Below are 461,373 nucleotides of genomic sequence, written 5' to 3' on the forward strand. Positions count from 1 at the left end.
GGTCGCCATAGCCGCAACGCTGAGCGATGAATGCCAGCGGCAGGGCGCTGGTGCGCAGCAGGCGGCAGGCCTGCGCCATGCGCACCTCGGCCAGCCAGGCGCGGGGGGAAGTCGCCAATTCCTGCTGGAACCATTCATACAGGCGGCTGGGGCTGATGGCCGCCAGCGCGGCCATGTCGGCTACCGTCCAGGGATGGGCCAGCTGTGCCTCGACCTGGGCCAGCATGCGATGCAGGCGCGACCTGGCCTGTGGCGGATGTCGCGCCAGCGTATCCAGCAGCAGCGGGACCCAGTGCTGCAGGCTCGCGCCGGAGGGGCTCTGGTCCAGCGACAGCGCCATGAACTCCACCAGCTTGCCGGCCGCCGCCGTCAGCGTCACGAAGGGGGTGCGCGCCAGACTCTCCAGTTGCAGGTCGCTCATGATGCTGGGCGCCAGGTCCAGCACCAGCGCCCGATTGGCACCGCCGGCGCTGGTCGCGTGCGCCGCCCCGGGTTCCACGAAGGCCGCCGTGATACTGTCGGCGCAGCCTTGGTGACCGCCGATGTCCAGTTCCAGCCGGCCGGCCAGCGGCAGCACCAGTTGCGGGAAATCATGGCGATGCGCCGGCGACTCGTCGCGGTAGCTGCGCAGGTGGAGTTGGGTGTCCAAGATGGGGGAGAGCGGGGCGCTGCCAGGCGGTGTCACCGTCGCCGGTGACACCGCGTGCCAGGCTTACTGCATGTGCCAGCCGTGGCTGACCACCACCGATTGACCCGTCAGCGCATTGGTCGGGAAGGCTGCCAGGAAGACTGCGGTCTGGGCTACGTCCTGGGTGGTGGTGAATTCACCATCGACGGTGTCCTTCAGCATGATCTTCTTGATCACATCTTCTTCGCTGATCCCGAATTCCTTGGCTTGCTCGGGAATCTGCTTTTCCACCAGCGGCGTGCGCACGAAGCCGGGACAGATGACATTGGTGCGGATCTTGTCCTTGGCGCCTTCCTTGGCCACCGTCTTGGCCAGGCCCAGCAGGCCGTGCTTGGCCGTCACGTAGGGCGCCTTCAGCGCCGAGGCCAGGTGCGAGTGCACCGAACCCATGTAGATGATGGAGCCGCCGCGACCCTGCTTGATCATCGCCTTCATCGCCGCGCGCGTGGTCAGGAAGGCGCCGTCCAGGTGGATCGCCAGCATCTTGCGCCAGTTCTCCAGCGACAGCTCAGTCACCGGGCTGATGATCTGGATGCCGGCGTTGCTGATCATGATGTCCAGACCACCGTAGGTATTGACCGCATCGGCCACACCCTTGTCGACCTGGGTCTCGTCGGTCACGTTCATGGCCACGGCCATGGCGGTACCGCCGTTCTTGACGATTTCTTCGGCCGTCGCCTTGGCCGCTTCCAGGGCCAGGTCGGCGATGACCACCTTGGCGCCCTGCTTGGCGTATTCGACCGCGATTTCCTTGCCGATGCCGCTGGCCGAACCGGTGATGAGAGCGACTTTATCCTTGAGTAGCATGATCTTCCTTATGTTTCGAGTTGACGGAGTTTGCAAAGCCTGACCGTCATCGCCATCGGCGCTGGTTACCCTGTTGCGCCCGATCAACGATGCCAGTCATCGGTCCATGGTTTCGATGAACGGGTCATCGAAAGATTCCTTGGGGTGTTGCCCCGTTTCCTTACCCTCGCGCGTTCGCCTTGCCCCGATTGCGGAGGTCTCCCGGCGACGCTTTGTCACGCCATTGTAACGCTGGCGCGGCTCTTGTTGCTGCACCGCCAAAACCGCTGCAGAGGTCATGTGGGTGAAACAATCGCTGGTTAGTCTGTGCAGCGTTATCCCGGGGATATCGGCTGAATCTCGAAAATCGACAATAGATGTTTCGATTTCATTCTGGAGCAGCCGCACTTTTGGGGGGGTAGCGTCAGGTCGACTGGAACAAGCCCTTATTTTTACCGGTTGCTTCCGATCACCTGACTTCCTCCTCACCCATCACCATAAAGGACAATGCATGAGACTGCTTACCATTCCTGCCGATGCCAATCCGAGTTTTGCCAAGCTCAATCTGAGCCTGGCCAGCACCCCGGAAGAAGTGCGCGAAGTACAGCGCCTGCGCTACAAGGTCTTCATCGAAGCGATGAACCTGTCGGCCCTGGCCAACCCCGAAGGCCTGGACAAGGATGAGTTCGACGACTACTGCGACCACCTGATCGTACGCGACAGCAAGACCCTCTCCGTGGTCGGCACCTATCGCGTCCTGAGCCCGCATGGCGCGCGCCGCATGGGCAAGTTCTACTCGGAACAGGAATTCGATCTCTCGCGCCTGGACAACATCCGCGGCGTCATCGCCGAAGCCGGCCGCGCCTGCATCCACCCGGACTACCGCAGCGGCGGCGTGATCATGATGCTGTGGGCCGGTCTGGCTGCCTACATGCGCAAGGAACGCTGCGAATACCTGATGGGCTGCGCCAGCGTCAGCCTGGCCGATGGCGGCCACAATGCCGCGGCGCTGTACCACGCCTTCCGCGAAAAGAACCTGGCGCCGCCCGACTACCGCGTCACGCCGCTGCTGCCCTTCCCGCTGGAAGACCGCGAAGCCGGCATCGAACCGCAGATTCCACCGCTGTTGCGCGGCTACCTGCGCAGCGGCGCCTGGGTCTGCGGCGAACCGGCCTGGGACCCTGATTTTCACTCGGCCGATTTCTTCCTGCTGCTGCCCTTGTCCAAGCTCGACAGCCGCTACGCCCGCCACTATCTGAAAGACTCGAGGGCCGCATGAAGCCACGCGAACAGTTCATGGAAAAAGCCCAGGGGCTGTTCGCCGACCTGGGGTCTGAGCACGATGCCGGTGACGACGAAGCGCGACGCGATCCGCTGCGCTTTCGCACCATCTGGATTTCCGACATCCACCTGGGCACCACCGGTTGCCAGGCCGAGCGCCTGCTGGAATTCCTGCGCGCCACCGAGTCCGATACCCTCTACCTGGTGGGCGACATCATCGACGGCTGGCAGTTGAAGCGTCGCTGGTACTGGGACCAGAGCCACAACAACGTGGTGCAGACGGTGCTCAAGAAGGCCAAGAAGGGTACCAACGTCATCTTCGTGCCGGGCAACCACGACGAAGTGATCCGCCAGTTCATCGACCTCGATTTCGGCGGTATCAAGATCCGTGACGAACTGGTGCACGTCACCGCCGAAGGCAAACGCATGCTGGTGCTGCACGGTGACCGCTTCGATGGCGTCATCGCCTGCGCCAAGTGGCTGGCCTACGTGGGCGATTCGCTCTACACCATGATCCTCAAGTTCAACCAGTGGTTCAACAGCTGGCGTGCCCGTGCCGGCCTGCCTTACTGGTCGCTGTCGCAATACCTCAAGTCCAAGGTCAAGAACGCGGTGAACTACATCACCTCCTTCGAGGACGCACTGGCCGATGAAGCCAAGAAGCGGGGCCTGGACGGCGTCATCTGCGGCCACATCCACAAGCCCGAGATCCGCGACATCGGCGGTGTCGTCTACTGCAACGACGGCGACTGGGTCGAGAGCCTGTCGGCACTGGTGGAAGACCCCGACGGCGCGTTGCGCCTGGTGACCTGGCAGGAAATCATGCAGCTCAAGCGGGCCGGCAAGGAAGCCCGCATGGCCGCACGCGAGCTGGCGACGGCCTGAAGCATCGAACCTGCTCCTGAAGTTTTACATTATTGATACGATTTATGCGCATTGCCATCATCAGCGACGCCGGCGAACCCCAGGTCAACGGGGTCGTCAATACCCTGCGCTCCACCGTACGTTGCCTGCGCAGCTTCGGCCATGAAGTGCTGCTGCTGTCGCCGCGCGACTTCCGTACCTTCGCCTGCCCGACCTATCCCGAAATCCGCCTGGCCTACCAGCCCTACGCCCGCATCGCGGCCGCCCTGGAAGGCTTCCAGCCCGACTGCATCCACATCGCCACCGAAGGGCCCATGGGGCTGGCGGCGCGCCGCTACTGCCTGCGTCACAAGCTCAATTTCACCACTGCCTACCACACCCGTTTCCCCGAATACCTGGCCGCCCGCAAGCTCTTGCCCAAGGCCATCACCTATCGTCTGCTGCGCTGGTTCCATGGCCGCTCCGAAGCCATCATGGTGCCCACCCCGGCGATGAAGACCGCGCTGCAGGAGCAGGGCTTCCGCAACGTGGTGCTGTGGGGCCGCGGCGTGGATACCCAGCACTTCCGCCCGGCGGTGGAAGACCACGCCTGCATCGAGCGCCCGCTGTTCCTCTATGTGGGCCGGGTGGCGGTGGAAAAGAATATCGAAGCCTTCCTCAAGCTCGACCTGCCCGGTACCAAATGGGTGGTGGGCGATGGCCCGCAACTGGAAGAACTGAGCGCCCGCTATCCGCAGGTGCGTTTCCTGGGCGCCAAGGGACATGACGAACTGCCGGCCTACTACAACTGCGCCGATGTCTTCGTCTTCCCCAGCAAGACCGATACCTTCGGCCTGGTATTGCTGGAAGCCATGGCCTGCGGCATCCCCGTGGCCGCCTATCCGGTCGAGGGGCCGATCGACGTGGTCGACAATGGCGTCTCCGGCATCCTGCGTCATGACCTCAAGCAGGCCTGCCTGCAAGCCCTGCGGCTGGACCATGAGGCGGTACGCGCCCATGCCGCCAGCCGCTCATGGGAATCGGCCACCCAGCAGTTCCTGCAGCATCTGCACCTGGCGCACCGCGCGGCACCGGGCAAGCCTGCCGCGATCAAGGCACTCGGCGAGACGCCCTGATCCGCCGCCGCGCCGGCGAGGCGGCGCGGCATCTTCCTTCCCTTCCGTTTTTCCCATTTCGTCCTTTTCGTTCTTTTCTTCCTTCCTGCTCCCGGTTTCCAAGCGAGCGATCTTTTTCAGCGTCCGCTCAACAGCGCAAGCTCTGCGGCAGCGCAGACATTCCTGCGCTGTTGGAATGGAATTTGCTAAATCTCAAAAGTCCAGACGGCAGCTGGATTTACAGTTACGTCCGCAGTGGTTGGTGAGGGCTTCAGCATCCGCCGCCGCGAGATGGCAGAAGGGATAGGAAAACCAACAACAGGAGGGGAGAGAGATGAAGACTGTGCTTGCCAATCTGCAACTGTGGCAGAAATTCGCATTGCTGGGTCTGCTGGGACTGGTGTTGTTCGGCGTGCCGACCACACTGTACGTTCTCAGCACCGAACGCGTGATCCGCTTCAAGAAGGAGGAAATCGAGGGCGTCGAGCCGGTCAGGCGCTTACTGCGCAGCGTGCAACTGATGCAGCAGCATCGCGGCATGTCGGCCGTGATGCTCAACGGCGCCGCCGACATGGTGGCACCCCGCCAGGCCAAGGCGACGGAAGTGGACCAGGCCCTGCAGGCGCTGGCGCAGGCCATGCAGGGCATGCAGAAGAGCGATGCCCAGGCCGGCGCGCTGCTGCAGGCCCAGGTCCAGGCCTGGACCAAGGTGAGGGACGCAGTCGGAGCCCGTCAGCTGGCCGCGCCGGAAAGCTTTGCTGCCCATAGCGCCGTGATCGGCGCCTTGTTCGACCTCAACGAACGCATGCTCGATCATTTCCACTACACCATCGATCCTGACTTCGATAGCACCCAGCTGATCAACGCCGCCTTCATCGCCATGCCGATGCTCACCGAAGACCTCGGCCGGGCGCGCGCCCGTGGTGCCAGCCTGCTGCTCAAGAAGGACATCAAGCGCGAAGACCGGCTGGAACTGGTGGCCATGCTGGAGCGGGCGCAAGAGCGACTGCTGGTGGCCCGCCGGTCCTTTGCCAAGGGTGTGGCAGCCAATGCCGATATCGGTGCCCGCCTGGGGACTGTATTCGACAGTGCCAACCGGCTGGGGCTGGACGCCATCAAGCTGGCCCGCGAGCAGGTCCTGCTGCCGCAGGAGGTGAGCTATGCATCGGACGCCTACTTCAAGCAATTCACCCAGGCCATCGATGAGCAGTTCAAGGCCATCAGCGAGGCCACCGCAGTGCTGTCCACGCAACTCGATGCCCAGAATGCCGCCCTGCGCCAGCAACAGATGTCGGTGCTGGCGGCCATCCTGTCGCTGGCGGTGCTGGCCGCCTGGCTGGGCGTGATGATCACACGCTCGGTCACACAGCCGGTGCTGGCCTCGGTGGACATGGCCAGGCGCGTGGCGGCCTATGACCTGACCGTGCACAGTGTCGTGCGCGGCCGTGACGAGACGGCGCAACTGCTGGGCTCCCTCAACAGCATGACCGGTAGCCTCGGCGGCATCGTGACCCAGGTGCGCAGCAGCATCGACCTGATGCAGCATGCCAGCGGCGAGATCGCCACCGGCAATGCCGACCTGTCGCGCCGTACCGAGTCACAGGCCTCCAGCCTGGAGGAGACCGCCAGCGCCATGGAGGAGCTGACCTCCACCGTCCAGAACAATGCCGACAATGCCCGCCAGGCCGACCAGCTGGCTGGCTCCGCCGCCCGTCTGGCCGAGCGCGGCGGGCAGGTGGTGGGCGACGTGGTGCAGACCATGGCCCAGATCAGGGAGAGTTCGCGGCGCATCGTCGACATCATCAGCGTCATCGATGGGATCGCTTTCCAGACCAATATCCTTGCCCTCAATGCCGCCGTGGAGGCGGCACGCGCCGGCGAGCAGGGGCGCGGCTTTGCCGTGGTGGCCTCGGAAGTGCGCTCACTGGCGCAACGCAGCGCCAGCGCCGCCAAGGAAATCAAGCAGTTGATCGGCGATTCGGTGGACAAGGTCGACACCGGTGGCAGGCTGGTGGACGAAGCCGGCGTGACCATGAACGAGGTGGTCGGGGCGGTACGCCAGGTGGCCGGCATCATGAGCGACATCACCCAGGCCAGCCAGGAGCAGAGTACCGGCATCAGCCAGGTCAACGACGCCATCACCCAGATGGAGGCCATCACCCAGCAGAATGCGGCATTGGTGGAGCAGGCGGCGGCAGCCTCGGAAAGCCTGCAGCAACAGGCGTCACTGTTGCGCGAGGCGGTCGCGGTCTTTCGTACCGACCACGACAGTGCCCCTGTTCAGAGGGCGCCCTTGGCGACGCGGCAGGTGGCGCTATCGGCAGCATGAGCACCTGGCGTTGAGCGCCTGACACCACGCCCGCCAGAGCCCACGACGTGCGGTGGTTGAGGGGGTGTGGTCGCTTTTTTAACTATGCAAAAGAAACATGCGGGCATGCCGACAAAGCATTGGCTCGCCCGCATGGGCCTCTTCTAATATGCGCCACGCGCATTTCGTCCATGGCGTTCATTCTGTACATCCCGTGCGTCTGGCGCTGAAGCTCGCGTCGCCGCACGCCGGGGTGGCTGCGGCGCGATTTCACCATAACAAAACATCAACACGGTCGCGTTGCCGCTGCAGTGCAGTGCAGGGCAAGCGGCGGGCATGAATCATGCTGTAAATCTGCGCAGGGCGGGCTGCTCACCGGTGGCCGCCCCCATTTGCACCACCGTCTACGTTAGCGTTACAAGAAAGACATCATCCATGATTCAACGTCTCAAGATCGGTAGCCGCCTGGCGTTCGGTTTCTGCCTCATCCTGCTGCTGGCCACGGCGATCCTGCTGATCGGCCTGTGGCGCATGGCCGAGATGGAAGCCAGCAGTGAATACGTGATCGAAAAGAAGGTCACCGCCATGACCACCGCCATGCACATGCGCGAAGCCGGCAGCGAGATGGCCCTGGCCTTGCGCAAGGTGGTCACGCCCACCGATGCAGCCGAAGGCAAGGCCGAGGATGAACACCTGGGCCGCATCCTGCAGGCCTATGCCGGCTTCGAGAAGCAGATCACCGAACTGACCTCCAGTGGCCGTGGCAGGGAATTGCTGGCGGCCGCCAGCGGCGAGAGCAAGAAGCTGTTCCCCATCGTCGAACAGATCCGCCAGCAGGTCCTCAGCAACAATTACTTTGATGCGGCGCAGTTGCTGAAAAGCGATTTCCTGCCGGCCCACGAAAAGTGGATGAGCAGCGTGGGTGCGCTGGCCTCGTTCCAGCAGGACGACATGAAAGAAGCCCATGCCGACGCCAAGGACAGCTATCGCAAGGCGCAGATCGGCATGTTGCTGATGGGCGTGCTGACCCTGGGCCTGGGCTTCTTCTTCACCTTTGTCATCACCCGCTCCATCGTCAATCCGCTCAAGCGCGCCGGCAGCATTGCCGAGACCATCTCCAGCGGCGACCTGACCCAGGACTTCCACGATGATGGCCGCGATGAAGCCGCCCACCTGGTCAACGCCCTGGACGCCATGCAGACCAACCTGGCCGCCACGCTCAACGAAGTCAAGGAAAGTGCCGCCGTCATCGCCGTGGCCTCGCACGAGATCGCACGCGGCAACGTGGACCTGTCCAACCGCACCGAGTCCCAGGCCTCCAGCCTGGAAGAAACCGCCAGCTCCATGGAGCAGCTCACCTCCACCGTGCAGCAGAACGCCGAGAACGCGCGCCAGGCCAACCAGCTGGTGCTGTCGGCCTCGGACCATGCCACCAAGGGTGGCCGCGTGGTCGGCGACGTGGTGGCCACCATGGGCTCCATCAAGGAAAGCTCCAGCAAGATCGTGGACATCATCGGCGTGATCGACGGCATTGCCTTCCAGACCAACATCCTGGCCCTGAATGCGGCCGTGGAAGCAGCCCGCGCCGGCGAGCAGGGTCGTGGCTTCGCGGTGGTGGCCTCCGAAGTGCGGGCGTTGGCCCAGCGCAGCGCCGCCGCCGCCAAGGAAATCAAGCAGCTCATCAGCGATTCCGTGGACAAGGTCGACACCGGCGGCAAGCTGGTCGATGAAGCCGGCGCCACCATGAGCGAGATCGTGTCTTCGGTCAAGCACGTGGCCGATATCATGGGCGAGATCACTGCCGCCAGCCAGGAGCAGAGCGCCGGCATCGCCGAGGTCAACAACGCCATTTCGCAGATCGACGAAATCACCCAGCAGAACGCCGCCCTGGTGGAACAGGCCGCCGCCGCCGCCGAAAGCCTGCAGGAGCAGTCCGACGTGCTGGCGCGGGCGGTGGCAGTGTTCCGTCTCAGGACTGCGCAGGCGGGCGCGGTGCACGCTGCGGCAGCCTCCGTCCCGGTGGCGCGACCGCTGACGCCCGCGCGCACGATCAACCCGCAGCCGGCGCTGACCGCCGCGAGCCCCGCCAAGCGCCCGGTCGCCGGCCTGCCACCCGCAGCGCCCGCCAGCGGCAAACCGGCTGCCACGGCACGGGATGACGAGTTCGAAGAGTTCTGAAAGTTGTCATGACGTCCAGGCTTGAGGAAGCGTCATTGCAGTAACAAAAAATCAAGCTGTTGCGTAAGCGCCGCCACCTTCCGGGTCGCGGCGCTTTATTTTTGCCTGAGACGGGCAGGAATCGTGAGAATTTAAGATAATTCTCAAGTTGCCGTAAAGCTATAACAATCGCAGCAGATTGACCGGTCCGGAAATGGGGAGGACGGTCGCCTGCGCGGCCGGGGGAAGAGCACGGCGTCGAGGCCTGCCTGCATGGGGAAAATCGACGACAGCGGCCATATCGCGGAGTCACGCGGACCCGGTGTAGCAATAGCGGCACTTTCACTTCATCCACCGGAACCACACCAATGTCCATCAAGAACCTTTCCATCAAGGCGCAACTCGCCATTGCCGTCCTTGTGCTGTCCATCCTGCTGCTGGCCATCGGCGCGTCGGGCCTGCTGGGCATGTCGGCCGCCGTCAGTGTCAATCGCCAGCTCTCCGAAGAGCGCATGCCCAAGACCGTCGCTGCCGACAATACGCTGATCTGGATCGGTCGTCAGCGTACCTCGCTGGACCAGGCCGCACTCACCAGCGACCCTGCCTGGGCCGAACGCATGGTCGGCATGGACGCCAATGCGCGCAAGGAAGCCCTGCAGTGGTGGGCCAAGTACACGGCGCTACCGCAGACCGAAGACGGCAAGGTCCTGGTGAAGAAGGTTTCGGATGGCATCGAGAAGACCGAGCAGGAGCTGACCCGCTTTGCCGAGGTGATCAAGGGCGGTGACCGCCAGGCCATCGGCGACCAGGCGCGCAAGGTCGGCACCATCTACACCGCCATGCAACTGGACGGCCAGGCCCTGAGCAAGTACGAGACCGAGCTGGCCACCCGTAGTGCCGAAACCTCCATGGCACGCTACGAAGCCTCGCGCATGTTTTCCATCGTCGCCATCATCGCCGGCCTGCTGCTGGCCTTCTACAGCTGGTGGTCGCTGCGCCGTGCCATCGGCGAGCCGATGCAGCGCGCCCTGCGCCACTTCGACGCCATCGCCTCGGGTGACCTGACCCAGCCGGTGCACGTGCATTCGAAGAACGAAATGGGCCAGTTGCTCAATGGTCTCTCGCGCATGCAGGAGAGTCTCACCCGCACCGTGCGCGCCGTGCGTGGCGGCAGCGATGCCATCGCCACCGCGACCCGTGAAATCGCTTCCGGCAACCTCGATCTGTCCTCCCGTACCGAGCAACAGGCGGCTTCGCTGGAAGAGACCGCCTCCAGCATGGAAGAGCTGACCAGCACCGTGAAGCACAACGCCGACAATGCCCGCCAGGCCACCACGCTGGCGGTCAATGCCTCCACCATCGCGGCCGACGGCAATGCGGTGGTGAGCCGGGTGGTGCAGACCATGGAAGAGATCCGCGAGAGCTCCTCGCGCATCACCGACATCGTCAGCATCATCGATGGCATCGCCTTCCAGACCAATATCCTGGCGCTCAATGCAGCGGTTGAAGCAGCCCGTGCCGGTGAGCAGGGACGCGGCTTCGCAGTGGTCGCCACCGAGGTGCGCGCGCTGGCGCAACGCTCCTCCAGCGCAGCCAAGGAAATCAAGGAACTGATCATGCATTCGGAAGAGCGCGTGCAGGCCGGCTCGCAGCTGGTGGGTCAGGCCGGCGAGACCATGAACGACGTGATCCAGGCGGTGCAGCGCGTGACCGACATCATGAGCGAAATCTCGGCCGCCTCCAACGAACAGAGCGCCGGCATCGACCAGGTCTCGCGTGCGGTGACGCAGATGGACGAGGCGACCCAGCAGAATGCCGCCCTGGTGGAACAGGCCAGCGCCGCTGCCAAGTCGCTGGAGCAGCAGGCCCAGTCGTTGATGCAGGAAGTGGCGATCTTCCGCGTCGGTGGCGCGGCCATGGCGCCCGCCGTGGCCGCTGCCCCGGTCCGCGCGGCCCAGCCTGCGACCAAGTCCGCACCCAGGATGGCTGCACCGCAAGCCGCTCCCAAGGCAGCCCCGGTCCTGAAGCGTCCGGCCCTGCCGGCGGCCAGCGCTGCAGCAGCACCGTCGCGCCCGGCCCCGCGCGTGCCGGCTGCCGGCGACGATGGTGATTGGGAGACCTTCTGAAGTGATGCGCCCCGCCGGCGTGTTTGCCGGCAGGGCATGCGTTCAACCAGGAACGCATAGACGAAAAAAGACAAAAGCAAAAAGCAAAAACGCTGCGACCAGCCTGTGCCGGTCGCAGCGTTTTTTTATACCTGCCTTGCCAGGCCGGCCGTCAGCGCGGGTGATGCTTGCCCGAGGTCGCCAGCAATTCCGGTGCCACCACCGCCTTGAGGTAGTTGGTGGTGACGTCGCCGCGTTCGCGCTGGCTGATCCACCAGATATTGGCCTTGCGCAGCGACCACTCCTGCGGCTGGCCGCAGATCAGTTGTGCGGCCACCTGGCCCAGTGTCGGCTGGTGACCGACGATGAGTACCGGCTCGCGGCTGTCCGGCCAGTTGGCCGCCCGCAGCAGGTCGGCCGCAGTCATGTTGGGGGCCAGGTCGGCCACCACCTTGTGTCGGCGCTTGAGGGCCTCCACCGTCTGCAAGGTGCGTGTCGCGGGACTGACCAGGATACGGCAGCTTTCCGGCAGGTTGCGGTCCAGCCATTCGGCCATCTTGGCAGCCTGCTTGTGACCCTTCGGGGTCAGGGCACGGCCCTCGTCGGGTTCGCCCAGCTCGGCCTCGGCATGTCGCCATAGAATCAGGTCCATCTCAGCTCCTCGGATAAATCGGCAGGTGGCGTCGGGAGTGCTTCGGTGTCGGGCTCACTCTTCCGGTGGCGTGGCCGGAATGCCCAGCGTGGTCATTAGGTGTTGCTGGGCGTTGAAGCACTGCTGCTTGGTGCGCGGTTTCTTGAGCGTATAGACGCCATTGACGTCGAGCTGCCAGGAATTGGTGTTGTCCTTCAGGTAGGGGTTCAGACCTTCCGAAATCACCCGCTTCTTCAGCGTCTTGTCCAGCACCGGGAAGGCCACCTCGATACGGCGGAACAGGTTGCGGTTCATCCAGTCCGCACTGGCCAGGTAGACGTCGTGGGCCAGGTCGTTGCGGAAGTAATAGATGCGCGAGTGCTCCAGATAGCGGCCGATGATGGATCGCACCTTGATGTTTTCCGACAGTCCCCGCACACCCGGGCGCAGCGCGCAGGCACCGCGCACGATCAGGTCGATCTTGACGCCATCGGCCGAGGCCGCGTAGAGGGCGCGGATCACCGACTCGTCCAGCAGCGCATTCATCTTGGCGATGATGCGCGCCGGCCGGCCTTCGCGGGCGATCTGGCCTTCGTTGCGGATGGCACGGATGATTTCCTTCTGCAGCGAGAACGGCGCCAGCCACAGGTGCGTGAGATTGCGCGGCTTGGTCAGGCTGGTGAGATGGATGAAGACCTCATTGACTTCGGCCGTGAGCTCCTGGTTCGAGGTCAGGAGGCCGAAGTCGGTATAGAACTTGGTGGTATTGGGGTGATAGTTGCCGGTGCCGAGGTGGGCGTAGAAGCGCAGGCCCTGGTCGTCGTCGCGGCGGATCACCAGTGCCAGCTTGGCGTGCGTCTTCAGGCCGACCACCCCATAGACCACCTGCGCTCCGGCCTGCTCCAGTTTGACTGCCCAGTTGATGTTGGCTTCTTCATCGAAGCGCGCCATCAGTTCCACGATCACCGTCACTTCCTTGCCGTGCTGGGCGGCGTAGATCAGCGCCTCCATCAGGTCCGAGTTCATGCCGGTACGGTAGATGGTCTGCTTGATGGCCAGCACGCGCGGGTCGTGGGCGGCGGTGCGGATGAAATCCACCACCGGCTGGAAGGACTGGAACGGGTGGTGCAGCAGCACGTCCTTCTTGTCCAGGGCGGCAAAGATATTCTCGCTGGCCAGTTGCGGCGGCAGGGTGGGGGAGAAGGGCGGGAAGCGCAACTCCGGCTGGTTGACCAGGTTCACGATCTCGCCCAGGCGCACCATGTTCACCGGACCCTGTACCGCGTACAGGCGGTTGCGTTCGATGTTGAACTGGTTCAGCAGGAATTGCGCCAGGTGTTCGGGACAATTGGCCGCCACTTCCAGGCGCACCGCCACGCCGAACTGGCGGCTCTGCAATTCGGTTTCCAGGGCCTGGCGCAGGTTCTTGACCTCTTCTTCATCGACCCACAGGTCGCTGTTGCGGGTCACGCGGAATTGCGAATAGGCGGTGATGTCGCGCCCCGGGAACAGGTCGGCGATGTGTGCATGGATCACCGAGGACAGCAGGCAGAACGAGGACTGGCCCTTGGCCGAGAGATGGTCCGGCAGCTTGATCACGCGTGGCAGCACCCGTGGCGCCTTGACGATGACGATGGCCGTGCCGCGCCCGAAGGCATCCTTGCCGGAGAGCTCGATGATGAAATTGAGGCTCTTGTTGTGCACCTGCGGGAAGGGGTGGGCCGGGTCCAGGCCGATGGGCGTCAGCAGCGGGCGCACATGCTGCTCGAAATACTGCTTGACCCAGGCGCGCTGTGCCTCGTTGCGGTCATCGTGGCGCAGCAGGTGGATACCGTTGGCCGCCAGTTGCGGCAGGATTTCGTCGTTGAGCAGTTCGTACTGGCGCGTCACGATGCGGTGGCATTCGGCGCTGGTGCGTTCCAGCGCGGCGCGCAGTTCGGGCGGATCGATATTCTCGCCCTCGATGCGATTGGCCAGCAGGCTGGCGATGCGCACTTCGAAGAATTCATCCAGGTTGCTGCTGCAGATGCAGAGGTAACGCAGGCGTTCCAGCAGCGGCACGCTGTCGTCTTCGGCCTGGGCCAGCACGCGTCGGTTGAAGGCCAGCTGCGACAGTTCGCGATTGAGGTAAATCGTATTGGCGGGAAGTTCAGGAGGTGTGCTGCTTTCCGGTTTTGCTTTTCTGATCATCAATGTTCCCTGTCCATCCACTTTGAGCGGGCAGTGTATTTAGGAGGTATGACGAGTTTATGACAACACTCATGTCGCTTTGTCACATTGCTTCAGTATAAGAGCAAGCCCATGTGATGACAAAAACATATTTGCTCATATGCAATGCGGGTTTGTCGGCATGACACGGAATTGTCAGGAAACCCGCGTGCAGCCTGGCGCCTGGTTTTGCAGCCCGGTACCAGGATCTGCCCCGGCGCCCGGCGAAGGGCCGCCGGGGCTGGCCTGGATGACAAGTTCGGGTCATAAACTCGTCACATTAGCTGGTTAAAGTTCGCCCTGTCTCGGAAGTCATCCCTCCCATCGTGATGTTTCTTTCTGACGTTCCTCTCTCAAAATCATAGGAGTAGTTGAAATGGGGTTTAACCATCTGATCAAATCTGTTGCAGTCGCAGTGGCCGGCGCTTTCGCCTTCAGCGGTGCCGCTCATGCAGCAGAAATCACCGGCGCCGGCGCCTCCTTCCCGTACCCGGTCTACGCCAAGTGGGCTGAACTGTACAAGACTGCCACCGGCAACAGCCTGAACTACCAGTCCATCGGTTCCGGTGGTGGTATCAAGCAGATCAAGGCCAAGACCGTCGACTTCGGCGCCTCCGACGCCCCGCTGCCGCAGAGCGAACTGGCCGAAGCCGGCCTGACCCAATTCCCCGCCGTGGTCGGTGGCGTGGTCCCGGTGGTCAACCTGGATGGCGTGACCCCGGGCCAGATCAAGCTGTCGGGCCAGGTTCTGGGCGACATCTACGCTGGCAAGATCACCAAGTGGAACGCGCCTGAAATCACCGCCCTGAACCCGGGCGTGAAGCTGCCGGCCGACGACATCACCGTCGTCTACCGTTCGGACGCTTCGGGCACTTCCTACGTGTTCACCTCCTACCTGTCCAAGGCCAATGCCGACTTCAAGGCCAAGATCGGTGCCGGTACCGCCGTCAAGTGGCCCACCGGCGTGGGTGGCAAGGGTAACGAAGGCGTTGCCGCCAACGTGCAGAAGGTCAAGGGCTCCATCGGCTACGTCGAGTACGCCTACGTCAAGAAGAACAAGCTGAACTACACCCAGCTCAAGAACAAGGACGGCAACTTCGTCTCCCCGGATGACTCCTCCTTCAAGGCTGCCACCGCCCACGGCGACTGGGCCAAGACCCCGGGCTTCGCAGTTGACTTCACCGACGCCGCCGGCAAGGAATCGTGGCCGATCTCCAGCGCCACCTTCATCCTGCTGCACAAGGAACAGGCTGGCGATGGCGCCAAGGGCCGCGAAGTCCTGAAGTTCTTCGACTGGGCCTACAAGAATGGTGGCAAGGTCGCCGCCGACCTGGACTACGTGCCGCTGCCGGATTCGGTCACCAAGCTGGTGGAAGATTCCTGGAAGAGCAACGTCAAGGACAGCAGCGGCAAGGCGATCTGGTAAGCCACCGTCAAGTCCGGCCGGGCTCTGAACAAGTCCGGCCAAGCAAGCCTCTCCCCTACGGAGTATTCGGGCCATCGCAGCGAGAACGAGCAACTCTGGAGCACAGAGCATTCGCGGCGATGGCCCGTTTTAATGGTGAATTCAAATGAGCGCTAATTATTCCACCACGGCAATGTCGAATACCGAAGTCAAAAAATCCCCGACAGAGACTGATAGTGCGCAGGTCGCGCGCGAGAAGTTGATGGCCGTCATGCGCCGCCAGCGACTGCAGGACTTCTTCTTCCACAAGATCACCCTGATTTTCGCCCTGTCAGTGCTGCTGATGCTGGGCGGGATCATCGTGTCCCTCATCATCGGTGCTGCACCCGCGTTCCAGGCCTTCGGCCCGGGCTTCATCACCCGCGTCGAATGGGACCCGACCAATAACGAATTCGGCGCCATGATCGCCATCGTGGGTACGCTGTCGACCTCGATCATCGCCTTGCTGATCGCCTTCCCGGTCAGCTTCGGCATCGCCCTGTTCCTCACCGAAATCTGCCCCGCCAAGCTGCGCCGCCCGCTGGGTACCTGCGTGGAGCTGCTGGCCGGCGTGCCTTCCATCATCTACGGCATGTGGGGCCTGTTCGTGTTCGCCCCGCTGTTCTCGGAATACGGCCAGCCCTTCCTGAAGGCCACGCTGGGCCAGATTCCCGGCATCGGCGTGCTGTTCTCCGGCCCCACCATGGGCATCGGCATCCTCACCGCCGGCCTGATCCTGTCGGTGATGATCATCCCCTTCATCTCCTCGGTGATGCGCGACGTCTTCGAAGTGGTGCCGGCCGTGCTGAAGGAATCGGCCTACGGCCTTGGTTGCACCCGCTGGGAAGTGGTGCGCAAGGTGGTGCTGCCCTACACCAAGACCGGCGTGGTCGGTGGCGTGATGCTGGGCCTGGGCCGCGCTCTGGGCGAGACCATGGCGGTCACCTTCGTGATCGGCAACTCGCACCGCCTGTCCTGGTCGCTGTTCTCGGCCGGCAACTCGATCGCCTCGACCCTGGCCAATGAAATCGCCGAAGCCTCCAGCAAGCTGCACGTGTCCTCGCTGTTCGCGCTGGGCCTGATCCTGTTCGTCATCACCTTCATCGTTCTGTCCGCCGCCAAGATCATGTTGATGGGCATGACCCGCAAGGAAGGAGCCAAATAATGAGCCAGACCGTACCAACCGGCAGCGCCGCCGCCAACGCGCCGCAAGCCATGAATCCCGTCTACCGCAAGCGCCTGCTGCAGCATCGCATGGGCATGCTGTTCTCCTTCCTGGCCATGGGCCTGGGCCTGTTCGTGCTGGCCTGGATCCTGCTGACCCTGGTCTTCAAGGGCGTGGCCGCGCTCAATCTGGGCCTGCTGACCGAAAACACCCCCGGACCGGGCGATGCCGGCGGCGGCCTGTTGAACCCCATCGTCGGCTCGCTGATGATGGTCGGCATCAGCACCCTGATCAGTACCCCCATCGGCATCCTGGCCGGCGTCTACCTGGCCGAGTATGGCGAGGAGAGCAAGCTGGCCCAGGTGACCCGCTTCGTCACCGACATCATGCTGTCGGCACCGTCCATCGTGATCGGCCTGTTCATCTACGCCATCTACGTGGCCAACGTGAACCACTTCTCGGGCTGGGCCGGTACCTTCGCCATCTCGCTGATCGCCATTCCGGTGGTGGTGCGTACCACCGACAACATGCTGAAGCTGGTCCCCAGTGGTCTGCGTGAAGCCGCCTTCGCACTTGGTGCGCCGCGCTGGAAGGTGGCCATCATCGTGCGCCTGCGTGCCGTCAAGGCCGGCGTGGTGACCGGCGTGCTGCTGGCGGTGGCCCGCATCTCGGGCGAGACCGCGCCGCTGCTGTTCACCGCCCTGAACAACCAGTTCTTCAGCACCAACATGAACCGTCCGATTGCCAACCTGCCGGTGGTGATCAACCAGTTCGCCATGAGCCCGTATGACAACTGGGTCTCGCTGGCATGGGGCGGCGCCTTGCTGATCACCTTCAGCGTGCTGCTGCTCAACGTGCTCTCGCGCACCCTGTTCAAGCAACAAATCCCCGGCTAATTCTCCAAGTGACCGACATGACTACTGCTCATCAAATGGCAAGCCACGCTACTACCGCATCCGCCAACGCTGCTGCGGACAAGAAGGCCACGCTCGAAGTTTCGCAACTGAATTTCTACTACGGCGGATTCCAGGGCCTCAAGAACATCAACCTCAATATCTGGGAAGGCAAGGTCACCGCCTTCATCGGTCCCTCGGGCTGCGGCAAGTCGACCCTGCTGCGTACCTTCAACCGCATGTACGACCTGTACCCCGGCCAGCGTGCCGAGGGCAAGATCATCTACGCCGGCAACAACATCCTGGAGCCGGGACAAGACCTGAACATGCTGCGCGCCAAGGTCGGCATGGTGTTCCAGAAGCCGACCCCGTTCCCGATGTCGGTCTACGACAACATCGCCTTCGGCATCCGCCTGTACGAAAACCTGCCCAAGGGCGAGATGGACGAGCGCGTCGAATGGGCGCTCAACAAGGCGGCATTGTGGGGTGAAGTCAAGGACAAGCTGCACAAGAGCGGTCTGTCGCTCTCCGGTGGTCAGCAACAGCGTCTGTGCATCGCCCGCGGTGTCGCGGTCAAGCCGGAAGTGCTGCTGCTGGACGAGCCGACCTCGGCGCTGGACCCCATCTCCACGGCCAAGGTGGAAGAGCTGATCGGCGAGCTGAAGAACGACTACACCATCGCCATCGTGACCCACAACATGCAGCAGGCGGCCCGCTGCTCGGATTACACCGCCTACATGTACCTGGGCGAGCTGGTGGAGTTTGGCGAGACGGACCAGATCTTCATGAATCCGGTGCGCAAAGAAACCCAAGACTACATCACCGGCCGCTTTGGCTAATAGGGCACGGCCTGGGCTACTGCGCATCCCGATCTCCGCGCTGCGATGCTCGCCGTACTCCAGTACGGCTGCGCTTCTCCCGCAGACCTCGGGATTGCTCGCTACGCCCATGCCGCACCCCGAACCGCAGTCAGAGCGCTTTGACTTCAAGGCGCAAATTCTTTAAATATTTTTGTTAGGACGTCACATGACCGGCGATCATTCCTCCAAACAGTATGACCAGGATCTGGAGCAGATCCGCTCCAAGGTGCTTGCCATGGGCGGCATGGTGGAGCATCAGTTCCAGGATGCGATTGCGGCTTTCCGTAACGGTAACCTGGACGTGGCGCATCGCGTGATGAAGGACGACGAGGCCGTCAATCGGCTGGAAGTTGAACTCGATGATGCCTGCAGCCACCTCATCGTGCGTCGCCAGCCGACCGCCAATGACCTGCGTACCGTCATGGCGACCATCAAGATCATCACCGACCTGGAACGCGTGGGCGATGAGGCGACCAAGATCGCCCGGACCGCCATCCACCTGCACAAGCGGGGGATCGGTCTGGTGTCGCATTACGAGACCGTGAGCCTGATCGCCGAGCAGGCCATGGACCAGCTGCGTAGCGCCCTGGACGCATTCGCCCGCCTGGATGACAAGCAGGCCGCCGAGCTGATCAAGCAGGATGAACGCATCGACCACGGCTTCCGCTCCATCACCCGCAGCCTGATCACCTTCATGATGGAAGACCCGCGCACCATCTCCGGTTCCATCGATACCCTGTGGGTGGCCAAGGCCATCGAACGTATCGGCGACCATGCCAAGAACATCGCCGAGTATGTCGTCTACGTGGTCGGTGGCAAGGATATCCGCCATACCGACTTCGGTTCGGCCAAGTCGATCGAAGACGAAGAAGACTGATAGCACGGCGCCGGTGGTGGCGGTCGGGAAGAACCGTCCATCACCGGGTTGCGGAGGGGAGACCCGCGATACTGCTCAACCGATACCATGACTACTATCCTCATCGTCGAAGACGAACCCTCCATTGCCGAACTGATTGCCTTCACTCTCAAGGAGGCGGGCTGGTCCAGTTTCGTCGTCTCCAACGCGGCGGCGGCCTGGGACTTCGTCCAGCATCGCGCCCCGCAACTGGTGCTGCTGGACTGGATGCTGCCGGACCGCAGTGGCCTGCACCTGCTCTCGCGCATCCGCGCCGATCGCCAGCTGCAGCAGCTGTCGGTGATCATGCTCACCGCCAAGAGCATGGAAGAAGACAAGATCGCCGGCCTCGACAACGGTGCCGATGACTACATCACCAAGCCCTTCTCGCCGCGCGAGCTGACCGCCCGCATCAAGGCGCTGCTGCGTCGCAAGAGCCCGGAGCACGCGCAGGAAGTGATGTCGGCCGGTCCGATTACGCTCGATCCGGCCAGTTGCTCGGTGAGCCTGTCGGGTGCGCGCATCGATATCGGCCATGCCGAATACAAGCTGCTGAAGTTCTTCCTGGCCCATCCCGACCGCGTGTTTTCGCGCAGCCAGTTGCTGGACCGGGTCTGGGGGGACCACGTGGTGATCGAGGAGCGCACCGTGGATGTCCACGTGCTGCGCCTGCGCAAGGCCTTGCGCGATGCCGAGTACCTGATCAAGACGGTACGCAGCGTCGGCTACATGCTCTCTACCAAATAAGCCCGCCGCCGCCCTATTCAGGCGACAATAACAAATCCGGGCGCGCGGGCGCCTCCAAGATCTATCTGCCAAATCAATGAGTCCACAACTTCTGTTCTGGATTCCTGCTGTATTGCGCCTGGTGTTGTGCCTGGCCGGAGCGGGAGTCGTCGGTTTCTTCTTTGGCCCGATCATCGGGCTGGTCACGGCGGTGCTGGCGGTCGGCGCGATGATGATCGCCCACCTGCATTACCTGCTGCGGCTGTCGACCTGGCTGGATGATTCCGGCCAGTCGCGCCTGCCCGACGGCTGGGGCGCCTGGACCGATGTCTATGCGCGCCTGTACCGCATGCGCCGCGATGACGAGAAGAACCAGGCCGAACTGGCCGAGTGGCTGGCGCGTTTCCGCCAGGCCATGAGCCTGCTGCCCGATGGCGTGGTCATCATGGATGACGTGCTGTTCCTGGAATGGTGCAACCCGGCCGCGCAGCAGCACCTGGGGCTCAAGCTGGACCGCGACAAGGGCATGCGCGTGACCAACCTGATCCGCAACCCGGCCTTCATCGACTACATCATCCTGGGTCGCTACGAGCAGCCGCTTACGCTGGCCCTGCATGAGCGCAAGCTGATCATCCAGATCATCCCCTTTGAAAACCGGCGCCAGATCCTGGTCACCCATGACGTCACCGAGTCGCAGCGTATCGACATGATGCGCCGCGATTTCGTGGCCAATGCCTCGCACGAGCTGCGCACGCCCTTGACGGTCATCAACGGTTTCCTGGAAATCGCCCTGGCCCAGCCCAATCTGGACGAAACGATCCGTACCGCCCATCTGAAGCTGATGACCGAGCAGGGGCAGCGCATGCAGAACCTGATCGACGACATGCTCACCCTGACCCGGCTGGAATCGATCGACTATCCGCTGCGCTCGGAAGTGCTGCGGGTGCGCCCCCTGCTGGAACGCATCGCCGAAGAGGGGCGGGCGTTGTCGGCCGGCAAGCATGACATCCGCCTCGTGGTCGAAGGCCCCGATCTCAAGGGCAATGCCGATGAGTTGCGCAGTGCCTTCACCAACCTGGTCACCAATGCCGTGCGCTATACCCCGGAAGGCGGCACCATCACCCTGCGTTGGCAGAGCGATGAGCAGGGCGCGCATTTCGCGGTGCAGGATACCGGCATCGGCATCAGCCCCGAACATATCTCGCGCCTCACCGAGCGCTTCTACCGCGTCGACAAGAGCCGTTCCCGCGAGACCCAGGGCACCGGCCTGGGTCTGGCCATCGTGCGCCATGTCCTGCTGCGCCACCATGCGACACTGGACATCGCCTCGGTGCCGGATCACGGCAGCACCTTCACCGTGCATTTTCCGGCGTCCCAGACCATCGAGGACTACGCCGTACAGCATTGAGCAGATGCGAGCAGGAAACACCCGTGAAAGGCAATTGGAAAGGATGCTTCGGCATCCTTTTTTGATGTTTGAATTCCCGGGGCGGGCGTACCATGTGCGCAATAGCTCAGCATGAGCGTTCCATCTCTACGTACAAATACGAATGCCTGCCGGCAAGACTTGTTGGCAACAATAGCGCCACTCGCGGCAATCGAGGCAATCGCGGCACCGGCGCGGCCATCAGCCTGCCCGGCTCGTACGCTTGTCATGGTCCGGCGCTCAGGAAAACCCTGATCGCGTCTGTCCGTGTTTGCTTGCATCATCGGCCCGTGCGCCGTCCTTGGCGCCGGCCGACCCTCCACCCTTGCGCAAGAAGAGAGACAGATGAGCTATTTTTCCCACATGAAGATAGGCCGCCGCCTGGCCCTGGGTTTCGCTGTCATTCTGGCGGCTGCCAGCGTGGTGGTGGCATTGTCGATCTGGCGTCTGCATGGCATTGCCGCCGCTACCGACGAGATGATGCATGAACCCCTGACCAAGGAGCGACTGGTCTCGGACTGGTATCGCACCATCCATACCAGCGTGCGCCGCACGACGGCCATCGCCAAGAGCGCCGACCCCAGCCTGGCAGCCTTCTTTGCCGATGATGCCGCCGCCGCCAGCCGTATGTCCACCGAGCAGCAGAAGGCCATCGAAGCGCTGCTTGAGAGCGATCAGGAGAAAGAGGTCTTCGCCAGGCTCTCGGCCGTGCGCAAGGATTACATCAAATATCGCGACGCCATCTCCAAGGCCAAGGCCGATGGTCAGACCGAAGAAGCCGCCAGGATCCTGGCGGGGCCCTATGACGTGGCCGCCAAGGGTTACCTGGATCTGCTGCAGCAATTGCTCAATGTGCAGCGTGCCAACATCGACCAGGTGGCCGTCCACATCCACGACACCTATCTCCAGAGCCGCAACCTGATGCTGGCGCTGGCCGTGCTGCAGGTGGTGCTGGGCTGGTTGTTCGCACGCAGCCTGGCACTGGGCATTACCCGCCCGCTGGAGCAGGCGGTGGACGTGGCCGAAGCGGTGGCCGCAGGCGACCTCACCATGCGCGTCGATGAAACCCTGGCAGCGCGGCGCGACGAGACCGGCAAGCTCATGCACGCCCTGCATGCCATGACGGGCAACCTGGCGCGCATCGTCGGCCAGGTGCGCAGCGGCACCGATGCCATCGCCACCGCCTCGCGCGAGATCGCCACCGGCAACCTCGATCTGTCGGCGCGCACCGAGCGCCAGGCCGGCGCCCTGGAGGAGACCGCCTCGGCCATGGAAGAACTGACCTCCACCGTCTCGCAGAACGCCGACAATGCACGCCAGGCCAACCAGCTGGCGGCCTCGGCGTCGTCGGTGGCGCAGCAGGGCGGGGAGGTGGTGTCGCAGGTGATCTCGACCATGGGCTCCATCAACGAATCCTCACGCAAGATCGTCGACATCATCAGCGTCATCGATGGCATCGCCTTCCAGACCAATATCCTGGCCCTGAACGCCGCCGTCGAAGCAGCCCGAGCCGGCGAGCAGGGACGCGGCTTTGCCGTGGTGGCCTCCGAGGTGCGCTCGCTGGCCCAGCGCTCGGCCTCCGCCGCCAAGGAAATCAAGACCCTCATCGATGACTCCGTGAGCAAGGTCGGCTCCGGCAGCGAACTGGTGGTCCGAGCCGGCAGCACCATGGACGAGGTGGTCTCCAGCGTGCGCCAGGTGGCCCAGATCGTGGCCGAGATCACCGCCGCCAGCAGCGAGCAGAGCGACGGCATCAGCCAGGTCAACCTGGCCATCAACGACATGGACCAGACCACCCAGCAGAATGCGGCACTGGTGGAGCAGGCCGCAGCCGCCGCCGAAGCGATGCAGGATCAGGCGGCGCGCCTGTCGGAGGTGGTCAGCCAGTTCCGGTTGCTGGCCCAGGATCAGGTGGCTTACGCCCACGCCGGCAGCGTCGATATCACACCGCCCATGCCGGCCCTGCGCTGAGATCGGCTCCTCCAAAAAAAAGAACCCGCCATGGTGGCGGGTTCTGCAAGGGTTCGGAAATCGTTTATATCATTTCCGTATACTCGCTCATTGCTGTGCCGGCTCCTTGAAATACACCCGACGCGGCAAGGCCCACAGCAGCAGTGCCGCACCCACCAGGCATTCCAGCGCCACCACGTACAGGCCCAGTGCGGCGCTGCCGGTGATGTCGCGGATCTTGCCGACCATGTAGGGCGTGATGATCCCGCCCAGCTGGCCCACCGAGTTGATCAGCGCGATGCCGGCCGCGGCTGCGGCACCACTGAGCACGCGCGGTGGCAGGATCCAGAACAGGCCGATGCCGGCGATGATGCCAGTGGCCGCTGCCGACAGCGCCACCACCAGGATCAGGGTATTGCTGCCGAACCAGGCGCTGGCGGCGTAGCCGATGGCACCCATCAGCGCGCAGGCAGCCAGGTGCCAGCGACGCTCGCCGGTACGGTCGGAGTTGCGGCCGATCAGGATCATGCCCAGGCCGGCGCACAGGTAAGGCACCATCGAGATCAGGCCGATGATGAAGGTGTCATCGGTGCCGGCCGACTTGATCAGCTGCGGCATCCAGAACACCAAGCCATAGATGCCCGAAGCCAGCATCAGGTAGATCAGCGACATGACGATGGTGGCCGGCTGCCGGATCGCTTCGCCGAAGGAGTGGGCCGCCTCGCTCTTGGGTTCGGCCGCGATGCGCTCGATCAGCAGGCGCTTTTCTTCCGGCTTCAACCAGCGTGCATCTTCGATGCGGTCATCGATGACCAGATAGCACACCACGCCCAGCAGGATCGAAGGAATACCTTCCAGCAGGAACAGCCATTGCCAGCCATGCAGCGCGCTCACGCCATGGGTGAACTTCATGATGCCGCCCGAGATCGGGCCGCCGATGATGCCGCACACCGCGATGGCCGCCATGAACAGCGAATTGATGCGACCCCGGCGCGCCGACGGGAACCAGTTGGTGAAGAAGTACAGCGCACCCGGTACGAAGCCCGCTTCCAGGCTGCCGATCAGAAAGCGCAGCACATAGAAGCTGGTCTCGCTGGTAACGAACATCATCGCCGCCGAGGCGATGCCCCAGGTGACCATGATGCGGGCGATCCAGCGCTTCGGCCCGACCTTGTGCAGGATCATGTTGCTGGGCACTTCGAAGAGGAAGTAACCGACGAAGAAGATGCTGGCGCCCAGGCCATAGACGGCATCCGAGAAGCCCAGGTCGCTTTGCATCTGCAGCTTGGCGAAGCTGATGTTGACGCGGTCCAGGTAGGCGAACACGAAACAGATCATCAGCAGCGGCACGAAGCGCCAGGTGATGCGGCGATAGAGCTGGGTTTCCATGTGCTCCGCCGCGCTGGCCGGAATGGTGGTGGTAGTCATGCGGGGTCTCTCCTCTAGCTTTTTCAAAAAATGAAGGCGCAAAAAGTCCATCGCCTCCGCGCAGTGCGGGAGGTCGTCTTATCGTGTTGTTGTCTTGTTGTTGTGCGAGGGGTGGCGCACGGAAGGACTCCGTGCGCCATGGCCGTTCACGCGATTCCACGCCGGCGGCAGCCGGCGCCGCAGCATCAGTAGGTCGCGCGGCCGCCCGACAGGTCGAACACGGAGGCGGTGGTGAAGGAATTCTCTTCCGACACCAGCCAGGCCACCATGGCCGCCAGTTCTTCCACCTTCACGAAGCGTGCACGTGGGATCTTCGAGAGCATGTACTCGATGTGCGCCGGCGTGCATTGCTCCAGGATGCGGGTCTGCGCCGCTGCCGGGGTGATGGCATTGACGGCGATGTTCTTGGTCGCGGTTTCCTTGCCCAGGCTCTTGGTCAGGGCGATCATGCCGGCCTTGGCGGCGCTGTAGGCCGAGGCGGTGGGATTGCCTTCCTTGCCGGCGATGGAAGCGATGTTGACGATGCGGCCGTAGTTCTGCGCGATCATGCGCTGGACCACCACCTGGTTGACGTAGAAGGCACCGTTGAGGTCGATGTCGATGACGCGACGCCATTCTTCCGGCGAATAGTCCGCCACCGGATTGTTCTGGCCGGCGATACCGGCGCTGTGCACCAGGATGTCGATGGACTGGGTCAGCTTCTCGGTGGCTTCGATGGCCTTCTTGACGTCGGCTTCGCTGGAGATGTCGACCTTCACGGTCTCCACATTGCCCAGCGCTTCCAGCTTGCTGCGCGCGTCAGCCAGTGCCTTTTCATCCATGTCCCACAGCACGACCTTGGCCTTGCCCTGCAACAGACGTTCAGCCACGGCATAGCCGAAGCCCTGCGCACCGCCGGTGATGATGGCGCTGCGGCCCTGGAAATCGTAGTGATTCATTGTTTCTCCTTCCCTGATTCGGTCATTGGGTAACGCAGGCCGCACGAGCCTGCGCAACATTTTTTCTTGTTATTGAATTGGATTTGGCTGCGCCACCGGATGGCGGCGCAGCGCTGACGCGGCGATGATGCCGCGATGATGTAGCGATGATGCAGCGATCAGGCGTCGATAGTCTTCTGCTGTTGCTCGCCCAGGCCGTCGATGCCCAGACGCATGGTCTGGCCGGCGCGCAGGAACACCGCTTCCGGCTTGACGCCCATGCCCACGCCCGGCGGCGTGCCGGTGGAGATGACGTCGCCCGCCTGCAGGCTCATGAAGCGCGACAGGTAGGACACGATGTGCGCCACGCCGAAGATCATGGTGCTGGTGTTGCCGTTCTGGTAGCGCTTGCCATCCACTTCCAGCCACATGCCCAGCTTCTGCGGATCGGCCACTTCGTCACGGGTTACCAGCCAGGGGCCGATGGGGCCGAAGGTATCGCAGCCCTTGCCCTTGTCCCAGGTGCCGCCGCGTTCGATCTGGTATTCGCGCTCGGAGACGTCGTTGACCACGCAATAGCCGGCCACGTGGGACATGGCGTCCTTCTCGTCGATATAGGTACCGCCCTTGCCGATGACCACGCCCAGTTCCACTTCCCAGTCGGTCTTCTTGGAGCCGCGGGGGATCTTGACGTCGTCATTGGGGCCGACCACGGCCGAGGTCCACTTGTTGAACACCACCGGCTCGGCGGGGATGGGCAGGTTGGATTCGGCCGCATGGTCCGCATAGTTCAGGCCGATGCAGATGAACTTGCCGATATTGCCCACGCAGGCGCCGATGCGCGGCGAGCCTTCGACCACCGGCAGGCTGGCGATGTCGAGCTTGCGGATCTTGTCCAGCGAAGCATCGTCCAGGGCGGCGCCGTTGACGTCCTTGATATGGGCCGACAGGTCGCGGATCTTGCCGGACTGATCGAGGATGCCGGGCTTTTCCTGCCCAACCGGGCCGTAACGCAGTAATTTCATCTGGTTTCCTTGAAGAAAGAATTGTCTCGGATCGGCGTCGTCGCCCGCTGGCGGCGCATTGGCGCGCAAGCGAATGGGATCACCTGTCGTTTTGGAAGTTGGATATTACCAGTTTATTGGTAAGACCAATAGGCCAATTTTGTGAGGGAAGGACAAATCGACTTGCGTCTGTCTGTTGATTCGTTCGCAAAATTGACCCACTCAGTTTTCAAAGCAAATCGACACCAGGAGCATCTTCTGGCAAAACAAGGGTGAAAAAGGCGAAAAGGGGCGAGGCAAAAGCGCCTCACCCCTTTTCATCTTTTCTTGAAATAAAACCTCGGGTCGACTACCTGATCCGTTTTTTATTTCCAGGCCGCCACTCCTGTGGAATGGTTTCTTAACGGCTGCCGCCGCCGGCCAGAATCTTCTCGCCAGTCAACCAGCGTGCATCATCCGACGCCAGGAATGTGACCACATCGGCAATATCATTGGGCTGGCCAATGCGGCCCAGCGGCGTGGTGCTCACGGCCCAGGTCTCCAAATCCGAACCGATAAAGCCGGCACTGTGTGTGCCTTCAGTCTCGACCATGCCCGGATTGACGCTGTTGACGCGGATCTTGCGCGGCCCCAGTTCCTTCGCCAGCACGCCTGTGATGGCATCGACGGCACCCTTGGTGGCAGTGTAGACGGCGCTGCTGGGCGGCGTGATGCTGCTGACGACAGAGCCGATGTTGATGACGCTGGCACCTTCCTGCAGATGCTTGGCGGCGGCTTGGGTTACCAGCAGCAGACCCAGCACGTTGACGTTGAACTGTTTATGGAAATGCTCTTCGGTGATGGCTTCCAGCGGCGCCATGTCGTATACGCCCGAATTGTTGACCAGAATGTCGATGCGACCATATTCCTTGATGGCGGCATCGATGATGCCCGCCGCATGCGTTGCATTGGACACGTCGCCGCCCACGGCCACTGCACGGCCACCTGCGGCGACGATCTCGCCCACGACCTTGTCGGCGCCGGCGCGGCTGGTCGCGTAGTTGACGACAACGGCGGCACCGCTGGCTGCCAGCGCCTTGGCGATGGCAGCGCCGATTCCTTTCGATGCGCCCGTGACGACGGCGACCTTGCTTTGAAGTTTGCTCATGATGCTTCCTTTCTGTTGGTGGAGGAAGAATGTCGGGGACGACATCTTGGTCGCACTATAAGCAGCATGTTTTTACGGATAAAGCCGCCTTTTTCGACTTCACTGTTCGCGAAATAAATACAATCTATTTGATTGATTGATTGATTGATTGTTTGTGTCTATCTGGCGGCCGTATCGACGCGCGGGAGAAGAATGGACAGTTCTATCCGGAACGTCCGCTCTATCGCGTCACGCTCAAGGCCCTGTCGACCAGCGGTTCGGTTGCGCAGCATACCTGGCGCGGCACAGCCGTCATTTACGGAAAGTGGACCGTGCCGGGCTGGCGCTATCTGCGCGGCGCATTGGCGGTCATGCGGCGGGAGGCGGGGTTCTGATCTGGCGCGCTACCTCAGTGACTCAGTGGACGACAAGTCCGCTCGTCGATGAAATGAACGCGGGGAGGGCGAGGCTTTGCTAGTTGTTGCCTTCATTGCCGCTGCGCCTTTTTCCATTCAACGAACTCATAAGGCCGCAAACCATAACGCGCCAGCACGCCTTCATGCAAGCGCTTGAGCTCGTCGATGATCAGCGCTTGCACCTGGGCTTGTTCATGGCCAGGCACCTGCTGTGCTACCGCCTGCTGAATGCTGGCGAGCGGTTCAATCCCTGGATGGGTGATGATCTCGCGTAGGGTCTGCCTGATCAGGTCGCGCCAGATCAGCCGCAGGGGATCGGGCTCCGCCAGGTCCTGCCTGATGGCCAGGTATTCCTGCGTCGAGCGTTCATAGGCCCAGACATAGAGGTCGCGCAGCAACTCCACCCGGGTCATTTCGTATATCCCAAGCGTGGCACGGCTATACGCCTGCTCGGGGACATCCAGGAAGGTCAGCGGGCATAGATTGGCCCGGAACAGCGGCAGGTTGGCCGCCAGCCGGGAGGTACGCTTGTTGATGTCCGCGAAGGGCTGCAGGTAGGGCAGTTGCACCATCATGAAAAAGGACTGTTCGAACGGGTCCGTGATCTGGTCCGCCTTCAGCAGCAAGATGTCCAGCGTGGCTTCGATCTGCTGCGGCGTGGATAGCGGGCGATAGACGCTCTTGCCAATGTCGACGGCATGCTGGCGGATGCGCCCTTCATCGGCCGGGTTGGGCAAGAGGTTTTCCGCCAGGGCGCTGTGCAGGTTGAACAGGGTGTAGCGATTCAGCCCCGCGCTGTCGATGTTCTCGACCAGGAATTCGATGGCCGTCTTGTGGTTCAGGATCATCTGGGTCTCGACGGCCCCCTTGCCACGCGCAGCCTTGCCATGTTCGATGAGCTCGCGCGTATCGAGGCGCGAGTAGGTATTGCCTTCCAGATGACTCGATGCCCATGACAGATCGATCAGCAAGCGATTCAGGATTGCCCGGCTGTAGGTGCCGGCCGGCGCGTCGACGTCCTTGGTCTGTCCCATCTTGTGCAGTTGGCGGCGCAGCGACTCCGACAGGTACCAGGTCTCATTGGGGCGATAGGCCTCCAGAAAATCGTGCTGGTAGCCCACCGGCTTGCGTGCCTGCACAGGCTGATTGATATAGGCCAGGATGTCCTGGCTGTCCGCAGAGAGCGGGATGAAGCCGGGAAAGACATCCTCGCTACCAGGAAGAACCTCGGCCTCGCCCGACATGCCGGCACTGACATAGCGACGCGCCCGGCCTTCGCCACGAGCCACGATCTGGCCGGCTTCGACCAGCTCGGCAAGGCGCCGCTGCGCTGTTCGCCGCGCGATGTCGGGGTGTTGCCCCAGAATGGCAGCCAGCGTCAATCCGTCGTGCGCACTCTGGATACTGCTCAACAAATCGGTCGTGGAAGACATCGGGGAGGGCCGCCATGGGGCAGAGTTGAGGAGAGATGGCGCGATTATGGCGCGATTTCTGGAATCGCGCCATATCTGCCTCTTTATCGCGCCACATCGTGCCAAAAACGCGCCATTTTCAACCGATGAATGGCGCGATTCCGCGGCTTAAAGTCAATTCAGCGTGGAAACAACCGCCGAGCAGGTCTGACGCCACCCGGCCTGGCGGCCGGCCGATAGCCGTTGCGCCTGGCGCTGTTGATCAGCGCTCCTGTGGGGTGTCATGCTGGGCTGGGTCTACTGAAGCGAGTCGCCGAACGCCGCCGATGGCGGCACTTCGTTTGAGCGCATTCGTGACCAGCCCATGCCCCGCTCAGAAGGTCGCCCAATCCTCCTCTTTTGCCGCCTGCGCGGCACTCTGATGGTTCAGGCGCCGGGGCGCGGCGTGGCCCACCGCCTGGCTTGTCGTGGCGGCTGTGGTGGCTGTGATGGCTGTGATGGCCGGCGGCGCAGCCGGGCGTGGCGCATCCTGATAGCCGATAGCGTTCTGTCCCAGGTTGAAGATGCTCACGATCTGGGCCAGGGCATCGGCCTGGTCCTGCAAGGCGCGCGAGGCGGCAGCGGCTTCTTCCACCAGCGAGGCATTCTGCTGGGTCACATCGTCCATCTGCATGATGGCCTGGTTGATCTGCTCGATGCCGGCGGTCTGTTCCACGCTTGCCGCCGAGATTTCGCCGATGATGGATGTCACCTTGCGCGAATTCTCCACGATGCCGCTCATGGTAGTGCCGGCCTGGTCGGCCAGGCGCGCGCCGACGGTGACCTTTTCCACCGAGTCTTCGATGAGCGCCTTGATCTCCTTGGCGGCCGCCGCCGAACGCTGCGCCAGATTGCGCACTTCGCTGGCGACCACCGCGAAACCGCGCCCCTGTTCGCCGGCCCGCGCCGCTTCGACGGCGGCGTTGAGGGCCAGGATGTTGGTCTGGAAGGCGATGCCGTCGATCACGCTGATGATGTCCACCACCTTGCGCGAGGATTCATTGATGGCGCTCATGGTATCGACTACCTTGGCTACGACCTCGCCGCCTTCCAGGGCGACGGTGGAGGCAGTGGAGGCCATCTGCTTGGCGTCCTGGGCATTGTTGGCGTTGTGCTTGACGGTGGAAGTCAGTTCCTCCATCGAGGACGCCGTTTCCTCCAGGGCGCTGGCCTGCTGCTCGGTACGCGCCGACAGGTCCAGGTTGCCGGTGGCGATCTGGCGCGAGCCGGTGGCGATGCTTTCGCTGCTGGTGCGCACCGTTTGCACCACCTTGCGCAAGGACGCCTGCATCATGTGCATGGCGTTGACCACGCTGCCCTGTGCCGCATGGCTGGTATCGATATGGGTGCTCAGGTCGCCCGAGGCGATGGCGTCCGCGGCGGCGGCCACGTCGCGTGGTTCACCGCCGAGCTGGCGCGTCAGGTTGCGCGAGATGAACAGGCCCAGCGCTACGCCGAAAAGCACGCCGCCGCAGGTCAGCACGATCAGCAGGCTGCGGATGTGGGCATAGATGAGGTCGGTCTCGTCGTTGAGCTTGTCGGCATTGTCCTTCTTGACCTCCATCATCTGCAGCATCATCTTCTCGGCCTCGTTGGCCAGCGGACGCACGGTGGAGAACAACTGGCTGGTGGACTGGCGGCCATCGGCCAGGGATTCCTTGCGCAGCACCTCGGCCGTGGCGGTGATGGCACCCCGATAGGCCTCGAAGGCCTGCCTGGCCTTGCCTACCAGGGCCAGGCCTTCGGGCGTGCTGAAGCGCTGTTCGGCTGCGCTCAATGCCTTGTCGGTGTTGTCCAGGCGCTTGGTGAGTTCATCCAGGCTGTTCGCACGTTCTTCGGCAGTCTCGGCCAGCATGGCGCTGCGGATGGCACGATTGGACGAGCTCAGGTCCAGCGTGGCCTGGGCAGAATGGCGCAAGCCAACCACCTGCTTCTCGTACATCTCGGTGGCCAGGTCATTGATCTGCCCGGCCTTGATGATGCCGATGGTACCGATGATGGCGCCGATCATGGCCACGGCCAAGAAACCGCCGAGGAGTTTGTGGCTGACTTTCAGATTGGTGAACCAGTTCATTGCTGCCCCTTATTTCAAATTGAGTTGCATGGCATCGCAGTCGGTCGCGTGCATGTGGTCTGGGCCAGGTTGCGTAGGTGCGTGGGAACCTGCCAATCGCTGTGGAGGACAGGAGATCGGACTTGCCTCGGCCGGAGGGGTAGGGAGGTACTGCGGAGGATGGGAGGGAGTTTCCAGGCCAGGCGTGATCCGAGATTCACCGTCGACGTGCGATCCTTGGTTCTTCTCGTGTCTGGCCAGCGGACTGTATTACAGATGAGCATCCCCGTTTAGTCCCCTGCAGCCTGAAAGACTGTTTGTAAAAACGGTGGAATGCAGGGCCGTGAGGCCCGCTTCAGTTGGGCCGTGAATGCATTCCGGTGCGCCTGCCGGGTTGGCGCAATGGCTCGCCTCCCCGCACTCGACCGGCCGAAGTGGCCGGGAGCAAGGCTTGCCGTGACTTCGTAGCGCCACGGCATGCTGCCGTATCCGTGTGGAAACTATCAAGTTAAATTAACTATTTATTTAATTTTTGCGCCCTAATCAATCCCTCCCTCCTGTATTACATTCCGCAGTTGATGCAGCTTTGCTGCCGAGCTGGTCGATCCGCCATCCGGGTCGCGGGCTGCCGACGCAATCCTGTCGGCCTTGATGCCGCCTTGTCACCCGAGCCGGCCCAGGCGATGTCCTGGTCTTGTACGGCCTGCCTTATCCACCGGCAATATGGCCGACTCACATCTAGAGAAGAATTGCTATTCCGTACAATCCGTCATTTAAAGGAATAAGTTCATCCATATCATGTTGCGATAGAAAAAACTCGCATTGCACCGCCACCGGATTCGGGCGCGGTCGCATCAGCATAGTCAATCAATGAGAAAACTTGGAATAGACGATCTCGCGCGAATGGCCACGTTTGCGCGCGTGGTGGAACTGGGTGCTTTTTCGCGCGCCGCCAAAGCCCTGGGCCTGACCACCTCTTCGGTCAGCCAGCATGTCAGGATGCTTGAGTTGTCATTGCAGGCGACGCTGCTCAATCGCTCCACCCGCAAGCTCAGTCTGACCGAAGCGGGTACGCTGTTCTACAAGCACTGCGCGCACATCGTCACGTCCGCCAGCGAAGCCGAGCAAAGTGTTGCGGTACTCAACAACGAGATGGTGGGAGAGTTGCGCATCGCCGTATCGAGTTTCATGTCCACCCGATACCTGATTCCGGCGCTGCATGATTTCATCAAGCACAATCCCAAGATCAAGTTGCGCTTCGAAGTGGCCGATCACAACATCGACCTGATCGATCACCGCATCGATCTGGCACTGCGTGCAGGTCGCAATCGCCAGCCGGGTGACATCTTCCTCGGACGCTTCGCCGACGTCCTGTGCGCCTCGCCGGAATACCTTGAGAGCCGGCCACCCATCCACTCGCCGGTGGATCTGTTGCAGCATGATTTCCTGCTCTTCAATCCCCATGGCGAACCTTGTTTCCTGGAATTTTCCAACGAGGCGGCAGGCACCGTGCGCGTGCGCCTGCAACCGCGCATCAGCGCCAATCATGCCCGCTCCCTGCGCTTTCTGGCACTCGATGGTCATGGCATTGCGCGCCTGCTGCACAACAAGATCGGCGAGGATCTCCAGAGCGGACGACTGCGCCAGGTGCTCCCGCAATGGTCGCTGGGTGGTTTCGACATCTTCGTGACCGTGCGTCATCGCGACAACATGCCGGCCAAGGTGCGGCAATGCCTGGATCATATCGAGCATTACTTTGCATCGATCCTCCCGCTGCACGCCATGCCCGTCTGTGCTGCGGCTTCCGGCTGAGCCTTGTATGGCTGCGACAATTTGTCGCGGGCGCGCTTGCGCCAGCGGAGTAAGCTGTTGACCCTGCCTCATCCACAGGCATTGCTTCTTTCGTTCAGTCATTCAGTCTTCCAGTCATCTCCAGCCAGACCCACAACATGAAAAAACTCCGCCATCTCCTCCCCCTGGCCCTGCTGGCCAGCCTCGCCTTCACCTCATCGGCCTGGGCGCATGCCCATCTCAAGTCTGCAGCACCCGCCGACCAGGCGGTGGTAGCCGCTGCGGCTGCTCCTACCGATCTGACGTTGGTGTTTACCGAAGGCCTGAACCTGAACTTCAGCGGCCTCAAGCTGCTGGGCCCTGAGCAACAGGAAATCAAGCTGGGCCAGGCCATGCTGATGGACCAGGGCAAGTCGCTGATGGTCCCGGTGCCGTCGCGTCTGGGCGCAGGCAAGTACACCGTGCAATGGCATGTGCTCTCGGTTGACGGTCACAAGACCGAGGGAAGCTACCACTTCACCGTCGCCCCTTGAGTGGCGCGGTAGCGCTGCTGGGGCTGTGCCGCCTGCTGCTGGACGGCGCCGCGCTGTTCCTGTGGGGAATGACGCTGATGCTGCTGGCGCTGGTGCCGCAGCCCTTGCGCGATGCATTGTGGCAGCGTCTGGCGCTGTGCCGCCGTGTCCTTTGCACCCTGATCCTGCTGGCCGTGGTCGGCACCTTGCCGCTGCAGGCGGCGATCCTCGGTGAGGGCTGGCCAGACGCACTGCGAATGCAGATGCTGACGGCGGTCGCCAATGGCACCTCGATCGGTACGGCATGGTGGTGCCAGCTGAGTGCGTTGGTCCTGCTATTGGCGGCCGGCCTGTTCCGGGTCACCCTGGCCCAGCGCGCCAGCCTGCTGGCCAGTGCCATTCTCCTGGCGGGACTCTCCCTGACCGGCCACGCAGCCATGCATCAGGGCTGGCACGGCTTGCTTCACCAGGCCAACGACGTGCTGCATGTCTGGGCCGTGGGTGCCTGGGTCGGCGCCTTGCCGGTAGTGCTGCTGGTATTGCCGCGCCTGCAGCGCGACGGGCAGTCGACAGAGGCAGCACAGGCGGTGACCATCCTGCGCCGCTTTTCCACGGCTGGGCATGGCGTGGTTGCGCTGGTGTGGTTGACCGGCCTGGTCAACACCTGTTTCATCCTCGGCGGCTTGCCGCTGGACTGGTCGTTTACCTATCAGCGCCTGCTGGCACTGAAGTGCGTGCTGGTGGGCGTGATGGTGCTGGTGGCGCTGTTCAATCGCTATGGACTGGTGCCGGCACTACGCCGCCAACCGCGCGCCTTGGCGCTGCTGGCACGCCTGACCTGGCTGGAGATCCTGCTGTCGCTGCTGGTCATGGCACTGCTGGCCTGGCTGGGGATGCTGCAGCCGGACTGAGGCTGCAGCCTGAGCCGGTCTCAATCGTGCAGGCGACCCAGGAACTGGCGACAGCGTTCGCTGGCCTGGGCGCCGAAGAAGTGTTCCGGTGTCGTATCTTCCAGCACATGCCCGCCCTCCATGAAGACGATGCGATCAGCCACGTCCCGGGCAAAGCGGGTCTCATGCGTGACCACCAGCATGGTCATGCCTTCCTTGGCCAGTTCACGCATGACGTTGAGCACATCGTCGCGCAACTCAGGGTCCAGTGCCGAGGTCGGTTCGTCGAACAGGATCACTTCAGGCTCCATGGCCAGGGCGCGTGCGATCGCCACGCGCTGTTTCTGGCCTCCGGAGAGCTTGCCGGGATAGGCATCGGCCTTCTCCGCCAGTCCCACCTTGCCCAACAGCGCCAGGCCGCGTCGCCTCGCCTCTTCGCGGGCCACGCCCTTGACCGAGATCAGTCCCTCGATCACGTTCTGCAAGGCCGTCATGTGAGGAAACAGGTTGAAGGACTGGAACACCATCGCCGTCTGCTGGCGGATCTGCAGGGTCTTGCGACGGCGCTCGCGTGGTGGCAGTGCCGCCGGTTCGGCCAGCTCCACGCCGCAGATCTCGATACTGCCGCGATCAGGCAGTTCCAGCAGGTTCAGCGAACGGATGAAGGTAGTCTTGCCGGACCCGGACGGCCCCATGATGACCACCACCTCGCCGCGCGCGACTTCCAGATTGACGTTGCGCAGCACCTGATTGGTGCCGAAGGCCTTGGCCAGTCCGCGCACGCGGACGGTACATTGTGCGGCTTGGTTCATTGATAGCGCCTCGACAGTGTCTCTTCCAGCCAGGTCTGCAGCAGGGTGAGCAGTTGATTGATGATCCAGTAGATGGTCCCGACGATGATGAACATGTCCATGTAGCGGAAGGTGGTTGCACCCAGCTGGTCGGCTACGCGGGTCAGTTCCACCACCGTGACGGTGGAGGCCAGCGAGGTGTCCTTCATCAGCGCGATCAGGCGGCTTCCCAGCGGCGGGATGGCGATGCGCAAGCCCTGCGGCAGGATCACCCGCAGCAAGGTCTTCCAGTACCCCATGCCCATGGACCAGGCGGCTTCCCACTGGCCACGATCCACCGCATTGATGCCCGAGCGGAAGTTCTCGCTCAGATAGGCGGCCGAAAACAGTGTCAGCGCCAACAAGGCGGCCGGGATCGGGTCGATGGTGATGCCGTAGTTGGGCAGACCGAAGTAGATCAGCAGAATCTGGATCAGCAGCGGCGTGCCGCGAAATATCGAGACATAGGCAAAGGCCAGCCAGCGCAGCGGCCGCCAGTCGGAAATGCGGGCCAGGGCGATCAGCATGCCCAATGCCGAGCCCAGCAGGAATGAACCGAGCCCCAGGCCCAGCGTGACCAGCACTGCCTTTTCCAGCAGCGGCAGCGCCCTCAGGAACAAATCAACCATACTCCTCCTCACTGCGATGGCGGACATCGCCTCCGATGTCGCCCTCGTTTTTGTCAGTCATGAATCGATCAGCCCGCTGTCTGTGCTTGTGCATAAGCGGCCAGCGCCCGGTCGAGATCGGCGATCAGCAATGTGCTGTCTTCCAGTCCGATCGACAGCCGTACCACCGGCTGATCGGTTGCCGGGAAGGCGCGATTGGCCTGCAGTGCGGCCGGATAGTAGGCCGCCAGGCTATGCACGCCGCCCCAGCTGGCGCCGATGACGAAGTGCTGCAAGCTGTCGAAGAAGCTGTGGAAGGCCTGTTCGGGCCCCGGTTTGAGGATCATCGAGAACAGGCAGCCATGGGTCCGGTAGTCGCGTTTCCAGAGTGCGTGGCCCGGGTCGGACTCCAGCGGCGGATACATCATGCGCTCTACCATCGGATGCTGTGCCAGATGGCGCGCCACCTGCAGGGTGGCACTGCCTTGCGCGGCCACCCGCAGCTTCAGGGTTTCCAATCCACGCAGTACCAGGAAGCAATCTTCCGGGCTGACCTGCTGGCCCAGGATGCTCTGGGTCTCGCGCAGGATGTCGTAGTGGGCATGATCATTCATGCTGATGCAGCCCATGAGCACATCGGAATGTCCGCCAAGGAACTTGGTGGCCGCCTGGATGCTGAAGTCCACCCCATGGTCGAGACCGGCAAAGCCAAGAGGACTGGCCCAGGTATTGTCAAGCATGGTCAGCACGCCGCGTTGACGGGCCACCGCAGTGATGGCCGGGATGTCCTGCATTTCCATGGTCACGGTGCCGGGAGCCTCCATGCAGATCATGCGGGTATTGTCCTTGATCAGCGCTTCGATGTCGGCGCCCATGTCGGGACGATACAGCTCGACCTCCACGCCCATCCGCGCCAGCCATTTCTCGGCGAAGCTCTTGAGCGCGCCGTAGCAGGCCGCCGAGACCAGCAGGTGGTCACCGCCCCGCACGAAGCCCATGACGGTCGTCATCAATGCCGCTGCCCCGGAGGGAGCGATGACGCAGTGGCGGCCATTCTCCAGTTGCGCCACTTTCTGTTCCAGCAGGCGGGCGGTGGGAGTCCCGGTCACGCCATAGCTGAAACCGTCGGGTTGGCGCTGCTTGCGCTGGACGAAATCCTCGAAGTTGTCGAAGACCACGGTGGAGGCGCGCATCACCGCCGGAGACAGGCTGGCGAAGGCTTCTTGCTGGGAGGTCGGAGTGTTCGTGCTCATGCGATTATTTTGTTAATGTAAAAAAGACGGTCTCAGTATCCGCAAGCCGGACGGGACCAGCAACAGCAGGCGTCACTAACTCTATAAGCGATACTTATACATGGACATGCGAGACATCCAGGTCTTCCGGGCCGTCATGCGGGCCGGTACGACCAGCAAGGCAGCGGCTTTACTGAACGTATCGCAACCGGCCATCAGCCAGTCGATCCGCAAGCTGGAGGCTTCTTCCGAACTGCGTCTGTTCGAGCGCACGCGCGGCCGGCTGGTACCTACGCAGGAGGCACTGGCCCTGATCGTGGAGGTCGACCGCTGCTTCGCCGGCTTCGAGATGATCGAGCACCGCATCCGCAGCTTGCGCTCGTTCGGCCTCGGGCGCCTGGCCATCGCGTCCTTTCCCGCACTGGGGATAGGCTTCATGCCACGCGCCATCGCCGCCTTCGGCCTGGCCGAGCGGCGCGTGCAGATGTCGTTCCAGATCATGAGTTCGCGCGAGGTCTACCAGCAGGTCAGCGCCGGACAGCTGGACTTCGGCCTGATGGCTGATGAGCTGGCAGTGTCCGGGCTGGAGCATTCGCAGTTCATGAGCGTGCCGGGGGTGATCGTGATGAACGATCGCCATCCGCTGGCCGGCAAGCCGCTCATCACGGCCGATGACCTGCTGGAGCATCCCTTCATCGCTCTCAATCCCGAGGATGCCAGTCGCCGTCGGCTGGAGCAGGAACTGATCCAGCAGGGCAAGGTGCTGCGCCCCATCCTGGAGACACCCTATTCCAATTCGGTCTGCGAGTTCGCCCTGCGCGGGGTCGGCATGGGCATGGTCCATCCCATCCTGGCGCTGGACTACGTCACCCGGGGCCTGCGCCTGAAACCGATGGAAGTCGCGGCCCACTTCACCGCCTTGCTGGTATTTCGCCCTGGCGTTCCCATGTCCGAAAATGCCAAGGAATTGCTGCGAGTCATGCGCATCCAGATGGAGTCGGACATGAATGCGCTGCGTCAGGTGCTATATCAGAAGCCGGGCGCGTTCTGAACAGGCCTGGCCTGTCCGTAATGGTGCGCCGCGCACATCCTCTGTGCAAATCGGCAGCCCGCATGGGCCCAGGCTGGGACTGCAAGCCACCTTCTCCTCACGTGGCATAAGGCGTTGAGGCCAGCCGCGTTATCATTCCAGGCTGCCCGGTGGTGGTGCGGCATTGCAAAATCCCCGGTCTGTTCGGTGCACACTCTATAAGTTCTGCTTATCAGGTTAGAAACCCGCTCTCATTGCCGGGGCGCCGGCAGCGCCGCAAAATGGGCCTCGACATTCATCAATCATCGAGGGGAGCAGCACCATGCAAATGCGTCATTTCATGTTGAAACTATGCGGGTCGGCGCTATTGGGGTTGGCCGCCGGCGCGACGGTGGCACAGAACATCCCGGCCGATATCCTGGCCAGTGCACGGGCGGCCGGCGTGATCCGCATTGCCAACACCCAGAGCAGCCCGCCCTGGAGCCTGATCGACGACAAGCTGCAGCCGGCAGGCTATGACGTGGAGGTCGCCAAGGAAGTGGCACGGCGCATCGGCGTGGCCAAGGTAGTGTTCGTGGCCGACAGCTTCAAGAATTTCGTCGAGGGACTCAAGGCCGGCAAGTATGACCTGGTCATGAATGACCTGACGCCAACGCCGGAACGCGAGAAGCAGGTCGATTTCGCGGCGCCCTATGGCGTGGAGGACTTCCGCATCTTCGTCCTGTCCAGCAATTCCACCATCAAGGATCAGCCCGATCTCAAGGGCAGGAAGGTCGGCGTCACCACCGGCACCAGCAACGAGACCTGGGCTCGCGCACATCTGAAGGAGTCCGATATCCGCACCTATGACAATGGCGGTTTCGTGTTCAATGACCTGGGCAACGGGCGTATCGATGCGGTCATCAGCTCCCATTTCGGCGGCATGAAATACGCCAACGTCAACAAGCTGCCGATCAAGGAAGTCGGGCCGGTCCTGATCTATCAGCTTTCCGCGCAGGCCATGGTCAAGGGGCAGCCGGCACTGAAGGACGCGGTCAGCAAGGCAATTGCCGACATGACCCGCGATGGCACACTGGACCGGCTGGCAAGACGCTGGGTCGGACCCGAGTTCGACATGGTGGGCGACATCCAGCGCGCTCTCAGACAGCAGTGACGCTCTGGGAAAGGAGCCATCCATGGAGAATACCTTGCGCAGGTCGTTGCAGCGGCTGCTGAGGCTGCCCACACTGACATTGACACTAATACTGGGCCTGGCGGCGGGCACGGTACTGATGCTGCCGATGCCGTTGGCGCAGGCAGCCGCTGACGATTCCCTGAGCCGCCTGCAGCAGGCCGGGGTGGTCAGGATCGCCAATACCCAGACCAGCCCGCCCTGGAGCTACCTGGACGACAAGAACCAGCCTGATGGTTATGACGTAGCGGTAGCCCGCGAAATCTTCCGCCGCATCGGCGTGGCCAGGATCGAGTTCATCGCTGACAAGTTCAAGAACTTCGTGGAAGGCATCAATGCGCGCAAATACGACGTCGTCGTCAACAGCATGGCGCGCACGCCGGAGCGGGAAAAGGTGGTGGATTTCACCTTGCCCTACACGGTGCAGGACTTCCGTATCTGGGTCAACGCCAGCAATACCGATATCCGTGACCGCGCCAGCCTGAAGGGCAAGAGCGTTGGCGCCAGTGCCGGCACCGCCAATGAAATGTGGGCGCACAAGAACCTCCCGGACTCGCAGGTACGCGCCTACGAAGGGGGCGGCTTCCTCTACAACGATCTGGTGAGCGGCCGTCTGGATTCGGTGATCGACTCCTATTTCAACGGCTACAAGATGAAGACCATCAACAACCTCCCGGTAAAGACGGTCGGTGCGCCGCTGGTCTATTCGCTCGGTGCGGCTGTATTGCCCAAGCACGCCGACGCACTCAAGGCCGCCATGGACAAGGCGATCACCGACATGATCGCAGATGGCACGCTGCAGAAGATCGCGCAGCGCTATGTCAGCCCGGACTACGACATGGTCGGCAACATGAAGAAGGCGATCGATCACTGATCCGCGCAGATCTGGCGTGTTCCTCAATACCTGAAGCATCCGATACACCGGTTACACCCGATACACCCGATACATCCAATACATCAGAACATCAGAACATCACATGGCAAGCAATCCCATCAAGAGCGACGTCGATTTCGATGCCGACGGCAAGCAGATCGGCTTTCTGCGGCTTCCGCATTCCGTCCACCGGTCTGCCTACGGCTGGCTGCCCATTCCGGTGGCTTCGATCAAGCGCGGCGAGGGACCGGTGGTCATCGTCAGCGCGGGTACCCACGGCGATGAATACGAAGGACAGATCATCGTCTCGCGGATGATCCGCGAGATCCAGACCGAGATGGTCACTGGGCAATTGATCCTCCTGCCCATGGCCAATGCCCCGGCCGCCGAGGCCGGTCTGCGGACCTCGCCGCTGGATGACGGCAATCTCAACCGGCTCTATCCAGGCGATCCCGCCGGCACTCCCTCGCAGGTGATCGCCCACTACATCGAACATGTGTTGCTGGCCCGTGCCGATTACATGCTGGACCTGCATTCCGGCGGCAGTTCACTGATGTACGACGGCGCCAACATGATGGGCCTGGAGCCACGCGATGCGGAAGAGGAACAGAAGGTCACGGGCCTGCTCAAGGCCTTCGGTCTTCCCAAGGCCTTCCTGTACCAGCCTAACCCGGTCAATGTCACCGCCGCGGCGCGCCGCCAGGGGGCGATCTGTTTCTTGACCGAACTGGGTGGCGGTGGTGGTGTCGATGCCGCTCTGGTGCGGCAGGGCATGCAGGGTGTGCTGCATCTGCTGGGCTATATCGGGCTGTTGCAGGGCAAGCTGGTGCCGCCGCGACCACCCGCCGATGCGCGGCTGATGGCCATCGACCGCAACCGGCATTATGTCTATGCCATGGACCACGGCGTCTATGAACCGCTGGCCGAGCTGGGCGAAGTGGTCAGGCAAGGGCAGGCGGCGGCCCTGATCCACTTCCCCGACAATCCGGTGCGCCCGCCCGAGACGGTGAGTTTTGCCGCCGATGGTGAGATCGTCTGCAAGCGCGCCATCGCCCAGGTCAGACGCGGCGATTGCATCTTCCAGCTGGCCAGCGAGCGCAAGTCCTCACTCTGAGGCGCTACCATGCGCTCGCTGGCCGGGCCGGACGAGATCACCTGACCCCGGCCGCCGCTCCCAGCCGATCGAAGTCCGCATCCAGCTTCTCCAGCGAGGTCCGGATATGCTGCTGGCGCGTCTTGATCCAGGCGTCCTGGCGGCTCACCCGTTCATTGGCCTCGCGCAGCATGCGGTCCATCTCGGCCGGTTGCGGGCCGCCCACGGTGGCGCGATTGCGCACGATGGCAACCGGGTCCAGGGTGCTGCGGAACTCCTGCTCCGACATCGGCAGTACCTGCGGGAATTCGGAATTGAGTACTGCCTGCGTGTAGATGCGCTGCGCCTGGGCGTAGGGGAAGTCCAGCGGACGGATGTCGTTGGCCTTGGCATATTCCACCACCTCCGACGCAAAATGATGGCCCACCCGGAACGGCAGCTTGTACTTGCGCATCAGCACATCGGCCAGTTCCTGGGAGGCGGTCCAGTCGCTGTTGAGTTCTTCCAGCGCGCGCTGGGGATTGATGATCAGCGCATTGAGGATGCTCTCCCAGTTCTTCAGGACCTTGGCCGCATTGAGGACCATGGCCTTGTTGGCCTTCACATCCTTGGGGTCGCTCATGCCGGGCGGGATGTTGTGTGCCTGCAGGGCCGCGCCCATGCCTTCGGTGAGTACCGTGGTGGCATCGCGACGGGTGCTGTTGAGCAGGCCCGGATTGCGCTTCTGCGGCATGGCTGAGGAGACGTAGGTGTTCTCGCCCCCTTCCTGCAGCAGTATCCAGGGACGGGGCTGGGCATACTGCGTCATCACGTCCTGAATGAAGGTGCCGGCATGCAGGGCGATGGACGAGACCACCGCGCCGGCTTCCACCGGCTCATCCACCGCCGACAGTTGCGAGGCATCGTAGGCGTTGTCGACGACGGCACCGAAGCCCAGATAGTCCGTCATGCGCTGGCGGTTCAGCGGCCAGCTGGTGCCGTTGAGCACGGTGCTGCCCATCGAGGAACGGTCGATGCGGACATAGGCCTCGCGGATGCGCTGGGCATCGCGGTCCAGTGCGGCGGCAAATCCCAGCAGGTAGTGGCCATAGCTGTTGGGCTGGGCCGCTACGCCGTTGGTGTAGTTGGGCACGATGGTGTCGCGCTGGCGCGCTGCCAGCTTCACCAGGGCTGCGGTGGTGGCATTGAGCTGGGTCGCCAGGGCCAGCATGTCTTCGCGCAGGATGGCCGAGCGCATGGTGGCCAGCATGTCCTGGCTGGAGCGGCCGGCATGCAGCAAGGTGATCTGCGGGCCGGCCGCCTGGATCAGCAGCGGCTCGAAGGTGATGACCAGGGTAGGGCGCTTGGCGCCCGGCTGTTCGGCATCGGCCAATACCTTGCGGATGCCCTTGACGATGAGCGGGGTCATCGATTTGTCCAGCAGGCCTTCGTCGGTATTGATGACGGCAGTGGCCTTGTTGATTTCGCCCAGCCAGAAGAATTCGTCGTGGCGTTGCTGCTGCTGTTGTGACTGCGGTGGCTGCTGCTGCTGCTGCGGTTGCTGGGCATGCAGCGGGGCCGTCAGGGCCAGCAGGGCGCTGGCAAGGGCAATCGTGGAAAGTTTGTACACCTGGGTCTCCGTGGGTCTTTGGCGATGATCGTTGTTGAGAGGGCAAACCGGGTTTGCCGGGTGCCAATCTTATCCGGCAATGGCGATTCTGTTTTGTTGCGCCGCCGCTTCATCCCGGCCCGGGTGCGTGCTGTGACCGAGTTCTTCGCCGAGGCGCTGGCTCCGCGCCTGTAATCGCCCTTGCGATGGTCCTTCCGATGGTCCTTGCGGGCAGTCGGAGGGGGAGAGGCGTTATACTGTGCTTATATACAGTTAAACGCCCCAGATGCATCCCATGGCCGCCGTTTTGGACCTCACCCACCGTTTTTACTACCTCGGCAACTTCCAGCAGGTTCTGGACTGGCTGGCGCAGCGCTATGGCGACCTGCTGAACGCGGAAGAACGCGACTTCATCACCGCCTTCCCCGGCTTGCCGCTGGCTTCGCGCGCGCTTTTCGTGCGCATGATGATGCGTAAAGGTGAACTCTTTCGCGTCAGTAAACTGGCCTATCCGGAGATCGATTGTTCATTGCAGGCTTTACGTGGCTTGCCAGGGGCCTGGGTCGAACACGACCCTGTGCTGAGCCTGCAGCAGTTCGCCCAGCTATCGACCCGGGCCGAGCTGCTGGTGCAGTTCGATTCGCCGGCTTTGCGCTCGCCTGCGTGCAAGGCCCTGCGCAAGGACGCCTTGTTGTCCCTGCTGGCCGAGGATGCCGCCCACGGTCATCCGCGGCCTTTTTCGCAATGGCAGCACAAGGGCAGCGACCAGGCCGTGCGCTTGTTGAACCGGCCCCTGTGCGAGCGAGTGCGGCTGATGTTCTTCGGTAACCTGCACCAGGACTGGAGCGAATTCGTGCTGGCCGATATCGGCACCCTGCGTTATGAGCAGGTCGCGCTGGGGCCGGAGGCCAGGGGTTTTCGCAGCCGTGGCGACATCGATCTCTACCTGCAGCTGCACGCCTGTCGCCAGGCCTACGAGGCCGGCACCGCCGCGGGCAGCCTGTTGCCCATGCTGCCCCACGGCGCGTTCGACAATCCCTGGCTGGAGAGCCGGCGCCAGCGATTGATGTTCCGCATCGGCCAATTGTTCGAGAAGCAGCAGGACCTGTCCCAGGCGCACGCCGTCTATGCAGGCTGCGCCTATCCGGGGGCCCGCGCGCGTGCCATCCGCGTGCTGGAAAAACTGGGCCGCTTCGGCGCCGCGCACAGCTTGCTGCGCACTGCGCAACAGTCGCCGGAAAGTGAAGCGGAGCGCCAGCATCTGGCACGCATCGCACCGCGACTGGCGCGTCAGCTGGGGCAGCCGGGACCGGGGCGGCGCCGCGCCGCCGTGGTCGATCGCCTGGACCTGAACCTGCCCCGCCAGGGCGCTGCACGGGTCGAACTGGCGGTGGGCGATTACCTGCAACGGCAGCAGCCAGAGACAGCGGTGTTCTATGTCGAGAATGTGCTGGCCAATGCCCTGTTCGGCCTGCTGTGCTGGGAGGCCATCTTCGCTGCCATTCCCGGTGCCTTCTTCCACCCCTTCCAGCGCGAGCCGGCCGATCTCTTCAGCGCCGACTTCCATGGGCGCCGGCGTGCGCAGTTCGAGCGTTGCCTGGCACGGCTGGAGGATGGCAGCCATCGCGCCGCCATCCTGGCCACCCATGATGCCAAGGCCGGCGTGCAATCGCCCTTCGTGGCCTGGGGTGGGCTCACCCGTGAGCTGCTGGAACTGGCGCTGGACTGCATCCCGCCCTCGCACCTGCGCTTGTGGTGCCTGCGCATCCTGGAGGACGTGCGCGAGAACCGCAGCGGCTTCCCCGATCTGATCCAGTTCTGGCCGCAGCAGCGCAGCTACCGCATGATCGAAGTCAAAGGCCCCGGCGACAAGCTGCAGGACAACCAGTTGCGCTGGCTGGACTATTGCGCCCGCCACGGCATGCCGGTCTCGGTGTGCTACCTGCAGTGGGAGGCACTGGCTGCATGAGCTTTGTTGCCGCACTCTCCATGCCTCCCGCATCCGCCGCATCCACCAACGCATCCACGGTGGCGCCTGCCACGGACGAGGCGCCGCGCTACCGCGTCTCCGTGCGGGCCCTGTGCGAATTCACCGCCAAGGTCGGCGATCTGGACCTGCGCTTCACGCCCACCCCCACCGCGCAGGAGGGCATCGCCGGCCACGCCATCGTCGCCGCCCGGCGCGGTGAGCACTACCAGAGCGAGGTGGCGCTGGCGGCCGAGCATGGCTCCTTGCACGTGCGCGGTCGCGCCGACGGATACGACCCGCAACAGCAACTGCTGGAAGAGGTCAAGACCTATCGCGGCCAGATCTCCAGCCAGCCCGAGAACCATCGACAGTTGCACTGGGCGCAGTTGCGCGTCTATGGTCACCTCATGTGCGAGAAGCTGGACCTGCCGCAGATCAGGCTGGCGCTGGTGTATTTCGAGATCGGCAGCCAGCAGGAAACCCGCTTCGAGGAGACCCGGCCCCGCGAAGAACTGGCCAGCCTCTTCGCCAGCCAGTGCGAGCGCTTTGCACGCTGGGCCGCGCAGGAACTGGCGCATCGCGCCGCCCGCGATACTGCCCTGCAGACCCTGGCGTTTCCGCACGGAGATTTCCGGCCCGGTCAACGGCAACTGGCGGAGGCCGTGTTTCGCGCCCATCGCAGCCGCCGCTGCCTGCTGGCGCAAGCGCCGACCGGTATCGGCAAGACCCTGGGCACCCTGTTCCCGGCGCTCAAGGCGGCACCGGAGCAGCGACTGGACAAGATCCTCTTCCTCGCCGCCAAGACACCCGGCCGGCAACTGGCGCTGGACGCCGCCGCCACCCTCACGGGCAGGGATGGCCAAGGCCTGCCGCTGCGGGTGCTGGAGCTGTGCGCCCGTGACAAGGCCTGCCAGTATCCGGACCGCCTGTGCCGGGGCGACTCCTGCCCGCTGGCGCAGGGCTTCTACGACCGCCTGCCGGCAGCGCGCTCGGCCTGCCTGGAGGCTGCGCTGCTGGACCGCCAGCGGCTGCAGGAGATCGCCCTGGCGCACCAGGTCTGCCCCTACTACCTGGGCAGCGAGATGACGCGCTGGAGCGATCTGATCGTCGGCGACTATAACTATTGGTTCGACGGCGGTGCCATGCTGCACGCGATGGCACAGGCCCATGAATGGCGCGTCAGCGTGCTGGCCGATGAGGCGCATAACCTGGTGGCCCGCGCCCGCAGCATGTACAGCGCCCAGTTGAGTCGCGCCGGCCTGCGCGCGGCACGGGCGGTGGCACCCCCCGCCGTGGCACGGCCGCTGCAGCAGCTGGCGCGTGCCTGGACCACGGCGACCAAGGGCGCGGATCTGCCGTATCAGGTGCTGGAGGCGCCGCCGGCGCGCCTGGTCGATGCCCTGAGCAACTGCATCGCCACCCTCAACGACTACCTGGCCCAGGTGGCGGTGCCGCTGGAGCCGGCCCTGCGCGATTTTCATTTCGATGCCATGGCCTTCGTCCGGCTGGCCGAGTCCTTCGGCCCGCATTCGCTGTTCGACCTGACGCGCCACGACCAGCGTGACAACCTGCTGTGCATCCGCAATGTGGTGCCGGCGCCTTTCCTGGGGCCGCGCTTTGCCTTTGCGCAGTCGACCACGCTGTTTTCGGCCACGCTGGCACCCTGGCATTATTTCGCCGACCTGCTGGGCATGCCGCCGTCGACCGCCTGGATCGATGTCGATTCGCCATTCCACGCCAGCCAGTTGCAGGTACGGGTGGCGCGCGAGATCTCGACCACCTGGCAGCGTCGCGCCGCGTCCATCGATCCCATCTGCGCCCTGATGGCGCACCAGTACCGGCAGCAGCCGGGCAACTACCTGGCCTTCTTTTCCAGCTTCGACTATCTGCAGCAGGCCCGCGATGCGCTGAACCGCCTGCATCCCGACATTCCCACCTGGCAACAGTCTCCGCGCATGGCCGAAGCCGAGCGTGATGCCTTCCTGGCGCGTTTTACCTGCGGCGGGCAGGGCATCGGCTTTGCCGTGCTGGGTGGTTCCTTCGGCGAGGGCGTGGACCTGCCGGGCGAGCGTCTCATCGGCGCCTTCGTCGCCACGCTTGGGCTGCCGCAGTTCAATCCGGTCAATGAACAACTGCGCGAACGCATGCAGACCCTGTTCGGCGCCGGCTATGACTACACCTATCTCTATCCCGGACTGCAGAAAGTGGTGCAGGCGGCAGGGCGCGTCATCCGCACCGAAACCGATCAGGGCACGGTCTGGCTGATCGACCAGCGCTTCGCCCGCCCGGAAGTCCGGGCCCTGTTGCCAGGCTGGTGGCAGGTGGGGCAGGGGTAGCGCAACTGCTTCCCCGTCCACTTTCTGTTCTGCTTCTTCTTCAGCTTCACCTCCCGTCTCCTCCGTGGTCCGCTTGTTGCTTGATTGTCACGCAATTGGATTAAGTCACGACAGCGCAGCATGTCACCCCGACAATTCGGGTTGTGCTTGATCAGCCTCTATCAGGGTTTTCCCGAGTGACAAGTTTTTGGGATCGCATACGATAGGGTTGCGTTTTCCGCTGCCGGTGACGACGAGCCGCCAGCACATCGGTCGCCCGGCGCCAGAGCAGGCGCTCAATGAAATGTTGTTCATCTGCAGTCGGAAATTTGTGAGCGGTGTGCAGGTAGATGTGCCAAATCTGCGACGGATTTAATTGCAAAGTGTCACTAATAGGCGACAAGAGCATTGCGAGAAAGATAAGATGCTGACCTCGTCCTTCAGCATTTCCTACCGGGAACTGAACAGCTTTTTAACGAAATTTTTCAACTTTTGGTCAATTGAAGGTTGCGATATCAGGATTTGTTTGTTTTAATGACAACATCTGAAATGTGGTCGTTTTTATAACATTTCTTCATCCTGGCCCATGGGGACTTCTTCGCAGCACGCGAAGGAAAGTGACCGCCGACAGAGCGGAACGATGCATATAGCCAACCAATGGCGAAAATTGAGAAGTTTTGGCGATTTTTAACAAGGTTTAGGGCAGGTCCGATGCCTCTGGTCAAAAGCCGGCACCCGTGATCCTGAGCAGGGAGTAAAGAAATGGGAAACGATATCTCCAACTTGCTGAGCAAGTTCGGGGCAACGGTGGATGGCTATCTCGAAATCGAGGCCGCGATCGACTACAAGGAGCCGGTGCGCAAGCCCGCTGCGCCCAAGGTGGTGGTCGAGGCTGCGCCCGCAGTCCAGCAGCAGGCTGAACGGGTGGCCGAGCAGGTGGCACAGGCTGCCCCGGCCGTGGTCAAGAGCGTGCCGCCCATCGTGGTGGCCAAGTCGGTGGCGCCCCAGCAGCGTATCGAACCCGTGATGGAACCGGTGGTGGATGTGGATGTGGCGGCGGCCAAGGTCGAGGCCCCTGTTTCGGCACCGCATCCGGCCCCCATGGCGGCCATGGTCTCGTCGACCCTGGCGCCAGCGTCCAGCCCCTTGCCTGCGGAAATCCCGGCGCAGCCACAAGTTCAAGCTGAAGCTCAAGCTCAAGTTCAAGCCCGATCGGATTCGCCCGAGCCCCAGCCGGCCGACGCCGCCCTGGTCACGCGTGAGGCCATCGCGCCCGCGCCGGCACCCCTGGCGGCTGCGCTGGTGACAGCGACCGCTCCGGCCGTGATGCCCACGGTGGTGGCGGATGCCGCCGTGCCTTCCATGCTGCGTTCGCTGCTGGGTGAAGTCGCCCAGCAGCGTCAGTCCAAACAGACAGCCGGCGCCAACAAGGTGCTGGCCAGCCTGACACCCTCCACGCCGGCCCAGGTCATTGCCATCGTCTCGCCCAAGGGCGGGGTGGGCAAGACCACCCTGTGCTCGGCCCTGGCCTGCGCGCTGGCGCGGCACGGCCGGGTGATCGCCATCGATCTCGATCCGCAGAATGCCCTGCAGTACCACCTGGGCGTGAGTGTATTGCCCGAACCCGGCAGCGCCGGTCCGGCGCCCGCGGCGGTCCCCGCCGAGGCGCCCGACTGGCGCGCCGCCTGGCGCGACGGTAGCGCCGGCACCAAGGTGGTCACCCATGACGTGGTGGCGCACCAGGGCGAGGCCGGGATTGCCCGGCAGATGGCACTCGATTCGCAATGGCTGACGCGTCAGCTGCAGGCCATGGACCTGCAGCCGGGCGACGTGGTCATGCTGGACCTGCCGGCCGGGCAGAGCGCCTACTTAGACCAGGCTTTGCAAGCGGCCGACCAGGTGGTGGCGGTGGTGACGCCCGATGCCGGTTCCTTCCTGGCGCTGGAACATATGCGCCAGGCCCTGCATGGCCGCAACAACTGCCGCTACATCGTCAACAAGTACAACGCCGCCCGTACCTTCAGCCAGGACATGCTGGAAGTCCTCAAGCGCTGGATGGGGTCGCGCCTGGCCGGCGTGATCGCACTGGACCACGCCATCAGCGAAGGCCTGGCCTACGGCTTCAATCCGCTGATCAAGGCCGGGCATTCGCCGGCTTATGACCAGCTCCGGACCATCAGCGAGCAATTGCACGCCGAGGTCGTCAAATCCGCCCTCGCAGGTGGACGCGCATCATGAGTCAACCGCAAGCGCAGTCGCAATCCCGTTCCTCCAAGGCCAGCCAGGCGGCCACTGCCGCCGACCCGGCCGCACCCACCTCCAACCGCCTGCAGACCTGGATCCAGACCTGGGGCGAGCGCCTCGAAGCGCTGCCCCGGCGGCCGCGTCGCTGGCTGCAGCTGGGCCTGCTGCTGGTTGCAGTGCTGCTGGCGCTGCTGCTGGTGTCGGTGCCGCTGGAGTTCTATACCCAGTGCATCTTCGCGATCGGCTGCTTCGTGGCGGCGCTGATACTGCGCAAGCAGTCCGGCCGCTTCCCGGTGCTGGTGCTGATCACGCTGTCGCTGATCGTCTCGATGCGCTATATGTACTGGCGCATCACCTCCACCCTGGCCTTCGAAGACTGGCTCGACATCATCTTCGGCTATGGCCTGCTGGCCGCCGAAATCTATTCGCTCATCGTGCTCACGCTGGGTTACCTGCAGACCGCCTGGCCCTTGCGTCGCAAGCCGCAGATGCTGACCATGCCGCCCTCGGAATGGCCGATGGTGGACGTCTTCATCCCGTCCTACAACGAGTCGCTGGACATTGTTTCGCTGACCATCTTCGCCGCCCAGGCCATCGACTGGCCGCAGGAGAAGCTGCGCGTGCACGTGCTGGACGACGGCCGTCGCGAAGACTTCCGCGAGTTCTGCAACAACATCGGCGTGAACTACCTGGTGCGCTCGGACAACAAGCACGCCAAGGCCGGCAACCTCAACGAAGCGCTCAAGGTCACCGACGGCGAGTTCGTGGCCATCTTCGATGCCGACCACGTGCCGACCCGCTCCTTCCTGCAGATCTGCATGGGCTGGTTCTACAAGGACCCCAAGCTGGCAATGCTGCAGACGCCGCACTTCTTCTTCTCGCCCGATCCCTTCGAGAAGAACCTCAATACCTTCCGTTCCGTACCCAATGAAGGTGAACTCTTCTACGGGCTGGTACAGGATGGCAACGACCTCTGGAACGCGGCCTTCTTCTGCGGCTCCTGCGCCGTCATGCGCCGTACCGCATTGATGGAGATCGGCGGCATCGCCGTCGAGACCCTGACCGAGGATGCCCACACGGCGCTGAAGATGAACCGTGCCGGCTACAACACCGCCTATCTGGCCATCCCCCAGGCGGCCGGTCTGGCTACCGAGAACCTGGCGCGTCACATCCGCCAGCGGGTGCGCTGGGCGCGTGGCATGGCGCAGATTTTCCGGGTCGACAACCCCTTGCGCGGCAAGGGCCTGAAGCTGGGGCAGCGGTTCTGCTACCTCAATGCCATGCTGCACTTCTTCTATGGCCTGCCGCGCCTGATCTTCCTGACCGCGCCGCTGACCTATCTGTTCTTCGGCGCCCACATCTTCCACGCCTCGGCGCTGATGATCACGGCCTATGTGCTGCCGCACGTGCTGCACGCCAGCCTGACCAACTCGCGCATCCAGGGGCGTTTCCGCCATTCGTTCTGGAACGAGGTCTACGAGACCGTGCTGGCCTGGTACATCCTCGGCCCGGTGCTGCTGGCGCTGGTGAACCCCAAGCTGGGTGGCTTCAACGTCACCGACAAGGGCGGCATCATCCTCGACAAGCACTTCGACTGGAAGCTGGCGCGCCCCTACATCGTGCTGTTGCTGCTGAACCTGCTGGGCATGGTCTTCGGCGTCTGGCAGCTGGTGATGGGCGACCCCAATGCGATGACCACCATCCTCATCAACATGGCCTGGACGCTGTACAACGTCATCATCAGCAGCGCCGCCATGGCGGTCGCTTCCGAAACCCGCCAGGTGCGCAGCGAGCCGCGCGTGGCCGCCGAGCTGCCGGTGCGCATCAAGCTGGCCGATGGCAATGAGGTCAGCGGGACCACGCTGGACTTTTCGCAGAAGGGTATTGGCCTGCGTCTGCCCAAGGGCGTGACGATCGCCCGCGGCCAGCACATCAATGTGACGCTGTTCCGCAACCAGCAGGAGAAGGTATTCCCGGCCGTGGTGGTGTTCAGCCGTGGCGAAATGGTCGGCGCCCAGTTCCATGAGCTGACCCTGCGCCAGAACAGCGAACTGGTCCGCCTGACCTTCTCGCGCGCCGACATCTGGGCCAACAACTGGGGCAAGAGCCGCCGCGATACGCCGTTGAAGGCCTTGCGTGAAGTCTCGCTGATCGGTGTGAACGGTATCAAGGAACTCATCCGCGCCACCCTGATCCAGCTGCGCCTGTGGCGTGATACCCGGCGCCCGCCGGCGGCGGCTGCCGTCAAGCAGGATCCGGTGGTGGAAGCGGCACCGGCAGCACCGCTAGCTGCTGCTACGGCCGCGGGCGCTCCGGTAGCAGCAGCGGCAGGCGCGGTCCCGGCCGATGTAGTGGTTCAGGCATTCGACAAATCAATGGAAAAACAATGAAAAACAAGCAGTCTCCAGGAAAGAACCCGACTTTCCGTCGGCGCTCCATCTGTCTGATCATGGCCGGCGTAGTGGCCTCGGGCAGCCTGCCGATCCAGGCCCTCGCGGCTGCCGCAGCTCCCTCTGCTGCCGGTGCTGCTGCGGCCGCCACACCGATGGCCGGCGACCCCTACAACTTCAGTCTCACGCAACTGGGCCGTGGCTATCCGATCACGCTGCACGGCGTCGATGCCACCGACAGCGTCGGTTTCGACGTCCCGGCCAACCAGGTGGTGACCGGCGCCAACGTGACCCTGCAATACACCTATTCGCCGGCGCTGCTGCCGGATCTGTCGCAGATCAACGTGATGGTCAACGACGTGGTGGCCGGCAGCATCCCGCTGCCCAAGGAAAATGCCGGTACCCTGCAGACCAGCAAGGTCGAGATCCCGACCAAGCTGATCACCGAATTCAATCGCCTGAGCCTGCAGTTCATCGGTCACTACACCATGGGTTGCGAAAACCCGCTGCATTCCAGCCTGTGGGCGCGCGTGAGCAACGAGTCGGTACTGGCCCTGCAGACCACGCCGCTGCCGATGAAGGACGACCTGTCAATGATGCCGCTGCCGTTCTTCGACCGCCGCGACATGCGCATGCTGAACCTGCCCTTCGTGTTCGCCGCCGCGCCTGACAATGGCACCCTGGAAGCCGCCGGCACGCTGTCGTCCTGGTTCGGTGCGCTGGCCAGCTATCGTGGTTCGCGCTTCCCGGCGCAGATCAACGCCTTGCCGGCCAAGGGCAATGGCGTGGTGCTGGTCAGCAGCGAAGGCGCCAGCCAGATCGGCGCGCTGGAGATCGCCGCCCCCAAGGGCCCGACCCTGACCATGGTGACCAACCCCAACGATCCCAACGGCAAGCTGCTGCTGGTGACCGGCCGCAATGCCGAAGAGGTCAAGCGTGCCGCTGCTGCTGCCGCCCTGGGCAACAAGGCGGTAGCCGGCAATTCGGTGGTGATCGACAAGCTGCAACCGGTGGCGCCGCGCAAGCCTTACGACGCGCCCAACTGGTTGCCCACCGACCGCCCGGTGAAGCTGGCTGAGCTGATCGACGCCAAGCGTCTCAATGTGTCCGGCTACAACCCGGGCGATATCACCATTCCGCTGAACTTCCCGCCGGCGCTGTCGAGCTGGCGCCAGGACGGTGCCAAGCTGGACCTGCACTATCGCTATACACCGCAGCCGCGTTCGAGCAATTCCTCGCTGATCGTCAGCTTCAACGACGGCCTGATCAAGTCCGACGTGCTGCTGCCCCGCGACAAGCTGGACCAGGGCCTGCTGGCCGCCATCAAGAGCGATGCCCTGGAGCGCGAGATGAGCGTGCGCCTGCCGCTGGATACCGCGGCCCTGCAATCGCGCCTGCAACTGCGCTACATGTATGACTACGTGAAGCAGGGCGAGTGTGCCGACATCATCATCGACAACGTGCGCGGCAGCATCGATCCTGAGTCCACCATCGACCTGCGCGGTTACGACCACTTCATGGCCATGCCCAACCTGGGCGTGTTCAAGGATGCCGGCTTCCCCTTCACACGCATGGCCGATCTGTCCGAGACTGCCGTGGTCCTGCCGGACAACGCCAGCGATGCTGACCTCGGCGCCTACCTGACCGTGCTGGGCCGCTTCGGCAGCGCCACCGGCTACCCGGCCACGGGTGTGGCCGTGACCCAGGCCGCGCAGATCGCCAAGTTTGCCGACAAGGATCTGCTGGTGATGGCCTCGGGCCAGAACCAGCCCCTGCTCAAGCAATGGGCCGACCGCCTGCCCACCCTGGTGACCGGCGACAAGCAGCGCTTCGACCTGTCGGACCTGGCACTGCGCGTGGGGGGCTGGCTGGGCCTGGACCCGAAGGCGGCGCAGCGTCGCACCCGTCTGCAGATGGCCTTCTCGGGCGGTGATCCGACCTCCTACCTGACCGGCTTCGAGTCGCCGCTGGACGGCAGCCGCAGCGTGGTGGTGCTGGCCGGTGGCGACAAGCTGGGCCTGTCGCAGATCATGTCGGCCCTGGCCAGCAAGGAAGCCGAATCCGGCGCCGTCCAGGGTAGCCTGGTGGCGGTGCGCGGCGAGAGCATCGAACCGCTGCTGGCCGAGCAACAGTATTTCGTGGGTAGCATGTCGCCGCTGCGCATGCTGCGCTGGTGGCTGTCGCAGCACGTGGTGAGCATGTTCCTGATGGTGGCCCTGGGCATCCTGTTGCTGGGTGGCCTGGCATACCTGACCCTGCGCGCCAAGGCGAGAAAGCGCCTCAATGCGTAAGGCCGGGCATTCGGTAGTGAACAGGGCCGCCTCCCCGCGCCGGCGCCGGGTGGTCGGCCTGCTGGGCGCGCTGGGCGGCCTGGCAGCCACACCGTGGCTGCCGGCACTGGCCGCGACCCAGCAGAACTGCACAGCCCAGGATTGGCCAGCATGGCAATCCTGGGCTGCAGCACATGTACAGGACGATGGCCGGGTGCTGCACTCCAGCCTGCTGCCCAATCACACCACCTCCGAAGGCCAGTCCTACCACATGCTGCTGGCGCTCATCGCCAACGATGCCACGCGCTTTGCCAAGGTCTGGAACTGGACCCTGCACAACATGCTCGGCAACGACCCCGGCAAGATCCTGCCGGGCTGGCTGTGGGGGCAGGGCAGTGACGGCAAATGGCAGATGCAGGACGCCAATTCGGCCTCCGACGCCGATCTCTGGATCGTCTATACCCTGCTGGAAGCGGCGCGCCTGTGGCAGCGGCCACAATACCGCAAGCAGGCGCTGGAGCTGCTGGACAATATCGAAGCCAAGCTGGTGGTGGACCTGCCCGGCCTGGGCAAGATGCTGCTGCCGGGACCACAGGGCTTCAACCAGCGCAATGCACTGTGGACGCTCAATCCCAGCTATCTGCCGCTACCGCTGCTGCGCCGCCTCCAAAAGGAACGACCCAACGGTCCCTGGCAACAACTGGCCGACAATACGCTGCGCATGATCCAGGGCTCGGCGCCTCGCGGCTACGTGGCCGACTGGGTGGCCTACCGTATGCTGACGGTGCAATCCGGGCAGTTCCAGGTCGATCCCGCCAAGGGTGACCTGGGCAGCTATGACGCCATCCGCGTGTATCTGTGGGCCGGCATGACCTCGCCCCGCGATCCGGCGGCCGCGCCGCTGCTGGCGGCACTGGACGGTATGCGCCAGAGCCTGGCCGCGACCGGCGTGCCGCCCGAAAAGGTCCAGGTGACCACGGGCGCGACCGAAGGACAGGCACCGTTCGGCTTTGGCGCCGCGCTGTTACCCTATCTGGTCGCCAAGGGTGAAACCGCGATGGCGGCGCAACTGCAGCGTGCCGTCACGCAACAACTGGAGAACGGACTGGCGCAGCCTGACCCGCGCCCCGAAATCCTGTACTACAACGTCATGCTGGGCCTGTTCGGATTGGGATGGGTCGAGAAACGCTATCAGTTTCGCGATGACGGAACGCTTAATTTGTCCTGGGAGAAGTCATGCGCGCGCGCCGTTCAACGCTAGCCATCGGAGTCCTGAGCGCGCTGCTGGGTGTGGCCGCTCATGCGGCCGAGCCGGAGCTGGCGGCTCAACTGATCGAACAGGGCCAGTACTGGCAGGCACGCGACAACTCGCAGCGTGCCGCCGAGGTGTGGCAGAAGGTCTTGCAACTGGATGCGAATCAGGTCAATGCCCTCTACGGCATGGGCCTGGTCGGCGTGAGGCAGAACAAGCCGCAGCAGGCCAAGCAGTACCTGGACCGCCTGCAGGCGCTGTCGCCACAACCCTGGCAGGCCAACCAGCTGGCGCAGGACATCGCCCTGGCCAAGCCGGAAAACAAGGCCCTGCTGGCCGAAGCCCGCCGCCTGGTCGACGCCGGTGAACGCGACCGCGCCACCGACACCTTCCGCAAGATGTTCAACGGACTCACCCCGCAAGGCACGATAGGGCGTGAGTACTACAACAACCTGGCCTTCAACGATGCCGCCTGGCCCGAAGCGCGCAAGGGCATGGAACGCCTGCTGCGCGAAACGCCGGACGACAGCATCCTGGCGCTGTTCTACGCCAAGCAGCTGGCACGTCACGAAGATAGCCGTCTGGAAGGCATCCGCCAGCTGGCACGCCTGTCGAAGAAGACCGACATCGGCGGCGACGCCGACGAAAGCTGGCGCCTGGCGCTGATCTGGCAGGGGCCGCCGTCGCCGGCGCAGTATTCGCTGTTCGAAGAATTCATCAAGAGCCATCCCGACGACCAGCAGATCCGCGATTTGCTGGCCAAGGGCCGCCAGCAGGTGGCCGTCGGCCAGCAGCCGACCGTGGTCGGACGCGGCCTGCAGGCCCTGGAAAAGGGCGACCTCCAGGAAGCCGAGAAGGCCTTCCAGGAGCGCCTGTCCTCGCATCCCGACGACGTCGATGCCCTGGGTGGCATGGGCGTCATCCGCCAGCAGCAGAACCGCCTGGCCGAGGCCGAGCCCTTGCTGGCCCGCTCGGTCGCCAGGGGCGGCACGTCCTGGAAGAAAGCCCTGGACAGCGTCCGCTACTGGCTGCTGATCCAGCGTGGCCGTGACCTGCAGGCACGCGGCCAGACCGCGCAGTCGCAGGACGCCCTGGCCCAGGCCATGCGTCTGGACCCCAAGAGCCTCGACGGTCGCGTGGCCATTGCCGACATCCAGGCCAGTGCCGGCCAGTACGAAGCCGCCACTGCCAATTACCGCCAGGTGCTGGCGGCGCAGCCCAAGCAGGTGCCGGCCATCCGTGGCCTGGTCAACGTGCTGGCGCAGACCGGCCACGCCGATGAAGCCCTGCGCCTGCTGGACCAGTTGACCCCGGCGCAGCAGAACGAATTCGGCGACCAGGGGCGCCTGCGTGCCCTGCGCGCGCGCCAGCAGGCCACCCTGGCCGAGCAGCGCAACGACATCGACGGCGCCCTGGCGGCCATGCGCGAGGCCGTCAAGAACGACCCCGACAACGTCTGGACCACTTTCGACCTGGCCCGCCTGTACGTCAAGGCCGGGCAGGCCAAGCAGGCGCGTACCACTATCGACGACTTCACCCGCGAACACCGCGACAACGTCGAAGCCCTGTATGCCAGCGCCTTGCTGTCGGTGGAAATGGAGCAGTGGCAGGACGCCCTGGACACGCTGCGCCGCATCCCCGACCAGCGCCGTACCGCCGCCATGAACGAGCTGGCCAGCCAGGTGACACTGACCATCCAGGTCAATCACGCCACCGAACTGGTCAAGACCGGTCAACGCCAGGAAGCCCTGGTCCTGCTGGATCGCGTGCAGCCGCAGGCGGCCGGCAATCCGGAGCGCACCGGTACCCTGGCATCGGCCTATGTCGATGCCGGCGACGCCCCGCGCGCCATGGCGATGATGCAGCCGCTGGTCAATCCACCGGCCACGCCCTCGGTCAATACGCGCCTGCAATACGCCTCCATCCTGCTGCGCGCGGGCGAAGATGCGCAGGTCTACAACATGCTCACCGCCTTGCAGAACCAGAGCATGAATGCGGCCACCCGCAAGCAATACGACGACCTGCGCTTCCTCTACCGCGTGCGCCAGGCCGAACGCCTGCGCCAGGGAGGCGACCTGGCCGCCGCCTACGACACCCTGGCTCCGGCACTGGCACAGCGCCCCACCGACAACGACGCCATCGCCGCCCTGGCCCGCATGTTCAATGCGGCCGGCGACAACCTGCGCGCACTGGCGCTGTACCAGCCGCTGGTGCAGCGCAATCCGCGTGACGCCAACGTCTTGCTGGGGGCGGCCGACACCGCCGTACAGGCCCGCGAGAATGCCTATGCCCTGAAGCTGCTGGACCAGTTCGGCAAGCTCGACAGCAGCGACCCCACCACCTTGACCGAGGCAGCACGCATCTATCGCGCCCTGGGCAAGACCGGCGAGGCCACCGCACTGCTGCGCAAGGCCGTGGCGATTGAGAACGGTGCGCGCCAGCGCACGCTGGCGGCGCAGGGCAATGGCTTCGATCCGGCCATCAATCCCTTCCGCACCCAACGTCGCCTGCCGGGCAGCGACGACATGGCCGCCATTCCGCCGCCGGCCGAGACCATGCTGCGCCCGGTGGCCATGGCCGCGCCGGCCGTGGTCGATACACTGCCCATGCCGGCCAATCCGGCCATGGCGCAGCGCCAGTTGCAGGCGCAGCAGGCCCTGCAAGCACAACAAGCCCAGCAGGCCCAACCAGCGCCGGCCTACGGCACCGCACTGGGCCCGGTGTTCAGTTCGGCCGCACCGGTGGCTGCAGCGCCGGTGCAGGGCGGGGCATATGCCCAGGCCCAGCCGGGCGTGCGTGCCAGAAATACCAACGTCGCCAACGTCGCCAACGCCCCCACCACCGCACTGCCCGGCGCGGCCACGGCCACCCAGCGCGCCCTGCTGGCCATGCAGGGGCCGTCCGCCAATGGCGCCGCCGTGGACAACCTGAGCCCGGCCCAGCGCGCCCTGAACGACATCCTGCAATCGCGCAGCGCCTATGTCACGCAAGGCGTGGTGGTGCGCGGCAATGCCAGCGAGTCGGGCCTGAGCCGCATGAACGACATCGAGGCCCCGCTGGAAGTGAACATGCCCGTCGGTAACGACCGCGTGGCCGTACGCATCACGCCGGTCTCGCTGGACGGCGGCACCCTCGGCGACGAACCAGCCAGCCGCTTCGGCGGTGGCGGCAGCAGTGCCACCGGCCTGGGCAAGCAGAGCGCTAGTGGCGTCGGGGTGGCAGTGGCCTACGAGCGTCCCGAGGATGGCGTCAAGGCCGACCTCGGCACCACGCCGCGTGGCTTCAAGTACCCCAACATCGTTGGCGGGGTGAGCGTGGAGCAGTCCTTCCCCGGCAGCAGCACCAACCGCTTCGCGGTGAACGTGTCGCGCCGTGCGGTCAACGACAGCATCACCTCGTTTGCCGGCAGCACCGATCCCCGCGCCGGTCTGTCCTGGGGCGGCGTGACCGCCAACGGTGGTCGTGCCGAGATGAGTTCGGACGATGCCCAGACCGGGGTCTACGCCTATGGCGCGCTGCACAGCCTGCGTGGCCGCAACGTGGAATCCAACACCCGGGTGGAACTGGGTGGCGGTGCCTACCAGTACCTCACCAATGCCGAGGACGAGAAGATGACCGCCGGCGTGTCGGCCACCGTCATCAGCTACGCCAACAACCAGAACTTCTATACCTACGGCCATGGCGGTTACTTCAGTCCGCAGGCCTACCTGGGTCTGGGCGTGCCGGTCACCTGGGCCAAGCGTTCCGACAAGTTCACCTTCCAGCTCAAGGGCTCGGTGGGGATGCAGTATTTCCGCCAGGATGGGGCTGACTACTTCCCCACCGATGCCGCCCTGCAGGCCGCCAGTGGTCGTCAGTACGCGCAGCAGACCAAGACCGGCCTGGGCTACAGCCTGGAAGGCAACGGCGAATACCGCTTCGCGCCCCGCCTGTTCGTCGGTGGCGCGCTGCGTCTGAACAATTCGAGCGACTTCCGCGAACTCAACGTCGCCATGTATCTGCGTTACACGCTGGAGGACATGCAGGGCAGCTTCCTGACCCTGCCGGTCAGTCCGTACCGTTCTCCTTATTCCAACTGATCCTTTTTACCGACATATCGCTATGGCTACTGCATCCGTTCTGGCAGGTCTGACTATCCTGGTGCTTGGCGAGAGCCACATGAGTCTGGCCGACCACCTCACCGAACCCCTCAACGCCAAGCTGACCCAGCTGGGCGCCAAGGTCCATTCCATCGGCGCCTGCGGCGCCAGCGCCGGCGACTGGCTGACCACCAAGAAGGTCGATTGCGGCGCTGATCAGGTCGACAACGGCAAGATCCAGATCAAGGGTCGCGAAGCCACCACCACCCCGATCGGCCAGCTCATCGCCAAGGACAAGCCGGATCTGGTGGTGCTGGTCATCGGCGACACCATGGCCTCCTACGACAAGCCGGACTTCCCCAAGGCCTGGGCCTGGCAGAGCGTGACCGGCCTGACCAAGGCGATTGCCGCCACCGGCACCAAGTGTGCGTGGGTCGGCCCGGCCTGGGGCAAGGCCGGCGGCATGTACGGCAAGAACGACGCGCGCACCCAGCTGATGTCGCGCTTCCTGGCTTCCAACGTGGCGCCCTGCACCTATATCGATTCGCTGACCATGTCCAAGCCCGGCCAATGGGTTACCACCGATGGCCAGCACTTCACCGTGGCCGGCTACAAGTCCTGGGGCAATGCCATCGGCGACGCGCTGGCCAAGCTGCCGGCCGACGCCGTGAGCAGCAAGGGAGCCAAGAAATGAAGGTGATGCAGGCACTGGCCGCCGCTGCGGCCCTGCTGTGCGGCGCCAGCGCGCTGGCTGCCGACATCCCGCTCTATCCCACCGGCCCGGCCGAGGATGCGGCCTTCATCCGCTTCGTCAACGGCACTGCCGAGCCCTTGCAGGTGCTGGCCCAGAAGGGCCAGCCGCCGCTGAAGCTGGAAGCGGCCAAGCCGGTCTCGTCCTTCTTCCCGGTGACGGCCAAGTCGACCATCAAGGGTACCCTCACGGTCGGTGCCAGGAGCCTGGAGCTGGGCGTGCAGGCCAAGCCCGGCGAATTCGCCACGGTGGTCGTGCTGCCCGGTGCCAAGGGCATCAGCCAGGTGACGGTGCAGGACAACCCGGACGACTTCAACGGACTGAAGGCCTCGCTGGCCTTCTTCAACCTGGATGCTTCCTGCGTCGGGGCGGCACTGCGCCCGGCCGGGCGTAACGCCGACCTGTTCAAGGACGTCAAGCAGGGCAGCCTGCAACGGCGCTCGATCAACCCGGTCAAGCTGTCGGTGCAACTGGTGTGCGGCGGTGCCAACACCGGCCCGGCGCTGGACCTGGGTGAACTGAAGGCGGGCGAACGCTACAGCGTGCTGCTGCTGCCGTCGGACAAGGGACCGCGCCTGTTGGCGGCGACCGACAAGCTGGCCAACTGATCCATCGCCCGACTGCGCTGCCGCCATGGTCTTTGCCTCGCTTGAATTCCTGACGCTGTTCCTGCCGCTGTTCCTGCTGGTCTATGCGGTGGTGCCGCAGCGCGGGCGCAACCTCGTGCTGCTGCTGGGCAGCTGGCTGTTCTATGGCTGGCTGAGCCCGCTGTTCCTGTCGCTGCACGTGGTGCTGACCATCGTGGCCTGGGTCGGCGGTCTGGTGGTGGACCGCTCGCGCGAGGATGGGCGAGGGCGCGTGCGCCTGCTGACCGCGCTGGTGGTCTTCAATACTGCGGTGCTGGTCTGGTACAAGTACGCCAACATCGTCGCTGCCACCATCAGCGACCTGATGGTCCAGTACGGCGCCATGCCGCTGGCCTGGCAGAAGGTGGCGCTGCCGGCCGGCCTGTCCTTCATCGTGCTGCAGGCGATCTCCTATCTGGTGGACGTGCATCGGCGCACGGTGGCGGTGGAGCGCAGCTTCATCAACTACGCCACCTACATTTCCATGTTCGGCCATTCGATCGCCGGCCCCATCATCCGTTACGACTGGGTGCAGCGCGAACTGACCCAGCGCTGGTTCAACTGGGAGAATTTTTCCCTGGGCGCGCGCCGCTTCATGGTCGGCATGGCCATGAAGGTACTGGTGGCCGACACCCTCTCTCCGGTGGTGGATGCCGCCTTCCATCTGCAGCAGCCCAGCTTCGTAGATGCCTGGATCGGCTGCCTGGCCTATTCGCTGCAGCTGTTCTTCGACTTTTCCGGCTACAGCGCCATGGCCATCGGCCTGGGGCTGATGCTGGGTTTCCACTTCCCGGAAAACTTCAACCATCCCTACCTGGCCGGCAGCATCCAGGATTTCTGGCGGCGCTGGCACATCTCGCTCTCCAGCTGGCTGCGCGACTATCTCTACATCGGCCTGGGCGGCAACCGCCATGGGGTGTGGAAGACCTACCGCAACCTGTTCCTGACCATGGCCATCGCCGGTCTCTGGCATGGTGGCGACAGTTGGAACTACCTGCTCTGGGGCTCGGCCCACGGGCTGGCCCTGTGCCTGGATCGCGCCTGGTCGCGTTCATCCTTGCCTGCCATCCCGGGCTGGCTGGCGCATGTGCTCACGCTGCTGTTCGTCTGCCTGGCCTGGACCCTGTTCCGTTCGCCCGACTTCGCCACTGCCGCCACCATGTATGCCGGCCAGTTCGGGCTGCACGGCATGGGTTTGAGCGACGCACTGGCCGTGGTCTTGCGCCCGGTGCAGGCACTGGCCGTGCTGCTGGGCCTGTTCTGGATCGTCGCGCCACTGTGGCAGGAGGCCAGCCAGGTGCGCTGGGCCGATAGCGTGGTGTATCTCTGGTTCCTCCGGTTGTGGCCGGTGGCCGGATTCCTGCTGTCCTTCGCGCTGATTGCCAGCCGCGAGACGGTGCCTTTCCTTTACTTCCAGTTCTGATCCCGCGAGTCCGCCATGAGCACGCCTCCCGTCTCCGCTCCTGCCACGCCGGCCGCCCCCAGCGCCTTGGCCCGGCGCGCCAGCCGCTGGGCCGGCCTGGTCCTGGCCGTGGTGCTGGCAGCCGGCCTGCTGGGCTGTGGCTGGCTGGTCTATGCGAACAAGATCGAATGGCTGCCCGCCAGCTGGACCCGTGACGATGCCCTGCATGGTGAACTGACCCATCGCATCGCCAAGCAGTTGTCCAATGCCTGGCTGCCGGAACAGGCCGCCCGACTGGAACGCGCCGGCAGCTGGCTGCTGCTGCATGACACCGGCCCCCGGGTGCGCAGCGGTTGCCCTGGCTGGCTGTTCCTGACCGAGGAATTGCAGGTCCATCGCGATGCCCAGGCCAACGCCCAGGCCAAGCTGCAGGCCGTCATCGCGCTGCGCCAGAAGCTGGCCCAGCGTGATATCGCTCTGCTGGTGGCGGTGGTGCCCGACAAGAGCCGCATCGCCGCCGCGCAGTTGTGCGGCCTGTCGCGCCCGGCCCAGCTGGAAGCACGTGCCGCCCAGTGGGTCGCCGGCCTGCAACAGGCCGGTGTGCGCACCATCGACCTGGCCCCCACGCTGGCGCCGCTCGGTGCCTCGGCCTGGCTACGCACCGATACCCACTGGAACGAAACCGGCGCGCAGGCCGCGGCTGCGGTGATTGCCGCGCAGGTGCGTGCTGCCGGCCTGCAGCCCACGCCGGCGCAGGCCTATCAGGCCCAGCCCGGCCCGCTGGCGCGCCGCCCCGGCGATCTGGTCCACCTGGCCGGCCTGGACTGGCTGCCACTGCGCTGGCAACCCCAGCCGGAAGAGGTGGCGGCCACCGAATTCAAGGAAGTGGCAGCAGCGGGGCCTGCACCGACTGCACCGGCCGAAGCCACCAAGGGAGGCGACGATCTGGACGACCTGCTGGGTGACCAGCAACTGCCCAATGTGGCCTTGATCGGTACCTCGTTCTCGCGCAATTCCAATTTCGTGGGCTTCCTGCAGCAGGCGCTGGGTGCGAAGATCGGCAGCTTCGCCAAGGATGGCGGCAAATTCTCCGGCAGCGCCAACGAGTATTTCTCCAACCCTGCCTTCACCCAGACGCCGCCCAAGCTGGTGGTATGGGAAATCCCCGAGCGCGATCTGCAGACGCCGTATGAGGCGATCAGGCTGGGGCGGTGAGTCGAGATCGCAAGCGGGAATCGCCCGGCTTGCTATAGGCCTAACTCGGTCTTTCTACAAGTGACCCTTTTGTCCTTCCTGTCATCGCGGCAGAATGCGTAATCGAAAAATGTTTGTTTGTCAGCATGGTGTCGAGAGAAGGTCTTCTCGATCATTTGCCGCATGGCATAGTCGTCCGTTTTTCATACCGGACGGACCTGACAGCCATGACAAACATGAAAAGCCTCCGCGACCAAAGTCGAACCATCGAATCGGCTGAAGCTTTTGATACCCAACTCCGAGCGCGAGAAGCCGGGTGCGAAGGTATCGAACCCAAAGACTGGGTCTCCGTCCCAGCGGAAAGTTCGTGTCGCCGGTTGTCGGTCCCGATGAGCGAACGCGCGAATACGAGGACGGTGATTGCTCTCGTATCTAGCTCGCGGGTATGACGATGTACTGGCGTTCGTTCATTCGTGAGGACGACAGTCTCACCCCAGGTGGCGGGGTCGTAAAACCCCAGCCCCAGCAATTTCCATCGCGCTACAACGGGAAGCTGGCCTGCTATGAAGGCGATCCGGTTTTCTGCAACGCCTGCAAGAGCTGGGGCGTGACCAAATGCGTCCCACCCTACCGTCGCCATACTGGGCCAGATGGCCGACAGTCCAATCTGGACGGCGATCTATGTCTTTGCAAATGCCCGACGCCGCCGCGCCTGAAAGCATCCTTCGAGAACGTTCGTATGTGCTTCCAGGAGCAGGAGGTCGCAGCAAATCCCGGGGCTATTTCGTGGCAGATATACGCGGGGCACGCAATCGAAGAACATGAAATCGTGTACGAGATAGTCGACGCGGCGACTGGAAGCCCGGTAGAAGGAATGACCTACAAATTGATGAGTGCCGGCAATACACTGCTGGACTCCCAGGCACTGGAAAACGGCCGAAGTAAAGCCTGCTCCTTGAACGAACATCCAAGTCTGATTTTTATTGCGTGGATCAAGGGAGGCGACAAGTGAGCGGCGAGAAAATTGATGACGAAACTCGGCTGCTTGCGGCCATTGCCTATGGCGAAGCATCTACGGTAGATGATTCTGATGAGATGGGTGGAATTGCGTTTGCGGTCGCCAATCGGTGTCGCGCCTGGGGTGGGAAAACGGTATCCCAGCTAAAAGCGGCAGACCCCAACTACGCTTATGCATGGAATGGTCGTAATGAGCGATTCAATAAATTGATGAGAGCCACCGACAGCGCTATCAGGAAAGACGATGGCATGTTATTGGCTCTTGAGTGGGCCACTCTTGCTTTGAGCAACAAGGGACGGGATCCATCCAATGCCGCTCTTTGGTGGGATGGGCTGGACTTCAAGACTCAGTTTCATAGCCGGCCGAAAGTGAAGGATGGATTTAAGTTTGGCGATCCGAAGCACAACATCTTTGATGTCAGGGAGACAAAGAGAGAAGTCATTGTTCGGTGGAGGGTTAAAAATAAAAGAACCGGGCAGGTTATCGATGGCGCCGAACGGGGGCGTTATGACGCGGTTTGGGTTTCGACCGCCGCCCATGGCGGCACGATATTTTGGAAACATCCACCAGAGTACATCTCGGCAACCGGAGGCAAGGAATACAAATGAACGCTAAGAAATGGAGCCGTATTTCTTTGCTGGCTTTCATTCTGTCGGCATCGACTGAACAAGCATTCGCCGCGCGTGGAAAACCTATCACGCGCATTGATGGATGGAAGCCGACGACAGAAATACTGGAATACCATTCCTGCGGAATGGCCGATATGTGCTGGGTGGCAGAGCTCAAGAACAAGAAAACGAGGAAGCGGATTGCCGCACTTCGCTGCAATGGCGAAAAGCTATTTTCGATTTTAGGGAGGGAGCCTGAGAAAATCGCTGCCGCGAATTGTCATGCGTTCGAGGATAAAGACAAATTTGAACAGATACCCCGAGCATTTCACACCTTGCTTAATCGCTGACAACGCCCCCTCGCGTCGTTCCGCTACCGGGAAGCCGTCGATTCGAGCGTGCAAAGAAACGCCCGCCGCACGGTCACTCCGCACGGTCACCCATCACTCAGCGCAAGACCAGCTACGGTGATGTACCGACGCTGGCTTCCCAATGCAATAAATAAAATATTGTATTTTTATAAATAATCTCTTCCCGCTTTCTCCTTTCCACCGCTCTCCCACCCGCTTTGCTGGAGGCCAACCCCCGGGCCTGCTAAACTTGCCGGTCCGCCCACTGTGCAGGGCGGGTTCCAGGCATGGTCCTGGCCAACCTCCACGACAAATTGACAGAAGAATTCGACCCCGCTCCCCTTGCGGACGAGCATGACTCCGGCTCCTTCGAGAGCTATTTCCGCGATCCCACGCAGGCCGCCGAAGCGCCCCTGGCCTGGGGCCTGGGCCAGCGGCTGGATGTGCTGGACGCCCTGCGCGGCCTGGTCTCCGGTGGCCAGGCGGCGGCACGCCTGCGCATCTGGGTGTTCCTGGAACTGGCGGCCCAGCCGCAAGGGCGGCTGCAGCGCGAGGACCTGAACCAGCTGTTCTACGCCCTGAAACCCGAGGCCATGGACGCCGCGCTCAAGCGCCTGCGCGACCTGGGCCTGCTGGTCTGGGATGCCACCGACCAGGATTACCAGCTCTCGCCCATCGCCCAGCAGGTGCAAGCCCTGCTGGCGCCACTCACGCGCGCCGTCGGCGAGGACGACGAGATGGCCGCGCTGCTCTCGCAGGTGGCCGGGGCTCAGGCCCTGGGCCTGTCCGACGCCAGCCAGATCCGCCACCTGCATGCCCAGCTGGCGCGCCTGCACGACCAGTTCGCCGATGCCATCGAAAGCGGCTCCGAAGCCCTGCTGCGCGAAGCCCAGCCGCGTTTCGAACGCGCCCTGAAGCTGGTCAACCGCGCCGGCGAAGCCCTGACCGCCCTGATCCGCAGCGAACATGCCGATGCCCGCCTGGAGCGCGAAGCCCGCGCCCTGGGCAATGGCCAGGCCCGTCTGCTGACCATGGCCAGCCAGTTCACCCGCGCCCTGCAACAGGCTGACCGCCAGCGCGTCACGCTCGGCAGCACCGGCGTGACCAGTTCGGACGTGCGGCGCTGGCTGCAGAGCCATCCCGACCTGTCCTCCCTGATGGGGGAGGCGCTGTCCATGGGCGTCAAGCCGGTCTTCGTCAGCGGCCACGAATTGCTGGACGTGGCCGAGGGCGAGTTCGAACGCGACCGCCCCGACACGCAGCGCTCGCAAGGCCTGCCGCCCCCCGCCCAGGCGGTGGAGGGCAAGATCGAAGCGCTGCGCATGCCGGTCGAACTGGGTGACCTGATCGCCCAGCTGGGCCGGCTGGGCGCCATGCCGGAAGAGGGCGACGAGGGCCAGCCGCAGTCGTTGCCGCTGTCCACCGTGGTACTGGGCGGCAGCTTCGGCAAGGCCGCCTATCGCCTGCAGTTGCTGCCGCTATTGGGCGACCGCCAGGCGCAGACCCTGCAGGGCCAGACCGGCGACCTGGCGCGCCTGCCATGGCAGGCCGGGTTCCTGCCGCTGGTCGAGAAAATCGATGACCCGGATGTTGCCGCCATCAGTGGCGGCGCCATCCATCCAGATCCATCCCCGGAAAGACCGAATGAGTGAGACCCTAGACGAGGCCGGCCTGCTGGCCGCCGAACTGCTGGCCCGCCGCTGGCTGCCGCGCAAGCATCCGCGCGTGCGCCGCGCCCTGATCGATGCCGACCTGTGGCAGGCGCTGCAGGACCGACTGACGCAGGTGGGTTTGCGGCTGGTGGACAATATCCACGCCGACCATATCAGCGTGGCGCTGGTGCGCCCGGCCGAGTACGCCGTCTTCGGTGAAGCCGGCATGAATGCCAACAACAACATCGACCTGCCACGCGATGCGATCTCGCTGCTGGTGGTGCTGTGGTCGCTGATCGTGCTGCCCAAGCGCGAGCGCCAGTCGGCGCGCGCCGCCGGTGACGCCGGCGAGCAGCAGGAAGAGATGTTTCACACCGACAAGCCCATGCCCAGCGCCGCCGAGGTCAGCCCGGTGGTGTCCTATCGATCGCTGCTGGCCGACTTCGGCACGCAGCTGGGCAAGAAGATGCGCATGGACGGCAACCTGCGTCGCCTGGAAGCCCACGGCTTCATCGTGCGACGCGGTGACGACATCGCCGAAGGCCCCTTGCTGGACCTGCTGCTGGACTACGACGCCCTGGCGCCGCGCATCCTCGATGGGGCCCTGGGTGAAGTGCTGGCCCGCGCCACTGCCCGTGAAGAAGCGGCAGCGGCTGACCAGTCCGCTCCCACGCCCGCACCCGCGCCCGTGCAGCCGGCAGACGAAGAAGGAGAATTCTGATGTTCCACCTGCAATCGCTGGAACTGCTGCAGTGGGACTATTGCCAGCGCCTGACGCTGCCCCTGGACGGTTCCATCATCACCATCGCTGGCCCCAATGGGTCCGGCAAGACCACGCTGCTGGACGCCATGCGTACCCTGCTCGGGCTGGAGTGCTCGGGCGGGCGCAGCTACAAGACCTATGCCCGGCACGCCAATGCCGACACCACCTGGCTGCGCGCCACGGTGGACAACCGTCCGCATGGCCGCCAGACCTCCACCCGTCCGTTCGCCCGCAACCTGCTCTATGCCGATCAGGTCACGCTGGCCTGCCGCATCGAGCGCAACGGTGGCGACTGGCAACGACGCTACTGCATGAGTGATGGCGATGTCGCCATCGAAACCCTGGCGCAACTGCCGGAGAAGGACTGGCTGGGCCTGGACCACTGGCGCAAGCGTCTGGAAGGTGCCGGCCTGTCGCGCGCGATCGCCCGCGTGCTGGCGCTGGAGCAGGGCCAGACCGACCGCCTGTGCGAATTCTCGCCCAAGGAATTGCTGCGGCTGGTGTTCGAGGTCTTCGGTGACCAGGAAGTGCTGGACCGCTACGAAGAAGCCCGTCGCCACCAGCGCGACCTCGCCGCAGAAGTGACGCTGGCCGAACAGGAACTGGCCTATAGCGAGGCGCAACTGGCCCAGCTCGACAGCCGCGTGACCCTGTATCGGCAATACCAGGGCAAGCTGCGCGAGCGCGAAATCCTGGCCGCCGAGGTGATCCCCGTGCTGCGCTGGCATGAAGAGCGCCAGACCACGGCCGGTCGCCTGCGCGAGTTGCATCGCCAGCGCCTGCATCACAACGAGCAGCGTCGCCAGCGCAGCAGCGATGCGCTACAGCTGTCGGCACTGCTGACGCAACAGCAGGCCGCCCGCGAAAAGGTGAGCACGCTGGAACGCGACAAGGCCGAGGCCCAGCAGGCCCAGCAGAAGGCCCGCGATGCCGAAAAGCCGGTCGAGGAACTGGTCAAGCAGGCCGATGAACTGCTGGCCCTGTCGGCAGTGGAAGGCGATGCCGCGCAACTGCTGTCACGGGTGGAAGAACTGGAGCAGCAGAAGGGCGCATTGAACGACCGCTGGCGCGACCTGGAGCAGCAGCGCAAGGAAGCCCAGGGCGCTCTGGAACGCCTGAGCGGACAGCGCCAGGCGCCCAAGCCGGGCGACGTGCAGCAGTTCAGCCGCAGCCTGCGCCAGGCCGGTATTGCGCACCACATCCTGGCCGATGTCATCGAGATCGGCGACGACCACTGGCGCGCCGCCGCCGAAGGGGTGCTGCGCGCTTCCTGCTGGGTGGTGGTGCTGGACGACCCCAAGGATGAAGCCGCCGCCATGGCCCTGGCCGAGCGCGAGCGCTATCGTCACTACGTGGTGTCGGACGCCGCCACCGCACCGGCCCAGCCGGCGGCGGACAGCCTGTTGGCGGTGCTGCGTTTCTCCGCCAAGGCGCCGTCCTGGCTGCTGCGCCAGCTGGCGCAGATCCGCCGCGTGGACGATACCGTCGAGGGTGCGCGCCTGGGCGGTGAATGGATCACGCCGCAAGCCTACTGGCGCGACGGTCGGGGCGGACGCAGCGTCTGGCGCGATCCGGGGGACTATCAGTTCGGCGCCGCCGCCATGGCCTCGCGCCAGGCCTCGATCCAGAAACGCCTGGCCACGATGGACGATCAGCTCACCGATGTCGTGCTCAAGCAGAGCGAGGTCAAGCGCCAGCTGGAGGCCGCCAAGAAAGCCACCGAAGGCCACCTGGCCGCCGAGGAACTGGCTGCTCGCAGCGAGGAATTCGAGCAGGCCAGACGCCAGCTGCCGTCGCTGCGCGCAGCCCGCGTGGCCGCCAGCGAACGCTGGACACAACTGGATGCGCAGCATGCCGACGCCATCGAACAGCGCACCATCATCGATGGCAAGTACCAGGGCCTGCAGCGCCGCCTGCGCGACACCGAAGGCGACCTGGCCGGCCAGGAGCGCGACTGGCGCACCCGCCACGACGAGCAGCGCGCCCGCGCGCTGGCCTCGCGGGCGCAGAAGGGGCGCTTCCCGCAACGCTGGATCGGCGCCGATGCCGTGCAGGCGCTGTACGAGAAATACAGCAACGCCAAGCAGGCCGAACTGCGCATGGCGGCGGTGGAAACCGAGCTCGACAGCGGCCAGTGGGAAAAGGACGGCACCGTCGAAGACAAGCACCTCATCATGCAAGGCACGGTGGGCAACCAGCGCAACGAACTGGACTCGCGCAAGATCAGCAATGCCCAGGCCGAGGAAGCGGTGGGCAACGCCCGCGAGCGCTACATCGACGTGCTGCGCGCCACCGTGCGCCGCTATCGCAAGAACATCGTCGATCTCGGTGCGCTGGCCGGCGTGATCGTCAGCGCCGACCTGCCGCACCTGGACAACGACGATACCGTGCTGCGCCAGGCCGAGCTGAAGGTCAGCTTCAACTTCGACGGCAAGGGTGAGATCGGCCTGAACGACGGCGAAGCCTCGGGCGGGCAGCAGGTCATCAAGTCGCTGATCCTGCTGGTAGGCTTGTTGAAGGACGACGACATGCCGGGTGGCTTCGTCTTCATCGACGAACCCTTTGCCCACCTGGATGTGCGCAACATCCAGCTGGTCGGCAACTTCCTCAAGTCGACCCGCGCGCAGTACGTGCTGACCACGCCGATCACCCACAACGTGGAAGTGTTCGAGCCGGCCGATATCACGCTGGTGACCTCGAAGAAACCGCGTGAAGCCCGCTGGGCGCCGCCCATCGGGGTGTTGCAGCGGCGGCTGCGGCTGGATGCCTGAAGCACCGGACCATGAGTGCGCTGCTAGAGACGCCGCATGGCCGCAATCAGCATGATCTGGTCGCCGCCCATGCGGTGCCAGACAGCTTGCTGCTGCTGGACAAGGAAGAGCGTGCCGCTCTGGAACGCTGGGCGCGAGGCGAGGCCGGCTCCCGCAGCCGTGACGCCATGCTCAAGGAGGCACAGTCGGTAGGGCTGGGCATCGAACGTGCCGAACGCCTGTGTCAACGTCTGCTGCAAGAGGGCTGGATCAGCCGGCGCGAGGAGCTCAAGGGCGGTAACTGGCTGTGGAAGACTATTGCCTGGCGCGACTTGCGCCGCCTGCAGGGTTTGTTGGGCATCATCCATGCCGAGCAACGAAAGCAGGCGCGACAAGCCATGCTGGAGCAGGCCTGGCAATGGCTGCACGAACGCGGCAATGTCCAGCAAACCTTGCTGGACCCCGACCTGCTGGATGAACTGACGCTCGCCCTCAAGGCACTGGAAGAGGACAAGTCCCTGCGCGCCGACGTGCTGGAAGCTCGCCTGAGCCTGCTGCGGGCGCTGGCGGCTTGGCACGACAGTGGCCAGCAGGGATTGCGGCGTAATTTTGCGCTCCACGCGCGCGACCTGACCAAGTCGCTCAGCGCGAGCGAGTGGCGCTGGCTGGATGCGTTATTCGATCTCGAACGATTGGGCATTGCCAGTTTTGCCCAGGTGGGGTGGCTCTCCGGCGATCTGGTCTTCTCCTGGCATGGACGTCGGCTGGAACTGGCGCCGCTGCATTGCGTCGGCCTGCCGCTGGACGATCTGCTGGTTGCCGATGCCCTCACAGCGCCACGGCAATGGTGGCTGATCGAAAACCGTACCAGCTTCGAACTGCAGGCACGTCAACGCCAGGCCGGTGTGGCACTCCTGTGGATGCCCGGGCGTCCCTCGTCGGCCTGGCTGGCGACGGTGTCGCATTTGCTGCAACTGGCACCTGCGCCGGCGTGGATCAGTGCCGATGCCGACCCGGCCGGTGTCGACATTGCCTGCACGGTCGGTAGTCGATGGGAGCAGGCCGGTCTGGCCTGGGAACCCTACCAGATGGGGCTCGCCCAATGGCAGAGCACCACCCAGCGCTGGCCCCTGAATGCACATGATCGCCGCTTGCTGGGCGTGTTGCTGGCACGCCCTTCGCTGCAGGCTTCGCTACGCGCTCTGTGCGAGGCGATGCAGACCGAGGGACGCAAGGCCGAGCAGGAAGCCTGGTTGTAAGGTGAAAGCAGGCGCGGCATTGGCGCCCTGCATCAGCGCAACTCGCGCACTATCCGTCCGGGAGGCAACAGGCCCGACGGCACTTCCGGTACCTCGGCCTCCAGCAATTGATGGGCTACGCATTCGCACCAGTGGATGCCGCGGGCCAGCGCCAGGGGCTTGGAGTCGTACAGGCCCGGCAGGGAGCGCTTGGGGAAGAGCTGCCCAATGGAGCGGTGGCGGATTTCCACGCCGCTGACGAACCAGCTGTCGGCGCGGTTGGCGCACCAGACCCTGAACATGAACGGCGAAGAATGTCCGGTCACTTCGTAACAGGACATCGTGTTTGCACGTTGACCCAACTGCTTTCCTCCTATGGTTTGGGCGGCATTATAAACAGCGTCGGGCAAGCTTGCCAAAGGGCAGCGCATTATCGAAACCGCCAGCATTTCCAGCCCTCAAGAAAAAGTGCGGGGAAAGAACAGGTAGGTAATGGATTCCTACAAGGCTTGTAGGTGTTGTCTTGTATAGCTTCAAAGCCGCGTCACCTAGAATGGTCAGACCGTGCGTCCAGGGGGACTGCAGGCGCGCGGTACCTTTCCCAATGCGCCTTCCGCCCGCCACGCGAAGCGGAAGGTATGACCGTCCAGGACACAAAAAGAACATGACTTCCGCCCACACCCAGCAACTGACCGTGATTCTCAACCAGCACCAGCAAAGCCTGCTGGAAAACTGGCTCACGACCTTGACGTCCAAACTGGGCCGCAAGGAAAAAAGCGGTGAATTCGAAATCCGCCGCCAGGCCGAACAGTTCCTGAGCCTGCTGGCACGCACCCTGGAAAGCGGGGCTGGCAGCGACACCGATGGCAACGACTGGGCCGATGTGCGCCACTTGCTGGGCGAAGTGTCGCGTACGCGTGCGTTGCAGGGCTTTTCCTCGCTGGATACCGCCAGCTTCGTGTTTGCCCTGAAGGAACCGCTGTTCGACCATCTGCGCAGCATCCTGGGCGAGCAGCCGGCCCAGCTGGCGCAGGAGATCGCGGCCACCAGTTCGCTGTTCGACAAGCTGGGCCTGTACACCATTGAAGTGCACCAGAAGGCGCGCGAGCAGGTCATCCTGCGTCAGCAGCAGGAACTGCTTGAGCTGTCCACGCCGGTGGTGCAGCTGTGGCAGAACGTGCTGGCGCTGCCGCTGATCGGCACGCTCGACAGTGCGCGCACCCAGGTGGTGATGGAAAGCCTGCTGCAGAAGATCGTCGAGACCGGCGCCATGATCGCCATCATCGACATCACCGGCGTGCCCACCGTCGATACGCTGGTGGCCCAGCATCTGCTCAAGACCATCGCTGCCGCCCGCCTGATGGGCGCGGACTGCATCATCAGCGGCATTCGTCCGCAGATCGCCCAGACCATCGTGCATCTGGGCGTGAACCTGGAAGACGTGACCACCAAGGCCACTCTGGCCGATGCCTTCATGATCGCGCTCAAGAAGACCGGCTCGCGGGTTACTGTCCAGAATACGGAGCAGTAATCCATGGAACGCATCCCTATCCTGCGCATGGGGCGCTTGTTGCTGGTGACCATCCAGGTCGACATGCACGATCGCCTGGCCATGGCGCTGCAGGACGACCTGACCGAGCGCATCGTCAAGGACCGCGCGCGCGGCGTGCTCATCGACATCTCCGCGCTGGACGTGGTGGATTCCTTCATCGGTCGCATGATCAGCAATACCGCCTCCATGGCGCGGGTGCTGGACGCCCGCACCGTGGTGGTGGGCATGCAGCCGGCGGTGGCCATCACCCTGGTCGAGCTGGGACTGACACTGGATGGCGTGCGTACCGCGCTCAATGTGGAACGCGGCGTCAAGCTGCTTGAGTCGGAGAGCGACTGATGGGCGCGCCCCACATGCCGTGCGAGGTACACGGTGGATGAACAGCAACTCCTGACCCAGACCCTGCAGACCGACGAAGACGTGGTGCGCCTGCGCAAGCTGGTGCGCGACCATCTGGTGCGACTGGGCTTTTCGCTGGTGGAGCAGACCAAGATGGTGACGGCGGCCAGCGAACTGGCGCGTAATACCCTGCGCTACGGCGGTGGCGGAGTAGCCCGCGTGGATGAGCTCAATAACGGCACCCGACGTGGCCTGCGGCTGGTGTTTGCCGACCAGGGACCGGGCATCGCCGATATCGGGCTGGCGCTCACCGATGGCTACACCACCGGCGGCGGCCTCGGGCTGGGACTGTCCGGCGCCAAGCGGTTGGCCGATGAATTCGAGATCGATACCGCGCCGGGCGCGGGAACCCAGGTAAGCATCATCAAATGGAAACTGTTCTGACGGCCTCGCGCAGCGAGGAATGCGTCGCCGTCAATGAAACCGTCGATGTCGCAGCAGCGCGACGGGCGGCGGCCGACCTGGCGCGACGACTGGGTTTTGCCCAGGAACCGGCGGCCCGGCTGGCGCTGGTGCTGACCGAAGCGGCCACCAATATTCTCAAGCATGCCGGACATGGAGAAATCCTGTTGCGCTCCGTCATGGGCAATACCGCAGCGGGTGCGGCGGTGCGTGGCATCGAGATGCTGGCCATCGATAATGGCCCCGGCATGCAAGATGCCGGGGCCGCCATGACCGACGGCAGTTCGACCACCGGCACCTATGGTGTGGGGCTGGGCGCGATCCGGCGTCAGTCCGATGAGTTCGACCTCTATTCCTGGCCCGAGCGCGGCACGATCCTGCGCGCCGTGCTGTGGGAGGCACCGGGGGCGCGCCAGCCGTGGCAGTGCGGCCTGGTCTGCCTGCCGCTGGCGGGCGAGCAGCGCTGCGGTGACGCGGGCTGGGCGGCGACCGTGGATGACGGGCTCTTGTCGATGGTGGTCGACGGCCTGGGCCATGGCGACGCCGCCGCCGATGCCGCCGAGGGCGCCGTACAGGTGCTGGCCGACATGGCGGCAGTCAGCCGTGTGCGACCGCCTGCGGAACTGGTGCCGCCCATGCACGCCGCCTTGCAGAAGACGCGGGGCGCGGCGGTGGCCGTCGCAAGCATTGATGTGCAGGCCGGCAAGGTGCGCTTTGCGGGAGTCGGCAATATCGCCTGCTGTACCAGCCTGGACGGTCAACGCCGTCATCTGGTCTCGGTCAATGGCATCGTCGGCCACAACCTGCGCAAGGTGCAGCAGTTCGAGACGCCCTGGCAGGATGGCATGCTGCTGATCCTCCATTCGGACGGCCTGATCAGCCGCTGGTCGCTGGATGGCTATCCGGGCGTGGAACAGGCGCACGCGGCCGTGATTGCGGCCCTGCTGTATCGTGATTTCTATCGTGGCCGTGACGACGTCAGCGTCATGGTCCTGCGTCAGGGAGAGGCGGGATGACCTTGCGTTTGCTCACCGTGGCCATCGGCAATGAAATCGATGTGGTCGGCGCTCGCCAGCGCGCGCGCCAGATCGCCGAATTGTGTGGCTTCGCGCAGCAGGACCAGGTGCGCATCGCCACCAGCATCTCGGAACTGGCGCGCAATGCCTTCCGCTATGCCGGGCGCGGTCAGGTGGAGTTCGCCATCGAAGGCAGTACCGCCCCGCAGACCTTGCTCATGTGCGTGCGCGACCAGGGGCCGGGCATTGCCGACCTGGAGCTGGTGCTCTCCGGGCGCTATCAGTCCCATACCGGCATGGGCCTGGGGCTGACGGGTGCGCGCAAGCTGATGGATGCCTTCGATATCGAGACCGCCCCGGGCAAGGGCGCCACGGTGCTGATGCGCAAGCTGCTGCCGCCGGCGGCACGGTTGATCACGCCGCGCGTGGCCGGTGAGATCGGCAGCGCGCTGGCGGCCGCACCGGCCGGGCTGGCCCTGTTCGAAACCCAGCAGCAGAACCAGGAATTGCTGGCCACCCTGGCCGAGCTCAAGGGCCGTCAGGAAGAGTTGCTGCAACTGACCCGCGAACTGGAAGACACCAACCGCGGCGTGGTGGCGCTGTATGCGGAGCTGGATGAAAAGGCCGACCACCTGCGCCGCGCCGACGAGGCCAAGTCGCGCTTCCTCTCCAACATGAGCCATGAATTCCGCACCCCGCTGTCCTCCATCCGGGCGCTGGCCAAGTTGTTGCTGGATCGGGTGGATGGCGAACTCGGTACCGAGCAGGAACGCCAGGTGCGCTACATCCTGGACAGCGCCGGGGCCTTGTCGGAACTGGTCAATGACCTGCTGGACCTGGCCAAGATCGAGGCCGGCAAGGTCGAGATCCAGCCCAGCCGCTTCCAGGTAGCCGAACTCTTCAGCGCCCTGCGCGGCATGCTGCGCCCTTTGCTGGTGTCGGACCGGCTACGCCTGAGTTTTGTCGCTCCTGACGAATGCGAGATGTTCACCGATGAGGGCAAGCTTTCGCAGATCCTGCGCAACTTCATCTCCAATGCCATCAAGTTCACCGAGCAGGGCAGCATCACGGTGACCGCCGAGCCGTTGCACGACGGCACGGTGCGCTTCTCGGTCACCGATACCGGCATCGGCATCCCGCCCCAGCATCTGGGCATTATCTTCGAAGAATTCTCGCAGGTGGAAAACCACCTGCAACGCCACGTCAAGGGCACCGGCCTGGGCCTGCCGCTCTGTCGCCAGCTGGCCATGCTGCTGGGCGGTGAAGTGGCGGTGGCCAGTCAGCAGGGCCAGGGTTCGACCTTCAGCGCGGTGATCCCGGTGATCCATGCCGGCACCGGGGCCCTGCCCGATGGGCCAACGCTGGCCTTGCACGAGCGGCCGGAGCCCTCGGCCGCCAGCTTGCCGGTGCTGGTAGTGGAAGACCGGCCTGAACTGCGCCTGCTGTACCAGCGCTACCTGCACCAGTCGGAGTTCCGCGTGGTGCCGGCCTCGTCGGTGGCCGAGGCCGAAGCCCTGTGGCGCAACGGCGAGCCCTGCGCCGTGGTGCTGGATATCCTGCTGGACGGCAAGGATTCCTGGCACTGGCTGGTGCAGCTCAAGAACGACCCCTCGCGTTGCGATGTGCCGGTCATCATCGCCTCCGATGTGGACGACAAGAGCAAGGCCATGGGACTGGGCGCGGACGCCTATTTCCTCAAGCCGGTGGGACGCGATGAGCTGCTGGCGGCCCTGCGTTCGCTGGTGGAATTGCCGCCGCATCGAAACGAAATCGCCCTCGGCGAGGTCAATGCCTAAATCCCTGTTACCCATGCCTGCCATGAGCCATCCTCAACAACTGATCCTCAACGTCGACGATACCGACGCCGCCCGTTATGCGCGCACCCGTATCCTGACCAAGGCCGGGCTGCGCGTGGTGGAGGCTGCCAGCGGCACCGAGGCACTGGCGCTGGCACGCGAACTGAAGCCGGCGCTGATCCTGCTGGACGTGAAGCTGCCCGACATCCACGGCATGGAAGTCTGCTCCCGTCTCAAGGCCGATCCGGCCACCGCCTCCTGCCTGGTGCTGCAGACCTCGGCCTCCTACATCGGACTGGCCGACAAGATCCGCGCCCTCGAAGGTGGCGCTGACAACTACCTGTTCGAACCGATCGAACCGACCGAGCTGGTGGCCAACGTGCATGCGCTGCTACGCCTGGCCAAGGTGGAGAACGAGCTACGCGAGATCGACCGCCGCAAGGACGAGTTCCTGGCCATCCTGGCGCACGAGCTGCGCAATCCGCTGGTGCCCATGCGCAATGCCATCGGCATTCTCAACACCCGGGCGCCGGATGCGCCGGACTGGGAGCTGCGCGCCCGCAACACCATTTCCAATCACCTCGACCACATGGTGCGGCTGGTGGACGACCTGCTGGACGTGTCGCGCCTGTCGCACAACAAGCTGGCGCTGCAGCTGCGTCGCACGCTGGTGGCCGAGGTCATCCACAATGCTCTGGAATCGGCCCAGCAGCTGATGGAGCGCAAGCGTCAACAGCTGCACCTGGACATGGCCGATGCCAGCCTGGCGGTGGAGGGTGACGAGGTCCGGCTGGCCCAGGTGCTGATCAACCTGCTGCACAATGCCGCCAAGTTCAGCCCGGAGGGCGGTCATATCTACCTGGCAGCGCAGGCTGAGGCCGACAAGGTGGTCTTGACGGTCCGGGATGAAGGCATCGGCATCGCCGCCGAGCGGCTGGACGATATCTTCGGCATGTTCGCCCAGGCCAATGCGCTGGGTCATGATCGTCAGGATGGGCTGGGAATCGGGCTGTCGCTGGCGCGCAGCCTGGTCCAGCTGCATGGGGGCGAATTGACCGTGCAGAGTGCCGGCATCGGCCAGGGCAGCGTGTTCCGCATCGAACTGCCGCGGGCCATGCCGGACAAGACCGCCAGCGGTTCCGATCCGGCAAATGCGACGACCGAGACGACTGCCACGACTGCCACGAATGCCGCGAATGGCACAAGCACCACAAACGCAGCAGCATCAACCGACGGCACGCCGCGTGCCGGGATGCGCGTGCTGGTGGTGGACGACAACATCGACATCGCCGACACCATGAAGGAATTGATGGAGTTGCTGGGCCACGATGTGCAGGCGGTCTATAGCGGCACGCGTGCCATCGCCCGTGCCAAGGAATGGGTTCCCGATGCGGTGTTGCTGGACATCGGGCTCAAGGACATGACCGGTCACGACCTGATCCGCGCCCTGCGGGCCGAGCCGGCCACCCGCAACGTCTACCTGCTGGCCTGCTCGGGCTTCAGCAGCGATGAAGACAAGCGCGAAGCCTACGACGCCGGTGTCGACGACTACCTGGTCAAGCCGGTCGACCTCGATACCCTGGCGCAACTGGAGTTGCGCCGTCCGCCGCCGCGTGCCCGCGCCTGAAGCAGGCTGGGCGTGGGGCCGGGGACGGCGCGGCGGCTTATTGCGTCAGGAACTGCAGCACGGCCTGGGTGAAGGCCTTGGGCTGCTGCTGGTTGGAGATGTGGGCGGCATCGAATTCCACATACAGCGCGCCCGGGATGGTGGCGCGCATGAATTGTCCATCGGCCGGTGGCGTGGGCACATCGCCGCTGCCGGCAATCACCAGGGTCGGGGCAGTGATGCCGGCGATGGCCGCGCGCAGGTCGTTGTCTCGCACCGCTGCGCAGGCGCCGGCATAGCCTTCGGCCGGGGTCGCCAACAGCATCGTGGTCAGGGCTTGCACCTGCTGCGGATGCTGGGCCGCATACTCCGGCGTCAGCCAGCGTGACACCACTGCTGCCGCAATGGCGGACAGGCCGTCACGCTGCACGGTCTCGATGCGGCTGTTCCATGCCTCGGGGGTGCCGATCTTGGCCCCGGTATTGCAGAGGATGAGTTTGCTGACCCGCTCCGGATGATGCACCGCCAGCCACATGAAGGTGCTGCCACCCATGGAAAGGCCGCAGAAATGCGCCTGGGCGATCTGCAGATGGTCCAGCAGGGCGATGACGTCACCCCCCAACTGGGCGATGGTATAGGGGCCGGGCGTGACCTCCGACTGGCCGTGGCCGCGGGTGTCGTAGCGCAGCACGCGGAAGTGCTGGCTCAGTTCGGCCATCTGCGGCTCCCACATCGCCAGCGAGGTCCCCAGCGAATTGGAAAACACCAGCACCGGCAGCGAGGCATCGCCGTCGAGTTGATAGTGCAGCTTGATTCCGTTCAGTGTTGCGAATGGCATGGATCGATCCTTGACGCGCCGGCCGGCATCAGGCCGGGGGCGCGCGATGGTGGTCAGCAGGGAAGGGGGAGGCTCAGCCGATCTGTGCGATGGCCGAGGGGTGCTGGGTCAGCGGGGTGACCGAGATGCTCATGAAGGGATACAGCGGCAGCGCCGAGAGGATGTTGTGCAGCTCGTCATTGCCCGAGACATTGAAGATGCTCACATTCGCATACTGACCCACCACACGCCACAGGTCGCGCCACTTGCCTTCGCGCTGCAGCTTCTGCGCCATCTCCTTCTCGTCCTTCTTCAACTGGTCGGCGACCGCCTTGTCCAGGGTGGCGGGGATGTTGACTTGCATTTGGACCATGAACAGCATGATGTTTTCTCCGTTATCGCGTTGTGATTATGGTGGGGGCGAGGGCTGAAGCTTCAGATGAGATGTTCGATTAACGAACATTAATCCTTTATTCGCACAACCGAGTGTAGGCGTGTGCCGGTGAGGATGTCAACCTGGGACGACAGCGCAGTGCATCAATAAAGCCCGCATACAGCTGTACCACAGCACCACCACCACGGCCCTCAATCGCGCCGCTCGGGATTCGGGAAGCCGGTGGCCGGGAAGGAACTGGTCTCGATGTCCAGCCAGGCCGGGCGCTCGGCGTACATGTCCGCCACCAGTTGCTTGACGGCCTCGATGTACCAGGCGTTGTCGTTGATGCGGTGGGTCAGGATGATGGGCGAGGTGGCACGCGGGTCGTCGATCAGCCGGTAATGCAGGTCATTGCGCAGGCGCGCCGAGGCCGGGATCAGGCACAGGCCCGACTCCGCCGCCACCAGGCCCAGGGCGGTCTGGATTTCGCGCACCTCGTGCACTTCGGCGGGATGGATGTCCTGGTCGTTGAGCAGGCTCAGGATGTGGTCGGCAAAGCTGGGGCGCGGCTCCTTGGGATAGACGATCAGCTTCTGGCCATGCACTTCCTTCAGGCTCACGCGCTGGTGGCTGGCCGCCAGCGGGAAGGAGGGCGGGATCGCCAGCACCAGCTTTTCCTCGCGCAGGACGATGCGTGCCACCGTGGCGTCGTTGCTGCGGATGCGGCCGAAGCCGATATCGATGCGCCCCGACTTGAGGGCCGCGAACTGCTGCATCGAGGTCAGTTCCAGCAACTGGATATCCACCTCCGGGTAGTGCTGGCGCAGCTTGCGCACCAGCACCGGCAGGCCACCGTAGAGGGTCGAGGCGACGAAGCCGATGGAGAGTGTCTGGCGCTGGTTCAGGCCGATCTGCTGGGTGGCGTTCTTCAGTTGCTCCAGGCGGTTGAGGATCTGCAGCGCCTGCTCGTAGAACACCCGGCCGGCCTCGGTCAGGCGCAGCGGGCGGCTGTTGCGCAGGAGCAGTTGCACGCCCAGCTCTTCTTCCAGCAGCTGGATCTGGCGGCTCAATGGGGGCTGCGCAATGTGCAGCTGCTCCGAGGCCCGCGTGAAGTTGCGCGTATTGGCGACGGCGACGAAGTATTTCAGTTGTCTGATGTCCATGGCCAAAAATCATATCGCACGGGAACAAAAGATGTCTAATTCTTTGATTTCTTTGGGTGCACTGCAAAACTATATAAAAAAGGTATGAAACTAGATGTATTTGGTGTTGGCAATGGCAGGGCTTTCGGGTGTTCAATGCAAGCCATGGATACCCAACAACACCTTCACACTGCGGCAGCCCCGGCGAGCATCGAGCGGGTCGAGACCTTCCTGGTCGATCTGCCCACCATCCGCCCCCATCAATTGTCGATGGCGACCATGAACGGGCAGACCCTGATGCTGGTACGCCTGTATTGCTCCGACGGCAGTGTCGGCGTGGGCGAGGGCACCACCATCGGCGGCCTGGCCTACGGCGCGGAGTCGCCCGAGGGCATGAAGCTGGCCATCGATACCTATTTCGCACCCCTGCTGCTGGGGGCCAACGCCAGCGCCATTCCAGCCCTGATGGCACGCCTGAACAAGGCCATCCAGGACAACCGCTTCGCCAAGTGCGCCATCGAGACCGCGCTGTTCGATGCCCTGGGCCAGCGCACCGGCCTGCCGGTCTCGCAGCTGCTGGGCGGACCGGCCCGCGACAGCCTGCCGGTGGCCTGGACCCTGGCCTCGGGTGATACCGCCAAGGACATCGACGAAGCCGAGCGCATGCTGGCCCAGCGTCGCCACAATATCTTCAAGCTCAAGATCGGCCGGCGCGAGGTCGACGCCGACGTCGCCCACGTGGCCGCCATCAAGAAGGCCCTCGGTGACCGCGGTACGGTGCGGGTGGACGTGAACATGGCCTGGAGCGAACTGGAAGCCCAGCGCGGCCTGGCCGGCCTGGTCGATGCCGGCTGCGAACTGGTGGAGCAGCCGGTGGCCTCGCCCCAGGCGCTGGCGCGCCTGAAGGGCAAGCATGCCATCGCGGTGATGGCCGATGAATCGCTGACCGGCCCGGCCTCGGCCTTCGCCCTGGCGCGCATCGGCGGCGCCGACGTCTTTGCCATCAAGATCGAACAATCCGGCGGCCTGCGCGCCGCCCAGCAGGTGGCCGCCATCGGCGACGCCGCCGGCATCGAACTCTACGGCGGCACCATGCTGGAGGGCGCCATCGGCACCATCGCCTCGGCGCACGCCTTCGCCACCTTCCGCGAACTGCAGTGGGGGACCGAACTGTTCGGGCCGCTGCTGCTGACCGAGGAAATCCTGGCCACGCCCCTGCAGTACCAGGACTTCCACCTCACCATTCCGCAAGGCCCCGGCCTTGGCATCGTGCTCGATGAAGAGCGTGTGCAATACTTCCGTCGCGACCGCAGGCAAGGCGCTACCGTGACCACAGTGACAGCAGCGAGGCCGACCGCACTGGTCGGATAAAACAAAAAAAATCACTTTCCCCGATCGATAAATCCAATAGGAGACTCAACCATGGCAGCCAAGATTTTCAGCACCCCCGAAGTACAAGATTTTCTGCGTCTGGCCAGCGGCCTGGACACCGAAGGCGGCAGCCCGCGCACCAAGCAGATCGTGCATCGCATTCTCTCGGACCTGTTCAAGACCATCGAAGACCTGGAAATCACGTCCGACGAATACTGGGCCGGCGTGGCCTACATCAACCGCCTGGGCGCCGCCAGCGAGGCCGGCCTGCTGTCGCCGGGCCTGGGCCTGGACCGCTTCCTGGACATGCGCATGGATGCCGAAGATGCCGCCCTGGGCATCACCGGCGGTACCCCGCGCACCATCGAAGGTCCGCTCTACGTCGCCGGTGCTCCGGTGGAGCAGGGCTTTGCCCGCCTGGATGACGGCAGTGACCAGGCCGGCCAGACCATCATCATGCACGGTACCGTCTACGGTGCCGACGGCAAGCCGCTGCCGGGTGTGCAGGTCGAAGTCTGGCATGCCAATACCAAGGGCTTCTATTCGCACTTCGACCCGACCGGCGAGCAAAAGCCGTTCAACATGCGTCGCACCATCATCACCGACGCCCAGGGTCGCTACAAATTCCGCAGCATCATGCCGGCCGCCTACGGCTGCCCGCCGGCCGGTCCCACCCAGGGCCTGCTCAATGAACTGGGTCGTCACGGCAACCGTCCGGCGCACATCCACTTCTTCGTCACCGCCGAAGGTCATCGCAAGCTGACCACGCAGATCAACATCGAAGGCGATCCGCTGATCTATGACGACTTCGCCTACGCCACCCGCGAAGGCCTGGTGCCGCCGCTGGTCGAGCGTACCGATGCCGCCAGCATCAAGGCCGAGGGCCTGGAGGGGCCGTTCGCCGAGATCGTCTTCGACATCTCGCTGACTGCCCTGGTCAACGGCGCCGACAACCAGATCGTCGATCGCCCGCGTCTGGCGGCCTGACGCGCCCCTTCGGCGCCACTTCGTCCACCCCCCGCCGCAGTGAAGCCGCGATGGCCACCATCGCGGGGGGCGGCTTGCACCCTGGAGAAACCGCACCATGAACACCCTCGCCGCCGCTGACAAGTACCAAGCCGTCGACAGCCTGCTCGACAGCGCCCTGCAGGAAGACCCGGCCAATGGCATCTTCCGCTGCCGTCGTGACATCTTCACCAACCCTGAGCTGTTCGAGCTGGAGATGAAGCACCTGTTCGAATCGAACTGGGTCTACCTGGCCCACGAGAGCCAGATTCCCGAGGTCAACGACTACTACACCACCTGGATCGGTCGTCAGCCGGTGGTCATCACCCGCGACAAGACCGGCCAGTTGAACGCCGTCATCAATGCCTGCGCCCACAAGGGCGCCATGCTGTGCCGTCGCAAGCACGGCAACAAGAGCAGCTTCACCTGCCCCTTCCACGGCTGGACCTTCAGCAACAGCGGCAAGCTGCTCAAGGTGAAGGACGAGAAGACCACCGAATACCCGGTCTCCTTCAACAAGGACGGCTCGCACGACCTGACCCGGGTGGCGCGCTTCCAGAGCTATCGGGGCTTCCTCTTCGGCAGCCTGTCGGAGGACGTGCTGCCGCTGGAAGAGTACCTGGGCGAGACCCGCGTGATCATCGACCAGATCGTCGACCAGGCGCCCAACGGACTGGAAGTCCTGCGCGGCAACTCCAGCTACATCTACGACGGCAACTGGAAGATGCAGATGGAAAACGGCTGCGACGGCTATCACGTCAGCACCGTGCACTGGAACTACGCGGCCACCATGGGCCGCCGCAAGGAAGGCGGCACCAAGGCCACCGATGCCAACAACTGGAGCAAGGCCGTGGCCGGTGTCTATGGCTTCGAGAATGGCCACATCCTGTTGTGGACCAATACCCTCAACCCGGAAGTACGCCCGATCTGGAACCAGCGCGAAGAACTGGCCGCCCGCGTCGGCCAGGCCCGCGCCGACACCATCGTGGCCCAGACCCGCAACCTGTGCCTGTATCCCAACGTGTTCCTGATGGACCAGTTCGGCACGCAGATCCGCGTGGCCCGTCCGATCAGCGTGGACAAGACCGAGATCAGCATCTTCTGCTTCGGCCCCAAGGGCGAGAGTGATGAAGACCGTCGGCTGCGCATTCGCCAGTATGAAGATTTCTTCAATGTCTCCGGCATGGGTACCGCCGATGACCTGGAAGAATTCCGCGCCTGCCAGGCCGGTTACGCCGGTTCGACCGTGCGCTGGAACGACATGAGCCGTGGCGCCCCGCTGTGGAAGCAAGGCCCCGACGAGAACGCCCGCAGGATGGGCATGAACCCCAAGCTGAGCGGCGAGCGCAGCGAGGATGAAGGCCTGTTCGTCTGCCAGCACCACTACTGGACCGAGCAGATGCGCAAGGCGGTCGTCAAGGAGCGCGCCGCGCTGCAAGAGGCACAGGAAGGAGCACAAGCATGAGCAGCACCGTCGAACTGGGCGCGGTATGCGCCTTCCTCTATCGCGAGGCACGCCACCTGGACGAGCGTGAATGGGAACCCTGGCTGGAACTGTACGCTTCCGATGTCGAGTACTGGATGCCGGCCTGGGACGACGACGACCAGCTGACCCAGGACCCGCAGCGCGAAATCTCGCTGATGTACTACGCCAACCGGGAAGGCCTGGAAGATCGCGTGTTCCGCATCAAGACCGAGCGTTCCAGCGCCTCCATGCCGGAGCCGCGCACCAGCCACATGATCGCCAACGTGGAAATCCTGGCCGAGCGGGATGACGCCGTGGACGTGCGCTACAACTTCCACACCCTGTCGCACCGCTACAAGATCACCGACCAGTTCTTCGGGACGGTGCTGGCCACGCTCAGGAAGAGCGCGGGCGCCCCGGGTGGTTTCGTCATCGCCCGCAAGAAGATCGCACTGAAGAACGACTATATCCGCCAGGTCATCGACGTCTATCACGTCTGAGACCGGCGGCAGGAGACAGCAAATGAGCAGCTACCGCATCGCCCTCAACTTCGAAGACGGCGTCACCCGCGTCATCGATTGCGGCCCCAAGGAAAAAGTCCTGGACGCCGCCTTCCGCCAGCGCATCAACCTGCCCATGGATTGCTCCGATGGCGTATGCGGCACCTGCAAGTGCCGCGCCGAGAGCGGTCGTTACGACCTGGGCGATGACTACATCGACGATGCCCTGAGCAGCGACGAGGCGCAATCCGGTCTGGTGCTGACCTGTCAGATGGTGCCGCAGTCGGATTGCGTGGTGGCCGTACCGGTCGCCTCCACCGCCTGCAAGACCGGCACCGCCCGCTTCGGCGGCAAGGTGGCCCAGGTGACCGGGTTTGCCGGTGCCGCCTTCGAACTGGTGCTGGAGGTGGCAGCCGATGCGCCCGGTTTCCTGCCGGGGCAGTACGTCAACATCGGCGTGCCGGGCAGCGACCAGCATCGCGCCTACTCCTTCAGTTCGGCCTCGGGCGCTGCGCGCATGAGCTTCCTGATCAAGAACGTGCCGGGCGGCCTGATGAGCAGCTGGCTGGCCACCGCCCGGCCGGGTGATGCACTCGACCTGACCGGGCCGCTGGGCAGCTTCTACCTGCGACCGGTGACCCGGCCGGTGCTGATGCTGGCCGGCGGTACCGGGCTGGCGCCTTTCCTGTCGATGCTGGAAGAGATGTTGCGCCAGGGCATCGACCAGCCGGTGCACATGATCTACGGCGTCACCCGCGACCAGGACCTGGTGCTGGTGGAGCGCCTGGAAGACTATGCCCGCCGCCTGCCCGGCTTCAGCTTCACCACCTGCGTGGCCGATGCCGCCACCGCGCACCCGCGCCAGGGTTACGTGACCCAGCACATGCCGGCCGAGGTGCTGCACGATGGCGCGGTGGATGTCTACCTGTGCGGTCCGCCACCGATGGTGGAGGCGGTGCAGAAGCACTTCCAGGCCCAGGGCATCAGCCCGGCCAGCTTCTACTACGAGAAGTTCGTCACCAGCCAGCCGGCCCCGGTGGCGGTGGCAGCATGAGCGGGGCCGCCGTGAAGGCCCGCTTCCAGGGCAAGGTGGTGGTCGTCACCGGCGCCGCCCAGGGCATCCTGCGCGGCGTGGCGCTGGCCATCGCCGCCGAGGGTGGGCGGGTGATGCTAGTGGACCGCGCCGAGTTCGTCCACGAAGTGGCGGCCGAGGCGCAGGACGGGCGCGGCATCGGCTTCGTCGCCGACCTGGAAACCTATCAAGGCGCCCAGGCCGCCGTGAGTGAGGCCATCACCCGCTTCGGCCGCATCGACGTGCTGATCAACGGCGTGGGCGGTGCCATCCGCATGCGACCCTTCGCCGAATTCGAACCATCCCAGATCGATGACGAAATCCGCCGTTCCCTCATGCCCACCCTGTATAGCTCGCATGCGGTGCTGCCGCATATGCTGCGGCAGGGCGCGGGGACGATCGTCAATGTCTCCTCCAATGCCACGCGCGGCATACGGCGCGTGCCGTATTCGGCCGCCAAGGGAGGCATCAATGCCGTGACCACCGCGCTGGCCATGGAATACGGCGAGCGCGGCATTCGTGTGGTGGCGACCGCCCCTGGCGGCACCCAGGCCCCGCCGCGCCGCGTGCCGCGCAATGCCGAGGGCGACAACGCCCGCGAGCTGAGCTGGATGCAGGAGGCGATACAGCAGGTCATCGGCTCCACCTTCTTCAAACGCTACGCCACGCTGGAAGAGCAGATCGCCCCGATCCTCTTCCTCGCCTCCGATGACGCCAGCTACATCACCGGTGCCGTCCTGCCGGTGGCCGGCGGCGACAACGGCTGATCCACCTGATTCACATCATTCACACCATCCACAGATCACGGAGCCAAGCCATGCCAGAGCGCCAGGCCATCATTCCCAAGGGAATGGAAGACGTCTACGAAAAGATCGGTTATGCCCCCGGCGTGCTGGTGGGCAGCACCCTGTATGTGTCCGGCCAGATCGGCCGCAACCACGCCATGCAACTGGTCGAGCCACGCGAAGCCCAGATCGTGCAGGCCTTCGAGAACCTCAAGCAGGTGCTGGAGACCGCCGGCGGCACGCTGGACGATATCGTCGACCTCACCAGCTTCCACACCGACATGCGCGACCTGCCGCTGTTCATCAAGGTGCGCAACCGTTACCTGACGCGCTATCCGCTGCCGGCCTGGACCGCCATCGGCGCCCACATGCTGGGCGGCGCACCCGGCTACATCGTCGAGATCAAGGCGGTGGCGCATCTGCGACACGAGGAGACCAGGCACTAGGTAAGCGCAGCACCCGATCCATCAGACATAACAACAACGCACAACAACGTACAACAACGGACTACAACCGAAACAACGGAGGAGAACCCCATGAAGACCCTGGAAGTGAGCCAGATCATCGACGGCGCGCGCTTTACCAAATTCCACTGGATGGTGATGTGCCTGTGCGCATTGCTGCTGGTGTTCGACGGCTATGACCTGTTCATCTACGGCGCCGTGCTGCCGGTACTGATGAAGGAGTGGAGCCTGTCGCCAGTGCAGGCCGGCGCACTGGGCAGCTATGCCCTGTTCGGCATGATGTTCGGCGCCTTCATCTTCGGCCCGCTGGCCGATCGTATCGGTCGCAAGAAGGGCGTGGCGATCAGCTTCGTGCTCTTTAGCGTCTCCACCTTCCTGAGCGGCTTCTCGACCTCGCCCACCGAGTTCGGCGTGTATCGCTTCCTGGCCGGTCTGGGCTGCGGCGGCCTGATGCCCAATGCCGTGGCGCTGATGAACGAGTACGCGCCCAAGCGCCTGCGCAGCACCCTGGTGGCCATCATGTTCAGTGGTTACTCGCTGGGTGGCGTGCTGTGTGCCGGCCTGGGCATCTGGATGCTGCCCAACTTCGGCTGGCAGTCGATGTTCTTCGCCGCCGCCGTGCCGCTGGTGCTGCTGCCGCTGATCCTGTGGAAGCTGCCGGAATCGGTGGGCTTCCTGCTGCGCCAGGGCAAGCATGAGCAGGCGCGCGCCATGCTGGCGCAAGTCGCCCCGCTGGCCGGCATCGCTGCCGATACGCAACTGGTGCAGGCCGAGGCCAAGGGTGCCGGTGCACCCATGCTGGACCTGTTCAAGCAGGACCGCAGCGTCGGTACGCTGATGATCTGGGTGTCCTTCTTCTGCTGCCTGCTGATGGTGTATGCACTCGGTTCCTGGCTGCCCAAGCTGATGGCCAGCGCCGGTTATAGCCTGGGTTCCTCGCTGTCCTTCCTGCTGGCCCTGAACTTCGGCGGCGTGGTCGGTGCCATCGGTGGCGGCTGGCTGGGCGACCGCTTCACCCTGCCCAAGGTGGTGATCAGCTTCTTCGCCGTGGGGACCGTGGCCATTGCGCTGCTGGGCTTCAACAGCCCCACGCCGGTGCTGTACCTGCTCATCATCGTGGCGGGCGCCACCACCATCGGCACGCAGATCCTGCTGTATGCCAACACCGCTCAGTTCTACCCGCTGGCGATCCGTTCCACCGGTCTGGGCTGGGCCTCCGGCGTGGGCCGCTCGGGCGCCATCGTCGGCCCCTTGCTGGGCGGTGCGCTGATGGCGGCAGCCCTGCCGCTGAAGATGAACTTCCTGGTCTTCGCCATCCCTGGTCTGGTGGCGGCGCTGGCGATCGGCATCTTCATGCTGCGCTACCGGCATGCCGGCCAGGGCGCCAGTGCCAACAGTGTCGGCGCGAGCGGCGTGTCGCCAGCATCGGTGTCGCGCAGCGTTTAAGATCGCAACTTCAGGACGGCGGCTCGGCGCTGCGATGGTTCGGCCATCGCAGCGCCTGGCCTTTTGAACATCAGGGGGGGGCAGGGCACAGCCGGCTCCCTCCCGTGTCGTTGCCTGTAGCTTGAGGGCAGGCAGCATGTAGCAAGGAACGATTCATGGTCCATCGACAAGGCTCGCTCACGGCGTGGGTGGCCGGTTTCCTGGCAGTACTGATTTCCTATGCGGGGCCGCTGGTGATCTTCGTGCAGGCTGCACACGCCGGTCAGGTTCCGACTTCTCAACTGGTGTCCTGGGTCTGGGGCATTTCCATGGGGGCGGGGGTGAGCGGCCTGCTCTTGAGCTGGTGGTTCCGGCTGCCCATCATCACCGCCTGGTCGGCTCCCGGGACGGCGCTGCTGCTGAGCCTGTTCCCCGGCATCAGCATGCCCGAGGTGGTGGGTGCCTATGTGATGGCGGCGCTGCTGCTGATCCTCATCGGCGTGACCGGTTACTTCGAGAAGATCCTGGCCTTCATCCCCAAGGGCATCGCCGCCGGCATGATGGCCGGCATCCTGTTCCAGTTCGGGGTGCAGGCCTTCCGCTCCAGCGCGGAGGCACCCCTGCTGGTGCTGGTCATGCTGGCGGCCTACCTGGCTGGGCGCCGCTGGTGGCCGCGCTACGGCATCGTGGTGGTGGCGCTGGTGGGTTTCGCGGTGGCCTTTGCCAGTGGTCGCACCCATCTCGGCGAGCTGGGGCTGGAACTGGCGCAGCCGGTCTTCATCGCACCGCAGTTCAGCCTGGGCGTGTTCTTCAGCTTTACCATCCCGCTCGTGCTGGTGAGCCTGACCGGGCAGTTCCTGCCAGGCATGGCGGTACTGCAGCTGGCCGGCTACCATCCGCCCACCCGCGCGGTGGTCACCGGTACCGGCCTGGCCTCGCTGGTGACCGCCTGCTTCGGCGGCATCACCATCGTCCTGGCGGCCATCACGGCGGCCCTCTGTACCGGCAAGGATGCGCATCCCGAGCCCGGCAAGCGCTACCTGGCCGGCATCGCCAATGGCGTGTTCTATCTCATCGGCGGGACCTTCGCGGCTTCCATCGTGAAGTTGTTCACCGCCTTCCCCAAGGAATTGATCGCCGCACTGGCCGGTCTGGCCCTGATCGGCGCCATCGTTTCCAACATCCGCCTGATGAGCGAGGAGGGCGGCTATGTCGAACCCTCTGTCATCACCTTCCTGGCCACGGCCTCGGGCATGAGCCTGTTCGGACTGGGCGCGGCCTTCTGGGGCGTGGTGTTCGGCATGGCCGCCTACTGGCTGATCGGACGCCCCAGAAAACCAGCTTGAGCTGCATGGAGACTGCAATGCAAAAAGATACCGGATCCACCGACCCCTTCGCCCCCCTGGCCAGCGAGATCCTGGCCGTGGCACCCGGTCGTGCGCATGACCTGGCGCGACTGCGGGTGCTGGCGCAACGGGCCGCGCCCGCCACGGTGACCGTGGTGGGCAAGTACAACCACGGCAAGAGCCGCCTGTTGAACGAGCTGATGGGCAGCGACGTCTTTGCCGTCGCCGACCGCCGCGAGACGGTGCGCCTGTCCGAACACCGGCATGCCGATGTGCGCTGGCTGGATGCACCCGGGCTGGACGCCGACGTGGCCGAGCAGGACGATAGCCATGCCCAGGAGGCAACCTGGCTGCAGGCCGATATCCGCCTGTTCGTGCATGCCGCCAAGGAGGGCGAACTGGATGCGGCCGAGCGCGCGCTGTTGCAGGCCCTGCGCGACGACCAGCAGCGCACGCGCCGCCAGACCCTGTTCGTACTGACCCAGGTCGACCAGATGGCCGACGAGGCGCAACTGGAGCGGGTGAGCGGCGCCATCGCCGCGCAGGCGCCGGGCTTGACGCTCCATCCGGTGTCGTCCACACGCCACCGCAGCGGCATCGAAGGCGGCAAGAAGCTGTTGCTGGAAAAGAGCGGCATTCCCGCCCTGCAGGCCTGGCTGCGCGATGTCACGGCACAGGTCCCGGCGGCGCGGCGCCATGAGCGCGCGCTGCTGCTGGACGAGATCGACCAGCAACTGCAGCACCAGCAACGCAGCGCGCAAACACAGTTGCAGGCACTGCGGCAACAGCAGCACCAGCAGCGCCAGGATTTCGAACAAGGCCTGGAGACGGTGCTGGACAAGGTGCATCAGGACCTGCTGCCGGTGCTGGAGGTGGAGGGCGACGATCCGGCCCTGGTACCGGACACGGCCGCCGACGAATTCAAGCTCACCGCCGGCAAGCGCGAGCGGGCGCGCATCCACGTCGCCTATTCGCGGGCCTGCATCGCCATCCGCGCCCATCTCATCAAGCACGGGGTAGAGGGTTTGCCGGCCGACCAGCGGACCTCGGTCACCAGCCTGGATACGGTGATGGTGGCCGTCATGGGCATTTCCATCAAATACCGCGCCGACCTGCGCCGCCGTTTCTGCGAGCCGGCCGGACGCGGGCAGATGACGCAGTCCTTCCTGCACTACTACGAACTGTCGGAAGACCGCCAGGCGCTGGTGCAGGCGGTGGCGCGCGCCGACACCGCGCTGCATGCCATCACCCGCGCGGCCGACGCGCTGGAGCAGTTGCGCGCGGTGGAGCTGGCATGAAGACGTCGGAACAGCGTTTCATCGACATCATCGGCAGCTCCGGCAACTCCGGCGGGGCCGAAGCGGATGTGGCAACCCTCCTCGCCGCGTTGCGCGAATGGCTGGCCTCGCTGGACGCGGCGCTCACGGCCGGCCGGATCGAGGCCGGTGGCCTGCAACCCGGCAGCGCGCTGGCGCAGCGCATCGCTGCCCTGCATCAGGCACTGGCACAGCAGCACCAGCAGCGCGAAGCCCAATGGCTGGCACTGGCACCGGCACGCGCCCTGGCGCAGCGCTTCGAGGGCAAGCTGATGGTGCTGGTGTTCGGCAAGTTCAATGCCGGCAAGAGTTCGCTGTGCAACTTCCTGGCCGAACGCTTCCGGCAGCATAGGCAGACGGTGCAGTATTTCCATCTGCAGGGCGGCCAGCTGCTGGCCTCGGACGAGGCCTTCCACGAGGGCGCCACCGAGACCACGGCGCGCCTGCAAGGGGTGTGCCTGGGCGATGGACTGGTCTTGCTGGATACCCCCGGCCTGCATTCGGCCACCGATGACAATGCGGCCCTGACCCAGCGCTTCCTGGACAGTGCCGATGCGGTGCTGTGGCTGACCAGTTCGACCTCGCCGGGACAGGTGCAGGAACTCGACGAATTGGCCCGCGAACTGCGCCGAGGCAAGCCACTGCTGCCGGTAGTGACGCGCAGCGATGTGATCGACGAAGACGAAGTCGATGGCCAGATCGTCAAGTGCCTGCGCAACAAGTCCGACGCCAACCGTGCCGACCAGGAAGCCGATGTCGGCCACCGCGCCGCCGACAAGCTGCAGGCGCTGGGCGTGGCGGCGGCCCAGCTGAAGCCGGCGGTGTCGGTCTCGGCCTACGTGGCGCGCAGCACCGGCGCCGATGCAGAGGCCATGGCCGGGGCCGGTTTCGAGCGCCTCTATGTGGCCCTGCTGGAACTGCTGGCCCCCGCGCTGGCCTATCGCGCCCGCAAGCCGGCCGAAGTCCTGCTGCATCATTTGCAGGAGGAGGTGGAAGCCCCCTTGGTGAACCAGACCATGCCGGCCCTGACTGCCCTGCGCCAGCAGGTGCAAGAAGAACTGGACAGCCTGCCGGCCCGGCAGGCGCGTCTGGTGCAACAGGCCTGGCGCGAGGTGATGCCGCAGCTGGCCGACCTGCTGGAAGCGCATGCCGGGGTGGCCGAGGTAGCGGCAGTGGTGGCTGCATTGAACGCAGCCCTGCAACAGGCTGCCACGCAACACGCCCAGGCCTGCCTGGACAGTCACATCTTGCCCACCCTGGAGAGCGCGCTGGACCTGCCTGCCGATCTTGGCTACGACAGTGCGCCGACCGATGGCTTGCCAGCCGCATATGAAAAGCTGTACGAGACCCTGGGCGCGGCCGTGCAGGACAGCCTGCAGCGCATGGCCGGTGACCTGGCCGAGCGCTGCGCGGCCCGCCTGCAAGCCCTGGATCAGGCGCTGCAGCACAAGCAGAAGATCATCCTGGACGGCCAGCGCCGCCTGGGCCAGATCGCGTCCCTTCTGCGTGGCCTGCACGCAGGTGCGAGCCAATTGCGTGAACCGGCGCAGGAGGTGTGACCACGCTTGAGCGCATATACGGCAGGACCATGGCAACACCCCTATAAAAAACGATAAACGCAGCATCAGGGAGGAAAGCAGCATGCGGAAGAACAATCTCAAACGGCTATGCCTGGCCGTATCGATCATATCGGTCGTCTTGATCGTCGGCGCCGGCTGGCGCCTGTTCAATGCCGCCCATGACGTGGGTGCGCAGGCGCTGGCCTTGCTGTTGCCGCTGGCGGCGGTCGGTCTGCTGATAGGCGCTACTGGCCTGCGCGGACGGGGAACGGAGTTGGCCGTGGCGCAGATGTTGCCGCCGGCCACCGAGCTGCTGCAGCCGCTACCGGTGGAGCAGGCCAGCCAGGGCTACATGGTTGCCGAAGCCGGCATGCAGGAGCTGCATGCGCGCGTGCAGGATCTAGTGGCCCTGCTGGAGCAGACCATCGCCGACATGGCACGCGCCGGCGTGGTGGCGCGGCAATCCGGTGGCAGTGTCGACAGCGCGGTGGCCGCCGTGCAGCAGACGGTGACGGCGGTGGCCACCATCAGCCGCTATATCGATGGTTCGCTGCAGACCTACCGTACCCTGGTGGAGCAGGCTGCGACCATCGGCAAGATCGTCGAGACCATCCATGAAATCGCCAGCCAGACCAATCTGCTGGCATTGAACGCGGCCATCGAGGCCGCCCGTGCCGGCGAGAGCGGGCGCGGCTTCGCGGTGGTGGCGGCCGAGGTCAAGCGGCTGGCCGGCCGGGTCGGGCAATCCAGCAAGGAGATCGGCAAGATCGCCACCTCGCTGAGCCAGTCTTCCGGCAGTGCCCTGCGCGAGGCCGAGGCGGCGGCCTCGCAGGCGGCGCTCGGTCGCAACAGCGCCGATCAGGCCCATGTGGCGATGGCCGATGTCATCGATGGCGCCCGCAAGCGCGTGGCCATCGTCGGCGGCATCAACGACGCCCTGGCACGGCAGTCGCAGGTGGCGGCGGGTCTGTCGCAGCAGGTGCAGCTCCTGTTGCAGCAGGGAACGGCGCGGGTGTTGCGCATCGATTGAGCGGCGTGCGGGTGGAATCTTTTGCGGGGTTAAGGATCAGTTAAGTCTATGTCACTAGAGTGAATCTGACGGCGCCAGCTCGACAGTGGCGTCGTGATTCGTCTCTTGATCCTTCAAGTCTTCATCTACGTACAAGGAGAGCCATCATGGATATCAACAAGATCACCGCCATCAGCGCCATCGTCTTCGGTCTGGCCGGCATGGCGGCCCCTTTTGCACAGGCCCAGACCCAGGATACCCAGGGTAGCGTGGCCTACATGAACGGCGGCATCGGCGCGGGCGAACAGACCAAACTGCGCGAGGCGGCCAAGGACTACAACCTGCGCCTGCTGTTCTCCGAAGCCAAGGATGGCGCCTATGTCAGCAACGTCAAGCTCAGCGTCAATGACAGCCATGGCAAGACCGTCTTCAGCCTGCCCGGCGCCGGCCCGATGACCAATCTCAAGTTGCCGGCCGGTCACTACGAGGTGAAGGCGGACTACAACGGCGTCACTAAGACCAGCAAGGTGGAGGTGGGCCAGAAGCCGACTTCGCTGAGCTTCAACTGGGCGCATCAGGACAACTGAACAGGTCCTTGCTGACGCAAAAAAGATCCTGTGTGTTTCCACACAGGATCAATGTGTCCAACACAGACACAAGGGAACCGTCTGGACCCGGCCGCGCTTCAGCGCGGCGACAGGCGTCGTCCCAGCCACATCAGGCCGCCGTTGCAGGCCAGGGCGAAGACTGACAGCAGCAATGCCACCGCCATGATGGTGCGGATGTCGCCCAGGTTCATGGCATTGGTCAGCAGGAAACCCAGTCCGCGCTGCGAGGCGAACATCTCCCCGATCAGCACCCCCAGCAGCGTCAGCGAAAACGCCAGGCGCAGGCCGGCCGTGATTTCCGGCAGGATGGCTGGCAGCACGATGTGCAGCAGCGACTGGCGGCGCGTCAGCCGCATCGACTGGCCGGCGCGCAACAGCACCGGGCGCATCTGGCGGATCGCATTCATCGTGAAGACCATGATGGGGATGATGCCGTGCATCACCCCGAAGGCCACCTTGGCCGACAGGCCCAGCCCGAACACCAGCAGCACCAGCGGATAGAGCGTGACCTTGGGGATGGCGTACATGTTCAGGAGGATGGGCTCGGAGACATCGCGCGCCATCCGGTTCACGCCCAGCAGCAGGCCTGCCGCCAGGCCACCCACCAGCCCGATCAGCAGGGCGTAGAGCAAGGCCTTGCCGGTTTCCAGCGCATGCAGCCAAAACTCGCTGGTCTGCATCATGCTGCCCAGGGTCAGCACGGCCTGCCCCGGCGAAGCCAGCGCACTGCCGCCATTGATCCAGTACAGGCCCTGCCAGGATACGGCCAGGCCGGCCGCCAGCAGGGCGTAGAGCAGCGGGGTTTGCATCTCGCGCATCGGTTTCATGGCATGTCCTTTCAGCGACGCAGGCGCGCCTGCAGGCGACGGTCCAGCGCGTTCAGCAGGAGGTTGACGAGGGTTACGCTGGCCAGCACCAGGAACATCAGCGCATACATGTCGTTGTTCTCGAAGTTGTTGTAGGCATAGCCGATCGCATAGCCTATTCCCGAGCCCGAGAGGATGAACTCGGAGGCGATCACGCCGATGAAGGCATAGGCCACCACCAGCTTCACCCCGGTAAAGAGGTAGGGCAGTGCCGCCGGCAGCTTCACGCGCACCGCCGACTGCCAGGGTGTGAGCCGCAGTACCCGGGCGGTCTTGTGCAGGGCGCGCGGGATGCGGTCCAGCCCGTTGAGGGTGGCGGTGATCATGGTGACGATGGCCAGCAGCACGGCGATGGCGATGATGGGTGCCGAGCCCACGCCGAAGAGCACGATGAAGACCGGATAGAAGATGAAGGTCGGCACCGCGTAATAGCTGGCCAGCAGGGGTTCGATGGCGCTGCGCAGGCCCGGCAGCGCATGCAGCAGCAGGCCGCAGATGAAGCCGAGGATCACCGCCAGTACCGTGGCTGCGCCGATGTTGGCCAGGCTGATGGCGATGTCCTTGTCGAACTTGCCCTCGCGCAGGATTTCCCAGGCGTGGCGGGCCATGGCCGAGGGCGCGATCATGGTGGTGGGCTGGATGAGGCCGCTGCGGCACAGCAGTTCCACCAGCCCGATCAGTACGATCACCACCGCAATGCGGACCAGGCCATCGAGCTGATGTGCCGACCTGCGCGCCGGGCTGGCGGCGGTATGAGCAGAGCTTGCTTCAGCCATGGCTGGCTCCCATTACCTTCAACGACTCCACCCGCAGGCGTTCCCACAGGCGGGCATTGACCTCGCCGAAACGTGGTGTGGAGACCACCCGGCTATCGCGGTCACGCGGCCAGCCGGTCTCGACGATGTCGATGAACAGGCCCGGCCGCGAGGACATCACGCCGACCCGGTCCGACAGCATGGCCGCCTCGTCCAGCGCGTGGGTGATCAGCAGCACGGTGGCGCCGGTCTCGCGCCACAGGCGCAGCAGTTCGTCGCCCATCAGCAGGCGGGTCTGCTGGTCCAGAGCGCCAAAGGGTTCATCCAGCAGGATCAGGCGCGGCTGCTGCACCAGCGTGCGGGCGATGCACACGCGCTGGCGCATGCCGCCCGACAGTTGCGCCGGGTAGGCCGTGGCGAAATCCTTCAAGCCCATGAAGGCCAGCGCGTAGTCGACCCGGCGCTTGATCTCGGCGCCCTCCATGCCACGCATGCGCAGCGTGAAGGAGATGTTGTCGCGCACGTTCAGCCAGGGGAAGGAGGCGTCTTCCTGGAACACCACCCCCACGCCATCGGGCACGCCCTTGACCTCGCGGTTCTCGAACTGCACCGTGCCGTCGGAGGGCGAGGCCAGGCCCGACAGGGTATCGAGCAAGGTGGACTTGCCGCAGCCGGAAGGGCCGACCACCGAAAAGAACTCGCCCTGGTAGAGCGTCAGATCGATCGGGCCGAGCGCGTGGAAGACGCTGCCGGCCTTGCCGAACTTGCGGGTGACACCCTGCAGCACGGCGTGCGGCACGCGGGGCGTGGTGGCCGGGCTGTCCTGCAGGAGGGCCTCGGCGGCCAAGACGGTGTGTTCACTCTTCATGGCGGACTCCCTCACAGCTTGCTCTTGATCTTGATGGACGGCGGCAGCATGCTGCTGTCGATGAGCTTGTCCCATTCCACGTTGTCCTTGATCTCGCCGATCAGCTTGAGGCCGTCGGTCATGCGGTCCAGTTCGGCCTGGTCGAAGTCGCCCTCGCTCCACATGCGCGCGCGCACCATGTTGTCCACCGCTTCGCGCGCCACCTCCGGGCTGAGCTTGAAGCTGCTTTCCAGCAGCTTGGCGGCGGCGGCCGGATCGCGGTACACCGCCCGCACGCCTTGCTGGCGACCTTCGATGATGGCGCGGATGGTCTCCGGATGGGCCTTGGCATAGGCGCGGGTGGTGATGCCCACCGAGGTGGTCATCGGTTGCAGCACCTCGCCAGCGCTGTAGACGGTGCGGTACTTATCCTTGCGCACGATGGACAGGGGTTCGATCAGCACGGCTGCAGCCACCGAACCCTGCTCCAGCATGGTCAGGCCGTTGATGTAGCCGCCCGAGGCCACGCGCTGCACCTGGGTCGCATCCACGCCCTTGGCCTTGAGCGCCATCAGCAGCAGCATTTCGGACACGCCCTTGGGCGAGGTGATGGCGACCTTCTTGCCAGCCAGGTCGGCGATACTCTTGACGGGGGAATTGGGCATGGTCACGGCCGACGCTTCAGCCACGCTGCGGGTACCGGTATTGACGATGACCACGTCCAGCCCCTGGCGCTGTGCGGCCAGCGCTGCCGAGACCGCCACTTCGCCATACGGTAGCTTGCTGGCCAGGATGTTGCGCACCGTGGTGCCGCCACCGCCGGAGGTGAGGATGCCGGTGATATCCACCCCGGCCTTCTTGAAATAGCCTTGCTCGATGGCAATCGCATAGGGCAGGCCGTAGAGGCTGGTGCCCCATTGCGTGACCGAGATTTCTTCGGCGCGGGCCAGACCGGGGAGGGCGACTGGTACAGCCACTGCAACCAGGGCAGCACTGAGAGACACTACAGCTTGCAGGTTCTTGCAAAAGCTTTTCATGATTTCCTCGACACGTGATGGACACTGCAATCGGATACTCGCAAGGGGCGTACCTGCAAGCACTTGATGCTGTCAATGCAAACGACGTGCCAAGCTTAGATATCGATCAAAAAATCGTCTGAAAGTCCTTTTGCAGTCTGCAAAATATAGTTAGATATCTTAGAACATGTGTCGAAGGAGATGCATGGCCGACAAGCCACGGCGCTTTCTCCGATGGTGCAATTATGCTGCCCGCCCGTCACTTGCTGGTGCGTCTGCACAGGGATGGGGCAGCGCCGGGGAGGTTCAGCCCAGCCCGGAAGCCAGGCGTCCGACCTCCTGGGTGGAGGGCATGCGCTTGCCGGATTCCACCGCCTGGCGCTCGTCCCGCGCCAGGTTCAGGGCCATGGCGATGAGCACCTTGCGGGTGGTCTCCAACTCTTCCTCGCTGATACCCTCCAGGCTCAGGTCATTGACGTCCTCGGCCAGCGGCACCAGCTTCTTCTTCAGGGCGCGGCCCTGCTTGCTGAGGAAGACGTGGACCTTCTTCTTGTCGCCCGGGAGATGGGTACGCTCCACGTAGCCGATGGCTTCCAGCGACTTGAGGGCGGTGGCGGTGGTGGCTTCGCTCACGCCGGCCCGCTCGGCCAGGTCGCGCTGGGACAGGCCGTCGTGTTCCCACAGCACGCGCAGGATGGTCCAGTGGCCGTAGCTGACCGCATGCGGCGCCAGGCGGATCTGCAGGCTGCGGATGAAGGCACGCGCCGCATCCTTGACCAGGTGGGCGACGCGTTCGGCGGCCAGGGCTTCCAGTGCCTGTTCCAGTTCATCCGGTTCATCTTGTTCGACCGGGGCGGCGGCCAGAGGCCGGGATCGTGTGGCTTTCATCATTTCATCAGAAATCTAAGATAACGCAATCATACCCATTTGCAGCCCGCTCAGGGAGGGCAGGGTAAGTCACCATGACAGGTTGGCCTGCATCTTGCATAATCGTAGATATCGAAGAATATTTTCGGGGTCATGATGTCTCTCGCCACTGCCATCGATCAGGTCGTACTGTCCAGCTGGGATGAGTTCGCTGCCGCCAGCGACCAGCTGGAGGGCTGGGTATTCCGTGGCCAGGCCGATCATCGCTGGCCGCTGGTCAGTTCGCTGACCCGGCACCTGGCACGCTATTGCCCCGATCCCTCGCTATGGCCCCTGCGCGAGGAGCGGGCGATCCGGGTGTTCCGGCGCAAGGCCCATGTCTTCCTGCATGACGCGGCGGTACTGGACGATGACCTGCGCTGCCTGGCACTGATGCAACACCATGGCGCACCGACGCGGCTGATCGATTTCACCAAGTCCCCCTTCGTGGCGGCCTTCTTTGCCATGCAGCAACTGCATGGCGACGCCGCCGTCTATGCGCTCAATACCCCGGCCCTGTGGAAGGCGGCGCCGCGCTTCGATCCGACGCTCAATCGCGAGGCCATCGACCTGCGCAAGCCCGACAGCTACCAGCGTTATTTCGCTGGCAACGCCTTGCCGCTGGTGTGGTTCGGTGAACCCAACCAGATGGATGCGCGCCTGGTGGCGCAGTCTGGCATCCTGGTCGTGCCGGGTACGCTGGAGGCGCCCCTGGAGCGCCTGCTGGCCGGCTACGAGGCCAGCGAACCGCTGATCCGCAAGTTCATCCTGCCGGCGGCGTTGCGCGAGCCGGCGCTGCGGGCGCTGTACCGGATGAACATCACCGCCGCCACGCTCTTCCCCGGCCTGGATGGCCTGGCCCGCTCCATCGACTACGAGCTGGAGATGGTGTGGGAGCAACTGATCGTCGATTACCAGTCCAGGCTGGGCAAGAGCTGAACCCCACGTCGCCACCGCGTCCCTTTTTTCCAGGAGTCCTGAACATCTTGCATCACATCCGCCGCACCGAAGTCCGTTCTTAAATAGTTCGATATCTAACTTAATTGTAGTCGCCATTCCAGTTGTCATTCATTTCGGGGCCAGCCAGCCCCTCACCACGCCAACGAAAGGATTCACCATGTACGACCATTACGCCACCGAAAAACTGATCGACCTGTGGCTCTCCGAAGACATCGGCGCCTGCGACCTGACCGCCCAGACCATGATCGAGCCGGACGAGCAGGGCCATTTCGTCATGAATGCCCGTGAATCCCTGATCGTCTCCGGCATCGAGGTGGCCGCCCGGGTCTTCCGCAAATACGACGCCACGCTGGCAGTGCAGGTGCATCACGCCGACGGCAGCCGGGTCGAGGCCGGTGCCATCCTGCTGACCGTCAAGGGCAATGCGCGCAGCGTCCTGACTGCCGAGCGCACCGCACTGAACCTGGTGCAACGCCTGTCGGGCATCGCCAACGAGACCGCCCGCTACGTGGCCGAGATCGCCGGTACCCGCGCGCAGCTCATCGACAGCCGCAAGACCACCCCCGGCCTGCGCATGCTGGAAAAGCACGCCGTGCTCTGCGGTGGCGGCCTGAATCACCGTCTGGCGCTGGACAACGGCGTCATGATCAAGGACAACCACATCGCCGTCTGCGGCAGCATCAAGGAAGCCGTGGCCCGGGTGCGTCGCAAGCTGCCGGTACTGACCAAGCTGGAAGTGGAGTGCGACCGCGTGGAACAGGTGCGCGAGGCGCTGGCCGCCGGGGTGGACGTGATCATGCTGGACAACATGTCCCTGCCCGACATGCGCGAAGCGGTCGGCATCGTCGATGGTCGCGTCAAGGTCGAGGCCTCCGGCGGCATCCGCCTGACCACCATCCGCCCGGTGGCCGAGACCGGGGTGGATTACATCTCCACCAGCAAGATCACGCAATCGGCGCCGGCCGTGGACATCGGCCTGGACGAAGCATGAGCCCGGCCAGCACGGCGCCCGGCACCTTCTTCCTGGTGGTCGGCCCCAGCGGGGCCGGCAAGGACACCCTGATGAGCGGCGCCCGCGAGGCGCTGGCCGATGCGCCCTATGTCTTTGCCCGCCGCGTGATCACGCGGCCGGCCGGCGCCCCCGGTGAAGACCATGACGCCGAGACCGAGGCCGGCTTCGCCGCCCGAGCGGCGGCGGGCGAGTTCCTGCTGACCTGGCAGGCGCATGGCCTGTCCTATGGCCTGCCGGGTCAGTTGCTGGCCGAGCTGGCAGCGGGTCGCCATGTCGTGGCCAATGGCTCGCGTGCCACCGTGGAAGCGCTGGCGCAGCGCCTGCCCAGCCTGGTGGTGGTGGAAATCTCCGCCCCGCCCGAGGTGCTGGCGCAGCGCATTGCCGGGCGCGGGCGCGAGGATCATGCGCAGATCCTGGCGCGCCTGCAGCGCCAGGTCGACCCCGCGCCGCCCGGCATCCTGCGCCAGGCAGTGGCCAACGACAGTGATACCGCCACAGGTATTGCCCGCCTGCTGGCGGTATTGCGCGCCCCCTTGCAACATTGCGTGGTGCGCGCTGCGCCGGTGGAAACCGGGGAGGAGGCGGTGGCCTATGCCCATCCGCGCCACTGGGCGGCCGGCACGCGTCTGCGCCTGCGCGCTGCGGCCGGTGCGATGGTCGACGTGCGCATCCATCATTGGCCCGACGGCGGCCACGACGCTAGCCCCTGGCTGGCGCTGCCCGCCGGCTTGCGTCAGCGCCTTGGATCGTCTCAGACGGTACAGGCCTTGCGCCTGCTGGCCCCGGCCAGCCGTCCCTTGTGGAGCCGCAAGCTGCGCGGTGAGCGCCTGCCGGCGCATCAGTACCAGGCCATCCTGCAGGATGCCGTCGATGGTCGCTACAGCACCACCGAGCTGACCGCCTTGCTGGTCTCCATCACCCATGGCCTGGATGCCGAAGAAACCCTGGCGCTGGCCCAGGCACGCAGCCGCATGGCCCGGCGCATCAGCTGGGACGAGCCCATGGTGGTCGACAAGCACTCCCTGGGCGGTGTCCCCGGCAGCCGCATCACGCCCATCGTGGTACCGATCGTGGCGGCCTGGGGGCTGGCCATGCCCAAGGCGTCCTCGCGCGCCATCACCTCGGCCGCCGGCACGGCCGACACCATGGCCTTGCTGGCCAATGTCGACCTGGATGGCGAGGCCGTGCGCCGCTGCGTGCGCCAGGCCCGGGCCTGCATCGCCTGGAATGGCCGCATCAGCCACTCCGTCATCGATGAAGTGATGAACCGCATCACCCGGCCCTACGGGCTGGAGACGGCGCACTGGTCGGTGGCCTCGATCCTGTCCAAGAAGGCGATCGCCGGCGTCACCCATCTGGTGGTGGATGTGCCGTACGGTCCCTATGCCAAGCAGCAGACGCTGGAACAGGCGCAGCAGTTGTGCCGACTGTTCGAACAGGTAGGGCAGGGGCTGGGCATGCAAGTGCGGGCGCTGGCCACCGATGGCAGCCAGCCCATCGGGCGCGGCATCGGTCCGGCACTGGAAGTGCGCGATATCCGCCAGGTCCTGGCGGGCGATCCACAGGCGCCGCAGGATTTGCGTGCCAAGGCACTGCTGTTCGCGGCGCATCTGTTGTCCTTCGATCCGCGTCTGGGGGAGGTCGACGTCGCCTTGCAAAAGGCCACCGAACTGCTGGACAGCGGTGCGGCCCAGGCCGCGCTGGCGCGCATCATCGCCGCCCAGGGGCCACCCCAGGTGGAGGCCGCGCCCTGCGCCGAGGTCTTGACCTGGCATGCCAGCCAGGCCGGCGTGATCGGCCAGGTCGATGGCTGGGCCATCGCGGGACTGGCGCGTACCGCCGGCGCTCCGGCGAATCCGGGGGCGGGGCTGGACTTGCTGTGCCGGGTGGGTGAGCGGGTGCAGTCCGGGCAGGCGCTGTTGCGGGTGCATGCCGCCAGCGCTGCGCACCTGGAGCTGGTCTGTGCCGAACTGCAGGCTCTGGCCAGTCCGGTGGTGTTGGTCGGCCACTGAAGGCTGGACGGAAATGGTAGCGGCGCCCCGTACGCGGGGCGCCGCTGCAATGTCACGCTCAATGTCCGGCTTGTGCGCGTGAGCGGGCGATGCTCTCCGGTACGCCTTCCCAGGCCGGCTTGCCGGCAGCGAACTCGCTGCGCAGATAGGCCAGCAGATCACCCACCTGGGCATCGCTGAAGCTGTTGGCAAAGCCCGGCATGTAGCCCAGCGCCGGATTGGCCGGTTCGCGGATGCCGTGCAGGATGACGTGGATCAGATTGTCCGGTGTGTCGCTGTGCAGGTTGGTATTGACCCGCAACGAAGGACGCACGCCGAACAGTGTCGGTCCCGTCCCTTCGATGTGGCAGGCCGCACAGGCGCCCTGGAACAGCCGTTTGCCATTGGCCTGCGACAGCTTCTGGCTCTCGTTCAGGCTGGTCGTGGTGATCGGGGTCGGTACCGTAGTGCTGGCGGCCGGTGCCTGGAACGAGGCCAGGTAATGCGCGATGGCGCGCACGTCGCCGGCCGGCAGTTGCGCCAGTTCGGCCACCACCGGCGCCATCGGTCCGGCGGCAATGCCGTGGCGGTCCGAGAAGCCGCTGCGCAGGTAGCTGAACAGTTCATCCTCGGTCCAGGGCGTGGGCGACTTCGACAGCGCCGTCAACGCCGGGGCTTCCCAGCCATCGACCGTGCCACCGCCCAGGTACTGGCGTCCGCCCTGTTCCGCGCCCAGGGCATTGCGCGGTGAATGGCAGGCGGTGCAGTGACCGGCGCCTTCGACCAGATAGGCCCCGCGATTCCACAGGGCCGAGCGGTCCGGGTCAGACTGGAACACTTCATTCTTGTGGAACAGCAGATTCCAGCCGGCCAGCAGCGGACGCATGTTGAAGGGGAAGCGCAGATCGTTTTCCGGGGGCGTGCTGGAGACCGCCGGCTGGGCCATCAGGTAGGCGTACAACGATTGCATGTCGGCTTCGCTGATCTTGGCGAAGGCGGTGTAGGGGAAGGCCGGGTAGAGATGTCGTCCGTCGCGGTGGATGCCTTCGCGCATGGCGCGTTCGAAGGCGGCATAGGACCAGTTGCCGATGCCGGTCTTTTCATCGGGCGTGATGTTGGTGCTGTAGACGGTGCCGAACGGCGTCTGCAGGGCATGGCCGCCAGCATTGGCGATCCCGCCCGGGGCCGTGTGGCAGACCGCACAATCACCGGCCAGCGCCACCCGGCGCCCGCGTTCGATGGTGGCGGCCGAATACAGGTCGGCCGCAGGTCGCGCCACCGGTGCGATCTCGGCGCGCCAGGGCATTGCCAGGGTCAGCGTGGCGCCCAGTGCCGCCGCAGCACCCCCCAGCCAGCCGTACTTGCGCAGGCGGCGCCAGCCGCCCGGCCGCTGGCCCGAACCCTCTTGATGTTCCAGTGCCAGCCTGATCTGCTCACCCGAAAACGGCGCCTCGCGCAGACGTACGCCGGTGGCGGCATGGATGGCATTGGAAATCGCCGCCGCCGCCGGCAGCGTGAAGGCGCCGCCCGCCTTGAGCTGGATGTCGCGCAGCGCCGGCGTGGTGCCGCCATCGATGAGGTCGACCTGGGGCAGGCTGGCGCTGGCCTGGCCCGGCAGGGGGCGCAGTTCGCGTGACCAGGCATCGAAGCCCTGGTCCGGCGCCAGCGTCTGCGCCATCGCCAGTCTGGCCTGTTCGCCCAGCAGGGCGCGTTGTTTTTCATCGAGCAGATCGTCAGCGGCATGGGCGGCGGCCGCTGTCGTCCCCGCGCGCTGGTCGTGGCCGGCAGTGACCCGGGTCACGCTCAGTTCGCCGGAGGCGCGGTCGTATTCCACATCGGCCACCCAGGCCGACCAGCTCTGCACCGGCTGGCCCTGCTCCTGTTCCAGCGTGCTGGCATAGGCAAAGCCGCGTCCGCGCAGGATGCCGCCCTGCACCTGCCGGGCCGGACCGTTCCAGCCCGCCCCCTCGGCGACCGAGCGCACCAGCGCCGCGCCATGCGCATCGGGCAGGTGTTGCAGACGGTATTGCACGGCGTCCTCGCCGATGCGCTGGGCCAGTTCGTCGAAAAAGATTTCCTGCGCGAAGGTGCTCGCCGCCAACGGGATTGCAGCGCCTTGCGGCCCGATGATCTCCAGCGCCTGCCAGTCGTAGGGCGAGGCCAGGGCGGCGCCGTCGCGCGGGTCGCTGGCATCCTCCAGCGCATAGGCGGTTTCCGTCAGCAGCCAGGCCAGCGGCGGCGGCGGGGCGTCCTGCTCGATATGCAGGTGGTAGCTGCCGAGGCGGCCATCCTGGTCCAGTTCGCCATGCAGCTGCAGCGAGGTCGGGCTGCTGGCGAAGTTGGTCGGCTCCAGCACCAGCGAGACGGCCTGCCCGCATTGCAGGGCCAGTAGCGCCACCACGCCGGCCACGTCGCTGGCGGCGCTGCGCTCCTGCGCGCTGGCCGGCGGGCGGTGGCTGCGCACCTCCACCTGGGCCACGGGCAGGGACAGCAGGGCCGCCACTTCCATGGCGATCAGCGCAGGATTGCCGAAGGGCAGGTCCAGTCGCAGGCCCGCGCCCATCGGGCTGGCCATGGCGACGATGCCGGTCGCGGGGAAAGGGAAAGGGGACGATGACAGGGTAGAGGATGCGGATTCCCCATCGCGCCACTGGTAGTGGGCGTCCATGGTGATGTCGTGCAAGCCGCTGGAATCCTGGCCGCGGGCATGCAGTGTCTGCGCAGCGCGTACGCGCGGGGTGCCGTGCTGCGGTGCTGCCTCGCTCCAGCGCAGGCGCAACTGGCTGCATGCCTGGCGGGCCTGTTCATCGCTGTCGGCCACGACAGCCACCAGATGCCGGCGCTGCACCACTTGTGGCGCGCCCGGGCAGCGCAGCGCGGCTTCGCTGTCGAGGCCTTGCAGCCGGGCACCGGTATAGCGGGACTGTTGCCAGTCCAGTCGCGGCGGCAGGGCCAGACGGGCATGACGCAGGGATGCTGCGCCGCCGGTGGCCAGCGAGCCGGCCATCTGCCGGGGCAGGGGCGCACTCATTGCGCCGCACCCTGGCGCTGCAGTTCGACCGCACGCAGGGCGGCGCGCATGATTTCCACATGGGTGCCGCAGCGGCAGAGGTTGAAGTCCAGTTCGCTGCGGATCTCGTCCTCGGTCGGGCTGGGCGAGCGCAGCAGCAGGGCCTTGATGGTCATGATCATGCCGTTCATGCAGTAGCCGCATTGTGCGCCCTGCTCATCGATGAAGGCCTGCTGTACCGGGTCCAGCCGTCCCTCCTGGGCCAGGCCATCCAGCGTGGTCACATGGCGCCCGGCCACGCCGGCCAGCGGGATTACGCAGGAGCGCGCCGCCACGCCATCGACCAGCACGGTACAGGCACCGCACTCGCCCAGGCCGCAGCCGAATTTGGGGCCGTTCAGGCAAAGGTCGTTGCGCAGCACGTTCAGCAGCGGCGCGTCGGCGGCAATGTCCAGCGTGGCCGCATGGCCGTTGACGTGGAAGGTGATGGGTTCTTGCTTGTGCATGGTCTCTGTTGTCGCGGCCTGCCCTACGAGGGCATTGCCTTGGATCTCTATCGTCAGCGCATGAAGCATCCTTCATGCCAATGCGCTTGCAGCGGCCAGTATGCCCGCCTGCGGACAGGCTGTCCCGCAGCCTCGCCCGGCCTTGTCGAAAAACAGTGTACACACTCAATAATGCCAAGTAAATCACGAATTTCCATGCTGCATTGCGCGGTCTCGAACTGGTGCGGACGGGCGTCTATAACTCCCGTATTTGGTGCTGCATCGCACATAAAAGGGGATTTGGCTGGCGCTGCTGGTGCGCCGGAAAATCCCGGTTGCAAAGATCGTGGAAATGATTAAATATAGTGTATGCATTACAAATTAGCGAACTTCGCATGACCATGGCAGATCAAGGAGAACCTCACATGCAGCAGCGTCTTTACCGTATCGGGCAGATCGTCCCCAGTTCCAACACCACCATGGAGACCGAGATCCCGGCCATGCTGACGGCACGCCAGGCGATCCGCCCCGAGCGCTTTACCTTCCACTCCAGCCGCATGCGCATGAAGAAGGTGGTCAAGGAAGAACTGGCGGCCATGGATGGTGAATCCGACCGCTGCGCCGTCGAGCTGTCCGATGCCCGCGTCGATGTGCTGGGCTATGCCTGCCTGGTGGCCATCATGGCCATGGGCCGTGGTTACCACCGCCAGTCCGAGCAACGCCTGACCGCCCACACCGCCGCCAATGGCGCCGATGCTCCGGTGGTCACCAGTGCCGGCGCGCTCATCGATGCGCTCAAGGTCATCGGTGCCAAGAAGATCGTGGTGGTCGCGCCCTACATGAAGCCGCTCACCGAGCTGGTGGTGGACTACATCCGCCACGAAGGCTATGAGGTGCTGGACTACCGTGCCCTGGAAATCCCCGACAATCTCGACGTGGCTCGTCATGACCCGGCCAAGCTGCCGGCCATCGTGGCCCAGATGGATACCAGCCAGGCCGACGCCATCGTGCTGTCGGCCTGCGTGCAGATGCCCTCGCTGCCGGTGATCGCGCAGGTCGAGGCGATGACCGGCAAGCCCGTCATCACCGCCGCCGTGGCCACCACCTACGCCATGCTCAAGCGCCTGGAGCTGGACCGCATCGTGCCGGGTGCCGGCGCGCTGCTCTCCGGCGCCTACTGAGAGGGGGCGCCATGCAGAGCAGCTTCCTCTACGGTGCCAATATCCTGGCCAACGGCATCCGCCAGCATTACCTGCGCTTCGGCGGCAAGGACGGTGCACGTGCCGGCCGCGACGCCGTCATCATCGTCCCCGGCATCACCAGCCCGGCAGTGACCTGGGGCTTCGTCGGCGAACGGTTCGGCCAGCAGTTCGATACCTATGTGCTGGACGTGCGCGGCCGTGGCCTGTCCTTGGCCTCGGAGACGCTGGACTACAGCCTGGATGCGCAGGCGGCCGACGTCATCGCCCTGGCCGAAGCGCTCGGCCTGGAGCGCTATGCAGTGGTCGGGCACTCCATGGGCGGACGCATCGGCGCCCGCGCCGCCAGCCAGCAGCCACGCGGCCTGACGCGGCTGGTGATGGTCGATCCGCCGGTCTCCGGCCCGGGTCGTCGCGCCTATCCCTCCAAGCTGCCCTGGTACGTGGATTCCATGCGCCTGGCGCGCGAGGGTTGCTCGGCCGAGCAGATGCGCGCCTTCTGCCCGACCTGGACCGAACAGCAACTGCAACTGCGTGCCGAGTGGCTGCACACCTGCGACGAGCGGGCCGTGATCGCCAGCTTCGAGGGTTTCCATACCGATGATTTCCATGCCGACCTGCCGGCCCTGAAGTTGCCGGTGATGTTGATGCAGGCCTCGCGCGGCGACGTCATCCTGCCCGAGGATGTGCAGGAACTGCAGGGCCTCTTGCCGCAGCTGGTGGTGAGCCGGGTGGAAGACGCCGGCCACATGATCCCCTGGGACAACGAGGCCGGCTTCTACGCCGCCTTTGGCGACTTCCTCGGCGCGCCGCTGTAAGGGCCGCGTTCATCGCAAGACCGATTGCAAAGGAGAACACCATGGCCGTCAGCGACCATGACCTGATCAGCGCCTGGAAAGAGGTGCTGACCCTGTCGAAGCTGGAGCCGGGACAGATCGTCACCGTGCTCACCAGCAGCAGCACCCATCCGCAGACCCTGTCCACTGCCATGACCGCCGCCGCGCTCATGGGCGCCACCGTCAATCGGCTGGACCTGCCGCCGGTCAATGCCGAGAAAGCCCTGAGCCGCGACTCCCTGGCCTATCTCGGCACCACGCCCCTGACCGGCAACCGCGCCGCCATCGCCGCCCTCAAGGAAAGCGACCTGGTGCTGGACCTGATGACCCTGCTGTTCTCGCCCGAGCAGCACGACATCCTTTCCACCGGCACCAAGATCCTGCTGGCCGTGGAGCCGCCCGAGGTGCTGGTGCGCATGGTCCCCAGCGCAGACGACCGGCGCCGCGTGTCGCAGGCGGCGCGTCTGCTGGAGGGCAAGCGCGAGATGCACATCACCTCGGACGCCGGGACCGACCTGCGCTGCCCGCTGGGCGAATTCCCGGTGATCCAGGAATACGGCTTCGTCGATCAGCCGGGACGCTGGGACCACTGGCCCAGCGGCTTCGTGCTGACCTGGCCCAATGAGCGCCAGACCAACGGCACCCTGGTGATTGATCGCGGCGATATCCTGCTGCCCATGAAATGCTATGCCCAGGAAGCCATCGTGGTCACCGTCAAGGACGGTTTCGTCACCGACATCGAGGGCGGCCTGGATGCCGAGCTGCTGAGCGACTATATGGCCTCCTTCAAGGACCCGGAAGCGTATGCCATGTCGCACATCGGCTGGGGCCTGCAACCGCGCGCGCAATGGTCCACGCTGGCCATGTACGACCGCGAAGCCACCATCGGCATGGATGCCCGCGCCTACGAAGGCAATTTCCTGTTCTCCTTCGGCCCCAACAACGAAGCCGGCGGCAGCCGCACCACCGCCTGCCACATCGACATCCCCCTGCGCCGTTGCACGGTGGCGCTGGATGGCACGCCGGTGGTCAAGGACGGCAAGGTGCTGGACGGCTTCGTCTACGGCAATTCGCAATGAGGCCAGCCGGGTGCGCCCGGCAGCCTCTTCAAAAGGAAGATACGATGCACAAGGAAGTGGAAACCTACCAGCGCCAGGGCTTCGGCCAGACGCTGGAAATGAAACCGCCGTTCGGTCTGCTGATCGTCGATTTCGTCAACAGCTTCGCCGACCCGGCCCAGTTCGGCGGCGGCAACATCGGCCCGGCCATCGAACGCACGCGCAGCCTGCTGGCCCATGCGCGCCAGCATGGCTGGCCGGTGGCGCACAGCCGCATCGTGTTCGCCGACGATGATGCCGACCGCAACATCTTTGGCATGAAGGTGCCGGGCATGGTGACCCTGAAGGAAGACCTGCCGGGCAGCGCCATCGTGCCGGAACTGACCCCGGCCGCCGGTGAGCTGGTGGTGCGCAAGACCGTGCCGTCGGCCTTCTTCGGCACCTCGCTGGCACCGTGGCTGACCCAGCACGGCGTGCAGACCCTGCTGGTGGCCGGTGCCGTGACCAGTGGTTGCGTGCGCGCCAGTGTGGTCGATGCCATGTCCTGGGGTTTCCGCCCGCTGGTGGTGTCCGATTGCGTGGGTGACCGCGCCATCGGCCCGCATGAGGCCAACCTGTTCGACATGGCGCAGAAGTACGCGGCCGTGATGCCGCTGGACGATGCCCTGAAGGTGGTCGCCCAGCCTTGATGCCCGGACGGCGGTGACGGTCCGGGTCGTGATGAATCTGATGTGCACCATGGTTTGAGATGCAAGCAACCAATCCTCCCGGCCAACCATCCGGTCAGACGCCCCGCGAGGCGCGCCGTCAACTGCTGGAGCGTGGTGACGCGCTGCTGGTGACCCGCGCCCCGCAACCCGGTGCCAAGCCCGCGCCCGGCCAGCCCGGCGCGGCTTCGTCCTATGTGCAGCCGTTGCCGGACGTGTTCGTGGCATTGCTGGCCGAGGGCCGGGTGCTGGCCTTCAACGGTCACGTCGATCTCGGCACCGGCATCCGCACTTCACTGGCGCAGATCGTGGCCGAGGAACTGAGCGTGGACATGGACTGCGTCACCATGATCCTCGGTCACACCGAGGAAGCCCCCAACCAGGGGCCCACCATTGCCAGTGCCACTATCCAGATTTCCGCCGTGCCGCTGCGCAAGGCCGCAGCCCAGGCGCGCGAGCACCTGCTGGCCATGGCGGCCGCGCAGTGGGGTATTCCTGTCGCGCGCCTGCGCATCGAAGCGGGGCGCATTACGGATGCCGACCAGCCGGAGCGCAGTACCAGCTATTTCACCCTGCTGGCCGGGCAGAAGATCGTCCTCACCCTCGACCCCGGCGACGTACCGTTGAAGCCGGCCAGCCAGTACACCCTGGTAGGCCGCAGTTCGCAGCGCGTCGATATTCCCGCCAAGGTGCGTGCCGAGCCGGTCTATGTGCACGACGTGCGTGTGCCGGGCATGCTGCATGGGCGCGTGGTGCGCCCGCCGCATCCGGGGCGCGATGGTGGTGACTTCATCGGCAACAGCCTGCTGTCGGTGGACCAGGATTCCGTGGCCCACATCCCCGGGCTGGTGGCGGTGGTGGTGCAGGGCGATTTCGTCGGCGTGGTGGCCGAGCGCGAGGAACAGGCGCAGCGCGCCATGCGCGAACTGAAGCTGCGCTGGAAGGACATCCCGCCGCTACCCGCCATGGACGACCTGGAGACCCGCCTGCGCGACCTGCCGGCCAAGCGCCGCGAACTGGTGCGCCAGGGCGATCTGGATGCCGCCATGGGCAGCGCTGCCCAGCGCATCGAGCGCACCTATGTCTGGCCCTACCAGATGCATGCCTCCATCGGCCCCTCCTGCGCGGTGGCCGATTATCGCGAAGAAGGCCTGACCGTCTGGTCGGGCACGCAGAATCCGCATGTCATGCGCATCGACCTCTCGCGCCTGTGCGAGCTCGATGAAGGAAAGATCGAAGTGATCCGGCTGGAAGCCGCCGGCTGCTATGGCCGCAACTGTGCCGATGACGTGGTGGCCGATGCCGCCCTGTTGTCACGCGCGGTGGGACGCCCGGTGCGCGTGCAGCTCACCCGCGAGCAGGAACATGCCTGGGAACCCAAGGGCGCGGCGCAATTGATGCAGGTGCGTGGCGCCATCGATGAAGCGGGCCGGCTGTCGGCCTACGGCTTCCAGACCCGTTATCCCTCCAACGATGCGCCGGTGCTGGCGCTGCTGTTGACCGGCAGGATCGCCCCCGAGCCCCGCGTGCTGGAGATGGGCGACCGCACCGCCGTGCCACCCTATGCCTACCCGCACCTGCAGATCGATTGCGACGACGTCGCACCCATCGTGCGTGCCGGATGGTTGCGCGGAGTCTCGGCCATGCCGAACTCCTTTGCCCATGAAGTCTTCATCGATGAACTGGCCGAGCTGGCCCGGGAGGATCGCCTGGCCTATCGGCTGGCGCACCTGCCCGACGAGCGTGCCAGCGCGCTGCTGCAGGCGGTGGCGGAGAAGGCCGGCTGGGTGGCTGGTGCCAGCGGTTCGCGTGGCACGCCGGAGGCCGACGGCAAGCTGCGCGGGCGGGGCATCGCCTATGCGCGCTATGTCCACAGCAAGTTCCCCGGGTTTGGTGCGGCCTGGTCGGCCTGGGTCATCGATATCGAAGTCGATCCCGCCGATGGCGCACTGAAGGTGGCGTCGCTGGTGGTGGGGCAGGATACCGGCATGATGGTCAATCCCGATGGCGTGCGCCACCAGATGCACGGCAACATCCTGCAATCGCTGAGCCGGGTCTTGAAGGAGCGGGTCAGTTTCGGCCCGCAAGGGACCACCAGCCTGGAGTGGGGCGCCTATCCCATCCTGCATTTCACGGAAGTGCCGCCCATCGAGATCGTGCTGATGCAGCGCCAGGACCAGCCCCCCATGGGGGCCGGCGAATCGGCCTCGGTGCCGAGTGCGGCGGCGCTGTCCAATGCGCTCTTCGATGCCACCGGGCGTCGCTTCCGCCAACCGCCCTTCAACGCGGAATGCATCCTGGCAGGGCTGCGCGAGCCCTTGCCGGCGGTGTGAGCGACTCGGCGGCTCGGCCTTATTCGTCGATCATCTTGCGCAGCAGGAACACCAGTGCCACCCGCTCGGCCGGATTGAGATTGCCATAGGTGGCCTCGGTGATCTGGGCGGCGAAGGGGACGGTATCGGCCACCAGTGCGGTGGCGTTCTTGCTGAGCGACACCAGGACCTTGCGGCGGTCGGCTTCGTCATGGGACAGCTCGATCAGGTCGCGCGCCTTCAGGCGTTCGACGATGCCACGGATGGTGGCCTGGTCGATGGCGGTCACCTTGACGATGTCAGAGAGCGAGCAGGTCTGCAGGTCGCGGATGGCGCACAGCGTCACGAACTGCGCCGCCGTCAGTTGCGAATCCGGGATATGTTGCTGGAAAATGGCGGCGTGGCGCTGGTAGGCGCGGCGCAGCAGGTGCCCGATCTGGTCGGAGAAATGATAGTCGGCGGTGGCGGGCTTCTTGGTCATTGGCGCAAGGGATGGGTGGCTTGGCATGCCTTGTTCGCCGGCGGCGAGCAGGGGGCAGCTGCTGATTCTAATGTCCTGCCTGCCGGCTGTATAGGCAAGCGTCGCTGCGGCCTTGCCTGCCACGGATGCCTTGGCGCGCTTGCGGGGCGCCGATTTGAGAGTTGTCGTGCTTGTCATCGGAGAGAGTTGAACAATGTTGATCGATTTCGCAGGGCTCAAGCCCGTCGAAGCTTATGAATGGATGTCGGCGCTGATCGTGCCCCGTCCTATCGCCTGGGTTTCCACGCTGGACGGGCAGGGGCGGGCCAACCTGGCGCCGTTCAGCTTCTTCCAGATGATCACCGGCAAGCCGCCGACCCTGCTGATCTGCCCGCTGCTGCAGCGTGGCGGCAAGCTCAAGGACACCGTCAACAACATCAGCGCCAGCGGCGAGTTCGTGGTCAACCTGGCCGCACCGGCGCAGGCCCAGGCCTTGAATGCGACGTCCTTTCCCTTCGAGGCCGGCGTCAGCGAATTCGAGGCCTGCGGTCTGCAGGCCGCGCCCAGCCAACTGGTGCAGCCGCCCCGCGTCGAGGGGGCGGTGGCCAGCTTCGAGTGCAAGCTGGCGATGATGGAGCCCTATCCGCGCCATGAGCCATCCTGCCACCTGATCTTCGGTCAGGTGCTGGCCGCACACGTGGATGACCAGTTGCTGGATGCCGATGGCAAGCTAGATCCGGGCCAGGTCGATCTGCTCTTCCGCATGGGCGGCGAATGGTATGGCCGCAGCCGTACCGAATCCAACTTCACCTTGCCGCGTCCACGCTGATTCCCCACTTCCCCCTCCTCGACCAGGTCGGTGCGGCCACGGCTGCACCCGCCGCTGGCGATGTCACCTTCCTGCTTCGCCGGTCTGCCGACCGCGCTTCTTCCACTTCCAATGCTGCCATTTACGATGCCGTCGACGCGATGTCGTGGTGCACAACGCACTCTGCTTGTGCAGTTTTCCGGTTTCGCATTAATATGGTGTACACATTATAAATAAGAAATGCAAAGACGGTTTTCGGGGCGCCGTGGAGACAAGCTGTAGAACCCCGTATTTAGCGCTTTAAACCAATAATAATGCAGTAGATTCCTGAGCATCTTGAGCTGGGTCAAGGCTGGCCTGTATTTTGCTAACACTCAAAATATAGAGCGCATACGTCATAAAAAAGAAGTGGCCGGCGAGGCTTTCCAGTGCCGTTGTACGGTCTCGCCAATGCCGCAGCCACTGCGTGCAGGACAACACCAGACAAGCGCCGAAGACAGTTTCAGACAGAAGCCCGGATCACCGGGCCAGGCAGGAAAGCAGCACCTGCAGTAACTGCATCACCAGCAACACCTCCAACACTTCAACAAAAGGGAAAACAACATGAAAAAGGCATGGGCACTCGCGGCCGGCAGTCTGTTCTGCGCGAGCGGCGCGATGGCGCAATCCAACGTCACCATCTATGGCGTGGTCGATACCTACCTGGGCTACACCAATGCGAGCGGTCGCGGTTCGGTGGTGTCGCTGGACAGCGGCGGCTACCAGGCCAGCCGCCTGGGCTTCAAGGGGACCGAAGATCTGGGTGGCGGCCTGCGCGCCAACTTCCAGATGGAGAACGGCTTCGCCTCCGACACCGGTGGCATGCACGACAGCACCCGCCTGTTCAACCGCCAGTCCTGGATCGGCCTGGCCAATAACCTGGGTGAGCTGCGCCTGGGTCGGCAGAACTCGCCGGGCTTCCTGATGATCGCGCGCCTGGATGCCTTTGCCGGTGCGACCTATGCCTCCTTCCTGAACAACGTCTCGGCCTACACGCCGCGCTACGACAACGTGATCGGCTATATCTCGCCGGTGATGCGCGGCTTCAAGCTGCAGGCCTACTACGGCCTGGGCGAGCAGACCACGCCCAAGAACGGCCTGTCCACCTATATGCTGGCCGGCGAGTACGAAAGCGGTCCGTTCTACCTGGGTCTGAGCCATTCCACCCAGAACAGCGCCAACGACAATATCGCCATCCGCTCCACCTTCGCCGGTGGTGCCTATGACTATGGCAACGGCAAGATCTTCCTGGGCTACTACCGCGGCAACAACCTCGGTGCGGCTGCCACTACCAATGTGCGCGGCAGCTACTATGGTGCGTACTCGATCTCGGCCAACTATCGCCTGAGCGCGCAGGCCACCATCGGGGCCGGCTACGGCTGGGCCAAGGACAGCACCGGCGCTGGCCGTGATGCCCGCCAGATCAGCCTGATCGGCACCTATGACCTGTCCAAGCGCACCATGCTCTACACCACCTATGCCCACCTGACCAACAGCAACGGCGCCACCTTCTCGCTGGCCGGTGCTGCACCGATCACCAAGAACGTGCCGGCCAGTGGCGGCACGGTGAACGGCATACAGTTCGGTATCCGTCACCTGTTCTGATGCGCTGCCGGAAGGTGCGCGGGCTCCACCCGGCGTGCCTTCCTTCCCCTGCTGTTGCTTGCACCTGCGGGTGCAGAAAGGAAAGATCGTGAACGTCTCCCTCCATCTCAAGCATCTGAAGCATCTCGTTGTCGCCGCACTGGGCCTGACGGCCGCTGCCGGCGCACTGGCCCAATCCACCATCAAGATTGGCGAAGTCAACAGCTACAAGGCCCAACCGGCCTTCCTCGAACCGTACCGCCGTGGCTGGGAACTGGCCCAGGAAGAAATCAATGCCGCCGGCGGCCTGCTGGGCAAGAAGGTGGAAATCATCTCCCGCGATGACAACGGCAACCCCGGTGACTCGGTGCGGGTGGCCGAGGAACTGGTGACCCGTGAACAGGTATCGCTGCTGTTCGGCGGCTTCCTCTCCAACACCGGCCTGGCACTGACCGACTATGCCAAGCAGCGCAAGATCTTCTTCCTGGCGGCTGAACCGCTGACCGACAAGATCGTTTGGCAGAACGGCAACCAGTACACCTATCGCCTGCGTCCCTCCACCTACATGCTGGTGGCCTCGCTGGTCAACGAAGCGGCCAAGCTGAAGAAGAAGCGCTGGGCGCTGGTCTATCCCAACTACGAATACGGCCAGTCCGCCATCGCCACCTTCAAGAAGCTGATGCAGGAGCGCCAGCCGGATATCGAATTCGTCTCTGAACAGGCGCCGCCCCTGGGCAAGATCGATGCCGGTTCGGTCACCCAGGCGCTGGCCGATGCCAAGCCGGATGCGATCTTCAATGCGCTCTTCGGTGCCGACCTCGGCAAGTTCGTGCGCGAGGGCAATACCCGTGGCCTGTTCGAGGGACGCGAAGTGGTGTCGCTGCTGACCGGCGAGCCGGAATATCTCGATCCGCTGAAGAACGAGGCACCGGTCAACTGGATCGTCACCGGCTACCCCTGGTATGCCATCGATACCCCCGAGCACAAGAAATTCGTCGAGGCCTATCGCAAGAAATTCAATGACTACCCGCGCAACGGGTCCCTGGTCGGCTATGTGGCGCTGATGTCGATCGCCACCGGCATCAAGGCGGCTGGCTCGGTGGAGAGCGACAAGCTGGCGGCCGCCTTCTCGGGCCTGAAGGTCGCCACTCCGTCCGGCCCCATCGTCTATCGCAGCCAGGATCACCAGTCCACCCTGGGTGCCCACGTGGGACGTACGGCACTCAAGGATGGTCGCGGCATCATGGTCAACTTCAGCTACGTCGATGGCGCTTCGGTGCAATTGCCGGATGCCGAAGTCAAGAAACTGCGTGCGGCCAACTGAGCTGGTACACGCCTTGCAGCGGTCCTGCGCAGCCCCGTGCTGCGCGGGACCGTGGTCACAGGGGATAAAGCATGACTCTCTCTAGCCTGATCGTGCAGATGATCAACGGGCTGGCCGACGCTTCCACCATGTTCCTGGTGGCGGCCGGCCTGTCGCTGATCTTCGGTGTCACGCGCATCGTCAACTTCGCCCACGGCTCGTTCTACATGGTGGGCATCTATGTGGTGTACACGCTGGTGTCCTTGATCGGCGCCAGCGGCCTCGGTTTCTGGAGCGCGGTACTGCTCTCGGCGATGGCCGTGGCGGTGCTGGGCGCCCTGGTGGAAATCCTCATCCTGCGCCGCATCTACCGCGCCCCGGAGCTGTTCCAGCTGCTGGCGACCTTTGCGCTGGTGCTGGTGTTCAAGGATGCCGCGCTCTACCTGTGGGGGCCGGAAGACCTGTTCGGCCCACGCGCGCCCGGCCTGGGTGGCGCGGTGCAACTGCTGGGCCGGCGCATTCCGCAATACGACCTGGTGCTCATCGCCATCGGCCCGCTGGTGTTGGGCGTGCTGTGGCTGGTCCTGAACCGCACCCGCTGGGGGACCCTGATCCGCGCCGCTACCCAGGACCGCGAAATGGTCGGCGCCCTGGGCATCAACCAGTCCTGGCTGTTTACCGGCGTGTTCGCGCTGGGCTGCTTCCTGGCTGGCCTGGGCGGCGCCCTGCAGGGGCCGCGCATCCCCGCCAACCTGGCGCTGGACCTGGAGACCATCGGCAACGCCTTCGTGGTGGTGGTGGTCGGCGGCATGGGGTCGATCCCCGGTGCCTTCCTGGCGGCCCTGCTGATTGCCGAGATCAAGGCCCTGTGCGTGGCCATCGGCCAGGTGTCGGTGTTCGGGGTGGTGATCTCGCTGTCCAAGCTGACGCTGGTGGTGGAATTCCTGGTCATGGCGGTGATCCTGGTGGTCCGCCCCTGGGGTCTGATGGGCAAGCCCCAGGCTGCCGCTCGCAGTACCGGACAGCCGGAAGCGCCGCTGGCCCCGGCCGGCGCCGGCGTGCGCAAGCTGGCCTGGGCCGCCGTGGCGCTGTTGCTGGCAGCACCCTTGCTGTCGCACAGCTTCCCCTACCTGACGGTGCTGCTGGTGGAGATCTTCATCGCCGTGCTGTTTGCGGCCAGCCTGCACTTCATCATGGGGCCGGGCGGCATGCATTCCTTCGGTCACGCGGCCTATTTCGGGCTGGGTGCCTATGCGGCGGCGATGCTGGTGGTCAAGCTGCACTGGCCGATGGAACTGGCGCTGGTGGTCGGTCCGCTGGTGGCCGGGCTGGGCGCGCTGCTGTTCGGCTGGTTCAGCGTGCGCCTGTCGGGCGTGTACCTGGCCATGCTGACCCTGGCCTTCGCACAGATCGTCTGGGCCATCATCTATCAATGGGATGAGGTCACCGGCGGCAGCAACGGGCTGGTCGGCGTCTGGCCGGCAGCCTGGCTGGCGTCGCCGCTGGCCTATTACTACCTGGCGCTGGCGTGCGCGGTGGCCGGCCTGCTGCTGTTGCGCCGTGTGCTGTTCGCGCCCTTCGGCTATGCCATGCGCGCCGCCCGCGATTCGGTGCTGCGTTCGGACGCCATCGGCATCGACGTCAAGCGCATGCAATGGCTGGCCTTTGCGCTGGCCGGCGTATTCTGCGGCGCGGCTGGGGTGTTGTTCGCCTTCTCCAAGGGCAGCATCTCGCCGGAAGCCATCAGCGTGAGCCGGTCGGTCGATGGTCTGGTGATGGTCATGCTGGGCGGCCTGCAGACCCTGCTGGGGCCGGTGGTGGGCGCGTCGGTCTTCACCTGGTTGCAGGATGTGATCGCACGCGAGACCGATTACTGGCGCGCCATTCTCGGGCTGGTGATCCTGGCGCTGGTGCTGCTGTTCCCGGCGGGTATCGCCGGCTATTTCCAGCGCTTCGTCGGTGGCCCGGCACGTCAGGGGCGCGGTGGGGCCCCGGAACTGAAAGCCGATATCGGCAAGGAGGCAGCATGAGCCTGCTGACCGTAGACAACATCAGTAAATCCTTCGGCGGCAACAAGGCCGTCAACGGCGTCTCTTTCGAGCTGCCGCCGGGCCAGTTGCTGGCACTGCTGGGGCCGAATGGCGCCGGCAAGTCGACCTGCTTCAACATCCTCAACGGCCAGTACCGGCCCGAGACCGGCAGCATCCGTTTCGACGGTCACGACATCGCCGGCATGAAGCCGCGTGACATCTGGCGGCTCGGCGTGGGGCGCACCTTCCAGATATCGGCCACCTTCAGTTCCATGACCGTGCTGGAAAACGTGCAGATGGCGCTGATGTCGCGCCAGCGCAAGCTGTTCGGTCTGTGGCGTCCGGCGGGCTCCTACTTTGCCGATGAGGCCATGGCCCTGCTGGAGCAGGTCGGCATGGCCGCGCAGGCGCAGCGCCCCTGCGGCGTGCTGGCCTATGGCGACGTCAAGCGGGTGGAGCTGGCCATCGCCCTGGCCAACCGGCCGCGCCTGTTGCTGATGGACGAGCCCACGGCCGGCATGGCGCCCAAGGAGCGCAATGAACTGATGGCCCTGACCAAGCGCCTGGTGCTGGAAAAGAACATGTCGGTGCTCTTCACCGAGCACAGCATGGATGTGGTGTTTGCTTTTGCCGACCGCATGATCGTGCTGGCGCGCGGGCAACTGATCGCCGAGGGCGATGGTGAGACCATCCGTAATCATCCCAAGGTGCAGGAAGTCTATTTCGGCAGCGGCAAGACATTCGAGAAGGAAGGAAGCCCATCGTGAGCGCCACCGTATCCCCCAAGACCGATCCGCTGCTCAAGGTCAGCGGACTGAACGCCTTCTATGGGCGCGCCCACATCCTGTTCGACGTCGCCCTGGAAGTGGGGCGCGGCGAAGTGGTCGCCCTGATGGGACGCAACGGCGCCGGCAAGTCCACCACCATGAAGGCGGTGATGGGCCTGCTGGACCGGGCCGAGGGCGAAGTCAGTTTTCGCGGCAAGGACATCAGCCGCGCCCGTCCCTACGAGATCGCCCGCGACGGCATGGGCTTCGTGCCTGAGGACCGGCGCGTCTTTTCCGACCTGTCGGTGATGGAAAACCTGGAGGTGGGCCGCCAGCCGGCGCGGGAAGGCGCCGTCCAGTGGACGCCGGAAAAGCTGTTCCAGCTCTTCCCCAACCTGGGTGAAATGCCGGACCGCCCGGGCGGCCAGATGAGTGGTGGCGAGCAGCAGATGCTGACCGTCTCGCGCACGCTCATGGGCAACCCCTATCTGGTGCTGCTGGACGAGCCCTCGGAAGGGGTGGCACCGGTCATCGTCGAACAGATGGCCAACATGATCATGACCCTGAAGCGCGAAGGCATGGCCATCCTGTTGTCGGAGCAGAACCTGCACTTCGCCGAGCTGGTCAGCGACCGTGCCTACGTGCTGGAGAACGGTCACATCCGTTACCAGGGCAGCATGGCGCAACTGGCGGCCGATGAAGAGGTGCGACGGGCTTACCTGTCGGTGTAGCAGGGCAGCTGGCGTGGGTGGAGGTGGCGTCGAGATCGCCGTAGCTTGATCGTCATTTCCTCTCCCGCCTGGTTTGTTGCGCTGCATAAGGGTGGCGTGCTTCTCCGGTTGGGGTGCTCCCGATCAACAAGCCGGCCCATGGCGGCAGCGCCGCCCCGCCAGAACGGCAGGGTGGAGCTGCCGGCCGACGCGGCCGGGTCTGGACGCTGCCTGCCGCCTGCGGCCTGCCCCGGGCCGGAAAAAGCCTCGAATGTTTGTGCAATAAATGATGTGTACGCTTTAAATCAAGCGGCCCGGCAGATCCGCTTCAATTCTCTTCCATTCCCCGGAATTCCGCACCAAACTGGCATTTATCGCCCTGTAATTGGTCATGTTTCGCACTGCAATGCAGCACGAAAAATCTCTTCATCAAACCTCTATTCTTTTAAAAATAGAGTGTGTACACTGTATTTCATTCGACGTATCAGGATCGTTTCCGTCGTCGCTTTTATCCCGGCTTCAACCCAGCTTCCTACCTATTTCGCAAGGAGATCAGAGTGTCCAATTCCCCACGTATCGCCGTCGTCGGCGCAGGCCTGGGCGGTGCCGCTACGGCGGCGCTGCTGCTGCAGGAAGGTTTCAATGTGCGCGTCTACGAGCAGGCGCCCGGTTTCTCCCGCCTGGGAGCTGGCATCCACGTCGGCCCCAATGTGATGAAGGTGCTGCGTCGCATCGGCATCGAGGATGAGATGAACCGCCAGGGTTCGCGTCCCGACTTCTGGTACAGCCGCCACTGGGAGACCGGCGACGTGCTGGCGCAGATTCCTCTGGGCGACTACGCCGTCAAGCACTATGGCGCTTCCTACCTGACGGTGCATCGTGGCGATTTCCATGAACTGCTGATCAAGGCCTTGCCCAGCGATCGCGTGAGCTTCGACAAGTGCCTGACCAAGGTCGAGGATCGCGGCAACGTGGTCATCCTCAGCTTTGCCGACGGCACCACCGAAGAGGCCGACATCGTCATCGGCGCCGATGGCGTCAACTCCCGCATCCGCGAAGAACTGCTGGGCGTGGAACCGCCCAAGTACGCCGGTTACCTGGCGCACCGCGCCGTGTTCCCCACCCCCGAGGTCAAGGCCGGCATGCTGCCCTTCGATGCCTGCGTGAAGTGGTGGAGCGATGACCGTCACATGATGACCTACTTCGTCACCAGCAAGGCTGACGAGCTCTATTACGTGACCGGCGTGCCGGTCGAGAAGTGGGACCTGAACGACCGCTGGCTGCCTTCCAGCAAGGAAGAGATGCGCGAGACCTTCCGTGGCTGGCACCCGACCGTGCAGGCGCTGGTGGACGCTACCGTGGAAGTGACCAAGTGGTCGCTGCTGGAGCGCGACCCGCTGCCGCTGTGGAGCCGTGGCCGCCTGGTGCTGCTGGGCGATGCCTGCCACCCGATGAAGCCGCACATGGCGCAGGGCGCGGCCATGGCCATCGAGGATGGCGCCATGCTGGCCCGCTGCTTCAAGGAAGTGGGCGTGAGCAACTACGCCGACGCCTTCGCCCTCTACGAAGCCAACCGTGCCACCCGTGCCAGCAAGGTCCAGCGCATCTCGCACGAGAACACCTGGCTGCGTACCAACGAAGACCCGTCCTGGTGCTTCGGCTACGATGTCTTCACCGAGCCGCTGGTCTCACCGAGCAAGGCCGCAGCCTGAGCGGTTTCGCCTGAATCACCGCCGGGCCGGCTTCGTGGGAAAGCGAAGATGGCCCGGCTCTTGCATCATTCATGTCACCGGTGAACAGCGCCGGTGAGGAAGCCAGGCAGCCGGCAAGACCGGTTGCCGGTTCGATCATTTGAGGAGAGTTGCATGTCCACGCTACCCGCGACAGTGGAAAAGGGGCTACAGGCCGCCGGGGTCGGTAAGTTCCAGTACCGCTTGTTCGTCATCTTCGGCCTGGTCTGGCTGGCCGATGCGATGCAGGTGTTGTCCATCGGTTTTTCGGCGCCGACCATCGCCAAGACCTTCGGCCTGACGGTGCCGCAGGCACTGCAGAGTGGCACCATGTTCTTCGTGGGCATGCTGCTGGGCGCCTTCGTCTTCGGTCGCCTGGCCGACCGCATCGGCCGTCGTCCGGTGCTCATGTGCGCGGTGGTGATCGATGCCTGTTTCGGCGTGGCCTCGGCCTTCGCTCCCGACTTCACCTGGCTGCTGGCACTGCGCCTGCTGACCGGTATCGGCGTGGGTGGCACGCTGCCGGTGGACTACACCATGATGGCCGAATTCCTGCCCAGCGCCCGTCGCGGTCGCTGGCTGGTGATGCTGGAATCGTTCTGGGCCATCGGCACCATCTGCCTGGCGGTGCTGGCACTGGTGGCGGTGAGCTGGGGCAACGATGCCTGGCGCGTGATCTTCTTCGTCACCGGCCTGCCGGCGCTGGTGGGCGTGGTGCTGCGCTTCTACGTGCCGGAGTCGCCCATGTACCTCAACCGCAGCGGCAAGTCCGACGCCGCCCGCAAGGTACTGGAGCGGGTCGCCAAGGTCAACGGCAGCAGCACCCCGATTCCGCCGCTGCAGCCTGAAGTGGTGGAGCGCAAGCCCATGAGCGCGCTGTTCTCGGCCGCCCTGCGTCGCCGCAGCCTGTCGCTGTATCTGGCCTGGGGGCTGATCTCGATTGCCTACTATGGCGTGTTTGTCTACCTGCCGGTCAAGCTGGGTTCGGAGGGCTTCGGTTTCATGCGTGGCCAGATCTTCCTGATCTTCCTGGCGCTGGTGCAGTTGCCTGGCTATGCGCTGTCGGCCTACGGGGTCGAACGCTGGGGCCGCAAGCCCACCCTGGTCGGTTTCCTGTTGTTGTCGGCGGTGGGCTGCATGCTCTACAGCCTGGGCAACGATCCAAAGCTGGTGGTCGGTTCCACGCTGTTGCTGAGCTTCTCCCTGCTGGGCACCTGGGCCGCGTTGTATGCCTTCACGCCCGAGGTCTACCCGACCGACCTGCGCGCCAGCGGCATGGGCACGGCAGGCGCCGTGGCCCGCTTCGGCGGCCTGTTCGCCCCGGCCATCATCGCCCCGGTCATGGCCAGCCACTTCACGCTGTCGCTGGTGATGCTGTCGGCCTTCCTGGTCGCCGGTGCCGTCGCGATCCTGTGCGTGGATGTGGAGTCGCGCAATCGGGCGCTGGAATGAGTTTCTAGTACCGCCGGAGCCAGTTGCTTCGAGGGAGCCACCGCTGCGTGCGGTGGCTTTTTTTCGTCCTGCTTCGCCGTCATGGGATGGCTCGTCGATATTTTTGGAAGAAGGCATGGGTATTCAGTAGCGGTTGTGATCTCAGGGGATTTGCCGGCTACGCTTTGCGCTTTTCCGAAAGTAGAGGGGCAGATCATGTTTCGAGAGATCACCGAGTGCAGTACGCGGCTGTCGCTTCTTTTCGTGGGCACGATCGCACTGCGAGAGAAGTCTGGTTGCAAAAGGCTGATGCGCAATCAGTTGACTTGTATTCGTTTATAAACGAATATGGCGCTCTACGACGTTGAGCACTACCTCACGACTCCCGCTCAGGATGACCTCTACCTCGGCTGGCTGGTTCGCCTGCGTGATGCGCAGGCACGGATTGCGATCATGCGGCGAATCGGTCGTCTGGAGCGGGGCAATTTCGGCGACCACCGGTTCTGTAGAGACGGCGTATGGGAATTGCGTGTGGATATCGGTCCGGGTTACCGGGTGTACTACGGACGCGCTGGCCGCAAGCTTGTCCTGTTGTTGTGCGGTGGAGATAAACGGACTCAGCAAATGGATATCGCGCGAGCGGTGGATTGTTGGCAGGACTGGAAGAGGAGAGGGACAGATGAGAAGCAGACCCCATGATGAAGCGATGGCCGAGCTGTATCGCAGCGATCCCGCGCTTGCGCTGGAGATCATCAACAGCATTCTGACCGATGGCGATCAGGCCGAATTGATGAGTGTGCTTCGTCAGTTGGCTCTAGCTGTGGGAGGCATGCAGGTGGTGGCCGAGCAGGCGAATTTGAATCCGACCCAGCTATATCGCACCTTGTCGCCGAAAGGCAATCCTGCGCTGAGCAGTCTGACCGCAATTCTGAAGGCCATGGGTCTGCGACTGGCGGTGCAGCCGCTGGCAGTCTGAGAAGTCATCACCACGTTAGGGACGCTACGGCGTCCCTTCTTCATTCCCGCCGGTCGCGCATGCGCTCCAGGTCTTCCCGCGTATCGATATCGGCAAAGATCCCCTGATCCATCACCTCGATCTCCGTTACCGGATGCGCGTCCAGCAGCCCCCGTGCGCCGCGGTCGCCCTGCAGGGCCAGTAGCGCCGGCAGATGCGCTGAACCGAAGCCCACCGGGTTGCCGCGCCGACCTTGCGTCACGGGTGCCACGATGGACGCACCGGCGACCAAGGCGTCGCGCAGCCGCGCCACGGTGGCGGGCCGGACCCGGGGCATGTCGGCCAGCGCGATCAGCCAGCCTGATGCCTGCGTGCTGTGCTGCAGCCCGCGGCGCAGCGATGCGCTCATTTCACGTGGATCGCCCGGGGGCAGCATGCAGACCGTGCAGCCCATCTCGCGCAGGGCATCGGCCAACACGCCCGGCCCCTGTACCACGGCGACCACCGGCATGACTTCCAGCAGCGCTGCTGCGCTGGCGGTGGCGACCATGCCGGGGCGGCCGTCGTGATGGACGAAGGGCTGCAGCAGCTTTTCCTCGCGGTCGTTGAAACGGCTGCCACGGCCGGCGGCCAACAGTACGGCGATGGGGGAGCTTGGTGGAATCATGCCGGTAGGGCCTTGGGAAATCGGATGGAGCCGCTATTGTGCCCAGGTTTGCCCTGCCGTTGCTGCAGTGATGCAGAAGCTGCCGGGTGAGGGGGAATTTACGTGATCCGAATGACAAGCTTGCCACGGGCCAGTCCGATGCCTTTCATGCTGGCCGCCACTTTGCGTCATATCGTTGCCGTATCGGCATGGCAGGATTCTTAATTTTGATATGGTCGGCAACGCAGTGCGCTCCTAGAATCGATTGCATGTCAGTAACGCAGGCACCGTAGAGGGACGGTGTTGCGAAGTCGGCATCAGGGGGCAAGCCGGCTGGGATGGGGCGCAGCGAGGGTCCATCATCCGGGGCGCCGAGAACAACGCGCAGGGATGGAAACAAGAATGATCAAGAACAAACGTATCGGCTCACGCCTGGGTGCAGGCTTTGCCGTGGTGCTGGTATTTTCGATGCTGGTGGCGGCGGTGGGCATCTGGCGCCTGAAGACCGTGGCCCAGCAGACCCAACAGATGATGGACGTGCCGCTGCGCACCGAACGCCTGGTGTCGCAATGGAATACCTTGCTGCTGATCGCCATCCAGCGCACCACCACGGTGGTCAAGAGCCGCGATCCTGAACTTGAGGCCTTCCTCGCCAAGGAAGCGGCCGCGTCCAGCAAGGAATCGGCGCAGACCCTGAAGGACGTCGAAGCACTCCTGACCAGTGACGATGAAAAGAAGCTGTTCGCCGCCATCAATGTCGCCCGCAAGCAGTTCCTGACGGTGCGCGATGAAATCTACGCGGCCAAGAAGCAGGGCGATGCCGCCAAGGTGGAGCAGCTCTATCAGCAGCAGTACATGGGCATTGCCACCGGAACCCAGAACGCCATGCGGGCCTTGCTCGACTTCGAACGCGCCCGCATCGACGACATTTCCGCGCAGATCCAGCAGGATGCGGCCAGCAGCCAATGGCAGATCGCCGTGCTGGAAGGGGTGATCCTGCTGTGCGGCGTGGCTTTCGCGGTGCTGCTCACGCGCAGCATCACCCGACCTGTACATGCGGCGCTGGCGATCTCGCAGCGCGTGGCGGCCGGTGACCTGACTTCGCGCGCCGTGAGCGTGGGGCAAGACGAACTGGGACAACTGGTGGCCTCGCTGCAGGGCATGAGCGAGCGCCTGCACGGTGTGGTGTCCACGGTGCGCCATGGCGCCGACAGCATTGCGATCGCCTCCGGTGAAATCGCCAACGGCAACCTCGACCTCTCGGCCCGTACCGAGGAACAGGCCGGTGCGCTGGAAGAGACTGCCGCCTCCATCGAACAGCTGACCTCCAGCGTGCGTACCAATTCCGAGAACGCCGGCCAGGCCGACAATCTGGTGCGTTCGGCAGCATCGATCGCCGGTCAGGGCGGGGTGGTGATGGACGAACTGATCGCCACCATGGGCAACATCAACGAATCCTCGCGCAAGATCGTGGACATCATCGGTGTGATCGATGGCATCGCCTTCCAGACCAATATCCTGGCCTTGAATGCCGCCGTGGAAGCGGCTCGCGCCGGCGAGCAGGGACGCGGTTTCGCGGTGGTGGCCTCGGAAGTGCGCGCCCTGGCGCAACGCTCGGCCTCGGCGGCCAAGGAAATCAAGCAACTCATCGATGATTCGGTGGAGAAGGTCGGCGCCGGTAGCCAGCTGGTGGAGAAAGCCGGCAAGACCATGCAGGAAGTGGTGGACAGCGTGCGCGGCACGCACGCGCTGGTGGGCGAGATCAGCACCGCCAGCCGCGAACAGGCCGAAGGCATCCACCAGGTCAACCAGGCAGTGGGCCAGATGGATGGCGTGACCCAGCAGAATGCGGCGCTGGTGGAACAGGCTGCGGCCGCCGCCAAGTCGCTGGAAGACCAGGCGGCGCAACTGAAACGCGCAGTGGCCTTCTTCGCCCTGCAGGCGGCCTGACAAAAGATGGTCATCGCTGGCGGGTTCACGCCAGCGATGAGTCTTTTACTCGGTAGTTCAGATCAAGTTCAGATCATTCAGGGAGGCTCAGGCCGCCTTGAGAAATTCCGGCCCGAAATCCATCAGCACGTCGCGCACCAGCGTGGCGGTACTCTGGCAGCCCAGCTTGTCCTTGACGCTGGCGCGATGCACGTCCACCGTCTTGACGCTGATGTTGAGGTCGCGCGCGATGAGCTTGCTGGACTGGCCCATGATGACCTTCTCCAGAATCTCGCGCTCACGCACGGTCAGCGTCTTCAGGCGCGCCTTCAGTTGCTGGCGGCGACCACGGGCCTGCATGTTGCCGGCCACGTTCTTCAGGGTGACCTGGATACGTTCGAGCATCTGCTGGGAGTTGTAGGGCTTTTCCAGGAAATCGACGGCGCCATTGTGCAAGGCGCGCACCGACATGGGAATGTCGCCATGTCCGGATACGAAGATCACGGGAATGTCGGCACCGATTTCCTTCAGGCGATCCTGCAGCTGGAAGCCGCTGATCTCCGGCATGCGCACATCCAGGATCAGGCAGGACAGGCTGTTGGCGTCGTAGGCCTTGAGAAAGGCTTCCGGGCCATCGAAGCATTCGGTGCGGATATTGACCGAGCTCAGCAGCCAGGCCAGCGACGTGCGAACGGCTTCGTCATCATCAACGATGTAGACCACCGGCGGGTTGGTTTCCATCATTACTCCTCGTCTCGTCAAAATGGTGCCGGCTTGCACCGGCGCTATTTCCGACCCTCTCGATTTCTTGCTGGGCTGGTCGGCACAAATCAAAACAGCACGCTTTGACTTATGCAAAAAACAGGCCTGAAATTCTTGGGATCAGCGACACTTTAACACCCCCTCCAGGGTGGCGATCTAGGTATTTTTACCTAGATGCTTAGCCGCAATCCCCTGTGGCGCGGGCATGTGGCACGAATTGTGTGCAACCGGGGCATGTCTTAACCTGCTGTCATAGAGCGCCGTGCATCATCGGCGTGCAAACCAGGGAGTTTCCATGAGCGCCAATGCTGTCCAACAAGAACATTCGACCCCATCCGCATCTGCATCTGCATCCACGTCCGCACCGACGGCGGCGACCCGTCCCGCGCTTGCGCCGGAGCAACTGGAATTCCGCAATGCCATGGCGCATCTACCGGCAGCGGTCTCCATCATCACCACCGATGGCGAGGGGGGCCGTTGCGGCATCACTGCCAGCGCGGTCTGCTCGGTCACCGACACGCCACCGACCATCCTGGTCTGCATCAACCGCGGCAGCGCCATGCATGAGGTCTTCAGGAAGAACGGCCGGCTGTGCGTGAACGTGCTCTCGGATGAGCTGGAACAACTGGCCATGCATTTCTCGGGCGCGACCAAGGTACCGATGGAGGAGCGCTTCGCCTGGGACATCTGGGAAGAGCAGGGCGAACTGGGCCAGCCGGTGCTGGCCGATGCGCTGGTGAAGCTGCAGGGCCGCATCCGCGAGTTCAAGGAGGTTGGCACCCACTCGGTGATGTTCGTCGAGCTGGCCGAGGTCAAGGTCAATGAAAAGAAGGACAGCCTGATCTATTTCAACCGGCTGTTCCACAAGGTCAAGCGCACGGCCTTGTAGGCCCGTCTTTTTGTCTCCGCCCACGAAATGATGCCGTCCGTGTTCATACCGGACGGCATTTTTCTTTCCGGGGACCATGAAAAACCGTTCGGACTGAGTAGCCGCGCAGCGGCGTATCGAAGGCGCGGCTACCTCTGCGTCTTCGATACGCGGCGTAGCCGCTACTCAGTCCGAACGGGTGGAGGTGGTGTTAGGGCCTGTTCACAGCCCTGGTCCCGTCTCAAAGGTCGAGCACCAGCATTCCCGATTTGGCGCGTGAGACGCAGGTACAGATCTGGTCGTTGGTAGCCTTCTCTTCGGCATTCGTTTTTCCGGAAACCAAAAGAAAACCGTTCGGACTGAGTAGCCGCGCGGCGGCGTATCGAAGGCGCGGCTACCTCTGCGTCTTCGATACGCGGCGCTGCCGCTACTCAGTCCGAACGGGTGGAGGTGGTGTTAGGGCCTGTTCACAGCCCTAGCCCCGTCTCAAAGGTCGAGCACCAACATTCCCGATTTGGCGCGTGAGACGCAGGTACAGATCTGGTCGTTGGTAGCCTTCTCTGCGGCATGCGTTTTGCCGGAAACCATAAGAAAACCGTTCGGACTGAGTAGCCGCGTAGCGGCGTATCGAAGGCACGACTACCTCTGCGTCTTCGATACGCGGCGCAGCCGCTACTCAGTCCGAACGGGTGGAGGAGGTGTTAGGGCCTGTTCACAGCCCTAGTTCCGTCTCAAAGGTCGAGCACCAGCATTCCCGATTTGGCGCGTGAGACGCAGGTACAGATCTGGTCGTTGGTAGCCTTCTCTTCGGCATGCGTTTTTCCGGAAACCATAAGAAAACCGTTCGGACTGAGTAGCCGCGCAGCGGCGTATCGAAGGCGCGGCTACCTCTATGCCTTCGATACGCGGCGCTGCCGCTACTCAGTCCGAACGGGGGGAGGTGGTGTTAGGGCCTGTTCACGGCCCTAGTCCCGTCTCAAAGGTCGAGCACCGGCATTCCCGATTTGGCGCGTGAGACGCAGGTGCAGATCTGGTCGTTGGCGGCCTTCTCTTCGGCATGCGTTTTTCCGGAAACCATAAGAAAACCGTTCGGACTGAGTAGCCGTGCAGCGGCGTATCGAAGGCGCGGCTACCTCTATGCCTTCGATACGCGGCGCTGCCGCTACTCAGTCCGAACGGGGGGAGGTGGTGTTAGGGCCTGTTCACAGCCCTAGTTCCGTCTCAAAGGTCGAGCACCAGCATTCCCGACTTGGCGCGTGAGACGCAGGTACAGATCTGGTCATTAGCCGCCTTCTCCTTCTTGGAGAGGCAATTGTCACGGTGATCCGGTTCTCCCTCCAGCAGCGGCACCACGCAGGTTCCGCAGATGCCTTCGCGGCAGGAGGTATCGATGCTGATACCTTCGCGCGCCAGGATGTCGACGATGGGGATGCCCACCGGAATCTGCACCACCTTGCCCGAGCTGGCCAGCTTCACCTCGAAGGCGCCATCGCCACCGCCAGCCGAAGCGGTGCCGGATGCAGGCGCCGCAACCGCCTGGAAGTGCTCCAGGTGGATCGCGTCGTCGCTGCGGCTGGCGGCGGCGCACTTGACCACCGCGTCCATGAAGGGTGCCGGGCCGCAGGTGTAGACGTGGGCTTGCGGGCTGCCGGCGTCCAGGCAGGCCTTGAGGTAGTGCTCCATCTGCGCCGGCATGACCGCGTAGTGGAAGCGCACGCGTGCCGCAAACGGTGCGGTCTCCAGCAGATCGGCGAAGGCCGCATGTTCACGGGCGCGCACGAAGTAGTGCAGGGTGAAGGGCTGTTGTTCTGCCCACAGGCGATAGGCCATCGCCAGCAGGGGGGTGACGCCGATGCCGGCGCCGAAGAGCAGGTGTTCGGGGGCGCCGGCGTCCAGCGCGAAGAGGTTGCGCGGCGTACCCACTTCCAGTTCCATGCCCACTTGCACGGCATCGTGCAGGGCGGCCGAACCACCCCGTGATGCCGGCTCGCGCTTGACGGCGATGGTGTAGCCGCACTGGTCTTCTAGGGGGCCGCACAGCGAGTATTGGCGCATGATCCCGGTCGGCCCGGTGATGTCGATGTGGGCCCCCGGCTCGTAGGACGGCAGCGGGGCGCCATCGGCACGCACCAGGCGGAAGGAACGGATATCACCGGTTTCATCGGTGAGACGGTCAACGATCAGTTTCATGTTTCAGTGCCAATACTCGGTTACCTGGAGACGATGTGCAATATGCGATATGCGATGCCTACCCGGATTTACAGGAGGAAGCCCAGGGCATTGAGGCTGTCCATCGAGTTGATCAGGCGGATCACCTTCTGCTCGATCTTCGGTCCCTGGGGCGTGAAGCGCAGCCGGTGCGTGACATTGGCCACGAACATGGTGTGTTGCTGGCGCTTGTAGCCCACCAGCACCTGCGCCGAGGTGATTTCCACCAGCTCGTCCGACAGGTGCACCGGCACGAAGCGCGAGACCGTGCGCACGGTGGCGGCCGCATCCACCGCCGACATCGCGTGGCCCGAGGTCAGGCGCTCGATACGGATCTTGCGCATGTGGGCATTGTCGTAGGCGTAGTTCAGCGTGGCCGCGAAATCGGTGGTCTCCTGGTCGATCGGCACCACGTAGTAGCCGTCGTCGGTCCACAGGGTCTCCCACGTGGCGTAGTCCTTGCGGTCCAGCAGTTCGGCCTCTTTCCAGATGAAGGCGATGGCCCGGGCCATTTGCGCGGGGATGCCTTGCAGGTTGTCTTGTTGGCTCATGTTGATCACTTCTCCATCATCTTTTTCCACATGGCATAGGCTTCGCGCATGCCGGTTTCATCGGTCGAGTGCGACACCTTGTCGCCGTTGTCGTCCACCCATTCGCGGTTCAGGCCGCGGTTGACCAGGATCGGTGCATTGCGACCCGCGTAAGAGCCGGTCTGCACGCGCTCCCAGGCTTCGGCGTCGTCGGGGCTGCCGAAGCCGAACGGTCCCTGGAAGTGTTCGTGGATGCGCAGGCGTTCGCGGTTGGCAATCTCGGGGCCGCCATCCATGCCCAGGGCCACGTGACGGATCTGGGTCTCGCCCACCGACACCGGATGCAGCACGCGGAAGAAGGACATCGACATCGCCACATTGGGGAACAGATTCAGGTTGAAGCCGGCGCCGTGCAGCGAACGCACGATGCGACGCACCTGTTCCGGCGGCATGGTCTTGGACAGTTCCTCGACGACATGGGCGAAGCGCTCCTGCAGCTGTTCGCTGCCATCGTCGACATCCAGGTCCACGTGTTCCGGCACCATGATCATGACGCTGTGGCCATTGCCCAGCGAGCGGGTGATGGACTGGTCGTCGGTCATGAAGGAGAGCATCTCGGAAGTTTCTTCATCCACCGAGGACAGGAAGGTCTTGTGCACCACCGGGAAGTGATAGCCGTCGGTGGTGTTTTCCAGCTGGATCTTCCAGTTGCCCTTGAAGCTGAACTTGTGCTCGCCCTGCACCTTGATGGGGAAGCCGGCGCCCTGCTTCATGAACAGGTCGATCCACTTCTTGGCATGGCCCAGGAAGTCCGACAGCGGTTCCACTTCCTGGTTGAAGGAGGCGAAGATCATGCCGTTGTAGCTGTCCACGCGCAGGCTCTGCAGCGGCAGGTCGGCCTTCTCGATGACGTCTTCATAGCCTTCCGGATAGGGCAGGCCGCGCAGCTTGCCGTCCAGGGCATAGGACCAGCTGTGATAGGGGCAGGTGAAGCCGGTGGCATTGCCCTTGTGCTTTTCGCAGACGGTGGCGCCGCGATGGCGGCAGCGGTTTTCCAGCACGTTGATCTTGCCGGTCTTGTCGCGCACCACGATCACCGGCTGGCGGCCGATCTGTGCGGTCTTGAAGTCGCCCGGGTTCTTGATCTCGCTTTCATGGCCGACCCAGATCCAGGTCTTGTAGAAGATCTTGTCCATCTCGGCTTCGAAGATGGCGGGGTCCGTATAGAGCGCCGGATCGACCATCGCATCCTGTACCAGATCGGCATGGGATGACTCGGTCTTGCGCGGGTGGAAGCGTAGTGGTGCGTTCATTGCGTTCTCCAGTGGCTTGCTTGCAGTCGTTGTCGGTGTTGATCGTCGCGGGCGCGGGTCTTGCTGCTCATGGTGTGTTCATGGGGTGACGTGTCGTCGCAGTACCTGTTCCAGGTGCAGGCCGAGGGCGCAGATGCGTTCGTCCTCGCCCTTGCGGCCGACCAGTTGCAGGCCGGCCTTGAGCGGGCTGCCGGCAATCGGGACGGGAATCGTCAGTGCCGGATGGCCGGACAGGTTGAACGGGCGCACCAGGGAGGACAGCGTCAGCACCGAGGCACCTTGCGCAATGGCCTCCAGCGTCGGTGGCAGGGCCGGCAGGGTGGGCAGCAGCAGGGCGTCGGCATCGGCCAGGGCGGCGTCGACTTCGGCGCTGAAGGCGGCGCGCACTTCTTCGGCATGGGCCACTGCGGCATCGCTGGTGGTGGCGGCGGCCGACAGGCGTTTCTCGATGTCCGCCCCCAGCTTGCCCCGGCCCAGAAGATGGCCGAAGGCGGCATGGGTCTCGCGGTTGATGAGGGTCATGCCGGCCTCGAAGGCGGCCTGCATATGCTGCGACGTCCAGGGCGTGCCGCGCCAGCCGCTGGCGGCAAAGGCGGCCTGCACGGCGGCGGCGATGTCGGCATCGGCCTGTACCGTCACCAGTCTCACGCGGGCATCGGCGGCCGGTGCCTGTGCTGCGTTGCGGTCGAAGTCGGGGGTGATGCTGGCCATGGCGCTGATGATCAGGTCCATGCTGCGGGCAAACGGTCCCACGCAATCCAGGGTGCTGCGGGCGGGATAGGCGCCGGTGCGGCTGACGCGGCCGAAGCTGGGTTTGAATCCGGTCACGCCGCAGCAGGCAGCGGGCAGGCGGATCGAGCCACCGGTGTCGCTACCGATGGACAGGTCCACCAAGCCGGCGCCGACCGCCGAGGCCGAACCGCTGGAAGAACCACCGGTCATGCGGGTCGCATCCTGCGGATTGACCGCTGTGCCGTTCCAGTCATTGATGCCGGTCATGCCATAGGCCAGTTCGTGCATGTTGGCGCGGGCGGTGATCTGCCAGCCGTCGTCCAGCAGTCGCTGCACGACCTCGGCGTGGCGCGCCGCCGGCGGTGCGTCGGCCAGGGCGGCACTGCCGCCACAGGTGGGCTGGCCGGCGATGTCGATGCAATCCTTGATGGCGACCGTGGGGCCGCTGCCGCCCAGATGAAAGCGCGAGAGCAGGGCGTGGCCGGTGCCGGGTACGGTGCGCTCGCTCATCCCGCCGCTCCCAGGCAGGCGATGGCAGCCTGGTGCTGGAGGGCTGCCAGGGCGGCGTTGCCGGTGCGCTTGCGCAGGGGCTGGCATGCGGGTTGGGAAGCAGGCTGGAAAGCGGCTGGCTGAGGTGTCATGGTGCATCCATTCAAATGGTGCCGTGCAGGCTGACGATGGTCGTCGGGCGCTGGATGCAGGCGGTTTCCTTGGCTGATGCGATGCATTTTAAAAGTCGCCTTAAAATAGATCAAATTGATGTAAAATATTTTTCACATAAGTGGCATGGATATTTGTCGGTCGCCTGCCACTGCACGTTCATTCGCGTTTTTCTGCCCTCACGGGCTACACCGGAGACTGCCATGGCCACCTTCAACAACATGGACCTGAACCTGCTGCGGGTCTTCCAGGCGATCGCCGATGAGCGCAGCCTGACCCTGGCCGGCAATCGCCTGCACCTGTCGCAGCCGGCCGTGAGCTATGCGCTGGGGCGGCTGCGGCAGATCTTCGATGACCCGCTGTTCATCCGCACCAAGGAGGGCATGCAACCCACCCCGGCCGCGGTGGAGCTGTCCAAGCCCATCAATCGCGCCCTGCAGGCGGTGCAGGATGCGCTGCGTTATACCGAGCGCTTCGATCCCGCTGCCAGCACCCGGGTGTTTCGCGCCTCCATGACCGACGTCGCCGAGATGATGTTCCTGCCGCAACTGTGCGAACTGTTGACGGCCCAGGCACCGCATACCCGGCTGCAGGTGGAGCAGGTGCCCCCGGCCCATCTGGAAGAGGCACTGCGTACCGGCCAGCTCGACTTCGCCTTCGGCAACCTGCCGGCCCTGAAGGCGGTGACCTGCCATGAACTGCTATTCCGCGAAACCTATGTCTGCATGATGCGTCGGCGTGAAGGGCTGCCCGCACGCGATCATCTGGAGCTGGACGAATTCCTGGCGCTCTCGCACGTGCTGGTGGAGTCGGCCGAAAGCAGCCACCATCAGGTCGAGAATTCCTTCCGCACGCTGGGCGTGCAGCGCAAGATCAACCTGTCCATTCCGCACTTCACGGTGCTGCCGCGCATCCTCGGCAAATCCGATCTGGTGGCCACCGTGCCGGCGCGCATCGCCAAGCTGTTCCATAGCGAACATCCGGACGTCTTCCTCTCCTACGAACTGCCGGTGAAACTGCCCACCGTGGACATCACCCTGCACTGGCACCAGGCCTTCGATGCCGATGCCGGCAACGGCTGGCTGCGCCAGATCGTCATCGACATGCTGCAGAGCTACGGCCGCAGCAGCTGAAGCTGCCGATACCTCGGATACCTCGGCATAACGCCGTAATGCAGAAGGCCCGCCAGAGCGACGGGCCGTTCTCTCCTGCGTGCGGGAGGACCGCCGGATGTCGGCAGCGGCCCTCCCTTCCTCAAGCCATCGATCGCGTGGCGTGACTCAGAAGCGATGACGCATGCCCAGTCGCACGCCGGTCTGGTTGCCGGTCGAGGACTGGATGCCGCCGCCGAAGACCGGATAGGCGTTGTAGCCCTTGTCGCGGTCATACACGGCGCCCAGGTACAGGTCGGTACGCTTGGAGATCTTGTAGTCGACCGTGGCCACCAGCGCCTGGGCATTGCCCACGCCCTGGTTGCGTTTCTGGAACTGGTAGGCAGCCGCCAGGTCCCACAGCGCCGTCAATGCATAGACCGTACCCAGTTCATAGGTGGTGGCCTTGGCATTGGTGCCGGTGTTCTTGACCTGGGTGATCACGCCGAAGGGCGTGAAGGCGCCGATCTGGTAGCGCGCGCCGAGACCGTACATGCGGGTCGAGGCGGTGCCGGTGGCGTTCTTGATATCGGTGTAGGACAGGGCGCTGCTGAAGGGGCCGTTGTCGTACTGGCCGGTGGCGCTCAGGGTGCGGTTGGCGGTGTTGTCGCCAGCCACTTCGCCGAAGCCGTACATGGCACCGAAGCTGAAGCCGCTGAACTTGGCGCTGTTGTACTTGATCGAGTTGTTGGTGCGGTCACCGGCATAGATGTGGTTGTTCAATGCCGTGCCGTGCGCCGCATCGGCGTGCAGGCCCCAGCCGAAGGAACCGGCCGGCGACAGTGCGCCCATGGCGTACTGGCCGCCGAGGTTGGCCATGAAGTCGTATTGGCGACCCACGCTGACCGAGCCCCAGTCCTTGCTGCCCAGGCCGACGAAGGATTGACGACCGAACAGCAGGCCGCCCTGGCCCAGGCTGCCGTCATCGGCGCCGAAGCCGGTTTCCAGGGTGAAGAAGGCGTTGAGGCCACCACCCAGGTCTTCGGTCCCCTTGAAGCCGATGCGGCTGCCTTGGGCGATGCCGCTATCCATGCGCAGCAGCGAAGCGCCACCGCCGCCGGTCTTGACCGCGTTGGAGTAATAGGTCAGACCCAGATCGATCAGGCCGTAGATGGAGACGCTGCTCTGCGCATGCGCCATCCCCGTGCCGGCCGCGAGCATGGCGGCGACCAGTAGTTTCTTCTTCATGTGACAAGGCTCCCTGTGGTGTTGCTGTGTGATGTCGCGGTCTCGTCCCTGAACGAGGACCGGTGGAGTGCATGACATTTCGTCATGTGCCCCCATCATAGGAAGCGCTTTTGCGCGAGATCAAATTGATGCGCCGGATAGATGGAATAAGCCCGATTCATGCATGGCTCCGATAAGCGGTGTACTCTCGAATCCGGTGCATGAAATACCGCTTTCATGGCCGATTCATGCATGACCTCCCCATGCGAGTGCGCCCGATCACCAATGCGGCGCGTCGGGGGAAGGGCGTAAAGGAATCTTTAGTTGTGGTGTTCGGCCAACGGAAGCGTGAAACAGAAGCGCGTCCCGCGCACTTCGCCATCGACTTCCCCGGGCTGCGCCCAGATATCACCGCGATGGCGGGCGATGATGTTCTTGCACAACGCCAGGCCGATGCCATTGCCGCTGACCTTGGAGGAGAAGAAGCCATCGAACAGCCGCTCCCGATGGCCGGCATCGATGCCACGCCCTTCGTCGGCCACCGTCAGCAGCGCATTGCCGGCGCTGCGCCGGGTACTGATGCGCACGTGCCTGGCACCTTCCGGAAACTCGACCATTTCTTCGATGGCATTGAAGGCCAGGTTCAGGACCACCTGGCCGATCAGGACCTTTTCGCAGCTGACCATCAGCGGCTCCTCGCAGGGCGCGAATTGCAGATGCACCTTGCCCTCGGCGGCCTTCATCTCGATGAACCAGCGTACTTCCTCCAGCACCGCGTTGAGGTCGATCAGGGCTTCGCTCTGTTCCAGCCGAACTACGTATTCGCGCACGCTCTTGATGATGGTGGCGGCATGATCGACCTGGCGGCCGGCGCTCTCCAGGCCCCAGACGATCTGCCCTGCATGCGGGCGCAGGGCCTCGTTCTGCTGCAGGCGCAGTACCGAACCTTCGAGGAAGTTGCGGATCGCCGCCAGCGGCTGCGACAGTTCGTGGGCAATCGCGGTGGCCATCTCGCCCATGGCATTGTGGCGGGCCAGGGATTCCAGGGCGGCCTGGTCGCGCCGCCGCGCCTCCTCGGCCTCGACCTGCTCGGTAATGTCGCGGAAGTGCAGCAGATGGCCCTTGAGGTCGTTCTCGATCTCGATATAGCGGCAGACCGCATGGTGCCAGCGCACCAGCCCATCCTTGCGCGCCACCTGGTAGCGCAACGGGAAGCTGATCGCGTCCGGCAGCGCCAGGGTCAGCAGTTCCAGCAGTTCATCGCGCGATTCCGGCAGGCACTGCTCGACAAAATTCTTGGGCGGGTTCTGGCCCGGTCGCACCCCCAGCAGCTTGCGCCCGGCATCGCTCAGGTATTCGATGCCACCATCGGCGCGCAGCACCGCCACGCCCTCGTCGGAATCCTGCATGAATTCCTTGAGACGGCTCTCCAGCTTCTTCATCTCGCGCCGTATCTGTTCCTCGCGGGCGATATCGCGGAACTGCACCATGATCACGTCACGCTCGTTCAGCGGCACCAGGGTGGCGATGGCCTCCGACATGATCTCGTCACCGTTCTTGGCGCGATAGCACCACTCGACCATATTGCTGCCGTGGAGCACGGCATCGTGCAGCCACTTGCGGCCGATCTCGCGGCGGTATTCGTGCGACTGGCGGCTCATGTCCGGCGCCTTCAGCGGCAGCAGCTCTTCCAGGGTGAATCCGAGCACCTTGCAGGCCGAGGGATTGGCCCAGAGGATGGACTTGGTCTGGGCGTCGTGCAGGATGATGCACATGGGCAGCGCATCCATCATGCGACGGAAGTCATCCAGGCCGAAGCGGATGGCGTCGTCCTGTGCGCTGTCTTGTGCGCCGTCCTGTGGCATGGGAGCAGGGTGGTCTGGCATCGGTCTCTCGCTGGTCATCGGGGGTGATCTCTAGGGGTTTTCTTTAGCGGCCTTCTCCTCATCCCCTAAAAAAGCTGCAGCGGTCCCGATTGAACCGGGAAACGCCGCTCCCTACACTCGACTTCATTCTGATGCAAGCCACCTGGAGAATGCAATGTCCGTGATGGAGAAACCGGCCGCGCTGGCGGCCCGTGAAGAAGATGCGCTCACGCCGCTGCTGGCGGAGATCCGCGCACGCCGCGATGAGTTCGCGGCCCAGCGTTTCGTGCCCAAGGATTTCATCGCGCAGTTGAAGAAGGTCGGTGTCTATCGCGCCGCCACCCCGCAATGCTTCGGTGGCAGCGGCATGTCGCCGATGGCCTTCCTGCAGTTGGTGGAACGTATTTCCGAAGCTGATGGCTCGGTCGGCTGGGTCGCCAGCTTCGGCTCGGCCTCGGTCTATCTGGCGGCCCTTCCCAAGGACACCCAGGCCAAGCTCTACGCCAACAGCCCCGACCTGACCTTTGCCGGTGGCCTGTTCCCGATCCAGCCGGCGACCCAGGTCGAAGGCGGCTGGATGGTCAACGGCACCTGGAAGTTCGCCAGCGGCAGCAAGGGCGCCGACATGCTGGGCGTGGGCATCGGCGCGGCCGTCCCCGGCCAGGCCGGCTCCAAGCCGCGCACCGCGGTGCTGCCGCCGGACCAGGTCGAGATCGTCGACAACTGGGACGTCATGGGCCTGCTCGGCACCGGCAGCCACGACCTCAAGGTCAGCCAGCAATTCGTGCCGGAAGAGTGGACCTTCATCCGTGGCGGCGTGCCTACCATCGATGAGCCGCTGTACCGCTATCCCACCATCGCTTATGCCGCGCAGGTGTTGGCAGTGGTCAACCTCGGCGTGGGCCGTGCCGCCATCGACGAAATCAACCAGATGTCCGGTGGCCGCGTGGCCATCACCGGCGCGCCCAAGCTGGCCGACCGTTCGTATGTGCGCATCGAGGTGGCCAAGGCCGAAGCCAGGCTGCGTTCGGCGCGCGCCTTCTTGTATGACGCCACCAGCGAGGTGTGGGAATCCATCCTCGCCGGCAACCCCGTCACGCCCGAACAGGTGAGCCTGCTGCGCCTGACCGCAGTAGAGATCGCCAAGGTCGGCAACGAGGTGGTGCAAGCCATGTTCGGTCTGGCAGGGACCACCGCCATCTACAGCAACCATCCCTTGCAGCGTTACCTGCGCGACGCTGCCGTGGTGAAGCAGCACGCCTTCCTGGGCGAGGGCATCTATGACGGTGCCGGTGCGGTCACGCTGGGCGTGCCGCCGATGCCGGGTTTCCTGTGAAGCCCACCCTTGCCCCTGTTCCCTGTTACGTACACGCCATTTTTTGATCGCCAAGTTTTCAGCCCGGAGCCTCCATGAGCCAAATCCCAAGCAATGATAAAGAACCGCTGCGCGTCCTCTTCTGCGTCGGCGTGACGCAGAACTTCTTCGACCTGCCCGCCACCGATACCGGTCCGGTCTGGCAAGCCTATGGCCAGATGATGACCGCGCTGGCCACCATGGAGGGCATCAAGGTCCTGGGCACCATGGATGACGACCGCCTCATGGTCGGCAAGTCCGACGACGCGCCCTGGACCTTCTACATCATGGCCGATGTGGCCGACCTGGATACGGTGGTGGCCGCCTGCAACCTGTTCCGCACCACCATGGTGGGTGAACATCGCCTCTGGAAGTACGGCAAGATCGAAGCCCGCGTCGGCCGTGCACTGATCATCCAGGGCGCCTGAGCATGGACAAGAAGATTGCCCTGGTCACCGGTGCCGCGCGCGGCCTCGGTGAAAGCATCGCCCGCAAGATGCACGCCGCCGGCTACAAGGTGGCGCTGTCGGATATCGACCTGGAGCACGTCTCGGCCGTGGCCGCCAGCCTGGACGCCAGCGGCGCCACGGCCATGCCGCTGGCGCTGGACGTGCGGCGCAAGCCCGACTTCATCGCTGCCTGCGACGCCATCGAATTGCGCTGGGGCGGCGCGGCGGTGCTGGTCAACAATGCCGGCCGCTCGCGCGTGGCGGCACTGATGGAGATCACTCCCGAGGAGTGGGATGAGGTCACCGCCATCAACATGAAGGGCACATTTCTTGCATGCCAGGTGTTCGGCAAGCGCTTCGCCGAGCGTGGCTACGGTCGCATCATCAACATCGCCTCGCTGGCCGGGCAGAACGGCGGCACCGCCACCGGCGCGCACTATGCGGCCGCCAAGGGCGCCGTGCTCACGCTGACCAAGGTGTTTGCACGCGAGCTGGCCGGGGCTGGCGTGACGGTGAACGCCATCTCGCCTGGTCCGCTGGACCTGCCCATCGTGCGTGAAATCGTCCCGGCCGACAAACTGGCTGCGACCATCGCCACCATCCCGGTCAAGAGCCTGGGCGAACCGGATTTCATAGCCGATGCGGTGCTGCTGCTGGCCTCGCCCGAAGCCGGGTCGGCCACCGGTGCCTGCCTCGATATCAACGGCGGTCTGTACATGCGTTGACAGACGTCGTCCCTGCTTTGATGTCACATTGCTGTCCTCAGATCGATGGCGGAGTGGGGAAGCCCGCCATCATCTCAACCACCAAGGGAGAAACACATGCTGCACAAACGCTTGATTGCCACGGCCGCGCTGGCCGCCTTCGGTACCATCGCCAGCCTCGCCGGCAATCCCGCTTTCGCACAGGTCAAGATCGGGGTCGTGACCTCCTCCACCGGGCCGGTCTCGCTGGTGGGTATTCCGCAGAAGAACACGGTGCCGCTGCTGCCCACCAAGATCGGCGACCTCAAGGTCGAGTACATCTCGCTGGACGATGCCAGTGATCCGACCAAGTCGGTCACCGAAATCAAGAAGCTCATTTCCGAATACAACGTCGATGCCATCATCGGCCCCAGCGGTTCGCCCAATGCCATGGGCGTGATCTCGTTTGTCGCCGAAGCCGGGGTGCCGATGCTGGCGCCGGTCGGCACGGCCGCCGTGGTGCTGCCGATGACCGAACCGAAGAAGTGGGTCTTCAAGACCACCCAGAACGATGACCTGATCGCCAAGGCCCTGGTGGACCAGATGGTCAAGACCAAGGTCAAGACCGCCGGCTTCATCGCCGTCAACGATCCCTTCGGCGAGAACTGGGCCAAGGTCTTCACCGAACTGGCCGGCAAGAACGGCATCAAGATCGTCGCCAACGAGCGCTACCAGCGCACCGACACCTCGGTGACCGCGCAGACCCTGAAGATCATCGCCGCCAATCCGGATGCCGTGCTGGTGGCCGCCCCGGGCGCCGCCACCGTGCTGCCGCAGACCACGCTGTTCGACCAGGGCTACAAGGGCAAGCTGTACCAGACCCACGGCGCGGCGCTGCCGGCCTTCCTGCAACTGGGCAAGAACAAGGTGGAAGGCACCATCCTCGCCGCCAGCCTGATGCTGGTGCTGCCGGAGATCGCCGACAGCAACCCGTCCAAGAAGGTCGCCACCGAGTACATCGAGGCCTACAAGAAGATGTACAACACGGTGCCCGCCACCTTCGGTGCCAACGTCTATGACGCCGGCCTGCTGCTGGAAAAAGCCATCCCCGTCGCCGCCAAGAAGGCCAAGCCGGGCAGCAAGGAATTCCGCGCCGCCCTGCGTGATGCACTGGAAAACACCAAGGAAGTGGTGGGTACCCAGGGCGTCTACAACATGAGCCCGGCCGACCATAGCGGCTTCGACGAACGCGGCCGCGAGCTGATCACCGTCAAGGGCGGCAACTGGACCCTGTTGAAATAGGAGACGGCCCTGAAGGTTTTTGCGCATCACCTGACCGTTCGTCCTGAGTAGCGGCAACGCCGCGTATCGAAGGCCCGCCTGCCGGGGGGGGCAGGGGACAGGGGCAGGGACTGTCGGCATCGCCGTCGGCACGCCCTCGATACGGCCCTCAAAGGGCCTACTCAGTCCGAACGGTGGTGAGATGGATCAGCAAATGGTTTCAAAGAAAAAGATGTACTCATTTCGCCAGGTGCACTGAGCTTTGTCAGTGCGGCTGGCGGAGTTCTCCACCTCCACACGTATCCCGAACCTGGCGCGTCGTTGCTGGCTGGATCGCAGCGCGCCGGCTCCACAAGGAAGTCGCAATGAATCTCCAAATCGTGGCGCTCCTGGGACAGGACGGCATCACCAACGGCGCCATCTATGCGCTGCTGGCGCTGTCCATCGTCCTGGTCTTCACCGTCACCCGCATCCTGCTGATACCGCAGGGCGAATTCGTCTCCTTTGGTGCGCTCACCATGGGCATGATGCAGAACGGCCAACCGCTGACGGTGGCCTGGCTGCTGGTGGCCATGTGCCTGGGTGCCTGTGTCTTCGATCTGTACGACATGTGGCGCAGCAGCCGTCGTCGCCCCAGCCTGTGGCTGCCGGCCAAGCTGGTCTATGCGGCCGTGGTGGCCGGCGTGGCGCTGTCGGTCAACTTCACCACCATGCCCATGCTGGTACAGGTCCTGATGACCCTGCTGCTGCTGGTACCGATGGGGCCGCTGATGTACCGCATGGCCTTCCAGCCCATTGCCAGCGCCTCGCCGCTGGTATTGCTGATCGTCTCCATCGCCGTGCACGTGGCGCTGGTGGGCGTGGCGCTGCTGGTGTTCGGCCCCGAGGGCGCGCGTACCGCGCCCTTCACCGAGGCCGCGCTGGAGGTCGGCAGCTTCCGTTTCTCCAGCCAGGCGCTGTGGGTGATCTGCGTGTCGCTGCTGCTGATCGTGGGCCTGTTCCTGATGTTCGAACGCACCCTGTATGGCAAGGCCCTGCGCGCCGCCGCCCTCAATCGCATGGGCGCGCGGCTCATGGGCATCTCGCCGGTCTTCGCCGGCAAGGCCATGTTCCTGCTGGCCTCCTTGATCGGGGTGATGTCGGGCGTGCTGATCGCGCCCATCACCACGATCTACTATGACTCCGGTTTCCTGATCAGCCTCAAGGGCTTCGTCGGTTCCATCATCGGTGGACTGGTCAGCTATCCGGTCGCCGCGGTGGGCGCGCTGGCCATCGGCCTGATCGAATCCTTCTCCACCTTCTGGGCCAGCGCCTACAAGGAAATCATCGTCTTCGTGCTGATCATCCCCATCCTGTTATGGCGTTCCCTCTCCACCCGTCATGTGGAGGAAGAAGAATGAAAGCGACTTCCTCCCGCCTCTCTTCCAGGGCCGCACTGGCGATCTTCGTGGTCCTGATGGCAGTGGCGCCGTTCGTACTGCCACCGTTCTACATGACCCTGCTCAACAACATCGGTCTGGCCTCGCTGGTGGTGCTGGGACTGGTGCTGCTGACCGGCGTGGCCGGCCTGACCAGCTTCGGTCAGGCCGCCTTTGTCGGCCTGGGTGCCTATATTTCGGCTGCGTTGTCGGCCAAGGTGCTACCGCTGCCCGATGCGCTGCTGTGGATGCAATCGCCCTGGGTGGCGCTGGTGGTGGCCCTGGTCCTGACGGCGCTGCTGGCGCTGGCGGTGGGCAGCGTCACGCTCAAGCTGTCCGGCCACTACCTGCCGCTGGGTACCATCGCCTGGGGTATCAGCCTGTATTTCATCTTCGGCACGCTGGAGAGCATGGGGGGGCAGACCGGCATGTCCGGCATCCCCTCCATCGCCCTGTTCGGTGTACCGCTGGCCTCGGACCGCGCCATGTTCGGCCTGATCTGGGTGGCCGTGCTGCTGGGCGTGGCGGCCCTGAACAATCTGCTGGATTCGCGTGAAGGTCGCGCCATCCGTGCCCTCAAGGGCGGCATCGTCATGGCCGAAGCCATGGGCATCAATACGGCCCGCATGCGCATTGTGGTGTTCGTCATTGCGGCGGTGCTGGCAGCACTCTCGGGCTGGCTGTACGTGCACATGCAGCGCTTCGTGAACCCGTCGCCGTTCGGCCTGGGCTTCGGCATCGACTACCTGTTCATGGCCGTGCTCGGTGGTGCCAGCCATGTGTGGGGTGCAGTGCTGGGCTCGGCCCTGATCGTGGTCCTCAAGGAATGGTTGCAGGGCATCCTGCCGGTGCTGCTGGGTCGCTCGGGCAACTTCGAGACCATCGTCTTCGGTCTCCTGATCGTGGTGCTGCTGCAGCGCTCGCGTGATGGCGTCTGGCCTTACCTGGCGCGCCTGGTGCCGGTGCGTACCCGCCGCCTGCAGATCGATCCCCAGGCCGAGGCGCTGCCGCGTCGCGCCATGCCGGCCACCCACGAGGTGGTGCTGGACGTGCGCAACGTCACCCGCAAGTTCGGTGGACTGGTGGCCAACAACGACATGAGCCTGAAGGTCATGGCCGGTGAAGTGCTGGCCCTGATCGGCCCCAATGGCGCCGGCAAGTCGACCCTGTTCAACCAGATTTCCGGCGTGGATACGCCGACCTCGGGCAGCGTGCAGTTCCGCGGCCATGAAGTGACCGGCCGTGGCTCGCGCCACATCGCCGGGCTGGGCATGAGCCGCAGCTTCCAGCACGTACGACTGATGTCGCGCATGACGGTGCTGGAGAACGTGGCCATCGGTGCCTACCTGCGCGGCCAGCGCGGCGTGCTGGCCTCGATGCTGCGCCTGGACCGCCAGGAAGAAGCACGCATCCTGGCCGAAGCCGCGCGCCAGATCGAACGCGTCGGCCTGAAGGCACAGATGTACGAGCAGGCCGGCTCGCTCTCGCTGGGCCAGCAACGCATCCTCGAAATCGCCCGTGCCCTGGCCGCCGACCCATGCCTGTTGCTGCTGGATGAGCCGGCTGCCGGCCTGCGTCTGGGCGAGAAGCAGGCCCTGGGTGACCTGCTGCGCAAGCTGCGCAGCGAGGGCATGGCCATCCTGCTGGTGGAGCACGACATGGACTTCGTCATGGAGCTGGTGGACCGCATCGTGGTGATGGACTTCGGCCAGAAGATCGCCGAAGGCCTGCCCGAAGAAATCCAGAACAACCCCGCCGTGCTGGAAGCCTATCTGGGCGCGGCCGATGAAGAAGCGATTCCCGACACCGCGCTGGCGGCAGGAGCACACCATGGGCAATAAGGTATTGGAAGTCCGCGACCTGTCGGCCGCCTACGGGCGGGTGCAGGTCCTGACCGGCATCGACCTGTCGGTGGAGCAGGGCAAGATCGTCACCGTCATCGGCCCCAATGGCGCCGGCAAGACCACGCTGCTTTCGGCCATCATGGGCGTGCTGCCCTCGCGCGGAGCGATGGCCTTCGATGGCGTGATCCGCCATTCCCCGGAAGTGGAAGACATGGTCGCTGCCGGCATGACCCTGGTACCAGAGAAGCGTGAACTCTTCGCCGAGATGAACATCGAGGACAACCTCATGCTGGGCGCCTTCCAGCGCTACCGCACGGGGCAGCGCGACCACGCGGCCACGCTGGAAGAGGTCTACACGCTCTTCCCCCGGTTGCGTGAACGGCGCACCCAGCACGCCGGCACGCTCTCCGGTGGCGAACGCCAGATGCTGGCGGTAGGCCGGGCCCTGATGGCCAAGCCGCGCCTGCTGATGCTGGATGAACCCAGCCTGGGACTGGCGCCACTGATCGTGCGCGAGATCTTCCGCATCATCGCCGAACTGCGCCGGCGCGGCGTTTCCATCCTGCTGGTGGAGCAGAACGCCCGCGCCGCCTTGCAGGTGGCCGACTATGGCTACGTGCTGGAAAACGGTGAAATCCGCATGCACGGCCCGGCCAGCCAGCTGGCCCATGACCGCCGCGTGATCGAGGCTTACCTGGGCTTGTCCGGCAAGCACCAGGACAAGCTGGCCGGTTGAAAATTCTTGTTGAGCCCATGCCATGAGTAACGACCCTGCAGACACCCCCGTTTCCACTTCCCCCGCGCCGCTGCGTATCTGCATCGCCGGTGCCGGCGCCATTGGCGGCACCCTGGCGGTGCGGCTGTCGGCGGCTGGCCACCAGGTCAGCGTGCTGGCGCGTGGCCAGACGCTACGGGCCATCCGCGAGGGCGGCCTGACCCTGCACGACCTGCATGGCACCGCGTATGCCCGTCCGGCGGCCGATGATCAACCGTCCTTCGGTATCCAGGACGTGATTTTCTTGTGTGCCAAGAGTCAGGACATGTCAGCCCTGTTGCCGCAGATCGCGCCCCTGGTGGGCAGCGAGACGGTGGTGATCCCTACCAACAATGGCGTGCCGTGGTGGTATTTCCACCGCGAAGGCGGGCGCTTCGATGGCGAGACCGTCAAGGCGGTCGATCCGGACGGGGCGCTGTCCCGCGCCGTGCCGCTGGCGCAACTGATCGGCAGCGTGCTCTTCATCACGGCCGAGGTGGAGAGCCCGGGCGTGATCCGTTCGGTGAACCCCCACCTGATGGTATTGGGCGAGCCCTCCGGCGAGATGAGCGAGCGCCTGCTGCGGGTAAGGGCGGCCGTCGAGGCAGCCGGCATCGAGGCCCGCGCCACCGACCGCATCCGCGACAAGTTGTGGACCAAGATCATCGCCAACATCAGTACCAATCCGCTGTCGGTCATCACACAAGGCACGCTGGAGCAGTTGTATGGCCTGCCGGAGCTACGCGAGGTGGTCAGCCAGATCATGCGCGAGACGCTGCTGGTGGCCTCCAGTTACGGAGCGCGGGTGGATATCGATCCGCTCACCTTCCTGCAGCTGGGCGAAGCCATGGGCGCCTTCCGCACTTCCATGCTGCAGGACCTGGAACGCGGCCGACCACTGGAACTGGCGGCCATCGGCGATGCTGTGCTGGAGATGGCCGAGCGTTTCGCCATCCCCATGCCGATCACCAGCGCCATCGTGTCGCTGGCGCGGTTCCGGGGCGAGGCGGCGCGGCAGCAGAGGGCGCAGCAAGACAACAACCCGCTGCCTGCCGCCAAGGCAGCGTGAGCGGGAGTCCCCGGCTACCGTCCGGGCCGAGTAGCCGCGCAGCGGCGTATCGTAGACGCTTCAGTGTGAACGGGAGTCCCCGGCTACCGTCCGGGCCGAGTAGCCGCGCAGCGGCGTATCGAAGGCGCTTCAGCGCGAGCGGAAATTCCCCGGCTACCGTCCGGACTGAGTAGCCACGCAGCGGCGTATCGAAGATGCTTCAGCGTGAGCGCGAATTCCCCGGCTACCGTTCGGACTGAGTAGCCGCGCAGCGGCGTATCGAAGACGCACTGACGCATTGACGCATTGACGATGGCCGCGCCTTCGATACGGTCCTGCGGACCTACTCAGTCCGAACGGTCCTCGCTATTTTCAGAGAACGTCGTTTTCGATCAAGGAGTTCCATCAATGAATATCATGCAATACAGCTACGGCGCAGATAAGCCGGCCCACTGCAGCGACCAGGAATGGGCGCTGCGCATCCAGCTGGCCCACTGTTATCGCCTGGTCGATTACCTGGGCTGGACCGAGATGATCTTCAACCACATCTCGGTGCGGGTACCGGGGCCGGAGCATCACTACCTGGTCAATCCCTTTGCCCTGAACTACAACGAAGTCACCCCGGCCAACCTGTTGAAAGTCGGTCTGGACGGGCAACTGGCAGAGCCATCCGACTACAAGGCCAACCCGGCCGGCTTCGCCCTGCACAGCGCCATCCACGGGGCGCGTGACGACCTGCGCTGCGTGATCCACACACACACCACGCCGATCTCGGCGGTGACCATGAAGAAGAGCGGTTTCGAGCATAACGACTTCTACGGCGCGCAATTGTTCGGCCGCATCGGTTATCACGAGTTCGAAGGCATCACGCTCTTCGCGGAAGAAAAGGAGCGCATGCTGCAAAGCCTGGGCCAGAAGCACATCCTGGTCTTGCGCAACCATGGCGTGGCAGTGTGCGAGAGCGATATCGAACGCGCCTTCTTCCTGCTGTGGACGGTGCAGCGCGCCGCCGAAATCCAGGTGGCGGGCCGTGCCATGAGCGGCGAAGACCAGCAGTTGCCGGACGACGTACGCCAGAAGTGCGCCGACCTGACCCAGCAACTGATCCGCAATGACGGCTTTGCGGTGATCTTCTTCGAGGCCATCGTGCGCAAGATGTTGAAGGCGGTCTACGCGGTGAAGTGATGGCAGGCTGAGCATTACGAGCATTCACCACTGCGATGGATCAATGAAAAAAATCGCGCCGGTCCGGGAGGACGGCGCGACTTTTTTTTGACAGTGGCGCAGCAATCAACGCGTGCCGGTCTTGTCCCAGTTGGCGGCACGGTCGGTGGCGGCACCCGCTACCGAATACAGCGCCCCCGGCGCATTGCGGGTCTTCTGGAAGTCTTCAAGCGACTGGCCGCGCATGGCCGCATAGATGTGCAGGTTGGACACGCCCACCACCGCACCCATCTTCTCCAGCAGGAAGAAGATCACGCCATAGCGGATCATGGCCTGCCAGTCGCGGCGGCCGATCATGTCCCGTTCCTCGACCGACAGGCCGGCCTCTTCGAAGGTGGCCTCGGGATCGGCCAGGAAGCGTTCACGGAAGGCCGGCTGGATCAACTGGTGCAGATAGCGGTTGATGCGGTAGCGCCGGTTGCTGGTCTCCAGGGTGAAGGGATAGGTGCCGGCCAGTTTCTCGATGCCGTCCAGCTGGGTGGCGATATGACTGCGGTGGCGCTCCATCTCGGCAGCTTGCAGGGCGGCCTCAGCCGTCACGGCGGGCTCATAGACTGCGACGGCGATGCCGGTCATCGAGGGCAGGTAGTACTCGCGGTGCAGGCAGTTCACACCGGCCGGCATGGCGCCGCGCATGATGAGCCACATGATGACTTCGGCGCTTTCCAGTCCGCCCAGGGTGGCCAGTTCGGCGTGGGTCAGGCGGGTCAGTGCCTCGGGATCGTGCTGCAGCAGGTCCAGGAACTGGTGGTCCCAGGGCGTGTTGTTGAAGCCGGCACGCTCGCCATGCACCTGGTGCGACAGGCCACCGGTGGCAACGATGACCACGTCCAGGTCTTCCGGATAGCTTTCGATGGCGCGACGCAGGCCCTGGCCCAGCTTGTAGCAGCGACGCGCGGTCGGTACCGGGAACTGCAGCACGCCCACCTGCAGCGGGATGATCTGGCCGGGCCAGCCGTCCTGGTGTTCCCACAGCATCGACAGTGGCGAGAAGCAGCCATGGTCCAGCGGCTTTTGCTGGAAGAAGGACATGTCGAATTCATCGGCCATGAGCGAGCTGCCGATGTGGCGCGCCAGTGCCGCATGGCCGCCCACCGGCGGCAGCTTGCGGGCGCCGCCGCCTTCGTCGGCGACCTGGTACTGGTCGCCCACGCCCAGCGCAAAGGCCGAGTAGTGGTCGAAGAAGAAGGAGGTCACATGGTCGTTGTAGACCACCAGCAACACATCTGGCTGCTTTTCCTTGAGCCACTGCTGTACCGGTTCGTAGGCCTTGAAGATGGGCGCCCAGACCTGGTCGTGCTGCTTGTTGGCATCGAGCGCGAAGCCGATGGTGGGGGTATGTGAGGTGGCGATGGCGCCGACGATGTTGGCCATGAAATCTATTCCTGTTTCAGATGAATCCGGTATGTCTTGTTCCGCTGACTGATCAAACTGCGGCGGCCGGCCGTTGGCCCAGCTGGATGAATACGATGATGAGTGCGGCCAGTGTGGCGGGTACCGCCAGGATGGCGATGACCGCCCCGAAACCCCAGCCCATGGACAGCAGCACGCCGCCGGCAAACGAGCCCAGGATGCTGCCGAAGCGACCAACGCCCAGCATCCACGACACCCCGGTGGCCCGCACCACGGTCGGGTAGCAGGAAGGGGCGAAGGCGTTCAGGCCGGTCTGCGCCCCGCTCATGCAAAAGCCCGCCAGCAACACATAGGCCGCGAACATGCCCGACTGCACGCTGCCCGAGGCCAGCAGCAGGATGAACACCGCACCCGAGATGTATGCCGCGGCAATGGCACGACTGGGCGACCAGCGGTCCATGAGGTAGCCTACCACCAGCGCCCCGACGGTGCCGCCGAGCTGGAACAGGGCGGTGATGCTGGCGGCCTTCTCGATGGGCAGGCCGGCGTCCTTGATCAGGGTGGGCAGCCAGCCGGACAGCAGGTAGATCACCAGCAGGCCCATGAAGTAGGTACCCCACAGCGACAGCGTGGTCTTGCGATAATGATCCGAGAGCAGCACCTTGCCCGGCTGGGTGCTCTTGACCTGCGGTTCGCTCACGCAGAAGCTCTGGCCGGCGGCGAACTCACCGCCACAGACACGCGCCAGGGTGCGGGCGATGCGATCAGCGGGGTAGTTGCGGACCACCATGAAGCGCGCCGACTCCGGCACCAGCCACAGGTAGAAGGGCAGGCACACCAGCGGGATGGCGCCGCCCACCATGAGTACGGTGCGCCAGCCATGGTCGGGCAGCAAGGCTGCGGCCAGGAAGCCGACCAGGGCCGAACCCAGGTTGAAGCCGGTGAACATGATCGCCAGCAAGGTGCTGCGCGAGCGCTCCGGGACGTATTCCGAGAGCAGGGTGGTGGCATTGGGCATGGCCGCACCCAGACCCAGTCCGGTCAGGAAGCGCAGCGCCGACAGCGTCACCACATCCTGCGCAGCGGCACAGGCCAGGCTGCACACGCCGAACCAGGCCACCGCCGTCATCAACAGCTTCTTGCGGCCGTAGCGGTCCGACAGCGGACCCACCAGCAGCGCGCCGATGGCCAGGCCAATGGGCGCGGCACTCATGACCACACCGAAGGCGGCTCGCGAGATGCCCCATTCCTTGGTGATGCCCGGGGCCAGGAAGCCCATGATGGCCACGTCCATGCCGTCGGTGGCCACGATCAGGAAGCAAAGCACCAGCAAGAGCCATTGGTAGCCGGACATCTTGCGTGCATTGATGTGCGAACGCACGTCCAGCGATTGTGCTGTATTCATTAAGTCTCCGTCGTGATGTCGAATTATTGGAAAGCGCCGGTTTATGGTTACGCGGCTGGAAAGAGGCAGGTCGAAGCGCAACAAACCTGCTTCGACATGGCAAGCAGTGTACGGCGGGGCGTTTGGACGAGTATTGCTTTCGGCTACCTGAGCGTTGCCATTTGCTAATCGTGGTGGATTGCCACGGAATCAGCGCCAGGCTGCCGCCACTGCCTGGATCTCCTGTTGCAGAGCGCGTGCGCCGGGAGAGAGGTGGGCGCCACGGCGTTGCATCAGTCCGATCTGGCGCTGCATGCCTTGCATGGTCAGGGGCAGGGTGGTCAGCTGGCCGGTGGCGATCTCATGGTGCAGCTGCTTGGCCGAGATCACGGTGAGCATGTCGCTGCCCACCAGCAGGCCGCGCAGCAGCGCCAGGTCGCCGGTTTCCACGGCCGGGCGCGGGGCCGGCCAGTGGCTGTCGCGGAAGAATTGCTCGATGGAATCGCGCAGTGGCGTGCCGGCCCGCGACAACACCCAGGGATAGCCGTCCAGGTCGGCCAGGGCCAGTTTCCGGCGCTGCGCCAGCGGATGGCCGGCGCGGGCGATCAGGGCGGCGCTGTCGTCCACCAGTGGGCGCATGTCGAAGGTATCGGTGGAGAAGGCGCGCAGGGCGCCGACGATGAAGTCGATGCGCCCGCTCATGAGGCCGGCCGCCAGCTCTTCATAGGGGCTCTCCAGCGAGCGGATCTGCAGGCGCGGATGGCGCGCCAGCACCCGCGTGAGCGCGGTGGGCAAGAGTTGCGAGCGCGCCAGCGGCAGCGCGCCGATGGTTACCGTGCCTTGCACGATACCGTCCAGGGCGGCGATATCTGCGGGGATGTGGCGCAGCTCGGCCAGGGCCCGGCCGAAGCGCTCAGTCCAGCGGCGTCCGGCGTCGGTGGGCAGCATGCCATGGGCGGTGCGGAAGAACAGCGGTTGTCCCAGGATGCCCTCCAGCAGTGCCAGCGACTGGCTCACCGCCGAAGGCGAGACGTCCATCAGGCGCGCCACGCTGGGCATGTGGTGGGTCTCGGCCAGCAGGGCAGCGGCCTGCAGGCGGCGTTCATTGAAGAGTGCATCCAGGCTGGCCACCTGGCTGCCGGTACGTTCGCGCAGGCGCAGGGCGTCGTCGCGCACCTCGCGCAGCTCCGCCTCGATGCGCTCCACCCGCAGCCGCACGGCCTCGCCGGCGGCGGTGAGCAGCATGCCGCGACCACGCCGCTCGAACAGTTGGGTCTCCAGGCTCTGCTCCAGCGCGGCCACCGAACGCGCCACCGCCGATGAAGCGCGCAGCAGCGTATCGGAAGAACGGCGCACGCCGCCAGTGGTGGCGACGACGTTGAAGACATGCAGGTGGCGCAGGTTGAGCAAGGACATGGTGGTGGACCGGCGGTTTGCCGGTTTCTGAACCCGATTAGAAAATTAGAACAGAGGAAGGCCCACAACGCAACCAAGGCCGGCCCTCGCTCACGCATACTCGGCGCCATCATTTTCAGAGGTAAAGAGCGTGCCGACCACCGACAGCCCGGATTTCCTGCCCCTTGCCTGCACCCTGATGCGGGGTGGCACCTCGCGCGGTCCCTTCTTCGTGGCCAGCGACCTGCCGGCCGATGTGGCCGCACGCGACCGCGTGCTGCTGGCGGCTCTGGGCTCGCCCGACCGGCGCCAGATCGATGGCCTGGGCGGCGCCCATCCGCTGACCAGCAAGGCTGGCATCGTCAGCCGCAGCAGTGTGCCGGGGGTGGATCTGGATTTCCTTTTTGCCCAGCTGCAGCCGGACTCCGACCGGGTCGATACCACGCCCAATTGCGGCAACATGCTGGCCGCCGTGCTGCCCTTCGCCATCGAGCGCGGGCTGGTGACGGCCGGTGAACAGACCACCACCGCCCGCGTACTCACGCTCAACACCGGCATGCAATGCGATATCACCGTGCAGACCCCGGGCGGGCGCCTGCGTTATAACGGCGACACCCGCATCGATGGCGTGCCAGGCAGTGCCGCGCCGGTCAGCATCAGCTTCCTCGAAACGGCGGGCTCGGTCTGTCCGGAACTCTTGCCCAGCGGCCGCGTGCTGGACCGCGTGCGCTTCAATGGCGGCGATGGCGTGGCCCATGAGATTGCCGCCACCCTGATCGACAACGGCATGCCCATGGTGTTGGTGCGCGCCCACGACCTTGGCCTGCGCGGCGATGAGAGCGTGGCCACCCTCAACGCCGACGGCATGTTGAAGGAGAAGCTGGAGGCTCTGCGTCTGGCCTGCGGCCCGCTGATGGGGCTGGGCGATGTGGCCAGCAGGAACTACCCCAAGATGTGCCTGCTCTCCGCGCCCCGGGAGGGCGGCAGCATTGCCACCCGCTGCTTCATCCCGCATGTCTGCCACGACGCTATCGGCGTGCTGGCAGCCGTTACCGTGGCGACCGCCTGCGTGCTGGAGGGCTCGGCGGCGCAGGGCCTGGCCCGTACCGCAGGCGGCTTGCACCCTACCGTATCGGTGGAGCATCCCAGCGGTGAATTCAGCGTGGCCCTGGAGCTCGATGCCCGCGACCCGCAACAGATACTGCGCGCCGCGCTGCTGCGCACGGCGCGTCCCATCATGCGCGGGGACGTCATGATCCCCGCCAACCTCTTCAACGAAACGGACTGAGTCACCATGCGAGAGAGCCTCATCATCGATTGCCACGGCCACTACACCACCGCCCCCAAGGCACTGGAAGACTGGCGCAAGCGGCAGATCGCCAACCTGAAGACGCCTGAGCTCGGCCCCAAGGTGGCAGAACTGAAGATCAGCGACGACGAACTGCGCGACTCCATCGAGACCAATCAGTTGCGGCTGATGAAGGAGCGCGGCGCGGACCTGACCATCTTTTCGCCGCGTGCATCCTTCATGGCGCATCACATCGGCGACCTCAACACCAGCCAGACCTGGGCGGCGATCTGCAACGAGCTGTGCTACCGCGTCTCGCAACTGTTCCCCGACCACTTCATCGGCGCGGCCATGCTGCCGCAGTCGCCAGGCGCCGATATCCGTACGTCCATCGCGGAGATGGAAAAGTGCGTGAAGGAGTATGGCTTTGTCGGCATCAACCTCAATCCCGATCCCTCGGGTGGTCACTGGACCTCGCCGCCGCTGTCGGACCGCAGCTGGTATCCCCTCTACGAAAAGATGGTGGAGCTGGACGTGCCAGCCATGATCCATGTGAGCACCAGCTGCAATGCCTGCTTCCACACCACCGGCGCGCATTACCTCAATGCCGATACCACGGCCTTCATGCAGTGCCTGACTTCTGACCTGTTCACGGATTTCCCGACGTTGAAGTTCCTGATCCCGCACGGCGGCGGCGCGGTGCCGTATCACTGGGGCCGCTTCCGTGGGCTGGCGCAGGAGATGAAGAAGCCATTGCTCAAGGACCATCTGCTGAACAACATCTTCTTCGATACCTGCGTCTATCACCAGCCCGGCATCGACCTGCTGACCCGGGTGATTCCGGTGGAGAACGTGCTGTTCGCCTCGGAGATGATCGGTGCGGTACGCGGCATCGACCCAGAGACCGGCCATTACTACGACGACACCAAACGCTACATCGAGGCGGCCGACCTGAGCGCTGCAGAGCGCCATCAGATCTACGAAGGCAATGCCCGCCGCGTCTTCCCGCGCCTGGATGCCGCCCTGACACAGAAAGGACTGTAAGCATGAGTACACCGATGATGAATCAACTGGGCGTGGTCAAGCGCCATATCGTGCGCGCCGATGCTGGTGCGGCAGAGCAACTGGGTCGCTACGGTGTGGCCACCGTGCATGAGGCCCAGGGCCGCACCGGGCTGCTCAAGCCTTACATGCGCCCGATCTATGCGGGGGCATCGGTCTCGGGTACTGCCGTGACGGTACTGCTGCACCCGGGTGACAACTGGATGATGCATGTGGTTGCCGAGCAGATCCAGCCCGGTGACATCGTGGTGGCGGGGGTGACCGCCGACTGCACGGACGGCTATTTCGGCGACCTGCTGGCGACCAGTTTCATGGCGCGCGGGGCGAAGGCCCTGATCATCGACGCAGGCGTGCGTGACGTGAAGGTCCTGAAGGAAATGGGCTTCCCCGTCTGGAGCCGCGCGATCAGTGCCAAGGGCACCATCAAGGCCACGCTGGGCTCGGTCAATATTCCGGTGATCTGTGCCGGTGCGCTGGTCAACCCCGGTGACGTGATCGTGGCCGATGACGATGGCGTGGTCGCCGTGCCGGCCGCCGATGCCGTGCGCGTCGCGCAGGTGGCCCAGCAGCGCGAAGACCTGGAAGGGCAGAAGCGTGCGCAGCTCGCTGCCGGCGTGCTGGGACTGGACATGTACAAGATGCGCGATCCGCTGGAGGCGGCCGGGCTCAGGTATATCGACTAAGGCAGAACCGACCAGAGGAGGAGACCACAACAGACAGAAAACCGACTGCCATCGATCGGACAGTCAGGCAAGACAAAAACAAGAGCAAGAACGCGCGCAAGCGGCCGAAGAGCCGTAGCACCGAGTCGTAACTCGTAACACACAGCGGAGCCGGCACATCAAGCCAGCCCCATCGCCAATCCAAGGAGAAGGAAGACACCATGCAAACCGCATCCCACCCGGCCACGCTCGCAACGGCCACTCCCTCGTCAGGCTGGAAAGACCGCGCCACGCTGGTCAAGGCCGGCATCATCGGCGGCCTCACCGGCGGCATCATCATCTGGATCTATGAAGCGCTGGTCTGGGTCGGCGCGCAGCACATGATGCCGCTGGCCGGCATCCCGCGCAATGCCACCGGCCTGGTGTTCGGCCGCGAGGTCCAGGAGTCGCTGGGGCTGCTGGCCTACTTCGTGGGGACCGGCATCCACTTCTTCTTCACCCTGGTATGGGGCATCCTGTTCGCGGCGCTCTGGCCGCATTTCCGCCGTCGCGGCTACGAGGCAACCTTCGTGGCGCTGTTCTATGCGGTGGTGGCGTGGATCCTGATGCACGTGGCCATCATGATCGCCTCCGACAACCATCCCAACTACTACGACCCGGCCGTGATCATCGGCGGCTTCATGTCGCACCTGTTCTTTACCGTGCCGCTGGCCCTGATCGTCAAGAAGCACTTCGAACGACAGGCCTGAGTTTTCCTGTCCGCCTCTGCGACGCCTGCCGCCCGCTCTTGCGTGGGCGGCAGGGAGCCGTGCGCGCCCATGCGGGCTGCCTTGGCCGCATCCACAACACCAACAACACCGATTTACCCACAGGAGGAGAACCCCCCATGCAGTTCAAGAACCCCACCCGATTGCTGCCGGCAGCCTTGCTGCTGGCAGCCAGCCCCGTTGTCCTGGCCCAGAGCTCGGTGACCATCTATGGCGTGATGGACGTCTATACGGCCTACCAGAAGAGTACCGTGGGCGGCAAGGATACCTCGCTCTGGGCCATGGGCAACAATGGCGAGATGACCAGCCGCATAGGCTTCAAGGGCAGCGAAGACCTGGGTGGCGGGTATCGCGCCACCTTCAACCTGGAGACCGGTTTCGATTCCAGCACCGGCGCGCTGCAGAACAGCTATCGCCTGTTTGACCGCCAGTCCTGGGTGGGCCTGGGCGGCGGCTTCGGCGAGGTGCGCGTGGGCCGGCAGAACAGTGTCATGTTCCTCTACTCGGGCAACATGGATGCCTTCGGCGCCGCCACCTACGGCTCGGCCTACAACAACTTCGCCAACTGGCTGGCGCGGGTGGATAACGACATCAGCTACATCTCGCCGAAATTTGCCAACTCCAACCTGGAACTGCATTACTCGGTAGGAGAACGTGCCGGCAGCACGCCCTCCAATGCGGTCTACCAGATCGGCGCGCAGACCCAGCAGGGACCGCTCTATGTGGGCAGTGCCTTCCTGAACGCCAACAACGGCACCAATACCAATAGCGTCAAGCAGTTCATGTTGGGGGGCAACTACGACTACGGTAGTGGCAAGGTCTATCTGGCCTTCTTCCGCACCAATGAAGTGATCTCGGCCACCACCGGCAATGTCTTTACCAATCCGGCCGGCAAGTACGACCCGAGCGGCAACGTGGTCGGCAATACACCGGGCAACTATCACAACACCTATAGCCTCTCGGCCGACTACCGACTCAACGCCCGGACGACCATCGGCGCCGGTGGCGGTTATGTCAAGGACAGTTCCAGCTACAACAACAACGCGCGCCAGTTCAGCCTGATCGTGAATTATGACCTCTCCAAGCGCACCCGCCTGTATGCCGTGGCCTCGCGCCTGATCAACCAGAACACGGCGGCCTACAAGATGACCGGCGCCAGTTATACCGCCGGCCAGGCCCTGGTGCCGGATGCCGGTGCCAGCGAGACTGGCGTGCAGCTGGGCATCCGCCACACCTTCTGACGGGGTCCTGTCGCCTGCTTCAGTGGGGGGCGTAGGCGGCCAGGAAGGTCTCTACCGCCCGCCCGACCATGCGTTTGATGCGGGGCTTCGAGATGGAGGTCTCCAGCCCCAGCATCATCGGCCTGACCGTCTCGCAATCCAGCAGGGCGCATAGCTGCAGCGTCGCCAGCATGGGGTCGGCCTGCTTCAGGCGGCCGGCCGCCATCTGTTTCTGCATGAAGGCCGCAATGCGCTGCATGCCCAGCTTCGGGCCGTCTTCATGGAAGCGCCGACCAATGTCGCTGCGACCGGCTTCGGCCAGGATCATGCGCTGCGTCTGCAAGGTGCTCTCCTGGCACAGGAAACTGACCGCCTTTTCTCCAAACACGCGCAAAGTGGCCTCCAGGTCTTCCGTTTCCTGGTCCAGCGTCTCCAGCGCCGGTTCTATCTGCTTCTTCGCGACGGCGTGCGTCACCGCCACGAAGAGATCTTCCTTCGATTTGAAATAGGCATACAGGGTGCCCTTGGAGCCGCCGATGCGCGCCGAGATCTCGGCCATCGAGGCGCCTTCAAAGCCCGATTCCTTGAATACGTCAGCCGCCGCCGCCAGGATGGCGTCGCGCTTTTCCTCCGTCTTTACCCGCATTTGCAAATTCCCCGTTGTAATTTCGGTGACATCTCTTTTTCGTACAGATGTGTTCAGTATTGCTTGACTCGCCGAATGGTGTCAACCAATAATACCGTACAGTTCGGTATGGTTATAAATCATTCTTCCCTTTCGGAGAGTTCCTCATGCGCACTTCCCCCATCGTAAAACCCTTCACCGTGCTGGCGATCATCAGTGTGCTCAGTGCCTGCGGCAAGCCGCCAGGCGGTGCACCGCCAGCCGCCGGCACGCCGGTGCTGGGGGTGATGACTGTACATGCCCAGCCGGTGGAGTTGCAGACCGAGCTGCCGGGGCGTACCTCGCCCTACCAGATCGCCGACGTGCGGCCGCAGGTCAACGGCATCATCAAGGCGCGCAATTTCCGGGAGGGCAGCGACGTCAAGTCAGGCCAGGTCTTGTACCAGATCAATCCGGCCAGCTACCAGGCCGCCTATGACAGCAGCGTGGCCGCGCTGGCCAAGGCCGAGGCCTCGGTCCGCACGGCGCGCCTGAAGGCCAGTCGCTACAAGGAGCTGGTGGCCATCAAGGCGGTCAGTCAGCAGGATTACGATGACGCGGTGGCTTCGCTGGGCGAAGCCGAGGCCGATGTCGGTTCGGCGCGTGCCAACGTGCAGACCAGCCGCATCAATCTGGACTATGCCAAGGTCGATGCGCCGATCTCGGGCCGCATCGGCAAGTCCAGCGTGACGGCGGGGGCGCTGGTGACGGCTAGCCAGACCACGGCGCTGACCACCATCCAGCAGCTTGATCCCATCTATGTCGATGTCACCCAGTCCAGTACCGCCTGGTTGAACCTGAAGGAAGCCCTGACTAACGGCGAGCTGCAGAAATCCGGAAACGGTGCAAAGGTGCGGCTGATTCTGGAAAACGGCCGTACCTACGCCCAGGAAGGGACGCTGCAATTCTCGGATGTGACCGTCAACCAGGACACTGGCGCCATCACCTTGCGCGCGGTGTTCCCTAATCCGGGTACGGTCCTGCTGCCAGGCATGTATGTGCGTGCGGTGTTGCAGGAAGGCGTACGCCAGCAGGGTCTGCTGGTGCCGCAGCAGGCGGTCAGTCGCGACGGTGCCGGCAAGCCGCAGGCGCTGGTGGTCAATGGCCAGGGCGTGGTGGAGCTGCGAGCACTGGTGACCGACCGCGCCATCGGGGACCAATGGCTGGTCAGCAGCGGCCTCAAGGAAGGCGATCAACTGGTGGTCGATGGCGTGCAGCGGGCCACCCCCGGTGCCAAGGTGAAGGTGGTGCCATGGTCGCCCAAGACCGCCGTGGCCAGCACCACCGCCTCCAACTGAGAAGCGAGGACACATCATGGCTCGCTTCTTCATTGACCGCCCCATCTTCGCCTGGGTACTCGCCATCATCGTCATGCTGGCCGGCGCCGTCTCGGTGCTGACCCTGCCGATTGCGCAGTACCCGGCCATCGCGCCTCCTGCCATCGCCATTACGGCCAACTATCCCGGTGCCTCGGCCAAGACGCTGGAAGACACCGTGACCCAGATCATCGAACAGAAGATGAAGGGTCTGGATCGTCTGAGCTACATGGCTTCCACCAGCGAGTCCTCCGGCACCGTGACCATCACGCTGACCTTCGAGAACGGTACCAACCCGGACACCGCCCAGGTGCAGGTACAGAACAAGCTGTCGCTGGCCACGCCCTTGCTGCCCTCCGAAGTGCAGCAGCAGGGCATCACGGTGACCAAGTCCGCCACCAATTTCCTCAATGTGTTGGCCTTCACCTCCGAAGACGGCAGCATGAGCGGCTCGGACCTGTCGGACTATGTAGCGGCCAACATCCAGGATGCCCTCAGCCGGGTCGACGGCGTGGGGGACACCACCTTGTTCGGCTCACAGTATGCGATGCGGATCTGGCTCGATCCCAACAAGCTCAACAGCTACGGGCTTACCCCGCTGGATGTGAAGAATGCCATCCAGGCGCAGAACGTGCAGGTGTCCTCTGGTCAGCTGGGCGGTCTGCCGGCCGCCGAGAACCAGCAGATCAACGCCACCATCACCGCCCAGACCCGCCTGCGTACGGCCGAGCAGTTCCAGAACATCGTGCTGCGCACCCTCACCGACGGCGCCCGGGTCAAGTTGCGTGACGTGGCCCGCATCGAACTCGGGAGCGAGAGCTATACCTCGGTGGGGCGTTACAACGGCAAGCCGGCGGCCGGCCTGGCCATCAAGCTGGCCACCGGCGCCAATGCGCTCGATACGGTCAAGGCCATCGACGCCCGGGTGGCCCAGCTGGAAAAGTTCTTCCCTGCCGGGATGAAGGTGCAGAAGCCCTATGACACCACGCCCTTCGTGCGTATCTCCATCGAGGAAGTGGTGCGCACCCTGATCGAAGCCGTGGTGCTGGTGTTCCTGGTGATGTACCTGTTCCTGCAGAATTTGCGTGCCACGCTGATCCCCACCATCGCAGTGCCGGTGGTGCTGCTGGGGACCTTCGGTGTGCTGGCCGCGTTCGGTTTCACCATCAACACCCTGACCATGTTTGCGATGGTGCTGGCCATCGGTCTGTTGGTCGACGATGCCATCGTGGTGGTGGAAAACGTCGAGCGGGTGATGTCCGAGGAGGGCTTGCCGCCCAAGGAGGCGACCCGCAAGTCGATGGGCCAGATCACCGGTGCGCTGGTGGGCGTGGCCCTGGTGCTGGCCGCGGTGTTTGTGCCGATGGCCTTCTTCAGTGGCTCGACCGGCGTGATCTATCGGCAGTTCTCCATCACCATCGTCTCGGCCATGACACTGTCCGTGCTGGTGGCCATCGTGCTTACTCCGGCCCTGTGCGCGACCTTGCTCAAGCCGGCCGCCAAAGGCCATGCGCTGGCCACCAGCGGCTTCTTCGGCTGGTTCAACCGCCAGTTCGATCGCGGCAACCATCGTTACCAGGGCATCGTGCGACACATGCTGGCGCGCGGCTGGCGTTACATGGCTGGCTACGCCGTGCTGCTGGCGCTGGTCGTGACGGGCTTCATGAAGCTGCCGGTGGGCTTCCTGCCCGATGAGGATCAGGGAACGCTGTTCGCCATCCTGCAATTGCCCTCCGGTGCGACCAAGGCGCGCACCGACGAAGTCATCCGCCAGGTCGAGCAGCATTTCCTGGTGGACCAGAAGGATGCGGTCTCGGGTGTCTTTGCGGTCTCCGGTTTCAGCTTCGCTGGCAGTGGCCAGAACATGGGCTTTGCCTTCATCAAGCTCAAGCCGTGGGATGAGCGCAAGGGGCCAGGGCTGTCCGTGACCGATGTGGCCGCCAAGGCCGGCGCGGCGTTTGCCGGCATGCGCGACGCCAAGGTGTTCGCCTTCGCGCCGCCGGCGGTGTCCGAGCTGGGTAATGCGACCGGTTTCGACCTGATGTTGAAGGACGAGGCCAACCTCGGTCATGCGGCGCTGATGCAGGCACGCAACCAGCTGCTGGCCACCTTGGCGCAGGACAAGCGACTGGTCGCGGTGCGCCCCAACGGGCTGGAGGATACGCCCGAGTTCCGCCTGCAGGTCGATACCGACAAGGCCGGTGCGTTGGGCGTGGCGATGTCGGACATCAATGACACCATCGCCACGGCCTGGGGCAGCAGCTATGTCAACGACTTCATCGACAAGGGCCGGGTCAAGAAGGTGATGCTGCAGGGCGATGCGCAATACCGCATGCTGCCCTCGGACATCGACCGCTGGTATGTCCGCAACAGCGCCGGCACCATGGTCCCGTTCAGCGCCTTCTCCACGGCCAGCTGGACGTCCGGTTCGCCGCGTCTGGAACGCTACAACGGTGTGCCATCCATGGAGATACTGGGTATGGCGCTGCCGGGGGCAGCCTCCAGCGGCCAGGCCATGGCCATCGTCGAGGCGGCACTGGCCAAGATGCCACCCGGCATCGGCTACGAGTGGACCGGCCTGTCGCTGCAAGAGAAGGCCTCCAGTGGCAAGACCGGCATCCTCTATGCGATCTCGATCCTGATCGTGTTCCTGGCGCTGGCCGCGCTCTACGAGAGCTGGGCGGTGCCGTTCTCGGTGATCCTGGTGGTGCCGCTGGGGGTGTTCGGCGCGCTGCTGGGCGCCATCCTGACCTGGAAGATGAACGATGTCTATTTCCAGGTCGGCCTGTTGACCACCATCGGCCTGGCCTGCAAGAACGCCATCCTGATCGTGGAGTTTGCCAAGGACCTGTACGAGAGCGGCAAGGACCTGGTCGAGGCCACCCTGGAAGCGGTACGCATGCGCCTGCGGCCGATCCTGATGACCTCGATGGCCTTCATCCTGGGCGTGCTGCCGCTGGTGCTGGGCAGTGGCGCCGGTGCCGGCGCACAGCATGCGCTGGGTACGGCCGTGATCGGGGGCATGCTCTCCGGCACGGTACTGGCGATCTTCTTCGTGCCGCTGTTCTTCGTGATCATCATGAAGCTGTTCGCCCGCAAGCCTTCCCCCGCATCGCAGGCCCAGGCCGCGATCTCTCCGGAGCACTGACATGACACCTTCCCTGACCCCGCACACCGCACGCCCTTTCCGTGTACTGATGACGCCTTTGCTGGTGGCCATGCTGCTGGGCGGCTGCACCCTCATGCCGGACTACCAGCGGCCGGCAGCACCGGTGGCCGCGCACTTCTCGGGTGATACCGGCGGGGCCGCCACCGCCACCCCGACCACCACCACCGCCGTGGCCGATATCGGATGGCGTGATGTCTTCACCGATCCGGCATTGCAAGAGGTGATCGCACTGGCCCTGGCCAACAACCGCGACCTGCGCGTGGCGGTACTCAATATCGAAAAGGCCCGTGCGCAATATGGTGTGGAGCGGGCGGCGCTGTTCCCGACCATCAATGCCGCCACCAGCGAATCGGCCAGCCGCACGCCAGCCGATCTTTCTGCTACCGGCCGCGCGCTGACGGCGCGCAGCTATACCGCCACGCTGGGTTTCAGTGCCTATGAGCTGGACCTGTTCGGACGCGTACGCAGCCTCAAGGAGCAGGCGCTGCAATCTTTCCTGTCCACCGCCGAGGCGCGCCGCAGTACCCAGATCAGTCTGATCGCTGAAGTCGCCACGGCCTGGCTGACGCTGGCGTCCGACCAGGACCGGCTGCGCCTGGCCAGGGACACGCTGGCCAGCCAGAGCAGCAGCTATGCGCTCACGCAGCGCAGTGCCGAACTGGGCTCGGCCTCGGCGCTGACCTTGCGTCAGGCGCAGACCAGTGTGGAGAGTGCGCGGGTCGACGTGGAAAGCTACACCGCCCAGGTCGATCAGGACCGTAATGCCCTGGTGCTGCTGGTCGGCAAGGACCTGCCGCAGCGCCTGCTGCCCAATGGCTTGCCGGATACGGCACTGGCCGCCGCCAGTCCGCTGGCGACCATCCCGCCGGGGTTGCCCTCCGAACTGTTGCAGCGGCGGGCCGACATCGTCGAAGCCGAGCGCAACCTGCGTGCGGCCAATGCCAATATCGGCGCTGCGCGCGCGGCCTTCTATCCCAGCATCAGTCTGACTGCCGACGCCGGCACCGCCAGCGCGCGCCTGGCAGGGCTGTTCAAGGGCGGTTCGGGTTCCTGGAGTTTCGTGCCGCAGATTTCGTTGCCGATCTTCGATGGGGGCGCCAACCAGGCCAACCTCGACATCGCCACCGTCAGCCGCGATATCAGCGTGGCGCAATACGAGAAAGCCATCCAGACCGCGTTCCAGGAAGTCTCCGACGCCCTGGCCCAGCGCAATACCCTGGGCCGCCAGCTGCAGGCCCAGGAAGCACTGGTCGAGGCCAGCGGGGAGGCGTACCGGCTCTCGCAGGCGCGCTTCAACAGCGGGGTGGATAGCTACCTGACCTTGCTGGATTCACAGCGCACGCTGTATTCGGCGCAGAAGACCCTGATCGGCACGCAGCTATCGCGCTGGACCAACCTGGTGACCTTCTACAAGACCCTGGGCGGAGGCTGGATAGAGCGCACAGGAACGCCGGTGGCCAGCGACCTTGCCACCGCTGCGCCATGACCTCGCGTGCCGACCGGACCCGCGCCATCCTGCTCGACGCCGCGCTGGCGGCGTTCGCCCGGCGCGGCGTACGGGCCACCACGCTGGAACACGTGGCCGCCAGTGCAGCCTTCACCCGCGGGGCGGTGTACTGGCACTTTCCCGACAAGACGGCGCTGGTCAAGGCGGTCTTCGAAGACATGGTCTGGCCTTTCGACATCGGTGGCGAGCTGGCGGTCTATCGCCAGAGCGACCAGCCCTTGCTCCTGCTGCGCGAGGTGCTGTGGCTGAAGATGCTGGATTGCCTGCGTGATGTCCGCCAGCGGCGGCGCATGGAAGTCGTGTTGCGTTATCGCGGCACGCCCGAATTGCCCGAGGAACTGGGTGAGCGCCTGGAAATCCTGAGCCTGCGGGCGCTGGATCACCTCACGGCAGTGCTCAATATCGCCTACGAGAGGGGCGAGCTGCGGCGCGGATTGACGCCCATCGATGTGGCGCATTGCCTGGTGGCGGCCTGCATGGGCGTCGTCGCCGAGCACATGGAAGATCCGCAGGCACGCCTGGAGCGCTCTTTCCACCTGGCGCCGCTGCTGGTGCTGCAAGGTGCCAGTGCCCTGGAGCCGGAAGAAGCCTAGGCCGGCCAGGAGCCGGCATGCGGAGTGCTGGCACGCGCAATGAGGGTGTTCAGAAAGGCCCGGGCCGCATCGGGCAGGGTACGCCCGGCCAGGGACTGGATTTCCAGTTGCAGGGTGTTCATGTCCTTGTCGCGGATCGGCAGTGCCACCAGTTGCCCCTCGCGCACCAGCCTGCGGATGGGCAGCGCCGCCGAGAAGCCGATGCCATTGCCCGACATCACGAAGTACAGCAGGGCGCTGATGGAATCGGCCGCCATGGTCGGTTCCAGCAGCACGTTGCGACGGCTGCAGCAGGCGTCGATCAGGCGGCGCATGGTGATGTTCTTCTGCGGCATGGCCAGCGGGTAGGGCACCAGTTCCGAGAGCGTGACCTGGCGCCGATGGGCCAGTTCGTGGTCCGGTCGCATCACCGCCATGATCGGCGCGCGCTGGGCGAACTCGACCTTGATGTCGGGGTCCGGTGCCATGGTGAAGGTCAGGCCCAGATCGACCGCGCCTTCGCGGATCTGCTGCGCCACATGCACCGCATTGCCCACCGTCAGCTGGAAGCGTATGCCCTTGTGCTGGCGGCAGAAATGTTCGATGGCGGCCGGCACGAACTCCAGCGCAAAACCCTCGGTGGTGGCCAGCTTGACCTCGCCGCGTCGCAACCCCTTCAGGGCCGCCAGTTCATTGCCGATGCGGTCGGCCTCCAGCTGCATGCGCAAGGCATGCGCGGCCAGCAATTCGCCGGCGGCATTGGGGCGCATGCCGCGTGAAACACGTTCGAACAGGGGTGTATCCAGCTCCGCCTCCAGCCGCGCAATCTGGCGGCTGATGGCCGAGGAGGCGACATTGAGCGTGTTGGCGGCCTCGGTGATGGAGCCGCGCCGCACGACTTCGAGGAAGTAGCGCACCGCAGTCTCCTGCAGCACGCGGGTATGGATGATGGACATGCCACGATTGTAGATCGGTTTGCCGATTCGGCAATCAGTTATTCGAAAACTTGTACTTGTGGCAAACCATGGGCCGGCTTAGGATGAATCCACGAATCGACGGCGTGCGACCGTCGTCATGCCGGAAGGGAATGCTTCATGGATGCTGCGGTAACGAAGGGCAAGTACAAATACCTGGTGCTGGTCTTGCTGTATCTGGGCTGGTGCGTCTCCTACATCGACCGGGCGGCGATCACCTTCGCAGCCACCCAGATTGCCAGTGAGTTCCAGCTGAAGCCGGCCGAACTGGGCGTGCTGCTGTCCAGTTTCTTCCTCGGTTATTCATTGCTGCAACTGCCGGGCGGCTGGCTGGCCGACCGCTTTGGTTCGCGCCCGGTGATCGTCATCTCCATCCTGCTGTGGTCGCTCTTCACGGGCGTGACCGGCATGGCCTGGTCCATCACCAGCCTGGTGGTGATCCGCTTCGTGTTCGGCATGGGCGAGGGCGCCTTCCCGGCGGCCAGCGTGAAGGGTGTGGCCGAGCATTTCACCCGCGAGGAACGGCCCAAGATGTCTTCGCTGCTGATGTCGTCCAACTATGTGGGCAGCATGCTGGCGCCGCTGCTGATTGCGCCGCTGATCCTGCATTTCGGCTGGCGGGCCGTGTTCCATACCATCGGTATCGCCGGTCTGGTGTTTGCGCTGGTGTACTGGTTCTGCGTGCGTCCGGTACGCCATGGCGCGGCGGGCAGCAAGGCCATCAACAAGGCCGCCTTCAAGGCGCTGCTGCAGATGCCGCTGATGTGGCAGATCGTGGCGGTGTGGTTTGGCCTGTCCATCATCAACAAGGGCCTGGACAGCTGGATGCCGACCTACCTGATGACCGTGCGCGGCCTGAACCTGAAGGCGGTCGGCCTGTTGCTGCCGTTGCCCTACATCATGGCCGGCCTGTCCACCGCCATCGGCGGCTGGGTGATGGTGCGCTTCTTCGACGGCCGCGAGAAGATCCTGCTGATCGCCAGTTCCCTGCTGACGGCGGTATTCGTCTATTGCATGTACACCGCCGCCACGGTCGAGGGTGTCATCGCCTGGCAATGCCTGGCCTACTTCTTCAAGTCCTTCGTGCTGGCCACCTGCATCGCGCTGCCGACCAAGATGCTGCAGGCGCAACTGGTGGGTAGCGGCGTGGGCATGGTCAATCTGGGTGGTCAACTGGCCGGCTTCATCTCGCCGCTGGTGATCGGCTTCCTGGTCAGCGCCTTCGCCAACTATGACTACGCCTTCGGCTTCCTGATCGCGGCAGCCCTGTTCTCGGTGCTGGTGAGCCTGTTCATCCGCACCACCAAGACCGCCGGCCAGATGCAGCCGGCCTGAACCAACCCAAGGGAAAAGCATGCAAGAGAATATCGTCGAAAAAAGCGCGGTCGAACTGCGCCGGCTGATCGGCAGCCGGCAATTGTCCCCGGTTGAATTGCTGGAAGCCTGCATCGCCCGCATCGAGACCATCAATCCGCACATCAATGCCGTCACCGCCACCTGCTTCGAGCGCGCCCGGGTCGAAGCACGCGCCGCCGAGCAGGCCGTCATGGACGGCCTGCCGCTGGGCCTGCTGCACGGTCTGCCGATCGGCATCAAGGACCTGGAAGAAACCGCAGGCCTGTTGACCACCTACGGCTCGCCGCTCTATCGCGGCAATGTGCCGGAGCGCGATAACGCACTGGTGGCACGCCTGCGTGCAGCCGGGGCGATCGTCGCAGGCAAGACCAACGTGCCGGAGATGGGGGCCGGTGCCAACAGTCGCAATACGGTGTGGGGCGCCACCGGCAACCCGTTCAATCCGCTGTTGAATGCCGGTGGTTCCTCAGGCGGTTCGGCTGCGGCGCTGGCGACCGATCTGCTGCCGCTGTGTTCGGGTTCGGATACCGGTGGCTCGCTGCGCATCCCTGCGGCCAAGTGTGGCGTGGTGGGCTTCCGTCCTTCGCCGGGACTGGTGCCGAGCGAGCGCAAGATCCTGGGATGGACGCCGATCTCGGTGGTCGGTCCCATGGGCCGTGATGTTGCCGATACGATGCTGCAACTGCGCGCCACCATCGGTCTGCATGTCAGCGATCCGCTGAGCTATGCGGTCAGCGACAGCGAGTTTGCGGCCTTGCCGGAGATCGACCTGGCGCAATTGCGGATCGGCTATACCGAGGACTTTGGCGTGTGCGAGGTCGATGACGGCATCCGCCAGGTATTCCGCGACAAGATCGCCGCCATCGCCGGTCTGGTGAAGGTGTGCGAGCCGGTGCAGGTAGACATGGGCGAAGCGCACCGCGCCTTCGACGTGATCCGGGCCGAGGCCTTCGTGGCCGGCTTCGAGGCCGCCTACCGGCGCGACCCGTCCTCGCTGGGCCCCAACACCCGCGCCAACTACGAGATGGGCGCGGCCATGAGCCTGTCCGATTGCGCCTGGGCGCAGGGCGAGCAGACCCGTATCTTCCGGCGCTTCCAGCAGCTCTACGAGCGCTACGACCTGATCGTCTCGCCGACCACGCCGGTCTCGCCTTTCCCCTGGAGCGAGCTGTACCTGAAGGAGGTCAATGGCGTAGCGCTGGAAAATTACTATCGCTGGCTGGCCCTGACCTATGTGGTCACGCTGGCGACCAATCCCTCGATCTCGCTGCCGTGCGGACGCGACCATCGCGGCATGCCCTTCGGCTTGCAAGTCACCGGTCCGTTCCGAGGTGATGCGCGCCTGCTGGGCTGTGCGGCGGCGCTGGAGCAGGCCTTCGACGGCGACGTCGCGCTGCGCCGGCCACGTCCCGATATCGCCCAACTGAAGACGGTGCAGGCGCCGCTGAAGTCCATCGTCACGCATCCGCCTATCTTCGAGGGGCAGGCAGCCGGTGCGGCGGGTGGCCCTGCCGTCTGAGCTGCAGTGACCAATCAATCTGAAACCGTTCGGACCGAGTAGGCCCGTCAGGGCCGTATCGAAGGCGCTACCCAGCACGAACGGTGAGCGTCTTTCTGATCTGGTGAAACCTTATTTTTTATACGATTAGCACAAACATGAACCCTATCCAACGCTTCAACACCAATGCCCGCATGAGCCAGCTGGTCATCGCCAACGGCTTCGCCTTCGTCTCCGGCCAGGTGCCTGACAACGCCGGCGCACCCATCCCGCAGCAGGCCAGCGAAGTGCTGGCCAAGATCGATGCGCAGTTGCAGGCGCAGGGCATCTCTCGCGAGCAGATCGTCTCGGCCAATGTGTGGCTGTCCAGCCCGGATCATTTCGCCGCCTTCAATGCGGTGTGGGAAGCCTGGGTGCCGGCCGGCCATGCGCCCACGCGGGCCTGCGTGCAGGCGCTGCTGATGCTGCCGGGGCTGGATGTGGAAGTGGCCGTCGTGGCCGCGCTCTGATCAATCACCGGGAGCATGAGCATGAGCGCAGCAGAGCGGGTGGACTACCTCATCATCGGTGCCGGCATTGCCGGCGCTTCCATCGCCTACTGGCTGGCGCCGCATGGCAGCGTGCTGTTGCTGGAGCGTGAGTCCCAGCCGGGCTATCACAGCACCGGCCGCTCGGCCGCGCTCTACATGGAAAGCTACGGGCCGCCGCAGGTGCGGGCGCTGACCTGCGCAAGTCGCGCTTTCTTCGACCATCCCCCGGAGGGCTTTGCCGAACACCCCTTGCTCACGCCGCGTGGCGCGCTGTTCTATGCCGGTGCGGCCTTGCGGGCCGAGCTGGATGAGCACGAAGCGCTGGTGCGCTCGGTATCGGACAAGGTACAGCGTCTGGATCGCGAGCAGACCCTGGCGATGGTGCCAGTGCTGCGCGGGGAAGACCTGATCGGCGCGGTCTATGAGGAAGATGCCAGCGACATCGACGTGCATGCCCTGCACCAGGGTTTCCTGCGTGGTGCGCGCGCGGCCGGCGCCAGGCTGCTGTGCCATGCCGAGGTGCAGGCCATTGTGCGCGACGAGACTGCACAGGAGTGGCAGGTCGGCACCTCCCAGGGGCCGTTGCGTGCCGGGGTGGTCATCAATGCCGCCGGTGCCTGGGCCGATCAGATCGGCAGTCTGGCCGGAGCCGCCAGCATCGGTCTGCAGCCCTGCCGTCGTTCTGCCTTTACCTTTGCGGCGCCGCCTGACAGCGCCCACTGGCCGATGTTCATGCCGGTGGACCAGGCGTTCTACATCAAGCCCGACGCCGGCCTGCTGCTGGGGTCCCCGGCCAATGCCGATCCGGTGCCGCCGCAGGATGTGCAGGCCGAAGAACTGGATATCGCCATTGCCATCGACCATATCCAGAACGGCACCACCCTGGAAATCCGCCGGCCTGCGCATGTCTGGGCCGGTCTGCGTTCCTTTGTGGCCGATGGCAGCTTCGTCGGTGGCTACGATGCACAACTGCCGGGCTTCTTCTGGGCGGCCGGGCAGGGCGGCTATGGCATCCAGTCCGCCCCCGCGGCTGGCGAGGCCTATGCGGCGCTGGTGCGGGGCCAGTCGATACCGGAGCATATCGCCCGCTTTGGCGTGCAGGCCGACGCCTTGAGTCCGGCCCGGATCGGCTGAGGCCGCTGGCTTTGCTGATGCCTGTGCCGGTCGCCTTGCCATCGACGTCAGGCGTCAGGCAGAGGCATCCCCGGACCGCTCGTCCTGCCTATCCTTGCCACTGACCACCGTGTGAGGCGGCTGGTAATCCGCAACGCGGTCGCGTCCGTCGTCCTTGGCCCGGTACAGCGCCCGGTCGGCGCCGGCGAAGATGTCCTCGATGCGGGTCTCCGGACGCGGCACGCAGGTGTACACACCCGCACTGATGGTGACCACGCCATGGGCGTTGCCTTCATGCGGGATCGCCAGCGCCCTGACAGCGTCCACCACCTTCTGCGCAATCCTGTGCGCTCCGGCAAGGTAGCAGGATGGCAAATTCCTCTCCCCCATAACGGGCCGCCAGGTCGCCTTGCCGGCGCTGCGCAGTCTGCAGTGTGCGTGCGATGTCCTGCAGGCAGTAGTCGCCCTGGATGTGGCCATAGAGGTCGTTGTACTTCTTGAAGTAATCCACATCCAGCATCACCAGTGACAGCGCGCTCTTGCTGCGGCTGGCATTGCGCATCACCAGTTGCAGCTGTTCATCCAGGTAGCGCCGGTTGGGAATGCCGGTCATGCCATCCAGCATGGCCTGGGCGCGCAGGTTCTCGGTGAGCAGCTTGAGAGACAGGTTCTTCTTTTCGATTTCATCCTCGGCGCGATCGCGCATGCGGACCACGCGCAGCAGGTAGGCGGTCAGCAGACCGATGATCAGGGCCGCGGCGACGATCACCAGCAGTTGTGAAGCCTGGGCGGCGTGCCAGTTGGCCAGCATCTCGTCGTGGGCCAGGGCGGCGCTGACGAAGAGCGGATAGTCCGGCACCCCCGTGACGTAATGCAGCCGTCGTATGCCGTCCTGCATCGAATTGATGTCGGCCCAGCCGGAGGAGCGTTGGCGTACGTGATCCCGGTAGAGCGGCAGCTCGACCATGTTCTTGCCGAGGAACTGTTCGCCATAGGGACGGCGCAGCAGCATCACGCCGTCGCGGCTACCCAGCAGCAGCGAGCCTTGCGCCCCGATATTCACCTCGTCGAAGAGACGCTGGAAATGCTCCAGACTGACGCCCAGCCGGAATTCTCCGGCCGGCTTGCCCTGACGCATGCGCGTGCGGGCCAGCGGGATCACCCAGTGACCTGTGACGCGGCTGATCATCGGCGCGCCGATCTTCAATCCGCCTTCCGAGATCGATGCCGGCCCGTCGGGACTGGCTGAGAGGGCTGTGGCGGACATATTGCCGCCAGCCGGCCAGCGTTGCAGGATGCGGCCCTGCTCGTCGATGACCAGCAGGGTGTCCATCTCGGGAAAGAGCCGGCTCTGTCGATTGAGCAATTCCTCCACCAGCTTGCGCATGTCACGCCGATCCAGCGGATTGTTGTTGTCCAGTGCGGCGATTTCCTGCAGCAGCAGGTCGGCGGCGCGAACACTGAGATTGACCTGGGTGGCAAGACCGGTGGCGATATTCATGGTGGCCGTCTGCCCCGACTTGAGCGCCGCCTGGCGTCCGGCCAGGCTGCCGTTGAGCGAGGCATAGCCGAACATGGCACTGCCCAGGATGGCCAGCACGATGGACGTGATCCTGACCTTGTTGTTGAGACGTTTGAGGGGCATGGCGTTTCTCCGCGGTGACAACGGGTCAATCATGTCAACTTGAAATCAAATTAATCAAATTAACCAATTGTATTTTAGCACATTCGTTCTTTTATTTCCTTTTTTGCAATGCTTTGTGCACGAAAAAGGAGGGTGTATTTGATGTGCATTAAATGCCCTGTTGTTTTGCGGGCGCGAATGCTTATCGCTTAGATAGCGGGTTTGAGGCTTGTTTTGGCGTATTTCGGCGGGAAAAGATCATCGTTCCTCGCAGCATCGATGTCATCTTTTCATGACATGAGAGTCGCGCGAGATCAAAATCCAACGCTCTTGCTGTATTTATCGAATTTAATAAATAAATCGTTTATAGTTGGGGAATTCCGGATGCGAGAGGGAGCCCGGATAAGCAGATTCAGGGTGGTTTGGGAGCTGAAGTATTCATACAAGGGGGAGTCAACATGAAAATCACGGATATCAGGATCAGCGTTCGGCTCGGCGCCTGCTTTGCGGCGCTGATCGTGGTGATGTGTGTCATCGCCGGGGTGGGCATCAAGAACCTGTGGACGGTGAGTGCCGCCACGGCGGAGATCGTCAACGACCGCTACGTCAAGGTCGCCATCGGCGCCCAGATGAGCGACAAGATCAATACCGCCGCACGCAGCCTGCGCAATGCCATCCTGGCGCGCAACCCGGAGGAGGCCAGGAAATACCTCGACAGGGTCGACACCAATACGGCTGAAGTCGGCCAGCACCTGGCGCAGATGGACAAGCTGATCAACACGCCGCGTGGGCGTGAATTGATCGATGCGCTCAAGCAGTCGCGCGACGATTACACGCGCGAGCGCAAGAAGGTCGTCGAGCTCATCCAGCAACAGAAGAGGGACGAGGCGACCACCCAGTTGTTCGATCAGACCATCCCGGTGCAGGACAAGTATTTCGCTGCGCTCAAGGCCATGACCGCTTTCCAGTCCGAGCTCATGGACAAGAGCGTGGAGCGTGCCAACGCCGCCTCCGCCATGGCGGTCAACATCATGCTGTTGCTGTCGGTGGCCGCCGTCATTCTGTCGGTGTTGTGTGCCGTGCTGATCACCCGTTCCATCACGCGGCCACTCAATGAGGCTGTGGAAGTGGCCACCGCAGTGGCGGCCGGCGACCTGACGGTGCAGATCCACGCCACCTCCCGCGATGAGACCGGTGCGCTGCTGGCGTCACTGAAGGCCATGAATGACAACCTGCATCGCATCGTCACCGAAGTGCGGCAGGGTAGCGACACCATCAATACCGCTTCGGCCGAGATTGCCACTGGCAACTTCGATCTGTCCTCGCGTACCGAGCAGCAGGCCGGCGCACTGGAGGAGACGGCTTCGGCCATGGAGGAACTGACTTCTACCGTCAGGCAGAACGCCGACAATGCGCGCCAGGCCAATACGCTGGCGGAGACCGCGTCGGCCGTGGCGATCCAGGGCGGCAGTGTGGTGGGCGAGGTGGTGCAGACCATGGGCGAGATCAACGATGCCTCGCGCAAGATCGTGGACATCATCAGCGTGATCGATGGGATTGCTTTCCAGACCAATATCCTGGCCTTGAATGCGGCGGTGGAAGCGGCACGGGCCGGTGAGCAGGGGCGCGGTTTTGCGGTGGTGGCTTCGGAAGTGCGCACGCTGGCCCAGCGCAGCGCGGCGGCGGCCAAGGAGATCAAGGGCCTCATCGACGCATCGGTGGAGCGCGTGGAAAGCGGCAGTCGTCTGGTGGAGCAGGCCGGTTCGACCATGAGCGAGGTGGTGGCCAGCGTCAAGCGGGTGACCGACGTGGTGGCCGAAATCACCGCCGCCAGCGGTGAGCAGAGCGATGGCATCGAACAGATCAACCAGGCCATCGTCCAGATGGATGAAACGACCCAGCAGAACGCGGCCCTGGTGGAGCAGGCGGCTGCGGCCGCGCAATCGCTGCAGGAGCAGTCCGGTCGTCTGTGCGAGACCGTCAGCATCTTCCGGCTGAGCAGCGGCGAAGTGGCACGCAGTCCAGCCGCCGGTGCGGTCAATGTGGCGCCGACGCGCAGCGTGGATATCTCGCCGCGTGCGCCGGCCTTGCCGCGCAAACCGCAGGCCAGGAGCAATCCGGCCGTGGCCAAGGCCTTGCCGGCGACGCCGGCACCGGCACCGGCCAAGGGGGCGGCGGTTGCTGCAGCCGAAGGGGATTGGGAGCAGTTCTGATTTCCGAGCGCTTGGCGCCTTGCAGTTCCAACAGCGCGCCCGTCGGGCGCGCTTTTTTTGCCGGGGCCAGGTACTACGGCAGCGTGATGCCCTTCACCTGGGTCAGGCGTTGCAGGGCCTCTTCCAGTGGCAGACGGGCGCGTCCGGCCGCAATGCAGAGCGACCGGTGCAGAGCTGCTTCTTCGTCCGATTCATCTTCGCACTGGCGGCTGTAGCGCTCGAAACCGGCCAGGGCGGTCAACAGCTCGGCCAGGTGGCGCGGGCATTCGCACTGCATGCGGTCGGATGCCTCGGAGATATGGGCCAGGTCGCTCTCGCTGAAACGCGGTGGCGGTACGCTGGCTTCATCCTCGGATGAGGTGGCCGTGGCCGGCAGTTCGATGCGCTGGATATGGTTGCCCAGCCAGTCGGCGTCAAGGCCATCCATGGGTTTGCGCAGCAGTCGATGACCGGCCTGTTCCAGGCGCGCCACCACCTCCGCCGAGCCGAAACGGTACAGGATCAACACCGGCACTTGGGCCAGGGCGTGCCGCAGATCGTTCAGCCGCAGGTCCAGGTCGCTCTCCAGCACCGCGCTCTCCAGCACCAGCATGTCGCTCTCCACGCCGCGCAGGTCCAGTTGATCCAGCGACTCGACGGCTGCGGTGATCGTGAAATGCTGTCGCACCAGTGCGTCTCTGCCAGCCTTGGTGGAAATCCAGGGACCGACCACGGCCAGTCGCTTCGACGCCGGCATCGCTGCGCCCAGGTCGCTGGCGGGTGTCTCCGTACCCGGCAAGCTCAGGGTCAGCGACTCCAGTTCCTGTGGTGACAGGGCGGCCAGCTTGCCGATGCGGTGCCCGGCGTCGACCAGCCGCTTGATCCAGCCCAGTCGCTGCAGGTCGTCCTGCGAATAGGCGCGCTGGCCGCCGCCGCTGTGCTGCGAGGAGGTGATGCCGTAGCGATGCTCCCAGGCGCGCAGGGTCTCCACTGACATGCCCAGTTGCCGCGCCACGGCACCGGGCCGTAGCAGGGGGAGATCGGTCAGGTCGTCGGGTTGAGGGGTGACATGATCCATTGTGTTTTTGGCAATCAAAAATAATTTGAAGAAACAGGGATATTTTTCCTGGTTATCCGTTCAAATCCGTTGCATTTTGAATTTATGTGCAAATGCACCGAAAAGATGCGTGTTTGTTTTGGTGATTTTTATCAGTATGTCACGCATTTGCAGGATTGTGAACGTGAAAAATAAAAAAGCAAGCGGCGCCGGCCTTCTGCAGGGCGCCGTCTCTTCAGGAACCTTGTCTGTCTCAACGGAAAAATGAACATGAAACTCTCTGACCTGAAAATCGGCACGCGCCTGTATATCGGTTTTGGCATGGTGGCCGCCATCCTGGTGATCCTGGTCAGTGTGGCCTACGCCAACTTCGCCCGCCTGGGGACGGCCAATGAATGGAACGTGCATACCTACGATGTGCGCGACCAGGTACAAGGCATGATGGAAAGCCTGATCAACATCGAGACCGGCCAGCGTGGCTTTTCCCTGACCGGTAACGACGCTTCGCTGGAGCCCTACCAGCTCGGCAACGCCAGTTTCAAGCAGTATCTGGCCAAGGCCCGTGAGCTGACCGCCGACAATGCGGCCCAGCAGCAGCGTCTGCAGCAGATCAGTGAGGCCGAAGGGCGCTGGCTGGCGTCGGCCATCGACCCGGCCATCGCACTGCGGCGCGCGGTGCGTGACGGCCGTGAACAGATGGCCGCCGTGGTGAACTTTGAGCAGGCCGGCAAAGGCAAGACCGAGATGGATCGCATGCGCACCCTGCTGGGCGAGATGGACCGTTCCGAATCGTCCCTGCTGAGTGCCCGTGCCGAGGAAGCCGCCAGCCTGAAGTCGGTGACCGGCAACACCCTCATCGGTGGCGGTGTCATTTCGGTGGTGCTGGCGATGCTGTTGGCCTGGTGGTTGTCCAACAACATCACCCGCCCGCTGGCCACGGCCGTGCGCCTGGCACGTCAGGTGGCCGGTGGTGACCTGACGGCGCGCATCCAGGTGAGCTCGCGGGATGAAACCGGCGAACTGCTGGCCGCCCTCAAGGAGATGAACGCCAGTCTGGTGGGCATCGTCTCCGGTGTGCGCCGGGGGACCGACATGATCGCCACTGCATCCTCGCAGATTGCCAGCGGCAACCTGGACCTGTCCTCGCGCACCGAGCAGCAGGCCAGCTCGCTGGAGGAGACCGCTTCCTCGATGGAAGAGCTGACCTCCACGGTGCAGCAGAACACGGCCAATGCCCGCGAGGCCAACCGCATGGCACAGGCCGCCTCGGATATCGCCAGCAGCGGTGGTGGCGTGGTCAACCGGGTGGTGGAAACGATGGAAGACATCAATGCCTCCTCGCGCAAGATCGTCGACATCATCAGCGTGATCGATGGTATCGCCTTCCAGACCAATATCCTGGCGCTCAACGCGGCCGTGGAAGCGGCGCGCGCCGGCGAGCAGGGGCGCGGCTTTGCCGTGGTGGCCACTGAGGTGCGCAGCCTGGCGCAGCGTTCGGCCGCAGCGGCCAAGGAGATCAAGGCCCTCATCAGTGATTCGGTAGCCAAGGTCGAGTCCGGCAGCGTGCTGGTCAACGAGGCCGGCGACACCATGCGCGAGATCGTCCAGAGCGTGCAGCGGGTGAGCAACATGATCAGCGAGATCAGTGCCGCCGGTGAGGAGCAGCGTTCCGGCATCGAGCAGGTCAGCCAGGCGGTGGGCCAGATGGACCAGGTGACGCAGCAGAATGCGGCGCTGGTGGAAGAAGCGGCGGCAGCCTCGCAATCGCTGCAACAGCAGGCCCAGGAGCTGGCCCAGGCGGTGAGTGTGTTCCGTATCGATGCCGCCCAGGTGCAGGAAGAGGCAGCGCCGTTGGTGGCCAAGGATACGATGGCGGCCCCGCGCAGCCTCGGCAGCACTGCAGCGCGCACTGCCAGCCACACTGTGCCGCGCACCGCGCGTGAACCGCGCCTGAGCACACCGCTGCCCGCCCGTCAGCTGGCTGGTGGCACCGATGAATGGGTCACCTTCTAAGCCAGCGATGCATGCCGACATCCTGAGACTGGACGGCGCACTGCGCGTGCCGTCCGAAAAAGAACAGCGGCGCCTGGCCGTGCTGGACAGTTATTGTGTGCTCGACAGCCAGCCCGATGCACTGTGCGACCTGGTCACCGACCTGGCCGCCAGGCTGTTCCAGACTGAGATCGCGCTGGTCTCGCTGGTGGCGGAGAACCGTCAATGGTTCAAGTCCCGGCACGGGCTGCAGGCGCAGTCCACGCCGCGTTCGCAATCCTTCTGCAGCTACGTCATCGAGCAGGACCAGGTGATGGTGGTACTGGATGCCTGCCATGACCCACGCTTTGCAGACAATCCGCTGGTCACCGGCGAGCCGGGCATCCGCTTCTATGCAGGGGCTTCGCTGCGGACCAGGGAAGGCCTGTACCTGGGCACGCTGTGCGTGATCGGCAAGTCTCCGCGCCAGCAGTTCAGCGACGAGGAAGCGGCCACCCTGCAGCGACTGGCGGCCATCGTGATGGCGCGGCTGGAAATCCTGCGCGACGCCAGCTATGTCGACAGCCTGACATCGCTGCCCAATCGCAGCCGCCTGGTAGGCGACCTGCAGTCGTTGCGCAGCGTCGACGGCCCGCTCGACAAGCTCACGGCGGTGGCGGTGGAGGTGTGCGAGCACGTCTATCTGGCCGACATGATCAAGGCGCTCGGCTGGGATTACGTGGAAGGCTTCCTGATCGAAGCCAAGGAACGCCTGCGCCAGGCACTGGGGGGCATCGCGCTCTATCGCATCGGCACCACCAGCTTTGCCTATCTGGAGCGGCGTGACGTCTGGCAGGCCCAGGCCGAGCAGATCAAGGAGGCCTTCGCCGCGACCGTGGCGCATCAGGGGATTCCGCATCATCTGGAGATCTCGGTGGGGATCGTGCCGATGTCGCAGTGCGCGGACGACAATGAACTGGTACCGGCGCTGCTGACCGCCATTGACGTGGCGCGGGAATGCGGCAGCCTGCAGTGTCACTACGAACAGCCGCTGGGGCGCATGCAGAAGCATTCCTTCGAACTGCTGTCGGCCATCCCGGGGGCACTGCTGGCCACCGATGAACTGTGGCTGGAGTTCCAGCCCAAGGTGGCGCTGATGTCAGGCCAGTGCGCCGGGGTGGAGGCGCTGCTGCGCTGGCGCCATCCGGTGCATGGGCTGATCTCGCCGGGCCTGTTCATCCCGCTGGCGGAAAAGACTGCCCTGATCCGCCAGGTCACCCTGTGGGTCCTGCAGCACGGCATCGAGCAGGCTGCTGCCTGGATGCGCCAGGGCCGTGCCATTGCAGTGGCCATCAACGTGTCGGCACGCGACTTCGACAACGACGATCTGGTGCATGCCCTGGCTGCACAACTGCAGCGGCATCGTCTTCCTGCCGGCCTGATCGAGATCGAGTTCACGGAGAGCGCGATGAGCAAGAATCCGGAAAAGCTCTACGGCAAGATCCAGGAAATCAAGCGGCTGGGGGTGAAGGTGGCCATCGACGATTTCGGCGCCGGCTTCAGCAACCTGAGCTATCTCAAGAACATCCCCGCCGACTATCTCAAGATCGACCAGTCCTTCATCCGCACCATGGAGAGCAACTACGCCGACCAGCAGATCGTGCCGTCGATGATCCATCTGGGCCAGAAGCTGGGATTTGCGGTCGTGGCCGAGGGCCTGGAGACCGAGAAATGCCGGCGCATCCTGCAGCACCTGGGCTGCGAATATGGGCAGGGGTACGGTATCGCCCGTCCCATGGCGGCCGCCGATACCTGGGACTGGATCGCAGCCCGGGGTTGAAGCAAACAGCTGGTCTCTTACGGCCGCGCTTGCGATGAGGATTGGTGAGGAGTATATTGCCGGGCAGAAATATAACGATGGAGACCATCCACATGCCCCGTCCTGCCTCCCTCCTGCTACTTCTCCTGAGTGCCTCGGTATTGACGCTGGGGGCCTGCAGCCGCTCGCCCAAGGAGCAACTGGCCTATGAACACGCCGAGCTGCAGTATCAGATCAATGTGCGCAATGCCGAACTGGCGCGTAGCGGCGACCGGCCTGCCATGCCGGTGGAGGCCGGCAGCGCGGGTGGCGGCGAATGAGCGGCCCTGCGTAAGCGCATCCGGCGAGGACTCAAGACACATCCTCATTCCCCGGCCCGCACTGCTTCGAGCGCTGTATTGACCAGGGCTTCCACGGCGAACAGGTCACCCTCACGCAGCAATTGACCCACCCTGGACTGGAACCCGGCACACTGTGGATGCTGCTGCAGTAGCGCATCGCACCAGTCCAGCAAATCCGAGACCGCACCACTGTCGATCAATGCGCGTGCCTGCTGCAGGCTTTCCTGCGGCGGCATTGGGCCCTGTCGGGCAGTGTCCCCGGTCGCCTCGCTGGTTGCTGCAACGGCTGCGACGGTGCCGACCGCTGCAACCGTTCCTGCCAGCGCCGCGCCCAGCTGCGGCAGCGGCAGGCCCAGCAGGCGTGCCAGGGTTTCCTGCAATTCCATGAAGTTGACCGGCTTGAGCAGGCAGGCGTCGAATGCCAGGTCATCGGGTCGATCTGTTGGCGGCCGCAGGGTTGCCGACAGCAACAGCACCGGCACGCCCGGCAGATGCTGGCGGGTGGCCCGCAGGACCTCGCCTCCCTTTGCAACGGGCAGCAGGTAGTCGGTCAGCACCAGCGCCGGGGCGGGTTTGTCGGTCTGCATGATGCGTGCGACGGCGCTTTCGCCGTCTGCATACAGTTCCACCTCGAAGGCCAGCATTTCCAGTTGCTCTACCAGCAGGTCGGCGATGTCGGGACTGTCCTCCACCACCAGCAGCCGGCGACCAGTTCCATCGATGAGGGGATGCGTGTTGCTGTCTTCGCGGCAGTCGTCACGGGCAATGTCCTGTTCGTCCGCCAGGGCGACCGGCAACTGCAAGGTCAGGACAGTGCCTTGACCGGGCTGGCTTTGCAGGGCGATCTGCCCGTCCATCTGCTGTATCCATTGACGTACCAGGGCCAGCCCCATGCCGAGGCCGGGTTGCGAGCGGTCGGCCCCGGCCCGTTCGAAAGGCTCGAACACGCTTGCCTGGTAGTGTAAGGGAATGCCGCTCCCTGTATCGCTGACCCGCATTTCCATCACGCCCGTTCCGGAGCGCACGGCCGCCGCCTGCCAGCCGACTTCCAGCCTGATACTGCCCTCGCGGGTGTACTTGGCAGCATTGTCGAGCAGGTTGCCCAGGAGGCGGCGCAGCCGGGGGGCGTCGATCCTGAGCACCGGTGGCAGCGCCGGTGAGACGTCAAGGCTGAAAGCATTGTGCTGCCGTCGGGCCAGGGCCGCGCCTTCCTGGCCGATGGTCTGCAGCAACCCATGCACATACAGGGGCCTGGGTTGCGACAGGTCCATGCGGTCGCCGTGGGCGTAGTCGATGAGGTCATTGATCATGGACAGCATGTGGCGGGCGCTGCGTACGATGATGCGTCCATACCGCCCTTGTTCGCCGCCGGCGGCCTGCAGCATGTCGGCAAAGCCGAGGATGGAGGTCAGCGGGGTGCGCAGATCATGGCTGATGCTGGTGAAGAAGCCATTCTTGGAATGACGGGCATGATCGGCGACCTCCAGGGCCGCGCGCAGTTCACTGGTGCGATGGTTGACCGCCTGCTCCAGCTTGAACTGTTCGCGCATGCGCAGGGAGAGCACCGACCACTGCATCTGCTCGAACTTGTGATGCAGTTGCAGCGCACGCCCGACCACCATCGTAGAGGCCACGCCGAGCAGGCCAAGCTGGAACAGGGTGGAGAACTGCCAGTCCGGCAGGATGCCGTGTTCAATCAGGCCGTTGAGTTCCAGCATCTTCAGCCACATCGCCGACCAGGCCAGGCCAAAGGAGATACCCAGCAGGCGCGCATTGTCCAGCCCGTGGCGCCAGCCATGCAGCATCGATGCGGCCCACATCAGATAGCAGGTGGCGGCGATGGCATTGGCCACTGGAGCTGTGGCGCGGAAGTCGCCTGCTGCGATCCATATGGTCACCACGATGAGCGCCGCGCTCATGACGTCGTAGATCCGCTTCCAGCGCCGTTCCCAGCGCGGCAGCTGATCCAGACTGACCAGCAGATAGCTCATCCTGAGATGCAGCAGGGTGGTCAGGCAGCCCAGCGTGATGGGGACGCGTACCAGCCACATGCCACCCCTGGGGAGCAGGTAGAGGTAGAGATAGCCCTGGAAGCTGAGGATGAAGAGCAGCGCCGAGCAGATCCACACCGCCATCAGCACGGAACCGCGATCGCGCCATTCCACGCCCTGGATCAACGCGTACGTCACCAGCACCAGGGCGATGCCGATGACGAAGGCCTGGAAGGCCAGCTCGCGACCTTCTTCCTCCCGGAACACGGCGGGATCCCACAGCGCCACACCCAGTTCGATCACCGAGCTGCCGGCCACCCGCAGCACCATCGTGCGTTGCTCCCCCGGTGCCAGCGTCAGCGCAAACAGGGCCGTGCGGCCCTGCACCTCGCGTTGCGCAGAGGCGTACTTCGTGCCGGCGACCTGTGGCGGCTGCCAGCGTAGTCCGGCCCCGGGGACGCCCGCCGTGAGCGGTTCCGAGAGATGCAGTTGCACATCCTGCAGGCGCGCCGATCCCATGGCCAGCCAGCGTGTGACCGGGACGGGACTGTCGTTGCGCAGTTGCCCACGCAACCAGAAGGCCCCTTCGCGATAGCCCTCCTGCAGGACAGAGACGTTGATGTTCTCCCACTCCGGACTTTGCATGGCGGAGGACAACTGCTCCGTGGCCCCTTCATCCCGCAGCAATTGCAGATACTGGGTGACGGACTCCCCGTACTGCCACCGGGACAGATCGATGGCCTGTGCCGAGCAGGCCGCTGTGGGCCACACCAACGCAGCCCACAGGACAGGCAACAAGCACCAGCGTGACGCCCACATCATCGCAGTGGCTAGCGGCGGAACTGACTGGGTGGCATGCCGAAGCGATCCCGGAATGCCGTGGAGAAGTTGGCAGTGTTGCTGTAGCCGATTGCCAGCGCAATGGCACCGATGTCCAGCGTACTTTCGGAGAGCAGTCGCCTGGCCTCCTTCATGCGCTCTTCGCGCAGGTAGTCGAAGACCGTCACGCCGCAGCAATGCTTGAAGGCGACGGAGAGGCGACGCGCATTGCTCCCCACAGCGGCGGCCAGGACATGCAGACCCATCGGCTGGTCGAGTTTTTCCAGTATCAATCGGCGCGCCGCCTCGAACAGCACGACGTCGAAAGTGCTGTTGTTGACGGAAGTCCCCACCGTTGCCGGCGAGACGTCTGCGGCGCTGCTGCCGGCCATGTTTGGCAGGGGCGCCAGCTCCTCGTGCACCGGTGAGCGCAGATGTACGCACAGACGCAGTCGCACTTCCTCGAAATCGAATGGTTTGGTCACGTAATCCACCGCACCTGCCCGTAGACCCGAGATCTTTTCTTCACTGGCATCGGCTGCCGAAAGGAAGATCAGCGGGATATTGCGAGTGACCGCATTGGCCTTGAGCAGGCGGCAGCTCGTGAGCCCATCATAGACCGGCATGCGAATGTCCATCAGGATCAGGTCAGGCCGCACAGTCTGCGCCTTGTGGTAGCCGTCCTGCCCGTCCCGTGCGACATACAGTCGCGCCCCGTAGCGCAGCAGGAAACCGGAGAGCAGCATGCGGTCCTCCTCGGCGTCATCGACAAGCAGGATGCGCTGTCCGGCCAACAGGCCGGTGTGTGCGGTATGTGTGGTACGTGTGTTCAGATTGGTTCTGTGGCTCATGTTCACCTCGTGACGAAAGTTCGGAAGTTACGGCGGGAAGTTACCCCGAAATGGAGGCGAAGCGACGCAAAAATGCCGTTTGGGAACATATTTTTCCCGCCATCAAAACAATGGGATCGGCTGGCAAAAATGTGACGATCTCAGTCCGGATTTTTTTCGGTCGGCCGGTGCCGCGGTCACGTTGCAGGGTGCGATGGCGCCTTAGCATATTGCGCCAATAACTTCCATGATCGGCCCGCTAGAATCGTTGGAAAAAGCTCAGTAGAAAATATTTTTCCTTCGTGAACAAACATCCGTGCAGATCGCAAAAGTGGATGCGTGAAATTCCAGGTTTCCTTCGATAAATTCCTTAAACGCCAAATCCGTCGCCTTGATCTGAAGGGGCAAGGGAGCGTTGGCAGATCCGACCCGCTCGGATTTCCTTGGTTTTATTTCCGATCGGGTCGTTCAAGGATGCGTTTGAGTAAGAAGGAGAAGCCGCAATGGCCAATATTTTATTGATCGAAGAAATTCTGACGTCCAGTCAGCGCCAAGGCAGTCACGCCGTGCGCAAGCTGATGGAGCAACAGGGACACAAGGTGCTGAGCGTGATGGCGGATGGCGATAAGCTGCTCATGCCGACGCAGGATTGCGACATCGCCATCGTTGACGTTGGAAAAGCCAGCGGGACCGGCTACACGGTGACCGAACAACTTCGCGCCGCGCATGGTGGCATGGGTATCCTGCTGCTGGCGGGACAGGAAGAGACCGCAGCCCAGCGGGTCGCCGGGCTGCAACGTGGTGCCGACTTCTGCGAAGCCAGGCCGGAGGAAGCAGATCTGCTCAATGCCTATGTCGATGTGCTGCTGCGTCGGGTCGCGCCAGAAGTCTGGCGGCTCGATACCAAGGCACGCACCTTGCGGGCACCCCGACATGATGCGGTGGAGATCAACGTGCGCGAGGTCGCATTGCTGCGCGCGCTGGCCGATAGCGCACGCAATGCCGCGAACCGCTCGACCATCGCACACGCCTTTGGTGCCGACTGGATCGGCTTTGACGAGCGCGTATTGGAAAAGACCGTCAGCCGGCTTCGCCGCAAATGGCGTGAGAGAACCCTGGGCGACTTGCCCCTGCGCACTCTGCATGGCGTGGGTTATTGCTTCACCGAAGCGCTACAGGTGCATTGAGAGGACAGCTGGCCGGGCTTCTGGCGCGGCCGCTGTGACTGCGGTCGGTTCAGTTCTTGCGCGCGACCCAGTAGGTCGCGCCGGCATCGCCGTAACGTTCGCTATGAGGCGTGCCGGGCAGCACCTGGAAGCGGTCGCCCGCGACCAGGCGGCGCTCTGCTGCGCCATCAAGCGTCAGAAACATCTCGCCTTGGACGACCAGGGCGTTGGCTTCGAAGGGGTGGGTGTGGGTTTCGAGGACGGTGCCTCCGTCCCAATGTCGTTCCACGACTTCGTCATAGCCTCGTGCCAGCATGGTGTCGCGAAACTGGTCGAGTGTGATGTCAAGGATGGGGGTGTCAAGGGTGGCGGCTGGCTGGTTCATGGTGGTTTCCGGATGGCTGGCGACGGTTGAAGGAACGGCGTGTCGTCACACTATAGCGCTGCCCGGAAAGCCTTGCTGGGCGTGACCTGGGTGTCAGCCATCCGTCAGAAACCCGTCAGAGATTCGTCAGGATGACGACGGCGACGCCTCATGAAAGACCTCGCCCAGGCCCGCCGCTGCACTCAGTCCAGTGTGGCCTGGCGCTGGTTGCCGGCCACCACGAACTTGCCGGCGCCGAGGTGGTGCAGGGTATGCAGATCGGCATTGGCGTCGGTGAAGGACCAATGACCGTTCTCGAAGATGCGGGCATCGGCCGCCGCAGCGACCACTTCGCCAAAGAAGGTGTCATAGGCCTGCTCGGTATGGCTCTCCTTGATCCAGCGACACTCCAGCCACGCAGCGCAGCCTTGTTCCAGCACCGGCATGCCCAGGACCGGGCCGGTGCCAGCCTCGATATGGTGGCGTTTGAATTTATCGATATCGCGACCGCTTTCGCTGCCCACGGCATAGGTCAGGTCCATCTGCGCGGCACCGGGGACGATGATGCCGAAGCTGCCTGATTGCATGATCAGCTCGCGGGTATGGGTGCTCTTGTCGATCACCACCGCGATGCGCGGCGGCGTGAACTCCACCGGCATGGACCAGGCGGCGGCCATGATGTTGCGCTGCCCGCCATGGGCGGCGGTAATGAGTACCGTGGGGCCGTGGTTGACCAGGCGGCTGGCGTGTTCCAGGGCGACGGGGCGGAAATGACTGGGATGGGACAAGATCAACTCCTTGGTGTGCACTCACTCAACGGAAAGGATGGGAGACAAGTCATCAATGCACTTGGCGAGCACTGTGGTTTTCGGTTTCTTACTTCAGCGATTGGGAAAACGTGGATTGCGATGAAACAAATGACATATGCATCAGCGATTACCTAAAATTGGATACGTTTTTAAGGTGTCATTGGCTTCGCACAAGTCAAAGGTGTACGGAAACTATAGAACACATTTTGTTAATAGACATGGATTGAGTCACCCACAAAAGAGATCGTAACTTTCCGTGTGGCGAGAATTTTAACTTTATAAAGTTAAAATTTAATTTGAGTTCTGACGTCGCCTGCTGTCTGCACTGCATGCTCTACGAAAGCGGATTGGATGCAATTTTTTTTGGCGACTATTTGATTTACAACTGTCAAAAAATGGCCAGCGGAGATTCAGAATCTGCCTCGCAAGCAACTGTGTGAGTGTTTTAGATAGAGAGCCGTCTGCCGGCTCCTTTTCCACTGGTATGGGAGTCGGCAATGCCATTTGATACCTGGATCCTTTTTTGTGTTTCTGCGTTTTTCTCTGCGGCTTCCCCGGGGCCGAGCGTAGTTCATGCCATGAAACTGGCCGGGAATAATGGGTTTAGACGGGCAACCGCTTCAATTATCGGCAATACATTTTCGATCATCATCATATGCGCGGTCGCATCGGCAGGTTTGGCGATGTTGGCTCTTGATGGCCCGTCATTTTTTCTTGTTAAATTATTGGGCGCACTCTATTTGATATATTCCGGTGTAAAGACATTCCTTGCGGCGGATGAGGAATTAATTGGCAAAGATGGTCGCAAAAAAGCCTATATGGCGTGCATGTTGGAGGCCATCCTGATATCCGTTACTAACCCCAAGATATTTGTTTTTATAGCCTCCTTCTTCCCCCAGTTTTTGTCAAAAAAATATGATGCAGCCACTCAGCTTGTGGTGATGACTCTGACATTTTCATTTTTTACTTCGGCAACCTTGATTGCATATTCGTTATTCGCGGCGCTAATGTATAAAAAAAAGCTTGCCCGAATTTTTCTGAACAGGGGATCGGGTATTGCTCTCATACTCTTCGGCGGATTCATGCTCGTGCAGTAGTCATTCAGCTGACCCAAAAAAATCGCCGCCGGTGATGAAAGCCACCGGCGGCGATTCTTTTGGTTGGACGCTCAAGGTATCAGCTATCGTCCTGTCATGCGGTCATGCTCATAGGCTGACTTACTTGCCCCAGTTCAGCACCACCGGGTCCAGGCGACGTGCCACGCGCAGCAGGCCTTCGCGCACCTTGGGGTGCATCGGTGCCTGCGGGTGGCGCAGCATGTCGGACTTGATCACGCCGCCTTCGAGCATCAGCGCCTTGCAGGCGGCCAGGCCGCACTGGCGGTTTTCATAGTTGATCAGCGGCAGCCAGTGCATGTAGAGCTCGGCGGCCTTTTCGGTGTCGCCGGCCATGTAGGCGTCGACGATCTTGCGGATGCCATCCGGGTAGCCGCCACCGGTCATGGCGCCGGTGGCACCGGCGTCGAGGTCGGGGATCAGGGTGATGGCTTCTTCGCCGTCCCACGGGCCGACCACGGCGTCACCGCCCAGTTCGATCAGATCGCGCAGCTTGGAGGCGGCGCCGGCGGTTTCGATCTTGAAATAGGAGACGTTTTCGATCTCCTTGGCCATGCGTGCCAGGAAGGGCGCCGACAGCGGGGTGCCGGCCACCGGTGCGTCCTGGATCATGATGGGGATGTCGATGGCTTCGGAAACGCGTGCATAGAACTCGTAGATCTGCTTTTCGGACACGCGGAAGGTGGCGCCGTGGTAGGGCGGCATCACCATCACCATGGCGGCGCCCGCATCCTGCGCGGCGCGGCTGCGCTCGGCGCAGATCTGGCTGCCGAAGTGGGTGGTGGTGACGATCACCGGCACGCGTCCGGCGACGTGTTCCAGCACGGTGTTCTGCACCTGCACGCGCTCTTCGTCGGAGAGCACGAACTGTTCCGAGAAGTTGGCCAGGATGCACAGGCCGTTGGAGCCGGCATCGATCATGAAGTCGATGGCGCGCTTCTGGCCTTCCAGGTCGAGCTGGCCGTGTTCGTCGAAGATGGTGGGGGCGACCGGGAATACGCCGCGGTAGATGGGGGTGCTCATGGAGTCTCCGTCATGGTTGTCGTGGGCCATCGGTGGATGGCGGCTTGCAATGGCGATCAATATACGTGCGCCCACCGGGGCTGTATAGTGAAGACTTTCCATCATGTGATCGCTTTTTGGAATCACCCATGAAACCCACACCCAGCCTGCAAAGCCTCCAGAGTCTGCTGTCCCGCCTGCGCATGAAGCAGCTGCAGCTGCTGATCGCGCTGGACGAGCACAAATCCCTGCACAAGGCCGCCAGTGCCCTGGCCATGACGCAATCCGCTGCCAGCAAGTCGCTGGCCGAGCTGGAATCGATGCTGGATGCGCAATTGTTCGAACGCACCAAGTCCGGGCTGATCCCCAACCAGTTCGGCCATTGCGTGATCCGCTATGCGCGCCTGATGGCTACCGACCTGGGGTCCTTGTGCGAGGAAATGGCGCAACTGCGCTCCGGGCGCGGTGGTCGGCTGGCCATCGGGGCGGTGATGGGGGCGGTACCGGAGATGGTGGTGCCGGCGGTGGATGCGCTGCAACGGCGCCATCCCGAGCTCAGCATCGAGATCGTGGAAGATACCAGCGTGCAGTTGCTGGGCTTGCTGGACGAGGGGCATCTCGACCTGCTGGTGGCGCGCGCCAGCGTGTCGGACCATCCTGGCAAGTATCACTACCAGGCCCTGTCGGAGGAACCGCTGTCGGTGGTGGTGTCGGCCGAGCACCCGCGCCCGCGTAGTCGGCAGCTGCAACTGGCGGCGCTGGCCGGCTATCGCTGGGTGACCTATCCCAGCCACATGCCGCTGCACGCGGTGCTGGAGCGCGAGATGGATCTGGCCGGGGTGACCATGCCGGGCAATGCCATTTCCACGGCATCGACCTTTGTGACAGTGGCGCTGCTGCAGCAGGGGACGGACATGGTGTCAATCCTGCCCACGGCCGTGGCGGAGATGTTCGTCCGGCGCGGGATGCTGCGCATCCTGCCGGTGAAGCTGCGCTCGATGTCGCAGACCATCGGTATCGTCACCCGCAAAGGGGGGCAGTTGTCGGGGGCGGGGGAGGCGCTGGTGCAGCTGTTGAGGGAGCGTTCGGCGCTCTGACCTCCATCGACCCTGCTCCCCATGGCAGGGGCTCTTCTTCCAGGTGGGGCTCCTCCTGCCTGATCTTTCCCGCTTGCATTATTTCCGGCATGAAGCGCTGGAGGCGCCTTGTCGCCCATGCAGCCGATGCAGCCCATGCAGCCCATGCAGCCTTTCCTACGCTCGCATGCGAGACATTCACCTGATCCATGCAAAAAATTTGAGCATCTTTACAACTGGTGTAATGGTATAGTGATTATACCAGTTGGCGCCGTCCGTCTTTTTCGTCTGCCGTCGCTGCTGGCGATATCAAGAAAACATCAAAGAAACAAAACAAACAAAGGCAGCCAGGCGACCGCAAGGCGCACAGCCCCCGCAGTCCCTGGCGAAACCCGGAGAGGTTGTCGTTGAACAGGCACAGCCTCTCAACCCGACAGGAGACAAGACAAAAATGGAGACCACCCAGAGTGCCGTCGAAAGATCGGCCATCCGCAAGGTCGCGATGAGGCTGGTGCCTTTCGTAGGCCTGATGTTTTTCATCAACTTCCTGGATCGCACGGCGATCTCGTTTGCCGGCCCCAATGGAATGAGCCGTGACCTGGCGCTCACTGCGGCCCAGTTCGGCTTTGCCGCCGGGGTCTTTTTCATCGGCTACGTGCTGCTGGAAATCCCCAGCAACCTGGCCCTGCACAAGTACGGCGCGCGCCGCTGGCTGGCGCGCATCATGGTGACCTGGGGCATCGTGGCGCTGCTCTTTACCTGGGTCAGCAGCGTGGAGGGGTTGTATGTGCTGCGCTTCCTGCTGGGCGTGGCCGAGGCCGGTTTCTTCCCCGGTGCCATCCTCTACCTGAGCCTGTGGGTACCGGCCCGGCATCGCAGCCACATCCTGGCGCTGTTCTACCTCGCCCAGCCGCTGACCATCGTCATCGGCGCGCCGGTGGCGGCCCTGCTGATCGAGGCGCATGGCCTGTTCGGCCTGGAAGGCTGGCGCATCATGTTCGCCGGGGTGGCGCTGCCGGCCATCGTGGTCGGGGTGATCGCCTGGTTCTACCTGGCCGACAAGCCGGGTGAAGCCAAATGGCTCAACGAGGCCGAACGCAAGTGGCTCACCGGCGCATTGCAGGCCGAGCAGAACGGCAAGCGTGTGGAGCATGTGGCCCACGCCGGCGCGGCGCTGAAGAATCCGCGGGTGTGGATGCTCTCGCTGGTCTATTTCGGACTGATCTACGGGCTTTACGCGCTGGCCTTCTTCCTGCCGACCATCATCGGCGGCTTCGAGACCCAGTTCGGCACCAAATTCAATGTCTTCCAGAAGGGCCTGATCACCGCCATTCCCTACCTGCCGGCGGCCATCGCGCTGTTCCTGTGGAGCCGTGACGCCACCCGGCGCGGGGTGCGCAGCTGGCATGTGGGCCTGCCGGCACTGCTGGGCGCCATCAGCATCCCGGCCGCGCTGTACATGCAGAGCCCGGCAGCCACCGTGATGGCCATCACGGTCACGGCCTGCGCCATCTTCTCGGCGCTGCCGACCTTCTGGTCGATCCCGGCGCGCTTCCTCTCCGGTGCGGCGGCCGCTGCCGGCATCGCCCTCATCAATACGGTGGGCAATGCGGCGGGCTTCATGGCGCCCTTCATCACCGGTGCGATCAAGGACGCCACCGGTTCCTACCAGGCACCGATGTTCGTGGTGGGCGCATTGATGGCGGTGTCGGCGCTGGTGATCTTCGCCATCGGCGCAGGATCGCGGGAAGAGGCGGCCGAGTTGCAGGGCCGCGTGATCGCCGAATGAATCCGCCGGTCGGCCGGCAGCCAGTCGGCCTGGCCGACCGGAACTTTGCAGAACTCAAATGACGATAGGAGAAGAAATATGAAGGAAAAGATCGCACTCTTCGGCGCAGGCGGCAAGATGGGCGTGCGCCTGGCGAAGAATCTGAAGAAATCGGATTACCAGGTTTCTCATGTGGAAGTCAGCGAAGTGGGTCAGCAGCGCCTGCGGGACGAGGTCGGCGTGGACTGTGTGAGCATCGACGCGGCGCTGGACAACGTGGATGTGGTCATCCTGGCCGTGCCCGATACCCTGATCGGCAAGATAGCCGCCGAGATCTCGCCCAAGCTGCGCGCCGGCGTGATGGTGATGACGCTGGACGCGGCCGCGCCCTTCGCCGGCCATCTGCCGGACCGGCCGGACCTGGTCTATTTCGTGGCCCACCCTTGCCACCCGCCCATCTTCAACGACGAGACCACGCCGGAAGGCCGTCGCGATTTCTTCGGTGGCGGCGCCGCCAAGCAATCCATCACCAGCGCCCTGATGCAGGGTCCGGAGTCGGCCTTCGACCTGGGCGAGGATGTGGCCAAGGTGATCTACCAGCCCATCCTGCGCAGCTATCGCCTGACGGTGGAACAGATGGCAATCCTCGAGCCGGGCCTGTCCGAGACCGTCTGTGCCACGCTGCTCTATGCGATGAAGCAGGCCATGGACGAGACCGTGCGTCGCGGCGTGCCGGAAGAGGCGGCCCGCGATTTCCTGCTGGGGCATATGAACATCCTGGGCGCGGTGATCTTCAAGGAAATTCCCGGTGCCTTCTCGGATGCCTGCAACAAGGCCATCCAGAACGGCCTGCCGCGCCTGCTGCGCGACGACTGGCTGAAGGTCTTCGAGCATGACGAGATCGCGGAGAGCATCCGCCGCATCACCTGAGGGAGTGGGCATGGAACGCATCTACGCCAGCTACTGGCTGGAAACCGGGGATGACCCGGCGCGCGCGGCCGAGGTCATCGCCGGGGAGCAATCCAGCGGGACCTTCGTGGCCCTGGCCACCGAGACGCCGGAACTGAAGGCGCGCTCCGGCGCCCGTGTCGAAAAGCTGGAGATCCTCGGCCACAGCAACACGCCCAGCCTGCCCGGCGGCATGACGTCGCAGCGCTATACGCAATGCCGGCTGGAGCTGTCCTGGCCGCTGGAGAACACCGGTGCCTCGCTGCCCAACCTGATGTCCACCGTGGCGGGCAACCTGTTCGAGCTGCGCCAGGTTTCGGGTCTGCGCCTGACCGGCCTGCAACTGCCCAAGGCCTTCGTGGACGCCTATCCGGGACCGGCCTTCGGCATCGAAGGCACGCGCCGCCTGACCGGGGTGACGCATGGCCCGCTGATCGGCACCATCATCAAGCCCAGCATCGGCCTGTCGGTGGAGGAGACGGTGCAGCAGGTGCGTGAACTGGTGGCCGGCGGCATCGATTTCATCAAGGACGACGAACTGCAGGCCGATGGCGGCCGTTGTCCCTTCGACGAGCGGGTGCGGGCGGTGATGCGGGTGGTCAACGACCACGCCGATCGCACCGGCAAGAAGGTCATGGTGGCCTTCAACCTCACCGGCGACCTGGACCAGATGCGACGTCGTCATGACCTGGTGCTGGCCGAGGGCGGAAGCTGTGTCATGGCGGTCCTGAATTCCATCGGTCTGGTCGGTCTGCAGGAGCTGCGTCGTCATGCGCAACTGCCGATCCACGCGCATCGCGCCGGCTGGGGCTACCTCACGCGCAGCCCGCAACTGGGCTGGGACTATGCGCCCTGGCAGCAGCTGTGGCGCCTGGCGGGGGCCGATCACATGCACGTCAACGGCTTGGGCAACAAGTTCAGCGAGCCGGATGACAGCGTCATCACGGCGGCGCGTTCGGTCCTGCAGCCGGTGGTGGCCGGCGCCGACATGGTCAGCACGATGCCGGTGTTCAGCTCCGGGCAGACCGGCTTGCAGGCGGCCGATACCTATGCCGCCATCGGCTGCGCCGACCTGATCCACACCGCCGGTGGTGGCATCTTCGGCCATCCGCAGGGCGTGGCGGCAGGCGTGGAAGCGCTGCGTGAGGCGTGGATGGCCGCCATCGAAGGCGTCCCCCTGGCCCAGCATGCGCGCAACAACAAGGCGCTGCAGGCGGCGCTGGGGTTCTGGAAATGAGTCTGCTGCCCGAGAGTGAGCAATTGCCGCAGGGGCTGCTGCTGTCCTATTACGGCGACGACTTCACCGGCTCCACCGATGCCATGGAGGTGATGAGCGCCGCCGGTCTGCCGACCGTGCTGTTCCTGCGTACGCCCGATGCGGCGATGCTGGCGCGCTTTCCCGAGGTGCGCTGCATCGGCATCGCCGGGTCCTCGCGCGGACGTTCCCCGCAATGGATGGAGGAACATTTGCCGCAGGCCTTTACCGCGCTGGCGGCGCTGGGGGCGCCGGTGATGCAGTACAAGGTGTGCTCGACCTTCGATTCCTCGCCCGAGACCGGTTCCATCGGACGCGCCATCGATATCGGCACGCGCCATCTGCGCGGCGACTGGTCGCCCATGGTGGTGGGCGCGCCCCGGCTGAAGCGCTACCAGCTATTCGGCAACCTGTTTGCCGCAGTGGACGGGCAGGGCTACCGGCTGGACCGGCATCCGACCATGTCGCGCCATCCGGTCACGCCCATGGACGAGGCCGACCTGCGCCGGCATCTGCGCGGGCAGACCGCGCGCCGCCTGGAACTGGTGGACATGCTGCAGCTGCGCGACGGGGCCGTGCAGGCGCAGGCGCGCCTTGAGTCATTGCGCGGTGGCGATGCCCCGGTGGTGCTGATCGACGTGCTCGACGACGAGACCCAGCGCCAGGCCGGGCGGCTGGTGTGGGAGGGTAGGGGGGCGGGTGTCTTCAGCGCATCGTCCTCGGGTTTGCAATACGCGCTCACGGCCTACTGGCGTGAACGCGGCTGGATCGCGGCGCAGCCATCCCTGCCCAAGGCCGGCCCGGTGCCGGTGATTGCGGCGGTCAGCGGCAGCTGTTCGCCGGTCACGGCCGGGCAGATCGCCTGGGCGCGCGAGCACGGGTTTGCCTGCCTGCGCATGGATTTGCCGGCCGTGCTGCGGCCCGAGCGGCGTACTGCCGAACTGGGGCGCCTGGTGGCGGCGGCCGATGCGGCCATCGCCGGCGGGCGCAGTCCGTTGGTGTTTTCGGCCGAGGGGCCGGACGATCCTGCCGTCGCCGGTTTCGATGACATTGCCGCCCAAGCCGGGCTGGCGCGGGGCGAGGCGGCGCGCCAGGTCGGCATCGCCCTGGCCGAGACCCTGCGTGCCATCCTCGATGGAGATTCCGGGCAGTCATTGCAGCGCATTGCCATTGCCGGCGGCGACAGCTCGGGCGAGGTCGCCAGTGCCCTGGACATCACGGCCCTGTCGGTCTGCGCCGGTCTGGCCCCGGGCGCGCCGCTGTGCCGGGCATGGTCGGACAATAGCCGCCGCGACGGTCTGGAACTGGTGCTCAAAGGGGGGCAGGTGGGCGCGCGCAGCTTCTTCGGGGATGTGCTGGAGGGGGCTGTAAACTAGGGGCTGCTTCGTGCGCCCCTGGCATGGCGCAATCGCAGGCCGGGCCTGCGATTGCGGTAGATATGGTAGAGTGCGCGTCCAACGAAACCTATACTTTGAGACAGCGCAGCCATGCCGGAACCGATACAGCGACGCAAGTTATACCAGGAAGTGCTGGAGCGCCTGATGGATCGCATTCATCAGGGTGAATTCCCGCCCGGGTCACAATTGCCTTCCGAACGCGACCTGATGGAGCAGTACGGTGTGGGCCGCCCGGCGGTACGCGAGGCGATGCAGGCGATGGAGCGTTCCGGTTTCGTGGAAATCGCCCATGGCGAGCGCGCCCGCGTGGTCGACCCCACGGCCGACCGGCTGATCGCCCAGATCGCGGCTGGTGCGCAGCATCTCCTGCGTACCAAGCCGGACATGTTGAAGCACATGAAGGAAGCCCGCGTCTTCCTGGAAACCAGCACCGCCCGCATGGCCGCCGAGCGCGCCAGCGAGGAGCAGGTAGCGCGGCTGCGCCAGGCCATCGCCGAGCATCGCGCTTCGATGGTCAACCTGGAAGAGTTCATCGAACGCGACATGGCCTTCCATCGCGAGATCGCCGACATCAGCGGCAACCCGATCTTCCCCTCGATCGTCGAGTCGATGTTCCGCTGGGCCAGCGAGTTCTACACCACCCTGGTGCGCGCTCCCGGGGCGGAAGAACTGACGCTGCTGGAACACCAGCGCATCGTCGATGCCATTGCCGCCCACGATGGCGACGCCGCCGCCGAAGCCATGCGTGCGCACCTGATGCGCGCCAATGAGTTGTATCGGGAGTTGGGGCAGCAGTAGGACTGGCTGCACGCGGGGAGCACAGCCGTGGATGCTCTGGATGATTGCAACCGGTCTTCCCCAGGGTGACAAAAATAGCTCGGTGCGGCCCCGTGTTTTTCCTGCTTCGCTATTCGGCGAAGACTTCTTGCAACGCTTCCAATGTTGCCGTGAGCGTCTTGTCCGTTACGCGCCCGAGTTTCCTGATCAAACGCTCCTTGTCCAGCGTGCGCATCTGATCCAGGACAATCAATCCTTTTTTCTTGTCGAAGGTGATCGGCACGCGATACGGGGCGGGCTTACTGCCGGTTGTCATCGGAGCCACAATCACGGTGCGCAGATAATCGTGCATCTCTGCCGGCGAAACGATGACGCATGGACGGGATTTATTGATTTCGCTACCCACAGTGGGGTCGAGCGCGGCTAACCAGATTTCGCCGCGCATCACCATTTCAATTCCTTGTCACCATCGTTTCCAAATTCGGGCCAGACCAGGCCGTCATCCTGTGCGGCCGCAATTTTCTGGCTGGCTTCGGCCCATCCTTCACGGGGCCGTTTTTCCAGTTTGCGAATCACGATCTTGTCGTCTTCGATGTCGATGTCGATATCTTCATCGACGAGCATCCCCATCTTGGCCAGAAATGGCTTCGGAATCAGTACGCCTTGCGAGTTACCCATTTTGCGGATGGATGTTTTCATTTTTCTCACCTGGTAAATACAATGTTGTTACATCAGAAATCTCGTGTAAAAACAATGTTATTACAGTTTTCCTGAAATGCCTATCGCTGGCCAAGATCGTGGTTCAACGCAACATGCCATGCCAGGTAGGCTGCTTTTCCTCATGGTAATAAGGCCGGGTCAGCGGCGCCGACATCACCTGTTCATCCGCCAGCACGGTCACCGTGGCCAGGCCGGGTGGGCCGTCGTAGCGACGGCAGGCCTGGGCCGAATTGCGGTTGTTGTGCATGTCCACCACCAGCAGGCGTTTCTGGGCCTCGCTCATGCCCGGGGTGGGTGGCGGCGCCATGCGCTTGGGCGGGATCACCAGGGCGTCGCCCGGTTCCACCCACAGGTCGGCCAGGCTGATTTCATTGACGTAGGGGCGCCAGCGCGCCACCGTGATCACCAGTGGTTCGGGACCCTGCGAGAAAAAGATGTGGGCGAAGTCGTGGTACTCCAGGTCGGTGGCATTCCAGGTCAACAGTTCGCGGCTGCGGCCGTCGCCGAGATAGGGTGATTCATAGCCGGCCCATTTGCCGTAGGTGTACTGGGCCATCACCAGTCCCTGATAGGTGAAGCTCAGGCACTGGCCGTTGCGCAGCAGTGTGGCGCCGAAGGCCTGGGCATTCTCCGGGGTGGCGGGCAGGGGTTCGTAGCGGACCTCGGGAACGCGGAAGTCGAACTCGGTGATCTCGTAGGCCGGCCAGTCCTTGGGCGTGATCTTGCGCGGCCAGTGGGCAATATCGCGGTAGGTGGCGCCGCGTTCGAGTTCCGGTGCTTCCTGGGCCAGGGTGATGAGTTCGCCGACCACGGTCTGGCTCTGCAGGCCATGGCCGTTCTGGTTGCACATGTAGGGGTACTGGTTCGGGTCGAGCAGGGCTTGCGAGGGACCGTCGGCGATGAACAGGACCGGGTCGAAATCACTTTGATCTGGTGGCATGGCTTCCCCTTTTGAATAAGCTTGGCGGTGGCAGGTCGCCGGCCGGCATCCCCCGATGCGGCGCGGCGCCGGGGATGTTCGCACAGATCGGGGCGTTCAGCGCAGTTTGTTGGCGCCGGGGGACTTTCGCCGGACTCAGCCGGCGGCGATGCGACGGATGCGATAGACGCAGCGTCGTGCTCCGGCCGGCAGGTGCTCTTCGCGGGTGATCTCGGCCTCGCCCCCGAGCACTTCGCCAAAGAGCTGGAGCTCCGAACGGCAGAAGCCCTGGCAGGTCATTGCGGCGGCGCAGATGGGGCAGTGGTCTTCGATCAGCAGCCAGTCCTTGCCCTCCTTCTCCACCCTGGCCATGTAGCCTTCGGCACTGCGGATGTCGGCCAGTTTTTCCAGCTTCTTCGGGAGGGTCGGCAGGTCGGCGCAGAGGCGCAGGTATTGCGACCGCATCTCGGTTTCGCGCTGGCCGATCAGCTTGTCCAGTCCGGGTTCGCCGAACAGCTGGCGGATCGACCCCAGCAGTTGCACCGTCAGTTGCGCATGCGTGTCGGGGAAGCGGGCATGGCCGCTTGCGGTCAGCTCCCATTCCTGGCGCGGCCGTCCGGCGCGCGCCACGGCTGCGGCCTGGCGGCTGGCGATCAGGCCTTCGGCGGCCAGCTTCTGGATCTGTTGGCGTGCCGCTTCGGCGGTCATCTCCAGCTCCCCGGCCAGTTCGCTGGCGGCGGCGGGACCGCGGGTCTTCAGGCGTAGGAGGATGCGTTCGGCGGTGCTGGGGCCTGCCTGAGGAGGGGACTGGTTCGAGGTGAGCGGCTGCATATTTTCCAAGTGTTAGCTTGTTAAATTGTGGACTTCGTTTTACGATACGCTTAATTAAGCAAGAATATTCTTGGATAATAAACCGGCGCAGGGTGAAAGTCGATCAATCATTGGTGCGGCATGTTGCTGCGTGTTGCTACTCGTTGCTGACCTGCCTCCACCCGCCGCCCTTCATGAAGGACATGCCATGACAACTTCCTCTTCCTCACCTACCACGGCGACTGCGTCCGAGCCCGCCAGCGTGGCCAGCTGGGGCGACCTGCTGGGGCGTCGCCACGGCTGGTGCGCGGTGGCGCTGACCGGTGGCGTGGCGCTGCATGCGATCAATGTGCACATCGTCACCACCATCCTGCCTTCGGTGGTGGGCGATATCGGCGGCCTCGCTTATTACGCCTGGAACGTGACCCTGTTCGTGGTCACCTCCATCATTGGCTCGACCCTGACTGGCAAGCTGCTCTCGCGACTGGGCGCGCGTAGCGCCTACCTGCTCTCATTGGCGGTATTCGGGGCGGGCGCGATGTTGTGCGCGGGCGCCACCAGCATGGGCTGGATGCTGGCTGGGCGGGCGGTGCAGGGGATCGGCGGCGGGCTGCTGGCTTCGCTGGGGTATGCGCTGATTCCGTTGGTGTTCGAGCAGCGGTTATGGTCGCGGGCCATCGCACTGGTCTCGGGCATGTGGGGTATTTCGACCCTGCTGGGGCCGGCGGTGGGTGGGCTGTTCGCAGCCGGCGGCCACTGGCGACTGGCCTTCTTCGCCTTGCTGCCCTTGTTGCTGCTGCAGGCTGCACTGGTGGTGGGGCAACTGGGGCCGCGCCGGGTGCGTGCCCAGTCCGATGTACATCAGGCCATGCCGTTGGGGCGCATCCTGCTGTTGGCGCTGTCGGTCTTGCTGGTGGCGCTGGCGGCGCAAACTGAGCAGACCTGGGGGGCGGCGGCCTGCGTGCTGGGTGGGGCCGTGCTGGGACTGTGGGTGGCGCGCATCGATCTGCGTTCACGCATCAGCCTGCTGCCGCGTGATGGTTACCGGCTTTCTAGAGTGATGGGGTGCGCCTTTGCCTGCATCTCGCTGCTGGTGCTGGCCAGCTGCGTAGAAATCTTCGTGCCATATTTCCTCCAGACCCTGCATGGCTTTGCGCCGCTGGGGGCGGGCTATGCGACGGCTGCCATGGCCGGTGGCTGGAGCGTGGGTTCACTGGCTGGTTCCGGGCGCAGTGCATCGGCGGCGGCCCGCATGATCCGCCTGGGACCGTGGCTGATGCTGCTGGGGCTGGCGGCGCTGGCATTGCTGTTGCCGAGTCTGTTGCCCATGCGGATGCTGGCCAGTGCTGCGCTGGTGGATGTGCTGATGGTGCTGGCGCTTGCAGTGACCGGCCTGGGCATAGGCATAGGCTGGCCGCACCTGGTGGCGCGGGCTATGCAGGCGGCGCGACCGGGCGAGGAAAACCTGACCTCGGCGGCCATCACCACTGTGCAGTTGTATGCGATGGCCATTGGTGCGGCGCTGGCCGGTCTGATTGCCAACCAGGCCGGGCTGGGCCTGTCGGGCGGGCAGGAAGAGGAGGGCGCACGTCAGGCCGCCTGGGTGCTGTTTGCGGCGTTTGCGCTGGCACCGGCGATGGCGACCGTGTTGACGCGGAGGTTGGCGGCGCATGGGGAGTGATGAGATGCCTGTGCCTGCGGAGGCTGCCACGCTCGGGTTCACGCCCGCGCCCATCAGCGAGATCGACTATCACCTGCTGGTGGCGGAGTTCGACATGCTGTGGTCGCGCCGTCCGGACGTGGGTCTGCGCGAGCGGATGGATCAGATGATGCGCTTGATCTCGGCGTTCGAGGAGAGTCGGCGGATCGCTTCTTCGGCCTGAGCCAGGGCGGCCTCGGGCAGACGCAGGTGGAGGTGGGCCAGGGTGTCGTGGCGGCTGTTCAGCAGTTGGTACTTTTGCTGCGCCAGCCAGTGCCGCAGTTGCGGTTCGGCCGAATAGACCACGCCGATCTCGATTTCCGCCTGGGCCACGCGTTCGGTGCGTTCGCTGGTCTTGAGGGCAGTGGCGATGGCGTCGGTATAGGCACGCACCAGCCCACCGGCGCCCAGTTTGACGCCACCGTAGTAGCGCACCACCATGGCCAGTACGCCATCCAGTTCGTGGTGACGCAAGACCTCCAGCATGGGGCGGCCGGCGGTGCCGGAGGGTTCGCCGTCGTCGGACATGCCGGACTGGCCGCCGGCCATCAGCGCCCAGCAGACGTGGGTGGCACTGCGATGGGCCTCGCGCATGCGGGCGATTTCCTGCATGGCGGCCTCGCGCCCCGCGACCGGCTGGACGATGCCGATGAAGCGGCTCTTGCGGATTTCCAGTTCGATCTCGGCCCGCTGGGCGATGGTGAAGGTGGCCATGGTGACTTGCCTGTGCGCCTGGGCCTCAGGCCTGCTGGTCGCTGCCGGCCTTGAGCAGGGCCAGCTCGGCGCGCAGGCCCTGGTTCTCTTCGGACAGGCGCGAGACCCGGGTCTGCAGTGCGGCGATCTCGCGGCGCAGGGCGGCGGTGAGTTCGTTTTCCTGGCCTTCCACCAGGGGGATGGCGCTGCTGCTGCCGGCGGCGCTGTCGTCGCTGACGGGCGCGCGCGGGGTACGGGTGGCGGCTTTCTGTTCGCGCACTTTCTTGGCGGCTTCGCGCAGTTCCTTCTTGCCACCGGCCACAGCGCTGACCTGCGCCTCGCTGGGCAGGGTCGCTACGGCAGCGGCGGCATTGATGGAGATGGTGCCGGTGCGCACGGCCTCTACCAGTTCCGGAGCGGCGGTCTTGCGGATGCGGTCGATCTGGCCGATGGTGGCGCTGCTGATGCCGGCAGCGCGGGCGATGTCCTCGCGGGTCTTGATGCGGCCGGCGTCGTCGTCGGCGTGCCAGGGGGCATCGCCGGCCGGGGCATCCTCGTTGTTCGTGGCGGGGTCGGCGGTGCTGCCGTCGTCGCTGGCGGCAGTTTTGGCCGGTGTGGCTTCGGCCTTGGTGCGGGCGGCGATGATGTCGCGCTTGCGCAGGGCCAGCATGCCGCGCTGGAAGTCCGAGACGCTGCGGCGGCCGAGCTGGTTATCGATCATCCACAGCAGCACGTCTTCCAGCGACTTGAAGCTGTCGTTGTGGACCGTCTTGAAGGGCAGGTCGTACTTGCGGCAGATTTCGTAACGGTTGTGACCATCGATGAGCACCTCGCCCCACAGCACCAGCGCATCACGGCAGCCTTCGGCCAGCAGGCTGCGTTCCAGGGCGGCGTATTCGTTGGGGGTGAGGGGATCGATGTACTTCTGGAGTTCTTCGTTGATGACGATATTCATGGGGCGAAGCCTTGCCTAACAGATCGTGAGCCGGGGCCGCATTCTACACCACCGCCCCTGGCGGCCGGCCGCCTGCGGTCGGGTCGGGGGCTTGCAGTACAATGACGGGCTTCGATATTGCTCCGTGGTGTCATGCGCTTCTCCTTCCGCCTGACGGCTGTTGCCGTCGCTTCCACTTTCCTGCTGTCGGCCTGCGGTACCCCTTCCTGGGTGCCGGGCAACGCGTCGCCAGCGTCTGTCGAATCTACCGCCGGTAGCCCTTCAACCCCCGCTGTCACGACAGTCACCCCGGTGCCGGTGGCGCCACGCAAGATCAGGATCGGCCTGGCCCTGGGCGGCGGCGCTGCGCGCGGGTTTGCGCACATCGGCGTGATCAAGGCGCTGGAGGCGCAGGGCATCACGGTAGACGTGGTGGCCGGTACCAGCGCGGGCAGCCTGGTGGGGGCGCTCTATGCCGCCGGCAACGATGGCTTTGCCTTGCAGAAGCTGGCGATGTCCATGGATGAAGCCTCCATCTCTGACTGGTCGGTGCCCTTGTTCGCCAAGGTCAGCGGGGTGATCAAGGGGGAGGGCGTGCAGAACTACGTGAACAAGGCGGTGCACAACGTTCCCATCGAAAAATTCAAGATTCCCTTCGGCGCGGTCGCCACCGACCTGCGCAGCGGCCAGCCCATCCTGTTCCAGCGCGGCAATGCGGGCGTCGCGGTGCGGGCTTCGTCGGCGGTGCCCGGGGTGTTCCAGTCGGTGAAGATCGGCGACCATACCTATGTCGATGGCGGGCTGGTGTCGCCGGTGCCGGTGCGCTATGCGCGGCAGATGGGGGCGGACTTCGTGATCGCGGTCAACATCTCGGCCAATCCGGAGGCGCAGGCAGCTTCCAGCAGCTCCATCGACGTGCTGCTGCAGACCTTTGCGATCATGGGGCAGACCATCAACCAGTATGAGCTGAAGAATGCCGACATCGTGCTGCAGCCGAGTCTGGGGGCGATGAAGGGCAGCGACTTCGCCAGCCGCAACGTGGCCATCCTGGCGGGCGAGCAGGCGGCTACGGCGGCCATGCCGGAGATCAAGCGCAAGCTCAAGTTGATGGCGACGGGGAACTGATTTTCAGGTTTCCCTGAGGAAAACAAAAATGGCCACTGGATTTTCCAGAGGCCATTTTGTTTGTATCGTTTATAGCGTTTGCGCTTGCACCGTTGCGGTGCCTATTTCTGCTCTTCTTCGCCCGCCATGATGCGTCTTGCACCATTGAAGCGCTTCTTCCAGTAGGACTCGTCCATGCTCTCGATGCGCACCTGGCCACCGGCCGAGGGGGAGTGGATGAACTTGCCGTCGCCGAGGTAAATGCCCACGTGCGAGAAGCCGCGGCGCAGGGTGTTGTAGAACACCAGGTCGCCGGGTTGCAGATTGTCGCGGCCAATCTTTTCGCCCACGCGGCTGATTTCCAGCGAGGTGCGCGGCAGGTCGGTGCCCCATGCTTCCTTGAAGACGTAGCGCACCAGACCGCTGCAGTCCAGGCCGGTATCGGGCGAATTGCCGCCGTAGCGGTAATTGATGCCCAGCATGGCCAGGGCCTGGGTGGCCAGTTCGGATGCGCGGTTGGTGATGTCTTGCAGGCGGGCGATCGCAAGATTGGTCTTGCTGATCAACTGCTGGGCTTGCGGGGAGGTTGCTTGAGGAGGAGGAAGATCCTGCGCTGCCAGGGAAAGGTCAGCGGAATAGGCCGATGCACTGATCCAAAGGCCGGCTGCGAGCGCGCACGCACGAGCGGTTTGTCGTCGGATTCGGTCAGATCGGCGTAGGGTCATCGGGATCCTCTCAAAATAGGATTGCGGGACTGTAAGGTAAATCTTACGGCTTGTCAAAAGCTGGATTCGTGCCAGCTTGGCAAAATGGAATGATTTGCGGGGCAAAAAGGGGGTATTTAGCGTCATCTCCCAGTGAGTATTCTTCCTACACGACCCTAGGAAAATTTTTCTGTAAATGATTTACGGATGAGTCGGAATGCAGTTCTTGCATTCTCGGTTTGCGGGAATTTTCAAGAGGGGCGGGCGGGATGGCGAAGTGCTGAAAATGATTCATGCATGTCGCATGGATGAGTTTGCCGGCATGGGATGTCAAAACGACTTTATGGCCTTACAATCAGCGTTCGATTTTTTATGCCTATCGGAGCAAACATGCAAACCAAACCGTTTCTGTCGCTGGACGACGTGAAGAAGATCGCCGCCGGTGCTGAAGCCGAAGCCCGCGCCAACAACTGGAACGTGGCCATCTCCGTGGTCGATGACGGCGGCCACCTGCTGTGGCTGCAGCGCATGGACGGCGCCGCCCCGATTTCCTCGCAGATCGCCCCGGCCAAGGCGCGCACCGCCGCCCTGGGTCGCCGCGAAAGCAAGATCTATGAAGACATGATCAACAACGGTCGCGTCTCCTTCCTGAGCGCCCCCGGCCTGGACGGCCTGCTCGAAGGCGGCGTGCCGGTCGTGGTCGAGGGTCACTACGTGGGTGCCGTCGGCGTTTCCGGCGTGAAGTCTTCCGAAGACGTGCAGATCGCCAAGGCCGGTATCGCCGCCCTGGGCCTGTAACACGCCTCTTGGCGCCGGCAGCCTTGCCTGCCGGCGTTCCCTCCTTCCGGCACCCCATTTCGGTGCTTCCTGAAGCAAGTTCGGCCATCCGTGATTTGCCGGAGGGAGCCTCTTGCGCTATAATTGAGCGGTTTAGCCAATTTTATCCGCCGTAGCGCATAGCCATTCCTCTTCCTCGTTCCTAACAGGCCCAGCCACGCTCCCGTACCGAATGAGTCGGGGTGTTCGCGCCGGTCGGTTTTGGCGCGCAAAGGTCTTCCGGTCATCCAGCCGCGGCGGTAACAATCTCAGGAGTTACCCTTGCTGCCTCTTCTTTCCGGTCCCGCGATTCCGGCCATCCTCGCGCTCGCAGACGGGTCTGTCTTCCAAGGTTTTTCCATCGGCGCCGCAGGCAACACCACCGGTGAGGTGGTGTTCAATACCGCGATGACCGGCTACCAGGAAATCCTGACCGACCCCAGCTACAGCCGCCAGATCGTCACCCTTACCTATCCGCACATCGGCAACACGGGCGTGAACCGTGAAGACGTGGAGGCCTCGCAGATCCACGCCGCCGGCCTGATCATCAAGGACCTGCCGCGCCTGCTGTCGAACTTCCGCAGCCAGCAATCCCTGTCGGACTACCTGAAGGAAAGCAACATCGTTTCCATCGCCGGCATCGATACCCGCAAGCTGACCCGCATCCTGCGCGAGAAGGGTGCCCAGAACGGCGCCATCGTGGCCGGTGAAGCGGACATCGCGGTCGCTACCGCCAAGGCACTGGAACTGGCACGTGCCTTCCCGGGCCTGGCCGGCATGGACCTGGCCAAGGTGGTCTCCACCCAGAAGGCCTACAACTGGACCGAGACCGAATGGCGCCTGGGCCGCGGCTACGGTCAGCAGATCACCCCGAAATTCCACGTGGTCGCCTTCGACTACGGCGTCAAGTTCAACATCCTGCGCATGCTGGCCGAGCGCGGCTGCAAGGTCACCGTGCTGCCCGCGCAAGCCACCGCCGCCGAGGCGCTGGCCCTGAACCCGGACGGCATCTTCCTCTCCAACGGTCCTGGCGATCCGGAACCCTGTGATTACGCCATCGCTGCCTCCAAGGAACTGATCGAGCGCGGCATCCCGACCTTCGGCATCTGCCTGGGTCACCAGATCATGGCCCTGGCCTCGGGCGCCAAGACCCTGAAGATGAAGTTCGGCCACCACGGCGCCAACCACCCGGTGCAGGACCTGGATTCCAAGCAGGTGATGATCACCTCGCAGAACCACGGTTTCGCCGTGGACCAGGCGACCCTGCCGGCCAACTGCCGCGTCACCCACATCTCGCTGTTCGACGGTTCGCTGCAAGGTTTCGAGCGCACCGACAAGCCTGCTTTCTGCTTCCAGGGCCACCCCGAAGCATCCCCTGGACCGCATGACATCGCTCCCCTGTTCGACAAGTTCGTGGCGATGATGGAGAAGAAACAAAATGCCTAAGCGTACTGACATCAAAAGCATCCTGATCATTGGCGCTGGCCCGATCATCATCGGCCAGGCCTGCGAATTCGACTATTCCGGCGCCCAGGCCTGCAAGGCCCTGCGCGAAGAAGGTTTCAAGGTCATCCTGGTCAACAGCAACCCGGCCACCATCATGACCGACCCGGAAATGGCGGACGCCACCTACATCGAGCCGATCACCTGGCAAGCGGTGGAACGCATCATCGCCAAGGAAAAGCCGGACGCCATCCTGCCGACCATGGGCGGCCAGACCGCGCTGAACTGTGCGCTGGACCTGCATCGCCATGGCGTGCTGGACAAGTACAAGGTCGAACTGATCGGCGCCACCCCGGAAGCCATCGACAAGGCCGAGGACCGCTCCAAGTTCAAGCAGGCCATGACCAAGATCGGCCTGGGTTCGGCCCGTTCGGGCGTGTCGCACACGATGGAAGAATCGTGGGCAGTGCAGAAGACCATCGGCTTCCCGGTCATCATCCGCCCGTCCTTCACCATGGGCGGCACCGGCGGCGGCATCGCCTACAACGCCGAAGAATTCGAGACCATCTGCAAGCGCGGCCTGGAAGCTTCGCCGACCTCCGAACTGCTGATCGAGGAATCCCTGATCGGCTGGAAGGAATACGAAATGGAAGTAGTCCGCGATAAGGCGGACAACTGCATCATCGTCTGCTCGATCGAAAACCTGGATCCGATGGGCGTACACACCGGTGACTCCATCACCGTGGCACCGGCGCAGACGCTGACCGACAAGGAATACCAGATCATGCGTAACGCCTCGCTGGCGGTGCTGCGTGAGATCGGTGTGGATACCGGCGGCTCCAACGTGCAGTTCTCGGTCAACCCGGCCGACGGCCGCATGATCGTCATCGAGATGAACCCGCGCGTGTCGCGTTCGTCGGCGCTGGCCTCCAAGGCCACCGGCTTCCCGATCGCCAAGATCGCCGCCAAGCTGGCCGTGGGCTTTACCCTGGACGAACTGCGCAACGAGATCACCGGCGGTGCCACCCCGGCGTCCTTCGAGCCGTCCATCGACTATGTCGTGACCAAGATCCCGCGCTTCACCTTCGAGAAATTCCCGCAGGCCGACAAGCACCTGACTACCCAGATGAAGTCGGTGGGCGAAGTAATGGCCATCGGCCGCACCTTCCAGGAATCCTTCCAGAAGGCCCTGCGCGGCCTGGAAGTCGGCGTGGATGGCATGAACGAGAAGACCACCGACCGCGAACTGATCGAGAAGGAACTGGGCGAACCCGGTCCGGACCGCATCTGGTACGTGGGCGATGCCTTCGCACAAGGCTTCTCGCTGGAAGAAGTACATGGCCTGACCCACATCGACCCGTGGTTCCTGTCGCAGATCAAGGAGATCGTCGACATCGAACTGTGGCTGGAAAAGGAAGCTTCCCTGGAGTCGCTCGACAAGGCCACCCTGTTCCAGCTGAAGCAGAAGGGCTTCTCGGATCGCCGCCTGGCCAAGCTGTTGAAGACCACCGACACCGCCGTGCGCGAACAGCGCAAGAAGCTGAACGTGCGTCCGGTCTTCAAGCGCGTCGATACCTGCGCGGGCGAGTTCGCCACCGATACCGCCTACATGTATTCGACCTACGACGAAGAGTGCGAATCCAACCCGACCGACAAGAAGAAGATCATGGTGCTGGGCGGTGGCCCGAACCGTATCGGTCAGGGTATCGAGTTCGACTACTGCTGCGTGCATGCCGCGCTGGCCATGCGTGACGATGGCTACGAAACCATCATGGTCAACTGCAACCCGGAAACCGTCTCGACCGACTACGACACCTCCGATCGCCTGTACTTCGAGCCGGTGACGCTGGAAGACGTGCTGGAAATCGTCGACAAGGAAAAGCCGGTCGGCGTGATCGTCCAGTACGGCGGCCAGACTCCGCTGAAGCTGGCGCTGGATCTGGAAGCCAATGGCGTGCCCATCGTCGGCACCTCGCCGGACATGATCGACGCCGCCGAAGACCGCGAGCGTTTCCAGAAGCTGCTGCAGGACCTGGGCCTGCGTCAGCCGCCCAACCGTACCGCCCGCACCGAAGCCGACGCGCTGCAACTGGCGCAGGAAATCGGCTATCCGCTGGTGGTCCGCCCGTCCTACGTGCTGGGTGGTCGCGCCATGGAAATCGTCCACGAGCAGCGTGACCTGGAGCGCTACATGCGCGAAGCCGTCAAGGTTTCTCACGATTCGCCGGTGCTGCTGGACCGCTTCCTGAACGACGCCATCGAAGTCGACGTGGACTGCCTCTCTGACGGTGAACGCACCTTCATCGGCGGCGTGATGGAACACATCGAACAGGCCGGCGTGCACTCGGGCGACTCGGCCTGCTCGCTGCCGCCGTATTCGCTGTCCAAGGACACCATCGAAGAACTGAAGCGCCAGACCGCGCTGATGGCCAAGGGCCTGAACGTGGTGGGTCTGATGAACGTGCAGTTCGCCATCCAACAAAGTGAAGTCGATGGCAAGACCGTCGATACCGTCTTCGTGCTGGAAGTGAACCCGCGTGCATCGCGTACCGTGCCCTTCGTCTCCAAGGCCACCGGCCTGCAACTGGCCAAGATCGCGGCGCGCTGCATGGTCGGCCAGTCGCTGGACAGCCAGGGCATCAAGAACGAAGTCGTGCCGCCGTACTACAGCGTGAAGGAAGCCGTCTTCCCGTTCGTGAAGTTCCCCGGCGTGGACACCATCCTCGGCCCCGAGATGAAGTCCACCGGTGAAGTCATGGGCGTGGGCAAGACCTTCGGCGAAGCCTTCGTGAAGTCGCAGATGGGCGCCGGCGTGAAGCTGCCGACTTCGGGCAAGGTCTTCCTGTCGGTGAAGAACAGCGACAAGCCGCGTGCCGTGCAAGTGGCGCGTGACCTGGTCGCACTGGGCTTCTCCATCGTCGCCACCAAGGGCACGGCGGCTGCCATCAGTGCTGCCGGTATCCCTGTTGCCACCGTCAACAAGGTGGTCGAAGGTCGTCCGCACATCGTGGACATGGTCAAGAACAACGAGATCGCCCTGGTGGTGAACACCGTTGAAGAAAAGCGCAACGCGATCGCCGACTCCGGAGCGATCCGTACCTCGGCCCTGGCAGCCCGCGTGACCACCTTCACCACCATCGCCGGTGCAGAGGCGGCAGTGGAAGGCATGCGCCATCTGGAATCGCTGGACGTCTACGATTTACAAGGCCTGCATAAAGCTATACACTAAACCCACAACACGTTACTTTGTCGGCAGCAGTTGACGCCGACAAGCTAAGAGGGCATCTGAGCAATCGATGCCCTCTCTGACTTTTGGACGACACCCTGCGGCCACAACATGTTCAATGTTGCAGGGCAGATCCGTCCAGGGGACGCTAAGGACATGACGCCGCCGTGCCACGTGATCGTGGACTTGCGCGTGGCGTCATGTCCTTAGCGGCTCTGGGTCAGAGCGCGTGTTGAAGAGCTGACGGAATCCTGCAGCAACGGTCCGTTCACCAGCCAGACTGTTCCCGTAAAGACGATGCTTGTCCGCCAAGTTGGCGGCAATGGTGTGCTTTTGCGTGTTCATCGGCCGGCGGACCTTGGATGCGTCTTCCGTGTAACCCTAACCTTGAGCAAGAGACTTATGAGCACAGTTCCCCTTACCAAGCGTGGCGCCGAACTTCTGAAGGAAGAATTGCACCGTTTGAAAACCAAAGACCGCCCTGAAGTCATCAATGCGATCGCGGAAGCGCGCGCGCAGGGCGACTTGTCCGAAAACGCCGAATATGAATCGGCCAAGGAGCGTCAGGCCTTTATCGAAGGTCGCATCGCCGACCTGGAAGGCAAGCTGGGCGCGGCCCAGATTGTCGACCCGGCTGATCTGAACGCTGAAGGCCGCGTGGTCTTCGCCTCCACCGTGGACCTGGAAAACCTGGATAGCGGCGAGAAGGTGACCTACCAGATCGTGGGTCTGGATGAAGCCGACATCAAGGAATCCAAGGTTTCCGTGACCTCGCCCATCGCCCGTGCCCTGATCGGCAAGAGCGCCGGTGACGTGGTGGCCGTGGAAGCCCCGTCGGGTCTGAAGGAATATGAAATCCTGGAAGTGCGCTACGTCTGACGTGGTGTGACGGCACCGGCCCCGTGATAGTGCGGGGCGGGTGCCGTAGTATTCGGCTTGATCCGTCTGCGTGAGCTGTCTGCCTGAGCTGTCTGCCTGAGCTGTCTACCTGAGCTGCCTGCAAGTCCGACGAGCCGGAAATGAAAATGCCCGCATCAGCGGGCATTCTGTTTTGCGGGCCATCCCGAGATGGCCGGTCGGGCGGGATCAGCCCAGCGACTTCTTGGTGCTGCGCTGGCGCGGCTTGGCCTTCTTGACCAGGCCACCGGCGGTGACGCGTTCATTGCCCTTGAGCATGACCTTGTTCACCGAAGGACGCTTGGTCGCGTGCGACTTGACGATGGTTACTTCGCGCAGGCCACCCTTGGCGCCGGAGGCGGTTTTCTTGACATCGTCCTTCTGCGGGCGATACAGGACCAGCAGCTTGCCGATGTGCTGTACCGGCGCGGCCTTAAGCTCGGCGCAGATGGTTTCGTAGATCGCGATGCGGGCTTCGCGGTCGTCGCCGAAGACGCGGACCTTGATCAGGCCGTGGGCATCGAGGCTCTTGTCGATTTCCTTCATCACGGATTCGGACAGGCCGCTTTCGCCCACCATCACGACGGGGTTCAAGGCATGGGCCTGGGCGCGCAGTTCGCTGCGCTCGGCGGGAGTCAATGTCAACATGGGAATGCAGGTTCGGGACGAGGTCTCGGCGGCGCCAAGTTGTCCCTCAATGAGATAAAACCAGTATTCTACGCGAATGGCAAAGAACAAACTGAACAAAAACTGGTTGCACGACCATATCAACGATCCTTATGTGAAGCTTGCACAGAAGGAAGGTTATCGTGCGCGCGCCGCCTACAAGCTCAAGGAAATCGACGAGGAAGAGCGCCTGATCAAGCCTGGTCAGGTCATCGTCGACCTCGGATGTACCCCCGGCAGCTGGTGCCAGTACGTGCGCAACAAGCTGGCCGGCGCCGAAGGTGGCGGCATCCATGGCACCATCATCGGCCTGGACATCCTGCCGATGGATCCGATTGCCGACGTCCACTACATCCAGGGCGACTTCCGCGAAGATGAGCCGGTGCGCCAGCTGGAAGCGCTGCTGGACGGCCGCAAGGTCGACCTCGTGCTTTCGGACATGGCGCCCAACCTGTCGGGCGTGGCCATTGCTGACGCAGCGCGGGTGGAGTACCTGATCGACCTGGCCATCGAATTTGCCCAGTTGCACATGAAACCTGGCGGCTCCTTGCTGGTCAAGTGTTTCAACGGGACCGGCTATAACGAACTGGTGTACAAGTTCCGGGCCGAGTTCAAGACGGTGATGTCCAAGAAGCCCAAGGCCAGCCGCGACAAGTCGTCGGAAATCTTCCTTTTGGGCAAGACATTGAAGAATCCCCGCGTTTGAATTCCGATAACATCGCTCAAACTTGATTCCGATGCGTTCGCTCGTTCAGGTGTTGAGTGCACAATGGACAGGATTTCGGCGCAAATACTGAAGTTTTCTGCCTTGTTTTGCCTGCTTTCAACCCTATATCGACATTTGGAAAACATCCGCTTGTCCCTTCCCGGGCGAGCAGCCTGCAGGTTTCGCCAGTTCAGGAGGGTGGAAAAAGTGTTGGCTGGATGGTAACGAAGCAACTGTGGTGGCGCGTCTGCACGGCAATTGTGCGTTGCGCGACGGCACGGCAGGGCGGGGCGGACGGCGGTTTTCTATGTAACGGTGGTTGAATCCGGGTAAAATCGGACAATACAAAGGCAACGTGGCGCCCAGGCGTCGGAGGAGTTCCAGTGAACAATATGTTTTCCAAGGCTGCCATATGGGTGGTCATCGCGCTCGTGCTGTTTATGGTATTCAAACAGTTCGACAGCCGCAGCATGGCAACCAACGCCAAGCCTATCGCGTATTCGGACTTCATCTCCGAGGTCAAGGCGGGTCACATCAAGGATGCGACCATCGAGGATCGCAATATCATCGCCACCACCCAGGATGGCACCAAGGTCAAGACCGCGACCACCGTGCTGGACCGCGGCCTGGTCGGTGACCTGCTCAACAATGGCGTGAAGTTCGACGTGCGCCAGCCGGAAGAGCAGTCCTTCCTGTCGCAGATCTTCATTTCGTGGTTCCCGATGCTGCTGCTGATCGGCGTCTGGATCTTCTTCATGCGCCAGATGCAGGGCGGTGGCAAGGGCGGCGCCTTCTCCTTCGGCAAGTCCAAGGCCCGCATGCTGGATGAGAACAGCAACTCCGTCACCTTCGCCGACGTCGCCGGTTGCGACGAGGCCAAGGAAGAAGTGCAGGAGCTGGTCGAGTTCCTGCGTGATCCGACCAAGTTCCAGAAGCTGGGCGGCCGCATTCCCCACGGGGTGCTGATGGTCGGTCCCCCGGGTACCGGTAAGACCCTGCTGGCACGTGCCATCGCGGGTGAAGCCAAGGTGCCGTTCTTCACCATCTCGGGTTCCGACTTCGTTGAAATGTTCGTCGGCGTGGGTGCGTCCCGCGTGCGCGACATGTTCGAAAACGCCAAGAAGCATGCTCCCTGCATCATCTTCATCGATGAAATCGACGCCGTCGGTCGCCATCGCGGTGCCGGCATGGGCGGCGGTAACGACGAACGTGAACAGACCCTGAACCAGATGCTGGTGGAGATGGACGGCTTTGAAGCCAATTCCGGCGTCATCGTGATCGCCGCCACCAACCGTGCCGACGTGCTGGACAAGGCGCTGCTGCGTCCGGGTCGCTTCGACCGCCAGGTGATGGTCGGCCTGCCCGATATCCGTGGTCGCGAACAGATCCTATACGTCCACATGCGCAAGGTGCCCATCGCTCCGGACGTCAAGGCCGACATCCTGGCCCGTGGTACCCCTGGCTTCTCCGGCGCCGACCTGGCCAACCTGGTCAACGAAGCAGCCCTGTTTGCGGCCCGTCGCAACAAGCGCCTGGTCGAGATGCAGGACTTCGAAGATGCCAAGGACAAGATCGTCATGGGTCCGGAACGCAAGTCGGCCGTGATGCGCGAAGAAGAACGTCGCAACACCGCCTACCACGAGTCCGGCCACGCCGTGGTCGCCAAGCTGCTGCCCAAGGCCGATCCGGTGCACAAGGTCACCATCATGCCGCGTGGTTACGCACTGGGCCTGACCTGGCAGCTGCCGGAACATGACCGCGTGAACATGTACAAGGACAAGATGCTGGAAGAGATCTCGATCCTGTTCGGTGGTCGTATTGCTGAAGAAATCTTCATGCACCAGATGTCCACCGGCGCTTCCAACGACTTCGAGCGTGCCACCAAGCTGGCCCGTGCGATGGTGACCCGCTACGGCATGTCCGTCACCCTGGGTACCATGGTGTATGAAGATTCGGAGCAGGACGCCTACTTCGGCCGCATGTCTTCCAAGACCGTGTCCGAAGCCACCCAGCAAAAGGTGGATGCGGAAATCCGCAGCATCCTCGACGAGCAATATGCGCTGGCCCGCCGCCTGCTGGAAGAGCATCGCGACAAGGTCGACGTCATGGCCAAGGCCCTGCTGGAATGGGAAACCCTGGATGCCGATCAGGTCAACGACATCATGAACGGTGACGAACCGCGTCCGCCACGCAACGGTGTGCCGGCCAAGAAGTCGTCCTCGGACAACAACCGCCCCGGCGACGTCACCCCCAACGCCACGGCACCTGCCTGAAGCGTGGTGATATCGACGCAGCCAGGCAGTCTGCGGTAAGAGAAAAAGGTGAGGAGCGATCCTCGCCTTTTTTCATTTTGGCTTCTCCGACGCGTCGCCTGGAGGCCGCCAAGCCCTGGCAGGTGCGGGCGAAAGAAGCAGGCAGCCGGCATGCGGCGGTGTATCATGCTGCGCCACGCAGTGTTGCGCCGTTTGCGGCGAAAACTGAACACCTGTTCCACCCTGATAGAAGCAAGATGACGCAAGCATTCCTCAAATGCGGCAGGTTCCGCCTGCCGGTACAGCAAGGTCGCCGGCCGCTGGTGATGGGCATCCTCAACGTGACGCCGGATTCCTTCTCCGACGGCGGACGCCACCAGTCGCTGGAAATGGCCCTGAGCCATGCCGAACAGATGATTGCCGACGGTGTGGACATCATCGATATCGGTGGAGAGTCCACCCGTCCTGGTATCGCCCCGCTGTCACTGGAGCAGGAGCTCGAACGCGTCATGCCGGTGATCTACGCGTTGCGCGATTGTGGCAAGCCGCTCTCGCTGGATACCTACAAGCCCGCCGTCATGCGCGAAGCCCTGCTGGCGGAAGTGGACATGATCAACGACATCAACGGTTTTCGCGCCGAAGGCGCCATCGAGGCCGTCAAGGACAGCGAGGCCGGCCTGTGCGTGATGCACATGCAGGGCCAGCCGCAGACCATGCAGCAAGCCCCGGCCTACGATGACGTGGTGGCGGAAGTTGCCCACTTTTTGCAAGGACAGGTGGACCTGATGCGGGCGGCCGGCATCGCGCGCGAACGCATCTGCATCGACCCCGGTTTTGGATTTGGCAAGACAGTGGAGCATAATCTTGCTTTGCTCAAAAATACCCGCAGCCTGATCGATCAAATTGACCTGCCGCTCTTGGCGGGCATGTCGCGTAAATCCATGGTCGGCGCGGTCGTCGGCAAGCCGCTGGAACGGCGCATGGCCGGCAGTATCGGCGCGGCGCTGGCAGCGGCCCAGCAGGGCGCAATGATCATCCGCGTGCATGACGTGGCCGAAACCGTCGACGCGCTCACCATGTGGCAGGCCGGGCGCCCGGACAATTGATGCACCGGCGCCGCATGGCCGCCTGCGACAGGCAGCTGCGGCAGTTTCAGGCAGAAATCGGAATTTGCCCTATTCAAGGCATCAAGGGAGACAGGTCGGCCGTTCGGCCGCCTGCAGGAAAGAGTTAGAGGAAACAACATGGCAGCAAAATATTTCGGCACCGACGGCGTGCGTGGTCGCGTCGGCGTGGCCCCCATCACCCCGGACTTCGTCATGCGTCTGGGCTATGCCGCAGGCAAGGTACTGACCAAGGCCAAGGAAGGCGCGGCCCGCCGCACGGTCCTCATCGGCAAGGACACCCGGATTTCCGGCTACATGCTGGAAGCCGCCCTGGAAGCCGGTTTTGCCGCAGCGGGCGTGGATGTCTGGCTGGCCGGACCGATCCCCACCCCGGCCGTGGCCTATTTGACCCGCGCCTTGCGGCTCTCGGCCGGCGTGGTGATATCCGCTTCGCATAATCCGTATCACGACAATGGCATCAAGTTCTTCTCCGCCAGCGGCAACAAGCTGCCCGACGCCGTCGAAGCCGATATCGAGGCGGCCCTGGAGCAACCCATGGAATGCGTGCCCTCCGAAAAGCTGGGCAAGGCACGTCGTCTCAACGATGCCGCCGGTCGCTACATCGAATTCTGCAAGAGCACCTTCCCCGGTGCCATGGACCTGCGCGGCATGCGCCTGGTGGTCGATTGCGCCCATGGCGCGGCCTACAATATCGCCCCTCACGTGTTCCATGAACTGGGTGCCGAGGTCATCACCATCGGTAACCAGCCCGATGGCCTGAACATCAACGAGGATTGTGGCGCCACCGCGCCCAAGACCCTGGTGGCGTCGGTGCGCGAATACCGCGCCGATCTGGGCATCGCGCTCGACGGCGATGCCGACCGCCTGATCATGGTCGACGACAGCGGCCGCATCTACAACGGCGACGAACTGCTCTACCTGATGGTCAAGGACAGGCTGGCCACCGGCGCCATCGATGGCGCGGTCGGCACGCTCATGACCAACATGGCCCTGGAGGTCGCCTTCAAGAAAATGGGCGTGCCCTTCGCGCGTGCCAAGGTGGGTGACCGTTATGTGCTGGAAGTGTTGCAGGAAAAGGGCTGGCTGCTGGGTGGCGAGGGTTCCGGTCACCTGCTGGCGCTGGACAAGCACACCACCGGCGACGGCATCGTCTCGGCGCTGCAGGTGCTGTCGGCACTCAAGCGCGCAGGCCAGACCCTGGCGCAGATGACGGCGGACATCAGCATGTATCCGCAGTCGCTGATCAACGTGAAGATCCCTGCCGGCTACGACTGGAAATCCAATACCGCCCTGCAGGCGGAAAAGGCGGCCGTGGAAGAGCAGCTCGGCGAGCGTGGACGCGTACTGCTGCGCCCCTCCGGTACCGAGCCCCTGATCCGCGTGATGGTGGAAGCCCAGGAGGCCGAGCTGGCGCGCAGCATGGCGCAGCGTATCGCCGCCAAGGTGCTCTGAGTTCTTCCTGTTTCGGACTGCGGACGATGTCAAAAGAGCTAGCCCAAATCCTCATGGTGGAAGACGAACCCAGCATCGCGGAGCTATTGCGCTTCACGATGCAGGGGGCTGGTTTCGCCACCACCATTGCCACCGATGTGGCCCAAGCCCGCAAGTTCATTGCCGAGGCGCTGCCCCACGTGATCCTGCTGGACTGGATGTTGCCGGACAGTTCGGGCCTGGTGTTGCTCAGCGAATTGCGCCGCGATCCGCGCACCGCCGCGCTGCCGGTCATCATGCTGACCGCCAAGGGCATGGAAGAAGACAAGGTCAAGGGCTTGAACGAGGGCGCCGATGACTACGTGACCAAGCCCTTTTCACCCAAGGAACTGGTGGCGCGGGTGCAGGCGCTGTTGCGCCGCAAGACCCCCGAGATCGGCAGCCAGGTGCTGCGGTATCGCGACATTGGCATCGACGTCGAGCGGCGCGAAGTCTCGGTCGGTGGCCGGCCGGTGACGCTGGACCAGGCCGAATTCAAGTTGCTGCGCTATCTGGTGGCCCACCCGGAACGCATCTTTTCGCGCGCCCAGTTGCTGGACAAGGTGTGGGGTGACCATACCTTCATCGAAGAACGCACGGTGGACGTGCATATCATGCGTCTGCGCAAATCGCTCGGCGATCTCGCGCATTACGTGCAGACGGTGCGTGGCATGGGCTACAAGCTCAGCGGCGAGCAATGATCGCCTCTCAGGTAGTCGGCGTGCGCCGCTGAAGCCGCATCATGAAAAAAGCGATCCTCGGATCGCTTTTTTCACGGCGGCTCCCTCTCGCCAGGCTCAGTCCAGCGGCACGCTGCGATAGCGGTTGACCTCCGAGGCCGACACCCATCCGCCCTGATTACCCCAGCTGTTGAGCACATAGGACAGTACCGCCGCCACCTCGGAATCGCTTAGTTGCGGCCCGAAGGGCGGCATGCCGAAGGGATAGGGATTGCCGGTCGTGGATGGCGGAAAACCGCCATTGAGCACGGTGCGAATCGCATTGAGCGGTTGTGGCCCGGCGATGGCATGGTTGCCCGCCAGCGGCGGATAATCCGGCGCGCTACCCTGGCCCTTGCCGCCATGACAGTCCACGCACAGTGATCCGTAGAGCTTCTGGCCCTGCTTGAGGATGCGTTCGGCCTCCGCCGGCTCGGGGCGCGGTGCGCCGGAGCCGGCCGAACTTTCCGATGAGGGTGCCGGCAGCGTCTTGAGGTAGACGCTGATGGCCGAGATGTCGCTATCGGTCAGATATTGCAGGCTGCGGCCGACGATTTCCGACATGGGCCCCAGCGCCGTACCGCGAGGCGATACCCCGGTCTTGAGCAGGGCGGCAATATCGGCCTCGCTCCAGCTTCCCAATCCCTTTTCCCCGCCATGCAGTGGCGGCGCATACCACGCCAGCGCCGGTATCACGCCGCCCTCCAGCGCCAGCGGCGCCAGGCTCGCGCCCAGAGCGTTGCGTGCGCTATGGCAGGCGCTGCAATGGCCGGCGCCCTGGACCAGATAGGCGCCACGGTTCCACTGCGCATCGCGTGCCGGGTCGGGTGTGAAGCTGCCCGGTTTGAAATACAAGGCACGCCACAGCGCCAGCAGCATGCGCTGGTTGTAGGGAAAGCGCAGTGCATGATCGCGATTGGGCTGATTGACCGGCGGCAGGCTCTGCAGATAGGCGAAGAGGGCATCGCTGTCGTCGCGGCTCATCCGGGTGTAGCTGGTATAGGGGAAGGCCGGATAGAGGAAGCGGCCATCGCGGCCCCGCCCGTGATGCAGCGCGCGCCAGAAATCGTCGCGGCTCCAGTTGCCGATGCCGGTGGCTTTGTCCGGCGTGATGTTGCTGGTGTAGAGCGTGCCGAAGGGGCTGGCGATGGCGCGTCCCCCGGCATATCCCGCTCCGCCGCGCACGGTGTGGCAGGCCATGCAATTGCCGGCCTGCGCCAGGTATTGGCCCTTGAGCCGCTGCGCCTGCGGATCACCGACCGCGGAAGCCACGCCCGGGTCCTCGCTGGCCAGGCTCTGCCAGGCCACCACGCCAGCCAGGCCCACCAGCGTGCCGGCGGTGCCCAGCAGCAGCCACTTCAGGCCGGTTATCCAGGGCCGCCTCATGGTGTTGCTCCCATCGTGCCAGGCTTCCACACCGCCGGCCCCATGCTGCCGCACTGTGCGGGCAATGGCTTGGGCGGTGCAGCGGCCAGGCGGTAATCCGGTGGAACCGGCTGCGCCGCCAGCCAGCTGCTGGCGGCATTGATGTCTTCCGGGCTCAGGGCGCGGGCGATTTCGCCCATGCAGTCGGGCGCCTTGGCCTTGCGCTCGCCGTTGCGCCAGGCGCCCAGCTGCGCGTTGATGTAATCCTTGGGCAGTCCCAGCAGACCGGGAATGCCCGGTGCCACCCCGCCCAGGCCATCACCATGGCACGCGGCGCAGGCGGGCATGCGCTGCGCGGGCTGGCCGGTGGTGACCAGCTGGCGGCCGCGTTCCAGCACCGTTGCGCTGGCCTCGGTGGTGACTGGCGGCGGGTAGGGCGGGTGCTGGGCGGCGAAGAAGATCGCAATCTGCTGGAGATAGTCGTCGGAGAGATTGGCCAGCAGGTAATTCATCATCGGGTAACGGCGCTGGCCATCCCGGAAACTCTGCAATTGATGCAGCAGATAGCCTTCCGGCTTGCCGGCGATGCGGGGGTAATAGCCGTCGGCGGTGGCGCGCCCCTCCTTGCCATGGCAGACGGTGCAGGCCGCCATGCGTTCGGCCATGCCCGGAATCGCCCTGGCGTCAGGCGCGGTAGCAGGTGATTGGGCCATGGCCGGTCCACATGCAATCCAGGTCCCCAGTGCGATGGCAGCAGTTTTCTTCATATTTGTTATGAGCGGGCGCATCAACCTATTGTAGTGCAAGCCGCAGCAGTGCTTGCGGCTTTGCAAGCCCGGGCGCAGCGGATACAATAGCGGCCTTGCTGCCCCCGTAGCTCAGTGGATAGAGCGATCCCCTCCTAAAGACAATTGGGCAGCGGCTGCCGAAAGGCGCCGCGTGAATGGAGTCAAATTCGGTGAACCCTGACAGCGCCTGGTCGTGATGACTGCGCGGCTGCTGGCAATACCGAGCCAAGCCGGCTTCCGTGAGGATGCCGGAAGGTGTAGAGACTAGACGGCTCCGGTCTAAAGGCCAGTGCATCAATGGCACTGCCCACGATCAAGGTATAGTCCAGACCACAAACAGACTCTGGTGGCGAAAGCCATAGTGGTATGAAGGGATAGGTCACACGTTCGATCCGTGTCGGGGGCACCAGCATAAAAAAAGCGCAGAAGTCATCTTCTGCGCTTTTTCGTTTTCTGCCCCATCCGCTTCATCTCAGCGTGGGGCAGCCTTGCATCCATCATCCTTCTCTGTCGTCAATGGCCCTGGTTGGTACTGTCCAGGAAGCGGCGCGCATTGTCGCTCTGCGGGCGCGTTCCCGAAGGCGAGGGGGCTGCCCCCGGGCTGCCGGGGGCGCTGCCTGGCACGTTCGGCGCCGGCTGGGCCGTGCCCGGGGCGGCCGGGGTCTGGCTCGGGGTCCAGCCGAAGAAGTTCGAGATCGCATCCACCACCGTCACGCCCACATTGGTCACCAGACCGTTGTTGGGTGTGAAGTTGTCATAGTAGGGCTCGCCATCGATGAAGCGGATGCCATCGGGGGCCGGCTGGTCGAACTGCGGCACGCCCTTCAAGGCCTTGGCCATGTAATCCACCCAGATCGGCAGCGCCAGCTGGGCGCCGAATTCCATGCCACCCAGGCTCTTGGGCTGGTCATACCCCATCCACACCACGGTGGCCAGCGTGCGCTGGTAGCCGGCGAACCAGCCATCCACGGCGTCGTTGGTGGTACCGGTCTTGCCGGCCAGGTCGGTACGGCCGATGCTGTTGCTGCGCGCGCCGGTACCGCGCTGGGCCACGGACTTGAGCAGGTTGGTCATCATGTAGCTGTTGCGCTCGGCCACCACCCGTGGTGCGCCATTGCCGACGATCAGCGGTTCCGCCTTGGACAGCACCTTGCCGCGGGCATCGGTGATCTGCGAGATCAGGTAGGGCTGGATCTTGTAGCCGCCATTGGCGAACACCGAATAGGCCGCCGACAACTGCAGCGGATTGGTCTGGCCCGCGCCCAGTGCCATGGGCAGATAGGGCGGGACCTTGTCGGCGTCGAAGCCGTAGGTGCCGGTGATGAAGTCCTTGGCGTAAGGCACGCCGATGTAGTCCAGCGTGCGGATGGCCACCAGGTTGACCGACTTCTGCAGGGCCGTGCGCACCGTGATCGGGCCGGCCGGGGTTTCGTCATCCTTGGGTTCCCAGTTCGGCTGGCCGGGGCCGGCAGGGTAGGACACCGGAGCATCATTGACGATGGAGGCGGGTGCAAAACCCTTCTCCAGCGCCGCCGAATAGATGAAGGGCTTGAACGTGGAGCCGGGCTGGCGCCAGGCTTGCGTCACGTGGTTGAAGTTGTTCTGGGCGAAGTCGAAACCGCCCACCAGCGCGCGGATGGCACCGTCCTGCGGCACCACCGACACCAGTGCCGCTTCCACCTGCGGCAGTTGCACCACCTGCCAGTTCTGCTTGGCATCCTGCATCACGCGGATCAATGCGCCGGGGCCGATGCGCACGTCCTTCTTGGCCTTTTCCGACAGCGCCGATGCCACGAAACGCAGCGCCTCACCCTTGACGCTGATCTTGTCGCCGTTGCGCAGTACCGCGTCGATCTGCTTGGGGCTGGCAGCCACCACCACGGCGGCCAGGATGTCGTCGTTGTCCGGATGGTCGTCCATCACGTTGTCGATGGCGGAGGCCCGATCCTCCGCGTTCGAGGGCAGCTCGATGGTCTCTTCCGGGCCACGGTAGCCATGCCGACGGTCATAGTCCATCACGCCCTTGCGCACGGCCAGGTAGGCGGCCTGCTGGTCGGCGGCATTGACGGTGGTGTAGACGTTGAAGCCCTGGGTATAGGTGTCTTCCTTGTACTGGGCGTACACCATCTGGCGCACCATTTCATTCACATATTCGGCATGCACCGTGTACTGGCTGCCCGGTGCACGCACCTTCAGTTCTTCCTTGGAAGCCTTGTCGTACTGCGCCTGGGTGATGAAGCCCACGTCCAGCATGCGCTGCAGGATGTACTGCTGGCGGATGTGGGCGCGCTTGGGGTTGACGATGGGGTTGTAGGCCGATGGTGCCTTGGGCAGGCCGGCCAGCATGGCGGCTTCGGCCAGGCTGACGTCCTTGAGGTCCTTGCCAAAATAGGTGCGGGCGGCAGCGGCAAAGCCGAAGGCGCGCTGGCCCAGGTAGATCTGGTTCATGTAGACCTCCAGGATCTGGTCCTTGGTCAGGGCATGTTCGATCTTGTTGGCCAGCAGCACTTCATAGAGCTTGCGGGAGAAGGTCTTTTCCTTGGTCAGGAAGACATTGCGCGCCACCTGCATAGTGATGGTGCTGGCCCCCTGCGAGGCGCTGCCACGCAGCACGTCGGTCACCAGGGCGCGGGCGATGCCGATCCAGTCGATGCCGCCATGTTCGTAGAAGCGATAGTCCTCAATGGCCAGCACGGCGTTCTTCATGTCGGCCGGGATGTCGTCCAGCTTGACCAGGCTGCGCTTTTCTTCACCGAATTCGCCCAGCAAGACCTTGTCTTCGGACCAGATGCGCAGCGGGACCTTGGGCCGGTAATCGGTGATCAGGTCCAGCGAGGGCAGGCGCGGGTTGATGAAGATCAGGGCGTAGACCACCAGTAGCGCACCGGCGATGCCGAGACCCAGGATGGACAGACCGATGAACTTGGCGATATTGGGATTGAGGAAGCCGCGCTGGCGGCGCAGCGGGTCCGGCAAAGTTGGAAGAGGCATGGGATGAGTGTGAATCGGGATGCGCTATCTTACAGCATCGGGCCACCAGCCCGGCGGACCGGCCGCCGGCAATGCTTTACGAGTTGTAACATCGACCGTTTTCGACGTTGTAATTCGAGAGAATTTTGTTATTTTTCGGAAATACCGTTGCCGTAGTGGCAATCGGGGCCGACTACCCGAGGGCCGCTGGCATTTGGTGGCGTCTTTGGGACAGCAGGACGGCGTCAGCGCGCTTAAATCAGCATTTCGCCGGCGCAGTCGGTACAATGCCGCTCTTTCGCCGTTGGTTCGCCTTGGTTCTCTTTTTTCGGCGACTTCGCATCCATCCTGCGCGGCCCAGGCCGTCGCATTCACGCAGATCACGCTACTCACGCTATGGCAGTCATTTCCCTCTCCGACGCACAACTGGCCTTCGGCCACGTCGCGCTCCTCGATCACGCCGAATTCTCGCTGGAGACCGGCGAACGCATTGGCCTGATCGGCCGCAACGGCACCGGCAAGTCTTCGCTCCTGAAGATCATCGCCGGCCGCTCGAAGCTGGACGATGGCCTGCTAGTGATGCAGCAGAACCTGAAGATCGCCTATGTCGACCAGGAGCCGCATTTCCCGGAAGAGATGACGGTGTTCGATGCCGTGGCCTCGGGCCTGGGCGAGCTGCCGGCCCTGCTGGCCGAATATGAAGCCATCACCGGCCAGTTCGGCGGCGACAACGACGATGCCCTGCTGGAGCGCATGCACCAGATCCAGACCGTGCTGGACGCGGCCGACGCCTGGTCCATCGGCAACAAGGTCGAGACCACGCTGGACAAGCTGAACCTGAACCGCGAAGCACGCATCGGCGAACTCTCCGGCGGCATGAAGAAACGCGTGGCCCTGGCCTGCGGCCTGGTGGGCAACCCTGACGTGCTGCTGCTGGACGAGCCGACCAACCACCTGGACTTTGGCTCCATCCTTTGGCTGGAAGGCCTGCTGCGCGACTTCAAGGGCAGCATCCTCTTCATCACCCACGACCGCAGCTTCCTGGACAACGTCTCGACCCGCATCATCGAACTGGATCGCGGCAAGATCCTGTCCTTCCCCGGCAACTTCAGCACCTACCAGACCCGCAAGGCCGAGCTGCTGGCCAATGAGGAAGTGGAAAATGCCAAGTTCGACAAGTTCCTGGCCCAGGAAGAGGTCTGGATCCGCAAGGGCGTGCAGGCCCGCCGTACCCGCGACGAAGGCCGTGTGCGACGCCTGGAAGCGCTGCGCGTGCAGCGCAGCGAGCGCCGCGACCGGCAAGGTCAGGTCAAGCTGGAAGTGGGCACCGGCGAACGTTCCGGCAAGATCGTGGCGGAACTGGAAAACGTCAACAAGGCCTACGGCCCGAAGACCATCGTGCGCGATTTCAGCACCATCCTCATGCGTGGCGACAAGGTCGGCCTGATCGGACAGAACGGCGCCGGCAAGACCACGCTGCTCAAGCTGATCCTGGGCGAGGAAGCGCCGGACAGCGGCACCGTCAAGCAGGGGACCAAGATGCAGGTCGCCTATTTCGATCAGATGCGCGCGCAACTGAATGAAGAAACCACGCTGGCTGACACGATTGCCCCGGGCAGCGACTGGGTCGAGGTCAACGGCCAGCGCAAGCACGTGATGACCTATCTGTCGGACTTCCTGTTCGCGCCGGAACGCGCCCGCTCGCCGGTGCGTACGCTCTCCGGTGGTGAACGCAACCGCCTGCTGCTGGCGCGCCTGTTCGCCAAGCCGGCCAACGTGCTGGTGCTGGACGAACCGACCAACGACCTCGACATCGATACCCTGGAACTGCTGGAAGAACTGCTGGAAGAATATCCGGGGACGGTGTTCCTGGTCAGCCACGACCGCATGTTCCTGGACAACGTCGTGACCCAGGTGATCGCCGCCGAGGGCAATGGCGTCTGGCGTGAATACGTGGGTGGTTATTCCGACTGGGAGCGCCAGCGTCCGACCACGCAGGCGGCCTCCAAGGCTGGCGGCAAGGCGGCCGACAAGGCCACCGACAGTGGCGAGGTCAAGGCCGAATCGACCATGGCGGCGCCGGTGGCTGCGCCCGTGGCCAAGAAGAAGCTGAGCTACAAGGAGCAGCGTGAGCTGGAAGAGCTGCCCAAGCGCATCGCCGCACTGGAAGCGGAGCAGAAGCAGATTTCCGAGAAGCTGGCCGACCCCGACCTCTACAAGAAGAGTGCCGATGACGCCGTCAAGCTGAACCAGCGTTTCGCCGAGATCGACGAAGAACTGCTGGTCAGCCTGGAACGCTGGGAAGAGATCGAAGGCAAGAAGTAAGCGCCCTCAGCCTGCGCAGGCCGCTCAGTTCGGCTTGCGCAAGGCTTCGCGCAGGTCGGGTAGCATCTCGCGCAGATTGGGCGCGTCCTCGGCATAGGGGCGCAGGGCCAGGTAGGCTTCCAGGTCTTCCAGCGCGGCCTGGGCCATGCCCAGATTGGCGAAGGCCAGTCCGCGGTCGCGCTTTTCGGTGACTTCTTCGGGCAGCAGGATCACCAGGCGTTCCTGCACGTCCAGCACCTGTTGCCAGCGCTGGCTTTCCATGAAGATGGCTTTCAGGTTGCGCAGCATGCGCGCCAGAATTTCGCGTGGATGAGCCGCCCGCAGATAGGCCGCCAGGGGCAGTTCGTCGCCGAACTCTTCTTCCGGCTGATGGGCCAGGAAGGGCTCCAGGCGCTCTTCCAGTTCTTCCCGCGATAGGCTGGAACCGTTCATGGGGTCCAGCACGATTTCACCCGACTGTACCGATAACTTCATCAGGAAGTGGCCAGGGAATGAAACCCCCTTCATGTCCAGCCCGATCTGCTGGGCCAGTTCGATATAGACCACCGCCAGCGAGATCGGGATGCCGCGCCGGGTCGAGATCACCCGGTGGATGTAGCTGTTGTCGGGGTCGTAGTAATTGTTGACGTTGCCGGCGAAGGCCATTTCCTGGAAGAAGAACTGGTTCAGCATGCGCAACTTCTGGATTTGCGACGCATCCGGAGGGAGTCGCTGCCTGAGCTTGAGCGCCAGGGTGTCGAGCGCCATTTCCTCTTCAGCGAAATCCATTTCGGGATAGAAATCCTGTCCCAACGTCAGGGCGGATTCGAACAAGGGAATCGAATCGTCCTGGCGCACCAGCGAAGCAAAATAGTCGAGGGAGGTGAGCGTCATGACACCCATGCTATCAAAATATTGCGCGCTGCGTCAGGTCTGCCTGGAGGGGAGTGAAATTTGTTGTTTCACTCCACCGTTTTCTTTTGCTGAAGCGACAGGAAGGTTGGTTCAGCGGCTCAGCGGCGCGCGATCCGCTTGAATTCGCGCAGGCGGAAACCCATCGCAAACAGGGGGCCGAAGTAGGCAGCTGCACAGACCCCCAGTACCAGCATCAACGCGCCGATGCGCAGCAGCGGATGGGCGCGCAGAGCGACCCAGTCGAAGTGGCCGGCGATCCACAAGGCCACTCCGGCCATCACCAGCAAGGCGCCGCATAGACGCACCAGGAACAGGCCCCAGCCCGGTCGCGGCACGTAGATCTGGCGCCGGCGCAGGCCGATGAACAGGCACAGCGCATTGAGGCAGGCGCCCAGCCCGATCGACAGCGCCAGGCCGGCATGAGCGAAGATCGGCACGAACAGGCTGTTCATGGCCTGGGTGGCGATGAGCACGCCCACGGCGATGATCACCGGGGTGCGGATATCCTGCTTGGCATAGAAGCCGGGCGCCAGGATCTTGACCAGGATCAGTCCGATCAGGCCCACGCCATAGGCCACCAGTGCGTGGCCGACCATGGTGACGGAAAGCGCATCGAAACGTCCGTAGTGGAACAGGGTGGCGGTCAGCGGTTCGGAGAGCGTGGCCAGTCCCACCGCGGCCGGCATGGCCAGCATGAAGGTCAGCCGCAGGCCCCAGTCCAGCAGGGCCGAGTATTCCTCCATGTCCTGCGCGGCGTGGGCGTTGGACAAGCTGGGCAGCAGGATGGTCCCCAGGGCCACGCCCAGCAGGGCGGTGGGGAATTCCATCAGGCGGTCGGCATAGGTCAGCCAGGAGACGCTGCCGTGCTCCAGGCGCGAGGCGATGTTGGTATTGATCATCAGGCTGATCTGGGCGGCCGAGACGGCAAAGACGGCCGGCCCCATCTTCTTCAACACCCGTTTGACGCCCTCGTCGCGCAACCCGAGCATGGGATTCCAGTACAGGCGCGGCAGCATGCCGATCTTCACCAGTGCCGGCACCTGGATGGCCACCTGCAGGACGCCGCCCACCAGCACGGCGAAGGCCATGGCGTAGATGGGCTGCTCCATGAAGGGCGCCACGAACAGCGAGGCCACGATGAAGGCCACGTTGAGTAGCACCGAGGTCACGGCCGGAATCTTGAATTCCTTCCAGGTGTTGAGGATGCCCCCGGCCAGCGCCACGAAGGCCATGAAGCCGATGTAGGGAAACATGATGCGGGTCATCAGCACCGAGGCGTGGAAGGCGTCTGGGTTGTATTGCAGGCCGGTGGCGATGAAATAGACCACGAAGGGGGTGGCCACGATGCCGGCCACGCAGGTGATGAGCATCACCCACATCAGGGCGGTGGCGACGTGGTCGATCAGGTGCTTGGTTTCTTCGATGCCGCGGCGGTTCTTGTATTCGGCCAGGATGGGCACGAAGGCCTGCGAGAACGCGCCTTCGGCGAACAGGCGGCGCAGCAGGTTGGGAATACGGAAGGCGATGTTGAAGGCGTCGGTGTAGGCGGAGGCGCCAAAGGCGCGGGCAAACAGGATTTCCCGGACCAGTCCGGTGATGCGTGACAGCATCGTCATGCCGGAAATGGCGGCTAGCGTTTTATGCAAGTTCATGGAGCGGCATTATAGCGGGGGCCTTGCGGCGGCGGCCGCAATCGCGGTCCTGGTTCCGGTGCGCCTGCAGGCCTGGACCAGCGATGCGCAGCGGGTGGAGGTAGAGTCGCCGGGTGGATGGCAGGTTCGATGCCGGATGACAATTTCTTTGCGGCAATCCAGCCCTCGCTGAACTTGCATGCCGGCCGATGCAGGGCTGTTTACGGCAGTTCAGCGACAGAAGAGGACAAGTTGATTGCCTTGTCGAGTGAATCTGGTTATAATCCGATGCTTTACAGAATTTGGCATCGCGAGTCCTCGGGGTTTGCGGCGCAAACGACTCTCGATTTAGGATAATTTTCATGGCAAATACCGCACAGGCACGTAAGCGTGCTCGTCAAGCAGTCAAGCAAAACGCTCACAACTCGAGCCAGCGCTCGACCCTGCGCACCGCAATCAAGGCAGTTCGCAAGGCCATCGCCGCCGGCGACAAGGCTGCAGCAACCTCCGTGTTCCAATCTTCCGTGTCGACCATCGACAGCATCGCCGACAAGAAGATCATCCACAAGAACAAGGCTGCTCGCCACAAGAGCCGTCTGGCTGCTGCCCTGAAGGCCCTGGCTGCTTAATTGCTGCTTGGCTTGAGCTGAAGCGCGGTTCACCCGCTTCAGACTGCAGTACAAGAAAACCGCTTGCTTGCAAGCGGTTTTTTGCGTTTGTCGCCCGTGTTTTACCCGTTTGTCGCGACTTGTTCCTGCCGGTTTGTGGTGGCCGGTACGGCAGGCCACCAGCCTGCCGCTCCTGCTGACCACCTTGCTTACTGGGGCAGGCCTTCGATCTTGGTGCCGGGCTTGATGTTCTTTTGCTTGAACCAGCCCTTGTTCATCTCCAGCGCATAGACCGCTGCGCGTTTCGCACAATGCGAATCCAGGGTCTGTTCCTTCATTTCCTCGATGTTGATGATGACGCCTTTTTCATCCATGAAGGCCACCGACAGGGGAATCAGCGTATTTTTCATCCACATGCAGACTCCTGCCGGCTGACCGAACAGGAACAGCATGCCTTCGTTGTCCCCCATCTTGTCGCGGAACATCAGGCCTTGCTCGCGCTCGGCTTCGGACTGGGCCACCTCGGCCTTGATCAGGTGGATGCCGATGTTGAGCTGGGTGGTGGGGAACTTGCGGACCGGCGTCTGGGCGCTGGCAGTGGTGCTGGCGAGGCAGCCGATGGTCAGCGCGGCAGCGGCGGCGAGGCGCAAGAGGGTGGGGCGGAAAAGTGAAGATTGGCGCATGTTCAATATCTATCGTGGATCAGGTCGGACGAAGAGCAGGCAGCATAGCAGGTGCCGGGCCGGGTGCGACAGTGGATGAGCAGCCAGCCGGCAAAAGCGTGCGGGCATGAAAAAAGGCAGGACCAGCCTGCCTTTTCTTGATGCGGACGCTAATTACTTAGCTTCAGCTGCCTTCTTTGCCTTCTTGGCCTTTTTGGCCTTCTTGGCCTTCTTAGCCTTCGGAGCAGCGGCTTCAGCCTTCGGCGCTTCCGGAGCGGCCGGAGCTTGTGCGAAAGCAGCAGTGGCGAACAGACCAGCGATCAGAGCGGCGATCAATTTTTTCATTTTGCGTCCTTCAATTCAACATGTTAGGGATGTGAGGCAAACGATGATTCGTGCGAATCAATGCCAATAACGGCGGGCGCGGATGAAGGTTGACATTGATTTTGATCTTTTTTACGGGGATTGATGAAGAATCATGCACTCTGCCACAATAAAATGTTGTCAGAGTGATTAGTATTTTAGGTCCTGGCCTGTTCAGGATGGGGCGTCCAGTGCTGCTGGATCGACCTCGCGCCATTCGCCGGGCATCAGAGGATGGCTCGCCAGCGAGAACGGCCCGATCGCGATGCGCACCAGGCGCAGCGTCGGCAGGCCTACGGCAGCCGTCATCCGGCGCACCTGGCGGTTCTTGCCTTCGCTGATGGTCAGCGCGATCCAGCTGGTCGGCTGGTTCTGGCGTTGGCGGATCGGCGGTGTGCGCGGCCACAGCCAGGGCGGTTCCTGGATCAGCCGGGCCTGGCTTTGCTGGGTCACGAAATCGCCCAGGTCCAGCGGGTTGCTCAAGCGTTGCAGCGCCTCCGGGCTGGCCTGGCCTTCCACCTGGGCCAGATAGGTCTTGGGCTGCTTGCGCCGGGGATGGGCAATGGCATGTTGCAGCTTGCCGTCGTCGGTGAGCAGGAGCAGGCCCTCGCTGTCGGCGTCCAGCCGGCCGGCGGGATAGACATTGGGAATATCGATGTAGTCGGCCAGGGTCTGGCGTTCGGGGTGGGCCGAGAACTGGCTCATCACCTGGAAAGGTTTGTTGAATAAGATCAGAGGCATGCGCTAGTGTCGCAAAAACATGGCATTCCGTAAAATCCTGATGCATAATCGACCACGGATGTCCTATATCTTATATAAGACTTTGTGCGTGCATTCCGGAATTTCCCCGACTCAAACCGTGGAAATCTCTTAAAATTCCCCGCTTGTATGACAATCCAGGCAATGGCGACCTGCTGGTCGCCTGGTCCGGATTGTCGCTGATGCCTTCTATCCCTTCTATCGCCACCGCCTCAACCGTCGGAGACCACGATGTCGTACCAACATATCCAAGTGCCTGCTGAAGGGCGCAAGATCACCGCCAACGCCGATGACACCCTCAATGTCCCCAATAACCCCATCATCCCCTTCATCATGGGCGATGGCGTGGGCGTGGATGTGACGCCGGTGATGCTCAAGGTGGTCGATGCCGCCGTGGAAAAGGCCTACGGTGGCGCGCGCAAGATCCACTGGATGGAAATCTACGCCGGCGAAAAGTCGACCCGGCTGTATGGTCCCGATGTCTGGCTGCCGGATGAAACCCTGGACGTGCTCAAGGAATACCTGGTCTCGATCAAGGGGCCCCTGTCCACGCCGGTCGGCGGCGGTATCCGCTCGCTCAACGTGACCATGCGCCAGCAGCTGGACCTGTATGTCTGCCTGCGGCCGGTGCGTTACTTCAAGGGCGTGCCTTCACCGCTGCGCGAGCCGGAGAAGACCGACATGGTGATCTTCCGCGAGAACTCCGAGGACATCTACGCCGGCATCGAATGGCAGGCCGGCACGCCGGAAGTGAAGAAATTGATCGAACTGCTGACCCGCGAGATGGGCGTCAAGAAGCTGCGCTTCCCGGAGACCTCTGCGCTGGGCATCAAGCCGGTCTCGCGCGAAGGTACCGAGCGCCTGGTGCGCAAGGCGATCCAGTACGCCATCGATCACGACAAGCCCTCGGTCACCCTCGTCCACAAGGGCAATATCATGAAGTACACCGAAGGGGCCTTCCGTGACTGGGGCTATGCCCTGGCGGGCCGCGAATTCGGTGCCGAGCTGATCGACGATGGCCCGTGGATGCGCCTGAAGAATCCCAAGACCGGTCGCCAGATCGTGATCAAGGATGCGATCACCGATGCCTTCTTCCAGCAGGTGCTGATGCGCCCGGCGGAATACAGCGTCATTGCCACCATGAACCTGAACGGCGACTACATCTCCGACGCCGTGGCGGCTCAGGTCGGCGGCATCGGCATCGCGCCGGGTGCCAACATGTCCGACTCCGTGGCCGTGTTCGAAGCCACCCACGGGACCGCGCCCAAGTATGCCGGCAAGGACTACGTGAACCCCGGCTCCAGCATTCTCTCGGCAGAAATGATGCTGCGCCACATGGGCTGGATCGAAGCGGCGGAACTGATCGTGACCGCGATGCAGAAGTCGGTCTCTGCCAAGCGCGTGACCTATGATTTCGCCCGTCTGCTGGAAGGCGCGACCCAGGTTTCGTGCTCCGGCTTCGGCGAAGCCATGATCGAAAACATGTAAGGCCGTCAGACTGCTTCCGGTAGAGATTCGGGTTGTGAAGATGACGAAAAAACAACAGCCGGCAATGTCCGGCTGTTTGTTTTTGGGAAGAAGGGGAAGGGCGATAACGCCGCGATGCGCATCGCACCACCAGCACGCCCAATGAAAAAAGCCCTGCAATGCAGGGCTTTTAAGAGCATACCGGGGTTTAAGCGGCGTTCTGGATGTTCGATGCTTGCTTGCCTTTGGGGCCTTGCGTAACGTCAAACTGGACTTTTTGACCTTCTTTCAGGGTCTTGAAGCCGTTCATCTGGATTGCGGAGAAGTGAGCGAACAGATCTTCGCCGCCGTCATCCGGAGTGATAAAGCCAAAGCCTTTGGAATCATTGAACCACTTGACAGTACCTGTTGCCATAAAAGCATCTTTCAAATATTAACTATCACACGAGCCGTCAAAGCAAGAAGCATCGCGCGTCACGCAGCCCCCCTTAAACCGTGCCCCCTTCGCATCGATCAGTTGTTACATTTGGTAACTACTAATCAATGAATTTGCATTGTTCTCGGTCGAAATCCAAAAGTCAAGCAGTTTTCATCTCAAAGTTTATGGGCTTGTTTGGGAGATAGCGCAGGATCCCCTTGATTTAGGATAAATCATCGTCATCTGCGCAAGGTCCGGAAAACAAGTAATATCTATCTCATCTAGAGGTTACGAGATCATTGTGCGTTGCACAGCTTTTGATGGTCCAATAAACGCATGGCAACCAAGCACGTAAATGATGGCGGTACAGTCCTGGAACGGCAGGAGGCCAAACTCAAGCCGCCCGCGATGTACCAGGTTTTTTTGTTGAACGATGACTATACGCCGATGGAATTCGTCGTCGCAGTCATCCAGCAGTATTTCAACAAGGACCGTGAAACCGCGACGCAGATCATGCTCAAGGTTCACCGCGATGGGAAGGGAATGTGTGGTGTGTATCCCAAAGATATCGCATCCACTAAAGTGGAACTCGTTTTAACCCACGCTCGAAAGGCAGGGCACCCCCTGCAATGCGTGATGGAGGAAGCATGATTGCGCAGGAACTCGAAGTCAGTTTGCATATGGCCTTTGTCGAAGCCAGACAATCGCGTCATGAATTCATTACCGTGGAGCACTTGCTGCTGGCGTTGCTGGACAACCCGTCGGCCGCCGAAGTGTTGCGCGCCTGCTCGGTGAACATTGACGATCTGCGCAAGACGCTGACCAATTTCATCACCGACAATACCCCCACGGTACCCGGTACCAACGAAGTGGATACCCAGCCCACGCTGGGCTTCCAGCGCGTGATCCAGCGCGCCATCATGCACGTGCAGTCGGCGTCCAACGGCAAGAAGGAAGTCACCGGCGCCAACGTGCTGGTGGCCATCTTCGGCGAGAAGGATTCGCACGCGGTGTACTACCTGCACCAGCAGGGCGTGACCCGCCTGGACGTGGTCAATTTCATCTCGCACGGTGTGCGCAAGGACCAGCAGGCCGATCCGCAGAAGGCGCCGGAAGGTGCCGAGGACGTGCAGGCCGAAGGCCAGCAGAAGGAAAGCCCGCTCGACCAGTTCACCCAGAACCTGAACAAGGCCGCCGCCGAAGGCAAGATCGATCCGCTGATCGGCCGCGATTCCGAGGTCGAGCGCGTGATCCAGACCCTGTGCCGTCGCCGCAAGAACAACCCGCTGCTGGTGGGCGAAGCCGGCGTGGGCAAGACCGCCATCGCCGAAGGCCTGGCTTGGCGCGTGACCCAGGGCGATGTGCCGGAGATCTTGAAGAACGCCGTCGTCTACTCGCTGGACATGGGCGCGCTGCTGGCCGGCACCAAGTATCGCGGTGACTTCGAACAACGTCTGAAGGCAGTGTTGAAGCAGTTGAAGGACAGCCCCAACGGCATCCTCTTCATCGACGAAATCCACACCATCATCGGCGCCGGTTCGGCATCGGGTGGTACGCTGGATGCGTCCAACCTGTTGAAGCCGGCGCTCTCCAGCGGTCAGTTGAAGTGCATCGGTGCGACCACCTATACCGAGTTCCGTGGCGTCTTCGAGAAGGATCACGCGCTGTCGCGTCGCTTCCAGAAGATCGATGTGAACGAACCGACCGTGGAACAGACCGTGCAGATCCTGCGTGGCCTGAAGTCCAAGTTCGAGGAACACCATGGCGTGAAGTATTCCGCTTCGGCGCTGACTTCGGCAGCCGAGCTGGCGGCCCGCTTCATCAATGACCGTCACCTGCCCGACAAGGCCATCGACGTCATCGACGAAGCCGGTGCGGCACAGCGCATCCTGCCCAAGTCCAAGCAGAAGAAGACCATCGGCAAGCCGGAAATCGAGGAAATCATTTCCAAGATCGCCCGCATCCCGCCGCAGTCCGTGAACCAGGATGATCGCGCCAAGCTGCAGACCATCGATCGCGACCTGAAGAACGTCGTCTTCGGCCAGGACCCGGCCATCGAAGCGCTGTCGTCGGCCATCAAGATGGCCCGTGCCGGCCTGGGCAAGACCGACAAGCCGATCGGCTCCTTCCTGTTCTCCGGTCCGACCGGCGTGGGCAAGACCGAAGTGGCCAAGCAACTGGCCTTCATCCTCGGTATCGAGCTGGTGCGTTTCGACATGTCCGAATACATGGAGCGTCATGCCGTGAGCCGCCTGATCGGCGCCCCCCCGGGTTATGTCGGCTTTGACCAGGGCGGCCTGCTGACCGAGGCTGTCAACAAGAAGCCGCATGCCGTGCTGCTGCTGGACGAAATCGAAAAGGCGCACCCCGACATCTTCAACATCCTGTTGCAGGTGATGGATCATGGCACGCTGACCGACAACAACGGCCGCAAGACCGACTTCCGCAACGTGATCATCATCATGACCACCAACGCGGGTGCCGAGAGCCTGCAGAAGCGCACCATCGGCTTCACCGAGAAGAAGGAAGCCGGCGACGAGATGGCGGACATCAAGCGCATGTTCACGCCTGAGTTCCGCAACCGTCTGGATGCCATCATCAGCTTCCGCCCGCTGGACGAGGAAATCATCCTGCGTGTGGTCGACAAGTTCCTCATGCAACTGGAAGAGCAGCTGCACGAGAAGAAGGTGGAAGCTGTATTCTCCGACAGCCTGCGCAAGTTCCTGGGCAAGAAGGGCTTCGATCCGCTGATGGGTGCACGCCCGATGTCGCGCCTGATCCAGGACCTGATCCGCAAGGCGCTGGCCGACGAACTGCTGTTCGGCAAGCTGGTCAGCGGCGGTCGCGTGACGGTGGAGATGGACGACAAGGAGCAGATCAAGCTGGAATTCCCCGAGGGCGACGATTCGTCCCCGCCGGAAGAGCCGCAGGAAAAGCTCGAAGTCGAATAAGCCTCAGCCAGTAAATCAGCAAGCCAACAAGGCCGCTCCGGAAATCCGGAGTGGCCTTTTGTTTTTGGGGCAGGGCGCTTTCGATACCCGCGCCCACACAACAAGATACGCACAACAAAAAACGGCGCGGTCTTCACCGCGCCGCTTCAGGGCAAACCTCAGGGCAAACCTCAGGGCAAAACTCAGGCCAAAGAGGCGTGATCAGAAGACTCAGGGTACCAGTGGCTTGCCCGCTTCCTGCTTGGCCTTCACGATCTGCGTGACCTTGTCGATCATCGACAGACGATAAGTGGTCGCCGGATGCAATGCCGTATAGCCATTCGGCACACTGGCCGGATACTGCTCGGCCAGGCGCTTCCAGAAGGCCGGCACATTGTCGATGTTGTAGCCGGCGCGTGCCAGCAGGTACAGCGACAGGGTATCGGCCGCTGCATCCAGATCCTGCGGATAGACGCGGATGCCGGCCGTGCCGGCGGTGGTGGTCGGGTCCGGATGCGGCAGCAGCAGGTTGTCGATCACCTCCGCGATGGTCGACACCATGCGCTGGCGGATCGCATGGCCGAGGATGTTGTGCGCCATGTCCTTGGCGATCAGATAGGCCAGTTCATCATCTGAACGGGTGAACTTGAGCATGCCCCGGGTGATCAGCACGCGGCGACCATCGGCATAGGTGTTGACGTTGTCGGCATTGCCCAGCTCGATGCTGAAGGCGCAGGCGTAGGTCAGCGGCACGTTGAGCGTGCTGTTCTGGCCATTGCGTTGCACGCCCAGCGCGATCGGCGCCTGCTTGACCACCAGCGGGCTCAGCAGCACGGCGGCCTGGCGTTCGGCATCGGTGCCCTGCGGCATCGGCTTGCCTGCCACCGACATCAGGAAGTCACCACGCTGGATGCCCGCCTTTTCCGCACCACTGCCGGGCAGCACGCCGGTAACCTGCAGGCGCTCGTCATAGCCCAGGCTGCGGGCGGTTTCAGCGTATTCGATCGGGAAGGAATACTTGTTCTTGGCGGTAAATCCCAGCAGGTTGCGGGCGTTGCCACGGCATAGTTGCGCGTTGCTGGTCAGCAGCGGCGCGGCCACGCGATAGAGGCGATCCTGCTGGGCGATCAGTTCACGCAGTTGCGCTTGTTGGGGATTGTCGGCGACCGGCTTGGGTGCCTGGGTCACTACCGTCGGCTTGGCGGGGGCGCTGGCCGGCGCGGTGCCGGGTTCCTGGGTGGCGCAGGCGGCCAGGATGGCCAGCGGCGCCAGGGTGGCGAGGGTTCTTATCTTCTGCCACGCGGGCAGGGGGGGTACGAGCATGCGGTTCTCCATCAATAGGGGCCTGCTGGGTCCGGGGTGTCCCGGACAGGCCATAGGACAGGCTCATCCTTGTCACGGTTCCTTGTCGCTTTGTACTGTGGCGTAGGACGGCCGCTGGCGCCGCAGCCAGCGGCAGGGACGATTCAGGACTTGCCGGTGCTGCCGAAGCCGCCTTCGCCGCGCTCGGTTTCGGTGGAGAACTTGTCCACCATGCTCAAGGCCACCTGTACCACCGGCTGGAACATCAACTGGGCAATCCGGTCGCCCGGCTGCACGACGTAGTCTTCCTGGCCCGAATTGGCCAGGATCACGGCGATTTCACCGTGGTAATCGGCATCGATGACGCCGATGCCTTGTGCCACATGCAGCCCGTGCTTGAGCGAAAGGCCCGAGCGCGAGGCCACGATGGCCACCAGCGAAGGGTCCATCATGTTGATGGCCAGGCCGGTCTTGATCAGTTCGCGGCTACCGGCGCGCAGGGTGATCGGGGCTTCGATGCAGGCCCGCAGATCCAGTGCGGCGGAGCCATCGGTGGCATAGCTGGGAACAGGGATCTGTTCGCCGAGAAGGGGGTTGACGATACGGGCTTCGATTCGACGATGCATATTTCTTCACGGGTGATGGAATGACAAGAATGCGCGCCAGGCTGGCGGCGTGCATCACCTAAGGCCGCAATTCTAGCAACTTCCATCTTGGAATGGATGTTTCTTGCCGCCCTGGCGAGAAGCGGGGATTGCCGCGCGAGCCCATTGCTTCGGACATCCTTGGTGCACTGCAATGTCCGATTGAGGTGCAATCGCGCCAATGTCGGGCCTGATGCCATGGCCGCCAGCGCCGTGGCAGGGCGGGAAGAATATCCGTGATCGGCTGCAAGCGCATGGCCCATGCGGCTCGCGGCGTCCTGTTGCCACCTCTGGCACAGTTTCTGCTCATGACCTCAGGCAAGATTATGCATTATGCATAATAAATGCGCCATGCCGCTGACAGGCGGCATGCGGGTCATCTTCCGTGCCATCCATGCCATTCAAGCAGTCTTCAGGAGCAGGAGCCCATGTCGGACCACCGTCTAGAAGTCGACAATCTGAGCCACGCCTTCATCAAGGCCAACGGCGAAGAAATCCGGATATTCCAGAACCTTCACTTCAATGTCGGCAAAGGTGAGATCGTCGCCATCGTCGGTCGCAGCGGGGCCGGCAAGAGTACGCTCTTCAACCTCATCTCGGGCCTGCTCAAGCCGACCGCCGGTCGCATCGTGCTGCAGCCGCGCGAGGATGGCCGCGCCGGCAGCATTGCCTACATGTTGCAGAAGGACTTGCTGCTGCCCTGGCGCACCATCCTCGACAACGCCGTGCTGGGCATAGAGTTGCAGCGCGATGTCACCGAGGCCGACCGTGAGCGCGCCCGCGCCATGCTCAAGCGCTACGGCCTGGACACCGTGGCGCAGTCCTATCCGCATGCGCTCTCCGGCGGAATGAAGCAGCGCGTGGCGTTATGTCGCACGCTGCTGGCCGATCCCACCGTGGTGCTGCTGGACGAACCCTTCTCCGCGCTCGACTACGAGACCCGCCTGATGCTGGAAAACGATGTCATCAGCCTCACGCGCAGCGAAGGCACCAGCGTCATCCTGGTGACCCACGACATCGACGAAGCCATCGCCATGAGCCAGCGGGTGGTGGTGCTCGGTGGACGTCCGGCGCAGATCATGCGCGAGCAGCACATCGTGCTCACGGTGGAGGGCAGCAATGGTCTGCGCGACGCCGTCAGCGCCCGGGGCGCGCCGGAATTCCCGCACTACCACAAAGAGATCTGGAACGCCCTGCGTGCCAGCGACGTCGCCCACGCCAGCACCTGAGGAGAGAGTGATGAAATCCAAAGACGGCAGCGCCACCGCCATCGTCGCCACCTTGCTGGTGGTGGCCGTCATCGTGTGGCAGATGGCGGCCCAGTCCAATCTGATCAACGGTCAGCTGCTGGGCTCACCGGCGGGCATCTACAAGTCCGCCGTGATCGGCCTGAGCCAGGGACAACTGCTCTACGACACCTGGGTCACGCTGGTGGAGACCCTGCTGGGCCTGTTGCTGGGCAGCGGCCTGGGCATCGCGCTGGGGCTGGCGCTGTGGTTCTATCCGCGTACTTCGGCCATCGTCGAGCAGTTCTCCATCCTGCTCAACAGCATTCCCAAGATCGCGCTGGGGCCCTTGATCATCATCTGGTTCGGCTCGGGCATGGTCTCCAAGATCTGGCTGGCGGGGATCTCCACCTTTGCGGTGGCCATCATCTCTTCCTGCGCCGCCGCCCAGGAGGTCGACAAGGATCTCCTGAACCTGTTCAAGTCCTTCAAGGCCCAGCGCGCCAAGGTGTTCAAGAAGCTGATCCTGCCGGCGTCGGTGCCGTGGATCTTTTCCATCCTGCGCATCAACATCGGCTTCGCCCTGATCGGGGCGGTCGTGGGCGAATTCATCGCCTCCGAAAGCGGACTCGGGCATGCGGTCTTCGTGGCCGGCTCGCTGTTTGACCTCAATACCGTCTGGCTGGGCGTGATCATCCTCACGCTCATGGCGGCCTTACTCACCTGGCTGGTAAAACTGACTGAAGAAAGGGTAATTTCATGGAAAGGCGAACAATGAAGTCCATCCGCAAGGCAAGCGCAGCCGCACTGCTGTGCATCGGCTGTTTCGGGAGCAGCGTCGCGATGGCCGCCGAGAAGGCGGTGATCTACCAGGCCTTCCAGTCCATCCAGTATCTCCCCCTGTATGTCGCCATGGGCGAAGGACTGTTCGCCAAGCGCGGTCTGGAAGTGCAGAAGGTGACCGCCGGCGGGGGCGCCCAGGGTGTGGCGGCGGTCATTGGCGGTCATGCCGATTTCTCGCTGCAAGACCCGATGACGGCCGTGCTGGCCAATCTCAAGGGCGCGTCCTTGACCAATGTGGCCATGGTAGTGGCGGGCGTGCCGGTGTGGACGGTCGCGCCGGCCAATTCACCGATCAACTCCCTGGCCGACTTCAAGGACCGGACCATTTCCACCGCCATCCCGCCGTCGACCTCGACCTACCTGCTGCAGAACCTGCTCAAGGAAAGGGGCCTCAGTTCGGTCAAGCTCAATACGGTGGCCATCGGTACCGAGATTTCGCCGGTAGCCGCCGGCCGAGCCGATGCGGCGACGCTCTACCAGCCGCAGGTGGAGCAGGCGCTGGCCAACGGCTACAAGATCGTGCATGACTTCGCCAAGCAGTACAACGGTGTCTACGCCTTTTCCACGATTGATACCCTCAAGTCCACGGTGGAGAAAAAACCGCAAATGGTGCAGAGCTTCGTTGCCGGTATCGCCGATGCCGAAAAGCTGATGCAGTCCAATCCGGAGGTGGCCTACAAGGTCGCCATCGCCGAGTTCCCGCAACTGGACCCGACGGTGGTACGCGCTGCCGTCAAACGCCTGCTGGAGCAGAAGGTCTACCCGGCCACCCCCGTCATCTCGCGTGAAGCCTTCCAGGCCGGTCTGGATCTGCAGATTGCCATCGGCAACGTCAAGCCCGGGCAGGTCACCTACGAGAGCGCGGTCGACAACAGCTTCGCCGAAAAGACCACCAAGCCTTAAGATCTCCATGTGCCGCGCCGAGCATCCTGCCCCCGGGCTTCGGATGCACGGCAGCCAGCCGGTCGCGCAATGGCAGGTGATTGCGCAGTTGACTGCGCAGTTGATTGCGCACTGGATTGGCAGCACGGCACCGCCACCCAGCAGCAGAGGAAGACGATCATGACCACAGAAGCGACGCAGACCGCACCCGCATCCGCACCCGCATCCGCATCCGCACCCGCACCCGACCCCAGCCCCCTGGCCACCGCCGTGGCGGCTGCCGACCATCTCGACGAGCGGCTCCGGGCCTTCGTCTGGCGCCCGGAGAGCTACCCCGCCGCCCAGAACACCAGCGGGCCGCTGGCAGGCGTCCCGGTGGCAGTCAAGGACCTCATCGATACTGCCGACATGCCCACCGCCTATGGTTCGGCGATCTTCGCCGGCCATCAACCCGCCGCCGATGCCTGGATCGTGGCCCGGCTGCGCCAGGCTGGCGCCATCATCTTCGGCAAGACCGTGACCACCGAATTCGCCTGGCGTGATCCCGGCGCCACCGTCAACCCCTGGCATCCGGGCTACACCCCCGGAGGTTCCTCCAGTGGCTCGGCGGCGGCAGTGGGCGCGGGCATCGTCGACATCGCCCTGGGTACGCAGACGGTCGGCTCCGTCATCCGCCCGGCCGCCTATTGCGGCGCCTATGGCTACAAGCCGACCTTTGGCCGCATTCCCACCGAGGGCACGCACAAGCTCGCCCCCTCACTGGATCACCTGGGTTTCATCACCTCCAGCCTCTACTGGTCGGCGGTCATGCATGCCGTGATCGTGCGTGACGGCGCCATTGCACCGCCCGTCTCGGCGAGCGCCTTCCATGCCGGCGTCAAACCGACCCGTGTCGGGATCTATCGCAGTTCGCGCTGGGCGCAGGTACAGGGTGACGTCCAGCAGAATGTCGACGGCGTCATCCGGCGCCTGGAAAGGCAAGGCGTTGCCTGCGTGCCGGTGGAATTGCCCGTCGACCTGGTCGAGATGCATGCCTTGATCAACGAGATCCTGGCCTATGAAGCGCGGGCCGCCCTGCTGGACGATATCCGCGGCAAGGAGGACCTGGCCGGTCCCAACATTCGCGCGCTCATCGAGGCCGGTGCCGCCATCAGCGATGCGCGCTACGAAGAGCTGTGCGCGCGGCTGGCCAGCCTCAGGGCCGAGCGTGATCGCGTCTTCGACGGGCTCGATGCGGTCCTGACCCTGCCTTCGCCGACCACCGCCTTGCCAGGTCTGGACAAGACCGGCGATGCGATCTTCTGCACCCCGGCGACCTTGCTGGGCTTGCCGGCGGTGACCTTGCCGTCGGGGTATTCGTCCGACTTCCTGCCCTTCGGCGTGCAACTGATCGGCCCTGGCGACCAGGACCTGGCCTTGCTGCAGCACGCCCAATGGATCAGCACGATCCTGCCCACGATCCGGCCGGCGCAGCGGATGGAGAACTGAGCCGACCGGCGGGCAGAGCCGGCGCAAGGGCGCGCTTGCACCGGCCTGCGGGGCAGGCCACAATGAGGCTCCCCCCCATCCTGTAGCCCGCTGCAGGGGGCGTGCCGTCCAGCTCAACGTGCTCATGTCAAAAGCCTTCAAAACCATAGAGCAGCAGGTCCTAAGCCAGCTGCGCAACGATATCCTGCGCGGCAACTATCGCCCCGGTGACAAGTTGCGCCAGGACGATGTCGCGCGCCGCTTCGAAGTCAGCACCACGCCCGTGCGCGAGGCCTTCCGGGGCTTGCGTTCGGAGGGGCTGGTGACCATCGATGCCAACAAGGGCGTGGTGGTCAAGGGACTCTCGGTGCAGGACGTGGCCGAGATCTATGAACTGCGCATCGTGCTGGAGCCGCTGCTGGCACGCAAGTCGGTCGCCTCGATCCGGCCCGATGCCCTGGAGGCAGCCACCGCGCTGCACGAGCAGATGTGCCGGGCCGACGACCCCCATGCCTGGGCGGCGCTGAACTGCGATTTCCATGATCACCTCATGCGCAGTGAACAGGGATCACGCCTGTACGAGATGGTCCGTAACCTGTTGCTGGTGGCCGCACCCTATGTCTCGCTGTCGATCTACCTGCTGCCGCAGATCCAGCTGACCGACAATGAAGAACACGCGCAGATTCTGCAAGGCTACCGGCAGCGCGATGCGGCCCTGGTCGAGCAGATCGTGCGCCAGCATCTGCAGCAGACGCTGGAGGCGATCCAGGACTCGGTCAACGAAGAGACCTTGGGCAGCGCGTTTCGCTAATCTGGCTATTGCGCCATGCGGCGCGCAATCTCGCGGATCAGCTGGCGTGCCAGGGTTTGCTTGTCGGCGCGCGGCAGGGCGCTGTGGCCCTGGTCGTCGAACAGCAGCAGGGAGTTGTCGTCACGGCCGAAGGTCTGGTGGCCGATATTGCCGACCACCAGCGGGATGTTCTTCTTGATCCGCTTGGCCGTGCCGTATTGTTCCAGGTTCTCCGATTCGGCCGCAAAGCCCACGCAATAGGGGCGTTGGGGCAGGGCGGCGACGGTGGCGAGGATGTCGGGGTTCTGCACGAATTGCAGTGCTGGCGTGTCCTGCTCGTTCTGTTTCTTCAGCTTCTGCGTGCTGGCATTGGCCACGCGCCAGTCGGCCACCGCCGCTACCGCCACGAACAGGTCTTGCCCGGTCACATTGCCCATCACCGCATCGTGCATCTGCTGTGCCGTCTGCACGTCCACGCGACGCACGCCATAGGGTGTCTCCAATGCCGTCGGGCCGGATACCAGCGTCACTTCCGCGCCCGCTTCACGTGCCGCCCGGGCGATCGCATAGCCCATCTTGCCCGAGGACAGATTGGTGATGCCGCGTACCGGGTCGATGGGTTCGAAGGTCGGCCCGGCCGTCAACAGCACGCGGCGGCCTGCCAGCAGCTTGGGCTGGAAGGCGGCGACGATCTCTTCCAGCAGTTGCATCGGTTCCAGCATGCGCCCTTCACCGACTTCGCCACAGGCCTGTGCGCCGGCATCGGGGCCGAGCAGCAGGATGCCGTCTTCCCTGATCTGGCGCACATTGCGCTGGGTCGCCGGGTTCTGCCACATCTCCACGTTCATGGCCGGTGCCACCATCAGGGGCAGCCGTGCCGGACGCGCCACGCACAGTGTCGAGAGCAGGTCGTCACAGGCGCCATGGGCCAGCTTGGAGATGAAGTCGGTGGAGCAGGGCACGATCACCACCGCATCGGCATCGCGGGTGAGGTTGATGTGCGGCATGTTGTTGTCCATGCGCGCATCCCACTGATCGGTATAGACCGGGTTGCCGGTCAGCGCCTGCATGGTGACGGCGGTCATGAAATGGGTGGCCGCCTCGGTCATCACCACATGCACCGACGCCCCGGCGCGGCCAAGTTCGCGCGCCAGCATCGCGGCCTTGTAGCAGGCCACGCCGCCGGTCAGGCCCAGTACGATTTTCTTGCCAGCCAGTTCCATTGCTTGCTCCCTTGCGCCAGGTGGCGCGCCGCAGGTGGGTTGCCGTTCTTGTCGTTCTTACTTCCGGGAGACCCGGCGCAGTTCATCCACCACGAACAATACCGCACCCACGCAGATCGCACTGTCGGCGATGTTGAAGGCCGGCCAGTGCCAGTTGCCGACATAGACGTCGAGGAAGTCGATCACGTGGCCATAGACCACGCGGTCGATCACGTTGCCGATGGCGCCGCCCAGGATCAGCGCCAGCGCCCAGCAGAACATGCGCTGGCCGGGATGCTTGCGCAGCAGGTGGATGATGAACACCGCCGCACCGATGCCGATGGCGGTGAACAGATAACGCTGCCAGCCACCGCTGGCGGCCAGGAAGCTGAAGGCCGCGCCCTTGTTGTAGACCAGCACCAGGTTGAAGAAACCGGTCACCGGCAGCGATTCGCCGTAGTGGAACAGTTTCAGGATGGTGATCTTGGAGAGCTGGTCCAGCAGCAGCACGATGGTGGCGATGCCCAGCCAGGGCAGCAGGCCCTGGGTGGAAGAGGACGAGGCGGAAGAGGAGGAGCGCTTTTTGGTTGCCATGGATGTTCTTGTTTGAGTGAGCTGCCCGCTGCGCAGAGTGCAGCGGGCAGCTTGCAAGGCCGTCCTGCTTGGATCAGGTGATCAGGCGATCAGGTCATCAGGCGAAGCGACGCTTCTCGCCCTGGCCGAACAGGTTGCTGACGCAGCGGCCGCACAGGCCGGGATGCTCGGGATGAGACCCGACATCGGCGCGATAGTGCCAGCAACGTTCACATTTCTGCTGGGTCGAGGGCGTGACCACCACGCCTTCTTCCTCGGCGCTGGCCACGCGGGTCACGCTGGCTGCGGAGGTGATGAGCACGAACTTGAGGTCTTCACCCAGGCTCTCCAGCAGATCGGCCTTCTCGCCCGACACCTTCAGTTCCACCTCGGCCTGCAGGGAAGAACCGATGCTGCCGGCGATACGCACTTCTTCCAGCTGCTTGGTGACAGCAGCGCGCACTTCGTGCAGCACTGCGAACTTGGCCAGCAGGGCCTCGGCATCGCCCACTTCCGGCAGCGCGTAGTAGGTCTGCGAGAAGATGGTCTCGCCACTGGCCTCGAAGGCTTCCTTGCCGGCAAAGAAGCCCCAGGCTTCTTCGGCGGTGAAGGACAGGATCGGTGCCATCAGGCGCAGCAGCGACTGGGTGATGTGCCACACCGCGGTCTGGGCCGAACGACGCGCCGCCGAATCCACGCCGCTGGTGTAGAGGCGATCCTTGAGGATGTCCAGGTAGAAGCCGCCCAGGTCTTCCGAGCAGTACATCTGCAGCTTGGCCACCACCGGGTGGAATTCATAGGACTCGAAGTGCGCCAGGACCTCAGCTTGCAGGCGCGCCATGTTGGCGATCGCGTAGCGGTCGATCTCCAGCAGCTCGGCCACCGGCACGGCGTGCTGCGCCGGGTCGAAGTCGGCCGTGTTGGCCAGCAGGAAGCGCAGGGTATTGCGGATGCGGCGATAGGCTTCCACCACGCGCTTCAGGATTTCGTCCGAGATCGACAGTTCGCCCGAGTAGTCGGTCGAGGCCACCCACAGGCGCAGGATTTCCGCGCCCAGCGAGTCCGAGACCTTCTGCGGGGCCACCACGTTGCCCTTGGACTTGGACATCTTCTTGCCCTCGCCATCGACCACGAAGCCGTGCGTGAGCAGGGCCTTGTAGGGCGCGCGGCCATTCAACATGGACGAGGTCAGGAGCGACGAGTGGAACCAGCCACGATGCTGGTCCGAGCCTTCCAGGTACAGGTCGGCCGGGAACTGCGACTGCTGGCGGTGCGAGCCACGCAGCACCGTCTGGTGGGTGGTGCCGGAGTCGAACCAGACATCCAGTGTGTCGCGGTTCTTGACGTAGTGCTCGGCATCCTCGCCCAGCAGTTCCTTGGGGTCCAGCGCCTGCCAGGCTTCGATGCCGCTCTTCTCGATACGCTGGGCCACCTGTTCGATCAGCTCCGGCGTACGCGGATGCAGCTCGCCCGTTTCCTTGTGCACGAAGAAGGCCATCGGCACGCCCCACTGGCGCTGGCGCGACAGGGTCCAGTCCGGACGGTTGGCGATCATGCCGTGCAGGCGTGCCTTGCCCCAGCCGGGGAAGAAGGCGGTGTCCTCGATGCCTTGCAGCGCGGTCTGGCGCAGGCTGGGGCCGCCATCCTTGGGCGTGTTGTCCATGCTGGCGAACCACTGCGAGGTGGCGCGGTAGACGATGGGGGTCTTGTGGCGCCAGCAATGCATGTAGCTGTGGTCGAACATGACCAGCTTGAACAGCGAACCCACTTCTTCCAGCTTGGCGCAGATCGGCTTGGAGGCTTCCCAGATGGTCAGGCCGGCGAACAGCGGCAGCCAGGACGCATAACGGCCATCGCCCATGACCGGGTTGAGGATGTCGTCATCCTTCATCCCGTGCGCCTTGCAGGAGATGAAGTCTTCGATACCGTAGGCCGGCGCCGAGTGCACGATGCCGGTACCGCTGTCGGCGGTCACGTATTCACCCAGGTAGACCGGCGAGAGGCGGTCGTAGCCGGCATCGGCCTTGGCCAGCGGATGGTGGAAGCGGATCAGCGAGAGCTTCTCGCCGGTGGTGGTGGCGATGATCTTGCCTTCCAGGCCGAAGCGCTGCAGGCAGGATTCGACCAGGTCCTTGGCCAGGATCAGCAGCGTGGCTTCGCCGTTGCGGCTGGTCTCGACCAGCGCGTATTCGAATTCCGGGTGGACGTTGAGCGCCTGGTTGGACGGGATGGTCCAGGGCGTGGTGGTCCAGATGACGATGTAGCCGTGGCGGGTCGGCAGGTCTGCCAGACCGAAGGCGGTGGCCAGCTTGTCGTGTTCGGCGAAGGGGAAGCCGACATCGATGGCCGGGTCGCGCTTGTCCTGGTATTCCACTTCCGCCTCGGCCAGGGCCGAGCCGCAATCGAAGCACCAGTTCACGGGCTTCAAGCCACGATAGACATAGCCCTTCTCCAGGATCGTGCCGAGCGCGCGCAGCTCATCGGCTTCGTTGGAGAAGTTCATGGTCTTGTACGGGTTGTCCCATTCACCCAGCACGCCCAGGCGTATGAAGTCGGCCTTCTGGCGCTCGATCTGCTCGCCGGCGTAGGCACGCGCCTTGGCCTGCACTTCGGCCACCGGCAGGTTCTTGCCGAACTGCTTCTCGATCTGGATTTCGATGGGCATGCCGTGGCAATCCCAGCCCGGCACGTATTGCGCGTCGAAGCCGGCCATATTGCGGGCCTTGACGATCATGTCCTTCAAGATCTTGTTGACGGCGTGGCCGATGTGGATGTCGCCATTGGCATACGGCGGACCGTCATGCAGGATGAACTTGGGACGGCCGGCCGACGCCTTGCGGATACGTTCGTAGACCTTCTTCTCCTGCCACTGCTTGACCCATTGCGGCTCGCGCTTGGCCAGGTCGCCGCGCATGGGGAAGGCGGTCTCGGTCATGTTGACCGGGTATTTGGAGGGCGCCTTGCCGGCTTTTTCCGGTTTGCCGGGTTTGGCGGAGTTGTCGTTGCTGGACATGAGAAAGCTTTCCTTGGATGCAGTTTGATTCTGGCGCCGGGCGTGCTGACATGCGCGCTGGCGAAATGCGGATGGGGCGGCTGGACGACGGCGGAAGCGCTGCTCCGGCCATCGCCCAGCGTTCAAATTCGGTCGGTGGCCGAGACGGCGAAGCCGGCGTTCTCGCGGAACCAGGCGCGGGCATGGTCGACGTCGCGGGCGATGGCGGTGGTCAGTGTGGGCAGGTCCACGTACTTTTCCTCGTCGCGCAGCTTCTGCAGGAACTCGACCCGCACCAGCTTGCCGTAGCAATCGCCCTGGAAATCCAGCAGGTGGGTTTCCAGCAGGACCCGCCCGCTGTCATCCACGGTCGGACGCACGCCCAGGCTGGCCACGGCCGGCAGCGCTTGTTCGGCCAGACCATGTACCTGTACCACGAAGATGCCCGACAGCGCCGGACGCTTGTGGCCCACGCGCATGTTCAGGGTGGGGAAGCCGATGGTGCGGCCCAGTTTCTTGCCATGGACCACGCGCCCGCTGATGGCATAGGGATGCCCCAGCAACTGGCGCGACAGGTCGAAGTCGCCCTCGGCCAGTGCCGCCCGCACGGCGGAAGAAGAGATGCGCACACCGGCATTGGTCACCGTCGGCAGGGCATGGACCTCGAAGCCATGCTGGCGGCCGGCCTCGATCAGGGTGTCCAGGGTACCGGCGCGGCGCGCGCCGAAGCAGAAGTCGTCGCCCACCATCAGCCAGCGCACATGCAGGCCCTGTACCAGGATCTTCTCGATGAAGTCCTGCGGGGAGAGCGCGGCGAAGTGGCTGCCGAAATGCTCCACGACCACGCGGTCGATGCCGGAGTCGGCCAGCGATTGCAGCTTGTCGCGCAGGTTGGCGATGCGCGCCGGGGCGCGTTCAGGGGTGCCGGCCAGCTGGGCGAAGAATTCACGCGGATGCGGTTCGAAGGTCATCACCGCCGCGTCCAGGCCCAGTTTGCCGGCGGCCTCGCGCACGCGTGCCAGCAGGGCCTGGTGGCCCAGATGCACGCCGTCGAAATTGCCGATGGTCAGCGCGCACGGGGCGCGCGATTCGGCTGTGGGAAGTCCGCGAAATACCTTCATTGAGCCGCTGTTGAGATGCGCTGTTACAAAAGCCTTCCATTATAAATGGTTTCGGAGGCTTTCCCTGATTTGGTGGCGGGATCGGGGCGATCAAGCGCCTGCTTGCGCATCTCAGGAAGGTTTTTCACATTTCTCAATAGAAATATTGCTTTTCGTGCATGCCTGGCAAGTCTTGTCTCGGCCTGGCCAAGTTCAGCGCAGGGCCGGCACCGCTTCCGGCTCCTGCAACTGGCGCGCCTCGGCCAGCATCCAGATGGTGATCTTGCGCACCTCCAGCTTGCTCTGGGTGATGTGGGCGCGCAGCAGGATCTGTGCCTCGGTGGCGCGACGCTTGGCCACCAGCTGCAGGATCTTGCCGTGTTCCTCGTAGGTGGCATCGACGCGCTTCTTCTTGAGGAAGTCCAGGCGGCGCACGATGCGGATCTTTTCGGTGACCTCGGTATGGACCCGGGTCATCTCGTGGTTGCCGGCGGCGGCCACCAGGTTGGTATGGAAGGCTTCATCCAGTTCGGCCACCTGCACCGCGTCGGCGAGCCGGTCTTCCGGCTGCACCAGCCAGATCGCGTTCAGCTGTTCCAGGCCGGCGCCGGGCTCTTCCTGGCTGCACAGCTTTTCCAGCGCCGCCATCTCCAGCACGATGCGCAGGTCGTAGAGATTGTCGAGCCGGTCGAAATCGATGGGGCAGACCTTCCAGCCGCGCCGGAAGCCCACCTCCAGATAGCCCTCGCGCTGCAGCCGGAACAGCGCATCCCGTAGTGGCGTGCGCGATACGCCCTGGCGCTGCGCCATCTCGGTCTCGGTGAAATTGTCGCCGGGCAGCAGGCGGAAGCTGAAGATGTCGTCTTTGATCCGGTGATAGACCTGTTCGGCGAGCGGATTGGCAACGGTGACGGTCATGGCGCGGGCATTCTGGTGTTCTCGGGAGGCGGTCTCATGCCATCAGGCTGACGTGGGCGGCGACGATGCGCCAGCCTTCTTCCATGCGGACCCAGGTCTGCATCTGACGGCCGATCCGGTCGGACGTGTGGTCCGTGAATTCGGTGGAGACGGTAGCATAGTCGGTGCCGAAGGTAGTGACAACGGTACGCTGCAGCTTGCGCGAGGCCGGTACCGGGGTGCAGGTCTTGCGGTACTGGCGGATCGCTTCGCCACCCAGCAGCACCTCGCCCACGCCATAGCGCACCGTCTGCGGCGCATACCAGAACCAGCGGTCCAGGGTGGGGATGTCATTGACCAGCAAGGCGTATTCGTAATCGGTGAAGGCCTGTTCGACCTCGGCCACCACATGGGGCAGGTTCACTTGCATCATGGATTGTCTCCTGTGTAGGCAGCCACGCCGGCCTGCAGTTGTGCCAGCGGGGCACGCCAGCCGACGATGCCGCCCTGGGCCGTCAGCATCTCCAGCGTGGTGCGATGGAAGTCGGGGAAGTAGCTGGCGCAGGCATCCTCGATCACCAGGCATTCGTAGCCACGGTCATTGGCCTCGCGCACCGAGGTCTGCACGCAGACCTCGGTGGTCACGCCGGCCACCAGCAGGTGGGTGATGCGACGCTCCTGCAGTTGTGCATGCAGGTCGGTGGCGTAAAAGGCGCCCTTGCCGGGTTTGTCGATGACCAGTTCGCCCTCCACCGGCGCCAGTTGCGGCAGGATCTGGTTGCCCGGCTCGCCTTGCACCAGGATGCGGCCCATCGGCCCGACATCGCCGATGCCCAGCGTCGGGTTGCCGCGCAGGCGCTTGGAGCGCGGGCAATCCGACAGGTCCGGCAGGTGCGATTCGCGGGTATGCACCACCAGCATGCCGGCCTCGCGTGCCAGCTGCAGCAGCGCCGCCACGGTCGGCACGATGGCCGCCAGCGGCCGCACGTCATTGCCGAGGGCGCTGCCGAAGCCGCCTTCCTCGATGAAGTCGCGCTGCATGTCGATCACCACCAGCGCCGTGCTGCGCGGGTGGAACTGGTAAGGGTAGGGCGTGGCGTCGATACGGATCATGCGGCCTCGGCGTGAGTGGGTTGTTCGGAGTGGCCCGCCATCCAGCGGCCCAGCGCGGCGCGGTCGGCGCCCCGGGTGGCGACGTCCTGCGCCACATGCACGATGCGGCCTTCGGTCATCACCAGGATGCGGTCGGACAGCTCCAGCAATTCGTCCAGGTCTTCGCTCACCAGCAACACCGCTGCTCCGCGTGCGCGGGCTTGCAGCAGGCGGGCGTGGATGTCGGCCACCGAGGCGAAGTCCAGGCCGAACACCGGGTTGGCCACGATCAGTACATTGGGCGCCGTGGCGTTGTCGCCGTGATTGGCGTCGCCAGCGGCCGCATGCTCGCCCAGTTCGCGGGCCAGCACGGCGCGCTGCACGTTGCCACCGGAGAGCGTGCCGATGGCGCGTTCCGGCAACGGCGGCTTGACGTTGAAGGCGCTGATGAGCGATTGCGCCTGGCGCTTCATGGCGGCGCGGTCGATGCGCCAGCCACCGCGCTTGAAGGGAGCGACGTCGAAGTTGCGCAGCGCCATGTTCTCGGCCACGCTCATGCCCGGGATGCAGGCATTGCGCAGCGGTTCTTCCGGCAACGCGAACACGCGCAGGCGGCGCATCTCGGCACGGGTGGCGGCGTAGGGCGCACCGGCCACGTGGATCTCGCCCTGCAGGTGACGGCGCTGGCCCAGCAGGGCTTCCACCAGTTCCTTCTGGCCATTGCCGGAGATGCCGGCCAGCCCCACGATCTCGCCCTGCCTGACCTGCAACGACAAGGCGCGCACGGCCGCCACGCCACGATCATTGTTGACCGTGAGATCGCGTACCTCCAGTCCCACCGACGCCTGCGCCGGCACCGCAGGGCGCGCCACCTGCGCCTTTTCCTGGCGGGCATGGCCCATCATCCAGTGCGCCAGCTCGTCCGGGCTGGTATCGGCCACGCGGGCGCTGCCCACCAGCCGGCCCTTGCGCAGTACGGTGACATCGTCCGCATAGGCGCTCACTTCATGGAACTTGTGGGTGATCATCAGCACCGTCAGCTCCTGCTGGCGGGTCAGCGCGTGCATCAGGCCCAGCACTTCGTCGGCCTCCTGGGGCGTGAGCACCGAGGTCGGCTCATCCAGGATCAGGAAGCGGCGCCGCAGATAGAGTTGCTTGAGGATTTCCAGCTTCTGTTTTTCGCCGGCCGACAGGCTGCTCACCGGCCGGTCCAGCGCCAGCCGGAAGGGCATGCGCGCCATGAATTCTTCCAGCGCCGCGCGTTCGCTGCCCCAGCGGATGCGCCAGGGCAGGTCGCCCCGTGCCAGCAGCAGGTTTTCAGCCACGTTCAGGCTGGGCGCCAGCGTGAAGTGCTGGTAGACCATGCCGATGCCCAACTGGCTGGGAGTGCGCGCGCCACGGATGTCCACCTCGCGCCGGTCGGCCATCACGCTGCCCTGGTCGAGCGGGCTATACCCCACCAGTCCCTTGACCAGCGTGCTCTTGCCGGCGCCGTTCTCCCCCAGCAGGGCATGGATGGTGCCGGCACGAATCTTCAGCGACACCTCGTCCAGCGCCCGGAAGCTGCCGAAGGACTTGCCGGCGCCGAGGATTTCCAGCTCAAGCGCGTGCATGATCAGGCCCCGATCACATCGATCAGCGCGGCCGAATCCGAGACCGCGCCGAAGACGCCACCCTGCATCTTGATCATCGACAGCGCTGCCAGGTGGTTGTTGTGGTCGGTGGCGCCACAGCAGTCGGACAGCATCACGCATTCGAAGCCACGGTCATTGGCCTCGCGCATGGTGGTGTGGACGCAGACATCGGTAGTGATGCCGGTCAGCACGATGTTGCGGATGCCCCGGGTGTGCAGGATCATTTCCAGGTCGGTGGCGCAGAAGGAGCCTTTGCCGGGTTTGTCGATGATGATCTCGCCGGCGATGGGCGCCAGTTCCGGGATGATTTCCCAGCCCGGCTCGCCGCGCACCAGGATGCGGCCGCAGGGACCGGCGTCGCCGATGCCCACGCCATTGGTACCGATCTGGCGCGAGCGCCAGCGCTTGTTGGCAGGCAGGTCGGAGAGATCGGGGCGGTGGCCTTCGCGGGTGTGGATGATGGTGTAGCCACCGGCGCGCATGGCAGCCAGCACGCGCTTGATCGGCTCGATGGGCGCGCGCGTGAGCGAGAGGTCGTAACCCATCTTGTCGACGTAACCGCCGATGCCGCAGAAATCGGTCTGCATGTCGATGACGATGAGCGCGGTATTGGCCGGGGTCAGGGCGCCATCGTAGGGCCAGGCGTAGGGTTCGGCCTTGATGAAGAGTTCGGACATGGTGGCTCCTAGCTTGATTATCGGGATTGTCGGAATTATCGGGTCAGGCTCAGTTCGCCCGGGGCGCTGGAGAGCGTGCGGTCGGGACGGCAGGTGAGGATCATGATCAAGAGCGTCAGCGCATAGGGCGCCGCATTGAAGAGGTAGTAACCGGAGGTCACGCCCACCGCCTGCAACGCCGGGCCCAGCGCGCCGGCCGCACCGAACAGCAGTGCCGCCAGCAGGCAGCGCCAGGGTTGCCAGCGCGCGAAGATCACCAGCGCCACTGCCATCAGGCCCTGGCCGCTGGAGAGACCTTCGTTCCAGCTGCCGGGGTAGTACAGCGACAGATAGGCACCGCCCACCGCTGCCAGGAAGCCGCCTGCGGCGGTGGCGGCGATACGCGTGCCGGTCAGGCGATAACCCAGGGCGCGGGCGGTTTCGGCATGGTCGCCCACCAGCCGCAGCGCCAGGCCCCAGCGCGTGGCCGACAGACCCCACTGCAGCAGCAGGGCCAGCGCCACGCCGACGAAGAACAGCGCATTGATCTGCAGGGCGTGGTGCAAGCGCTCATTGCTGCTCCAGGCGCCCAGGTCGATGGAAGGCAGCATCGGCGCCTGCGGCTGGATGAAGGGCTTGCCCAGGAAGAAGGCCAGGCCGGTGCCCAGCAGCATCAAGGCAATGCCGAAGGCGATGTCGTTGACCCGTGGCAGCGAGCACACCACCCCGTGCAGCACCCCCAGCAGCAAGCCCGAGCAGCCCGCCGCCAGCACCCCCAGCCAGGCCGAGCCGGTGTAGAAGGAGGCCGCATAGCCGGTCATGGCGCCGCAGACCAGGATGCCTTCCAGCCCCAGGTTCACGCGTCCGCCTTTTTCGGTGAGGCATTCGCCCAGGCTGACGAAGAGGAAGGGTGTGCCGACCCGGATCGCTCCGGCGAACAGCGCCAGCAGCAGGGTCGCATAGTCGAAGTCATGCATGGCGGGACTCCTTGCTCGGGAGGGTTGGCGCCGCCTGCTGCCAGCGCAGCTTCAGGGCGGCCAGGCGGCCGGTGATGGATTCCCAGGCCAGCAGGTTGCAGAACAGCAGGCCCTGCAGCACCAGCGTGGTGGCGTCGGGCAGGTCCAGTCGGCGTTGCAGCAGGCTGCCGCTGGCTTCCACGCCACCGATGACGATTGCGCAGACAATGATGGCCAGCGGATTCTGGCGCGCCGCGAAGGCCACCAGGATGCCCGAGAAACCATAGCCGGCCAGCAGCGCACTGGTGGCGCTGCCTTGCACCGCGCTGACCTCGAACATGCCCGCCAGGCCGGCCGCCGCGCCCCCCAGCGCGCAGGCCGTGAGCACCAGGCGATTGACCGACAGCCCCACCAGCCGTGCCGTGCGCACATTGCCGCCCACTACGCCCATGGCAAAGCCGGACACGCTATGGCGCAGGAACACCCAGGCCGCGATACAGGCGATGGCGCCCCAGGCCAGGCCCCAATGCACTTCCAGCCCCGGCAGCGAACCCACCAGGTAGGGATCCGGCAAGGGCAGGGTGGAGGGCTTGTTCAGGCTGGCCGGGTCGCGCAGCGGGCCTTCCACCAGATGCTTGAACACCGCCACGGCGAGATAGGACAGCAACAGGCTGGAGATCGTCTCGTTGACACCGCGCCACTGGCGCAGCCCACCGCACAGGGCGATCCACAGGCCACCGGCCAGCATGGCGGCGCCGGCCATGAGCACCAGCATCACCAGCGCCGGCAGGCCCGGCAGCAGTTGCGGCATCACCGCCGCCGCCAGTCCGCCCAGCGCCAGTGCGCCCTCGCCACCGATGACGATCAGGCCCACCCGCGCCGGCAAGGCCACGCACAGGGCAGTCAGCAGCAGGGGCGCGGCACGTTGCAAGGTGTTTTGCCAGGCGAACAGGGTACCGAAGGCACCTTGGTAGATCAGCAGGCAGGCATCGCCTGCCGGCTTGCCTTGCACCAGCAGGAACAGCACGAACAACAGCAGCGTGCCGGCCAGGGCGCACAAGGTCGGCAGGGCCGGCGCCACGCCATTGAGCAGGGCCGACCGCAGCCTGCGCCAGGGCGAGGCCGTCGGACCGGTCGGCGCAGCCACGCCGGGAGCGGGGAGGGTAGTCATGGTGCCGTCCTGCGTGCTCGCGTCAGACCTGGCCGACCACGCCGGCCACCAGGTAATTCATCTTCTCCAGCGCCACATCGGTCTGGACCTGGGTGGTGCCGGCCGGGATCACGGTATTGCCCTTGTTGTCCTTGATCGGTCCCTTGAAGATCTGGAACTTGCCGGCCAGCATCTGGGCCTTGATGTCGTCCGCCTTCTTCTTGGCCGGGGCGCTCACGGCTGCGCCATAGGCCGACATCTTCACGAAGTTGTCCTTCAGGCCGCCGCGCAGGAAGTTGATCATGGGCTTGCCTTCCAGCGTGGCCTTGACGATCTCGGTATAGGGCGTGGCCCAGTTCCACTCGGCGCCGGTGAGATAGCCCTTGGGCGCCAGCGAAGCCTGGCTGGCGTGATAGCCGGTGGTCATGATGCCGCGCTTCTCGGCGGTCTCGACGATCACCTTGGGGCCGTCGACGTGGCAGGTGATGACGTCGCAACCCTGGTCGATGAGGCTGTTGGCGGCTTCGGCTTCCTTCACCGGCAGCGACCAGTCACCGGTGAAGATGACGTGGCAGGTGATGGCGGGATCGACCGACTGCGCGCCCAGGGTGAAGGCGTTGATATTGCGCAGTACCTGCGGAATGGGCTTGGCGGCGATGAAGGCCAGCTTCTTGCTCTTGCTCATGTGGCCGGCCACTACGCCGGAAAGGTATTCGCACTCCTCGATGTAGCCGAAGAAGCTGCCCACGTTCATCGGGTGCTTGCCGGCGGTCCACAGGCCGCCACAGTGGGCGATGCGCACCTTGGGATATTTCTCGGCGATCTTCAGGACATGCGGGTCGAAGTAGCCGAAGGAGGTCGGGAACAGCAGGGTGGCGCCATCCTGCTGGATCATGGCTTCCATGGTCTTTTGCACGGCCACGGTCTCGGGGACCTTTTCTTCTTCGATCACCTTCACGCCCGGCATCTTCTTGATGATGGCGGCGGCTTGCGCATGCGACTGGTTGTAGCCGAAGTCATCGCGCGCGCCGACATAGATGAAGCCCACGGTCAGGGGACCCGCAGCCAGCAGGTCAAGCGGGAAGGCGGCGCCCAGGGCGGCGGCTCCGGACAGTTTCAGAAAATCGCGGCGGTTTTTCATGTTGTTGCGCTCCAGTCAGAACGTGGGTGGTTGGGAATGGCAATATCGCTCGGGGTAATTTGCAGTGCCTGCTGTCAACACTAACTGCGGCCTGACTACTGGCTACTGGCCGTTCGGACTGAGTAGGCCCTTCAGGGCCGTATCGAAGGCGCGCCTTCGATACGCGGCGTGGCCGCTACTCAGGACGAACGGGAGTCACGGCGCCCTTTCTCGAAACAATCGTCTTCTTGCATTGCTCAGGACAGCGCCAGTGTCCCCGGCGCCTGCATCCGCGCCGGTTTGCGCACTTCGCGCTGGAAGATTTCCATGGACAGCTTCTTGGCCGCGATGAAGCCCGCCTGCGACAGCGTCTCCACCGTGCGCGGTCGCGCATCCTGGTAATGCAAGATGTCTGCCACCGCCGTCGGGCGCTTGGTCAGCAGCAGGATCTGGTCGGCCAGATAGACCGCTTCTTCCAGGTCGTGCGAGACCAGGACCATGGTGGTGCCGGTCTGCATGAAGACCTGCTGCAGCTTTTCGCGGATGAACAGCGTCATCTCGAAATCCAGTGCCGAGAAGGGTTCGTCCAGGAACAGCACTTCCGGCCCCGGCGCCAGGGCGCGCATGATGGAGGCGGTCTGCTGCTGGCCGCCGGACAGTTCGTAGGGATAGCGCATGAGGTCGAACTTGACGTCGAAGGACGCCACCAGTTCATCGACCCGGTGCTTGATCTCGGCCTTGGACTTGCCTTCCAGCTTCAGGGGATAGGCAATGTTGTCGATGGTGCGCAGCCAGGGGAACATGGCATCGCGGTAGTTCTGGAACACGTAGCCGATCTTGGTCTGGGCCAGCGACTTGCCGTCGAACAGGATCTGGCCGGCGTCGATGGGGATCAGCCCGGCGATCATGTTGATCAGCGTGGACTTGCCGCAGCCATTGGGGCCGAAGACCGAGACGATCTGGTGCTTGGGGATGTCCAGGTCGAAATTCTCGTACAGGGGCCAGCCGGCGAAATGCTTGGTCAGGCCGCGAATGGTGATATGGGTGCCTGGCGGCCCGGGAACGAACGGGGTTTCCGGGGGCAGGTCGATCTTGGGACTGATGACGACGCTCATCTTCCGCTCCAGTGGACGATACGTTTTTCGATGATGATGAAGACCACGTTCAGCACGTAACCGAGGGCGCCGGCCGAGAGGATGGCGGCATACATCTCGCGTACGTTGAGGACCTGCTGGGTGTCGATGATGCGGTGACCCAGGCCGTTCTCGGAGCCGATGAACATCTCCGCCACGATCACGATCACCAGCGCCATCGAGACCGCGCTGCGCAGACCCACGAAGGTGGCCTGCAGGCTTTCCCACAGCAGCACGTCGCAGAAGATGCGCCAGCGTGACGCCCCCATCACCTTGGCCGCCATGACGCGCTGCTTGCGCGCATTGAGCACGCCATAGGCGCTGTTGAAGAGCACGATCAGGAAAGCGCCGAAGGCAGCGATGGCGACCTTGTTGATGTCGGAGACGCCGAAGATCAGCAGGAACAACGGGATCAGCGCCGACGACGGTGTGGAACGGAAGAAGTCGATCAGGAATTCCACGCTGCGGTAGGCGCGTTCATTGCTGCCCAACAGCACCCCGATGGGGACCCCCAGCACCATGGCAATGACAAAGGCCTCCAGCGTGCGCACCACCGTGACGCTGAAGTCCATCAGCAGCGGTCCGCCGGCCAGGCCCTTGAGCATGGCCATGAGCGTGGCTTCGGGCGGCGGCAGCAGGATCGCCTTGATCCAGCCGGCGCGCACCACCAGGTCCCACACCACGAACAACGCGATGGGGCCGACGATGGGCAAGAGCCGGCCCAGCGCCGGACGCTTGCGCACGACGGTTGGCGGGGGTGGGGGCGAGGTCGCCGTGGGCTTGCTGGCGGCCACGGTCACGGAAGGAGCGACGGTCTCGTTCATGATGGCCTCAGCCCTTGTAGATCAGGTTGTCGACCACGATGCGCTGCGAGAACACACCCTTCTCGACGAACAGGTCGTAGAACTTCTGGAAGTAGGCGATATCGCTGGGCTTGAACTCGTTGTAGAGCATGTAGGCCGCCAGCGGCACTTCATTGGTGAGCGAACCCTCGATGGCGGTATAGCCCTTGAGGTAGGTGCGCGCCTGGTCGGGCTTGCTGCGCACCAGTTCGATGCCACGTGCATAGGCTGTGATGTATTTGCGGGCCACTTCGGGATGTTTCTTGATGAATTCCGTGGTCAGCGCTGCCGCACCGCCATGCCAGGGCGCCATCGGGTCGCCCAGGATGTACTTGGCGATCACGCCCGCTTCCAGCACGCGGGTGGTGTTGTTCATGCGGCCGACGGTGCCGGTGGGTTCCAGCGTATAGGCGGCATCGACCTGGCCGGCCGCCAGCGAGGCAACGTGCTGGCCGATGGGCAGTTCCACCACGGTAGCGCCGGCGGCGCCGGCCCGTTCCAGCACGGTCTTGGCCAGCGTGACGTTCTGGATGCCGGGGCCGGAGGCGACCTTCTTGCCCTTCAATTCGGCAATCGATTTGACCGGGCTGTCCTTGGGGACGAGGAATTCATCGAGCACGTACTTGGCATTGCTGGGATTGGTGGCGAAGATCTTGAACAGGCCCGGCTGCGCGATCTCGCCGATGGCCAGGTTGCCGGCGCCGGTGCCATTGGCCGAGCCATCGGCACGGCCGGCCAGCATGGCTTCCATCACCTGCTGGGCACCGGCGAACTTGATGGCCTGCACTTCCAGCCCGGCTTCCTTGAAATAGCCCGCTTCCACGGCGGCGTAGAAGGGCAGGCCGGCGGCCACCGGCCAGTAGCCGATGCGGATCGGCGGCGTCTGCGCGCGCAGGATGGCCGGGGCGCCAGCGATGGCGGCGCCCGCCGCCACCACGCCGGCCCTGGCGATGAAGCGGCGGCGGTTGGTGTCCTGCAGGGGGGAGAGGGTGTTCTTTTTCATGAGCAGCTCCGTGGTAAGGTGTCGGTCGTATCGGTGGTGTCAGTTCAGCGAATCGAGGTAGTGGACCCAGCCGCCGTGGTGGGTGATGTCGGTGGCGCCGGCAATGCCGGCCGGCTCGCAGATGAAGCCCTTGACGCTGCTGCCGTCGGCCAGCTCCACCGTGCCGATGCCCAGTGGCGCCGGAATGGCGGCCACGAAGCCGCCGAACTGGCGCAGCGGCATTTCCCACACTTCCACCGCGATGGCGGCGCCGTCGCCTTCGGTGCGGGCCAGGCCGGGTTTGGGCGGCGTGGTGCCGGCCAGGGCATACAGGCGGTACTGGGCGGCGGTGCGGGTGACGGCTACGCGGCGCGCCCCGGCTTCCAGCAATTGCCAGTTCAGGGGCTGGCCGGCGAGATGGGCACCGACCACGCAGACCTTGATGGTGCTTTCATTGAAGGGCAGCGGCGCGGCGGCAATCGCATCGGCCTGGGCGGCACCGCCCAGTTGCTGCTGCAGGCGCGCGCCGGCCTCGGCCAGCAGGTGGTCGGACCCGGCCGGGCCGATCAGGGTCACGCCGGCCGGCAGGCCGTCGCGCCGCCACACGCCAGGGATGGCCAGGGCCGCCATGTCCATCAGGTTGACGAAGTTGGTGTAGTAGCCCAGTTGCGAATTGCGCACCACCGGATCGGCCTGGACCTCGGCGATGGTGGGGAAGGTGGTGGTGGTCGGCACCAGCATCAGGTCGCTGCCATCGAGCAGGTCTTCGGCCTCGCGCCGCAGGTCGGCCAGACGGTACTGGGCATTGAAGGCATCCACCGCGTCGTAATTGTCCGACTGGGCGGTGATCTGATGCACCACCGGGTCGATGGCCTGCGGGTTTTCCAGGAAGAAGTCGCCCAGTGCGGCGCGGCGTTCGGCCACCCAGGGCCCCTGGTACAGCAGTTGCGCGGCATCGCTGAAGGGAGCGAAGGGAATGCGCGCCAGCGTCACGCCGGGCAGTGCCGCGATCTGCGCCAGGCTGCGCTCCCAGGCTTCCTGGGCGACCGTGTCGCCGTAGAACTCGCAGACATCAGGAATGGCGATGCGGTAGCCACGGCGTTTCACGCCCAGCATCGCCGGGCGGCGCGAATAGCCGTCCTCGGCGTCGTAGCCGGCGGCGCTGTGCAGCACGCGCCAAGCGTCGGCCACGTCGTGGGCGAAGATGGAAATGCAGTCCAGCGTGCGGCAGGCCGGCACCAGGCCACGTGCGCTGATGAGTCCCTTGGTCGGCTTGAGGCCCACCAGATGGTTGAAGGCGGCCGGCACGCGGCCCGAGCCGGCGGTATCGGTCCCCAGCGAAAACATCACCTGCCCCAGCGCCACGGCCACGGCCGAACCGGAACTGGACCCGCCCGAGACATACTGCGGCTTGATCGCATTGCGCACCGCGCCGTAGGGCGAGCGCACGCCCACCAGCCCGGTGGCGAACTGGTCGAGGTTGGTCTTGCCCACCAGCAGGGCGCCGGCGGCCTGCAGGCGCTGCACCACGGTAGCGCTCTCGCTGGCCAGGCGGCCGAATTCGGGGCAGGCGCCGGTGGTAGACATGTCGGCCACGTCGATGTTGTCCTTGACCGCGAAGGGGATGCCGAACAGCGGCATGGTCTCGAACACCGCCTCGCCCTTGATCTGCAGCATCAGGTCCAGCGCGGCGGCCTGCTGCTTGAGCTGCTTGGCCGGCACCCGGCTGATCCAGACCTCGTTGCGACCGGCGCTGTCGATGCGCGCCAGCAGATCGGCCACGATCTTGCCGGGGGTGCTGCGCCCCTCGCGGTAGGCGGCCAGGGTGGCGGCGATGGTGGGGATGTCCGTACCGGCGCTGGCGTGGATATCGGCGGCTTGGAAGGCAGCTTGTTGCGGGGTCTGGGTGGCGTTCATTTTGGATATTCAAACTTGAATACAAGATTGAATATCTTTAAGCAGAAGGCGTGCCAGGCCATCGTCAGGCGCTGCGGTGGAAGGGGAAAGTCAGGCAGGAAGCGGCTTTGCGGCGGAAATTGCCGCACGGCAGGATGTCATGGGAGCGACGGCGCAGCTTGTCGATGAGACAAATTGGTGAGGCCTGCGCCGTTTTTGCACCTCAAGTACGGCGGGTCTGCACGTTTAGGCGGCAGGTCGGCAGGTCGGGTCAGTCGGAGATTACAGTTCGCCCCATACCGCATTCAGGGCAGCCAGGGCGGCCAGCCCGGCGGTCTCGGTGCGCAGCACGCGGCTGCCCATGGACAACATCAGCGCGCCCTGGGCGCAGGCCAGGTTTTCTTCTTCCTCGCTGAAGCCACCTTCCGGGCCGACCACCAGCGTCACTGCCTGCGGTGGGTGATGGCGGGCCCAGCCGGAGAGCGGCTGCTCGCCGCGGGGCGAGAGCAGGATGCGCCGGTGCAGGTCGCTCTGGGCGATCCAGCGCTTGAAGTCGGTCACTTCGGCCAGATGCGGCAGGCGGTTGCGGCCACATTGTTCGGCGGCGGCGTGGATGATGCCTTGCCAGTGGGCCTGCTTCTTCTCGGCGCGTTCGCCCGAGAGCCGTACCACGCAACGTTGGGCGGCCAGCGGCTGGAGGGCGGTGGCGCCCAGTTCCACGGCTTTTTCGATGATCCAGTCCATCTTCGACCCTTCGGGCAGGGCCTGGGCCAGGGTCAGGCCATAGGGCAGCTCGGCTTCGCGGGGGGAGAAGGTCTTGGGTTCGGCGTGGGCGCGCTTCTTTTCGATGGCGGTCAGGCTGGCGGTGTATTCACCCCCTTCGCCATTGAAGAGGGTGATGGTGTCGCCCGGCTGCAGGCGTAGCACCTGCACGTGGTGGGCGATCTGCTCGGGCAGGACCACGGCCGAACCGATCGCCAGGGGGTGCGGGAAATAGAAACGAGGCATGGGGCAGGGTCCTGGGGGCGAGGAAGATCAAGAAAATGCAAGAAACATCGAAAAATCTTGTCAGACGATTCATAGGCCGACCCTGAATTTTAATCCCCCCGACGCACTCTGGTAAAATACGGCCCCGCGCTTGTCCCGGGTATTCCGGGCGGGCGCTTTGGCTTCAGAACCCGATTCATGCGCCAGTCGGCGCCTCCAGCACAGCACACACAGACATCGACATGATTTCCACTCTCCCCACCGACAAGATGGCCAACGCGATCCGCGCGCTGGCGATGGACGCAGTTCAGAAAGCCAATTCCGGTCACCCGGGCATGCCGATGGGGATGGCCGAAATCGCAGTCGCCCTGTGGGCCAAGCACTATCGCCACAATCCGGCCAATCCGCAGTGGGCCAACCGCGACCGTTTCGTGCTCTCCAACGGCCACGGCTCCATGCTGCAGTACGCGCTGCTGCACCTGACCGGCTACGACCTGTCGATGGACGACATCAAGAACTTCCGCCAGCTGCATTCCAAGACTGCCGGCCACCCCGAAGTGCACATCACCCCGGGCGTGGAAACCACCACCGGCCCGCTGGGCCAGGGCATCACCAATGCCGTGGGCATGGCGCTGGCCGAAAAGCTGCTGGCGGCCGAATTCAACAAGCCCGGCCTGTCCGTGGTCGATCATTACACCTACGCCTTCGTCGGCGATGGTTGCCTGATGGAAGGCATCTCGCACGAGGCCTGCTCGCTGGCGGGCGTGCTGAACCTGTCCAAGCTGATCGTGCTGTATGACGACAACGGCATCTCCATCGACGGCCACGTCGAAGGCTGGTTCAAGGACGACACCCCGAAGCGCTTCGAAGCCTACGGCTGGAACGTCATCCCGGCCGTGGACGGCCACAACGTCGAGGCGGTCAGCGCCGCCATCCACCAGGCCAAGCTGGCCGACAAGCCGACCCTGATCTGCTGCCGCACCGTCATCGGCAAGGGTTCGCCCAACCTGGCCGGCACCGACAAGGTCCACGGCGCCGCCCTGGGTGACAAGGAAATCGCCGCCGTGCGCGAAGCGCTGGGCTGGTCCGCCGCCCCCTTCGAGATCCCGGCCGATGTCTACGCCGCCTGGGATGCCAAGGCCACCGGTGCCGATTTCGAATCCAGCTGGAAGCAGACCTTCGATACCTACGCCGCCCAGTTCCCGGCCGAAGCCGCCGAACTGCTGCGCCGCCTGAAGGGCGAGCTGCCGGCCGCGTTCGAATCGACGGTGACCGCCTATATCAATTCCACGCTGGAAAAGAAGGAAACCATCGCCACCCGCAAGGCCAGCCAGAACGCCATCCAGGCCTATGCGCAGGCACTGCCGGAATTCCTGGGCGGCTCGGCCGACCTGACCGGCTCGAACCTGACCAACTGGAAGGAATCGGTGGCCGTGCGCGCCGACCAGCGCGGCAACCACATCAACTACGGTGTGCGCGAGTTCGGCATGAGCGCCATGATGAACGGTATCGCCCTGCATGGCGGCTACCTGCCCTTCGGCGCGACCTTCCTGACCTTCTCCGACTACAGCCGCAATGCCCTGCGCATGGCCGCGCTGATGAAGATCCGTTCGCTGTTCGTGTTCACCCACGACTCCATCGGCCTGGGCGAAGACGGCCCCACCCACCAGTCGGTGGAACACGTCTCCAGCCTGCGCCTGATCCCCAACCTGGACAACTGGCGTCCGTGCGACACCACCGAGACCGCCGTGGCTTGGGCCGAGTCGATCAAGCGCAACGATGGTCCCAGCACCCTGATCTTCTCGCGCCAGAACCTGCCCTTCCAGGAGCGTACCGACGCCCAGGTCAAGGACATCGCCCGTGGTGGCTACGTGCTGCGTGATGCGCCCAATGCCAAGGTGGTGCTGATCGCTACCGGTTCCGAAATCGAGCTGGCCACCAAGGCCGCCGATGCGCTGACCGCCGAAGGCATCGCCGTGCGTATCGTCTCGATGCCCTCGACCGACGTGTTCGACCGCCAGGATTCGGCCTACAAGGCATCGGTGCTGCCGCGTGGCATCCCGCGCGTGGCCATCGAGGCTGGCGTGACCGCCTTCTGGTACAAGTACGTGGGCCTGGAAGGCGCCGTGGTCGGTATCGACACCTTCGGTGAATCGGCACCGGCCGGCGTGCTGTTCAAGCACTTCGGCTTCACCGTCGAAAACGTGGTGGCCAAGGCCAAGGCAGTGCTGGCTTGAGCGCTACGCCAGCCATGAGCGAGCAGGTCCTGATCCGCCTTGCCCGCAAGGGTGATGCGGCGTCCATCGCCGGTGTGCGCATCGACGCCTGGCGTGCCAGCTATCGCGGCCTGGTGCCGGACAGCTACCTCGACCATTTGAAGCCCGAGGAAAGCGTCAAGCTGTGGGAACAGGTACTGGAAGCCTCCTCGGATGCGGCCTGTACCTTCGTGGCCGAGAGCGGTGGCGAGATCATCGGTTTTGCCTCCGGCATGACGCTGGCCGAAGCCCGCTTCGGCTGCGATGCCGAGCTGACCGCGATCTGCGTGCTGCCCGATGAACAGCGCCGTGGCCTGGGCAAGCGCCTGCTGGCCAATGTCGCGGCCACCCTCATCAGCGCCGGCGCGACCGGCCTGATGGCGTGGGTATTGAGCAAGAACGAAGGCGCCGGGGAATTTTTCGAGTCGCTGGGGGCCGAAAGGCTTTATGAACAAACCTTCACCTGGGATGATGGCAGTGAACTGGACGAAATCGGTTTCGTCTGGCGCCAGCTGAAGTCCTGAGCGTGGATGCGGTAAGAACAAGAACGGCAGGAAGGCCGGAAAAGACGGAACCATGGCCGGGCCAGTGCGCCGCAAGGGCGTAGGCTGACGGGCAGGTCGCTTTACCGGCTATCGGTTTGCATCGATTTTTACTACTTGAGGAGAACAGCATGACCATTCGCGTAGCAATCAACGGTTATGGCCGTATCGGCCGCAATATCCTGCGCGCCCACTACGAAGGCGGCAAGAAGCACGATATCGAAATCGTCGCCATCAACGACCTGGGCGATCCGAAGACCAATGCCCACCTGACCCAGTACGACACCGCCCACGGCAAGTTCCCCGGCACCGTGACCGTCGATGGCGATTCCATCGTCGTCAACGGCGACCGCATCAAGGTGCTGGCCCAGCGCAATCCGGCCGAGCTGCCCTGGGGCGAGCTGGGTGTGGACGTGGTGCTGGAATGCACCGGCTTCTTCACCACCAAGGAAAAGGCCAGCGCCCACATCAAGGGCGGCGCCAAGAAGGTGATCATCTCCGCTCCGGGCGGCAAGGACGTGGACGCCACCGTCGTCTTCGGCGTGAACCACCAGGTGCTGAAGGCGTCCGACACCGTCATCTCCAACGCCTCCTGCACCACCAACTGCCTGGCACCGCTGGTGCAGCCGCTGCACGAAAAGATCGGCCTGGAAACCGGCCTGATGACCACCATCCACGCCTACACCAACGACCAGGTGCTGACCGACGTGTATCACGAAGACCTGCGTCGCGCCCGTTCGGCCACCCAGTCCATGATCCCGACCAAGACCGGCGCTGCTGCCGCGGTCGGCCTGGTGCTGCCGGAACTGAACGGCAAGCTGGACGGTTTCGCCATCCGCGTGCCGACCATCAACGTCTCGCTGGTGGACCTGTCCTTCGTGGCCTCGCGCGACACCACCGTGGATGAAGTCAATGCCGTCCTGAAGGCCGCTGCCGAAGCCGGTCCGCTCAAGGGCATCCTGACCTACAACACCGAGCCGCTGGTGTCGGTGGACTTCAACCACAACCCGGCATCGTCCAACTTCGACGCCACCCTGACCAAGGTCTCCGGCCGTCTGGTGAAGGTGTCGTCCTGGTACGACAACGAGTGGGGCTTCTCCAACCGCATGCTGGACACGACCGTCGCCCTGGCGACCGCCAAGTAAGACGTGTTAAGACGTACCGGCCGGGGTTCCCTGGCCGGGAGCGTCAATTTCAGGGCTGTTTCGGCTTCTTTTCCTCGTATGCAAGCCTGCTTGCCGAGGTGAAAATAGACGGATCAGCCTGCAAAAGGATCAGAAGGCTGTTGCGAGCGTCGCTTGCAATGGCCTTTTGTCCGTTTGCCGCCAAGGGCCGCAGGCCCGTCAACAACAAGAGCAACCGACCCAACGAGGGAACGCATGTCAGCAAGCTCATCCCAGGCCCGTCGCCTGTTGGCCAACCTGGCCTTGATATCCGCCGTCAGCCTGTCGCTGTCCGCGTGCGACTATGTCAGCAGCTTCACCAAGCCCAAGCAGACCCCGGAAGAGGCCAAGGCCGAGGGTATCGCGCTGGGCGCCGGCTGCCGCCAGGCCGGCCAGAGCCTGGAAGACTGCTACCAGCGCAATCCCGATGCCCTGAAGGCCGGCATCTTCACCGGCTGGAAGGACATGCACGAATACATGGCGGCCAAGGGCATCCAGACCGTGACGCCGCCGGCGCCGGCACCCGCGGCCGATGCGGCCAAGGATGACGCCAAGGGAAAAGATGGGAAGGACAAGGATGCCAAGGACAGCGATCGCAGCAGCCGTGCCCGCGAACGTGATGCCAATCGCGACAACGCCCGCTCGCGTGACCGCGAAAGCTCCTCGTCCTCCCGCGACAGCAGCACGAGCGATCGCCGCGCCAGCCGCGAAGACAAACAGCCACCCAAGTACTGATCTTCACCTGGCGATCAGTTCGCCATCAGGAAAAAGGGATGCACCGGCCGGTGCATCCCTTTTTTTTCACTTTTGCGCCGACATGGCCATTTCAACCGAACACCTGCTGCCACAGCCGGATCACGCAGGCACGTTCATGCTCCACGCGGATGGCGTCGATATGCGCCCGGTCCGAACCCTGTAGCCGGATCTGGTGCTGCAGCTTGCGGAAGAGACGATAGGCGTTGGCTGCCTCGTCGGCCATGAGGGCATCGATCAGCCCGAGCTGCGCCGCCAGCTTCAACAGCGCGATGTTGCCGATGTCGCCGGTCAGCTGCGGGTGGTCGCAGGCATGGCGCAGGACCAGGTACTGCACCATGAATTCGATGTCGATCATGCCGCCCTCGTCGTGCTTGAGGTCGAACATCATGCTGCGGTTGGGATGGGCGTCGCGCATGCGGCGCCGCATGGAAAGCACTTCCTCTTCCAGCTTGTCGGCGTCGCGCGGCTGGCGCAGCACGCGCTCGCGCAGCGCCTCGAAACGTTCGCCGATGGCGCTGTCGCCGGCACAGAAACGGGCGCGGGTGAGGGCCTGGTGTTCCCAGATCCAGGCGGCGTTGAGCTGGTATTTCTCGAACGCCGACAGGGGCGACACCAGCAGGCCGCTGGCGCCGTCCGGGCGCAGGGCGATGTCGATGTCGAACAGGGTGCCGGCCGGGGTGTGGCTGGTCATCCAGGTGATGAAGCGCTGCGCCAGCTTGGCGTAGAGGGCCGGGGCTTCCTGGTCGTCATCGTCGTAGAGGAAGACCACGTCCAGGTCCGAGGCATAGCCCAGTTCCTTGCCGCCCAGCTTGCCGTAGGCGATCACGGCGAACTGCGGGACCTCGCGGTGGCGCTGGGTGATAGTGCCCCAGACCGCTTCGATGGTCACCTGCACCAGTACGTCGGCCAGGGCGGAGAGTTCATCGGCCAGCTTTTCCACCGACAGGTCGCCTTCCAGATCCTGTGCCAGCAGGCGGAACTGTTCGGCATGGTGCAGTTCGCGCAGGATATCGAGCTGGCGTTCGGTGTCGCCTTCGGCCGTGGCCAGCTGGCGCCGGCAGTTGTCGGAGAAGGCGGCCCAGTCGGAGGCGGCCTTGAGGTTGCGGTCGTCCAGCAGTTCGTCCAGCAGCAGGGGGTGACGCGTCAGGTAGGTGGCGGCCCAGCCGCTGGCGCCGATCATGCGCACCAGGCGCTGCAGGGCGTAGGGATATTCGGTCAGGAGTGCCAGATAGGCGGCGCGGCGGGCAATGGCTTCAAGGAAATCCAGCAGCCGTCCCAGGGCCGGCAGTTCGTCGTAGTGCAGTGCCGCCAGCAGCGGCAGGCAGTTGTTGATGACCGTATTGAGCCGGTTGCGGCTGGCCTCGGGCAGGCTCTGCATGCGCGGCGATTGCCAAGTCAGGTGCAGGCGCCGGGCACCGTCCTCGACGTCGTCTTCCGGGAAGCCGACCAGGCGCAGGGCGTCGGCCAGGCCTTCCAGGTTGTCGTTCTCGCTCACGCTCACGGCCGGGCCATCGGCTTCGCTTTCGCCGGACTGCTTGTCGGCGAAGATGGCGTCGAACTGGGCGGCGACGATGGCGCGCTGGCCTTCCAGCTCATGCAGCAGGGCCGCGCTGTCCGGGTAGCCCATCATCTGCGCCACCAGCAGCAGGTCGTCGGGATTGACGGGCAGGGTGTGGGTCTGGGCGTCTTCCAGGTATTGCAGGCGGTGTTCGAGGTCACGCAGGAAGCTGTAGGCGTCCAGTAGTTGCTGCACCACCTCGGGCGCCAGCAGTTCCTTGGCGGCCAGGGTGCGCAGGGTGATGCGAGTGGAGCGGTCGCGCAGTTCCACGTCGCGCCCGCCCCGGATCAGCTGGAACACCTGGCTGGTGAACTCGATCTCGCGAATGCCGCCCCGACCCAGCTTGACGTTGTTGCTGCGGTCCGGGTGCAGGGCCTCCTGGCGCTTGACCTCGGCGCGGATCTGGCCGTGCATGGAGCGCAGGGCGTCGATGGAGCCGAAGTCCAGGTAGCGGCGGAAGATGAAGGGGCGGCTGATCGCCTCCAGGGTGGCGATATCCTCCGGTGTGCCGGTCAGGGCGCGGGCCTTGGTCCAGGCATAGCGCTCCCACTCGCGGCCCTGGCGCACCAGGTATTCCTCGACCATGTTGAAGCTGGCCACCAGCGGGCCGGAGTTGCCGTTGGGGCGCAGCGCCATGTCGACCCGGAAGGTGAAGCCGTCTTCGGTGATCTCGGCCAGGGCGCCGATGAGTTTCTTGCCCAGGCGCACGAAGAACTCATGGTTGGACAGCGACTTCTGGCCGGCTTCGGCCCGGGTGTCGCCGTCTTCCGGATAGACGAAGATGAGGTCGATGTCGGAGGACACGTTGAGTTCGCCCCCGCCCAGCTTGCCCATGCCCAGCACGATCATTTCCTGCGGGCGGCCGGACTCCTCGCCGATGGGCTGGCCGTAGAGGGCGGTCTGTTCCTGCATCAGCGCGGCCAGATGGGTCTGCACGGCAAAATCGGCAAAGCCGGTCATGGTTGCCACCACTTCGGCCAGGTCGGCGCGGCCGTCGAGGTCGCGCGTGATCAGGGCGCAGATGATCAGGTTGCGCAGGCGCCGCATGGCCGCCGGCAGCGCCAGGCCGGCGTCGAGGTCGGCCTGCAGGCGCTGCTGCATGCCGGCACGGTCCATGGGCTGGGCGGCGGCGGCCAGGACCAGGGCCGGGCGGGCGGCGTCGGCCTGGGTCCAGCGGGTGTAGTAGCGGGAGGTGGTGGCGTCGACCAGGGATCGTTGATGAACAGGCATAGGGGACCGCAAAGCTCCACGACAGGATGTGAAAACACGATGGTGTAAAGGAGGGCAAACCGTCGTTAAGGCAATTCAATTGCACTTCAGCAGGCCGCCCTGTCGACCGATAGTGTAGGCAGGACTGACAGCGGGCTGACGGTTTCGCACGATAACGGGGATTCTAGCCTTCCTTTTTAAACTTATCGGACATTTTGCCCCTCATACGTCCTTGGCACGGATGGCATGGCCTGGTTTTCCATGCGATCATGTCGCCTGCCCGATTTTCTCCCATACCGAGCTGCCTTTGCATCCTGATGTCCCACGAAAAACATAACGCCGCACCGAAGCCTGGCCGTTGGGCGCTGTGCTGGCGAGTTGCGCGGGGCAGCTACATTCACCTGAACCGGGCCAGCCACCATGTGCTGGGTTTCACCCTCAAGCTGCTGCTGGCGGCCTACTTCGTCTTTTGCGCGCTGTTCCTGGTGCTGCGCTATGCGGTGCTGCCCGAGATCGGCCACTACAAGCCGCGCATCGAACATCTGGTGTCGGCCCAGATCGGGCGCGCGGTCAGCATCGAGGCCATCGACGCTTCCTGGAGCGGCCTGCGCCCGCAGCTTTCCCTGTCCAATATCACCGTGCATGACCAGCAGGGCGAGGCCGCGCTGACCTTGCCGCGGGTATCGACCACCTTGTCCTGGAGCAGCGTGCTGGTGGCGGCGCTGCGGGTGGAAAACCTGAGCATCGAGGGCGCCGATCTGGCGATCCGCCGCGATGCCGCCGGCAAGCTCTTCGTGGCCGGCATCCCGGTGCCCACGGGGGGTGACGGCAGTACGCTGGATTGGCTGCTGTCACAGCGCGAGATCGTGATCCGTCACAGCAAGCTGCGCTGGGATGACGAAATGCGCAAGGCGCCCGAGCTGGCGCTGGAAGACGTCAACCTGATCCTGCACAACCGCTGGCTGCGCCACCGCCTGTCCTTGCGCGCCAATCCGCCGCAGGAGACCTCGGCGCCGCTCGATGTCAGGGCCGATTTCAGTCATCCGGCCTTTGCCCGCAGTTCCGAGATCACGCGCTGGAAGGGCGTGCTGTATGCCGACCTGCGCAATACCGACCTGGCGGTCTGGCGCGCCTGGGTGGACTACCCGATCGCCATCAACAGCGGTCGCGGTTCGGTGCGGGCCTGGCTCACGCTGGACCATGCCAAGGTCGCCAATTTCACCGCCGACCTGAGCCTGGCCGATTTCAACGCCCAGTTGTCGCGCCAGCTGGAGCCCCTCTCGCTCAAGCGCGTCAATGGCCGCATCTCGGCCAGCGAAACCCTGGGCGCCGGCCAGCAGGACGGTGTACCCACCTTCGGTGCCAACGGCCACCAGGTGACCCTCACCGATTTCTCGATAGAAACCCCGGACGGCTTCGTCCTGCCGCCGACCTCGATCACCGAGAGCTACGAGCCGGCCACCCCGCTCAAGGCCGAGCGCACCAGTGTCAAGGCCACCTACCTGAACCTGCAGACGCTGTCGCAACTGGCGACCCGGCTGCCGCTGGCACCCTCGCAGCGCAAGTTGCTGGACGACCTGGCGCCACGCGGAGAACTGAACGATTTCACCGTGCAGTGGCAGGGCAGTTATCCGGAACTGAGTTCCTACCGGGTACAGGGACGTTTCAAGGGCCTGGGCATGAAGGGCCTGGCGGCCCATGTGGAGCCGCGCAAGAATCCGGCCCAGCAGGCGCGCGCCCAGTGGGCGGGCTTCCCGGGCTTCAGCAACCTGAGCGGCGAGATCGATGCCACCGAAAAGGGCGGCTCGGTCAAGGTGGATACGCAGCAGCTGGTGGTCGATCTGCCCGCCGACATGTTCGCCGAGCCCAGCATGCCCTTCGATACCCTGAAGCTTCAGGCGCACTGGCAATATCTGAAGGATCAGACACTGCAGGTGGATCTGGACCAGATGCAGTTCAGTCAGCCCGGCGTGGCCGGCAGCCTGTCCGGTCGCCATCTGCTGCCCTTGCAGGGCAAGTCGGCGGGTACCCTGGACGTGGCCGGCGAGATCAGCAGCTTCGACGTCAAGGCGATCCGGCGCTATCTGCCGCAGCACATGAGCGAACCCCTGCGACGCTGGCTGACCGAGGGGCTGATGGCGGGCAACCTGCATGATGTGCAGTTCAAGCTCAAGGGCGCGCTGGCTGATTTCCCGTTCCATACCGCCAAGCCTGGCGAGCAGCCCAAGGGCCAGTTCCAGCTGAGTGGCGACTTCGAGGGGCTCAAGCTGAATTACACCCCGGGCCATCTCGGGCGTGACGGCAAGGAACCCGAGTGGCCCTTGCTGGAAGAGGGGCGTGGGCGCCTGAGCATCGACCGCACGCGCCTGGAGATCAAGGCCGAGAGCGCCCGCAGCCTGGGCGCGCGGCTGGGGCCGGTGACGGCGCGGGTGGCCGATGTCGATTCGCACGAAGCCACGCTGGAAATCGATGGCGTGGCCAATGGTCCGATGCCGGCCTTCCTGCAGTACGTGAACCAGAGCCCGGTGGCGCGCTGGACCGGCAATGTCATGGAGCACAGCAGTGCCACCGGTGAGGCCAGGCTGGACCTGAAATTCCAGATGCCGCTGAACCATGCCATCGACACCCGCGCCCAGGGTGCCTTCCACTTCGCCAACAACGACGTCGACCTGCTGCCGGACCTGCCGGTGCTGTATCGGACCACCGGCAAGGTGGAATTCAACGAACGCGGTTTCACCCTCAACGGCGTGCGCGGCCAGTTCCTGGGCGACAGCCTGGCCATCAGCGGCGGCACCCAGAAGGATGGCAGCAGCCAGGTGCGGCTGGAGGGCGCGGTCAATGTCGAGGCGCTGCGCAGGCAATATACCGAGCCCTCGCTGCAGCGCCTGCTGGCACGCCTGTCGGGGAGCGCCCGCTATACCGCCACGGTGCAGGTGCGGCAGCGCCAGCCCGAGGTCAGCATCGAATCCAACCTGGCCGGGCTGGGGCTGGACTTGCCGGCACCCTTGCGCAAGGGCGCACAGGACGTTCTGCCGTTGCGGGTGGACCTGCTGCCCCTGGCCTCGCCCGATCCGCTGATCGAGCGCGAGGAATTGCGCGTCTCGCTCGGGCAGAACATCAGCACGCGCCATGTGCGCGAACGGGTGGTGGCCAGTGGTGGCAATTGGCGCGTTGCCAGTGGCGGCATCGGCTGGAACCAGCCGGCGCCGACGCCGCCGTCCGGACTCAAGCTGGCGCTGGCGACCGACAGCCTGGACCTGGATGCCTGGCTGGCCCTGAAGAACGACCTGGTCGGCAAGGGCAGCAGCAGCCCGGCAGCCAGCTCGGCGGGGCGCCTGGCCAGCGATGATGTGACGCAGTACCTGCAGCCGGACAATGTCTCGGCCCGGGTGGGCGAGCTCAGGCTGATGGGCAAGAAACTCAACAAGCTGATCCTGGAGGCGACGCATCGCCGCAATGCCTGGCAGATGAACCTGGAGTCGCAACAGGCGGCCGGCACCGTCACCTGGGACGAACCCACCGGCGGCAAGGGCGCGGGCAAGGTGACGGCGCGCCTGTCGTCGCTGGTCATTCCCAAGTCCAGCCCATCGGCCGAGGCGGCACAGGCGGCACAAGCGGCACAGGCAGCACAGGCAGCCCAGGCGGCCCAGCCCCAGCCCGACAGCAGCGACGACAATGTGCAGATGCCGGCCCTGGACATCCGCGCCGACCAGTTCGAGCTGGGAGACAAGAAGTTGGGCCGACTGGAGCTCGATGCCAGCAACATCGTCACCTCGGTGGGGCGCGAATGGCGCATCAGCCGGCTGCTGCTGGCCAATCCCGATGCGCAGTTCCGCGCCGCCGGCAACTGGCTCAGCTTCGGCAGCAACCATACCTCCAACTTCACCTATGCACTGGACGTCGAGGACGCCGGCAAGCTGCTGGAACGCTTCGGGTATCCCGGTACCATCCGCGGCGGTCGCGGCAAGCTGGATGGCGACCTGAGCTGGAAGGCGCCGCCCTATGCCATGGACATGGCCAGCCTGGGCGGCCAGGTCCACATGGATGTGCATTCGGGCCAGTTCCTGAAGGTCGATCCGGGCGCGGCCAAGCTGCTGGGCGTGCTCAACCTGCAGGCGTTGCCGCGCCGACTGACGCTGGACTTCCGCGACGTCTTCTCGGAAGGCTTTGCCTTCGATACGGTGGCCGGCACCGCCAGCATCGCTCGCGGCATCGCCACCACTGACAATCTCAAGATGGCCGGCGTGACGGCCTCGGTGCTGATGAGCGGCTCGGCCGACATCGCCCGCGAAACCCAGGACCTGCATGTGGTGGTGATCCCCGAGATCAACCTGGGCACGGCCTCGGTGGTGGCCATGGCGGTCAACCCGGTGGTGGGCGTGAGTACCTTGCTGGCACAGCTGTTCCTGCGCAATCCGGTGATGAAGTCGCTCAGTTTCGAATACAAGGTGACCGGGCCGTGGAGCGACCCCATCGTGGTCAAGCAGGGGCAGGTGTCGCCGGTGGACGCCGAGCGCGCCAAGGAAGTGCTGCAGAAGGGCCGGGACGACAAAGAGCAGTCCCCACCGGCCAATAATCTGCCCCCGGCACCGGCGGTGGCCCCTGCCTCCCCGCGTCGTCAGCCTGCGCCCGGCCCGGCCATCAATTCAGGTGCCTGAACCCGATCGGTGACGCCTGCAGATAGTCGCGGGATGGGCCATACTGAAGCATCCTTCATATCATTCACGCGTCCTGCCGTAGCCGGATGCGCCAGGCAAGTGCCAGGCAAGTGGCAGACAAGAGGCAGACATGAGCCAGACATTCAAGGTGGCGGCCATCCAGATGGTCTCCACCCCCGAGGTACAAGAGAACTTCGCCAGTGCGGCGCGCCTGGTGGCGCAGGCGGCGGAGCAGGGCGCGCAGCTGGTGCTGCTGCCCGAATACTGGCCCCTGCTGGGCCGTCACGAACGCGACAAGCTGGCCCATGCCGAGGACGATGGCACCGGCCCGATCCAGGCCTTCATGCAGACGCTGGCCCGCCAGCATCAGATATGGCTGGTCGGCGGCACCTTGCCGCTGCAGTCGGCCGACCCGGACAAGGTCCTCAATACCTCGCTGGTCTATGACCCGCAAGGCCAGCGTGTCGCCCGCTATGACAAGATCCACCTGTTCAACTTCGTGCGCGGGCAGGAAAGCTACGACGAGGCCCGCACCATCGAACATGGCGGCGAGGTACGCAGCTTCGAGGCGCCGTTCGGCCGGGTCGGGCTGTCGGTCTGCTATGACCTGCGCTTCCCCGAGCTCTACCGGGCCATGGGCGAGTGCGCGCTGATCGTGATGCCGGCTGCCTTCACCTATACCACCGGCCGCGCCCACTGGGAGCTGCTGCTGCGCGCCCGCGCCATCGAGAACCAGTGCTATGTGCTGGCCTCGGCCCAGGGCGGCGAACACGTCAATGGCCGCCGGACCTGGGGCCACAGCATGCTGGTGGACCCCTGGGGCGAGATCGTGTCGGTCCTGCCGGAAGGCGAAGGCCTTGTGATCGGCGACATCGACCCCCATCGTCTACAATACGTTCGAGAAAGCTTGCCGGCACTTCGCCATCGCAAGCTTTGACCTTTTTTGCCTTCCGACAAGACGCTATGAAATTATTTGAACCCAACATGGGCGCCCTGCAAGTGGCGCGCGACGTGCTGCTGACTCCCTTCGGCCTGGACGAATCCAAGCTGCTCAAGGCCCTGGGCAACATGTTCACGCACAAGGTCGACTACGCCGATCTCTACTTCCAGTTCACCAAGAGCGAGGGCTGGAGCCTGGAAGAGGGCATCGTCAAGACCGGCAGCTTTTCCATCGACCAGGGCGTGGGCGTGCGCGCCGTGTCGGGCGACAAGACTGCGTTTTCCTATTCCGACGAGATTTCCGAAGCGGCCCTGATGGACGCCGCCGCCGCCACCCGCACCATTGCCCGCCAGGGCAGCGGCAAGGTCAAGGTGGCCGGGTCCATGATCCCCGCCGGCGGTCGCGCGCTCTACCTGCCGCACGATCCGCTGACCTCGCTGGACGCCACCGCCAAGGTGCGATTGCTGGAGCGCGTGGAGCGCATCGCCCGTGCCAAGGACCCGCGCGTCAAGCAGGTCATGGCCAGCCTTTCCGGCGAATATGACGTGGTGCTGGTGGCGCGTGCCGATGGCGTGCTGGCGGCCGATATCCGCCCGCTGGTGCGGGTTTCGGTGACCGTGATCGCCGAACAGAATGGCCGTCGCGAGATGGGCAGCAGTGGCGGCGGTGGTCGTTATGACTATGGCTACTTCTCCGACGTGCTGCTGGAAAAGTACGCCTCCGAGGCGGTTGCCACCGCCCTGGTCAACCTGGACGCGCGCCCGGCCCCGGCCGGCCCGATGACCGTGGTACTTGGTCCCGGCTGGCCCGGCATCCTGCTGCATGAAGCCATCGGTCACGGTCTGGAAGGCGACTTCAACCGCAAGGGCTCGTCCACCTTCTCCGGCCGCATCGGCGAGCGCGTGGCGGCCAAGGGCGTGACCGTGGTCGATGACGGCACGATCGCCGACCGTCGCGGCTCGCTCAACATCGACGACGAAGGCAACCCGACCCAGTGCACCACGCTCATCGAGGACGGCATCCTGAAGGGTTATATCCAGGACACCATGAACGCGCGCCTGATGAAGATGGACGTCACCGGCAACGCCCGCCGCGAATCCTTCGCGCACCTGCCCATGCCGCGCATGACCAATACCTACATGCTGGGCGGCGACAAGGACCCGGGCGAAATCCTGGCCTCGGTCAAGAACGGCCTGTATGCAGTCAACTTCGGCGGCGGCCAGGTAGATATCACCAATGGCAAGTTCGTCTTCTCCGCCAGCGAGGCCTACATGATCGAGGATGGCAGGATCACCTATCCGGTCAAGGGTGCCACGCTGATCGGCAATGGCCCCGATGTGCTGAACCGGGTCTCCATGATCGGCAACGACATGCGCCTGGATTCGGGCGTGGGCGTGTGTGGCAAGGAAGGGCAGAGCGTGCCGGTCGGCGTGGGCCAGCCGACCCTGCGCCTGGATGGTGTGACCGTGGGTGGCACCGCCTGAGCCAGCTGACCAGGTTCGGCAGAAGCAGGTTCAACACTGCAATGAAGACCGCCGGAGAGCTTGCCGGCGGTTTTTTTTCGTCGGCAGGGGATGGAAAAAGCTGCGGTGAAGGCGCTGAATGAGACGTCGCCAGATCAAATTACCGCTTTTTTTGCAGGATAACCACAGCGAAAAGTGGCACAGGAGACGGGCAGGGCTTGCACGGGGCGTGATTTTTTATTGCTTTTGGAGGCCGAGGTGGTGCATATCAGGCAATGATTATCCAAATATTCCATAATTTTTGAGAAAAATGTGTATGAGCACTGCATCAATCCATTTTTCGCATCTCCCTTGCCAAAGCCCCGGATTTGTAGCACTATGAATATCTGCTTCAATTAATCCATGACGCCAGACATGTCTTTCGCCCGCGCTTACTTTTATTTTTACTTTAGCTATTCCAGCCCCACGGCGGTGAAAAGCGGTAAGCGTTCGTAAAAAGACAAAACCGAATTTCCTAAAAAACCGCCAGTGATGGCGGTTTTTTTTTGGTCAAATTTCCAGCTGAATATTTGCAGCACTCCAGGAGAAAAAAATGCCGCGCACTGACGATCTTCGCATCCGAGAAATGAAAGAACTGGTCCCCCCCTCGCATCTCATCCGCGAATTCGGCTGCACCGAAAAGGTTGAGCGCACCACCGCCGAAGCCCGCACCGCGCTGCATCGCATCCTGCACGGTCAGGACGACCGCCTGATGGTCGTCATCGGCCCCTGCTCCATCCACGACACCAAGGCCGCCATGGAATATGCGCGCCGCCTGGTGGTGGAGCGCGAGCGTCACAAGAACGAGCTGGAAATCGTCATGCGCGTCTACTTCGAGAAGCCGCGCACCACCGTCGGCTGGAAGGGCCTGATCAACGACCCGTACATGGACAACAGCTTCCGCATCAACGATGGCCTGCGCGCTGCCCGTGAACTGCTGCTCAACATCAACGACCTGGGCCTGCCGGCCGGTACCGAATTCCTCGACGTGATCAGCCCGCAATACATCGCCGACCTGATCAGCTGGGGTGCCATCGGCGCCCGCACCACTGAATCCCAGGTACACCGCGAACTGGCCTCCGGCCTGTCCTGCCCGGTGGGCTTCAAGAACGGCACCGACGGCAACGTCAAGATCGCCGTGGATGCCATCAAGGCCGCGTCCCAGCCGCACCACTTCCTGTCGGTGACCAAAGGCGGTCACTCGGCCATCGTCTCTACCGCCGGCAACGAGGATTGCCACATCATCCTGCGCGGCGGCAAGCAGCCCAACTATGATGCGCCCAGCGTGGAAGCAGCCTGCCAGGACATCGCCAAGAGCGGTCTGGCCGCGCGCCTGATGATCGACGCCTCGCACGCCAACAGTTCCAAGAAGCCGGAAAACCAGATCCCCGTCTGCGCCGACATCGGCCGCCAGATCGCCGGTGGCGACACCCGCATCGTCGGCGTCATGGTGGAGTCGCATCTGGTGGCCGGTCGTCAGGACCTGGTGCCGGGCAAGGAATTGACCTACGGCCAGTCTGTGACCGATGGCTGCATCAACTGGGAAGAAAGCCTGCAGGTGCTGCAGGGCCTGGCCGACTCCGTCAGGCAGCGCCGGCTGGTGGGCGACGAGCGCGATGCGGCCTGATCGGGTCTGACCTGATCAGCATCAAGCAGCGCACAAGCAAAACGCCGGCAATCGCCGGCGTTTTTCATTGCAAGGCCTGGTCAGGCCTGGGGATCAATCACGGAAGTTGTTGAACTCCAGCGGAATGTCCTTGATCTCCTTGCGCAACAGCGCCATGGCGGCCTGCAGGTCGTCGCGCTTGGCGCCGGTGATGCGCACGGCATCGCCCTGGATGCTGGCTTGCACCTTCATCTTGCTGTCCTTGATGACGCGCACGATCTTCTTGGCATCGTCGCTTTCGATGCCGTTCTTGACCTTGATCACCTGCTTGACCTTGTCACCGCCGATCTTCTCGATCTTGCCTTCGTCCAGGAAGCGCACGTCGACGTTGCGCTTGGTCATCTTGTTGGTGAGCACGTCGCGTACCTGGCTCAACTGGAAGTCGGAGTCGGCGAAGGCGGTCAGTTCCCGTTCCTTCTGTTCGACGCGGGCGTCGGTACCCTTGAAGTCGAAGCGGGTGGAGATTTCCTTGTTGGCTTGTTCTACGGCATTCTTGACTTCGACCAGATTGGCTTCGCAGACGGTATCGAATGAGGGCATGGCTTTATCCTTATGTTCTTGCAGCCGGCGGAGGCCGGCGTCTGACCCGTGATTCTAGCGGAGTGGGGCCGCCGCCGCCATCGTCGTCCCGCCGACAGCCGATCTCCGGCCTCCGGAGCGCTATAATCGCTGCCCTATGACCATGTCTTCGCTTCCCGTCCAGCACGCCGTTTCCCTGCGCGCCCTCAATACCTTCGGCATCGACGCCCAGGCCCACGCCTACCTGCCCGTCGATGCTGTGGAAACCCTGCAGGCACTACGCGCCGATGCCTCCCTGATGAGCTTGCCCCGACTGGTGCTCGGAGGCGGCAGCAACCTGCTGTTGACGCAGGATTTCGGTGGACTGGTGCTGCATATGCGAGGCCGCGGCATGGCGATCACCGGCCAGGACGAGGACTTTACCTACGTGCGCGCCGCCGCCGGCGAAAGCTGGCACGGCTTTGTCCAGTGGACGCTGGCGCAGGGGCTGGGCGGGCTGGAGAACCTCTCGCTCATTCCCGGTAGCGTGGGCGCCGCGCCCATCCAGAACATCGGGGCCTATGGCATCGAACTGAAGGATCGTTTCCACAGCCTGCGCGCCTTCGATCTGGAGCGCGGCGAGATCTTGACGCTGGACCGCGAGGCCTGTCGCTTTGGCTATCGCGACAGCGTCTTCAAGCACGCACTGCGTGACCGCGCCATCGTGCTCGACGTCAGCTTCGCCCTGCCCAGGCGCTGGATCGCCAATGCCAACTATGCCGATGTGTCGCAGGCGCTGGAAGAGCAGGGCATCACCGCGCCCGGACCGCGTGACATCGCCGAAGCCGTCATCGCCATCCGCACCCGCAAGCTGCCCGATCCGGCGCGCATCGGTAATGCCGGCAGCTTCTTCAAGAACCCCATCGTGCCGGCCCGCCTGCGCGATCGCCTGCTGGCGCAATACGCCAACCTGGTCAGCTATCGGGTCGATGACGATCACTACAAGCTGGCCGCCGGCTGGCTGATCGACTGCTGCGGCTGGAAGGGCAAGTCCATGGGGCGGGCGGGTGTCTACGAACAGCAGGCACTGGTGCTGGTCAATCGCGGCGGCGCCAGCGGTGCCGAAATCGCCAGGCTGGCCAAGGCCATCCAGGATGACGTGCTGGAGAAGTTCGGGGTGCAGCTGGAGCCGGAACCGGTCTTCATCTGAGTACGCGTTTTCCTGCACGTAAAAAAGCCGTCGGTATCGCTACCGACGGCTTTTTCATTCTGCTTTGCTGGCGATCAGCCGAAGTGGCAGACGTAGTCCAGGGTCTCGGTCACTTCGATGTCGAAGCTGGAGTTGCCCGGCACGCTGAAGGTGGTACCCGCAGCGTAGGTATTCCAGGCCTCTTCACCCTTCAAGCGCACGCGGCAGCTACCGCCGTTGATTTCCATGATTTCCGGCGCGCCGGTGCTGAAGTTCAGCGAAGACGGCAGGATCACGCCCAGGGTCTTCTTGCTGCCATCGGCCAGCAGCACGGTGTGCGAGACGCACTTGCCGTCGAAATAGACATTGCCCTTCTTGAGGACGGTGACGTTGTCGAATTGGGTGCTCATCGAATCGCTTCCATTAAACGGTGTAAGGGGGAATCCTGCAGGAATTACTTCTCATCCTTGCCCAGCAGCGGCAGCGACACGGCGGTGCTGGAATCCAGCAGGCCGGTGCCCTGGTAGATCGCCAGCTTCTGGCGGGTGTCGGCGATGTCCAGGTTGCGCATGGTCAGTTGACCGATACGGTCGATGGCGGAGAAGCTGCCTTCGCCCTTTTCCATGGTCAGGCGTTCCGGGTGGTAGGTCAGGTTGGGCGACTCGGTGTTGAGGATCGAGTAGTCATTGCCGCGACGCAGTTCCACCGTCACTTCGCCGGTGATGGCGCGCGCCACCCAGCGCTGGGCGGTTTCACGCAGCATGATGGCCTGCGAATCGAACCAGCGGCCCTGGTACAGCAGGCGGCCCAGCTTGCGGCCGTTGTCGCGGTACTGTTCGATGGTGTCTTCGTTGTGGATGCCGGTGACCAGGCGTTCGTAGGCGATGAACAGCAGGGCCAGGCCCGGGGCTTCGTAGATGCCGCGGCTCTTGGCTTCGATGATACGGTTCTCGATCTGGTCGCTCATGCCCAGGCCATGACGGCCACCGATGCGGTTGGCTTCCAGGATCAGGTCGGTCATGCTGTCGAAGGTCTTGCCGTTCAGGGCCACCGGACGGCCTTCTTCGAAGCGCACGGTGACGGTCTCGGCCTTGACTTCGACGTCATCGCGCCAGAACGCCACACCCATGATGGGCTGCACGATCTTGATGCCGCTGTTCAGGAACTCCAGGTCCTTGGCTTCGTGGGTCGCGCCCAGCATGTTGGAGTCGGTCGAGTAGGCCTTTTCCACCGACATCTTGTAGTCGAAGCCGGACTTGATCATGAACTCGGACATTTCCTTGCGGCCACCCAGTTCGTTGATGAAGGTGCTGTCCAGCCAGGGCTTGTAGATCTTCAGGTTGGGGTTCACCAGCAGGCCATAGCGATAGAAACGCTCGATGTCGTTGCCCTTGAAGGTGCTGCCGTCGCCCCAGATGTCGACGTTGTCCTCGCGCATCGCGGCCACCAGCATGGTGCCGGTCACGGCGCGGCCCAGCGGGGTGGTGTTGAAGTAGGTGATGCCGGCGGTGGAGATGTGGAAGGCGCCGCTCTGCAGGGCGGCAATACCTTCGTTGGCCAGCTGTTCGCGGCAGTCGATCAGGCGCGCCAGCTCGGCACCGTATTGCAGGGCCTTCTTGGGGATGGCGTCGTAGTCCGGCTCATCCGGCTGGCCCAGATTGGCGGTGTAGGCGTAGGGGACGGCGCCTTTCTGGCGCATCCAGGTCAGCGCGGCGCTGGTATCGAGGCCGCCGGAGAAGGCGATGCCGACTTTTTGATTGACCGGGACGGATTGCAGGATGTTGGACATGATCTTGACGTTGCGATGAGGATGAATTGACTAGGACTGGCGGGCTGGGCGTCATGCGCAGCCCGGAATTTCATTGGTCGAACTTGCCGTGCACCAGATATTCGAGCAGGGCCTTCTGGACGTGCAGGCGATTCTCTGCCTCTTCCCAGACCACCGACTGTGGGCCGTCGATCACCTCGGCGGCCACTTCCTCGCCACGGTGGGCCGGCAGGCAGTGCATGAAGAGTGCATCCTTCTTGGCGCGCGACATCTTGGCCTGGTCCACGATCCAGCCGTCGAAGGCCTTCAGGCGCGCATTGTTCTCCGCCTCGAAGCCCATGCTGGTCCATACGTCGGTGGTGACCAGGTCGGCATCCTGGCAGGCATCGGCCGGATTGGCGAAGAAGGTGTAGTGCGTGTTCCCGGGCGAGACCTGGGCCGGGTCGATGTCATAGCCCTTGGGGGTGGAGACATTGACGTGGAAGCCGAACACCTCGGCCGCCTGCAGCCACGAATACAGCATGTTGTTGGCATCGCCCACCCAGGCCACGATCTTGCCCTGGATGCTGCCGCGCTGCTCGATGAAGGTGAAGACATCGGCCAGCACCTGGCAGGGATGCTGCTCGTTGGTCAGGCCGTTGATCACCGGCACGCGCGAATGGGCTGCAAAGCGCTCGATGATCTCCTGGCCGTAGGTGCGGATCATGATGACGTCGCACATGCGCGACATCACCTGGGCCGCATCTTCCACCGGTTCGCCGCGGCCGAGCTGGCTGTCGCGCGTGTTCAGGTAGATCGCGGCACCGCCCATCTGGTGCATGCCGGCCTCGAAGGAGAGGCGGGTGCGGGTCGAGTTCTTCTCGAACACCATCACCAGCGTGCGGTCGGCCAGCGTGTGGTGGGGCTCGTAATTCTTGAACTTACGTTTGATCACACGGGAACGTTCGATCACGTACTCGTATTCATCAAGCGTAAAGTCGGAAAACTGAAGGTAGTGTTTGATTGCCATAAATAAAAACGGCGGCCAGTGTGGCGCCTGCCGCCGATAGTCGTTAACTCCTTAGATTATAAGGGATTCGGCTTAAAAAGATACCCGCTGTACTTGCCTTGCGGAAACAGTCGGCGAATCCCCTTGTGGGGGCGGGCAATGAAGCTGGCTCGGGCAGCAGAAACAAATTTCTCGACACTATTCGAGCCGCAGGCAGAACTTATTTGAATCAGCTATCGATATCTGACGAGAAAATCCTTCTACTACGAAACGGTCAGCAAATGTCACGATATAAATAAGAATCATTAGCATCTGTGCAATTAGAATCGGCGCCTTTCTATTCCCTTGGAGTAAAAGCTGCCATGTCCGATTCGCCTGTTGTCCCATCCGGTTTCCGTCTGCGAGCCTTGCCTTCGGCGCTGGCTGCTGCCGTGCTTTCCATGCCGGCCCTGCCTTTGCTGGCTTCCCCTAGTGCTGACGACCAGGCAGAAACCGTCACCTCCCGCCTGCCCGCCGTCGAGGTCCGCGACCGGCGCAGCCAGGGTGATCCGCGTCCCGGCAAGCTCAGTAGCGCCACCCGCACCGCCACCGAGCTCACCGACATACCGCAGACCGTGCAAAGCGTCGCCGTCGAACGGGTGATGGCCTACGGCGGGCGCGACATGGCGGCCGCATTGACGGGGGTGCCGGGCATTTCCAATGTCTCCGATACCCGTTTCGACGCCTTCCGCATCCGTGGCTTTTCCAATGCCGGCGACATGCTGCTGGACGGCGTGCGTGACGACGCGCAATACGTGCGCAGCCTCGGCACCATCGAGCGCATCGAAATCCTCAAGGGACCGGCCGCCGTCCTGTATGGGCGGGGCAGTGGCGGCGGCGTGATCAATCGCATCAGCAAGCAGCCGGGTCAGGAAGCTTTCGGTCAGGCCTCGGCCACCTTCGGCAGCTACGGCCAGCAGGGCGTGGCGCTGGACTGGAACCGTCCGCTCGATGCGCAATGGGCCATGCGCCTGAACCTCGGCCGCGAGCACGAGGGCAATTTCCGCGATGAGGTGCGCGGCACCCGCCAGTATTTCGCGCCGTCGCTGAAGTGGGAATCCGGCCGTGACAGCTGGCTGCTGCAGGCCGAATACCAGGAGTTCCTGCGCACCCCCGACCGCGGCGTGCCGGCGCGTGTGACCGCGCTCTCCCCGCGCAATACGGCCACCGCCTATGCCTTGCCGGTGGCCGATGATGGCAAGTTCTTCGGTGCTGCCGGGCGCGACGTGCTGCGCGATACCACGCTGGCCCTGCGCTCCACCCTCACGCGCGCCGTGGCGCCGGACTGGAGCATCCGTCACGGCGTGAGCCTGTTCGAACTCGATAGCGACTTCGACAACAGCTTCGTCTCGCAATCCTTCGTCAGCACCAGCCGCAACCTGCAGCAGGTCCAGCGTAGCCGCTTCCAGCAGGACCTGCACCAGCGCAACCTGCAGACCAACCTGGAGGTGCTGGGCAAGCTCGCCAGTGGGCCGTTGCAGCACGAGTTGCTGGCCGGCGTCGAATATGCCTGGCAGAAGCGCGACCCCCGGCTGTGGATGGGGTCGGCCACCCCGGTCTCCCTTCGCAATCCCGACAATCGCGACAACAAAGGCGTGGTTCCCCAGCCGTGGCAGATGAACTATCACAAGGCCAGCAACCTGGGCATCTATGCACAGGACCAGATCGATCTGGGCGGCCGCCTGAAAGGCCTGTTCGGCCTGCGCTGGGACGACTTCGACATCGATTCGCGCAACCAGTTGAAGAATCTGCGCAGCGAGCGCTCCAGCCATGCCCTGAGCCCGCGCGTGGGGGCGGTATGGGAGGCCATCCCCGACCAGCACCTGTACCTATCGTGGAGCAAGAACTACGCCCCGGTCGGAGGGGACGTGATCGGCATCACACCCGGCGCCGAGGGCAACGCCAACGACCTCGGCCCGCAGTACAGCCGCCAGGTCGAAACCGGCCTCAAGAGCGACTGGTTCGATCGCAGGATCAGCACCACCCTGGCCTGGTTCCAGCTGGAGCTCTACAACCGCACCGTGGCCGATCCCCTCAAGCCGGGCACCTTCTACCAGACCGGGCTGGAGCGCAATCGCGGCGTCGAGTTCAGCGTGGCCGGTGAAGTGCTGCGCCACTGGTTCCTGCGTGCCGGCTGGACGCAGCAGAACGCCAAGGTGCTGCAGGCCGAACCGCAATTCACCGGCAAGCGCGCCAGCGGCGTGTCGGCTCGCAATGGCAGCCTGTTCGTCTCCTACGCGCCGCCGCTGGGCTGGTTCGGCGAGACCGGCCTGATCGTCGAGGGCGCGCGTTTCGCCGACCGGGACAACCTGGTCGAGTTGCCCGCCTATACCCGCTGGGATGCCATGGTGGGTTATCGCCTGCAGCGTGCCGATTTCACCCTGGCCGCGACCAATCTGGCCGGCCGCCGCTACTACGCCAGCGCCACCGGCGCCTCCCAGATCATTCCGGGGGCGCCAAGGACGCTGTCGTTCACGGCGACCTACAGGTTCTGAACCCGAGGTCGCCCATGCCTTGGCGTGTACCGGCTGTCATGTGCGCGGGGCCGGGGCATTTTCCGCAAAGGCAGGCATATCCGCCAGCCGCGCATGGATGCCTGCCAGCGTCGGCCATTGCGACAGGTCGATGCCCATACGTTCGGCATTGACCGTCTGCGGGAACAGCAGGATGTCACCCAGCGAAGCTTGCTGACCACTGACGAACGGCCCGGCCTGATGGCTCTGCAGCAGGCGGTCGATGGCCTGCAGACCTTCCATCACCCAGTGCCGGTTCCAGTCGGCGATCTCCGCACCCGTCACCCCGGGCAGGGTCGACAGCCGGCGCGCCACCCGGGGTGGAACCAGCGCATGGATTTCGGCGGCGATGGCGATGGCGACCGAGCGCGACAGCGCCCGCTGTTCCAGTCCCTTGGGCAGCAGCGGCGGCTCCGGATGCAGCTCGTCCAGGTATTCGATGATGGCGATGGATTGCGTGATCAGCCCGCCCTGATCCGTCACCAGGGCCGGCACCAGACCTTGCGGATTGATGCGCAGGTAGTCCTCGCGGCGGTTTTCCGGATCGTCGCCGAGGATGGAGACCGGCAGCACGTCGACCTCGATCTGCTTGATGGCCAGGGCAATGCGCACGCGCGAGGCGGCCGAGGAAATGTCGTTGAGATACAGTTTCATGTCTGGTCCTTTTGAAGTGATGAAGTGATGAAGTGATGAGGTGATGAAGTGATGAAGTGATGAAGTGATGAAGTGATGAAGCGATGAAAAATCAGGGGGCAGGTAACGCCGCCGATGGCGCGGTCTTCCCGGCAGCGGTGGACAAAGCCGCCAGGACGGCTGCGGCCTGCGCCTGCTCCGGTGCGTGGGTATCCCAGGCACAAGGACTGGCCGAGATGGCCAATGCGGTGATCCAGCCGATCATGGTGCGCATGGTGTCTTCCTTTCTCTTGAAAACGATGTGAGGGTTCAGGCCGGCTCGGGCAACTCATCCGAAGGTGAAGGCGTAGGCAGTGGCGCCGGGGTCGAGGAAGCGCACCTCGAAAAGACGCGGCTTGACCCCGCCACGCTGGCGCACCAGCTGGAACAGCCGGGTGCGGCTGACCGTGCCGTTGCCGGCTGCATCGATGTCGGCACCATGCAGTTCCCCCGGCGCCTGGCCATCCACGCTGACCACGAAGCGCACTGGCCGGCCGTCTTCCCCGGGGCCGAGCACCAGGTGCAGGTCGCGTGCCGAAAAACGGTAGGCGATGCTGCCGTCGGCCTGCTGCAGGCTCACCGCTTCGGCACCGACCTTCCAGGTGCCGCTCAGGCTCCATTGATTCAGTTGCAGTGGCGCGGCGCTGTAGTGCATCGCCACATCGGGCCGCAGCCGTTCCGGCGAGACCATGCCGGTGGCCTGGCGATAGCCCAGATAGCTTTCCTGCGAAGCCAGCCGGGCCAGGTCCGGCGCGGCCTGGATGTCGGTGGCATTGGGCTTCACCGCAGCATCTCCGTCATTGCCTTTCGCACCCTGGCCGGCCTCCTTGAGCAGGGTCCGGATGGCCTCTTCGGTGCTCTCGTAGCGCCCTTCGCCGAACTGGTGGTAGCGCAACTTGCCCTGGGCATCGGCCAGGTAGATCGCCGGCCAGTAGTTGTTGTCGAAGGCGCGCCACAGGCGGAATTCGCTGTCGACCGCGACCGGGAAGTCGAGCTTGAATTCGTTCACGGCCTGGCGCACGTTGTCCACTTTGCGCTCGAAGGCGAACTCGGGGGTATGCACCCCGATCACCACCAGGCCCTGATCACGGTATTTCTCGGCCCAGGCCCGGATGTAGGGCAGGGTGCGGATGCAATTGATGCAGGAGTAGGTCCAGAAATCCACCAGCACCACCTTGCCGCGCAACTGTTGCGCCGATAGCGGGTCCGAGTTCAGCCACTGCACGGCACCGTCCAGGGCCGGCAATGCGCCTTCGACCGGCAGGATGCTGCGGTAGGGGCGCCTGGCCGTCTCCGCCGGATGATCGATTGCGCCGCCAGCCATGGCTGCGGCAACTGGCCCGCGTGGCGGTGCCAGCAGCTCGAGCAGGCGGGTCTCAAGACCTTCGGTAGCGCTGGCCTTCGCCGCCAGCGGCAGGCTCGCGCCCACGGCAATGCTGGCGACCCCGGCCAGCACGGCTGCCCCCAGCAGCCGGCGCAGCCACTCACCCATCCCCAGCCGACGGCGCAGAACAGCCATCACACCGGCCCCAGCGGACAGGACCACGGCCAGCATGCAGGCCGCCCCGCTGGCGTAGGCCAGCAGCAGGGTGGCAGTGTGCGGCGTCGGGCCGGCCCAGGCGGCGGCCGACAGCACCAGGCCCAGGATGGGGCCGGCGCAGGGTGTCCATAGCAGGCCGGTGGCCGCGCCCAGCAGCACGGCTGCGGCTACGCTCTCGCGCCCGCCCCGTGGCGTCCCACCGCGCTCGGCCAGCGCATTGCCCAGCAGTACGCCCGGGCGCGCCAGTAGTGTGGCCAGCGTGGGCGACATCAGCGTCAGACCGAACAGGGCCAGCACCAGCATGGCAGCGACGCGACCCGCTTCATTGACATGGACGGCCCAGTTGGCGCCCACCGCAGCCAGCGTGGCCACGGCAGCAAACACCAGCGCCATGCCCGCCAGCAGCGCCAGGCGAAGCCGCCATGGCTGGTCGGCGCGGGCCAGCAGGAAGGGCAGGACCGGCAGGATGCAGGGGCTCAGCAAGGTGAGCGCTCCGCCGAGGAAGGCGGCAAGATAGAGGGTCATGATGTACAGGCCGGCAAGGGCGGTGTGATGGGCGACCCGTGCATGAGACCGCACCGGTGTATCTGTCATGTGTAGGCCAGGGCCGGCTTGTGTATCCCTGTGTGTCCGCCGACGGCGCAGCTACACGGGCTTACAATTCTCGCCAACAGCGGCGGGCTGGTAGGCTCGCGGCCTCCCAATCCGGTTGGCGGGTGGTTTTGTCGTCGTCTGTGTCCGGCATACGGCCGGATACATTGAGGTACAAATCTCCCGCCGGCAGCCCTTGCAGGGGAGGCTTGCAAGACGTAAAAGACAGGGTCGCGCACTTTCACTCGAGCCAGTTCCGCCTCCGGCCGGCTGCAAGCTCAAAGCTGACAGCGACAACACTGAACACAACAAGGGAAGGGCAGTCAGGTGGAACACATCGATCACATTCTCATCGTCGACGACGACCGCGACATCCGCGAACTGGTGGCCGACTACCTGAAAAAGAACGGTTTGCGCGTGGACGTGGCCGGCGATGGTCGCCAGATGCGTGCCTTCGTCGCCAGTAACGCCGTGGACCTGATCGTGCTGGACATCATGATGCCCGGCGACGATGGCCTGGTCCTGTGTCGCGAGTTGCGCGCCGGCAAGCACAAGGCCACCCCCATCATCATGCTCACCGCCCGTTCGGAGGAGACCGATCGCGTGGTCGGCCTGGAAATGGGCGCCGACGATTACCTGGCCAAGCCGTTCGCCGCGCGCGAACTGCTGGCGCGCATCAAGTCGGTGCTGCGCCGGACCCGCATGCTGCCGCCCAATCTGCAGGTCAGTGAAGCCGGCCGGCTGCTGCGCTTCGGTCCCTGGCGGCTGGATACCTCGGAGCGCCACCTGCTGGCGCCCGATGGCATGGTGGTCACCCTCAGCGGCGCCGAATACCGCCTGCTGCGGGTGTTCGTCGATCACCCGCAGCGGGTGCTCAATCGCGACCAGCTGCTGAGCCTGACCCAGGGGCGCGAAGCCGAGATCTTCGACCGTTCCGTCGACCTCCTGGTCAGCCGGCTGCGCCAGCGGCTGGACGATGACGCGCGCGAACCGCGCTACATCAAGACCATCCGCAGCGAGGGCTATGTGTTCTCGATGCCGGTCGAGATCGAGGAAGCCCGCCCGTGACCACGCGTTCAGCTGATGCCGGCGCGCCCAGGCGTGTGCTGCGCATGCCCCGCACCCTGGGGGCACGCCTGTTCCTGATCTTCCTGGCGGCGTTGGCGCTGGCCCATATCCTGTCCTTCGCCGTGCTGTTCCTGGAGCGCTATACCGCAGCGCGCGCGGTCATGCTCGATACGCTGGAAAACGACGTGGCCACCTCGGTCGCCATTCTCGATCGCCTGCCCGCCGCCGAGCGGCCGCAGTGGCTGGCACCGCTGCAGCGCGATACCTATGGCTATGTCATCGGCGAAGGTCGCGCCGGCATCCCCGAACTGTCGCCCCGGGCGCAGCAGATCGCTGCGCGCATCCGGGCCGCACTAGGTGGCCGCTATCCCTTCACGATGCAAACCGTTCCCGGTCCGCGTGAACATCTGCAGGCGCATCTGCGCCTGTCCGATGGCAGCGCACTGACGGTGGATCTGCATCCGGCCATGAAGCCGCTCACCCAGTGGCTGCCCTACGTGCTGGTGGCGCAATTGCTGCTGCTGGTGCTGTGCAGCTGGTTCGCGGTGCGACTGGCCTTGCGTCCGCTGGCCGACCTCGCCGCCGCTGCCGACCGCCTCGACCTGGGCCGTCCGGGCCCGCCCCTGCAGGAGGACGGCCCGGCCGAAGTCGCCCACGCTGCGACTGCCTTCAACGCCATGCGCGAGCGCATCGCCGATCACCTGCAGGAACGCATGCAGATCCTGGCGGCGGTCTCGCACGACCTGCAGACGCCGCTGACGCGCATGCGGCTGCGTGCCGAGATGGCCGATCCCGGCAGCGAGCGCGACAAGCTGCTCAACGACCTGGCCGAAATCCAGCGTCTGGTGCAGGAGGGCATCGCCTATGCGCGCAGCGCCCACGGCAACGACGAGGCCGCCGTGCGCATCGACCTGGCCTCGTTCCTGGAGAGCATGGTCTTCGATTATCAGGACAGCGGCCAATCGGTGACGCTGGCTGGCACCCTGCCCACGTTGGCCCTGATCACCCGCAGCCATGCGCTGCGTCGCATCCTCACCAACCTGATCGACAATGCGCTCAAGTTCGGTGGGGCCGCTGAGGTGCAAGCCACCATCCTGCCCGCCGGGCAGTTGCGCATCGCGGTGCGCGACCATGGGCCGGGCATTCCGGAAGACCAGCTGGAGGCGGTATTCCAGCCCTTCGTCCGCCTGGAAGGCTCGCGCAACCGCAGCACCGGCGGCACCGGCCTGGGTCTGGCCATCGCCCGCCAGCTGGCGCTGGCCCTGCAGGGTAGTCTGGTGCTACGCAACCGGTCGGATGTGCCGCAGGGGCTGGAGGCGGAACTGGTGATCAGTTCCCTGTCCTGAATCGGTGAGGACCTGGGCCGGTGGCTGTTGGTTGTTGGTTGTTGGTTGCTGGTTGCTGGCGCAGGATTGCGTATCCCAATGTATCCGGCATGGCCGCCGCTACACCGGCTTGCAAAACCAGGCTTGGCCGTACACAAGGGCGATACATCGGCGCGGCATTCTCCTTCATGTCCCATCCACATGAACGGAGAACCCGATGACACAGGAAATCAATCTTCAACGCCGCCGCCTGTTCGGTGCCGCCGCGGCCACCGCCGGCACTGCCATGGTCGCGCCACTGGGCCTGTCGGCCACGGCGTGGGCGCAGTCGCCCGGCCTCGATGAGGGCGCCCTCGGCAAGGTGATGCCGGGCGTGCACACTTCCTTCGGCCAGATCAGGCAGGTGCAGGCCGGCCTGCTCGATGTCGGCTACGCCGATGTCGGTCCGGCCGATGGCCCTGTCGTGATCCTGCTGCATGGCTGGCCCTACGACATCCATAGTTTCGTCGACGTGGCCCCGGCCCTGGCAGCGGCCGGTTATCGCGTACTGGTCCCTTACCTGCGTGGCTACGGCAGTACCCGCTTCCTGTCGGCGTCGACCGTGCGCAATGGCCAGCAGGCGGTCGTGGCACTGGACATCATTGCGTTCATGGATGCACTCAACATTGATCGCGCTATCTTCGGCGCCTTCGACTGGGGTGCACGCACTGCCTGCATCATCGCCGCCCAGTGGCCGCAGCGCGTCAAGGCGCTGGTCTCGGTGAGCGGCTACCTGATGACCAATGTCGATGCCGGCCGCCAACCGCTGCCGCCGCAAGCCGAGCTGGACTGGTGGTACCAGTTCTACCTGGCCACCGATCGCGGCGTGGCCGGCTATGAAAAGTACCGCAAGGATTTCAACCGACTGATCTGGCAGACGGCCTCGCCGCGCTGGCATTTCGACGACGCTACCTATGCCCGCAGCGCCGCCGCGTTCGACAATCCGGATCATGTCGCCATCGTGGTGCACAACTACCGCTGGCGTCTGGGCCTGGCGCCGGGCCAGACGCAGTACGACGCGCTGGAGCAGCGCCTGGGCAGCTTCCCCGTGATCACGGTGCCCACCATCACCCTGGAAGGGGACGCCAACGGCGCCCCGCACCTCGAGCCGGCGCTCTATCGCAAGCGCTTCGCCGGGCCGTATGCGCACCACACCTTGACCGGCGGCATCGGCCACAACCTGCCGCAGGAAGCACCGCGCGAATTTGCGCTGGCCGTCGTCGAGGCGGACCGCCTCTCGGCCTGAGGGTCTGAGGACGCCTCAGACGTCGTCTTCAATACAAGGTCTGTGAAGACTCATGCACCAGCTGTGCATACAGCTGATGGCGCAGGCCGGCGATCTCGCCGGCCTGAACCGCTTCCAGCACGGCGCAGCCGGGTTCGTTGAGGTGGTGGCAGTTGTAGAAGCGGCACTTGCCCAGGTAGGGGGTGAAGTCACGGAAGGCGCGTTCCAGCATGCCTTCGGAGAGCTGGTACAGGCCGAATTCCTGGAAGCCCGGGGAGTCGATGATGCTGGCACCGCCCTCCATCTGGTACAGGCGGGTAAAGGTGGTGGTGTGCTTGCCGGTATCGAGCGCAGCCGAGATTTCGCGGGTGGCGATGTCGGCGTCCGGCACGATCAGGTTGATGATGGAGGACTTGCCCATGCCGGACTGGCCGATCAGGATGGTGCTCTTGCCGGCCAGCAGCGGCATGAAGGCCGCACGGGTTTCGTCCGGATGGGCCTTGGCCGAAACCTCGTGTACCGGATAACCCAGGCGCGCATAGACCTGCAGGCGTTCGCGGGTCTTCGGCAGGGCTTCGGTGATGTCGGTCTTGTTCAGGATCAGGTGGGCTGACACGCCCGCCGATTCGGCCGCCACCAGCGCGCGCGAGACCAGGTCGTCGGTAAAGCTGGGCTCGGTCGCCACCACGATGAACAGCTGATCCACATTGGCCGCCAGCAGCTTGGACTTGTACTGGTCGGAGCGGTACAGCAGGGTCTTGCGCTCGTCGATGGCCTCGATCACGCCCTGGTCCGGCGAAGTGCGCGCCAGGCGGATGTGGTCACCGACGGAGACGTCGCTCTTCTTGCCACGGGTGACGCAATGCAGTTTCTGTTCCCCTGCCTGCACAAGATAATGCCGCCCGTGGGCGGCGATCACCAGACCGGATTCCAGGTCGGCCTTGGCGGCCGGCCCGGCGCCGCGTGCTGCGGCTTGCTTGCGGCCAGCCATCAGGCGTTGGCGCGCTGGGCGAAGATGGCGTCGACCTTGGCCGCGCAGACGAAGTCGTTGGCCGAGAGACCGCCACGGCCGTCGTTGACGCTATGGGTATCGAAACGCACGCTGCAGCGGTTGTAGCTCACGCCCAGGTCGGGGTGATGGTCTTCGGCATGGATCACCCAGGCAATCGCATTGACGAAGGCCAGGGTCTCGTAATAGTTGGCGAAGGCGAAGCTGCGCGCCAGCTTGCCGCCTTCGATCTTCCATTCGGGCAGGGCGGCCAGGTGGCTGGCGAGGGCGGCGTCATCCAGGGCCTCGATGGGCTGGACGCAACGGGAAGCGGCGAGGGTGCTTGCGGTAATGCTCATGGGGTTCTCCAACGGTCAGGAAGCTGCATGCCCCTGACCTGTATGCAATGAAAGAAATCAGTGATTGCCAGCCGGCGCAGGTGCTGCCATGGCGCCATGCAGGTGCCGGATGCGCAGCGAAGCCGGCGGATGCGAATCGTAGAAGGCCGAGTGCAGCGGGTCGGGCGTGAGCGTGGAGGCGTTGTCCTCATACAGCTTGACCAGCGCCGAGACCAGGTCCTGGGCATGGGTATGCTGGGCGGCAAAGGCATCGGCCTCGAACTCGTGCTTGCGCGAGGACAGCGAAGACAGCGGCGAGAGCAGGAAAGTGAAGATCGGCAGCACCAGCATGAACAGGATCAGCGCCATCGCGTCGTTGCTGCCCAACAGCAGCGGGTCCACGCCCAGCCCGGTATAGAACCAGGCCTGGCCCTTCAGGTAGCCCAGCAGGGCCAGCAGCGCCAGCGACATGGCAAACATCACCACTACCCGCTTGACGATGTGCTTGAGCTTGAAATGGCCCAGTTCGTGAGCCAGCACGGCCTCGATCTCGTGCGGGGCCAGGCGCGCCAGCAGGGTATCGAAGAAGACGATGCGCTTGCCCGAGCCGAAGCCCGAGAAATACGCATTGCCATGCGCGCTGCGCTTGGAACCATCCATCACGAACAAGCCCTTGGAAGCGAAGCCCACGCGCTGCATCAGGCCCTCGATGCGGCTGCGCAGGCTGTCGTCTTCCAGCGCGGTGAACTTGTTGAACAGCGGGGCGATGAAGCTGGGATAGATCACCAGCATCAGCAGCTGGAAGGCGCACAACACCACCCAGGTGTAGAACCACCACAGCGCGCCGGCCTTGTCCATCAGCGTCAACACCACCCACAGCAGCGGCAGGCCGATCACCGCGCCCACCAGGCTCTGCTTGATCATGTCGCTGAAGAACAGGGCGCGGCTCATCTTGTTGAAGCCGAAACCGGCCTCCAGACGGAACTGGCGGACATAGTCGAAGGGCAGGTCGACCAGGCCGGAGATGATGCCGAAGCCGGCCACCAGGGCGATCTGGTAGAGCATGCCGGGGCCGCCGGTCCAGCCCAGCAGCAGGCTGGAGAGCCACTGCAGCCCGCCCAGCAGGGTGAAGCCAATCAGCACCGCCGCATTGACCAGCAAGGTCACCAGGCCGAACTTGGTGCGCGCGACCGTGTAGTCGGCCGCCTTCTGGTGGGCCGACAGGGGAATCTTCTCGGCGAACTCGGGCGGCACGGCGGCGCGATGCGCGATCACATGGCGAATGTGGCGCGACGCCAGCCAGAACCGCACCCCCAGGCTGATCCCCAGGAACACGATGAACAAAACGGAAAACGAAAGTGAAGACATGCGTACCCTGTGCGAAAATATGAAGATTCGTATCGAAATTCGTCAAGAAGTTCGTATCGAAGTTCGTAGCCCGACCCGAATGCCCGCCGCCGCACTGTTGGCAAAACATCGAGTCATGACGCCCGGCGTGTGCCGGGCGAGCGAACCAGGCAATGGAACCATGCAGCAGATGGGGCCAGATCCCCATCCCGTCAATAAGGAAGAATTATGTCACAAGCCCCCGCCGCGCCCGTCCGGCCCAATGAAATGAACCTGATCTGGGTCGATATGGAAATGACCGGACTGGACCCGGACAAGGATCGCATCATCGAAGTGGCCGTGGTGGTTACCGATGCAGAACTGAACATCCTGGGCGAAGGCCCGGTGCTGGCCGTCCATCAGTCCGACGAGCTGCTGGACGGCATGGATGCCTGGAACAAGGGGACCCACGGCCGCTCGGGCCTGATCGACCGCGTCAAGGCTTCCACCGTCACCGAAGCCGATGCCGAGCAGCAGATCATCGCCTTCCTGAAGCAATACGTCCCGGCCGGCAAGTCGCCCATGTGCGGCAATTCGATCTGCCAGGACCGCCGCTTCATGGTGCGCGGCATGCCCAAGCTGGAAGAATTCTTCCACTATCGCAACCTGGATGTGTCGACCCTGAAGGAACTGTGCAAGCGCTGGAAGCCGGAAATCGCCACCGGTTTCAAGAAGCGCCAGATGCATACGGCCCTGGCCGATATCCTGGAATCGATCGAAGAGCTCAAGTATTACCGCGAGCACTTCATCAAGGAATGATGCGCAGGGCAGCCATGTTGCCCGCAGTGCAATAAAAAGGCGCGCCGGCTTCCCGGTGCGCCTTTTTCGTTATGGGCCGGAAATGCTTGCCCCTGTGACCTTCTGGCTTATTCGGTGCCGTCAGCGCTGCTGTCCGCGCCACAGCATTTCTTGTACTTCTTGCCACTGCCGCAGGGGCAGGGATCGTTGCGGCCGGTCTTGGGCGCTTCGCGCTGCACCTGTTCCACGGCCGACTTGCGTTTGGGCGCCCAGTAGCGGTGGATGTGAGGAATGGCAGCCTCGATCTCGATGGCCAGCTTGTGGGTCTTGACCGGGTCATCGATGAGCTTGGTTTCTTCCTCTTCCAGCTCCTCCGAGCCCAGCAGGTAGATCGGGCGCATCAGCGGGGCCAGGTTGGAATGGAAGATTTCGTCCCATTGCTCGGCGCGCAACTGAATCCCTTCCCAGAAGCCCCAGGCCCAGGCCTCCGCGTCCAGCAGCGGCTTGCCTTCATGTTCACGTTCGCAGAACAGGGGCTCGTACTCCTTGGGCGCCACTTCGAAGGTGATGGCGATTTCGTTCATGCTGCGAGCGATCAGGCTGGTGATGCGCTCGGCTTCCTTGCCGTTCTTGAACTTGGGCGTGTCTTCCGGACGGCTGCCCCAGACGCGCGGCAGCCATTCTGCCATCAGCACTTCCTGCGGACCGATGGCCAGGGCCGTCAGGTAGCCGTGCAGGGTGTCCATGGTCATCACATCGTCGGCGCAGCGATCGGAGAGGAGAAAATCGTCGAGTTCGTCGAATTCGGCGTCGGAAAGGGGCTGGTCGAGTTGCATGATGGGTCCGGTTGCTGAAGATTGCTGTTACCAAAGGCAGGAGTGTAAAGGCATTCAGCCAGGGGCGCGAGCATTGTCGGCGTTGGCCGCCGCAATCTGCTGCGGCGCGGGCGCCGTGGACAGTACAATAGCCGGATGAATCAAGCCGCCACTGCTGACATCCCTGACGTCCCCGACGCCACCTCCTTCGCCACGCTCTCGCCCGATACCGTGCTCGATGCCCTCGACGCCCTGGGCCTGTATGGCGACGGCCGCCTGCTGGCATTGAACAGCTATGAAAACCGGGTCTACCAGGTCGGCATGGAAGACGGCCCGCCGCTGGTGGCCAAGTTCTACCGGCCTCTGCGCTGGTCGGATGCGCAAATCCTCGAAGAACATGCATTTTCACAGGAGTTGGCCGACGAAGAGGTTCCCGTAGTGCCGGCCATGCGCCTGGACAACGGTGCCACCCTGCATCGCCATGCCGGGTTCCGCTTTGCCGTGTTCCAGCGCCATGGCGGCCGCGCCCCCGAGCTGGACGATGCCGACACCCTGGAACGCCTGGGCCGTTTCATCGGCCGCATCCATGCGGTGGGCATGCGCCGTCCCTTCGTCGAGCGCCCCGCGCTGGACCTGGCCAGCTTCGGCCATGAGCCGCGCGACTGGCTGCTGGCGCATGACTTCATTCCCATGGATGTGGCCACCGCCTGGCGTACCACGGTCGAACAAGCCCTGCAGGGCGTGCAACGCTGCTACGACCGTGCAGGCGAGATCCGCAGCCTGCGCCTGCACGGGGATTGCCATGTCGGCAATGTCCTGTGGACCGATGCCGGCCCGCACTTTGTCGATTTCGACGACAGCCGCAGTGGTCCCGCCGTGCAAGATCTGTGGATGCTGCTTTCCGGTGAGCGACGCGAGATGGTCGGGCAACTGGCCGACCTGCTGGCCGGGTATGAAAGTTTCTGCGAATTCGAACCGCGAGAACTGTACCTGATCGAAGCGCTGCGTACGCTGCGGCTGATCCATTATTCCGCCTGGCTGGCGCGCCGCTGGGACGACCCGGCGTTTCCGGCCGCCTTTCCCTGGTTCAACACCCAGCGCTACTGGCAAGACCGCATCCTGGAATTGCGCGAGCAGATCGCGCTGATGGATGAGCCGCCCCTGTGGCCGGTGTGAACCGGCACCGATGAACCGCCTGACCTGTTTCCCCCATCTTCCATGAGCCAATCCCTTACCCGCTGCGGCTGGGTCAACCTTGCCAACCCTCGCTACGTCGAGTACCACGACCACGAGTGGGGCCTGCCCTGCCACGACGAAACCCGACTCTTCGAAATGCTCAACCTGGAAGGCGCCCAGGCCGGGCTGTCCTGGGAGACCGTGCTCAACAAGCGCGAAACCTACCGCGCTGCCTTCGACCAATGGGATGCGGAGAAGATCGCCCGCTATGACGAGCGCAAGGTGGCGCAATTGCTGGCCGACCCCGGCATCGTGCGCAATCGCCTGAAGGTGGCCGCCACCATCGGCAATGCCCGCGCCTACCTCAAGCTGCGCGAGGAAGTGGGCGGGCTCGACCCCTATCTGTGGGGCCAGGTCGATGGCCAGCCCATCGTCAACCGCTGGGCTTCCCTGGCGGACTGCCCGGCCAAGACCCCGCTGTCGGACGCCATTTCCAAGGACCTCGCCAAGCGCGGCTTCAAGTTCGTCGGGTCCACCATCATCTACGCCTATCTGCAGGGCGTGGGCGTGATCAACGACCACGTGCGCGATTGCCATTGCCACGGTCGCTGAGTCGACCTGTACCAAAGGGTGGCATGAAGACGGAATGAGGACGGGCGGCCGTGGTCGGGTTTGGTTTACACTCGCAGCCTGCGGCGGTGCATCAGGACTGCCGGGATAGATTCACGAGGCCGGCTGGCGCCATGCCAGGCCGGTGAAGTATGGGAGTAGCATGATTTTCGTCAAATGGTTTGGCTGGTCGGTCCTCTGGCTGCTGCCGCTGCTGCTGCGCACGGTAGCGCGCGCGCTCGGCCGCAAGTCCATCTTCGGCGGCCGCGGCGCCATCCGCCTTTGGTGTGGCAGCCTGTTGCTGCTGGCCGCCAGCGGCGCGCTGGAAGCGCTGGTGCGCGCACAACTGAGCAACAGTGATGATGGCCCCAGCGGCGACCTGGTCGGCGCGGCCCTGATGGAAGCCCTCGGCGGCAAGATCAGCAAGGGCATCGCTGCCGTGGTCTTGCTGGCGTTGCTGGCGCTGGGCTTGAAGTGGTTGCTCGGTGCCATCTTTGGTCGTAACGATGCGCAGAGCCGCGACGATCACCCGGAGCTGGACCTGGGACCACCCCGACGCGGCAGCATCGAGAGCGAACGCGTACGCCTGAGTAGTCAGCGCAGCAGTTTCCCGGCGGGCGCCGAGCGTCGCACGCCAGCGGTGCGCCCACCCGTGCCGCCTCGCGCAGCGGCCCATGCATCTGGCCATGCCGCGAACCGCTCGCCGGTGGGTTCGCCCTTCGAGCCGCGCCCGCGTCCGGCCCGCCTCACGCCGACCCCCGCCAATGAGCGCCCGCACGAGGGTGCTGCCCGTGACGACTGGAAGGTACCGCTGTCGGCCCTGACCGGCGGCCCGTCGCGCCATGCCCAGGCAGGGCAGGGCGGCCAAGGCGGGCAAGGGGGCAAATGGCCTTCGCTCAATCCCCGTCCGTCCGGCCCCGCCGCCAAGGCGCGCCCGGAATCCGAGTGGGCCGCTTTCGAAACCCTGCGCCCGACCGAAGCCATGCTGGCCCGCGCCGCCGCCAGCCGCGCCATCTCGGCCGCCAGTGCCGCCGCCGACGCCAGCCTTTCGCGGGCGGCCAGCCCGGCGTTACCGATCCGCCCCATTCCGTCCTCGATTGCCCGTTCCGCCAGTGATCAGCAGGCAACGCCGTCCCCGCTCAATCCGACCCGCAGCATCCGCATCAGCAGCGTAGGCCGTGCCGCGCCGCAGGCTGCAGCGCCGACCGGGCCGACCGGGCCTACACCGCGTGCCGATGTGATCCCGACCCGCCTGATGCGCTCCCTGCACGAGGCCGATGGTCTGCAGGGCCCGACGCCACCGGCCGCACCCATCGTGCCGATGGCGCCGATAGTGTCGATGCAGCCACCTTCGCCACTGCCTTCCGCGCTGCAGGAGCCACTCATCCCCGACCTGCCGACCGCGCCCGAGCTGCCGCTGGCGGGGGCAAGCTGGGCGCCGGCCGAACCCGCGCAAGCGCCCGTCCTGCCCGTGTCGGAGCCGGAAGCACTCCTGCCCGCCGATGACGAACCGATCGACCTCGGCACCTTCAACGCGCCCTGGTTCGACATGCTGCCCGATCCGGCAGCGCCAGCATCGCCGGCGTCCCAGCAGCCGGCCTTCACCGTGCGCATGCCAGAACCGCAGCCCGCCGTGGCCGCGCCGGTGGCCAGGGTCTATCCCGAGCTTGAGGACGAGCCCCGGGTGGATATCCCGCTGCCCTCGCTGGACCTGCTGGACGAAGTCCCCGAGTCGCGCATCGAGATCGATCCCGAGCAACTGCAGGAAACCGGCCGCCTGATCGAACAGCGTCTCAAGGAATTCAAGGTCCCCGTGACCGTGCTGGGCGCCGAAGCCGGCCCAGTGATCACCCGCTTCGAAGTGGAACCGGCGCAGGGCGTGCGCGGCGCCCAGGTGGTGAACCTGATGAAGGACCTGTCGCGGGCGCTGGGGCTGACCTCCATCCGGGTGGTCGAGACCATCCCCGGCAAGACCTGCATGGGCCTGGAACTGCCCAATGCGCGCCGGCAGATGATCAAGCTCTCCGAGATCATCCATTCCCAGGCCTACCGCAAGTCGTCGTCGCACCTCACCATTGCCATGGGCAAGGACATCACCGGCACGCCCGTGGTGACCGACCTGGCACGCGCACCGCACATGCTGGTGGCCGGTACCACCGGCTCGGGCAAGTCGGTGGCCATCAATGCCATGATCCTCTCGCTGCTCTACAAGGCCACGCCCGAGGAAGTGCGCATGATCATGATCGACCCCAAGATGCTGGAACTGTCCATCTATGAAGGCATCCCGCACCTCCTGGCACCGGTGGTGACCGACATGCGCGAGGCCGCCCATGCCCTGAACTGGGCGGTGGACGAGATGGAGCGCCGCTACAAGAAGATGTCCAAGCTGGGCGTGCGCAACCTGGCCGGCTACAACCAGAAGCTCGATGAAGCCGCCGCCCGTGGCGAGAAGATCCCCAACCCCTTCAGCCTCACGCCGGACGCTCCGGAACCGCTGGAAAAGCTGCCCACCATCGTGATCGTCATCGACGAACTGGCCGACCTGATGATGGTGGTGGGCAAGAAGGTCGAAGAGCTGATCGCCCGCCTGGCACAGAAGGCGCGAGCGGCCGGCATCCACCTGATCCTGGCCACCCAGCGTCCTTCGGTGGACGTGATCACCGGCCTGATCAAGGCCAACATCCCGACCCGCGTGGCCTTCCAGGTGTCTTCCAAGATCGACTCGCGCACCGTGCTGGACCAGATGGGTGCGGAATCCCTGCTGGGCCACGGCGACATGCTGTTCCTGCCGCCGGGCTCGGGTTACCCGCAGCGCGTGCACGGCGCCTTCGTGTCCGACGAAGAGGTGCATCGCGTGGTGGAATACCTGAAGTCCTTTGGCGAGCCGCGTTATATCGAGGAAATCCTGGCCCCGCCGATGTCCGAGGACACGGCCCAGGCCGACATGTTCGCCGGTGGCGAGGGTGGCGATCCGGAGTCCGATCCGCTCTACGACGAGGCCGTGGCCTTCGTGCTCAAGACACGACGCGCCTCGATCTCGTCGGTGCAGCGGCAATTGCGCATCGGCTACAACCGCGCGGCGCGGCTCGTAGAACAGATGGAGACGGCCGGCGTGCTCTCGGCCATGTCGCGCAACGGCAGCCGCGACATTCTGGTGCCGCCCTCAGGCGGCGAGGAATAAGCACGAATAAGCAGGACGGCATCGGTGCCAGCGCCAACGCGAATATCCGGCGGCACAAGACAAAACGGCGAACCCTTGCAGGTTCGCCGTTTTGCTTGAACGCCGTCTCAGGCGATCACTGCATCAGAGTGCCAGCCCTCAGATATCCAGCTGGGTCACCAGCTTGGTATTGATGTAGGCCTCGATGGCTTCGGTACCGCCTTCGGAACCATAGCCACTGTCCTTGACGCCGCCGAAGGGCAGTTCCGGGAAGGCCAGGCCCAGGTGGTTGATGGTCAGCATGCCGCTTTCCACACGTGCGGCCAGTGCGTGCTTGGTCTGTGCCGACTTGGCGAAGGCATAGGCCGCCAGGCCGAAGGGCAGGCGATTGGCTTCGGCGATGACTTCATCGAGGGTCTCGAAGGAGTTGATCAGTGCCAGCGGACCGAAGGGCTCTTCATTCATCACGCGTGCGCTCAGCGGCACGTTGGTCAACACGGTGGGCTGGAAGAAGTAACCCTTGTCACCGATGCGCTTGCCACCGGTGCGCAGTTGCGCGCCGTTGGAGACGGCATCGTCGATCAGCGCTTCCAGTGCGGGGATGCGGCGCTTGTTGGCCACCGGACCCATGTTCACGCCAGCTTCCAGACCATTGCCGACCTTCAGTTGTTCGGCATAGGTGACGAACTTGTCGACGAAGGCGTTGAACACGCCCTTCTGCACCAGGAAGCGGGTCGGCGACACGCATACCTGACCGGCATTGCGGAACTTGGACGTGGCCAGGGTCTTGGCGGCCAGGTCCACATCCACGTCATCGAACACCATGGCCGGCGCATGGCCGCCCAGTTCCATCGTGGCGCGCTTCATGTGCTGGCCGGCCAGCGCCGCCAGTTGCTTGCCCACCGGAGTGGAACCGGTGAAGGAAATCTTGCGGATCACCGGATGCGGGATCAGGTATTCCGAAATCTCCGCCGGCACGCCATAGACCAGGTTGATGACACCGGCCGGCACGCCTGCATCGGCGTAGGCACGGATCAGTTCAGCCGGCGAAGCCGGAGTTTCCTCGGGGGCCTTGACGATGATGGAGCAGCCTGCCGCCAATGCGGCCGACAGCTTGCGCACCACCTGGTTGATCGGGAAGTTCCAGGGCGTGAAGGCCGCCACCGGACCGACCGGCTCCTTGATCACCATCTGGTAGGCGCCCGGGGTGCGGGCCGGTACCAGGCGACCGTAGGTGCGGCGGGCTTCTTCGGCGAACCAGTCGATGGTGTCGGCGGCGCCCAGGGTTTCCATCTTGGCTTCGGCCAGCGGCTTGCCTTGTTCCTGGGTCATCAGGCGGGCGATCTCGTCGACGCGCTCACGCAGCAGGTCGGCTGCCTTGCGCATGATCTTGGAGCGATCGAAGGCGGACATGTTGCGCCAGATCTCGAAACCCTTTTTGGCGGCCTCCAGGGCGCGGTCCAGGTCGGCGCGGTCAGCGTGGGCGATCTTGCCGATCACTTCCTCGGTGGCCGGGTTGACGACATCGATGGTGCGACCGGAAGCGCTGGCGGTCCATTCGCCGTTGATGAAAAGCTGTACGTCCTTATACATGGGCAATCCTCGTTCGTCAGGTTGGGGGAAGGGCCGGCGCTGCCCGGTTCAGCCCGGCGGGCCGGAACCGGTGGCGCGCGCTGCGGCCAGGGGGGAATTCAGACAGACCGGATGCTGCCGGTCTGGTTCATGCGCGATCTTGCCGACGAGGGCAGTGGCCGCGGCACGAAAGACTGTCTTTATACCATGCGCCCTGTTTTCGCGTCGCCTGCCGGCACGCCGACAGCGGCTTCCTACAAGGCCGGACGGGCCGACAAGGCGAAGGAACATTACTTCACGCGCATCGGTCACAATGGCATAACAATATGCCCAGCCGAGGTCCCCATGAGCAGCTCTCCCGCCCCATTGCATCCGGCCCGCCATGCTGCCGCCGCTCCCGCTGACGATTCCCCTGATGCGATGCCCTCCAGCGATGCCAGCCAGCACGCCGATGGGGCAACGCGCGCCGTTGGTTCTGGCAGGCAGAGCCCAGCGGCCGGCGCCACCGGCGGCGTCATCGCCGGTGCGTTGCTGAGTGCCGGCCTGGGTATCTGGCTGGGCCGCAAGCGGCGCCAGCGCCGCACGTCGGTGACACCAACGCCAACGCATGCAACGCCCCGCCCGCAGCCGGCCGCGACCACGCGGCGTGCCACTGGCGCGCACGCTGCTCATGACGCCATTCCGCAAGGCCTGGAGCAGGCTTTGCGCCTGGTGACCCTGGCTACGCCATTGATCGCCGCCTGGCGCAAGGGATCGGCGCGCGCCAGCGCGGCCAGGGCTCAAGCCAAGGCCAAGGCGGTCGATGCCTTGCCGCCGGATGCGCCTGCCCGCATGGACATCGTCAAGGCACGTCTGGAACCGGCGCCGTCGGACTATCTGGACCCGGCCGCCGAGGTCAAGATGATCAAGGGCGGCACGCGGCGCCAGCAGGCCTGGCAGATGACGGTGGCCGCCATCAATGCGTGGCTGGATGACTTCGCCCCCAGCATGGGGGCGGCGATCGCCTACTACACCATCTTTTCCATCGCCCCCATGTTGGTGATCGCCATCGCCGTGGCCGGCATGCTGTTCGGTCACGATGCGGCGCAAGGCGAGATCGTCAACCAGATCCGCGATATCGTCGGCACCGAAGGGGCCTTTGCCATCCAGGGCTTGCTCAAGTCGGTCAGCCAGCCCCGCGAGGGCATGATCGCTGCCGGCATTTCGGTGGTGACCCTGGTCATCGGTGCCACGGCGGTGTTTTCGGAATTGCAGAGCGCGCTGGACCGTATCTGGCGCATCCCGGCCGTCAAGCGCAAGAGCGGGGTATGGCAATTGGCCCGCACCCGTCTGCTGTCGTTCGGGCTGATCCTGGGGCTGGGCTTCCTGCTGATCATCTCGCTGGTGGTCAGCGCTGCGCTGGCGGCACTGGGGCGCTGGTGGGGCGGCTGGTTCGAGGGCTGGCAGCTGATGCTGCAATTGCTCAACTTCGTGCTGTCCTTCGTGGTGTTCTCCACGCTCTTTTCGATGATCTACAAGTTCATGCCGCGGGTGACCTTGTCCTGGCGCGATGTCTGGATCGGCGCGGTCGCCACCACGGTGCTCTTCATCATCGGCAAATACCTGATCGGCCTGTACCTGGGCAGCACCGGCATGACCTCCGGCTTCGGTGCGGCCGGTTCCTTTGCGCTGCTGCTGCTGTGGATCTACTACTCGGCGCAGATCTTCCTGCTGGGCGCCGAGTTCACCTGGATCTACGCCAACAATTTCGGCTCACGTGCGCGCCGGCAAAAGCTGGTCAGTACCATCGAAGATCATCATGTGAGCCTGGAACAGGCTCAGCAGGTGGTACGCGGCAACGACAAGCCGCGCTGAGGAGACAGCGCCAGTGCCGGACATTCTTCCACGGCCCACTGGCGCAAGGTGTCGCCGAAACCGCCACGGGCCTTGCTCTGCGGCCGGGTGCTGGTGCTCACACGGGGACGGGCACTCCAGGCGATATGGGCGCCCATGGCCTGCAGTGCCCGGACCAGCGCCACATCTTCATGGCAGGACAAAGGCGGGAAGCCGCCCGCCTGGCGATAGGCCCGCGCACAGACGCCGAAGTTGGCACCGTGGATGTGGCGATGACCATCGCGATCCAGATAGTCACGGGCGAAGCGGTGCCGCACTTCCGGCGGATGGCCATGCCAGTCGTCGGGCATCACGGTGCCGCAGACGGCATCGGCCTGTAGCCCCAGTTGCGCCACCAGCCAATCCGGGGCAACTTGCGTGTCCGCATCGGTAAAGGCCAGCCAGCGTGCTCCCTGCGCCAGCAGTTGATCGGCGCCCAGCGCGCGTGCCACGCCGACCTTGCGCGCCTGTATCGGCAGCACGCTCACCGGGTGGCGGCGGGCAATGCTCTCGGAGCCATCGCTGCAGGCATCCAGCACCACCACGATGCGCACTTCCTCGCCCTGCAGATCGTCATGCGCGGCGGCCTCGCGCACCGCTTGCAGGCAGCGCTCCAGCAGGGCTTCTTCATCGTGGGCGGGAATGACGATGCCTATCATGACGTGCTCCTCTCCTCGTTGTTCTTACCGTCCGATCAATGAGATCAATGCGTCGGCCGGATTCAGGTCTTGCGCCACAGGTCGACCAGGATGTCCTCGTCTTCATAGCAGGCCTGGCGTTTGAGCCGCGCATGGGCGTCGATCAACTGGTGCATGGGGCGGGTGGCGAGCAGACGATCATCGAAATCCTTCTTCCAGTGGCAGGCCAGCAGATGGCCACCGGGTGCCAGGCTGCCTGCGGCGAGCGCGGAAATCTCGGCCATCTGCGGCGCATCGAAGTAATAGCAGAGCTCGGAAAACAGGATCAATTCGAATTCCGGCATGTCCTGCGCCGGTGCCGGCCATTGCTCGGGCAAGGCTTGGCGACGCACGTGGACATGCGGCAGATGCGCGGTCTTGTCGCGGGTGATGCGCACCGCGTCCTCGCAGAAATCGGACGCCACCAGATGCCCGCAACGTTCGGCCAGCTGCAAGGTCAGTTCGCCACTGCCGCAACCTGGCTCGAAGATGGCCGCGCAGTGCTGGCGCGGCAGCATCGCCGCGACGATGGCGCGCTTGCGTTGCTCGTACCAGCTGGTCCTGGTGTTCCAGGGATCGGCACTGGCCGCATACAACTGGTCGAAGTGTCCGCTGTCGCCGCTCCTCATAGGAAGAACACCTCGTAGGGACGCACGAAGTGCGCCAGTACGCCGGCCGGCAGCACCGGATCGCGCTCGCCATCGCGACCGATCTGGCTGTGGTAGCAACGCAGGGCGCGGCGCTTGCGCAGGGCGGTGTCGGCATCGAAGCCCAGCTTGTGTGCCCGGCCCCAGGGGAAGTCGCCCGTCAGCGGCTGCGCCCAGTGCCAGCCCCAGATCGGGACTTCGACCAGCTTGCAGCCCAGTTCATGTTCCAGCTCACCGGCGATCTCGCCCACCGTTTCATGGTCGGGATGACCGTCCAGGCGCCACGGGGCAAAGACGATATCCGTGTGGCGCAGCTGCGCGATCAGCCAGGCTTTCAATTCCAGCCGGTGCTGGCGGATCTGGCCGTCCGGGATGCGGGCGCGCAGGATCTGGGCCTGCCCCGCGCCCAGACATTCCAGCGCGGCCATGCTCTCGGCCGGCCGCAGCAGCGGCAGCCGCTGCGCCAGGGGGGACGAATCGGGATGGCTGCGCTCACCATCGCTGACGGCCACCACCGCAATTTCCCGCATCATGCCCGCCAGCTGCGCGATCAGACCGCCGCAGCCCAGCGTTTCATCATCCGGATGCGGCGCCAGGATCACCGCCCGTGAGCGGGGTGGCACCAGCTTGCACAGTTCGATCTCGGGCAATGCATGCAGACGCTGGCAGGATTGCCAGACCTCTTCGGCAGTGCCGTGGACGACATCGATATGGCGTGCGTGGTGTGCGGCGGCGCTGCGCCTTACGGGCGCAGGGGTATTCACAATAAGCATGGGGCGGACTCCTCTTGCAGGCAGGATGTGGCCAGGGCGGCCAGGTCGCGTTCGGCATGGCTCTGGCGCAGCCACACAGGCAGGTCGGCCAGCAGGCGCGCACTGCGCCGCTGGCCACAATAAGGATGGGGGCCCAGCGCAGCGCCCAGGTCGCTGATGATCTGCGTGCAGGCGCGTTCGACGATCAGGCGGGACCGCAAGGCGTGACGCATGGCGTTCTCGCCCGGGAAGGCATCGATGCGCGCAGCGCTTTCGCGCAGCGTGGCTGCCGAGGTGGACAGCGCGCATTCGGCACTGCCCAGGCGTGCCAGGGCATGCGGGTCGGCACGTTGCGCCAGCTGCTCGCGCAGCAGCGCCACCAGCGCTGCCGCCGCACCATGCCAGCAGGCCGCAATGCCGATTCCACCCTGCCAGAAGCCGGGGCGGTCCAGATAGAAACCGGGCCCGCCCACCCGTTGGGCGCTGGCATTGTGCAGGCGCAGGCGCGCCGTGCGCGTGGCGGACATGCCCACGGCCGCCCAGTCGTCCTCGATGATCTCGACCCCGCGCTGCCCCAGTTCCAGCGCCAGCAGCCAGGTCTGACCGGCGTCGTCGCGATGGCTCAGCAGCGCGTGCGTGACCGAGGCGGCGCCGGAGCACCAGGGCTTTTCTCCGTCCAGCAGGACATGCTCTTCCGCTGCCGGTGTTCGCATGCCAAGGCTGCCGGGACGGCCCTGCGCGCACCAGACGCCCCAGATGGAACGAGCCGGGCGCGCGTGTCCGGCTTCAGCCAGGATGGCCAGCGCATCGGTATGGGCTTCATAGAGCTTGGCCAGCGACAGATCATGCGCGGCCACCGCTGCCAATGCCTGCCAGCGCGCCAGCGTTTCACCGTGGCCGGGCAGGGGGAGGCGATCCAGCCCCGCCGTCACCAGCTGGCGCAGCAGCCGCGCATCCAGCGCGGCCACTTGTTCGTGCGCACAAGCAGCCAGGGCGGGCGCGATGAATTGTTCCAGCTGCGCCGGCAGGGAAGGGCAATCGGGTAGACCAGCGAGGGCAGGGCGATTCATGATGACCGGGCCGGGTGCAAGGGGGTTCAGGGGATTCAGGCAGCCCGGGATGGGCCGCAATGGTACCCAGTATGCGTGTCGCGGTGCCGGGCCGATGTCGGCGTGCGGCTGTGTTTGTCGTAGGACTTCATTAGGCCCGGCCAGGATCGGACCGTTTCTGTAGGAATCGTGCGCGCTGTAAATCCGTGCATCACCTACAGCCAAACCGGCCGGCAAATTCCATCATTGCTGCTATCCACGCAGCACCCATGCAAGCCAGCGCAACAGACACCCGTGCCAACACCCGTGCGAAGGCCGCTGTCGCACGCAACGCTCAGAGAGGCGATATGAAAACCAAGGACATTCCCGAAGACGCCAGATTCGATGAATACAACAATGCCGCCGGTGGTTGGGGCTCGGTCAAGGCACTGGGCGCCATCCTGCAGCAGGAACATGTGATCGCCACCGGCACCCGCATCCTGATGAAGCAGAACAAGCCCGACGGCTTCGCCTGCGTCAGCTGTTCCTGGGCCAAGCCGGCCGACCCGCACCTGTTCGAGTTCTGCGAGAACGGCGCCAAGGCCACCGCCTGGGAAATCACCGGCAAGCGCGCCACCCCGGCGTTCTTCGCAAGTCACACGGTGAGCGAGATGGAAAGCTGGAACGACCTCGAACTCGAATCCACCGGCCGCGTCACCGAGCCCATGAAATACGATCCCGCCAGCGACCGCTATCTGCCCGTCACCTGGTCAGAGGCATTCGACGACATCGCCGCCCGGCTGCGCGCGATGGATCCGAAGAAGGTGGTGTTCTATGCCTCCGGCCGGGCGTCGCTGGAGACCTCCTACCTGTACCAGTTGATGGCCCGCATGTATGGCTGCAACAACCTGCCCGACAGCTCGAACATGTGCCACGAATCCACTTCCGTGGCTTTGCCGCAGACCATCGGCGTGCCGGTCGGCACCGTCAGGCTGGAAGACTTCGAGCACACCGACTGCATCCTCTTCTTTGGCCACAACACCGGCACCAACGCCCCGCGCATGCTGCATCCGCTGGAAGAGGTGCGCAAGCGCGGGGTCCCCGTGATCACTTTCAACCCCTTGCGCGAGCGCGGTCTGGAGCGCTTCGTCAATCCGCAATCGCCCAAGGAAATGATCACGCCTGCGCATACCGACATCAGTTCGCAATACGTGCAGATCCGCATAGGTGGTGATACGGCGGCCGTGGTGGGCATGGCCAAGCGCATCCTGGAGCGCGATGACCGGGCCCAGGCCGAAGGTTTGCCGCGCCTCCTGGACCAGGCATTCATCGATGAGCACACCAGTGGCTTCGACGAATTCGCAGCCGCCGCCCGGGCCGCCTCGTGGAGCGAGATCGAGCGGCATGCCGGTGTGTCGCGCGCCGAACTGGAACTGGCCGCCGACACCTATGCCGGCGCCGGGCGGGCCATGCTCATGTATGGCATGGGCGTGACCCAGCACCGGGAAGCGGTGCGCACCATCCACATGCTGACAAATCTCTTGCTCATGCGCGGCAACATCGGCAAGCCCGGCGCCGGCATCTGCCCGATCCGTGGCCACTCCAACGTGCAGGGGCAGCGCACCGTCGGCATCACGGAAAAACCGGAGATGGTTCCCAATGACAAATTGCGCGCGCTGTATCACTTCGAACCCCCGATGGAGAAGGGGCTCAACACGGTCGAAGCCTGCGAGAAGATCCGCGATGGCGAGCTGTCGGCCTTCTTCATGCTGGGTGGTAATTTCGTGCGCGCCATCCCCGACCATGGCGTCATGGAGCCAGCCTGGCGCAACCTCCCCCTGACCGTGCAAGTGGTGACGCACTTCAACCGCTCCTGCGTGATCCACGGCAAGACGGCCTACCTGCTGCCCTGCCTGGGCCGCATCGAGATCGACCGCCAGCGCGGCGGTGAGCAGGTCGTGGCGGTGGAAGACAGCACCGGCTGCATGCACGGTTCACGCGGGCACGTCGAACCGGCCTCGCCGCATCTGCTTTCGGAACCGGCCATCATCGCCGAGCTGGCCAAGCGGCTATTGCCCTTCAACCCGCAGGTGGACTGGGATGGCTGGGTGGGCGACTATGCCCGCATCCGCGACGCCATCGAAGCCACCTATCCCGACATCTTCCGCGACTTCAACGGCCGCATGTGGACCCCAGGCGGCTTCCCGCGCCCGCTGGCGGCGCGTGAACGGCAATGGAAGACGCCCAACGGCCGCGCCAACTTCAAGACTTTCGACAGCTTCGAGCCCGCCCCCGACATGCCCGCCGATGCCCCTGGTGTGCTGCGTCTGATGACCACCCGTGGCGACAGCCAGTTCAACACCACCGTCTATTCGCTGGATGATCGCTTCCGTGGTGTGTGGGGGACGCGCCGCGTGCTGCTGCTGAACCTGCGCGACATGCAGGCCCAGGGCCTGGTGCCGGGTGATTTCGTCACGGCCGAGACGGTCTCCGACGACGGTGTGGAGCGTCGCGTGGATCACCTGCGGGTGGAGCCTTTCGATATCCCCGTCGGCTGCGTGATGGGTTACTTCCCCGAACTGAACCGCCTCATTCCGCTGTTCCACCATGCGCGCGGCAGCAAGGTGCCGGCGGCCAAGTCGATTCCTGTGCGCTTGATTGCGGAGGTGAGTGAGCCGGTGTTGTCCTGACAGCGGTCGTCAGCTTGCAGCTGTCGGGCGGTTCTATACCACGCCCAGCAGCACTTCCAGATCGTCATCCTCGCCCAGCGGGGTGGACATATCCAGCACGCTCTCGATATGGTGCAGGTGCGCCAGCATGGTCGCCACCGCCTCTTCGGCGCGGCCTGCTGCGATGGCGTCGATGATGTCGCCGTGGTCATCGTGCGTGCAGGCCGGCACCGTCGGAGAGTCGTACAGCACGATGATGAGACAGGTCAGGGAGGCCAGTTCGCGCATCATCTTGCTCATCACGGGGTTGTCCACCATGTCGGCGATGCGGATGTGGAATTCTCCCGAGAGCCGGATGATGGCGCGCCGGTCATTGCTCGCCCGCGCCTTGGCTTCCTCGGCCACGTGGGCCCGCAGTAAGGCAATGTGTTCGGGTCGCGTGTGCTCGCACAGATGACGCAGCAGGGCCGGTTCCAGCAGGCGGCGCGCAGCGAAGATGTTGCGTGCTTCCTCCGGGGTGGGGCTGGCCACGAAGGCGCCGCGGTTGGGGATGGTCGTGATCAGTCCCTCATGCGCCAGGCGCGCCAGCACTTCCCGCACGCGGGTACGGTTCACGCCGAAGATGCCCGCCAATTTCTCCTCGACCAGCTTGGTGCCGGGCGTGAGGCGATGTTCCATGATGGCCCCGACTATCCTTTCATAGATGGCATCCCCGGCCAGTGGCCGCACGCTGAACGCCTGGCCAGGCAGCGGGCTGTTGTCCGGGTGCTCGTGCTTGCTCTGTTTCCTGCGGGGGCTGCTGGTGCTGGTCGGGCTCATGGGTTTTCGGATCGAAGACGTAGGTTGCCCGCCATGATAGCGGAAAATTGTGGGAATTGATTGTCACAAAACGATAAAAATAATCAGACAAATAAGCGCTCAAAATGCTGCACTTTGATGGGGCGTTTTCCCTCTTTTGGCATGCTCAAATTGAATTGCTTTGGTGCGTCCATGCTGGTTTCCGCTCGGCAATACGAATAGGGGGATGGGTCATAAGTACCAATCCACAAGGGTTTTGGGGGCGTTTCTCAGTAACTGCGACAGGGTGTTTCCGGGCTGGCACAGGCTTTGCATAAACGGTGGCAATGCAAAACAAGATTGTCACAAAATAGTCGTCCTCGAATGTCCACCTGGGAGAAAACCATGCAACAGCAAGTCCGCAAGTCCCCCTCCGGCCTGTTCTTCAAGGCTGCCGCCCTGGCCAGCCTGCTGGCCTGTACCGCACTGGGCACCGGCTCGGCCATGGCCCAGGCCAAGCCCAAGATCAAGCTGGCTTATGCCAAGTGCGCACATTGCATGTCAATGGCAATGGTGCCGGCGCTGGCCCAGAACGTGGAGATCGAGGGCATCAATTTCACCGCCGGCAGCGATGCGCTGACGGCCCTGGTTTCCAAGAGTGTGGACATCGCTCAGGTGACTTACCTGGCCTATGTCAGTGGTCTGGACAAGGGCTTCGACCTGGTGGCGGTGTCGGGCCAGGTCAATGGTGGTTCCGAGATGCTGGTTGGCAAGGACAGCAAGCTGGCCTCGGATGACTGGGCGGGTCTCAAGAAGCTGATTGCGCAATACAAGGCCGAAGGCAAGCCCTTCCGTATCGCTGCCTCGCGCGGCAATGCCCAGGATCTGCACATGCGTGGTGAACTGGCCGGCCATGGCATCGATCCGTCCAAGGACGTGCAGTTCGTCAATATCCCCAATCCTTCCGATCACGCGGCAGCGCTCTCGCGTGGCGAGGTGGAACTGATCTGCTCGGTGGAACCCTTCGCTTCGCAGATCCGCATGACCGGTGTTGGCAAGCATTTTGCCTATCCCTATGACCAGGCCGCAGGTCGCCTGACCAACCTGATCGTGACCCGCTCGGATGTCATCAAGGAGCATCCGGCCGAGGTCAGGGAAACGGTGGCCGCGGTGGTCAAGCTGGTCGATGGCTTGCAGAAGGACAAGCAGGGCTGGATCAACAGTATCGTCAAGGGCACCGGCCTGGACCCCAAGATTGCAACCGAGGCGCTCAACAACGCCTATCCCGACTATCGCATGTATCGCACCCAGACCAAGGCCATTGCCGGGATGATGAAGGATCTGAAATACGTCTCCAGCGACGTCTCGGGCCTGGCTGAAAAGAACATGGACTACAGCTTCCTGATGAGCGTGACCGGCAAGCCCAAGTCCGAGCTTGGTTATTGATTCACGACGACACTAGCCCCAAAGGAAACATCATGAGTGGATGGAAGCAATCCCTGTCGGAAGCCAAGTGGCGCTTTGCGGTGCCGCTGTTGCTGGTGCTGTTCTGGGAGGCTTTCTCCCGCTCGGGCGTGATCCCGGCATCGCTCCTGCCGGCCCCATCGCGGGTGTTTGCCACCTGGATGGACTGGATCTTCGGCATCAACGAAGCCGCCCAGGACAGCAGTGGCAAGTGGATCTACGACGCCATGGCCAGCTGCCTGCGGGTGACCGCCGGCTACCTGATCGCGGCGGTTTCCGGCATCGCGCTGGGGGTGGCCATCGGCTGGTGGCGCTGGGTCGAGCGCACCATCGAGCCTACCGTGCAGATGCTGCGCCCGATTCCGCCGGTGTCCTGGATTCCGCTGGCCATCATCTGGTTCGGCATCGCCAACAAGCCGGCCATCTTCCTGGTGTTCCTTGGCGCCTTCTTCCCGATCCTGATGAATACCGTGCATGGTGTGAAGACCGCTGACCGCAACCTGTTGCGGGCTGCTGCCATGGCTGGTGCCCGGCAAAGCCAGTTGCTGCGCTTCGTCATCCTGCCGGCCGCCATGCCCAGCATCTTCGCGGGTTTGCGCATCGGCATCGGGAGCGCCTGGATGCTGACGGTGACCGCCGAGATGGTGGCCGTCAAGAGCGGGCTCGGGTATGCGCTGTGGGATTCGTATTACTTCCTGCGCTATGACCTGGTGATCGCGGCCATGATCAGCATCGGGCTGCTGGGTTTCCTGGCGGACTGGATCCTCAAGCAGATCATGCATTCCATGCTGCGCTGGCAGCATGTGGCCACCGTGCAGGGCAAGGCCTGAGTGAACTGAGCGGCCGGCAGCCTCGCGGCCCGCGCGCATCAACGATCAAGGAAAACGCATCATGGCATTCATCGAATTGAACGATATCGTCAAGGTCTTCAAGGACCGCAAGCGCGGCACCGACATGCTGGCCATCGACCGGGTGAGCCTGCAGCTGGAGAAGAAGGAATTCCTCTGCCTGCTCGGTCCGTCGGGTTGCGGCAAGTCCACGCTGCTGAACATGATCGCCGGCTTCGAATTCCCGACCAGCGGTGCCGTGAAGGTGGCCGGTCAGGCCATCACCGGGCCTGGTGCCGATCGCGGCATGGTGTTCCAGCAGGCCAACCTGATGCCCTGGTTGCCGGTCTGGGACAATGTGGCCTTCTCGCTCAAGCTGCAGGGCAAGAGCGCGGCCGCACGGCGCGCGGCGGCCCAGCCCTTCATCGAGACGGTCAAGCTCAAGGGCTTCGAGAACCACTATCCCAGCGAACTCTCGGGCGGCATGGCGCAGCGGGTCGGCATTGCCCGCGCCCTGTTGCAGAACCCCTCGGTGATCCTGATGGACGAGCCCTTCGCCGCACTGGATGCCCAGACCAAGATGGAGATGCAGGAAGAGCTGGTGGCCCTCTGGCAGCGCTACGAAGGCACCATCGTCTTCGTTACCCACAGCGTTGATGAGGCGCTGATCCTGGCCACCAAGGTGGCGGTGATGACGCATCGGCCAGGACGCATGCGCGAGCTGATCGACATCGACCTGCCGCGTCCACGCGATACCACCACCCCCGAATTCAACCAATACAAACGCCATGTGCTGAGCCTGATCCGCGAAGAATCGGCGCTGGCCCACGCGGATGCCGCCCTGTTGGCAGCCTGAAAGGAAACATGATGACCCAACGTACCCTGCTCGGCATGCTCACGCCGTCTTCCAACACCACGCTGGAGCCGGTGACCACCGCCATGCTGGCCGACATCCCCGAGGCCAGTGCCCACTTCGGACGCTTTCGCGTGACCGAAATCGCGCTGTCCAACCAGGCATTGGCGCAGTTCGACGATAGCGAAATCCTGCGTGCCGCCGAACTGCTCTCGCATGCCAAGGTCGGCAGCATTGCCTGGAATGGCACATCCTCGGGCTGGCTGGGCTTCGATGCCGACGAGCGCCTGTGCCGCCGCATCACCGAGGCGACCGGCATCCCGGCTTGTACCTCGGTACTGGCGCTCAACGAGATCTTCGACATCACCGGCGTGAAGCGCTTCGGTCTGGTCACCCCTTACCTGGACGAGGTGCAGGCGGCCATCATCAAGAACTATGCCGCCTCCGGGCTGGAATGCGTCTCCGAACGCCATCTGCGCAAGCAGGACAATTTCTCCTTCTCCGAAGTGGGGGCAGAGGAACTGCGTGCCATGGTGCGCGAGGTTGCCAAGGACAAGCCGGAGGCCATCACCATCTTCTGCACCAACCTGCGCGGTGCACCGCTGGTGGAAGAGCTGGAGCGCGAAGTCGGTATCCCGATCTACGACACCATCTCCACCGTGGTCTGGAAGTCGCTGCAACAGGCGGGTGCCGATCCCTCGCGCATCCGTGGCTGGGGCAGCCTGTTCCGCGACGTGCGCTAGACCCCTTCGCATTTTTCAACCTCTCTCCCTGCCAGACGCCCCGGCCACGTGCCGCGGCGTTGTCTGCGTCACGACCATGGCGGCGCAGACGGCCGCAGGCCAGACGCCTGCCTGATCGAAAGGAAAACAGATGGACAGCTTTGACCTGGTGATTCGCAATGGCACCGTAGCGACAGCCTCCGACATCATGCAATGCGACGTCGGCATCAAGGACGGCAAGGTGGCCATGCTGGGGCGTGGCCTGGCGCCCGGCCGCGAGGAGATCGATGCCAGCGGCAAGCTGGTCCTGCCCGGTGGCGTGGACGCGCATTGCCATCTGGACCAGCCGATGGAAGAGGGCCTGAAAATGGCCGACGATTTCCGCAGTGGCACGATCTCGGCCGCCTGCGGCGGCACCACGACGGTGATCCCTTTCGCCGCCCAGGCCAAGGGCGGCTCCCTGCGTGCAGCGGTGGAGGACTACCATCGCCGGGCCGAGGGCAAGGCGGTGATCGACTACGCCTTCCACATGATCGTGAGCGACCCCAGCGAACAGGTCCTCAAGCACGAGCTGCCGCAACTGGTGCGCGAAGGCTATACCTCCTTCAAGATCTACATGACCTATGACGATCTCAAGCTCAATGATCGTCAGATCCTCGACCTGCTGGCGCTGGCGCGCAGGGAAGGGGCCCTGGTCATGGTGCATGCGGAAAACGCCGATTGCATCGGCTGGCTGACCGAGCAACTGGAAGACGCCGGACTGACGGCGCCCAAATATCACGCCCATTCGCGCCCGATGATGGTGGAGCGGGAAGCCACGCATCGTGCCATTGCCCTGTCGGAGCTGGTGGATGTGCCCATCCTGATCGTGCATGTGTCGGGCCGGGAAGCCATCGAACAGATCCGCTGGGCCCACGGCCACGGCCTGCGCATCCATGCCGAGACCTGTCCGCAATACCTGGTGCTGACGGCCGATCACCTCGATGACGGCTACCATGGCGCCAAGTGCGTCTGCAGCCCGCCGCCGCGCGACAAGGCCAACCAGCAATACGTTTGGGACGGCCTGGCCAGCGGCCTGTTCACGGTGTTTTCATCGGACCATGCCCCTTTCCGCTACGAAGACCCGCAGGGCAAGAAACCGGGTGGCCAGGAAGTGCCGTTCCGCTACATCCCCAATGGCACGCCGGGGCTGGAGACGCGCATGCCCATCCTCTTTTCCGAAGGCGTGGGCAAGGGCCGCATCGATCTCAATCGCTTCGTGGCGCTGACCGCGACCGATCCGGCCAAGATGTATGGTCTCTATCCGCGCAAGGGCACCATCGCCATTGGCAGCGATGCCGACATTGCCGTCTGGGACCCGCATCGCGAGGTACGGGTGAGCAACAGCATGCTGCATCACGATGTCGACTACACGCCCTATGAAGGTATGCAGCTGACGGGTTGGCCGGTGCTGACGCTGTCGCGCGGCGAGATCGTCTGGCGCGATGGAGAAGTCCTGGGAACGCCGGGACGGGGCCAATTCCTGCCGTGCGGACTGCCTGATCCGGCCCGCCCCAAGAAGCAGATATTCGAATGAGAAGGTGAGCTTGGCGATAGCTGTAAACGGCCATCGAATGACGCATTCACTGGGCAAAAAAAGCCCCGCCGAAGCGGGGCCGAGAGCAATTTCAACAATAGAAGCAACAGAAGATCATGAATGCGAAAACGATTTATATCGTTTTCTGGCATCAGGTCAGATCAATACTTCCACATGATCTTCTGCAGTTCCTTGGGATCGTTGGTCCTGGTCAGTGCCAGTTCGGCCAGGATGCGTGCCTTCTGGGCGTTCTGGTCGTCGGTCACTACCCAGTCGAACTTGTCGTCGGGCTGCTCGCCGTTACGGATCACCACGCCACTGCCGGTGCGCGAGGCGCGGATCACCTGGACGCCCTTGCTGCGCACTTCCTGCAAGACCGGCACGATCTGTTCGGCCACGCTGCCGTTGCCGGTGCCATCGTGGATGATGGCCTTGGCGCCGGCCGCGACGAAGGCGTCATAGGCGGTGCGGCTCACGTTACCGTAGTTGTAGACGATGTCCACGCGCGGCAGGCTGCTGATCTTGTCGATGTCGAACTCGGTCTGCGTGGTGTGCGGGCGGGCCGGCAGGCGGTAGAAGCTCAGCTTGTTTTCCACCACGTAACCCAGCGGGCCGTAGGGCGAGCGGAAGGTCTCGACCTTGAAGGTGTTGCTCTTGGTGACGTCGCGGCCGGAGTGGATTTCATCGTTCATCACCACCAGCGTGCCCTTGCCGGCGGCTTCCTTGCTGCCGGCCACCAGCACGGCGTCATACAGGTTCAGCGCACCGTCTGCACCCAGCGCTGTGCCCGGACGCATGGAGCCGACCACCACCACCGGCTTTTCGCTCTTGAGGACCAGGTTCAGGAAGTAGGCGGTCTCTTCGATGGTATCGGTGCCGTGGGTGATGACGATGCCATCCACGTCGCCCTGCTTCAGCAGTTCGGAGACGCGCTTGCCCAGCTTGATCAGGCGCTCGTCATTGAAGCTCTCGCTGCCGATCTGGAAGATCTGCTCGCCGCGCACATTGGCGATCTTGGAAATCTCCGGGACGGCTGCAATGATCTTGTCCACCGGCACCACGGCCGATTGATAGGCTGCAGTGTTGACGCTGGAGGCGCCCGCGCCGGCAATGGTACCGCCGGTGCCGATGACGACCACGTTGGGCTTCTTGTCCTGGGCCTGTGCCGCGAAGGCGCAGGCCAGCGAGAGGATCAGGACGGCGCCGGTTTTCTTGAAGTGTGTCTGCTGCATTTTTATAGGTCTCCTGGTACGCGTGGGGTAGCGACGGGCGATCACGCTTCTGTTTCGTTTCTGATGCTTGTCTGCAAGCGGATCGCGGGATGAGTTCGTACGGTGAGCATCGAACGTTGGCGATCATACGAAAGCGCTGCCGTGCTGTCTCATGCTTTTAAAACATGAGCGGATGCGCACTATGCATGAACTTGCCGACTGCCAATGCCGCCGGTGCGAGGCGAAAAAAAGGCCGCTTGCGCGGCCGGCTGACAAGGGCGTTCTCGAGTGAGGCCCTAGAAGAATTCCACCGTATCGTTGGTGGTGATGCCGGAACGCAGCACGCCCGAATTGACCAGTTCCTGGTAATAGCAGATGCGGTTGCGGCCACTTTTCTTGGCGTGATACAGGGCCTGGTCGGCATGGCCCAGGATCACCACCGGCGTCTCGCGGGCGATGTTGACGAAGCCCAGGCTGACGGTGACCTTGCCCACTTGCGGGAAATCGTATTCCTGCACGTTCTGGCGGAAGCGATCGAAGATCTTGCGGGCGTCCGAAAGCGTGGTGGCGCGTAGCAGGATCACGAATTCCTCGCCGCCGAAGCGGAAGATGCGGTCGTGCGCGCGGAACGAGGCGCGCAGGATGTTGGCCACCAGGATCAGCACTTCGTCGCCGTAGAGGTGCCCGTAGCGGTCATTGACCTGCTTGAAGTGATCGATGTCCACCACAGCCAGCCAATGGCCCTTGGGCTCGTCGTTGCTGTCGTGGCGACGCTCGTCCTTCTCCATCGAGTGTGCCTCGTGCGGGGCGATGGCGAAGGCGTAGCGGGTGAATTGTTCGTCGAAGGTCTTGCGGTTGAACAGGCCTGTGAGCGCATCGCGCTCGCTGTAGTCCAGCAGGCTCTGGTAATTGCAGTAGATGTGGAAGACGCCGTGGATCACTTCCATCGTCGCCGGTGCCAGCACGTGCTCGCTGCGCAGTTCCAGGCAGGAGTTCATCTTCCCGTGCAGCCACACCGGCAGCCACAGCACATGCGTGCCGTCGGACGTGGTTTCCTGGTATTCGTTCAGATGATTGCGGATGCAGGCCATCATGGCCGGATAGGAGGACAGGGCTTCCTTGGGATCGTCGTTGGTGTGCTCGGCGATGGTATGGACGATGCCGTCGCGGATGACCATCTTCTCTTGCACGTAGTGCTCGTCGCGCATGGTGAAGATTTCCAGCATGCGGATGCTTTGCACGCCGGTGAGCTGGTACAGCGCGGAGATGACCGAGATGGCCAGGCGGGAATGCTCCCGATGGGCCGTGATCTCTACCAGATGCTTGAGCAGCGGTTTTTTCATCTCGTCGTCGATGTCCTGCATGAGCCCATTGTTCTATGTATGGTCGGTACTCGGCTTGCGCTTGGTCCGCGAGGTCGGCAGCGGACGCTTACATGCGATCAATGAGTACGAGGCGAGTGTTGGCAGCAGCCGGTCGCAGTACCTCTCCCCGAGGAATGCGGCCCAGCCAGGATGCAAGAATCACGCCATGAAGCTAGCACGGAAGCAGAAAGATTTTACACGCTGGTATGCGCTCGGATGAAGCAGTTTCTACAATTCATCATCGAAAAATACCGTTTAATTTCCGCATGGAAATTTTATGCTGTATTTGATTTTTACTTACGTACGAATTTGCGTGACTTTTGATTTTTCCTTTTCGACCAGTTCCGCATGCTGCGCTGCAGAGTCATACGGGACGCGGGCTTGCGACGGATGATGCAAAGCTCGGCATTGGTCGGTTAAGCTCTCATTAACTGACAATCGTAGTCGACATTTTGCGAATCCACGATAAAAAAATCGCCGGTCAAATGGCCGGCGATTTCGTTTATATCATTTGCGCATTGGCAGGCCTGTCCTGCCGTCGTTCTGTGCCTCAGGCATAGATGATCAGCAGCGCCACTGCGATGATGAGACCGAACTTGGTGATCTTGTAGACGGTCTTGTTCCAGTTCTTGAAGCGACGGCGATATTGCCCGGCCAGCCAGACGAAACGGAACAGCTTGTTCACGCGTCCGGTCTGGTCGCCGGTTTCGTTGGGAGAGGCCGCAGCGGTCATCATGGTGCGACCGAGGAAGCCGTTGATGGCTTCTGCCCAGCGATAGCGCAGCGGACGCTCGACGTCGCAGAAGAGGATGATACGGTTTGTCTCGGAGCCGTTCTGTGCCCAGTGGATGAAGGTCTCGTCGAACACCACGCTCTGGCCGTCGCGCCAGCTGTAGCGCTGGCCGTCGACCTCGATGAAGCAGCGGTCGTCGTTGGGCGTGACCAGTCCCAGGTGATAGCGCAGCGAACCGGCAAACGGGTCACGGTGCGGATTGAGCGTGCCGCCCGGGGCCAGTTCGGCAAACATGGCAGCCTTCACGCTGGGAATGCGCTTGAGGATTTCCACCGTCTTGGGGCAGAACTTTTCGGCCGACGGATGGCTGGCGTTGTACCACTTCAGGTAGAAACGCTTCCAGCCGGCCTTGAAGAAGGAGTTGAAGCCGGCATCGTCATTCTTTTCGGCGGCCTTGATCTTGGCCATTTCACGCAGGGCCACGGCCTCGTCGCGGATCACTTCCCAGTTCTGATCGATGAGGGCCAGGTCCTGGAACTCCTTCACCGCGGGGTACGGCACCGCCGGCACGCGCGAAAAGGCGTACATGAAGAGGTTGATCGGCGACATGATCGACGAGTGGTCGAAGAACTGGCGCAGGAAGGGCAGGCGCACGCGTCCACGGAAGTGGATGAACAGGATGGAAAAAATATAAATGAAGACTATTGCCCACTTCATTGCAGGGTCCTTTGATGTTGCCTGCCTTTCCAAGTGAAGGAAAATGCAGTGACGGATGTTCGTCCAGATGGGGTCGATTCGGGAAGGATCAACGGCAAAGGCGACCGAAAGGCGCTAGATGCGTGCTGATGAGCTGAAATCCCAGAGGCTGCACAAACTGCGGCCAAGCCGCAGCGACGCAGAGCAAGCGGGGATTCTACACCAAGGGGAAGTTCATATTTGTAAGCGCCCCACGCGGCTATATATGAATGTTCCTTCATGCCGGGGTGGCGATGCGCCAGATCAAACGCGCATGAAAAAAGGACCGGAAATTCCGGTCCTTTTGCGGGAAGCTGAAGCTTTGTGATCAGGCGGCCTGGGTTACCACCTGGCGTGCGCGGTTCCAGCGCGGCAGGCCGGTGAAGGCGAAATCGATCTCCGGCACGCGCCCGGCGATGATCTCGGCGATGGCGCGGCCGGAGCCGCAACCCATGGTCCAGCCCAGGGTGCCGTGACCGGTGTTCAGGTACAGGTTGGCGAACCTGGTCTTGCCCACGTAAGGCACGTTGGACGGGGTCAGCGGACGCAGGCCGGTCCAGTAGGTCGGGTTCTCGTAGTCGCAGCCATCGGGGAACAGCTCACGGGTGCGGCGGGTGATGGCCTCGCAGCGGGTAGTGTTGAGCTCGCGGCCATAGCCGTTGAGTTCGCAGGTACCGGCCACGCGCAGGCGGTCGCCCAGACGCGAAACCACCAGCTTGTAGCCGTCGTCGGTGAGCGAGACGCTGGGCGCAGCATCCGGGTTGATGACCTTGTAGGTGGCCGAATAGCCCTTGCCTGGGTAGAGCAGCAGGTCGATGCCCAGCGGCTTGACCAGTTGCTGCGAGAAGCTGCCCATGGCGACCACGAATGTATCCGCCGTCAGGACTTCATGGCGGCCATCCGGGTTGATGATCTCCACGCCGGTCACGCGGGCGGCGGCGCCGGCCCCTTCGGTGATCAGGCGGGTGATGGTGGTGGAATAGCGGAACTCGACGCCGGCTTCCTCGCTCTTCTTGGCAAGGCCCGTGGTGAGCTTGAAGACGTCGCCCGATTCATCGGTAGCGGTGAAGTCGCCGCCGACGATCTTGTTGCGGATCGAGGCCAGTGCCGGCTCGATGCGGATCACTTCGTCGGCCCCGATGGACTCGCGCGGGCAGCCCAGGTCGCGCATCAGCTTGGCGGCCGGCAGGGAGTCCTGGAATTCCTTTTCTTCAGTGTAGAAGTGAAGGATGCCACGGGTCAGGTGATCGTACTGGATACCGGTCTCGGCGCGCACCGCCTGCAGGGTCTGGCGGCTGTACTCGCACAGGGCCACGATGTTGCGGATGTTCTCGTCGGTACGGGCGGCGGTGCATTCGCGCAGGAAGGCCACGGCCCATTTCCATTGCAGCCATTCGGGGCGGAAGCGATAGAGCAGGGGGGCGTCTTCCTTGCCCAGCCACTTGAGCACCTTCATCGGCGCGGCCGGGTTGGCCCAGGGTTCGGCGTGCGACACCGAAATCTGGCAACCGTTGGCAAAGCTGGTTTCCTGCGCCGCGCCGGGCTGGCGTTCGATGACGGTGACGTCGTAGCCCTGCTTCTTCAGGAACCAGGCGGAAGCGGTTCCGATAATGCCTGCGCCCAATACGATCACTTTCATCCCACTCTCCCGGTTTTGCATGAACTTGCTGGTGTTTTTCGGACTTCACACCGCCATTGGACGATGCGAACAATGCAAGCATTGTAAGAAAAGCGTGATTGCCGATGTAATCAATACTGGGCAGAATTTTTGTGAATCAAAAGCCGAATGCAGATGGTTTATTCAAAATGAAAAGAAAAATCCATCAGGATTTACTTTTTTGAAGACGAGAAGCGCGCCATCTCTTCGGCTACGGCGCGCTCCACCGTTTCTGCCAGGGCGTCGCGCAGGCCTTCTCTGACGCGCTGCATCACGATATCGGAAAGATGGTCCAGCGCCAGCGCCATCTGGTCCTGCAGATGCTGGTGCAGCACGGTATCGACGCGCTCCAGCAGGCTTTGCAGGACGTTCTCGCGGATTTCCTGTTCCCACTGGCGGTACTGCTCGGCGGCCGGCGTGACCGCGGGCGGCGGGGCCATGGGCGACATCATGGGCGTTGCAGCCGCGGGCGCCTGATAGTGGGTGGCCGCAGGTTGGGTGTGAAAGGCGCCCGGTTGCATCGGCGCGGCGTAATCCAGCGCGGCCGGGGCAGCCGGCGCCAGCGGGATGACCTCGGTCAGGAGGGGGATGCTGTTGTCGTCGTGGTTCATGTCTGGAGCGTGGGGCTCAGGCCGCCACATGGTGCGACAACGGATAGCCGCGTTCCTTGTAGAAACGATAGCGGTCGCGGCCGGCGGCCTTGTCGGCGTCGTCGGCGGAAATGATTTCCAGCAAGCGTTCGAAACGGGCGAAATGGGCCGGCGTATCGGTGCCGAGGTTGATCAGTATCTGGTGATGCGGCAATTCGGCGGCGTCGTCGCCGGTGAGGATGATGGGCGTCTGTGCTGCCAGCGGATCGCCGGCCATCACGTGCGGCAGGAAATCCTGCTCGGAAAAGCTCCAGAGCGCCTGGTCCAGTTGTTGCAGTTCGGCGCGGTCGGGACTGCGCAGCACCAGCATGGCGCCGGACGCACGCGCCTTGCGCACCAGTCGGCAGACGTAGGCGATCTTTTGCGGGACGTTGCTATGGAAATCGATTCGGGTCATCCCGCCAGTATAGTGGCTCGCGCTGCAGCATGCCATCCGCGGCGGCGGCCAGGCCAAAGAAAAACGGCCCGCCATCGGGGCGGGCCGTGCTGGCCGTCTTGCGAAGCCGTTCGTCAGCGACTCAGGCCGCCATGCCACTATGCCGCAGCAAGGCATCGATGCTGGGCTCGCGGCCACGGAAGGCCTTGAAGGACTCGATGGCCGGACGGGAGCCACCGACGGCCAGGATTTCCTGCTGGAAGCGACGTCCGGTTTCCAGCGAGATCACGTTGCCGCCGGTCACCGCGGCTTCTTCAAAGGCGCTGTAGGCGTCGGCAGAAAGCACCTCGGCCCACTTGTAGCTGTAGTAACCGGCCGCATAGCCGCCCGCAAAGATGTGCGAGAACGAATGCTGGAAGCGGTTGAACTCGGGCGGGCGGATCACGGCGATGCGGTCGCGCACGCTGTCGAGCAGTTGCTGCACAGTCTGGCTGCCACCGACTTCATATTCATGGTGGATCAGCATGTCGAACAGCGAGAACTCCACCTGGCGCAGCATCTGCAGGCCGGACTGGAAGTTCTTGGCGGCGATCATCTTGTCGTACAGCGCACGGGGCAGCGGTTCGCCGGTCTCGGCGTGGGATGTCAGCTGCTGCAGCACGTCCCATTCCCAGCAGAAGTTTTCCATGAACTGCGAGGGCAGTTCCACCGCGTCCCATTCCACGCCGGAGATGCCGGACACACCCACTTCATCGACTTGCGTGAGCATGTGATGCAGGCCATGGCCGAACTCGTGGAACAGGGTGATCACTTCATCATGGGTGAACAGGGCCGGCTTGGTCACGCCATCGACGACCGCCGGTTCGGTGAAGTTGCAGACCAGGTAGGCGATCGGGGTCTGCACGCCTTGCGCGGTGAGGCGGCGGGCGCGGGCGTCATCCATCCAGGCGCCGCCACGCTTGCCGGAGCGGGCATACAGGTCGAGGTAGAACTGGCCGACCAGCTGGCCGTCGCGTTCGATGCGGAAGAACTTCACGTCCTTGTGCCAGACCGGGGCCGTATCGGGCTTGATCTGCACGCCGAACAGTTGCTGTGCAACCTGGAACAGGCCGCCCACCACCTTGGGCTCGGGGAAGTATTGCTTCACTTCCTGCTCCGAGAAGGCGTAGCGCTGTTCGCGCAGCTTTTCCGAGGCATAGGTGCTGTCCCACGCCTTCAGCTCTTCCAGGCCCAGTTTTTCGCGGGCGAAGGTCTTCAGTTCTTCGTAATCCTTCTGGCCGAAGGGGCGGGCGCGCTGGCCCAGGTCTTCCAGGAAGGCGATCACTTCCGAGGGCGACTTGGCCATCTTGGCCACCAGCGACACCTCGGCGAAGTTGGCGTAACCCAGCAATTGCGCTTCTTCCTTGCGCAGCTGCAGGATCTGGTCGATGTTGCCGCTGTTGTCCCATTCCGGCTTGGCGCCCAGCTCGGAGGCCTTGGTGGCGTTGGCGCGGTAGATCTTCTCGCGCAGGGCGCGGTTGTCGGCGTATTGCAGCACCGGGAAATAGGACGGGAAGTGCAGCGTGAACTTGTAGCCGGGCTTGCCATCCTTCTCGGCGGCGGCGCGGGCCGCCTGCTTGACGTCGGCCGGCAGGCCGGAGAGTTCGGCTTCGTCCTCGACGAAGAGGCCGAAGTCATTGGTGGCGTCCAGCACGTTTTCCGAGAAACGGGTGGTCAGCATGGCCTGCTTTTCCTGGATCTCGGCGAAGCGTTCCTTCTTCTCTTCCGGCAGTTCGGCGCCGGACAGGCGGAAATCGCGCACCGCATTGTCCACCACCTTGCGGCGTGCGGCCGACAGGGAGGCGAAGGCCGGGCTGGCCTGCAGCGCCTTGTACTTCTCGAACAGCGCCAGGTTCTGGCCCAGCGAGGTCCAGAATTCCACCAGGCGCGGCTGGTTCTCGTTGTAGGTGGCGCGCAGGGCGGGGGTGTCCATGACCGAGTTCAGGTGGCCCACCACGCTCCAGGCGCGGCCCAGTTTTTCGGTGGCGGACTCCAGCGGTTCGACGAAATTGTCCCAGGTGACTTCCGCCATCGGCGCTTCCAGTTCGGTGACCAGGCGGCTGGCATCGGCCAGCAGCTTGTCCAGGGCCGGGGTGACGTGCTCGGCGGCGATGGCGTCGAACTGGGCGTAGCCCGAGAAGTCGAGCAGGGGATTGGCGGCGATGTCGGTGGTGGTCATGGATTCTCGTTTCTCTGAAGCCTCCCGCCGGCGTGGCGCCCTCGGGAGGTGATGCGGTTTTAGGTACGTTCTGCAGCTTCGATGGTGTTGACCAGCAACATGGTGATGGTCATCGGACCCACGCCACCCGGCACCGGGGTGATCCAGCCGGCAACTTCGCGGGCATTGGCGAAATCGACGTCGCCGCACAGCTTGCCGTTGTCATCGCGGTTCATGCCGACGTCGATGACGACGGCGCCGGGCTTGACCATGTCGGCGGTGACGATGTTGCGCTTGCCGGTGGCGACCACCAGGATGTCGGCCTGGCGGGTGTGGTGGCCGAGGTCACGGGTCTTGGAATTACAGATAGTGACGGTGGCGCCGGCTTGCAAGAGCAACATGGCCTGCGGCTTGCCGACGATGTTGGAGGCGCCCACCACCACGGCATTGGCGCCGCGGACCGGGTAGTCGATGGATTCCAGCATCTTCATCACGCCATAAGGGGTGCAGGGGCGGAACAGCGGCTGGCCCGTCATCAGGAGGCCGGCATTGCTGACGTGGAAACCGTCCACGTCCTTTTCCGGCGCGATGGCTTCGATCACCTTGTGCGAATCGATGTGGGCCGGCAGTGGCAGTTGCACCAGGATGCCGTTGATCTTGGGGTCCTGGTTGAGGGCGTCGATGCGGGCCAGGAGTTCGGCTTCCGTCATCGTGGCTTCATATTTTTCCAGCACGGAGTGAAGACCATTGTCCTGGCAGGCCTTGACCTTGTTGCGCACGTAGACCTGGGAAGCCGGGCTGTCGCCCACCAGGATCACGGCCAGGCCGGGTTGCTTGCCTTGGGCGGTGAGGGCGGCGGCGCGCTTGGCGACGTCGGCGCGCAGTTGTTGGGAGAGCAGGTTTCCGTCGATCAGTTGGGCAGACATGGCAATGAAGGCAAAAAAGGCAGGGCTAGGAAGAAAGCTCCCGGGCGAGCCGGGGCGACTGGGGCGCGGTGCGCCGGAACCCGTGATTATAAAGCCAGGCCGGGGACGGAGTGACATGCGCGCTGCTGGTCACATGTTGTTTGTTTTGAAATAAAAACAGATGGTTTTGGGCGACAATCGCTTTTGGGGCAGCGTACGACGGGAATGTTCAATTTCGGTTATGCTCCCGCAACCAAACGCAGCAGCCTCACCGCAGCAGCCTCACAGTTCCCCTTTAGTTACAAGGATTTGCGCATGACCGATCTCCTCACCCGCCGCCTGCAACAGCTTTCCCAGCCGCAACATCTTGCGTTGCTGAGTCAGGGCTTGCGCGGTGTGGAGCGGGAGACGCTGCGGGTGGACGAGCAGGGCAATCTGGCCCGCACGCCGCATCCGCCGGCGCTGGGTTCGGCCCTCACCAATGATCTGATCACCACCGACTATTCGGAATCGCTGCTGGAGTTCATCACCCCGGCCATGCCCGACATCGCCGATGCGCTGCAGCGCCTGGATGAAATCCATCGCTTCGCCTATACCAAGCTGGAGGGTGAACTGCTGTGGAATGCCTCCATGCCCTGCGTGCTGCCGCCGGAAGACGAGATTCCCATCGGCTGGTATGGCAGTTCCCACATCGGCATGTTGAAGCATGTCTACCGGCGCGGCCTGGCGCTGCGCTATGGCCGCACCATGCAATGCATCGCCGGTATTCACTACAATTTCTCGGTGAGTGAAGACCTGTGGGAAGTGCTGCGCGACGAGGACGACACCGTCGACCCCACGCTGTCGCGTCGGGATTACCAGTCCGAGCGCTATATCGCCCTGATCCGCAACTTCCGTCGCTACAGCTGGCTGCTGATGTATCTGTTCGGTGCCTCGCCGGCGGTGGCCACCAACTTCCTGCGCGGTCGTGCGCACCAGCTGGAGACGCTGTCCGAGGACACGCTCTTCCTGCCCTACGGCACCAGCCTGCGCATGAGCGACCTGGGTTACCAGAACCACGCCCAGGCCAACATCACGCCGCACTACAACAACCTGCCGGCCTACATCCGTAGCCTCTCGCATGCGGTCAGCGAACCGTATCCGCCCTATGAAGCCATCGGCACCAAGCGCGATGGCGAGTGGGTGCAGATCAATACCAACATCCTGCAGATCGAAAACGAGTTCTACTCTTCGATCCGCCCCAAGCGCGTCATCAACAGCGGCGAACGCCCGGTGCAGGCCTTGTCGGCGCGTGGTGTGCAGTATGTGGAAGTGCGCTGCATGGACATCGATCCCTTCAACCCGCTGGGCATCGGCCTGGAGGCAGCGCGCTTCCTGGACGTGTTCCTGCATTTCCTGGCGCTGGAATCGAGCTGCCTGACTTCGGACGAGGAGGGCGTGGAAAACCGCGCCAACTTCCTCGCCACCGTCAAGGAAGGCCGTCGTCCCGGCCTGCACCTGCAGTTCAAGGGCGAATCCATCCTGCTCAAGGACTGGGGCGAGCAACTGCTGGACCGCATGGCACCGGTAGCCGAACTGCTGGATCGCCAACTGGGCGGCAGCCAGCATCGCGACAGCCTGGCCGTGCAGCGCGGCAAGCTGGCCGATCCCGACGCCACCCCGTCGGCCCATGTGCTGCGTGAAATCCGCGCCGCCGGCAACTCCTTCCCCGGCTTCACCCTGGCCAACAGCCGCCGCCAGGCCGAGCAGCTGCGCGCCCGGCCGCTGTCGGCCGCCAAGACGGCTGACTTCGTGGCCATCGCCCAGGCCTCGCTGGATGCGCAGCGCGACATTGAGCGTACCCAGATCGGCGACTTCGATACCTTCGTCGCCGCCTATCGCGCCAGCACACTGGGCAATATCGCGATCTGAACATCGCTTCATTTATATAGAGCAAGTTCTGTAGCGTAATTCCGCTACGGCCGGCGATCGGGCTGGTCGTGGCGGAATGTGATTACCGCTGGCAAGCTCAGCAGGTGAATCCATTTGCTTCACGTCAACACGGCCAACCCTGATTTTTCAGGTAGTTCAGGCCACTTTGCCGCATTGCAAACAGGGCAAGAAAACCCCTCTCCCAAGGCGATACAGTAAAAATACGAGGCCCGCAAAGCGCCTGTTCATGCCGCTTTGCAGCATATTTTCGCATTATGAAATCGATTATCGTAATTTGAAAATCGAAAATTCCCTGATAAAATTCGTCGTCCACACGGCTGGAAGACCGTACATTTAAGCCTGTTCCGCCTCCAAAGCCTTGCCCCACGGGCCGGGAAGGGTTGTAGCACAGGCAACGGAATGGTCTTCCTGCATCACTTGCCGGCGGCAGCGTACCGAATGAACCGACCGACCCGCCAGGTCTATCCGACCGGACGGATCTCTCAACAACCAGGAGACATGACATGTCAGCCCAAATCGATCAAGTTCTGGCGCAGGCCGCCAACGATCCCGATGTGATGGAAACCCAGGAGTGGCTCGACGCCCTCGAAGCAGTGATCGAAAAGGAAGGCCCGGATCGCGCCCACTACCTGATGGAACGCATGGTCGATCTGGCCCGCCGTCGTGGTGCCCATATTCCCTTCTCCAGCAATACCGCCTACGTCAACACCATTCCGGCCGACCAGGGCGAGCACTGCCCTGGCAACCTGGAATACGAAGAGCGCCTGCGCTCGTGGATGCGCTGGAACGCCATGGCCATGGTGGTCAAGGCCAACCGCGTGGACGGCGACCTGGGTGGTCACCTGTCTTCCTTCGCCTCGCTGGCCAACATGCTGGGCATCGGTTTCAATCACTTCTGGCACGCTCCGACTGAAGATCACGGCGGCGACCTGCTCTACATCCAGGGTCACTCCTCGCCCGGCATCTATGCACGCGCCTTCCTGGAAGGTCGCCTGTCCGAAGACCAGCTGATCCACTTCCGCCGCGAAGCCGATGGTCATGGCCTGTCGTCCTACCCGCACCCCAAGCTGATGCCGGAATTCTGGCAGTTCCCGACCGTCTCCATGGGCCTGGGCCCCTTGATGGCGATCTATCAGGCCCGCTTCCTGAAGTACCTGCACGCCCGCGGCATCGCCAAGACCGACAACCGCAAGGTCTGGGCCTTCTGCGGCGACGGCGAGATGGACGAACCGGAATCGATGGGCGCCATCGGCATGGCCGGTCGTGAAAAACTGAACAACCTGGTCATCGTGGTCAACTGCAACCTGCAGCGCCTGGACGGCCCGGTGCGCGGCAACGGCAAGATCATCCAGGAACTGGAGTCCGACTTCCGTGGCGCCGGCTGGAACGTGGTCAAGGTCATCTGGGGCAGCGGCTGGGACGAGCTGCTGGCCAAGGACAAGGACGGCATCCTGCAGAAGGTGATGATGGAAACCGTCGACGGCGAGTACCAGAACTACAAGGCCAAGGACGGCGCCTTCGTGCGCAAGCACTTCTTCGGCAAGCATCCCAAGCTGCTGGAAATGGTCTCCAAGATGTCGGACGACGATATCTGGCGCCTGACCCGTGGCGGTCACGACCCGCACAAGATCTACGCCGCCTTCAAGGTCGCGCAGGACTCCAAGGACCAGCCCACCGTGATCCTGGCCAAGTCCATCAAGGGCTATGGCTTCGGCAAGGCCGGCGAAGCGCGCAACACCGCGCACAACACCAAGAAGTTGGACGACGAAGCCATCCGCGCCATGCGCGACCGCTTCCAGCTGCCGATCTCGGACGCCGAGCTGCCCAGCATCCCGTTCTTCAAGCCGGCCGACGACACCCCGGAAATGCAGTACCTGCACGAGCGCCGCAAGGCCCTGGGCGGCTACCTGCCGCAACGTCGCCCGCACGCTGACGAAAAGCTGCCGGTGCCGGAACTGTCGGCCTTCCAGGCCATGCTGGAGCCGACCGCCGAAGGTCGTGAAATCTCCACCACCGCTGCCTACTCCCGCGTGCTGACCGCGCTGCTGCGCGACCCCAACCTGGGCCCGCGCGTGGTGCCCATCATGGTCGACGAGTCCCGTACCTTCGGTATGGAAGGCCTGTTCCGCCAGATCGGCATCTTCAGTCAGGTCGGTCAGCTGTACGAACCGGTCGACAAGGACCAGGTGATGTACTACCGCGAAGACAAGGCCGGCCAGATCCTGCAGGAAGGCATCAACGAAGCCGGTGGCATGAGCTCGTGGATCGCTGCGGCGACCTCGTACTCGACCAACAACCGCGTGATGATCCCGTTCTACACCTACTACTCCATGTTCGGTCTGCAGCGTATCGGCGACCTGGCATGGGCAGCCGGTGACATGCGCGCCCGTGGCTTCCTGATCGGCGGCACCGCCGGTCGTACCACCTTGAACGGTGAAGGTCTGCAGCACGAAGACGGCCACAGCCACGTGTTCGCTTCGGCCATCCCGAACTGCATCCCCTACGACCCGACCTTCGCCCACGAAGTCGCCGTGATCATCCATGACGGCCTGCGCCGCATGGTGGCCAACCAGGAAGACGTGTTCTACTACATCACCGTGATGAACGAGAACTACGCCCACCCGGGTATCAAGGCAGGCCAGGAAGAGGGCATCTTGAAGGGCCTGTACCTGTTGAACGAAGGCGGCAAGGAAAACAAGCTGCGCGTGCAACTGCTGGGCTCCGGCACCATCCTGCGCGAAGTCATCGCCGCCGCCGAACTGCTGCGCGACGACTGGAAGGTCGACGCCGACGTCTGGTCCGCACCTTCCTTCACCCTCTTGGCCCGCGAAGGCCAGGACGTGGAACGCTGGAACATGCTGCACCCGGCCGACACCGCCAAGAAGAGCTACTTCGAGCAATCGCTGGAAGGTACCGAAGGTCCGATCGTGGTCTCCACCGACTACATGCGCACCTACGCCGAGCAGGTCCGCGCCTTCGTGCCCAAGGGCCGCTCCTACAAGGTGCTGGGCACCGACGGCTACGGCCGCTCGGATACCCGCGCCAAGCTGCGCGAGTTCTTCGAGGTGAACCGCCACTTCGTCACCGTGGCTGCCCTGAAGTCGCTGGCCGATGAAGGCAAGATCAAGCCCGAAGTGGTGGCCCAGGCCATCGCCAAGTACGGCATCGATCCCAACAAGCCCAACCCGGTGACCGTGTAAGGACTGCCCGACCGACCATCCCCGCCTCAGCCTGCTGATCGCGGGGATGTGTCGTGTCCGGCACTGCCACAAAAACGGGAAGGGCCGCAGCCAGATCGCTTAAGATGCAATGGCTTTGCGGCAGCACCTTCCCTACTGCGAATATCCCTCCCGGCCCTGGGCCAGGGAACAGAACAACGGAGCGCATCAGATGAGTCAAGTCGAAGTAAAAGTCCCGGACATCGGCGATTTCAAGGAAGTCGAAGTCATTGAGGTGATGGTCAAGGTCGGCGATACCATCAAGGTCGATCAGTCCCTGATCACCGTCGAATCCGACAAGGCCAGCATGGAAATCCCCTCCACCCAGGCTGGCGTGGTCAAGGAAATCAAGGTCAAGGTCGGCGACAAGGTCGCCGAAGGTTCGTTGCTGCTGATCGTCGAAGGCGAGGGCGCTGCGGCAGCACCGCAAGCCGCCGCCCCGCAAGCCGCCGCCGCTGCGCCGGCTGCCGCCCAGGCCTCTGCCCCCGCACCCGCGCCAGCCGCTGCAGCTCCTGCGGCTGCTGCCGCCGGTGGTACGGTCGAGATCGAAGTCCCCGATATCGGCGACTTCAAGGAAGTGGAAGTCATCGAAGTCATGGTCAAGGTCGGCGATACCGTCAAGGCCGAGCAGTCCCTGCTGACCGTGGAATCCGACAAGGCCAGCATGGAGATTCCCTCCAGCCACGCCGGCGTGATCAAGGAACTGAAGGTCAAGCTGGGTGACAAGGTCGCCAAGGGCAGCATCATCGCCACCATCGAAGCCGTCGGTGGCGCACCTGCCGCCGCCCCCGCTGCTGCACCTGCCCCGGCTGCCCCCGCTGCTGCACCTGCCCCGGCTGCCGCCGCTGCTGCTCCTGCCGCGCCCGCAGCGTCGGCCCCGGCTGCTGCTGCGCCGGCTGCTGCTGCGCCGGCCATCGCCACCGCTTCGGCCACCAGCACCGGCGGCAAGGCCCACGCCTCGCCGTCCGTGCGCAAATTCGCCCGCGAACTGGGCGTGGACCTGTCGCGCGTGCCGGCTACCGGCCCCAAGGGCCGCATCCTGCAGATCGACGTGCAGAACTTTGTCAAGGGCATCATGGCCGGTTCGACCTCGGTCGCCGCCGCCCCTGCCACCAATGGCAGCGGTGCCGGCATGAACCTGTTGCCGTGGCCGTCGCTGGACTTCAGCAAGTTCGGCGAGACCGAACTGCTGGCCCTGTCGCGCATCAAGAAGATCAGCGGCCCCAACCTGCATCGCAACTGGGTGATGATCCCGCACGTGACGCAGTTCGACGAAGCCGACGTCACCGAGCTGGAAGAATTCCGCAAGACCTCCAACGATGCCTTCGCCAAGTCCAAGTCGCCGGTCAAGCTGACCATGCTGGCCTTCGTGATCAAGGCCAGCGTCTCGGCACTGAAGAAATTCCCGGCCTTCAATTCCTCCCTGGATGCCAAGGGCGAGAACCTGATCCTCAAGAAGTTCTACAACATCGGTTTCGCCGCCGATACCCCGAACGGCCTGGTGGTTCCGGTCATCAAGAATGCCGACCAGAAGAGCATCGGCCAGATCGCCATCGAAATGGGCGAACTGTCCGCGCAAGCCCGTGACGGCAAGTTGAAGCCGGCCGACATGCAAGGCGCGACCTTCACCATCTCTTCGCTGGGTGGCATTGGCGGCACCGCCTTCACGCCCATCATCAATGCGCCGGAAGTGGCGATCCTGGGCCTGTCCAAGTCCATCATCAAGCCGGTATGGGACGGCAAGCAGTTCGCCCCGCGCCTGATGCTGCCGACCTCGCTGTCCTATGACCACCGCGTCATCGACGGTGCCATGGGCGCGCGCTTCTCGGCCTACCTGGCCGAGGTGCTGGGTGACCTGCGCAAGTCGCTGCTGTAAGCCGCCACTAGCGAACCACAGAACATTACGGAGCCAGGACAATGAGTCTCTCTGAAGTCAAGGTCCCCGATATCGGGGATTTCAAGGAAGTCGAAGTCATCGAGGTGATGGTCAAGGTCGGCGACACCATCAAGGTCGATCAGTCCCTGATCACCGTCGAATCCGACAAGGCCAGCATGGAAATCCCGTCTTCCTCGGCCGGCGTGGTCAAGGAAGTCAAGGTCAAGGTCGGTGACAAGGTCGCCGAAGGCTCGCTGCTGCTGCTGGTGGAAGCCAGCGGCGAAGCTGCCGCAGCGCCGGCCCCGGCGGCCGCGCCTGCACCGGCCGCTGCTGCGCCTGCTGCCGCTCCAGCCGCTTCTGCTGCACCCGCTGCCCCCGCTGCCGCCCCGGCCGCTGCCAGCTTCGGCGGCAGCGCCGACGTGCAGTGCGACGTCATGGTGCTCGGTGGTGGCCCCGGTGGCTACTCGGCCGCCTTCCGCGCCGCCGACCTGGGCCTGAACACGGTCATCGTCGAGCGCGAAGCCACCCTGGGTGGCGTCTGCCTGAACGTCGGTTGCATCCCCTCCAAGGCCCTGCTGCACGTGGCCGCCGTGATCGACGAGACCGCCGCCATGGCCTCGCACGGTGTCACCTTCGGCAAGCCCGAGATCGACATCGACAAGCTGCGCGGCTACAAGGACAAGGTCATCGGCACCATGACCGGCGGCCTGGCCGGCATGGCCAAGGCGCGCAAGGTGGCGGTGGTCAATGGTGATGGCCAGTTCGCCGGCCCCAACCACATCGAAGTGACCGCCGCTGACGGCAGCAAGAAGGTGGTGCAGTTCAAGCACGCCATCATCGCCGCCGGTTCCTCGGTGGTGAACCTGCCCTTCGTACCGCAGGACCCGCGCATCGTCGACTCCACCGGCGCGCTGGAACTGCGCCAGGTGCCCAAGCGCATGCTGGTCATCGGCGGCGGCATCATCGGCCTGGAAATGGCCACCGTCTATTCCACCCTGGGCGCGCGCATCGACGTGGTCGAGATGATGGACGGCCTGATGCAGGGCGCTGATCGCGACATGGTCAAGGTCTGGCAGAAGTTCAACGAAAAGCGCTTCGACAACGTCATGGTCAAGACCAAGACGGTGGCCGTGGAAGCCCTGGCCGAAGGCATCAAGGTGACGTTCGAAGCCGCCGAAGCCGGCGCCACCGCCCCCGAGCCGCAACTGTACGACCTGGTGCTGGTGGCCGTGGGCCGCAGCCCCAACGGCAAGAAGGTCTCGGCCGACAAGGCCGGCGTGATCGTGGGTGATCGCGGCTTCATCCCGGTGGACAAGCAGATGCGCACCAACGTCCCGCACATCTTCGCCATCGGCGACCTGGTGGGCCAGCCCATGCTGGCGCACAAGGCCGTGCATGAAGGCCACGTCGCTGCTGAAGCGATTGCCGGCGAGAAGAGCTTCTTCGACGCCAGCGTCATCCCCTCGGTGGCCTACACCGATCCGGAAGTGGCATGGGTCGGCGTGACCGAAGACGAAGCCAAGGCAAAGGGCATCAAGATCGAGAAGGGCCATTTCCCGTGGGCCGCCTCCGGTCGCGCCGTGGCCAATGGCCGTTCGGAAGGCTTCACCAAGCTGCTCTTCGACGCCGAAACGCATCGCGTGATCGGCGGCGGCATCGTCGGCACCCATGCCGGCGACATGATCGGCGAAGTGGCCCTGGCCATCGAGATGGGCGCGGACGCCGTGGATATTGGCAAGACCATCCACCCGCACCCGACCCTGGGCGAGTCCCTGGGCATGGCTGCGGAAGTGGCCGAAGGTCATTGCACGGACTTGCCGCCGCAGCGCAAGAAGTAAGCGCAGCCAGCAGCAAAGCAGCAACAAGAAAATCGGCGGACCATCTGGTCCGCCGATTTTTTTTACCTACCCGCCATGCCGCTCAAGCTGAATGGAACCAACTAAAGCAACTTCCCCGGATTCATGATCAGGTTGGGATCGAAGGCCTGCTTGATACGCAGCATCAGCTCCATCTCCAGCGGCGACTTGTAGTGCTGCAGCTCGTCGCGCCGCAACTGTCCCACGCCATGCTCGGCGCTGATGCTGCCCTGCAGGTCGGTGACCAGGTCGTGCACCAGGCGGTTCAGCAGCAGCGTGGCCTGCTTGACGTCTTCATAGGTCGAGGACAGCGGGATCATCACGTTGAAGTGCAGGTTGCCATCGCCCAGGTGGCCGAAGTTGATGATCTGCGCAGCCAGGCCGCAATCAGCGATGAGCGCCTCGGCCTGCGCCACGAAGCCGGCGATGGCCGAGATCGGCAGGGCGATGTCGTGCTTGATGACCTTGCCGGCGCGTACCTGCGCCTGCGAGATGCCTTCGCGGATTTTCCACAAGGCTGCAGCTTGCGTGCCGCTGGTGCAGAACATGGCATCGCTGATCGTTTCGTCTTCCAGGGCCTGGCCCAGTACCTCTTCCAGCATCGCCTGCAGGCCCAGGTCTTCGGTATCGGCCAGTTCGATCAGGGCGTTGTAGGGCGTCGCCCGGGCCAGCGGGGGGCGGGTGTCGGTGACGTGCTGCAGTACCAGCGCCAGTGACGCAGCCGACATCATTTCAAACGCCACCAGACGGTCGCCGCAACGGGCGCGGGTACGTGCCAGCAAGTCGGCCAGTTGTGCGGGCGAGTCGGCGCCCACCCAGGCCGTGGCGCGGGCGTGCGGCTGCGAGAAGAGCTTCAGCACCGCGCCAGTGATCACTCCCAGCGTGCCTTCCGAGCCGATGAAGAGATCCCGCAGGTCGTAGCCGGTATTGTCCTTGCGCAGACCGCGCAAGCCGTTCCAGATGCGCCCGTCGGGCAAGACCACTTCCAGCCCCAGGGCCAGTTCGCGCATGTTGCCAAAGCGCAGCACGGCGATGCCGCCCGCATTGGTGGCGAGATTGCCGCCGACCGTGCAACTGCCCTCGGCACCCAGGCTCAGCGGGAAATAGCGTCCCGCGCTGCGTGCCGCTTCCTGCGCATGCGCCAGGATCACGCCGGCATCCACGGTCATGGTGTTGTTGATGGGATCGACCTCGCGCACACGGTTCATGCGGGTGGTGGAGAGGATCACTTGCGCGCCGCTGTCGTCCGGCGTGGCGCCACCGCTCATGCCGGTGTTGCCACCCTGGGTCACGATGGGGGTGTGGGTGAGATGGCACAGCCGCACCACCTCGGCGGTCTGCGCCGTGTCGGCCGGACGCACCACCACCGCCACGCGGCCCTGCCACTTGCCGAGCCAGTCCTTGAGATAGGGTGCCTGTGCCTCGGCCTCGGTGACCAGTCCGGCATCGCCGACGATGGCGTGCAGTTGGCGGATCAGTTCCTGGGTGTTCTCGCTCATGTCAGTCCTCATGCTCCATGCCAGTTCATCTTGATGCGGCCGATGGCCATTGCCGCAGCGGCCTGGCTGGGCTCGACCACGGGCAGGCCCAGCGCCTGCTGCAGGGGATCGCGATAGGCCGCCATGCCGGCGCAGCCCATGACGATGACATCGCCACCATGTTCGTCGCGCAGGCGGCGGCCGACCTCGGTCATGCGCGTCAGCGTGCGTTCGTATTGCGCCAGTTCGGTCACGTTCAGGCCGATGGCCAGCTCGCCGGCCAGTCGTGCCTGCACCCCCATGGCGCCATAGGCGCGCAGATGGCGCGGGATCGAGCCCGGCAGGATGGCGATCACGCCAAAGCGCTGGCCCAGCGTAAGGGCGGTCAGTACGCCGCTTTCCATGATGCCCAGCACTGGGACGTCCACCGCCTCGCGCACCGCATGCAGGCCGGGATCGGAGTAGCAGGCAATCACGAAGCCTGCCGCCCGGGGACGCAAGGAGCGCGCCAGCGCCACCAGTTGCGGTGCCACGCTGTCCACGTCCTGCTGGGTCTGAATGCCCGGTGGCCCCGACTGCAGCGACAGGCATTCGATGGCCGGTCCGCCCGCCATGCGCAGCGGCGCCATGGCGGCGTCGATGCCGCGCGTGACGGCGGCCGTACTATTGGGATTGATGATGAACAGGGCAGGGCCGTCGGCGGGGGCAATGGACATGATGGTTTCTCGCGGGTTCTCGCAAAACAGGAGTCAGCACAGGCAAGGACTGTACCCCAGGCCGACGGGCATGCTCCTTGCTCATTTGTCGGTTCCCCTTAACATGCTGTTATGCGCGACGAGGATCCATGGCACTGAACCTGCGCCAGATCGAGGTATTCCGGGCGGTCATGACGACCGGCTCCATCAGCGGCGCCTCACAATTGCTGTTCGTCTCCCAGCCGGCGGTGAGCCGCCTGCTGTCCCATACCGAGCAACGGGTGGGCTTCGCCCTGTTCGAACGCATCAAGGGCCGGCTCTATGCCACGCCCGAGGCCAAGAAACTGTTCCACGAGGTGGAGCACGTCTACCAGGCCGTGCAGCGCGTCAACGAGCTGGCCACCGACCTCTCGGAAAACCGCAGCGGCATCCTCAACATCGTCTCCAGCCCCAGCATCGGGCAGATGCTGATCCCGCAGGCCATCGCCCTGTTCCGCAACCGGCATCCGGATGTCAAGCTGACCTTCCACTGCCTCAATTACGGCTACCTGAAGGATCGCCTGCTGGCGCGCCAGGCCGACCTGGGCATCATCATCCTGCCCATGGAACACCCCAGCCTGCAGGTCACGCCACTGTGCAGCAACCGGCTGGTGTGCGTGCTGCCCTACAACCATGAACTGACCCGGCGCGGCACCCTGAGCCTGGCCGATCTGCGGCCCTTCCCGCTGATCTCCTACAATCGCGACTCCCCCTTCGGCGGCATCGTCGGCCGCTTCTATCAGTCCGAGGAAGAACCGCTGCGACCCATCATGGAAGTGGGCTCGCCGCAGAACGCCTGTTCCCTGGTACAGATGGGGGCCGGGGTGGCGCTGGTGGATGAATTCTCGGTGCGCAGCTGGGCCGGCACCAGCCAGATGGTGGTGCGTCCGGTGGCGCGCGCGCCCATCCTGCGGGCCAACCTGGTGCATGTGCGCACCGAGCCGCTGTCGCAGCTGACCCAGGCCTTCGTCGCCGAGTTGCAGCAGCTGGTGCGGGCCCAGGGCTACGGCCTGCCGCATGAAGAGGAGGTGAATGCTATCGATGGCGAGCATTAACACCACGTTAAGGCGTGCGCACAAAAAGGCATGCGACAAGCACGGATGACTCCACGACAATCGTTTCCATCCTGTCCGGCCTGGCCCAGCGCCCGGTCGCCGCTGCCACCATCTCTTCATGGAATGTCGCGCATGTCTTCTTCGTCCACATCTGCTTCTTCGCTGGCCACCGCACGCGGTGTCTACACCATCTGCCCCACACCCTTCCACGCCGATGGCGGCCTGGACCTGGGCAGCATCGCCACCCTGGTCGAGTTCCAGATCCAGGCTGGCGTCTCGGGCCTGGCCATCCTCGGTTTCCTGGGCGAGGCACACAAGCTCTCCAATGCCGAACGGCGCGCCGTGACCGCCACCTTCGTCAAGTGCGCCGCCGGTCGCGTGCCGGTCTGGGTCGGGGTGCGCGCACTTGGCCTGGCCGGTGCCATCGAGCAAGCCACCGAAGCCGCCGAGGCCGGCGCTGCCGCGGTCTTCGCCGCACCGCTGGACATGGCCTCGGACGCCGTGCAGTTCGATTACTACAAGTCGCTGGCGGCGGCCCTGAACATCCCGGTGGTGATCCACGATTTCCCCGACTCCTTCGGCACCGAGATCAAGGCCGAAGTGATCGCCCGCCTGGGCCGCGAAGGCGGGGTCAACTTCATCAAGATGGAAGAGCCGCCGGTGGGCCAGAAGATCAGCCGCATCCGCGACCTGGCCGGCGAATCCATGCGCATCTTCGGTGGACTGGGCGGCGTGTACTTCCTGGAAGAGCTGCAGCGCGGCGCGGTCGGCACCATGACCGGCTTTGCCTTCCCGGAGATCCTGGTACGCATCTATGACCAGTTCGCCGCCGGCGACCTGGCCGGTGCCGCAGCCACCTTCGACAAGTATTGCCCGCTCATCCGCTATGAATTTCAGCCCAAGATCGGCCTGTCGCTGCGCAAGTATGTCTACCGCAAGCGCGGCGTGATCTCCAGCGACGCCATCCGTTCGCCGGGCATGCGCATCGATCCCGAGACCGAGCGCGAACTGGAAGCCGTGATCGCCCGCGTGGGCCTGGACCTCAACCAGCGCGGTGCGCTGGTCATCCAGTAAGGGGCCGCGCATGGACCTGGGAATCGCCGGACGTCGCGCACTGGTCTGCGCCTCCAGCAAGGGGCTGGGCCTGGCCTGTGCCATTTCTCTGGCGCGCGAAGGCGTGGCCGTGACCATGACCGCACGCGGCGCCGAGGCGCTGGAGGCAGCCGCACAGCAGGTGCGTGAGGCTGCCGGTGTCGCCGGTGCCACCGCTGCCACCGTCATCGCCGTAGCCGGCGACATCACCACGCCCGAGGGCCGCGCCCTGGCGCTGGCGGCCTGTCCCGATCCGGACATCCTCATCACCAACGCCGGTGGCCCCAAGCCCGGCGACTTCCGCGAGTGGTCGCGGGACGACTGGATCGCCGCCGTGGATGCCAACATGCTCACCCCCATCGAGCTCATCAAGGCCACCGTGGACGGCATGATGAAGCGCGGCTTCGGTCGCATCGTCAACATCACCTCCGGCGCGGTGAAGGCGCCCATCGACATCCTCGGCCTGTCCAACGGCGCACGCTCCGGGCTGACCGGGTTCGTCGCCGGCCTGGCGCGCAAGACCGTGGCCCACAACGTGACCATCAACAACCTGCTGCCCGGCCCGTTCGAGACCGATCGCCTGCTGGCCACGGCCGCCGCCGCTGCCCGTGGGACCGACAAGAGCGTGGAGCAGGTTCTGGCGGCCCGCCGCGCCGCCAATCCGGCCGGACGTTTCGGCCAGCCCGGCGAATTCGGCGATGCCTGCGCCTGGCTGTGCAGCGCCCAGGCCGGTTTCGTCACCGGGCAGAACCTGCTGATGGATGGCGGCGCCTATCCCGGCACTTTCTGAACGCAGACTCCGATAAGGAAGGCAATGAGCATGGACTTCGACCTCACCATCCGCAACGGCCGCATCTCCACCGACCGTGACACCTTCGTGGCCGACATCGGCGTCAAGGATGGCGTGATCGTGCGCATCGCACCGGGCCTGTCGCCCGGGCGCGAAGACATCGACGCGGCCGGTCGCTGGGTGCTGCCCGGTGGCATCGACAGTCACTGCCACATCGAACAGCTTTCCGGCATGGGCATGATGTGCGCCGACGATTTCTATTCCGGCACCGTGTCGGCGGCCTTCGGCGGCACCACCACCATCATTCCCTTTGCCGCCCAGCATCGCGGCAAGCGCATTCCCGACGTGATTGCCGATTACGCGCAGCGCGCCCGGGAGAAGGCGGTCATCGACTACGGCTTCCACCTGATCCTGGCCGACCCTGACGAGCAGGCATTGCAACACGACCTGCCGCAGGCCATCCGCGACGGCATCACCTCGCTGAAGGTCTACATGACCTACAACGCCTTGAAACTGGACGACTACCAGCTGCTGGACGTGATGGCGCTGGCCGGCAGGGAAGGGGCGCTGGTGATGATCCACGCCGAGAACCACGACATGATCCGCTGGCTCGCCTCGCGCCTGCTGGACCAGGGCCATACCGCACCCAAGTTCCACGCAGTGGCGCACGACCCGTTGGCCGAAGCCGAAGCCAGCAACCGCGCCATTGCACTGTCGCGCCTGATCGGCGTGCCGGTGCTGATCGTGCACGTGGCCGGCGCCGAAACCGTGCAGACCATCCGCAATGCCAAGCTGCTGGGCGCGCAGATCTATGCCGAGAGCTGCCCGCAATACCTGTTCCTCACCGCCGAGGATATCGACCTGCCCGGTGTGGAAGGCGCCAAGTATTGCTGCAGCCCGCCGCCGCGCGACGCCAATGCCCAGGAGGCGGTCTGGGCCGGACTCAAGGATGGCACGCTGGGCATGTATTCCTCCGACCATGCGCCTTACCGCTTCGACGAAAGCGGCAAGCTGCCGCGTGGCGAAGACACTACCTTCAAGGAAATGGCCAATGGTGTGCCCGGTATCGAACTACGCCTGCCGCTGCTGTTTTCCGAAGGCGTGCTGGGCGGGCGTATCGACATCCACGAATTCGTGCGACTGAGCGCCACCAACCACGCCCACATGTATGGCCTGTCGCACTGCAAGGGCAACATCGCCGAGGGCCTGGATGCCGACCTGGTGATCTGGAACCCCGAACGCGAAACCACCATCACGGCCGACCTGCTGCACGACAACGTCGGTTACACCCCCTATGAAGGCCGGCAGATCAAGGGCTGGCCGGAAGTGGTCACCAGCCGTGGCCGGGTGGTGGTCAGCGAGGGCGAACTGAAAGTGCAGCGCGGATCGGGCCGCTATATCGCGCGCCAGTGTCCGGAACCGGCCAGCATCGCGCAACGGCCATCGCGCAGCAATCTGCCGGGCTTGCTCGGCCTCAAGGGAAAAGCATGGGAGCAGCAATGAACGCAAGCAATCACAAACGCTTCGGCCTGGCCGTGGCGCAGATGGGGCCGGTGCAACTGGCCGAGGATCGAGCCACCGTGGTGCGCCGCCTGCTGGAGATGATGCGTGAAGCCGCCTCGCGCGGCGCGAAGATGGTGGTCTTCCCGGAACTGGCACTGACCACCTTTTTCCCGCGTTACTGGATGGAAGACCAGGCCGAGGTCGATGCCCGTTTCTTCGAGTCCGAGATGCCGGGGCCGCAGACCCGCCCGCTGTTCGAACTGGCGGCGCAACTGGGCATCGGCTTCTATCTCGGCTATGCCGAACTGACCGCCGATGGCCATCACTACAACACCGCCATCCTGGTCGATGACAAGGCGCAGATCGTGGCGCGCTATCGCAAGATCCACCTGCCCGGCCATAGCGATCACAAGCCAGAGGCGCCGTTCCAGCACCTGGAAAAGAAATACTTCGAGGTCGGCAACGATGGCTTCGGCGTCACCGACATGCTGGGTACCCGCATCGGCCAATGCCTGTGCAACGACCGCCGCTGGCCGGAGACCTATCGCGTCATGAGCCTGCAGAGCGCGCGCATCGTCACGCTGGGCTACAACACGCCGTCCTGGAACATCCACTGGAACGAGCCACCGCACCTGCGCATGTTCCACCACCTGCTGTCGCTGCAGGCCAATGCCTACCAGAACGGCCTGTGGGTGGCGGCCGCCGCCAAGTGCGGGTTTGAAGACGGCTTCCACATGATCGGCGGCTCGGCCATCGTCGCGCCTTCCGGCGAGATCGTGGCGCAGGCCCAGGGCGAGGAAGACGAAGTCATCTTCGCCAACTGCGACCTGGGCCTGGGCGAGACCTTCCTGCAGCACGTCTTCAATTTCGCCAAGCACCGTCGTCCCGAACACTACCGCCTCATCGTCGAACGCACCGGTGCCGGCGAACCGCTGGCGCCGTCCGAACTGTCCACCTGAATCCTGTCCACCTTCCACCCAATCGAGGAGTGTTGCGATGTTGCCCTTCCTGGCCCTGCCATCCAAGTTATCCCTGAAGTGTTCCCTGCTGGTCGCCCTGTCGGCCAGCGCGCTGTTGTCGGCCGGGGCATTCGCCCAGGGCGCGCCGCTGCGCACCGGCGTGGATGCCACCTTCGCCCCGCATGCCATGGTCAAGCTGGGCGGCGGCCTGCAAGGCTTCAACATCGACCTGGGTGAAGAACTGGCGCGCCGCCTGGGCCGCAAGATCGAGATCGAAGGCACCGAATTCTCCGGTCTGGTACCAGGCCTGAACGCCAAGAAATACGACTTCGTGCTGGCGCCGGTGACCGCCACCCCCGAGCGCGCCAAGGCCATGCTCTTCACCGAGGGCTACCTCGATACCGACTACACCTTCGTCATCAAGAAGGGTGCACCCGCCATCACCGCCCTGGAAGACCTCAAGGGCAAGACCATCTCGGTCAACAAGGGCTCGGCCTATGAACTGTGGGCGCGTGACAATGCGCCCAAGTACGGCTTCAAGTACGACGTCTACGGCAACAACGCCGATGCCGTGCAGGCGGTGCAATCGGGACGCGCCGACGCCAACCTGGCCGGCAGCACGGTCGCGGCCTGGGCTGCCAAGCAGAACCCGGCCGTGCAGACCACCTATACCGTCAAGACCGGCCTGGTCTGGGCGCTGGCCTTCCGCCTGGACGACAAGGCCGGCCGCGACGCCGCCGGCATGGCGCTCAAGTGCATGAAGCAGGACGGCACGATGGGCAAGATCGCCCAGAAGTGGTTCGGCTATACCCCCGCACCAGACGCCACCGTGGTCAAGGTCGGCGTGGGGCAGGGCGTGCCGGGCCTGGATGGCTACGACCCGACGCCGGTCACGCTCAAGTGCCACTGATCCTGGCCCTTTTCACCGGATGAACCACCCATGAACCTTGCCGCCCCCATCCTCGAAATCGTCGGCCTGCACAAGTCCTATGAAGGCAATACGGTCTTGCGCGGCATCGACCTGCGCGTGCGCACCGGCCAGCTGATCTGCGTGATCGGCCCGTCCGGCTCGGGCAAGAGCACCATGCTGCGTTGCTGCAACCGGCTGGAAGAGCCCAGTGCCGGCCAGATCGTGGTGGATGGGGTGGACATCATGCACGCCCGCACCGACCTCAATGCGGTGCGCCAGCAGATCGGCATGGTGTTCCAGCAGTTCAACCTGTACCCGCACCTGAGCGTGCTGGGCAACGTGATGCTGGCCCTGAAGAAGGTGCAGAAGCACTCGCATGCCGAGGCCGAAGCCCGTGCCCGACGGGCGCTGGAGCAGGTGGGCATGCTGGAGAAGGCGGCCGCCTATCCCGGCCAGCTGTCCGGCGGCCAGCAGCAACGCGTGGGCATTGCCCGCGGCATCGCCCTGCAGCCCAAGGTGATGCTGTTCGACGAACCCACCAGCGCGCTGGATCCCGAGCTGGTGGGTAGCGTCCTGGAGGTCATGCGTCAGTTGCGCGAGGCCGGCATGACCATGCTGGTGGTCACGCACGAGATGGCCTTCGCCCGCGCGGCGGCCGACCGCGTGGTGTTCATGGACGGCGGCGTGATCGTCGAGGAAGGCCCGCCCGAACAGATCTTCGGCGATCCGCAACAGGCCCGCACCAAGGCCTTCGTGGCCCGCTACGCCGCACAGCACTGAGCCATGGAGCAATTCCTCTTTACCTTCTTCAATGCCGAGATCGCCGCCCGCTACTGGCCGGATATCCTGCGCGGCATGGGCGTGACCGTCCTGCTGAGCCTGGCCGTGATCGGCGCCGGGCTGCTGCTGGGCCTGTTGCTGGCGGTGCTGCGCGCCACCGGCAAGCGTGGCCTGGTGTTCATGGTGGTGGCCTTCGCCGATGTCATGCGGGCCTTGCCGCCGCTGATCCTGATCATCGTGCTGTTCTTCGCCTTCCCCTACATCGACCTGTCCATGTCGTCCTTCACCGCCACCTGGCTGGCGCTGAGCCTGGTGCTGGCGGCCTACGCCGAGGAAAGCATCTGGGCCGGCATCGCCGCCTTGCCGCGTGGCCAGAGCGAAGCGGCGCGCTCCACCGGCCTGTCCTGGGGCCAGACCATGGGCGCGGTGATCCTGCCGCAGGCCTTGCGCATGGCCGTACCGGCGCTGACCAACCGTGTCATCTCGATCACCAAGAACACCGCGCTGGGCTCGGTGGTGGCCCTGTCGGAAATCCTCAATACCGCCCAGGCCGCCAGCAGCAATGCCGGCAATCCCACCCCGCTGATGCTGGGGGCCGCGGCCTACCTGCTGATCTTCATTCCGGTGGTCTTGTTCGCGCGCTGGCTGGAAACCCGCTGGCGCTGGAAACGATAGGAGAGGGCGCACATGGAAGCCTTGCTGCAGAATTTCTTCAACCTGGAGGTCTATCGCCAGGTGCTGCCCTTCCTGCTGGGTGGCCTGTGGACCACGGTCTGGCTGTCGTTGCTGGTGATTCCCATCGGCGTGCTCTCGGGCCTGCTGCTGGCCTTGCTGGCCACCCAGAGCCGTTCACGCGGGGTGCGCATCGCGGTGGCGGTGTATGTGGACTTCTTCCGTTCCTTCCCGCCGCTGGTGCTGCTGATCCTGATCTATTTCGGCGCCCCCTTCCTGGGGCTGGAGCTGCCCAAGCTGGTGGCCGTGGCGCTGGGCTTCATGTTCAACAATTCCAGCTATTTCGCCGAGGTGCTGCGCGCCGGCATCGAAAGCGTGCCCAGCGGCCAGATGGAAGCGGCACGCTCCACCGGCCTGTCGCGCTGGCAGGCGCTGGCCTATGTGGTGGTGCCGCAGGCGGCGCGCAATGCGCTGCCCGACCTGGTGGGCAACTGCATCGAGGTCATCAAGCTGACCACCATCGCCAGTGTGGTGGCCCTGCCTGAACTGCTGCGGGTGGCGCGCGATGCCCAGTCGCTGGTCTACAACCCGTCGCCCATCGTGCTGGCGGCGCTGCTCTACCTGATCCTGCTGCTGCCGCTGGTGCGCTGGCTGTCGCGTCTGGAGCACCGGGGCCGCAGCCTGCACTGATTCCACTGCCTTTCCCGCTAATGCCGTTCAGTTAAGCTTGTTACCAGCCCGAAAGCTTGCTCAGACTTTGCTTGCTCCACCGCTGACCGTTCGTCCTGAGTAGCGGCGTAGCCGCGTATCGAAGGCGCGCCACAAGCTGAGCAGCGCCCCTTCGACAGGCTCAGGACAGGCTTCGATACGGCCCTAAAGGGCCTACTCAGTCCGATCGGTTTCAGATGGCTTGAAGAGAACCAAGCAAAATCGCTGCGCCAAAGTCATCTGGCGCGGCGATTCTTTCTTGACTGAACTGTATTACTGTCTTTCCCTCGCTCTTTCTTCCCCGCTTAATACGCCGGCCGCTTCAGGCCGGCGTTTTCATTCCGCCGCACCACACTGTGTCGTCATCGCGACAGGGGCCGCCACGGTGCAAAAGGCGCACCGGTGCGGCGCTGCATGCCTGTCTTTGGTGAGTTCCCAGCCGCGGAAAGCGCAGAAATCAGGCTTTCCAGCCTGGCACGCTGTTTGCATAAAACGAGCAAAACGGTTTTTATATAAACCATCAGTTCATATATGGAACAAAATAAGTCATTTTGTTTTGAGATATCTGCTATATTGACTACGAATATCTCCCATATATAAATTGCTGTTTCATATATGGAACGTTTCGGTGCCCGGCAGGAGGCACCCGTCCGCAGAGACGGCAGCCGGGAAGAATAGCTGGGGCGCAACAGCGCGCTATGGCAATCAGCAGAGGCAACATGATCGAAATCGAATTCCGCAAGGTCGGCAAAAGCTTTGTCGATCGCCAGACGGCGCAAGCGCGCGCCGCTGTCACCAACGTCAACCTGTCCATCAAGAGCGGCGAGGTGGTCTCCATCATCGGCCCCTCGGGCTGTGGCAAGAGCACCCTGCTCAACATGGGCGCCGGTCTCTACCTGCCCACCGAAGGCGAAGTCTTCGTCGGCGGCGAGCGCGTGACCAAGCCGGTCCGCAAGGTGGCCTTCATGCTGCAGAAGGACCTGCTCATGCCCTGGCGCAATATCCGCGCCAACGTCACCCTGGGCCTGGAAATCGACGGCATGCGCGAGGCCGAGCGCCGACGCATCGCCGACGAGCTGCTGGCCAAGTGCCACCTCAAGGGCTTTGAAGAGCATTACCCGTACCAGCTCTCCGGCGGCATGCGCCAGCGCGCTGCGCTGGCCCGCACGCTGGCGGTGGACCCGCAGGTGCTGCTGCTGGACGAACCGTTCTCGGCCCTGGATGCGCAGACCAAGATGGTGCTGCAGCAGGACCTGGCCAAGATGCTTTACGAAAAGAAGAAGACCGCGCTCTTCATCACCCACGATCTGGTGGAAGCCATCGCCCTGTCGGACCGCCTGCTGGTCATGAGCGAGCGTCCCGGCACCATCGTCGAGGAAATCGTGGTGGACCTGCCGTTCCGCGACAACCCGCTGGAGCGTCGCAAGCTGCCCGAGATCGGCCCCTTGCAAGGGCGCCTGATGGAACTGCTCAAGGTGGGCAAAGAGACCGCCGAGCTGCACTGATTTCACGCTGCATCTTCACCCGTCAACAGAGAGACCCCAAGGGAGAGCCAGAAACCATGAAGAACCTGTTCGCATCCGCCTGTAGTGCACTTGCCCTGGTCGCCGCCACGGGCGCCGCCGTCCTGCCCATGGCCGCGCACGCTGCGCCGGAAGAAGTGACCTACCTGCTGCCTGCACCACCCAATTCGCCGGCCTTCGCCCCCTGGGTGCTAGCCCAGCACAAAGGCTATTACGCCGATGAAAACCTGAAGGTCAGCTTCATCGTCGCCAAGGGCGGCGTGGACGTGGCCAAGCAGATCGGTGCCGGCAATGCCGTCATCGGTGGCGCCATCGGCGACACCCCCATCGTGGTGCGCGCCAACGGCATCCCGGTCAAGGCCATCGCCGTGCTGGGCGCCGGTTCGGTGACCATGGTGGCGGCCAATCCGGCCGACGGCATCAAGGGCCTCAAAGACCTCAAGGGCAAGACCGTCACCGTGATGTCCTATACCGACACCACCTATTACGCCTTCCTGGGTAGCCTGAAGACCGCCGGCCTGTCCAAGACCGACGTGCAGATCCAGGCCGCCGGCCCCTCGGGTGTCTGGCAGCTGTATACCTCGGGCAAGTCGCAGGCCTTCGCCGGCGTGCCGGACTGGGTGGTCAATGCCACCGATGCCGGTGCCAAGGTCGAACTGCTGGACAACGGCGGCTTCAAGAGCATGGCCCAGGCCATCCTGGCCTCCGACGACACCATCAAGAAGAATCCGGAGCTGCTCAAGCGCCTGGTGCGCGCCACCCTGCGCGGCATGCAGGACATCATGAAGGACCCCAAGGCCGCCGCCGATGACTACGTCGCTGCGCTGCCCACCTACAAGGGCAAGGAAGCCAGCATCCAGGCCACCTTCGAGATGTACAACAAGTACGTCTACGCCAACCAGAAGACCCTGGGCCAGATCGACCAGGCGCGCATGGAAGCGGTGCAGAAGTTCTACGTCAGCGAAGGCATCGTCACCAAGGCCACGCCGGTCAACGAGCTCTTCACCAACCAGTTCGTCGGAGTCGCCAAGTAATCATGAATACCACCACAGCCAATGACCTGACCATGTCCAGTCCCGAGCCAACGTCCTCGCCCAATCCGGTCAAGCCGACGGCACGCCGTCCGCTGTTGAACGACAAGGCCCGCACGGTGTGCGGCAGCCTGGCGCTGCTGGTGGTGTTCATCGCCGCGTGGCAGTGGGGCCCGGGCATGCTGGGCATGCCTGAATACATCCTGCCCAACTTCATGCAGGTGGTGCGTGAAGCGGTGGTGATGTGGAACAACGCGCAACTGTTGCAGCACTTCGGCATCACCGCCATGGAAGTGGTGTTCGGCTTCCTCTTCGGCGCCTTGCTGGGCCTGGCCGTCGGTGTCGCGCTGGGCCTCTCGCCACGGGCCGAGGCCATGCTCTCGCCTTACATCCTGGCGCTGCAGATCGCGCCCAAGGTGGCCTTTGCCCCCCTGTTCGTGATGTGGCTGGGCTACACCATCTATCCCAAGATCATCGTGGCGGTGCTGATCGTGTTCTTCCCGATCATGATCAACGTGCTCTCGGCCATCCGTACCGTCGATCCCGACATGGTCAACCTGGTGCGCACGCTCAATGCCGGCCGTTGGCAGATCTTCCACCTGGTCGAGTTCCGTTCGGCGCTGCCGGCGCTGTTCTCGGGCCTCCGCATCGCCTCCACGCTGTCGGTGATCGGCGTGACCGTGGGTGAACTGGTGGGCGGCAACCAGGGCCTGGGTTATCTGCTGGTCGATGGCGAAGGGCAGGGCAATACCGCTGCCGTCTTCGTCTCCATCGTCGCACTGACCCTGATCGGCGTGGTCACCTACGGCGTGGTGGTCTGGGCCGAACGCAAGGTCCTGCACTACCTGCCCAAGGCCAATACCAGCACCGTCTGAATCCAGAGACTCAACCAGCGCAACAGGAGCAAGCACATGTCAGCAGCAAGCACGGCGACACTTTTGGCGGGACGACGCATTCTGGTCACTGGCGCGGCACGCGGCCTCGGCCTGGCGTTCGTGGACGCCATCGCCGCCGCCGGGGCCACGGTGGCCATGGCCGACATCCTGCAGGAAGAACTGGCGGCCTCGGTGGCCGCCCTGAAACAACGTGGCCTGCAGGTCGAGGGCTTTGCACTGGACCTGGCCGATCCGGCCTCGGTGAAGGCCTGCGCGGCGGCCGCCACGCAATGGCTGGGCGGACTCGACGGCCTGGTCAACAACGCCGCCATCACCAACTCCGGCGGCAAGAGCAGCGAGCAGCTGGAAGTGGACATGTGGGACCGCGTCATGGATGTCAACGTGCGCGGTACCTGGCTGATGACCAATGCCTGCCTGCCGGCGCTGCGTGCCTCGGGGCGCGGCGCGGTGGTGAACCTGTCGTCCGATACCCCGTTGTGGGGCGCCCCCAACCTGCTGGCCTACGTGGCCAGCAAGAGTGCGGTGATCGGCATGACCCGTTCGCTGGCACGCGAGCTGGGCGCCGACAACATCACCGTCAATGCGGTGGCACCGGGCCTGACGCTGGTGGAAGCCACGCAGTATGTACCGCAGGCGCGGCACCAGCACTACCTGGACGGCCGTGCCATCCGGCGTGACCAGTTGCCCGAGGATGTCTGTGGCGCAGTGGTGTTCGCGCTGTCGGAGATGGCGCGCTTCTTCACCGGTCAGGTGATGGCGGTCAACGGTGGCTTCGTGATGCATTGAAAACGTATTTCTTGCCAGATCAACCCGGATCACTCCGGACCCCTTCAAGGAGAAAAGCATGACCGATATGTCCGAACAGGAAAACATGGGCCGCAGCTGGGATCGCCCCGCCGGCGCCAGCTTCGCCGACTGGATGGAATCGCGCGTGGCGCGCCTGTCCACCCGCAAGTACGACTGGAACGCACTGAAGTTCCAGGCCGACTACGACCCCAAGTACCGTCGCGCCCAGATGCGCTACATCGGCACCGGTGGCACGGGTGTGGCGCATGACGCCAACGTCATCCCCTCCGAGCATTTCACCTTCTCGACCATGATCATCCCGGCCGGCCACGAAGGCCCGTCGCACCTGCACGTGGACGTGGAAGAAGTGTTCTTCGTCCTGCGCGGCAAGCTCAAGCTGGTGCTGGAAAAGGATGGCGAGCGCTTCGAGACCATCCTCACCGACCGTGACGTGGTCTCGGTGCCGCCGGGCGTGTATCGCGAAGAGATCAACATCGGTGACGAAGACGCCCTGATGTGCGTGATGCTGGGCGCCAAGAAGCCCATCACCCCGACCTATCCGCCGGATCATCCGCTGACCTCGGTCAAGCGCTGATTGCAGAGCACCACACCATGCATCCTCACACCTCCATCGCCTCCGCCACCGCAGTCAGCTGCGACGACGCCCTGCGCGAACCGCTGGCCCTGCTGGAAGGCCGCTTCGCCGAGGGCAGCGTCGAGGTGCCGGGCGGCCGTGTCAGCTACCGCAGCTGCGGCAGCGGTCCGGTGGTGGTGCTGTTGCATGGCATCAGCTCGGGCGCGGCCTCGTGGTTGCAGTGCGCGCTCAAGCTGGAGTCGCAGGCCCGCGTGATCGCCTGGAACGCGCCCGGTTACGGCCGTTCCACACCGCTGACGATGAGCCAGCCCAAGGCGGTCGATTATGCAAGGCGTCTGCAGGACATGCTGCAGGCGCTGGAAGTCGAGCAGTGCGTGCTGGTCGGCCATTCGCTGGGCGCGTTGATGGCCGCAGCCTACCTGGCCCATGGCGATGGCCGCGCACGCCGCACGCTGCTGGCCGATCCGGCGCTGGGCTACGGCGCCGCCAGCAAGCAAGAGCGCGCGCACCAGGTGCGGGAAGAGCGGCTGGGCGCCTTGCGCACCCTGGGCATCGTCGGCATGGCGCAGAAGCCGACGCGCCTGCTGTCGGCCCACGCCAGCGCGCAGGACCACGCCTGGGTGCGCTGGAACATGCAGTGGCTGGACGCCTCGGGCTACACCCAGGCCGTGCAATTGTTGTGCGGTGACGATATCGCGCCTTACCTGCAGGCTGCACCACGACGGGGGTTGTCGGTGGCATGCGGAGCCGAGGACATCGTCACCACCCCGGAGGCCAGTGAAGGGCTGGCCAGGCAGTTCGAACTTCCCTTCAAGCTGGTGGACGCGGCCGGTCATGCCTGCTATATCGAGCAGCCGTCGCAATTTGCTGCGCTGATCAGCGCGCAACTCACCTCAACCAACTAGAACAGAAAATCATCATGAACAAACCAGTGATGCCAGAAGAAGAGTCGCAAGACAAGTATTCCGTCCCCGGCCTGGAACGCGGCCTGCGCCTGCTGTGCGAATTCAGCCGCCAGGACAAGACCCTGTCCGCGCCCGAACTGGCGCGTCGCCTGGACATCCCGCGCTCTACCGTGTTCCGCCTCCTGGCCACGCTGGAACGCATGGGCTTCGTCGAGCGTGCCGACGGCGGGCGTGACTATCGCCTGGGCATGTCGGTGCTGCGCCTGGGCTTCGAATACCTGGCCTCGCTGGAACTGACCGAGATCGGCCGCCCGCTGCTGGACCGCCTGCGCGACGAGATCGGCTATTCCTGCAACCTGGTGGTGCGCGATGGCCGCTCCATCGTCTATGTCGCCAAGTCGGTCACCCAGACCGCCTTCACCAGCCATGTCAACGTCGGCACCCGCCTGCCGGCGCATGCCACCGTGCTGGGCCGGGTGCTGCTGGAAGACCTGAGCCTGCCGCAACTGCGCGCCCTGTATCCGGAAGAACACCTGGAAGTCTTTTCCAGCAACACCCCCAAGACCGTGGTCGAACTGTTCGACATGGTGCAGGCCGACAAGGAACGTGGCTTCGTGCTGCAGGAAGGTTTCTTCGAAACCAGCATCTCCACCGTCGCCGCACCGGTGCGCGATCACTCTGGCAATGTGGTGGCCGCCATGGGCGCCACGATCCCTTCGCCGCACATCGACGCCAGCCAGCTCGACATCATCGTGGCCCGCGTGCGCGATACCGCGGCCGAACTGTCCCGCCTGCTGGACCACGCCCCGCAGGGTGGTGCCAAGGTAGTCAACATGTGGCGGGGCTGAGATGGCAATGACTTCTCTCCAGGGCAAGGTGGCCGTGGTCACCGGCGGCTCTTCCGGCATCGGTCTGGCGACCGTGGAACTGCTGCTGGAAGCGGGCGCAGCCGTGGCCTTCTGCGGCCGTGATGGTGCCCGGCTGAAGGACGCCGAAGCTGCGCTGCGCGAGCGCTACCCGCAGGCCCGCCTGTATAGCGCCCCTTGCGACGTGCTGTCGCAGGAGCAGGTGCAGGCCTTCGCCGCCTCGGTGGAAAACACCCTGGGCGCGGTGTCCATGCTGGTCAACAACGCCGGCCAGGGCCGCGTCTCGACCTTTGCCGATACCGCCGACGAGGCCTGGAGCGAAGAGCTGCGCCTCAAATTCTTTTCCGTGATCTACCCGACCCGTGCCTTCCTGCCGCAACTGCAGGCCATGAGCGCGCAGCACGGGGATGCCGCCATCGTCTGCGTCAACTCGCTGCTGGCCACGCAACCCGAGCCGCACATGGTAGCGACTTCCGCCGCCCGCGCCGGCGTGCACAACCTGGTGCGCTCGCTGGCCACCGAACTGGCCAATGGCGACGCCGCCCGCGTGCGCGTGAACGGCATCCTGATCGGCCTGGTGGAGTCGGGCCAATGGCGCCGCCGCTATGCTGCGCGCGGCCCCGAACTGCAGGACCAGAGCTGGGCCCAATGGACCGCCGCGCTGGCCGCAAAGAAACAGATTCAACTCGGCCGTCTCGGCCTTCCCCGGGAAGCCGCGCAGGCGATCGTATTCCTCGCCACGCCGCTTTCCTCGTACACCACAGGCAGCCATATCGATGTTTCAGGAGGACTTTCCCGCCATGTCTAATACCAACCAGCAAGTGACCGTCGGCTGCGCCATCGCGGCTTTCCTCGAACAGTGCGGCGTGAAGGCTGCCTTCGGCGTGATCTCGATCCACAACATGCCCATCCTCGACGCCTTCGGCGAGCGTGGCAAGATCCGCTTCATCCCGGCCCGCGGCGAAGCCGGCGGCGCCAACATGGCTGACGCCTATGCCCGCACCACCGGTGGCCTGGGCGTATGTCTGACCTCCACCGGCACCGCCGCCGGCAATGCCGCCGGCGCCATGGTGGAAGCCTTGACCGCCGGTACGCCGCTGCTGCACCTGACCGGTCAGATCGAGACGCCTTACCTGGACCAGAGCCTGGCCTACATCCACGAAGCGCCGGACCAGTTGAGCATGCTCAAGGCCATCTCCAAGGCGGCCTTCCGCATCCGTAGCGTCGAGACCGCCATCAGCACCATCAAGCTGGCCGTGCAGACTGCACTGACCCCGCCGATGGGCCCGGTCTCGGTGGAAATCCCCATCGACATCCAGGCTGCCCTGATCCCCATGCCCAGCAACCTGCAACCGCTGGCCATCCCGCAAAGCGTGCCGTCGGCGCGCGCGCTGGATGAACTGGCCGAGCGCCTGATGAAGGCCAAGCGTCCGCTGCTGTGGCTGGGCGGCGGGGCGCGTCATGCCGGCGCGCAGGTAAAGCGCCTGATGGACCTGGGCTTCGGCGTGGTCACCAGCACCCAGGGTCGCGGCATCGTGGCCGAGGATGATCCGCGCTCGCTGGGCGCCTTCAACCTGCACAAGCCGGTCGAGCATTTCTATCAGAGCTGCGACGCCATGCTGGTGGTCGGCTCGCGCCTGCGCGGCAATGAAACCCTGAAGTACGAACTGAAACTGCCGCGTCCGCTGTATCGCGTGGATGCCGATCCGGCTGCCGAAGGCCGCTGCTACACCAGCGATTATTTCGTCTGCGGTGATTCGGCGCTGGTACTGTCCGGCCTGGCCGACCGCCTGGCCGCGCTGAAGGTCGATCCGGGCTTCATGGCCGACCTGCAGAAGGCACGCGATACCGCGGTGCATGGCCTGGTCGATGGCCTCGGCCCCTATAGCGCCCTGGTGGATCAGTTGCAGCAGGCGGCTGGCCGCGAGTTCAACTGGGTGCGCGACGTCACCGTCTCCAACAGCACCTGGGGCAACCGCTACCTGCGTATCTTCGATCCGCGTGCCGGCGTGCATGCGCTGGGCGGCGGCATCGGTCAGGGCCTGGCCATGGGTATCGGCGCGGCCATCGGCGCAGCGGTCACGCAGTCCGGCAAGAAGACCTTCACCCTGGCTGGTGATGGCGGCTTCATCCTCAATCTGGGCGAGCTGGCCACGGCCGTGCAGGAACAGGCTGACATGGTGATCGTGCTGATGAACGACAAGGGCTACGGCGTCATCAAGAACATCCAGGATGCGCAATACGGCGGTCGCCGCCACTACGTGGACCTGCACACGCCCGATTATGCCGAACTGTCCTCGGCGCTGAAGCTGCGTCACCAGCGCGTGGGCAACCTGGCCGAGGTGGCCGGGGCGCTGGACGAGGCGCTGTCGCAGAAGGGCCCCTTCCTGCTGGAGATCGACATGCTGACCATCGGCAGCTTCAAGACTGCCTTCGCCGGCCCTCCGGTCAATCAGACGGAAAACGCGGAAAGCGCGGAAAAGGCCGCCGCCGCAGCAGCAGCCGTGGTCGCCGCTGCCGCTACCGCGGCCACCGCCTGAGGAGCCGAGCATGCTGCACGTATCGATGATCGGATGCGGCGCCATCGGCGTGGGCGTCATGGAGATCTTGAAGAGTGATCCCGAGGTCGCCTTCGACATGGTGGTGGTGCCGGAGGCGCACATGGAGCGCGCCCGCAGCACCGTCTCCACACTGGCACCGACGGCCCGGGTGGTGTCGCGGCTGGGCGACGAGCGTCCCGACCTGCTGATCGAATGCGCCGGCCACCAGGCCATCGCCGAACACATCATCCCGGCGCTGGAGCGCGGCATCCCCTGCATGGTGGTGTCCATCGGCGCCTTGTCCGAACCTGGCCTGGTCGACAAGCTGGAAGCCGCTGCCCGCGCCGGCAAGACCCAGGTGCAGCTGCTTTCCGGCGCCATCGGCGCCATCGACGCCCTGGCCGCGGCCAAGGTCGGCGGGCTGGAATCGGTGGTCTATACCGGCCGCAAGCCGCCGCAGGCATGGAAGGATACGCCGGCCGAGGCCGCCTTCGATCTGGATGCGCTCAAGGAGCCGACCGTCATCTTCGAAGGCAGCGCCCGCGAAGCGGCGCGCCTGTATCCCAAGAATGCCAACGTCGCCGCCACGCTGTCGCTGGCCGGCCTGGGCCTGGACCAGACCCGGGTGCGCCTGTATGCCGATCCGGGCGTGAGCGAGAACGTGCACTACGTGGAAGCGCGGGGCGCCTTCGGCGGCTTCGAGCTGACCATGCGCGGCAAGCCGCTGGCGGCCAATCCCAAGACCTCGGCGCTGACCGTCTACAGCGTCGTACGCGCCCTGGGCAATCGTGCCCATGCGCTGTCGATCTGAGCAGTTGAGTATCTGAATATCTGAGCTTCGCAAGGACATGTCGACCATGATGAATCTGAACGAAACGCTGCCGATCTGCATCGCCGGTCAATGGCGACTGGGTGGCGGCGACCGTTATGCCACGCTCTACCCGGCCACGGGTGAGCCGGTGGCCTACCTCCATGCGGCCAGCGTGGCCGATGTGGAAGAGGCCATCGCCGGTGCCGACCACGCCTTCCGCACCAGCGGCTGGGCGCAGAAGAAGCCGCATGAACGTGCCACCGTGCTGTACCGCGTGGCGCAGCTGATACGCGAACGCGGCGAAGCGCTGGCGCAGATGCAGCGCCTGGACAATGGCAAGCCCATCAGCGAGACGCGCAATCTGGTGGCCAGTGCTGCCGGCACCTTCCAGTTCTTCGCGGCCGCCTGTGAAACCCTGGAAGAAACCCTCACGCCCATGCGCGGCGACAACCTCACCATGAGCGTGTATGAACCCATGGGCGTGGTGGCCGCCATCACACCGTGGAATTCGCCGATCGCCAGCGAGGCCCAGAAGATGGCGCCGGCCCTGGCTGCCGGCAATGCAGTGGTGGTCAAGCCGGCCGAGGTGACCCCGCTGGCCGCGCTGGAACTGGCGCGCATCTGCATCGAAGCCGGCGTGCCGGCCGGCATGATCAGCGTGCTGCCGGGCAAGGGCTCGGTGATCGGCGACGCCATCACCCTGCATCCGCTGGTCAAGCGCGTCTCCTTCACCGGTGGCACCACCACCGGCAAGCACATCGCCCACATCGCCGCCGACAAGATGATGCCGGTCTCGCTGGAACTGGGCGGCAAGTCGCCCACCATGGTGTTCGAGGATGCCGATCTCGACCATGCCGTGGCCGGTGTGCTGTATGGCATCTTCAGCAGTTCCGGTGAATCCTGCATCGCCGGCTCGCGCCTGTTCGTGGCGCGCTCGCTGTACGACGGTTTCATGGAGCGCCTGGCCGCCGGTGCCGCCGCACTGCGCGTGGGCGATCCGGCCGACGAGCGCACCCAGATGGGGCCGCTGATCACCGCCCGCCATCGCGAAGGCATCGAGCGCTATGTCGACATCGGCGTCACCGATGGCGGCCGCATCCGCACCGGTGGCGTGCGTCCGCAGGGCGCGCAGTTCGAGCGCGGTTACTACTACACCCCGACCATCATCGAAGGCGTCAGCAATGAGCAACGCATCTGTCAGGAAGAAATCTTCGGACCGGTGCTGGTGGCCATGCCCTTCGACAACGAAGACGACCTGATCCGGCAAGCCAACGACAGCGTCTATGCGCTCGCAGCCGGTATCTGGACACGCGACTACAAGCGCGCCTGGCGCATCGGCCGCGCAGTGCAGGCTGGCAATGTCTGGATCAACACCTACAAGCAATTCTCGATCTCGACCCCCTTCGGCGGCTGGCGCGACAGCGGCCTGGGTCGCGAGAAGGGCAGGCTGGGCATCCTGCAGTACATGGAGCAGAAGGCCATGTACTGGGGCATGAACGAACAGCCCTTGCCCTGGGCCGGCTAAGAGCGCCGCCCCCCCTGAACACGTATTGGAGACACACATGGACGTATTGGGTATCGACGAAATCATCTACGGCGCGGACGACTTGCCGACCTGCCGCCAGTTCTTCCTCGACTGGGGCATGCTGCTGGCGCAGGAAAGCGCAGCCGAACTGGTCTTCGAATCGCAGAACGGCTGCCGCGTCATCGTGCGCGACAGCGCCGACCCCGGCCTGCCGCCGGCCATCGAAGCCGGACCGACCCTGCGCGAAGTGGTGTGGGGCGTGTCCTCGGCCGCCGTGCTGGACAAGTTCGCCGACCGCATTAGCGGTCTGCCGGGCTACGTCAATGACGGCAAGCGCGTCGGTTGCACCGATCCGAACGGCCTGGCGGTGCGCTTCCAGGTCTCGGTCAAGCGTGATGTCGAGGTCGAATGCGCACGCATGAACACCTGGAACGAAAAGAACCGCATCAACCAGCGCAGTCCCATCTACGAACGTGCCACGCCCATCGAGGTGGGCCACGTGGTGTTCTTCGTCAAGGACGTCAAGGCCTGCGAACGCTTCTATTGCGAGAACTTCGGCTTCGTGCCCTCGGACCGCTATCCGGAACGCGGCGCCTTCCTGCGCTGCGCCGATGTCGGCGGGCATCACGACATCTTCCTGCTGCAACCGCCGGAGGCAAGGTCGGGCTTGAACCACGTCGCCTTCACCGTGCGCGACATCCATGAAGTCTTCGGCGGTGGCATGCACATGTCGCGCAAGGGCTGGGATACCCAACTGGGTCCGGGCCGTCATCCGATTTCCTCGGCCTACTTCTGGTACTTCAAGAATCCGGCCGGTGGCCTGATCGAATACTACGCCGATGAAGACCAGCTCGATGCCCACTGGGAGCCGCGTGACTTCGAACCCGGCCCGACCGTGTTCGCCGAATGGGCCATCGATGGCGGCATCGACGGCAACACCCGCCGCCAGAAGAATGCGCAAGGCCCCAGCGGCAAGTTCCTGACCGACCGCGCGCCGGCCGGCAAGTAAGACGGCAATCCGTCATTTGTAGAAAGGAAATCCAGATGTCCTTCAAGATCGGAATCCTGGGCGCCGGCATCGGCGGCCTGACCGCCGCCATCGCCCTGCAGCGCGCGGGCCATGAGGTGGTGGTGTATGAACAGTCCAAGCAATTCCTGCGCGTGGGCGCGGATATCAACCTCACCCCAAACGCAGTGCGTGCACTCGATGGACTGGGTATCGGCGAGGCCGTGCGCCGTACCGCGGCCCGTCCCACCCACCGCATCAGCCGTACCTGGGACAGCGGCGAGGAAACCTCGCGCCTGGCCATGGGCGACACCGCCGAGCAGAAATACGGCGCACCGCAACTGACCATCCACCGTGCCGACCTGCTGGCGGCGCTGGCCGAGGTATTCCCGCTGGAGCAGGTGCGCTTTGCCAAGCGCGCCGAGAAGATCAGCGAAGAGGGCGATGGCATCCATCTGCACTTCACCGATGGCAGCACGGACCGCGTGGACGTGCTCATCGGTGGCGATGGCATCCACTCCGCCGTGCGCACTGCCATGTTCGGTGCCGAGAGCCCGCGCTTTACCGGCGTGGTGGCCTTCCGCGCCGTGGTGCCGGCCTCCCGCGTGGCCGGCGTGCCGAACCTGCAGGCCTTCACCAAGTGGTGGGGGCCGAACCCGGAAAGCCAGATCGTGACCTTCCCGCTCAATCGCGGTGAAGACATCTTCATCTTCGCTACCACCGCGCAAGAAAGCTGGCACCTGGAATCCTGGACCACTCCGGGCAACGTGCAGGAACTGCGCGATAGCTACGCCGGTTTCCATCCCGACGCCACGGCCTTGCTGGATGCCTGCGACGAAGTGCTCAAGACCGCGCTGTATGAACGCGATCCGCTGCCGGCCTGGGCGCGCGGCAACATGGCGCTGCTGGGTGATGCCTGCCATCCGATGATGCCGTTCATGGCGCAGGGCGCCGGCATGGCCATCGAGGATGCGGTGGTGCTGGCGCGCTGCCTGGCCAAGGTCACCACGCTGGAGCAGGTGGCAGGATCCTTGCATGCCTATGCGCAGTTGCGCATGGAACGTGCCTCGAAGATCCAGATCGGTTCACGTGGCAACAACTGGCTGCGCGAGGGCGGCAACGCCGACTGGGTCTATGGCTATGACGCCTGGACCACGCCGCTGGATGCGCAGCCTGAATCCACCGCCGTCCCTGCGTGAGCCAGCGATGAGTGCAGAGACCCACTCCGACCGCATGCTCCTGACCATCTTGCTCAGGCATGACCAGTCGAAGAACCTGGAGCAGATCCAGGCGCACATGAAGCAGATGGACTGGTGGGAGCGCTTCCCGGTGGAAGGTTGTCGCGTGGTGTCCTGGACCGTGGCCATGGGCCTGGGCCAGATCGTCACCCTGGAGCTGCCGCCGGCGCTGCTGCCGCAAGTCAATGTCGAGCTGGAGCGCTCGGCCTGGGGTGTGTTCCGTACCGAGTGCTACCCCACTTACGATTTTGTTCCCGTGCGCGAGCGTATCCGCGAGCGCGTCAGAAATGGAGGCCAATGATGGTTGCAACTGTTACCGATGTCTATCTCAATCCGCACCAGGCACGTCGCCGTGCGCCGACCCAGTTCGAAGACCTGCTGGGCGACTCCATCGAGCGCGCCTATGCCGCTGGCATCCACGAGCTGGATGCGCTGGTGGCACACCTGAACCGTACCGGTCCGAGCTGCCCCTACAACCAGGGCGTGTGGACCGCCGCCAACTTCCAGGAAGAGATTGCCCGCCTGGCCGCCTGATCCGTCCAGACGCCAAGCCAGCCTACAGGAGAGTATCCAAATGAGAACCACCGCCAATGATCCCGTCGACGCCGTCCTCGCCGTCGGCCTGAAAGACCTGTGGTACCCGATCTGCCCGTCCGAGTTCGTGGCCGAGAAGCCGGTCTCGCTGCGTCGCCTGGGCAAGAAATTCGTGTTCTGGCGCGAGCCCTCGGGCAAGCTGCATGCCCTGGAAGACCACTGCCCGCACCGTGGCGCACCGCTGTCCATGGGCATCCCCATGGGTGACCGCATCGCCTGTGGCTACCACGGCGTGCAGGTGCGCTTCGACGGCGTGGTCACCAGCGTACCCGGCAGCCCCGGCTGCAAGCTGGAGGGCGCCAAGGCCACGCGTCGCTTCCACGTCACCGAAGCGGCCGGCGCCATCTTCCTCTACAACAGCATGGAAGATATCGACACCCCGCCGCCGCTGCGCCTGCCGGAAGAACTGACCAGTCCCGAGTATTCCAACTTCCTGTGCTACACCGAATGGAAGGGTGATTACCGCTACGTGCTGGACAACGTGATGGACCCCATGCACGGCACCTTCCTGCACAAGCAGTCGCACTCCATGGCCGAAGGCGACAACACCGCCAGCTTCGGCATCCGCGAGACCGACATCGGCTTCGTCTTCGAGAAGGAAGGCCAGCGCGACGTCAACTTCGACTGGACCGAATGGGGCGATACCGACCTGCACTGGATGCGCCTGGCCATTCCCTATCCCAAGACCGGCGGCCCGGGCGGCAGCTTCGTGATCATCGGCAGCTACACGCCCATCGTGGACAACATCGCGGCGGTGTTCCACTGGCGCTGCCGCAAGCTGTCCGGCTGGCAGCGCGACACCTGGCGCTTCCTCTACCGCAACCGCCTGGAAGCGCGCCACTGGAACGTGCTGGAACAGGACCGCGTGGTGCTGGAACTGATGGAGCCCGACGCCAACCAGCGCGAGATGCTGTACCAGCACGACATGGGCATCGTGCGCCTGCGTCGTCACCTGCGCGGTCTGGCCAAGGCCCAGCTGGCGCGGGAAGAAGAACTGGCCGCGGCCAAGGCGCCGGTGAAGGCAGCATGAACCACGCAGCAAGCCCGGTCGCCGTGCGCCATGTGAAGACCGACAAGGTCCCCGAGCTGGCCACGGCCACCTGGTCCAACTGCCTGGTGGTGGGCGACGAGATCGTGATGTCCGGCATGACCGCACATCCGGCCTCGCGCCAGCAGACGCTGGACACCTACCAGCAGACGCTGGTGGTGCTGGGCAAGATCCGCGATCTGGTGGAGGCCGCCGGCGGCAGCGTCGGCAGCATCACCAAGCTGGTGATCTATGTCACCGACATCGCGCACAAGGACGAGGTAGGACGCGCCCGGCGCGACTTCTTCGGCACGCCTTATCCGTGCTCGACGCTGGTGGCGGTGAGCGCGCTGGTGTTTCCGGAACTGACGGTCGAGATCGATGCCTTTGCGCGGCTGGGTGTGGACCTGCGGCAGGCAGTGGGCGGTTGATGCAAGTGGCTGCAAGTGGCAGCAAGTGACAGCAAGTGACACGAGGCGGTTTGAACAATCTGATGTGATGGTGGTGCATTCATGAGCAGTCCTCTTATTTCCGTGCGCGTGCAGGCCATGCGCTTTGAAGCGCAAGGCGTGGTCAGCGTCGAACTGCGCCTGCCCGAGGGCGGCGAGCTGCCGGCCTTCGAGGCCGGTGCGCATATCGACCTGCACCTGGGCAATGGCCTGGTGCGCAGCTATTCGCTGTCGAACTCGCCGACCGAGCGGCATCGCTATGTGGTCGGTGTGCTCAACGACCGGGGTAGTCGCGGTGGTTCGCGCTATGTGCATGAACAACTGCGGGTCGGTGCCAGCCTCACCATCTCGGCACCGCGCAACAATTTCCCGCTGGAAGAAGCGGCGCCGTTGTCGGTGCTGATCGCCGGTGGCATCGGTATCACGCCGATTTCCTGCATGTATCACCACCTGCGCGCCCAGGGGCGGGAAGCGGTGTTGCACTACTGCGCCCGCTCGCGCAAGGAAGCGGCCTTCACCGCCGAGCTGCTGGGGCAGCCCGGTGTGTCCAGCCACTTCGATGACGAGGCCGGCGCGCCGCCTGATCTGCGGGCTTTCCTCGCCGCGCATCCGAAGGAGGCGCATTTCTATTGCTGCGGGCCGACGCCCATGCTTAACGCCTTCGAAAACCTGTGCGAAGAACTGGGCCTGCCCAACGTCCACATCGAACGCTTTGCCGCCGAAAAGGTAGAGGCGGTCCAGACCGGCAGCTACGTGGCCGAACTGGCGCGCAGCAAGTCCAGCGTCACCGTCCCGGCTGGCAAGTCGCTGCTGGACGCCTTGCTGGATGCCGGCATTGCGGTCGATCACAGCTGCCGCGAAGGGGTTTGCGGCGCCTGCGAGACCAAGGTGTTGGAGGGTGAACTGGAACATCGCGACGGCGTGCTCAGCAAGGCCGAGCGCGCTTCCGGCAAGACCATGATGGTGTGCGTGTCCGGCTGCAAGGGACAACGCCTGGTGCTGGACCTGTAGCAGGACCTGTAAGGCAACAAGGCCCGGGCAGCATTTGCCCGGCCCCATGCCCGTGCTCAGGCACAGGGCATTTTTTTGAGCCTGATGAATTTTGTGGAACGTCGATCCATAGGTGAAACAAATAACACCGGATCACGCACCACCTGGCAAGCGGCGCCCGCCGACCATGCGGAACAGGGCGCCTCGCTTGCCGGCAGAAGTCACCTCTCCTGCGCACGGGGCGCCGGGGAGCAGTGAGTGAATGCGGCCTGGCCGCGTGTTTGGACTTTATTCGTTGAAGGGGAGTTTGATGAAGAAGTTAATGATTGCCGCAGCGGCATCCTGCCTGTCGGCGGGCGCCTTTGCGCAGAGCAGCGTCACCATCTACGGCAGCCTCGATGCTGGCGTAGCCTATATCAACAACCTCAATGGCGGATCGGTGTCGCGCCTGGATCAGGGCACGATGCAGCCGGATCGTATCGGCTTTCGTGGCATCGAGGACCTGGGCGGCAATCTGAAGGCGATCTTCCAGCTGGAAGCCGGCTTCTACACCGACACCGGCGGTACGCCCAATTCCTCCAAGCTGTTCAACCGCTACAGCACCATCGGCCTGTCCGGCGACTTCGGTGCGGTGACCCTGGGCCACATGCCGGACGTGGTGTTCGACTACGTGGGCAAGCTGTCCAACGGCTTCCAGCTGACCAACTGGTACCTGTTCCACCCGGGTAACCTGGACAGCCTGGCCAACACCTACCAGTTCGACAATGCAGTGCGCTATACCTCGCCCACCGCAGGCGGCTTCCAGGGCAGCCTGATGTACGGCTTCGGCGAAGTGGCCGGCGACAGCAGCGCTGGTCGCAACGTCAGCGCCGGTGCGACCTACACCAATGGCCCGTTCCGCGCGGCCCTGGCGTATTCCAAGCTGAACAACCGTGCCGCTGGTTACGCCGGCACCTTCCTCAGCAGCGTCGGCCTGGGCAATGCGGCGACGGTCTTCAACAGCCTGACCACCACCGCCGGCGGCCTGGGTTACACCATCGGCAGCGTGCGCCTGAACACCGCCTACACCCAGGTCAAGCTGTCCATGCCCAGCGGCGCCACGCCCAAGCAGAAGAACCTGGACCTGGGCGCGGCCTGGCGCTATGCCACGCTGGACACCATCAACTTCGGTTATGGCCTGTCCAAGCTGGAAGGCGCGCGCTGGAACACCTTCAGCCTGTCGCACGTGCATGAGTTCTCCAAGCGCACCCAGTGGTACGTGCAGGCCGCCTACCAGCGTGCCGGCGGCGATGCGCGCTTTGCTGTCATGAACGGTACCGGTGCAGGCGGTTCCACCGGCGTCTCCGGCGGCCAGGGCCAACTGGTCACCACCATCGGCATGCACCACTCGTTCTAAGGCCATCTTTGGATGGCTGGCATTACCTTCTGTGAATAGTCTTGTCTTGCGTGCAGCTCCCCTGGAGCGGGGAGTTGCTTCGTAGTGCCTTGGGCGGAGGAAGTCCTCTTTCTCCGCCATTTTTTTATCCAAACCGAATTCATTGCCGGTGGGCATCATGGCATCGTCCCCCCGGCATTCTTGCGTTGCGGAGAAAGCCTCATGATTGCAAATCTCAAACTGGGTGCCCGTCTTGGACTGGGCTTCGGACTGGTACTGGCGCTGCTGGCCGGGATCACGGGACTGGCCATCGCCAGCCTGTCCACGCTGCACCAGGGCACGCGCCAGATCGTCGAAGACCGCTACCCGCAGGTCTTGCTGGCCAATGACGTGCTCTTGCGCATCAGCGAGAATGCCAGCGGCATGCGCAACCTGCTGCTGCTGGACGACCACCAGAAACTGATCGAGGAAATCGCCCGCATCGACAAGGGTGAAGCCGCCATCGGCGAAGACCTCGGCAAACTGCAGGCACGCCTGTCCAGCGAACAGGGCCGCAAGTCCTTCGCCGAGATATTGTCGCTGCGCGCCAGCTACCGCCAGGGCCAGCAGCGTTTCCTGCAACTGGCCTCCACCGGCGCCACCATGGATGCCACCGAGCTGTTGATGACCAGCCTGCGCCAGGACCAGGACAAGTACATCGCCCGCCTCAAAAGCTATATTTCGGTGGGCACCATGATGATGGAGCGCAGCGGCCAGGAAGCCGCCGACCAGTACCACGGCAAGACCCTGATCATGCTGGCCATCGCTGCGCTGGCGGTATTACTGGGTGGCGGCTTTGCCTGGTGGACCACGCGTTCCATCACGCGCCCGGTGCGCCATGCAGTGGAGGTGGCGCAGCAGGTGGCCGATGGCAACCTGTGCAGCGAGATCCGGGCCGGCGCGCGGGACGAGATCGGCCAGCTGCTGGAGGCCTTGCGCCAGATGAATGGAAGTCTGACCCGCATCGTGGCCGATGTGCGCGGCGGGGCCGAGACCATCGCCACCGCCTCGGCCGAGATCGCCGGTGGTAACCTGGACCTGTCGGCGCGCACCGAGCAGCAGGCAGGCTCACTGGAAGAAACGGCGGCGGCGATGGAGGAACTGACCTCCACCGTGCGCCAGAATGCCGAGAACGCGCAGCAGGCCAACCAGCTGGCCTCGGATGCCTCCGGCGTGGCGGCGCGCAGCGGGGAAGTGGTACAGCAGGTGGTGAGCACCATGCAGGGCATCAGCGAGGCCTCGCGCCGCATCGTCGACATCATCGGCGTGATTGACGGCATCGCATTCCAGACCAATATCCTGGCGCTCAATGCGGCGGTGGAAGCGGCCCGCGCCGGCGAGCAGGGCAGGGGCTTTGCAGTGGTGGCATCGGAAGTGCGCTCGCTGGCCCAGCGCTCGGCCACGGCGGCCAAGGAGATCAAGGCGCTGATCGATGATTCGGTGGCGCAGGTGGATGCTGGTGGACGCCTGGTGGTACAGGCCGGCGCGACCATGGGCGAGGTGGTGGACAGCGTGCGACGGGTGTCGCACATCGTCGGTGAGATCAGCATGGCCACGCAGGAACAGCGCGCCGGTATCGAACAGGTCAATCACGCCATCACCCACATGGATGAAACCACCCAGCAGAATGCGGCGCTGGTGGAACAGGCCGCCGCCGCGGCCCAGTCCTTGCAGGACCAGTCGCAGCGGCTGCGTGAGCTGGTGGGTGTGTTCCGGCTGCAGGACTTGCGACCGGAGCGGACGATGCTTCAGGCCGCCGAGGTGGACGATGAGGAAGCTGTCGCGGCCTTGCCGCGATACAGCACCAGTGTGGCGATCAGCCCGCAGATGGCGGCAAAGCTCATCCAGTAACCCGGTGCTGCCTTGTCGCCGGAGGTCTCGATCAGCCAGGTCGAGACCAGTGGCGTGAAGCCGCCGAAGATGGCAGTGGCCAGGCTGTAGGCCAGCGAGAAGCCGACCGTGCGCACATGCGCGGGCATCACCTCGGTGAGCGCCACCACGGCTGCGCCGTTATAGCTGGCGTAGAGGAAGGACAGCCACAGTTCGGTGATGAGCAGGTTCTTGAAGCTGATGTCCGAGACCAGCCACGACATGATCGGGTAGGCGGTCAGCAGGGTCAGCACCGTGAAGGCCACCAGCACCGGGCGGCGCCCCACGCGGTCCGACAGCGCGCCCATGATGGGCAGCCAGCAGAAGTTGGACAGGCCCACGCAGAAGGTGACGATGAGGCTATCCGAGGCCGACAGCTTGAGCACGTTCTTGCCGAAGGTGGGGGTGTAGACCGTGATGAGATAGAAGGACACGGTCGTCATCACCACCATCATCATGCCGGCCACCACGATCTTCCAGTTCTGTGCGATGGAGGCCATGATTTCGCCAAAACGCGGATGGTGCTTGCGGGCCAGGAATTCCTCGGTCTCCTGCAGCGAACGGCGGATGATGAAGATGGCCGGTACGATCAGGCAGCCGATGAAGAAGGGAATGCGCCAGCCCCAGTCGCTGATCTGCGCCGGTGCCAGCGACTGGCTGACCAGATAGCCGATCAGGGCCGAGGCCATGATGGCCGCCTGCTGGCTGGCGGACTGCCAGCTGACGTAAAAGCCCTTGTTGCCGGGCGTGGCCATTCCAGCCAGATAGACCGACACCCCACCCAGTTCCACCCCCGCCGAGAACCCTTGCAGCAGCCGTCCGGTCAGTACCAGGATGGGCGCGGCCACGCCGATCGTGGCGTAGCCCGGCACGAAGGCGATCAGCAGCGTGCCGATGGCCATGATGGCCAGTGTCACGATCAGGCCCTGGCGGCGGCCGACGCGGTCGATGTAGCTGCCCAGGATGATGGCACCCAGGGGACGCATCAGGAAGCCCGCACCGAAGGTGCCGAAAGTCAGGATCAGCGAGACGAACTCGTTGTCCGACGGGAAGAAGGTCTTCGAAATATAGCTGGCATAGAAGCCATACAGGAAGAAGTCGAACATCTCCAGGAAGTTGCCGCTGGTCACCCGCAGGACGGTGGACAGCTTGGAGTGTTGGATGCTTTTTGTGCTTGTTGTGCTTGTGGTCATGTCGGTCTCTCTCTTCTCTCTTGATTCAGGCGCTGGATCAGCCGTCGATCAGCGCGGCGCCGGATCCAGGCCGGAGGCCTTGATGGCCGCCTCGGCTTCCGGCGAGGCCAGGTATTGCAGCAGTTCCCTGGCGGCCTGCGGCTCCCTGGTGCCGACCACCACGCCTACGGAGAACGGAGTAAGCTGCTGCGCGCTTTCGGGGATGGGGCCGATGATCTCAATGCCCTTGATCGGCTTGAGCTCGGAGATCTGCTGCAGGCCGACTTCTGCCTCGCCGCGCGCCACCACTTCACCCACCGGCTCGGCCGGGATCATGCGGCCCTTGTAGGCCATCTGCTGGTCGATGCCCAGGCGCTTGAACAGCTTGGTGGAAAGGAACACGCCGCTGGCGCTATCCGAATAGACCACCGAATGCGCCGTCAGCAGCGTGCGCTTGAAGGCGTCCAGCGTGGAGATATCAGGCCGGGGTGCGCCGGCCTTGACCGCCAGGCCGATGCGCGAGAGCGCCAGCAGCTTGTGCTCGGAGCGCGACACCTTGCCCTCGGCCACCAGCTTGTCCAGAGAGTCACCGACCATGATCACCACGTCGATAGATTCACCGCGCTTAAGTCGGTTGGGGATGGCCTGCGGGGTTTCGCCCATGGACGGGCCCCAGCCGGAGATGAGCTTGTGGCCGGTCTTCTTTTCGAAGTCCGGGGCCAGTGCCTTGTAGGCGGCGGCAAAACCGCCCGAGCTGACCACGTGGAGATCGGCTGCGGCGGCCAGGCTGCTGGCGGCACCGATGACCAGGGCCAGCACGCTGCGCTGGAGGACGGAATGGGTGAGGATGCTTTTCATGGGATCTCCGATTGGCGTTTTTAATTTGAACTAGGGAATGAGACCCGGCAGTTTGCGGAGTATCCTTTGAAAAGTTAATTGCATTTAATCTTGGGATTGATAAAAAATGCGCATCAATATCGAGACCTCCGAATTGCAGGCTTTCATCGCCGTGGCGCGCCAATCCAGCTTCCGGGCGGCGGCCGAGGGCCTGTTCATCACCCAGCCGGCGCTGAGCCGGCGCATCGAGAACCTGGAACAGGCGCTGCAGGAACGCCTGTTCGACCGCACCACCCGGCGCGTTTCCCTGACCCCGGCCGGCGAGCTGTTCCTGGTGCATGCCCAGGCCGTGATGGAAGAACTGGAACTGGCCGTCAAGAGCGTGGAGCAGGGCATGGCGCAGCGCCGCCAGCATGTGACGGTGGCATGCGTGCCTTCGGTGGCCAACAACCTGCTGCCGCAGGTATTGAAGCCCTATGCGCGCAGCCATCCCAATGTGCGGGTGCGCATCATCGACGAGAGCGCGGCCGACGTACTGGAAAGCGTGCGCAAGGGCGAGGCGGACTTCGGCGTGAACTTCATCGGTGCACAGGAAGCCGAGATCGATTTCGAGGAACTGACCCGCGAACGCTACCTGGCGGTCATGCCGGCCCATCATCCACTGGCAGTGCATGCCACCCTGAACTGGAAATCGCTGGCCGGGGAAAAGCTGGTCTCGGTCTCGTCCAGCAGCGGTAACCGCAGCCTGATCGACAATGCCTTCGCCCGCGTACCGCAGCGCCCGGTGATCCAGTACGAGACCAATCACGTGGCCGGCGCCATCAGCCTGGTCGCCGCCGGCCTGGGCGTCGCCCTGCTGCCGGAGCTGGCACTGCGCAATGCCCCCTACAAGGGCATTGTGGCGCGCCCGGTGACCAGCCCGGTCCTGAGCCGCGCCATGGGTTTGATCAGCCTGAAGGGACGGGTACTCAACCCGGCCGCCGCAACGCTGGCCCAGGCGTTGCGCGATGCGATCATGACCAGGGGCAAGAGATCGGCAGCGCGGGAAGGCTGACCCTTGCCGGACTGCCTATTTTTTGTGCGGTTTATTGGGAGGGCAGGCGGGGACGCCGCTTGCGCATCGGGGAAATGGGTTATCCACAAATTTATGCACATAAATCGTGGATAAGTTTCCTGTAATGACGGGGCTTCTGGCGAGGGTTGCGTAAATTGTTTGCAAAATCGCGGCCCATAAAAAAGGCCCTCGCTGAGGAGGGCCTTTTTGGGGTGTTCTTGTCTGGTCCGGAGGCAGGTTTTCCTGCCTGGCAGGGCTGCCGAATTCCGAAGAGGGGGCGATTATATAGGCTCTGACAAAAAAATGAAACTGCTCTTGGCAGAAAAAAGATCGGTTTGCTGGCGGGCGGTGCGGGAGCGTTGATCCTGGGGATTTTTCACCGGTTTCCGGGGATGGGTGCAAGGAAACGGGTTTGTCTGAACGGGTGTTCAGTGGCGAACGGATCAGCGGGATTCCTGAGCGAAAGGGTAGCCGGCCTCGTAGAGAATCCATCCCCGACCTTGCGCGCAGTTGACCTCCCGGTACATGAATGCCTTGACCACCTGTTCCCGTCCAAGGGCGCATGGTTCGCCTTTGCGCAGGATGAAGGCCACCTCGTCGGCCTCGTCGGCGGCTTTGAAGACGCTGACGTCCTGAGTCGCCCGCCACCGGCCTTCGGGCTTGCTGCAGCCGAGGAGGCTCAGCGTGCAGAGGATGGGGAGGAGGGTTTTCATTGCTTGGAGTAGAGGTTTGTCTTGACGGCTCGTTTTGATCGCTGGATCACGATGAGAAGTTCTTTAGGGGAGACGCCTGCATTCGAGGATGGCGTAAAAGAAAATCTTGGATCGTGGGCGAGGAGGCCGATGGTTTCAAGTACATGCCCCCGACCTCGCTCGTAGGTGCTGATTCGCTGAATAAAATCGATGACCTGATCTTCTCACGACTAATTTCGGACCTGTCCAGTTATGACAGAGAGTCTTTGTCTATCGCCTCTATTGCTGGCGATGAAAAGAGATTTTTTCAGTGGACTCAGTACGGTTCGGCTGGTCTGTTTCGAATGCTGACGACGACCGTGCTTCCGAGATCAGTTTTGTTCTCGCGCCTCATGCCAAGGCCATGGGGGGCGGGCGTACGGTATTGGCAACCGTGGGCCGTAGTGATTTCCGCTCCAGAAAACAAAAATGCACCCCGAGAGGTGCATTCTTAAAAAGGACTTCTGGTGCCGGGAGCCGGAATCGAACCGGCACGCCTTGCGGCGCGGGATTTTGAGTCCCGTGCGTCTACCTATTCCGCCATCCCGGCAACGCAAGCCCGACATTATTGCCGATTTCGCTTCCTGGGGCAAGCCCCTGAAGCGGCCTCATCAAAGAACGATGAAAATTATTTTCCACATACCGCTTCGATGGCGCGCTCGCCGGTGGAGCCGGGGATGGGGTCCTGCAGCTTCACGTCCGAGTAGGCCAGTTGCGGCGCCAGCAGCATCTGCCCTTTGCCGTCAGCCTGCGCGTACATCTTGCGGCTGCCAAAGCCGAGCTGGCGGCTGGTGCAGTCGAAATAGGCGGTCGAGACCTCCGACAGGTAATAGGTCTTGCTGCCCTGGCCCATCAACAGTTGCGGACGGCTCCAGTTCAGCAGGATCTGCGCCTGGCGCACGCTGCGGGTGACGACGATGCTGCTCTTGTCGATGAAGAAGCTGCCGATGGTGTTTTCGCCCAGGGGCGACCATTCTGCGCGCGCGGGCAGGCAGGTCGCGGCCAGGAGCAAGGCCAGCGGCGCCGCCAGCAGCAGGGTGGGGCGGGGAGCGCGCAGGCGGTGAGGGGACGGTCTATCCATATCGCAGGGCTTCGCGTCAGGTCAGCATCATGGCCAGCATGGCGACATCGTCTTCCAGCAGCAGTATCAGCGGGATGCTCCAGAAGAGCAGTTCGGCCAGTACGCGGTGTCCCGTCATGCGCAGGCTTGCAGCCATGTCCAACTCATCGATCACGAAAATTGAAAGAGCGGCAATCCTAACATGCCCTTTGCAAATCATCATGGGGCCGCCATAGGAAAATGGCCCGCACGCGGCGAGCCATCTTCTCTTTCAGTGAAGGGCAGTCAGGGGCGCTCAGATTGCCGCAGCCACCGCCTTGCCGACTTCGGTGGTGTTGCTCTTGCCGCCCAGGTCGGGGGTGGTCGGGCCGTTGACCAGCACTTCCTCGATGGCCGCCAGCATGGCGTCGTGGGCCTGGCGATACTTGCCTTCGCCGTTGCCCAGGAAGTCCAGCATCATGGCGCCGGACCAGATCATGGCGACCGGGTTGGCGATGTTCTTGCCGAAGATGTCCGGGGCCGAGCCGTGCACCGGTTCGAACAACGAGGGCAGTTCACGGGTCGGGTTGATGTTGGCCGAGGGCGCGATGCCGATGGTGCCGGCGCAGGCGGGGCCAAGGTCGGAGAGGATGTCGCCGAACAGGTTGGAGGCCACCACCACGTCGAAGCGGTCCGGGTTCAGCACGAAGTGCGCGGTCAGGATGTCGATGTGGTACTTGTCGCGGCGCACGTCGGGGTACTTGGCGCCCATGGCTTCGACGCGCTCATCCCAGTAGGGCATGGTGATGGCGATGCCGTTGGACTTGGTGGCCGAGGTCAGGTGCTTCTTGGGACGGCTTTGCGCCAGGTCGAAGGCGAACTTGAGGATGCGGTCGGTGCCCTTGCGGCTGAAGACCGATTCCTGGATTACGGTTTCGCGGTCGGTGCCTTCATACATGCGGCCGCCGATGGAGGAGTATTCGCCTTCGGTGTTCTCGCGGACCACGTAGAAATCGATGTCGCCGGGCTTGCGGTTGGCCAGGGGGCAGGGCACGCCGGGCATCAGGCGCACCGGGCGCAGGTTGACGTAGAGGTCGAAGTCGCGGCGGAACTTGAGCAGCGAACCCCACAGCGAGACGTGGTCCGGCACCGTGGCGGGCCAGCCGACGGCACCGAAGAAGATGGCTTCGAAGCCCTTCAGTTGCTCGAACCAGTCGTCCGGCATCATCTGGCCGTGCTGGGCGTAGTAGTTGCAGTGCGCCCAGTCGAAATGGGTGAACTCGATGTCGATGCCGAATTTCTTGCTGGCGGCCTCGACGGCGCGCAGGCCTTCGGGCATCACTTCCTGGCCGATGCCGTCACCGGCGATGACGGCGATCCTGTGGGTCTTGCTCATCTGCTGTGCTCCTGTGGTCTGTTCTGGGCGGTGTAAACGGTGTCCATCATAGAACGCTTCGGGCGAGGGATCATCAACGATCTGGTGATCTTATAAAACACGATCCGTGAATGATGCGCAAAACCTCAGCCCATGAAAAAGGCACTGCCCGGACTGCGGCAGTGCCTTGGTGATGCCTTGAGAGCGGTTCAGCCGCCCAGTGCTTCGCCCCACAGGCTCACGCCCATGCTGTGCTCGGCACCCGGTTCGAGTTCCACCAGATCGTCCATCACATTGGCGGTCTCGATGCAGAGCATGCGCTGCCAGGCGTCGTCGGCGAACTGCGACAGGCGGCGTGCCTTGCTGACCCAGGGGTTCCACACCACGGCCGAGGTCGAGCCGCTGGCTTCGATGTGGATGCGGCGGTTCCAGCCTTCATCGCGGATCGCCAGATGCGCCGGCAGGTCCAGGTAGATGCGGTCGGTTTCGCTGCTGACTACCAGCGGGCGCTTCTGTTCGCGCTCGGCCCAGCCTTCCAGGGTTTCGATGTAGCGCTGGCCTTCCAGGCCTTCCACGGTGACGTCGTGAATGCTGCTGACGGCGAAGTAGCTGTGCAGTGCCTGGGTGAGGGCGATGTGCTGCTCGCTGCCGTTGCGGGTGGTGAGCTTGAGGTGCAGGCGGTCGTCGAGGAGGATTTCCAGGCGCAGTTCCAGGCCCGGTGGCAGGTGGCGCAGGGCCGGCGAATCGGTGGTGGGAGGGATGGCCATCACCAGGCGTACGGTGTCGCCTTCGATGGCGTTTTCCATCAGCAGCCAGGGGATGCCGCGGACCAGTCCGTGCGCCGGCAGGCGGCCACCTGCATGCAGGGACTGCACCTGCGGTGGATTGCGCATCAGGTCGCCGAACCAGGGCCAGCAGACGGGGATGCCGCCGCGCACCGAATTACCAGTTTCGAAGGCGGCTTCCTCGCTCATCCAGATGATCGGTTCCTGACCGTGGACCTGGTAACGCAGGACCTGGGCGCCCTGTTCGGCGATCAGTACTTCGGCGCGCGCGGTCTGCACGCGCAGGCATTGCAGCTGATTGACTTCGATACGCTGGATGTGGGGAAGGTCGGGCGGGACCTCCTGCTCCTCGATGATGCTCATGCCGGTAACTCCAAGAATTCGTTGCGATAGCGCAAGACTGCCACAATTCCTGCGTCTGCGGGTGGTTTGGCCCGCCGGGCGAGGCGAGCCGTATCGGCTGGGTCACCTCGCCCGTGGCGCTTGTTCGGGTGGGTCGTGACCCGACTATAATCCACAGATCGTGGATTTCAATGACTACAGATCGTGAACAATTCTCCCCTGCTGGAAGACCTGCGTCTGTTCTGCGTGGTGGCGCGCCACAGCAACTTCGCCGAATCGGCGCGCGAGGTCGGCGCTTCGCCGGCCTATATCAGCAAGCGCATTGCGCTGCTGGAGCAGGCGCTGGGCGTGCGCTTGTTCCATCGCACCACGCGCAGCGTGGTCATGACCGAGGATGGCGGCAATGTCCATGAATGGGCGCGCAAGATTCTCGATGACGTCGAGCAGATGATGGAAACCGTCAGCAGCGCCAAACGGGTGCCACGCGGACTGCTCAAGATCAGTACCAGCTTCGGGCTGGGGCGCAAGGTGGTCTCGCCTCTGCTGTCGCGCTTTGCCAGCGAGCACCCGGAACTGAAGATCCAGCTGGAGCTGGTGGACCGGCAGATCGACCTGGTCAATGAAGGCATCGATCTGGATATCCGCGTGGGGGCGGGGCATGAGCCGCATCTGTTCTCCAAGCGCATCCTGCCTAGCCAGCGGGTGCTGTGCGCCAGTCCGGCCTATCTGAAGAAGCAGGGCGCGCCGGCCGACCTGGCGGCGCTGCGCCAGCACCAGTGCCTGGTGATCCGCGAGCGCAATCAGTCCTTCGGCATCTGGCGCATGATGGGGCCCAAGGGGCAGGAGACGGTCAAGGTCTCGGGGGGACTGGCATCCAACCATGGCGAGATCATCCACCAGTGGGCGGTCGATGGTCACGGGATCATCCTGCGGTCGATCTGGGACGTGGCCGATAGCCTCAAGCGCGGGCGGCTGGTGCGGGTGCTGCCGCAGTATTTCCAGGAGGCCGACCTGTGCGCGGTCTATCCCGTGCAGCTGAAGAATTCAGCCAAGGTGCGCGAGTGCGTGCGCTTCCTGCAAAAGCACCTGGATGTCACGGCGCCGGCGATGACGGTGTGATGGTGCGGCGGTCCTGCGATCCGGCGACCCGGCCGGCAGGTTTCGGGCTGACCGCCTGATGTTCAGCGCACATCAAATCGCTGCCGCACGATGCGCTCCAGCCCTTGCGCCACGTGGGCCACGGCGCGGTCGTCGGCGTGGCGGCGATGATGCAGCAGGCGCAGCGGCGGCGCCTCCAGTGGCAGGGGCGGGCGCAGGCAGGCCAGCACCACCGGATGGGCAGCGGTGGCGGCCGGCACGCAATACATGGGCATCACCGCGATCAACTCCGAGCCCTGCAGCAGGGCCGGCGCCATCAGGAAGTTGGGGATCACCATGCCGATGCGGCGGCGCAGGCCCTGGGTGGCGAGCTGTTCGTCGATGCGGCGATTGAGCGTGTCATGGCAGGCGATCTGCAGATGGGGATACTCCAGCCAGCGCGCCATGGTCAGCTGTTGCGCCGCCGGGTGGTCGCGCCGCATCACTACCACGCAGCGTTCCTGCAGCACTTCGCGGCCGCGCAGGGTGTTGGTCGGCGTGGCCGCGCCCAGGACCAGGTCGGTCTCGCCGCGCTCCAGGCGGGCGGCGGCATCGGCGTCGCCTTGCCAGGTCTGGAATTCCAGATCCAGCAGGGGCGCGCTGGCGCTCAGTTCCTGATACAGCGGCTGGGCCACCACCTGGGCGGGATAGTCGGGCATGAGGATGCGCACCCGGCGCGCCAGCGTGGCCAGGTCCTGCTCGTGCGCCGGGGACGCGGCGCCATCGCCGCCCAGCGCCTGGCGCAGCGGCTCGCGCAGGCTTTGCGCAAGGCTGCTCAGGCGCATCTGCTGGCCGCCATCTTCCAGCAGGGGATCGCGCAGCAACTGACGGCAGCGTTCCAGCGCATTGGCGGCAGCCGGCAAGGGCCAGCCCACGCGGGCGGCGGCGCGTGCCAGGTGGACTTCATCGAGGATGGCGTCGAGCAGGCGCAGCAGACGTTGATCCATGGTGGCCAGCGCCAGCAGGGCAGGTGAAGAGGTGAGAGCAGCGGAATTCATGACGCGATCAGGCCAAAAGAGAATGGCCCGCCGCCAGGACGGCAACGGGCCAGGGGCGGGAGTGTAGCCTGATCGCTGCAGGGCTACAAGCGTCTGCGGAGCGCGCTCAGCCGAAGGCTTCCTTGATGGTCTGTATCTTGCCCATGTCGGTGGCGTCGTAGCCGGCCAGGTTGTTGACCACCTTGCGGAAACCATCCGATTGCAGGATGTCGATCACGGCGCGGATCAGCGGGTCTTGCAGGGAGGCCGCGGGCAGGGCGAAGAAGTAGCGTTCGCGTACCAGCGGGATGAAGCCCAGGCCGAAGCGGTGGGCCGCCGTCTGCACGCCGAAGCCGACATCGGCCATGCCGCTGGCGATGAAGGCGGCCACCGCCGAGTGGGTGAACTCGGTATTTTCGAAGCCGTTGATCTTCTTGTGGGCGATGCCGGCGCCGGCCAGCATCAGCTCCAGCAGCATGCGCGTGCCGGAGCCGGCTTCGCGGTTGACGAAGCGCAGGTCGCTGCGAACGAGGTCGGGCAGTCCGCGCAGGCCCTTGGGGTTGTCCGGTTCGACGAACAGGCCCTGGTTGCGGATGGCCAGGTGGATCAGGCAATCGCTGCGCTTGTTGAGCCACTTGGCATAGGTGGCGATGGCCGGTTTCTCGAATTCGCCCAGCGGAACGTGAAAACCGGCCAGGTCGCACTCCTGGCGCGACAACGCGGCCACGGCATCGGTGCTGTGGCGGTAGCGCACTTCCACCGGCAGGCGTGCCTCGTTGATCTTGCCCAGCAGCGCTGCGACCGCAAAGCCGTGGCTGGCATTGAGCCGCACCTTCTCGGACTGGCCTTCGACCGTCTTGCCCAGTTCCACTTCCAGCTCCGAGGCCAGGCTGTCCAGGGTCGGCGACAGGCGCGCCGTCACCAGGCGGTCAGCCCATAACAGCTTGCTGGCGAAATCGGTGAGTGTGGTGCCACGGCCACGGCCGCTTTCTATCAGTGCGTTGCCAAACATCCTTTCCGCATCGCGCAATAGTCCCCAGGCGTGCCGGTAGGAATAGCGCGTCAATTGCGCGGCACGCGCAATGGACCCGCTTTGCTGGATCGCCGTGAGCAGTTGCAGCAGGTTGGCCGTGTCCAGAGCCACCTCATTGTCATAGGCGATTTCCCAGTGCGGTTTGATGTGGACTTTGAACATTTAGGCAAAATAAAGCATATTGAAACGGCAGTTTATCAGTGATAATTTCGCGTCACTCCGCATAAATGATAAAAAATATATGCGGCGTTGTACATATATAAATAAATTAAAAGAGAAGGATAGCGCCGCAAAGATGGGTCGGTTTCACGATCCGGCCCTACCGGCTTTGCGATGCAGTCCTTCCTTCGATTTACCCACCACACACACTCAAAAATATTCGGAGGAATAATGGCTTTCGATTTCCTGAACAAGGAACATACAGTCGCCAAGCCTGGCTTCAATCGCTGGCTGGTACCGCCAGCAGCTCTCGCAATCCACCTTTGCATCGGCATGGCCTACGGTTTTTCCGTGTTCTGGCTGCCGCTGTCCAAGGCCCTGGGCGTGACCGCGCCCATCGCCTGCGGCGCCGATGTCGGCTTCTTCGCCCAGGTCTTCTCGTCCTCCTGTGACTGGAAGATCTCCATGCTGGGCTGGATGTACACCATGTTCTTCGTCCTGCTGGGCATCTCCGCCGCGCTGTGGGGTGGCTGGCTGGAACACGCCGGTCCCCGCAAGGCCGGCGTGGTCGCTGCCATCTGCTGGTGCGGCGGCCTGCTGATCTCGGCCCTGGGCGTGAAGACGCACCAGATCTGGCTGATGTGGCTGGGCTCGGGCGTGATCGGCGGCGTTGGTCTGGGTCTGGGCTATATCTCACCCGTGTCCACGCTGATCAAGTGGTTCCCTGACCGTCGCGGCATGGCCACCGGCATGGCCATCATGGGCTTCGGTGGTGGTGCGCTGGTCGGCACCCCGCTGGCCGATGCGCTGATGAAGAAGTTCGCCACCCCCACTTCCGTGGGCGTGTGGGAAACCTTCGTGGTCATGGCCGTGATCTACTTCGTCTTCATGATGGCCGGCGCCTTCGGCTACCGCGTGCCGCCTTCGGGCTGGAAGCCGGCCGGCTGGACCCCGCCGGTGGCCAAGTCCTCGGCCACGATGATCACCCAGAACCACGTGCACGTCTCCAAGGTCTGGGGCATCCCCCAGTTCTGGCTGGTGTGGCTGGTGCTCTGCCTGAACGTGTCGGCCGGTATCGGCGTCATCGGCATCGCCTCGCCGATGCTGCAGGAAGTGTTCGGCGGCAAGCTGCTGGGCGTGGACATCGGCTTCAATGACCTGTCGGTCGACCAGAAGACCGCCATCGCGGCGCTGGCTGCCGGCTTCACCGGTCTGATCTCGCTGTTCAACATCGGTGGTCGTTTCGCCTGGGCGTCGTGCTCGGACTTCTTCGGCCGCAAGATGACCTACGCCATCTTCTTCGTGCTGGGCTTCGTGCTGTACGTGAGCCTTCCGTGGTCGGCCAAGGCCGGCAACATCCCGCTGTTCGTGGGCGCGGTCTGCATCATCCTGTCGATGTACGGCGGCGGTTTCGCGACCGTGCCGGCTTACCTGGCCGACCTGTTCGGCACCCAGATGGTGGGCGCCATCCACGGCCGCCTGCTGACCGCGTGGGCGACCGCCGGCATCCTGGGTCCGGTGGTGGTGAACTACATGCGTGAATACCAGCTCTCCCTGGGCATGCCCAAGAGCCAGGTCTACAACACCACCATGTACATCCTCGCCGGCATGCTGGTGCTGGGTCTGATCTGCAACCTGCTGATCCGCCCGGTCGCTGCCAAGCACTTCATGACGCCGGAAGAACTGGCCCGCGAAAAGCAGCTGGCCCACGAAAAGTCGGCTGCCGATGCGGCTGCCACCGCTGGTTCCGGCGACATGTCGCAGATCGGTTCCGGCGGCAACCCGGTGGTGATCGGTCTGGCCTGGGCGGCCGTCGGCATTCCGCTGGTCTGGGGTATCACCCTGGTGTTGCAGAAGTCGGCCGTGCTGTTCCGCTGATCGCGTAGTCCCTGTTTCAAACTCGACTGCAGGCCGGCTCCACCCGGCCTGCACGAGAGACCCCAGCGGCGAAAGCCGCTGACACAAGCTGCCCTGCAACGTGAGCAGCGGCAGCTTGTGTCAGCGACTATCAAAAAATCAGGAGCGCGGTCCGTCCACCCGGTAGAGGGCAGGCCCGCATCCTCAGTGTTCACACCAACCCCGAAGGCAGGGCGAACATGCAACAACGGAGACCAGCTGTTCCACCAAGCACGACCGTGCGCGCCCATCCCCGGGCCTGCGCTGCGCTGCTGCATGCCGCTTCCCTTCGCCTGATCTGTTTCCAGCAGGCCGCCCCTCCGTAGGCGCGGTCCCACCCCTTTCATTCGTCATTTGCGCGGTCCATAGAAGATCCTCCGGGAGAAGGACGAGGTCCGCATCAAGGCAACACAGGAGGCAACAATGAAGCGGCAACAAGTTTTCGACGTGGCGGCGGTGCGCAGCATCATCGCCGATCGCAAGGACATGGCCGGTGCCATGCTCCCCATCCTGCACGGCATCCAGGAAAAGGTGGGGTACATCCCTGCCGATGCGGTGCCCATGATCGCCGGCGAGCTCAATGTCTCGCGCGCCGAAGTACACGGGGTGATCTCGTTCTATCACTTCTTCCGCCAGGAGCCGGCCGGCCAGCACGTGGTGCAGGTCTGCCGTGCCGAGGCCTGCCAGGCACGCGGCAGCGAGGCCCTGGCCGAACATGCGCAGAACGTGCTGGGCTGCGGCTTCCATGAGACCAGCGCCGACGGCAAGTTCACCCTGGAACCGGTGTATTGCCTGGGCCAGTGCGCCATCGGCCCCAACCTGACCATCAATGACGAGCTGCACGCCCGCGTCGATGCCGACAAGTTCAAGCGCCTGATCCAGGCCAAGCGGGAGGCATGATGAGCGCCAACGATATCGTCACCATCTACGTTCCCCGCGACTCCACCGCACTGGCCCTGGGCGCCAATGAGGTGGCCGCTGCCATCGCCGCCGAGGCCGACAGGCGCGGCCAGTCCATCAGACTGGTGCGCAATGGCTCGCGCGGCATGTTCTGGCTGGAGCCGCTGGTGGAAGTGGCTACCGACGCCGGCCGCGTGGCCTATGGACCGGTCGCGCCGGAGGATGTGGCGGGCCTGTTCGATGCCGGCCTGCTGTCCGGCGGGAATCATGCGCTGCATCTGGGCCTGACCGAGGACATCCCCTTCCTGAAGAACCAGGAGCGCCTGACCTTCGCCCGCGTCGGCATCATCGATCCGCTCTCGCTGGACGACTACCTGGCCCATGAAGGTTATGTCGGCCTGAAGAATGCCTTGGCCAAGACCCCCGAAGCCATCGTCGAGGAAATGATCGCTTCCGGCCTGCGCGGCCGCGGTGGTGCGGCTTTCCCCACCGGCATCAAGTGGCAGACCGTGCTGCGCGCAACTGCCGCGCAGAAGTATGTGGTCTGCAATGCCGACGAGGGCGATTCCGGCACCTTCTCGGATCGCATGATCATGGAAGACGACCCCTTCACCCTGATCGAGGGCATGACCATCGCCGCCCTGGCCGTGGGCGCGGCCGAGGGCTATGTCTATGTGCGCTCCGAATATCCGCATTCGATTGCCACGCTGAACGAGGCCATTGCCATCGCCACGGCGCGTGGTTATCTGGGCGAGAACATCCTGGGCTCGGGCAAGTCCTTCCACCTGGAAGTGCGCAAGGGAGCGGGCGCCTACATCTGCGGCGAAGAGACCGCCATGCTGGAAAGCCTGGAAGGCAAGCGAGGCGTGGTGCGCGCCAAGCCGCCGCTGCCGGCCATCGAAGGCTTGTTCGGCAAGCCGACGGTGATCAACAACCTGATTTCGCTGGCCTCGGTGCCGGTGATCCTGGCGCGGGGCGCGGACTTCTACAAGAACTTTGGCGTGGGTCGTTCGCATGGCACTTTGCCATTCCAGCTGGCCGGCAACATCCGCCAGGGCGGACTGGTGGAAAAGGCCTTCGGTCTCACCCTGCGCCAGTTGCTGGAAGACTTCGGGGGCGGCAGCGCCAGCGGTCGGGCTATCCGCGCAGTGCAGATGGGCGGCCCGCTGGGCGCCTACATGCCGCAGTCGCAGTTCGATACTCCGCTCGACTATGAAGCCTTCGCCGCCATCGGCGCCATGATCGGTCACGGCGGCCTGGTGGCCTTCGACGATACGGTGGACATGGCCCGCCAGGCGCGTTACGCCATGCAGTTCTGTGCCGTGGAGTCCTGCGGCAAGTGCACGCCTTGCCGCATCGGCTCGACCCGGGGCGTGGAGGTGATCGACAAGATCATCGCCAACGATGAGCGGCCCCAACAGATCCATCTGTTGAAGAGCCTGTGCGACACCATGGTCAATGGCTCGCTGTGCGCCATGGGCGGCATGACGCCGTTCCCGGTGCTGTCGGCGCTGAACCATTTCCCGGAAGACTTCGGCGCGCCCAGCGAACAGGCAGCCTGATCCCATCACCGAATGCAGAGGAGTTGCAACATGAACCAGCTCAATGAAACGGATTACGGCACGCCGGCGCGTGTCTCGGAAAACATGGTCACGCTGGAGATCGACGGCGTGGCCGTGACGGTCCCGGCCGGCACCTCGGTGATGCGCGCTTCGGTGGAGGCCGGCATCAACGTACCCAAGCTGTGCGCTACCGACAGCCTGGAACCCTTCGGTTCCTGCCGCCTGTGCCTGGTGGAAATCGAAAAGGATGGCCGCAAGATGAAGGGTTACCCGGCCTCCTGCACCACGCCCTGCGAACCGGGCATGAAGGTGCAGACCCAGACCCCCAAGCTGGCCGAGATCCGCCGTGGCGTGATGGAGCTCTATATCTCCGACCACCCGCTGGATTGCCTGACCTGTCCCACCAATGGCAACTGCGAACTGCAGGACATGGCCGGCGTGGTCGGCCTGCGCGAAGTGCGCTACGGCTACGAGGGTGAGAACCACCTCAAGCTGAAGAAGGATGAATCCAATCCCTACTTCACCTATGACGCCTCCAAGTGCATCGTCTGCAACCGCTGCGTGCGGGCCTGCGAGGAAACCCAGGGTACCTTTGCCCTGACCATCAACGGTCGCGGCTTCGAATCGCGCGTCTCGGCCGGGCAGATGGAAAGCTTCATGGAATCCGAATGCGTCTCCTGCGGCGCCTGCGTGGAAGCCTGCCCGACCGCGACCCTGACCGAGAAGACCGTCATCATGCTGGGCCAGGCCGAGCACAGCGCCGTCACCACCTGCGCCTATTGCGGCGTGGGTTGCTCCTTCAAGGCCGAGATGAAGGGCAACGAAGTGGTGCGCATGGTGCCGTACAAGGACGGTAAGGCCAACCAGGGCCACTCCTGCGTCAAGGGCCGCTTCGCCTGGGGCTATGCGACCCACAAGGACCGCATCCTCAACCCCATGATCCGCAAGAGCATCAACGATCCCTGGCGCGAAGTCTCGTGGGAAGAGGCGCTGTCCTATGCGGCCAGCGAATTCCGCCGCATCCAGGCCAAGCATGGCAAGGATTCCATCGGCGGCATCACTTCCTCGCGCTGCACCAACGAAGAAACCTACCTGGTCCAGAAGCTGGTACGCGCCGCCTTCGGCAACAACAACGTCGACACCTGCGCTCGCGTGTGCCACTCGCCCACCGGCTATGGCTTGAAGCAGACCCTGGGAGAATCGGCCGGTACCCAGACCTTCGAATCGGTGATGAAGTCCGATGTCATCCTCATCATGGGCGCCAACCCGGCCTCCGGCCACCCGGTGTTTGCCTCGCAGATCAAGCGTCGCGTGCGCCAGGGCGCCAAGCTGATCGTGATCGACCCGCGTACCACCGAGATGGTCAAGTCGCCGCACGTGCAGGCCGACTATCACTTGAAGCTGCGGCCCGGCACCAACACCGCCATCATCACCGCGCTGGCCCACGTGATCCTGTCCGAGGGGCTGCAGGACGAGAGCTACATCCAGGAACGCTGCGACCTGCAGTCGTACCAGGACTGGAAGGAGTTCGTGCTGCGCGAGGACAATTCCCCCGAAGCCATGGCCGCCATCACCGGCGTGCCGGCCGAGACCCTGCGTGGCGCGGCCCGGCTGTACGCCACCGGCGGCAATGCGGCGATCTACTACGGCCTGGGCGTGACCGAGCATGCACAGGGTTCGACCACGGTGATGGGCATCGCCAACCTGGCCATGTGTACCGGCAACGTCGGCCGCGAAGGCGTGGGCGTGAACCCGCTGCGCGGCCAGAACAATGTCCAGGGTTCCTGCGACATGGGCTCCTTCCCGCATGAGCTGCCGGGCTATCGGCATATCTCGGACTCCACCGTGCGCAGCCAGTTCGAACAGGCCTGGGGCGTGACGCTGAACCCGGAGCCGGGCCTGCGCATTCCCAACATGTTCGATGCGGCGCTGGATGGCAGCTTCAAGGGCCTGTACTGCGAAGGCGAGGACATCGTCCAGTCCGACCCCAACACCCAGCACGTCGCCGCGGCCCTGCAGGCGATGGAATGCATCGTGGTGCAGGACCTGTTCCTGAACGAAACGGCCAAGTACGCGCACGTGTTCCTGCCTGGTTCGTCCTTCCTGGAAAAGGATGGCACCTTCACCAACGCCGAACGCCGCATCTCGCGCGTGCGCAAGGTGATGCCGGCCAAGGCCGGCAAGTCCGACTGGGAAGTCACGGTGGCCCTGGCCGAAGCGCTGGGTTACCCGATGCCGTACAATCACCCCTCTGAAATCATGGACGAGATCGCCGCCCTGACCCCCAGCTTCCATGGCGTGAGCTACGACAAGCTGGAAAAGCTGGGCAGTATCCAGTGGCCCTGCAACGAAGCGGCACCGGAAGGCACGCCCATCATGCACGTCGGCAGCTTCATCCGTGGCAAGGGCAAGTTCATCAACACGCAATACTTCGCCACCGACGAGAAGGTGACGCAGCGTTATCCGCTGATCCTGACCACCGGCCGTATCCTGTCGCAGTACAACGTCGGCGCGCAGACGCGCCGCACCGAGAACTCGCAATGGCATAGCGAAGACCGGCTGGAAATCCATCCGCACGATGCCGAGGATCGCGGCATCCGCGAGGGCGACTGGGTCGGCGTGGAGTCGCGGGCCGGCCAGACGGTGTTGCGCGCCACGGTGACCGAGAACGTGCAGCCGGGTGTGGTCTATACCACCTTCCACTTCCCGGAGTCCGGCGCCAACGTGATCACCACCGACAACTCCGACTGGGCCACCAACTGCCCCGAGTACAAGGTGACGGCGGTGCAGGTCTTGCCGGTATCGCAGCCTTCGGAGTGGCAGCAGCACTACGAGCGCTTCAACCGCGAGCAGCTGGATTTGCTCAAGGGAGACAGGCAGGCTGCCCCGCAGGCCGAACCACTGGTGACCAAGTAGGCAGCGCAGCGATGGCGGGCTCGCGCTGCCATGATGGTTTCAGATGTGCAGACGAGCCTAGGGCCTGTTCACACTCAATCTGCGAGATGCGTTGCGCCCAGAAGTCGTAGTGGCAAGGCGTGCGGCATGGCTGGTGGTGGTGCCACCAGCCATGCCGTGCAACGCCGCCAGCGCGCCTTCTGGGCGCAACCCTCCGGGAGAGGCCGGCAAGCGTCGCCTGCCGTTGTTGCAGCTCCTTGCCGTAGCACCACTACGGCGCGTCGCTGCGCCTAGGCAGTCAACGCTTGACGACCTCTCGCACTCAAAGATTGAGTGTGAACAGGCCCTAATCCAAACCGCGCAGGACAGCATGAACACACGCAACAGCAGCAACCCTAGCAGCCCCAGTATCGATGAAACCACCGGCGAGTACGCCACCTTTGCCCGCGTCCAGGTGGATCGCTGGCGGGATGGGCAGCGCGAGACGGTGGAGGACGTGGTGGCCGAAGAGGTCCCCATCGCGCTGGAGTACAACGGCATTTCGCACGCGGTGATGATGGCCACGCCCGCTGACCTGGAAGATTTCGCATTGGGTTTTTCGCTCACCGAAGGCATCCTTGCCAGCCCGGGCGAATTGTACGAATGCGACATCGTCCCCGGTTGTGAAGGCGTGCAGGTACAGATGCGCATCGCCACGGAGCGCTTCGTGGCGTTGAAGGAAAAGCGACGCAACCTGACTGGCCGTACCGGTTGCGGTCTGTGCGGCGCCGAGACGCTGGAGCAGGCGGTGCGCCATCCGCAGGCAGTACAGGGTGGCGCCGGCTTTACGGTGGCGCAGGTGCATGCCGCCTTCGAGCAGATGCAGGCCGGCCAGCAGCTGCAGCAAGCCACCGGCGCCACCCATGCGGCGGCGTGGATGGATGCAGCGGGTCGTATCGTGCTGGTGCGGGAGGATGTCGGCCGCCACAATGCGCTGGACAAGCTGATCGGCGCATTGGCCGAAGAGAAGACCAATTTCTCGCAAGGTGCGGCCATCATCACCAGCCGCGCCAGCTACGAGATGGTGCAGAAGGCGGCCACGGTCGGCATCGGCTTCATCGCCGCCGTCTCGGCCCCGACCGCCCTGGCCATCCGCCTGGCCGAGGAAACCGATGTCACGCTGCTGGGCTTTGTGCGCAAGCAGGGCCACGTGGTGTATGCGCGCCCGCATCGTCTGCGTTGAACCATCCGCGCCGGGCCGCATGCCCGCGTGAACCGATTGAACAATATTGCAGGAGGAGACTCATGAATACCGAACACCTGGTCAAGATGGCCAACCAGATTGGCAGTTTCTTTTCCACCATGCCGGACCGCGACCAGGCCATGGCCGACCTCGCCAGCCACATCAAGCGTTTCTGGGAGCCGCGCATGCGCAAGGCTTTCCTGGAACATATCGACAAGACGCAGGGGGAGGGCGTGGATGCCATCGTGCTGGAGGCGGTGAATCGGCATCTGCAGCAGTTGGCGGTGTAATCGCCTGCTCTCATTCTTTGACACGAAAACCGCTCAGCTTGCTGGGCGGTTTTTTTTCTACTGCATCACCTATCAATACGCCAATAGCTAGCCATTAATCCGCCAATAAACGAAGATATTCTATATAAGTTATTGATTTTATTGTTAATATATTCAAATTCAATCATATATTTATTCGCCAAATGGCTGACATTGGAAAGATCGAGCCGCTGCTTCCCATGGATGCGGAACTGGTGCCGCTACTGGAACTGGCCTCCGATTTGCGCACGGAGGCGACGGTGCTGCTTTCGCACGTGGGTCTGCAGTCGCGCCAGGCACTGGCCGCTATTCTGCGCGCGATGAACTCCTACTATTCCAATAAGATCGAGGGGCAGCATACCTACCCAGCCGATCTCGAAGACGCATTGCACCGGCATTTCTCAGCCGATGCCGAGATTCACACGCGCCAGATCCTTGCGTTGGCCCATATGGAGGTCGAGAAGGAATTTGAGATCCGTGCACGCACGGTGATGTGGGAGCACATGTTCAGCACCGAGTGGATTTGTGCCATGCATGCCGCACTCTATACCCGGCTGGGCCAGGACAATCTGGCCATCCTCGACCAGAAGGGGCGACGGCGCGCTCATTTGCAGCCAGGGTCGCTGCGCAGGCATGCCGTGAAGGTGGGAGACCACATTGCGCCGGACTCCAAGCTGCTGTCCGACCTGCTGGCACACTTTCATGATCGTTACGGCAAGGTGCAATACCGGGAGGTCAGCAAGATCATCGTGGCGGGCGCTTCCCTGCATCGACTGTCGTGGATTCACCCGTTCGAGGATGGGAACGGTCGCATCAGCCGTCTGCAAAACCACGTCCTGTTGAGTCAGCTTGGTTTGAGCGAAGGTCTGTGGTCGCCCATGCGAGGACTGGCGCGCAACCAACAGGCTTACTATGGGGCCTTGCATCAGGCGGACCTGCCACGCCGCAATGCGACCGATGGACGAGGCGAATTGAGTTCCAAGGGGCTGGCCGATTTCATCCGTTTCTGGCTTGATACCTGCCTTGACCAGGTACGCTTCATGGGGCAGTTGCTCAGCTTGCCGGAAATGGAAACGCGTTATATCAGCCTGGCCCTGCTGTTCGTACATGACTTCGGGCGCGAGCCGGTGCTGCATCACCGTAGTGCATTGCGACCGGAACTGCTGGGTCGGGCGCTGTATCGCTTGTTTCGTCTGGGGCAGATGGAACGAGGCGAATTCAAGGCAGCACTCGATACCTCGGATCGCACTGCTTCCCGGCTCGTCAGCCGCTTGTTGGAACAGCGCCTGCTAGTGTCCGAGGGGCGGCTGGGCGTGTTGCAACCGGGCTTTCCACTGGCAAGCTTCCGCTATCTTTTCCCCGGACTCTGGCCGGAGGCGGAGGGCTTGCAGATGCAGCCTGCCTCAGGAAAATAGTGCAGACGGTGTTGACCGTCGTTCACGCCGCCAGCGCCGCTTCCGCCACCTCCGCTGCAATCCGGTGGAACCTGCGCCCGAAATAGGCCAGGCCATCTTCTGCGGTCGAGGCCAGGCGGATGTGTCGCACCTCCACGAACAGCACGCTGTGGGTACCGGCCTGCTGCTGCAACACGATATCCCCCTCCAGCACCGCCAGGGCATCGGGCAGGACCGGCTGGCCGTGGTCGCCGGTGATCCATTGCACCTGGCTCATCCGTTCTTCGGGCGCCACGCCGGTCATGCCGGCAATCATGCGCGCCAGTTCTTCCTGGTGCGCGGCCAGGATGTTGATGCACAGGCGACCGTTGCCGACCAGGGTCGCGTGCGCGGCACTCTTGACGTTGATGCACACCAGCACGGTAGCCGGATCGTCCGAGACCGAGCTGACCGCGCTCACGGTCATCGCCGCGCGTCCGGCGGGGCCGTCGGTGGTGATGATGTTGACGGCCGCCGACAGGCGCGCCATGGCATCGCGAAAGTCTTTCTTCATGGTATGTCCATCCAAAAAAGAGATGACATCCGGCACAAGGCTTCGTTATCCTTTGCGCAATCTGCGGCAAGGGTCGGGTGGATGTCGATCAGCAGGTGAGAGGGAGAACGCATCGCTTGGCAAAGCCTGCGTCCTGGGATGAACAATAGACCCTGAGCAAATCAAGGGTCAAATGATTGTCTGGAATGTCGCGCATGAAGCAAATGAATATCGGGGCGGTGGACCTGAACCTGCTCAAGACCTTCATCGTCATCTGGGAGTTGCGCAGCCTCACCGCCGCCGCCGAGCGCCTGCACCTGACGCAACCGGCGGTGAGCCATGCGCTGCGCCGCCTGCGAGAGATGTTCGACGATCCCTTGTTCGTGCGCAGTACCACCTCCATGGTACCCACCGAGACGGCCATCCGCCTGCACGAACCGATTGCCCGTGCCCTGGGCATCATCCACGAGGCCCTGCACACCCATTCCAGTTTTGATCCGGCCACGGCCACGCGCAGCTTCCATCTGGTGATGTCGGACATGTCCTGTAGCCACGTGCTGCCGCTGCTGATGGAAGAGCTGGCCCATGCGGCACCGCATGTCTCCATCGAGGTGCAGCAGATGGCCATGGAAAACCTGGGGGCGGCCATGCGCAATGGCGATATCGACTTGGCCTTCGGCTACCTGCCGGGCTTGCCGGAGGATTGCCAGAGCCAGCTGGTGCTCAATGACGACTACATCTGCATGCTGCGCAAGGAGCATCCGATGGTGGGGCAGGCCCTGACCATGGAAAACCTGCTGCAGCTGCGCTACGTCTACACCAACACCAATACCACCGGCCACCAGCTGGCCGAGGATGTGTTGCGCAATGCCGGTGTGAAGCGCGACTTCGCGCTGCGCATGCCGCATTTCACGGTGGCACCGGAGATCGTGCGCCATACCGACCTGGCACTGTTCCTGCCACGCAGCATCGCCGAGCGCCACAATCTGGACGGCGCCTTCGTGCTGCTGGACCTGCCGCTGGAGATGCCGCGCATTCCGGTGAGTCTCTATACCCACACCCGTTTCTCGGCCGACTCGGGTATCCAGTGGCTGCGCAGCCTGTTGATCGAAATGTTCGGGCGCGAAGAGATCGCGCCGTGATCCTTCGCTGAGCCCTGCCCATGGCTGCGGATGACTGCCGCAAATACATGCCATCAGCGGCGCGGATTTGACCATGCAGCCTGCCTGCAACGACACTGCAGGCTGTTCATTTTTCTGCTCCTGCCAGCCCGTGCGCGCCATTGCCTATCACCGTTACGGACCGCCGTCCGTGCTCGAACCGAGCGATCTCGTTGAACCTCCCCTGGCGCCTGACCAGGTGCAGGTGGCCATGCATGCGGCCGGCGTGGCGCCGGTCGATACCAAGCTGCGTGCCGGTCTGCTGCAGCATCTGCTGCCGCTGAGCCTGCCCAAGGTTCCCGGTCGGGATGGGGCCGGGGTGATCACGGCCATCGGTGCCGATGTGCAGGGCTTGCAGGTGGGTGACGAGGTCTGCGTCATGCCCGGCATGCTGGGGCGTGGCACCACCCTGGAGTGTGCCGTGCTGCCGCAGCAGCAGGTGGTGCGCAAGCCGGCCAGCCTGTCGATGCAGGAAGGTGCGGCCTTGCTGCAGCCGGGGGCGAGTGCCTGGATTCCGCTGCTGCGCACGGCACGCATCCAGCCCGGCATGCGGGTGCTGATCCACGCCGGTTCCGGCGCGGTGGGTAGCTTGATGGTGCAGTTGGCGGCGCATCTGGGCGCCGATGTGACTGCGACCTGTCGCAGCAGCAATGTCGATTACGTGGCGGGCCTGGGTGCCAGGCAGGTGATCGCCTATGACCGTGACGACTTTTCTGCCGTGCATGAACAGGATGTGGTGATCGACCTGGTCGGCGGCGCCACCCATGATCGGTCCTACCCGCTGCTGCGGCGTGGCGGTCATCTGGTGTGGCTGGTGGCGGCACCCATCCGCGACAGGGGCAGCGAGTTCGGCGTGACGGTCACCCGCTCCCTGATCGAGGAAGACCAGCAGGTCCTGCAGCAGGTGGTGGACCTGGCGGCGCACGGCGTATGGCGTCCGGCCATCAGTGCGGTGCTGCCCATGGCGGAGATCGCCCGGGCGCACCAGATGCTGGAAGAGGGCGCGGTGACGCGCGGGCGGCTGGTGCTGGAGATCGACTGACCTACGGGTTTACACGGGATTAAGCCGTTGATTGATCCGCCAATTGAGCGGCAAGGCTGCTCAGCAATGCTGCTGCAGGAATTCCATCACCGCCTGCGCAAAGCGGGCGGGAATCTGGTCAGGCATGGGGACCATGCCTTCTTCCAGCGTCTGCAGGCGGCTGCCATGGATGGCAGCGGCGATGTGGTCCGCATAGGGCGCGGCATGCGGATCGCGACCGGCGCGCAGCACCAGCGTGGGGGCGCGTACCTGGCCGATGCGTTCTTCCATATGGTAGTTGCGTACCACGATGTGGCCGTGCGAGGCCATGGCACCCGCCTTGATGGCGTCGCCGATGAAACGCGTGAGCAGCTCGGTATCGCCCTCGGGATAGAAGGGCTGTCGGCGCTGCCACAGTTCCTGCAGGTGGCTGCCGTCGGCGCGGACTTCCACGTCGTCGATGGTGCGCTTGCCCGCATGCGCGGTGCGGCGCGCTGCATCGTTGAAAGGGCAGGAGGACAGCACCAGCGCCTTCACCCGCTGCGGCGCCGCGACCGCCATTTCCATGGCGGTGACGGCGCCGGTGTGGTGGCCCACGACGGCGGCCTTCTGCAATCCCAGTCCATCCATCACTTCCAGCGCCAGTTGTGCCCAGCGTTCAATGCTGTGCTGTTCCAGCGGCAGCTTGCAGGAGTCGCCGAAGCCGATGGTATCGATGGCGATGGCATGAAAGCCCTGCCCCAGCAGCTGCAGCACCTCCCTGAATTCATCCCAGGAACGCGGAGTCTGGTGCAGCAACAGCACCGGAAAACCGGCCCCCGCGCTGGCAACGTGAAGCGGGCCGGCGCTGGTGTCGATGAACTGGCGGCGAATGGGAGAGGTGGTGGACTGCATCAGGCGCGTCTTTCGGGAAATGAACTAAACGATATAAAAAATTATTCCTTCATTAGCACCGAATAGCTTGGCACGTTGTTGGCCCAGCCGGTGGTCAGCGGCGCCACGAACACATTCTCGGTACGGGTGCGGGCGATCTTCCAGACGCCATCGACCTTCTTGAACAGGTTGTTGAGCCGGCTGGAGCGCAGCAGCGAGGAACCATCGCCGAAAATCCAGGGCTGGCAATGAACCCACTGGCCATCGGCATGGGTGCATTCGGCGTTGACGTGGATCTGTTCCGAGGTGAGGTAGTGCACGTTCAAGAGCAGTTCAGGGTCTTTCTTCTGGCCCCAGAAGGCCTGGAAGTGCTTGCGGATGGCGTCCTTGCCGACGGCCTGGCCGAACTGGCCTTCGTAGTAGGCGCCTACGCCTTCCCAGATGGCATCCTCGGCGTAGAGTTCGAGGATCTTCTCGATGCGCTCGGCGTCGTCGGCCACCGGTTCGGGGCAGGGGGTGTCGCACAGGAACATGTAGCGTGCCTGGATGCGACGGATGTCGGCTTCGGCTTCGAGCACGTCGAGACGGCGTTTGAGTTGCAGGATTTCCTGGCTGATATCGGTCATGGTGGGAGGTCTCTGGTTGTTATTGAAAAGCCACCGTACACGCATACACGTACGGTGGTTGCCGACGATGAGCGCAGCGCTGCATCGTCGGCGGAACTGGCAGGCGGCTTGCGCCTTACAGGTAGCGTGCCAGCAGCTTGCGGGTGGCCACGCGCAGGACGCGGTCGAACAGGTAGCCCAGCAGGCCCAGGGCGATGATGCCCACGAACACCCATTCGGTACGGCTGAAGTTGCGTGCCGTCCAGATCAGCGCGCCCAGGCCTTCGCGGGCCGAGACGATTTCCGCCGAGACCACGGTCAGGAAGGAATTGCCCATGGCGATGCGGGCGCCGGTGACCATGAAAGGTACGGTCGAGGGCAGGATCACGGTGGTCAGGATCTTCCACTGTCCGGCACCCAGCGAGGCCGCGGCGCGCAGGCGCAGCGGGTTCACTGCCTGGACCCCGGCAATGGTGTTCAGGGTGACGATGAAGACGGTGGTATAGAAGATCAGCGCGATTTTCGACAACTCGCCCGGGCCAAGCCAGATCACGGCCAGGGTGACGAAGGCGATCGGCGGGATGAAACGGAAGAACTCGATATAGGGATCGAGCAACTGGCGTACCGTTTCGAAGCGGCCCATGAAGATACCCAGCGGTACCCCGATCACCACGCCCGCACCCCAGCCGGCCAGGATGCGGCCGGACGAAGCCAGCACCGACTGTTGCAGGGTACCGTCACTGATCAGTTCCAGCGCGGCGGCCCAGGTCATCGAGACCGAGGGCAGGAACAGTGGCGAGGTGGTCATCGAGACCAGTTGCCACAGGACCAGGCCACCGACGATGGCGATCACCGAAATCAGGAAAGGACGGGCTGCTTTCATACGACGCCCCAGGTTGGATGGCATGGCCGACTCTTGTGCCGTCGGGGTGGCTGTCTGCGAGAGCTGCGTCATTTCACTAATTCCTCTTCGATCAATCCCTGGGCGCGCAATACACGCGTGACTTCGGCGCCGATGTCGTCGCGGATGCGGGCGTATAGCGCCATGCAGGCCGGGTCGGCCGGATCGCGCGGATGCGGCAGGTCGATGGTTTCGATGGTCTTGATATGGGCGCGGGGACCGGCGGTCATGGTCACCACACGGTCGGCCAGGAGGATGGCTTCCCAGATGTCGTGGGTGACGAAGACGATGGTGCAACCGGTACTCTTCCAGATGCGGTCCAGTTCGCTTTGCAGCACCTCGCGGGTCTGCGCATCGAGGGCGCCGAAGGGTTCATCCATCAGCACCACCGAAGGCTCGTTGACCAGTACCCGGGCGATCTGGGCGCGCTGGCGCATGCCGCCCGACAGTTCGGCGGGGAACTTGTCGATGGCATGCTTCAGGCCCACCAGCGAGACATAGCGCTCGGCGGCCGACCGTCGTTCCGCCGCCGGCACGCCGCGCAGCTTGAGGCCGTATTCGACGTTCTCGCGCACGCTCAGCCAGGGAAACAGTGCTTCCGAGGACTGGAACACCACGCCGCGATCCAGCCCCGGTCCCTTGACGCGTTTGCCGTCGATACTGATCTCGCCGGCCACGTCCTGAAAGCCGGCAATCGCATTGAGCAGGGTGGACTTGCCGCAGCCCGACGGACCCAGCAGACAGACGAATTCACCGGCGCGGATATCGAGGTCGATGCCGGCCATGATCTCATTGTTGCCGATGGTTAGTCCCACCCGTTTGATGGAAACAGAGGATCCATGTGCCATGACTTACCCCTTGTAGAAGCCACGCTGCAGTACCTTGCTCATGTCCACCGGCGCCTTGATGGCCTGCTTGGAGAGCAGGAAGTCGCCGATGGCGTTGGCGGTCTTGAGATCGGTATCGGTGAAGTCGCGCACCACCGGTTCCATGTCCTTGAGCGAGTTCAGTGTCTGCGGCACCGGGATGCGGGTGACGGCCTGTACCGATTGCGCAGCGCGTGGCGGGTCCTTGCGGGTGATCTCGGCCGCTTCGGCCAGGGCCTTGAGGATATTGCCGGCCACTTCCTTGTTGGCGGCCAGCCAGCCGGCGGTGGCCGAGAGCCACAGCGTGCTGGTGTAGCCGACGTCGCCACAGGTCATGAGCACATGGCCGCCCTGTTGTACGCCCAGCGTGGGCCACGGTTCCCAGACGAAGTAGGCGTCGATGTCGCCGCGCGCCAGCAGGGCCGGCAGTTCCGGCGGGCCGGAGCGCACCATCTCGATCTTGCTGGCGTCGAGCTTGAGTTGCTTGATGGTCAGGCCGGTGACGTATTCCGAGACCGAGCCGGCGACGATGCCGAACTTCCTGATCTTGTCGGCCGAGGTGATTTCCTTGCGGGCCACCAGCTTGAGGTAGGTCTTGGACTGGTAGGTCACGGCCAGTGGACGCAGCTCGGCGCGCGACAGGCGCACGATGTGCGTAGGTTCGCCGGCACAGCCCAGGTTGACCTGGTTGGCCACCAGCGCATTGAGCGCCTCGCCGCCATCGGTGTAGGACTGCACCGTGACATTGGGGGCGCCGTGCTTGGCGAAGAGCTTCTCGTTGGCCGCCACGAAGAAGGCTGTGAACACGGGATCGGCACCGACGCCGATGGTGACGGGGGCTCCCTGTGCCAGGGCTGGCAGGGCAGGGGCGGCACCTGCGGCGAGCATCGAAGCGGCGCCGAGCAGAAGCTTGCGGCGTTGTGGCGAGACGGTGGAGTGGGTCACGAGCTTGGTCCTCTTTGTAAGGTTGGTGAAACGCCAGTGGAGTTGGCAGGCACAGCAGTAACAAAGGCAAAAACGTCACGGATGCTTGCGGCTGCGGCAGATGCGCAGGCAAGACTTGAGAGGGGAATGCGCCTTAGCGCTTGATCCCCAGCTTTGCAAAAAGCGCGCCAGCGCTTTCGTAGTTCAGTTCCGACAGCGCGGCGTGCTGGGTGACCACCATCGCATCGCGCACGATGCGTTGCATGCGGTGGGTGCGCTGGATGGCCGCCATGCCGGCAGCCTGGTAGGCGTCGTTGACCACTTCCATCGAGACCCGGGCGGCATAGGTGGCGGAGAGCTTGAGCATCATGTCGATCTCTTCGGTGATGGGATTGCCGGCCACGATCTGTTCCCAGGCCTGTTCGCAGGCGTCGTAGAAGAACATGCGGGCGCTGCGCCACTTGGCTTCGGACAGGCCCAGCTTGATCTTGTAGTAGGCGCGGTCGGCCAGTCGCAGTGCGCCGGGCATGATCTTGGCGCCGCCGGCCATGTCGGTGACGATGTCCAGCGCGGCGCGGGCCAGGCCGATGTTGACGGCGGCATGCACCTCGGCCTGGTAGGCCAGCGCCGGGTAGCGATACAGGGGTTCATCGATCAGGCCGGCGGCACCGCGTGCGCAGGTCCACTCATGGGCGACGAACTTGTCCTTGAGGCGGGTGTCGTGGCTGCCGGTGCCTTGCATGCCGACCACGTTCCAGTTGTCGATGATCTCCACTTCCTGTGCCGGCATGACGGCCATGAGCGCCGGTTTTTGCGTGCCGTCATCGGCACCGGTGTTGTCCTTGATGCCTACGCCGATCCAGTCGGCGCCCTTGCAGCCGCTGGCGAAGTGCCAGCGTCCGGTGATTTCCCAGCCGCCGGGGACGGCCTTGGCTTCCTGCAGGGGATAGAGGCCGCCGGCATAGACCTGGTCGGGGCCATCGGCGTAGATCTTGCGTTGTGTTTCAATCGGCAGGGCGGCCAGATAGGTGTTGGCCGACCCGAAGGCGGCGACCCAGCCGGCCGAGCCATCGGCCTTGGAGATACGCTCGACCATGGCCAGGAAGGCCGCCGGCGCCAGCGCTTCACCGCCGAACTTGCGCGGCGTGCCGCTACGGAAGATGCCGGCCTTCTTCATCGTCGCGACGATGTCGCGCGGCACGTGGCCGAGCTGGTCGAATTCATCCCGACGGGCGGTCACTTCCTCGATGAGGACATCCATTTCGGGGGAGTCCGCATGCGGCGGCGCGGCGGTGACGACTTTCTTCTGGACGGGATAAACATCGAGCGTAATCGAATTCATGGCACACCACTTTGGTTGAAAGAAGGTAGCTGAGTGTCATCCTCGGTCAAAGCAGGGTCAAATTCTATTTAGGAATTGTCCCAATGAATATTAGTAATAATGAGTAGAGCGCTCCGTAATCGCGCACGGCGCCCCTGGCCGGTGCACGGCAATCTGGCGCAAAGCCGCTGTGGTCAAGGAGTTTCCGCTGGTCATGCACCAAACGCGAGAGCGCTGGCGACGTGCCGGGCAAATCATTTACGTTATTTATGGAGCTAATCCGTGGTGCGGATTTGCGTTGGGTGGGAGAGGCTGACTACCATCAATGCCGAGATTGAAATGAACGTCGTTCAGTTTCGTCATAGGCTCCTTCTGGCCTTCTTTTCAGGCGGACTTCGCGAGGAGTTCGCCTGTTTTCTTTCTGATTTTTCTCTCTCGATTCTTCCCGTGCAGGTTTGATTCTCGACGCGCCTGTTCGCATGCCAGCAGCGCCCCAAAATAAATCGGCCGCAAAAGCGGCCGATTTCAATGAATCACACAGGGCGACGTCTTAGTACCGATACCCCAGCGTCAGCATCACAGTCCGATCATCCCCCAGTGCCACCGCCCGTGCGAGGCCACCGGCATAGTAGTGGGTGTTGAAGATGTTCTTCACGTTCAGCGCGGCGCGCCAGCGTTCGGCGTTGTAGGCCACGCCGGCATCGGTGAGGACGTAGCCGGGGAGGGTGTAGCCGTTGGTGCGCATCATGCTCTGGCCATGCACGCCGCCATTCAATTCCCAACCACTGAGTTCGCCCTTGAGGCGGTAGCGGGCGCTGGCGGTGAAGTTGTGACGCGGGACGTTGTCCAGCCACTGGCCAACGGTGGTGCTGCGTTGTCCGCCGTCGTCGGTGACGATGGCGGCGGTGTAGGAATAACCGGCATTCAGGCTCAGGCCGTTGCGCAGGTCGGAGGTGATGCTGATCTCGCCGCCTTGCGAACGTTGTTCGCCCACCGCGATGCTGAAGCCGGTGTTGAGCGGATCGCTTACCAGCACGTTGCGGCGGCGCAGGTCGAACACGGCGACGTTGAGGCTGGTGCGGCCTTCGTCGAGATCGAACTTCACGCCTGCTTCCCATTGCTTGCCGGTCTCGGGCTTGAAGGTGCCGCCGCTGACATCGGTGCCGCTGTTGGGATAGAACGAGGTGGCATAGCTGATGTAGGGGCGCACGCCCTGCAGTACCTCGACCATCAGCGCCGCCGAGCCGGTGGTGGCGCTGGACGGGTTGTCGGTGTGGGTGCCGGTGCGCTGGTTGGTGGAATAGGTGGAGGCGTTGTCGTAGCGCAGTCCGGTCAGCAATTGCCAGCGCTGGCCGAAGCTGATTTTGTCGCGTGCATACAGGCCGGTGTCGCGCACCGTGGTGGAGGTGTTGGTGGTGGCCGCGGTGGGGCAGGTCATGCGCGCGCCATAGACCGGGTTATACACATTGAGGGCGGCAATGCTGCAGGTGTAGGACAGGTTGTCTTCGCGGGAATTCAGGTAGTCCGTGCCGAGGGTGATCTCGTGCTTGCCCAGGGCGGTGTTGAAGCTGCGCTGGACGTTGGTGTCCATCGTGAAGGTCTGGCCTTCGAAGGTCTGGTCGGTGGCCTGGCGGGTGAGGTTGCGGCTGGTGCTGGCGAGCGCATTGTTGGTGATGACCTGTCCGCTCATCTCGAACTGCTGGTAGCGCACATTGTTGTTGAGCGTCCAGCCGTCGTCGAAGCGATGCGTCAGGGCATAGCCGATGCGGGTCTCGTTGGCGGCATAGGGGCGTGCGCCCGGTTCGCCGATGAAGAGGCTGCGCGGCAGGGCGCCGTTGACGTTGGGGTTGATCGAACCGGACAGCGGCAGGCCTTGCTGGCGCACGTAGCTGCGTTCCTGGTAGCTGGTCAGGATGGTGAAGTCGGTGCGCGCACCCAGGTCCAGCGAGAGCGAAGGAGCGATGTAGCGGTTCTTGAACCAGACGTGGTCGGTGGCGTCGTCCGAATTGGAAATCAGGCCGTTGATGCGGAAGGCCTGCTTGCCGTTCTCCGACAGCGATTTGTTGAGATCCACCGTGGTCTGGTAGAAGTTGTGGCTGCCTGCGGTGACGTCGACGTTGGCGAAGTCCGTTCCCTGCGGGCGCTTGCTGACCATGTTGACCAGCCCGCCCGGCAGCACCAGGCCATAGAGCAGGGAGCCCGGCCCCTTGAGCACTTCCACCTGCTGCAGCCCGAACAGCTGCTCGGCCACGCGCGAGCTGGCGGTGGTGCGCAAGCCATCGAGGTAGAGCGAATCGGAGGCGACCTGGCCGCGGATGATCAGGTCGTCCCAGCCGCGTCGGCCATATTGCTGCGCCACCACGCCGGGCACGTTTTCCAGGGCATCGGCCAGGGATACGGCTTGCTGGCTGTCCAGCATGGCGCGGGTGACCACGGAGACCGACTGTGGGGTCTGCGACAGTGGGGTATCGGATTTGTTGACCTGGGTGCGGGTGGCCTTGAACTGGGTATCGTTCATGCCATCGGCGACCACGTCCACCGTGGGCAGTTGAGACGTTGCGGTAGTGGTGGCGTCATTCGGTGCCGTGACCGGGGCGACAGTCTGGGCGTAAGCACCAGCAGATGAGAATGCGAGCAGGGCGGCGAGGGCGCCAGGTGAAAGCAAGGGCATGTTTTCCGATAATAATGAGAATAATTATTATTCATGATATCTCATCTGTGTGCGAAGCAATAGACTTTTCCGGTCTGGCACAAGTGGGCCATGCAGCCCCTGGCAGGACGCAGGCAATGCAGTGCAGCATGGGCAAGGGTTTGCAAGGGCGAAGAAGGGGCCTGCCTGGCGTTGCAATTTTGCCGCCCGGGTTTGCTGGCAGGAAATGCGCGGCGAACTTCATGTCGGCCTGTCAAATTTTTCATGTGAAATTGGTTTGACCAGAACAATCGTGACTGCTATCTTGGAACCGGTTCCAAAAGATTCAAATAAATGAGCAGCCCGGAACCGGAAGCACAAATCAACCCACGCAGTACAACGATTTGGCGGGCAACAGTGAGACAAAGCATCAAGACCGGCACCGACCGGGTCACCATCGCACAGGTTGCGCGGGAGGCCGGGGTGTCCAAGACCAGCGTATCGCGTTACCTGGGCGGCGAGTTCGACGCGCTGTCGGTGCGCCTGCGCGACCAGATCGGCAAGACCATTGCGCGCCTGGGCTATCAGCCCAGCCAGATGGCGCGTGGTCTCAAAGGCGGACGGACGCGGCTCATCGGCATGCTGGTGGCCGATATCCTCAATCCCTATTCGGTGGCGGTGCTGCATGGTGCCGAGGCGGCCTGCCAGAAGCACGGCTACACGCTCATGCTGTGCAATACCGGTAATGACGAGGCACGCGAGAAGCAATCGCTGGCGGCGCTGCATTCCTACAGCGTGGAAGGCCTGCTGTTCAATACGCAGGGGCGCAATGTGACGCCGCTGCGGGAGCTGGGGCAGGCGGCCTTTCCGGTGGTGCTGCTGGATCGCCATGTGGAAGGGTGTGACTTCGACCTGGTGGGCCTGGACAACGTGAAGGCCGCGCAACTTGGCACGCGCCACCTGCTGGCGCAGGGCTATACCGATATCGCGCTGGTGGTGCAGCCGCTGTATGGCGTCAGTTCGCGCCAGGGACGGCAGGCCGGCTTCCTGCAGGCGATGTCGGAGCGGCCCGATTGCCACGGTGAGACGCTGGAAGTGGATGTGGACCAGCCCGGTCATGTGGCCACGGTGCTGCGCGAATTCTTCCTGCGGCGTGCGGCGGCCGGCAGCCAGGGGCGGGTGGCGATCCTGGCCGGCAACGGCATGGTGTCGCTGCAGATCGCGCTGGCCTTGCAGAGCATGAAGCTGCGCTTCCCCGATGATCTGGGGCTGTTGTGCTTCGATGAACTGGCCTGGTCGCCGTTGGTCGGCAGCGGCATCAGTACCATCGAACAACCGACTTACGAAATCGGCTTTACCGCCATCGAGCGCCTGCTGGTACGCATTCAGGGCGAGCGTTCGGTGCGCATGGAACTCCTGCTGGATGGGCGACTGATCCATCGCGGGTCGTCGGCCAGCGTGGCCGAGCATCCAGAGCGCGCCCGGGTGGCAGGCATCAGCGAAAAAATCCACACGACGAACACCCTCCAGTACGCCACAGCCTAGCGTGCGTCTGGAACCGGTACCACCGGCAGTCGAGGAAATACAGGCTACTGGTAAGACCTTAAAACAGGACGGAGGATCAGATGCCGTCGGGGTTCGTCAACAGCAGCAAGCCCGGCCTGGCCGGGTTACAGACCTGATCGCGGGATCAAAGCAGGCACAGGCAATAAAGAGGGGCACAAGAATTCATCCGGCGACCAGCGGGAGGAGTTCCGAGCCAAACGGACTGCCGTCACCACGGCAACTATCGAGGAGACCTACATGAGCATCAAGAAGATTTTCAACGCCAAATTCGTTGCACTGACGCTGGCAGCCGCCTGCGCGGTCGCCGGTGCCGCCAGCGCCAGCGCGCAGAGCATCGCCGAGCTGACCAAGAAGGGCAAGATCACCATCGGTGTGGTGAGCGGCACGCCGCCGTTCGGTTCGGTCGATGCCAAGGGCGTACCCATCGGCTACGACGTGGACGTGGCCAACCTGATCGGCAAGTACCTGGGTCTGCCGGTGGAAATCGTGCCGCTGGTGCCACCGGCCCGTATCCCGGCGCTGGAGTCTGGCAAGGTCGACATGCTGGCCGCGACCCTGGCGCCCACGCCTGAGCGTGCCAAGTCGGTGCTGTTCACGATCCCCTACAGCGGTTTCGAGCTGTCCATCGTTGGCCCGGTCGGTTCCAACTACAAGAAGCTGGACGACCTGGTGAAGAAGAAGGTGGGTGTCTCGCGTGGTTCGACCAACGACACCGCGCTGACCCGCCTGGCGCCTCCGGGTACCGTGCTGGTGCGTTTCGAGGATGACTCCACCGTGACCCAGGCCCTGCTGTCGAACCAGGTCGATGCGATCTCGATTCCCAACACCATGGCCAATGAAATCGTGAAGTCGCGTGGCCAGGGCAAGATCGAAGTCAAGTTCCCGTACTCGGTGCAACCGAACTCGATGACCGTGCGCAAGGGTTCCTACGAGCTGCAGCAGTGGCTCAACAACTTCATCTACTACGTCAAGCTCAATGGCGAACTGGATGCGATCTCGCGCAAGTGGTCCGGCCCGCTGCCGAACCTGCCAGTGTTCTGATGGCTGGTACCGGTTGCGTCGCATTTGACGGAACCGGTCTGGCAGAAGCGGCTGCACGCAAGGCCTGGCCCTGCGGTGCAGCCTGGGTAGAACAGATCACGCGCCGGTCGGGAAGGAACGGCCGGCGCGGGTTTGTGGGAGGAGCACACGATGCATTACGATTTTCAGTTCGCGTTCATCTTCCAGCATCTTGATCAGTTGCTGGTTGGCGCGCTGCTCACCATACGCTTGAGCGCGCTGTCGATGATCTGCGGTTTGGCGGTGGGTATCTTCGGCGCCATCATTTCCATCCACGGCAGCGCGCCGGCGCGCTTTGCGGTCACGTCCTATGTGGAACTGATCCGCAGCACGCCTTTCCTGGTGCAGCTGTTCATCATCTTCTTCGGCCTGCCTTCGATCGGGGTGCAGGTCGATGCCAACATCGCCGCGCTGGTGGCGATGACGGTCAACCTCGGGGCCTATTCGACCGAGATCGTACGGGCCGGCATGATGGCCATCCATCCCTCGCAGATTGAGGCGGCGCAGGCGCTGGCCATGACGCGCGGGCAGGTGATCCGCCACGTGGTGCTAACGCCCGCGCTGGAAAAGGTCTATCCGGCCCTGGCCAGCCAGTTCACGCTGATGATGCTGGCCTCCAGTATCGTCTCGGCGATTTCGGCGGAAGAACTCACGGCCACGGCCAACCTGCTGGACGCCGAGACCTTCCGCAGCTTCGAGATCTATCTGGTGGTGATGGTGCTCTACATCCTGCTGGCATTGCTGTTCCGACTGGCCTTCTGGCTGATCGGCCTGGTGGTCTTCAAACGCCGTCGCCGTCTGGGCGTGGCGCGTCCGAGGAGAATGTAATGCTCGCCGAATTTTCCCTTGATAACTTCATCTTCCTGCTGGAAGCGGCGCAGTGGACGCTGTTGCTGTCGGTGCTGGCCTTCGTGGGCGGTGGCATCGCCGGCTTCATCGTGGCGCTGATGCGCACTTCCCATATCGGCGCGCTGCGGGTGCTCTCGACGGTCTACATCCAGATCATCCAGGGCACGCCGGTGCTGATCATCCTGTTCCTGTCCTTCTACGGGCTGGCGATCTTCGGTTACAAGCTGCCGCCGATGGTGGCGGCCACCATCGCCATGACGATCTACTCCAGCGCCTACCTGGGTGAGATCTGGCGTGGTTGTATCGAGGCCGTGCCGGTGCAGCAGTGGGAAGCCTCGACCGCGCTGGCGATGACCCGCTGGCAGCAGTTGCGCTACGTGATCCTGCCGCAGGCGGTGCGCATTTCGCTGCCGCCCACCGTGGGCTTCCTGGTGCAGATCGTCAAGAACACTTCGATCGCCTCCATCATCGGTCTGGTGGAACTGGCCCAGGCCGGCAAGCTGGTCAGCAATGCGACCTTCCAGCCCTTCCTGGTCTTCCCCATCGTGGCCGGTATCTACTTCGTTTTCTGCTATCCGCTGTCGCGCTTCAGCTTTGCCTTAGAGAGGAAATTACATGCCCATCGTTGAAATTGACAACATCACCAAGCGCTTCGGCAGCAACCAGGTGTTGAACGGCATTTCGCTGTCGGTCGAGCGCGGCCAGGTGGTGGCCATCATCGGCCGTTCCGGGTCCGGCAAGAGCACCATGCTGCGTTGCATCAACGGCCTGGAGACCATCGACGGCGGCAGCATCACCGTGGCCGGCCACAAGCTCACCAACAAGCACGAACACCTGATCGAGCTGCGCAAGGATGTGGGCATGGTGTTCCAGCATTACAATCTCTTCCCGCACCTGACCGTGGAGGAGAACATCATGTTGTCACCCCGCATCGTGAAGAAGACCGCCACCGAGACTGCCCGCGAGACTGCCATCAAGGTCTTGAAGCAGGTCGGCCTGGACCACAAGCGTGATGCCTATCCCGAGCAGCTTTCGGGTGGTCAGCAGCAACGCGTGGCGATTGCCCGCTCGCTGGCCATGGAGCCGCAGGTGATGCTGTTCGACGAGGTGACCTCGGCGCTGGACCCGGAACTGACGGCCGAAGTGCTGAAGGTGATGGAAGAGCTGGCCCGTGGCGGCATGACCATGCTGCTGGTGACCCACGAGATGGAGTTTGCGCGCCGGGTGGCGGACCTGACGGTCTTCATGCACCAGGGCAAGGTGTGGGAGGCGCGCCCTTCCAAGGAGTTCTTCGCCGATCCGCAGACGCCGGAGGCCAAGCAGTTCATCGGTGCGGGAGCCATCAAGTGAGCCCGGTCCTGGTCGCTGCTTCGGCCTATGGCGCCGACCTGGTACGACGGGTCGGCCATGCCGATCTGGTGCCGATGGTGGCGGCGGCCGGGGCGGCAGGCCTGGAGATACGACGCGAGCTCTTCGATGGTCCGCAGGACCTGACGGCGCTGCGTGAGCTGCTGGCGCAGCACAAGCTGTTCGCGGTGTATTCGGCGCCGCTGGAGCTGTTCGGCGCCGATGGCCGTTTTGAGCATGAACAGATGACCCAGGCGATGGCCGAGGCCGAAGAGGTGGGGGCGCGTTTCCTGAAGGTGTCGCTGGGGCATTTCTCGGCGGGCAGCGATCTGCAGTCGCTGTTGCGCTTCCTCTCGCATGCCCCCATCGAAGTCCTGCTGGAAAACGACCAGACCCCGCAAGGTGGCCGGCTGGAGCCCATCGTCAGCTTCCTGGCGCTGTGCACCGGCAATGGCTATGCCTTCGGCATGACGTTCGACATGGGTAACTGGCGCTGGCAGGGTGTCGATCCCGAGACCGCCGCGCGCTCGCTGGCGCCGCACGTGCGTTACGTGCATTGCAAGGGCGTGCAGGAGGATCGCGGCAAGCTCAAGGCGGTGCCGCTGAAGGCACAGGACAGCCACTGGCAGGCCATGCTGGCGCATTTCCCCACGGGCATCCTGCGGGCCATCGAATTCCCCCTGGTGGGCAGCGATCTGGAAGAGACCACGCGCCGCCATGTCGCCATGCTGGCGGCAGTCTGAGGACAACAACAATGACGATGCAACTGGATGTGGTGACCTGGGGTGAAGCCCTGGCACTGCTGGTGGCCGATGAGGTCGGCCCCTTCGAGGAAGTGGAAAGATACACGCGCCGCCTGGCCGGGGCCGAGACCAATGTGGCCATCGGGCTGGCGCGCCTGGGCCTGAAGGTGGGCTGGGCCAGCCGGGTGGGCAATGATGCCTTCGGGCGCTTCATCCGCCAGCGGGTGGCCCAGGAGGGCGTGGATGTCAGCCGTGTGCTGACCGACAGTGAATTCCGTACCGCCATCCAGTTGAAGGCCAAGGCCGTGGATGGGGCCGATCCGGCCATCGAGTATTACCGCAAGGGCTCGGCGGCCAGTCATCTGTCGCTGGCCGATTTCGATGCCAACTACTTCGGCGCGGCGCGGCACTTGCATGCCACCGGCATTGCACCGGCCCTGTCGGCCACGACCATGGCGTTTGCCCATCATGCGATGGATTTCATGCGCAGCCAGAGCAAGACGATTTCCTTCGACCCCAACCTGCGGCCCATGCTGTGGTCTTCGCAGGAAGTGATGGCCCAGCAGTTGAATGCGCTGGCCTTCAAGGCTGACTGGGTGTTGCCGGGCCTGGCCGAGGGCCGGATTCTGACCGGCCACAGCGAGGCGCGCGATATCGCCGCCTTCTATCTGGAGCGCGGCGTGCAGATGGTGGTCATCAAGCTCGGTGCAGAAGGCGCCTACTGGCGCAATGCGCAGGGCGAGGGCAGGGTGGCCGGCGTCGCGGTCAAGGAAGTGGTCGATACCGTGGGCGCCGGTGACGGCTTTGCCGTGGGCGTGATCAGCGGCATGCTGGAAGGCTTGCCGGTGGAGCAGGCAGTGATGCGGGGCAACCGCATCGGTGCCTTCGCCATCCAGGTGGTGGGCGATATGGAAGGCCTGCCGACACGGGCCGAGCTGGAGGCGGCTTCGGCCTAGTTTCCCCCCGGGCCAAGATTCAACAAACAGGAAATACGATGAAGCAGCGTGTAGTGGTCTACAAGAAATTGCCCGAAGCGTTGGCGCAGCGCCTGCAGTCGGAGTTTGACGTGAGCTGGTTCGACCGCGTCACCGAGGCCAATCGCGCCGACTTCATCGCCGCGCTCAAGACCGCGCACGGCATGATCGGGGCCAGCCTGCCGATCACCAATGCCATGCTGGAGGGGGCGCCGGAGTTGAAGATCGCCTCCACCATCTCGGTCGGGGTGGACAATTTCGACCTGGAGTATTTCCGCCAGCGCGGCCTGATGCTGGCGCATACGCCGGGCGTGCTGACCGAGGCGACCGCCGACACCATCTTTGCCCTGATCCTGTCTACCGCCCGCCGGGTGGTGGAGCTGGCCGGGTACGTCAAGGCCGGTCAGTGGAAGGGCAGTATCGGCGAGGCCCAGTTCGGCGTGAACGTGCACGGCAAGACCCTGGGCCTGATCGGCATGGGACGCATCGGCAGCGCGGTGGCGCGCCGGGCGCATCATGGTTTCGGCATGCCCATCCTGTATCACAATACCCGCCCCAATCCCGAGGCCGAGCGCGAACTCGATGCGCGCTATGTCAGCAAGGAAGAGCTACTGGCGCAGGCCGACTTCGTCTGCCTGATGCTGCCGTTGACGCCCGCCACCGAGCGCATGATCGGCGCGCGCGAATTCGGGATGATGAAGCGCAGTGCCATCTTCATCAATGCCTCGCGAGGCCGTATCGTCGATGAGGCCGCGCTGATCCGGGCGCTGCAGGACAAGACCATCTACGGCGCCGGCCTGGATGTGTTCGAGGTCGAGCCACTGCCGGTCGAGTCGCCCCTGCTGACATTGTCGAACGTGGTGGCCTTGCCCCACATCGGTTCGGCCACCCACGAAACCCGCCTGGCCATGGCCGAACTGGCCGTCACCAACCTGATTGCCGGCCTGCGCGGCGAACCGGTTCCCCACCTGGCAGTCTGATCCCCACGGATATTGCCCGCAGGCACAGCCCGGGCGATTCCGCTGCATGAAGTTTTTTTCACTTGCGAAGCATTTCCTCTTCCGTTCACGTGAATCTTTGGTGTATGCTGCGAACATTAAAAAGAACGATCGTGCTAAAAAACGGTAGGCAGTTCGTTTTGCTTTTATAATCCTGCGGAAGTTTACGTTTACGTCAATTTCTTTTTGCAAGGGCCATGCGATGAAAGTATTAGTACCAGTCAAGCGCGTCGTGGATTACAACGTCAAGGTGCGCGTCAAGAGTGACGGCAGCGGCGTCGATATCGCCAACGTCAAGATGTCGATGAACCCGTTTGACGAAATCGCGGTGGAAGAAGCCGTCCGCCTGAAAGAAGGCGGCAAGGTCACCGAGGTGATCGCCGTCTCGGCCGGCGTGACCCAGTGCCAGGAAACCCTGCGCACCGCCATGGCCATTGGCGCCGATCGCGGCATCCTGGCTGAAGTCGGTGCCGATGTGGAACTGCAACCGCTGGCCGTGGCCAAGATCCTCAAGGCGCTGGCCGAGAAGGAACAGCCGCAGCTGATCATCCTGGGCAAGCAGGCCATCGACGATGACTGCAACCAGACCGGCCAGATGCTGGCAGCCCTGCTGGGATGGCCGCAAGCCACCTTCGCCTCCAAGGTCGTGCTGGAAGACGGCAAGGTCAGCGTGACCCGCGAAGTGGACGGCGGCCTGGAAACCCTGGCCCTGACCCTGCCGGCCATCATCACCACCGACCTGCGCCTGAACGAGCCGCGTTATGTGACGCTGCCCAACATCATGAAGGCCAAGAAGAAGCAGCTGGACACCGTCAAGCCCGAGGAACTGGGCGTGGACGTCACCCCGCGCGTGAAGACGCTCAAGGTCACCGAGCCGGCCAAGCGCAGCGCCGGCGTGAAGGTGCCGGATGTCGCGACCCTGGTCGCCAAACTGAAAAATGAAGCCAAGGTGATCTGATCATGACCGCACTCGTTATTGCTGAACACGACAACGCCAGCCTCAAGGGCAGCACCCTCAACACCATCACCGCCGCCGTGCAGGCCGGTGGTGACGTCCACGTGCTGGTGGCCGGTTCCAATGCCAAGGCCGTGGCCGACGCCGCTGCGCAAGTCGCCGGTGTGGCCAAGGTTCTGTTGGCCGATGGCGCGCAATTCGCCGATGGCCTGGCCGAGAACGTGGCCGAACAGGTCCTGGCCATTGCCAAGGACTACAGCCACATCCTGGCGCCCGCCACCGCCTACGGCAAGAACATCCTGCCGCGCGTGGCCGCCCGCCTGGACGTGGGCCAGATTTCCGACATCACCAAGGTGGAGTCGGCCGATACCTTCGAGCGTCCCATCTACGCCGGCAACGCCATCGCGACCGTGCAGTCGATCGACCCGATCAAGGTCATCACCGTGCGTACCACCGGTTTCGATCCGGCTGCACAGGGTGGCTCGGCCGCCGTGGAGAGCATTGCGGCGGTGGCCGATTCGGGCAAGTCCAGCTTCGTCGGCCGTGAAGTCGCCAAGTCGGATCGTCCGGAACTGACGGCCGCCAAGATCATCGTCTCCGGTGGTCGTGGCATGGGCTCGTCGGAAAGCTTCAAGATCCTGGAGCCGCTGGCCGACAAGTTGAACGCCGCCATGGGCGCCTCCCGCGCAGCCGTCGATGCAGGTTACGTGCCCAATGACTGGCAGGTTGGCCAGACCGGCAAGATCGTGGCGCCGCAGCTGTACATCGCCGTCGGTATCTCCGGCGCCATCCAGCATCTGGCCGGGATGAAGGATTCCAAGGTCATCGTCGCCATCAACAAGGACGAGGAAGCGCCGATCTTCTCGGTGGCCGATTACGGCCTGGTGGGTGACCTCTTCGAGGTCGTGCCGGAGCTGGTCAAGCAGCTCGGTTGATCGCCCCGTACCGTAGTTTTCGCCCCGGCTTTCGCCGGGGTGTTTTCATGCAAGCAAGGAATGCCGCCAGAGCGTTCCCTATTGGAGGTTGGAGATGAGTTACACCGCGCCCGTGAAGGATATGTTGTTCGTCATGAACGAACTGGCCGGCCTGGCTGCCGTCAATGCACTGCCTGGCTGCGAAGATGCCACGCCGGAAACGGCCGAGGCCATCCTGGAAGAAAACGCCAGGTTCTGCAGCGAGGTGGTCGCGCCACTGAATCATTCTGCCGACAAGCAACCCAGTTCCTGGGCCGATGGCAAGGTGACCACCAGCCCCGGCTTCAAGGAAGCCTTCCGGCAGTTCGGCGAGGCCGGCTGGCAAGGTGTGCAGCACCCGGTGGAATTCGGCGGGCAAGGCTTGCCCAAGCTGCTGGCCACGCCCTGCATCGAGATGCTGAACTCGGCCAACCTGTCCTTCGCGCTGTGCCCGCTGTTGACCGACGGCACCATCGAGGCGCTGATGACGGCCGGTACCCAGCAGCAGAAGGAAACCTTCATCGCCAACTTCATCTCCGGCAAGTGGACCGGCACCATGAACCTGACCGAGCCGCAGGCCGGCTCCGACCTGGCGCTGGTGCGTACCCGTGCCGTGCCGGAGGGGGATGGCACCTACAAGCTCTTCGGCACCAAGATCTTCATCACCTACGGTGAGCACGACATGGCCGAGAACATCGTCCATCTGGTGCTGGCCCGTACCCCCAATGCGCCTGAAGGCGTGAAGGGCATTTCGCTGTTCATCGTGCCCAAGTTCCTGGTCAATGCCGATGGCTCGCTGGGTGAGCGCAACGACGTGCATTGCGTGTCCATCGAACACAAGCTGGGCATCAAGGCCAGCCCGACGGCCGTGCTGCAGTTCGGCGACCATGGTGGCGCCATCGGCACGCTGGTGGGTGAAGAGAATCGCGGCCTGGAATACATGTTCATCATGATGAACGCGGCGCGCTTCGCCGTGGGCATCCAGGGTCTGTCGGTGTCGGAGCGTGCCTATCAACAGGCGGTGGCCTACGCCCGCGACCGCGTGCAGTCTCGCGACCTGGCAGGCTCGCCGGGGCCGGTGGCCATCATCCGCCAGCCGGACGTGCGCCGCATGCTCATGTCCATGCGCGCCCAGATCGAGGCGGCGCGTGCGCTGGCCTACGTGGCCGCGGCCACCTCGGATGCGGCGCACTTCAGTGACGACGAGGCCACCCGCAAGGCCAATCAGGCTTTCTATGAATACCTGGTGCCCATCGTCAAGGGCTGGATCACCGAGCTGTCCATCGATGTCACCTCGACCGGCGTGCAGGTGCATGGCGGCATGGGCTTCATCGAAGAGACCGGCGCTGCGCAGTATTACCGCGATGCCCGCATCCTGCCCATCTACGAAGGCACCACGGCCATCCAGGCCAATGACCTGGTCGGCCGCAAGACCACCCGCGATGGTGGTGCAGTGGCCAAGGGCATCCTGGGTCAGGTGCGTCAGACCGTGTCCGAGTTGCAGGGCGATGCGCAATTGCAGCCCATCGCCACGCGCCTGGCCGAGGCTGCCGATGCGCTGGAGCAGGTGGTCGATTATGTGGTGGGCAACGTCAAGGGCGACATCAAGGCGGTCTTCGCCGGCAGCGTGCCTTACCTGAAGATGGCCGGCGTGGTGCTGGGCGGCTGGCAGATGGCGCGCGCCGCAGCAGTATCGGCCTCCAGGCTCAAGTCCGGCGAGGGTGACAGCAAGTTCTACGAGGCCAAGCTGGCCACGGCGCGTTTCTATGCCGAGCAGATTCTGCCGCAGGCGCTGGCCTATCGCACGACCATCGTCGAGGGTGGCCAGGCGGTCATGGCGCTGGACGAAGACCAGTTCTGACCCGGTCTTGATCCTGTCAGCCCGGAAGGCCGCTCTGGCGGTTTTCCGGGCTTGTGTCTTTCTGGGGAGTTTGCGTGGGCCTTCAGCCGAAGGCGCCGCCGGTGAAGAGCAGGTCAAAGCTGCGCGCCAGCAGGGCGATCACGCCCATCGCACCCAGGCCGACGGTGAGTACCAGGATCACCGCCAGTATCCAGTGTGATTCCGAGGTCTTGCCACTGCCGGCATTGTGCCGGGCATCCCATTTCTCGTCAGGCGTGAGACCGATCACCAGCGCTTCCAGGCAGGCGATCAGCGCGGAGAGCACCAAGGGCAGGGCGGTGAAGAGACGGGGAGCTTCCGGTTGCGCCGCCATCAGGCCCAGCGACAGCGGGATGGCCAGGATGTGCAGCCAGCCGAAGCGGTCTCGTCCGCCGTACAGATAGAAGCGATGCAGGCCGATGCTGCCGGTCACGGTGGCCAGGAAGGTCGTCAGGGTCTTGTTCTTGTGGCGGGGTGCAGAAGGCATGCCGGTTGTCTCTTTGTTCTGGTTGTTGCCGTGGCGCATGAAGCTCCCGGCAATGTTGTTGTCAAGCTGTCGGCGCAGTATAGCCGAGGCGCTGGTGCAGGGGGCTTGCCTGCGGGATAGCCCAGAAGGCCTGCCGTGGCCGATGTGGCCGCTGATCTGATGTCATTTGGCATCAGATTTGCTGCTTTTTGGGGCGATTTGGGGTGTTTCTGCGTTGGTCAACTGCACAAAAGCACCAAGCAGCTTGCCCGAGGGTGGGGAAGTCCGTTATAATCTGCGGCTTTTCCGTGTCCGTATTCTTACTGGAACCATTATGGTCGTTATTCGTTTAGCTCGTGGCGGCGCCAAGAAGCGCCCCTTCTACAACATCGTTGCAACCGACTCGCGCAATCGTCGCGATGGCCGTTTCATCGAGCGCATCGGCTTCTACAACCCGGTCGCTTCGGGCAAGGAAGAAGCAGTGCGTATCGCTGCTGACCGCCTGGCTCACTGGCAAGGCGTTGGCGCACAACTGTCGCCGACCGTTGCTCGCCTGGTTGCCCAAGCTGGTACCAAGGCTGCTGCCTGATCAAGTTTTTCCTGTCTGATCCGGCGCTGCGACCTGTCGTGGCGCAAGTGTGAAGAACAGGTCTGGCGTACTCATGACTTATCCAGCCCAGGCGGGTTTCTCCGCACCCGACGATCTCGTGACCGTCGGCCATGTGACAGGAGCCTACGGAATCCAGGGCTGGATTCGCGTGCGTCCGTATTCTTCGGAAGCGGATGCCTTGCTCAATGCCAAGACCTGGTGGCTGGAGAAACCCGGCCAGCCCAAGCAGGACGTCGATGTCATGCAGTCCAAGGGGCATAGCGGCGATATCGTCGCGCGCCTGACCGGGGTAGCCGACCGCAATGCGGCCGAAGCGATGAAGGGAACGGTGGTCTCCATCTCCCGCAAGCACTTCCCGGTGCTGGATGACAATGAATTCTACTGGGTCGATCTGATCGGCTCGGCGGTGGAAAATCTCCAGGGTGAACAGCTGGGCGTAGTGTCCGACATGATGGACAACGGCGCTCATCCCATCCTGAAGGTGACGGCTCCGACACAGGAAACTGTGGTCGAGCCTGAAGACGCTGTCGAAGCAAAGCCCAGGAAGGGCGCCAGGGAAAAATCCGTGGCTGCGCCTGAGATGCTGATCCCCTTCGTCGACCAGTTCGTCAAGACGGTACTGCCGAAGGACAAGAAGATTGTCGTCGACTGGGGCAAGGACTACTGAATGTTGGAGAACTACTGACCGCCCAGGTCAGTTTTTCTTTTCCGCCCTGCTTGATGTCGAGAGTTACCTGGAAATGGAGGCGTGATGCAGTTTGATGTCGTCACTCTGTTTCCCGAAATGTTTGCCGCGCTGACGCAATCCGGCATTACCCGCCGGGCGCTGGAGCAGAAGCGCTGGGGCTTGTCGCTGTGGAATCCGCGTGAATTCACCACCGACAACCATCGCACCGTGGATGACCGTCCCTATGGGGGTGGTCCCGGCATGGTGATGCTGGCCAAGCCCCTGCAGGCCGCCATCGAGGCTGCCCAGGCACGCCAGCAAACGCTGGGCCTGGACAAGCCAAGGGTGATCTACCTGTCGCCGCAAGGCGCGCCGCTGACCCATGAACGGGTGGTGCGTCTGTCGCAGGACAGTGGGGCCGTGCTGCTGTGCGGCCGCTATGAAGCCATCGACCAGCGCCTGCTCGACAAGTGCGTGGACGAGGAAATCAGCATCGGTGATTTCGTGCTTTCCGGCGGCGAACTGCCCGCCATGGCGCTGATGGATGCAGTGATCCGGTTATTGCCGGGTGCGCTCAACGATAGCGCCTCGGCCGTGGAAGACAGCTTCGTCAACGGGCTGCTGGATTCGCCGCATTACACGCGTCCGGAAGTCTATGAAGGTGAGCCGGTGCCCGCCGTCCTGTTGGGTGGTCACCATGCCGAGATCCAGAAATGGCGTCGGCAGCGTGCGCTGGAAGCCACCTTGACCAAGCGCCCCGATCTGATCGTCAGGGCCAGGGAACAGGGCCTGTTGAGCAAGACCGATGAAAAGTTTCTGAGCAGCCTGCCACAGCCGTAGTCAGTATCGCGGCATGCAGGTCGCCAAATCGAAGTCGTACCAGCAGTACCGCAGGTCCAGCGATGGACCCGCACCGTGCAGCGGCCTGGCCGCTGCGTTTGAAACCCCATCCTCTACCGGGCTACACAATCAGCCTTCGGGCAACGGCGCCGGCAAGATGGTTACAGGAGCAAAAAATGGATCTGATCCAGCAACTCGAGCAAGAAGAGATCGCGCGTCTCGCCAAGAACATTCCCGACTTCGCCCCCGGCGACACCGTGATTGTCAGCGTCAACGTGGTTGAAGGCACCCGCAAGCGCGCCCAGGCCTACGAAGGCGTGGTCATCGCCCGCCGCAACCGTGGTCTGAATTCCAACTTCATCGTGCGCAAGATTTCGTCCGGTGAAGGCGTTGAGCGTACCTTCCAGCTGTACTCGCCGCTGATCGCTTCGATCGAAGTCAAGCGTCGTGGCGACGTGCGTCGCGCCAAGCTGTACTACCTGCGCGAACGTTCGGGCAAGTCGGCACGTATCAAGGAAAAGCTGCCCAGCCGCGCTGCAAAGGCTGCTGCTGCCGAGTAATCGGTTGCATGTTGATGCGTCAGGAAAAGGGGTGTCTCGCGACACCCCTTTTTCGTTTCCGTCAGTTGCATTGCATTCTTCGTTGAATTCCGATTAACAGATCTCAGATCAAGCGAGCACATCGTGGCCAGTTTCGATCCCGTCAACCTGCCGGTGGATGCCGTCGCCGGCGAAAGCGCCCTGGAAGCGGCGCGCCTGAACGCCGACTGGCTGCGCCAGCGCTTTGCTACACCGCCGCGCTGGGAACCCGAGCACAGCGGCGACCAGCTGGCACGCATGGCCGAGACCAAGGGCCGCTTCCGACTGGCTTCGGTGTTGATTCCAATCGTGCTGCGGGAAGAGGGGATGACGGTACTCTTCACGCGCCGCACCGCTGACCTGAAGGATCATGCAGGCCAGATCAGCTTCCCCGGCGGTCGTCGCGAAGACTATGACGGCTCGGCCATCGAGACCGCCTTGCGCGAAACCGAGGAAGAAATCGGCCTGGCCCGCCAGTACGTCGAAGTCATCGGCTCCCTGCCGGATTACTTCACCGGCACCGGCTATCGCGTCACCCCCGTGGCCGGGCTGATCCAGCCACCGTTCGAAGCAGTCGGCGATCCCCGTGAAGTGGCGGAAATCTTCGAGGTGCCGCTGGCCTTCCTCATGGATGGCGTGAACCATCAGCGCCGTTCGGTGGAACTGCCCGCGCCGGTCGGGCGCCGCAGCTTCTATACGATGCCCTACGACCGTTATTTCATCTGGGGCGCGACGGCAGGCATGCTGCGTAATCTCTTCCACTTCCTGCGTAGCTGAACTGTCCACTGCCTTTGGTTGCCACTCTGTATCGAATAAGATACGCAAAGTCGTTGTTGATGTTCAAACACGTAAATATTGATGACATTGCGAGCTTGATTCTCGTCAACAAATCAATTGTTTGATTCCCATCTTGCACTGCGCTATCGTACGGGCTACAGAGACACCTAAGGCTGCTTGATGACATTTCTATCCATTCTCTTTGCGCTGTTAATCGAACAACTCAAACCACTGCGTGCAGACAATCCGGTTTATGCATCCATCAAGTCTTTCGCGGCCACGATAGAGGGCTGGTTCAACGCCGGCCACGTTCATCACGGCCGACTGGGCTGGGTGGTGATGGTCGGTGCGCTGACCGTGCCGGTGGCGCTGGTGTACTGGTTGCTGCTGCATGTGAGCCTGGTGGCGGCGTTCGCCTGGAACGTGCTGGTGGTCTACATGACGCTGGGCTTCCGTCATTACAGTCATTACTTCACTTCCATCCAGCTGGCCCTGAACACGGGCGACGAGATGACTGCCCGCACCCTGCTGGCTGAATGGACCAAGCTGGATACCGCCGGCATGGACGTCAGCGAGATTTCGCGCATCGCCTCCGAGCGCGCCCTGATCACCACGCATCGCCATGTGTTTGGCGTGTTCTTCTGGTTCCTGATGCCTGTCGGCCCGGCACTGGCGGTGATGTATCGCGTCGCCGAATACCTCTCACGCGCCTGGAACGAGCCCGATCACATGAAGTTCGAGGCCTTCGGCCGTTTCGCTGCCCAGGCGTTCTACTGGATCGACTGGATTCCAGCACGCCTGACCGCCTCAGCCTTTGCCGTGGTGGGTAACTTCGAGGATGCCATCTACGCCTGGCGCAACTTCGCCAACCGCTGGGAGGACGAGGCCGCCGGTATCATCCTGGCCGCCGGTGGTGGCGCCATGGGCGTGCGCTTCGGCACCGAAAACCAGGCCGCTGCCGGCATCATCCTACCGGTTGATGCGGCCACGGTCGATTCCATGCCCGAGGAGACCGACGGCCTGCCCGGCGACACACCATCCCCGCGCACCCTGCAGAGCACGGTGGGCCTGGTCTGGCGTGCCTTGTTGCTGTGGATGTTCCTGTTGCTGCTGCTGTCAGTCGCGGTCTGGATGGGCTAGTTCTTTCGAATTGAGACGAGCGGGCGGTGGCCCGCTTCGTTTTTTTGGGGAACGCGATTCCCTCCAACCCGGTATACTTCCGGATTCACATCACCAAGATCGCATCCCGCCCGGCAGCAGCTCAGCCCGGACCAGGAACGAGCGACGCGCAGGGCCAGGCAAGGCAGAATGGCTGGAGGCGAGGAGACCGGTAGAAGCCAAGTCTTCTATAAGATATAATACTCAACACCGCAGGCACCCCCGCGACAAGTCGCGCAGGCACCGCGGAATCCAGGGCTCGGGTCTCACCAGGACCGGGGCATTCGGTTGCAAGCGCTATAGAAGAACTGCACGTATGGCTGATCCCATCAAACCCGCAAACGCACCGGCCAAAGAATTCATCATCCTGGGCAAGACCTCGGATGGCCGGCAGTTCCGCCCCAGCGACTGGGCGGAGCGCCTGTGCGGCGTGATGTCGTGTTTCCGTCCGGAGGGCAGTGGCGGGCGCAACGCACACCTGAAGTATTCTCCCTACGTCTTGCCGACCCACATCGACGGCGTGCGCTCGGTGGTGGTCAACGAAGCCCTGCGCGAGCTGGAACCGCTGGCGTATCACTTCGTGGTCAACTTCGCCAAGGACAACGACCTGCAGGTGATCGAAGCCTGTGTCCTGCCTGACCCTCCCAAGGAAAACAAGGCGCCCTGAGCCTTGTCATCCCCGCCGGGCGGTTTGTATCGCCCGGGCAATACCCCGCCAGCTTCATGCCGCCCCTGCAGGCGGTCCCGCCAGCAGTTACACTACTACCCGTCTTCACTTCCCGCGCTCAGCCGGACACATCAGCCAGAGCCAGCGGGATCACCTGGCCGCACGCGGCCGCCTAATCACGGAGAAGAAGCATCATGAACCACCGCATGGAGCGCGACACCTTTGGCCTGATCGAAGTCCCGGCCGACCGCCTGTGGGGCGCGCAGACCGAACGTTCGCTGCACCACTTCCACATTTCCACCGAGCGCATGCCAGCCGAGCTGATCGTGGCACTGGCTGCCGTCAAGCGCGCCTGTGCCAGCGTCAATCGCGACCTGGGCAAGCTGGACGGCAAGAAGGCCGAGGCCATCATCGCTGCCGCTGATGAAGTGATCGCCGGCAAGCATCCGCTGGAATTCCCGCTGTCGGTCTGGCAGACCGGCTCCGGCACCCAGAGCAACATGAACATGAACGAGGTGCTGGCCAACCGCGCCTCCGAGCTTTTGGGTGGCGTACGTGGCGAAGATCGCCTGATCCACCCCAATGACGACGTCAATCGCGGCCAGTCCTCCAACGACATCTTCCCGACCGCCATGCACGTGGCCGCCTGCATGGCCGTGGCGACCCACCTGATTCCCTCGCTGCACAAGCTGCGCGGCACCCTGGCGGAGAAATCCACCCAGTTCGCCGACATCGTCAAGATCGGCCGCACCCACCTGCAGGATGCCACACCGCTGACCCTGGGCCAGGAGTTCTCCGGCTACGTGGCCCAGCTGGAACATGCGGAGTCGGCCGTCATCGCTACCCTCAATGCCATCTCCGAATTGGCCGCCGGCGGCACGGCGGTCGGCACGGGCCTGAATGCCCACCCCGAATTCGGCGAGCGCGTGGCAGCCGAGCTGGCCAGGTTCTTCGGCTTCCCCTTCAAGACCGCGCCCAACAAGTTCGCCGCACTGGCCGGCCATGATGCCCTGGTGGCCTCGCATGGCGGCCTGAAGACGCTGGCCGCGGCGATGATGAAGATTGCCAACGACGTGCGCTGGCTGGCTTCCGGCCCGCGTTCGGGCCTGGGCGAGATCACCATCCCCGAGAATGAACCGGGTAGTTCCATCATGCCGGGCAAGGTCAATCCGACCCAGTGCGAGGCCATGACCATGCTCTGCGCCCAGGTCTTCGGCAACGATGTTGCCTTGAACATCGGTGGCGCCAGCGGTAACTTCGAGCTCAACGTCTTCAAACCGGTGATCATCCATAACTTCCTGCAGAGCGTGCGCCTGCTGGCCGACGGCATGGCCAGTTTCGAGGAGCACTGCGCCCGCGGCATCGAGGCCAACCGCAGCCGCATCGGCGAACTGATGGAAAAGTCGCTCATGCTGGTGACCGCCCTGGCACCGCACATCGGCTACGACAAGGCCGCCAAGATCGCCAAGCAGGCGCATCACGACGGCACAACCCTGAAGCAGGCCGCGCTGGCCCTGGGCTATGTCACTGAAGAGCAGTTTGTGGAGTGGATCAAGCCGGAGCAGATGACCCGGCCGGGTTGAGACTGGGATAAGACGAAATACAGCCAAATATGGCTGAAGCGAGAAGTTGGCAAGGAGGGCAGAGCGAAGCTTCTGCCCTCCTTCGTCTTTGCAGGGCGTCGAATGTGGACTAACCGGGATATGTCTGGCTAGTCGCTGAAGAAATGGCCAAGTATGTATGCTGACGCACTAGAAACTGAAGCAAGGCTCGTCATTGACGCTTTTGCCGTCTCGCACCTCGTATTCGCACGCTGGCAGGTCACGCCCTGGGCCTTTGAGTCGGGTGACAGACCGCCTCACCACCTGGGCGGAGTCGACATCGAGGGCTCTATCGAGAAGCTGATCGTGCAACCGGAGTTTGCAGGTCCTGTAGGAATAGCGATTGATGATTTGTTCGCTCGCGCTCGAATAAGTCACTTCAATCAGCAGCCGTGTTTTTTCATCGAAGTCCAGCCGACCATATTTCCCTACCAGGCAGCCGTTGCCCTGACTAACGTCGTAGTAGGCAACGGCGGGTATTCTCCCGCGTTCGTCCAAGCTCAGAGCGAGTATCGCTTGATCCCCCCATTTTGAACCTGCAATAGAAAATGAATGACGATAGGCGCCGGGCGTCGGAAGCCTGAGCCTTCTTATACTGCTGCCGACCCTGATGTCAACGCTCATCACGTAATCGGCATTCGTTTTCATACCGACAAGCTTGAAGCTTTCTTCCTCCTTGGCATGTGTGGACAAGGCGATGCCCAGCACCAAGGCTGGAGCAAGGAAATGGAATAGTTTTTTCACGTTGCACTCAGCTCAACAGTATCTTCTTCACCCAGTGGAATTTCGGTAGCCGATCCTCGCTACTCAAAGGGGGAAATTCAGGAAGATTTCTTCGCGCCGGACGTCGATTGATGGTTGGCCTGTCGGAAACCTCGGAGGAGGATGGCTCGGAAATCGGCAGATCTTATGAGAGCGGGGTAGTGCCCAAGTCTTTCGGCGGCAAAGAAGTCCGCCCGGCTCGAAGTTTTACTGCGGTGACTGGCGTATTTATTACCTTAATCGTCTTCCCATGTGCGGCCGTCTGCTGACATCTTGTCACCTGGAAACCAGGGCTTCCAACGGATTGCAAAGCCTTTTCAACCCCATGTATATCAATATTGATTAGGGTTACGAATTGAAACATCTCAAGATTTAAGACCAGCCCCGGCGTATATTGCTTTCATGCGCCAGATGCGTCTGCAAGCCCCGCCCGACAAGGAGTTTCGGGTGATCGGGGAAAGCGGCAGCGATGTCATCGGCGATGAATTCCAGACATTCAGAGACACTCCCAAAGGCAATAACATGAAGAAAATAGCGGCAATCGGCGTCTGCGGCGTGCTGGCGGTGGCCGGCCTGGTGGCTAGCGCGTCGGTGTATGCACATGGGCGCTTCTATGGCGGCGTGGTGATCGGCGGGCCGATCTGGGTGCCGCCGCCGGTCTACTACCCGCCTCCGGTCTATGTGGAACGGGTGCCGGCACCGGTCTACGTGGAGCCGCCGCGCCAGGATTACTGGTACTACTGCGCGGAATCCAAGGCGTATTACCCCTATGTCCAGAACTGCCCCAGTCCCTGGATGAAGGTTGTTCCCAATACCCCCGCCGTTCCCGGCGGTCCCCCGCCGCAATAGTCTGGCGACCGGGTCGCGCAGGCCGTTCTCAGATGCTCTGCGCTAAAGCAATACCTTCACAGATAAAGGAATCAACGTGAAACCCATCTACAAGACCGCCGCTACCGTCACCGCCGTCGGCGCCATGCTGGCGCTCGGTGGTTGCGTCAGCGTGCCGACTGGACCGTCAGTGATGGCGATGCCGGGCAAGGACAAGAGTTACGAGCAATTCCGTGCCGACCAGCAGCAATGCCAGCAGTACGCCCAGGACGCCATCGGCGGGCAGGCGGCGCAGACCCAGAACAATGCGGCCAACAGCGCCGCGGTCGGTACCGCCGTAGGTGCGGTGGCCGGCGCACTGATCGGCGCGGCTTCCGGCAATGCCGGTGCCGGGGCGGCCATCGGTGCCGGTGGTGGCCTGCTGGTGGGCAGCGCAGCAGGCAGCAACGCGGCTGCGGGCGGCAATTATTCCATGCAGCAGCGCTATGACATGACCTATACCCAGTGCATGTACAGCAAGGGAAACCAGGTGCAGCAGCCGGTCCAGACCACCACCGTCTATACCTACCACCCGCGCTACTACTACGCTCCGCCGCCGCCTCCGGGCTACTATGGTCCGCCGCCGACGTATTACGGCCCGCCGCCGGGTGCATATTGAGAACGCAGATGGTGAAGAAAACAAACCGCATCCCCGGATGCGGTTTTTTCTTATGCAACGCAACATGGCGGCCGGCCAGTGCTATACTCGCCGCCATGCTTTTCCGAACCCAACTTGCGAAAACCCAGCATTGGTGGCGCGCCTGACCCAGGCGGCCCGTTTTCACACAGCTTGACCATGTGATGCCGCCGGTTCCGGCGGCATGTTTTTTTCAGCTTCGGACCGGCGGCATTCCAGACAGATTAACGATCAGGAATGACCATGTCTTCGAACGCCACTAGTTCCGCTTCCAGCACGACCTCCGCTTCCACCTTGCCCGTGGTCCTCACCGGCGACCGTCCCACCGGTCCGCTGCACCTGGGGCACTACATCGGTTCCCTCAAATCGCGCGTAGCGCTGCAGCAGACTTCGCGCCAGTTCCTGCTGCTGGCCGACACGCAGGCCATGACCGACAATGTCGGTCGCCACCAGAAAGTCACCGACAACGTGCTGGAGGTGGCGCTGGACTACCTGGCCGTGGGCATCGATCCCGAGAAATCGACCATCTTCATCCAGTCCCAGGTGCGCGAGCTTTACGAACTGTCGATGGTGTTGCTGAACCTGGTGACGGTGTCGCGCCTGGAGCGCAATCCCACGATCAAGGAAGAGATCCGCCTGCGCGGCTTCGAGCGCGATATCCCGGCCGGTTTCCTGACCTATCCGGTCAGCCAGGCGGCGGACATCACCGCCTTCAAGGGGCAACTGGTGCCGGTGGGCAGCGACCAGTTGCCGATGATCGAGCAGACCAACGAACTGGTGCGCAAATTCAACGCCACCGTCGATCGTGAAGTGCTGGTTGAATGCAAGGAAGTGCTTTCCGAAACCGGCCGCCTGCCCGGCATCGACGGCAAGGCCAAGATGAGCAAGTCGCTGGGCAATTCCATCGCCCTGGGCGCGACGCCGGCCGAGATCAAGCAGGCCGTGCACCGCATGTACACCGACCCCAATCACCTGCGCGTGGACGATCCGGGCCAGGTCGAGGGCAATGTGGTGTTCACCTTCCTGGATGCCTTCGACCCCGACCGCGATGCCGTGGCCGAGCTGAAGGCCCACTATACCCGGGGTGGTCTGGGCGACAGCGTGGTCAAGCGTCGCCTGGAAGGCATCCTGCAGGAATTGCTGGAGCCCATCCGCACCCGTCGCGAAGAGTTCGCCAAGGACCGTGGCGAAGTGCTGGCCATCCTCAAGCGTGGTACCGAGCGCGCCAGTGCCGTGGCCGCGCAGACCATGTCGGAAGTCAATGCCGCGCTGGGCCTGAACTACTTCGGCTAAGGCGCCCAAGCGACCGCCTGCAGAAAACGAGACCGCCGCTTCCCGGCAAGGGGAGCGGCGGTTTTTTCATGCCTGCGTAAGAGTTCAGCGTGCCTTGGCCGGTGTCATCTGCGGCAGTTCCAGCAACACTTCCAGCCCGCCTTCAGCCAGATTGCGCAGGCGCAGCTGGCCATGATGGTTCTCGGCGATATTGAGCGCGATGGTCAGGCCCAGCCCGGTGCCACCGGTATCGCGTGAACGCGAGGTTTCCAGTCGATAGAAGGGTTCGAAGACTGCCTCCAGCTCGGCATCGGGGATGCCCGGCCCCTGGTCGCGGATACGGATGGCGATCTTCTGTTGCTCCAGGGCGATGCTGACCCGCGCCTGGCGGCCGTACTTGCAGGCATTGTCGATCAGGTTGGTCAGGCAGCGCCGCAGCGCCCCCGGCTGGGCCATCACGAAGGCGCGGGTGCTGCCTTGCAGGCTCACGTCCTGGCCGGCGTCGGCAGCATCGGCACAGACGCTGTCGAGCAGGGAGTCGATATCCAGGGCTTGTATCTTCTCCGAGGAATCCATGCTGCGCGCCAGGTCCAGCCCCTCGCGCACCATGCCGTGCATCACGCCCAGATCGTCGATCAGCTTTTGCTGCAGTTCGGCGTCGGTGACCTTTTCCAGGCGCAGGCGCATGCGTGTCAGCGGCGTCTGCAAATCGTGGGTGATGGCCGCCAGCATGTGGGTGCGATGCTGTATCTGGCGCCGGATGCGGCCCTGCATGGCATTGAAGGCATGCGCCGCCTGCCGGATTTCGGTGGGGCCGGTCTCGGCCAGTGGCGCATGGTCGATGTCGCTGCCAAGGCGCGATGCGGCCTGGGCCAACTGGCGGATCGGGCGGGTCGCCATGCGCGCCACCAGCCAGGCCAGCATCGCGATCAGCGCCAGGAACAGCAGGATGTACTGCAGGCCGAACGGTCCACCCGGTCCACCCGGTCCACCGCGTCCGCGCAGGGCAGGGGGCTCGCCCGGCTGGTGCAGGCGCAGGCGCATCAGGGCCTGGTCGTGCAGGCTCACGTAGATCACGCGGCAGGTGTCGCGGCGCGGGGCGTGGGCATCATCGGCCCGCAAGGGCGGGCATTCGCTTTCGCGCTGGACGGCGATCTTGCGGTCCTCCCCGAGACGCGACTGCAGCATCTCGATGAGCGGGCTGGTGCTGGCGTTGGGACCGATGGCGTCATTCATGTCGTCCACCATGCGCGCCTCGAAACCGAAGTTGGTGGCGGCCTGCAGCACGATGGGACGTTGCGGCGGCGGGATGTCGTCCACCGCCTGGACGATCTGTTCCACGCGGTCGGCCAGATGCTGGAAGCGCAGTTCGCGCAAGGTACTGCGGCGCTCGTTGCCAGACAACCAGGTGGTGACCATGACCGCCACCACGATGCCCGCCAGCAGCAGGAAGAAGATGCGGTTGCCGATGGAGCCCAGGAAATCCTTCATGCCGGCCGGCCTGCACCTTCCGCGCTGACCGTGGTGGCCAGCACATAACCCTCGTTGCGCACGGTCTTGATGATGGTGGGCGTGCGTGCATCGTCACCCAGCTTCTGGCGCAGGCGGCTGATCTGGATATCTACCGAGCGGTCGAAGGGATCGGATTCGCGGCCCTGGGTCAGCTCCAGCAACTGGTCGCGGTTGAGCACCCGGTTGGGATGATCCAGGAACACCTTCAGCAGCCGGAACTCCGCCCCCGACAGGGCTACCACCACGCCATCGCGGTTCACCAGGTGGCGCGCCGTCAGGTCCAGCGTCCAGCCGGCAAAGCGCATGGTGGCCACGTCCGGCTGGGCCATGTTGGGTGGCAGCGCCTGGGTACGGCGCAGCACGCTGCGGATGCGGGCGAACAGCTCGCGCGGCTCGAAGGGTTTGGCCAGGTAGTCGTCGGCGCCCATTTCCAGGCCCAGGATGCGGTCCAGCGGCTCGCCGCGCGCCGTCAGCATGATCACCGGCACCGATGAGGTGGCGCGCAGGTTGCGACACAGCGTCAGGCCGTCTTCCCCGGGCAGGGTCAGGTCCAGCACGATCAGGTCCACCCGCGACTCTTCCAGTACCCGACGCATCTCGCTGCCATTGGTGGCGGTCAGGGTGCGCAGGCCGTTGCTGTCCAGGTATTCGGCCAGCAGTGTGCGGATGTCGCGGTCGTCATCGACGACGAGGATGTGAGTATTTGTATCCATGGGACGCATTATGCCGAACTTGTCCGTACGTGCAGGACGGATTTGTATCGGGTCTTTACAAGGAGGGGGATGGAAATAAAACGATACCTGGGAGGCCTGCGGATATACAAAACGATACAAATGACGGCACAGCGGAAAAATCGCCGATACACGCCGCCGGTTTAATGGGAACCGTGCCAAGACAGCACTTCGCTGTATGACAGTACAAGCGCAGTACAAGCACAGTACAAGCACAGTACCAAGCGCAAGACCCACTGAAAGGAGCAACACATGTTGACATTCAAGAACCGTATCCTGGCCGGCATCGCCGCCGTAAGCATCAGCGCCGTGACCCTGTCGGCCTTCGCCCAGATGCCCCCGGACGGCCCGCAAGGCCACGCCCCGAGCCCGGAACAGATCGCCAAGTTCGAGCAGATGCGCGCAAAGCACCAGGCCCAGCTGCACGACAAGCTCAAGATCACCGCCGCCCAGGAAGCCGGCTGGAAGCTGTTCCTGGACAAGACCAAGCCGGCCCCGTTTGACCGTGCCGCCCGTCCCAACAAGGAAGAATGGGCCAAGCTGTCCACCCCGGAACGTCTGGACAAGCAGCTGGACATGATGCGCAAGCGCGAATCCTTCGCTGAACAGCGCATCGCCGCCACCAAGGAGTTCTACGCCACCCTGTCGCCGGAGCAGCAGAAGACCTTCGACGCCGAGTTCGCCAAGATGCAGCACCATCGCTGGGAACAGATGCATCACGGCCAGCGTGGCGAGCACAAGGGCCCGCCGCGTGACGGCAAGCCCGCTCCCGACGCTCCGGCCAAGTAAGGCACACGGCAGCATTCGCCCGCGCGTTGCAAGCGCGGGCGTTTTCCACCCCGACAGCCTTGCGCTTGACCCGCAAGGCTGTTCTCATTGGCGCGGCCGGCAATAGCTGGGTACACTGCGTGCCAGCCGATGCAGGTGGCATGCGTGGTTGCAGAGTTGCAAGCCGCCCAGGAGAGAATAGCGGTAGGCGGCCCGATCCAACAGGATGGGCCGCCTTCCCTTATGCTCTTGCCTTTGCGTGACCGGATAACGGCACGCCGACGCGATGGCAGAGCGCTGCATCGACTTCCCATGAGACAAGGCCGCCTGTTGGCGGTCTGCATACGTGATCGGTTTACTGGTTTCCCTGACATGACAAATACTCCCAATCCCGGCCAGCCATCTCCCTCCCCATCTCCTTCGCGTTCCCGTGGCAGCATCCTGCGCCGCTGGTGGTTCTGGGTACTGGTGGCCGCACTGGCCGCCGGTGGCGGGTACAAATACTGGTCCAAGAAGAAGGCCGAGCAGGAGCAGATGAGTGCCATGGGTGGCCCCGGTGGCCCCGGGGGCCGTCCAGGTGCTGGCGGTCCGGGCGCCCGCCGCCCGGGTGCCGGCGCCTTCGCTGGCCAGACCATGCCGGTCGGGGTGGCCAAGGCCCGGGTGCAGGATGTGGATGTCTTCCTCAACGGACTGGGGGCAGTCACCCCCACGGCCACCGCCACCGTGCGCGCGCGGGTCGATGGCCAGTTGATGAAGCTGCATTACAAGGAAGGCCAGGTGGTCAAGGCCGGTGAGTTGCTGGCCGAGATCGACCCGCGCTCGCTGCAGGCCGCGCTGACCCAGGCCGAAGGCCAGCTGGCGCGCGACCGCGCACTGCTGAGCTCGGCCCGGCTTGACCTGAAGCGCTACCAGACCCTGCTGTCGCAGGACTCCATCGCCAGCCAGCAGGTCGACACCCAGGCCGCGCTGGTCAAGCAATATGAGGGAACGGTCAAGGCCGATGAGGGCAGCGTCGCCAGCGCCCGCCTGCAGTTGTCGTTCACCCGAGTGATCGCCCCCATCAGTGGCCGCCTGGGCCTGCGCCAGGCCGACGTCGGCAACAACGTCACCACCAGCGACACCAACGGCCTGGTCATCATCACCCAGCTGCAGCCGATCACCGCCATCTTCAGCATTCCCGAAGACAATATCCCCAAGGTCTTGCAGCAGCTGCAGAGCGGTCGCAAGCTGCCGGCCCAGGCCTGGGACCGTGAGCAGAAGAAGAAACTGGCCGACGGCGTGCTGCTGACCATCGACAACGTGGTCGATTCCACCACCGGCACGGTCAAGCTCAAGGCCCAGTTCCCCAATACCGACTACGCGCTGTTCCCCAGCCAGTTCGTCAATATCCGCCTGCAGCTCAATACCGAGCAAGGTGCCACCGTCATCCCGACGGCCGCCATCCAGCGCGGGGCCAAGGGTTTGTTCGTCTATGTGGTCAAGGAAGACAACACCGTCACCGTGCGCCCGGTCAAGACCGGCCCGGTACAGGATGACCTGACTGTCATCACCGACGGCGTGGCCGCCGGCGAGACCGTGGTCATCGACGGCATCGACCGCCTGCGCGAAGGCGCCAAGGTCGAGGCCGTGGCACGCGGTGGCGCCGACGATCCGGCCAACAAGCTCACCACCGAGAACCCCGATGCACGCCGCCATGGCAAGCGTGGTCAGGGACAAGGGCAGGGTGCAGAAGGCGGTCAGGGCGGTCAGGGCGCCATGAGCCCGGAAGAGCGCCAGAAGCGCTGGGCCGAGCTCAACAAGCGCATCGATGCCGGCGAATTCGGCGAAGAGATCAAGAAGCTGCCTGAAGACCAGCGTCGCCAGAAGATGATGGAACTGCGGCGCCAGCGCGAGGCAGGCAATGCCAGTGGCGGCACCGGTGGTGCCAGCAACGCAGGCAACGCCAACGGCGCCAAGTAAGCACAAGGCTCACGCATGAATCCCTCGCGCCAGTTCATCCTGCGGCCGGTCGCCACATCCTTGCTGATGCTGGCGATCCTGCTGGTGGGCATCGTCGCCTACCGGCTCCTGCCGCTGTCGGCCCTGCCCGAAGTCGATTACCCGACCATCCAGGTGGTCACCCTCTATCCCGGGGCCAGCCCGGATGTGATGACTTCCTCGGTCACCGCGCCGCTGGAGCGCCAGTTCGGCCAGATGCCGGGCTTGAAGCAGATGTCTTCCACCAGTTCCGGCGGAGCCTCGGTGATCACGCTGCAGTTCAACCTTGACCTGAGCCTGGACGTGGCCGAGCAGGAGGTGCAGGCCGCCATCAACGCCGGCAGCAACCTGCTGCCCTCGGACCTGCCGATGCCGCCGGTCTACAGCAAGGTCAACCCGGCCGATACCCCCATCATCACGCTGGCGGTCACCTCCAGGACCATGCCCCTGCCCAAGGTCCAGGACCTGATCGACACCCGCCTGGCGCAGAAGATTTCCCAATTGTCGGGCGTGGGTCTGGTGAGCCTGTCGGGTGGCCAGCGCCCGGCCGTGCGCATGCAGTTGAATCCACGTGCCGTGGCCGCGCTGGGCCTGAACCTGGATGACGTGCGAACCGCCATCGGCAACGCCAACGTCAACCAGGCCAAGGGCAGCTTCGATGGCCCCACCCGCGCCTCCACCATCGATGCCAACGACCAGCTGCGCACCGCCGACGAATATCGCAACCTGATCATCGCCTACAAGAACGGCGCGCCGATCCGGGTCTCCGACGTGGCCGACGTCGTCGATGGTGCCGAAAACGTGCGCCTGGGCGCCTGGGCCAACCAGCAGCCTGCGGTGATTGTGAACATTCAGCGTCAGCCGGGTGCCAACGTGATCGCCGTGGTCGACAGCATCAAGAAGATCCTGCCGCAGCTGCAGGCCAGCCTGCCGGGCTCCATCGACGTCCACATCCTGACCGACCGCACCACCACCATCCGTGCCTCGGTGGCCGATGTGAAGTTCGAGCTGCTGCTGTCGGTGGCGCTGGTGGTGATGGTGATCTTCGTCTTCCTGCGCAACGTGCCGGCCACCATCATCCCCAGCGTAGCGGTACCGCTGTCGCTGGTGGGTACCTTCGCCATCATGTATCTGGCCGGTTTCTCGATCAACAACCTGACCCTGATGGCCCTGACGATTGCTACCGGTTTCGTGGTCGACGACGCCATCGTCATGATCGAGAACATCTCGCGCTACATCGAAGAAGGCATGAAGCCCATGCAGGCGGCCCTGAAAGGTGCCGAGCAGATCGGCTTTACCATCATCTCGCTGACCTTCTCGCTGATTGCGGTGCTGATCCCGCTGCTATTCATGGGTGACGTGGTGGGGCGCCTGTTCCACGAATTCGCGGTGACCCTGGCGGTCTCCATCCTGATCTCGGCCGTGGTCTCGCTCACGCTGACCCCCATGATGTGCGCGCGCCTGCTGCGCCATCAGCCAGAAGAACAACAGGGCTGGTTCTACCACAAGAGCCAGGTCTTCTTCGATCGCATCATTGCCCGCTACGGCGTCATGCTGGAATGGGTGCTGGAGCGCCAAAAGCTGACCCTGCTGGTGGCCGTGGCCACGCTGGGCCTGACCGTGCTGTTGTACGTGTTCGTGCCCAAGGGCTTCTTCCCGCTGCAGGACACCGGGGTTATCCAGGGTATCTCGGAAGCCACACAGTCCATTTCCTTCAGTGCCATGGGAGAAAAACAGCAGCAACTGGCCAAGGTGGTGCTGCAGGACCCGGCCGTGGAGAGCCTGTCCTCCTTCATCGGCGTGGATGGCACCAACGCCACCCTGAACAGCGGGCGCATGCTGATCAACCTGAAGCCGCACGAAGCACGCGACGTTTCCGCCGCCGACGTGATCCGTCGCCTGCAGCCCACGCTGGCGCGGGAAGTGCCGGGCGTCACCCTCTACATGCAGCCAGTGCAGGACCTGACCATCGAGGATAGCGTCTCCCGCACGCAATACCAGTTCACCCTGGAAGACGCCGATCCGGCCCTACTCAGTACCTGGGTGCCGAAGCTGATCGCGCGCCTGCAACAGGTGCCGGAACTGGCTGACGTGGCCACCAACCTGCAGGACCAGGGGCTGCAGGCCTATATCCAGATCGACCGCAATGCCGCATCGCGCCTGGGTATCACTACCGCCGCCATCGACAACGCGCTCTACAACGCCTTCGGCCAGCGCCTCATTTCCACCATCTATACGCAATCGAACCTGTATCGCGTGGTGATGGAGGTCAAGCCGGAATTCCAGCGCGGCCCCGAAGCGCTGGACAGCATCTACCTGGTCACCTCGGGCGGCGGCAAGGTACCGCTGTCGTCGATCGCCACCGTCACCGAACGCACCGCGCCGCTGGTGGTGAACCACATCGGCCAGTTCCCGGCGGCCACCGTGTCCTTCAACCTGGCCAAGGGCGCCTCGCTGGGCAAGGCGGTCGAGGCCATCAAGGCCGCCGAGGCCGAGATCGGCATGCCGTCCTCTACCGTGACCAACTTCCAGGGCGCCGCGCTGGCCTTCCAGGCCTCGCTGTCCAACACGTTATGGCTGATCCTGGCGGCCATCATCACCATGTACATCGTGCTGGGCGTGCTCTACGAGAGCTATATCCATCCCATCACCATCCTCTCAACGCTGCCCTCGGCGGGGGTGGGCGCGCTGCTGTCGCTGATGATCTCCGGTACCGACCTGGGCATCATCGGCATCATCGGCATCATCCTGCTGATCGGTATCGTCAAGAAGAACGCCATCATGATGATCGACTTCGCCCTGGAGGCCGAACGGCACGAGGGCAAGAGCCCGCGCGAGGCGATCTATCAGGCTTGCCTGTTGCGTTTCCGGCCGATCCTGATGACCACCATGGCAGCGCTGCTGGGCGCCTTGCCGCTGATGCTGGGCACCGGCGTGGGCTCCGAACTGCGCCAGCCGCTGGGCATCACCATGGTGGGCGGCCTGCTGGTGTCGCAGGTGCTCACGCTCTTTACCACGCCGGTGATCTATCTCGGCTTCGACAGCCTGGGCCGTCGGCTGCGCGCACGTTTCGGGCAGCGCGCGCCTGGGCATGGCGGCGAGGACGATGATGGTGAAGACGGCAAGCCGGCCACGCTGCCGCCGGCGGTGTAGGCGGATGCGCGCATGAATATCTCGCTTCCCTTCATCAAGCGGCCCATCGCCACCACGCTCTTGACCATCGGCATCGCGCTGGCGGGCATGGTGGCCTTCCGCCTGCTGCCGGTATCGCCGTTGCCGCAGGTGGATTACCCGACCATCTCGATCTCTGCCTCGCTGCCCGGCGCCAGCCCCGAGACCATGGCCGCGACCGTGGCCACGCCGCTGGAACGCGCCATGGGCGCCATCGCCGGGGTCACCGAGATGACCTCCACCAGCTCCCAGAACTCCACCCGCATCACCCTGCAGTTCGACCTGAGCCGCGATATCGATGGCGCCGCCCGCGACGTGCAGGCCGCGCTCAATGCCGCGCGCAGCCTGCTGCCCACCGGCATGCCGAGCAACCCGACCTATCGCAAGGTCAACCCGGCCGACGCCCCCATCCTGATCCTGGCCATGACCTCCGACACCATGACCCAGGGGCAGATGTACGACGCCGCTGACAGCATCGTGGCGCAGAAACTGTCGCAGGTGCGCGGGGTAGGGCAGGTCAGTGTAGGCGGCAGTTCACAGCCGGCCGTGCGCATCGAACTGAACCCGACCGCCCTCAACAAGTACGGCATCGGCAGCGCCGACGTGCGCACCGCGGTGGCTGCCACCAATGCCAATCGCCCCAAGGGTTTGCTGGAAGACGATGGCCGCAACTGGCAGATCTACGCCAACGACCAGGCCAAGACCGCCGCAGAATACGCGCCGCTGATCGTGTCCTACCGCAACGGTACGCCGGTGCGGGTGCAGGACGTGGCCGAGGTGCGCGACTCGGTGGCCGATGTGCGCAACGCCGGCTCCTCCAACGGCAAGCCCTCGGTGCTGATCATCATCAACCGCCAGCCCGGCGCCAACATCATCGACACCGTCGACAATGTGCGCGAGCTCTTGCCGCAGCTGCAGGCTTCGATCCCGTCCGCCATCGACATGAAGGTTGTGCTGGACCGCACCCCCACCATCCGCGCCTCGCTGAAGGAAACCGAATTCACCCTGATCCTCTCGGTGGCGCTGGTCATCATGGTGGTGTTCCTGTTCCTGCGTAACGCCCGTGCCACGCTGATCCCCGCAGTGGCGGTGCCGGTGTCCCTGATCGGCACCTTCGGCGTGATGTACCTGGCCGGCTTCAGCCTGGACAACCTGTCGCTGATGGCGCTGACCATTGCCACCGGCTTCGTGGTGGACGATGCCATCGTGGTGCTGGAGAACATCTCGCGCCATATCGAGTCCGGCATGAAGCCCTACAAGGCGGCCCTGCTCGGTGCGCGTGAGGTCGGCTTCACCGTGCTGTCGATGAGCATTTCGCTCATCGCCGTGTTCATCCCCATCCTGCTGATGGAAGGCATCGTCGGCCGCCTGTTCCGCGAATTCGCCATCACCCTGTCGGTGGCCATCCTGGTCTCGCTGGTGGTATCCCTGACCACCACGCCGATGATGTGCGCGCAGTTGCTGCGCCATGACCCGGAGGCTGACGCAGCGCGTCGCCAGCGGCGCCATCCCTGGCTGCAGAAGATTTCCGACCAGACCGCCGCCATCTTCGAAGACATGCTGCTGGCCTACGAACGCACCCTGGCCTGGGCCTTGCGGGCGGCCCCCTTGATGATGCTGATCCTGCTGGCCACGATTGCCCTGAACGTGTATCTCTACAAGGCCATCCCCAAGGGCTTCTTCCCGCAGCAGGATACGGGGCGCCTGATCGGCGGCATCCGTGGCGACCAGGCCATTTCCTTCCAGGCCATGCGCACCAAGCTCAATGACTTCATCGACATCGTCAAGGCCGACCCCGCCGTGTCGGATGTGGTGGCCTTTACCGGTGGGCAGCGGCGCAATGGCGGCTTCATGTACGTGACCCTGAAGCCCCTCACCGAACGCAAGGACAGCGCCGACAAGGTGGTAGCGCGGCTGCGCATGAAGACGGCCAAGGTGGCCGGTGCCCGGGTGTTCCTGGTACCGGTGCAGGACATCCGCATCGGTGCCCGCCAGAGCGACTCGCAGTATGAATACTCGCTCAAGTCCGACGACGTCGGCCTGCTGCGCATCTGGGAACCCAAGATCCGCCTGGCCCTGTCCAACCTCAAGGAACTGGAAGACATCAGCACCGACCAGCAGGACAACGGCCTGCAGACCACCCTGACCATCGACCGCGAGACCGCCATGCGGGCCGGTGTCACGCCACAGCTGATCGATTCCACGCTGTCCGATCTGTTCGGCCAGCGCCAGATCTCGACCATCTACAGCGGCATGAACCAGTACCACGTGGTGATGGAAGCCGCGCCGCAATACTGGCAGAGCCCGGAAACCCTGCGCGATACCTATGTCAGCCTGGCCGGCTCGTCCAACCTGTCGCCGACCACCTCCAGCCTGTCCACGCCACCGGCCCTGTCGGCGGCCGGCAAGCTCAATGCCAACACCGGCCTGGCGCAGACCATTTCCACCGCGCCCTCGCGCCAGATTCCATTGGCCGCGTTCTCGCGCTTCGAGCCGACCACCACTGCGCTGTCGGTCAGCCACGAGGGCCAGTTCGTGGCCTCCACGCTGTCCTTCAACCTGGCCGAGGGCGTGTCGCTGTCGCAGGCCACGGAAGCCATCGACCGCGCCATGGCGCAACTGGGCGTACCCACCAATGTGCTGGGCACCTTTGCCGGTACCGCCAATGCCTTCCAGTCCTCCACCTCCAGCCAGCCCCTCCTGATCCTGACGGCATTACTGGCCGTGTACATCGTGCTGGGCATTCTCTACGAGAGCCTGATCCATCCCATCACCATCATCTCCACCTTGCCCTCGGCCGGCGTGGGTGCCTTGCTGGCACTGATGGTGACCGGCACCGACTTCAGCCTGATCGCGCTGATCGGCGTGATCCTGCTGATCGGCATCGTCAAGAAGAACGCCATCATGATGGTGGACTTCGCCATCGATGCCGAACGCAATCGTGGCCTGTCTCCGCGTGACGCTATCTTCGAAGCCTGCCGGCTGCGCTTCCGCCCGATCATGATGACCACCATGGCCGCCTTGCTGGGCGCGATCCCGCTGGCCATGGGCCACGGCGACGGCGCCGAGCTGCGCCAGCCGCTGGGCATTTCCATCGTCGGCGGACTGGTCGTGAGCCAGCTGCTCACCCTCTATACGACCCCGGTGGTGTACCTGTACATGGAACGCCTGCGCGCCTGGGGCCAGCGCCGCTTCGGTCGCAAGAACCAGACAGAAACCTCGGCGGCCTGAGGCTGCCGCCATGGAGAAACGCATGACGCAACAAGACCTGCTCAAACTCAAACCCGTGCTGATGGCGCTGGCGGTCAGCCTGGCGCTGACGGCCTGCGCGGTCGGCCCCGATTACGTCCGACCGCAGATGGACGAGGCTACCATGGCCCCGGCCGTCTTCAAGGAAGGCCAGAACTGGAAGCCCGCCCAGCCGCGCGACCTGATGGCCGACGGCAAGTGGTGGGAGATGTTCAACGATGCCCAATTGAATGCGCTGGTGGCGCAGGTGGACGTCTCCAACCAGAACCTGGCGCTGGCCGAAGCCAACTTCCGCAGCGCCGTGGCGCTGGTGCAGAGTTCGCGCTCGGCCTATTCGCCCACCTTGTCGGCTTCGGCCGGCGCTTCGCGAGGCCGCTCCGGTTCGGCCGGTTCATCGACCTCGTCCGGTACCTCGTCGTCGTCCGGATCGTCCGGATCGTCCGGATCGTCCGGCAGCGTGCGCAATTCCTATACCTTCTCGCTCACCGCCGCCTGGGAGGCCGACATCTGGGGCAAGGTCCGGCGCGACGTCGAATCCAGCCAGGCCAGCGCCCAGGCCAGTGCTGCGGACCTGGCCGGCGCCCGCTTGTCGGCGCAGGCACAAGTGGCGCAGAACTACCTGCAGCTACGCGTGCTGGACGCCCAGCAGCAGTTGCTGGATGACACCGTGCAGGCCTACCAGCGTTCGCTGGAGGTGGCGCAGAACCAGTACAACGCCGGCATGGTCGCCAAGTCCGACGTGATCCAGGCGCAGACCCAGCTGAAATCGGCCCAGGCCTCGGCCCTGGACAACGGCGTCACCCGCGCCCAGATCGAACATGCCATCGCCCTGCTGGTGGGCAAGACGCCTGCCAGCTTCTCCCTGCCCAGGTCGCCGCTGACCGCCGTGGCGCCGCCGGTCCCGCAGGGCGTGCCGTCGATGCTGCTGGAGCGCCGTCCTGACGTGGCCGCCGCCGAGCGCCGCGTGGCCTCCGCCAATGCCAAGATCGGCGTAGCCAAGGCCGCCTATTTCCCTAGCCTGACCCTGTCAGCCTCGGGCGGTTACCAGAGTTCCACCTTTGCCGACTGGTTCACACTGCCGGGTCGGGTGTGGTCGCTGGGACCACAGCTGGCACAGACCATCTTCGACGGCGGCGCGCGCCAGGCCGCCACCGATCAGGCCATCGCCAGCTACGACGGCACGGTGGCCACCTACAAGCAGACGGTGCTGACCGCCTTCCAGGAGGTCGAAGACAACCTGGCTGCATTGCGCATCCTGGAGCAGGAAGCCGCGGTGCAGGGCGAAGCGCTGCAAGCGGCGCGCCAGGCCGTCACGCTGGTGACCAACCAGTACAAGGCCGGCACGGTCAGCTACGTCAACGTCATCACCGCCCAGGCCACGGCCCTGTCGGCCGAACTGAATTCATTGAATATCCTGAACCGCCGCATGGCCGCCAGCGTGTTGCTGGCCAAGGCCCTGGGCGGTGGCTGGGACGGACATAGCCTGGATGACCTGGGACCGCTGGAGCAGCAGAGTACAGAGCGGGCCAGGGGCTTGAAGGAGAATGCGGGATTGAGGTAGAGGAGGGCATTAATCCTCAGGAATCAGCGCCCCGGTCTGAATAGAGAAATTTCGTTTGACCTTCTTGAATGAATGACGACCCGAGCATGCGCTCGTGGCATCGAAGATGATCGTCAAGGTGTCACCCGACTCAGTGGCTTCTAGAAGCTCGAACTCGTAGCCCCACGGAATGTTCTTCGGGGGCGTATTGCATTGCCGCGACTTGGCATAGAAGCTTGCAGAGAGTTGTTTAAGTTGCGCGTTGATCTTGTTGGCCGACCTGGTGTTCAGATATCTGGAGGGTTTTACGGTCACCTTCTCGATATAGATCCGGTTCATTGCATCTCTTGCCCCGGTTTGTTTATAAACGGAAGTCTCCAGCTTGATATCGCCGAGATCCAGTTCTTCCCCGAAGCTGGGTTGAAAAATCGACGGTATTAATACGGTGATTGCCAAGGCTAGGTTTTTTTTCAGCATTCTGTGATCTCGAAAGTTTGGGTTGAATGGGTTACAGGGGTTGGCGCACAGGTCTGCTCTTCCTGGTCAGTGCTAGAAGTGGGTTCAGACGGTCAGCTGGGTCGGATGGAATACGCTTTAAAGCAGATTGAATTTGGGTGGCTAAAACCCGGTGTCAGTATCAAAGCGCCATCGCGGAGCCATATATGGAAATCGCCTCATACAACTTGTCGATCTCCTTGTTGATCCTCATCGCCTGAATTTTTCCAAGTCTTCTGGAGGCTTGCATCGTGATCTTTTCAAGATGGATCCTGTTGATTTCGTCTTTCGGTCCGGACTGGCGATAGATTTCCTTCTTGAAGCGAAGATCGCTTGATGCATATTCAGTTGCACAGCAGTGTTGAGCTGCGAGAAGAAAGCAGCTTAAAGCCGCTGTCTTGATGTGTATGTTCATGGCATGACTTTCTTGTGACGTTTTTTGGGTAGTCGATTGGAAAGGACATCTGTTGTATGCGATACGATCCGTCGGTCAGCGCCTAGTTAGTGCGAGGGATTGATGCAAATAATCAGCAGGGTCAGCGGTGATGCTGATCAAAAGGAGAAATCCGGAAAGCAAGTCAAAAACCCGACGCTCTGTCTTTTTTAAGAGAGCGTCGGATTGATTTCAGTGGCCCTGAGCACTTTCAAATCGGAGAAGATATTCGTTATGGCAAGCGGACTTGACTTGCAGAAATATAGGCAAGAGCACGAGTTGGTTTCTCTTGATCCAGATGTGAAAATCCGAGGTCTTCAGGTAGAAGCCACAACGTTCTTCAAGTCCTTCAGCGATTAGATTTTCGTTTTGCTCTATGAGGATATCGCCCGCGTCTTCGCCAAGTTTTACATATCCTTTATCGGTCTCGGCGCCAGATTCCAATAGACTAGGAGCGTATTTCCGAAGCAGCTGTTCGGCCGATAGCAAGGCGCCCGTTTGGAGGGAAAAATTTTGCGCGATCTTGTTGAAGTACACGCGGCCATAACAGACTTCTGAACTTTCGAAAACAATGCTTAGTATGTCGTCGGTCACGTTGATTTGATCAAATTTCACGTCGTATCCCCAGGGGTGAGGCGTAAGCGGTTCGTGGCAATGTCGGGCTTCGCTATACAAGGACACATATAGCTTTTCAAGTTCAGAATTAATTTTGTTCACTTGTGCGGGCCGGAGTTTTTTGGAAGGCTGTATAAGCAGCCTTTCGATATAGAAATGGCGGCTGTCATCTCTTTCACCAACCTGGCGATATACAGAAGTTGTAAATCTAGGATCGGATTTTCTGACCTCTTCCGAATAGCCCAGCCGGGCCGTGAGCAAGATCATCAGGAAGAATAGTGGAGCAAAGCTTAGTTTCATGGCCGCGCCTCATGACGTTCGGACCGTTCAACCTGTAAGTAATATCGCTTGTGGCATATTGAATTCTGGACCTGAAACGGCGGCAAGAGTACCAGCCGATTTGCCTCTGTCCAAACGGTGAACCCAGCCCTTCTGAGAAAAAAATCACAAGACTGTTGCAGTTCGGGTGAGAAGGTACCTTCGTTCTGCTCCATGAGAATCGCGAATGCATCGTCTCCCAAGATCAGGAAGTCGCTGCTCACTTCTGCACCAGCCCTTAATATGGAGGGTGCATATCTTTCCAGGAGCGTTCTTGTGGAAATCGGTTTGCCTGTTGGTATTGAGAAGTTGGCTGCGAATGTTTCGAAATTTGGCTGTCCAGAACAGCCTTCAGCTATGTCAAACAGGATGCTCAGGGTGTTTTTTCCAAAGTTGGTTTTTTCATACTTGAGCACATGGCCCCACGGTCCAGGCCACTGAGGGTCGTAGCACGCTCTGGCGCTCTTATGAAAGGAGATATTCAGTCTCTGTAATTCTGAATTGATTCTTTTGATCTGTGCATTTCCCAACTTCTCCGAGCTTTTAATCAACACCTTGTCGATTTCGATGTTCTGGTACGAGGCTTGCTCACCAATCTGCTTTTGAGTCTTGATAATCAACTCGATTTCGTTAGTTTCGCGCTCTCCTGCATAGCACGGTTGGAATGAAAAAAGGTAATGAGTATTAACGAAAGTGACCAATATAAGTTCATAAAAACGCCATTGTTGGGACTGAGGGGATCGTCGGCCCTGTCATTTGGTTTGAATGGGATACTCTCTGAAACAGAACGAACTACGCTGGCTAAAAGTGGGCATGATGAGCAACTCGCCATTCCTGAGCCATACCTGGTGACCTGCGGTATGTAAGTGGTAGCCGCAGGAATTGATTAATTCGGGGTTAAATAGCTTTTCGTTTTTTTCTATGAGATATTCGAGCGCATCCTCGCTTAACGAGAAAAACTGATGACGAAAATTTATCCCCGCGCTCAGTAGATCTGGCGCATATTTTTTCAGCATCTGCCGAGGTGATATAGGCGCTCCTGAACTGACGGAAAAATTTCTCGCAAACCTGGCGAAATAGGGCTGCCCAGAACAGATCGCTGAAATTTTGAACGTCAGGCTTAAGGTGTTATTTTCGACATTGATTCGCCCAAATTCAGCGTCGAAGCCCCATGGATTTGGAATTTGAGGATCGCGACAGTTTCTTGCCTCTTCATAAAACGACGCATACATCTTCTCAAGTTCTTTGTTGATCCGCATCGCCGGTTTTTGGCCGAGGATTCTTGATTGTTTCAGTTCAATTTTTTTTAGGTACATACTATTTACCCCCTTTTTAGGGCCGGTCTGACGATAGATGGTTTCTTTGATCCTGAGGCCGCCTTGTAAGTATTCCTTGGCAGAGCCGTGGGGCGTCGCTGCCAGGGTCAAGAACAAAATAATTAACCTGAAATTGAGTTTCACTATTGGCGAAGTTGATTGGAATTGTTTGCCAGCACTAAGGAACAGATTTTCCGGGCCTAGTCAGTACCAGAGATTGCTACGGATGATCAGCCGGGTCAGCGGTGGTGCTGATCAAAAGGAGGAATCCGGAACGCACGTGAAAAACCCGACGCTCTGTCTTTTTTAAGAGAGCGTCGGATTGATTTCAGTGGTCCTGAGCGTTTTCAAATCGGAAAAAATATTCTTTATGACAGGCGGAGTCGATTTGTAGAAATATAGGTAAAAGCACGAGTCGGTCTCTCTTGAGCCAGATGCGAAAATCGGAGGTCTTCAGGTAAAAACCACAACGCTCTTCAAGCCCTTCATCGATTAGATTTCCGTTTTGCTCTATGAGAATCTCGCCCGCTTCTTCGCCAAGGCGTACAAATCCTTTATCGGTTTCGGCGCCCGATTCCAATAGGCTGGGAGCGTATTTCTGAAGCAACTGTTGGGCCGATAGCAAGGCCCCGGTTTTGAGGGAAAAATTTCGCGCGATCTTTTTGAAGAACACTCGGCCATAACAGACCTCTGAACTTTCGAAAACAATGCTTAATATGTCGTCGGTCACGTTGATTTGATCAAATTTCACGTCGTATCCCCAGGGGTGAGGCGTAAGCGGTTCGTGGCAATGTCGGGCTTCGCCATAAAAGGACGCGTATAGCTTTTCAAGTTCAGAATTAATTTTGTTCACTTGTGCCGGCCGGGCTTTTTTGGAAGGCTGTATAAGCAGCCTTTCGATATAGAAATGGCGGCTGTCATCTCTTTCGCCAACCTGGCGATATACCGACTTGGTTAAATTCAGCCCCTCTTTTTCAAATTCTTCCGGATGGGCTTCTTGCGGCACCAGGAAGATGAAGAGAGCGATGAGCAGAGAAATGTCGAATCTCATAACATCACCTTTTTGAAAAATGATGTGAAATGGGTTCGCTTTACGAGGCTGCTGTCTTTTTCCCATTCTGCAGTGTCTTTGCCACCATTAACCGCATGCGTCACCGCGCGAACATCGTCTCGATCCATCGCTGGAATCGTTTTTGGTCGAAGGCGAACGCAATACCAAGCGGCCGTATCGATGCATTCAAAGGCGGCTTCAACAATGCGGTCAGGATTCGTAATCACCGGCGGCCGCTTATTGTCTTTTATGCCGTTTTTTGTTTCCCAGCCGATTTGAAAGTCGATCCCTTTTGATAACCACCCTCTGAAAGCCCAGTACTCGCTATAGTTGTATCGCCCGGTCAATTGTTTGAAGCCACGTCCCTTAAAGGTCGGACCATCCCCTTTAGCGATGTTTCCTATTTCGGAGTTTCCTTCGTATTTCATCCCGGTCGTTGTCTCCACCATCTCATTAAGGCTTTTGCATTCCACAGCCCCCTGCGCAAAAAAGTGCGCCATCCGCATTCATGAAGTCAGCGCAGACGGAGGATGGGGACGACGAGAAAGGGGAGATGGTAGCCAACGCAGAACACTCGCCATAGCGATGGAATTCTAGAAACGCGGACAGAATGCGAAGGAGGGGCAGGGGAGAAAAAGAAAACTGCAAAGAGACCATGCTGGCGGCTCAGGATGGATGTTGAATCCCTTCAGAGCGTCAGTCCACGGCGTGGATGCGACAGTGGTCGCGTGACTATGCGGAGCTACGTGTGACCGGGCGTGACCAGGCGTGACCAGACGTGATTATTTATGAGGAAACCTGGGGCTGCAGCACGCCCCGCAACGCATTGCACACCATCACCTCCTGCGCGCGCATCAGGTCGGCGCGGGTGATCACGGCTTCGCTGGCCTGCCAGTTTGGATCGGCCAGCAGGACGCGGCGCATCACGCCCGGCAGCACGCCGGCGGACAGGGGCGGGGTGCACCACTGCCCGTCAAGTTTGACGAAGACATTGCTGCGCCCCCCCTCGGTCAATTCGTCGCGCTCATTGAAGAACAGCATGTCGAAGCCGCCACGCCGTTCGGCTTCTTTCCAGGCCGCGTCGTAATGTGCGCGCCGCGTGCTCTTGTGGCGCAGGAAAAAGTCGTCGCTGGCGCAACGATGCTCGGCCAGGAAGACGGTCACCGGGCCCGCCAGCGGTAGCAGCGGTGCATGCTGCAGGCTGATGTTGCCGCCTGCATCCAGTGCCAGTCGCAGGCGCAGGACGACGTCCTTGGGCAGGCCGGCGCAGAGCGCATCGATCTGCTGACGCATCGCCTTCTCGTCGCAGGGAAAACCGAACACCGCCGCGGAGGCCTGCAGGCGCTGCAGGTGCAAGTCCAGATGGCGGCAGCCGGCGTGGCTGGCGTGCATGGTCTCGAAGAGGCTGAATTCCTGTTCCAGCCCGGTGAGGAAGGCCGCTTTCAGGCGGCATTCGGCAAATTCGGAGGCGGCGTCACTGTCGTAGACGATGCCCGCGCCCACGCCCATCACGCCCTGTCGCAGGCCATGCTCAGGCGCTTGCAGTTCCAGTGTGCGGATCGGTACCGACAGGCAGAAGTTACCGATGGTGCCGCCGCCTTCGCGTGGCGCGTCGAACCATCCGATGGCGCCGGTGTACAGGCCACGGGCCTCGGTTTCCAGCTCGTCGATGATTTCCATGGTGCGCCGCTTGGGCGCGCCGGTGATGGAGCCGCAGGGGTAGAGGGCGGCGATGACGGTGGCTAGCGTGGCGTCCTCGCGCAGGCGGGCGCGGATGGTGGAGGTCATCTGCAGCACCTGCCCATAGCGGCGCACGTCGAACAGGTGCGGCACCTGGACTGAACCAGAGCGGGCCACGCGGCCCAGGTCGTTGCGCAGCAGGTCCACGATCATCAGATTCTCGGCCCGGTTCTTTTCATCGTTGGCCAGGGCCAGGGCGCGCTGGGCATTGATCGTGTCGGCAGCGTCAGCCTGGGGATCCATGGCACGAGCGGTGCCTTTCATCGGCTTGGCCTTCAACATGCCATCCTGGTGCGAGACGAACAGTTCCGGCGAGCAGGACAACACCATGCCACCCTGCGCATCGCGCACCAGCGCACCGTAAGGCACCGGTTGGCGTGCCCGCAGGCGGCGGTAGAGCGTGATGGGGTCACCATGGACCTGGAAGTGCAGGCGATAGGTGTAATTGACCTGGTAGGTATCACCGGCGGCGATGTAGTCGCGGATGCGTCCGATGGCGGCGCTGAAGGCGGCCTCATCGACGCTGCTGCGCAGGTTGACGATGCCGGCCGCTTCGTCAGCGCATTGGCCGGCCAGCCAGGCATCGACTTCGGTCGCACCCAGGCGCTGGCAGTGCTGGAACAGCAGGACGCGCGCCAGCGGGGCCGACAGCGGCCGGTGCGGCAAGCCCTGCAGTGCCGCGCCCAGTTCGTAGCTCCACAAGGCGACCGCATGCTGGCCAGCGGCCAGCGCGGCCTGCATCTGCGCCAGCAGGGCCCCAAAGCCGGCGACGTCGGTGCAGGCCAGCGTGCGCAGGTGGCCGGTATAGAGGCGCGAGCGCGGTTCGGCCGGCGTGGCGAGATGGTCGTCGAGGAGGGCGAAGCAGTCGGTCATGGAACAGGGGGGGCAAGGACGGCAAGGGCAGGCAGGGCGGGCAGGGCAGCGCAGCCCCGCCGGCAGCATGATAGCGTAAAAGGTATACTTGAAGGCTTGCCACGCTGCCAGGGCGCTGTCCCTTCACTACCTAGTCCGATGCCCATTCCACGCACCTTCATCATTCCCCTGATCGTCGCCTGTGCGCTGTTCATGGAACAGATGGATTCCACCGTCATCTCGACCTCCCTGCCGGCGCTGGCGCTGGACATGAATGTCGATCCGATTTCGCTCAAGCTGGCGCTGACCTCCTACCTGGTCAGCCTGGCCGTCTTCATTCCCATCTCGGGCTGGATGGCCGACCGCTTCGGCTCGCTCACCATCTTCCGCACCGCCATCTGTGTCTTCATGCTGGGCTCCATCCTGTGCGGGGCTTCCTCGACCCTGCCGCAGTTCGTGGCAGCGCGTTTCCTGCAGGGTATCGGCGGCGCCATGATGGTGCCGGTGGGGCGCCTGGTGATCCTGCGCAGCGTGGAAAAGGTCAATCTCGTCAAGGCACTGTCCTACCTGACCATTCCTGCGCTGTTCGGGCCGGTGCTGGGGCCGCCGCTGGGCGGCTTCATCACGACCTACTTCCACTGGCGCTGGATCTTCTTCATCAATATCCCGATCAGCATTCTCGGCCTCTACCTGGCCACGCGCTTCATTCCCGACCTCAAGGCCGAACAGGTGGCGCCGCTCGATTTCAAGGGCTTCGTGCTCTCGGCGCTGGGCTGCTCGCTGCTGATGATGGGACTGGCGACCTCCGGCCGGCACCTGGTCTCGGGCGATGTCTCGCTGGCCTGCGTGGTGGCGGGCGTGCTGTTCCTGGCGGCTTACGTGTGGCATGCGCGTCGTGCCACGGCGCCGCTGATCGACCTGGCGCTGTTGAAGATTCCCACCCTGCGCGCCGGTGTCTTCGGCGGCTCGCTCTATCGCGTGGGGATCGGCGCCATCCCCTTCCTGCTGCCGCTGATGCTGCAACTGGGCTTTGGCTATACACCTTTCCATTCGGGGCTGTTGACGTGCGCCTCGGCGGCCGGGGCCATGTTCATGAAGACCATCGCCGCCCGCTTCCTGCGCCGCTATGGGTTCCGCCGGGTGCTGCTGGTCAATGGCGCGCTGGGCGTGCTGGGCTTGTGGGCCATCGCCGGCTTCACGCCGCAGACGCCGTATCTGCTGATGGTGCTGGTCCTGCTCATCGGGGGCTGCTTCCGTTCGCTGCAGTTCACCAGCCTCAATGCGATTTCCTACGCCGATGTCGACAAGCAGCGCCTGAGCCAGGCTACCAGCATGGCCAGCGTGGCGCAGCAGTTGTCCATCGGCATGGGCGTGGTGCTGGCCGGCTTTGCCTTGCAGATGTCGAACGACCTCCAGGGTCACGCCACCCTGGTGGCCCAGGATTTCTGGCCGGCCTTCCTGGTGGTGGGGGCGGTAGCGGCGCTGGCGCTGCTGATGCTGCGCCAGTTGCCGCATGATGCCGGGGCCGAGATGGCCGGGCAGCAAGAGAACAAGTCGGCCTGACGTGGCCGCCACGACGAGGAGCGCAATGCGTAGCGATCAGCCCTACAAAGCCCTGTGGTTCCCGCTGGGTGCCGTCCTGATCTGGGCCGGCAACACGGTCATCAGCAAGATGTCGGCCAGCGTCATCGCGCCGGAGGATATTTCCTTCTACCGTTGGGTGCTGGCTGCAGCACTGATGTCGCCCTTCCTGGCGCGCTCGACCTGGGCCGCACGCGCGCAGATCCGACCCCACCTGGGCAAGATCCTGGTGCTGGCGCTGCTGGGCATGGTGCTGTTCCAGAGCCTGGCCTATTTCGCCGCCGCCACCGCTTCGGCCACCAGCATGGGCATCATTGCCTCGTTGATGCCTTTGCTGACGCTGGTGCTGAGCATCAAGCTGCTGTCCGAACCGCCCACCATCGGCACCCTGGCCGGCGGGGTGCTGTCGCTGTTCGGCCTGGCGGTGCTGATCGGGCGCGGTCACCCGCAGAACCTGTTCGAGCAGGGCGTGGTCACCGGCGATCTGCTGATGCTGCTGGCCACCATCGCCTATGGCCTGTATGGCGTGATGCTACGGCGCTGGGCGCTGCCCCTGCGCACCTGGCAATTGCTGTACATGCAGGTGCTCATGGCGGTGGTGCTGCTGTTCCCGGGCTTCGTGCTGGGCCATCATTCGCCCATCACCCGCGACAACCTGCCCATCCTGCTGTATGCGGGCATTGCCGCTTCCATCCTCTCGCAATTCCTGTGGATGCGCGGCGTGGCCTACCTGGGCGCCAGCCGCTGTTCCATTTTCGTGAACCTGATGCCGGTGTTCACTGTCATCATTGCGGTAGCGGCACTGGGTGAGCAATTGCATGGCTACCACGCCGTGGGCGGCCTGATCACGCTGGCCGGGGTGATCATGGCGCAGGTGTTCAAGCAGCGCCTGCGCTGGCCTGCCGGCTGAGCCAATCTCGCCGACAGAACCCGGTTGATCCGACAAGAACAGGTTGAGAACAGGAAAGAGACATGATCGATCCCACCATGATCGTCAATTGCACGGTCTACAAGAAGGGCAAGAAGCTGCGGGACATCACCCTAGATGAAATCAGCGACGTGCTGGAAGAGGAGGGGACCTTCGTCTGGCTGGGCTTGCTGGAACCCAATGTCGAGCTGATGAACAAGATCAAGGAAGAGTTCTGCCTGCACGAACTGGCGGTGGAAGACGCCTACGCCGCCCACCAGCGGCCCAAGATCGAGGAATATGGCGATACCCTCTTCGTGGTCCTGCACACGGCCCAACTGGCCGGCGGCGAGGTGCAGTTCGGCGAGACCCACATCCTCACCGGTCCGCGCTTCGTGGTCACGGTGCGGCACGGTGCCTCGCGCAGCTATGCCAAGGTACGCGAGCATTGCGAGATGCTGCCAGAGCGCCTGGTGCGCGGCCCCAGCTTCGTGCTCTATTCCATCATGGACTTCGTGGTCGACAACTACCGACCCATCATGGATGACCTGGAAGCCAAGTTCAGCCAGTACGAGGAACAGCTCTTCAACCCCGGCGCCATCAGCGGCAAGGCCTACCTGCAGGAGCTCTACCAGTTGAAGCGCCAGCTGATCCGCCTGCGCTCGGCGGCCTCGCCGCTGCTGGATGTCTGCACCCAGCTGCTGCGTTTCCATGAAGGGCTGATCACCAAGGACGGCAAGGCCTACTTCCGCGACATCTACGACCACGTGGTGCGCTTCATCGACACCGGCGACCGCTTGCGCGAAATGGTGGAATCGGCGGTGCAGATCAACCTGGCCCAGGTCACCATCCACCAGAACGAGATCGTGCAGACCCTGGCCGGCTGGGGTGCCATCCTGGCCATTCCCACCATGGTCTTCAGCCTCTATGGCATGAACTTCGCCAACATGCCGGGGCTGTCGTGGCAATGGAGTTTCCCGCTGGTGTTGGGCGGCATCTTCACCGCCTGCTCCCTGCTGTGGCGGCGCCTGCGCAAGGCCGGCTGGCTCTAGGCCGGTCTTTCCTTTCGGGCAAACCGAGGTGGGTGCGACAATTGGTCGCAGCCACCGGCTCTCCTGCGCTTTTATACTCCCGCCTGCCTTGATCGGCGGCACGAACAGGCAGCGTCAGACACGCATGGCCGGACCTGGTTCGGCTGGCTCGTGTTTCCGATGCCTGTCTTTCTTCTTGCTAAATGCAACACTGTTGCATAAAATGCCGGCCTGACCGCGTGAGCCGGTCACCACGCTCGCGGCAAGGCAGCTCAGCACCCAGCCGCAACACACAAAAAACACAAGGGAAAAGATGAAAATGACCGCACTGCGGGCGGCCGTGCTGGGCGCGCTCGCCATGAGCCAGGCCCACAACCTGGCCTGGGGCGCCGATACCACCACCAACACCGCCGCCACCTCCGCCAGCGCCGACAGCGGACTGGGGCAGGTCGTGGTGACCGGCACCGGCGAGCGCCAGCAATACCGTCAGAACGCGACCTCCAGCGCCACCCGCAGCGAGACCCCCTTGCAGGAGTTGCCGCAATCGGTCCAGGTGGTGTCGCGCCAGCTGATCGACGACCTGGCCGCCACGCGGCTGGATGACGTGCTGCTTTACGTGAGCGGGGTGGCCAGGCAGAACAATTTCGGCGGTCTGTGGGACAACTATTCCATCCGCGGTTTTTCCGGCAGCGAAAACGGCGGCATGAACATCCTCTGGAACGGCTTCGCCTCCAACCGTGGCTATGCGCCGCCGCGCGACATGGCCAACGTCGAGAGCGTGGACTTCCTCAAGGGACCGGCGGCGGCCCTGTACGGCAATAGCGAGCCGGGCGGCACCATCAACGTGGTCAGCAAGAAGCCGCAGTTCAAGTCGGCCAATGCGCTGGATCTGTCCATCGGCACCAACAACACCTACCGCAGTGCCGTCGATTCCACCGGCGCCCTCAACAGCGAAGTGGCCTACCGCATCAACGCTGCCATGGAGCACCAGGGCAGCATGCGCGACGACGTCACCAGCCAGCGCGAATTCCTGGCGCCGGCCTTCACCTGGGTGTTGTCGGACCGTACGGTTCTGAACTACGAGGGCGAATTCCTGCGCCAGAAGGCGCCGCTGGATCGCGGCATCGTCGCCGTCAACGGTAATCCGGGCGTGCTGCCGGTCTCGCGCTTCCTGGGCGAGCCACGCGATGGCGACATCAAGATGGAAAACCGCAACCACCTGCTGACGCTGGAACATCGCCTGGACGACAACTGGCATGTGCGCACCGGCGTGTTCCACAAGGATGGCAGCCTGGATGGCTTCTCCACCGAGGCCTCCGCCCTGCAGGCCGACAATGCCACCCTGCGTCGCCAGCGCCGCTATCGCGACTACAGCTGGCACGACACCTCGTTGCAGGCCGAACTGGGCGGCAAGCTGCAGACCGGCGGTATCGGCCATGAGGTGCTGGTCGGCACCGAGATCGACTGGCTGACGCTGGACCAGCGCATGCTGCGCATCAACCCCAGCGCCGCAGCGCCCTACGCGGTCAACATCTACACCCCGGTCTACGGCCAGGCGCAACCCACGCCCCTGCCCAACACCGATACCAGCGAGCGCCAGATCAGCACCGCGCTCTATCTGCAGGATCAGGTCAGCCTGTCGGATCGCTGGAAATTGCTGGCCGGCGTGCGCGCCGACTCCTTCCGCTCCACCCTGAACAACTGGCGCAGCGGCGCGACCACGCGCCAGGACAAGAGCGCCGTTTCGCCGCGCCTGGGCCTGACCTACCTGATCACGCACGCCTGGTCGGTCTATGCCAGCGCCAGCAAGTCCTTCCGCCCCAACAGCGGCAGCGACGTGCAGGGCAATGCCTTCAGTCCCGAGACCGCCCGCGCAGCCGAAGCGGGTCTGAAGTTCCAGAGCGAGGACCAGCGCAGCGGCGCCACCCTGGCCGTGTTCGACATCACCAAGCAGAATGTGCTGACCACCGATCCGTCCAATCCCTCGTTCTCGGTGGCGGCTGGCGAAGTGCGCAGCAAGGGTGTGGAACTGGATGCCAATGCCAAGCTCGGACGTCACTGGCGCCTGACTGGCAACCTGGCCTATACCGACGCCTATGTCGCCAAGGACAACACTCTCACCGTCGGTGCGCGGCTGGTCAACGTGCCGCGCGTGTCGGGCAGCCTGCTGGCAGTGTTCGAGGATGTCGATGCGCACGGCGCACCCTTTGGCGTGGGCGGCGGCGCCAGCTATGTCGGGGCGCGTACGGGCGACCAGGCCGGCAGCTTCCGGTTGCCCGCCTATGCCACGGCGCGGGCGCTGGCCTACTGGCAGTTCACGCCACGCATGAAGCTCTCGCTGGACGTCAATAATCTTTTCAACAAGCGTTACTACACCAGCTCCTACAACAACCTGTGGATCATGCCGGGTGACGAGCGCAATGCCATGCTGGCGTTGAACGTCCGGTTCTGAGGGCGGCCCTGTGTCCCATGACCTGAACGCAGCGCGCCGCCGGGCCCTGCTGGCGGCCGCCGCGCTGGCCGCTGTCCAGCCCTGGCGCAGCGCATTGGCGCACGGCGACGATGCGCCGCACTCGCATGCCGTCACCCGGGCGGATGCCGGCGTGCTGACCGTGGTCGGCCCCTGGGAAATGACCGGCCTCGATCCCTCGCGCTCCGGCTACATGTTCGCCCGCATGGAGGTGGTGGAGACGCTGCTGGAGGTGGACGACAGCGGCCACTTGCGTGCGGGCCTGGCCACTACCTGGCAGGTCAGCGATGACGGTCTGCAATGGCGCTTCGCACTGCGCAGCGGGCGGCGCTACCACGACGGTAGCGCGCTCACGCCGGCCAGTGTGCTGGCCTGCCTGCAGCGCGCCGCCCAGCGGCCGGGCGTATTGCAGCTGGCGGCGATCGCGGCGATGCAGCTGGAGGGCAGCGACCTGGTCATCACCTTGCGCCAGCCCTTCGGCCCTTTCCCCTATCTGCTGACGCACTACACGACGCAGATCCTGGCACCGGCTTCCTTCGACGCCAAGGGCAATGTGCAGGCCATCATCGGGAGCGGGCCATATCGCATTCGTTCCCTGAGCCTGCCCCAGCAATTCGATGTCGAACGCGTGGCCTTGATCGAGTCCGGGCAGGGCAGGCCGATCCAGCGGGCGCGCTACATCAGCGTTTCGCGCGCGGAGACGCGCACCCTGCTGGTCCAGAGCGGCCAGGCCGATCTCGCCTTCTCGCTGGACCCGCCCAGCATCCGGGCGCTGCAAGACCATCCACGCGCGGCCCTGCTGTCGACCATGCTGCCGCGTACCACCATTCTCAAGCTCAACGCCGGTCATCCCTTCCTGGCCGATGTGCGCGTGCGGCGCGCCATCGCGCTGTGCATCGAACGCGAAGGCATCGCCCGCGCCCTGCTGCGCGACCCCGACCTCGGTGCTACGCAACTGTTTCCCCCCGCGCTGGCGCGCTGGCACGACGCCAGCCTGCCGCCCTTGCAGACAGACCTGAAACAGGCCCGCCGCCTGCTGGAGGAGGCCGGCTGGCGTCTCGGCGCGGACGGCGTGCGGTGGCGTGAGGGCCAGCGGCTGGCCTTGAATCTGACGACCTTCGTGGATCGTCCCGAACTGCCCCTGATCGCCACTGCCTTGCAGGAAGAGATGCGCCAGATCGGCATTGCCGTGCGGGTGGTGATCGGCAATTCCAGCGATATCCCGGCCGGTCATCGCAGCGGCTTGCTGCAGATGGCGCTGGCGGCGCGCAACTACGGCAATGTCCCCGAACCGGTGGCCAGCCTGCTGCAGGATTTCGGTCCCGAGGGCGGCGACTGGGGCGCCATGGGCTGGCGCAATACCGAGGTGCCGGCGCTGCTGGCGCAACTGGCGGCCGCGCCGGCCGTGCCTGCCGACCGTGACCGCAGCCTGCGCCAGCGCATTACCGCCGTGCTGCAGGAGCAGTTGCCGGTGATCCCGGTAGTCTGGTATCGCCAGACCTGCGCCGTCAGCCGGCGCCTGCGTGGCGCCAGCATCGACCCCTTTGAACGCAGTTACCGGATCTCTTCCCTGCAATGGACCTGAATCGATTATTGAGCGCGGCCATCCGGCGCCGCTTGCTGCTCGCGCTGGGGCAGCGCCTGCTGCAGGCCGCTCTGGTGGCGCTGCTGGTGGGCACGCTGTGTTTCTTCATGACGCGCATGCTGCCCGGCGACATGGCCTACCGCATTGCTGCCGGGCGCTACGGCTATGACATGGTCACCACCGAGGCCGCGCTGGCCGTGCGTGCCGAACTGGGTCTGGATCGGCCCTGGTTCATGGCCCTGAGCGAATGGTGGGGCCGCCTGTTGCATCTGGACCTGGGAATGTCCCAGGTCACTGCCTTGCCGGTGCTGGTGGAGATCAGTCATCAATTGGGCCCGACGCTGCGCCTGTCGCTGCTGGCGATGGCGCTGTCGCTGGCCATCGGCCCCACTGCAGGCGTGCTGGCCGGGCTGCACCCGGGCGGCTGGCTGGACCGTACCACGCTGGCCGTGTCGGTGGTCCTGCGGGCCTTGCCGTCGTTCCTGCTGGGGCTGTTGCTGGTGCTGCTGTTTTCGGTGCAGCTGGGCGCCTTGCCGGCAGCCGGTCATGGTGATCATGGCGGTATCCTGCTGCCGGCCCTGACGCTGGCGCTGGGCCTGGCGGCGGTGTCCTGCCGCGTGGCGCGAGACGCCATGGTGCAGGTCCGACGTTCCGAATACTTCAGTTTTGCGCTGACCAAAGGTTTGACCTTATCCCAGGCGCTGGCGCGCCATGGCCTGCGCAATGTGGCCGTACCGGTGGTGGCTTACCTGGGCGTGCAACTGGTGATGCTGGTCGAAGGCGTGGTGCTGGTGGAAACCATCTTTGCCTGGCCCGGCATCGGCCACGCACTGGTACATGCCATCTTCGGCCGCGACGTGCCGATGATCCAGGGCACTGCCCTGGTGCTGGGCCTGATGTTCGTCCTCTTCAATGCGCTGGTGGATGCCGCCTGCGCCTTCCTTGATCCGCGAGGCCGAGCATGAGCCGCCTTTCTGCTTCCGATGTCCTTGTCGAGCGCGGGGCAAGCCGCTGGACCGGCGGCCAGTCCGCCGGGCTGCTGCTGTTGCTGGCGGTGGCCCTGCTGGCGCTGGTCGGGCCGATCGCCATCGACATCGATCCTGCGCGCCAGCATCTGGCGCGCTTCCTTGAAGCGCCCAGCCTGGCGCAGCCGCTGGGTTACGACCAGCTTGGGCGCAGCATGCTGGCCCGGCTGGCGCATGGCGCCCGGCTGTCCTTGTCGCTGGCACTGGTAAGCGTGCTCTCGGCGGCCGTTCCTGGCTTTCTCATCGGTCTGCTGGCGGCCTGGTGCGGCGGCTGGACCGAGCGCGTGCTGGCGGCGCTGGCCGATGCCGTGCTGGCCTTGCCGGGCTTGTTGCTGGTGCTGCTGCTGGCGGCCTTGGCGCCGGGTGGCTTCTGGCCCTTGTACGTGGGCATTTCGCTGGCGCTGTGGGTGGAATATTTCCGCGTAGTGCGTGCCGCATGCCGCGTCCTGCTGGCCAGCCCGCAGGTGGAGGCCTCGCGCCTGCTGGGCTTTGGGCCTGCTTACATCATCCGTCGTCACGTATTGCCGGCCTTGCTGCCGCGTCTGCTGACGCTGATGCGCTTCGGCCTGGCAGGCGCGGTGCTGGCGATGTCGGCACTGGGCTTCGTGGGCGTGGGTCTGCAGCCGCCGACGCCGGAACTGGGCGTCATGATGATCGAACTATTGCCCTATTACCGTGAGGCGCCCTGGCTGGTCGGTGCGCCGGTGCTGGTGCTGTTCATGACCCTGCTGGGTTTGCTGCTGCTGTCGCCGCAGAAGGAGGCCGCATGAACGCGCAGGCGCCGGTGCCGGCGCTGTGCGTGCAAGACCTCGCGGTGCTGCACGGGGAGGATGTGCTGGTCGATGCGACCAGCTTTTCCATCCCGGCCGGTGGCGTGCTGACGTTGCTGGGCGAGAGTGGCTCCGGCAAGTCCTTGCTGGCCCAGGCCATCATGGGTCATCTGCCGGCCAACCTGCGCTGTAGCGGGCGCATCAGCATCGATGGCGAAGCGGGCGAGGCTGCCGATGTCGCCCCGCGCCAGGCAGGGTGGGGCCGGCGTATCGCGCTGCTGCCCCAGGAACCCTGGCTGGCACTGGACCCGACCATGACCGTGGCGCAGCAGGTGGCCGAGACCTATGAGCTGGTCAGCCGGCCCGCCGTCGATACCCAGAACGACAGCCTGCGGACTGCCCGCAGCAACGCCCGGACGTCGGCCCTGGATGCGCTGGCCAGCCTGGGCCTGCGGGATGCGGCGGACAAATATCCTTTCATGATCTCCGGTGGCATGGCGCAGCGGGTGGCGTTCCTGGCCACGCATGCGGCCGGCGCACCGTTGCTGATCATCGACGAACCCACCAAGGGACTGGATGCCGACCGCCGTGGCGAAGTGCTGGCCCTGCTGCAGGCGGCCCGCAAGGAGGGTATGAGCCTTCTGTGCATCACCCACGACGTCTGGCTGGCGCGAGCGCTGGGCGGGCAACTGGCGGTGATGCTGGAGGGGCGCATGGTGGAGCGGGGCGAGGCCGAGGCGGTACTGGCCGCGCCGCAGCACACCTACACCCGGCGCCTGCTGGCGGCCGATCCGGCGTGCTGGCCAATGCCTGCGCCAGTGCCGGCCGCAGCCGGCGATGTTGGCCGGGTCATTGCCGAGATCAGCGGCGTCAGCAAGGCTTTCGGCGAGCGTGTGTTGTTCAGTGATGTCAGTGCCCGCATCCACGCCGGCGAAATTCTGGCCATCAGCGGGCCCAGTGGTGCCGGCAAGACCAGCTTCGGCAATCTCCTGCTGGGCCTGCTCAAGCCCGATGCGGGAACCGTCAGCCGCGCCACCGGCCTGGCGCGCACGGCGTTCCAGAAGATCTACCAGGACCCGGCGGCGGCCTTTGCGCCCACCGTCAGCCTGCGCCAGTCCCTGCGGGACGTGGTGCGCCTGCACCAGCTGGACTGGAACAGGCTGGAGGAGCTGTTGGCGCGCATGCGGGTCGATACCGGGTTGCTGGATCGCCTGCCGCGCCAGGTATCGGGTGGCGAACTGCAGCGCATTGCATTGGCACGGGTGTTGTTGATGAAACCGACGCTGATCTTTGCCGACGAGCCCACCTCGCGGCTGGACCCGCTGACCCAGCAGGAAGTGATCGGCCTCTTGGTGGAAGAGGCCAGGGCAGCGGGTTGTGCGGTGCTGCTGGTGACGCACGACACCGATATCGTGCGCTGCGTGGCGGACCGGCAGATACGCCTGGGTAGCTGACCCTCAGGCGCGGGCGCCGAACTTGCGGCGCAGCCGCCGCCAGCCGATCACCACGCCGCTGCCGGACAAGGCCAGCCCGCCGATGCTCAGCAGGATCAATACCGCCTCGCGCAACCAGCCGGCGGCCAGCATCGGCCCCAGGTCCCAGCTATGCAGCAGGCTGAACAGCCAGCGCCCGATGCGCTGGGCGCGGTCTGCACTCAATTCCACCTGGCCGCTCTGCAGGTTGAGGTAGACCAGGGTATCACCGGCATCGGCAAACCTCAGTCGGAGCACGGGCAACTGTCGTTGCGCGCCCCCCATCATGGCCTCGCTGTCGCGGCGGTAGTAATAGGCATCGTACTGCTCCATGCGCTCCACCTTCACCAGGGGCGCGTCCATCAGCCGGGCCCCGGCACGCTCCAGCGTGGCGCCAGACCAATGCTGCGCCACCAGCAGGCGCTGCCCCTGCGCATCGGCGGCCAGGACCAGGCGCGTGCCGTCATGGGCGTCGCGGGCCAGCACGAAGGGCTGGCCGGCCAGCGTCAGCCATTCCAGTTCCACCGGACGAAACCCGCTATCGGCCAGGCTTTGCAGGATGGCTCCGGTAGGGGCCGCCAGCAGGCCGCCTTGGGCCGGCACCGCTGCATAGCGCGCCAGGTCGGGGCGTTGCGCGGCGGAGAAGATGCCCAGCGGGTTCATCGACATCAGGCCGCTGAAGATCCAGGTCAGGGTGATGGCCGCGAAGCCCAGGCCGAGCAGGTGATGCCAGCGCATCCAGCCGGGCGCGAAGGGTGAGTGCGAGCCGGACTTGTAGGGCCGGCCGAAGCGCCAGCGCCACAGTCCCACCACGATGCCGCTGCAGGCCACCAGCACGCAGCCGGCCGAGAGCGCGATCACGGTCCAGGTCCAGACCGGATCGACCGGCTGGTTCTTGAAGACGTAGAGCCAGTGCAGCCAGGCGCCGACATAGTTCCAGCCGCGTTGCAGGCGGGTTGCCTGCATCACCACTTCGCCGGTATGCGAGGAGACATAGACCAGGGTGTGGGCGGCATCGTCCAGCATGATCTCGTGCAGCGGCCGATGCGCGTCCAGCGACCGGGCATGGGTCCAGCGGTCTTCGTGCAACTGACTCAGGTAATGGGCCTTGGCGCCCGGACGGAACAGGCGTGCCGAGCGCAGCGCGGCATCGCGATCGAATTGCGCTTGGGCTGTGCCGGAAGCCGCATCCAGCGACAGCAGGCTGCCATCCTTTTGGCGCAGGAGATAGCGCGGCTGGCCGCTGGCGGCGTTGAGCACCAGTGCGCCGGCACGCGCCTGCGGCGGTGGGCCCGGCAGCTTGCTGCCGGCTTCCAGCGCGGGGAGGGCCGCCAGCCTGTCCCAGGGCGTGAGCTTGGGATAGCCGACGAACAGCATCACCACGCCGCTGGCGAACCACAGGGCCATCAGCAGGCAGCCTGCCACGCCGCACCAGCGGTGGGTCAGGTAGGTCCAGCGACGCAGGCGCGCCGGCCAGGAAGTCGCCGCCATTGATCAGAAGCGGTGGTTCACGCTCAACTGCAACTCGCGTCCCGGTCCGTACAGCCATTGGGTATTGGTGTAGTAGGCGGTGGTGAAGTAGTGCTTGTCGAACACGTTGTTGGCACGCAGGGTCAGGGTGGTGGCTTGCGTGGCCTTCCAGCGCAGGGCCAGGTCGGTAGTGGTGTAGGCCGGCAGCTTGAGGGTGTTGGCGTTGTCGGCATAGCGCGCGCCCACGTACTGCAGGCCGCCACTGGCAGTCCAGGCGGGCAGGAAGTCCCAGCTCAGCCACAGGTTGGCCAGTCGTTCCGGCACGTTGGTGGGGACATTGCCGCTGCGCGAAACAGCCACGCCGGCCACCGCTTCGGCGAAGTCGTCGAAGCGCGCCCGCAGCACGGTGGCGTTGGCGTCCAGCTTCACGGTATCGGCCAGGGCCAGCGACAGGCTGGCTTCGACGCCGCGCGAGGATTGCTGGCCGACCTGGATGCTCTGGCTGGCATTGGCCGGATCGCGGGTGACCAGATTGTTCTTGCGGATGTCATAGAGGGCCAGGGTCCATTGGCCACGCTTGTTCCAGAACACCTGCTTGACGCCCACTTCCACCTGGCGACCGGTGGACAGGGCGAAGCGGCTGTTGGACTGGGTCAGCATGAGCAGGCCCGACACCGGTGCGGCGGCCTTGGTGTACTGGCCATAGACGGACAGGTCCGGCGTGATGGCATACACCGAACCCAGGCGCCAGCCGAGGTTGGAGTAGCTCTGGCTGAAGTCGTTGGCGCTGTTGATCAGGTCGCTGCGGGAGACGTCGGCATGGTCGAAGCGCAAGCCGGCCAGCACGCTCAGGCGTTCGGTCAGGTCCAGCTTGTCCTCGGAGAAGACCGAATACTGAGAAGCACTGTTGCGATAGCGTGGCCGGAAGGCGGGGATGCCGGTACCGCTGGCGTAGACGCCGGGGTCGAAGTCATAGGGATTGACGCTGCTGAAGTTGCCCACATAGGTGTTGTTGGTGTGGGTGAAGCTGCTGGAGTTGATGTCGAAGCCGACCGAGACCTGGTTGCTCAGGCCCAGCAGGTGGCCCTTGAAGGTGGCGTCGGTGGTGTTGCCGGTCTGCGACTGGTCATGCCGGATCTGGGTCGCGCCGCTGCGGTCGACCAGCCCGGAGGCCGCGTTGTAGACGTAGGATTCGGCGTTGCGCCAGTTGCGGTCGCTGTTGATCTGGTAGAAGCGGGTGCGCACGGTGGTGTCGGCATTGGGTGTCCATTGCGCTTCCAGTTGCGCCCAACGGTCCTTGTAGTCGATGTTGCCGTCACCGACATTGAAGTTCTTTTCGCGCAGCGCATCGACTTGCTGGCCATTGATCAGCGGCGTGCCGAAATAGGCCATGGGACGCTGGTGGCCCTGGGCGTAGCTGAGTTGCACGAACAGGTCGGGATTGACGTCCAGCCGCAGCGCGCCCGAGAAACTGAGGTTGTTGGAATAGCCGCGATCCACCCAGCCATCGGAGCGGTCACCGCTGATATCCACACGGTAGGACAGCATGTCGTTGATGGCGCCACCACTGCCCAGGCCCAGGCGTTGCGTGTTGTGGCTGCCGATGCTGGCCTCGACTTCATTTTCGATCTTGCCGCGTGAAGGTTTCTTCGGCACCACGTTGACCACGCCGCCGATGGCGCCATCGCCATAGATCACCGAGGCCGGTCCGCGCAGCACTTCGATGCGTTCCACGCCCCAGGTGTCGAAGGGGAAGCTCACGCCGACGCCGCCGTACTGGCGCACAGCGTCGTACAGGCGCATGACCGAGGTGGTATCGGTAAAGCCGCGTGCCGACAGCGAGCTGCCGCTGTTGCCCGGGTGCGCCAGGCTGCTGTAGCCGGGGGCGCGGGTGATGGCATCGACGATGCTGGCGTCGCCGCGTTCTTCCAGCTGACGACGGTCGATCACGCTGACGCTGGCCGGAATCTGCAGGGGCGTGAGGTCGAGGTTGGAACCGGTGCTCACCGGGTTCTGCAAGGGCGCGGTGCTGGTGGCGCTCACCGAGATGGTGGGCAGGGTGGCGTCGTTCTGCTGCGCCTGGGCACTGGCGGCCAGGCACAGCAGGGGCAGTGCCAGGTGGAAGGAGGAACGTTGCTGCTGGCCGGGGCTGCCCCGGTGCTGTCGTGTGGTCGTGGTCATGGTCGCAGTCTGTGTGGGCATGCCATGCATGCCTGCAGGAAGTAAAGAAATCGGATCGCGGCCGATTCTAACAACGCCGGGGGGCGGACTGGGGGCAGCTTGAATCGGGCGAAAATGCCCTGTCGCAGAGGGGAAAGCCGCTCCAGCAAAGGTTTTGCGGCTGATTTGGGAGGGCGATGGGAGGTGCCGGGTGCGACAATTAGCCGCAGCCCTGCAGCGGCTAATCCAGGCGGCTGATGGGCCCAGGCTCGCCCCCGCCCAGCAGCAGGGTCGTCCATCTTCCCTGGGCGGAGGAGGCGCCTTCGGGCAGGATCATGTAGGAGAGGCTTTTCAGTCCGCAATACTGTTCCAGGTAGTCGCGCGCATGGGCCATGCGGTCGCGCAACTGGGTGATGCCGTCCTTCGCGCCTGGCTGCACGGGAAGGAATTCGAACATCACTTCAGGATGCAGGAATTCGGTGAGATGCTGGATCACCAGCTCGGTATCGGGGGCCTCGGCGTTGAACTCGTGGTGAGAAGGGAGTTCTTCCTCGCGCAGTTGATAGCGGATCAGGCAGCGCATGGGTCACCTCACTCCGGGAATGTCCGGCAGCAGGGTCAGGCGCGGATACTCATGCTGGATGGCACGGTCACGGCCCTGTTCCTTGGCCAGATAGAGGGCAGCGTCGGCACTGTCGATCAGGTCGCGGGCATCCACCTGCGCGCCCTTGCCGCTGGCCAGGCTGGCCGCGCCCACGCTGATGGTGACTTGTCCGACCGGGCTGCCCTCGTGGGGAATGCGCAATGCCCGCACCGCTTGCACCAGCCTGCCGGAAATGGCAGCCGCACTGGCGGCATTGCAGTTGGGCAGGATCAGGGCGAATTCCTCGCCGCCATAGCGCGCCACGATGTCGCCCTGGCGGCGCGCCACCCCATTGAGGGCGGCGGCCACCTGCTTGAGGCAGATGTCGCCGGCGGCATGGCCGTAGGTATCGTTGTAGCGCTTGAAATGGTCCACATCCACCATGATCAGCGAGAGCGATTCGCCGGAACGGTTCAGGCGCGCCAGTTCGGCCGTGAGCGCGGCATCGAAGTAGCGGCGGTTGAAGACATCGGTCAGGCCATCCTTCTGCGACTGTGCTTCCAGGGTGCGGTAGAGACGCTCCAGTTCGGTGCGGGCGGTGATGGCTTCCATCTCCGCCGTTTCGCGGCCAGCCACCTGCGCCACCAGCCGGTTGCCGCCGTAGCCGATGACGATCAACAGCAACATCACGGCGATGCCGCGTATCCAGACCCGGCGCGTCCAGTCTTCCAGGATGTCGTCCTTGGCCTGTGCCACCGCTACGAACAGCGGATACAGGTTGCAGTGCTGGAAGCTGGTCAGGCGCACGATGTCGTCGCGCGGCGAGCGCATCTCGAAGGAACCCTGGTCGGCCTTGCTCAGGTATTGCTGCTGCAGCATCGACTTGGAGATGTCCAGCCCGATGGAATAGCTCAACAACGGCTGGCGGTAGATCACCGTGCCTTCGTTCAGGCCGAACAGGATGGCGCCATTGCGGCCGATGGTGAATTGCTCGTAGTAGCGCTGGAAGTGCGAGAGGTCGATGTCGGCCACCACCACCCCGGCGAAGCTGCCGTCGGGATGATTGATGCGGCGGCTCATGGTGACGACCCACTGACCACTGACGCGGCTGCGCATGGGTTTGCCGAGATAGGCCTGGTTGGTACGCAGGCGCTGGTGATGCAGGAAGTAGTCGTCCTGGATATAGCGATGTTCCAGGGTGGCCTGCGAGGTGCCGATGGCCAGCCCCGTTTCGTCGTAGACCATCAGCATGGCCAGTTGCGGCACCGCCGCCACCGAGGTGACCATGAAATCGTGCGTACGCTGGCTTCCGGCGGCATTGGTGCCGTCATAGTCGAGGTGCTCTTGCACCCCGAGCAATACCACGTCGACTTCCTTGAAGGACTGGTCGGCCTGCTGGGTCAGCGCCAGGGTCATGTTGGCGCCGTCCCGGTTGGCCTCGTCCAGCGCCATCTCATAGGCGCGCCAGGCCGACCATGCCTCCAGCAGCAGGATGATCAGGCAGACCACGACCACGAACAGCTTGGCTGTTCGTGATGCGCGCTGGATTCTGTGTTCTGGCATGTCGCTTTCCCCGGAAACGGCCTTTCCCCGGCGCCATTGTTATGAAATCCTGCTGAAGCGTCCATCGGGGATTACCTGAACTTGTGAGGAGATTAACAGATTCCCCCTCTCCGGGGGCAAGCCTTGCCTGCCGTAAAGCGCCATCGGGGCGCTGTCCGTGGCTTTTCCACCCGAGTCGCTGCGCCCCTTGTCGCTGATCGCTAGTCGTAGCGACGGCTGAACAGGATGTTCAGGCCGTTGATGGTGCCGGCACGGGCCACCACCGACCAGCGGCGCGAAATCTGCCAGGTCGCCTTGGCCACGCTGGCCGCACCCTGCAGGCTTTGTTCGTAGCCCAGGGTGATCTTCTGGGTGATGGCCTTGCCCAGGTTGACCACCTGCTCGTCGGTCAGCCCCGATTCGCTGGAGCCGATGCTGAACTGGTCCAGCCCGATGTCCTTGGCGATGCGCTTGCCGCCCATGTTGCCCACCAGCGCCAGGGCCTGGCTGCTGGCGTTGCGCTGGCCGATGTTGGAGCTGTCGGTGCCATGGCCGAACATCATCCAGGACAGTTTTTCATCGTCCGGGACGTTGGGTTCGGACACCAGTTGCACGCGCGGCTGGTTGGCATTGCCGGTCACCGAGACGCCGGCCTCGACGTCCTGGTTGCGACGCATGGCCAGGATGTTGATGTTGGGATTGGCGATCGGGCCCTGGAAGTTGATGATGCCCCGCTCGATATTGAGCTTGGTGCCAAAGGCTTCATAGCTGCCCTCGGCCACGTTGATGGTCCCGGTGGCGCGCAGGGGGGAGAGCGGTTCGCTGCGCACCATCATGTCGCCGCGCAGGAGCAGGTCGGCGCCACTGCCTCGGAAGCGGAAGTCATTGCCCAGGTCGACCGCCAGGTTGATGACGGGTGCGAACTTGCTGGCCGGCTTTTCGGTCGCGGCTTCCAGCTTCTGCTGCGAGGAGGCGGCCGCACCGACGCGGTTCTTGCCGCTGCGACTGACGATGACCACGTCGTCCCCCAGCTTGGGGGCGCTGCTCTTGGGCAGGTCGAACAGCCCGCGGTCGACGATGAACTTGCCGTCCACGCGCAATTGTTCGTTGACGTTGCTGATCTTGCCTTCGCCGGAGAGCATCAATTGCCGGTCGGGACTGGCGAAGAGCTCCAGGTGATCGGCGGTGAGGGTGGCGTTGAGGTCGGGATTGTCGGCACCCAGCTGGATCTTGCCACCGGCGCGCAGGGTGCCGCGCCCGCCATGGAACTCGATCTGGCGCAGTTCGATGACATTGCTGTCCATGACGATGCGTACGATGCCGTCCTTCAACTGGATACCCTGGTCGAATTCGGTCAGCGCCAGGTTGTCGCCATTGATGGCCCCCGACAGGCGGGGCTGGCCCAGCGTGCCGGCGGCATTGAGGTCGGCCGACAGCTTGCCGTTGAGGCTCAGTTGCGGGCCGATCAGATCGCCCACCCGCTTGAGCTGCGGGACATCCAGGCGGGCCCGGAGGTTCAGCGGGGATGCCGCGTCCAGTGCCAGCAACTGGTCGACGCGATGCAGGCCGACTTCGCCGCCCAGGTCCAGGCTGCCGATGCGCGCGGCATCGACACGGCCGCTCACACGCATCTGTTCGCCCTGGAAATCGCTGCGCAACTTGAGCTCGGACAGGCCCAGCGTGGCTTCACCGGTGCTGGTGGTGACCCTGACATCGCCCGATCTGCGGGCGATCTGCAGGTAGCCGCTGGCGCGTTCGGCCAGGCTGAAGTCCCAGTCGCTATCGAGCACCAGGTCGGTCTTGACGGGGGCGGGTGTGCCGCTGAATTGCTGCACCAGTTCCAGCACCCGTCCCAGGTCCAGCGCCCGAACCTGGCCGGCCGATGCCAGTCGGCCTTGCTGATAGGACAGGCGTTTGAGTTCGATGGCAGTACGGTCGATCTCGATGCGGGTGCTGCCAGCCTCGATGCCGTGGGCCGAGGCATCCAGTGTCAGCGGACTGCCCAGGGCGATGCGCGGGAAGCCCTGGTTGCTGAACTGGTCGATGCTGCCGGCCCAGCCATACTGGCCCTTGGTCTTTTCGGTGATCTGGCCATGGGCGTCCACGGCCAGGTCCAGGGTCTGATCCTGCAGCTTGCCCTTGGCCTGCAGGGCCAGCGTGTGCCGGGCGTAGGTGCCGTCCAGCTTGATCGCCAGGCGTGACAGTTCGGCCTGCGGGCCGCTGTAGCCGTCACCCTCCAGCGTGAGCGCCAGGCGGTTGTCGGGCGAGGCCACACCGGCGGCCAGGTTGCTGTGGAGTTCGCTCTGGCCGGCCAGGTGGTGCAGCTTGTGCGCGCCGAACTGCAATTGCTCCGCCTGGAAGCTGGCCACCACATCGGGGCGCTGGCGTGTGCCGCTGACGGTACCGTCCAGGCGCAGCAGGCCGGACAGGCCGTAACCCAGGCGCGCCAGTTGTGGCGCATCGACCTTGAGCCGCAACTTGTCCCCGGCCTTGCCGAAGCTGCCGTCCAGGTCCAACGTATTGCCGGCGACCTGCAGGTTGGCTTTAGAAGGCAAGAGACGCGTGCCGGCCAGCTGCAGATCACCCCGGCCGCTCATGGGCAGATCGCCATAGCTGCTGTCGTGAATGCGGAAACCGAGCTTGACCTTCAGCTCCGGCGAGAGGGCGCCGGCTGCGTCGAAGTCCATGTTGATTCGCGCGCGCACCGGTTGCGAAGGCGCGGCGCTGCGGGTGCGACGCCCCTTGTTGACCGGTGGCGGGGTGACGGCCTGCAGGACGGCCGTGGGGTCGAAGTCCAACAGCCTGCCCTTGAAGGCGTAATCCATCGCGCCCACGGTCTGCAGGGACCCGGCGGTTTCCAGGCGCGATTTGCCGGCGGTCAGGGAAGCCTCCCGCACCTGTACCCGATCGGCGCCGATGACGGTATCCACGTGAAGCTTCAGGGCGCTGTCCTGCAGGGTCAGCAGCAGTTGCTGGGCGTTTGGCGCCAGCGTCACATCGACCGGCCCGGACAGCCGGGTGGGACGTACCTGCCGATGGATCTGGCTGAGATCGAGTTCGTTGACGCGCAGCTTGAACTGGCCGGCCATGGGGGACTCCTTGCCGGGCTCCGTGCTACCGGGGCGGAACTGGCCGCCGCCTTCGATGCGGGCGTTGCGGGGCAGGCGGATATCCAGTCGCGACAGGGTCTGCTGTTGCAGGTCCAGTTGCAGATCGGCGCTGGCCGAGAGCAGGGGCAGCAGTTGCTGGTCCAGGCTGCCAGGGCGGGCATTGGTGATGTCCACCCGGCCGGCCACCTGCAGCGGGGCATTGGCGGCGAGTCCGGCCGGCGGAGCGAGGTCGGCGCGCAGGTTGAGGTCGGCTGCCGGCGCGGCGGCGTTGAAGGCCTGCGGATTGAGATGCTGCAGATCGACCCGGGCGCGCTTGAGCGGGACCGCGGCAAAGGGTGTGGCGACGATGTCGGCGTTGCCCTTGAGCTTGTCGCCCCCGGCGGTGAGGGCGATGCCCAGTTCCTCCAGCGAGCCAGACAACTGGGCGGCCAACTGGTATTGCTCCTTGAACTCGCCCTGCTGAGAGGCGCCGGTCAGTTCCAGCCCGCCGCCGATGGCGAAGGGGCGCTTGCCGTTCAGATGCAGCAGGGCCGTGGCCTGGCCGTAGGGGGTCATGACCCGGTCCAGTACCAGCGTGTGTTGCACGCCGTCGGAGCTGCCATGCAGTTTCAGGTCCGACAGTTCGGTGGTGGACGTCCCCTGGGTCAGGCTCAGGTGGCCCAGGCTGATCTCGCCGATCTCCACGGCCAGGGGAATGTCCAGCGAGGTCGGCAGGGTGGTCGGCTCGGACGGTGAGGGCTGCTGTTTCAGCTGCACCGTGCCCACGCGCAGGTAGTCGATGCTGAACTTGCGCTGCAGCACTGCCAGATGCCAGCGGGCGTCGATGCTGTCGATATCGAGGATGCGCTGCCCATCCTGGTAGTGTAAGGCGCGCAGGCGCAGACCATCGGCCACGGTGCCGCCCAGCAACTGGCCGGAGAGCTTGCCGTCCAGCGCCTTGACCGCGCCGTTCCACAGCAGGCGGGTGCCGCTTTCGGTCTTCAAGGCGTACAGGCTTGTCCCGGCGGTGGCGAGAAGCAGAAGGGCGAGCGTGCCGCCGCTCCAGGCCAGGATGCGGCCCGTGCGGCCCATTCGGCGCATGTTGCCAGCGCGCTTGCGCGAACGCCGTGGACCCGGCGGCTCCGGTGTAGGGGAAGAATCCTGCGATGCTTGTGGCTGGTCGCTCATGCGTGCCTGTCGTTCGAAATCATATAAATCGTTTGGGCAATTCTGGCGCCTGCGTCAGAACGCGATGCCCAGCGAGATGTGTGGACGGATCTGGCGCTTCTGGATGCCATAGGCCAGGTCCAGGTTCAGCGTCCCCACCGGACTGCGCCAGCGTGCACCGGTGCCCACGCCGTGATAGAAGGTCTTGTTGTTCCAGTTGTCGGCGGCCGCGCCGATGTCGTAGAACACCGCCGCGCCCCATTTCTCGCTGAACCAGCGCTGGTATTCGGAACTGCCCACAGCCAGGTACTTGGTCGGATAGACGGTACCGTTCTGCTCGTTGCCGATGCTCTGGTAGCTATAGCCGCGCACCGAATCGTTGCCGCCGGTGCGGAACAGCAGCGAGGGCGGCACCGCCCCGGCACTGCCGGCCGTGAAGACGCCTCCCAGTTCTGCGCGCAAGACCACGATGTCGCGCTTGCCCACCGGCACGAACTGCTTGAAGCGGCCATACAGGCGACTGAAACTCTGGTCGGTCAGCAAGCCCTTGAGTGCGAAGCCGGCTTCCAGCGTCAGCAGGTTGCCCCGGCGCGGAAAGATCGGGTTGTCCACATTGCGGCGTGACCAGGCGAAGCCCGGCACCAGCGCCCGGTGCTTGCCGGGGGTGACGATGGTATTGGCGGGCAGGGTGCTGCCGTCCTCCTGGCTCAGCTCATCGCGGTAATAGGTCAGCGAATAGGTGGTGTCGTAGTTCTCGCTGTTGCGGGCGCGCTTGAGCCCGATCTGCTGGCTGCGCAGGTCGATGCCTTCCAGCTTGGTGCGGTCGTAGGAGGTATTGAGGCTGTTGACGAAGGCCTTGTCGTCCGGCGGCATGGCCAGGGACATCATGCCGTACTGGCGTTTCTGCTCAAGCCGTGCCTGGCTGTCGAAGACATAGGCCTTGTTGAACACGTTGTAATGCGAATAGCGACCTTCGACCTGGGCGCCGGTGTCGGTGCTATAGCCCACGCCGGTGCGGATGCGCTGGGTCGGAAACTCGGTGACCTGCACCTTCACCGGTGTCAGGTCCGGGTGTTCGGGGTCATCGTCGATGGCCACGATGGCGTTGGAAAAGTAGGGCGTGTTCTGGATCTGCCGCTGCAGCGCCAGCAGGCGGTCGACGTCATAGGCTTCACCGATGTTGAGCGGATTGACGTTGCGGATGATGGTCTCGGGATAGCGGCGCGTGCCGGTGATCTGCAAGGGCCCCAGGGTGAAGGCCGGGCCGCTGTCATAGCGCACCGACAGGTCGGCCTGGTGTTCGTCCGGATCGACCCGCGCCTGGGAGGAGGCGATACGGGCAGCCGCGTATTTCTTTTGCTGCAGCTGGTCCAGGCCGGCATTCTTGGCCTTGTCCCAGTCTTCCTGGCGGAACGGTTGGCCCGGCGGCAATGACCAGTTTTCGCGCAGGGCAGCCACCCGGGCCGCGTCTTCACGGGCGGCCACGCCGGTGACGGCGATGTCGGCGCTGCTGATCGCGGTGCGCGGGCCGGGGTCGACGCTGAGCTTGATGCGGCGCAGCGGCTGCTGATCGGCCGCGGCGGGCTCGGTCTGCACGCTGACCTTGGTGACGGGCGCGAAATAGCCCTCGGTCGAGGTCAGTTCGCGCACCTGGTCGCCAACGGTGTCCATCATGAATTTGAGCTGCTCGTCGCTGATGTCGTCGCGGTCCTGATAGCGCGAGAGGTCCAGGAAATCCTTGAGCAGCGACTGCACCGGCTTGGGCGCTTCGATCTCCACCTTGTAGGCGGCATAGGCGGTATCGGCGGCACACCAGAGAAAGGCGATGGCCAGGTGGCGGGTCCAGGTCATTGATTCACTGCATCTTCGTTTATCGGTTGAGGCGGCCGGCCTGCCGCCCCTTGGGGCAAGTCGGGTAGGATGGAGGGCTTGGCGGTTCATGCCACCAAGGCCTGACCGGCGTGCGGCGCGGATAGTTCCTGGCCGGCACCGGTGCAGGCGCTTCATTCCCGGGCCATGTCTCACTGCGGCGTCGCGGGTTCCTGTGGCGATGACAGGTCCTGGCGACATGGGCAGGGCGATCCACCGCCTTGTTCATCCCGCTATTGTAATGTGCCTGCAGCGTCGCCCGGGCAGGTATTGCGGACCAAAGCTGCACATCGCTTCCCTCGTGGACAGGTGAGTGCGGTCAATCGAAGGAGAGTCGTGTGAGTAGTGTCAGCAGTGTGAATATTGATGTGTATTCGGAGAAGGCCAGTTGCGAGCGCTTGTTGTCGGTTCATCGCTGGACCGACAAGTTGCTGAGCTTTCGCACCACGCGTCCGGCCGGTTACCGTTTCACGGCCGGCCAGTTTGCCCGTCTGGGGTTGGAGATCGATGGCCAGATCGTCTCGCGCGCCTATTCCATCACCTCGGCCGAGCAGGAGGACCAGCTGGAGTATTACGCCATCGTGGTCCCTGGCGGCCAGTTCACCACGCGCCTCGCAGCCTTGCAGCCAGGGGACCCGGTCTGGGTGGAAAAGCTCAGCTATGGCTTCATGACCGCCGACCGCTTCGTCGATGGCCGCCACTTGTGGATGCTGGCCACCGGCACCGGGCTGGGGCCGTATGTCTCCATCCTGCAGCAGCCCGATGTCTGGCAGCGCTTCGATGAACTGGTCATCGTGCATGGCGTTCGTCAGCGCGAGGAGCTGGCCTATGCCGACAAATTCGAACAGCTGCGTCAGCACGCCCGCCAGCAGGGCTGGCCGGCGCGATTGCAGCTACTGCGTTGCGTGACGCGTGATGATGCCCTGCCTGATGCCCCGGGCTGGCTGGCTGGTCGCATCACCACGCTGTTGAAGGAGGGGAGGCTGGAGCAGGCCGCCGGCCTGCCACTGAGCGTGGAACAGACGCGCGTCATGGCCTGCGGCAATCCCGAGATGGTCACCGAGGTGCGCGAACTGCTGCGCGAGCGTGGCATGGGGCCATTGCGTCGCACTGGCGGTGGTCAGTTCGTGACCGAAGACTACTGGTGACTGCTGATTTCAGACCGGCCGACGGCGCCACGCTGGTCGGCCATCATCGTCCCACCCCCTCAATTCTGCGCAATCTCGACATCCGTCGACGATAAGGGCCGATTGTTGTTGAAATCGCCATGGAAAGTGAAGTTGCCGGATCTTTCTGCTATTGACACCTCGTATAAATTCGATTTTCAGCCGCAATATCGCGATTTCCTTTCTATTTTTCCCAGAATTTGTCTATCTCCTACTGATGGAAGTTTTTCGATGCCGCCATGGTGTCGACAGACGAGGGGAGCCGACATCGATGAAAGGAAATCGAGGGCATCAAGCCACGGCACTTCATGGGAGAGCGATTTCGGGCGAAGGTCTGCGAAGTCGCCACCTGTCAGTTAATTGAACCATTTGGGG

The 461,373-nt window shown here is 63.9% G+C and carries 385 protein-coding genes, 1 tRNA gene and 1 pseudogene (1 of these 387 only partly in view); 241 read left to right on the plus strand and 146 right to left on the minus strand.

Translation table 11 applies throughout. From position 1 onward, the window contains the following. Both BTM36_RS20090 and BTM36_RS20095 read right to left on the minus strand, forming a co-directional pair. Positions 1–649: the 5' portion of an AraC family transcriptional regulator gene (locus BTM36_RS20090; RefSeq protein ID WP_077237668.1), read on the minus strand. The gene continues 77 nt to the left of window position 1, outside the view; the window shows 649 of its 726 coding nt (coding positions 1–649); the start codon lies at positions 647–649; its stop codon lies off the left edge, out of view. A 63-nt stretch (positions 650–712) separates the two neighbouring features. Beyond that, positions 713–1,495 (minus strand): 3-hydroxybutyrate dehydrogenase, encoded by a 783-nt coding sequence (locus BTM36_RS20095; RefSeq protein ID WP_006464765.1) that lies wholly within the window; start codon positions 1,493–1,495, stop codon positions 713–715. A 490-nt stretch (positions 1,496–1,985) separates the two neighbouring features. On the opposite strand from BTM36_RS20095, the gene BTM36_RS20100 reads away from it, so the two are divergent. The 6 genes from BTM36_RS20100 to BTM36_RS20125 all read left to right on the plus strand — a co-directional run bounded on the left by BTM36_RS20100 (position 1,986) and on the right by BTM36_RS20125 (position 11,304). Further along, positions 1,986–2,753 carry a GNAT family N-acetyltransferase gene (locus BTM36_RS20100; RefSeq protein ID WP_077237669.1) on the plus strand — a complete coding sequence of 256 codons (768 nt, stop codon included), beginning with the start codon at positions 1,986–1,988 and terminating at the stop codon, positions 2,751–2,753. Further along, positions 2,750–3,640, plus strand: coding sequence for a UDP-2,3-diacylglucosamine diphosphatase (locus tag BTM36_RS20105; protein ID WP_077237670.1), 891 nt, complete (start codon positions 2,750–2,752; stop codon positions 3,638–3,640). The genes BTM36_RS20100 and BTM36_RS20105 overlap by 4 nt, the downstream gene beginning before the upstream one ends. A 44-nt stretch (positions 3,641–3,684) precedes the next feature. Next, on the plus strand, positions 3,685–4,734 hold the full coding sequence (locus BTM36_RS20110) for a glycosyltransferase family 1 protein (protein ID WP_077237671.1): 1,050 nt from the start codon (positions 3,685–3,687) through the stop codon (positions 4,732–4,734). 313 nt (positions 4,735–5,047) lie between these two features. Next, the gene (locus BTM36_RS20115) at positions 5,048–7,042 is read left to right on the plus strand and encodes a methyl-accepting chemotaxis protein (protein WP_077237672.1); all 1,995 of its coding nucleotides are present in this window, start codon (positions 5,048–5,050) and stop codon (positions 7,040–7,042) included. A gap of 414 nt (positions 7,043–7,456) precedes the next feature. Continuing rightward, a complete protein-coding gene (locus tag BTM36_RS20120; RefSeq protein WP_077237673.1) occupies positions 7,457–9,199 on the plus strand; it encodes a methyl-accepting chemotaxis protein in 1,743 nt (580 codons plus the stop codon). Positions 9,200–9,546: 347 nt separating this feature from the next. Next, positions 9,547–11,304 carry a methyl-accepting chemotaxis protein gene (locus BTM36_RS20125; protein ID WP_077237674.1) on the plus strand — a complete coding sequence of 586 codons (1,758 nt, stop codon included), beginning with the start codon at positions 9,547–9,549 and terminating at the stop codon, positions 11,302–11,304. A 151-nt stretch (positions 11,305–11,455) separates the two neighbouring features. Here the strand turns inward: BTM36_RS20125 and BTM36_RS20130 are convergent, their stop codons facing one another. Then, positions 11,456–11,935 carry a histidine phosphatase family protein gene (locus BTM36_RS20130; protein WP_006464980.1) on the minus strand — a complete coding sequence of 160 codons (480 nt, stop codon included), beginning with the start codon at positions 11,933–11,935 and terminating at the stop codon, positions 11,456–11,458. A gap of 54 nt (positions 11,936–11,989) precedes the next feature. Further along, positions 11,990–14,104 (minus strand): polyphosphate kinase 1, encoded by a 2,115-nt coding sequence (gene ppk1 / locus BTM36_RS20135; RefSeq protein WP_006464981.1) that lies wholly within the window; start codon positions 14,102–14,104, stop codon positions 11,990–11,992. A 394-nt stretch (positions 14,105–14,498) separates the two neighbouring features. Between ppk1 and pstS the strand changes: the two genes are divergently transcribed. The 8 genes from pstS to BTM36_RS20175 all read left to right on the plus strand — a co-directional run bounded on the left by pstS (position 14,499) and on the right by BTM36_RS20175 (position 23,502). Then, positions 14,499–15,548, plus strand: a complete 1,050-nt coding sequence (pstS, locus tag BTM36_RS20140) for a phosphate ABC transporter substrate-binding protein PstS (RefSeq protein ID WP_006464982.1) — start codon at positions 14,499–14,501, stop codon at positions 15,546–15,548. 172 nt (positions 15,549–15,720) lie between these two features. Continuing rightward, on the plus strand, positions 15,721–16,731 hold the full coding sequence (gene pstC, locus BTM36_RS20145; RefSeq protein ID WP_039876741.1) for a phosphate ABC transporter permease subunit PstC: 1,011 nt from the start codon (positions 15,721–15,723) through the stop codon (positions 16,729–16,731). Then, entirely contained in the window at positions 16,731–17,627 is an 897-nt protein-coding gene (gene pstA, locus BTM36_RS20150) for a phosphate ABC transporter permease PstA (protein ID WP_077237676.1), read from the plus strand. Before pstC ends, pstA begins: the two co-directional genes overlap by 1 nt. A gap of 35 nt (positions 17,628–17,662) precedes the next feature. Then, complete coding sequence (gene pstB / locus BTM36_RS20155; RefSeq protein WP_006464985.1) at positions 17,663–18,463, plus strand: phosphate ABC transporter ATP-binding protein PstB; 801 nt, start codon at positions 17,663–17,665, stop codon at positions 18,461–18,463. Positions 18,464–18,650: 187 nt separating this feature from the next. Then, a complete protein-coding gene (phoU, locus tag BTM36_RS20160; protein WP_006464986.1) occupies positions 18,651–19,361 on the plus strand; it encodes a phosphate signaling complex protein PhoU in 711 nt (236 codons plus the stop codon). Positions 19,362–19,448: 87 nt separating this feature from the next. Continuing rightward, complete coding sequence (locus BTM36_RS20165) at positions 19,449–20,126, plus strand: response regulator (RefSeq protein ID WP_006464987.1); 678 nt, start codon at positions 19,449–19,451, stop codon at positions 20,124–20,126. Positions 20,127–20,202: 76 nt separating this feature from the next. After that, complete coding sequence (gene phoR, locus BTM36_RS20170) at positions 20,203–21,513, plus strand: phosphate regulon sensor histidine kinase PhoR (protein ID WP_077237677.1); 1,311 nt, start codon at positions 20,203–20,205, stop codon at positions 21,511–21,513. A gap of 363 nt (positions 21,514–21,876) precedes the next feature. Continuing rightward, complete coding sequence (locus BTM36_RS20175) at positions 21,877–23,502, plus strand: methyl-accepting chemotaxis protein (protein WP_077237678.1); 1,626 nt, start codon at positions 21,877–21,879, stop codon at positions 23,500–23,502. Between the two features lie 87 nt (positions 23,503–23,589). Here the strand turns inward: BTM36_RS20175 and BTM36_RS20180 are convergent, their stop codons facing one another. The 4 genes from BTM36_RS20180 to BTM36_RS20195 form a co-directional block, all read right to left on the minus strand. Then, complete coding sequence (locus BTM36_RS20180) at positions 23,590–24,909, minus strand: MFS transporter (protein WP_077237679.1); 1,320 nt, start codon at positions 24,907–24,909, stop codon at positions 23,590–23,592. 185 nt (positions 24,910–25,094) lie between these two features. Continuing rightward, complete coding sequence (locus BTM36_RS20185; RefSeq protein WP_006464991.1) at positions 25,095–25,847, minus strand: SDR family NAD(P)-dependent oxidoreductase; 753 nt, start codon at positions 25,845–25,847, stop codon at positions 25,095–25,097. A 158-nt stretch (positions 25,848–26,005) separates the two neighbouring features. Beyond that, the gene (locus BTM36_RS20190) at positions 26,006–26,851 is read right to left on the minus strand and encodes an ureidoglycolate lyase (protein WP_006464992.1); all 846 of its coding nucleotides are present in this window, start codon (positions 26,849–26,851) and stop codon (positions 26,006–26,008) included. A 379-nt stretch (positions 26,852–27,230) separates the two neighbouring features. Beyond that, on the minus strand, positions 27,231–27,977 hold the full coding sequence (locus tag BTM36_RS20195; RefSeq protein WP_077237680.1) for a glucose 1-dehydrogenase: 747 nt from the start codon (positions 27,975–27,977) through the stop codon (positions 27,231–27,233). Between the two features lie 152 nt (positions 27,978–28,129). On the opposite strand from BTM36_RS20195, the gene BTM36_RS20200 reads away from it, so the two are divergent. Beyond that, positions 28,130–28,351, plus strand: coding sequence for a hypothetical protein (locus tag BTM36_RS20200; protein ID WP_077237681.1), 222 nt, complete (start codon positions 28,130–28,132; stop codon positions 28,349–28,351). Positions 28,352–28,443: 92 nt separating this feature from the next. Here the strand turns inward: BTM36_RS20200 and BTM36_RS20205 are convergent, their stop codons facing one another. Both BTM36_RS20205 and BTM36_RS20210 read right to left on the minus strand, forming a co-directional pair. Continuing rightward, positions 28,444–29,805 (minus strand): Fic family protein, encoded by a 1,362-nt coding sequence (locus BTM36_RS20205; protein ID WP_077237682.1) that lies wholly within the window; start codon positions 29,803–29,805, stop codon positions 28,444–28,446. 352 nt (positions 29,806–30,157) lie between these two features. Then, complete coding sequence (locus BTM36_RS20210) at positions 30,158–31,897, minus strand: methyl-accepting chemotaxis protein (RefSeq protein WP_077237683.1); 1,740 nt, start codon at positions 31,895–31,897, stop codon at positions 30,158–30,160. Positions 31,898–32,779: 882 nt separating this feature from the next. On the opposite strand from BTM36_RS20210, the gene BTM36_RS20215 reads away from it, so the two are divergent. The 3 genes from BTM36_RS20215 (at position 32,780) to copD (ending at position 35,090) form a co-directional block, all read left to right on the plus strand. Next, positions 32,780–33,688: a LysR family transcriptional regulator gene (locus BTM36_RS20215; protein WP_077237684.1), complete on the plus strand. Its 909-nt coding sequence runs from the start codon at positions 32,780–32,782 to the stop codon at positions 33,686–33,688. A gap of 137 nt (positions 33,689–33,825) precedes the next feature. After that, positions 33,826–34,200, plus strand: coding sequence for a copper homeostasis periplasmic binding protein CopC (gene copC / locus BTM36_RS20220; RefSeq protein WP_077237685.1), 375 nt, complete (start codon positions 33,826–33,828; stop codon positions 34,198–34,200). Next, positions 34,197–35,090, plus strand: coding sequence for a copper homeostasis membrane protein CopD (gene copD, locus BTM36_RS20225; RefSeq protein WP_077237686.1), 894 nt, complete (start codon positions 34,197–34,199; stop codon positions 35,088–35,090). The genes copC and copD overlap by 4 nt, the downstream gene beginning before the upstream one ends. Positions 35,091–35,110: 20 nt before the next feature. On the opposite strand, the gene BTM36_RS20230 is transcribed toward copD, so the two are convergent. The 3 genes from BTM36_RS20230 to metC all read right to left on the minus strand — a co-directional run bounded on the left by BTM36_RS20230 (position 35,111) and on the right by metC (position 37,760). Next, complete coding sequence (locus tag BTM36_RS20230) at positions 35,111–35,881, minus strand: amino acid ABC transporter ATP-binding protein (RefSeq protein WP_077237687.1); 771 nt, start codon at positions 35,879–35,881, stop codon at positions 35,111–35,113. Beyond that, complete coding sequence (locus BTM36_RS20235; protein ID WP_077237688.1) at positions 35,878–36,528, minus strand: amino acid ABC transporter permease; 651 nt, start codon at positions 36,526–36,528, stop codon at positions 35,878–35,880. The genes BTM36_RS20230 and BTM36_RS20235 overlap by 4 nt, the downstream gene beginning before the upstream one ends. A gap of 68 nt (positions 36,529–36,596) precedes the next feature. After that, the gene (metC, locus tag BTM36_RS20240) at positions 36,597–37,760 is read right to left on the minus strand and encodes a cystathionine beta-lyase (RefSeq protein WP_077237689.1); all 1,164 of its coding nucleotides are present in this window, start codon (positions 37,758–37,760) and stop codon (positions 36,597–36,599) included. A 100-nt stretch (positions 37,761–37,860) separates the two neighbouring features. Between metC and BTM36_RS20245 the strand changes: the two genes are divergently transcribed. The 4 genes from BTM36_RS20245 to BTM36_RS20260 all read left to right on the plus strand — a co-directional run bounded on the left by BTM36_RS20245 (position 37,861) and on the right by BTM36_RS20260 (position 41,928). Beyond that, positions 37,861–38,790 carry a LysR substrate-binding domain-containing protein gene (locus tag BTM36_RS20245; RefSeq protein WP_077237690.1) on the plus strand — a complete coding sequence of 310 codons (930 nt, stop codon included), beginning with the start codon at positions 37,861–37,863 and terminating at the stop codon, positions 38,788–38,790. A 301-nt stretch (positions 38,791–39,091) separates the two neighbouring features. After that, complete coding sequence (locus tag BTM36_RS20250) at positions 39,092–39,922, plus strand: transporter substrate-binding domain-containing protein (RefSeq protein WP_077237691.1); 831 nt, start codon at positions 39,092–39,094, stop codon at positions 39,920–39,922. 22 nt (positions 39,923–39,944) lie between these two features. Then, complete coding sequence (locus tag BTM36_RS20255) at positions 39,945–40,814, plus strand: transporter substrate-binding domain-containing protein (RefSeq protein ID WP_168189813.1); 870 nt, start codon at positions 39,945–39,947, stop codon at positions 40,812–40,814. Positions 40,815–40,917: 103 nt separating this feature from the next. After that, a complete protein-coding gene (locus tag BTM36_RS20260; protein WP_077237693.1) occupies positions 40,918–41,928 on the plus strand; it encodes a succinylglutamate desuccinylase/aspartoacylase family protein in 1,011 nt (336 codons plus the stop codon). 37 nt (positions 41,929–41,965) lie between these two features. On the opposite strand, the gene BTM36_RS20265 is transcribed toward BTM36_RS20260, so the two are convergent. After that, positions 41,966–43,516 (minus strand): lyase family protein, encoded by a 1,551-nt coding sequence (locus tag BTM36_RS20265; RefSeq protein ID WP_077237694.1) that lies wholly within the window; start codon positions 43,514–43,516, stop codon positions 41,966–41,968. A gap of 274 nt (positions 43,517–43,790) precedes the next feature. Here BTM36_RS20265 and BTM36_RS20270 point away from each other — a divergent pair, with 274 nt between their 5' ends. The 18 genes from BTM36_RS20270 (at position 43,791) to BTM36_RS20355 (ending at position 72,387) form a co-directional block, all read left to right on the plus strand. After that, complete coding sequence (locus BTM36_RS20270; RefSeq protein ID WP_077237959.1) at positions 43,791–45,464, plus strand: VRR-NUC domain-containing protein; 1,674 nt, start codon at positions 43,791–43,793, stop codon at positions 45,462–45,464. Next, positions 45,461–47,800, plus strand: a complete 2,340-nt coding sequence (locus tag BTM36_RS20275; RefSeq protein WP_254427050.1) for an ATP-dependent DNA helicase — start codon at positions 45,461–45,463, stop codon at positions 47,798–47,800. The genes BTM36_RS20270 and BTM36_RS20275 overlap by 4 nt, the downstream gene beginning before the upstream one ends. Before the next feature lie 741 nt (positions 47,801–48,541). Further along, a complete protein-coding gene (bcsQ, locus tag BTM36_RS20280; RefSeq protein WP_077237695.1) occupies positions 48,542–50,017 on the plus strand; it encodes a cellulose biosynthesis protein BcsQ in 1,476 nt (491 codons plus the stop codon). Further along, positions 50,014–52,413, plus strand: a complete 2,400-nt coding sequence (gene bcsA, locus BTM36_RS20285; protein ID WP_077237696.1) for a UDP-forming cellulose synthase catalytic subunit — start codon at positions 50,014–50,016, stop codon at positions 52,411–52,413. Before bcsQ ends, bcsA begins: the two co-directional genes overlap by 4 nt. Then, on the plus strand, positions 52,410–54,704 hold the full coding sequence (gene bcsB / locus BTM36_RS20290; RefSeq protein WP_077237697.1) for a cellulose biosynthesis cyclic di-GMP-binding regulatory protein BcsB: 2,295 nt from the start codon (positions 52,410–52,412) through the stop codon (positions 54,702–54,704). Before bcsA ends, bcsB begins: the two co-directional genes overlap by 4 nt. 16 nt (positions 54,705–54,720) lie before the next feature. Further along, entirely contained in the window at positions 54,721–55,944 is a 1,224-nt protein-coding gene (bcsZ, locus tag BTM36_RS20295) for a cellulose synthase complex periplasmic endoglucanase BcsZ (protein WP_306460541.1), read from the plus strand. Next, the gene (locus BTM36_RS20300; protein ID WP_077237699.1) at positions 55,920–60,014 is read left to right on the plus strand and encodes a cellulose biosynthesis protein BcsC; all 4,095 of its coding nucleotides are present in this window, start codon (positions 55,920–55,922) and stop codon (positions 60,012–60,014) included. The genes bcsZ and BTM36_RS20300 overlap by 25 nt, the downstream gene beginning before the upstream one ends. Positions 60,015–60,093: 79 nt before the next feature. Next, a complete protein-coding gene (locus tag BTM36_RS20305; protein ID WP_006465009.1) occupies positions 60,094–60,708 on the plus strand; it encodes an SGNH/GDSL hydrolase family protein in 615 nt (204 codons plus the stop codon). Continuing rightward, positions 60,705–61,373 (plus strand): alginate O-acetyltransferase AlgF, encoded by a 669-nt coding sequence (locus BTM36_RS20310; RefSeq protein WP_077237700.1) that lies wholly within the window; start codon positions 60,705–60,707, stop codon positions 61,371–61,373. The genes BTM36_RS20305 and BTM36_RS20310 overlap by 4 nt, the downstream gene beginning before the upstream one ends. A gap of 25 nt (positions 61,374–61,398) precedes the next feature. Beyond that, on the plus strand, positions 61,399–62,814 hold the full coding sequence (locus BTM36_RS20315) for an MBOAT family protein (protein ID WP_077237701.1): 1,416 nt from the start codon (positions 61,399–61,401) through the stop codon (positions 62,812–62,814). Positions 62,815–62,829: 15 nt separating this feature from the next. Then, complete coding sequence (locus BTM36_RS20320) at positions 62,830–64,008, plus strand: cell division protein FtsQ (RefSeq protein ID WP_174616886.1); 1,179 nt, start codon at positions 62,830–62,832, stop codon at positions 64,006–64,008. Between the two features lie 430 nt (positions 64,009–64,438). Beyond that, positions 64,439–64,999: a PAAR domain-containing protein gene (locus BTM36_RS28615; protein WP_174616887.1), complete on the plus strand. Its 561-nt coding sequence runs from the start codon at positions 64,439–64,441 to the stop codon at positions 64,997–64,999. Beyond that, the gene (locus tag BTM36_RS20330) at positions 64,996–65,613 is read left to right on the plus strand and encodes a hypothetical protein (RefSeq protein WP_077237703.1); all 618 of its coding nucleotides are present in this window, start codon (positions 64,996–64,998) and stop codon (positions 65,611–65,613) included. Before BTM36_RS28615 ends, BTM36_RS20330 begins: the two co-directional genes overlap by 4 nt. After that, the gene (locus BTM36_RS20335; protein WP_077237704.1) at positions 65,610–65,963 is read left to right on the plus strand and encodes a hypothetical protein; all 354 of its coding nucleotides are present in this window, start codon (positions 65,610–65,612) and stop codon (positions 65,961–65,963) included. The genes BTM36_RS20330 and BTM36_RS20335 overlap by 4 nt, the downstream gene beginning before the upstream one ends. 287 nt (positions 65,964–66,250) lie before the next feature. Then, the gene (locus BTM36_RS20340; RefSeq protein ID WP_174616888.1) at positions 66,251–67,615 is read left to right on the plus strand and encodes a hypothetical protein; all 1,365 of its coding nucleotides are present in this window, start codon (positions 66,251–66,253) and stop codon (positions 67,613–67,615) included. Then, entirely contained in the window at positions 67,608–68,336 is a 729-nt protein-coding gene (locus BTM36_RS20345; RefSeq protein ID WP_077237705.1) for a hypothetical protein, read from the plus strand. The genes BTM36_RS20340 and BTM36_RS20345 overlap by 8 nt, the downstream gene beginning before the upstream one ends. Next, positions 68,336–71,149 carry an ATP-binding protein gene (locus BTM36_RS20350; protein ID WP_077237706.1) on the plus strand — a complete coding sequence of 938 codons (2,814 nt, stop codon included), beginning with the start codon at positions 68,336–68,338 and terminating at the stop codon, positions 71,147–71,149. The genes BTM36_RS20345 and BTM36_RS20350 overlap by 1 nt, the downstream gene beginning before the upstream one ends. Positions 71,150–71,160: 11 nt before the next feature. After that, complete coding sequence (locus tag BTM36_RS20355) at positions 71,161–72,387, plus strand: DUF2399 domain-containing protein (protein ID WP_077237707.1); 1,227 nt, start codon at positions 71,161–71,163, stop codon at positions 72,385–72,387. Positions 72,388–72,419: 32 nt separating this feature from the next. On the opposite strand, the gene BTM36_RS20360 is transcribed toward BTM36_RS20355, so the two are convergent. Next, on the minus strand, positions 72,420–72,707 hold the full coding sequence (locus BTM36_RS20360; RefSeq protein WP_039876822.1) for a hypothetical protein: 288 nt from the start codon (positions 72,705–72,707) through the stop codon (positions 72,420–72,422). A 323-nt stretch (positions 72,708–73,030) separates the two neighbouring features. Here BTM36_RS20360 and BTM36_RS20365 point away from each other — a divergent pair, with 323 nt between their 5' ends. Genes BTM36_RS20365 through BTM36_RS20390 form a run of 6 tightly spaced genes read left to right on the plus strand, consistent with a single transcriptional unit; the run spans position 73,031 to position 79,158 of the window. Continuing rightward, on the plus strand, positions 73,031–73,897 hold the full coding sequence (locus BTM36_RS20365; RefSeq protein WP_006465086.1) for an STAS domain-containing protein: 867 nt from the start codon (positions 73,031–73,033) through the stop codon (positions 73,895–73,897). Between the two features lie 3 nt (positions 73,898–73,900). Continuing rightward, complete coding sequence (locus BTM36_RS20370; RefSeq protein ID WP_006465085.1) at positions 73,901–74,257, plus strand: STAS domain-containing protein; 357 nt, start codon at positions 73,901–73,903, stop codon at positions 74,255–74,257. A gap of 33 nt (positions 74,258–74,290) precedes the next feature. Continuing rightward, on the plus strand, positions 74,291–74,701 hold the full coding sequence (locus BTM36_RS20375; protein WP_077237708.1) for an ATP-binding protein: 411 nt from the start codon (positions 74,291–74,293) through the stop codon (positions 74,699–74,701). Then, positions 74,686–75,735: an ATP-binding protein gene (locus BTM36_RS20380; RefSeq protein WP_077237709.1), complete on the plus strand. Its 1,050-nt coding sequence runs from the start codon at positions 74,686–74,688 to the stop codon at positions 75,733–75,735. Before BTM36_RS20375 ends, BTM36_RS20380 begins: the two co-directional genes overlap by 16 nt. Continuing rightward, positions 75,732–77,531, plus strand: coding sequence for an ATP-binding protein (locus BTM36_RS20385; RefSeq protein WP_077237710.1), 1,800 nt, complete (start codon positions 75,732–75,734; stop codon positions 77,529–77,531). The genes BTM36_RS20380 and BTM36_RS20385 overlap by 4 nt, the downstream gene beginning before the upstream one ends. A gap of 22 nt (positions 77,532–77,553) precedes the next feature. Continuing rightward, entirely contained in the window at positions 77,554–79,158 is a 1,605-nt protein-coding gene (locus BTM36_RS20390) for a response regulator (protein ID WP_254427051.1), read from the plus strand. A 37-nt stretch (positions 79,159–79,195) separates the two neighbouring features. On the opposite strand, the gene pcaD is transcribed toward BTM36_RS20390, so the two are convergent. From pcaD to BTM36_RS20405, 3 genes are all read right to left on the minus strand, one after another. Further along, positions 79,196–79,975: a 3-oxoadipate enol-lactonase gene (pcaD, locus tag BTM36_RS20395; RefSeq protein WP_077237712.1), complete on the minus strand. Its 780-nt coding sequence runs from the start codon at positions 79,973–79,975 to the stop codon at positions 79,196–79,198. 73 nt (positions 79,976–80,048) lie between these two features. Then, positions 80,049–80,336, minus strand: a complete 288-nt coding sequence (gene catC, locus BTM36_RS20400) for a muconolactone Delta-isomerase (protein WP_006465079.1) — start codon at positions 80,334–80,336, stop codon at positions 80,049–80,051. 203 nt (positions 80,337–80,539) lie between these two features. After that, positions 80,540–81,493, minus strand: a complete 954-nt coding sequence (locus BTM36_RS20405) for a LysR family transcriptional regulator (protein WP_006465078.1) — start codon at positions 81,491–81,493, stop codon at positions 80,540–80,542. Positions 81,494–81,637: 144 nt separating this feature from the next. Between BTM36_RS20405 and BTM36_RS20410 the strand changes: the two genes are divergently transcribed. The 13 genes from BTM36_RS20410 to BTM36_RS20470 all read left to right on the plus strand — a co-directional run bounded on the left by BTM36_RS20410 (position 81,638) and on the right by BTM36_RS20470 (position 95,376). After that, positions 81,638–82,843: a muconate/chloromuconate family cycloisomerase gene (locus BTM36_RS20410; RefSeq protein ID WP_077237962.1), complete on the plus strand. Its 1,206-nt coding sequence runs from the start codon at positions 81,638–81,640 to the stop codon at positions 82,841–82,843. Between the two features lie 51 nt (positions 82,844–82,894). Beyond that, complete coding sequence (gene catA, locus BTM36_RS20415; RefSeq protein WP_077237713.1) at positions 82,895–83,830, plus strand: catechol 1,2-dioxygenase; 936 nt, start codon at positions 82,895–82,897, stop codon at positions 83,828–83,830. Between the two features lie 97 nt (positions 83,831–83,927). Next, positions 83,928–85,313 carry a Rieske 2Fe-2S domain-containing protein gene (locus BTM36_RS20420; RefSeq protein WP_077237714.1) on the plus strand — a complete coding sequence of 462 codons (1,386 nt, stop codon included), beginning with the start codon at positions 83,928–83,930 and terminating at the stop codon, positions 85,311–85,313. Further along, positions 85,310–85,813 carry a benzoate 1,2-dioxygenase small subunit gene (gene benB / locus BTM36_RS20425; protein WP_077237715.1) on the plus strand — a complete coding sequence of 168 codons (504 nt, stop codon included), beginning with the start codon at positions 85,310–85,312 and terminating at the stop codon, positions 85,811–85,813. The genes BTM36_RS20420 and benB overlap by 4 nt, the downstream gene beginning before the upstream one ends. A gap of 22 nt (positions 85,814–85,835) precedes the next feature. Continuing rightward, positions 85,836–86,867, plus strand: a complete 1,032-nt coding sequence (gene benC, locus BTM36_RS20430; protein ID WP_077237716.1) for a benzoate 1,2-dioxygenase electron transfer component BenC — start codon at positions 85,836–85,838, stop codon at positions 86,865–86,867. Next, on the plus strand, positions 86,864–87,652 hold the full coding sequence (gene benD / locus BTM36_RS20435; RefSeq protein WP_077237717.1) for a benzoate diol dehydrogenase BenD: 789 nt from the start codon (positions 86,864–86,866) through the stop codon (positions 87,650–87,652). Before benC ends, benD begins: the two co-directional genes overlap by 4 nt. A 50-nt stretch (positions 87,653–87,702) precedes the next feature. After that, a complete protein-coding gene (locus tag BTM36_RS20440; protein ID WP_077237718.1) occupies positions 87,703–88,116 on the plus strand; it encodes a RidA family protein in 414 nt (137 codons plus the stop codon). A 90-nt stretch (positions 88,117–88,206) separates the two neighbouring features. Next, the gene (locus BTM36_RS20445) at positions 88,207–89,580 is read left to right on the plus strand and encodes an aromatic acid/H+ symport family MFS transporter (RefSeq protein WP_006465070.1); all 1,374 of its coding nucleotides are present in this window, start codon (positions 88,207–88,209) and stop codon (positions 89,578–89,580) included. A 155-nt stretch (positions 89,581–89,735) separates the two neighbouring features. After that, positions 89,736–90,905, plus strand: coding sequence for a benzoate/H(+) symporter BenE family transporter (locus tag BTM36_RS20450; protein ID WP_077237719.1), 1,170 nt, complete (start codon positions 89,736–89,738; stop codon positions 90,903–90,905). A gap of 17 nt (positions 90,906–90,922) precedes the next feature. After that, the gene (locus BTM36_RS20455) at positions 90,923–92,203 is read left to right on the plus strand and encodes a GTPase (RefSeq protein ID WP_077237720.1); all 1,281 of its coding nucleotides are present in this window, start codon (positions 90,923–90,925) and stop codon (positions 92,201–92,203) included. Further along, the gene (locus tag BTM36_RS29375) at positions 92,200–93,780 is read left to right on the plus strand and encodes a dynamin family protein (RefSeq protein WP_077237721.1); all 1,581 of its coding nucleotides are present in this window, start codon (positions 92,200–92,202) and stop codon (positions 93,778–93,780) included. The genes BTM36_RS20455 and BTM36_RS29375 overlap by 4 nt, the downstream gene beginning before the upstream one ends. An 82-nt stretch (positions 93,781–93,862) precedes the next feature. Beyond that, positions 93,863–94,810: a methyl-accepting chemotaxis protein gene (locus BTM36_RS29380; protein WP_077237722.1), complete on the plus strand. Its 948-nt coding sequence runs from the start codon at positions 93,863–93,865 to the stop codon at positions 94,808–94,810. 146 nt (positions 94,811–94,956) lie between these two features. After that, complete coding sequence (locus BTM36_RS20470) at positions 94,957–95,376, plus strand: hypothetical protein (protein WP_077237723.1); 420 nt, start codon at positions 94,957–94,959, stop codon at positions 95,374–95,376. 98 nt (positions 95,377–95,474) lie between these two features. Here BTM36_RS20470 and BTM36_RS20475 read toward each other — a convergent pair whose 3' ends face one another. The 5 genes from BTM36_RS20475 to BTM36_RS20495 form a co-directional block, all read right to left on the minus strand. After that, on the minus strand, positions 95,475–96,224 hold the full coding sequence (locus BTM36_RS20475) for an ABC transporter permease (RefSeq protein ID WP_039876815.1): 750 nt from the start codon (positions 96,222–96,224) through the stop codon (positions 95,475–95,477). Between the two features lie 11 nt (positions 96,225–96,235). After that, positions 96,236–97,039: an ABC transporter permease gene (locus BTM36_RS20480; protein WP_077237724.1), complete on the minus strand. Its 804-nt coding sequence runs from the start codon at positions 97,037–97,039 to the stop codon at positions 96,236–96,238. Further along, positions 97,032–97,886 (minus strand): ABC transporter ATP-binding protein, encoded by an 855-nt coding sequence (locus BTM36_RS20485; protein ID WP_006465062.1) that lies wholly within the window; start codon positions 97,884–97,886, stop codon positions 97,032–97,034. Before BTM36_RS20485 ends, BTM36_RS20480 begins: the two co-directional genes overlap by 8 nt. A gap of 11 nt (positions 97,887–97,897) precedes the next feature. Beyond that, a complete protein-coding gene (locus BTM36_RS20490) occupies positions 97,898–98,902 on the minus strand; it encodes an ABC transporter substrate-binding protein (RefSeq protein WP_077237725.1) in 1,005 nt (334 codons plus the stop codon). 285 nt (positions 98,903–99,187) lie between these two features. Next, complete coding sequence (locus BTM36_RS20495; RefSeq protein WP_077237726.1) at positions 99,188–99,769, minus strand: MarR family winged helix-turn-helix transcriptional regulator; 582 nt, start codon at positions 99,767–99,769, stop codon at positions 99,188–99,190. A 132-nt stretch (positions 99,770–99,901) separates the two neighbouring features. On the opposite strand from BTM36_RS20495, the gene BTM36_RS20500 reads away from it, so the two are divergent. From BTM36_RS20500 to phnN, 3 genes are all read left to right on the plus strand, one after another. After that, a complete protein-coding gene (locus tag BTM36_RS20500) occupies positions 99,902–100,726 on the plus strand; it encodes an FRG domain-containing protein (RefSeq protein ID WP_077237727.1) in 825 nt (274 codons plus the stop codon). 178 nt (positions 100,727–100,904) lie between these two features. After that, entirely contained in the window at positions 100,905–101,738 is an 834-nt protein-coding gene (gene nadC / locus BTM36_RS20505; protein ID WP_006465058.1) for a carboxylating nicotinate-nucleotide diphosphorylase, read from the plus strand. After that, positions 101,735–103,771 (plus strand): phosphonate metabolism protein/1,5-bisphosphokinase (PRPP-forming) PhnN, encoded by a 2,037-nt coding sequence (gene phnN, locus BTM36_RS20510; RefSeq protein ID WP_077237728.1) that lies wholly within the window; start codon positions 101,735–101,737, stop codon positions 103,769–103,771. The genes nadC and phnN overlap by 4 nt, the downstream gene beginning before the upstream one ends. Before the next feature lie 58 nt (positions 103,772–103,829). On the opposite strand, the gene BTM36_RS20515 is transcribed toward phnN, so the two are convergent. Beyond that, positions 103,830–106,781, minus strand: coding sequence for a c-type cytochrome (locus tag BTM36_RS20515; RefSeq protein WP_077237729.1), 2,952 nt, complete (start codon positions 106,779–106,781; stop codon positions 103,830–103,832). Further along, positions 106,778–107,266 carry a (2Fe-2S)-binding protein gene (locus BTM36_RS20520; RefSeq protein WP_006465698.1) on the minus strand — a complete coding sequence of 163 codons (489 nt, stop codon included), beginning with the start codon at positions 107,264–107,266 and terminating at the stop codon, positions 106,778–106,780. Before BTM36_RS20520 ends, BTM36_RS20515 begins: the two co-directional genes overlap by 4 nt. Positions 107,267–107,670: 404 nt before the next feature. Between BTM36_RS20520 and BTM36_RS20525 the strand changes: the two genes are divergently transcribed. Genes BTM36_RS20525 through BTM36_RS20545 form a run of 5 tightly spaced genes read left to right on the plus strand, consistent with a single transcriptional unit; the run spans position 107,671 to position 113,378 of the window. Further along, the gene (locus BTM36_RS20525) at positions 107,671–108,426 is read left to right on the plus strand and encodes an Asp/Glu racemase (protein ID WP_077237730.1); all 756 of its coding nucleotides are present in this window, start codon (positions 107,671–107,673) and stop codon (positions 108,424–108,426) included. Positions 108,427–108,437: 11 nt separating this feature from the next. Beyond that, on the plus strand, positions 108,438–109,262 hold the full coding sequence (locus tag BTM36_RS20530) for an alpha/beta fold hydrolase (protein WP_077237731.1): 825 nt from the start codon (positions 108,438–108,440) through the stop codon (positions 109,260–109,262). 41 nt (positions 109,263–109,303) lie between these two features. Next, the gene (locus BTM36_RS20535; RefSeq protein WP_006465435.1) at positions 109,304–110,359 is read left to right on the plus strand and encodes a hypothetical protein; all 1,056 of its coding nucleotides are present in this window, start codon (positions 109,304–109,306) and stop codon (positions 110,357–110,359) included. Positions 110,360–110,403: 44 nt separating this feature from the next. Continuing rightward, a complete protein-coding gene (locus BTM36_RS20540; protein ID WP_077237732.1) occupies positions 110,404–111,027 on the plus strand; it encodes an isochorismatase family protein in 624 nt (207 codons plus the stop codon). A gap of 59 nt (positions 111,028–111,086) precedes the next feature. Continuing rightward, positions 111,087–113,378, plus strand: a complete 2,292-nt coding sequence (locus tag BTM36_RS20545; RefSeq protein WP_077237733.1) for a molybdopterin cofactor-binding domain-containing protein — start codon at positions 111,087–111,089, stop codon at positions 113,376–113,378. A 19-nt stretch (positions 113,379–113,397) separates the two neighbouring features. Here the strand turns inward: BTM36_RS20545 and BTM36_RS20550 are convergent, their stop codons facing one another. Beyond that, positions 113,398–113,838, minus strand: a complete 441-nt coding sequence (locus BTM36_RS20550; protein ID WP_006465432.1) for a MarR family winged helix-turn-helix transcriptional regulator — start codon at positions 113,836–113,838, stop codon at positions 113,398–113,400. A 193-nt stretch (positions 113,839–114,031) separates the two neighbouring features. Here BTM36_RS20550 and BTM36_RS20555 point away from each other — a divergent pair, with 193 nt between their 5' ends. The 10 genes from BTM36_RS20555 (at position 114,032) to BTM36_RS20600 (ending at position 125,195) form a co-directional block, all read left to right on the plus strand. Further along, the gene (locus BTM36_RS20555) at positions 114,032–114,646 is read left to right on the plus strand and encodes a flavin reductase family protein (RefSeq protein WP_077237735.1); all 615 of its coding nucleotides are present in this window, start codon (positions 114,032–114,034) and stop codon (positions 114,644–114,646) included. 582 nt (positions 114,647–115,228) lie between these two features. Further along, positions 115,229–116,269 carry a porin gene (locus BTM36_RS20560; protein WP_006465430.1) on the plus strand — a complete coding sequence of 347 codons (1,041 nt, stop codon included), beginning with the start codon at positions 115,229–115,231 and terminating at the stop codon, positions 116,267–116,269. 115 nt (positions 116,270–116,384) lie between these two features. Beyond that, positions 116,385–117,572, plus strand: coding sequence for an ABC transporter substrate-binding protein (locus BTM36_RS20565; RefSeq protein ID WP_139347237.1), 1,188 nt, complete (start codon positions 116,385–116,387; stop codon positions 117,570–117,572). Between the two features lie 71 nt (positions 117,573–117,643). Then, positions 117,644–119,581: an ABC transporter permease gene (locus BTM36_RS20570; RefSeq protein ID WP_077237737.1), complete on the plus strand. Its 1,938-nt coding sequence runs from the start codon at positions 117,644–117,646 to the stop codon at positions 119,579–119,581. Beyond that, a complete protein-coding gene (locus BTM36_RS20575; protein ID WP_077237738.1) occupies positions 119,578–120,348 on the plus strand; it encodes an ABC transporter ATP-binding protein in 771 nt (256 codons plus the stop codon). The genes BTM36_RS20570 and BTM36_RS20575 overlap by 4 nt, the downstream gene beginning before the upstream one ends. Continuing rightward, a complete protein-coding gene (locus BTM36_RS20580; RefSeq protein WP_077237739.1) occupies positions 120,345–121,079 on the plus strand; it encodes an ABC transporter ATP-binding protein in 735 nt (244 codons plus the stop codon). The genes BTM36_RS20575 and BTM36_RS20580 overlap by 4 nt, the downstream gene beginning before the upstream one ends. 536 nt (positions 121,080–121,615) lie before the next feature. Further along, a complete protein-coding gene (locus BTM36_RS20585; protein WP_006465425.1) occupies positions 121,616–122,770 on the plus strand; it encodes an FAD-dependent monooxygenase in 1,155 nt (384 codons plus the stop codon). A 153-nt stretch (positions 122,771–122,923) separates the two neighbouring features. Continuing rightward, a complete protein-coding gene (locus BTM36_RS20590) occupies positions 122,924–124,240 on the plus strand; it encodes an MFS transporter (protein ID WP_077237740.1) in 1,317 nt (438 codons plus the stop codon). A 327-nt stretch (positions 124,241–124,567) separates the two neighbouring features. Then, complete coding sequence (locus tag BTM36_RS20595; protein WP_077237741.1) at positions 124,568–124,918, plus strand: type II toxin-antitoxin system RelE/ParE family toxin; 351 nt, start codon at positions 124,568–124,570, stop codon at positions 124,916–124,918. Next, positions 124,899–125,195: a DNA-binding protein gene (locus BTM36_RS20600; RefSeq protein ID WP_077237742.1), complete on the plus strand. Its 297-nt coding sequence runs from the start codon at positions 124,899–124,901 to the stop codon at positions 125,193–125,195. Before BTM36_RS20595 ends, BTM36_RS20600 begins: the two co-directional genes overlap by 20 nt. A gap of 40 nt (positions 125,196–125,235) precedes the next feature. Here BTM36_RS20600 and BTM36_RS20605 read toward each other — a convergent pair whose 3' ends face one another. Then, the gene (locus tag BTM36_RS20605; RefSeq protein ID WP_077237743.1) at positions 125,236–125,841 is read right to left on the minus strand and encodes an NTP transferase domain-containing protein; all 606 of its coding nucleotides are present in this window, start codon (positions 125,839–125,841) and stop codon (positions 125,236–125,238) included. 381 nt (positions 125,842–126,222) lie between these two features. On the opposite strand from BTM36_RS20605, the gene BTM36_RS20610 reads away from it, so the two are divergent. Beyond that, positions 126,223–127,770, plus strand: a complete 1,548-nt coding sequence (locus BTM36_RS20610; protein WP_077237744.1) for a methyl-accepting chemotaxis protein — start codon at positions 126,223–126,225, stop codon at positions 127,768–127,770. A gap of 87 nt (positions 127,771–127,857) precedes the next feature. On the opposite strand, the gene BTM36_RS20615 is transcribed toward BTM36_RS20610, so the two are convergent. Then, the gene (locus BTM36_RS20615) at positions 127,858–128,490 is read right to left on the minus strand and encodes a response regulator transcription factor (RefSeq protein ID WP_180670179.1); all 633 of its coding nucleotides are present in this window, start codon (positions 128,488–128,490) and stop codon (positions 127,858–127,860) included. A gap of 316 nt (positions 128,491–128,806) precedes the next feature. Between BTM36_RS20615 and hpaC the strand changes: the two genes are divergently transcribed. After that, positions 128,807–129,400, plus strand: a complete 594-nt coding sequence (gene hpaC / locus BTM36_RS20620; protein WP_077237745.1) for a 4-hydroxyphenylacetate 3-monooxygenase, reductase component — start codon at positions 128,807–128,809, stop codon at positions 129,398–129,400. A gap of 1,200 nt (positions 129,401–130,600) precedes the next feature. On the opposite strand, the gene BTM36_RS20625 is transcribed toward hpaC, so the two are convergent. The 5 genes from BTM36_RS20625 to BTM36_RS29295 form a co-directional block, all read right to left on the minus strand. After that, positions 130,601–131,569 carry a PDR/VanB family oxidoreductase gene (locus BTM36_RS20625; RefSeq protein WP_077237746.1) on the minus strand — a complete coding sequence of 323 codons (969 nt, stop codon included), beginning with the start codon at positions 131,567–131,569 and terminating at the stop codon, positions 130,601–130,603. A 68-nt stretch (positions 131,570–131,637) separates the two neighbouring features. Further along, on the minus strand, positions 131,638–132,138 hold the full coding sequence (locus tag BTM36_RS20630; protein WP_039875235.1) for an aromatic-ring-hydroxylating dioxygenase subunit beta: 501 nt from the start codon (positions 132,136–132,138) through the stop codon (positions 131,638–131,640). A 5-nt stretch (positions 132,139–132,143) separates the two neighbouring features. After that, a complete protein-coding gene (locus tag BTM36_RS20635) occupies positions 132,144–133,430 on the minus strand; it encodes a Rieske 2Fe-2S domain-containing protein (protein ID WP_077237747.1) in 1,287 nt (428 codons plus the stop codon). 78 nt (positions 133,431–133,508) lie between these two features. Further along, positions 133,509–134,672, minus strand: a complete 1,164-nt coding sequence (locus BTM36_RS20640) for an amidase (RefSeq protein ID WP_077237748.1) — start codon at positions 134,670–134,672, stop codon at positions 133,509–133,511. Further along, entirely contained in the window at positions 134,669–134,803 is a 135-nt protein-coding gene (locus BTM36_RS29295; protein ID WP_256385249.1) for a hypothetical protein, read from the minus strand. The genes BTM36_RS20640 and BTM36_RS29295 overlap by 4 nt, the downstream gene beginning before the upstream one ends. Positions 134,804–135,025: 222 nt before the next feature. Between BTM36_RS29295 and BTM36_RS20645 the strand changes: the two genes are divergently transcribed. Next, a complete protein-coding gene (locus BTM36_RS20645; protein ID WP_006463247.1) occupies positions 135,026–135,955 on the plus strand; it encodes a LysR family transcriptional regulator in 930 nt (309 codons plus the stop codon). A gap of 147 nt (positions 135,956–136,102) precedes the next feature. Here BTM36_RS20645 and BTM36_RS20650 read toward each other — a convergent pair whose 3' ends face one another. Together BTM36_RS20650 and BTM36_RS20655 are read right to left on the minus strand one after the other, a co-directional pair. Beyond that, positions 136,103–137,161, minus strand: a complete 1,059-nt coding sequence (locus BTM36_RS20650) for a porin (protein WP_077237749.1) — start codon at positions 137,159–137,161, stop codon at positions 136,103–136,105. Between the two features lie 299 nt (positions 137,162–137,460). Then, the gene (locus BTM36_RS20655) at positions 137,461–139,005 is read right to left on the minus strand and encodes an ATP-binding protein (RefSeq protein WP_077237750.1); all 1,545 of its coding nucleotides are present in this window, start codon (positions 139,003–139,005) and stop codon (positions 137,461–137,463) included. 175 nt (positions 139,006–139,180) lie between these two features. Between BTM36_RS20655 and BTM36_RS20660 the strand changes: the two genes are divergently transcribed. The 9 genes from BTM36_RS20660 (at position 139,181) to BTM36_RS20700 (ending at position 149,021) form a co-directional block, all read left to right on the plus strand. Next, positions 139,181–140,341, plus strand: coding sequence for an acyl-CoA dehydrogenase family protein (locus tag BTM36_RS20660; protein ID WP_077237751.1), 1,161 nt, complete (start codon positions 139,181–139,183; stop codon positions 140,339–140,341). Between the two features lie 74 nt (positions 140,342–140,415). Further along, positions 140,416–140,787 carry a hypothetical protein gene (locus BTM36_RS20665; protein WP_077237752.1) on the plus strand — a complete coding sequence of 124 codons (372 nt, stop codon included), beginning with the start codon at positions 140,416–140,418 and terminating at the stop codon, positions 140,785–140,787. A gap of 2 nt (positions 140,788–140,789) precedes the next feature. Then, complete coding sequence (locus BTM36_RS20670) at positions 140,790–141,533, plus strand: SDR family NAD(P)-dependent oxidoreductase (RefSeq protein ID WP_006463242.1); 744 nt, start codon at positions 140,790–140,792, stop codon at positions 141,531–141,533. A 96-nt stretch (positions 141,534–141,629) separates the two neighbouring features. Beyond that, positions 141,630–142,793, plus strand: a complete 1,164-nt coding sequence (locus tag BTM36_RS20675) for an ABC transporter substrate-binding protein (protein WP_006463241.1) — start codon at positions 141,630–141,632, stop codon at positions 142,791–142,793. Positions 142,794–143,137: 344 nt separating this feature from the next. Beyond that, the gene (locus tag BTM36_RS20680; protein ID WP_006463240.1) at positions 143,138–144,172 is read left to right on the plus strand and encodes a branched-chain amino acid ABC transporter permease; all 1,035 of its coding nucleotides are present in this window, start codon (positions 143,138–143,140) and stop codon (positions 144,170–144,172) included. Beyond that, positions 144,169–146,031, plus strand: a complete 1,863-nt coding sequence (locus tag BTM36_RS20685) for an ATP-binding cassette domain-containing protein (protein ID WP_077237753.1) — start codon at positions 144,169–144,171, stop codon at positions 146,029–146,031. Before BTM36_RS20680 ends, BTM36_RS20685 begins: the two co-directional genes overlap by 4 nt. After that, positions 146,021–146,770: an ABC transporter ATP-binding protein gene (locus tag BTM36_RS20690; protein ID WP_006463238.1), complete on the plus strand. Its 750-nt coding sequence runs from the start codon at positions 146,021–146,023 to the stop codon at positions 146,768–146,770. The genes BTM36_RS20685 and BTM36_RS20690 overlap by 11 nt, the downstream gene beginning before the upstream one ends. Positions 146,771–146,792: 22 nt before the next feature. Beyond that, positions 146,793–147,857: a ketopantoate reductase family protein gene (locus tag BTM36_RS20695; RefSeq protein ID WP_077237754.1), complete on the plus strand. Its 1,065-nt coding sequence runs from the start codon at positions 146,793–146,795 to the stop codon at positions 147,855–147,857. A gap of 387 nt (positions 147,858–148,244) precedes the next feature. Further along, the gene (locus tag BTM36_RS20700; RefSeq protein ID WP_077237755.1) at positions 148,245–149,021 is read left to right on the plus strand and encodes a class II aldolase/adducin family protein; all 777 of its coding nucleotides are present in this window, start codon (positions 148,245–148,247) and stop codon (positions 149,019–149,021) included. 105 nt (positions 149,022–149,126) lie between these two features. Here BTM36_RS20700 and BTM36_RS20705 read toward each other — a convergent pair whose 3' ends face one another. The 3 genes from BTM36_RS20705 to BTM36_RS20715 all read right to left on the minus strand — a co-directional run bounded on the left by BTM36_RS20705 (position 149,127) and on the right by BTM36_RS20715 (position 153,213). Further along, complete coding sequence (locus tag BTM36_RS20705) at positions 149,127–150,434, minus strand: gallate dioxygenase (protein WP_077237756.1); 1,308 nt, start codon at positions 150,432–150,434, stop codon at positions 149,127–149,129. A 52-nt stretch (positions 150,435–150,486) separates the two neighbouring features. Next, entirely contained in the window at positions 150,487–151,818 is a 1,332-nt protein-coding gene (locus BTM36_RS20710; protein WP_077237757.1) for an MFS transporter, read from the minus strand. A 189-nt stretch (positions 151,819–152,007) separates the two neighbouring features. Continuing rightward, positions 152,008–153,213 carry a LysR family transcriptional regulator gene (locus BTM36_RS20715; RefSeq protein ID WP_077237758.1) on the minus strand — a complete coding sequence of 402 codons (1,206 nt, stop codon included), beginning with the start codon at positions 153,211–153,213 and terminating at the stop codon, positions 152,008–152,010. 178 nt (positions 153,214–153,391) lie between these two features. Between BTM36_RS20715 and BTM36_RS20720 the strand changes: the two genes are divergently transcribed. The 5 genes from BTM36_RS20720 to BTM36_RS20740 all read left to right on the plus strand — a co-directional run bounded on the left by BTM36_RS20720 (position 153,392) and on the right by BTM36_RS20740 (position 158,212). Beyond that, positions 153,392–154,480 carry a 4-oxalomesaconate tautomerase gene (locus BTM36_RS20720; RefSeq protein WP_077237963.1) on the plus strand — a complete coding sequence of 363 codons (1,089 nt, stop codon included), beginning with the start codon at positions 153,392–153,394 and terminating at the stop codon, positions 154,478–154,480. 6 nt (positions 154,481–154,486) lie between these two features. Continuing rightward, positions 154,487–155,524: an amidohydrolase family protein gene (locus BTM36_RS20725; protein WP_077237759.1), complete on the plus strand. Its 1,038-nt coding sequence runs from the start codon at positions 154,487–154,489 to the stop codon at positions 155,522–155,524. 17 nt (positions 155,525–155,541) lie between these two features. Beyond that, positions 155,542–156,225, plus strand: a complete 684-nt coding sequence (gene ligK / locus BTM36_RS20730) for a 4-carboxy-4-hydroxy-2-oxoadipate aldolase/oxaloacetate decarboxylase (RefSeq protein WP_077237964.1) — start codon at positions 155,542–155,544, stop codon at positions 156,223–156,225. Positions 156,226–156,425: 200 nt separating this feature from the next. Next, on the plus strand, positions 156,426–156,953 hold the full coding sequence (locus BTM36_RS20735) for a hypothetical protein (protein ID WP_077237760.1): 528 nt from the start codon (positions 156,426–156,428) through the stop codon (positions 156,951–156,953). 137 nt (positions 156,954–157,090) lie between these two features. Then, a complete protein-coding gene (locus BTM36_RS20740) occupies positions 157,091–158,212 on the plus strand; it encodes a porin (protein ID WP_077237761.1) in 1,122 nt (373 codons plus the stop codon). Positions 158,213–158,231: 19 nt separating this feature from the next. On the opposite strand, the gene BTM36_RS20745 is transcribed toward BTM36_RS20740, so the two are convergent. Further along, positions 158,232–158,837 (minus strand): TetR/AcrR family transcriptional regulator, encoded by a 606-nt coding sequence (locus tag BTM36_RS20745; protein ID WP_077237762.1) that lies wholly within the window; start codon positions 158,835–158,837, stop codon positions 158,232–158,234. Positions 158,838–158,983: 146 nt separating this feature from the next. Between BTM36_RS20745 and BTM36_RS20750 the strand changes: the two genes are divergently transcribed. Genes BTM36_RS20750 through BTM36_RS20765 form a run of 4 tightly spaced genes read left to right on the plus strand, consistent with a single transcriptional unit; the run spans position 158,984 to position 165,440 of the window. Continuing rightward, positions 158,984–160,153, plus strand: a complete 1,170-nt coding sequence (locus BTM36_RS20750; RefSeq protein WP_077237763.1) for an efflux RND transporter periplasmic adaptor subunit — start codon at positions 158,984–158,986, stop codon at positions 160,151–160,153. A gap of 16 nt (positions 160,154–160,169) precedes the next feature. Continuing rightward, on the plus strand, positions 160,170–163,319 hold the full coding sequence (locus tag BTM36_RS20755; protein ID WP_077237764.1) for an efflux RND transporter permease subunit: 3,150 nt from the start codon (positions 160,170–160,172) through the stop codon (positions 163,317–163,319). 1 nt (position 163,320) lies between these two features. Beyond that, positions 163,321–164,826, plus strand: a complete 1,506-nt coding sequence (gene adeC / locus BTM36_RS20760) for an AdeC/AdeK/OprM family multidrug efflux complex outer membrane factor (protein ID WP_077237765.1) — start codon at positions 163,321–163,323, stop codon at positions 164,824–164,826. Then, positions 164,823–165,440, plus strand: coding sequence for a TetR/AcrR family transcriptional regulator (locus BTM36_RS20765; protein WP_006463231.1), 618 nt, complete (start codon positions 164,823–164,825; stop codon positions 165,438–165,440). The genes adeC and BTM36_RS20765 overlap by 4 nt, the downstream gene beginning before the upstream one ends. On the opposite strand, the gene BTM36_RS20770 is transcribed toward BTM36_RS20765, so the two are convergent. Then, the gene (locus BTM36_RS20770; RefSeq protein ID WP_006463230.1) at positions 165,437–166,375 is read right to left on the minus strand and encodes a LysR family transcriptional regulator; all 939 of its coding nucleotides are present in this window, start codon (positions 166,373–166,375) and stop codon (positions 165,437–165,439) included. The genes BTM36_RS20765 and BTM36_RS20770 overlap by 4 nt on opposite strands. A gap of 138 nt (positions 166,376–166,513) precedes the next feature. Here BTM36_RS20770 and BTM36_RS20775 point away from each other — a divergent pair, with 138 nt between their 5' ends. The 4 genes from BTM36_RS20775 to BTM36_RS20790 all read left to right on the plus strand — a co-directional run bounded on the left by BTM36_RS20775 (position 166,514) and on the right by BTM36_RS20790 (position 170,911). Beyond that, positions 166,514–167,728 (plus strand): MFS transporter, encoded by a 1,215-nt coding sequence (locus tag BTM36_RS20775; protein WP_006463229.1) that lies wholly within the window; start codon positions 166,514–166,516, stop codon positions 167,726–167,728. 19 nt (positions 167,729–167,747) lie between these two features. Then, a complete protein-coding gene (locus BTM36_RS20780) occupies positions 167,748–169,268 on the plus strand; it encodes an amidase (RefSeq protein ID WP_077237766.1) in 1,521 nt (506 codons plus the stop codon). A 137-nt stretch (positions 169,269–169,405) separates the two neighbouring features. Then, positions 169,406–169,756 carry a RidA family protein gene (locus BTM36_RS20785; protein ID WP_077237767.1) on the plus strand — a complete coding sequence of 117 codons (351 nt, stop codon included), beginning with the start codon at positions 169,406–169,408 and terminating at the stop codon, positions 169,754–169,756. 21 nt (positions 169,757–169,777) lie between these two features. Continuing rightward, positions 169,778–170,911 carry an FAD-binding oxidoreductase gene (locus BTM36_RS20790; RefSeq protein WP_077237965.1) on the plus strand — a complete coding sequence of 378 codons (1,134 nt, stop codon included), beginning with the start codon at positions 169,778–169,780 and terminating at the stop codon, positions 170,909–170,911. A 54-nt stretch (positions 170,912–170,965) separates the two neighbouring features. On the opposite strand, the pseudogene BTM36_RS28620 reads toward BTM36_RS20790, so the two are convergent. Further along, positions 170,966–172,568 (minus strand): annotated as a pseudogene (locus BTM36_RS28620) (diguanylate cyclase). A 404-nt stretch (positions 172,569–172,972) separates the two neighbouring features. Between BTM36_RS28620 and BTM36_RS20800 the strand changes: the two are divergent. Next, positions 172,973–174,727: a methyl-accepting chemotaxis protein gene (locus BTM36_RS20800; protein ID WP_077237768.1), complete on the plus strand. Its 1,755-nt coding sequence runs from the start codon at positions 172,973–172,975 to the stop codon at positions 174,725–174,727. A 73-nt stretch (positions 174,728–174,800) separates the two neighbouring features. Here the strand turns inward: BTM36_RS20800 and BTM36_RS20805 are convergent, their stop codons facing one another. Further along, the gene (locus BTM36_RS20805; protein WP_077237769.1) at positions 174,801–175,784 is read right to left on the minus strand and encodes a MerR family transcriptional regulator; all 984 of its coding nucleotides are present in this window, start codon (positions 175,782–175,784) and stop codon (positions 174,801–174,803) included. Positions 175,785–176,033: 249 nt separating this feature from the next. On the opposite strand from BTM36_RS20805, the gene BTM36_RS20810 reads away from it, so the two are divergent. The 3 genes from BTM36_RS20810 (at position 176,034) to BTM36_RS20820 (ending at position 179,873) form a co-directional block, all read left to right on the plus strand. Beyond that, entirely contained in the window at positions 176,034–177,776 is a 1,743-nt protein-coding gene (locus tag BTM36_RS20810; protein ID WP_077237966.1) for a methyl-accepting chemotaxis protein, read from the plus strand. 7 nt (positions 177,777–177,783) lie between these two features. Next, complete coding sequence (locus BTM36_RS20815) at positions 177,784–179,574, plus strand: bifunctional diguanylate cyclase/phosphodiesterase (RefSeq protein ID WP_077237770.1); 1,791 nt, start codon at positions 177,784–177,786, stop codon at positions 179,572–179,574. 92 nt (positions 179,575–179,666) lie between these two features. Beyond that, entirely contained in the window at positions 179,667–179,873 is a 207-nt protein-coding gene (locus BTM36_RS20820; protein ID WP_241811996.1) for a hypothetical protein, read from the plus strand. Positions 179,874–179,917: 44 nt separating this feature from the next. Here the strand turns inward: BTM36_RS20820 and BTM36_RS20825 are convergent, their stop codons facing one another. Both BTM36_RS20825 and BTM36_RS20830 read right to left on the minus strand, forming a co-directional pair. Next, the gene (locus BTM36_RS20825) at positions 179,918–182,656 is read right to left on the minus strand and encodes a hybrid sensor histidine kinase/response regulator (protein ID WP_254427054.1); all 2,739 of its coding nucleotides are present in this window, start codon (positions 182,654–182,656) and stop codon (positions 179,918–179,920) included. A 59-nt stretch (positions 182,657–182,715) separates the two neighbouring features. Then, positions 182,716–183,555 carry a DNA-binding response regulator gene (locus BTM36_RS20830; protein WP_006463218.1) on the minus strand — a complete coding sequence of 280 codons (840 nt, stop codon included), beginning with the start codon at positions 183,553–183,555 and terminating at the stop codon, positions 182,716–182,718. Between the two features lie 482 nt (positions 183,556–184,037). Here BTM36_RS20830 and BTM36_RS20835 point away from each other — a divergent pair, with 482 nt between their 5' ends. After that, positions 184,038–184,721, plus strand: a complete 684-nt coding sequence (locus BTM36_RS20835) for a response regulator transcription factor (RefSeq protein WP_077237772.1) — start codon at positions 184,038–184,040, stop codon at positions 184,719–184,721. Positions 184,722–184,770: 49 nt separating this feature from the next. On the opposite strand, the gene BTM36_RS20840 is transcribed toward BTM36_RS20835, so the two are convergent. Both BTM36_RS20840 and BTM36_RS20845 read right to left on the minus strand, forming a co-directional pair. Next, the gene (locus tag BTM36_RS20840) at positions 184,771–185,085 is read right to left on the minus strand and encodes a cupin domain-containing protein (RefSeq protein WP_077237773.1); all 315 of its coding nucleotides are present in this window, start codon (positions 185,083–185,085) and stop codon (positions 184,771–184,773) included. Between the two features lie 182 nt (positions 185,086–185,267). After that, positions 185,268–185,852 carry a flavin reductase family protein gene (locus BTM36_RS20845; protein ID WP_077237774.1) on the minus strand — a complete coding sequence of 195 codons (585 nt, stop codon included), beginning with the start codon at positions 185,850–185,852 and terminating at the stop codon, positions 185,268–185,270. A 518-nt stretch (positions 185,853–186,370) separates the two neighbouring features. Between BTM36_RS20845 and BTM36_RS20850 the strand changes: the two genes are divergently transcribed. Then, positions 186,371–186,970, plus strand: coding sequence for a LysE family translocator (locus BTM36_RS20850; RefSeq protein ID WP_077237775.1), 600 nt, complete (start codon positions 186,371–186,373; stop codon positions 186,968–186,970). A gap of 120 nt (positions 186,971–187,090) precedes the next feature. Here the strand turns inward: BTM36_RS20850 and BTM36_RS20855 are convergent, their stop codons facing one another. Beyond that, positions 187,091–188,011 (minus strand): dihydrodipicolinate synthase family protein, encoded by a 921-nt coding sequence (locus BTM36_RS20855; RefSeq protein WP_006463214.1) that lies wholly within the window; start codon positions 188,009–188,011, stop codon positions 187,091–187,093. 128 nt (positions 188,012–188,139) lie between these two features. Here BTM36_RS20855 and BTM36_RS20860 point away from each other — a divergent pair, with 128 nt between their 5' ends. The 6 genes from BTM36_RS20860 (at position 188,140) to BTM36_RS20885 (ending at position 195,232) form a co-directional block, all read left to right on the plus strand. Further along, positions 188,140–189,087, plus strand: coding sequence for a LysR family transcriptional regulator (locus BTM36_RS20860; RefSeq protein ID WP_077237776.1), 948 nt, complete (start codon positions 188,140–188,142; stop codon positions 189,085–189,087). Positions 189,088–189,517: 430 nt separating this feature from the next. Beyond that, a complete protein-coding gene (locus BTM36_RS20865) occupies positions 189,518–190,855 on the plus strand; it encodes an MFS transporter (protein ID WP_006463212.1) in 1,338 nt (445 codons plus the stop codon). A 78-nt stretch (positions 190,856–190,933) separates the two neighbouring features. Then, positions 190,934–191,764, plus strand: coding sequence for a phosphogluconate dehydrogenase C-terminal domain-containing protein (locus BTM36_RS20870; RefSeq protein WP_077237777.1), 831 nt, complete (start codon positions 190,934–190,936; stop codon positions 191,762–191,764). A 10-nt stretch (positions 191,765–191,774) separates the two neighbouring features. Continuing rightward, positions 191,775–193,019 (plus strand): ribulose-bisphosphate carboxylase large subunit family protein, encoded by a 1,245-nt coding sequence (locus tag BTM36_RS20875; RefSeq protein WP_077237778.1) that lies wholly within the window; start codon positions 191,775–191,777, stop codon positions 193,017–193,019. Next, positions 193,016–194,413, plus strand: coding sequence for a 3-oxo-isoapionate kinase OiaK (gene oiaK, locus BTM36_RS20880; RefSeq protein ID WP_077237779.1), 1,398 nt, complete (start codon positions 193,016–193,018; stop codon positions 194,411–194,413). Before BTM36_RS20875 ends, oiaK begins: the two co-directional genes overlap by 4 nt. Before the next feature lie 111 nt (positions 194,414–194,524). After that, positions 194,525–195,232 (plus strand): transcriptional regulator NanR, encoded by a 708-nt coding sequence (locus BTM36_RS20885; RefSeq protein WP_077237780.1) that lies wholly within the window; start codon positions 194,525–194,527, stop codon positions 195,230–195,232. 109 nt (positions 195,233–195,341) lie between these two features. Here BTM36_RS20885 and BTM36_RS20890 read toward each other — a convergent pair whose 3' ends face one another. From BTM36_RS20890 to BTM36_RS20905, 4 genes are all read right to left on the minus strand, one after another. Continuing rightward, positions 195,342–195,662: a type II toxin-antitoxin system PemK/MazF family toxin gene (locus tag BTM36_RS20890; protein WP_077237781.1), complete on the minus strand. Its 321-nt coding sequence runs from the start codon at positions 195,660–195,662 to the stop codon at positions 195,342–195,344. Further along, positions 195,656–195,910 (minus strand): AbrB/MazE/SpoVT family DNA-binding domain-containing protein, encoded by a 255-nt coding sequence (locus BTM36_RS20895; RefSeq protein ID WP_168189815.1) that lies wholly within the window; start codon positions 195,908–195,910, stop codon positions 195,656–195,658. Before BTM36_RS20895 ends, BTM36_RS20890 begins: the two co-directional genes overlap by 7 nt. A 103-nt stretch (positions 195,911–196,013) precedes the next feature. Further along, positions 196,014–196,871, minus strand: coding sequence for a hypothetical protein (locus BTM36_RS20900; RefSeq protein ID WP_006463205.1), 858 nt, complete (start codon positions 196,869–196,871; stop codon positions 196,014–196,016). Between the two features lie 135 nt (positions 196,872–197,006). Further along, positions 197,007–197,681 carry a metalloregulator ArsR/SmtB family transcription factor gene (locus tag BTM36_RS20905; RefSeq protein ID WP_039875212.1) on the minus strand — a complete coding sequence of 225 codons (675 nt, stop codon included), beginning with the start codon at positions 197,679–197,681 and terminating at the stop codon, positions 197,007–197,009. Positions 197,682–197,868: 187 nt separating this feature from the next. Between BTM36_RS20905 and BTM36_RS20910 the strand changes: the two genes are divergently transcribed. Both BTM36_RS20910 and BTM36_RS20915 read left to right on the plus strand, forming a co-directional pair. Then, positions 197,869–199,341, plus strand: a complete 1,473-nt coding sequence (locus BTM36_RS20910; protein WP_077237783.1) for an MFS transporter — start codon at positions 197,869–197,871, stop codon at positions 199,339–199,341. 4 nt (positions 199,342–199,345) lie between these two features. After that, the gene (locus BTM36_RS20915; protein WP_254427055.1) at positions 199,346–199,543 is read left to right on the plus strand and encodes a hypothetical protein; all 198 of its coding nucleotides are present in this window, start codon (positions 199,346–199,348) and stop codon (positions 199,541–199,543) included. On the opposite strand, the gene BTM36_RS20920 is transcribed toward BTM36_RS20915, so the two are convergent. Both BTM36_RS20920 and BTM36_RS20925 read right to left on the minus strand, forming a co-directional pair. Beyond that, entirely contained in the window at positions 199,483–200,073 is a 591-nt protein-coding gene (locus tag BTM36_RS20920) for a YigZ family protein (protein ID WP_077237784.1), read from the minus strand. The two genes, BTM36_RS20915 and BTM36_RS20920, sit on opposite strands and share 61 nt — an antisense overlap. 25 nt (positions 200,074–200,098) lie before the next feature. Then, positions 200,099–201,007 (minus strand): hypothetical protein, encoded by a 909-nt coding sequence (locus BTM36_RS20925; RefSeq protein WP_077237785.1) that lies wholly within the window; start codon positions 201,005–201,007, stop codon positions 200,099–200,101. Positions 201,008–201,139: 132 nt separating this feature from the next. Between BTM36_RS20925 and BTM36_RS20930 the strand changes: the two genes are divergently transcribed. Beyond that, positions 201,140–202,111 (plus strand): patatin-like phospholipase family protein, encoded by a 972-nt coding sequence (locus BTM36_RS20930; protein WP_077237786.1) that lies wholly within the window; start codon positions 201,140–201,142, stop codon positions 202,109–202,111. Positions 202,112–202,212: 101 nt separating this feature from the next. On the opposite strand, the gene BTM36_RS20935 is transcribed toward BTM36_RS20930, so the two are convergent. Further along, complete coding sequence (locus BTM36_RS20935) at positions 202,213–202,815, minus strand: C40 family peptidase (protein WP_039875208.1); 603 nt, start codon at positions 202,813–202,815, stop codon at positions 202,213–202,215. 369 nt (positions 202,816–203,184) lie between these two features. Between BTM36_RS20935 and BTM36_RS20940 the strand changes: the two genes are divergently transcribed. The 4 genes from BTM36_RS20940 to greA all read left to right on the plus strand — a co-directional run bounded on the left by BTM36_RS20940 (position 203,185) and on the right by greA (position 209,158). Beyond that, entirely contained in the window at positions 203,185–203,592 is a 408-nt protein-coding gene (locus BTM36_RS20940; RefSeq protein WP_034338629.1) for a heme-binding protein, read from the plus strand. A gap of 300 nt (positions 203,593–203,892) precedes the next feature. Next, positions 203,893–205,056, plus strand: a complete 1,164-nt coding sequence (gene carA, locus BTM36_RS20945) for a glutamine-hydrolyzing carbamoyl-phosphate synthase small subunit (protein WP_077237787.1) — start codon at positions 203,893–203,895, stop codon at positions 205,054–205,056. After that, the gene (gene carB, locus BTM36_RS20950; protein WP_006463195.1) at positions 205,049–208,282 is read left to right on the plus strand and encodes a carbamoyl-phosphate synthase large subunit; all 3,234 of its coding nucleotides are present in this window, start codon (positions 205,049–205,051) and stop codon (positions 208,280–208,282) included. The genes carA and carB overlap by 8 nt, the downstream gene beginning before the upstream one ends. A gap of 399 nt (positions 208,283–208,681) precedes the next feature. Beyond that, positions 208,682–209,158: a transcription elongation factor GreA gene (greA, locus tag BTM36_RS20955; protein WP_006463194.1), complete on the plus strand. Its 477-nt coding sequence runs from the start codon at positions 208,682–208,684 to the stop codon at positions 209,156–209,158. Positions 209,159–209,365: 207 nt separating this feature from the next. On the opposite strand, the gene yhbY is transcribed toward greA, so the two are convergent. Further along, positions 209,366–209,824: a ribosome assembly RNA-binding protein YhbY gene (yhbY, locus tag BTM36_RS20960; protein ID WP_077237788.1), complete on the minus strand. Its 459-nt coding sequence runs from the start codon at positions 209,822–209,824 to the stop codon at positions 209,366–209,368. Positions 209,825–209,900: 76 nt separating this feature from the next. Between yhbY and BTM36_RS20965 the strand changes: the two genes are divergently transcribed. The 5 genes from BTM36_RS20965 (at position 209,901) to BTM36_RS20985 (ending at position 216,098) form a co-directional block, all read left to right on the plus strand. Beyond that, positions 209,901–210,548 carry an RlmE family RNA methyltransferase gene (locus BTM36_RS20965; protein WP_077237789.1) on the plus strand — a complete coding sequence of 216 codons (648 nt, stop codon included), beginning with the start codon at positions 209,901–209,903 and terminating at the stop codon, positions 210,546–210,548. Between the two features lie 383 nt (positions 210,549–210,931). Continuing rightward, positions 210,932–212,821, plus strand: a complete 1,890-nt coding sequence (gene ftsH, locus BTM36_RS20970) for an ATP-dependent zinc metalloprotease FtsH (protein ID WP_039875206.1) — start codon at positions 210,932–210,934, stop codon at positions 212,819–212,821. Between the two features lie 236 nt (positions 212,822–213,057). Next, on the plus strand, positions 213,058–213,906 hold the full coding sequence (gene folP, locus BTM36_RS20975; protein WP_077237790.1) for a dihydropteroate synthase: 849 nt from the start codon (positions 213,058–213,060) through the stop codon (positions 213,904–213,906). 138 nt (positions 213,907–214,044) lie between these two features. Further along, entirely contained in the window at positions 214,045–215,379 is a 1,335-nt protein-coding gene (glmM, locus tag BTM36_RS20980; protein ID WP_006463183.1) for a phosphoglucosamine mutase, read from the plus strand. A gap of 26 nt (positions 215,380–215,405) precedes the next feature. Next, on the plus strand, positions 215,406–216,098 hold the full coding sequence (locus BTM36_RS20985; RefSeq protein WP_077237791.1) for a winged helix-turn-helix domain-containing protein: 693 nt from the start codon (positions 215,406–215,408) through the stop codon (positions 216,096–216,098). A 96-nt stretch (positions 216,099–216,194) separates the two neighbouring features. On the opposite strand, the gene BTM36_RS20990 is transcribed toward BTM36_RS20985, so the two are convergent. The 3 genes from BTM36_RS20990 to BTM36_RS21000 all read right to left on the minus strand — a co-directional run bounded on the left by BTM36_RS20990 (position 216,195) and on the right by BTM36_RS21000 (position 221,260). Then, positions 216,195–217,502 carry a cytochrome c gene (locus BTM36_RS20990; RefSeq protein WP_077237792.1) on the minus strand — a complete coding sequence of 436 codons (1,308 nt, stop codon included), beginning with the start codon at positions 217,500–217,502 and terminating at the stop codon, positions 216,195–216,197. Next, the gene (locus tag BTM36_RS20995) at positions 217,499–218,194 is read right to left on the minus strand and encodes a c-type cytochrome (RefSeq protein ID WP_254427056.1); all 696 of its coding nucleotides are present in this window, start codon (positions 218,192–218,194) and stop codon (positions 217,499–217,501) included. The genes BTM36_RS20990 and BTM36_RS20995 overlap by 4 nt, the downstream gene beginning before the upstream one ends. Positions 218,195–218,782: 588 nt before the next feature. Continuing rightward, on the minus strand, positions 218,783–221,260 hold the full coding sequence (locus BTM36_RS21000) for a penicillin-binding protein 1A (RefSeq protein ID WP_077237794.1): 2,478 nt from the start codon (positions 221,258–221,260) through the stop codon (positions 218,783–218,785). 375 nt (positions 221,261–221,635) lie between these two features. Between BTM36_RS21000 and BTM36_RS21005 the strand changes: the two genes are divergently transcribed. Next, positions 221,636–223,564: an ATP-binding cassette domain-containing protein gene (locus BTM36_RS21005; protein ID WP_077237795.1), complete on the plus strand. Its 1,929-nt coding sequence runs from the start codon at positions 221,636–221,638 to the stop codon at positions 223,562–223,564. A gap of 24 nt (positions 223,565–223,588) precedes the next feature. Here the strand turns inward: BTM36_RS21005 and BTM36_RS21010 are convergent, their stop codons facing one another. Then, positions 223,589–224,437 (minus strand): SirB1 family protein, encoded by an 849-nt coding sequence (locus BTM36_RS21010; protein ID WP_006463177.1) that lies wholly within the window; start codon positions 224,435–224,437, stop codon positions 223,589–223,591. A 119-nt stretch (positions 224,438–224,556) separates the two neighbouring features. Further along, on the minus strand, positions 224,557–226,110 hold the full coding sequence (gene murJ, locus BTM36_RS21015) for a murein biosynthesis integral membrane protein MurJ (protein WP_077237796.1): 1,554 nt from the start codon (positions 226,108–226,110) through the stop codon (positions 224,557–224,559). A 341-nt stretch (positions 226,111–226,451) separates the two neighbouring features. Here murJ and rpsT point away from each other — a divergent pair, with 341 nt between their 5' ends. Further along, positions 226,452–226,718 (plus strand): 30S ribosomal protein S20, encoded by a 267-nt coding sequence (rpsT, locus tag BTM36_RS21020; RefSeq protein ID WP_006463174.1) that lies wholly within the window; start codon positions 226,452–226,454, stop codon positions 226,716–226,718. A 188-nt stretch (positions 226,719–226,906) separates the two neighbouring features. Here the strand turns inward: rpsT and BTM36_RS21025 are convergent, their stop codons facing one another. The 3 genes from BTM36_RS21025 to BTM36_RS21030 all read right to left on the minus strand — a co-directional run bounded on the left by BTM36_RS21025 (position 226,907) and on the right by BTM36_RS21030 (position 228,463). Further along, positions 226,907–227,380, minus strand: a complete 474-nt coding sequence (locus BTM36_RS21025) for a DUF192 domain-containing protein (RefSeq protein ID WP_077237797.1) — start codon at positions 227,378–227,380, stop codon at positions 226,907–226,909. Between the two features lie 153 nt (positions 227,381–227,533). Continuing rightward, a complete protein-coding gene (locus BTM36_RS28410; protein ID WP_006463172.1) occupies positions 227,534–227,704 on the minus strand; it encodes a hypothetical protein in 171 nt (56 codons plus the stop codon). 192 nt (positions 227,705–227,896) lie between these two features. Further along, a complete protein-coding gene (locus tag BTM36_RS21030) occupies positions 227,897–228,463 on the minus strand; it encodes a pseudouridine synthase (RefSeq protein ID WP_077237798.1) in 567 nt (188 codons plus the stop codon). 249 nt (positions 228,464–228,712) lie between these two features. Between BTM36_RS21030 and icd the strand changes: the two genes are divergently transcribed. Beyond that, the gene (icd, locus tag BTM36_RS21035) at positions 228,713–229,969 is read left to right on the plus strand and encodes an NADP-dependent isocitrate dehydrogenase (protein WP_006463170.1); all 1,257 of its coding nucleotides are present in this window, start codon (positions 228,713–228,715) and stop codon (positions 229,967–229,969) included. Positions 229,970–230,156: 187 nt separating this feature from the next. On the opposite strand, the gene BTM36_RS21040 is transcribed toward icd, so the two are convergent. Then, entirely contained in the window at positions 230,157–230,363 is a 207-nt protein-coding gene (locus BTM36_RS21040; protein ID WP_006463169.1) for a cold-shock protein, read from the minus strand. 339 nt (positions 230,364–230,702) lie between these two features. On the opposite strand from BTM36_RS21040, the gene clpS reads away from it, so the two are divergent. Continuing rightward, on the plus strand, positions 230,703–231,017 hold the full coding sequence (gene clpS / locus BTM36_RS21045; RefSeq protein ID WP_006463168.1) for an ATP-dependent Clp protease adapter ClpS: 315 nt from the start codon (positions 230,703–230,705) through the stop codon (positions 231,015–231,017). Beyond that, positions 231,014–233,317: an ATP-dependent Clp protease ATP-binding subunit ClpA gene (clpA, locus tag BTM36_RS21050; protein WP_006463167.1), complete on the plus strand. Its 2,304-nt coding sequence runs from the start codon at positions 231,014–231,016 to the stop codon at positions 233,315–233,317. The genes clpS and clpA overlap by 4 nt, the downstream gene beginning before the upstream one ends. Positions 233,318–233,527: 210 nt before the next feature. Here clpA and BTM36_RS21055 read toward each other — a convergent pair whose 3' ends face one another. Together BTM36_RS21055 and dut are read right to left on the minus strand one after the other, a co-directional pair. Then, on the minus strand, positions 233,528–234,619 hold the full coding sequence (locus BTM36_RS21055; RefSeq protein ID WP_174616890.1) for a M48 family metallopeptidase: 1,092 nt from the start codon (positions 234,617–234,619) through the stop codon (positions 233,528–233,530). A 143-nt stretch (positions 234,620–234,762) separates the two neighbouring features. Then, the gene (gene dut / locus BTM36_RS21060; protein WP_006463163.1) at positions 234,763–235,224 is read right to left on the minus strand and encodes a dUTP diphosphatase; all 462 of its coding nucleotides are present in this window, start codon (positions 235,222–235,224) and stop codon (positions 234,763–234,765) included. A gap of 446 nt (positions 235,225–235,670) precedes the next feature. On the opposite strand from dut, the gene BTM36_RS21065 reads away from it, so the two are divergent. The 5 genes from BTM36_RS21065 to BTM36_RS21085 all read left to right on the plus strand — a co-directional run bounded on the left by BTM36_RS21065 (position 235,671) and on the right by BTM36_RS21085 (position 240,471). Continuing rightward, positions 235,671–236,471, plus strand: coding sequence for an ABC transporter ATP-binding protein (locus BTM36_RS21065; RefSeq protein ID WP_077237800.1), 801 nt, complete (start codon positions 235,671–235,673; stop codon positions 236,469–236,471). A gap of 10 nt (positions 236,472–236,481) precedes the next feature. Beyond that, entirely contained in the window at positions 236,482–237,246 is a 765-nt protein-coding gene (locus BTM36_RS21070; RefSeq protein WP_006463161.1) for an ABC transporter permease, read from the plus strand. Further along, positions 237,243–238,214: an ABC transporter substrate-binding protein gene (locus tag BTM36_RS21075; RefSeq protein WP_254427057.1), complete on the plus strand. Its 972-nt coding sequence runs from the start codon at positions 237,243–237,245 to the stop codon at positions 238,212–238,214. Before BTM36_RS21070 ends, BTM36_RS21075 begins: the two co-directional genes overlap by 4 nt. Positions 238,215–238,373: 159 nt before the next feature. After that, the gene (locus tag BTM36_RS21080) at positions 238,374–239,681 is read left to right on the plus strand and encodes an amidase (protein ID WP_077237802.1); all 1,308 of its coding nucleotides are present in this window, start codon (positions 238,374–238,376) and stop codon (positions 239,679–239,681) included. Positions 239,682–239,805: 124 nt separating this feature from the next. Beyond that, positions 239,806–240,471, plus strand: coding sequence for a GntR family transcriptional regulator (locus tag BTM36_RS21085; RefSeq protein WP_006463158.1), 666 nt, complete (start codon positions 239,806–239,808; stop codon positions 240,469–240,471). A gap of 5 nt (positions 240,472–240,476) precedes the next feature. Here BTM36_RS21085 and coaBC read toward each other — a convergent pair whose 3' ends face one another. The 17 genes from coaBC to BTM36_RS21170 all read right to left on the minus strand — a co-directional run bounded on the left by coaBC (position 240,477) and on the right by BTM36_RS21170 (position 259,683). Beyond that, on the minus strand, positions 240,477–241,673 hold the full coding sequence (gene coaBC / locus BTM36_RS21090) for a bifunctional phosphopantothenoylcysteine decarboxylase/phosphopantothenate--cysteine ligase CoaBC (protein ID WP_077237803.1): 1,197 nt from the start codon (positions 241,671–241,673) through the stop codon (positions 240,477–240,479). A 57-nt stretch (positions 241,674–241,730) separates the two neighbouring features. Next, entirely contained in the window at positions 241,731–242,246 is a 516-nt protein-coding gene (lspA, locus tag BTM36_RS21095; RefSeq protein WP_006463156.1) for a signal peptidase II, read from the minus strand. Positions 242,247–242,343: 97 nt separating this feature from the next. After that, positions 242,344–245,238, minus strand: a complete 2,895-nt coding sequence (gene ileS / locus BTM36_RS21100; protein ID WP_077237804.1) for an isoleucine--tRNA ligase — start codon at positions 245,236–245,238, stop codon at positions 242,344–242,346. Between the two features lie 122 nt (positions 245,239–245,360). Then, complete coding sequence (locus tag BTM36_RS21105; protein ID WP_006463154.1) at positions 245,361–246,338, minus strand: bifunctional riboflavin kinase/FAD synthetase; 978 nt, start codon at positions 246,336–246,338, stop codon at positions 245,361–245,363. A gap of 192 nt (positions 246,339–246,530) precedes the next feature. Next, positions 246,531–247,235 (minus strand): GntR family transcriptional regulator, encoded by a 705-nt coding sequence (locus BTM36_RS21110; protein ID WP_006463153.1) that lies wholly within the window; start codon positions 247,233–247,235, stop codon positions 246,531–246,533. 34 nt (positions 247,236–247,269) lie between these two features. After that, entirely contained in the window at positions 247,270–247,647 is a 378-nt protein-coding gene (hpxZ, locus tag BTM36_RS21115) for an oxalurate catabolism protein HpxZ (protein ID WP_006463152.1), read from the minus strand. Beyond that, complete coding sequence (locus BTM36_RS21120) at positions 247,644–248,327, minus strand: cysteine hydrolase family protein (protein WP_077237805.1); 684 nt, start codon at positions 248,325–248,327, stop codon at positions 247,644–247,646. Before BTM36_RS21120 ends, hpxZ begins: the two co-directional genes overlap by 4 nt. Then, complete coding sequence (locus BTM36_RS21125) at positions 248,324–249,919, minus strand: ABC transporter ATP-binding protein (protein WP_077237806.1); 1,596 nt, start codon at positions 249,917–249,919, stop codon at positions 248,324–248,326. The genes BTM36_RS21120 and BTM36_RS21125 overlap by 4 nt, the downstream gene beginning before the upstream one ends. Positions 249,920–249,921: 2 nt before the next feature. Beyond that, positions 249,922–250,617, minus strand: coding sequence for a cysteine hydrolase family protein (locus tag BTM36_RS21130; protein ID WP_077237807.1), 696 nt, complete (start codon positions 250,615–250,617; stop codon positions 249,922–249,924). Between the two features lie 35 nt (positions 250,618–250,652). Further along, positions 250,653–251,573, minus strand: a complete 921-nt coding sequence (locus BTM36_RS21135) for an ABC transporter permease (protein ID WP_006463148.1) — start codon at positions 251,571–251,573, stop codon at positions 250,653–250,655. Then, entirely contained in the window at positions 251,566–252,723 is a 1,158-nt protein-coding gene (locus BTM36_RS21140; protein WP_077237808.1) for an ABC transporter permease, read from the minus strand. The genes BTM36_RS21135 and BTM36_RS21140 overlap by 8 nt, the downstream gene beginning before the upstream one ends. A gap of 22 nt (positions 252,724–252,745) precedes the next feature. After that, complete coding sequence (locus BTM36_RS21145) at positions 252,746–253,843, minus strand: BMP family ABC transporter substrate-binding protein (protein ID WP_077237809.1); 1,098 nt, start codon at positions 253,841–253,843, stop codon at positions 252,746–252,748. A gap of 236 nt (positions 253,844–254,079) precedes the next feature. After that, positions 254,080–254,937, minus strand: a complete 858-nt coding sequence (locus BTM36_RS21150; protein WP_077237810.1) for an ABC transporter ATP-binding protein — start codon at positions 254,935–254,937, stop codon at positions 254,080–254,082. Next, a complete protein-coding gene (locus BTM36_RS21155; protein ID WP_006463144.1) occupies positions 254,934–255,779 on the minus strand; it encodes an ABC transporter permease in 846 nt (281 codons plus the stop codon). The genes BTM36_RS21150 and BTM36_RS21155 overlap by 4 nt, the downstream gene beginning before the upstream one ends. 7 nt (positions 255,780–255,786) lie before the next feature. Continuing rightward, positions 255,787–256,800, minus strand: coding sequence for an ABC transporter substrate-binding protein (locus tag BTM36_RS21160; RefSeq protein ID WP_077237811.1), 1,014 nt, complete (start codon positions 256,798–256,800; stop codon positions 255,787–255,789). 39 nt (positions 256,801–256,839) lie between these two features. Further along, positions 256,840–258,696 (minus strand): allophanate hydrolase, encoded by a 1,857-nt coding sequence (gene atzF / locus BTM36_RS21165; RefSeq protein WP_254427058.1) that lies wholly within the window; start codon positions 258,694–258,696, stop codon positions 256,840–256,842. Positions 258,697–258,957: 261 nt separating this feature from the next. After that, positions 258,958–259,683: a 16S rRNA (uracil(1498)-N(3))-methyltransferase gene (locus BTM36_RS21170; protein WP_006463141.1), complete on the minus strand. Its 726-nt coding sequence runs from the start codon at positions 259,681–259,683 to the stop codon at positions 258,958–258,960. Positions 259,684–259,898: 215 nt separating this feature from the next. Between BTM36_RS21170 and tkt the strand changes: the two genes are divergently transcribed. The 4 genes from tkt (at position 259,899) to BTM36_RS21190 (ending at position 264,357) form a co-directional block, all read left to right on the plus strand. Further along, positions 259,899–261,899: a transketolase gene (gene tkt, locus BTM36_RS21175; RefSeq protein WP_368730707.1), complete on the plus strand. Its 2,001-nt coding sequence runs from the start codon at positions 259,899–259,901 to the stop codon at positions 261,897–261,899. A gap of 14 nt (positions 261,900–261,913) precedes the next feature. Continuing rightward, positions 261,914–262,441: a GNAT family N-acetyltransferase gene (locus BTM36_RS21180; RefSeq protein WP_006463139.1), complete on the plus strand. Its 528-nt coding sequence runs from the start codon at positions 261,914–261,916 to the stop codon at positions 262,439–262,441. A 149-nt stretch (positions 262,442–262,590) separates the two neighbouring features. Next, entirely contained in the window at positions 262,591–263,604 is a 1,014-nt protein-coding gene (gene gap / locus BTM36_RS21185) for a type I glyceraldehyde-3-phosphate dehydrogenase (protein WP_077237813.1), read from the plus strand. Between the two features lie 234 nt (positions 263,605–263,838). Beyond that, entirely contained in the window at positions 263,839–264,357 is a 519-nt protein-coding gene (locus BTM36_RS21190; RefSeq protein ID WP_039875190.1) for a hypothetical protein, read from the plus strand. 91 nt (positions 264,358–264,448) lie between these two features. Here the strand turns inward: BTM36_RS21190 and glnE are convergent, their stop codons facing one another. Beyond that, positions 264,449–267,166: a bifunctional [glutamate--ammonia ligase]-adenylyl-L-tyrosine phosphorylase/[glutamate--ammonia-ligase] adenylyltransferase gene (gene glnE, locus BTM36_RS21195; RefSeq protein ID WP_077237814.1), complete on the minus strand. Its 2,718-nt coding sequence runs from the start codon at positions 267,164–267,166 to the stop codon at positions 264,449–264,451. Positions 267,167–267,462: 296 nt separating this feature from the next. Between glnE and BTM36_RS21200 the strand changes: the two genes are divergently transcribed. The 4 genes from BTM36_RS21200 to aroG all read left to right on the plus strand — a co-directional run bounded on the left by BTM36_RS21200 (position 267,463) and on the right by aroG (position 275,872). Beyond that, positions 267,463–271,803: a YhdP family protein gene (locus tag BTM36_RS21200; RefSeq protein WP_077237815.1), complete on the plus strand. Its 4,341-nt coding sequence runs from the start codon at positions 267,463–267,465 to the stop codon at positions 271,801–271,803. Positions 271,804–271,933: 130 nt separating this feature from the next. Beyond that, positions 271,934–272,740: a carbon-nitrogen hydrolase family protein gene (locus tag BTM36_RS21205; protein WP_077237816.1), complete on the plus strand. Its 807-nt coding sequence runs from the start codon at positions 271,934–271,936 to the stop codon at positions 272,738–272,740. Between the two features lie 26 nt (positions 272,741–272,766). Next, a complete protein-coding gene (tldD, locus tag BTM36_RS21210; RefSeq protein WP_077237817.1) occupies positions 272,767–274,227 on the plus strand; it encodes a metalloprotease TldD in 1,461 nt (486 codons plus the stop codon). Between the two features lie 571 nt (positions 274,228–274,798). Then, the gene (gene aroG, locus BTM36_RS21215; RefSeq protein ID WP_077237818.1) at positions 274,799–275,872 is read left to right on the plus strand and encodes a 3-deoxy-7-phosphoheptulonate synthase AroG; all 1,074 of its coding nucleotides are present in this window, start codon (positions 274,799–274,801) and stop codon (positions 275,870–275,872) included. Between the two features lie 93 nt (positions 275,873–275,965). Here aroG and BTM36_RS21220 read toward each other — a convergent pair whose 3' ends face one another. Then, a complete protein-coding gene (locus BTM36_RS21220) occupies positions 275,966–276,451 on the minus strand; it encodes a YajQ family cyclic di-GMP-binding protein (protein ID WP_006463130.1) in 486 nt (161 codons plus the stop codon). Positions 276,452–276,587: 136 nt separating this feature from the next. Between BTM36_RS21220 and murB the strand changes: the two genes are divergently transcribed. Then, complete coding sequence (murB, locus tag BTM36_RS21225) at positions 276,588–277,619, plus strand: UDP-N-acetylmuramate dehydrogenase (protein ID WP_174616891.1); 1,032 nt, start codon at positions 276,588–276,590, stop codon at positions 277,617–277,619. A 74-nt stretch (positions 277,620–277,693) separates the two neighbouring features. Here the strand turns inward: murB and BTM36_RS21230 are convergent, their stop codons facing one another. From BTM36_RS21230 to argF, 3 genes are all read right to left on the minus strand, one after another. Continuing rightward, the gene (locus BTM36_RS21230; RefSeq protein ID WP_006463128.1) at positions 277,694–278,008 is read right to left on the minus strand and encodes a pyrimidine/purine nucleoside phosphorylase; all 315 of its coding nucleotides are present in this window, start codon (positions 278,006–278,008) and stop codon (positions 277,694–277,696) included. A gap of 44 nt (positions 278,009–278,052) precedes the next feature. After that, positions 278,053–279,387: an argininosuccinate synthase gene (argG, locus tag BTM36_RS21235; protein ID WP_077237819.1), complete on the minus strand. Its 1,335-nt coding sequence runs from the start codon at positions 279,385–279,387 to the stop codon at positions 278,053–278,055. A gap of 70 nt (positions 279,388–279,457) precedes the next feature. Next, the gene (argF, locus tag BTM36_RS21240; RefSeq protein ID WP_077237820.1) at positions 279,458–280,375 is read right to left on the minus strand and encodes an ornithine carbamoyltransferase; all 918 of its coding nucleotides are present in this window, start codon (positions 280,373–280,375) and stop codon (positions 279,458–279,460) included. Positions 280,376–280,716: 341 nt separating this feature from the next. On the opposite strand from argF, the gene BTM36_RS21245 reads away from it, so the two are divergent. Then, entirely contained in the window at positions 280,717–282,888 is a 2,172-nt protein-coding gene (locus BTM36_RS21245) for a TonB-dependent siderophore receptor (RefSeq protein WP_077237821.1), read from the plus strand. A gap of 36 nt (positions 282,889–282,924) precedes the next feature. Here the strand turns inward: BTM36_RS21245 and maiA are convergent, their stop codons facing one another. The 3 genes from maiA to BTM36_RS21260 all read right to left on the minus strand — a co-directional run bounded on the left by maiA (position 282,925) and on the right by BTM36_RS21260 (position 285,643). Beyond that, positions 282,925–283,560 (minus strand): maleylacetoacetate isomerase, encoded by a 636-nt coding sequence (gene maiA / locus BTM36_RS21250; protein WP_077237822.1) that lies wholly within the window; start codon positions 283,558–283,560, stop codon positions 282,925–282,927. Between the two features lie 91 nt (positions 283,561–283,651). Next, a complete protein-coding gene (locus BTM36_RS28415; protein ID WP_168189816.1) occupies positions 283,652–283,813 on the minus strand; it encodes a hypothetical protein in 162 nt (53 codons plus the stop codon). Positions 283,814–283,867: 54 nt separating this feature from the next. Next, positions 283,868–285,643 carry a cytochrome c biogenesis protein DipZ gene (locus BTM36_RS21260; RefSeq protein WP_077237824.1) on the minus strand — a complete coding sequence of 592 codons (1,776 nt, stop codon included), beginning with the start codon at positions 285,641–285,643 and terminating at the stop codon, positions 283,868–283,870. Between the two features lie 393 nt (positions 285,644–286,036). Here BTM36_RS21260 and BTM36_RS21265 point away from each other — a divergent pair, with 393 nt between their 5' ends. The 3 genes from BTM36_RS21265 to BTM36_RS21275 all read left to right on the plus strand — a co-directional run bounded on the left by BTM36_RS21265 (position 286,037) and on the right by BTM36_RS21275 (position 289,387). Further along, the gene (locus tag BTM36_RS21265) at positions 286,037–286,777 is read left to right on the plus strand and encodes a response regulator (RefSeq protein ID WP_077237825.1); all 741 of its coding nucleotides are present in this window, start codon (positions 286,037–286,039) and stop codon (positions 286,775–286,777) included. Between the two features lie 44 nt (positions 286,778–286,821). Next, complete coding sequence (locus BTM36_RS21270; protein ID WP_077237970.1) at positions 286,822–288,123, plus strand: ATP-binding protein; 1,302 nt, start codon at positions 286,822–286,824, stop codon at positions 288,121–288,123. Between the two features lie 196 nt (positions 288,124–288,319). Further along, on the plus strand, positions 288,320–289,387 hold the full coding sequence (locus BTM36_RS21275) for an alpha/beta fold hydrolase (RefSeq protein ID WP_077237826.1): 1,068 nt from the start codon (positions 288,320–288,322) through the stop codon (positions 289,385–289,387). Between the two features lie 28 nt (positions 289,388–289,415). On the opposite strand, the gene rsgA is transcribed toward BTM36_RS21275, so the two are convergent. Genes rsgA through BTM36_RS21290 form a run of 3 tightly spaced genes read right to left on the minus strand, consistent with a single transcriptional unit; the run spans position 289,416 to position 292,060 of the window. Beyond that, a complete protein-coding gene (gene rsgA, locus BTM36_RS21280; protein WP_077237827.1) occupies positions 289,416–290,357 on the minus strand; it encodes a ribosome small subunit-dependent GTPase A in 942 nt (313 codons plus the stop codon). Further along, on the minus strand, positions 290,357–290,713 hold the full coding sequence (locus BTM36_RS21285) for a 4a-hydroxytetrahydrobiopterin dehydratase (protein ID WP_077237828.1): 357 nt from the start codon (positions 290,711–290,713) through the stop codon (positions 290,357–290,359). The genes rsgA and BTM36_RS21285 overlap by 1 nt, the downstream gene beginning before the upstream one ends. A 57-nt stretch (positions 290,714–290,770) precedes the next feature. Further along, a complete protein-coding gene (locus tag BTM36_RS21290; RefSeq protein WP_077237829.1) occupies positions 290,771–292,060 on the minus strand; it encodes a M48 family metallopeptidase in 1,290 nt (429 codons plus the stop codon). Between BTM36_RS21290 and BTM36_RS27990 the strand changes: the two genes are divergently transcribed. Together BTM36_RS27990 and orn are read left to right on the plus strand one after the other, a co-directional pair. Continuing rightward, positions 292,029–292,310 (plus strand): hypothetical protein, encoded by a 282-nt coding sequence (locus BTM36_RS27990; protein WP_139347227.1) that lies wholly within the window; start codon positions 292,029–292,031, stop codon positions 292,308–292,310. The two genes, BTM36_RS21290 and BTM36_RS27990, sit on opposite strands and share 32 nt — an antisense overlap. Next, positions 292,268–292,837 (plus strand): oligoribonuclease, encoded by a 570-nt coding sequence (gene orn, locus BTM36_RS21295; protein WP_006465640.1) that lies wholly within the window; start codon positions 292,268–292,270, stop codon positions 292,835–292,837. Before BTM36_RS27990 ends, orn begins: the two co-directional genes overlap by 43 nt. Before the next feature lie 107 nt (positions 292,838–292,944). On the opposite strand, the gene BTM36_RS21300 is transcribed toward orn, so the two are convergent. After that, positions 292,945–293,652 carry a UPF0149 family protein gene (locus BTM36_RS21300; protein ID WP_077237830.1) on the minus strand — a complete coding sequence of 236 codons (708 nt, stop codon included), beginning with the start codon at positions 293,650–293,652 and terminating at the stop codon, positions 292,945–292,947. 135 nt (positions 293,653–293,787) lie between these two features. Here BTM36_RS21300 and BTM36_RS21305 point away from each other — a divergent pair, with 135 nt between their 5' ends. From BTM36_RS21305 to BTM36_RS28625, 3 genes are all read left to right on the plus strand, one after another. After that, on the plus strand, positions 293,788–294,807 hold the full coding sequence (locus tag BTM36_RS21305) for a serine/threonine protein kinase (protein WP_077237831.1): 1,020 nt from the start codon (positions 293,788–293,790) through the stop codon (positions 294,805–294,807). A 42-nt stretch (positions 294,808–294,849) separates the two neighbouring features. Continuing rightward, the gene (locus tag BTM36_RS21310) at positions 294,850–295,419 is read left to right on the plus strand and encodes a DNA-3-methyladenine glycosylase I (protein WP_077237832.1); all 570 of its coding nucleotides are present in this window, start codon (positions 294,850–294,852) and stop codon (positions 295,417–295,419) included. A gap of 160 nt (positions 295,420–295,579) precedes the next feature. Next, positions 295,580–298,597: a DNA translocase FtsK gene (locus BTM36_RS28625; protein WP_139347228.1), complete on the plus strand. Its 3,018-nt coding sequence runs from the start codon at positions 295,580–295,582 to the stop codon at positions 298,595–298,597. Between the two features lie 138 nt (positions 298,598–298,735). Here the strand turns inward: BTM36_RS28625 and BTM36_RS21320 are convergent, their stop codons facing one another. Next, positions 298,736–300,169, minus strand: coding sequence for an NAD-dependent succinate-semialdehyde dehydrogenase (locus BTM36_RS21320; RefSeq protein ID WP_006465328.1), 1,434 nt, complete (start codon positions 300,167–300,169; stop codon positions 298,736–298,738). Between the two features lie 324 nt (positions 300,170–300,493). Between BTM36_RS21320 and BTM36_RS29110 the strand changes: the two genes are divergently transcribed. Next, positions 300,494–302,002, plus strand: a complete 1,509-nt coding sequence (locus tag BTM36_RS29110; RefSeq protein WP_254427059.1) for a YihY/virulence factor BrkB family protein — start codon at positions 300,494–300,496, stop codon at positions 302,000–302,002. On the opposite strand, the gene BTM36_RS21330 is transcribed toward BTM36_RS29110, so the two are convergent. From BTM36_RS21330 to BTM36_RS21345, 4 genes are all read right to left on the minus strand, one after another. Further along, complete coding sequence (locus tag BTM36_RS21330; protein ID WP_077237833.1) at positions 301,966–302,679, minus strand: glycosyltransferase family 2 protein; 714 nt, start codon at positions 302,677–302,679, stop codon at positions 301,966–301,968. The two genes, BTM36_RS29110 and BTM36_RS21330, sit on opposite strands and share 37 nt — an antisense overlap. 62 nt (positions 302,680–302,741) lie before the next feature. Further along, the gene (locus BTM36_RS21335) at positions 302,742–303,326 is read right to left on the minus strand and encodes a class I SAM-dependent methyltransferase (RefSeq protein ID WP_077237834.1); all 585 of its coding nucleotides are present in this window, start codon (positions 303,324–303,326) and stop codon (positions 302,742–302,744) included. Further along, on the minus strand, positions 303,323–304,117 hold the full coding sequence (locus BTM36_RS21340) for a PIG-L deacetylase family protein (protein ID WP_168189817.1): 795 nt from the start codon (positions 304,115–304,117) through the stop codon (positions 303,323–303,325). The genes BTM36_RS21335 and BTM36_RS21340 overlap by 4 nt, the downstream gene beginning before the upstream one ends. Continuing rightward, complete coding sequence (locus BTM36_RS21345) at positions 304,105–305,166, minus strand: acyl-CoA dehydrogenase (RefSeq protein WP_077237836.1); 1,062 nt, start codon at positions 305,164–305,166, stop codon at positions 304,105–304,107. Before BTM36_RS21345 ends, BTM36_RS21340 begins: the two co-directional genes overlap by 13 nt. Before the next feature lie 326 nt (positions 305,167–305,492). Here BTM36_RS21345 and BTM36_RS21350 point away from each other — a divergent pair, with 326 nt between their 5' ends. Further along, positions 305,493–307,814, plus strand: coding sequence for an FdhF/YdeP family oxidoreductase (locus tag BTM36_RS21350; protein WP_077237837.1), 2,322 nt, complete (start codon positions 305,493–305,495; stop codon positions 307,812–307,814). Positions 307,815–307,847: 33 nt separating this feature from the next. Here the strand turns inward: BTM36_RS21350 and BTM36_RS21355 are convergent, their stop codons facing one another. After that, a complete protein-coding gene (locus BTM36_RS21355) occupies positions 307,848–308,612 on the minus strand; it encodes a GntR family transcriptional regulator (RefSeq protein WP_077237838.1) in 765 nt (254 codons plus the stop codon). A 363-nt stretch (positions 308,613–308,975) separates the two neighbouring features. On the opposite strand from BTM36_RS21355, the gene BTM36_RS21360 reads away from it, so the two are divergent. The 5 genes from BTM36_RS21360 (at position 308,976) to hydA (BTM36_RS21380) (ending at position 314,012) form a co-directional block, all read left to right on the plus strand. Next, a complete protein-coding gene (locus tag BTM36_RS21360; protein WP_254427060.1) occupies positions 308,976–310,016 on the plus strand; it encodes an ABC transporter substrate-binding protein in 1,041 nt (346 codons plus the stop codon). A gap of 32 nt (positions 310,017–310,048) precedes the next feature. After that, the gene (locus BTM36_RS21365) at positions 310,049–310,864 is read left to right on the plus strand and encodes an ABC transporter permease (protein WP_077237840.1); all 816 of its coding nucleotides are present in this window, start codon (positions 310,049–310,051) and stop codon (positions 310,862–310,864) included. A 61-nt stretch (positions 310,865–310,925) separates the two neighbouring features. Beyond that, entirely contained in the window at positions 310,926–311,717 is a 792-nt protein-coding gene (locus BTM36_RS21370) for an ABC transporter ATP-binding protein (RefSeq protein WP_077237841.1), read from the plus strand. 11 nt (positions 311,718–311,728) lie between these two features. Then, on the plus strand, positions 311,729–312,457 hold the full coding sequence (locus BTM36_RS21375) for an aspartate/glutamate racemase family protein (RefSeq protein ID WP_077237842.1): 729 nt from the start codon (positions 311,729–311,731) through the stop codon (positions 312,455–312,457). A gap of 130 nt (positions 312,458–312,587) precedes the next feature. Then, a complete protein-coding gene (gene hydA / locus BTM36_RS21380) occupies positions 312,588–314,012 on the plus strand; it encodes a dihydropyrimidinase (RefSeq protein WP_077237843.1) in 1,425 nt (474 codons plus the stop codon). A 161-nt stretch (positions 314,013–314,173) separates the two neighbouring features. Here hydA (BTM36_RS21380) and BTM36_RS21385 read toward each other — a convergent pair whose 3' ends face one another. The 8 genes from BTM36_RS21385 to folD form a co-directional block, all read right to left on the minus strand. Then, on the minus strand, positions 314,174–315,244 hold the full coding sequence (locus BTM36_RS21385; RefSeq protein WP_077237844.1) for an asparaginase: 1,071 nt from the start codon (positions 315,242–315,244) through the stop codon (positions 314,174–314,176). A gap of 275 nt (positions 315,245–315,519) precedes the next feature. After that, the gene (locus tag BTM36_RS21390; protein ID WP_006465313.1) at positions 315,520–316,587 is read right to left on the minus strand and encodes a GGDEF domain-containing protein; all 1,068 of its coding nucleotides are present in this window, start codon (positions 316,585–316,587) and stop codon (positions 315,520–315,522) included. A 550-nt stretch (positions 316,588–317,137) separates the two neighbouring features. Continuing rightward, positions 317,138–318,037: a lipid A hydroxylase LpxO gene (gene lpxO / locus BTM36_RS21400; RefSeq protein ID WP_006465312.1), complete on the minus strand. Its 900-nt coding sequence runs from the start codon at positions 318,035–318,037 to the stop codon at positions 317,138–317,140. A gap of 346 nt (positions 318,038–318,383) precedes the next feature. Further along, positions 318,384–319,694 (minus strand): D-amino acid dehydrogenase, encoded by a 1,311-nt coding sequence (locus BTM36_RS21405; protein ID WP_077237846.1) that lies wholly within the window; start codon positions 319,692–319,694, stop codon positions 318,384–318,386. Positions 319,695–319,885: 191 nt separating this feature from the next. After that, on the minus strand, positions 319,886–320,323 hold the full coding sequence (locus BTM36_RS21410; protein ID WP_077237847.1) for a hypothetical protein: 438 nt from the start codon (positions 320,321–320,323) through the stop codon (positions 319,886–319,888). A 16-nt stretch (positions 320,324–320,339) separates the two neighbouring features. Beyond that, entirely contained in the window at positions 320,340–320,759 is a 420-nt protein-coding gene (locus BTM36_RS21415) for a DNA polymerase III subunit chi (RefSeq protein ID WP_006465309.1), read from the minus strand. 121 nt (positions 320,760–320,880) lie between these two features. Continuing rightward, complete coding sequence (locus BTM36_RS21420) at positions 320,881–322,956, minus strand: M3 family metallopeptidase (RefSeq protein ID WP_077237848.1); 2,076 nt, start codon at positions 322,954–322,956, stop codon at positions 320,881–320,883. 59 nt (positions 322,957–323,015) lie between these two features. Next, the gene (gene folD, locus BTM36_RS21425) at positions 323,016–323,861 is read right to left on the minus strand and encodes a bifunctional methylenetetrahydrofolate dehydrogenase/methenyltetrahydrofolate cyclohydrolase FolD (RefSeq protein WP_077237849.1); all 846 of its coding nucleotides are present in this window, start codon (positions 323,859–323,861) and stop codon (positions 323,016–323,018) included. A gap of 294 nt (positions 323,862–324,155) precedes the next feature. Between folD and gshA the strand changes: the two genes are divergently transcribed. The 4 genes from gshA (at position 324,156) to lpdA (ending at position 332,704) form a co-directional block, all read left to right on the plus strand. Then, positions 324,156–325,751, plus strand: a complete 1,596-nt coding sequence (gshA, locus tag BTM36_RS21430) for a glutamate--cysteine ligase (protein ID WP_077237850.1) — start codon at positions 324,156–324,158, stop codon at positions 325,749–325,751. Positions 325,752–326,275: 524 nt separating this feature from the next. Further along, positions 326,276–328,972: a pyruvate dehydrogenase (acetyl-transferring), homodimeric type gene (gene aceE, locus BTM36_RS21435; RefSeq protein WP_006465305.1), complete on the plus strand. Its 2,697-nt coding sequence runs from the start codon at positions 326,276–326,278 to the stop codon at positions 328,970–328,972. Between the two features lie 190 nt (positions 328,973–329,162). Next, entirely contained in the window at positions 329,163–330,866 is a 1,704-nt protein-coding gene (gene aceF / locus BTM36_RS21440) for a dihydrolipoyllysine-residue acetyltransferase (protein WP_077237851.1), read from the plus strand. 41 nt (positions 330,867–330,907) lie between these two features. Continuing rightward, positions 330,908–332,704, plus strand: coding sequence for a dihydrolipoyl dehydrogenase (lpdA, locus tag BTM36_RS21445; protein ID WP_077237852.1), 1,797 nt, complete (start codon positions 330,908–330,910; stop codon positions 332,702–332,704). Positions 332,705–332,805: 101 nt separating this feature from the next. Here the strand turns inward: lpdA and BTM36_RS21450 are convergent, their stop codons facing one another. Both BTM36_RS21450 and BTM36_RS21455 read right to left on the minus strand, forming a co-directional pair. Further along, positions 332,806–334,221: an FAD-binding oxidoreductase gene (locus tag BTM36_RS21450; RefSeq protein ID WP_077237853.1), complete on the minus strand. Its 1,416-nt coding sequence runs from the start codon at positions 334,219–334,221 to the stop codon at positions 332,806–332,808. Positions 334,222–334,229: 8 nt separating this feature from the next. Continuing rightward, entirely contained in the window at positions 334,230–334,916 is a 687-nt protein-coding gene (locus tag BTM36_RS21455) for an aspartate/glutamate racemase family protein (protein WP_077237854.1), read from the minus strand. A 128-nt stretch (positions 334,917–335,044) separates the two neighbouring features. On the opposite strand from BTM36_RS21455, the gene BTM36_RS21460 reads away from it, so the two are divergent. The 29 genes from BTM36_RS21460 (at position 335,045) to BTM36_RS21600 (ending at position 363,450) form a co-directional block, all read left to right on the plus strand. Beyond that, positions 335,045–335,989, plus strand: a complete 945-nt coding sequence (locus tag BTM36_RS21460; RefSeq protein ID WP_077237855.1) for a LysR substrate-binding domain-containing protein — start codon at positions 335,045–335,047, stop codon at positions 335,987–335,989. A gap of 132 nt (positions 335,990–336,121) precedes the next feature. Further along, a complete protein-coding gene (locus tag BTM36_RS21465) occupies positions 336,122–337,063 on the plus strand; it encodes a dihydrodipicolinate synthase family protein (protein WP_077237856.1) in 942 nt (313 codons plus the stop codon). A 10-nt stretch (positions 337,064–337,073) separates the two neighbouring features. After that, the gene (locus BTM36_RS21470; RefSeq protein ID WP_077237857.1) at positions 337,074–337,871 is read left to right on the plus strand and encodes an SDR family oxidoreductase; all 798 of its coding nucleotides are present in this window, start codon (positions 337,074–337,076) and stop codon (positions 337,869–337,871) included. Positions 337,872–337,901: 30 nt separating this feature from the next. Next, the gene (hydA, locus tag BTM36_RS21475; RefSeq protein WP_077237972.1) at positions 337,902–339,374 is read left to right on the plus strand and encodes a dihydropyrimidinase; all 1,473 of its coding nucleotides are present in this window, start codon (positions 337,902–337,904) and stop codon (positions 339,372–339,374) included. Then, positions 339,371–340,333, plus strand: coding sequence for an N-carbamoyl-D-amino-acid hydrolase (locus tag BTM36_RS21480; protein ID WP_241811921.1), 963 nt, complete (start codon positions 339,371–339,373; stop codon positions 340,331–340,333). Before hydA (BTM36_RS21475) ends, BTM36_RS21480 begins: the two co-directional genes overlap by 4 nt. A 37-nt stretch (positions 340,334–340,370) precedes the next feature. Then, positions 340,371–341,243, plus strand: coding sequence for a transporter substrate-binding domain-containing protein (locus tag BTM36_RS21485; RefSeq protein ID WP_006462340.1), 873 nt, complete (start codon positions 340,371–340,373; stop codon positions 341,241–341,243). Between the two features lie 30 nt (positions 341,244–341,273). Then, the gene (locus tag BTM36_RS21490) at positions 341,274–342,023 is read left to right on the plus strand and encodes an amino acid ABC transporter ATP-binding protein (protein ID WP_006462341.1); all 750 of its coding nucleotides are present in this window, start codon (positions 341,274–341,276) and stop codon (positions 342,021–342,023) included. Positions 342,024–342,026: 3 nt separating this feature from the next. Then, entirely contained in the window at positions 342,027–342,698 is a 672-nt protein-coding gene (locus tag BTM36_RS21495; protein WP_006462342.1) for an amino acid ABC transporter permease, read from the plus strand. Positions 342,699–342,710: 12 nt separating this feature from the next. Then, positions 342,711–343,385 (plus strand): amino acid ABC transporter permease, encoded by a 675-nt coding sequence (locus BTM36_RS21500; protein WP_077237859.1) that lies wholly within the window; start codon positions 342,711–342,713, stop codon positions 343,383–343,385. A gap of 737 nt (positions 343,386–344,122) precedes the next feature. Further along, on the plus strand, positions 344,123–344,908 hold the full coding sequence (locus BTM36_RS21505) for an ABC transporter ATP-binding protein (protein ID WP_006462344.1): 786 nt from the start codon (positions 344,123–344,125) through the stop codon (positions 344,906–344,908). A gap of 56 nt (positions 344,909–344,964) precedes the next feature. Next, positions 344,965–345,960: an ABC transporter substrate-binding protein gene (locus tag BTM36_RS21510; RefSeq protein ID WP_006462345.1), complete on the plus strand. Its 996-nt coding sequence runs from the start codon at positions 344,965–344,967 to the stop codon at positions 345,958–345,960. Positions 345,961–345,962: 2 nt separating this feature from the next. Then, positions 345,963–346,832 carry an ABC transporter permease gene (locus BTM36_RS21515; RefSeq protein ID WP_077237860.1) on the plus strand — a complete coding sequence of 290 codons (870 nt, stop codon included), beginning with the start codon at positions 345,963–345,965 and terminating at the stop codon, positions 346,830–346,832. 36 nt (positions 346,833–346,868) lie between these two features. Further along, complete coding sequence (locus tag BTM36_RS21520; RefSeq protein WP_039874635.1) at positions 346,869–347,639, plus strand: SDR family oxidoreductase; 771 nt, start codon at positions 346,869–346,871, stop codon at positions 347,637–347,639. Between the two features lie 58 nt (positions 347,640–347,697). Beyond that, positions 347,698–348,234: a cupin domain-containing protein gene (locus tag BTM36_RS21525; protein WP_039874638.1), complete on the plus strand. Its 537-nt coding sequence runs from the start codon at positions 347,698–347,700 to the stop codon at positions 348,232–348,234. Between the two features lie 17 nt (positions 348,235–348,251). Beyond that, positions 348,252–349,139 carry an alpha/beta fold hydrolase gene (locus BTM36_RS21530; protein WP_077237861.1) on the plus strand — a complete coding sequence of 296 codons (888 nt, stop codon included), beginning with the start codon at positions 348,252–348,254 and terminating at the stop codon, positions 349,137–349,139. A 14-nt stretch (positions 349,140–349,153) separates the two neighbouring features. Then, the gene (locus BTM36_RS21535) at positions 349,154–349,987 is read left to right on the plus strand and encodes an IclR family transcriptional regulator (RefSeq protein WP_006462350.1); all 834 of its coding nucleotides are present in this window, start codon (positions 349,154–349,156) and stop codon (positions 349,985–349,987) included. Position 349,988: 1 nt separating this feature from the next. Then, positions 349,989–350,813, plus strand: a complete 825-nt coding sequence (locus tag BTM36_RS21540) for an SDR family oxidoreductase (protein ID WP_039874641.1) — start codon at positions 349,989–349,991, stop codon at positions 350,811–350,813. Continuing rightward, the gene (locus tag BTM36_RS21545) at positions 350,806–352,545 is read left to right on the plus strand and encodes a thiamine pyrophosphate-binding protein (protein ID WP_077237863.1); all 1,740 of its coding nucleotides are present in this window, start codon (positions 350,806–350,808) and stop codon (positions 352,543–352,545) included. Before BTM36_RS21540 ends, BTM36_RS21545 begins: the two co-directional genes overlap by 8 nt. 10 nt (positions 352,546–352,555) lie before the next feature. Continuing rightward, positions 352,556–353,356 carry an aspartate dehydrogenase gene (locus tag BTM36_RS21550; RefSeq protein ID WP_006462353.1) on the plus strand — a complete coding sequence of 267 codons (801 nt, stop codon included), beginning with the start codon at positions 352,556–352,558 and terminating at the stop codon, positions 353,354–353,356. Between the two features lie 49 nt (positions 353,357–353,405). Continuing rightward, positions 353,406–354,881: an aldehyde dehydrogenase gene (locus BTM36_RS21555; RefSeq protein ID WP_174616894.1), complete on the plus strand. Its 1,476-nt coding sequence runs from the start codon at positions 353,406–353,408 to the stop codon at positions 354,879–354,881. 37 nt (positions 354,882–354,918) lie between these two features. Next, positions 354,919–355,890 carry a VOC family protein gene (locus BTM36_RS21560; protein ID WP_077237864.1) on the plus strand — a complete coding sequence of 324 codons (972 nt, stop codon included), beginning with the start codon at positions 354,919–354,921 and terminating at the stop codon, positions 355,888–355,890. A gap of 35 nt (positions 355,891–355,925) precedes the next feature. Next, a complete protein-coding gene (locus BTM36_RS21565) occupies positions 355,926–357,086 on the plus strand; it encodes an FAD-dependent monooxygenase (protein WP_077237865.1) in 1,161 nt (386 codons plus the stop codon). 7 nt (positions 357,087–357,093) lie between these two features. Further along, complete coding sequence (locus BTM36_RS21570; protein ID WP_006462357.1) at positions 357,094–357,426, plus strand: hypothetical protein; 333 nt, start codon at positions 357,094–357,096, stop codon at positions 357,424–357,426. Continuing rightward, positions 357,426–357,659: a recombinase-like helix-turn-helix domain-containing protein gene (locus BTM36_RS21575; RefSeq protein ID WP_006462358.1), complete on the plus strand. Its 234-nt coding sequence runs from the start codon at positions 357,426–357,428 to the stop codon at positions 357,657–357,659. The genes BTM36_RS21570 and BTM36_RS21575 overlap by 1 nt, the downstream gene beginning before the upstream one ends. A gap of 40 nt (positions 357,660–357,699) precedes the next feature. Then, on the plus strand, positions 357,700–358,749 hold the full coding sequence (locus BTM36_RS21580; RefSeq protein WP_077237866.1) for an aromatic ring-hydroxylating dioxygenase subunit alpha: 1,050 nt from the start codon (positions 357,700–357,702) through the stop codon (positions 358,747–358,749). Beyond that, positions 358,746–359,177: a RidA family protein gene (locus BTM36_RS21585; RefSeq protein ID WP_006462360.1), complete on the plus strand. Its 432-nt coding sequence runs from the start codon at positions 358,746–358,748 to the stop codon at positions 359,175–359,177. Before BTM36_RS21580 ends, BTM36_RS21585 begins: the two co-directional genes overlap by 4 nt. Before the next feature lie 81 nt (positions 359,178–359,258). After that, positions 359,259–360,206, plus strand: a complete 948-nt coding sequence (locus BTM36_RS21590; protein ID WP_077237867.1) for a PDR/VanB family oxidoreductase — start codon at positions 359,259–359,261, stop codon at positions 360,204–360,206. Positions 360,207–360,507: 301 nt separating this feature from the next. Continuing rightward, positions 360,508–361,581, plus strand: coding sequence for a porin (locus tag BTM36_RS21595; RefSeq protein WP_077237868.1), 1,074 nt, complete (start codon positions 360,508–360,510; stop codon positions 361,579–361,581). Positions 361,582–361,782: 201 nt separating this feature from the next. Further along, a complete protein-coding gene (locus tag BTM36_RS21600) occupies positions 361,783–363,450 on the plus strand; it encodes a methyl-accepting chemotaxis protein (RefSeq protein WP_077237869.1) in 1,668 nt (555 codons plus the stop codon). Here the strand turns inward: BTM36_RS21600 and BTM36_RS21605 are convergent. Then, on the minus strand, positions 363,348–364,661 hold the full coding sequence (locus BTM36_RS21605) for an MFS transporter (protein WP_077237870.1): 1,314 nt from the start codon (positions 364,659–364,661) through the stop codon (positions 363,348–363,350). The genes BTM36_RS21600 and BTM36_RS21605 overlap by 103 nt on opposite strands. Before the next feature lie 48 nt (positions 364,662–364,709). Continuing rightward, entirely contained in the window at positions 364,710–365,498 is a 789-nt protein-coding gene (locus BTM36_RS21610; protein WP_077237871.1) for a substrate-binding domain-containing protein, read from the minus strand. A 106-nt stretch (positions 365,499–365,604) separates the two neighbouring features. Between BTM36_RS21610 and BTM36_RS21615 the strand changes: the two genes are divergently transcribed. Beyond that, positions 365,605–366,531 (plus strand): LysR family transcriptional regulator, encoded by a 927-nt coding sequence (locus BTM36_RS21615; protein ID WP_077237872.1) that lies wholly within the window; start codon positions 365,605–365,607, stop codon positions 366,529–366,531. 443 nt (positions 366,532–366,974) lie between these two features. Here the strand turns inward: BTM36_RS21615 and BTM36_RS21620 are convergent, their stop codons facing one another. The 5 genes from BTM36_RS21620 to BTM36_RS21645 form a co-directional block, all read right to left on the minus strand. After that, entirely contained in the window at positions 366,975–367,244 is a 270-nt protein-coding gene (locus tag BTM36_RS21620) for a hypothetical protein (RefSeq protein ID WP_077237873.1), read from the minus strand. A 483-nt stretch (positions 367,245–367,727) separates the two neighbouring features. Further along, positions 367,728–367,812, minus strand: a tRNA-Leu gene (locus tag BTM36_RS21625). Positions 367,813–367,890: 78 nt separating this feature from the next. Continuing rightward, on the minus strand, positions 367,891–368,343 hold the full coding sequence (locus BTM36_RS21630) for a surface-adhesin E family protein (RefSeq protein WP_077237874.1): 453 nt from the start codon (positions 368,341–368,343) through the stop codon (positions 367,891–367,893). Positions 368,344–368,617: 274 nt separating this feature from the next. Then, complete coding sequence (locus BTM36_RS21640; protein WP_077237875.1) at positions 368,618–369,697, minus strand: tartrate dehydrogenase; 1,080 nt, start codon at positions 369,695–369,697, stop codon at positions 368,618–368,620. Between the two features lie 188 nt (positions 369,698–369,885). After that, positions 369,886–370,824 (minus strand): D-hexose-6-phosphate mutarotase, encoded by a 939-nt coding sequence (locus tag BTM36_RS21645; protein WP_077237876.1) that lies wholly within the window; start codon positions 370,822–370,824, stop codon positions 369,886–369,888. 183 nt (positions 370,825–371,007) lie between these two features. Between BTM36_RS21645 and BTM36_RS21650 the strand changes: the two genes are divergently transcribed. After that, positions 371,008–371,922 (plus strand): LysR family transcriptional regulator, encoded by a 915-nt coding sequence (locus BTM36_RS21650; RefSeq protein ID WP_077237877.1) that lies wholly within the window; start codon positions 371,008–371,010, stop codon positions 371,920–371,922. 62 nt (positions 371,923–371,984) lie between these two features. Here BTM36_RS21650 and BTM36_RS21655 read toward each other — a convergent pair whose 3' ends face one another. Continuing rightward, on the minus strand, positions 371,985–372,938 hold the full coding sequence (locus tag BTM36_RS21655) for a LysR family transcriptional regulator (RefSeq protein WP_077237878.1): 954 nt from the start codon (positions 372,936–372,938) through the stop codon (positions 371,985–371,987). A gap of 106 nt (positions 372,939–373,044) precedes the next feature. Continuing rightward, on the minus strand, positions 373,045–374,112 hold the full coding sequence (locus tag BTM36_RS21660) for a substrate-binding domain-containing protein (protein WP_077237879.1): 1,068 nt from the start codon (positions 374,110–374,112) through the stop codon (positions 373,045–373,047). A gap of 228 nt (positions 374,113–374,340) precedes the next feature. Here BTM36_RS21660 and BTM36_RS21665 point away from each other — a divergent pair, with 228 nt between their 5' ends. The 7 genes from BTM36_RS21665 to BTM36_RS21695 all read left to right on the plus strand — a co-directional run bounded on the left by BTM36_RS21665 (position 374,341) and on the right by BTM36_RS21695 (position 384,307). Then, positions 374,341–375,987: an OFA family MFS transporter gene (locus tag BTM36_RS21665; RefSeq protein ID WP_006462375.1), complete on the plus strand. Its 1,647-nt coding sequence runs from the start codon at positions 374,341–374,343 to the stop codon at positions 375,985–375,987. 441 nt (positions 375,988–376,428) lie between these two features. Then, complete coding sequence (locus tag BTM36_RS21670) at positions 376,429–376,905, plus strand: formate dehydrogenase subunit gamma (RefSeq protein WP_077237880.1); 477 nt, start codon at positions 376,429–376,431, stop codon at positions 376,903–376,905. Next, complete coding sequence (locus BTM36_RS21675; protein ID WP_077237881.1) at positions 376,905–378,467, plus strand: NADH-quinone oxidoreductase subunit NuoF; 1,563 nt, start codon at positions 376,905–376,907, stop codon at positions 378,465–378,467. Before BTM36_RS21670 ends, BTM36_RS21675 begins: the two co-directional genes overlap by 1 nt. A 30-nt stretch (positions 378,468–378,497) precedes the next feature. After that, positions 378,498–381,383, plus strand: coding sequence for a formate dehydrogenase subunit alpha (fdhF, locus tag BTM36_RS21680; protein WP_077237882.1), 2,886 nt, complete (start codon positions 378,498–378,500; stop codon positions 381,381–381,383). 349 nt (positions 381,384–381,732) lie between these two features. Further along, positions 381,733–382,584: a formate dehydrogenase accessory sulfurtransferase FdhD gene (gene fdhD, locus BTM36_RS21685; protein ID WP_077237883.1), complete on the plus strand. Its 852-nt coding sequence runs from the start codon at positions 381,733–381,735 to the stop codon at positions 382,582–382,584. 62 nt (positions 382,585–382,646) lie between these two features. Next, positions 382,647–382,874, plus strand: coding sequence for a formate dehydrogenase subunit delta (locus BTM36_RS21690; protein ID WP_077237884.1), 228 nt, complete (start codon positions 382,647–382,649; stop codon positions 382,872–382,874). A 218-nt stretch (positions 382,875–383,092) separates the two neighbouring features. Continuing rightward, positions 383,093–384,307, plus strand: a complete 1,215-nt coding sequence (locus tag BTM36_RS21695; RefSeq protein WP_168189818.1) for a Fic family protein — start codon at positions 383,093–383,095, stop codon at positions 384,305–384,307. 22 nt (positions 384,308–384,329) lie between these two features. On the opposite strand, the gene BTM36_RS21700 is transcribed toward BTM36_RS21695, so the two are convergent. Further along, positions 384,330–384,839, minus strand: coding sequence for a flavin reductase (locus BTM36_RS21700; RefSeq protein ID WP_077237886.1), 510 nt, complete (start codon positions 384,837–384,839; stop codon positions 384,330–384,332). Positions 384,840–385,033: 194 nt separating this feature from the next. Between BTM36_RS21700 and BTM36_RS21705 the strand changes: the two genes are divergently transcribed. Continuing rightward, on the plus strand, positions 385,034–385,960 hold the full coding sequence (locus BTM36_RS21705) for a LysR family transcriptional regulator (protein WP_039874714.1): 927 nt from the start codon (positions 385,034–385,036) through the stop codon (positions 385,958–385,960). Between the two features lie 130 nt (positions 385,961–386,090). Further along, complete coding sequence (locus BTM36_RS21710) at positions 386,091–387,020, plus strand: NADP-dependent oxidoreductase (protein WP_077237974.1); 930 nt, start codon at positions 386,091–386,093, stop codon at positions 387,018–387,020. Between the two features lie 60 nt (positions 387,021–387,080). On the opposite strand, the gene BTM36_RS21715 is transcribed toward BTM36_RS21710, so the two are convergent. The 7 genes from BTM36_RS21715 to BTM36_RS21745 all read right to left on the minus strand — a co-directional run bounded on the left by BTM36_RS21715 (position 387,081) and on the right by BTM36_RS21745 (position 395,160). Further along, complete coding sequence (locus tag BTM36_RS21715) at positions 387,081–387,893, minus strand: alpha/beta fold hydrolase (RefSeq protein WP_077237887.1); 813 nt, start codon at positions 387,891–387,893, stop codon at positions 387,081–387,083. A gap of 41 nt (positions 387,894–387,934) precedes the next feature. Further along, positions 387,935–388,498 (minus strand): nuclear transport factor 2 family protein, encoded by a 564-nt coding sequence (locus BTM36_RS21720; RefSeq protein ID WP_006462386.1) that lies wholly within the window; start codon positions 388,496–388,498, stop codon positions 387,935–387,937. A gap of 115 nt (positions 388,499–388,613) precedes the next feature. Further along, positions 388,614–389,432: an ABC transporter permease gene (locus tag BTM36_RS21725; protein ID WP_006462387.1), complete on the minus strand. Its 819-nt coding sequence runs from the start codon at positions 389,430–389,432 to the stop codon at positions 388,614–388,616. Next, the gene (locus BTM36_RS21730; protein ID WP_077237888.1) at positions 389,429–390,226 is read right to left on the minus strand and encodes an ABC transporter ATP-binding protein; all 798 of its coding nucleotides are present in this window, start codon (positions 390,224–390,226) and stop codon (positions 389,429–389,431) included. Before BTM36_RS21730 ends, BTM36_RS21725 begins: the two co-directional genes overlap by 4 nt. Before the next feature lie 3 nt (positions 390,227–390,229). Further along, a complete protein-coding gene (locus BTM36_RS21735) occupies positions 390,230–391,189 on the minus strand; it encodes an ABC transporter substrate-binding protein (RefSeq protein ID WP_006462389.1) in 960 nt (319 codons plus the stop codon). Between the two features lie 133 nt (positions 391,190–391,322). After that, positions 391,323–392,510: an acyl-CoA dehydrogenase family protein gene (locus BTM36_RS21740; protein WP_077237889.1), complete on the minus strand. Its 1,188-nt coding sequence runs from the start codon at positions 392,508–392,510 to the stop codon at positions 391,323–391,325. Positions 392,511–393,039: 529 nt separating this feature from the next. Further along, positions 393,040–395,160 carry a TonB-dependent siderophore receptor gene (locus BTM36_RS21745; RefSeq protein ID WP_077237890.1) on the minus strand — a complete coding sequence of 707 codons (2,121 nt, stop codon included), beginning with the start codon at positions 395,158–395,160 and terminating at the stop codon, positions 393,040–393,042. A 375-nt stretch (positions 395,161–395,535) separates the two neighbouring features. Here BTM36_RS21745 and BTM36_RS21750 point away from each other — a divergent pair, with 375 nt between their 5' ends. From BTM36_RS21750 to BTM36_RS21800, 11 genes are all read left to right on the plus strand, one after another. After that, on the plus strand, positions 395,536–396,663 hold the full coding sequence (locus tag BTM36_RS21750; RefSeq protein WP_006462393.1) for a LacI family DNA-binding transcriptional regulator: 1,128 nt from the start codon (positions 395,536–395,538) through the stop codon (positions 396,661–396,663). Positions 396,664–396,921: 258 nt separating this feature from the next. Further along, complete coding sequence (locus tag BTM36_RS21755; RefSeq protein ID WP_006462394.1) at positions 396,922–397,725, plus strand: transporter substrate-binding domain-containing protein; 804 nt, start codon at positions 396,922–396,924, stop codon at positions 397,723–397,725. Positions 397,726–397,875: 150 nt separating this feature from the next. Continuing rightward, positions 397,876–398,571, plus strand: a complete 696-nt coding sequence (locus tag BTM36_RS21760; protein WP_006462395.1) for an amino acid ABC transporter permease — start codon at positions 397,876–397,878, stop codon at positions 398,569–398,571. Further along, positions 398,571–399,221 (plus strand): amino acid ABC transporter permease, encoded by a 651-nt coding sequence (locus tag BTM36_RS21765; protein ID WP_006462396.1) that lies wholly within the window; start codon positions 398,571–398,573, stop codon positions 399,219–399,221. The genes BTM36_RS21760 and BTM36_RS21765 overlap by 1 nt, the downstream gene beginning before the upstream one ends. Beyond that, a complete protein-coding gene (locus BTM36_RS21770; RefSeq protein ID WP_006462397.1) occupies positions 399,208–399,942 on the plus strand; it encodes an amino acid ABC transporter ATP-binding protein in 735 nt (244 codons plus the stop codon). The genes BTM36_RS21765 and BTM36_RS21770 overlap by 14 nt, the downstream gene beginning before the upstream one ends. Further along, entirely contained in the window at positions 399,939–400,682 is a 744-nt protein-coding gene (locus BTM36_RS21775; RefSeq protein WP_077237891.1) for a sugar phosphate isomerase/epimerase, read from the plus strand. The genes BTM36_RS21770 and BTM36_RS21775 overlap by 4 nt, the downstream gene beginning before the upstream one ends. An 11-nt stretch (positions 400,683–400,693) precedes the next feature. Then, positions 400,694–401,638: a sugar kinase gene (locus tag BTM36_RS21780; protein ID WP_077237892.1), complete on the plus strand. Its 945-nt coding sequence runs from the start codon at positions 400,694–400,696 to the stop codon at positions 401,636–401,638. Positions 401,639–401,676: 38 nt separating this feature from the next. Next, positions 401,677–402,636, plus strand: coding sequence for a D-glycerate dehydrogenase (locus BTM36_RS21785; protein ID WP_006462400.1), 960 nt, complete (start codon positions 401,677–401,679; stop codon positions 402,634–402,636). Between the two features lie 220 nt (positions 402,637–402,856). Then, the gene (locus BTM36_RS21790; protein WP_006462401.1) at positions 402,857–403,612 is read left to right on the plus strand and encodes an electron transfer flavoprotein subunit beta/FixA family protein; all 756 of its coding nucleotides are present in this window, start codon (positions 402,857–402,859) and stop codon (positions 403,610–403,612) included. 2 nt (positions 403,613–403,614) lie between these two features. Beyond that, positions 403,615–404,544 (plus strand): electron transfer flavoprotein subunit alpha/FixB family protein, encoded by a 930-nt coding sequence (locus BTM36_RS21795; protein ID WP_006462402.1) that lies wholly within the window; start codon positions 403,615–403,617, stop codon positions 404,542–404,544. Between the two features lie 94 nt (positions 404,545–404,638). Next, positions 404,639–406,423 carry an acyl-CoA dehydrogenase gene (locus tag BTM36_RS21800; protein WP_077237893.1) on the plus strand — a complete coding sequence of 595 codons (1,785 nt, stop codon included), beginning with the start codon at positions 404,639–404,641 and terminating at the stop codon, positions 406,421–406,423. Between the two features lie 82 nt (positions 406,424–406,505). Here BTM36_RS21800 and BTM36_RS21805 read toward each other — a convergent pair whose 3' ends face one another. Continuing rightward, positions 406,506–406,928, minus strand: a complete 423-nt coding sequence (locus BTM36_RS21805; protein ID WP_077237975.1) for a TM2 domain-containing protein — start codon at positions 406,926–406,928, stop codon at positions 406,506–406,508. A gap of 313 nt (positions 406,929–407,241) precedes the next feature. Between BTM36_RS21805 and rpsP the strand changes: the two genes are divergently transcribed. The 8 genes from rpsP to fumC all read left to right on the plus strand — a co-directional run bounded on the left by rpsP (position 407,242) and on the right by fumC (position 413,787). Continuing rightward, positions 407,242–407,496 (plus strand): 30S ribosomal protein S16, encoded by a 255-nt coding sequence (rpsP, locus tag BTM36_RS21810; protein ID WP_006462405.1) that lies wholly within the window; start codon positions 407,242–407,244, stop codon positions 407,494–407,496. Between the two features lie 73 nt (positions 407,497–407,569). Further along, a complete protein-coding gene (rimM, locus tag BTM36_RS21815; protein WP_077237894.1) occupies positions 407,570–408,184 on the plus strand; it encodes a ribosome maturation factor RimM in 615 nt (204 codons plus the stop codon). Between the two features lie 84 nt (positions 408,185–408,268). Next, positions 408,269–409,024 (plus strand): tRNA (guanosine(37)-N1)-methyltransferase TrmD, encoded by a 756-nt coding sequence (trmD, locus tag BTM36_RS21820; RefSeq protein ID WP_077237895.1) that lies wholly within the window; start codon positions 408,269–408,271, stop codon positions 409,022–409,024. Between the two features lie 176 nt (positions 409,025–409,200). After that, complete coding sequence (rplS, locus tag BTM36_RS21825) at positions 409,201–409,584, plus strand: 50S ribosomal protein L19 (protein ID WP_006462408.1); 384 nt, start codon at positions 409,201–409,203, stop codon at positions 409,582–409,584. A 123-nt stretch (positions 409,585–409,707) separates the two neighbouring features. Beyond that, a complete protein-coding gene (locus BTM36_RS21830) occupies positions 409,708–410,379 on the plus strand; it encodes a CoA pyrophosphatase (RefSeq protein WP_006462409.1) in 672 nt (223 codons plus the stop codon). A 180-nt stretch (positions 410,380–410,559) separates the two neighbouring features. Further along, positions 410,560–411,519, plus strand: a complete 960-nt coding sequence (locus BTM36_RS21835; RefSeq protein ID WP_006462410.1) for a CobD/CbiB family protein — start codon at positions 410,560–410,562, stop codon at positions 411,517–411,519. 334 nt (positions 411,520–411,853) lie between these two features. Then, positions 411,854–412,204 (plus strand): DUF3579 domain-containing protein, encoded by a 351-nt coding sequence (locus tag BTM36_RS21840; RefSeq protein ID WP_006462412.1) that lies wholly within the window; start codon positions 411,854–411,856, stop codon positions 412,202–412,204. Positions 412,205–412,398: 194 nt separating this feature from the next. Further along, positions 412,399–413,787: a class II fumarate hydratase gene (fumC, locus tag BTM36_RS21845; protein ID WP_077237896.1), complete on the plus strand. Its 1,389-nt coding sequence runs from the start codon at positions 412,399–412,401 to the stop codon at positions 413,785–413,787. A 168-nt stretch (positions 413,788–413,955) separates the two neighbouring features. On the opposite strand, the gene BTM36_RS28000 is transcribed toward fumC, so the two are convergent. After that, the gene (locus tag BTM36_RS28000) at positions 413,956–414,549 is read right to left on the minus strand and encodes a hypothetical protein (RefSeq protein ID WP_139347229.1); all 594 of its coding nucleotides are present in this window, start codon (positions 414,547–414,549) and stop codon (positions 413,956–413,958) included. Between the two features lie 540 nt (positions 414,550–415,089). On the opposite strand from BTM36_RS28000, the gene BTM36_RS21860 reads away from it, so the two are divergent. The 3 genes from BTM36_RS21860 (at position 415,090) to trpS (ending at position 417,364) form a co-directional block, all read left to right on the plus strand. After that, complete coding sequence (locus BTM36_RS21860; RefSeq protein ID WP_077237976.1) at positions 415,090–415,416, plus strand: hypothetical protein; 327 nt, start codon at positions 415,090–415,092, stop codon at positions 415,414–415,416. Positions 415,417–415,492: 76 nt separating this feature from the next. Further along, positions 415,493–416,053, plus strand: coding sequence for a glycine zipper family protein (locus BTM36_RS21865; protein ID WP_006462416.1), 561 nt, complete (start codon positions 415,493–415,495; stop codon positions 416,051–416,053). A 261-nt stretch (positions 416,054–416,314) separates the two neighbouring features. Further along, positions 416,315–417,364, plus strand: a complete 1,050-nt coding sequence (trpS, locus tag BTM36_RS21870) for a tryptophan--tRNA ligase (RefSeq protein ID WP_077237899.1) — start codon at positions 416,315–416,317, stop codon at positions 417,362–417,364. 84 nt (positions 417,365–417,448) lie between these two features. On the opposite strand, the gene BTM36_RS21875 is transcribed toward trpS, so the two are convergent. Next, positions 417,449–418,834 (minus strand): ATP-binding protein, encoded by a 1,386-nt coding sequence (locus BTM36_RS21875; protein ID WP_077237900.1) that lies wholly within the window; start codon positions 418,832–418,834, stop codon positions 417,449–417,451. Continuing rightward, on the minus strand, positions 418,831–419,568 hold the full coding sequence (locus BTM36_RS21880) for a response regulator (protein WP_006462419.1): 738 nt from the start codon (positions 419,566–419,568) through the stop codon (positions 418,831–418,833). The genes BTM36_RS21875 and BTM36_RS21880 overlap by 4 nt, the downstream gene beginning before the upstream one ends. 270 nt (positions 419,569–419,838) lie before the next feature. Here BTM36_RS21880 and BTM36_RS21885 point away from each other — a divergent pair, with 270 nt between their 5' ends. The 5 genes from BTM36_RS21885 to BTM36_RS21905 all read left to right on the plus strand — a co-directional run bounded on the left by BTM36_RS21885 (position 419,839) and on the right by BTM36_RS21905 (position 430,312). Continuing rightward, complete coding sequence (locus BTM36_RS21885) at positions 419,839–420,375, plus strand: Spy/CpxP family protein refolding chaperone (protein ID WP_006462420.1); 537 nt, start codon at positions 419,839–419,841, stop codon at positions 420,373–420,375. Positions 420,376–420,726: 351 nt separating this feature from the next. After that, positions 420,727–422,313, plus strand: a complete 1,587-nt coding sequence (locus BTM36_RS21890) for an MdtA/MuxA family multidrug efflux RND transporter periplasmic adaptor subunit (RefSeq protein ID WP_077237901.1) — start codon at positions 420,727–420,729, stop codon at positions 422,311–422,313. A gap of 15 nt (positions 422,314–422,328) precedes the next feature. After that, the gene (locus BTM36_RS21895) at positions 422,329–425,484 is read left to right on the plus strand and encodes an MdtB/MuxB family multidrug efflux RND transporter permease subunit (protein ID WP_077237902.1); all 3,156 of its coding nucleotides are present in this window, start codon (positions 422,329–422,331) and stop codon (positions 425,482–425,484) included. A gap of 12 nt (positions 425,485–425,496) precedes the next feature. Then, a complete protein-coding gene (locus BTM36_RS21900) occupies positions 425,497–428,733 on the plus strand; it encodes an efflux RND transporter permease subunit (protein ID WP_006462423.1) in 3,237 nt (1,078 codons plus the stop codon). 22 nt (positions 428,734–428,755) lie between these two features. Beyond that, positions 428,756–430,312, plus strand: a complete 1,557-nt coding sequence (locus BTM36_RS21905; RefSeq protein ID WP_077237903.1) for an efflux transporter outer membrane subunit — start codon at positions 428,756–428,758, stop codon at positions 430,310–430,312. A gap of 9 nt (positions 430,313–430,321) precedes the next feature. On the opposite strand, the gene BTM36_RS21910 is transcribed toward BTM36_RS21905, so the two are convergent. From BTM36_RS21910 to pabB, 8 genes are all read right to left on the minus strand, one after another. Continuing rightward, positions 430,322–430,768 (minus strand): hypothetical protein, encoded by a 447-nt coding sequence (locus BTM36_RS21910; RefSeq protein ID WP_077237904.1) that lies wholly within the window; start codon positions 430,766–430,768, stop codon positions 430,322–430,324. A gap of 160 nt (positions 430,769–430,928) precedes the next feature. Then, positions 430,929–431,201 carry a hypothetical protein gene (locus BTM36_RS21915; protein ID WP_077237905.1) on the minus strand — a complete coding sequence of 91 codons (273 nt, stop codon included), beginning with the start codon at positions 431,199–431,201 and terminating at the stop codon, positions 430,929–430,931. 210 nt (positions 431,202–431,411) lie between these two features. Beyond that, complete coding sequence (locus BTM36_RS21920; protein ID WP_077237906.1) at positions 431,412–432,134, minus strand: hypothetical protein; 723 nt, start codon at positions 432,132–432,134, stop codon at positions 431,412–431,414. Beyond that, the gene (locus tag BTM36_RS21925) at positions 432,131–432,772 is read right to left on the minus strand and encodes a hypothetical protein (RefSeq protein ID WP_139347230.1); all 642 of its coding nucleotides are present in this window, start codon (positions 432,770–432,772) and stop codon (positions 432,131–432,133) included. The genes BTM36_RS21920 and BTM36_RS21925 overlap by 4 nt, the downstream gene beginning before the upstream one ends. A 132-nt stretch (positions 432,773–432,904) precedes the next feature. Then, the gene (locus BTM36_RS21930; protein WP_139347231.1) at positions 432,905–433,585 is read right to left on the minus strand and encodes a hypothetical protein; all 681 of its coding nucleotides are present in this window, start codon (positions 433,583–433,585) and stop codon (positions 432,905–432,907) included. 211 nt (positions 433,586–433,796) lie between these two features. Further along, complete coding sequence (locus tag BTM36_RS21935; protein WP_077237909.1) at positions 433,797–434,519, minus strand: hypothetical protein; 723 nt, start codon at positions 434,517–434,519, stop codon at positions 433,797–433,799. Then, a complete protein-coding gene (locus BTM36_RS21940; protein ID WP_077237910.1) occupies positions 434,516–435,019 on the minus strand; it encodes a hypothetical protein in 504 nt (167 codons plus the stop codon). Before BTM36_RS21940 ends, BTM36_RS21935 begins: the two co-directional genes overlap by 4 nt. Positions 435,020–435,305: 286 nt before the next feature. Beyond that, positions 435,306–437,132 (minus strand): aminodeoxychorismate synthase component I, encoded by a 1,827-nt coding sequence (gene pabB / locus BTM36_RS21945; protein ID WP_077237911.1) that lies wholly within the window; start codon positions 437,130–437,132, stop codon positions 435,306–435,308. Positions 437,133–437,270: 138 nt separating this feature from the next. Between pabB and BTM36_RS21950 the strand changes: the two genes are divergently transcribed. The 8 genes from BTM36_RS21950 to BTM36_RS21985 all read left to right on the plus strand — a co-directional run bounded on the left by BTM36_RS21950 (position 437,271) and on the right by BTM36_RS21985 (position 447,934). Continuing rightward, on the plus strand, positions 437,271–438,674 hold the full coding sequence (locus tag BTM36_RS21950) for a DHA2 family efflux MFS transporter permease subunit (protein ID WP_006462431.1): 1,404 nt from the start codon (positions 437,271–437,273) through the stop codon (positions 438,672–438,674). Positions 438,675–438,699: 25 nt separating this feature from the next. Then, positions 438,700–439,602 carry a DMT family transporter gene (locus BTM36_RS21955; RefSeq protein ID WP_077237912.1) on the plus strand — a complete coding sequence of 301 codons (903 nt, stop codon included), beginning with the start codon at positions 438,700–438,702 and terminating at the stop codon, positions 439,600–439,602. Positions 439,603–439,664: 62 nt separating this feature from the next. Next, positions 439,665–440,651 carry a magnesium and cobalt transport protein CorA gene (locus BTM36_RS21960; RefSeq protein WP_077237913.1) on the plus strand — a complete coding sequence of 329 codons (987 nt, stop codon included), beginning with the start codon at positions 439,665–439,667 and terminating at the stop codon, positions 440,649–440,651. Between the two features lie 292 nt (positions 440,652–440,943). Next, a complete protein-coding gene (locus BTM36_RS21965; RefSeq protein ID WP_077237914.1) occupies positions 440,944–443,082 on the plus strand; it encodes a TonB-dependent siderophore receptor in 2,139 nt (712 codons plus the stop codon). A 10-nt stretch (positions 443,083–443,092) separates the two neighbouring features. After that, positions 443,093–444,685, plus strand: coding sequence for an ABC transporter substrate-binding protein (locus tag BTM36_RS21970; RefSeq protein ID WP_077237915.1), 1,593 nt, complete (start codon positions 443,093–443,095; stop codon positions 444,683–444,685). Beyond that, positions 444,676–445,650 carry an ABC transporter permease gene (locus tag BTM36_RS21975; protein ID WP_077237916.1) on the plus strand — a complete coding sequence of 325 codons (975 nt, stop codon included), beginning with the start codon at positions 444,676–444,678 and terminating at the stop codon, positions 445,648–445,650. The genes BTM36_RS21970 and BTM36_RS21975 overlap by 10 nt, the downstream gene beginning before the upstream one ends. Next, positions 445,647–446,480, plus strand: coding sequence for an ABC transporter permease (locus BTM36_RS21980; RefSeq protein WP_077237917.1), 834 nt, complete (start codon positions 445,647–445,649; stop codon positions 446,478–446,480). Before BTM36_RS21975 ends, BTM36_RS21980 begins: the two co-directional genes overlap by 4 nt. Beyond that, positions 446,477–447,934, plus strand: a complete 1,458-nt coding sequence (locus BTM36_RS21985) for an ABC transporter ATP-binding protein (RefSeq protein WP_077237918.1) — start codon at positions 446,477–446,479, stop codon at positions 447,932–447,934. Before BTM36_RS21980 ends, BTM36_RS21985 begins: the two co-directional genes overlap by 4 nt. A gap of 3 nt (positions 447,935–447,937) precedes the next feature. Here BTM36_RS21985 and BTM36_RS21990 read toward each other — a convergent pair whose 3' ends face one another. The 6 genes from BTM36_RS21990 to BTM36_RS22015 form a co-directional block, all read right to left on the minus strand. Beyond that, positions 447,938–449,443: a PepSY domain-containing protein gene (locus tag BTM36_RS21990; protein WP_077237919.1), complete on the minus strand. Its 1,506-nt coding sequence runs from the start codon at positions 449,441–449,443 to the stop codon at positions 447,938–447,940. A 3-nt stretch (positions 449,444–449,446) separates the two neighbouring features. Then, the gene (locus BTM36_RS21995; protein WP_254427062.1) at positions 449,447–451,624 is read right to left on the minus strand and encodes a TonB-dependent siderophore receptor; all 2,178 of its coding nucleotides are present in this window, start codon (positions 451,622–451,624) and stop codon (positions 449,447–449,449) included. A 199-nt stretch (positions 451,625–451,823) separates the two neighbouring features. After that, complete coding sequence (locus tag BTM36_RS22000; protein ID WP_077237920.1) at positions 451,824–452,165, minus strand: hypothetical protein; 342 nt, start codon at positions 452,163–452,165, stop codon at positions 451,824–451,826. A 3-nt stretch (positions 452,166–452,168) separates the two neighbouring features. Then, the gene (locus BTM36_RS22005; RefSeq protein WP_077237921.1) at positions 452,169–453,728 is read right to left on the minus strand and encodes a sensor domain-containing diguanylate cyclase; all 1,560 of its coding nucleotides are present in this window, start codon (positions 453,726–453,728) and stop codon (positions 452,169–452,171) included. Positions 453,729–453,928: 200 nt separating this feature from the next. Beyond that, positions 453,929–457,984 (minus strand): translocation/assembly module TamB domain-containing protein, encoded by a 4,056-nt coding sequence (locus BTM36_RS22010; RefSeq protein WP_077237922.1) that lies wholly within the window; start codon positions 457,982–457,984, stop codon positions 453,929–453,931. Between the two features lie 54 nt (positions 457,985–458,038). After that, positions 458,039–459,814, minus strand: coding sequence for an autotransporter assembly complex family protein (locus BTM36_RS22015; protein WP_077237923.1), 1,776 nt, complete (start codon positions 459,812–459,814; stop codon positions 458,039–458,041). A 356-nt stretch (positions 459,815–460,170) separates the two neighbouring features. On the opposite strand from BTM36_RS22015, the gene BTM36_RS22020 reads away from it, so the two are divergent. Continuing rightward, complete coding sequence (locus tag BTM36_RS22020) at positions 460,171–460,980, plus strand: ferredoxin--NADP reductase (RefSeq protein ID WP_077237924.1); 810 nt, start codon at positions 460,171–460,173, stop codon at positions 460,978–460,980. Positions 460,981–461,373 lie beyond the last annotated feature (393 nt).

The organism is Herbaspirillum sp. VT-16-41 (genome assembly GCF_001994935.1).
GTDB classification, from domain to species: Bacteria; Pseudomonadota; Gammaproteobacteria; order Burkholderiales; family Burkholderiaceae_D; genus Herbaspirillum; species Herbaspirillum frisingense.

Coding starts and splice junctions, on each gene's coding strand:
- BTM36_RS21150 (WP_077237810.1), bottom strand. CDS start 254,937: ATGAGCGTCGTCATCAGTCCCAAGATCGACCTGCCCCCGGAAACCCCG.
- benC (WP_077237716.1), top strand. CDS start 85,836: ATGAGCAGCTACCGCATCGCCCTCAACTTCGAAGACGGCGTCACCCGC.
- BTM36_RS21220 (WP_006463130.1), bottom strand. CDS start 276,451: ATGCCCTCATTCGATACCGTCTGCGAAGCCAATCTGGTCGAAGTCAAG.
- BTM36_RS20535 (WP_006465435.1), top strand. CDS start 109,304: ATGGCCGTCAGCGACCATGACCTGATCAGCGCCTGGAAAGAGGTGCTG.
- BTM36_RS21580 (WP_077237866.1), top strand. CDS start 357,700: ATGAGAACCACCGCCAATGATCCCGTCGACGCCGTCCTCGCCGTCGGC.
- BTM36_RS21615 (WP_077237872.1), top strand. CDS start 365,605: ATGCGCATCAATATCGAGACCTCCGAATTGCAGGCTTTCATCGCCGTG.
- BTM36_RS21610 (WP_077237871.1), bottom strand. CDS start 365,498: ATGAAAAGCATCCTCACCCATTCCGTCCTCCAGCGCAGCGTGCTGGCC.
- orn (WP_006465640.1), top strand. CDS start 292,268: ATGTCACAAGCCCCCGCCGCGCCCGTCCGGCCCAATGAAATGAACCTG.
- BTM36_RS21355 (WP_077237838.1), bottom strand. CDS start 308,612: ATGAGCCCGACCAGCACCAGCAGCCCCCGCAGGAAACAGAGCAAGCAC.
- BTM36_RS21285 (WP_077237828.1), bottom strand. CDS start 290,713: ATGAGCATTACCGCAAGCACCCTCGCCGCTTCCCGTTGCGTCCAGCCC.
- BTM36_RS21305 (WP_077237831.1), top strand. CDS start 293,788: ATGAATCAAGCCGCCACTGCTGACATCCCTGACGTCCCCGACGCCACC.
- BTM36_RS20385 (WP_077237710.1), top strand. CDS start 75,732: ATGACCTTGCGTTTGCTCACCGTGGCCATCGGCAATGAAATCGATGTG.
- argF (WP_077237820.1), bottom strand. CDS start 280,375: ATGGCAATCAAACACTACCTTCAGTTTTCCGACTTTACGCTTGATGAA.
- fdhF (WP_077237882.1), top strand. CDS start 378,498: ATGAACCAGCTCAATGAAACGGATTACGGCACGCCGGCGCGTGTCTCG.
- hpaC (WP_077237745.1), top strand. CDS start 128,807: ATGAGCGCCAATGCTGTCCAACAAGAACATTCGACCCCATCCGCATCT.
- BTM36_RS20125 (WP_077237674.1), top strand. CDS start 9,547: ATGTCCATCAAGAACCTTTCCATCAAGGCGCAACTCGCCATTGCCGTC.
- BTM36_RS21590 (WP_077237867.1), top strand. CDS start 359,259: ATGAGCAGTCCTCTTATTTCCGTGCGCGTGCAGGCCATGCGCTTTGAA.
- aceE (WP_006465305.1), top strand. CDS start 326,276: ATGTCAGCCCAAATCGATCAAGTTCTGGCGCAGGCCGCCAACGATCCC.
- BTM36_RS21190 (WP_039875190.1), top strand. CDS start 263,839: ATGTCAGCAAGCTCATCCCAGGCCCGTCGCCTGTTGGCCAACCTGGCC.
- BTM36_RS21645 (WP_077237876.1), bottom strand. CDS start 370,824: ATGAGCATCATCGAGGAGCAGGAGGTCCCGCCCGACCTTCCCCACATC.
- BTM36_RS21940 (WP_077237910.1), bottom strand. CDS start 435,019: ATGGCGCACTTTTTTGCGCAGGGGGCTGTGGAATGCAAAAGCCTTAAT.
- BTM36_RS21490 (WP_006462341.1), top strand. CDS start 341,274: ATGAACCTTGCCGCCCCCATCCTCGAAATCGTCGGCCTGCACAAGTCC.
- lspA (WP_006463156.1), bottom strand. CDS start 242,246: ATGGCAACCAAAAAGCGCTCCTCCTCTTCCGCCTCGTCCTCTTCCACC.
- BTM36_RS20215 (WP_077237684.1), top strand. CDS start 32,780: ATGGCCACGTTTGCGCGCGTGGTGGAACTGGGTGCTTTTTCGCGCGCC.
- BTM36_RS20605 (WP_077237743.1), bottom strand. CDS start 125,841: ATGATTCCACCAAGCTCCCCCATCGCCGTACTGTTGGCCGCCGGCCGT.
- BTM36_RS20230 (WP_077237687.1), bottom strand. CDS start 35,881: ATGAACCAAGCCGCACAATGTACCGTCCGCGTGCGCGGACTGGCCAAG.
- murJ (WP_077237796.1), bottom strand. CDS start 226,110: ATGAACTTGCATAAAACGCTAGCCGCCATTTCCGGCATGACGATGCTG.
- BTM36_RS29375 (WP_077237721.1), top strand. CDS start 92,200: ATGAAGACGTCGGAACAGCGTTTCATCGACATCATCGGCAGCTCCGGC.
- fdhD (WP_077237883.1), top strand. CDS start 381,733: ATGAACACACGCAACAGCAGCAACCCTAGCAGCCCCAGTATCGATGAA.
- BTM36_RS28625 (WP_139347228.1), top strand. CDS start 295,580: ATGATTTTCGTCAAATGGTTTGGCTGGTCGGTCCTCTGGCTGCTGCCG.
- BTM36_RS20455 (WP_077237720.1), top strand. CDS start 90,923: ATGCAAAAAGATACCGGATCCACCGACCCCTTCGCCCCCCTGGCCAGC.
- BTM36_RS21630 (WP_077237874.1), bottom strand. CDS start 368,343: ATGGATAGACCGTCCCCTCACCGCCTGCGCGCTCCCCGCCCCACCCTG.
- BTM36_RS21495 (WP_006462342.1), top strand. CDS start 342,027: ATGGAGCAATTCCTCTTTACCTTCTTCAATGCCGAGATCGCCGCCCGC.
- BTM36_RS21725 (WP_006462387.1), bottom strand. CDS start 389,432: ATGACGCAGCTCTCGCAGACAGCCACCCCGACGGCACAAGAGTCGGCC.
- BTM36_RS20790 (WP_077237965.1), top strand. CDS start 169,778: ATGAGCGCAGCAGAGCGGGTGGACTACCTCATCATCGGTGCCGGCATT.
- BTM36_RS21330 (WP_077237833.1), bottom strand. CDS start 302,679: ATGATAGGCATCGTCATTCCCGCCCACGATGAAGAAGCCCTGCTGGAG.
- BTM36_RS28415 (WP_168189816.1), bottom strand. CDS start 283,813: ATGCGCACCATGATCGGCTGGATCACCGCATTGGCCATCTCGGCCAGT.
- BTM36_RS20115 (WP_077237672.1), top strand. CDS start 5,048: ATGAAGACTGTGCTTGCCAATCTGCAACTGTGGCAGAAATTCGCATTG.
- BTM36_RS21670 (WP_077237880.1), top strand. CDS start 376,429: ATGAAGCGGCAACAAGTTTTCGACGTGGCGGCGGTGCGCAGCATCATC.
- BTM36_RS20755 (WP_077237764.1), top strand. CDS start 160,170: ATGGCTCGCTTCTTCATTGACCGCCCCATCTTCGCCTGGGTACTCGCC.
- BTM36_RS20925 (WP_077237785.1), bottom strand. CDS start 201,007: ATGAATATCGTCATCAACGAAGAACTCCAGAAGTACATCGATCCCCTC.
- gap (WP_077237813.1), top strand. CDS start 262,591: ATGACCATTCGCGTAGCAATCAACGGTTATGGCCGTATCGGCCGCAAT.
- aceF (WP_077237851.1), top strand. CDS start 329,163: ATGAGTCAAGTCGAAGTAAAAGTCCCGGACATCGGCGATTTCAAGGAA.
- BTM36_RS21390 (WP_006465313.1), bottom strand. CDS start 316,587: ATGCAGGACATCGACGACGAGATGAAAAAACCGCTGCTCAAGCATCTG.
- BTM36_RS21530 (WP_077237861.1), top strand. CDS start 348,252: ATGCATCCTCACACCTCCATCGCCTCCGCCACCGCAGTCAGCTGCGAC.
- BTM36_RS21310 (WP_077237832.1), top strand. CDS start 294,850: ATGAGCCAATCCCTTACCCGCTGCGGCTGGGTCAACCTTGCCAACCCT.
- BTM36_RS20890 (WP_077237781.1), bottom strand. CDS start 195,662: ATGGTGATGCGCGGCGAAATCTGGTTAGCCGCGCTCGACCCCACTGTG.
- BTM36_RS29110 (WP_254427059.1), top strand. CDS start 300,494: ATGAGCAGCTCTCCCGCCCCATTGCATCCGGCCCGCCATGCTGCCGCC.
- BTM36_RS20720 (WP_077237963.1), top strand. CDS start 153,392: ATGCGGGGTGGCACCTCGCGCGGTCCCTTCTTCGTGGCCAGCGACCTG.
- BTM36_RS21780 (WP_077237892.1), top strand. CDS start 400,694: ATGACGATGCAACTGGATGTGGTGACCTGGGGTGAAGCCCTGGCACTG.
- BTM36_RS20665 (WP_077237752.1), top strand. CDS start 140,416: ATGAGCCAAATCCCAAGCAATGATAAAGAACCGCTGCGCGTCCTCTTC.
- BTM36_RS21550 (WP_006462353.1), top strand. CDS start 352,556: ATGCTGCACGTATCGATGATCGGATGCGGCGCCATCGGCGTGGGCGTC.
- hydA (WP_077237972.1), top strand. CDS start 337,902: ATGGACTTCGACCTCACCATCCGCAACGGCCGCATCTCCACCGACCGT.
- BTM36_RS21335 (WP_077237834.1), bottom strand. CDS start 303,326: ATGAGGAGCGGCGACAGCGGACACTTCGACCAGTTGTATGCGGCCAGT.
- BTM36_RS20445 (WP_006465070.1), top strand. CDS start 88,207: ATGAAGACCCTGGAAGTGAGCCAGATCATCGACGGCGCGCGCTTTACC.
- BTM36_RS20740 (WP_077237761.1), top strand. CDS start 157,091: ATGCAGTTCAAGAACCCCACCCGATTGCTGCCGGCAGCCTTGCTGCTG.
- BTM36_RS21730 (WP_077237888.1), bottom strand. CDS start 390,226: ATGGCACATGGATCCTCTGTTTCCATCAAACGGGTGGGACTAACCATC.
- BTM36_RS20260 (WP_077237693.1), top strand. CDS start 40,918: ATGGCAAGCAATCCCATCAAGAGCGACGTCGATTTCGATGCCGACGGC.
- BTM36_RS21065 (WP_077237800.1), top strand. CDS start 235,671: ATGTCGGACCACCGTCTAGAAGTCGACAATCTGAGCCACGCCTTCATC.
- folP (WP_077237790.1), top strand. CDS start 213,058: ATGACGCAAGCATTCCTCAAATGCGGCAGGTTCCGCCTGCCGGTACAG.
- BTM36_RS21880 (WP_006462419.1), bottom strand. CDS start 419,568: ATGGATACAAATACTCACATCCTCGTCGTCGATGACGACCGCGACATC.
- BTM36_RS20855 (WP_006463214.1), bottom strand. CDS start 188,011: ATGAGCACCCCCATCTACCGCGGCGTATTCCCGGTCGCCCCCACCATC.
- BTM36_RS21080 (WP_077237802.1), top strand. CDS start 238,374: ATGACCACAGAAGCGACGCAGACCGCACCCGCATCCGCACCCGCATCC.
- BTM36_RS20725 (WP_077237759.1), top strand. CDS start 154,487: ATGCGAGAGAGCCTCATCATCGATTGCCACGGCCACTACACCACCGCC.
- BTM36_RS21365 (WP_077237840.1), top strand. CDS start 310,049: ATGAGTGGATGGAAGCAATCCCTGTCGGAAGCCAAGTGGCGCTTTGCG.
- BTM36_RS20785 (WP_077237767.1), top strand. CDS start 169,406: ATGAACCCTATCCAACGCTTCAACACCAATGCCCGCATGAGCCAGCTG.
- ligK (WP_077237964.1), top strand. CDS start 155,542: ATGAATCAACTGGGCGTGGTCAAGCGCCATATCGTGCGCGCCGATGCT.
- BTM36_RS20255 (WP_168189813.1), top strand. CDS start 39,945: ATGGAGAATACCTTGCGCAGGTCGTTGCAGCGGCTGCTGAGGCTGCCC.
- BTM36_RS20560 (WP_006465430.1), top strand. CDS start 115,229: ATGAAAAAGGCATGGGCACTCGCGGCCGGCAGTCTGTTCTGCGCGAGC.
- ppk1 (WP_006464981.1), bottom strand. CDS start 14,104: ATGATCAGAAAAGCAAAACCGGAAAGCAGCACACCTCCTGAACTTCCC.
- BTM36_RS21745 (WP_077237890.1), bottom strand. CDS start 395,160: ATGCCCTTGCTTTCACCTGGCGCCCTCGCCGCCCTGCTCGCATTCTCA.
- BTM36_RS21660 (WP_077237879.1), bottom strand. CDS start 374,112: ATGTTCAAAGTCCACATCAAACCGCACTGGGAAATCGCCTATGACAAT.
- BTM36_RS20515 (WP_077237729.1), bottom strand. CDS start 106,781: ATGAGTGCGCCCCTGCCCCGGCAGATGGCCGGCTCGCTGGCCACCGGC.
- BTM36_RS20540 (WP_077237732.1), top strand. CDS start 110,404: ATGCACAAGGAAGTGGAAACCTACCAGCGCCAGGGCTTCGGCCAGACG.
- BTM36_RS20440 (WP_077237718.1), top strand. CDS start 87,703: ATGCCAGAGCGCCAGGCCATCATTCCCAAGGGAATGGAAGACGTCTAC.
- BTM36_RS20485 (WP_006465062.1), bottom strand. CDS start 97,886: ATGAAGAGTGAACACACCGTCTTGGCCGCCGAGGCCCTCCTGCAGGAC.
- BTM36_RS20935 (WP_039875208.1), bottom strand. CDS start 202,815: ATGACCCTACGCCGATCTGACCGAATCCGACGACAAACCGCTCGTGCG.
- BTM36_RS21340 (WP_168189817.1), bottom strand. CDS start 304,117: ATGCTTATTGTGAATACCCCTGCGCCCGTAAGGCGCAGCGCCGCCGCA.
- BTM36_RS20990 (WP_077237792.1), bottom strand. CDS start 217,502: ATGAGGCGGCCCTGGATAACCGGCCTGAAGTGGCTGCTGCTGGGCACC.
- BTM36_RS20860 (WP_077237776.1), top strand. CDS start 188,140: ATGAAACCCACACCCAGCCTGCAAAGCCTCCAGAGTCTGCTGTCCCGC.
- BTM36_RS20110 (WP_077237671.1), top strand. CDS start 3,685: ATGCGCATTGCCATCATCAGCGACGCCGGCGAACCCCAGGTCAACGGG.
- BTM36_RS21480 (WP_241811921.1), top strand. CDS start 339,371: ATGAACGCAAGCAATCACAAACGCTTCGGCCTGGCCGTGGCGCAGATG.
- BTM36_RS20210 (WP_077237683.1), bottom strand. CDS start 31,897: ATGAACTGGTTCACCAATCTGAAAGTCAGCCACAAACTCCTCGGCGGT.
- BTM36_RS20185 (WP_006464991.1), bottom strand. CDS start 25,847: ATGAATCACTACGATTTCCAGGGCCGCAGCGCCATCATCACCGGCGGT.
- BTM36_RS21290 (WP_077237829.1), bottom strand. CDS start 292,060: ATGTCTTCACTTTCGTTTTCCGTTTTGTTCATCGTGTTCCTGGGGATC.
- phoR (WP_077237677.1), top strand. CDS start 20,203: ATGAGTCCACAACTTCTGTTCTGGATTCCTGCTGTATTGCGCCTGGTG.
- phnN (WP_077237728.1), top strand. CDS start 101,735: ATGAGCCCGGCCAGCACGGCGCCCGGCACCTTCTTCCTGGTGGTCGGC.
- BTM36_RS21460 (WP_077237855.1), top strand. CDS start 335,045: ATGGCACTGAACCTGCGCCAGATCGAGGTATTCCGGGCGGTCATGACG.
- BTM36_RS21910 (WP_077237904.1), bottom strand. CDS start 430,768: ATGCTGAAAAAAAACCTAGCCTTGGCAATCACCGTATTAATACCGTCG.
- BTM36_RS20420 (WP_077237714.1), top strand. CDS start 83,928: ATGAACACCCTCGCCGCCGCTGACAAGTACCAAGCCGTCGACAGCCTG.
- BTM36_RS20995 (WP_254427056.1), bottom strand. CDS start 218,194: ATGGCCCAATCACCTGCTACCGCGCCTGACGCCAGGGCGATTCCGGGC.
- BTM36_RS20095 (WP_006464765.1), bottom strand. CDS start 1,495: ATGCTACTCAAGGATAAAGTCGCTCTCATCACCGGTTCGGCCAGCGGC.
- BTM36_RS21075 (WP_254427057.1), top strand. CDS start 237,243: ATGAAGTCCATCCGCAAGGCAAGCGCAGCCGCACTGCTGTGCATCGGC.
- BTM36_RS20895 (WP_168189815.1), bottom strand. CDS start 195,910: ATGAAAACATCCATCCGCAAAATGGGTAACTCGCAAGGCGTACTGATT.
- pstA (WP_077237676.1), top strand. CDS start 16,731: ATGAGCCAGACCGTACCAACCGGCAGCGCCGCCGCCAACGCGCCGCAA.
- BTM36_RS21740 (WP_077237889.1), bottom strand. CDS start 392,510: ATGAATTCGATTACGCTCGATGTTTATCCCGTCCAGAAGAAAGTCGTC.
- BTM36_RS20545 (WP_077237733.1), top strand. CDS start 111,087: ATGCAAGCAACCAATCCTCCCGGCCAACCATCCGGTCAGACGCCCCGC.
- BTM36_RS20575 (WP_077237738.1), top strand. CDS start 119,578: ATGAGCCTGCTGACCGTAGACAACATCAGTAAATCCTTCGGCGGCAAC.
- BTM36_RS21960 (WP_077237913.1), top strand. CDS start 439,665: ATGATCGATCCCACCATGATCGTCAATTGCACGGTCTACAAGAAGGGC.
- BTM36_RS20205 (WP_077237682.1), bottom strand. CDS start 29,805: ATGTCTTCCACGACCGATTTGTTGAGCAGTATCCAGAGTGCGCACGAC.
- BTM36_RS21665 (WP_006462375.1), top strand. CDS start 374,341: ATGGCTTTCGATTTCCTGAACAAGGAACATACAGTCGCCAAGCCTGGC.
- BTM36_RS21155 (WP_006463144.1), bottom strand. CDS start 255,779: ATGAACGAGACCGTCGCTCCTTCCGTGACCGTGGCCGCCAGCAAGCCC.
- BTM36_RS20920 (WP_077237784.1), bottom strand. CDS start 200,073: ATGGCCACCTTCACCATCGCCCAGCGGGCCGAGATCGAACTGGAAATC.
- lpxO (WP_006465312.1), bottom strand. CDS start 318,037: ATGAAGTGGGCAATAGTCTTCATTTATATTTTTTCCATCCTGTTCATC.
- BTM36_RS21140 (WP_077237808.1), bottom strand. CDS start 252,723: ATGACTACCCTCCCCGCTCCCGGCGTGGCTGCGCCGACCGGTCCGACG.
- BTM36_RS21905 (WP_077237903.1), top strand. CDS start 428,756: ATGACGCAACAAGACCTGCTCAAACTCAAACCCGTGCTGATGGCGCTG.
- BTM36_RS20100 (WP_077237669.1), top strand. CDS start 1,986: ATGAGACTGCTTACCATTCCTGCCGATGCCAATCCGAGTTTTGCCAAG.
- BTM36_RS21595 (WP_077237868.1), top strand. CDS start 360,508: ATGATTGCCGCAGCGGCATCCTGCCTGTCGGCGGGCGCCTTTGCGCAG.
- BTM36_RS21715 (WP_077237887.1), bottom strand. CDS start 387,893: ATGCAGTCCACCACCTCTCCCATTCGCCGCCAGTTCATCGACACCAGC.
- BTM36_RS20875 (WP_077237778.1), top strand. CDS start 191,775: ATGGAACGCATCTACGCCAGCTACTGGCTGGAAACCGGGGATGACCCG.
- BTM36_RS20360 (WP_039876822.1), bottom strand. CDS start 72,707: ATGTCCTGTTACGAAGTGACCGGACATTCTTCGCCGTTCATGTTCAGG.
- BTM36_RS20750 (WP_077237763.1), top strand. CDS start 158,984: ATGCGCACTTCCCCCATCGTAAAACCCTTCACCGTGCTGGCGATCATC.
- BTM36_RS21055 (WP_174616890.1), bottom strand. CDS start 234,619: ATGCTCGTACCCCCCCTGCCCGCGTGGCAGAAGATAAGAACCCTCGCC.
- BTM36_RS20525 (WP_077237730.1), top strand. CDS start 107,671: ATGCAGCAGCGTCTTTACCGTATCGGGCAGATCGTCCCCAGTTCCAAC.
- BTM36_RS20850 (WP_077237775.1), top strand. CDS start 186,371: ATGCCATTTGATACCTGGATCCTTTTTTGTGTTTCTGCGTTTTTCTCT.
- BTM36_RS20635 (WP_077237747.1), bottom strand. CDS start 133,430: ATGAACGCACCACTACGCTTCCACCCGCGCAAGACCGAGTCATCCCAT.
- BTM36_RS21885 (WP_006462420.1), top strand. CDS start 419,839: ATGTTGACATTCAAGAACCGTATCCTGGCCGGCATCGCCGCCGTAAGC.
- BTM36_RS20745 (WP_077237762.1), bottom strand. CDS start 158,837: ATGCGGGTAAAGACGGAGGAAAAGCGCGACGCCATCCTGGCGGCGGCG.
- murB (WP_174616891.1), top strand. CDS start 276,588: ATGACCATGTCTTCGCTTCCCGTCCAGCACGCCGTTTCCCTGCGCGCC.
- BTM36_RS21995 (WP_254427062.1), bottom strand. CDS start 451,624: ATGCCCACACAGACTGCGACCATGACCACGACCACACGACAGCACCGG.
- BTM36_RS20770 (WP_006463230.1), bottom strand. CDS start 166,375: ATGTCCATCATCCATACCCGCGTGCTGCAGGAGACTGCGGTGCGCTAC.
- BTM36_RS21030 (WP_077237798.1), bottom strand. CDS start 228,463: ATGCCTCTGATCTTATTCAACAAACCTTTCCAGGTGATGAGCCAGTTC.
- BTM36_RS21320 (WP_006465328.1), bottom strand. CDS start 300,169: ATGTATAAGGACGTACAGCTTTTCATCAACGGCGAATGGACCGCCAGC.
- trmD (WP_077237895.1), top strand. CDS start 408,269: ATGCAGTTTGATGTCGTCACTCTGTTTCCCGAAATGTTTGCCGCGCTG.
- BTM36_RS20195 (WP_077237680.1), bottom strand. CDS start 27,977: ATGAGCAAACTTCAAAGCAAGGTCGCCGTCGTCACGGGCGCATCGAAA.
- BTM36_RS20765 (WP_006463231.1), top strand. CDS start 164,823: ATGACCTCGCGTGCCGACCGGACCCGCGCCATCCTGCTCGACGCCGCG.
- BTM36_RS20715 (WP_077237758.1), bottom strand. CDS start 153,213: ATGTCCTTGCTCAACCTGCGCCACCTGCATGTCTTCAACGTCGTCGCC.
- BTM36_RS20410 (WP_077237962.1), top strand. CDS start 81,638: ATGGATACCCAACAACACCTTCACACTGCGGCAGCCCCGGCGAGCATC.
- BTM36_RS20550 (WP_006465432.1), bottom strand. CDS start 113,838: ATGACCAAGAAGCCCGCCACCGCCGACTATCATTTCTCCGACCAGATC.
- BTM36_RS21985 (WP_077237918.1), top strand. CDS start 446,477: ATGAACGCGCAGGCGCCGGTGCCGGCGCTGTGCGTGCAAGACCTCGCG.
- BTM36_RS21835 (WP_006462410.1), top strand. CDS start 410,560: ATGACATTTCTATCCATTCTCTTTGCGCTGTTAATCGAACAACTCAAA.
- hydA (WP_077237843.1), top strand. CDS start 312,588: ATGGACAGCTTTGACCTGGTGATTCGCAATGGCACCGTAGCGACAGCC.
- BTM36_RS20690 (WP_006463238.1), top strand. CDS start 146,021: ATGGGCAATAAGGTATTGGAAGTCCGCGACCTGTCGGCCGCCTACGGG.
- BTM36_RS21200 (WP_077237815.1), top strand. CDS start 267,463: ATGTCCCACGAAAAACATAACGCCGCACCGAAGCCTGGCCGTTGGGCG.
- BTM36_RS21505 (WP_006462344.1), top strand. CDS start 344,123: ATGATCGAAATCGAATTCCGCAAGGTCGGCAAAAGCTTTGTCGATCGC.
- BTM36_RS21005 (WP_077237795.1), top strand. CDS start 221,636: ATGGCAGTCATTTCCCTCTCCGACGCACAACTGGCCTTCGGCCACGTC.
- BTM36_RS21120 (WP_077237805.1), bottom strand. CDS start 248,327: ATGATCCGTATCGACGCCACGCCCTACCCTTACCAGTTCCACCCGCGC.
- BTM36_RS21130 (WP_077237807.1), bottom strand. CDS start 250,617: ATGTCCGAACTCTTCATCAAGGCCGAACCCTACGCCTGGCCCTACGAT.
- BTM36_RS20595 (WP_077237741.1), top strand. CDS start 124,568: ATGGCGCTCTACGACGTTGAGCACTACCTCACGACTCCCGCTCAGGAT.
- BTM36_RS20355 (WP_077237707.1), top strand. CDS start 71,161: ATGAGTGCGCTGCTAGAGACGCCGCATGGCCGCAATCAGCATGATCTG.
- BTM36_RS21105 (WP_006463154.1), bottom strand. CDS start 246,338: ATGAAGGTATTTCGCGGACTTCCCACAGCCGAATCGCGCGCCCCGTGC.
- BTM36_RS21125 (WP_077237806.1), bottom strand. CDS start 249,919: ATGCACGCGCTTGAGCTGGAAATCCTCGGCGCCGGCAAGTCCTTCGGC.
- BTM36_RS21205 (WP_077237816.1), top strand. CDS start 271,934: ATGAGCCAGACATTCAAGGTGGCGGCCATCCAGATGGTCTCCACCCCC.
- BTM36_RS20680 (WP_006463240.1), top strand. CDS start 143,138: ATGAATCTCCAAATCGTGGCGCTCCTGGGACAGGACGGCATCACCAAC.
- BTM36_RS21980 (WP_077237917.1), top strand. CDS start 445,647: ATGAGCCGCCTTTCTGCTTCCGATGTCCTTGTCGAGCGCGGGGCAAGC.
- BTM36_RS21450 (WP_077237853.1), bottom strand. CDS start 334,221: ATGAGCGAGAACACCCAGGAACTGATCCGCCAACTGCACGCCATCGTC.
- BTM36_RS20315 (WP_077237701.1), top strand. CDS start 61,399: ATGGTCTTTGCCTCGCTTGAATTCCTGACGCTGTTCCTGCCGCTGTTC.
- BTM36_RS21485 (WP_006462340.1), top strand. CDS start 340,371: ATGTTGCCCTTCCTGGCCCTGCCATCCAAGTTATCCCTGAAGTGTTCC.
- catA (WP_077237713.1), top strand. CDS start 82,895: ATGGCAGCCAAGATTTTCAGCACCCCCGAAGTACAAGATTTTCTGCGT.
- rpsP (WP_006462405.1), top strand. CDS start 407,242: ATGGTCGTTATTCGTTTAGCTCGTGGCGGCGCCAAGAAGCGCCCCTTC.
- BTM36_RS20335 (WP_077237704.1), top strand. CDS start 65,610: ATGAACGCTAAGAAATGGAGCCGTATTTCTTTGCTGGCTTTCATTCTG.
- BTM36_RS21770 (WP_006462397.1), top strand. CDS start 399,208: ATGCCCATCGTTGAAATTGACAACATCACCAAGCGCTTCGGCAGCAAC.
- BTM36_RS21555 (WP_174616894.1), top strand. CDS start 353,406: ATGAATCTGAACGAAACGCTGCCGATCTGCATCGCCGGTCAATGGCGA.
- BTM36_RS20380 (WP_077237709.1), top strand. CDS start 74,686: ATGGAAACTGTTCTGACGGCCTCGCGCAGCGAGGAATGCGTCGCCGTC.
- rimM (WP_077237894.1), top strand. CDS start 407,570: ATGACTTATCCAGCCCAGGCGGGTTTCTCCGCACCCGACGATCTCGTG.
- BTM36_RS21085 (WP_006463158.1), top strand. CDS start 239,806: ATGTCAAAAGCCTTCAAAACCATAGAGCAGCAGGTCCTAAGCCAGCTG.
- BTM36_RS21545 (WP_077237863.1), top strand. CDS start 350,806: ATGTCTAATACCAACCAGCAAGTGACCGTCGGCTGCGCCATCGCGGCT.
- BTM36_RS20235 (WP_077237688.1), bottom strand. CDS start 36,528: ATGGTTGATTTGTTCCTGAGGGCGCTGCCGCTGCTGGAAAAGGCAGTG.
- BTM36_RS20350 (WP_077237706.1), top strand. CDS start 68,336: ATGTTCCACCTGCAATCGCTGGAACTGCTGCAGTGGGACTATTGCCAG.
- BTM36_RS22010 (WP_077237922.1), bottom strand. CDS start 457,984: ATGAGCGACCAGCCACAAGCATCGCAGGATTCTTCCCCTACACCGGAG.
- BTM36_RS21375 (WP_077237842.1), top strand. CDS start 311,729: ATGACCCAACGTACCCTGCTCGGCATGCTCACGCCGTCTTCCAACACC.
- BTM36_RS21675 (WP_077237881.1), top strand. CDS start 376,905: ATGAGCGCCAACGATATCGTCACCATCTACGTTCCCCGCGACTCCACC.
- BTM36_RS21345 (WP_077237836.1), bottom strand. CDS start 305,166: ATGAATCGCCCTGCCCTCGCTGGTCTACCCGATTGCCCTTCCCTGCCG.
- BTM36_RS21585 (WP_006462360.1), top strand. CDS start 358,746: ATGAACCACGCAGCAAGCCCGGTCGCCGTGCGCCATGTGAAGACCGAC.
- BTM36_RS20555 (WP_077237735.1), top strand. CDS start 114,032: ATGTTGATCGATTTCGCAGGGCTCAAGCCCGTCGAAGCTTATGAATGG.
- BTM36_RS21260 (WP_077237824.1), bottom strand. CDS start 285,643: ATGACCCTCTATCTTGCCGCCTTCCTCGGCGGAGCGCTCACCTTGCTG.
- BTM36_RS21455 (WP_077237854.1), bottom strand. CDS start 334,916: ATGTCCATTGCCCCCGCCGACGGCCCTGCCCTGTTCATCATCAATCCC.
- BTM36_RS20500 (WP_077237727.1), top strand. CDS start 99,902: ATGATGTCTCTCGCCACTGCCATCGATCAGGTCGTACTGTCCAGCTGG.
- BTM36_RS20165 (WP_006464987.1), top strand. CDS start 19,449: ATGACTACTATCCTCATCGTCGAAGACGAACCCTCCATTGCCGAACTG.
- BTM36_RS21760 (WP_006462395.1), top strand. CDS start 397,876: ATGCATTACGATTTTCAGTTCGCGTTCATCTTCCAGCATCTTGATCAG.
- BTM36_RS21270 (WP_077237970.1), top strand. CDS start 286,822: ATGCCCCGCACCCTGGGGGCACGCCTGTTCCTGATCTTCCTGGCGGCG.
- BTM36_RS20930 (WP_077237786.1), top strand. CDS start 201,140: ATGCGCTTCTCCTTCCGCCTGACGGCTGTTGCCGTCGCTTCCACTTTC.
- rplS (WP_006462408.1), top strand. CDS start 409,201: ATGGATCTGATCCAGCAACTCGAGCAAGAAGAGATCGCGCGTCTCGCC.
- BTM36_RS21840 (WP_006462412.1), top strand. CDS start 411,854: ATGGCTGATCCCATCAAACCCGCAAACGCACCGGCCAAAGAATTCATC.
- BTM36_RS21160 (WP_077237811.1), bottom strand. CDS start 256,800: ATGAAAAAGAACACCCTCTCCCCCCTGCAGGACACCAACCGCCGCCGC.
- BTM36_RS21025 (WP_077237797.1), bottom strand. CDS start 227,380: ATGCGCCAATCTTCACTTTTCCGCCCCACCCTCTTGCGCCTCGCCGCC.
- BTM36_RS21470 (WP_077237857.1), top strand. CDS start 337,074: ATGGACCTGGGAATCGCCGGACGTCGCGCACTGGTCTGCGCCTCCAGC.
- BTM36_RS20570 (WP_077237737.1), top strand. CDS start 117,644: ATGACTCTCTCTAGCCTGATCGTGCAGATGATCAACGGGCTGGCCGAC.
- BTM36_RS27990 (WP_139347227.1), top strand. CDS start 292,029: ATGAACAAAACGGAAAACGAAAGTGAAGACATGCGTACCCTGTGCGAA.
- BTM36_RS20190 (WP_006464992.1), bottom strand. CDS start 26,851: ATGAAATTACTGCGTTACGGCCCGGTTGGGCAGGAAAAGCCCGGCATC.
- BTM36_RS21975 (WP_077237916.1), top strand. CDS start 444,676: ATGGACCTGAATCGATTATTGAGCGCGGCCATCCGGCGCCGCTTGCTG.
- BTM36_RS20340 (WP_174616888.1), top strand. CDS start 66,251: ATGGTCCTGGCCAACCTCCACGACAAATTGACAGAAGAATTCGACCCC.
- BTM36_RS21805 (WP_077237975.1), bottom strand. CDS start 406,928: ATGCCTTCTGCACCCCGCCACAAGAACAAGACCCTGACGACCTTCCTG.
- BTM36_RS21640 (WP_077237875.1), bottom strand. CDS start 369,697: ATGAGCAAGACCCACAGGATCGCCGTCATCGCCGGTGACGGCATCGGC.
- BTM36_RS21950 (WP_006462431.1), top strand. CDS start 437,271: ATGCCCATTCCACGCACCTTCATCATTCCCCTGATCGTCGCCTGTGCG.
- pstB (WP_006464985.1), top strand. CDS start 17,663: ATGGCAAGCCACGCTACTACCGCATCCGCCAACGCTGCTGCGGACAAG.
- BTM36_RS20810 (WP_077237966.1), top strand. CDS start 176,034: ATGAAACTCTCTGACCTGAAAATCGGCACGCGCCTGTATATCGGTTTT.
- BTM36_RS20815 (WP_077237770.1), top strand. CDS start 177,784: ATGCATGCCGACATCCTGAGACTGGACGGCGCACTGCGCGTGCCGTCC.
- BTM36_RS20300 (WP_077237699.1), top strand. CDS start 55,920: ATGCGCGCGCGCCGTTCAACGCTAGCCATCGGAGTCCTGAGCGCGCTG.
- BTM36_RS20370 (WP_006465085.1), top strand. CDS start 73,901: ATGGAACGCATCCCTATCCTGCGCATGGGGCGCTTGTTGCTGGTGACC.
- BTM36_RS21895 (WP_077237902.1), top strand. CDS start 422,329: ATGAATCCCTCGCGCCAGTTCATCCTGCGGCCGGTCGCCACATCCTTG.
- BTM36_RS21275 (WP_077237826.1), top strand. CDS start 288,320: ATGACACAGGAAATCAATCTTCAACGCCGCCGCCTGTTCGGTGCCGCC.
- BTM36_RS20910 (WP_077237783.1), top strand. CDS start 197,869: ATGACAACTTCCTCTTCCTCACCTACCACGGCGACTGCGTCCGAGCCC.
- BTM36_RS20700 (WP_077237755.1), top strand. CDS start 148,245: ATGAATATCATGCAATACAGCTACGGCGCAGATAAGCCGGCCCACTGC.
- BTM36_RS20390 (WP_254427051.1), top strand. CDS start 77,554: ATGAGCCATCCTCAACAACTGATCCTCAACGTCGACGATACCGACGCC.
- BTM36_RS21600 (WP_077237869.1), top strand. CDS start 361,783: ATGATTGCAAATCTCAAACTGGGTGCCCGTCTTGGACTGGGCTTCGGA.
- BTM36_RS20630 (WP_039875235.1), bottom strand. CDS start 132,138: ATGAGCCAACAAGACAACCTGCAAGGCATCCCCGCGCAAATGGCCCGG.
- BTM36_RS20835 (WP_077237772.1), top strand. CDS start 184,038: ATGGCCAATATTTTATTGATCGAAGAAATTCTGACGTCCAGTCAGCGC.
- BTM36_RS20805 (WP_077237769.1), bottom strand. CDS start 175,784: ATGGATCATGTCACCCCTCAACCCGACGACCTGACCGATCTCCCCCTG.
- BTM36_RS21525 (WP_039874638.1), top strand. CDS start 347,698: ATGACCGATATGTCCGAACAGGAAAACATGGGCCGCAGCTGGGATCGC.
- BTM36_RS20495 (WP_077237726.1), bottom strand. CDS start 99,769: ATGAAAGCCACACGATCCCGGCCTCTGGCCGCCGCCCCGGTCGAACAA.
- BTM36_RS20660 (WP_077237751.1), top strand. CDS start 139,181: ATGTCCGTGATGGAGAAACCGGCCGCGCTGGCGGCCCGTGAAGAAGAT.
- BTM36_RS20915 (WP_254427055.1), top strand. CDS start 199,346: ATGCCTGTGCCTGCGGAGGCTGCCACGCTCGGGTTCACGCCCGCGCCC.
- clpA (WP_006463167.1), top strand. CDS start 231,014: ATGATTGCGCAGGAACTCGAAGTCAGTTTGCATATGGCCTTTGTCGAA.
- icd (WP_006463170.1), top strand. CDS start 228,713: ATGTCGTACCAACATATCCAAGTGCCTGCTGAAGGGCGCAAGATCACC.
- BTM36_RS20130 (WP_006464980.1), bottom strand. CDS start 11,935: ATGGACCTGATTCTATGGCGACATGCCGAGGCCGAGCTGGGCGAACCC.
- adeC (WP_077237765.1), top strand. CDS start 163,321: ATGACACCTTCCCTGACCCCGCACACCGCACGCCCTTTCCGTGTACTG.
- BTM36_RS20780 (WP_077237766.1), top strand. CDS start 167,748: ATGCAAGAGAATATCGTCGAAAAAAGCGCGGTCGAACTGCGCCGGCTG.
- BTM36_RS20490 (WP_077237725.1), bottom strand. CDS start 98,902: ATGAAAAGCTTTTGCAAGAACCTGCAAGCTGTAGTGTCTCTCAGTGCT.
- BTM36_RS21790 (WP_006462401.1), top strand. CDS start 402,857: ATGAAAGTATTAGTACCAGTCAAGCGCGTCGTGGATTACAACGTCAAG.
- BTM36_RS21915 (WP_077237905.1), bottom strand. CDS start 431,201: ATGAACATACACATCAAGACAGCGGCTTTAAGCTGCTTTCTTCTCGCA.
- BTM36_RS20900 (WP_006463205.1), bottom strand. CDS start 196,871: ATGCCACCAGATCAAAGTGATTTCGACCCGGTCCTGTTCATCGCCGAC.
- BTM36_RS21935 (WP_077237909.1), bottom strand. CDS start 434,519: ATGAGATTCGACATTTCTCTGCTCATCGCTCTCTTCATCTTCCTGGTG.
- BTM36_RS21385 (WP_077237844.1), bottom strand. CDS start 315,244: ATGCAGCAGACACACTTCAAGAAAACCGGCGCCGTCCTGATCCTCTCG.
- BTM36_RS21900 (WP_006462423.1), top strand. CDS start 425,497: ATGAATATCTCGCTTCCCTTCATCAAGCGGCCCATCGCCACCACGCTC.
- BTM36_RS20320 (WP_174616886.1), top strand. CDS start 62,830: ATGAGCACGCCTCCCGTCTCCGCTCCTGCCACGCCGGCCGCCCCCAGC.
- trpS (WP_077237899.1), top strand. CDS start 416,315: ATGTCTTCGAACGCCACTAGTTCCGCTTCCAGCACGACCTCCGCTTCC.
- hpxZ (WP_006463152.1), bottom strand. CDS start 247,647: ATGATGCAAGTGAACCTGCCCCATGTGGTGGCCGAGGTCGAACAGGCC.
- BTM36_RS21420 (WP_077237848.1), bottom strand. CDS start 322,956: ATGACCACCACCGACATCGCCGCCAATCCCCTGCTCGACTTCTCGGGC.
- BTM36_RS28410 (WP_006463172.1), bottom strand. CDS start 227,704: ATGAAAAAATTGATCGCCGCTCTGATCGCTGGTCTGTTCGCCACTGCT.
- nadC (WP_006465058.1), top strand. CDS start 100,905: ATGTACGACCATTACGCCACCGAAAAACTGATCGACCTGTGGCTCTCC.
- BTM36_RS21755 (WP_006462394.1), top strand. CDS start 396,922: ATGAGCATCAAGAAGATTTTCAACGCCAAATTCGTTGCACTGACGCTG.
- lpdA (WP_077237852.1), top strand. CDS start 330,908: ATGAGTCTCTCTGAAGTCAAGGTCCCCGATATCGGGGATTTCAAGGAA.
- BTM36_RS20105 (WP_077237670.1), top strand. CDS start 2,750: ATGAAGCCACGCGAACAGTTCATGGAAAAAGCCCAGGGGCTGTTCGCC.
- BTM36_RS21245 (WP_077237821.1), top strand. CDS start 280,717: ATGTCCGATTCGCCTGTTGTCCCATCCGGTTTCCGTCTGCGAGCCTTG.
- bcsB (WP_077237697.1), top strand. CDS start 52,410: ATGAAAAACAAGCAGTCTCCAGGAAAGAACCCGACTTTCCGTCGGCGC.
- BTM36_RS22000 (WP_077237920.1), bottom strand. CDS start 452,165: ATGCGCTGCCTGATCCGCTATCAACTGCGCGAGGAAGAACTCCCTTCT.
- BTM36_RS20275 (WP_254427050.1), top strand. CDS start 45,461: ATGAGCTTTGTTGCCGCACTCTCCATGCCTCCCGCATCCGCCGCATCC.
- BTM36_RS20175 (WP_077237678.1), top strand. CDS start 21,877: ATGAGCTATTTTTCCCACATGAAGATAGGCCGCCGCCTGGCCCTGGGT.
- argG (WP_077237819.1), bottom strand. CDS start 279,387: ATGTCCAACATCCTGCAATCCGTCCCGGTCAATCAAAAAGTCGGCATC.
- BTM36_RS20530 (WP_077237731.1), top strand. CDS start 108,438: ATGCAGAGCAGCTTCCTCTACGGTGCCAATATCCTGGCCAACGGCATC.
- BTM36_RS20695 (WP_077237754.1), top strand. CDS start 146,793: ATGAGTAACGACCCTGCAGACACCCCCGTTTCCACTTCCCCCGCGCCG.
- BTM36_RS20775 (WP_006463229.1), top strand. CDS start 166,514: ATGGATGCTGCGGTAACGAAGGGCAAGTACAAATACCTGGTGCTGGTC.
- BTM36_RS20840 (WP_077237773.1), bottom strand. CDS start 185,085: ATGAACCAGCCAGCCGCCACCCTTGACACCCCCATCCTTGACATCACA.
- BTM36_RS20625 (WP_077237746.1), bottom strand. CDS start 131,569: ATGAAACTGATCGTTGACCGTCTCACCGATGAAACCGGTGATATCCGT.
- BTM36_RS20870 (WP_077237777.1), top strand. CDS start 190,934: ATGAAGGAAAAGATCGCACTCTTCGGCGCAGGCGGCAAGATGGGCGTG.
- BTM36_RS20865 (WP_006463212.1), top strand. CDS start 189,518: ATGGAGACCACCCAGAGTGCCGTCGAAAGATCGGCCATCCGCAAGGTC.
- BTM36_RS21875 (WP_077237900.1), bottom strand. CDS start 418,834: ATGAAGGATTTCCTGGGCTCCATCGGCAACCGCATCTTCTTCCTGCTG.
- BTM36_RS21655 (WP_077237878.1), bottom strand. CDS start 372,938: ATGAATTCCGCTGCTCTCACCTCTTCACCTGCCCTGCTGGCGCTGGCC.
- BTM36_RS20520 (WP_006465698.1), bottom strand. CDS start 107,266: ATGCACAAGCAAGAACCCATCACCTTCCACGTCAACGGCCATGCGGCC.
- BTM36_RS29295 (WP_256385249.1), bottom strand. CDS start 134,803: ATGACACCTCAGCCAGCCGCTTTCCAGCCTGCTTCCCAACCCGCATGC.
- BTM36_RS21700 (WP_077237886.1), bottom strand. CDS start 384,839: ATGAAGAAAGACTTTCGCGATGCCATGGCGCGCCTGTCGGCGGCCGTC.
- catC (WP_006465079.1), bottom strand. CDS start 80,336: ATGCTGTTCATGGTCCAAATGCAAGTCAACATCCCCGCCACCCTGGAC.
- BTM36_RS21605 (WP_077237870.1), bottom strand. CDS start 364,661: ATGACCACAAGCACAACAAGCACAAAAAGCATCCAACACTCCAAGCTG.
- BTM36_RS21000 (WP_077237794.1), bottom strand. CDS start 221,260: ATGCCTCTTCCAACTTTGCCGGACCCGCTGCGCCGCCAGCGCGGCTTC.
- BTM36_RS20675 (WP_006463241.1), top strand. CDS start 141,630: ATGCTGCACAAACGCTTGATTGCCACGGCCGCGCTGGCCGCCTTCGGT.
- BTM36_RS21860 (WP_077237976.1), top strand. CDS start 415,090: ATGAAGAAAATAGCGGCAATCGGCGTCTGCGGCGTGCTGGCGGTGGCC.
- BTM36_RS21415 (WP_006465309.1), bottom strand. CDS start 320,759: ATGACCCGAATCGATTTCCATAGCAACGTCCCGCAAAAGATCGCCTAC.
- BTM36_RS20645 (WP_006463247.1), top strand. CDS start 135,026: ATGGCCACCTTCAACAACATGGACCTGAACCTGCTGCGGGTCTTCCAG.
- BTM36_RS20120 (WP_077237673.1), top strand. CDS start 7,457: ATGATTCAACGTCTCAAGATCGGTAGCCGCCTGGCGTTCGGTTTCTGC.
- rsgA (WP_077237827.1), bottom strand. CDS start 290,357: ATGGCTGGCCGCAAGCAAGCCGCAGCACGCGGCGCCGGGCCGGCCGCC.
- BTM36_RS20615 (WP_180670179.1), bottom strand. CDS start 128,490: ATGGAAACCAACCCGCCGGTGGTCTACATCGTTGATGATGACGAAGCC.
- BTM36_RS21110 (WP_006463153.1), bottom strand. CDS start 247,235: ATGACCGTCACCGTTGCCAATCCGCTCGCCGAACAGGTCTATCACCGG.
- BTM36_RS20735 (WP_077237760.1), top strand. CDS start 156,426: ATGCAAACCGCATCCCACCCGGCCACGCTCGCAACGGCCACTCCCTCG.
- BTM36_RS20470 (WP_077237723.1), top strand. CDS start 94,957: ATGGATATCAACAAGATCACCGCCATCAGCGCCATCGTCTTCGGTCTG.
- carB (WP_006463195.1), top strand. CDS start 205,049: ATGCCTAAGCGTACTGACATCAAAAGCATCCTGATCATTGGCGCTGGC.
- BTM36_RS20650 (WP_077237749.1), bottom strand. CDS start 137,161: ATGAAGAAGAAACTACTGGTCGCCGCCATGCTCGCGGCCGGCACGGGG.
- phoU (WP_006464986.1), top strand. CDS start 18,651: ATGACCGGCGATCATTCCTCCAAACAGTATGACCAGGATCTGGAGCAG.
- BTM36_RS21955 (WP_077237912.1), top strand. CDS start 438,700: ATGCGTAGCGATCAGCCCTACAAAGCCCTGTGGTTCCCGCTGGGTGCC.
- BTM36_RS20405 (WP_006465078.1), bottom strand. CDS start 81,493: ATGGACATCAGACAACTGAAATACTTCGTCGCCGTCGCCAATACGCGC.
- BTM36_RS20800 (WP_077237768.1), top strand. CDS start 172,973: ATGAAAATCACGGATATCAGGATCAGCGTTCGGCTCGGCGCCTGCTTT.
- BTM36_RS28615 (WP_174616887.1), top strand. CDS start 64,439: ATGTACTGGCGTTCGTTCATTCGTGAGGACGACAGTCTCACCCCAGGT.
- BTM36_RS21990 (WP_077237919.1), bottom strand. CDS start 449,443: ATGGCGGCGACTTCCTGGCCGGCGCGCCTGCGTCGCTGGACCTACCTG.
- maiA (WP_077237822.1), bottom strand. CDS start 283,560: ATGAAACTGTATCTCAACGACATTTCCTCGGCCGCCTCGCGCGTGCGC.
- oiaK (WP_077237779.1), top strand. CDS start 193,016: ATGAGTCTGCTGCCCGAGAGTGAGCAATTGCCGCAGGGGCTGCTGCTG.
- BTM36_RS20480 (WP_077237724.1), bottom strand. CDS start 97,039: ATGGCTGAAGCAAGCTCTGCTCATACCGCCGCCAGCCCGGCGCGCAGG.
- greA (WP_006463194.1), top strand. CDS start 208,682: ATGAGCACAGTTCCCCTTACCAAGCGTGGCGCCGAACTTCTGAAGGAA.
- BTM36_RS20685 (WP_077237753.1), top strand. CDS start 144,169: ATGAAAGCGACTTCCTCCCGCCTCTCTTCCAGGGCCGCACTGGCGATC.
- BTM36_RS20250 (WP_077237691.1), top strand. CDS start 39,092: ATGCAAATGCGTCATTTCATGTTGAAACTATGCGGGTCGGCGCTATTG.
- folD (WP_077237849.1), bottom strand. CDS start 323,861: ATGTCTGCCCAACTGATCGACGGAAACCTGCTCTCCCAACAACTGCGC.
- BTM36_RS20670 (WP_006463242.1), top strand. CDS start 140,790: ATGGACAAGAAGATTGCCCTGGTCACCGGTGCCGCGCGCGGCCTCGGT.
- BTM36_RS21720 (WP_006462386.1), bottom strand. CDS start 388,498: ATGACCGATATCAGCCAGGAAATCCTGCAACTCAAACGCCGTCTCGAC.
- BTM36_RS20655 (WP_077237750.1), bottom strand. CDS start 139,005: ATGCCACAGGACGGCGCACAAGACAGCGCACAGGACGACGCCATCCGC.
- BTM36_RS20885 (WP_077237780.1), top strand. CDS start 194,525: ATGCCGGAACCGATACAGCGACGCAAGTTATACCAGGAAGTGCTGGAG.
- BTM36_RS21360 (WP_254427060.1), top strand. CDS start 308,976: ATGCAACAGCAAGTCCGCAAGTCCCCCTCCGGCCTGTTCTTCAAGGCT.
- copC (WP_077237685.1), top strand. CDS start 33,826: ATGAAAAAACTCCGCCATCTCCTCCCCCTGGCCCTGCTGGCCAGCCTC.
- BTM36_RS29380 (WP_077237722.1), top strand. CDS start 93,863: ATGCGGAAGAACAATCTCAAACGGCTATGCCTGGCCGTATCGATCATA.
- benD (WP_077237717.1), top strand. CDS start 86,864: ATGAGCGGGGCCGCCGTGAAGGCCCGCTTCCAGGGCAAGGTGGTGGTC.
- benB (WP_077237715.1), top strand. CDS start 85,310: ATGAGCAGCACCGTCGAACTGGGCGCGGTATGCGCCTTCCTCTATCGC.
- BTM36_RS22005 (WP_077237921.1), bottom strand. CDS start 453,728: ATGCCAGAACACAGAATCCAGCGCGCATCACGAACAGCCAAGCTGTTC.
- BTM36_RS21785 (WP_006462400.1), top strand. CDS start 401,677: ATGAAGCAGCGTGTAGTGGTCTACAAGAAATTGCCCGAAGCGTTGGCG.
- BTM36_RS21540 (WP_039874641.1), top strand. CDS start 349,989: ATGGCAATGACTTCTCTCCAGGGCAAGGTGGCCGTGGTCACCGGCGGC.
- BTM36_RS21690 (WP_077237884.1), top strand. CDS start 382,647: ATGAATACCGAACACCTGGTCAAGATGGCCAACCAGATTGGCAGTTTC.
- BTM36_RS21765 (WP_006462396.1), top strand. CDS start 398,571: ATGCTCGCCGAATTTTCCCTTGATAACTTCATCTTCCTGCTGGAAGCG.
- BTM36_RS20905 (WP_039875212.1), bottom strand. CDS start 197,681: ATGCAGCCGCTCACCTCGAACCAGTCCCCTCCTCAGGCAGGCCCCAGC.
- BTM36_RS21070 (WP_006463161.1), top strand. CDS start 236,482: ATGAAATCCAAAGACGGCAGCGCCACCGCCATCGTCGCCACCTTGCTG.
- atzF (WP_254427058.1), bottom strand. CDS start 258,696: ATGAACGCCACCCAGACCCCGCAACAAGCTGCCTTCCAAGCCGCCGAT.
- bcsQ (WP_077237695.1), top strand. CDS start 48,542: ATGGGAAACGATATCTCCAACTTGCTGAGCAAGTTCGGGGCAACGGTG.
- aroG (WP_077237818.1), top strand. CDS start 274,799: ATGCCGCGCACTGACGATCTTCGCATCCGAGAAATGAAAGAACTGGTC.
- BTM36_RS20610 (WP_077237744.1), top strand. CDS start 126,223: ATGATCAAGAACAAACGTATCGGCTCACGCCTGGGTGCAGGCTTTGCC.
- BTM36_RS21500 (WP_077237859.1), top strand. CDS start 342,711: ATGGAAGCCTTGCTGCAGAATTTCTTCAACCTGGAGGTCTATCGCCAG.
- BTM36_RS21570 (WP_006462357.1), top strand. CDS start 357,094: ATGAGTGCAGAGACCCACTCCGACCGCATGCTCCTGACCATCTTGCTC.
- BTM36_RS20985 (WP_077237791.1), top strand. CDS start 215,406: ATGTCAAAAGAGCTAGCCCAAATCCTCATGGTGGAAGACGAACCCAGC.
- glnE (WP_077237814.1), bottom strand. CDS start 267,166: ATGCCTGTTCATCAACGATCCCTGGTCGACGCCACCACCTCCCGCTAC.
- BTM36_RS21965 (WP_077237914.1), top strand. CDS start 440,944: ATGAAAATGACCGCACTGCGGGCGGCCGTGCTGGGCGCGCTCGCCATG.
- BTM36_RS20820 (WP_241811996.1), top strand. CDS start 179,667: ATGCCCCGTCCTGCCTCCCTCCTGCTACTTCTCCTGAGTGCCTCGGTA.
- BTM36_RS21695 (WP_168189818.1), top strand. CDS start 383,093: ATGGATGCGGAACTGGTGCCGCTACTGGAACTGGCCTCCGATTTGCGC.
- BTM36_RS21145 (WP_077237809.1), bottom strand. CDS start 253,843: ATGAAAAACCGCCGCGATTTTCTGAAACTGTCCGGAGCCGCCGCCCTG.
- BTM36_RS20640 (WP_077237748.1), bottom strand. CDS start 134,672: ATGAGCGAGCGCACCGTACCCGGCACCGGCCACGCCCTGCTCTCGCGC.
- BTM36_RS21350 (WP_077237837.1), top strand. CDS start 305,493: ATGAAAACCAAGGACATTCCCGAAGACGCCAGATTCGATGAATACAAC.
- BTM36_RS21515 (WP_077237860.1), top strand. CDS start 345,963: ATGAATACCACCACAGCCAATGACCTGACCATGTCCAGTCCCGAGCCA.
- BTM36_RS21170 (WP_006463141.1), bottom strand. CDS start 259,683: ATGCCTCGTTTCTATTTCCCGCACCCCCTGGCGATCGGTTCGGCCGTG.
- BTM36_RS21535 (WP_006462350.1), top strand. CDS start 349,154: ATGAACAAACCAGTGATGCCAGAAGAAGAGTCGCAAGACAAGTATTCC.
- BTM36_RS20180 (WP_077237679.1), bottom strand. CDS start 24,909: ATGACTACCACCACCATTCCGGCCAGCGCGGCGGAGCACATGGAAACC.
- BTM36_RS20345 (WP_077237705.1), top strand. CDS start 67,608: ATGAGTGAGACCCTAGACGAGGCCGGCCTGCTGGCCGCCGAACTGCTG.
- bcsA (WP_077237696.1), top strand. CDS start 50,014: ATGAGTCAACCGCAAGCGCAGTCGCAATCCCGTTCCTCCAAGGCCAGC.
- BTM36_RS21405 (WP_077237846.1), bottom strand. CDS start 319,694: ATGAAAGTGATCGTATTGGGCGCAGGCATTATCGGAACCGCTTCCGCC.
- BTM36_RS20710 (WP_077237757.1), bottom strand. CDS start 151,818: ATGAATACAGCACAATCGCTGGACGTGCGTTCGCACATCAATGCACGC.
- BTM36_RS20450 (WP_077237719.1), top strand. CDS start 89,736: ATGGTCCATCGACAAGGCTCGCTCACGGCGTGGGTGGCCGGTTTCCTG.
- BTM36_RS22015 (WP_077237923.1), bottom strand. CDS start 459,814: ATGACCTGGACCCGCCACCTGGCCATCGCCTTTCTCTGGTGTGCCGCC.
- BTM36_RS20590 (WP_077237740.1), top strand. CDS start 122,924: ATGTCCACGCTACCCGCGACAGTGGAAAAGGGGCTACAGGCCGCCGGG.
- pcaD (WP_077237712.1), bottom strand. CDS start 79,975: ATGCCATTCGCAACACTGAACGGAATCAAGCTGCACTATCAACTCGAC.
- BTM36_RS21795 (WP_006462402.1), top strand. CDS start 403,615: ATGACCGCACTCGTTATTGCTGAACACGACAACGCCAGCCTCAAGGGC.
- coaBC (WP_077237803.1), bottom strand. CDS start 241,673: ATGGAACTGGCTGGCAAGAAAATCGTACTGGGCCTGACCGGCGGCGTG.
- clpS (WP_006463168.1), top strand. CDS start 230,703: ATGGCAACCAAGCACGTAAATGATGGCGGTACAGTCCTGGAACGGCAG.
- BTM36_RS21890 (WP_077237901.1), top strand. CDS start 420,727: ATGACAAATACTCCCAATCCCGGCCAGCCATCTCCCTCCCCATCTCCT.
- glmM (WP_006463183.1), top strand. CDS start 214,045: ATGGCAGCAAAATATTTCGGCACCGACGGCGTGCGTGGTCGCGTCGGC.
- BTM36_RS21300 (WP_077237830.1), bottom strand. CDS start 293,652: ATGCAACTCGACCAGCCCCTTTCCGACGCCGAATTCGACGAACTCGAC.
- BTM36_RS21620 (WP_077237873.1), bottom strand. CDS start 367,244: ATGAAAACCCTCCTCCCCATCCTCTGCACGCTGAGCCTCCTCGGCTGC.
- BTM36_RS21565 (WP_077237865.1), top strand. CDS start 355,926: ATGTCCTTCAAGATCGGAATCCTGGGCGCCGGCATCGGCGGCCTGACC.
- BTM36_RS20365 (WP_006465086.1), top strand. CDS start 73,031: ATGACTTCCGCCCACACCCAGCAACTGACCGTGATTCTCAACCAGCAC.
- gshA (WP_077237850.1), top strand. CDS start 324,156: ATGACCGATCTCCTCACCCGCCGCCTGCAACAGCTTTCCCAGCCGCAA.
- pstC (WP_039876741.1), top strand. CDS start 15,721: ATGTCGAATACCGAAGTCAAAAAATCCCCGACAGAGACTGATAGTGCG.
- BTM36_RS21410 (WP_077237847.1), bottom strand. CDS start 320,323: ATGAACCACGACGACAACAGCATCCCCCTCCTGACCGAGGTCATCCCG.
- BTM36_RS21010 (WP_006463177.1), bottom strand. CDS start 224,437: ATGACGCTCACCTCCCTCGACTATTTTGCTTCGCTGGTGCGCCAGGAC.
- BTM36_RS20245 (WP_077237690.1), top strand. CDS start 37,861: ATGGACATGCGAGACATCCAGGTCTTCCGGGCCGTCATGCGGGCCGGT.
- pabB (WP_077237911.1), bottom strand. CDS start 437,132: ATGACCGACTGCTTCGCCCTCCTCGACGACCATCTCGCCACGCCGGCC.
- BTM36_RS21465 (WP_077237856.1), top strand. CDS start 336,122: ATGTCTTCTTCGTCCACATCTGCTTCTTCGCTGGCCACCGCACGCGGT.
- BTM36_RS21180 (WP_006463139.1), top strand. CDS start 261,914: ATGAGCGAGCAGGTCCTGATCCGCCTTGCCCGCAAGGGTGATGCGGCG.
- BTM36_RS20600 (WP_077237742.1), top strand. CDS start 124,899: ATGAGAAGCAGACCCCATGATGAAGCGATGGCCGAGCTGTATCGCAGC.
- BTM36_RS20310 (WP_077237700.1), top strand. CDS start 60,705: ATGAAGGTGATGCAGGCACTGGCCGCCGCTGCGGCCCTGCTGTGCGGC.
- BTM36_RS20305 (WP_006465009.1), top strand. CDS start 60,094: ATGAGTCTGGCCGACCACCTCACCGAACCCCTCAACGCCAAGCTGACC.
- BTM36_RS20270 (WP_077237959.1), top strand. CDS start 43,791: ATGGCCGCCGTTTTGGACCTCACCCACCGTTTTTACTACCTCGGCAAC.
- BTM36_RS21370 (WP_077237841.1), top strand. CDS start 310,926: ATGGCATTCATCGAATTGAACGATATCGTCAAGGTCTTCAAGGACCGC.
- BTM36_RS20475 (WP_039876815.1), bottom strand. CDS start 96,224: ATGAAACCGATGCGCGAGATGCAAACCCCGCTGCTCTACGCCCTGCTG.
- tldD (WP_077237817.1), top strand. CDS start 272,767: ATGAAATTATTTGAACCCAACATGGGCGCCCTGCAAGTGGCGCGCGAC.
- BTM36_RS21040 (WP_006463169.1), bottom strand. CDS start 230,363: ATGGCAACAGGTACTGTCAAGTGGTTCAATGATTCCAAAGGCTTTGGC.
- yhbY (WP_077237788.1), bottom strand. CDS start 209,824: ATGTTGACATTGACTCCCGCCGAGCGCAGCGAACTGCGCGCCCAGGCC.
- ileS (WP_077237804.1), bottom strand. CDS start 245,238: ATGTCCAGCAACGACAACTCCGCCAAACCCGGCAAACCGGAAAAAGCC.
- rpsT (WP_006463174.1), top strand. CDS start 226,452: ATGGCAAATACCGCACAGGCACGTAAGCGTGCTCGTCAAGCAGTCAAG.
- pstS (WP_006464982.1), top strand. CDS start 14,499: ATGGGGTTTAACCATCTGATCAAATCTGTTGCAGTCGCAGTGGCCGGC.
- BTM36_RS21800 (WP_077237893.1), top strand. CDS start 404,639: ATGAGTTACACCGCGCCCGTGAAGGATATGTTGTTCGTCATGAACGAA.
- BTM36_RS21920 (WP_077237906.1), bottom strand. CDS start 432,134: ATGAAACTAAGCTTTGCTCCACTATTCTTCCTGATGATCTTGCTCACG.
- dut (WP_006463163.1), bottom strand. CDS start 235,224: ATGCATCGTCGAATCGAAGCCCGTATCGTCAACCCCCTTCTCGGCGAA.
- BTM36_RS21135 (WP_006463148.1), bottom strand. CDS start 251,573: ATGCATGACTTCGACTATGCGACCCTGCTGCTGGCGCTGTTCGCCGGA.
- BTM36_RS20705 (WP_077237756.1), bottom strand. CDS start 150,434: ATGGCCAACATCGTCGGCGCCATCGCCACCTCACATACCCCCACCATC.
- BTM36_RS21560 (WP_077237864.1), top strand. CDS start 354,919: ATGGACGTATTGGGTATCGACGAAATCATCTACGGCGCGGACGACTTG.
- BTM36_RS20940 (WP_034338629.1), top strand. CDS start 203,185: ATGCAAACCAAACCGTTTCTGTCGCTGGACGACGTGAAGAAGATCGCC.
- BTM36_RS21575 (WP_006462358.1), top strand. CDS start 357,426: ATGGTTGCAACTGTTACCGATGTCTATCTCAATCCGCACCAGGCACGT.
- fumC (WP_077237896.1), top strand. CDS start 412,399: ATGAACCACCGCATGGAGCGCGACACCTTTGGCCTGATCGAAGTCCCG.
- BTM36_RS21520 (WP_039874635.1), top strand. CDS start 346,869: ATGTCAGCAGCAAGCACGGCGACACTTTTGGCGGGACGACGCATTCTG.
- BTM36_RS21230 (WP_006463128.1), bottom strand. CDS start 278,008: ATGAGCACCCAATTCGACAACGTCACCGTCCTCAAGAAGGGCAATGTC.
- BTM36_RS20965 (WP_077237789.1), top strand. CDS start 209,901: ATGGCAAAGAACAAACTGAACAAAAACTGGTTGCACGACCATATCAAC.
- BTM36_RS20830 (WP_006463218.1), bottom strand. CDS start 183,555: ATGAGCCACAGAACCAATCTGAACACACGTACCACACATACCGCACAC.
- metC (WP_077237689.1), bottom strand. CDS start 37,760: ATGAGCACGAACACTCCGACCTCCCAGCAAGAAGCCTTCGCCAGCCTG.
- BTM36_RS21510 (WP_006462345.1), top strand. CDS start 344,965: ATGAAGAACCTGTTCGCATCCGCCTGTAGTGCACTTGCCCTGGTCGCC.
- BTM36_RS21705 (WP_039874714.1), top strand. CDS start 385,034: ATGAAGCAAATGAATATCGGGGCGGTGGACCTGAACCTGCTCAAGACC.